Origin of the sequence: Bosea sp. PAMC 26642, from assembly GCF_001562255.1 — a bacterium.
Taxonomy (GTDB): Bacteria; Pseudomonadota; Alphaproteobacteria; order Rhizobiales; family Beijerinckiaceae; genus Allobosea.
This window is the reverse complement of the sequence record NZ_CP014301.1, coordinates 1,692,340-2,141,047: the sequence shown is the minus strand read 5'-3', so window position 1 is coordinate 2,141,047 and position 448,708 is coordinate 1,692,340. Positions and strand designations below refer to the sequence as shown.

The 448,708-nt window shown below is 66.0% G+C and carries 434 protein-coding genes, 7 tRNA genes and 3 pseudogenes (2 of these 444 running past the window's edge); 267 read left to right on the top strand and 177 right to left on the bottom strand.

The annotated features are described in order from the left end of the window. The 3 genes from AXW83_RS10125 to AXW83_RS10115 form a co-directional block, all read left to right on the top strand. Positions 1-104, top strand: partial view of a DUF2065 domain-containing protein gene (locus AXW83_RS10125; RefSeq protein WP_066612911.1) — the 3' portion only. 88 nt of this gene lie to the left of the window's left edge; the window shows 104 of its 192 coding nt (coding positions 89-192); its start codon lies off the left edge, out of view; its stop codon occupies positions 102-104. 207 nt (positions 105-311) lie between these two features. After that, entirely contained in the window at positions 312-1,883 is a 1,572-nt protein-coding gene (locus AXW83_RS10120; protein WP_066612909.1) for a Do family serine endopeptidase, read from the top strand. A gap of 145 nt (positions 1,884-2,028) precedes the next feature. Next, positions 2,029-2,370 carry a DHCW motif cupin fold protein gene (locus AXW83_RS10115; RefSeq protein WP_066612907.1) on the top strand — a complete coding sequence of 114 codons (342 nt, stop codon included), beginning with the start codon at positions 2,029-2,031 and terminating at the stop codon, positions 2,368-2,370. Here AXW83_RS10115 and serB read toward each other — a convergent pair. Then, positions 2,367-3,254, bottom strand: coding sequence for a phosphoserine phosphatase SerB (gene serB / locus AXW83_RS10110; RefSeq protein WP_066612904.1), 888 nt, complete (start codon positions 3,252-3,254; stop codon positions 2,367-2,369). The two genes, AXW83_RS10115 and serB, sit on opposite strands and share 4 nt — an antisense overlap. 18 nt (positions 3,255-3,272) lie before the next feature. Between serB and miaA the strand changes: the two genes are divergently transcribed. The 12 genes from miaA (at position 3,273) to AXW83_RS10055 (ending at position 11,720) form a co-directional block, all read left to right on the top strand. Further along, complete coding sequence (gene miaA / locus AXW83_RS10105; RefSeq protein WP_066612901.1) at positions 3,273-4,193, top strand: tRNA (adenosine(37)-N6)-dimethylallyltransferase MiaA; 921 nt, start codon at positions 3,273-3,275, stop codon at positions 4,191-4,193. Positions 4,194-4,442: 249 nt separating this feature from the next. Beyond that, the gene (locus tag AXW83_RS10100) at positions 4,443-6,206 is read left to right on the top strand and encodes an acetolactate synthase 3 large subunit (protein WP_066612898.1); all 1,764 of its coding nucleotides are present in this window, start codon (positions 4,443-4,445) and stop codon (positions 6,204-6,206) included. An 83-nt stretch (positions 6,207-6,289) separates the two neighbouring features. After that, positions 6,290-6,997 carry an aspartate/glutamate racemase family protein gene (locus AXW83_RS10095; protein WP_066612895.1) on the top strand — a complete coding sequence of 236 codons (708 nt, stop codon included), beginning with the start codon at positions 6,290-6,292 and terminating at the stop codon, positions 6,995-6,997. Further along, the gene (locus AXW83_RS10090; RefSeq protein ID WP_066612892.1) at positions 6,994-7,707 is read left to right on the top strand and encodes a glutathione S-transferase family protein; all 714 of its coding nucleotides are present in this window, start codon (positions 6,994-6,996) and stop codon (positions 7,705-7,707) included. Before AXW83_RS10095 ends, AXW83_RS10090 begins: the two co-directional genes overlap by 4 nt. Further along, the gene (gene ilvN, locus AXW83_RS10085) at positions 7,704-8,243 is read left to right on the top strand and encodes an acetolactate synthase small subunit (protein ID WP_066612890.1); all 540 of its coding nucleotides are present in this window, start codon (positions 7,704-7,706) and stop codon (positions 8,241-8,243) included. The genes AXW83_RS10090 and ilvN overlap by 4 nt, the downstream gene beginning before the upstream one ends. Positions 8,244-8,293: 50 nt before the next feature. Further along, complete coding sequence (locus AXW83_RS10080) at positions 8,294-8,614, top strand: AbrB/MazE/SpoVT family DNA-binding domain-containing protein (protein ID WP_066612888.1); 321 nt, start codon at positions 8,294-8,296, stop codon at positions 8,612-8,614. Beyond that, positions 8,589-8,957, top strand: a complete 369-nt coding sequence (locus AXW83_RS28240; RefSeq protein ID WP_082767053.1) for a type II toxin-antitoxin system PemK/MazF family toxin — start codon at positions 8,589-8,591, stop codon at positions 8,955-8,957. The genes AXW83_RS10080 and AXW83_RS28240 overlap by 26 nt, the downstream gene beginning before the upstream one ends. After that, positions 8,954-9,175, top strand: a complete 222-nt coding sequence (locus tag AXW83_RS10075; protein WP_066612886.1) for a hypothetical protein — start codon at positions 8,954-8,956, stop codon at positions 9,173-9,175. Before AXW83_RS28240 ends, AXW83_RS10075 begins: the two co-directional genes overlap by 4 nt. 136 nt (positions 9,176-9,311) lie before the next feature. Further along, positions 9,312-9,953 (top strand): TetR/AcrR family transcriptional regulator C-terminal domain-containing protein, encoded by a 642-nt coding sequence (locus AXW83_RS10070; RefSeq protein WP_066612883.1) that lies wholly within the window; start codon positions 9,312-9,314, stop codon positions 9,951-9,953. 35 nt (positions 9,954-9,988) lie between these two features. Beyond that, entirely contained in the window at positions 9,989-11,008 is a 1,020-nt protein-coding gene (gene ilvC, locus AXW83_RS10065; RefSeq protein WP_066612879.1) for a ketol-acid reductoisomerase, read from the top strand. Between the two features lie 239 nt (positions 11,009-11,247). After that, entirely contained in the window at positions 11,248-11,445 is a 198-nt protein-coding gene (locus AXW83_RS10060; protein WP_066612876.1) for a hypothetical protein, read from the top strand. Positions 11,446-11,507: 62 nt separating this feature from the next. After that, positions 11,508-11,720, top strand: coding sequence for a hypothetical protein (locus tag AXW83_RS10055; RefSeq protein WP_066612874.1), 213 nt, complete (start codon positions 11,508-11,510; stop codon positions 11,718-11,720). 105 nt (positions 11,721-11,825) lie between these two features. On the opposite strand, the gene AXW83_RS27510 is transcribed toward AXW83_RS10055, so the two are convergent. The 3 genes from AXW83_RS27510 to AXW83_RS10045 form a co-directional block, all read right to left on the bottom strand. Beyond that, positions 11,826-12,017: a ComEA family DNA-binding protein gene (locus AXW83_RS27510; RefSeq protein WP_066612870.1), complete on the bottom strand. Its 192-nt coding sequence runs from the start codon at positions 12,015-12,017 to the stop codon at positions 11,826-11,828. Beyond that, on the bottom strand, positions 12,014-12,172 hold the full coding sequence (locus AXW83_RS27505) for a hypothetical protein (protein WP_168166084.1): 159 nt from the start codon (positions 12,170-12,172) through the stop codon (positions 12,014-12,016). The genes AXW83_RS27510 and AXW83_RS27505 overlap by 4 nt, the downstream gene beginning before the upstream one ends. Positions 12,173-12,308: 136 nt before the next feature. Beyond that, positions 12,309-12,833: a DedA family protein gene (locus tag AXW83_RS10045; RefSeq protein WP_066612868.1), complete on the bottom strand. Its 525-nt coding sequence runs from the start codon at positions 12,831-12,833 to the stop codon at positions 12,309-12,311. Between the two features lie 176 nt (positions 12,834-13,009). Here AXW83_RS10045 and AXW83_RS10040 point away from each other — a divergent pair, with 176 nt between their 5' ends. The 9 genes from AXW83_RS10040 (at position 13,010) to AXW83_RS10000 (ending at position 22,067) form a co-directional block, all read left to right on the top strand. Then, positions 13,010-13,885 (top strand): ABC transporter ATP-binding protein, encoded by an 876-nt coding sequence (locus tag AXW83_RS10040; protein ID WP_066620260.1) that lies wholly within the window; start codon positions 13,010-13,012, stop codon positions 13,883-13,885. Then, positions 13,882-14,673 (top strand): ABC transporter permease, encoded by a 792-nt coding sequence (locus AXW83_RS10035; RefSeq protein WP_066612858.1) that lies wholly within the window; start codon positions 13,882-13,884, stop codon positions 14,671-14,673. The genes AXW83_RS10040 and AXW83_RS10035 overlap by 4 nt, the downstream gene beginning before the upstream one ends. 180 nt (positions 14,674-14,853) lie before the next feature. Continuing rightward, entirely contained in the window at positions 14,854-15,876 is a 1,023-nt protein-coding gene (locus AXW83_RS10030) for an ABC transporter substrate-binding protein (protein ID WP_066620257.1), read from the top strand. An 82-nt stretch (positions 15,877-15,958) separates the two neighbouring features. Beyond that, positions 15,959-16,339: a RidA family protein gene (locus tag AXW83_RS10025; protein ID WP_066612848.1), complete on the top strand. Its 381-nt coding sequence runs from the start codon at positions 15,959-15,961 to the stop codon at positions 16,337-16,339. A 7-nt stretch (positions 16,340-16,346) separates the two neighbouring features. After that, positions 16,347-17,195 carry a pyridoxal kinase PdxY gene (pdxY, locus tag AXW83_RS10020; RefSeq protein WP_066612846.1) on the top strand — a complete coding sequence of 283 codons (849 nt, stop codon included), beginning with the start codon at positions 16,347-16,349 and terminating at the stop codon, positions 17,193-17,195. 5 nt (positions 17,196-17,200) lie between these two features. Beyond that, the gene (locus AXW83_RS10015) at positions 17,201-18,328 is read left to right on the top strand and encodes an endonuclease/exonuclease/phosphatase family protein (RefSeq protein ID WP_066612843.1); all 1,128 of its coding nucleotides are present in this window, start codon (positions 17,201-17,203) and stop codon (positions 18,326-18,328) included. Continuing rightward, positions 18,325-19,227: a PhzF family phenazine biosynthesis protein gene (locus AXW83_RS10010; protein ID WP_066612841.1), complete on the top strand. Its 903-nt coding sequence runs from the start codon at positions 18,325-18,327 to the stop codon at positions 19,225-19,227. Before AXW83_RS10015 ends, AXW83_RS10010 begins: the two co-directional genes overlap by 4 nt. Beyond that, the gene (locus AXW83_RS10005; RefSeq protein ID WP_066612840.1) at positions 19,224-19,946 is read left to right on the top strand and encodes a hypothetical protein; all 723 of its coding nucleotides are present in this window, start codon (positions 19,224-19,226) and stop codon (positions 19,944-19,946) included. Before AXW83_RS10010 ends, AXW83_RS10005 begins: the two co-directional genes overlap by 4 nt. Positions 19,947-19,994: 48 nt before the next feature. Further along, positions 19,995-22,067: a M3 family metallopeptidase gene (locus AXW83_RS10000; RefSeq protein WP_066612837.1), complete on the top strand. Its 2,073-nt coding sequence runs from the start codon at positions 19,995-19,997 to the stop codon at positions 22,065-22,067. Between the two features lie 40 nt (positions 22,068-22,107). On the opposite strand, the gene AXW83_RS09995 is transcribed toward AXW83_RS10000, so the two are convergent. Both AXW83_RS09995 and AXW83_RS09990 read right to left on the bottom strand, forming a co-directional pair. Beyond that, the gene (locus tag AXW83_RS09995) at positions 22,108-22,446 is read right to left on the bottom strand and encodes a hypothetical protein (RefSeq protein WP_066612835.1); all 339 of its coding nucleotides are present in this window, start codon (positions 22,444-22,446) and stop codon (positions 22,108-22,110) included. A gap of 110 nt (positions 22,447-22,556) precedes the next feature. After that, a complete protein-coding gene (locus tag AXW83_RS09990) occupies positions 22,557-23,201 on the bottom strand; it encodes a YoaK family protein (RefSeq protein ID WP_066612833.1) in 645 nt (214 codons plus the stop codon). Positions 23,202-23,541: 340 nt separating this feature from the next. Between AXW83_RS09990 and AXW83_RS09985 the strand changes: the two genes are divergently transcribed. From AXW83_RS09985 to AXW83_RS09975, 3 genes are all read left to right on the top strand, one after another. Then, positions 23,542-25,122: a 2-isopropylmalate synthase gene (locus tag AXW83_RS09985; RefSeq protein ID WP_066620254.1), complete on the top strand. Its 1,581-nt coding sequence runs from the start codon at positions 23,542-23,544 to the stop codon at positions 25,120-25,122. A gap of 163 nt (positions 25,123-25,285) precedes the next feature. Continuing rightward, positions 25,286-25,361 (top strand) — tRNA-Lys (locus AXW83_RS09980). 65 nt (positions 25,362-25,426) lie between these two features. Continuing rightward, positions 25,427-25,684 carry a hypothetical protein gene (locus tag AXW83_RS09975; protein WP_066612831.1) on the top strand — a complete coding sequence of 86 codons (258 nt, stop codon included), beginning with the start codon at positions 25,427-25,429 and terminating at the stop codon, positions 25,682-25,684. A gap of 4 nt (positions 25,685-25,688) precedes the next feature. Here the strand turns inward: AXW83_RS09975 and AXW83_RS09970 are convergent, their stop codons facing one another. Next, positions 25,689-27,077: a M20 family metallopeptidase gene (locus AXW83_RS09970; protein ID WP_066612829.1), complete on the bottom strand. Its 1,389-nt coding sequence runs from the start codon at positions 27,075-27,077 to the stop codon at positions 25,689-25,691. A gap of 168 nt (positions 27,078-27,245) precedes the next feature. Between AXW83_RS09970 and AXW83_RS09965 the strand changes: the two genes are divergently transcribed. Next, entirely contained in the window at positions 27,246-28,649 is a 1,404-nt protein-coding gene (locus AXW83_RS09965; RefSeq protein WP_066612827.1) for an SNF2-related protein, read from the top strand. A 3-nt stretch (positions 28,650-28,652) separates the two neighbouring features. Here the strand turns inward: AXW83_RS09965 and malQ are convergent, their stop codons facing one another. Together malQ and glgB are read right to left on the bottom strand one after the other, a co-directional pair. Then, positions 28,653-30,707, bottom strand: a complete 2,055-nt coding sequence (gene malQ, locus AXW83_RS09960; RefSeq protein ID WP_066612825.1) for a 4-alpha-glucanotransferase — start codon at positions 30,705-30,707, stop codon at positions 28,653-28,655. Positions 30,708-30,833: 126 nt separating this feature from the next. Next, complete coding sequence (gene glgB / locus AXW83_RS09955) at positions 30,834-33,047, bottom strand: 1,4-alpha-glucan branching protein GlgB (protein ID WP_082767051.1); 2,214 nt, start codon at positions 33,045-33,047, stop codon at positions 30,834-30,836. 183 nt (positions 33,048-33,230) lie between these two features. On the opposite strand from glgB, the gene AXW83_RS27500 reads away from it, so the two are divergent. Beyond that, positions 33,231-33,488, top strand: coding sequence for a DUF2934 domain-containing protein (locus AXW83_RS27500; protein ID WP_066612824.1), 258 nt, complete (start codon positions 33,231-33,233; stop codon positions 33,486-33,488). A 30-nt stretch (positions 33,489-33,518) separates the two neighbouring features. Here the strand turns inward: AXW83_RS27500 and glgA are convergent, their stop codons facing one another. After that, positions 33,519-35,051 (bottom strand): glycogen synthase GlgA, encoded by a 1,533-nt coding sequence (gene glgA / locus AXW83_RS09945; RefSeq protein WP_082767049.1) that lies wholly within the window; start codon positions 35,049-35,051, stop codon positions 33,519-33,521. A gap of 226 nt (positions 35,052-35,277) precedes the next feature. On the opposite strand from glgA, the gene glgX (AXW83_RS09940) reads away from it, so the two are divergent. After that, positions 35,278-37,365 (top strand): glycogen debranching protein GlgX, encoded by a 2,088-nt coding sequence (gene glgX, locus AXW83_RS09940; RefSeq protein WP_066612823.1) that lies wholly within the window; start codon positions 35,278-35,280, stop codon positions 37,363-37,365. A gap of 14 nt (positions 37,366-37,379) precedes the next feature. On the opposite strand, the gene glgX (AXW83_RS09935) is transcribed toward glgX (AXW83_RS09940), so the two are convergent. The 3 genes from glgX (AXW83_RS09935) to AXW83_RS09925 all read right to left on the bottom strand — a co-directional run bounded on the left by glgX (AXW83_RS09935) (position 37,380) and on the right by AXW83_RS09925 (position 42,198). After that, entirely contained in the window at positions 37,380-39,320 is a 1,941-nt protein-coding gene (gene glgX / locus AXW83_RS09935) for a glycogen debranching protein GlgX (RefSeq protein WP_066612822.1), read from the bottom strand. A gap of 50 nt (positions 39,321-39,370) precedes the next feature. After that, positions 39,371-41,848, bottom strand: coding sequence for a glycogen/starch/alpha-glucan phosphorylase (locus AXW83_RS09930; RefSeq protein ID WP_066612819.1), 2,478 nt, complete (start codon positions 41,846-41,848; stop codon positions 39,371-39,373). Between the two features lie 170 nt (positions 41,849-42,018). Further along, a complete protein-coding gene (locus tag AXW83_RS09925; RefSeq protein ID WP_066612816.1) occupies positions 42,019-42,198 on the bottom strand; it encodes a hypothetical protein in 180 nt (59 codons plus the stop codon). Between the two features lie 164 nt (positions 42,199-42,362). Here AXW83_RS09925 and AXW83_RS09920 point away from each other — a divergent pair, with 164 nt between their 5' ends. The 4 genes from AXW83_RS09920 to AXW83_RS09905 all read left to right on the top strand — a co-directional run bounded on the left by AXW83_RS09920 (position 42,363) and on the right by AXW83_RS09905 (position 47,244). Then, the gene (locus AXW83_RS09920) at positions 42,363-43,598 is read left to right on the top strand and encodes a putative DNA modification/repair radical SAM protein (protein ID WP_066612814.1); all 1,236 of its coding nucleotides are present in this window, start codon (positions 42,363-42,365) and stop codon (positions 43,596-43,598) included. A gap of 63 nt (positions 43,599-43,661) precedes the next feature. Beyond that, positions 43,662-45,125 carry a UdgX family uracil-DNA binding protein gene (locus tag AXW83_RS09915; protein ID WP_066612812.1) on the top strand — a complete coding sequence of 488 codons (1,464 nt, stop codon included), beginning with the start codon at positions 43,662-43,664 and terminating at the stop codon, positions 45,123-45,125. Positions 45,126-45,396: 271 nt separating this feature from the next. Continuing rightward, positions 45,397-46,326: an IS110 family RNA-guided transposase gene (locus tag AXW83_RS09910; protein WP_066612810.1), complete on the top strand. Its 930-nt coding sequence runs from the start codon at positions 45,397-45,399 to the stop codon at positions 46,324-46,326. A 156-nt stretch (positions 46,327-46,482) separates the two neighbouring features. Then, positions 46,483-47,244 (top strand): SDR family NAD(P)-dependent oxidoreductase, encoded by a 762-nt coding sequence (locus AXW83_RS09905; protein ID WP_066612807.1) that lies wholly within the window; start codon positions 46,483-46,485, stop codon positions 47,242-47,244. Positions 47,245-47,250: 6 nt separating this feature from the next. Here the strand turns inward: AXW83_RS09905 and puuE are convergent, their stop codons facing one another. Beyond that, positions 47,251-48,675 (bottom strand): allantoinase PuuE, encoded by a 1,425-nt coding sequence (gene puuE, locus AXW83_RS09900; RefSeq protein WP_066612806.1) that lies wholly within the window; start codon positions 48,673-48,675, stop codon positions 47,251-47,253. A gap of 5 nt (positions 48,676-48,680) precedes the next feature. After that, positions 48,681-49,031 (bottom strand): hydroxyisourate hydrolase, encoded by a 351-nt coding sequence (gene uraH / locus AXW83_RS09895; protein WP_066612804.1) that lies wholly within the window; start codon positions 49,029-49,031, stop codon positions 48,681-48,683. Between the two features lie 120 nt (positions 49,032-49,151). Here uraH and AXW83_RS09890 point away from each other — a divergent pair, with 120 nt between their 5' ends. Together AXW83_RS09890 and AXW83_RS09885 are read left to right on the top strand one after the other, a co-directional pair. Continuing rightward, the gene (locus AXW83_RS09890; protein WP_066612802.1) at positions 49,152-50,387 is read left to right on the top strand and encodes a urate hydroxylase PuuD; all 1,236 of its coding nucleotides are present in this window, start codon (positions 49,152-49,154) and stop codon (positions 50,385-50,387) included. A gap of 170 nt (positions 50,388-50,557) precedes the next feature. Further along, positions 50,558-53,053, top strand: a complete 2,496-nt coding sequence (locus AXW83_RS09885) for a hypothetical protein (RefSeq protein WP_066612795.1) — start codon at positions 50,558-50,560, stop codon at positions 53,051-53,053. Positions 53,054-53,078: 25 nt separating this feature from the next. On the opposite strand, the gene AXW83_RS09880 is transcribed toward AXW83_RS09885, so the two are convergent. Together AXW83_RS09880 and AXW83_RS09875 are read right to left on the bottom strand one after the other, a co-directional pair. Further along, complete coding sequence (locus AXW83_RS09880) at positions 53,079-54,134, bottom strand: NAD(P)/FAD-dependent oxidoreductase (RefSeq protein WP_066612792.1); 1,056 nt, start codon at positions 54,132-54,134, stop codon at positions 53,079-53,081. Positions 54,135-54,242: 108 nt separating this feature from the next. Then, positions 54,243-54,671: a GlcG/HbpS family heme-binding protein gene (locus tag AXW83_RS09875; RefSeq protein WP_066612789.1), complete on the bottom strand. Its 429-nt coding sequence runs from the start codon at positions 54,669-54,671 to the stop codon at positions 54,243-54,245. Positions 54,672-54,841: 170 nt separating this feature from the next. On the opposite strand from AXW83_RS09875, the gene lysM reads away from it, so the two are divergent. From lysM to AXW83_RS09845, 6 genes are all read left to right on the top strand, one after another. After that, positions 54,842-55,282 carry a peptidoglycan-binding protein LysM gene (gene lysM, locus AXW83_RS09870; RefSeq protein WP_066612775.1) on the top strand — a complete coding sequence of 147 codons (441 nt, stop codon included), beginning with the start codon at positions 54,842-54,844 and terminating at the stop codon, positions 55,280-55,282. A gap of 141 nt (positions 55,283-55,423) precedes the next feature. After that, positions 55,424-55,732, top strand: coding sequence for a rhodanese-like domain-containing protein (locus AXW83_RS09865; protein ID WP_442855231.1), 309 nt, complete (start codon positions 55,424-55,426; stop codon positions 55,730-55,732). A gap of 65 nt (positions 55,733-55,797) precedes the next feature. After that, positions 55,798-56,754, top strand: a complete 957-nt coding sequence (locus tag AXW83_RS09860) for a YiiG family protein (RefSeq protein WP_236841874.1) — start codon at positions 55,798-55,800, stop codon at positions 56,752-56,754. 98 nt (positions 56,755-56,852) lie between these two features. Continuing rightward, the gene (locus tag AXW83_RS09855; RefSeq protein WP_066612772.1) at positions 56,853-59,162 is read left to right on the top strand and encodes a xanthine dehydrogenase family protein molybdopterin-binding subunit; all 2,310 of its coding nucleotides are present in this window, start codon (positions 56,853-56,855) and stop codon (positions 59,160-59,162) included. A gap of 213 nt (positions 59,163-59,375) precedes the next feature. Next, the gene (locus tag AXW83_RS09850) at positions 59,376-59,714 is read left to right on the top strand and encodes a cytochrome c (RefSeq protein WP_168166083.1); all 339 of its coding nucleotides are present in this window, start codon (positions 59,376-59,378) and stop codon (positions 59,712-59,714) included. A 93-nt stretch (positions 59,715-59,807) separates the two neighbouring features. Beyond that, positions 59,808-60,740, top strand: coding sequence for a c-type cytochrome (locus AXW83_RS09845; RefSeq protein ID WP_066612767.1), 933 nt, complete (start codon positions 59,808-59,810; stop codon positions 60,738-60,740). A gap of 16 nt (positions 60,741-60,756) precedes the next feature. Here the strand turns inward: AXW83_RS09845 and AXW83_RS09840 are convergent, their stop codons facing one another. The 3 genes from AXW83_RS09840 to AXW83_RS09830 all read right to left on the bottom strand — a co-directional run bounded on the left by AXW83_RS09840 (position 60,757) and on the right by AXW83_RS09830 (position 63,308). After that, the gene (locus AXW83_RS09840; protein WP_066612764.1) at positions 60,757-61,377 is read right to left on the bottom strand and encodes a helix-turn-helix domain-containing protein; all 621 of its coding nucleotides are present in this window, start codon (positions 61,375-61,377) and stop codon (positions 60,757-60,759) included. A gap of 104 nt (positions 61,378-61,481) precedes the next feature. Then, complete coding sequence (locus tag AXW83_RS09835; protein ID WP_066612755.1) at positions 61,482-62,405, bottom strand: DMT family transporter; 924 nt, start codon at positions 62,403-62,405, stop codon at positions 61,482-61,484. Positions 62,406-62,528: 123 nt separating this feature from the next. After that, entirely contained in the window at positions 62,529-63,308 is a 780-nt protein-coding gene (locus AXW83_RS09830) for an SDR family oxidoreductase (RefSeq protein WP_066612753.1), read from the bottom strand. Between the two features lie 124 nt (positions 63,309-63,432). Between AXW83_RS09830 and AXW83_RS09825 the strand changes: the two genes are divergently transcribed. Together AXW83_RS09825 and AXW83_RS09820 are read left to right on the top strand one after the other, a co-directional pair. Then, positions 63,433-64,263, top strand: a complete 831-nt coding sequence (locus AXW83_RS09825; RefSeq protein WP_082767048.1) for a UDP-2,3-diacylglucosamine diphosphatase — start codon at positions 63,433-63,435, stop codon at positions 64,261-64,263. Beyond that, a complete protein-coding gene (locus AXW83_RS09820; protein ID WP_082767047.1) occupies positions 64,263-65,381 on the top strand; it encodes a glycosyltransferase family 4 protein in 1,119 nt (372 codons plus the stop codon). Before AXW83_RS09825 ends, AXW83_RS09820 begins: the two co-directional genes overlap by 1 nt. On the opposite strand, the gene AXW83_RS09815 is transcribed toward AXW83_RS09820, so the two are convergent. Further along, on the bottom strand, positions 65,320-67,110 hold the full coding sequence (locus tag AXW83_RS09815) for a cation:proton antiporter domain-containing protein (protein WP_066612749.1): 1,791 nt from the start codon (positions 67,108-67,110) through the stop codon (positions 65,320-65,322). The two genes, AXW83_RS09820 and AXW83_RS09815, sit on opposite strands and share 62 nt — an antisense overlap. Before the next feature lie 214 nt (positions 67,111-67,324). Between AXW83_RS09815 and AXW83_RS09810 the strand changes: the two genes are divergently transcribed. From AXW83_RS09810 to AXW83_RS09780, 7 genes are all read left to right on the top strand, one after another. Then, complete coding sequence (locus AXW83_RS09810; protein ID WP_066612748.1) at positions 67,325-68,170, top strand: AAA family ATPase; 846 nt, start codon at positions 67,325-67,327, stop codon at positions 68,168-68,170. A gap of 120 nt (positions 68,171-68,290) precedes the next feature. Continuing rightward, positions 68,291-68,818 (top strand): SixA phosphatase family protein, encoded by a 528-nt coding sequence (locus AXW83_RS09805; RefSeq protein WP_066612743.1) that lies wholly within the window; start codon positions 68,291-68,293, stop codon positions 68,816-68,818. Positions 68,819-68,831: 13 nt separating this feature from the next. Continuing rightward, positions 68,832-70,277 carry a YcjX family GTP-binding protein gene (locus AXW83_RS09800; protein WP_066612741.1) on the top strand — a complete coding sequence of 482 codons (1,446 nt, stop codon included), beginning with the start codon at positions 68,832-68,834 and terminating at the stop codon, positions 70,275-70,277. Positions 70,278-70,293: 16 nt separating this feature from the next. Further along, positions 70,294-71,301: a YcjF family protein gene (locus AXW83_RS09795; protein WP_066612739.1), complete on the top strand. Its 1,008-nt coding sequence runs from the start codon at positions 70,294-70,296 to the stop codon at positions 71,299-71,301. A gap of 180 nt (positions 71,302-71,481) precedes the next feature. Then, positions 71,482-72,900 (top strand): flagellar hook protein FlgE, encoded by a 1,419-nt coding sequence (locus AXW83_RS09790; protein ID WP_066612736.1) that lies wholly within the window; start codon positions 71,482-71,484, stop codon positions 72,898-72,900. 61 nt (positions 72,901-72,961) lie between these two features. Beyond that, the gene (gene flgK, locus AXW83_RS09785) at positions 72,962-74,845 is read left to right on the top strand and encodes a flagellar hook-associated protein FlgK (protein WP_066612734.1); all 1,884 of its coding nucleotides are present in this window, start codon (positions 72,962-72,964) and stop codon (positions 74,843-74,845) included. A gap of 10 nt (positions 74,846-74,855) precedes the next feature. Beyond that, positions 74,856-76,382, top strand: coding sequence for a flagellin (locus AXW83_RS09780; RefSeq protein WP_066612731.1), 1,527 nt, complete (start codon positions 74,856-74,858; stop codon positions 76,380-76,382). 213 nt (positions 76,383-76,595) lie between these two features. Here the strand turns inward: AXW83_RS09780 and flaF are convergent, their stop codons facing one another. From flaF to AXW83_RS09765, 3 genes are read right to left on the bottom strand one after another with little or no spacing between them, the layout of a single operon-like run. Further along, a complete protein-coding gene (gene flaF, locus AXW83_RS09775; RefSeq protein WP_066612729.1) occupies positions 76,596-76,967 on the bottom strand; it encodes a flagellar biosynthesis regulator FlaF in 372 nt (123 codons plus the stop codon). Further along, complete coding sequence (gene flbT / locus AXW83_RS09770; RefSeq protein WP_066612728.1) at positions 76,951-77,343, bottom strand: flagellar biosynthesis repressor FlbT; 393 nt, start codon at positions 77,341-77,343, stop codon at positions 76,951-76,953. Before flbT ends, flaF begins: the two co-directional genes overlap by 17 nt. A 55-nt stretch (positions 77,344-77,398) precedes the next feature. Beyond that, positions 77,399-78,754 carry a flagellin N-terminal helical domain-containing protein gene (locus AXW83_RS09765; RefSeq protein ID WP_066612726.1) on the bottom strand — a complete coding sequence of 452 codons (1,356 nt, stop codon included), beginning with the start codon at positions 78,752-78,754 and terminating at the stop codon, positions 77,399-77,401. Between the two features lie 230 nt (positions 78,755-78,984). Between AXW83_RS09765 and AXW83_RS09760 the strand changes: the two genes are divergently transcribed. Beyond that, on the top strand, positions 78,985-79,173 hold the full coding sequence (locus AXW83_RS09760) for a GIY-YIG nuclease family protein (protein WP_066612724.1): 189 nt from the start codon (positions 78,985-78,987) through the stop codon (positions 79,171-79,173). A 219-nt stretch (positions 79,174-79,392) separates the two neighbouring features. Here AXW83_RS09760 and AXW83_RS09755 read toward each other — a convergent pair whose 3' ends face one another. From AXW83_RS09755 to AXW83_RS09735, 5 genes are all read right to left on the bottom strand, one after another. Then, positions 79,393-80,730: a flagellin N-terminal helical domain-containing protein gene (locus AXW83_RS09755; RefSeq protein ID WP_066612720.1), complete on the bottom strand. Its 1,338-nt coding sequence runs from the start codon at positions 80,728-80,730 to the stop codon at positions 79,393-79,395. A gap of 488 nt (positions 80,731-81,218) precedes the next feature. After that, entirely contained in the window at positions 81,219-81,686 is a 468-nt protein-coding gene (locus tag AXW83_RS09750) for a hypothetical protein (RefSeq protein WP_066612714.1), read from the bottom strand. 204 nt (positions 81,687-81,890) lie between these two features. After that, entirely contained in the window at positions 81,891-82,379 is a 489-nt protein-coding gene (locus AXW83_RS09745; protein ID WP_066612712.1) for a hypothetical protein, read from the bottom strand. Continuing rightward, positions 82,366-82,752 carry a rod-binding protein gene (locus AXW83_RS09740; RefSeq protein ID WP_066612711.1) on the bottom strand — a complete coding sequence of 129 codons (387 nt, stop codon included), beginning with the start codon at positions 82,750-82,752 and terminating at the stop codon, positions 82,366-82,368. The genes AXW83_RS09745 and AXW83_RS09740 overlap by 14 nt, the downstream gene beginning before the upstream one ends. Next, a complete protein-coding gene (locus AXW83_RS09735; RefSeq protein ID WP_082767045.1) occupies positions 82,752-83,885 on the bottom strand; it encodes a flagellar basal body P-ring protein FlgI in 1,134 nt (377 codons plus the stop codon). The genes AXW83_RS09740 and AXW83_RS09735 overlap by 1 nt, the downstream gene beginning before the upstream one ends. 227 nt (positions 83,886-84,112) lie before the next feature. Between AXW83_RS09735 and AXW83_RS09730 the strand changes: the two genes are divergently transcribed. Then, complete coding sequence (locus AXW83_RS09730; protein WP_156639919.1) at positions 84,113-84,520, top strand: flagellar assembly protein FliX; 408 nt, start codon at positions 84,113-84,115, stop codon at positions 84,518-84,520. A gap of 15 nt (positions 84,521-84,535) precedes the next feature. Here the strand turns inward: AXW83_RS09730 and AXW83_RS09725 are convergent, their stop codons facing one another. From AXW83_RS09725 to AXW83_RS09715, 3 genes are all read right to left on the bottom strand, one after another. After that, positions 84,536-85,081 (bottom strand): 2,4'-dihydroxyacetophenone dioxygenase family protein, encoded by a 546-nt coding sequence (locus tag AXW83_RS09725; RefSeq protein WP_066612710.1) that lies wholly within the window; start codon positions 85,079-85,081, stop codon positions 84,536-84,538. Positions 85,082-85,187: 106 nt separating this feature from the next. Further along, a complete protein-coding gene (locus tag AXW83_RS09720) occupies positions 85,188-85,925 on the bottom strand; it encodes an SDR family NAD(P)-dependent oxidoreductase (RefSeq protein ID WP_066612709.1) in 738 nt (245 codons plus the stop codon). Positions 85,926-85,987: 62 nt separating this feature from the next. Beyond that, positions 85,988-86,839 (bottom strand): hypothetical protein, encoded by an 852-nt coding sequence (locus AXW83_RS09715; protein WP_066612707.1) that lies wholly within the window; start codon positions 86,837-86,839, stop codon positions 85,988-85,990. Between the two features lie 216 nt (positions 86,840-87,055). On the opposite strand from AXW83_RS09715, the gene AXW83_RS09710 reads away from it, so the two are divergent. Further along, on the top strand, positions 87,056-88,270 hold the full coding sequence (locus AXW83_RS09710) for an NADP-dependent isocitrate dehydrogenase (RefSeq protein WP_066612705.1): 1,215 nt from the start codon (positions 87,056-87,058) through the stop codon (positions 88,268-88,270). 476 nt (positions 88,271-88,746) lie between these two features. After that, positions 88,747-89,256: a YciE/YciF ferroxidase family protein gene (locus AXW83_RS09705; protein WP_066612703.1), complete on the top strand. Its 510-nt coding sequence runs from the start codon at positions 88,747-88,749 to the stop codon at positions 89,254-89,256. Positions 89,257-89,338: 82 nt separating this feature from the next. Here the strand turns inward: AXW83_RS09705 and AXW83_RS09700 are convergent, their stop codons facing one another. From AXW83_RS09700 to flgB, 10 genes are all read right to left on the bottom strand, one after another. Beyond that, the gene (locus AXW83_RS09700; RefSeq protein WP_066612702.1) at positions 89,339-89,962 is read right to left on the bottom strand and encodes a hypothetical protein; all 624 of its coding nucleotides are present in this window, start codon (positions 89,960-89,962) and stop codon (positions 89,339-89,341) included. A 17-nt stretch (positions 89,963-89,979) separates the two neighbouring features. Next, entirely contained in the window at positions 89,980-92,622 is a 2,643-nt protein-coding gene (gene alaS, locus AXW83_RS09695) for an alanine--tRNA ligase (protein WP_066612700.1), read from the bottom strand. Positions 92,623-92,794: 172 nt separating this feature from the next. Further along, complete coding sequence (recA, locus tag AXW83_RS09690) at positions 92,795-93,880, bottom strand: recombinase RecA (RefSeq protein ID WP_066612697.1); 1,086 nt, start codon at positions 93,878-93,880, stop codon at positions 92,795-92,797. Between the two features lie 354 nt (positions 93,881-94,234). Continuing rightward, complete coding sequence (gene cckA, locus AXW83_RS09685; RefSeq protein ID WP_066612694.1) at positions 94,235-96,739, bottom strand: cell cycle histidine kinase CckA; 2,505 nt, start codon at positions 96,737-96,739, stop codon at positions 94,235-94,237. 73 nt (positions 96,740-96,812) lie between these two features. After that, positions 96,813-97,880 (bottom strand): flagellar biosynthesis protein FlhB, encoded by a 1,068-nt coding sequence (gene flhB, locus AXW83_RS09680; protein ID WP_066612692.1) that lies wholly within the window; start codon positions 97,878-97,880, stop codon positions 96,813-96,815. A gap of 7 nt (positions 97,881-97,887) precedes the next feature. Beyond that, entirely contained in the window at positions 97,888-98,646 is a 759-nt protein-coding gene (fliR, locus tag AXW83_RS09675) for a flagellar biosynthetic protein FliR (protein WP_066620240.1), read from the bottom strand. An 83-nt stretch (positions 98,647-98,729) separates the two neighbouring features. After that, entirely contained in the window at positions 98,730-98,996 is a 267-nt protein-coding gene (fliQ, locus tag AXW83_RS09670; protein ID WP_066612690.1) for a flagellar biosynthesis protein FliQ, read from the bottom strand. 25 nt (positions 98,997-99,021) lie between these two features. Continuing rightward, entirely contained in the window at positions 99,022-99,348 is a 327-nt protein-coding gene (locus tag AXW83_RS09665; protein ID WP_066612689.1) for a flagellar hook-basal body complex protein FliE, read from the bottom strand. A gap of 29 nt (positions 99,349-99,377) precedes the next feature. Further along, on the bottom strand, positions 99,378-99,788 hold the full coding sequence (flgC, locus tag AXW83_RS09660) for a flagellar basal body rod protein FlgC (protein WP_066612687.1): 411 nt from the start codon (positions 99,786-99,788) through the stop codon (positions 99,378-99,380). Positions 99,789-99,815: 27 nt separating this feature from the next. After that, on the bottom strand, positions 99,816-100,223 hold the full coding sequence (gene flgB / locus AXW83_RS09655; protein ID WP_066612685.1) for a flagellar basal body rod protein FlgB: 408 nt from the start codon (positions 100,221-100,223) through the stop codon (positions 99,816-99,818). A 256-nt stretch (positions 100,224-100,479) separates the two neighbouring features. Between flgB and AXW83_RS09650 the strand changes: the two genes are divergently transcribed. Then, positions 100,480-101,796 (top strand): flagellar biosynthetic protein FliO, encoded by a 1,317-nt coding sequence (locus tag AXW83_RS09650; protein WP_168166082.1) that lies wholly within the window; start codon positions 100,480-100,482, stop codon positions 101,794-101,796. Between the two features lie 361 nt (positions 101,797-102,157). Next, the gene (fliP, locus tag AXW83_RS09645; protein WP_236841938.1) at positions 102,158-102,871 is read left to right on the top strand and encodes a flagellar type III secretion system pore protein FliP; all 714 of its coding nucleotides are present in this window, start codon (positions 102,158-102,160) and stop codon (positions 102,869-102,871) included. Between the two features lie 3 nt (positions 102,872-102,874). On the opposite strand, the gene AXW83_RS09640 is transcribed toward fliP, so the two are convergent. The 5 genes from AXW83_RS09640 to fliL form a co-directional block, all read right to left on the bottom strand. After that, a complete protein-coding gene (locus AXW83_RS09640) occupies positions 102,875-106,351 on the bottom strand; it encodes a tetratricopeptide repeat protein (protein WP_156639913.1) in 3,477 nt (1,158 codons plus the stop codon). An 80-nt stretch (positions 106,352-106,431) separates the two neighbouring features. After that, positions 106,432-107,268 (bottom strand): MotE family protein, encoded by an 837-nt coding sequence (locus tag AXW83_RS09635; protein WP_066612674.1) that lies wholly within the window; start codon positions 107,266-107,268, stop codon positions 106,432-106,434. Further along, positions 107,265-107,726: a DUF6468 domain-containing protein gene (locus AXW83_RS09630; RefSeq protein ID WP_066612672.1), complete on the bottom strand. Its 462-nt coding sequence runs from the start codon at positions 107,724-107,726 to the stop codon at positions 107,265-107,267. Before AXW83_RS09630 ends, AXW83_RS09635 begins: the two co-directional genes overlap by 4 nt. Before the next feature lie 19 nt (positions 107,727-107,745). Next, positions 107,746-108,879 carry a flagellar motor switch protein FliM gene (fliM, locus tag AXW83_RS09625; RefSeq protein WP_066612671.1) on the bottom strand — a complete coding sequence of 378 codons (1,134 nt, stop codon included), beginning with the start codon at positions 108,877-108,879 and terminating at the stop codon, positions 107,746-107,748. A 46-nt stretch (positions 108,880-108,925) separates the two neighbouring features. Further along, on the bottom strand, positions 108,926-109,435 hold the full coding sequence (fliL, locus tag AXW83_RS09620; RefSeq protein WP_066620238.1) for a flagellar basal body-associated protein FliL: 510 nt from the start codon (positions 109,433-109,435) through the stop codon (positions 108,926-108,928). Between the two features lie 287 nt (positions 109,436-109,722). On the opposite strand from fliL, the gene flgF reads away from it, so the two are divergent. The 4 genes from flgF to flgH are packed head-to-tail and all read left to right on the top strand — an operon-like array spanning position 109,723 to position 113,139. Next, complete coding sequence (gene flgF, locus AXW83_RS09615) at positions 109,723-110,466, top strand: flagellar basal-body rod protein FlgF (protein WP_066612670.1); 744 nt, start codon at positions 109,723-109,725, stop codon at positions 110,464-110,466. A gap of 20 nt (positions 110,467-110,486) precedes the next feature. Then, positions 110,487-111,278: a flagellar basal-body rod protein FlgG gene (flgG, locus tag AXW83_RS09610; RefSeq protein WP_066612668.1), complete on the top strand. Its 792-nt coding sequence runs from the start codon at positions 110,487-110,489 to the stop codon at positions 111,276-111,278. Between the two features lie 17 nt (positions 111,279-111,295). Continuing rightward, the gene (gene flgA, locus AXW83_RS09605; protein WP_066612666.1) at positions 111,296-112,363 is read left to right on the top strand and encodes a flagellar basal body P-ring formation chaperone FlgA; all 1,068 of its coding nucleotides are present in this window, start codon (positions 111,296-111,298) and stop codon (positions 112,361-112,363) included. 23 nt (positions 112,364-112,386) lie between these two features. Further along, complete coding sequence (gene flgH, locus AXW83_RS09600; RefSeq protein WP_066612664.1) at positions 112,387-113,139, top strand: flagellar basal body L-ring protein FlgH; 753 nt, start codon at positions 112,387-112,389, stop codon at positions 113,137-113,139. A 288-nt stretch (positions 113,140-113,427) separates the two neighbouring features. On the opposite strand, the gene AXW83_RS27020 is transcribed toward flgH, so the two are convergent. Both AXW83_RS27020 and AXW83_RS26490 read right to left on the bottom strand, forming a co-directional pair. Beyond that, positions 113,428-113,685, bottom strand: coding sequence for a hypothetical protein (locus tag AXW83_RS27020; RefSeq protein WP_156639910.1), 258 nt, complete (start codon positions 113,683-113,685; stop codon positions 113,428-113,430). 242 nt (positions 113,686-113,927) lie between these two features. Further along, positions 113,928-114,197 carry a DUF4242 domain-containing protein gene (locus tag AXW83_RS26490; protein WP_082767044.1) on the bottom strand — a complete coding sequence of 90 codons (270 nt, stop codon included), beginning with the start codon at positions 114,195-114,197 and terminating at the stop codon, positions 113,928-113,930. 161 nt (positions 114,198-114,358) lie between these two features. Here AXW83_RS26490 and AXW83_RS09595 point away from each other — a divergent pair, with 161 nt between their 5' ends. Then, positions 114,359-116,086: an AfsR/SARP family transcriptional regulator gene (locus AXW83_RS09595; protein WP_168166081.1), complete on the top strand. Its 1,728-nt coding sequence runs from the start codon at positions 114,359-114,361 to the stop codon at positions 116,084-116,086. A gap of 616 nt (positions 116,087-116,702) precedes the next feature. Here AXW83_RS09595 and dksA read toward each other — a convergent pair. From dksA to AXW83_RS09560, 7 genes are all read right to left on the bottom strand, one after another. Then, a complete protein-coding gene (gene dksA, locus AXW83_RS09590) occupies positions 116,703-117,125 on the bottom strand; it encodes an RNA polymerase-binding protein DksA (protein WP_066612662.1) in 423 nt (140 codons plus the stop codon). Positions 117,126-117,304: 179 nt separating this feature from the next. Then, entirely contained in the window at positions 117,305-118,258 is a 954-nt protein-coding gene (locus AXW83_RS09585; protein WP_236841873.1) for a hypothetical protein, read from the bottom strand. 55 nt (positions 118,259-118,313) lie between these two features. Next, entirely contained in the window at positions 118,314-119,684 is a 1,371-nt protein-coding gene (locus AXW83_RS09580) for an MBOAT family O-acyltransferase (RefSeq protein ID WP_066612659.1), read from the bottom strand. Between the two features lie 190 nt (positions 119,685-119,874). Next, positions 119,875-120,606, bottom strand: coding sequence for an SGNH/GDSL hydrolase family protein (locus AXW83_RS09575; protein ID WP_066612658.1), 732 nt, complete (start codon positions 120,604-120,606; stop codon positions 119,875-119,877). Beyond that, positions 120,603-122,132 (bottom strand): acyl-CoA carboxylase subunit beta, encoded by a 1,530-nt coding sequence (locus tag AXW83_RS09570; RefSeq protein WP_066612657.1) that lies wholly within the window; start codon positions 122,130-122,132, stop codon positions 120,603-120,605. Before AXW83_RS09570 ends, AXW83_RS09575 begins: the two co-directional genes overlap by 4 nt. A gap of 92 nt (positions 122,133-122,224) precedes the next feature. Beyond that, positions 122,225-123,013 (bottom strand): ATP12 family chaperone protein, encoded by a 789-nt coding sequence (locus AXW83_RS09565; RefSeq protein ID WP_066612652.1) that lies wholly within the window; start codon positions 123,011-123,013, stop codon positions 122,225-122,227. A gap of 31 nt (positions 123,014-123,044) precedes the next feature. Further along, a complete protein-coding gene (locus tag AXW83_RS09560; protein ID WP_066612650.1) occupies positions 123,045-124,043 on the bottom strand; it encodes a P1 family peptidase in 999 nt (332 codons plus the stop codon). 194 nt (positions 124,044-124,237) lie between these two features. On the opposite strand from AXW83_RS09560, the gene AXW83_RS09555 reads away from it, so the two are divergent. Beyond that, positions 124,238-124,867, top strand: a complete 630-nt coding sequence (locus AXW83_RS09555) for a Spy/CpxP family protein refolding chaperone (RefSeq protein WP_066612648.1) — start codon at positions 124,238-124,240, stop codon at positions 124,865-124,867. A 69-nt stretch (positions 124,868-124,936) separates the two neighbouring features. Here the strand turns inward: AXW83_RS09555 and AXW83_RS09550 are convergent, their stop codons facing one another. From AXW83_RS09550 to murI, 5 genes are all read right to left on the bottom strand, one after another. Next, a complete protein-coding gene (locus tag AXW83_RS09550) occupies positions 124,937-125,182 on the bottom strand; it encodes a hypothetical protein (RefSeq protein ID WP_066612646.1) in 246 nt (81 codons plus the stop codon). Between the two features lie 437 nt (positions 125,183-125,619). Beyond that, positions 125,620-126,015 (bottom strand): hypothetical protein, encoded by a 396-nt coding sequence (locus AXW83_RS09545; protein WP_066612642.1) that lies wholly within the window; start codon positions 126,013-126,015, stop codon positions 125,620-125,622. Positions 126,016-126,135: 120 nt separating this feature from the next. Next, positions 126,136-126,696, bottom strand: a complete 561-nt coding sequence (locus AXW83_RS27015) for a hypothetical protein (RefSeq protein ID WP_156639906.1) — start codon at positions 126,694-126,696, stop codon at positions 126,136-126,138. 271 nt (positions 126,697-126,967) lie between these two features. Then, positions 126,968-127,585, bottom strand: a complete 618-nt coding sequence (gene rpsD / locus AXW83_RS09540) for a 30S ribosomal protein S4 (protein WP_066612640.1) — start codon at positions 127,583-127,585, stop codon at positions 126,968-126,970. Between the two features lie 373 nt (positions 127,586-127,958). Then, the gene (gene murI / locus AXW83_RS09535) at positions 127,959-128,828 is read right to left on the bottom strand and encodes a glutamate racemase (protein ID WP_066612638.1); all 870 of its coding nucleotides are present in this window, start codon (positions 128,826-128,828) and stop codon (positions 127,959-127,961) included. 141 nt (positions 128,829-128,969) lie between these two features. Here murI and AXW83_RS09530 point away from each other — a divergent pair, with 141 nt between their 5' ends. Continuing rightward, positions 128,970-129,896: a bifunctional helix-turn-helix transcriptional regulator/GNAT family N-acetyltransferase gene (locus tag AXW83_RS09530; protein ID WP_066612637.1), complete on the top strand. Its 927-nt coding sequence runs from the start codon at positions 128,970-128,972 to the stop codon at positions 129,894-129,896. 80 nt (positions 129,897-129,976) lie between these two features. On the opposite strand, the gene AXW83_RS09525 is transcribed toward AXW83_RS09530, so the two are convergent. Both AXW83_RS09525 and AXW83_RS09520 read right to left on the bottom strand, forming a co-directional pair. Beyond that, positions 129,977-130,879 (bottom strand): transposase, encoded by a 903-nt coding sequence (locus tag AXW83_RS09525; RefSeq protein ID WP_168166044.1) that lies wholly within the window; start codon positions 130,877-130,879, stop codon positions 129,977-129,979. Between the two features lie 296 nt (positions 130,880-131,175). After that, positions 131,176-132,474 carry a flavin monoamine oxidase family protein gene (locus AXW83_RS09520; RefSeq protein WP_236841872.1) on the bottom strand — a complete coding sequence of 433 codons (1,299 nt, stop codon included), beginning with the start codon at positions 132,472-132,474 and terminating at the stop codon, positions 131,176-131,178. A 360-nt stretch (positions 132,475-132,834) separates the two neighbouring features. Between AXW83_RS09520 and AXW83_RS09515 the strand changes: the two genes are divergently transcribed. Then, a complete protein-coding gene (locus AXW83_RS09515) occupies positions 132,835-135,120 on the top strand; it encodes a TonB-dependent hemoglobin/transferrin/lactoferrin family receptor (protein ID WP_066612630.1) in 2,286 nt (761 codons plus the stop codon). Positions 135,121-135,191: 71 nt separating this feature from the next. On the opposite strand, the gene AXW83_RS09510 is transcribed toward AXW83_RS09515, so the two are convergent. The 5 genes from AXW83_RS09510 to AXW83_RS09490 form a co-directional block, all read right to left on the bottom strand. Further along, the gene (locus AXW83_RS09510) at positions 135,192-136,220 is read right to left on the bottom strand and encodes an ABC transporter substrate-binding protein (RefSeq protein WP_066612627.1); all 1,029 of its coding nucleotides are present in this window, start codon (positions 136,218-136,220) and stop codon (positions 135,192-135,194) included. Positions 136,221-136,381: 161 nt separating this feature from the next. Further along, positions 136,382-137,188: an RNA methyltransferase gene (locus AXW83_RS09505; RefSeq protein WP_066612626.1), complete on the bottom strand. Its 807-nt coding sequence runs from the start codon at positions 137,186-137,188 to the stop codon at positions 136,382-136,384. Between the two features lie 95 nt (positions 137,189-137,283). Then, a complete protein-coding gene (locus AXW83_RS09500) occupies positions 137,284-139,155 on the bottom strand; it encodes a methyl-accepting chemotaxis protein (RefSeq protein ID WP_066612625.1) in 1,872 nt (623 codons plus the stop codon). 171 nt (positions 139,156-139,326) lie between these two features. Then, positions 139,327-140,475: a dipeptidase gene (locus tag AXW83_RS09495; RefSeq protein ID WP_066612623.1), complete on the bottom strand. Its 1,149-nt coding sequence runs from the start codon at positions 140,473-140,475 to the stop codon at positions 139,327-139,329. Between the two features lie 224 nt (positions 140,476-140,699). Next, positions 140,700-141,947 (bottom strand): NAD(P)/FAD-dependent oxidoreductase, encoded by a 1,248-nt coding sequence (locus AXW83_RS09490; RefSeq protein WP_066620231.1) that lies wholly within the window; start codon positions 141,945-141,947, stop codon positions 140,700-140,702. A gap of 259 nt (positions 141,948-142,206) precedes the next feature. Here AXW83_RS09490 and AXW83_RS09485 point away from each other — a divergent pair, with 259 nt between their 5' ends. From AXW83_RS09485 to AXW83_RS09465, 5 genes are all read left to right on the top strand, one after another. Then, the gene (locus AXW83_RS09485) at positions 142,207-143,175 is read left to right on the top strand and encodes a hypothetical protein (protein WP_156639904.1); all 969 of its coding nucleotides are present in this window, start codon (positions 142,207-142,209) and stop codon (positions 143,173-143,175) included. A 45-nt stretch (positions 143,176-143,220) separates the two neighbouring features. Then, positions 143,221-143,898, top strand: coding sequence for a glutathione S-transferase family protein (locus AXW83_RS09480; RefSeq protein ID WP_236841871.1), 678 nt, complete (start codon positions 143,221-143,223; stop codon positions 143,896-143,898). A gap of 53 nt (positions 143,899-143,951) precedes the next feature. Beyond that, complete coding sequence (gene rpe, locus AXW83_RS09475) at positions 143,952-144,635, top strand: ribulose-phosphate 3-epimerase (protein WP_066612621.1); 684 nt, start codon at positions 143,952-143,954, stop codon at positions 144,633-144,635. A 148-nt stretch (positions 144,636-144,783) separates the two neighbouring features. Then, positions 144,784-146,091, top strand: coding sequence for an adenylosuccinate lyase (gene purB / locus AXW83_RS09470; protein WP_066612620.1), 1,308 nt, complete (start codon positions 144,784-144,786; stop codon positions 146,089-146,091). A gap of 42 nt (positions 146,092-146,133) precedes the next feature. Continuing rightward, positions 146,134-146,688: an RBBP9/YdeN family alpha/beta hydrolase gene (locus tag AXW83_RS09465; protein ID WP_066612618.1), complete on the top strand. Its 555-nt coding sequence runs from the start codon at positions 146,134-146,136 to the stop codon at positions 146,686-146,688. 212 nt (positions 146,689-146,900) lie between these two features. Here AXW83_RS09465 and AXW83_RS09460 read toward each other — a convergent pair whose 3' ends face one another. From AXW83_RS09460 to AXW83_RS09420, 9 genes and pseudogenes are all read right to left on the bottom strand, one after another. Continuing rightward, the gene (locus AXW83_RS09460) at positions 146,901-148,016 is read right to left on the bottom strand and encodes a branched-chain amino acid ABC transporter substrate-binding protein (protein WP_066612617.1); all 1,116 of its coding nucleotides are present in this window, start codon (positions 148,014-148,016) and stop codon (positions 146,901-146,903) included. Positions 148,017-148,155: 139 nt separating this feature from the next. After that, positions 148,156-148,521: a DUF6867 family protein gene (locus AXW83_RS09455; RefSeq protein WP_066612616.1), complete on the bottom strand. Its 366-nt coding sequence runs from the start codon at positions 148,519-148,521 to the stop codon at positions 148,156-148,158. Positions 148,522-148,523: 2 nt separating this feature from the next. Further along, positions 148,524-149,255, bottom strand: a complete 732-nt coding sequence (locus AXW83_RS09450) for an ABC transporter ATP-binding protein (RefSeq protein WP_066612615.1) — start codon at positions 149,253-149,255, stop codon at positions 148,524-148,526. Between the two features lie 26 nt (positions 149,256-149,281). Continuing rightward, a pseudogene (locus AXW83_RS09445) lies at positions 149,282-150,106 on the bottom strand (ABC transporter ATP-binding protein); the annotation flags it as partial. Then, positions 150,106-151,485, bottom strand: a complete 1,380-nt coding sequence (gene livM, locus AXW83_RS09440; protein ID WP_156639902.1) for a high-affinity branched-chain amino acid ABC transporter permease LivM — start codon at positions 151,483-151,485, stop codon at positions 150,106-150,108. The pseudogene AXW83_RS09445 and the gene livM, both read right to left, overlap by 1 nt. A 4-nt stretch (positions 151,486-151,489) precedes the next feature. Further along, entirely contained in the window at positions 151,490-152,407 is a 918-nt protein-coding gene (locus AXW83_RS09435) for a branched-chain amino acid ABC transporter permease (protein WP_066612612.1), read from the bottom strand. Between the two features lie 267 nt (positions 152,408-152,674). After that, positions 152,675-153,685, bottom strand: a complete 1,011-nt coding sequence (locus tag AXW83_RS09430) for a 4-hydroxyproline epimerase (protein WP_066612611.1) — start codon at positions 153,683-153,685, stop codon at positions 152,675-152,677. A gap of 30 nt (positions 153,686-153,715) precedes the next feature. Then, positions 153,716-154,948: an NAD(P)/FAD-dependent oxidoreductase gene (locus AXW83_RS09425; RefSeq protein ID WP_066612610.1), complete on the bottom strand. Its 1,233-nt coding sequence runs from the start codon at positions 154,946-154,948 to the stop codon at positions 153,716-153,718. Further along, positions 154,945-155,271 (bottom strand): cupin domain-containing protein, encoded by a 327-nt coding sequence (locus AXW83_RS09420; protein WP_066620222.1) that lies wholly within the window; start codon positions 155,269-155,271, stop codon positions 154,945-154,947. The genes AXW83_RS09425 and AXW83_RS09420 overlap by 4 nt, the downstream gene beginning before the upstream one ends. 272 nt (positions 155,272-155,543) lie before the next feature. Between AXW83_RS09420 and AXW83_RS09415 the strand changes: the two genes are divergently transcribed. The 3 genes and pseudogenes from AXW83_RS09415 to AXW83_RS09405 all read left to right on the top strand — a co-directional run bounded on the left by AXW83_RS09415 (position 155,544) and on the right by AXW83_RS09405 (position 156,954). Further along, positions 155,544-156,248: a GntR family transcriptional regulator gene (locus AXW83_RS09415; protein WP_082767041.1), complete on the top strand. Its 705-nt coding sequence runs from the start codon at positions 155,544-155,546 to the stop codon at positions 156,246-156,248. A gap of 114 nt (positions 156,249-156,362) precedes the next feature. Next, the gene (locus tag AXW83_RS09410) at positions 156,363-156,575 is read left to right on the top strand and encodes an AbrB/MazE/SpoVT family DNA-binding domain-containing protein (protein WP_066612607.1); all 213 of its coding nucleotides are present in this window, start codon (positions 156,363-156,365) and stop codon (positions 156,573-156,575) included. Next, a pseudogene (locus AXW83_RS09405) lies at positions 156,575-156,954 on the top strand (type II toxin-antitoxin system VapC family toxin). Before AXW83_RS09410 ends, AXW83_RS09405 begins: the two are co-directional and overlap by 1 nt. Positions 156,955-157,004: 50 nt before the next feature. Here the strand turns inward: AXW83_RS09405 and AXW83_RS09400 are convergent. After that, entirely contained in the window at positions 157,005-157,415 is a 411-nt protein-coding gene (locus tag AXW83_RS09400; protein ID WP_066612604.1) for an aconitase X swivel domain-containing protein, read from the bottom strand. Beyond that, positions 157,406-158,662 carry an aconitase X gene (locus AXW83_RS09395; RefSeq protein WP_082767040.1) on the bottom strand — a complete coding sequence of 419 codons (1,257 nt, stop codon included), beginning with the start codon at positions 158,660-158,662 and terminating at the stop codon, positions 157,406-157,408. Before AXW83_RS09395 ends, AXW83_RS09400 begins: the two co-directional genes overlap by 10 nt. A 215-nt stretch (positions 158,663-158,877) precedes the next feature. Between AXW83_RS09395 and AXW83_RS09390 the strand changes: the two genes are divergently transcribed. Beyond that, a complete protein-coding gene (locus tag AXW83_RS09390; protein ID WP_066612602.1) occupies positions 158,878-159,330 on the top strand; it encodes an SRPBCC family protein in 453 nt (150 codons plus the stop codon). Between the two features lie 23 nt (positions 159,331-159,353). Here AXW83_RS09390 and AXW83_RS09385 read toward each other — a convergent pair whose 3' ends face one another. Beyond that, positions 159,354-160,697 carry a methyl-accepting chemotaxis protein gene (locus AXW83_RS09385; RefSeq protein ID WP_168166079.1) on the bottom strand — a complete coding sequence of 448 codons (1,344 nt, stop codon included), beginning with the start codon at positions 160,695-160,697 and terminating at the stop codon, positions 159,354-159,356. A gap of 351 nt (positions 160,698-161,048) precedes the next feature. Here AXW83_RS09385 and AXW83_RS09380 point away from each other — a divergent pair, with 351 nt between their 5' ends. From AXW83_RS09380 to AXW83_RS09365, 4 genes are all read left to right on the top strand, one after another. Next, positions 161,049-161,561 (top strand): (2Fe-2S)-binding protein, encoded by a 513-nt coding sequence (locus AXW83_RS09380; RefSeq protein WP_066612600.1) that lies wholly within the window; start codon positions 161,049-161,051, stop codon positions 161,559-161,561. A 99-nt stretch (positions 161,562-161,660) separates the two neighbouring features. Further along, positions 161,661-164,024, top strand: coding sequence for a xanthine dehydrogenase family protein molybdopterin-binding subunit (locus AXW83_RS09375; protein ID WP_066612598.1), 2,364 nt, complete (start codon positions 161,661-161,663; stop codon positions 164,022-164,024). A 138-nt stretch (positions 164,025-164,162) separates the two neighbouring features. Continuing rightward, entirely contained in the window at positions 164,163-164,966 is an 804-nt protein-coding gene (locus AXW83_RS09370) for an FAD binding domain-containing protein (protein ID WP_066612596.1), read from the top strand. Between the two features lie 114 nt (positions 164,967-165,080). Beyond that, positions 165,081-165,995 (top strand): AAA family ATPase, encoded by a 915-nt coding sequence (locus tag AXW83_RS09365; RefSeq protein WP_066612594.1) that lies wholly within the window; start codon positions 165,081-165,083, stop codon positions 165,993-165,995. 9 nt (positions 165,996-166,004) lie between these two features. Here AXW83_RS09365 and AXW83_RS09360 read toward each other — a convergent pair whose 3' ends face one another. After that, the gene (locus AXW83_RS09360; RefSeq protein ID WP_066612592.1) at positions 166,005-166,214 is read right to left on the bottom strand and encodes an alanine--tRNA ligase; all 210 of its coding nucleotides are present in this window, start codon (positions 166,212-166,214) and stop codon (positions 166,005-166,007) included. Further along, the gene (locus tag AXW83_RS26485; RefSeq protein WP_082767039.1) at positions 166,192-166,482 is read right to left on the bottom strand and encodes a BrnT family toxin; all 291 of its coding nucleotides are present in this window, start codon (positions 166,480-166,482) and stop codon (positions 166,192-166,194) included. Before AXW83_RS26485 ends, AXW83_RS09360 begins: the two co-directional genes overlap by 23 nt. A 71-nt stretch (positions 166,483-166,553) precedes the next feature. On the opposite strand from AXW83_RS26485, the gene AXW83_RS09355 reads away from it, so the two are divergent. The 9 genes from AXW83_RS09355 (at position 166,554) to AXW83_RS09315 (ending at position 174,257) form a co-directional block, all read left to right on the top strand. After that, a complete protein-coding gene (locus AXW83_RS09355) occupies positions 166,554-166,931 on the top strand; it encodes a nuclear transport factor 2 family protein (protein ID WP_082767038.1) in 378 nt (125 codons plus the stop codon). A 223-nt stretch (positions 166,932-167,154) separates the two neighbouring features. After that, positions 167,155-168,357: a vWA domain-containing protein gene (locus tag AXW83_RS09350; protein ID WP_066612590.1), complete on the top strand. Its 1,203-nt coding sequence runs from the start codon at positions 167,155-167,157 to the stop codon at positions 168,355-168,357. A 160-nt stretch (positions 168,358-168,517) separates the two neighbouring features. Next, the gene (locus AXW83_RS09345; protein WP_066612589.1) at positions 168,518-168,841 is read left to right on the top strand and encodes an XdhC family protein; all 324 of its coding nucleotides are present in this window, start codon (positions 168,518-168,520) and stop codon (positions 168,839-168,841) included. Further along, positions 168,841-169,470: a LysE family translocator gene (locus AXW83_RS09340; RefSeq protein ID WP_066612587.1), complete on the top strand. Its 630-nt coding sequence runs from the start codon at positions 168,841-168,843 to the stop codon at positions 169,468-169,470. The genes AXW83_RS09345 and AXW83_RS09340 overlap by 1 nt, the downstream gene beginning before the upstream one ends. Before the next feature lie 4 nt (positions 169,471-169,474). Further along, a complete protein-coding gene (locus AXW83_RS09335) occupies positions 169,475-170,167 on the top strand; it encodes an XdhC family protein (protein ID WP_066612585.1) in 693 nt (230 codons plus the stop codon). 10 nt (positions 170,168-170,177) lie between these two features. Continuing rightward, complete coding sequence (locus AXW83_RS09330) at positions 170,178-171,794, top strand: NTP transferase domain-containing protein (RefSeq protein ID WP_066612583.1); 1,617 nt, start codon at positions 170,178-170,180, stop codon at positions 171,792-171,794. A gap of 180 nt (positions 171,795-171,974) precedes the next feature. Further along, a complete protein-coding gene (locus AXW83_RS09325; RefSeq protein WP_236841870.1) occupies positions 171,975-172,493 on the top strand; it encodes a hypothetical protein in 519 nt (172 codons plus the stop codon). A 36-nt stretch (positions 172,494-172,529) separates the two neighbouring features. Next, entirely contained in the window at positions 172,530-173,162 is a 633-nt protein-coding gene (locus AXW83_RS09320) for a L,D-transpeptidase (RefSeq protein WP_066620215.1), read from the top strand. 135 nt (positions 173,163-173,297) lie between these two features. Next, a complete protein-coding gene (locus AXW83_RS09315; protein ID WP_066620211.1) occupies positions 173,298-174,257 on the top strand; it encodes an amino acid ABC transporter substrate-binding protein in 960 nt (319 codons plus the stop codon). A 168-nt stretch (positions 174,258-174,425) separates the two neighbouring features. Here the strand turns inward: AXW83_RS09315 and bcsS are convergent, their stop codons facing one another. Beyond that, positions 174,426-175,160 carry a cellulose biosynthesis protein BcsS gene (bcsS, locus tag AXW83_RS09310; protein WP_156639900.1) on the bottom strand — a complete coding sequence of 245 codons (735 nt, stop codon included), beginning with the start codon at positions 175,158-175,160 and terminating at the stop codon, positions 174,426-174,428. A 160-nt stretch (positions 175,161-175,320) separates the two neighbouring features. Between bcsS and AXW83_RS09305 the strand changes: the two genes are divergently transcribed. Then, positions 175,321-175,590, top strand: a complete 270-nt coding sequence (locus tag AXW83_RS09305; protein ID WP_066612579.1) for an usg protein — start codon at positions 175,321-175,323, stop codon at positions 175,588-175,590. A 220-nt stretch (positions 175,591-175,810) separates the two neighbouring features. Here AXW83_RS09305 and AXW83_RS09300 read toward each other — a convergent pair whose 3' ends face one another. After that, positions 175,811-176,764, bottom strand: coding sequence for a phosphoribosylaminoimidazolesuccinocarboxamide synthase (locus AXW83_RS09300; protein WP_236841869.1), 954 nt, complete (start codon positions 176,762-176,764; stop codon positions 175,811-175,813). A 214-nt stretch (positions 176,765-176,978) separates the two neighbouring features. Here AXW83_RS09300 and AXW83_RS09295 point away from each other — a divergent pair, with 214 nt between their 5' ends. Next, entirely contained in the window at positions 176,979-177,575 is a 597-nt protein-coding gene (locus AXW83_RS09295; RefSeq protein WP_066612575.1) for an exopolysaccharide biosynthesis protein, read from the top strand. Positions 177,576-177,584: 9 nt separating this feature from the next. Here AXW83_RS09295 and AXW83_RS09290 read toward each other — a convergent pair whose 3' ends face one another. The 7 genes from AXW83_RS09290 to map form a co-directional block, all read right to left on the bottom strand. Continuing rightward, positions 177,585-179,735, bottom strand: a complete 2,151-nt coding sequence (locus AXW83_RS09290) for a putative bifunctional diguanylate cyclase/phosphodiesterase (protein ID WP_168166077.1) — start codon at positions 179,733-179,735, stop codon at positions 177,585-177,587. A gap of 143 nt (positions 179,736-179,878) precedes the next feature. Next, complete coding sequence (locus AXW83_RS09285; RefSeq protein ID WP_066612572.1) at positions 179,879-180,622, bottom strand: proteasome-type protease; 744 nt, start codon at positions 180,620-180,622, stop codon at positions 179,879-179,881. Between the two features lie 37 nt (positions 180,623-180,659). Then, the gene (locus AXW83_RS09280) at positions 180,660-181,487 is read right to left on the bottom strand and encodes a transglutaminase family protein (protein WP_066612570.1); all 828 of its coding nucleotides are present in this window, start codon (positions 181,485-181,487) and stop codon (positions 180,660-180,662) included. An 84-nt stretch (positions 181,488-181,571) separates the two neighbouring features. After that, positions 181,572-182,513, bottom strand: a complete 942-nt coding sequence (locus tag AXW83_RS09275) for an alpha-E domain-containing protein (protein WP_066620201.1) — start codon at positions 182,511-182,513, stop codon at positions 181,572-181,574. Between the two features lie 73 nt (positions 182,514-182,586). Next, positions 182,587-184,002, bottom strand: coding sequence for a circularly permuted type 2 ATP-grasp protein (locus AXW83_RS09270; RefSeq protein ID WP_236841868.1), 1,416 nt, complete (start codon positions 184,000-184,002; stop codon positions 182,587-182,589). A gap of 109 nt (positions 184,003-184,111) precedes the next feature. After that, positions 184,112-184,849, bottom strand: coding sequence for a RadC family protein (radC, locus tag AXW83_RS09265; RefSeq protein ID WP_066612566.1), 738 nt, complete (start codon positions 184,847-184,849; stop codon positions 184,112-184,114). Further along, positions 184,849-185,673 carry a type I methionyl aminopeptidase gene (map, locus tag AXW83_RS09260; protein ID WP_066612564.1) on the bottom strand — a complete coding sequence of 275 codons (825 nt, stop codon included), beginning with the start codon at positions 185,671-185,673 and terminating at the stop codon, positions 184,849-184,851. Before map ends, radC begins: the two co-directional genes overlap by 1 nt. Before the next feature lie 108 nt (positions 185,674-185,781). Between map and AXW83_RS09255 the strand changes: the two genes are divergently transcribed. The 4 genes from AXW83_RS09255 (at position 185,782) to gpt (ending at position 188,688) form a co-directional block, all read left to right on the top strand. Further along, the gene (locus AXW83_RS09255; protein WP_066620198.1) at positions 185,782-186,258 is read left to right on the top strand and encodes a CinA family protein; all 477 of its coding nucleotides are present in this window, start codon (positions 185,782-185,784) and stop codon (positions 186,256-186,258) included. A 66-nt stretch (positions 186,259-186,324) separates the two neighbouring features. Beyond that, on the top strand, positions 186,325-187,179 hold the full coding sequence (locus AXW83_RS09250) for an FkbM family methyltransferase (protein ID WP_066612562.1): 855 nt from the start codon (positions 186,325-186,327) through the stop codon (positions 187,177-187,179). A gap of 93 nt (positions 187,180-187,272) precedes the next feature. Then, positions 187,273-188,061 (top strand): competence/damage-inducible protein A, encoded by a 789-nt coding sequence (locus AXW83_RS09245; protein WP_236841867.1) that lies wholly within the window; start codon positions 187,273-187,275, stop codon positions 188,059-188,061. A 117-nt stretch (positions 188,062-188,178) separates the two neighbouring features. Next, the gene (gene gpt / locus AXW83_RS09240; RefSeq protein ID WP_066620189.1) at positions 188,179-188,688 is read left to right on the top strand and encodes a xanthine phosphoribosyltransferase; all 510 of its coding nucleotides are present in this window, start codon (positions 188,179-188,181) and stop codon (positions 188,686-188,688) included. Positions 188,689-188,694: 6 nt separating this feature from the next. Here the strand turns inward: gpt and AXW83_RS09235 are convergent, their stop codons facing one another. Further along, positions 188,695-189,636 carry a DMT family transporter gene (locus tag AXW83_RS09235; protein ID WP_066612560.1) on the bottom strand — a complete coding sequence of 314 codons (942 nt, stop codon included), beginning with the start codon at positions 189,634-189,636 and terminating at the stop codon, positions 188,695-188,697. A 248-nt stretch (positions 189,637-189,884) separates the two neighbouring features. Between AXW83_RS09235 and AXW83_RS09230 the strand changes: the two genes are divergently transcribed. The 5 genes from AXW83_RS09230 to AXW83_RS09210 all read left to right on the top strand — a co-directional run bounded on the left by AXW83_RS09230 (position 189,885) and on the right by AXW83_RS09210 (position 196,339). Then, positions 189,885-190,589, top strand: a complete 705-nt coding sequence (locus AXW83_RS09230) for a glutathione S-transferase N-terminal domain-containing protein (protein ID WP_066612558.1) — start codon at positions 189,885-189,887, stop codon at positions 190,587-190,589. Positions 190,590-190,869: 280 nt separating this feature from the next. Then, the gene (locus tag AXW83_RS09225; protein ID WP_066612555.1) at positions 190,870-193,695 is read left to right on the top strand and encodes a phosphoenolpyruvate carboxylase; all 2,826 of its coding nucleotides are present in this window, start codon (positions 190,870-190,872) and stop codon (positions 193,693-193,695) included. Between the two features lie 234 nt (positions 193,696-193,929). Beyond that, positions 193,930-195,510: an AMP-binding protein gene (locus AXW83_RS09220; RefSeq protein ID WP_066612553.1), complete on the top strand. Its 1,581-nt coding sequence runs from the start codon at positions 193,930-193,932 to the stop codon at positions 195,508-195,510. 28 nt (positions 195,511-195,538) lie between these two features. Further along, positions 195,539-196,198: a DUF1190 domain-containing protein gene (locus tag AXW83_RS09215; RefSeq protein WP_168166076.1), complete on the top strand. Its 660-nt coding sequence runs from the start codon at positions 195,539-195,541 to the stop codon at positions 196,196-196,198. Between the two features lie 55 nt (positions 196,199-196,253). Continuing rightward, a tRNA-Leu gene (locus AXW83_RS09210) sits at positions 196,254-196,339 on the top strand. 12 nt (positions 196,340-196,351) lie between these two features. Here AXW83_RS09210 and AXW83_RS09205 read toward each other — a convergent pair. Further along, positions 196,352-197,017: a DUF938 domain-containing protein gene (locus AXW83_RS09205; protein WP_066612548.1), complete on the bottom strand. Its 666-nt coding sequence runs from the start codon at positions 197,015-197,017 to the stop codon at positions 196,352-196,354. A gap of 148 nt (positions 197,018-197,165) precedes the next feature. Between AXW83_RS09205 and AXW83_RS09200 the strand changes: the two genes are divergently transcribed. From AXW83_RS09200 to chrA, 3 genes are all read left to right on the top strand, one after another. After that, positions 197,166-198,428, top strand: coding sequence for a hemolysin family protein (locus AXW83_RS09200; protein ID WP_066612546.1), 1,263 nt, complete (start codon positions 197,166-197,168; stop codon positions 198,426-198,428). Positions 198,429-198,559: 131 nt separating this feature from the next. After that, positions 198,560-199,378: a chromate resistance protein ChrB domain-containing protein gene (locus AXW83_RS09195; protein WP_066612544.1), complete on the top strand. Its 819-nt coding sequence runs from the start codon at positions 198,560-198,562 to the stop codon at positions 199,376-199,378. A 10-nt stretch (positions 199,379-199,388) separates the two neighbouring features. After that, positions 199,389-200,783, top strand: coding sequence for a chromate efflux transporter (gene chrA, locus AXW83_RS09190; RefSeq protein ID WP_066612539.1), 1,395 nt, complete (start codon positions 199,389-199,391; stop codon positions 200,781-200,783). Positions 200,784-200,790: 7 nt separating this feature from the next. Here the strand turns inward: chrA and AXW83_RS09185 are convergent, their stop codons facing one another. From AXW83_RS09185 to AXW83_RS09170, 4 genes are all read right to left on the bottom strand, one after another. Further along, positions 200,791-201,108 carry a hypothetical protein gene (locus AXW83_RS09185; protein WP_066612533.1) on the bottom strand — a complete coding sequence of 106 codons (318 nt, stop codon included), beginning with the start codon at positions 201,106-201,108 and terminating at the stop codon, positions 200,791-200,793. An 86-nt stretch (positions 201,109-201,194) separates the two neighbouring features. After that, complete coding sequence (locus tag AXW83_RS09180; RefSeq protein WP_066612529.1) at positions 201,195-202,382, bottom strand: FAD-dependent monooxygenase; 1,188 nt, start codon at positions 202,380-202,382, stop codon at positions 201,195-201,197. 34 nt (positions 202,383-202,416) lie between these two features. After that, positions 202,417-202,668: a zinc-finger domain-containing protein gene (locus AXW83_RS09175; RefSeq protein WP_066612527.1), complete on the bottom strand. Its 252-nt coding sequence runs from the start codon at positions 202,666-202,668 to the stop codon at positions 202,417-202,419. A 72-nt stretch (positions 202,669-202,740) separates the two neighbouring features. Next, the gene (locus AXW83_RS09170) at positions 202,741-203,712 is read right to left on the bottom strand and encodes a heparan-alpha-glucosaminide N-acetyltransferase (protein WP_066612524.1); all 972 of its coding nucleotides are present in this window, start codon (positions 203,710-203,712) and stop codon (positions 202,741-202,743) included. A 93-nt stretch (positions 203,713-203,805) separates the two neighbouring features. Here AXW83_RS09170 and AXW83_RS09165 point away from each other — a divergent pair, with 93 nt between their 5' ends. Both AXW83_RS09165 and cysE read left to right on the top strand, forming a co-directional pair. After that, a complete protein-coding gene (locus AXW83_RS09165; RefSeq protein ID WP_066612522.1) occupies positions 203,806-204,570 on the top strand; it encodes an alpha/beta fold hydrolase in 765 nt (254 codons plus the stop codon). 170 nt (positions 204,571-204,740) lie between these two features. Further along, positions 204,741-205,589, top strand: coding sequence for a serine O-acetyltransferase (gene cysE / locus AXW83_RS09160; RefSeq protein WP_066612519.1), 849 nt, complete (start codon positions 204,741-204,743; stop codon positions 205,587-205,589). On the opposite strand, the gene AXW83_RS09155 is transcribed toward cysE, so the two are convergent. Beyond that, complete coding sequence (locus AXW83_RS09155) at positions 205,580-206,482, bottom strand: LysR family transcriptional regulator (RefSeq protein WP_082767035.1); 903 nt, start codon at positions 206,480-206,482, stop codon at positions 205,580-205,582. The two genes, cysE and AXW83_RS09155, sit on opposite strands and share 10 nt — an antisense overlap. A gap of 122 nt (positions 206,483-206,604) precedes the next feature. On the opposite strand from AXW83_RS09155, the gene glyA reads away from it, so the two are divergent. Further along, the gene (glyA, locus tag AXW83_RS09150; RefSeq protein WP_066612518.1) at positions 206,605-207,927 is read left to right on the top strand and encodes a serine hydroxymethyltransferase; all 1,323 of its coding nucleotides are present in this window, start codon (positions 206,605-206,607) and stop codon (positions 207,925-207,927) included. Between the two features lie 21 nt (positions 207,928-207,948). Here the strand turns inward: glyA and AXW83_RS09145 are convergent, their stop codons facing one another. Beyond that, on the bottom strand, positions 207,949-208,701 hold the full coding sequence (locus AXW83_RS09145; RefSeq protein WP_066612514.1) for a bestrophin-like domain: 753 nt from the start codon (positions 208,699-208,701) through the stop codon (positions 207,949-207,951). Positions 208,702-208,837: 136 nt separating this feature from the next. Further along, positions 208,838-210,196 carry a serine hydrolase domain-containing protein gene (locus AXW83_RS09140; RefSeq protein ID WP_066612512.1) on the bottom strand — a complete coding sequence of 453 codons (1,359 nt, stop codon included), beginning with the start codon at positions 210,194-210,196 and terminating at the stop codon, positions 208,838-208,840. Between the two features lie 235 nt (positions 210,197-210,431). Between AXW83_RS09140 and AXW83_RS09135 the strand changes: the two genes are divergently transcribed. Beyond that, positions 210,432-210,644, top strand: coding sequence for a DUF3126 family protein (locus AXW83_RS09135; RefSeq protein WP_066612510.1), 213 nt, complete (start codon positions 210,432-210,434; stop codon positions 210,642-210,644). A 158-nt stretch (positions 210,645-210,802) separates the two neighbouring features. On the opposite strand, the gene AXW83_RS09130 is transcribed toward AXW83_RS09135, so the two are convergent. Next, complete coding sequence (locus tag AXW83_RS09130; RefSeq protein WP_066612508.1) at positions 210,803-211,513, bottom strand: hypothetical protein; 711 nt, start codon at positions 211,511-211,513, stop codon at positions 210,803-210,805. Between the two features lie 172 nt (positions 211,514-211,685). Here AXW83_RS09130 and AXW83_RS09125 point away from each other — a divergent pair, with 172 nt between their 5' ends. After that, positions 211,686-212,015, top strand: coding sequence for a DUF6949 family protein (locus AXW83_RS09125; RefSeq protein WP_066612506.1), 330 nt, complete (start codon positions 211,686-211,688; stop codon positions 212,013-212,015). A 59-nt stretch (positions 212,016-212,074) separates the two neighbouring features. After that, complete coding sequence (locus AXW83_RS09120) at positions 212,075-212,605, top strand: gamma carbonic anhydrase family protein (protein ID WP_066612504.1); 531 nt, start codon at positions 212,075-212,077, stop codon at positions 212,603-212,605. A 147-nt stretch (positions 212,606-212,752) separates the two neighbouring features. Here AXW83_RS09120 and AXW83_RS09115 read toward each other — a convergent pair whose 3' ends face one another. From AXW83_RS09115 to AXW83_RS09105, 3 genes are all read right to left on the bottom strand, one after another. Continuing rightward, on the bottom strand, positions 212,753-213,382 hold the full coding sequence (locus tag AXW83_RS09115; RefSeq protein WP_066612499.1) for a transglutaminase-like cysteine peptidase: 630 nt from the start codon (positions 213,380-213,382) through the stop codon (positions 212,753-212,755). A gap of 391 nt (positions 213,383-213,773) precedes the next feature. Then, positions 213,774-214,322 carry a PilZ domain-containing protein gene (locus AXW83_RS09110; RefSeq protein WP_442855230.1) on the bottom strand — a complete coding sequence of 183 codons (549 nt, stop codon included), beginning with the start codon at positions 214,320-214,322 and terminating at the stop codon, positions 213,774-213,776. Between the two features lie 125 nt (positions 214,323-214,447). Beyond that, entirely contained in the window at positions 214,448-215,020 is a 573-nt protein-coding gene (locus AXW83_RS09105) for a PAS domain-containing protein (RefSeq protein ID WP_066620187.1), read from the bottom strand. Between the two features lie 313 nt (positions 215,021-215,333). Here AXW83_RS09105 and AXW83_RS09100 point away from each other — a divergent pair, with 313 nt between their 5' ends. Both AXW83_RS09100 and AXW83_RS09095 read left to right on the top strand, forming a co-directional pair. Further along, positions 215,334-216,155: a rhomboid family intramembrane serine protease gene (locus tag AXW83_RS09100; RefSeq protein WP_066612492.1), complete on the top strand. Its 822-nt coding sequence runs from the start codon at positions 215,334-215,336 to the stop codon at positions 216,153-216,155. Positions 216,156-216,331: 176 nt separating this feature from the next. Then, a complete protein-coding gene (locus AXW83_RS09095) occupies positions 216,332-216,763 on the top strand; it encodes a CBS domain-containing protein (RefSeq protein WP_066612491.1) in 432 nt (143 codons plus the stop codon). A gap of 169 nt (positions 216,764-216,932) precedes the next feature. Here the strand turns inward: AXW83_RS09095 and AXW83_RS09090 are convergent, their stop codons facing one another. From AXW83_RS09090 to folE, 3 genes are all read right to left on the bottom strand, one after another. Continuing rightward, positions 216,933-217,910, bottom strand: a complete 978-nt coding sequence (locus AXW83_RS09090; RefSeq protein WP_066612488.1) for a patatin-like phospholipase family protein — start codon at positions 217,908-217,910, stop codon at positions 216,933-216,935. A gap of 208 nt (positions 217,911-218,118) precedes the next feature. Then, complete coding sequence (hisI, locus tag AXW83_RS09085; RefSeq protein ID WP_066612486.1) at positions 218,119-218,523, bottom strand: phosphoribosyl-AMP cyclohydrolase; 405 nt, start codon at positions 218,521-218,523, stop codon at positions 218,119-218,121. A gap of 204 nt (positions 218,524-218,727) precedes the next feature. Next, entirely contained in the window at positions 218,728-219,369 is a 642-nt protein-coding gene (folE, locus tag AXW83_RS09080; protein ID WP_066612484.1) for a GTP cyclohydrolase I FolE, read from the bottom strand. A gap of 187 nt (positions 219,370-219,556) precedes the next feature. On the opposite strand from folE, the gene AXW83_RS09075 reads away from it, so the two are divergent. After that, positions 219,557-220,027 carry an iron-sulfur cluster assembly scaffold protein gene (locus tag AXW83_RS09075; protein WP_066612483.1) on the top strand — a complete coding sequence of 157 codons (471 nt, stop codon included), beginning with the start codon at positions 219,557-219,559 and terminating at the stop codon, positions 220,025-220,027. Positions 220,028-220,048: 21 nt separating this feature from the next. On the opposite strand, the gene AXW83_RS09070 is transcribed toward AXW83_RS09075, so the two are convergent. From AXW83_RS09070 to AXW83_RS09060, 3 genes are all read right to left on the bottom strand, one after another. Further along, a complete protein-coding gene (locus AXW83_RS09070) occupies positions 220,049-220,540 on the bottom strand; it encodes a type II toxin-antitoxin system VapC family toxin (protein WP_066612481.1) in 492 nt (163 codons plus the stop codon). After that, complete coding sequence (locus tag AXW83_RS09065) at positions 220,537-220,836, bottom strand: type II toxin-antitoxin system Phd/YefM family antitoxin (RefSeq protein WP_066612476.1); 300 nt, start codon at positions 220,834-220,836, stop codon at positions 220,537-220,539. Before AXW83_RS09065 ends, AXW83_RS09070 begins: the two co-directional genes overlap by 4 nt. A gap of 108 nt (positions 220,837-220,944) precedes the next feature. After that, positions 220,945-221,694 carry a phosphatase PAP2 family protein gene (locus AXW83_RS09060; RefSeq protein WP_066612475.1) on the bottom strand — a complete coding sequence of 250 codons (750 nt, stop codon included), beginning with the start codon at positions 221,692-221,694 and terminating at the stop codon, positions 220,945-220,947. Between the two features lie 166 nt (positions 221,695-221,860). Here AXW83_RS09060 and yidD point away from each other — a divergent pair, with 166 nt between their 5' ends. From yidD to AXW83_RS09040, 4 genes are all read left to right on the top strand, one after another. Then, the gene (gene yidD / locus AXW83_RS09055) at positions 221,861-222,166 is read left to right on the top strand and encodes a membrane protein insertion efficiency factor YidD (RefSeq protein WP_236841937.1); all 306 of its coding nucleotides are present in this window, start codon (positions 221,861-221,863) and stop codon (positions 222,164-222,166) included. Between the two features lie 50 nt (positions 222,167-222,216). Next, positions 222,217-224,217 carry a threonine--tRNA ligase gene (gene thrS / locus AXW83_RS09050; protein WP_236841866.1) on the top strand — a complete coding sequence of 667 codons (2,001 nt, stop codon included), beginning with the start codon at positions 222,217-222,219 and terminating at the stop codon, positions 224,215-224,217. A gap of 210 nt (positions 224,218-224,427) precedes the next feature. Further along, complete coding sequence (locus tag AXW83_RS09045) at positions 224,428-225,714, top strand: DUF2157 domain-containing protein (protein WP_066612473.1); 1,287 nt, start codon at positions 224,428-224,430, stop codon at positions 225,712-225,714. Beyond that, the gene (locus AXW83_RS09040; protein WP_066612472.1) at positions 225,714-226,334 is read left to right on the top strand and encodes a GDYXXLXY domain-containing protein; all 621 of its coding nucleotides are present in this window, start codon (positions 225,714-225,716) and stop codon (positions 226,332-226,334) included. Before AXW83_RS09045 ends, AXW83_RS09040 begins: the two co-directional genes overlap by 1 nt. Here AXW83_RS09040 and AXW83_RS27495 read toward each other — a convergent pair. Next, positions 226,328-226,513 carry a hypothetical protein gene (locus AXW83_RS27495; protein WP_168166075.1) on the bottom strand — a complete coding sequence of 62 codons (186 nt, stop codon included), beginning with the start codon at positions 226,511-226,513 and terminating at the stop codon, positions 226,328-226,330. The genes AXW83_RS09040 and AXW83_RS27495 overlap by 7 nt on opposite strands. A 39-nt stretch (positions 226,514-226,552) precedes the next feature. Here AXW83_RS27495 and AXW83_RS09035 point away from each other — a divergent pair, with 39 nt between their 5' ends. Further along, positions 226,553-227,758 carry an OpgC family protein gene (locus tag AXW83_RS09035; RefSeq protein WP_236841936.1) on the top strand — a complete coding sequence of 402 codons (1,206 nt, stop codon included), beginning with the start codon at positions 226,553-226,555 and terminating at the stop codon, positions 227,756-227,758. A gap of 53 nt (positions 227,759-227,811) precedes the next feature. Further along, positions 227,812-228,525 (top strand): SGNH/GDSL hydrolase family protein, encoded by a 714-nt coding sequence (locus AXW83_RS09030; protein WP_168166073.1) that lies wholly within the window; start codon positions 227,812-227,814, stop codon positions 228,523-228,525. A 348-nt stretch (positions 228,526-228,873) separates the two neighbouring features. Here the strand turns inward: AXW83_RS09030 and AXW83_RS09025 are convergent, their stop codons facing one another. After that, positions 228,874-229,740 (bottom strand): hypothetical protein, encoded by an 867-nt coding sequence (locus AXW83_RS09025; RefSeq protein WP_066620169.1) that lies wholly within the window; start codon positions 229,738-229,740, stop codon positions 228,874-228,876. A gap of 152 nt (positions 229,741-229,892) precedes the next feature. Here AXW83_RS09025 and AXW83_RS09020 point away from each other — a divergent pair, with 152 nt between their 5' ends. From AXW83_RS09020 to AXW83_RS09010, 3 genes are read left to right on the top strand one after another with little or no spacing between them, the layout of a single operon-like run. After that, on the top strand, positions 229,893-230,462 hold the full coding sequence (locus tag AXW83_RS09020) for a nitroreductase family protein (protein WP_066620167.1): 570 nt from the start codon (positions 229,893-229,895) through the stop codon (positions 230,460-230,462). A 3-nt stretch (positions 230,463-230,465) separates the two neighbouring features. Further along, positions 230,466-231,071 carry a flavin reductase family protein gene (locus AXW83_RS09015; RefSeq protein ID WP_066612466.1) on the top strand — a complete coding sequence of 202 codons (606 nt, stop codon included), beginning with the start codon at positions 230,466-230,468 and terminating at the stop codon, positions 231,069-231,071. Positions 231,072-231,079: 8 nt separating this feature from the next. After that, positions 231,080-231,262, top strand: coding sequence for a hypothetical protein (locus tag AXW83_RS09010; protein WP_066612465.1), 183 nt, complete (start codon positions 231,080-231,082; stop codon positions 231,260-231,262). Here the strand turns inward: AXW83_RS09010 and AXW83_RS09005 are convergent. Genes AXW83_RS09005 through AXW83_RS08995 form a run of 3 tightly spaced genes read right to left on the bottom strand, consistent with a single transcriptional unit; the run spans position 231,249 to position 232,859 of the window. Beyond that, positions 231,249-231,464 carry a heavy-metal-associated domain-containing protein gene (locus tag AXW83_RS09005; RefSeq protein ID WP_156639892.1) on the bottom strand — a complete coding sequence of 72 codons (216 nt, stop codon included), beginning with the start codon at positions 231,462-231,464 and terminating at the stop codon, positions 231,249-231,251. The two genes, AXW83_RS09010 and AXW83_RS09005, sit on opposite strands and share 14 nt — an antisense overlap. Before the next feature lie 19 nt (positions 231,465-231,483). Then, positions 231,484-232,362 (bottom strand): HpcH/HpaI aldolase/citrate lyase family protein, encoded by an 879-nt coding sequence (locus AXW83_RS09000; RefSeq protein ID WP_066620166.1) that lies wholly within the window; start codon positions 232,360-232,362, stop codon positions 231,484-231,486. Then, positions 232,362-232,859, bottom strand: a complete 498-nt coding sequence (locus tag AXW83_RS08995; RefSeq protein WP_066612463.1) for a MaoC family dehydratase — start codon at positions 232,857-232,859, stop codon at positions 232,362-232,364. Before AXW83_RS08995 ends, AXW83_RS09000 begins: the two co-directional genes overlap by 1 nt. 137 nt (positions 232,860-232,996) lie before the next feature. Here AXW83_RS08995 and AXW83_RS08990 point away from each other — a divergent pair, with 137 nt between their 5' ends. The 3 genes from AXW83_RS08990 to AXW83_RS08980 all read left to right on the top strand — a co-directional run bounded on the left by AXW83_RS08990 (position 232,997) and on the right by AXW83_RS08980 (position 236,534). Next, complete coding sequence (locus AXW83_RS08990) at positions 232,997-234,103, top strand: hypothetical protein (RefSeq protein ID WP_066612462.1); 1,107 nt, start codon at positions 232,997-232,999, stop codon at positions 234,101-234,103. Continuing rightward, on the top strand, positions 234,100-235,314 hold the full coding sequence (locus AXW83_RS08985; RefSeq protein WP_066612460.1) for a DUF2336 domain-containing protein: 1,215 nt from the start codon (positions 234,100-234,102) through the stop codon (positions 235,312-235,314). Before AXW83_RS08990 ends, AXW83_RS08985 begins: the two co-directional genes overlap by 4 nt. Before the next feature lie 791 nt (positions 235,315-236,105). Beyond that, entirely contained in the window at positions 236,106-236,534 is a 429-nt protein-coding gene (locus tag AXW83_RS08980) for a hypothetical protein (RefSeq protein ID WP_066612456.1), read from the top strand. Positions 236,535-236,540: 6 nt separating this feature from the next. On the opposite strand, the gene AXW83_RS08975 is transcribed toward AXW83_RS08980, so the two are convergent. The 3 genes from AXW83_RS08975 to AXW83_RS08965 all read right to left on the bottom strand — a co-directional run bounded on the left by AXW83_RS08975 (position 236,541) and on the right by AXW83_RS08965 (position 239,416). After that, a complete protein-coding gene (locus tag AXW83_RS08975; protein WP_066612454.1) occupies positions 236,541-237,314 on the bottom strand; it encodes an NAD kinase in 774 nt (257 codons plus the stop codon). A 553-nt stretch (positions 237,315-237,867) separates the two neighbouring features. Beyond that, a complete protein-coding gene (locus tag AXW83_RS08970) occupies positions 237,868-238,854 on the bottom strand; it encodes an MBL fold metallo-hydrolase (RefSeq protein ID WP_066620163.1) in 987 nt (328 codons plus the stop codon). Positions 238,855-238,993: 139 nt separating this feature from the next. Next, complete coding sequence (locus AXW83_RS08965) at positions 238,994-239,416, bottom strand: hypothetical protein (RefSeq protein WP_156639890.1); 423 nt, start codon at positions 239,414-239,416, stop codon at positions 238,994-238,996. Positions 239,417-239,683: 267 nt separating this feature from the next. On the opposite strand from AXW83_RS08965, the gene AXW83_RS08960 reads away from it, so the two are divergent. Further along, positions 239,684-240,799, top strand: coding sequence for an extracellular catalytic domain type 1 short-chain-length polyhydroxyalkanoate depolymerase (locus AXW83_RS08960; protein ID WP_066612450.1), 1,116 nt, complete (start codon positions 239,684-239,686; stop codon positions 240,797-240,799). 49 nt (positions 240,800-240,848) lie between these two features. Here AXW83_RS08960 and AXW83_RS08955 read toward each other — a convergent pair. Beyond that, positions 240,849-240,923 (bottom strand) — tRNA-Thr (locus AXW83_RS08955). Between the two features lie 132 nt (positions 240,924-241,055). Further along, positions 241,056-242,732 carry an MFS transporter gene (locus AXW83_RS08950; protein ID WP_066612449.1) on the bottom strand — a complete coding sequence of 559 codons (1,677 nt, stop codon included), beginning with the start codon at positions 242,730-242,732 and terminating at the stop codon, positions 241,056-241,058. Between the two features lie 309 nt (positions 242,733-243,041). Here AXW83_RS08950 and AXW83_RS08945 point away from each other — a divergent pair, with 309 nt between their 5' ends. Next, positions 243,042-243,545, top strand: a complete 504-nt coding sequence (locus AXW83_RS08945; protein ID WP_156639888.1) for a hypothetical protein — start codon at positions 243,042-243,044, stop codon at positions 243,543-243,545. A gap of 54 nt (positions 243,546-243,599) precedes the next feature. Here AXW83_RS08945 and rlmB read toward each other — a convergent pair whose 3' ends face one another. After that, the gene (gene rlmB, locus AXW83_RS08940; protein ID WP_066612445.1) at positions 243,600-244,409 is read right to left on the bottom strand and encodes a 23S rRNA (guanosine(2251)-2'-O)-methyltransferase RlmB; all 810 of its coding nucleotides are present in this window, start codon (positions 244,407-244,409) and stop codon (positions 243,600-243,602) included. 64 nt (positions 244,410-244,473) lie between these two features. Then, positions 244,474-245,310 carry an acyltransferase gene (locus tag AXW83_RS08935; protein WP_066612443.1) on the bottom strand — a complete coding sequence of 279 codons (837 nt, stop codon included), beginning with the start codon at positions 245,308-245,310 and terminating at the stop codon, positions 244,474-244,476. Between the two features lie 222 nt (positions 245,311-245,532). Between AXW83_RS08935 and AXW83_RS08930 the strand changes: the two genes are divergently transcribed. Next, positions 245,533-245,617, top strand: a tRNA-Tyr gene (locus AXW83_RS08930). Positions 245,618-245,828: 211 nt separating this feature from the next. Here the strand turns inward: AXW83_RS08930 and AXW83_RS08925 are convergent. The 6 genes from AXW83_RS08925 to AXW83_RS08900 form a co-directional block, all read right to left on the bottom strand. Next, the gene (locus AXW83_RS08925; RefSeq protein WP_066612441.1) at positions 245,829-246,308 is read right to left on the bottom strand and encodes a YHS domain-containing (seleno)protein; all 480 of its coding nucleotides are present in this window, start codon (positions 246,306-246,308) and stop codon (positions 245,829-245,831) included. A gap of 25 nt (positions 246,309-246,333) precedes the next feature. Continuing rightward, positions 246,334-246,819 carry a DUF6789 family protein gene (locus AXW83_RS08920; protein ID WP_066612438.1) on the bottom strand — a complete coding sequence of 162 codons (486 nt, stop codon included), beginning with the start codon at positions 246,817-246,819 and terminating at the stop codon, positions 246,334-246,336. 24 nt (positions 246,820-246,843) lie between these two features. Next, the gene (locus tag AXW83_RS08915) at positions 246,844-248,229 is read right to left on the bottom strand and encodes a tetratricopeptide repeat protein (protein ID WP_066612437.1); all 1,386 of its coding nucleotides are present in this window, start codon (positions 248,227-248,229) and stop codon (positions 246,844-246,846) included. Positions 248,230-248,301: 72 nt separating this feature from the next. Continuing rightward, positions 248,302-249,510, bottom strand: coding sequence for an OpgC family protein (locus tag AXW83_RS08910; RefSeq protein WP_066612436.1), 1,209 nt, complete (start codon positions 249,508-249,510; stop codon positions 248,302-248,304). Continuing rightward, the gene (locus tag AXW83_RS08905) at positions 249,510-251,159 is read right to left on the bottom strand and encodes a thiamine pyrophosphate-binding protein (RefSeq protein WP_066612435.1); all 1,650 of its coding nucleotides are present in this window, start codon (positions 251,157-251,159) and stop codon (positions 249,510-249,512) included. Before AXW83_RS08905 ends, AXW83_RS08910 begins: the two co-directional genes overlap by 1 nt. A 72-nt stretch (positions 251,160-251,231) precedes the next feature. Next, a complete protein-coding gene (locus AXW83_RS08900) occupies positions 251,232-252,089 on the bottom strand; it encodes a CE1 family esterase (protein ID WP_066612434.1) in 858 nt (285 codons plus the stop codon). Between the two features lie 196 nt (positions 252,090-252,285). On the opposite strand from AXW83_RS08900, the gene AXW83_RS08895 reads away from it, so the two are divergent. Together AXW83_RS08895 and AXW83_RS08890 are read left to right on the top strand one after the other, a co-directional pair. Beyond that, on the top strand, positions 252,286-252,861 hold the full coding sequence (locus AXW83_RS08895) for a sigma-70 family RNA polymerase sigma factor (RefSeq protein ID WP_066612433.1): 576 nt from the start codon (positions 252,286-252,288) through the stop codon (positions 252,859-252,861). A gap of 81 nt (positions 252,862-252,942) precedes the next feature. After that, positions 252,943-253,584: an NrsF family protein gene (locus AXW83_RS08890; protein WP_066612431.1), complete on the top strand. Its 642-nt coding sequence runs from the start codon at positions 252,943-252,945 to the stop codon at positions 253,582-253,584. 34 nt (positions 253,585-253,618) lie between these two features. On the opposite strand, the gene AXW83_RS08885 is transcribed toward AXW83_RS08890, so the two are convergent. Continuing rightward, positions 253,619-254,287, bottom strand: coding sequence for a GntR family transcriptional regulator (locus AXW83_RS08885; protein ID WP_066612430.1), 669 nt, complete (start codon positions 254,285-254,287; stop codon positions 253,619-253,621). A gap of 182 nt (positions 254,288-254,469) precedes the next feature. Between AXW83_RS08885 and AXW83_RS08880 the strand changes: the two genes are divergently transcribed. From AXW83_RS08880 to AXW83_RS08860, 5 genes are all read left to right on the top strand, one after another. Next, positions 254,470-255,522, top strand: a complete 1,053-nt coding sequence (locus tag AXW83_RS08880) for an amidohydrolase family protein (protein ID WP_210179657.1) — start codon at positions 254,470-254,472, stop codon at positions 255,520-255,522. Next, positions 255,519-256,457 carry a VOC family protein gene (locus AXW83_RS08875; RefSeq protein ID WP_066612428.1) on the top strand — a complete coding sequence of 313 codons (939 nt, stop codon included), beginning with the start codon at positions 255,519-255,521 and terminating at the stop codon, positions 256,455-256,457. The genes AXW83_RS08880 and AXW83_RS08875 overlap by 4 nt, the downstream gene beginning before the upstream one ends. Continuing rightward, a complete protein-coding gene (locus tag AXW83_RS08870) occupies positions 256,454-258,091 on the top strand; it encodes a bifunctional 3-(3-hydroxy-phenyl)propionate/3-hydroxycinnamic acid hydroxylase (RefSeq protein ID WP_066612426.1) in 1,638 nt (545 codons plus the stop codon). The genes AXW83_RS08875 and AXW83_RS08870 overlap by 4 nt, the downstream gene beginning before the upstream one ends. 13 nt (positions 258,092-258,104) lie before the next feature. Then, positions 258,105-258,953, top strand: a complete 849-nt coding sequence (locus AXW83_RS08865; protein ID WP_066612421.1) for a fumarylacetoacetate hydrolase family protein — start codon at positions 258,105-258,107, stop codon at positions 258,951-258,953. A gap of 107 nt (positions 258,954-259,060) precedes the next feature. Beyond that, positions 259,061-260,038, top strand: coding sequence for a Bug family tripartite tricarboxylate transporter substrate binding protein (locus tag AXW83_RS08860; RefSeq protein ID WP_066612420.1), 978 nt, complete (start codon positions 259,061-259,063; stop codon positions 260,036-260,038). A 147-nt stretch (positions 260,039-260,185) separates the two neighbouring features. On the opposite strand, the gene AXW83_RS08855 is transcribed toward AXW83_RS08860, so the two are convergent. The 12 genes from AXW83_RS08855 to AXW83_RS08800 form a co-directional block, all read right to left on the bottom strand. Continuing rightward, positions 260,186-261,661 carry an alkaline phosphatase family protein gene (locus tag AXW83_RS08855; RefSeq protein WP_066612419.1) on the bottom strand — a complete coding sequence of 492 codons (1,476 nt, stop codon included), beginning with the start codon at positions 261,659-261,661 and terminating at the stop codon, positions 260,186-260,188. Next, complete coding sequence (locus AXW83_RS08850) at positions 261,658-262,581, bottom strand: sugar phosphate isomerase/epimerase family protein (RefSeq protein ID WP_066612418.1); 924 nt, start codon at positions 262,579-262,581, stop codon at positions 261,658-261,660. Before AXW83_RS08850 ends, AXW83_RS08855 begins: the two co-directional genes overlap by 4 nt. Positions 262,582-262,593: 12 nt before the next feature. Next, positions 262,594-263,466, bottom strand: a complete 873-nt coding sequence (locus AXW83_RS08845; RefSeq protein WP_066620158.1) for an ABC transporter permease — start codon at positions 263,464-263,466, stop codon at positions 262,594-262,596. A gap of 174 nt (positions 263,467-263,640) precedes the next feature. Beyond that, complete coding sequence (locus AXW83_RS08840) at positions 263,641-264,576, bottom strand: ABC transporter permease (protein WP_066612416.1); 936 nt, start codon at positions 264,574-264,576, stop codon at positions 263,641-263,643. Further along, on the bottom strand, positions 264,576-265,571 hold the full coding sequence (locus AXW83_RS08835) for an ABC transporter ATP-binding protein (RefSeq protein WP_066612415.1): 996 nt from the start codon (positions 265,569-265,571) through the stop codon (positions 264,576-264,578). Before AXW83_RS08835 ends, AXW83_RS08840 begins: the two co-directional genes overlap by 1 nt. Further along, the gene (locus AXW83_RS08830; protein ID WP_066612414.1) at positions 265,568-266,584 is read right to left on the bottom strand and encodes an ABC transporter ATP-binding protein; all 1,017 of its coding nucleotides are present in this window, start codon (positions 266,582-266,584) and stop codon (positions 265,568-265,570) included. Before AXW83_RS08830 ends, AXW83_RS08835 begins: the two co-directional genes overlap by 4 nt. Next, entirely contained in the window at positions 266,581-268,218 is a 1,638-nt protein-coding gene (locus tag AXW83_RS08825) for an ABC transporter substrate-binding protein (RefSeq protein ID WP_066620151.1), read from the bottom strand. The genes AXW83_RS08830 and AXW83_RS08825 overlap by 4 nt, the downstream gene beginning before the upstream one ends. Before the next feature lie 73 nt (positions 268,219-268,291). Next, positions 268,292-269,929 (bottom strand): ABC transporter substrate-binding protein, encoded by a 1,638-nt coding sequence (locus tag AXW83_RS08820; protein WP_066612411.1) that lies wholly within the window; start codon positions 269,927-269,929, stop codon positions 268,292-268,294. 10 nt (positions 269,930-269,939) lie between these two features. Next, positions 269,940-271,514 carry a phosphoric/sulfuric ester hydrolase PehA gene (gene pehA / locus AXW83_RS08815; protein WP_066612409.1) on the bottom strand — a complete coding sequence of 525 codons (1,575 nt, stop codon included), beginning with the start codon at positions 271,512-271,514 and terminating at the stop codon, positions 269,940-269,942. A 205-nt stretch (positions 271,515-271,719) separates the two neighbouring features. After that, a complete protein-coding gene (locus AXW83_RS08810; protein WP_066612406.1) occupies positions 271,720-272,976 on the bottom strand; it encodes a glucarate dehydratase family protein in 1,257 nt (418 codons plus the stop codon). Positions 272,977-273,042: 66 nt separating this feature from the next. Continuing rightward, the gene (locus tag AXW83_RS08805) at positions 273,043-273,888 is read right to left on the bottom strand and encodes an NAD-dependent epimerase/dehydratase family protein (protein ID WP_066612404.1); all 846 of its coding nucleotides are present in this window, start codon (positions 273,886-273,888) and stop codon (positions 273,043-273,045) included. Positions 273,889-273,942: 54 nt separating this feature from the next. Then, complete coding sequence (locus AXW83_RS08800) at positions 273,943-274,152, bottom strand: hypothetical protein (RefSeq protein ID WP_066612402.1); 210 nt, start codon at positions 274,150-274,152, stop codon at positions 273,943-273,945. A 141-nt stretch (positions 274,153-274,293) separates the two neighbouring features. Between AXW83_RS08800 and AXW83_RS08795 the strand changes: the two genes are divergently transcribed. The 10 genes from AXW83_RS08795 (at position 274,294) to AXW83_RS08750 (ending at position 288,248) form a co-directional block, all read left to right on the top strand. After that, positions 274,294-275,232 (top strand): aldose 1-epimerase, encoded by a 939-nt coding sequence (locus tag AXW83_RS08795; protein ID WP_066612401.1) that lies wholly within the window; start codon positions 274,294-274,296, stop codon positions 275,230-275,232. 109 nt (positions 275,233-275,341) lie between these two features. Beyond that, a complete protein-coding gene (locus AXW83_RS08790; protein WP_066612398.1) occupies positions 275,342-277,297 on the top strand; it encodes an ABC transporter substrate-binding protein in 1,956 nt (651 codons plus the stop codon). Between the two features lie 63 nt (positions 277,298-277,360). Beyond that, positions 277,361-278,347 carry an ABC transporter permease gene (locus tag AXW83_RS08785; protein ID WP_066612395.1) on the top strand — a complete coding sequence of 329 codons (987 nt, stop codon included), beginning with the start codon at positions 277,361-277,363 and terminating at the stop codon, positions 278,345-278,347. Positions 278,348-278,350: 3 nt separating this feature from the next. Next, a complete protein-coding gene (locus AXW83_RS08780) occupies positions 278,351-279,478 on the top strand; it encodes an ABC transporter permease (RefSeq protein ID WP_066612393.1) in 1,128 nt (375 codons plus the stop codon). Continuing rightward, positions 279,475-281,199, top strand: coding sequence for an ABC transporter ATP-binding protein (locus tag AXW83_RS08775; RefSeq protein ID WP_066612391.1), 1,725 nt, complete (start codon positions 279,475-279,477; stop codon positions 281,197-281,199). Before AXW83_RS08780 ends, AXW83_RS08775 begins: the two co-directional genes overlap by 4 nt. Positions 281,200-281,217: 18 nt before the next feature. Continuing rightward, complete coding sequence (locus AXW83_RS08770) at positions 281,218-282,441, top strand: mandelate racemase/muconate lactonizing enzyme family protein (RefSeq protein ID WP_066620149.1); 1,224 nt, start codon at positions 281,218-281,220, stop codon at positions 282,439-282,441. A gap of 4 nt (positions 282,442-282,445) precedes the next feature. After that, entirely contained in the window at positions 282,446-283,648 is a 1,203-nt protein-coding gene (locus tag AXW83_RS08765) for a mandelate racemase/muconate lactonizing enzyme family protein (protein ID WP_066612390.1), read from the top strand. Between the two features lie 85 nt (positions 283,649-283,733). Then, positions 283,734-283,807: transfer RNA gene (locus tag AXW83_RS08760), tRNA-Gly, on the top strand. A gap of 398 nt (positions 283,808-284,205) precedes the next feature. Then, positions 284,206-284,700: a (2Fe-2S)-binding protein gene (locus AXW83_RS08755; RefSeq protein ID WP_066612389.1), complete on the top strand. Its 495-nt coding sequence runs from the start codon at positions 284,206-284,208 to the stop codon at positions 284,698-284,700. Further along, positions 284,697-288,248, top strand: coding sequence for a molybdopterin cofactor-binding domain-containing protein (locus AXW83_RS08750; RefSeq protein ID WP_066612388.1), 3,552 nt, complete (start codon positions 284,697-284,699; stop codon positions 288,246-288,248). Before AXW83_RS08755 ends, AXW83_RS08750 begins: the two co-directional genes overlap by 4 nt. A gap of 45 nt (positions 288,249-288,293) precedes the next feature. On the opposite strand, the gene AXW83_RS08745 is transcribed toward AXW83_RS08750, so the two are convergent. The 4 genes from AXW83_RS08745 to modA all read right to left on the bottom strand — a co-directional run bounded on the left by AXW83_RS08745 (position 288,294) and on the right by modA (position 291,326). Beyond that, positions 288,294-288,668 carry a winged helix-turn-helix domain-containing protein gene (locus AXW83_RS08745; protein ID WP_082767026.1) on the bottom strand — a complete coding sequence of 125 codons (375 nt, stop codon included), beginning with the start codon at positions 288,666-288,668 and terminating at the stop codon, positions 288,294-288,296. A gap of 58 nt (positions 288,669-288,726) precedes the next feature. Further along, positions 288,727-289,815: a molybdenum ABC transporter ATP-binding protein gene (modC, locus tag AXW83_RS08740; protein WP_066612387.1), complete on the bottom strand. Its 1,089-nt coding sequence runs from the start codon at positions 289,813-289,815 to the stop codon at positions 288,727-288,729. Continuing rightward, positions 289,812-290,441, bottom strand: a complete 630-nt coding sequence (gene modB, locus AXW83_RS08735; RefSeq protein ID WP_236841935.1) for a molybdate ABC transporter permease subunit — start codon at positions 290,439-290,441, stop codon at positions 289,812-289,814. The genes modC and modB overlap by 4 nt, the downstream gene beginning before the upstream one ends. Positions 290,442-290,522: 81 nt before the next feature. Beyond that, entirely contained in the window at positions 290,523-291,326 is an 804-nt protein-coding gene (gene modA, locus AXW83_RS08730; protein WP_066612370.1) for a molybdate ABC transporter substrate-binding protein, read from the bottom strand. Positions 291,327-291,574: 248 nt separating this feature from the next. Here modA and pncB point away from each other — a divergent pair, with 248 nt between their 5' ends. After that, a complete protein-coding gene (gene pncB / locus AXW83_RS08725) occupies positions 291,575-292,858 on the top strand; it encodes a nicotinate phosphoribosyltransferase (RefSeq protein ID WP_066612367.1) in 1,284 nt (427 codons plus the stop codon). Between the two features lie 59 nt (positions 292,859-292,917). After that, complete coding sequence (locus AXW83_RS08720) at positions 292,918-293,571, top strand: DUF1444 domain-containing protein (RefSeq protein WP_066612365.1); 654 nt, start codon at positions 292,918-292,920, stop codon at positions 293,569-293,571. Between the two features lie 156 nt (positions 293,572-293,727). Here the strand turns inward: AXW83_RS08720 and AXW83_RS08715 are convergent, their stop codons facing one another. Further along, entirely contained in the window at positions 293,728-293,997 is a 270-nt protein-coding gene (locus tag AXW83_RS08715) for a HigA family addiction module antitoxin (protein ID WP_066612363.1), read from the bottom strand. 462 nt (positions 293,998-294,459) lie between these two features. Here AXW83_RS08715 and tuf (AXW83_RS08710) point away from each other — a divergent pair, with 462 nt between their 5' ends. The 42 genes from tuf (AXW83_RS08710) (at position 294,460) to AXW83_RS08505 (ending at position 332,546) form a co-directional block, all read left to right on the top strand. Beyond that, positions 294,460-295,650, top strand: a complete 1,191-nt coding sequence (gene tuf, locus AXW83_RS08710) for an elongation factor Tu (protein ID WP_066612337.1) — start codon at positions 294,460-294,462, stop codon at positions 295,648-295,650. Between the two features lie 126 nt (positions 295,651-295,776). Continuing rightward, a tRNA-Trp gene (locus AXW83_RS08705) sits at positions 295,777-295,852 on the top strand. 155 nt (positions 295,853-296,007) lie between these two features. Next, on the top strand, positions 296,008-296,772 hold the full coding sequence (locus AXW83_RS08700; RefSeq protein ID WP_066612361.1) for a molybdate ABC transporter substrate-binding protein: 765 nt from the start codon (positions 296,008-296,010) through the stop codon (positions 296,770-296,772). A gap of 187 nt (positions 296,773-296,959) precedes the next feature. Continuing rightward, positions 296,960-297,154: a preprotein translocase subunit SecE gene (gene secE / locus AXW83_RS08695; protein ID WP_066612359.1), complete on the top strand. Its 195-nt coding sequence runs from the start codon at positions 296,960-296,962 to the stop codon at positions 297,152-297,154. A 14-nt stretch (positions 297,155-297,168) separates the two neighbouring features. Next, entirely contained in the window at positions 297,169-297,702 is a 534-nt protein-coding gene (nusG, locus tag AXW83_RS08690) for a transcription termination/antitermination protein NusG (RefSeq protein ID WP_066612357.1), read from the top strand. A gap of 105 nt (positions 297,703-297,807) precedes the next feature. Then, positions 297,808-299,409: a methyl-accepting chemotaxis protein gene (locus tag AXW83_RS08685; RefSeq protein ID WP_066612355.1), complete on the top strand. Its 1,602-nt coding sequence runs from the start codon at positions 297,808-297,810 to the stop codon at positions 299,407-299,409. Continuing rightward, a complete protein-coding gene (locus AXW83_RS08680) occupies positions 299,406-300,026 on the top strand; it encodes a cytochrome b (protein ID WP_066612353.1) in 621 nt (206 codons plus the stop codon). The genes AXW83_RS08685 and AXW83_RS08680 overlap by 4 nt, the downstream gene beginning before the upstream one ends. A gap of 155 nt (positions 300,027-300,181) precedes the next feature. Then, on the top strand, positions 300,182-300,613 hold the full coding sequence (gene rplK / locus AXW83_RS08675) for a 50S ribosomal protein L11 (RefSeq protein ID WP_066612352.1): 432 nt from the start codon (positions 300,182-300,184) through the stop codon (positions 300,611-300,613). Between the two features lie 11 nt (positions 300,614-300,624). Then, a complete protein-coding gene (gene rplA / locus AXW83_RS08670) occupies positions 300,625-301,323 on the top strand; it encodes a 50S ribosomal protein L1 (RefSeq protein WP_066612350.1) in 699 nt (232 codons plus the stop codon). Positions 301,324-301,829: 506 nt separating this feature from the next. Further along, the gene (gene rplJ / locus AXW83_RS08665; protein WP_066612349.1) at positions 301,830-302,345 is read left to right on the top strand and encodes a 50S ribosomal protein L10; all 516 of its coding nucleotides are present in this window, start codon (positions 301,830-301,832) and stop codon (positions 302,343-302,345) included. Positions 302,346-302,401: 56 nt separating this feature from the next. Continuing rightward, positions 302,402-302,776, top strand: coding sequence for a 50S ribosomal protein L7/L12 (rplL, locus tag AXW83_RS08660; protein WP_066612348.1), 375 nt, complete (start codon positions 302,402-302,404; stop codon positions 302,774-302,776). 260 nt (positions 302,777-303,036) lie between these two features. Continuing rightward, complete coding sequence (gene rpoB / locus AXW83_RS08655; RefSeq protein ID WP_066612347.1) at positions 303,037-307,188, top strand: DNA-directed RNA polymerase subunit beta; 4,152 nt, start codon at positions 303,037-303,039, stop codon at positions 307,186-307,188. A 129-nt stretch (positions 307,189-307,317) separates the two neighbouring features. Continuing rightward, positions 307,318-311,526, top strand: a complete 4,209-nt coding sequence (rpoC, locus tag AXW83_RS08650; RefSeq protein WP_066612346.1) for a DNA-directed RNA polymerase subunit beta' — start codon at positions 307,318-307,320, stop codon at positions 311,524-311,526. A gap of 236 nt (positions 311,527-311,762) precedes the next feature. Further along, entirely contained in the window at positions 311,763-313,859 is a 2,097-nt protein-coding gene (locus AXW83_RS08645; protein ID WP_066612345.1) for an FAD-dependent oxidoreductase, read from the top strand. Between the two features lie 84 nt (positions 313,860-313,943). Continuing rightward, a complete protein-coding gene (locus AXW83_RS08640; protein ID WP_156639882.1) occupies positions 313,944-315,971 on the top strand; it encodes an ABC transporter ATP-binding protein in 2,028 nt (675 codons plus the stop codon). A 345-nt stretch (positions 315,972-316,316) separates the two neighbouring features. Beyond that, entirely contained in the window at positions 316,317-316,688 is a 372-nt protein-coding gene (rpsL, locus tag AXW83_RS08635; protein ID WP_038358286.1) for a 30S ribosomal protein S12, read from the top strand. Positions 316,689-316,758: 70 nt separating this feature from the next. Then, a complete protein-coding gene (gene rpsG / locus AXW83_RS08630; protein WP_066612341.1) occupies positions 316,759-317,229 on the top strand; it encodes a 30S ribosomal protein S7 in 471 nt (156 codons plus the stop codon). Between the two features lie 36 nt (positions 317,230-317,265). After that, a complete protein-coding gene (gene fusA / locus AXW83_RS08625; protein ID WP_066612340.1) occupies positions 317,266-319,341 on the top strand; it encodes an elongation factor G in 2,076 nt (691 codons plus the stop codon). 55 nt (positions 319,342-319,396) lie between these two features. Then, complete coding sequence (gene tuf, locus AXW83_RS08620; RefSeq protein ID WP_066612337.1) at positions 319,397-320,587, top strand: elongation factor Tu; 1,191 nt, start codon at positions 319,397-319,399, stop codon at positions 320,585-320,587. A 70-nt stretch (positions 320,588-320,657) separates the two neighbouring features. Continuing rightward, on the top strand, positions 320,658-320,966 hold the full coding sequence (gene rpsJ, locus AXW83_RS08615) for a 30S ribosomal protein S10 (RefSeq protein WP_043237115.1): 309 nt from the start codon (positions 320,658-320,660) through the stop codon (positions 320,964-320,966). A gap of 73 nt (positions 320,967-321,039) precedes the next feature. After that, positions 321,040-321,765 (top strand): 50S ribosomal protein L3, encoded by a 726-nt coding sequence (gene rplC / locus AXW83_RS08610; RefSeq protein ID WP_066612336.1) that lies wholly within the window; start codon positions 321,040-321,042, stop codon positions 321,763-321,765. Then, a complete protein-coding gene (rplD, locus tag AXW83_RS08605) occupies positions 321,765-322,385 on the top strand; it encodes a 50S ribosomal protein L4 (RefSeq protein ID WP_066612335.1) in 621 nt (206 codons plus the stop codon). Before rplC ends, rplD begins: the two co-directional genes overlap by 1 nt. Then, the gene (locus AXW83_RS08600) at positions 322,382-322,693 is read left to right on the top strand and encodes a 50S ribosomal protein L23 (protein WP_066612334.1); all 312 of its coding nucleotides are present in this window, start codon (positions 322,382-322,384) and stop codon (positions 322,691-322,693) included. The genes rplD and AXW83_RS08600 overlap by 4 nt, the downstream gene beginning before the upstream one ends. Before the next feature lie 16 nt (positions 322,694-322,709). Further along, a complete protein-coding gene (rplB, locus tag AXW83_RS08595; RefSeq protein ID WP_066612332.1) occupies positions 322,710-323,552 on the top strand; it encodes a 50S ribosomal protein L2 in 843 nt (280 codons plus the stop codon). A gap of 8 nt (positions 323,553-323,560) precedes the next feature. After that, complete coding sequence (rpsS, locus tag AXW83_RS08590; protein WP_056714527.1) at positions 323,561-323,839, top strand: 30S ribosomal protein S19; 279 nt, start codon at positions 323,561-323,563, stop codon at positions 323,837-323,839. Positions 323,840-323,842: 3 nt separating this feature from the next. Then, the gene (gene rplV, locus AXW83_RS08585; RefSeq protein WP_066612330.1) at positions 323,843-324,226 is read left to right on the top strand and encodes a 50S ribosomal protein L22; all 384 of its coding nucleotides are present in this window, start codon (positions 323,843-323,845) and stop codon (positions 324,224-324,226) included. A 10-nt stretch (positions 324,227-324,236) separates the two neighbouring features. After that, entirely contained in the window at positions 324,237-324,944 is a 708-nt protein-coding gene (gene rpsC, locus AXW83_RS08580) for a 30S ribosomal protein S3 (RefSeq protein ID WP_066612328.1), read from the top strand. 18 nt (positions 324,945-324,962) lie between these two features. Then, a complete protein-coding gene (gene rplP, locus AXW83_RS08575) occupies positions 324,963-325,376 on the top strand; it encodes a 50S ribosomal protein L16 (RefSeq protein WP_066612326.1) in 414 nt (137 codons plus the stop codon). Between the two features lie 11 nt (positions 325,377-325,387). Next, on the top strand, positions 325,388-325,600 hold the full coding sequence (rpmC, locus tag AXW83_RS08570) for a 50S ribosomal protein L29 (RefSeq protein WP_066612324.1): 213 nt from the start codon (positions 325,388-325,390) through the stop codon (positions 325,598-325,600). Positions 325,601-325,611: 11 nt separating this feature from the next. Beyond that, positions 325,612-325,854, top strand: a complete 243-nt coding sequence (gene rpsQ, locus AXW83_RS08565) for a 30S ribosomal protein S17 (protein ID WP_066612320.1) — start codon at positions 325,612-325,614, stop codon at positions 325,852-325,854. A gap of 211 nt (positions 325,855-326,065) precedes the next feature. Beyond that, complete coding sequence (gene rplN, locus AXW83_RS08560) at positions 326,066-326,434, top strand: 50S ribosomal protein L14 (RefSeq protein WP_054144259.1); 369 nt, start codon at positions 326,066-326,068, stop codon at positions 326,432-326,434. After that, positions 326,434-326,751: a 50S ribosomal protein L24 gene (gene rplX, locus AXW83_RS08555; protein WP_054144258.1), complete on the top strand. Its 318-nt coding sequence runs from the start codon at positions 326,434-326,436 to the stop codon at positions 326,749-326,751. The genes rplN and rplX overlap by 1 nt, the downstream gene beginning before the upstream one ends. Further along, complete coding sequence (rplE, locus tag AXW83_RS08550; RefSeq protein ID WP_066612318.1) at positions 326,744-327,313, top strand: 50S ribosomal protein L5; 570 nt, start codon at positions 326,744-326,746, stop codon at positions 327,311-327,313. The genes rplX and rplE overlap by 8 nt, the downstream gene beginning before the upstream one ends. Before the next feature lie 36 nt (positions 327,314-327,349). Further along, the gene (rpsN, locus tag AXW83_RS08545) at positions 327,350-327,655 is read left to right on the top strand and encodes a 30S ribosomal protein S14 (protein ID WP_066612317.1); all 306 of its coding nucleotides are present in this window, start codon (positions 327,350-327,352) and stop codon (positions 327,653-327,655) included. A gap of 13 nt (positions 327,656-327,668) precedes the next feature. Next, positions 327,669-328,064 (top strand): 30S ribosomal protein S8, encoded by a 396-nt coding sequence (rpsH, locus tag AXW83_RS08540; protein WP_082359449.1) that lies wholly within the window; start codon positions 327,669-327,671, stop codon positions 328,062-328,064. A 37-nt stretch (positions 328,065-328,101) separates the two neighbouring features. Further along, the gene (gene rplF, locus AXW83_RS08535) at positions 328,102-328,635 is read left to right on the top strand and encodes a 50S ribosomal protein L6 (protein WP_066612315.1); all 534 of its coding nucleotides are present in this window, start codon (positions 328,102-328,104) and stop codon (positions 328,633-328,635) included. A 5-nt stretch (positions 328,636-328,640) separates the two neighbouring features. After that, positions 328,641-329,006 (top strand): 50S ribosomal protein L18, encoded by a 366-nt coding sequence (gene rplR, locus AXW83_RS08530; protein WP_066612313.1) that lies wholly within the window; start codon positions 328,641-328,643, stop codon positions 329,004-329,006. A gap of 132 nt (positions 329,007-329,138) precedes the next feature. Further along, entirely contained in the window at positions 329,139-329,699 is a 561-nt protein-coding gene (gene rpsE, locus AXW83_RS08525) for a 30S ribosomal protein S5 (protein WP_066612311.1), read from the top strand. 10 nt (positions 329,700-329,709) lie between these two features. After that, positions 329,710-329,904, top strand: coding sequence for a 50S ribosomal protein L30 (gene rpmD / locus AXW83_RS08520; RefSeq protein ID WP_066612308.1), 195 nt, complete (start codon positions 329,710-329,712; stop codon positions 329,902-329,904). Between the two features lie 12 nt (positions 329,905-329,916). After that, the gene (gene rplO, locus AXW83_RS08515; protein WP_066612306.1) at positions 329,917-330,396 is read left to right on the top strand and encodes a 50S ribosomal protein L15; all 480 of its coding nucleotides are present in this window, start codon (positions 329,917-329,919) and stop codon (positions 330,394-330,396) included. 228 nt (positions 330,397-330,624) lie between these two features. After that, positions 330,625-331,962, top strand: a complete 1,338-nt coding sequence (gene secY, locus AXW83_RS08510) for a preprotein translocase subunit SecY (protein ID WP_066612305.1) — start codon at positions 330,625-330,627, stop codon at positions 331,960-331,962. Continuing rightward, positions 331,962-332,546: an adenylate kinase gene (locus AXW83_RS08505; protein ID WP_066612304.1), complete on the top strand. Its 585-nt coding sequence runs from the start codon at positions 331,962-331,964 to the stop codon at positions 332,544-332,546. The genes secY and AXW83_RS08505 overlap by 1 nt, the downstream gene beginning before the upstream one ends. 24 nt (positions 332,547-332,570) lie before the next feature. On the opposite strand, the gene AXW83_RS08500 is transcribed toward AXW83_RS08505, so the two are convergent. Next, positions 332,571-332,972 carry a type II toxin-antitoxin system VapC family toxin gene (locus tag AXW83_RS08500; protein ID WP_066612303.1) on the bottom strand — a complete coding sequence of 134 codons (402 nt, stop codon included), beginning with the start codon at positions 332,970-332,972 and terminating at the stop codon, positions 332,571-332,573. Further along, complete coding sequence (locus tag AXW83_RS27770) at positions 332,969-333,205, bottom strand: antitoxin (RefSeq protein WP_156639880.1); 237 nt, start codon at positions 333,203-333,205, stop codon at positions 332,969-332,971. Before AXW83_RS27770 ends, AXW83_RS08500 begins: the two co-directional genes overlap by 4 nt. 334 nt (positions 333,206-333,539) lie before the next feature. On the opposite strand from AXW83_RS27770, the gene rpsM reads away from it, so the two are divergent. The 6 genes from rpsM to AXW83_RS08470 all read left to right on the top strand — a co-directional run bounded on the left by rpsM (position 333,540) and on the right by AXW83_RS08470 (position 337,804). Next, positions 333,540-333,908: a 30S ribosomal protein S13 gene (rpsM, locus tag AXW83_RS08495; RefSeq protein WP_066612301.1), complete on the top strand. Its 369-nt coding sequence runs from the start codon at positions 333,540-333,542 to the stop codon at positions 333,906-333,908. Between the two features lie 171 nt (positions 333,909-334,079). Next, a complete protein-coding gene (rpsK, locus tag AXW83_RS08490) occupies positions 334,080-334,469 on the top strand; it encodes a 30S ribosomal protein S11 (RefSeq protein WP_054144247.1) in 390 nt (129 codons plus the stop codon). Between the two features lie 88 nt (positions 334,470-334,557). Next, positions 334,558-335,574, top strand: a complete 1,017-nt coding sequence (locus tag AXW83_RS08485; RefSeq protein WP_066612299.1) for a DNA-directed RNA polymerase subunit alpha — start codon at positions 334,558-334,560, stop codon at positions 335,572-335,574. Between the two features lie 111 nt (positions 335,575-335,685). Beyond that, a complete protein-coding gene (gene rplQ / locus AXW83_RS08480; protein WP_066612297.1) occupies positions 335,686-336,105 on the top strand; it encodes a 50S ribosomal protein L17 in 420 nt (139 codons plus the stop codon). 91 nt (positions 336,106-336,196) lie between these two features. Then, a complete protein-coding gene (locus AXW83_RS08475; RefSeq protein ID WP_066612295.1) occupies positions 336,197-336,745 on the top strand; it encodes a sugar O-acetyltransferase in 549 nt (182 codons plus the stop codon). Between the two features lie 84 nt (positions 336,746-336,829). Next, entirely contained in the window at positions 336,830-337,804 is a 975-nt protein-coding gene (locus AXW83_RS08470) for a tripartite tricarboxylate transporter substrate-binding protein (RefSeq protein WP_066612291.1), read from the top strand. Between the two features lie 9 nt (positions 337,805-337,813). Here the strand turns inward: AXW83_RS08470 and AXW83_RS08465 are convergent, their stop codons facing one another. Further along, positions 337,814-338,233: a BLUF domain-containing protein gene (locus tag AXW83_RS08465; protein WP_066612286.1), complete on the bottom strand. Its 420-nt coding sequence runs from the start codon at positions 338,231-338,233 to the stop codon at positions 337,814-337,816. Between the two features lie 160 nt (positions 338,234-338,393). Between AXW83_RS08465 and AXW83_RS08460 the strand changes: the two genes are divergently transcribed. The 6 genes from AXW83_RS08460 to AXW83_RS08435 all read left to right on the top strand — a co-directional run bounded on the left by AXW83_RS08460 (position 338,394) and on the right by AXW83_RS08435 (position 344,734). Next, the gene (locus AXW83_RS08460; RefSeq protein WP_156639877.1) at positions 338,394-339,821 is read left to right on the top strand and encodes a Do family serine endopeptidase; all 1,428 of its coding nucleotides are present in this window, start codon (positions 338,394-338,396) and stop codon (positions 339,819-339,821) included. Positions 339,822-339,975: 154 nt separating this feature from the next. Then, positions 339,976-341,283 carry a replication-associated recombination protein A gene (locus AXW83_RS08455; protein WP_066612285.1) on the top strand — a complete coding sequence of 436 codons (1,308 nt, stop codon included), beginning with the start codon at positions 339,976-339,978 and terminating at the stop codon, positions 341,281-341,283. Between the two features lie 210 nt (positions 341,284-341,493). Then, the gene (gene crcB / locus AXW83_RS08450; RefSeq protein ID WP_066612282.1) at positions 341,494-341,877 is read left to right on the top strand and encodes a fluoride efflux transporter CrcB; all 384 of its coding nucleotides are present in this window, start codon (positions 341,494-341,496) and stop codon (positions 341,875-341,877) included. Then, positions 341,874-343,169, top strand: a complete 1,296-nt coding sequence (locus AXW83_RS08445) for an RluA family pseudouridine synthase (RefSeq protein WP_066612279.1) — start codon at positions 341,874-341,876, stop codon at positions 343,167-343,169. Before crcB ends, AXW83_RS08445 begins: the two co-directional genes overlap by 4 nt. 303 nt (positions 343,170-343,472) lie before the next feature. Continuing rightward, positions 343,473-343,973 carry a hypothetical protein gene (locus AXW83_RS08440; RefSeq protein ID WP_066612277.1) on the top strand — a complete coding sequence of 167 codons (501 nt, stop codon included), beginning with the start codon at positions 343,473-343,475 and terminating at the stop codon, positions 343,971-343,973. Between the two features lie 62 nt (positions 343,974-344,035). After that, on the top strand, positions 344,036-344,734 hold the full coding sequence (locus tag AXW83_RS08435; RefSeq protein WP_066612275.1) for an HAD-IA family hydrolase: 699 nt from the start codon (positions 344,036-344,038) through the stop codon (positions 344,732-344,734). Between the two features lie 225 nt (positions 344,735-344,959). Here AXW83_RS08435 and AXW83_RS08430 read toward each other — a convergent pair whose 3' ends face one another. The 4 genes from AXW83_RS08430 to AXW83_RS08415 all read right to left on the bottom strand — a co-directional run bounded on the left by AXW83_RS08430 (position 344,960) and on the right by AXW83_RS08415 (position 347,950). Further along, on the bottom strand, positions 344,960-345,856 hold the full coding sequence (locus AXW83_RS08430) for a glycoside hydrolase family 25 protein (RefSeq protein WP_236841865.1): 897 nt from the start codon (positions 345,854-345,856) through the stop codon (positions 344,960-344,962). A 95-nt stretch (positions 345,857-345,951) separates the two neighbouring features. Then, positions 345,952-347,358 (bottom strand): magnesium transporter, encoded by a 1,407-nt coding sequence (gene mgtE, locus AXW83_RS08425; protein WP_066612273.1) that lies wholly within the window; start codon positions 347,356-347,358, stop codon positions 345,952-345,954. A gap of 122 nt (positions 347,359-347,480) precedes the next feature. Next, a tRNA-Leu gene (locus AXW83_RS08420) sits at positions 347,481-347,565 on the bottom strand. 115 nt (positions 347,566-347,680) lie between these two features. Beyond that, positions 347,681-347,950, bottom strand: coding sequence for a FliM/FliN family flagellar motor switch protein (locus AXW83_RS08415; protein ID WP_066612271.1), 270 nt, complete (start codon positions 347,948-347,950; stop codon positions 347,681-347,683). A 119-nt stretch (positions 347,951-348,069) separates the two neighbouring features. On the opposite strand from AXW83_RS08415, the gene lipB reads away from it, so the two are divergent. From lipB to AXW83_RS08375, 8 genes are all read left to right on the top strand, one after another. Further along, positions 348,070-348,771: a lipoyl(octanoyl) transferase LipB gene (gene lipB, locus AXW83_RS08410; RefSeq protein WP_066612269.1), complete on the top strand. Its 702-nt coding sequence runs from the start codon at positions 348,070-348,072 to the stop codon at positions 348,769-348,771. A 54-nt stretch (positions 348,772-348,825) separates the two neighbouring features. After that, positions 348,826-350,451 (top strand): carboxyl transferase domain-containing protein, encoded by a 1,626-nt coding sequence (locus AXW83_RS08405; protein ID WP_442855229.1) that lies wholly within the window; start codon positions 348,826-348,828, stop codon positions 350,449-350,451. A gap of 27 nt (positions 350,452-350,478) precedes the next feature. Beyond that, positions 350,479-351,141 (top strand): hypothetical protein, encoded by a 663-nt coding sequence (locus tag AXW83_RS08400; RefSeq protein WP_066612268.1) that lies wholly within the window; start codon positions 350,479-350,481, stop codon positions 351,139-351,141. A 218-nt stretch (positions 351,142-351,359) separates the two neighbouring features. Next, a complete protein-coding gene (locus AXW83_RS08395) occupies positions 351,360-352,121 on the top strand; it encodes an SDR family oxidoreductase (protein ID WP_066612267.1) in 762 nt (253 codons plus the stop codon). Between the two features lie 192 nt (positions 352,122-352,313). After that, the gene (locus AXW83_RS08390) at positions 352,314-352,895 is read left to right on the top strand and encodes a YqaA family protein (protein WP_066612266.1); all 582 of its coding nucleotides are present in this window, start codon (positions 352,314-352,316) and stop codon (positions 352,893-352,895) included. 441 nt (positions 352,896-353,336) lie between these two features. Further along, positions 353,337-355,067: a dihydroxy-acid dehydratase gene (gene ilvD / locus AXW83_RS08385; protein WP_066612265.1), complete on the top strand. Its 1,731-nt coding sequence runs from the start codon at positions 353,337-353,339 to the stop codon at positions 355,065-355,067. Then, a complete protein-coding gene (locus tag AXW83_RS08380) occupies positions 355,054-355,995 on the top strand; it encodes a tetratricopeptide repeat protein (RefSeq protein WP_082767021.1) in 942 nt (313 codons plus the stop codon). The genes ilvD and AXW83_RS08380 overlap by 14 nt, the downstream gene beginning before the upstream one ends. A 64-nt stretch (positions 355,996-356,059) precedes the next feature. After that, positions 356,060-356,428 (top strand): hypothetical protein, encoded by a 369-nt coding sequence (locus AXW83_RS08375; protein WP_066612263.1) that lies wholly within the window; start codon positions 356,060-356,062, stop codon positions 356,426-356,428. A 6-nt stretch (positions 356,429-356,434) separates the two neighbouring features. On the opposite strand, the gene xth is transcribed toward AXW83_RS08375, so the two are convergent. Further along, positions 356,435-357,220, bottom strand: coding sequence for an exodeoxyribonuclease III (xth, locus tag AXW83_RS08370; RefSeq protein WP_066612258.1), 786 nt, complete (start codon positions 357,218-357,220; stop codon positions 356,435-356,437). Positions 357,221-357,366: 146 nt separating this feature from the next. Beyond that, positions 357,367-357,834, bottom strand: coding sequence for a BA14K family protein (locus AXW83_RS08365; protein ID WP_066612255.1), 468 nt, complete (start codon positions 357,832-357,834; stop codon positions 357,367-357,369). 247 nt (positions 357,835-358,081) lie between these two features. Here AXW83_RS08365 and AXW83_RS08360 point away from each other — a divergent pair, with 247 nt between their 5' ends. After that, complete coding sequence (locus tag AXW83_RS08360) at positions 358,082-358,654, top strand: TIGR00645 family protein (RefSeq protein ID WP_066620137.1); 573 nt, start codon at positions 358,082-358,084, stop codon at positions 358,652-358,654. A 175-nt stretch (positions 358,655-358,829) separates the two neighbouring features. On the opposite strand, the gene AXW83_RS08355 is transcribed toward AXW83_RS08360, so the two are convergent. The 3 genes from AXW83_RS08355 to AXW83_RS08345 form a co-directional block, all read right to left on the bottom strand. Next, on the bottom strand, positions 358,830-360,338 hold the full coding sequence (locus AXW83_RS08355) for a helicase HerA domain-containing protein (RefSeq protein WP_066612253.1): 1,509 nt from the start codon (positions 360,336-360,338) through the stop codon (positions 358,830-358,832). Positions 360,339-360,470: 132 nt separating this feature from the next. Continuing rightward, positions 360,471-360,776 (bottom strand): hypothetical protein, encoded by a 306-nt coding sequence (locus AXW83_RS08350; protein WP_066612251.1) that lies wholly within the window; start codon positions 360,774-360,776, stop codon positions 360,471-360,473. 105 nt (positions 360,777-360,881) lie between these two features. Then, positions 360,882-361,850 (bottom strand): Gfo/Idh/MocA family protein, encoded by a 969-nt coding sequence (locus tag AXW83_RS08345; RefSeq protein WP_066612249.1) that lies wholly within the window; start codon positions 361,848-361,850, stop codon positions 360,882-360,884. A gap of 158 nt (positions 361,851-362,008) precedes the next feature. Between AXW83_RS08345 and rsgA the strand changes: the two genes are divergently transcribed. The 14 genes from rsgA (at position 362,009) to AXW83_RS08275 (ending at position 375,306) form a co-directional block, all read left to right on the top strand. Next, positions 362,009-363,028, top strand: a complete 1,020-nt coding sequence (gene rsgA / locus AXW83_RS08340; RefSeq protein ID WP_066612247.1) for a ribosome small subunit-dependent GTPase A — start codon at positions 362,009-362,011, stop codon at positions 363,026-363,028. Positions 363,029-363,250: 222 nt separating this feature from the next. Beyond that, the gene (locus AXW83_RS08335) at positions 363,251-364,165 is read left to right on the top strand and encodes a LysR family transcriptional regulator (RefSeq protein ID WP_066612245.1); all 915 of its coding nucleotides are present in this window, start codon (positions 363,251-363,253) and stop codon (positions 364,163-364,165) included. Between the two features lie 91 nt (positions 364,166-364,256). After that, the gene (locus AXW83_RS08330) at positions 364,257-365,087 is read left to right on the top strand and encodes an NAD(P)-dependent oxidoreductase (protein ID WP_066612243.1); all 831 of its coding nucleotides are present in this window, start codon (positions 364,257-364,259) and stop codon (positions 365,085-365,087) included. Further along, positions 365,087-366,073 (top strand): Bug family tripartite tricarboxylate transporter substrate binding protein, encoded by a 987-nt coding sequence (locus AXW83_RS08325; protein WP_210179656.1) that lies wholly within the window; start codon positions 365,087-365,089, stop codon positions 366,071-366,073. The genes AXW83_RS08330 and AXW83_RS08325 overlap by 1 nt, the downstream gene beginning before the upstream one ends. Positions 366,074-366,077: 4 nt before the next feature. Further along, the gene (locus tag AXW83_RS08320; protein ID WP_066612236.1) at positions 366,078-367,196 is read left to right on the top strand and encodes a 4-oxalomesaconate tautomerase; all 1,119 of its coding nucleotides are present in this window, start codon (positions 366,078-366,080) and stop codon (positions 367,194-367,196) included. A gap of 25 nt (positions 367,197-367,221) precedes the next feature. Continuing rightward, a complete protein-coding gene (locus AXW83_RS08315; protein WP_066612227.1) occupies positions 367,222-367,947 on the top strand; it encodes a PIG-L deacetylase family protein in 726 nt (241 codons plus the stop codon). Then, positions 367,944-368,627 carry a 4-carboxy-4-hydroxy-2-oxoadipate aldolase/oxaloacetate decarboxylase gene (locus AXW83_RS08310; protein ID WP_066612226.1) on the top strand — a complete coding sequence of 228 codons (684 nt, stop codon included), beginning with the start codon at positions 367,944-367,946 and terminating at the stop codon, positions 368,625-368,627. The genes AXW83_RS08315 and AXW83_RS08310 overlap by 4 nt, the downstream gene beginning before the upstream one ends. A gap of 55 nt (positions 368,628-368,682) precedes the next feature. Further along, positions 368,683-369,858 (top strand): ABC transporter substrate-binding protein, encoded by a 1,176-nt coding sequence (locus tag AXW83_RS08305; RefSeq protein ID WP_066620136.1) that lies wholly within the window; start codon positions 368,683-368,685, stop codon positions 369,856-369,858. 31 nt (positions 369,859-369,889) lie between these two features. After that, positions 369,890-370,747 (top strand): branched-chain amino acid ABC transporter permease, encoded by an 858-nt coding sequence (locus tag AXW83_RS08300; protein ID WP_066612225.1) that lies wholly within the window; start codon positions 369,890-369,892, stop codon positions 370,745-370,747. Next, on the top strand, positions 370,744-371,751 hold the full coding sequence (locus tag AXW83_RS08295) for a branched-chain amino acid ABC transporter permease (RefSeq protein WP_066612224.1): 1,008 nt from the start codon (positions 370,744-370,746) through the stop codon (positions 371,749-371,751). Before AXW83_RS08300 ends, AXW83_RS08295 begins: the two co-directional genes overlap by 4 nt. Further along, positions 371,748-372,500, top strand: coding sequence for an ABC transporter ATP-binding protein (locus tag AXW83_RS08290; RefSeq protein WP_066612223.1), 753 nt, complete (start codon positions 371,748-371,750; stop codon positions 372,498-372,500). Before AXW83_RS08295 ends, AXW83_RS08290 begins: the two co-directional genes overlap by 4 nt. A 10-nt stretch (positions 372,501-372,510) precedes the next feature. Beyond that, positions 372,511-373,221, top strand: coding sequence for an ABC transporter ATP-binding protein (locus AXW83_RS08285; protein ID WP_066612221.1), 711 nt, complete (start codon positions 372,511-372,513; stop codon positions 373,219-373,221). 25 nt (positions 373,222-373,246) lie between these two features. Further along, positions 373,247-374,356, top strand: a complete 1,110-nt coding sequence (locus AXW83_RS08280; protein WP_066612219.1) for a 5-methyltetrahydropteroyltriglutamate--homocysteine S-methyltransferase — start codon at positions 373,247-373,249, stop codon at positions 374,354-374,356. Beyond that, positions 374,353-375,306, top strand: a complete 954-nt coding sequence (locus tag AXW83_RS08275; protein WP_066612217.1) for a VOC family protein — start codon at positions 374,353-374,355, stop codon at positions 375,304-375,306. Before AXW83_RS08280 ends, AXW83_RS08275 begins: the two co-directional genes overlap by 4 nt. 147 nt (positions 375,307-375,453) lie before the next feature. On the opposite strand, the gene pcaQ is transcribed toward AXW83_RS08275, so the two are convergent. Next, the gene (pcaQ, locus tag AXW83_RS08270; RefSeq protein WP_066620132.1) at positions 375,454-376,380 is read right to left on the bottom strand and encodes a pca operon transcription factor PcaQ; all 927 of its coding nucleotides are present in this window, start codon (positions 376,378-376,380) and stop codon (positions 375,454-375,456) included. A gap of 105 nt (positions 376,381-376,485) precedes the next feature. On the opposite strand from pcaQ, the gene pcaD reads away from it, so the two are divergent. The 7 genes and pseudogenes from pcaD to AXW83_RS08235 form a co-directional block, all read left to right on the top strand. Continuing rightward, positions 376,486-377,289, top strand: coding sequence for a 3-oxoadipate enol-lactonase (pcaD, locus tag AXW83_RS08265; RefSeq protein ID WP_066612214.1), 804 nt, complete (start codon positions 376,486-376,488; stop codon positions 377,287-377,289). Further along, entirely contained in the window at positions 377,276-377,686 is a 411-nt protein-coding gene (gene pcaC, locus AXW83_RS08260; protein ID WP_066612213.1) for a 4-carboxymuconolactone decarboxylase, read from the top strand. Before pcaD ends, pcaC begins: the two co-directional genes overlap by 14 nt. 191 nt (positions 377,687-377,877) lie before the next feature. Further along, entirely contained in the window at positions 377,878-378,588 is a 711-nt protein-coding gene (locus AXW83_RS08255) for a CoA transferase subunit A (RefSeq protein ID WP_066612212.1), read from the top strand. After that, on the top strand, positions 378,588-379,250 hold the full coding sequence (locus AXW83_RS08250) for a 3-oxoacid CoA-transferase subunit B (protein WP_066612211.1): 663 nt from the start codon (positions 378,588-378,590) through the stop codon (positions 379,248-379,250). The genes AXW83_RS08255 and AXW83_RS08250 overlap by 1 nt, the downstream gene beginning before the upstream one ends. Then, positions 379,247-379,966 carry a protocatechuate 3,4-dioxygenase subunit beta gene (gene pcaH / locus AXW83_RS08245; RefSeq protein WP_066612210.1) on the top strand — a complete coding sequence of 240 codons (720 nt, stop codon included), beginning with the start codon at positions 379,247-379,249 and terminating at the stop codon, positions 379,964-379,966. The genes AXW83_RS08250 and pcaH overlap by 4 nt, the downstream gene beginning before the upstream one ends. Next, positions 379,950-380,651, top strand: coding sequence for a protocatechuate 3,4-dioxygenase subunit alpha (gene pcaG, locus AXW83_RS08240; protein WP_066612208.1), 702 nt, complete (start codon positions 379,950-379,952; stop codon positions 380,649-380,651). The genes pcaH and pcaG overlap by 17 nt, the downstream gene beginning before the upstream one ends. A gap of 38 nt (positions 380,652-380,689) precedes the next feature. Continuing rightward, positions 380,690-381,475: pseudogene (locus AXW83_RS08235) on the top strand (lyase family protein); the annotation flags it as partial. A gap of 353 nt (positions 381,476-381,828) precedes the next feature. Here AXW83_RS08235 and AXW83_RS08230 read toward each other — a convergent pair. Further along, entirely contained in the window at positions 381,829-382,518 is a 690-nt protein-coding gene (locus tag AXW83_RS08230) for a GntR family transcriptional regulator (protein WP_066612204.1), read from the bottom strand. Between the two features lie 220 nt (positions 382,519-382,738). On the opposite strand from AXW83_RS08230, the gene aroQ (AXW83_RS08225) reads away from it, so the two are divergent. After that, positions 382,739-383,182 (top strand): type II 3-dehydroquinate dehydratase, encoded by a 444-nt coding sequence (aroQ, locus tag AXW83_RS08225; protein WP_066620129.1) that lies wholly within the window; start codon positions 382,739-382,741, stop codon positions 383,180-383,182. A 63-nt stretch (positions 383,183-383,245) separates the two neighbouring features. On the opposite strand, the gene AXW83_RS08220 is transcribed toward aroQ (AXW83_RS08225), so the two are convergent. Beyond that, positions 383,246-383,917: a TetR/AcrR family transcriptional regulator gene (locus AXW83_RS08220; protein ID WP_066612202.1), complete on the bottom strand. Its 672-nt coding sequence runs from the start codon at positions 383,915-383,917 to the stop codon at positions 383,246-383,248. Positions 383,918-384,138: 221 nt separating this feature from the next. On the opposite strand from AXW83_RS08220, the gene AXW83_RS08215 reads away from it, so the two are divergent. The 7 genes from AXW83_RS08215 (at position 384,139) to AXW83_RS08185 (ending at position 391,009) form a co-directional block, all read left to right on the top strand. Beyond that, the gene (locus AXW83_RS08215) at positions 384,139-384,807 is read left to right on the top strand and encodes an amino acid ABC transporter permease (RefSeq protein ID WP_066612198.1); all 669 of its coding nucleotides are present in this window, start codon (positions 384,139-384,141) and stop codon (positions 384,805-384,807) included. Between the two features lie 10 nt (positions 384,808-384,817). Beyond that, on the top strand, positions 384,818-385,459 hold the full coding sequence (locus tag AXW83_RS08210) for an amino acid ABC transporter permease (protein WP_066612196.1): 642 nt from the start codon (positions 384,818-384,820) through the stop codon (positions 385,457-385,459). 62 nt (positions 385,460-385,521) lie between these two features. Next, positions 385,522-386,355: a transporter substrate-binding domain-containing protein gene (locus AXW83_RS08205; protein ID WP_066620127.1), complete on the top strand. Its 834-nt coding sequence runs from the start codon at positions 385,522-385,524 to the stop codon at positions 386,353-386,355. 29 nt (positions 386,356-386,384) lie between these two features. Further along, on the top strand, positions 386,385-387,158 hold the full coding sequence (locus AXW83_RS08200; protein ID WP_442855228.1) for an amino acid ABC transporter ATP-binding protein: 774 nt from the start codon (positions 386,385-386,387) through the stop codon (positions 387,156-387,158). Positions 387,159-387,186: 28 nt separating this feature from the next. After that, positions 387,187-388,242 (top strand): Gfo/Idh/MocA family protein, encoded by a 1,056-nt coding sequence (locus tag AXW83_RS08195; protein ID WP_066612191.1) that lies wholly within the window; start codon positions 387,187-387,189, stop codon positions 388,240-388,242. Next, positions 388,239-389,087 (top strand): shikimate dehydrogenase family protein, encoded by an 849-nt coding sequence (locus tag AXW83_RS08190; RefSeq protein ID WP_066612187.1) that lies wholly within the window; start codon positions 388,239-388,241, stop codon positions 389,085-389,087. Before AXW83_RS08195 ends, AXW83_RS08190 begins: the two co-directional genes overlap by 4 nt. Next, positions 389,084-391,009: a bifunctional sugar phosphate isomerase/epimerase/4-hydroxyphenylpyruvate dioxygenase family protein gene (locus AXW83_RS08185; RefSeq protein WP_066612186.1), complete on the top strand. Its 1,926-nt coding sequence runs from the start codon at positions 389,084-389,086 to the stop codon at positions 391,007-391,009. Before AXW83_RS08190 ends, AXW83_RS08185 begins: the two co-directional genes overlap by 4 nt. A 223-nt stretch (positions 391,010-391,232) precedes the next feature. Here the strand turns inward: AXW83_RS08185 and AXW83_RS08180 are convergent, their stop codons facing one another. Continuing rightward, complete coding sequence (locus AXW83_RS08180; protein ID WP_236841864.1) at positions 391,233-391,817, bottom strand: cytochrome b; 585 nt, start codon at positions 391,815-391,817, stop codon at positions 391,233-391,235. Positions 391,818-392,201: 384 nt separating this feature from the next. On the opposite strand from AXW83_RS08180, the gene AXW83_RS08175 reads away from it, so the two are divergent. The 7 genes from AXW83_RS08175 to AXW83_RS08145 are packed head-to-tail and all read left to right on the top strand — an operon-like array spanning position 392,202 to position 398,631. Beyond that, the gene (locus AXW83_RS08175; protein ID WP_236841863.1) at positions 392,202-393,320 is read left to right on the top strand and encodes a glycosyltransferase family 4 protein; all 1,119 of its coding nucleotides are present in this window, start codon (positions 392,202-392,204) and stop codon (positions 393,318-393,320) included. A gap of 26 nt (positions 393,321-393,346) precedes the next feature. Further along, positions 393,347-394,318: a glycosyltransferase family A protein gene (locus AXW83_RS08170; protein WP_066612184.1), complete on the top strand. Its 972-nt coding sequence runs from the start codon at positions 393,347-393,349 to the stop codon at positions 394,316-394,318. Then, positions 394,315-395,370: a glycosyltransferase gene (locus tag AXW83_RS08165; RefSeq protein ID WP_066612182.1), complete on the top strand. Its 1,056-nt coding sequence runs from the start codon at positions 394,315-394,317 to the stop codon at positions 395,368-395,370. The genes AXW83_RS08170 and AXW83_RS08165 overlap by 4 nt, the downstream gene beginning before the upstream one ends. Beyond that, the gene (locus AXW83_RS08160; RefSeq protein WP_236841862.1) at positions 395,357-396,508 is read left to right on the top strand and encodes an acyl-CoA dehydrogenase family protein; all 1,152 of its coding nucleotides are present in this window, start codon (positions 395,357-395,359) and stop codon (positions 396,506-396,508) included. Before AXW83_RS08165 ends, AXW83_RS08160 begins: the two co-directional genes overlap by 14 nt. Further along, positions 396,502-397,215 (top strand): PIG-L deacetylase family protein, encoded by a 714-nt coding sequence (locus tag AXW83_RS08155; RefSeq protein WP_082767019.1) that lies wholly within the window; start codon positions 396,502-396,504, stop codon positions 397,213-397,215. Before AXW83_RS08160 ends, AXW83_RS08155 begins: the two co-directional genes overlap by 7 nt. Positions 397,216-397,240: 25 nt before the next feature. Beyond that, complete coding sequence (locus tag AXW83_RS08150) at positions 397,241-397,789, top strand: class I SAM-dependent DNA methyltransferase (RefSeq protein WP_236841861.1); 549 nt, start codon at positions 397,241-397,243, stop codon at positions 397,787-397,789. Continuing rightward, positions 397,786-398,631: a glycosyltransferase family 2 protein gene (locus AXW83_RS08145; RefSeq protein ID WP_210179654.1), complete on the top strand. Its 846-nt coding sequence runs from the start codon at positions 397,786-397,788 to the stop codon at positions 398,629-398,631. The genes AXW83_RS08150 and AXW83_RS08145 overlap by 4 nt, the downstream gene beginning before the upstream one ends. A 233-nt stretch (positions 398,632-398,864) precedes the next feature. On the opposite strand, the gene AXW83_RS08140 is transcribed toward AXW83_RS08145, so the two are convergent. Beyond that, entirely contained in the window at positions 398,865-402,572 is a 3,708-nt protein-coding gene (locus AXW83_RS08140) for a vitamin B12-dependent ribonucleotide reductase (protein WP_066620117.1), read from the bottom strand. Between the two features lie 725 nt (positions 402,573-403,297). On the opposite strand from AXW83_RS08140, the gene AXW83_RS08135 reads away from it, so the two are divergent. From AXW83_RS08135 to AXW83_RS08120, 4 genes are all read left to right on the top strand, one after another. Continuing rightward, positions 403,298-403,708 (top strand): NADH:ubiquinone oxidoreductase subunit NDUFA12, encoded by a 411-nt coding sequence (locus tag AXW83_RS08135; RefSeq protein ID WP_066620115.1) that lies wholly within the window; start codon positions 403,298-403,300, stop codon positions 403,706-403,708. A gap of 15 nt (positions 403,709-403,723) precedes the next feature. Further along, positions 403,724-404,317, top strand: coding sequence for a chromate transporter (locus AXW83_RS27640; protein WP_236841860.1), 594 nt, complete (start codon positions 403,724-403,726; stop codon positions 404,315-404,317). Further along, on the top strand, positions 404,314-404,844 hold the full coding sequence (locus AXW83_RS27635; protein WP_210179653.1) for a chromate transporter: 531 nt from the start codon (positions 404,314-404,316) through the stop codon (positions 404,842-404,844). The genes AXW83_RS27640 and AXW83_RS27635 overlap by 4 nt, the downstream gene beginning before the upstream one ends. Positions 404,845-404,946: 102 nt before the next feature. Further along, complete coding sequence (locus AXW83_RS08120) at positions 404,947-405,591, top strand: DUF2155 domain-containing protein (protein ID WP_066612177.1); 645 nt, start codon at positions 404,947-404,949, stop codon at positions 405,589-405,591. An 8-nt stretch (positions 405,592-405,599) separates the two neighbouring features. On the opposite strand, the gene aat is transcribed toward AXW83_RS08120, so the two are convergent. The 5 genes from aat to AXW83_RS08095 form a co-directional block, all read right to left on the bottom strand. Beyond that, on the bottom strand, positions 405,600-406,229 hold the full coding sequence (aat, locus tag AXW83_RS08115) for a leucyl/phenylalanyl-tRNA--protein transferase (RefSeq protein ID WP_236841934.1): 630 nt from the start codon (positions 406,227-406,229) through the stop codon (positions 405,600-405,602). Positions 406,230-406,452: 223 nt separating this feature from the next. Beyond that, positions 406,453-407,814 carry an acetyl-CoA carboxylase biotin carboxylase subunit gene (gene accC / locus AXW83_RS08110; RefSeq protein WP_066620104.1) on the bottom strand — a complete coding sequence of 454 codons (1,362 nt, stop codon included), beginning with the start codon at positions 407,812-407,814 and terminating at the stop codon, positions 406,453-406,455. A 29-nt stretch (positions 407,815-407,843) separates the two neighbouring features. Beyond that, positions 407,844-408,302, bottom strand: a complete 459-nt coding sequence (gene accB, locus AXW83_RS08105; RefSeq protein ID WP_066620101.1) for an acetyl-CoA carboxylase biotin carboxyl carrier protein — start codon at positions 408,300-408,302, stop codon at positions 407,844-407,846. A 76-nt stretch (positions 408,303-408,378) separates the two neighbouring features. Continuing rightward, positions 408,379-408,837 carry a type II 3-dehydroquinate dehydratase gene (aroQ, locus tag AXW83_RS08100; protein WP_066612175.1) on the bottom strand — a complete coding sequence of 153 codons (459 nt, stop codon included), beginning with the start codon at positions 408,835-408,837 and terminating at the stop codon, positions 408,379-408,381. 102 nt (positions 408,838-408,939) lie between these two features. Continuing rightward, positions 408,940-409,746: a DsbA family protein gene (locus AXW83_RS08095; protein WP_082767016.1), complete on the bottom strand. Its 807-nt coding sequence runs from the start codon at positions 409,744-409,746 to the stop codon at positions 408,940-408,942. A 137-nt stretch (positions 409,747-409,883) separates the two neighbouring features. Here AXW83_RS08095 and AXW83_RS08090 point away from each other — a divergent pair, with 137 nt between their 5' ends. Together AXW83_RS08090 and AXW83_RS08085 are read left to right on the top strand one after the other, a co-directional pair. Beyond that, positions 409,884-411,068 (top strand): pyridoxal phosphate-dependent aminotransferase, encoded by a 1,185-nt coding sequence (locus AXW83_RS08090; RefSeq protein WP_066612174.1) that lies wholly within the window; start codon positions 409,884-409,886, stop codon positions 411,066-411,068. Between the two features lie 67 nt (positions 411,069-411,135). Further along, a complete protein-coding gene (locus AXW83_RS08085) occupies positions 411,136-413,400 on the top strand; it encodes a mechanosensitive ion channel family protein (RefSeq protein ID WP_082767015.1) in 2,265 nt (754 codons plus the stop codon). Between the two features lie 52 nt (positions 413,401-413,452). Here AXW83_RS08085 and AXW83_RS08080 read toward each other — a convergent pair whose 3' ends face one another. Further along, positions 413,453-413,887 (bottom strand): hypothetical protein, encoded by a 435-nt coding sequence (locus tag AXW83_RS08080; RefSeq protein WP_156639875.1) that lies wholly within the window; start codon positions 413,885-413,887, stop codon positions 413,453-413,455. Between the two features lie 60 nt (positions 413,888-413,947). Next, positions 413,948-416,716: an Rne/Rng family ribonuclease gene (locus AXW83_RS08075; RefSeq protein ID WP_066612170.1), complete on the bottom strand. Its 2,769-nt coding sequence runs from the start codon at positions 416,714-416,716 to the stop codon at positions 413,948-413,950. 607 nt (positions 416,717-417,323) lie between these two features. On the opposite strand from AXW83_RS08075, the gene AXW83_RS08070 reads away from it, so the two are divergent. The 3 genes from AXW83_RS08070 (at position 417,324) to prfB (ending at position 422,583) form a co-directional block, all read left to right on the top strand. Then, positions 417,324-418,628 (top strand): N-acetylmuramoyl-L-alanine amidase, encoded by a 1,305-nt coding sequence (locus AXW83_RS08070; protein ID WP_066612168.1) that lies wholly within the window; start codon positions 417,324-417,326, stop codon positions 418,626-418,628. 134 nt (positions 418,629-418,762) lie between these two features. Then, positions 418,763-421,207: a penicillin-binding protein 1A gene (locus AXW83_RS08065; RefSeq protein ID WP_066612166.1), complete on the top strand. Its 2,445-nt coding sequence runs from the start codon at positions 418,763-418,765 to the stop codon at positions 421,205-421,207. Positions 421,208-421,454: 247 nt separating this feature from the next. Beyond that, positions 421,455-422,583 (top strand): peptide chain release factor 2 gene (prfB, locus tag AXW83_RS08060; protein ID WP_156639873.1). Its coding sequence is split into 2 segments (ribosomal slippage): positions 421,455-421,523 and positions 421,525-422,583, totalling 1,128 coding nucleotides; the frame shifts between segments, so codons are not numbered across the junction. Between the two features lie 170 nt (positions 422,584-422,753). On the opposite strand, the gene AXW83_RS08055 is transcribed toward prfB, so the two are convergent. Together AXW83_RS08055 and AXW83_RS08050 are read right to left on the bottom strand one after the other, a co-directional pair. Further along, a complete protein-coding gene (locus AXW83_RS08055; protein WP_066612163.1) occupies positions 422,754-424,058 on the bottom strand; it encodes a M23 family metallopeptidase in 1,305 nt (434 codons plus the stop codon). 86 nt (positions 424,059-424,144) lie between these two features. Continuing rightward, positions 424,145-424,609, bottom strand: coding sequence for a peroxiredoxin (locus tag AXW83_RS08050; protein ID WP_066620098.1), 465 nt, complete (start codon positions 424,607-424,609; stop codon positions 424,145-424,147). Between the two features lie 308 nt (positions 424,610-424,917). On the opposite strand from AXW83_RS08050, the gene AXW83_RS08045 reads away from it, so the two are divergent. Continuing rightward, a complete protein-coding gene (locus AXW83_RS08045) occupies positions 424,918-428,289 on the top strand; it encodes a hypothetical protein (RefSeq protein WP_156639871.1) in 3,372 nt (1,123 codons plus the stop codon). A gap of 9 nt (positions 428,290-428,298) precedes the next feature. On the opposite strand, the gene tyrS is transcribed toward AXW83_RS08045, so the two are convergent. Further along, positions 428,299-429,543, bottom strand: coding sequence for a tyrosine--tRNA ligase (gene tyrS, locus AXW83_RS08040; RefSeq protein ID WP_066612159.1), 1,245 nt, complete (start codon positions 429,541-429,543; stop codon positions 428,299-428,301). A 50-nt stretch (positions 429,544-429,593) separates the two neighbouring features. Beyond that, complete coding sequence (locus AXW83_RS08035; RefSeq protein WP_066612157.1) at positions 429,594-430,277, bottom strand: alpha/beta hydrolase; 684 nt, start codon at positions 430,275-430,277, stop codon at positions 429,594-429,596. A gap of 306 nt (positions 430,278-430,583) precedes the next feature. On the opposite strand from AXW83_RS08035, the gene AXW83_RS08030 reads away from it, so the two are divergent. The 9 genes from AXW83_RS08030 to AXW83_RS07990 all read left to right on the top strand — a co-directional run bounded on the left by AXW83_RS08030 (position 430,584) and on the right by AXW83_RS07990 (position 440,757). Beyond that, complete coding sequence (locus AXW83_RS08030) at positions 430,584-431,789, top strand: cysteine desulfurase family protein (RefSeq protein WP_066612156.1); 1,206 nt, start codon at positions 430,584-430,586, stop codon at positions 431,787-431,789. Between the two features lie 62 nt (positions 431,790-431,851). Beyond that, positions 431,852-433,324 carry a Fe-S cluster assembly protein SufB gene (gene sufB, locus AXW83_RS08025; protein ID WP_066612154.1) on the top strand — a complete coding sequence of 491 codons (1,473 nt, stop codon included), beginning with the start codon at positions 431,852-431,854 and terminating at the stop codon, positions 433,322-433,324. 456 nt (positions 433,325-433,780) lie between these two features. Then, complete coding sequence (sufC, locus tag AXW83_RS08020; protein ID WP_066612153.1) at positions 433,781-434,533, top strand: Fe-S cluster assembly ATPase SufC; 753 nt, start codon at positions 433,781-433,783, stop codon at positions 434,531-434,533. After that, entirely contained in the window at positions 434,533-435,873 is a 1,341-nt protein-coding gene (locus tag AXW83_RS08015; RefSeq protein ID WP_066612152.1) for a SufB/SufD family protein, read from the top strand. The genes sufC and AXW83_RS08015 overlap by 1 nt, the downstream gene beginning before the upstream one ends. Next, complete coding sequence (locus tag AXW83_RS08010) at positions 435,870-437,108, top strand: cysteine desulfurase (protein ID WP_066612151.1); 1,239 nt, start codon at positions 435,870-435,872, stop codon at positions 437,106-437,108. The genes AXW83_RS08015 and AXW83_RS08010 overlap by 4 nt, the downstream gene beginning before the upstream one ends. A gap of 259 nt (positions 437,109-437,367) precedes the next feature. Next, complete coding sequence (locus AXW83_RS08005; protein ID WP_236841933.1) at positions 437,368-437,706, top strand: SUF system Fe-S cluster assembly protein; 339 nt, start codon at positions 437,368-437,370, stop codon at positions 437,704-437,706. A gap of 38 nt (positions 437,707-437,744) precedes the next feature. Further along, positions 437,745-438,083 carry a hypothetical protein gene (locus AXW83_RS08000; protein WP_066612145.1) on the top strand — a complete coding sequence of 113 codons (339 nt, stop codon included), beginning with the start codon at positions 437,745-437,747 and terminating at the stop codon, positions 438,081-438,083. 11 nt (positions 438,084-438,094) lie between these two features. Further along, positions 438,095-438,742: a cation efflux transmembrane domain-containing protein gene (locus AXW83_RS07995; RefSeq protein WP_066612143.1), complete on the top strand. Its 648-nt coding sequence runs from the start codon at positions 438,095-438,097 to the stop codon at positions 438,740-438,742. 29 nt (positions 438,743-438,771) lie between these two features. After that, on the top strand, positions 438,772-440,757 hold the full coding sequence (locus tag AXW83_RS07990) for an acetyl/propionyl/methylcrotonyl-CoA carboxylase subunit alpha (RefSeq protein ID WP_066612141.1): 1,986 nt from the start codon (positions 438,772-438,774) through the stop codon (positions 440,755-440,757). Between the two features lie 144 nt (positions 440,758-440,901). Here the strand turns inward: AXW83_RS07990 and AXW83_RS07985 are convergent, their stop codons facing one another. Further along, positions 440,902-441,681, bottom strand: coding sequence for an SDR family NAD(P)-dependent oxidoreductase (locus AXW83_RS07985; RefSeq protein WP_066612139.1), 780 nt, complete (start codon positions 441,679-441,681; stop codon positions 440,902-440,904). 134 nt (positions 441,682-441,815) lie between these two features. Between AXW83_RS07985 and AXW83_RS07980 the strand changes: the two genes are divergently transcribed. Then, a complete protein-coding gene (locus tag AXW83_RS07980; protein WP_066612137.1) occupies positions 441,816-442,253 on the top strand; it encodes a DUF1489 family protein in 438 nt (145 codons plus the stop codon). A gap of 155 nt (positions 442,254-442,408) precedes the next feature. Here AXW83_RS07980 and panC read toward each other — a convergent pair whose 3' ends face one another. Next, positions 442,409-443,257 carry a pantoate--beta-alanine ligase gene (gene panC, locus AXW83_RS07975; protein WP_066612135.1) on the bottom strand — a complete coding sequence of 283 codons (849 nt, stop codon included), beginning with the start codon at positions 443,255-443,257 and terminating at the stop codon, positions 442,409-442,411. A 64-nt stretch (positions 443,258-443,321) separates the two neighbouring features. Between panC and AXW83_RS07970 the strand changes: the two genes are divergently transcribed. Both AXW83_RS07970 and AXW83_RS07965 read left to right on the top strand, forming a co-directional pair. Then, a complete protein-coding gene (locus tag AXW83_RS07970) occupies positions 443,322-444,068 on the top strand; it encodes a hypothetical protein (RefSeq protein ID WP_066620096.1) in 747 nt (248 codons plus the stop codon). After that, complete coding sequence (locus tag AXW83_RS07965) at positions 444,065-444,778, top strand: J domain-containing protein (RefSeq protein WP_066612133.1); 714 nt, start codon at positions 444,065-444,067, stop codon at positions 444,776-444,778. The genes AXW83_RS07970 and AXW83_RS07965 overlap by 4 nt, the downstream gene beginning before the upstream one ends. Before the next feature lie 81 nt (positions 444,779-444,859). Here AXW83_RS07965 and AXW83_RS07960 read toward each other — a convergent pair whose 3' ends face one another. Next, positions 444,860-446,554 carry an SPOR domain-containing protein gene (locus AXW83_RS07960; protein ID WP_082767012.1) on the bottom strand — a complete coding sequence of 565 codons (1,695 nt, stop codon included), beginning with the start codon at positions 446,552-446,554 and terminating at the stop codon, positions 444,860-444,862. Between the two features lie 297 nt (positions 446,555-446,851). On the opposite strand from AXW83_RS07960, the gene AXW83_RS07955 reads away from it, so the two are divergent. Together AXW83_RS07955 and AXW83_RS07950 are read left to right on the top strand one after the other, a co-directional pair. Next, a complete protein-coding gene (locus AXW83_RS07955) occupies positions 446,852-447,193 on the top strand; it encodes a phasin family protein (RefSeq protein WP_066612131.1) in 342 nt (113 codons plus the stop codon). A gap of 214 nt (positions 447,194-447,407) precedes the next feature. Continuing rightward, a protein-coding gene (locus AXW83_RS07950; RefSeq protein ID WP_066612128.1) for a UxaA family hydrolase crosses the window boundary here: on the top strand, positions 447,408-448,708 show its 5' portion. It continues 229 nt past the right edge of the window; only the first 1,301 of its 1,530 coding nucleotides appear in the window; the start codon lies at positions 447,408-447,410; its stop codon lies off the right edge, out of view.

Genomic DNA, 448,708 nt, shown 5'->3' with positions numbered 1-448,708 from the left:
TGCGCAGCGCGGCCGAAACGCCGGTCGAGCGGATGCGGCTGATCGGGCTCGGCTCGGCGGTTCTGGGCGTCGTGCTGGTCTGGCTGGCGCGCGGGATCGGCTGAGCGTCCGGTTGCCGCCGCCAAAGCCGGCTGCTGCCGCCGAGCCTTGCAGGTCGCGGGCTCATGCTCTTCACTCGCAAGTTTGGCGTCATACGGCCGAACGGGGCGATGACGCGATCGTGCGTCGCCCTTCCGCCGTATTTTGAGGTTCAATCTAGTTCAGCTCTCTAGCCGCTTCGATCGGCCCCCGAATCTTTCACGAGGACACTGATGGCACTCACATCCATTCCCGCTTCCCGGCCTGTTCGAATCGCGCTGGTGGCCAGCGTGGCCGCCGCGGCACTGGTGATGTCGCCGCTGCTGGCGCCGGCGCAAACAGCCGCCTCGCCTGTTCTCCAGGGCCAGATCTCGCTCGCCGATCTTGCCGAGCGGGTGATGCCGGCGGTGGTCAACATCTCGGCCGTCACGACCAGCGATACGCGGAACCGGACCTTGCCGCAGCTGCCGCAACTCGGCCCCGACACGCCGTTCGGCGATCTGTTCGAGGAGTTCTTCAACCGGCGTGGCCAGGGCCAGCAAGGGCAGCCTGGAGAGCGCCAGCAGGGCGAGCGCCAACCGGGCGAGCGTCAGCAAGGCGAGCGACAGGCGCCGCAGCAGCGCCGCTCGCAATCGGCGGGCTCGGGCTTCGTCATCGACGGCTCCGGCATCGTGGTGACCAACAACCACGTCATCGGCGACGCCAACGAGATCACCGTGATCTTCAACAGCGGCCTGCGGCTCAAGGCCGAGGTGATCGGCAAGGACACCAAAGTGGATCTCGCGGTGCTGCGGGTGAAGCACGACAAGCCGCTGCCGGCGGTGAAGTTCGGCGATTCCGACGCGATGCGGATCGGTGACCCCGTGATGGCGATCGGCAACCCATTCGGCCTGGGTGGCTCGGTTTCGTCGGGCATCGTCTCGGCGCGCAACCGCGACATCCAGCAGGGCCCCTACGACACCTATATCCAGACGGATGCGGCCATCAACAAGGGCAATTCCGGCGGGCCGCTGTTCAATATGAACGGCGAGGTGATCGGCATCAACACGGCGATCCTGTCGCCGACGGGCGGCTCGGTCGGCATCGGCTTCGCGGTGCCGTCGTCGCTCGCTTCCAACATCGTCGAGCAGCTGCGCGAGTTCGGCGAGACCCGCCGCGGCTGGCTCGGCGTCCGCATCCAGAGCGTCGACGACGCCACGGCCGAGGCGCTCGGCCTGGGCACCGCACGCGGCGCGCTCGTCGCGGGCATCGACGAGAAGGGTCCCGGCAAGCCGGCCGGCCTCGAGGTCGGCGACGTCATCGTCAAGTTCGACGGCAAGGAGGTCAAGGATTCGCGCGATCTGCCGCGCATCGTCGCCGCCACCCCGGTCGGCAAGGATGTCGCGATCGCGGTGATGCGCAAGGGCAAGGAAGAGGTCAAGACGGTCAAGCTCGGCCGTCTGGAGGATGGCGAGAAGGTGCAGCCCGCATCGGCGAAGACTTCGGCCGAGCCGGCCAAGCCGGCCGTGACCTCGGCGCTCGGCCTCGAATTCTCGCCGCAGACCGAAGACCTGAAGAAGCGCTATTCGATCAAGGACGGCGCCAAGGGCGTGGTGATCACCAAGGTCGATCCGAACTCCAACGCCGCCGACAAGCGCATTTCGATCGGTGAGCTGATCGTCGAGATCGGGCAGGAGCCGGTGAACTCGCCCGAGGACGTGACCAAGCGCCTGGATGCCCTGAAGAAGGAGGGTAAGAAGTCGGCCCTGCTTCTGGTCGCCAATGCGCAGGGTGAAGTCCGCTTCGTCGCGGTGTCGATGAACTGAGGTTTCAGGCCTCTGCAGCTTCGACGGGCGGCCCTCGCGGCCGCCCGTTTTGTTTTGGCGCCGGCGATGGAATTCATTCCGGTTTTGCATTGGCTTTACGCCCGATGCGATGACAGACCTTCCGTCTGCCTGCGGAGACCGGCCCATGAAGATCAGCGATATTCCCTTCGTTACGACTGACTGGTCGACGATCAGGCCCGAGCGCCATGCCGGCGATGCCGGCGAGGCGACCTGGCGCACGCAGCATTTCGGGCCGGAAGAGAACCGCATCCGGGTCAGGATGGTGGAATACTCGCCCGGCTATGTCGCCGACCACTGGTGCTCGAAAGGGCACATCATCCTGTGTCTCGACGGCGAACTGGAGACGACCCTGGACGACGGGCGCGTGATGCTGCTCAAGGCGGGGATGTCCTATCAGGTCGCCGACGGCGCCGAGGCGCATCGCTCCAGCGCGCCCAAGGGCGCAAAGCTCTTCATCGTCGACTAGGCGCGGACGATCTCATCCCCGCGATAGCCCTGAGCGTAGAGCAGCGCCGTGAGATCGGCATGGTCGAGACGGGCGTCGGCTGCTGCGGCCACTGCCGGCTTGGCCCTGAAGGCGACGCCGAGCCCGGCTTCGCCCAGCATGGCGAGGTCGTTGGCCCCGTCGCCCACGGCCAGCGTCGCGGCGGGTTCGAGGCCGGAGCGTGCGCGCAGCTCCACAAGCGCATCGAGTTTGGCCTGCCTGCCGAGGATCGGTTCGGCGACCTCGCCGGTCAGGATGCCATCCTCAGCCAGAAGCGTATTCGAGCGGTGCTCATCGAAGCCGATGGTGGTCCCGAGTGGACCCGTGAAAACGGTAAAGCCGCCGGAGACAAGCGCCGTGTAGCCGCCATTGGCGCGCATGGTCCGCACCAACTCGCGGCCGCCCGGCGTCAAGGTGATGCGCTGCGCGATGATCTCGGCCACGACCGAAAGCGGAACGCCTTTCAACAAGGCGACGCGCTCGCGCAGAGCCGGCTCGAAGGCGATCTCGCCGCGCATGGCGCGCTCGGTGATCCCTGAGACCTTTTCCTTGAGGCCGACATAGGCGGCGAGTTCGTCGATGCATTCCTGGCCGATCATGGTGGAATCCATGTCGGCGAGGAACAGGGCCTTGCGCCGGGTCGCGGCCGGCTGGACGAGGATGTCGATCGCCGCGCCGTCGAGGGCCGTGCGCAGATCGGCTTCCAGCTTGCGCGCATCCCCGGCTTCCGCGAAGAGGTCGGCGGCGATCTCGCCGTCGAGGTGCTCATGGCGGGTGATGCCGGGCACGGAGGCGGAGAGGCGGCCGAGCAGGGCTTCGCCGATCAAGGCCTGACCGGCAGCGGAAACAAGTGTCGCGACGAGCATGACAAGGAACCGGATAGCGTGACGATCAGGGCGGTGCTCATCGCAGGTCCGACGGCGAGCGGCAAGTCGGCGCTTGCGATGGAGATCGCGCGGCGCAACGGCGGGGTGGTCGTCAATGCGGATTCGATGCAGGTCTATCGCGATCTCCGGACCATCACGGCGCGGCCGAGCCCGGCCGAGGAGGCCTCCGTTCCCCACCGTCTCTACGGCCATGTCGACGGGGCGATCAATTATTCCGCGATGCGCTATGCAGCGGATGTCGTGGACGTTCTGGCGGAGCTTGCGCACGAGGACGTCCTGCCGGTCCTCGTCGGCGGCACGGGGCTTTATTTCAAGGCCTTGACCGACGGCTTCTCGGCGATGCCGCCGGTGCCCGAGGCGGTCAGGGCGGCGTTTCGCGCACGGGTCGAGGAGGTCGACACGGTAGCGCTCCATGCCGAACTCGCCGGTCTCGATCCGGCCATGGCCGAGCGGCTGCGGCCTAGCGACCGGATGCGGATCATGCGGGCGCTGGAGGTCTTTCTGGCGACGGGCCGCTCGCTGGCGAGCTTCCAGGGCGAGCGCGTGCCGGGACCGCTTGCGGGGGCCCAACTGCTGAAGCTGTTCGTGTCGCCGCCGCGCGAGGTCGTCAGGGCACGGATCGATGCGCGCTTCGAGGCGATGATCGCAAGCGGTGCGCTCGACGAGGTTGCGGCGCTGCGGTCGCGCCAGCTCGATCCGCTGCTGCCGGTGATGCGGGCGCATGGCGTGCCGGGCCTCATCGCCCATCTCGACGGAGCGCTGAGCCTCGACGAGGCGATCGCGCGCGGGCAGGCCGATACCCGCGCCTATGCCAAGCGGCAGGTGACATGGTTCCGGCACCAGATGGAGGGCTGGCAGGCGGTCGCCCCCGACGAGGCGCTTGAGGTCGCGCTGGGGGCTCTGGGCATTGCGCGATAGGGCGGTCGGCGGAGTTGCATCTTGACCGGGACCGGCGGCTCGGTTAATTGATGGCACTATTCGCAAAGGTTGGAGCGCGAGATGCGCAAGCTTATTATCGTACGGGTGCGCTGGTAGGGGCCGGTTCTTCACGAACCGAGCGTCCCCGACGCCAGCGCACGTCCAGGCCCCTCAGAGGGCCTTTTTTATTGCCCGCTTTCCGCCAAACCTTCCTACCGCGAAGACCAAGACCAGCCGCAGGAGACCGTTATGAGCGAGATGATGACTGGCGCCGAGATGGTCGTCCGGGCGCTTCAAGACCAGGGTGTCGAGCATCTGTTCGGCTATCCGGGCGGGGCGGTGCTGCCGATCTATGACGCGCTCTTCCAGCAGGACAAGGTCAAGCATGTCCTCGTCCGCCACGAGCAGGGCGCGGTCCATGCCGCAGAAGGCTATGCGCGCTCGTCTTCCGGCAAGGTCGGCTGCGTGCTCGTCACCTCCGGGCCCGGCGCGACCAACGCCGTCACGGGGCTGACCGACGCGCTGCTGGATTCGATCCCGCTCGTCGTCATCACCGGCCAGGTTCCGACGCATCTGATCGGCTCCGACGCATTCCAGGAATGCGACACGGTCGGGATCACCCGCTCCTGCACCAAGCATAATTATCTGGTGAAGAGCATCGCCGACCTGCCGCGCATCCTGCACGAGGCGTTCTACGTCGCCGCCAATGGCCGGCCGGGACCCGTCGTCGTCGACATCCCCAAGGACATCCAGTTTGCGACGGGCTCCTACAGCCGCCCGCGCGACAACCAGCACAAGACTTACCGCCCCACCGTCAAGGGCGACCTGAACAAGATCAAGGCTGCGGTCGAACTGATGGCCAGCGCCAGGAAGCCGGTGTTCTACACCGGCGGAGGCGTGATCAATTCCGGGCCGCACGCCTCGGCGCTGCTGCGCGAACTGGCGCGGCTGACGGGCTTTCCCGTCACCTCGACGCTGATGGGGCTTGGAGCTTTCCCGGCCGCCGACAAGCAATGGCTCGGGATGCTGGGGATGCACGGTACCTATGAGGCGAACCTCGCCATGCATGACTGCGACGTCATGATCAATATCGGCGCGCGCTTCGACGACCGTATCACCGGCCGGCTCGACGGGTTCTCGCCGCATTCGAGGAAGATCCATATCGATATCGACCCGTCCTCGATCAACAAGACGGTCAAGATCGACATCGGCATCATCGGCGACTGCGCCCATGTGCTCGAAGACATGGTCCGGATCTGGCGCGAGACCTCGCCGCAGGTCGACAAGACCGCGCTGACCGCCTGGTGGACGCAGATCGAGGGCTGGCGCGGCCGCAAGAGCCTCGCCTACAAGCAGTCGGGCTCGGTCATCAAGCCGCAATATGCGCTCGAGCGGCTCCATGCGCTGACCAAGGACCGCGACACCTACATCACGACCGAGGTCGGGCAGCATCAGATGTGGGCGGCACAGTATCTTCAGTTCCAGGAGCCGAACCGCTGGATGACCTCGGGCGGGCTGGGCACGATGGGCTACGGCCTGCCGGCCGCGATCGGCGTCCAGATGAAGCACCCCAAGGCGCTCGTCATCGACGTCGCAGGCGAGGCCTCGATCCTGATGAACATGCAGGAGATGTCGACGGCGGTGCAGTACCGCCTGCCGGTCAAGATCTTCATCCTGAACAACGAATATATGGGCATGGTGCGCCAGTGGCAGGAGCTGCTGCATGGCGGGCGCTATTCGGAGAGCTATTCGCAGTCGCTGCCCGATTTCGTAAAGCTCGCCGAGGCCTATGGCGGGCACGGCATCCGCTGCGACGACCCCGCCAAGCTGGACGATGCGATCATGGAGATGATCGATACGCCAAAGCCCGTGATCTTCGACTGTCTCGTCGCCAAGCATGAGAACTGCTTCCCGATGATCCCGTCGGGCAAGGCCCATAACGAGATGATCCTGCCCGATTTCGAGGGCGATACCGGCGAGATCATCGACGCCAAGGGCAAGCAGCTGGTCTGAGCAAAGGCAGTCGGCAGTAGGCAATAGGCAGTCGCATCGGTCCGATTGCCTACTGCCGACTGCCCCAATCATCGGAGCGACACATGACCACAATCGGTCTGATCGGCGGAATGAGTTGGGAGTCGACGGCGGTGTATTACCGCCTGCTCAACGAGGGCGTGCGGGCGCGACGGGGCGGGCTGCATTCGGCCGACTTGCTGCTGCATTCGCTCGATTTTTCGCCGATCGCCGAGATGCAGGCCAAGGGCGATTGGGATGCGGCGGGCATGGTTCTGGCCGAGAGCGCGCAGCGTCTGGAGAGAGCGGGGGCGGGCTGCATCGTGTTGTGTACCAACACCATGCACAAGCTTGCCGACCGGATCACGGCGGCGACGCGGGTGCCGTTCCTGCATCTGGCGGATGTGACGGCGCAGGCGATCCTGCGCAGCGCGTCGCGGCGGCCGCTGCTGCTGGCGACGCGCTTCACCATGGAGCAACGCTTCTATCTCGACCGTCTGGCTGCCTTTGGCGTCGAGGCCATGGTGCCCGGCGAGGCCGAGCGCGCCGAGGTTCACCGCATCATCTATGAGGAATTGTGCCGGGGACGGATCGAGCCGGCTTCAAAGACGCGCTATCTCGCGATCATCGAAGAAGCCGCAGCACAAGGCGCCGACGGCGTCATTCTGGGCTGTACCGAGATCGGGCTTTTGATCTCGCAGGCCGACACGGCGCTGCCGGTCTTCGACACGACCGCGCTGCACGTCGAGGCCGCGCTCGATTTTGCGTCCAATCCGGAGAGTCTGGCAGCATGAAACTCGTCATCGCCAATAGGAACTACTCCTCGTGGTCGCTGCGGCCATGGCTGCTGCTCACGGAGTTCGACATTCCGTTCGAGGAGGTTCTGGTGCCGTTCGGCCCGACCTTCGACGATCCAGACTGGAAGCGGGCGGTATCGGCCTACACACCAGCCGGCAAGGTGCCCGCGCTGATCGATGGTGACATTCAAATCTGGGAGTCGCTTGCCATCATGGAATACGTCGCCGACACGCGCCCCGATCTTGCGATCTGGCCGCGCGATCCTGCGGCGCGGGCCATGGCGCGCTCCGTCGCCAGCGAAATGCACGCAGGCTTTTCGGCCCTGCGCGGCGCCTGCCCGATGAACCTGGCCTGGGTCCATCCGGAGCATGACCGCGGCCCCAAGGTTGCGGCGGATGTCGCCCGGATCGTGACGATCTGGCGGCAAGCGCGCGAGCGCTTCGGCGGCGAGGGGCCGTTCCTGTTCGGGGCCTTCAGTGCCGCGGATGCCATGTTCGCGCCGGTCGTGGCGCGGTTGTCGGGTTATTCGATCCCGCTCGATCCCGTCTGCGCCAGCTACGCCTCTGCGGTATCCAGCACCAAGGGTTATAGTGCCTGGCGCGACGCGGCACTCGCCGAGCCCTGGATCGTCGCCGAAGACGAAGTCGCCGAACCCGTCCTCACCGATTTTCGTCCTCATCTCAGCCGCAGCCGAGTTTCCTCATGAACACCTCGTCGCATTATTCCAATGCCCCGGTCGCCCAGCCCGTCGCGCGCCATACTCTGGCGGTGATCGTCGACAACGAACCCGGCGTGCTCGCCCGGATCGCAGGCCTGTTCTCCGGCCGCGGCTACAATATCGAGAGCCTGACCGTCTCCGAGACCGAGCACGACAAGCACATCTCGCGGATCACGGTGGTGACCTCGGGCACGGCCAATGTCATCGACCAGATCAAGGCCCATCTCGACAGGTTGGTGCCGGTGCACCGCGTCGTCGACCTGACCTTGCAGGGCGAGGCGCTGGAGCGTGAACTGGCTCTGGTCAAGGTCGTCGGCAAGGGAGAGCACCGGGTCGAGGCGATGCGGCTGGCGTCCGCCTTCGGTGCCCGCACGCTCGACGCCTCGCTGACCTCCTTCGTCTTCGAGTTGACCGGCTCGACCGACGAGATCGAGCGCTTCATCAAGCTGATGACGGTGGTCGGACTGACGGAGGTCTCGCGCACCGGCATCGCGGCGATGAGCCGTGGGCCCGAGGCGATGTGATTTGCCGGATATCCGGCGCCCATGTTACGGATATCCGCGAGGAGGCCGGCATGAAGGTCCAGGTCGCGAAATGGGGCAACAGCACTGCGGTGAGGCTGCCGAAGGCGGTGGTGAAGCAGCTTGGCCTCATCAGCGGTACGACGCTCGACGTCAGTGTAGACGGCGAAGAGATCAGGCTTAAGCGCGTCATATCGGGCAAGGTGAGCGATGATCTCCTTCCGACGCCTGAACCGTATCCGGTGACCGCCGAATGGCTTCTGGCCGAGGCTGAAAGGCTTGGCGGACTGGCCAATGCACCCGTAGACGACTGGGATTGGGGTCCCGACAGAGGGTCGGAGATCATCTATGATGACTACAATCCCCGTCGCTGATTGCCGGTCCGGGGATGTTTACTGGATCGATCTCGATCCGGTCATCGGTTCTGAGCAAGGTGGGCGACGTCCTGCTTTGATCATATCGAATGAGACATTGCATGGGATATCGGGGCGGATCCTGGTCTGTCCCATCACTTCGAATCCCGGAAACTGGCCCACTAAAATCGTCATTCCAGCCGGTTCCATTGTTTCCGGAGCGCTGTTGACGGATCAAGTCCGAATGGTGGATCGCGAACGGCTCCGGCGTCGCATCGGGTCTCTCTCCGACGAACTTGTCTCACGCGTCGCACACAGGCTTGCAGCCTATGTGGGAATCCAGGTGGAACCCGTTTCGAAATGACACCGCCAAGCCTGGAACACATCGCCTTCGGGCTCGGCATTGTCGGCTTCGGCTGCTTTGCCTGGCCGATCCTGCAGCGGCTGAACGGCAAGGTGCCGGCCGAGGCGCCGGGCAGCGGCAAAAGCCTGCGCTCGCCGCTGTGGTGGGCCGGCTTCGTCCTGACGATCGCGGCGATCTTCCTGCAGCGGATCGCAAGCCAGCAGGCTGCCGGTCTGTAGCGGCAGGCGCGTCGGCCCGAGGCGTCGCCCGCAAGCAAGCGACTGACTGCATAGCCTGCTTGCGAAGGGATTTATCATGGGCTAAAGAGCCGAACCGTAACGTACGGTACGGCATTTTCTCCAGCTCCAGACGCTCATGACGACGACACCTGACACGGCAGACACGGACGAACCTACGGCTCGCCAGCAGGCCGTGTTCGATGCCGTGCTGTCGCTGATGGTCGAGGGCGACCAGCTCACCATGAACGCAGTGGCGCGGCGTGCGAGCTGCTCCAAGGAAACGCTCTACAAATGGTTCGGCGATCGCGATGGGCTGTTGACCGCAACAGTTCAATGGCAGGCCGCGCGCGTGAGGGCTGGGCGCTACGATGCGCAGACCCTCGACATCGCGACGCTTCGTGACAGTCTCAAAGACTTCGCGGCGAATTGGCTGACGGTAATCTCCAGCCCAACTTCGATCGCGCTCAATCGCCTGGCGATCGGCCATGCGGCCTCGCGCAAGAGCAATCTCGGTAGCATCGTGCTGGCCAATGGGCGGCTTGCCATCGGAGATAGGCTGCGGCCGGTGCTCGAAGCGGGCAGGGAAGCCGGCTTGCTCGCCTTCGACGATTCCGAAACGGCATTCCGCACGTTCTTCGGTCTTGTCGGGCGCGACGTGCAGATCCGGCTTCTGCTGGGTGATGCTCTCAGCGAAACTGACATTGCGCGCGATGCCGCCAGGGCAACCGACCAGTTCCTCGCACTTCACGGGCGGGCCTCAGCCGCACCGAAAGCCTGAAGAAACCAACCACGCTCCAAGGAAGGACCACCATTATGCGCGTCTATTACGATCGTGATGCCGACATCAACCTGATCAAAGGCAAGAAGGTCTGCATCGTCGGCTACGGCTCACAGGGCCATGCCCATGCGCTCAACCTGCGCGATTCCGGTGTCAAGGACATCATCATCGCGCTGAAGGCCGGTTCGGCGACCCGCAAGAAGGCCGAAGAGGCCGGCTTTGCCGTGATGACCCCGACCGAGGCCGCCAAGGTTTCCGACATCATGATGATGCTGACACCCGACGAACTGCAGGGCGACATCTATCGCGACGAACTGCATGGCAACATGAAGGAGGGCGCCGCCCTTCTGTTCGCCCACGGCCTCAACGTGCATTTCAACCTGATCGAGCCGCGCAAGGACCTCGACGTGCTGATGGTCGCCCCGAAAGGCCCCGGCCACACGGTTCGCTCCGAGTATCAGCGCGGCGGCGGCGTGCCGACCCTGATCGCGATCCATCAGGACGCGACCGGCAATGCCCATGACCTCGGTCTCTCGTACGCGTCGGCCAATGGCGGCGGTCGCGCCGGCATCATCGAGACGACCTTCAAGGAAGAGTGCGAGACCGATCTGTTCGGCGAGCAGGTCGTCCTCTGCGGCGGCCTGGTCGAGCTGATCAAGGCCGGCTACGAGACGCTGACCGAGGCCGGCTATGCGCCCGAGATGGCCTATTTCGAGTGCCTGCACGAGGTGAAGCTGATCGTCGACCTGATCTATGAGGGCGGTATCGCCAACATGAACTATTCGATCTCCAACACGGCCGAGTATGGCGAGTACGTGACGGGTCCGCGCATCATCACCGCGGAGACCAAGGCCGAGATGAAGCGCGTGCTGACCGACATCCAGTCGGGCAAGTTCACCCGCGACTGGATGCTGGAGAACAAGGTCAACCAGACCTCGTTCAAGGCGACCCGCGCCCGCTATGCAGCCCACCCGATCGAGGAAGTCGGCGCCAAGCTGCGCGACATGATGCCCTGGATCAAGGCCAAGGCCCTGGTCGACAAGACCAAGAACTGAGCTTCAAATCTTGCGTCGGCGGGACGTGTTCCCATATCGATTCAGGAGCCTGCCAATTTGATTCCGGTTCGGCCGGCAAGATTCTGGTAAGGTTAGGGAATTTTCGAAAAAGCCATCAAGGCGGGCGCAATCGTGCGCCCGCTTTTTTGTTTCGATGCGTTGGGCTGCGGTGTCGGTGGGGGAACACGTGGCCTCGGCGCGCGTTCAATTTGCCAGTTGGACCTCGATGGAGAGATGCCATGGCGCGGCACCAGGATATTGACGACATGTCGGCTCGCGAGCGCCGTTCAGTCGCGGTCCGAAATGAGGCGGAGCATCAAGGCGCGACCGTCGCGCAGCAGGACGACGAGGAGGACTGGCCGTTTCTGACGGCCTTGTTCGCCGGTCTTGCGGTGGCGGTGATCGTGAACACGTTTCTCGGCCTGATGCCGGGTTGAGCAAGCGAAGACGGCAGCGCGAACCCGCGTCGCTGAAGGGTGAAGCAACAGGAGGCGATGCCATGATCGACCAGGAACAGCGTCCTGTGACGCCGGACGGCCGCCCGACGGGAGAGGCCCCAAGCCAAGTCAATCAGGTGGCCGACACCCCGGCGGTCGAAACGCCGGTCGAGGCGCGCGGCGGATTCCTCGGGAAGCCGGTGATGCTGGTTCTCGGCGTCAGCCTCGCGCTTGCCGTACTGGCTGGAATCTTCGTGGGGTACATCCCCGTGTGAACCGAGTTTCCGCTCCAGCAAATGGAGCGTTTCTGCACGATTTCTTTGACGAGCCCGGCATCACGAATGCCGGGCTCTTTTTGTATGTCGCAGGATCCGAGGTGTTCAGAACGTGATCTTGCCCTTGATGTCGGCTTCGACATTCGAGGGCAGGACGCTGCGCTTCACCAGATCGTCGAAATTCTTGAATTTCGCCTTGGCGCGCTCGTCGATGATCTTCTTCGAGCGGGCTTCGCCGATGCCCTTCAGCGTGTCGAGTTCGGCGGCGGTCGCGGTGTTGATGTTGATCTTCTTCACCTGAGCGGGCTGGGCCGTCGCAGGCGGTGCCGGTGTGGCCGGTGCCGCGACAGGGGCGGCCGGGCGCGCGGGCGTCGCGTCGCGGTCTGGGCGAAGCCGTGGCCGGCGGTGAAGGCGAGGGCCGTCAGGGTGAGCAGAAAGCGGGATATCGTCATGGCTTGGATCCCAAGGGTTCGTCCCGGATGATTTTGCGTCTGTCAGCCGCCGGGCCGGTGGTCAGGCCACGCCAGATCGCGCCCGAACGCGTGAACCCGCCCTGAATAATGCGTTCAGCGGAATGCGGGTTTGAACTCAGCGCGCCATGACTTCGGCGAGCCGGCCCGCGCCATAAAGCAGGCCGAAGCCCCAGGCGCTCGATGCGATCCAGTTGGCGAGCTGGAAGGGGATGAAGGGCATCTTCACGATGCCGGCGACGATCGCGATCACGGCCCGTAACGGTCCGAAGAAATGGCCGATCAGGATGCTGGCGACACCCCATTTCTCGAAGAAGGCGTGGCCGCGCTCCAGCAGTTGCGGGTTCTTGTTCAGCGGCCAGTAGTCGCCAACGCGCGGACCCAAAACGAGGCCGACCCAATAGGACAGCCAGAAGCCGCAGCCGGCGCCGGCCGATGCCGCGAAGGCCAGCGGGATCAGATTGAGGCCGGACGCGCCCGCTGCCGCGCCAAAAGCCGTAAAGAAGACCGTCGCAGGTACGAGCCAGGACAGGACCGCGACGCATTCGGCGAAGGCGACCAGAAAGACGATCGGGATCGCCCATTCCTGGTTCGCCCGCATGAACTCGACGAGCCCGTGCATCCAGAGTTCGAGTTGAGCCATGCGGGGATCGGTTCTCTTAGGCGGAAGGCCGGGCTTATCGCCTTGCCGGAAAGCTTATGCAACCGATGGACGGCTTTGCCTTCGTGGCCCGATCGCCTAATCTTTGGCGAAACGACGAAATCAGCGAGCGGCGAGCGCCCCCAAGAGCGCTGCCCGCCGACGAGGAAACGGAATTCATGGCGTTGCAGGTATCCCCGCAGAGCGATGCGGGACAGGGCGGCGCGCCCGTGGCAGCGCCCGCGGTCGCGTTGCGCGGCCTCGACATCACCTTTCATCTGGATGGCGGCGGCCGCTACCAGGCCGTGACCGGGATCGACCTTGCCGTAAATTCGGGCGAGTTCGTCTCCGTGGTCGGGCCGACCGGCTGCGGCAAGTCGACCCTTCTCAATGCGGCGGCGGGCCTGCTGACGCCGTCGGCGGGCACGGTCTGCGTCTTCGGCAAGCCGCTGTCGGGTCTCAACCGCCGCGCCGGCTATCTCTTCCAGGCCGATGCGCTGATGCCGTGGAAGACGGCGCTCGACAACGTCAAGGTCGCGCTGGAGCCGATGGGCGTTTCGGACGCCGACGCCGACAGGCAGGCGCGCGACTGGCTGGCGCGGGTCGGCCTGCGCGCCTTTGTCGACCGCTATCCGCACATGCTCTCGGGCGGCCAGCGCAAGCGTGTGGCGCTGGCGCAGATGCTGATCCGCAACCCCGAGATCTTGCTGATGGACGAGCCTTTTGGGCCGCTCGACGCGCAGACGCGGCAGATCATGGGCAATCTGCTGCTCGACCTCTGGTCGAAGGATCGCAAGGCCCTGATCTTCATCACCCACGATCTGGAAGAGGCGATCGCCCTGTCGGACCGCGTCGTGGTGATGTCGGCGGGGCCGGCGGCGGGCATCGTCGCCGATTACCGGGTCGACCTGCCGCGCCCGCGCGACATCGCCGAGATCCGGCTGGAGAAGGCCTTTCACGAGATCCACCGCGACATCTGGGCCTCGCTCAAAATCGAGGTGCAGAAGGCTTATGCCATGGGCGACGGGCGCGACATGGTGGAGGCGATGCCATGAACCGCCTCAAGCTTCTGGGCCTGCAGGTCATGGTGATGATCGTGTTCCTGCTGATCTGGCATGTGGTGACGGCCTATCCGCTGTTGGGCGAGACCAAGACGATCCAGTTCTTCTTCTCGACGCCGGGAGCAGTCATCGGCCGGACCTGGACGCAGCTGACCGGAGCGGACATCTACTGGCATCTCAGCATCACGCTGACCGAGACGGTGCTCGCCTTCGTCATCGGCTCGCTGGCGGGCATCTTCTTCGGTTTCACCTTCGCCCGGCGCGAGTTGCTGGCGGCGGTGTTCGACCCCTACATCAAGGCCGCGAACGCGTTGCCGCGCGTGGTTCTGGCGCCGATCTTCGCGCTCTGGTTCGGGCTCGGGATCTGGTCGAAGGTGGCGCTGGGCTTCACGCTGGTCTTCTTCATCGTCTTCTTCAACGTCTATCAGGGCGTGCGCGAGGTCTCCCCGACGGTTCTCGCCAATGCGCGGATGCTCGGCATGAACGGACGCCAGCTCTTCCGGCACGTCTACTGGCCGTCGGCCCTGACCTGGATGTTCTCCTCGCTGCATACATCGGTGGGCTTTGCGCTGGTGGGCGCTGTGGTCGGCGAATATCTCGGCTCCTCGGCCGGCCTCGGCTACAAGATCCACGAGGCCGAGAGCGTCTTCGACGTGACCGGGGTGTTCTCCGGCATGGTGATCCTGGCGATCTTCGTGATCGCGATCGACACGGTCGTGACGATGGTGGAGCGGCGCTTGCTGGTGTGGCGGCCGGGACAGAGCTCGACGACGACGGTGTGAGGGGGCTGTCGTCATGCTCGGGCGCAGACCCGAGCATCTTGACCCGGAGATTCTCGGGTCTGCGCTACGCTCCGCCCGAGAATGACGCGGTTCTTGCCCGTCCGCTGTGATCTCGCCTATCTTCAACCTCAATGCGCTCCTCAGAAGCGCAATCCATTCACCGGAGGAACACCCATGACGATCTCTCGCCGCACGGCGCTGGCTGCGCTCGCCCTTTCCACCGCGCTCGGCTTCGGCCATGCCGCACTCGCCCAAAACGCCGAAAAGCCGAAGCTGACGCTCGGCGTCGGCGGCAAGCAGCTTTTGTATTATCTCCCGCTGACGGTCGCCGAGAAGAAGGGCTTCTTCAAGGAGCAGGGTCTCGATGTCGAGATCAACGATTTCGGCGGCGGCGCGAAGTCGCTGCAGGCCCTGATCGGCGGCTCGGTCGATGTCGTGACGGGCGCCTATGAGCACACCATCCGGATGCAGGCCAAGGGCCAGGACGTGCGCGCCGTGGTCGAGCTCGGGCGCTTCCCGGCGATCACCATCGCGGTCCGCAAGGAACTGGCCGACAAGGTCAAGTCGGCGGCCGATTTCAAGGGGCTGAAGATCGGCGTGACCGCTCCGGGGTCCTCGACGGCGCTGACGGCGCAATACGCCATGGTCAAGGCCGGGCTGAAGGCGACGGATGCGCCGATCATCGGCGTCGGTGCGGGCGCGAGCGCGGTCGCCGCGATCAAGCAGGGCCAGGTCGACATCATCTCGCATCTCGATCCGGTCTCGTCGAAACTGGAAGCCGACGGCGATGTCGTGACTCTGATCGACACCCGTACGGAAGCCGGCACGCGGGCGCTGTTTGGCGGCTCGAACCCGGCCGCCGTGCTCTATCTCAAGGGCGAATTTGCCGAGAAGAACCCGGTGACGACCCAAAAGCTGGTCAATGCCTTCGTCAAATCGCTGAAATGGCTGGAGACGGCCAAGCCCGAGGACGTCGCCGATCTCGTGCCGCCGGAGTATCTGCTGGGTGACAAGCCGCTCTATCTGCGCGCCGTGAAGAACTCGCAGGAAAGCTATTCGCGGACCGGCATCTCGCCGCCGGAGGGCCAGCAGAGCGTCTACGAGGCGCTGAAGTTGCTCGATCCGGAGCTGGCGTCATCGAATGTCGACCTGAAGAAGACCTTCATCGATACATTCGCGAAGAAGGCGGCGGCGGGTTCCTGATCGATCCCTTCACCGCTATCGATTGGTCCCGACGGGGCGCCCAGCCTAGGCTGCGGCGCCCTTTCTCATCTGCGAGGCCGCCATGTTCAAAGCCCATAACCCTGCCGCGATGTTTGTGCCCGTCGGTCCCTATTGTCATGGCCTGGAGGTCGTCCAGCCCAAACGGTTTCTCTTCAGCAGCGGCACTATGGGGCTCGACAAGGAGGGCCTAGCGCCGGAGGGCATCGAGGCGCAGCTCGAAATCGCCTGGACCAATCTCAAGGCGATCCTGGCCGACGCCGGCATGGACGTCGGCAATATCGTCAAGGTGACTACGTTCCTTGCCGATCGTTCCATGCGCGGGCCGGCCACTGCCTATCGACAAGCGATGCTCCGCGACCATAAACCTGCCGTGACGACGATGGTTGCCGGGCTCCTGCAGGATGACTGGCTCGTCGAGATCGAAATCGTGGCCGCAGCCTGAGATCAGCATGAACATCCTCTCGATCCAGTCGCATGTCGCCTATGGCCATGTCGGCAATGCCGCCGCCGTCTTTCCGATGCAGCGCCTGGGTGTCGAGGTCTGGCCGATTCATACGGTGCAGTTCTCGAATCATACGGGCTACGGCGCCTGGAAGGGCCGCGTCTTCGATGGCGGCATGATCGACGAGGTGATGGAGGGCATCGCCGAGCGGGGCGTGCTGCCCTCCTGCGACGGCGTACTCTCGGGCTATATGGGGTCGGCCGATATCGGCCACGCCATCCTGTCGGCGGTCGAGCGGGTGCGCGCCGCCAACCCGAAGGCGCTGTTTTGTTGCGACCCGGTGATCGGCGATGTCGGACGCGGGGTGTTCGTGCGGCCGGGAATCCCTGAATTCATGCGCGAGCAGGCGGTGCCGGCCGCCGATATCGTGACGCCCAACCAGTTCGAGCTCGAATTGCTGACCGATATCGAGGTCAGGACGATCGCGGACGCGCATCGCGCGGTGGCGGCGCTGCGCGATGCCGGCCCGAAGGTCGTACTCGTGACCTCGCTGGTCACCGAGGAGACGCCGGCCGACGCGATCGACATGATGGCGGCCGATGCCAGGGGCGCCTACCGGGTTCGCACGCCGAAGCTGGATGTCAGCGTCAACGGGGCGGGCGATGCGATCGCGGCGCTGTTCTTCGTGCATTATCTGCGCGAGAAATCGGCGGCGGCCGCGCTCGCCAAGGCGGCGGCCTCGATCTACGGCCTGCTGAAGCGCACGAAGGAGGCGGGCTCGCGCGAGATCCTGACGGTGGCGGCGCAAGACGAGTTCGTCACGCCTTCGCACCAGTTCCTGCCGGAAGCGCTCTGAGCGCCATGAAGCTGCGCATCGGCACCTTCAACGTCGAGAACCTGCTGACGCGCCACCGTTTTGGACCCGACGGCGGGCGTACCGACACGTCGGCGGCCATGTCGCTGTTCCATTTTCCCCGGCCCGACGAGCGCGACGCGGTCGAACGCTCGCTGGCGGTCGCGCTGGAGGACGACAAGCGCCAGATGACGGCTCTCGCCATGGCCGAGGCCAGGGCCGATCTCTGGATGCTGCAGGAGGTCGATTCGCTGGCCAGCCTGCAGGCGTTCTTCGCCAATTACGTCCACCGCCTCGCCGACCATCGCTACGGGCATTTCTCGCTGATCGACGGCAACGACCGGCGCGATATCGATATCGGCTTCGCGGCAAGGCGCGATCTCGTCGCGCCGGCGGCGGTCACGGTGCGCTCTCACAAGGACGCGACCTTCGCGCAGATGGGCGCGCACGACGCGGATCTGGCGCGGCTCGGCATCGGCCCGCACGACAAGGTCTTTGCGCGCGACTGCCTGATGATCGAGCTCGATTTCGGCGACCGGACGCTGACCCTGTTCGGCTGCCACCTCAAATCGATGAACAATGGCCGCGAGGACGGCCGGCAGGTGACGCTGCCGGTACGTCGCGCCGAGGCACGTGCGGTGAAGCGCATCGTCCAGGACCGGTTCGGCCCGGGCTGGCGCGAGGCGAACTGGATCGTGCTCGGCGATCTCAACGCCTACCGCATCGGAATCGGCCCCCTGGGCGAGACGACCGACGAGGGCGAGAGCGGGATCGAGCCGCTGCTCGACGATTTCGCCGTCGATCCGATGACGCGATTGCCGGCGCATGAGCGCTGGACGCATTTCCGGCGTTTCTGGTCGGAAGAGCGGCAGCAGCTGGTCGAGACGCATATGCCGCTCGACCATATCCTGCTGTCCCCGGCGCTGGCGGCGGCCAATCCCGCCGCCGTGCCGCAGATGATCCGCCGCGGACTGCCCTATCGCGTCCCGCTCGACCCGCAAGCGTCCGATCGTTCTATAGCGACGCTGGCGACCAGCTCCGATCGCTATCCACGGGTGGGCTGGGACCGGCCGAAGGCCTCCGACCACTGTCCGCTGATCATCGATCTCGCGATCCCACAAGGTATCCGACCATGAAACGCCGCTTCGTCACGCTCGACGTCTTCACCGCCAGGGCCAATGCCGGCAATCCGCTGGCCGTGGTGCTCGACTCTGAGGGGCTCGATACGGCGGCCATGCAGACGATCGCACGCGAGTTCAACCTGTCGGAGACCGTCTTCGTCTCAGGCCCGACCGATCCCGCCAACCGCGCGGCGGTGCGGATCTTCACGCCCGGGCGCGAACTGCCTTTTGCCGGCCATCCCACTGTCGGCACGGCGGTTCTGCTGGCGCTGCGCGACACGGCCGAGGGCCGGGTCGTGGAGAAGCTGACGCTCGAGGAGCAGGTCGGCCTCGTATCATGCACCGTGGCGGTGTCGGGCGAGCGCGCCGGTCACGCTAGCTTCGTTCTTCCGAAACTGCCCGAAGAGATTGAGCAGGCGGGGGCCCTGGCGCTGCTGGCGGGAGCGCTCGGGCTCGACAAGCGCGAGATCGGCTTCGACGATCATGAGCCCAGCGTCTTCTCGGCCGGTGTCGGCTTCACCCTGGTGCCGGTCGCGAGCCTCGAAGCCCTGGGCAGCCTGCGGCTCGACACCAGTCTGTGGTCGCAGGTGATGAAGCCCGCCGATCACCCCAATGCCTTCGTCTATTGCCGCCAGACGAGCGAGAGCAGCCATCAGTTTCGCGCCCGCATGTTCGCGCCTGCCATGGGCGTCGCGGAGGACCCGGCTACGGGCTCTGCCGTCGCGGCCTTCGCCGGCGCGATCATGCGCTTCGAGCAGCCCGGCGACGGCGAACACCGCTTCGTCGTCGAACAGGGCTACGAAATGGGCCGCCCTTCGCAGATCACGCTCGATCTGACGGTGGGGCGCGGTGCTCTGCTCTCGGCACGAATCGGCGGGTCGGCGGTGATGATCAGCGAGGGCGTGCTTTTGTGAGCACGCCGATCGAGAACGGGCGCATCATTCCGCTGACGCGCATCGAGGCGCGGGTCGAGCCCTATGACTGGGCCTTCGCGCGCGAGCGGACGGCCGAGATCGACGCGCATTGGGCGCGGATCAGCGCCGCCAAGCCCGCCATGTTCAACGGGCGTGTCATGCTGCAGAACCGCGCCACGATTCGCGACGGCGTGTTCGAGGCCGGCTATTTCGAGGCCGACTATGCCGCCTTCATGACCTGGCGCGATGCCGGCCTGCCGGGGCCGCTGATCCGCAACGGTTTTGCGATGGGAGCGCTGCGCACCATAGAGGGCGCCTTTCTGTGCGGGCGCATGGGACAGCACACCGCCAATGCCGGGAAAGTCTATTTCGCCGCCGGCACGCCCGATCGCGACGATGTCCGCCCCGACGGCACGCTCGACCTCGCCGGCAGCGTCACGCGCGAATTATGGGAAGAGACCGGGTTGAGCCTCGACGAGATCACGGTCGGAGAGGGCTGGGATGCGGTCGTCGCGCCCGGCCGCATCGCCTTCATGCGGCCGGTCCTGCTGCCGCTGCCGGCGGCGGAGGCGCGTGAGATGATCCTGTCGCGGATCGCGCGGATGGAGGAACAGGAGCTCGACGACATCGTCATCCTGCGCAGCGCCGCCGATTGTGATCGCCACGACATGGCCCCCTTCATGAAACCCTATCTGGCGCATATCTTCGCACGCGACTGATCCTGCCGCGCGATACCCTGCTCTCCACCTTTCGAAAGTTGTCCGACGATGACCGCAGCCGATGCCTTGAGCCTGCCCGCCGGGAATCCCTTCGCTGAGGCGTGGCAGACGCCCTTCGGATTGCCGCCCTTCCAGGCGATCAAGCCCGAGCATATCCAGCCCGCCTTCGAGGCCGCGCTGGAGCGGCACAAGCAGGAGATCGCTGCGATCGTGGCCGATCCCGCAGCGCCTGATTTCGCCAACACGATCGAGGCGCTGGAGCGGGCGGGCCGGGCGCTCTCGCGCGTCGGCGGCGTCTTCTACAACCTGGCGGGGGCCGACACGAACGAGGCACTGCAGGCGATCGAGCGGACGCTGTCTCCGGTGACCTCGCGGCACTGGTCGGCGATCATGATGGATGCGGGGCTGTTTGCCCGGGTGGATGCCGTCTTCGCCAAGCGCGAGACGCTTGGCTTCGATGCCGAGCAGGCGCGGCTGCTGGAGCGGACGCATCGCGGCTTCATCCGCTCGGGCGCCCAGCTCGGGCCGGAAGACAAGGCTAGGCTGGCCGCGATCAGTGAACGGCTGGCGGAGCTCGGTACGCAGTTCGGCCAGAACGTGCTCAAGGACGAATCCTCCTACGCGCTGGTGATCGAGGACGAGGCCGGGCTTGCCGGGCTGCCGGCGTTCCTCGTCGCGGCGATGGCGCGCGCCGCCGGCGACCGTGGCCATGAGGGCAAACATGCGGTGACGCTGTCGCGCTCCATCATCGAGCCGTTCCTGACGTTCTCGACGCGTCGCGATCTCCGCGAGGAAGCCTTCGTCGCCTGGACCAAGCGCGGCGAGAATGGCGGGGAGACGGATAATCGCGCCATCGTCGCCGAGATGGTGACGCTGCGCGCCGAGAAGGCGAGGCTGCTCGGCTTTGCGACCTTCGCGCATTTCAAGCTGGACGACTCGATGGCGAAGACGCCGGAGAACGTCCGCGACCTGCTCGAACTGGTCTGGAAGCCGGCCAAGGCCCGTGCTGTCCAGGAGGCAGCGAACCTTGCCGCGCTCGCACAGAGCGAAGGGGAAAACGCCGCGATCCGGCCCTGGGATTGGCGTCACTATGCGGAGAAAGTCCGCCAGCAGACTTTCGCGCTCGATGAGGCGGTGCTGAAGCCCTATCTCCAGCTCGACCGCATCATTACGGCTGCCTTCGATGTGGCAGGCAAGCTGTTTGGCCTCGCCTTCGAGGAAAGGCGCGATCTCGTGGGCTACCACCCGGATGTCCGCATCTGGGAGGTCAAGGAGGCCGCGAGCGGCCGGCATATCGGGCTCTTCCTCGGCGACTATTTCGCCCGCGCCTCGAAGCGCTCGGGCGCCTGGATGAGCGCCTATCGCAGCCAGCGCAATTTCGACGGCGAGGTCCGGCCGATCATCGTCAATGTCTGCAATTTCGCCAAGCCTTCGGAAGGCAAGCCGGCGCTGCTCTCGATCGACGATGCGCGCACGCTGTTCCACGAGTTCGGCCATGCCCTGCACGGGTTGCTCTCGGATGTGCGCTATGGCTCGCTCGCCGGTACGTCGGTGTCGCGCGATTTCGTCGAACTGCCTTCGCAGCTTTACGAGCACTGGTTCCTGACGAAGGAGGTGATGCAGAGCTATTGCCTCCATGCCGAGACAGGCGAGCCGATCCCGGAGGCGCTGATCGAGAAGATCAAGCGGGCGCAGACGTTCAACCAGGGATTCTCGACCGTGGAGTACACCTCCTCGGCACTGGTCGACCTTGCCTTCCATTCCCTTGAGAATCCGGGGGAGATCGATCCGCTGGCCTTCGAGGCGGCGGAATTGGCGCGGCTCGGGATGCCGGCCGAGATCACGATGCGGCACCGTACCCCGCATTTCGCCCATGTCTTCTCGGGCGACGGCTATTCGGCCGGCTATTACAGCTATCTGTGGTCGGAGGTGATGGATGCCGACGCCTTCAACGCCTTCCTGGAGTCAGGCGACATCTTCGCGCCCGAGCTGGCGGCGAAGCTCAAGCGCTACATCTATTCGGCCGGCGACACGCGCGACGCGGCCGAGGCCTATACGCTGTTCCGGGGCCGGCTGCCGACACCGGATGCGCTGCTGGAGAAGCGGGGGCTGGCGGCGTGAGAACCCTTCTCCCCTCGGGGGAGAAGGGAAGGCCCGCCCGTTACCCCGGATAGCCGAACTTTGCCTTCGTCGCCCTGATCTGGCCGATGGCGCCGCCGTCGTTGCCGGCCGCGCAGGTCGAGCGCGCGGTCGCGATCTCGCCGCTGACGCGAGCATGGACGCTCTTGGTGGTGTGGCCGCTGGCGAGGTCGTTGTCCATCACCGCCTGGAAGCGCTCGACCTCGCCGCCGCAGCCGGAACCCGACGGCAGGCGGAAGGTGCTCGGGGTGACGCCTGGCACGGTGTAGTCCTGCGGTGCGGGAGCCGGCGGCGCGACGGAGGCGCTCTGGCAAGCCGACAGGGCGAAAGCGGCGATGATCATGACGAGGGGCGTGCGCATCGCGGGCTCCGGAGGTTTCCTGATCGCGACAATGGCTGATTCCCTGCCGGGATGAAACGCCGCGCCATTTGGGTGATCGCGAGCCGCCGGCCCGGTCGGGTCATGGGCTCTCAGTCGATATGGGCTGGAATGCTCAGCGAGCCGAGGGCCAGCACGGCGCTGACACCGGCCGAAAGCCAAATCGCGAGGCTGCCGACGGCATCATAGGCGACTGCGCCGGCAACCGAACCGAGCGCGAGGCCAAACCAGATCGTGAAGTTCCTGAGCCAGGCCAGTTTCGGGCCGCCGGTCAGCGCGTTGGCAATCTGCTGGCCCATCTTGACGAGCGTGCCGGTCATGTAAGTGACGCCGATCGTGACCTCGCCATTGCGCTGGAAGACCGAATTCGCGGCCGCCATTGCCAGGACCAGCGCCCCGGTGCTGACGGCCAGATTGCCGAGATTGTCGAAGAGGGCGGCGGTGGCCAGGCAGATCGTCACCCAGCCGAGCACGGCGGCGCGGCGCCAGTGGCCGGCGGCCTTGGCGATGAGCGCGCCGATGACGACGCCGACCACGAAGGTGGCGAGCAGACCGCCGGAGATCGCGATCCCCATCAGGTTGCCGCGCGCGATCTCGATGCCGAAGCGCGTCGAATTGCCGGTCATGAACGAGACGAAGAAGCCGCCGAGGCTGATGAAGCCGATCGCGTCGATATAGCCTGCCAGCGCGGACAAGGCCGAGGCTAGACCGATGGTTCTGCGCACATAGACGGTCATCGACGTCTCCAAGGCTCCACCATCGCCTTGCCGCGTCGTGGCCGCCGCTGCAAGAGGCGCCTTGCGCCGGCCCCCCGCAATCAGCTATGCAAGATTCAGTCGAAGAGGAACGCCCGTGGCCAGCTTTGCCACCCATGCCCCGATTGAGAGCCGCGCCAATGCGCGGGCCAACGGCATGCGCGCTTCCTCCGGTCTTGGTCTGCTTCTTCTCCTTAGCCGCCCCTGAGGGCCGGCCGGGCATCTATGCCTGGGCGCTCAGGGGAGTGACGAGAACCGCCTTCAGACAATCCGGCGCCAGCCTCACATCACGGCGCGGCGCGATCTTTCCAGGATGACGACCATGACCGACGCCACCCAGAACGGCTCCAGCACCGACGTATCTCGCAAGGACCGCGTGCTGATCTTCGACACCACCCTGCGCGACGGCGAGCAATCGCCTGGCGCCACCATGACCTTCGAGGAGAAGCTCGAGATCGCCGATTTCCTCGACGCGATGGGCGTCGATATCATCGAAGCCGGTTTCCCGATCGCGTCGGACGGCGATTTCGAGGCGGTCTCGGCGATCGCCGCCCGCGTCAAGCGCGCGACCGTGGCGGGGCTGGCCCGGGCCGGGCAGAAGGACATCGACCGGGCCGGTGAGGCGGTGAAGGGCGCGGTCAAGCCGCGCATCCACACTTTCCTGTCCACCTCGCCGGTGCATATGAAATACAAGCTGCAGAAATCGCCCGAAGAGGTGCTGGAGCTGGTGCGCTCCTCGGTGACGCGGGCGCGCAACTGGGTCGACGACGTCGAGTGGTCGGCCGAGGACGGCACCCGCACCGAAATGGATTTCCTGTGCGCTTGCGTCGAGACCGCGATCAAGGCCGGCGCGACGACGATCAACATCCCCGACACGGTCGGCTACACCACGCCCGACGAGTACCGGGCGCTGTTCCGGACGGTGCGCGAGCGCGTGCCCAATTCCGACAAGGCGATCTTCTCGGTGCACTGCCACAACGATCTCGGCATGGCGGTCGCCAACACCTTGGCCGGTCTGGAGGGCGGGGCGCGCCAGATCGAATGCACCATCAACGGCATCGGCGAGCGCGCCGGCAATGCGGCGCTGGAAGAGATCGTGATGGCGATCCGCACCCGTTCCGACGTGCTGCCATACGAGACCGGGATCGAGGCCGCGATGCTCAACCGCGCCTCGAAGCTGGTCGCGACCGCGACCTCCTTCCCGGTGCAGTACAACAAGGCGATCGTAGGCCGGAACGCCTTCGCGCATGAGAGCGGCATCCATCAGGACGGGATGCTGAAGCACACCCAGACCTACGAGATCATGACGCCGGAATCGGTCGGCGTCTCCAAGACCTCGCTGGTGATGGGCAAGCATTCGGGCCGCGCCGCCTTCCGCTCCAAGCTGAAGGAGATGGGCTACGATCTCGGCGACAACCAGTTGGAAGACGCCTTTACCCGCTTCAAGACGCTGACCGACCGCAAGAAGCACGTCTATGACGAGGATATCGAGGCGCTGGTCGATGAGAACATCGCCTCGGCCCATGATCTGGTGAAGCTGGTCTCGCTGACAGTGATCGCCGGTACGCGGGGCCCTCAGCGGGCGACGCTGAAGCTCGATGTCGAGGGCCGGATCGTGACCGAGGAGGCCGAGGGCAACGGCCCGGTCGATGCGGTGTTCAATGCGATCAAGGCGATCATGCCGCATGAGGCGACACTCGAGCTCTATCAGGTCCATGCCGTGACCGAGGGCACCGACGCGCAGGCCGAGGTCACTGTGCGGCTGTCGCAGGACGGCTCCTCCGTCACCGGCCGCGGCGCCGACCCTGATACGCTGGTCTCCTCGGCCAAGGCGTATCTGGTGGCGCTGAACAAGCTCGTCGCCAAGGGCGGAAGGCTGCATTCCCAGGCGGCCGCGGAATAGGCTGCACGAAATCGACCGTGTCCCAACCTCGGTTCGGGACACGGTCTTTGCCGCACTGCACTTTTATGACGCCCGCAGGGTGGACAGGGCAGGGGGGGTTTGCTACATGGCCGGCCTGCCTGACGCGTCTTCGTCGCGAAAGTGCTTACGCTTCGTGGCGTATGGGTGATTAGCTCAGTTGGTAGAGCAGCTGACTCTTAATCAGCGGGTCGTAGGTTCGAGCCCTACATCACCCACCACGGAATTTCTTCCCGAACATTGGCCGGCGTGATGCGTTTCTTCTTCGCAGAGGAGAGCGCCAATCATGATGTCGAGGCCTGTCAACGAAGCCGCCGATCCGGGCGGAACTCCCGCCATGCCAAGTCCGCCGCCCGAGTTGCCGCCGCTGACGCCCAGCGAGGTGCCGCCGGCGCCACCGGTCGAGGTTCCGCCGGACGCGGAGCCGCAGGGCATCCCCACCGAGCCGCCGCCGGAATTGCCTCCCAACGCACCGCCCGAGGGGCCACCGGCATCGCCGATCGACCTGCCGCCGGGACGCGATCCTCGACAGCCGCAGGAGTAGGCTCTCAGAGCGGGGGCGTATCGCCCTCGCCGATATCCCAGTAGAGCCCCGCCATCAGCGTCAGGCCCTCGCGGGCGATGGCGACCGGCAGATGCTCGTCGGGGGCGTGCTGCGAGCAGCCGGGATAGGAGTGCGGCACCCAGATCGTGCGCAAGCCAAGAAGTTCCGCGAAGATGTCGTTGGGCAGCGAACCGCCGAGATTGGGCAGCAGCGCCGGCTTCTTGTTCGTGCTGCGCGCGATCGAATCGAGCGTGAAGGAGACCCACGGATCTTCCGGATCGAGTCGCGTCGCGCCGAAGCGCTCGGTGCCGGGCATGATGATCTCGACCATCTCGAACCCGTAGCGGTCGAGATGACGGCGCAGCGCGGGCACGACATCGGTCGGATCGATGCCGACGACGAAGCGCAGCGCACAGCGCGCCCAGGCGCTCGGGGGCACGGCGTTGACCGGGGTCTCGGGAACGCCGGACTTCATGGCCAGCACGTCGAACGAACACCAGCCGAAGACCTGTTCGGCCGGCGACAGGCCGGGCTCCCCCCAGTCCGGGTCGATGGTGGGGCCGTCGGGGCCGCCGTCGATGATGCAATCGGCGACCGCCTCGCGCACGGCGCGCGGCAGTTCCGTTGGCACCCATTCGGATATCTTGATCTGCCCCGTCGGTGAGGTGATGCTGGCGATGGCATGGGCGAGCTGGATCGCGGGGTCGGAGAGGATGCCGCCCCAGTTGCCGGAATGATGGCCGCCTTCGCGCGCGACGATCGAAAGGTCGAAGGTGATGACGCCGCGTGCACCGAGGAAGACGGTCGGGCGCTCGGCATTGAGGCGTGGGCCGTCCGAGGCGATCAGCACGTCGGAGCGGAACAGCTCAGCCTGTTCGGCGCAGAGTTCGCGCAGGCCGGGCGAGCCTGATTCCTCGCCCATCTCGATCAGGTATTTGGCGTTGAAGCCGAGCTTTCCACGCGATTCAAGAACCGCGCGCAAGGCGTTGATGTTGATGACGTGCTGGCCCTTGTTGTCGACGACGCCGCGGCCATACCAGCGGTCGCCGCGCTCGGTCAGCGTCCAGGGCGAAAGGCCCTCGCTCCACTGTGCATCGAGGCCGCGGATCACGTCGCCATGGCCATAGCCGAAGATCGTCGGAAGCGATTTATCCTCGATGCGCTGCGCGAAGAGGAACGGGCCCCTGGCGATGGAATGATGCAGGATGCGGCATTCGAAGCCGAGGCTTTCGAACAGGGGCCGCATCTCGGTTTCGAGATATTGCGTGAGGACGGGCGCGCGATCGGGGTTCTGGCTCTCGGTCGGCATGGCGATGAGGCGGGCGAGGTCGCTCTTGAACGCCCCTGAGTCAAAATAGTCTTGCGCATGAGCGATGGCCTGGGCGCGGGTCATGGGTGGTCTCCGTAGGGGGCGGCTGGCGATCCAGCGGAATCGAGCTTGTCGGCGCAGAGTGCCCAAGCCAGGCTTTTCCTGCCATAGCCAAATGCGGATGGCGCACGGCGCCCGGGCGCAGGTCTTCAAGGGGCGATGGTGGCGGAGAGAGACGACGACCAGGCGGGAATGCGCTTCACTCCGCATCCGCACCAGCTTGTCGCCAGCGACGCGATCCTTACCGCGCGGGCCGGCGGCGCGCCGGGCTTCCTGCTGGGCGACCTGACAGGGCTCGGCAAGACGCTCTCGGCCTGGCTCGCGCTCTCGGCGATGCCGGAGGACGAGATTCTGGTGATCTGCCCCAAAGGTGCGATCCCGCAATGGCGGCGGACGATGGCGCTGTCGGGACTCCCGGCCAAGCGCGTGACGCTGATGAATTTCGAGAAGACAAAATCGCTGCTGGCGCCGCCTGCCGACAGCAAGAGGCGCTCGGTGCGAGCCAAGAACAACGAGCTCGCCAAGCATGGCGCGCCCAAGCGAACCTGGCCGCTGGTGGTGATCGACGAGGCGCACCGCATCCGCAATCCGAACTCGCAGCAGGGGCTGGTCTGCCGGCAGATGGCGGCTGCCGCCCAATTCACGATCTATATGAGCGCGACCGCCGGTCAGTCGCCGCACGAACTCTCCTATCTCGGGCCGCTGCTGGCGCGGGCGGCGGGGATGCCGAGCGCCGATCTCGACGGGTTCCGGGTGCTGATGAAGCAGCTCAGGATCGGCCGGGCGAAAGGGCGCTGGAAGAACTGGAGCTGGGAGCCCAACGAGGCCGACCGGGTGCGGATGGCCGGTCTGCTCTATCGCGGCGAGAAGGCAATCGGCCTGCGCCGGCGGCCGGAGGAGATCGCCGGCTGGCCGGAGGTGCAGCGCGAGCTTGCGCCGGTGGCGCTCGATGCCGCGGCGCGCAAGCTCTACGACGCGACCTGGCGGGAGTTCCGGAAGGAGCTGGGGCTAGCCGGCGGTTCGACGCGCAAGCCGCAGAGCTGGGCCGCCGATCTGCGCTTCCGCCAGAAGGCAAGCCTGCTGCGCATCCCCGGCACGGTGGATTTCTGCGACGACCTGCTCGGAAACGACGAGCAGGTCGCGGTCTCGGTCGCGTTTCTGGAAACCAGCGCGATGCTGGCGGAGGCCTTGCGCGGGCGCGGCTGGCGAGTCGGGGAGATCAATGGCGAGCGCTCGGGCGCGGTCAACGAGGAGACGCGGGTCTCCTTCCAGACCGGCGGACTCGATGCGGTGATCTTCACCGTGACGGAATCGATTTCCCTGCATCGCGGCGAGATGCCCGGCGGCGAGCGCGAGCGCTCGCTAGTGATCCACGACATGCGCCATTCGGCGATCCAGCTGCAGCAGATCGAGGGCCGCTGCCATCGCGACGGCCAGCACGCGACGATCTTCTACGCCTATGCGGAAGAGACGGTCGAGGAGATGGTCGCCGCGACCGTGATCGCGCGCATGGCCACCATGGAGGGGCTGGCCGGGGACGATACGCGGATGCTGGAGGCGATCGCCGGCATCGTCGAGGCGCGTGCGGCGGCCTGACGGTCAGCGCGGCGGGCCGAGATGGGCCAGGCGGTGCCGGACCGCATCGTCATCCAGCAAGGCGCCGGCCTCGCCGTCGAGGCGGTGGCGCCAGTTCGGCTTTTCGGTGGTGGTGCCGGGCACATTGGGCTGGGTCTCGATGGCGAGCGCGTCCTCGATCGAGAGCAGTTTCAGCGTGCAGGGGGTCCTGGCGATGTAGCGGATCGCGGCGTCGACCACGGGGGCGGGGTCGGACGGAGCCGGACGCTCGCCCTCGACGAGCCCGGCGTTCTGGAAGGAACCCCAGAGCAGGCCGCGATCCCAGGCGCGGGCGCCTTCGGGGTCGGTGCCATCGTCGCTGGGTTCGAGATCGGCGCCGGCCCACCAGCCGGCGGTCGGGATCAGGTCGTGCGTCGTGGTCAGCGCAGCGGCAGCCGGGTCCCAGTGCTCGGGTGGGATGTAGCCATCGTCCGTCTTTTCAAAGCGCAGCACGCGCAGGCCGGCGACGCCCTGCCCGCGCAGATAGTCGCGAAAACCGTCGGGCAGAGTGCCCAGATCCTCGCCAATGACGATCGCCTTGTGGCGCCAGGATTCAAGCGCGATCAGCCGGAACAGCGTCTCGGACGGGAAGGTGACATAGGCGCCGTCTAGTGCGCTCGCGCCTTCGGGCACGAGCCAGAGCCGACTCATGCCCATGACGTGGTCGATGCGGATGCCGCCGACATAGCGCAGGCTGGCGCGCAGGGTCTCGATGAAGGGCGCGAAGCCCGAAGCCGCGAGGCCGCGCGGGGAGAAGGTGGTCAGGCCCCAGCTCTGGCCCTCGGCGGAGTAGTAGTCGGGTGGTGCGCCGACGCTCAGGCCGCCCAGCACCTCGTGTTGACGGCTCCAGGCATGGCTGCCCGAGCCGTCCATGCCGATGGCGAGGTCGGCGATCAGCCCGACCTTCATGCCGGCCTCGTGGCAGGCACGTTGGGCCTCGCCATAGGAGCGGCCGGTCAGCCATTGCAGGAAGATCTGGTAGGCGACCTCGTCGGCATGTCCGACGGCGAAGGCCGCGACCTCCGGGCTGTCTGGATCGCGGTAGGGCGCCTGCCAGTTGCGCCAGCTCCAGGCGTTCGGATCGTCGCGCAGTTGCGCCGCGTGCAGCGCCTCGAAGACGGCGTGGGCCTTCAGCAGCGGCGAGGCGTCGGCCAGCGCGCGCTCGAACTCGGCATGGGCCGGCTCGGCGGCGGCGGCAGGATCGCGCAACGCGGCGAACAGGCCGCGCAGCAGGGTCTGGCGCAGCGGCGTCGCCGCAAGCCAGTCGACCTGGGGCAGGGCCGAAAGGGCGGCCATCCGCTCGGCCAGACCTGCCTTCGTTATGACGGCCTGCAGCATCGCTTCGGGCAAGGCGGCATTGGGATCGGCGTGGAGCGGGTTGAAGAACAGCCGGGTCGAGGGGGAGTAGGGACTGAAATGGCCGGGCTCGGCGCCATAGAGCGCGTGGACCGGACTGATGGCGAGCGCGTCGGCGCCGCGCGCAGCGGCTTTGCGGCCGAGTTCGGCGACGCCGGCGAAATTGCCGATGCCGCCATCGTCGCGGCTGCGCAGGGAATAGATCTGCGCCGCCAGCCCCCAGCCGGGCGATCCGGCGTTGAGATCGGCGAAGGTGATGCAGCGCCCGGGGGCTGTCGCGACGGTGAAATCGCCATCGGCGGTCCGGACGACGTGGTAACCGGGCTCGTCGAAAGCCGGCAGCGTCAGCGCGCCGTCGTAGCCGTCTGCGGATGTGACGACGCGCTGCGCGCCACTTTCCAGCGTGATCTCGACTCTAGTGCCGCCGGCTGCGCTCATCGGCAGGCTGACCGGCTGGCCGATTCGGGCGGTGGTGAAGCGCGAGGTCGCCGTGGCATTGACGCCGCTTTCCAGCATGGAGAGCGAGTTGCGAAGGGCGGAATCGCCGTCGGCCGGCAGGCCGAGCGCCGCCAGGATCGCGCGCAGGCTGTCGGGGGCGACGTCGCGCACATCCCCGGCCTGGTCGGTCCATTGCGGGGCGATGCCGGCCTTGGCCGCGAGCTGGCGCAGCATTTCGTCGCTCATTCAGGACTCCGCGCGTGGCGTCTGGTGTAGGAAACGGATCGGAACAGGGCCGTCATTCCGGTCGAGCGAGGTCTTTGCTTCGCTGCGACCGAATGACCGCGGATACTGAAAACAGGATGCAAAATCTCAGCCTGACGCAGCATCGTGCTCAAGAATGAGCAGCCCCAGCGGCGGCAGGGTCAGCGACAGGCTCTGTACCTGGCCATGGGCTGCCACGGCGTCGCTATGCCGCTCACCGCCATTGCCAAGGCCGGCGCCGCCGTAGATCCCGGCGTCGCTGTTCAGGCGCTCGCGCCAGAGACCAGGTTTCACCACGCCGATGCGATAATCGTGTCGCGGCACCGGCGTCATGTTGGCGATAACGAGGATGTCGGGCGTGCCATCGCCGCCCGAGCGGCTGAAGGCGAAGACTGCATTTTCGCTGTCGTCGGCGACGATCCAGGCGAAGCCGTCGGGCGTGTGGTCGAGCCGGTGCAGCGCGGGCGTAGCGCGATAGACGGCGTTGAGGTCGCGTACCAGCCTGGACACGCCCTGCCGAAGGTCGTCATAGGGATGCGGCCAGGGGAAGGGGGCATCGACGCTCCATTCGGCCTCGGCGCCGAATTCGCAGCCCATGAAGAGCAGCTTCTTGCCCGGGTGGGCCCACATCATCGCCAGGAAGAGGCGCAGATTGGCAAAGCGCTGCCAGTCGTCGCCCGGCATACGGGAGAGCAGCGAGCCTTTGCCGTGGACGACCTCGTCATGCGAGATCGGCAGCACGAAGTTCTCCGAGAACGCGTAAATCAGGCCGAAGGTGACGTCGTCGCGGTGATATCCGCGATGAATCGGGTCGTGCGTGAAATAGCGCAGGGAGTCGTGCATCCAGCCCATGTTCCATTTGAAATGGAAGCCGAGCCCGCCATGATGGACGGGGCTGGTGACTCCGGGCCAGGCGGTCGATTCCTCCGCGATGGTCACGGCGCCCCGGGTTCGTTCGCCGACCAATGTATTGAGCTCCTGGAAGAAGCTGACGGCCTCGAGGTTCTCGCGGCCGCCATACTGGTTGGGCACCCATTCGCCCGGCTCGCGGCTGTAGTCGCGGTAGAGCATCGAGGCGACGGCATCGACGCGCAGACCGTCGAGATGGAAGGTCTCCAGCCACCACAGCGCCGAGGCGATCAGGAAGCCGCGCACCTCGCGCCGACCGACATTGTAGATCAGCGTGTTCCAGTCGCGGTGGAAGCCCTCGCGCGGATCCTCGTGTTCGTACAGCGCCGTGCCATCGAAGCGCGCCAGCCCATGCTCGTCGGAGGGGAAATGCGCCGGCACCCAGTCGAGGATGACGCCGATGCCCGCTGCGTGGCAGCGGTCGACGAAGCGGGCGAAAGCGTCCGGTTCGCCAAGCCGCGCCGTGGGCGCGAACATGCCGAGCGGCTGATAGCCCCATGAACCGCCGAAGGGATGCTCTGTGATCGGCATCAACTCGATATGGGTGAAGCCCATATGCTGGATGTAGGGGATCAGCCGGTCGGTGGCCTCGTCCCAGGAACCGAGCTGGCCCCATTCCGTGCGCAGCCAGGAGCCGACATGGAGCTCGTAGGTCGACATCGGCTCGGCCATGGGATGGGCACGGCTGCGTTTGTCGAGCCACGCCTCGTCGCTCCAGGTGAATGCCGGCCTGGCCGCGACGATGGAGGCCGTGCGGGGCGGCAGTTCGGTCCGCCGCGCCAGGGGATCTGCCTTGAACGGCAAGCGTTCACCATGGGGCGTGACGATGGCATATTTATAGCTCGCGCCGATCTCGACGCCGGGAATGAAAAGCTCCCAAACACCGGGACCAAGGCGCCTGCGCATCGGATGGCGGCGATTGTCCCAGCCGTTGAAATCGCCGACGACCGAAACGCTGCCGGCATTGGGCGCCCAGACGGCGAAGAGCACGCCGTCGACGTCGCCAAAGCGGCAAGGATTGGCACCAAGCCGCGTCGAGAGATCGAAATGGCGACCTTCGGCGAAGAGATAGATATCTTCATCGGGGAGCAGCAGGCCGAAGCTGTAGGGGTCTGCCGCCTCCATGATGCCACCCGGCCAGGCCACGCGCAGACGATAGGGAATGTCATCGGGCGCATGAGCCTCGAACAGGCCGCCGCCATGGCCGACCATGGCCGTCGTCCGCCGGCTTTCGCCCTCGCCGGTCACGAGTTCGACATAGGCCGAGCCCGGAATGAAAGCGCGCACGATCATCTGCTCGCCGACGGCGTGCCGGCCGAGAACCGCGAAGGGATCGGGATGGCGGCCTTCCTCCAGCAAAGCAAGGTCGTTCGCCGGGAGCGTGGTTGAGCGGAGCGGCAACTGGCGGTTCATCGGGCGGGCGTCCTGTTGGAATTCGACCCTGCCAAAGCGGCGGAATCACTTATGATGCAACGCAGCGAAGCCGACTTGCGTTCCGGCCGCAGGCGCGCGCTTTCACGACAAGGCGGGGCTGGAACCAAGTCCGACCCCTGCGGTTGTCCCACGGGATATTGGTCCGGGAAAGGGAGAAGAGCGATGAGCCGCGAGCAGATCGTGCGTGATACGGCCTATGCGATCTGGGAAGCCGAGGGAAAACCCGAAGGGCGCGACGCCGATCATTGGCGTCAGGCGGAAGCGCGGGTCGCCGGGAGCATCGCGCCTGCCGGCGCCAAGGCCAAGCCTCCTGCAAAGGGCAAATCGACCGAGAAACCAGTCGACGCCGCGCAGGCCAAGCCGCCGGCGAAAATGGCCGCTACCAAAGCCGGGCCGAAGACAAAGAATGGCGGGGCATAGGTTCGCGCGTAACGGGCGACCAGCGCGCGATCAGGCTGCGAGCGCCTTGGCGTAGACCGCGGCATAGCGGTGCGTCGGGCGGCTCCAGTCGAAGCGCTTGGCCATCGCGTGCTCGCGCATCTGCTTGAAGGCCCGCTTGGACTTGTAGGCTGAGAGCGCGCGCGTCACGGCGGAGGTCAGGCCAGCGCCGGTCAGCGACGAGAACAGGAAGCCCGAAAGCCCGTCCTCGATCGTATCGACGAGCCCGCCGGTACGGTAGGCGATCGGCAGGGTGCCGTAACGCTGGGCGTACATCTGGCTCAGCCCGCAAGGCTCGAAGCGCGAGGGCATCAACAGGAAATCGCTGGCGGCGAAGATGCGGCGGGCCTCCTGGTCGTCGAAGCCGATGCGGGCTGCGACCGAGGTGGGATGGCGCCTGGCGAGGCGTTCGATCTCATCCTCTAAGCGCGGCTCGCCGCGTCCGGTGACGACGAGTTGCCCGCCACTGGATACGATGGTCTCCGCGGCCTCGATCGAGAGGTCGATGCCTTTCTGATGTACCAGCCGCGAGATGATCGAGAAGAGCGGGCCGGTCGAGGGCGGCAATTCGAAGCTCTTGCGGATGTCGGCAGCGTTCTGGCGCTTCCATTGACGGATCAGCTGTGGCCCGGATTTTTCGGTCGTGACCGGCGAGGTCCAGCTATCGTCGATGCCGTTGACGATGCCCGTAAGCCGACCCTCGTCCATGCGGGTCTTGAGCAGGCCGTCGAGCCCGCAGCCATGTTCAGGGGTGGTGATCTCGTGAGCATAGGTCTCGCTGACGGTGGTGACGTGCGAGCCGTAGAAGATGCCGGTCTTGAGGAACGAGATCTTGCCGTGGAACTCGGCGCCGTTCATCGAGAAGGCGAGATCGGGAATGCCGAGCGCGCCCATCCTCGCCGGCTGATAGAGGCCTTGATAGGCCATGTTGTGGATCGTCAGGATCGACGGCGTCGTCAGCCCCTTCCAGCGCATATAGCCCGGCGCAAGCGCCGAGGGCCAGTCGTTGACATGGAGGATGTCGGGCTTCCAGTTCGGATCGGCCTCGCCGGCTGCCAGTTCCGCAGCTGCCAGCGACAGCCTTGCGAAGCGGATGTCGTTGTCACCGAAATCGCCGCCTGCGAAGGGGCCGTATGGCGAACCCTCGCGATCGTAAAGTTCGTCGCAGAGCACGACATAGATCGTGAGGCCGTCCGGGGTGGCGAACCTGCCTAGCGACCAGGGCGGCAGGTTGGCCGTGCGCGGCAACTGGCCGACGATATCCATGTTCGGCTTGGCTGCGCGGACCTGGCGGAAGCCCGGGATCAGGACGCGCACGTCACACAGGGCGCGCAATTGCCTGGGCAGGGCCGACGAGACTTCGCCGAGGCCTCCGGCCTTGATGAATTCCCCCATTTCCGAGGTGACGAACAGCAGGCGGGTGGCGGAGGGCAAAGTGGACTGAAGCTCGGGCGGGCCATCCTTGACGGCGGCGGCGTAAATCAAAGCGTGGCCCGAAGTCGCGGAGGCTGTCTCGGAGCCTGCCTGCTTCAGCGCCTTGGCCATGTTCGCAATCCCCGTTTACGCGATACCAGAACAGTGCTGAAAGATTAATGTTCCATGGTGCGATGCAAAATAAATGCCTGAATTCAAACCGTGGTGCCGGAACCGCAGGGTTGCGGGAGGCGTTGCATGGCTTCGCGACGGGCATGGTCGAAAGACGGACGTGCGGGCAAGGCAATGGCGCTTTCCCCAACCCGTCAAACCTAATCCGCATGTGGGGGATCAATCAATGTCGAAAGACACGAACGCTCAGTTTGACGTCCAGGCCGGGCAGGCGAACGAACTGGGAGCGGTCTTCGACGGCGAGGGGACGAATTTCGCCCTGTTCTCCGCGGCGGCCGAACGTGTCGAGCTATGCCTGTTCGACGAGAGTGGACAGACGGAAACCGCGCGCATCACCTTGCCGGAATACACAAACGAGATCTGGCACGGCTATCTGCCGGGTGTGATGCCCGGCCAGCGTTACGGCTATCGCGTTCATGGCCGCTTCGCGCCGGAAGAGGGACATCGCTTCAATCCCAACAAGCTGCTGCTGGATCCCTATGCCAAGGAGTTTTCAGGCGAGATCACCTGGAACGCGGCCCATTACGGCTATGATATCGGGGCCGAGACCGACAAGGATCTGAGCTTCAGCGAACTCGACAGCGCGCCCTTCACGCAAAAATGCGTCGTCTGCGATCTCGCAGCCGATCCGAATGCGCCAGCCAAGCCCGGGATCGCCTGGGACCGGACGATCTTTTACGAGACGCATGTGCGCGGCTTCACCAAGCTGCATCCGGCGGTGCCCGAGGAGATGCGCGGCACCTTCGACGGGCTCGGGGAGAAAGCGATCGTCGATTACATCAAGAGCCTCGGCGTCACCTCGGTCGAATTGCTGCCGGTCCACGCGTTTCTCGACGACCACCATCTCGAGCCCAAGGGCCTGCGCAACTACTGGGGCTACAACACGATCGGCTTCTTCTCGCCGATGCAGCGCTACGAGGGCAGGGCCGGCCTCGCTTCCTTCCGCGACATGGTGCGCAAGTTCCACGATGCCGGGATCGAGGTGATCCTCGACGTGGTCTACAATCATACCGCCGAGGGCAACGAGATGGGGCCGACGCTCTCGTTCAAGGGCATCGACAACTTCTCGTATTATCGCACGATGCCGGACGATCCGCGCTTCTACATCAACGACACCGGGACCGGGAACACGGTCAACACCAGCCATCCACGCGTCCTGCAAATGGTGCTGGATTCGCTGCGCTACTGGACGCAGGTGATGGAGGTCGACGGCTTCCGCTTCGATCTCGGGACGATTTTGGGGCGCGAGCCGCATGGCTTCGACCAGCGCGGCGGCTTCTTCGACGCGATGGGGCAGGATCCGATCCTGGGCAAGGTCAAGCTGATCGGCGAGCCCTGGGATATCGGGCCGGGCGGCTACCAGGTCGGCGGCTTCCCGCCCGGCTGGGCCGAGTGGAACGACAAGTATCGCGACACGACACGGGCCTACTGGAAGAGCGAGGAGGGCATCATCCGCGACCTCGCCGCGCGCATCACCGGCTCGGGCGACGTCTATGACCTGCGCGGGCGCAGGCCGTGGTCCAGCGTCAACTTCATCACCGCCCATGACGGCTTCACGCTGAACGACGTGGTCTCCTACAACGAGAAGCATAACGACGCGAATGGCGAGGACAACAAGGACGGCCACGGCCACAACCTGTCGTTCAATTTCGGCGTCGAGGGACCGACCGACGATGAGGGCATCATCGCCGCGCGCGAGCGCCAGAAGCGCAACCTGCTGGCGACGCTGTTGCTCTCGCACGGCACGCCGATGATCCTGGCGGGCGATGAGCTCGGCCATTCGCAGGACGGCAACAACAACGTCTATGCCCAGGACAACGAACTCGCCTGGATCAAATGGGACAAGCTGACCGATCGTGACAGGGCGCTGACCGGCTTCGTCCAGCGCGTCACGCAGCTCCGGGCCGAGCACGCCATCTTCCGCCGCGCGAGCTTCCGCGACGGCTGCGTGCTGCGCTGGGTCAACCCCGCCGGCGGAGACCAGCAGGAGGAGCATTGGGACGATGACGGCGTTCTCGCGATCGGGCTTTTGATGCACACCCCCGAGGTCGAGCAGGGCGGCGACGAGGCGCTGATCCTGTTCAACGCCTTCGATGGCGAAGTGGTGTTCAAGCTGCCGGCGCGAGTGAAGCAGGGCGCATGGTCGGTCGTGCTCGATACCGAAACCGGGCCGGGCTCGGACGAAGGCCGCAAGGGGCTCAGAGCCGAGAGCGAGCTGACGCTGACGCCGCGGTCGCTGATCGTGCTGATGTAAAGGAGCTCCGGTCGTCAGCGCGTTTCGGCGAAGACAGATACGCTGCGCGCCGGCAAGGTGGCTTCCTGTGCCGCCGCCGAGCCGAACAGGCGATGCCATGCCTTGCCGGGGAGAGCCTCCGGCAAGGCGAAGGCGGACGGCTCGTGCCGGCGGTTGACCGCGATCAAAAGGGTATCGTTCGAGTCCGCCACCAGGAGGCCGAAGGTGTCGAGCTGCTGCCAGTCGCCCTCGCCGACAGGGGCGCTATCTGCCCGCAGCCAGGTCGCGTCGGGGCGCTCGGCGTCGTCGCGCGGCTGACCGGTGAGGAAGGCGTCGCCAGGAATCAGCGGCTGGCTTTTTCGTAGCGCGGCGAGCCTCGCGACAAAGGCTGCCAGGCCTAGATCGGCGCTCTGCCAATCCAGCCAAAACCCTGCATTATCCTGGCAGTAGGCGTTGTTGTTGCCAAATTGAGTCCGGCCGAACTCGTCGCCCGCCTGCAGCATTGGGATGCCGCGCGAGAGGAAGAGCGTCGCCAGCAAGGCACGGATGTCGCGATCGCGCGCGGCCTTTACGCTAGGTTCGTCAGAGGGGCCCTCGACGCCGTTGTTCCAACTGTGGCTGTCGTTGTCGCCGTCGCGATTGCCCTCGCCGTTGGCCTCGTTGTGCTTGCCGGCATAGCTGACGAGATCGGCCAAAGTGAAGCCGTCATGGGCGCTGATGAAGTTGATGCTGGCGCCGGGTCCGCGATGGCGCTCGGCATAGAGATCGGCCGAGCCTGCCAGCCGCGTCGCCAGCGCTCCGGCCGCGCCGCCGTCGCCGCGCCAGAAGCGGCGGACGTCGTCGCGGTAGCGCCCGTTCCATTCGGCGAAGGGGGCGGGGAATTCGCCGAGGCGATAACCGCCTGGCCCGATGTCCCAGGGCTCGGCGATCAGGATCGTCCGCGACAGATCGGGATCCTGCAGGATCGCGGCGAAGAGCGGGGCGTCCTGCGAGAAGCCCGTATCCGAGCGTCCCATCACCGTGCCGAGGTCGAAGCGGAAGCCTGCGACGCCGAGGCTGCGCCAGTGTCGCAGAGCATCCATCGCCATGCGCACGACCGGCGCACGATCGAGCGCCAGCGTGTGGCCGCAGCCGGTGTCGTTGATCAGCTTGCCGGGGTCGTCCGTGGCGTGGCGGTAATAAACCGCGTTGTCGAGCCCGCGCAGGCTGATCGTGGCGCCATGCTCGTCGCTTTCGGCCGTGTGGTTGAGGACGATGTCGAGGATCACGCCGATGCCGGCCTTGCGGTAGGCGGCGCAAAGATCGCGCAGGTCGGCTTCGCCGCCGGGCGCCAGCCGCGGATCGAGCGCGAAGAAGTTCACGGGGTTGTAGCCCCAGGCGTTGCTCAGCCCGAGCGGCGGCAGATGGCGCTCGTCCATCCAGGCCGCCACGGGCATTAACTCGACATGGCTCACGCCGAGCCTGGCCAGATGCTCCAGGATCGCCGGCTGGGTGAGTGCCGCCAGCGTGCCGCGTAGCGGCTCCGGCACGGCTGGGTGGCGCATCGAGAAGGATTTGACCGCAAGCTCGTAGATGAAGAACGGAGTTGTCTCATCGCCCGTTGCAAGCCGGGTCATGGCGTCGCTTACCACGCAGCGCGGCACGAGATCGGCCGTATCGACGCCATGCTGCGCCATGCGCGGATCCCAGCGGAAGGGCCGGTCGATGCAGATCGCATAGGGGTCGATCAGCAGCTTCGTCGCGTCGAAACGGTGGCCGTGCTCGGGTTGCCAGGCGCCGTCGGCACGCAGGGCGTAGCGCAGGCTTGGCCCGGCGCCGGGCAGAAGGCCATGGTGGATATCACCGCTGCGGCAGGGCAGGGACAGGCGGGCAGTTTCGTGCTCGCCAACCTCGTCGAAAAGACAGAGATCGATCCGCGTACCATTGCGCGAGAAGACCGCGAATTCCACGCCCTCCTGCGTGACGGTCGCGCCCATCTTTGGGGGAAGAGCGCAGGCCGCGATCCGCCAGGGCTGTCCCAAGCCTGTCAGCCCTTCGCGGCCGGGCTGGCGGGAACATGCCAGATCCGCTCGGCATATTCGCGGATGGAGCGGTCGGCGCTGAACCAGCCGCAATGAGCGGTGTTGGTGACCGAGGAGCGCCACCATTTGCCCTGATCGGCCCAGAGCGCATCGACCCGGCGCTGGGCCAGGCGATAGCTCTCGAAATCGTTCAGCACCATGAACCAGTCATTGGCGCGCAGGCCGGCGACCAGCCCCTGATAGCGGTCGCGCTCGCCTGGCGAATAGGCGCCGCTGGCGACGGCATCCAGCACGCCTTCGAGATGCGGCGTGGCGCGGATGACATCCTCAGGCGGGCGCGGATTGCGCTTGGCGGCCTCGACCTGCTCGGCCGTCATGCCGAAGATGACGATGTTGTCCTCGCCGACGCGCTCGCCGATCTCGATATTGGCGCCGTCGAGCGTGCCGATGGTGATCGCGCCGTTCAACGCGAACTTCATGTTGCCGGTGCCCGACGCCTCCATGCCGGCGGTCGAGATCTGCTCAGACAGATCGGCGGCCGGGATGATGACCTCGGCGGCGCTGACATTGTAGTTCGGGAGGAACACCACCTTCAGGCGGTCGCGGGTGGTGATGTCGTTGTTCACGACGGTGGCGACGTCGTTGATCAGATTGATGATCGCCTTGGCGGTGCCGTAGTTCGAGGCGGCCTTGCCGGCGAAGATTTTCACGCGCGGCGCCCAGTCGCGATAGGGCTCGGAGCGGATGGCGTCATAGAGCGCGATCGTCTCCAGGATGTTGAGCAACTGGCGCTTGTACTCGTGGATGCGCTTGATCTGGACGTCGAAGAGGGCGTCGGGATCGATCGACACGCCGGTATCCTGCCGGATCAGATGGGCGAGCTTGAGCTTGTTGTCGCGGCGTATCGCTCTCAGGCGTTCATGCAGGCTTGCGTCGCCGGTATGTTTTGCCAGTCGGCTGATCTGGGTGATGTCGTCGCTGACACCGTCGCCGCAGACCTCCCGCAGCAGCTTCGTCAACCCGGGATTGGCGCTGAGAAGCCAGCGCCGGGGCGTGATGCCGTTGGTGACGTTGGTGATGCGGTCGGGGAAGATCGCGTGCAGCGGCGCGAACACCGTCTCCTGCATCAGCCGGGAATGCAGGGCCGAGACACCGTTCACGGTGTGCGAGCCGACGAAGGCGAGATGGGCCATGCGGACGCGCCGGCCATGCTGCTCGTCGATCAGCGAAATGCCGGCGAGGTCGACCTTGCTGCCGCCGGCGGAGCGCCTGACGCCTTCGAGGAAGCGCGCATTGATTCCGAAGATGATTTGCATGTGGCGCGGCAGCAGCCGTTCCATCAGCGCAACCGGCCAGGTTTCCAGCGCCTCCGGCAGCAGGGTGTGGTTGGTGTAGGAGATGGTGCCGTTGGTCAGCGTCCAGGCCTCCTCCCAGGTGAAGCCGCGCTCGTCCATCAGCAGCCGCATCATCTCGGCGACGGCGAGGGCGGGGTGGGTGTCGTTGAGCTGGATCGCGACCTTGTCGGGCAGGTTCTCGAGCGTGCCGAACTGGCGGTAGTGTCGCCGCACCAGATCCTGAAGCGAGGCGGAGGTGAAGAAGAACTCCTGCCGCAGCCGCAGTTCCTGCCCCGTGGGCGTCGAATCGTTGGGGTAGAGCACTTTCGAGATCGCTTCGGCGCGGTTGCGCTCGGCGACGGCGCCGACCAGGTCGCCCTGGTTGAAGGCATCGAGAGAGAGCGGATGCAGGGCGCGAGCGCGCCAGAGCCGCAGCGTCGTGGCATCGCGCCCGCGCCAGCCGACGATCGGGGTGTCGTAGGCGACGGCGAAGACCGTCTCCTGCGGGGTCCAGATCACTTCGCCCGGCTTGTCGGTGCCTGCGACCGCGCCGCCGAAGCCGATCTGGTAGGAGGATTCGCGGCGCTCGAATTCCCAGGGATTGCGGAAGGAGAGCCAGTCTTCGGGGATCTCGACCTGCTTGCCGGCCTCGATGCGCTGCTTGAAAAGGCCGTGGTCGTAGCGGATGCCGTAGCCGAGCGCCGGCACGCCGGTCGAGGCCATCGCCTCCAGATAGCAGGCCGCGAGCCGGCCGAGGCCGCCGTTGCCGAGCGCCGCATCGGGCTCGATCGTCTCGATCGCGGCCAGATCGACGCCGAGTTCGCTCATCGCCTGCGCGACGGGGCCCGTAAGCCCCAGATTGTTCAGCGCGTCCGCGAGCGAGCGGCCGATCAGGAACTCCAGCGACAGATAATAGACCCGCTTGCGGCCGGTCTGGTAGCTTTCGCGGGTCGAGCGCTGCCAGACCTCGATGACGTGGTCGCGGACCGCGAGAATGACGGCCGTCAGCCAGTCATGCGGCTGCGCGACCGACGGGTTCTTGCCGAGCGAGAAGGTCAGTTTCCTGATGATCTCGGCTTTGAGCGTCTCGACCAGATTCTCGGAGACGGTGGCGTCCGCGGCTGGTGTCTTGAAGGCGGTCTCGTTCAAGCGACTGAATCCCGTCAGGTTCGGAAGTGGCGAGTGTCAAGCCAACGTCCGATCCTGTCCAGCCGAAACCGCTGCGCTGCAGCATAAACACGACCTTCAAGGGCCGCCATATGGCTCGATGGTAAAGAGAAAGGCCGGTCGCCGCGCAACCGGCTCTGTCGCGGCTTTTGCTAGTTGGTCTGGGTGCGCGTTTCCTCGCGGGCGCCTAGACCGAGCTGCCTGGCGTTGGAAACCGCCGAATCGGTCATGCCCACAGCGCTCGTCCAGGCACTGCGCGTATAGGCGCCCTGATGAACGACGGCATCGTAGCCGATGGCGATCACCGCAATGATCAAAAGAATCCTGAACATGTGCATCCCTCCCGTGACGAATCTGTTTGGGCAACGCGAGCGACGGAAGGGAGTTCCCGCTCTGGGGCAATCGCGGTAGGCGCGACGAAAGGCCTCGGCGCTGGTTATGGCTCGGCGCGCTGCGGCGTGTCATAAGAACAAATCACGAACGAAAAGGCGACCCGATGTCCCCGCCCACGGTCATGCAGAAGCTGGAAATCCTGAGCGATGCGGCGAAATACGATGCGTCCTGCGCCTCCAGCAACACGACGAAACGGGATTCGCTGGGCTCGAAGGGCATCGGCTCGACCACGGGCTCCGGCATCTGCCATTCCTATGCGCCCGATGGGCGTTGCATCTCGCTGCTCAAGATCCTGCTGACGAATTTCTGCAGCTATGACTGCGTGTTCTGCATCAACCGCTCGTCGAGCAATGTCGCCCGTGCCCGGTTTTCGGTGGAGGAGGTCGTTGATCTCACGCTGAACTTCTACAAGCGGAACTACATCGAGGGACTGTTTTTGTCCTCGGGCATCATCCGCTCGCCGGACTACACAATGGCCGAGATGGTGCGGGTGGCCGAGAGCCTGCGCGTGACCCATGATTTTCGCGGCTACATCCATCTCAAGCTGATCCCGAGCGCGAGTCCCGATCTCGTCGCCCAGGCCGGACTCTTCGCCGATCGCGTCTCGATCAATGTCGAACTGCCGAGCGACATCTCGCTGAAGCGGTTCGCGCCCGAGAAGCAGTCGCGCGACATCCGCTCGGCGATGGGCGGGCTGAAGCTCAGGATCGACGAGAGCAAGGCCGAGCGGGCGAAGTCGCGGCGTGCGCCGGTGTTCTCGCCGGCCGGACAGAGCACGCAGATGATCGTCGGCGCGGACGGGGCGAGCGATGCCTCGATCCTGCAGCGCAGTGCCCAGCTTTACGGCGCCTTCGGCTTGCGGCGGGTATATTATTCGGCGTTCAGTCCGATCCCCGATTCATCGGCGCAACTGCCGCTGGTCGAGCCGCCCTTGATGCGCGAGCACCGGCTCTACCAGGCCGACTGGCTGACGCGCTTCTACGGGTTCGAGGTCGGCGAAATCCTCGATGCCGGCTCGGGAGAGATGCTGGATCTCACGGTCGATCCAAAGTTGGCCTGGGCGCTGCGGCATCGCGACCGCTTTCCTGTCGACGTGAACAAGGCCGACCGGGAGACGCTGCTGAGGGTGCCGGGTCTGGGGACGCGCAGCGTCGGGCGCATCCTCGCGATGCGACGGTTCCGGCGGCTGCGGCTTGAGGATATCGGCCGGCTGGCCCGTTCCCTGACGACCCTGCGCAACTTCATCGTGGCCGAGGGCTGGCGGCCCGGGGCGCTGCTCGACAGCGAGCGGCTGCGTCTGCATCTGGCGCCCCGCCCGCAGCAATTGTCGCTGCTGTGAAACCGCGCGCGGGAGGATAATCATGTCCGAGTCCCCGTTTGCACTTTTCTGGATCACGCGCTGATGTTCGTGGTGCGGCTCGCCCATCCGGCGGATTTCGAGGGCTGGCGGCGCCATGCGCGGGTGCTGGTGCGGCAGCAGATCCTGCCCGGCGACATCGCCTGGCAGGTCGGCGACGGGCTGAGCCTGTTCGACGGCCAGGAGGTCGATCCGGATGCGCCGGTGTCGGGGCTGGAACCCAGGGTCCCGCGCGATTTTCCCGAGCTTGCCGCGCAGGTCGCATGCCATCGCGATCCGGAGCGCTTCGGGCTGATCTACCGGCTGCTGCTGCGGCTGCAGGGTGAGCCGCATCTCCTGAACGTCGCGACCGATATCGACGTGCATCGGGCCGAGGCGATGGCGCGGGCGGTGCGGCGCGACATGCACAAGATGACGGCGTTCGTGCGATTCCGCGAGATCGCCGATGCGGAGGGGCGCGAGGCCTTCGTCGCCTGGTTCGAGCCCGAGCATTTCATCGTCGAGCGGGTCTCGTCCTTCTTCGTGAAGCGCTTTTCGGCGATGCGCTGGTCGATCCTGACGCCGCTGCGTTCGCTGCACTGGGATGGCGAAACCTTGCATCTCACCGCCGGCGCCGCCAAGGCGGACGCGCCGAGCGAGGATGCGATGGAGGCGTATTGGCGGACCTATTACGCCAATATCTTCAATCCGGCCCGGCTCAAGATCAAGGCGATGCAGGCCGAGATGCCGCAGAAATACTGGAAGAACCTGCCCGAGGCCGCGCTGATTTCGCCGCTGATCGCAGGTGCCGGCCGGCGTGCGCAGGAGATGGTCCTGTCTGCGCCGACCTTGCCACCCGAACGGCATCTTCGGCAGTCGCAGCGGCAAGAGGCCGGATCGGTTGCGGCGCCCGAGGCGATCGAGAGCTGGGAGCAGGCGGCCGCTGCCGCTCGCGATTGCCGACGTTGCGGCCTTTGCGAACATGCGACGCAGACCGTCTTCGGCGAGGGTCCGCTCGACGCACCCGTGATGTTCGTCGGCGAGCAGCCCGGCGATCAGGAGGATCTGGCGGGCAAGCCTTTCGTGGGGCCGGCCGGGCAGGTCTTCGACAAGGCTTTGGGCGAGGCGGGGCTGGCGCGGCGGCGCGCCTATGTCACCAATGCCGTGAAGCACTTCAAGTTCGAGCTGCGCGGCAAGCGCCGCATCCACCAGAAGCCCAATGCCGGCGAGATCACGGCCTGCCGGTTCTGGCTTGGGCTGGAGAGGGAGTTCGTCAAGCCGCGTCTCGTCGTGGCGCTGGGGGCGAGCGCGCTGAAGGCGCTTACGGGGCACTCCGGCTCGCTGGCTTCGGTGCGGGAAGGGGATCTCGCGCTCGACGACGGCACGCCGCTGCTGGCGACAGTGCACCCGTCCTATCTGTTGCGCCTGCCCGACGAGGAGGCGAAGATCAGCGAAACGGCCCGCTTCATCGCCGATCTTAGGCGGGTTGGTGTGGTGGTGCCAGAGATGATGGCGCAAAACGCCGCATAACGACGGGACAGGCCTCTATGGCACAAGCGCCGTCATTCCGGGCGTAGCGAAGCTGCGACCCGGAATCCATGCCTGAACCTTTCCGAGATTGGCGTTCCGGCATGGATTCCTTGTGTTTGATCTGTGTCATGATTGGTGCGGGCGGGAAGCCGTTGGATTCCTGGTGGCAAACACCGTGACCCGGCCAGGCTCCCGCCCGCGTTCCAAGACCCATCCTGAACAGTTGACCGAGGCCGCTTGCACCGGACCTCGCAGCACAGGGACAGGCCCCATGACGATACACCCCTGCTTCATCGGATGCGATATCGCCAAACACCATCTCGACCTGTTCGATGAGGCGAGCGGCACAAGTCTTCGTATCGCCAATACGAGCCCGGCCATCGCGGCCTGGCTGTCGGGGCTGGCCGATCCGGCCGGCAGCCTCGTCGCCTTCGAGGCGACTGGGCCCTACGATGCAACCCTGCGCCAGGCGCTGGAGCAGGCCGGCTTGCGTTTCGTGCGCCTCAATCCGGCGCGCGCGCGTGACTTCGCCCGTGCCACGGGGCGCCTGGCCAAGACCGATGCGATCGACGCCCGCATGCTCGCCGCCATGGCCCGCAGCCTCGCGCTGGAACCCGACGCACCTGTCGAGCCCGCTCGCAACGCTTTGGCCCAACTGCACAAACGCCGCGACCAGCTCGTCGCGATCCGTGCCGCCGAGCGCGTCCGTCTCAGCGAGGGACAGGACCAAGGCGGCAGCCTGGCGCGCCATCTTGCCTGGCTCGACGACGAGATCGACACGCTCGAGCGCCTCATCAGCGATGCCTTGTGCGCAAACGAGGCCCTGGCCCGCACACAGGCTCTGTTGCGTTCGGCGCCGGGCGTCGGACACGTCACCGCAACCACCCTGATCGCGCTGATGCCAGAACTCGGACATGTCTCGCCAAAGGCGATAGCAGCCTTGGCGGGGCTGGCCCCCTTCAACAACGACAGCGGCCGCCACCGCGGCAAGCGCAGCATCAGGGGCGGGCGCAGCCGCGTCCGGAGCGCCCTCTACATGGCGGCACTGGCAGCCAAGCGAACCTGCCAGCGCTTCAAGGCCTTCTACGACGCCATCCTCGAACGAAGTGCCGCAGCAAAAGTCGCCCTGATCGCCGTCGCCAGAAAACTCCTCACAATCCTCAACGCCATGATCAAGACAAACACAGCCTTCCAGCCATGATCAGGATGCGCAACGACACAGTTGCCGGGTCTCCGCTTCGCTCCGCCCGGAATGACGGCGCGGTGGTGTGAAAAGATGAGTAAGCCTTTGCGCAGATTGACCGGCGTGGCCTGGGCGTGTCCCCTCTGCTGCTGAAGCGAAGCGGACGGGGCGGCCATGTTCGAGGATCTGAGGGGCAAGCGGGTGCTGGTGACGGGGGCGTCGTCGGGGCTCGGCGCGCATTTCGTCGCGCTGCTGGCAGGGCAGGGCGCGCATGTGGTGGCCACGGCGCGCCGGCTGGAACGGCTTTCGGCACTGGCGGAGGCCTGCGCGGGACTGCCGGGCCGGGTAACGCCGCTCGTGCTGGACGTCGCCTCGGTTGCGGCGATCGAGGCGGGACTCGGCGAGGCCTCAGCCGCAATGGGCGGGCTCGACGTGCTGATCAACAATGCCGGCGTCGCCGAGACGGAGCGCGCGCTCGACCTGAGCGAGGCGCAGTGGGATGCGCAGCTCGACATCAACCTGAAGGGCTGCTTCTTCGCGGCGCAGAGTGCGGCGCGGATCATGAGCAGGCAGCAGAGCGGCGGGTCGATCGTCAACATCGCTTCGATCCTGGGCGAGCGCGTGGCGATTTCGGTCGCACCCTATGCCGCCTCGAAGGCGGCGCTGATCCAGCTCACCAAGGCTCTGGCGCTGGAATGGGCGCGGCACAAGGTGCGGGTGAACGCGCTGGCGCCCGGCTATGTCGTGACCGATATCAACCGAGACTTCTTCGCGACCGAGGTGGGGCAGGCGCTGATCAAGCGGATACCCATGCGCCGGCCGGCGGATCTTGGCGATCTCGACGGTCCGCTGCTGCTGCTGTGCTCGAACGCTTCGCGCTTCATGACCGGGGCGGTGGTGGCCGTCGATGGCGGGCATCTGGTCAGCGGGTTGTAGAACCCGTCAGTTTGAAGGAAGCAACTCCCGCAACCGCAGCAGCGAGATCTTCTCAACCTGCCCCAGCGCGGTTTCGAACTCCTGTTCCGGCGTGCTCTTCAGCCTGGCCTCGAAGGCGGTGACGATGTCGTCCTTGCTCAGGCCCTTTACGGCGATGATGAAGGGGATGCCGAAGCGGGCCTTGTAGGCCTCGTTCAGGGCGGTGAAGCGGACGCGTTCGTCGCCGGTCAGCCGGTCGAGCCCGGCCGAGGCCTGTTCATGGCTCGATTCCGGGGTGAGTTCGCCTGCGGCGGCGAGTTTTCCGGCAAGGTCGGGATGGGCGAGCAGGAGCGCGCGCTGCTGCCCGGGCGATCCTGCCCGCATCGCCTTCGTCATTGCGGCGTAGAGGCTTGTCGCGTCGTCCTGAGCTGCCGTCAGGCCGGCATCGTAGGCGGCCTCTGCCACCCAGGGCGAGTGTTCCCAGATGCGGCCATAGACCTCGACGAAGAGACCCTTGGGCATCGCGGACGGCTTGTAGCCTCCTGCGGGCGGGTGATGCCGGATCCAGTGGCGGGCGATGTCGAGCCGGGTCGCGATCCAGACGCGATCGTGGCCCTGGACATAGTCGAGGAAGCGGGCGAGCGCGGCAGCGCGTCCCGGCCGGCCGACGAGCCGGCAATGCAGGCCGATCGACATCATCTTCGGGGCGGTCTCGCCCTCGGCATAGAGCGTGTCGAAGCTATCCTTGAGATAGGCGAAGAACTGGTCGCCGGCATTGAAACCCTGCGGCGTGGCGAAGCGCATGTCGTTGGCGTCGAGCGTATAGGGCACGCAGAGCTGCGGGCCGTGCGGACCCTCGAGCCAATAGGGCAGGTCGTCGGCATAGCTGTCGGCGGTGTAGAGGAAGCCGCCTTCCGCCATCATCAGCGGGGTGGTGCGTTCCGAACTGCGGCCCTGGTAGAAGCCGAGCGGGCGTTCGCCGGCGAGGTGCGCCTGGATGCGGATCGCCTCGGCGATGTCGGCGCCTTCGCGCTCGGCGGGCACATCGCGATAGTCGATCCATTTCAGGCCATGGGTGGCGATCTCCCAGCCGGCCTCCTGCATCGACCCGACGATCTCGGGATAGCGCTGCAGCGCGCTCGCCACCGCGAAGACGGTGGCCGGAAGGTTCCGCTCCGTGAACATGCGCCACAGCCGCCAGTAGCCGGCGCGCGAGCCGTATTCGTAGATCGACTCCATGTTCATGTGGCGCTGGCCGGGCCAGGGCGCGGCGCCGACGATCTCGGATAGGAACGCCTCCGAGGCTGCGTCGCCATGCAGGACGTTGTTCTCGCCGCCCTCCTCGTAGTTGATCACGAACTGGACCGCGATGCGAGCCTCGCCCGGCCAATGCGGATGGGGGGCATGCCGGCCATAGCCAGCAAGATCGCGCGGATACTCGGTGCCTGTCATGGAATTTAGCTGCCGCGATAGGTGGTGTAGCCAAAGGGCGAGGCGAGAAGCGGCACGTGATAGTGGCGCGCGACGTCTGAAATGCCGAACCGGACCGTGACGCGATCGAGGAAGGCGGGGTCAGGCAGATCGATACCTCGGCTGCGGAAATAGGTGCCGATGGCGAAATCGATCTCGTAGACGCCGGGCCTCGTATCCTCCGCCGTCATCAGCGCGGCGCGTCCATCCTCATTCGTCTGCGTCTCGGCCAGAAGTTCGCGCGTGCCGTCTGGCAGCAGGCGCCGCAGCGAGACGGCGACGCCGGCACCGGGCCGCCCACTATGTGTGTCGAGGATATGGGTCGAAAGTCCTGCCATGTCCGTCCTTCTCTGTCTCCGTGGAACGGCGCTTGCCTGTCCCACGCCGCCAACCGTAATTTGACCGGCGGCGAAGTCCACAGGCACGAGCCGCCTTTCAGCCCCTGACCGGAAACCGAGATGCTCGACGCCTATCTGATGGAATGGGGGAGCCAGCTTTTGCGCTGGCTGCATGTGATCACCGCGATCGCCTGGATCGGCTCGTCCTTCTTCTTCATCCACCTCGATGCTTCGCTACGCGGCGCCGCCGACATCCCGGCCGGAGAGGGCGGGCGCGCCTGGCAGGTCCATGGCGGCGGGTTCTACGAGATGCGGAAATACATGGTCGCGCCGGCCGTGATGCCGGCCGAGCTGACCTGGCACAAATGGCAGGCCTACTGGACCTGGATCTCGGGCTTCTTCCTGCTTGTCTGGGTCTACTATGCGCAGTCGGAGCTCTATCTGATCGACCCGGCGGTGATGCAGCTTTCGCCGCTGGCGGCGGGCGCGATCGGCATTGCGGCGCTGGCGCTGGGCTGGCTGTTCTACGACTGGCTGTGCCGTTCGCCGCTGGGCCGCAACGACGTCGTGCTGGGCCTGCTCGGTTTCTCCTATGTCGTGGCGGCGAGCTGGGCTTTCGCGTCCGTGTTCTCGGGGCGCGGCGCGCTGATCCATACCGGCGCGCTGATGGCGACGATCATGACCGCCAACGTGTTCTTCAACATCATGCCGGGCCAGCGCAAGGTGATCGCCGCACTGACGGCCGGCGAAAAGCCCGATCCGAAATACGGCAAGGCGGCCAAGCAGCGCTCGACGCACAACAACTACATCACCCTGCCGGTGCTGTTCCTGATGTTGTCGAACCACTACCCCGTGACCTATGCCAATTCGGCGGTGATCCCGGCGCTGGTGGCGCTGATCATCGTGGCCGGCGCGCTGATCCGGCACTTCTTCAACGTCCGCCATGCCGACCATGCGAAATCGCCGTGGTGGACCTGGGCTGTCGCGCTCGCAGCGCTGTGGCTCGCCTTCTGGCTCGCCATGGCGTCTTCGCCGGGTAGGCGCGACCGGCTCGGGCTTGCCCCGCTGCCGGAGCGCAAGCCGATGCTGCTGGCCGGGCTGGCGCTGCCGCCGGTCGAGGTCGCCAACATCGTGTCGGGGCGCTGCGCCATGTGCCATGCGCCCGAGCCGAGCTGGCCGGGCCTGCAGATCGCGCCGAAAGGCGTACTGCTGCACGAGCCGGAATTCATCGCGGCGCAGGCACGCGCGATCCGGGTCCAGGCGGTCATGACCCATGCGATGCCGCCCAATAATCTCTCCGGCATCACGCCGGCCGAGCGGCGCGTGCTGGCGGCCTGGTTGTCGAATACCCGCTGAAATCTGCGCGGGCGCCAACCATTCCTTGACCGTCTTCGGCCAGCGCGGCGGTGTCGACGATTTTATTCAGTTTCGGTTCACCTGCCCCCCCGCATGGTCCAGTCACTGACAGGGTGGAGGCTGGTTCCGAATCCGGAGCCGTCCAAGCCTGAGGGGACCGGGGGGTCCGCTTGAACGCGATTCTGAAGAGGGGCGTCAGCTACCGGCTGGCGGCCACGGGATTTGTTTGTGTCTGGGTGATCTTGTGCTGGCCTTGGCTGTCGGGCTCGGTGACGATTCCCTTCGATGCCAAGGCGCATTTCCAGGCGCAGATCCAGTTCCTGGCCCAGGCGCTGCATTCCGGCCAGTCGCCGTTCTGGACCCACAACGTCTTCGGCGGGTCGCCGCAGGTGGCCGACCCGCAATCCCTGATCTTCTCGCCCGCGATCCTGCTCGCGCTCATCTCGCCCTCGCCGAGCTTCCGCATGGTCGACGCCTATGTGCTGGCGCATCTGCTGGCGGGCGGTTTGGCTCTGCTGATGTTCTTCCGCGACCGCAAATGGCATCCGGCAGGCGGGCTGCTGGCGGCGCTGGTCTTCGCCTTCGGCGCGTCGGCGGCCTGGCGGGTGCAGCATGTCGGGCAGATCGCCAGTCTCGCCTTCTTCGCCATCGCCTTCTGGCTGACGGCGCGGATGCTGCAGCGCTCGTCGCTGCTGTCGGGGGCGTTTGCCGGCTTTGCCGCTGCCCTGATGGTGCTGGAGCCGGACCAGGTCGCGCTGCTCGGCGTCTATGTGCTGATCGGAATGGTCGTCGCGCATTGGCTTTCGGGCGGCTGGGCTGATTTTCGGGCAAGCCTGCCGGCGATCTCGGTGGCGAGTGTCACAGGCATCGCTACCATCTTGCTGCCGCTGCTCTGGACCTGGCTCTTCGCCGAGGCGACGACCCGGCCGGAGGTCGATTTCGTCGAGGCAGGCCGCGGCTCGCTGCATCCGGCCTCGTTCTTGACCGCCTTCGTGGCCGACCTCTTCGGCGCGCGCGATCCGGCGGTCGATTTCTGGGGCCCCTACAGCCCCGGCTGGAACGCCAGCGAACTCTTCCTGTCGCAGAATATGGGGCAGGTCTATATCGGCGCGCTGCCGCTGCTGCTGCTGATCGCCCCCGGCCTTTCGCGCGGCTGGCTGCTGGACAAGGCGGTGCTGCCGCTGACCCTGCTCTTCGGGTTCATGGTGCTGTTTGCGCTGGGGCGATACACGCCGGCCTTCCATCTGTTCTATGACTACCTGCCGGGCGTGAAGGCGTTCCGCCGGCCCGCGGACTCGACTTTCCTGATCGGCGCGCTCGGCGCGGTGCTGGCCGGCTATGTGCTGCACCGTATCCTGTCTGAGGAGACGCTGGGCTCGCTCAAACGCGATCTCGCCATCGGTGGCGCGATTGTCGCCGCCGTGATCGTTCTGGCGCTGGTGGTGTCGTCGCAGGAACTGCATCTGCGCGATGCGTGGTGGCCCGCAGCGTCGGCCGTCGCGTGGTTTGCAGCGGCGCTTGCGGTCGTGGCGGCGCTGATGCGCTGGCGGACCGGACTCGGACCGCTTGCCGCAGCCCTGCTCGTCACCGCCGTCGTCGGGGCCGATCTCGGCACCAATAACGGCCCCAATGAATCGACGGCGCTCTCGCCCGAAATCTACGACGTGCTGCGGCCCGAGACGCAAAACGAGACGGTGCGCGTGCTGAAGCGGCTCGTCGCACAGCCGGCCGGGTCGCCGCGTCGCGACCGTGTCGAACTGCTCGGCATGGGCTTCGAATGGCCCAATGCCGGCATGGTGCATGGCTTCGACCATACGCTCGGTTACAACCCGCTGCGGCTGGCCGATTTCTCGGATGCGGTCGGCACCCGGGATTCGATCGCCGGGCCGAGCGAGCGCAAATTCACGCCGCTGTTCCCGTCCTATCGCTGCCGCCTCGCCGATCTGCTCGGACTGCGCTACATCGCGACGCCGGTTCCCATCGAGCAGGTCGACTACAAGCTGCATGTGGGCGATCTCAAGCTCGTCGCCCGCACCAAGGAAGGCTATGTCTACGAGAACCCGCGCGCCCTGCCGCGCGTGCAGTTCGTCGGCGGCTGGCAGCTGGCTGATTTCGACGACATGAAGGCCGGCGGGCGCTGGCCCGAGGCCGATCCGCATCAGGTCGTGCTGCTCGATGCCGAGCCCCCGGAAGCCATCCCCGAGGGGCCAGGCGAGGCGAGGGCCGACATCCAGTTGACACGCTACCAGAACACCGAAGTCGAGATCGACGTTAACGCTGCCCAGGCCGGCTTCGTCGTGCTGAACGACATCTGGCACCCGTGGTGGCGGGCCACGCTCGACGGCGTCGATGTCGAGATCCTGAAGGCCAACGTGCTCTTCCGCGCCGTGCAGGTGCCGGCTGGAACGCACAAGATCCGCTTCAGCTTCCACCCGATCGGCGGCGCGTTCGCCGAACTGCGCGAGCGGGTCAGCCCGCCCGCGCCCGAGGAAGACGACGCACCGCTGCCGGCGAGCGAGGCCCCCCTGGTCGCGTCGGGGACCGACCGCTTCCAGCCGACCCTGTCTCTCCCGTCACGGGCGACTCTGGACACGCTGCGTCTCGGCACCGTGGCGCCGTCGTCGCCGGTCGATCGCCCGCAAGTCTCGTCTTCACAGAGTTATTGAGGGGCCGTCATCGTCGGCCCCGCGATTACGCGACGCCGAGCTTCTTCTGAAGCGAGGACGAGGATGTCGTGTACTGGAAGGTCAGCCGCTTGTCTGGATAGACGTAGCGGTGGACTTTCTGAGCGGCGAGCGCGGCCTCGTGGAATCCCGAGAGGATGAGCTTGAGCTTGCCCGGATAGGTGTTGATGTCGCCGATGGCGAAGATGCCGGGCACGTTGGTCTCGAACTTCTCGGTGTCGGCGGGGATCAGGTTCTCGTTGAGGTTCAGTCCCCAAGCGGCGATCGGGCCGAGCTTCATGGTCAGCCCGAAGAAGGGCAGCATGGTGTTGCAGGCGATCTCGAAGGTCTGGCCCTCGGCGTCGCGACAGATTGCGGCTTCCAGGATCGTACCGTCGCCCTTCAGGCCCGTGACCTGGCCGAGCTTCATATCCATCTGGCCCGAGGCGACCAGCGCGCGCATCTGCTCGACGGAGTGGGGAGCGGCACGGAAATCGTCGCGGCGGTGCATCAGGGTGACGCGGTTGGCGATGGGCTGGAGGTTGAGCGTCCAGTCGAGCGCGGAATCGCCGCCGCCAACGATCAGGATATCGCGGCCGCGGAAGGCCTCCATCTTGCGCACGGCGTAAAAGACGCTGCTGTTCTCGTAGGATTCGATACCGGGGATGGGGGGCTTCTTGGGCAGGAAGGAGCCGCCGCCGGCCGCGACCAGCACGCATTTGGTCTCGAAGACGGTGCCGGCATCGGTGGTGACGCGAAAACGTGGGGCATCGGCGGTACCGGTCGGCTCGAGCGCCTCGATCATCTGGTTGAGGTGGAAGGTCGGGCCGAAGGGCTTGATCTGCTCGATCAGGTTGTCGACCAGGCCCTGGCCGGTGACGATCGGGAATCCAGGGATGTCGTAGATCGGCTTTTCGGGGTAAAGCTCGGCGCATTGGCCGCCGACCTTCGGCAGGATGTCGACGAGATGGGCCCTGATGTCGAGCAGCCCGAGCTCGAACACCGCAAACAGCCCGCACGGACCTGCGCCGACGATCACGACGTCGGTGGTGATGATCTCGCCCTCAGCGGCCTCGGCGCTCATGGCATTTCCTTTGAAACGTTCAAAAATCCGGCAAACCGGACAGGGTCGCGCGTGACATGCGGGCTTGCGCGGCGTCTGGCAAGTGGTTTTGCGAGAGTATCGCCGGGTTCAGGCACCGGTTTCGGGCGTGAGCCCGGCCGCCGCGATGCCGGCGAGGGCGGCGGCCTCGTCATTGTCGGAGGTGTCGCCGGAGATGCCGATGGCACCGAACACTGCGCCGGCGGCATCGCGGATCAGCACGCCGCCGGGGACCGGCACCAGCGAGCCGCCGACGGCATGGGTCGCGGCTTCGATGAAATAGGGCCGCTCGATCGCCATTTTGTGGAGCGCGCGCGAGCCGAGCCCCATCGCCACCGCACCATGGGCCTTGCCATGAGCGATCTCGCCGCGCTTCAGGCTGGTGCCGTCCTGGGCGGCGAAGGCCTTCTGCGCGCCGCGCGCGTCCAGGATGGCGATGGCGAGCGGCTTGAAGCCGGCCATTTCGGCATGGGCGAGGGCGGCCGTCAGGATCGTCTGGGCCTGGACGAGGGTGAGCATCGGGGAAAACTCCAGTTGCGTGCCCGGTGCTTGTGCCAGTCCGCAGCCTCCCGCGAAAGAGGGCGCTTGGCGACGCCGCCCGAGCCGGGATCGTTGCCAATTCGTTAATCCGTCTTGAACTTGTCGCCGTCAGCGGGCTTCATGGCCAACCGACACAAGGAGGACGCAAGATGGGTTTGTTCAGTTTCATCAAGGAAGCGGGCGCCAAGATCTTCGGCGGTTCGGCGAAGGCCGCAACGGCCGACGATCTGCAGAAGGAACTCGCCGGCCACGGGCTGCCGTCGGACGTTTCGATTTCGATCGACGGCGACAAGGTCAAGGTCTCGGGCAAGGCCGTCTCGACGGAGGAGGCCGAGAAGATCATCCTCGCGCTCGGTAACACGGCTGGCGTCGCTGCCGTCGAATCCGATCTCGCCGTGACCAAGGAGGCGGCTGCGGCGGTGTTCTACACGGTGAAGAAGGGCGATACGCTCTGGAAGATCGCCGAAGAGCATTACGGCAAGGGCCAGGGCGCTAAATACACCGAGATCGTCAAGGCCAACACGCCGCCGGTGAAGAATCCCGACCTGATCCTGCCCGGCTGGGTGCTGCGGATTCCGCCGAAGGCCTGAGGCTGTTCGCGCTACTGAATGCATGACGAAAGCAGGCTGCGCCCGCGCGCAGCCTGCTTTCATGCATGGCGCAGTTGGCATTTTCCGCGCTCGCGCTCTATCTGGTGGGGTGCCTGATTGAGCGGGGGAAGCGCCTTGATCGTGAACGACCTCGATATCGATGCCGTCAAGGCAGGACTTGCCGACGATAGCCTGCTGGTCGTCGATGTGCGCGAGCCGTATGAATTCGCGGCCGGCCGTATTCCCGGTTCCGTGTCGCTGCCGCTGTCGCAATTCGACCCCGCCGATCTCCCCGACGTGCCAGGCAAGCGCATCGTCCTGTCCTGCGCAGCCGGCATCCGCTCGCTGCGTGCGCTGGAATTTGCACAGTCTGCAGGCCTGTCCGTCGACAGTCATTATGCCGGGGGCTTCAAGGACTGGGTCATGCAGGGCGGCCCGATCGAGCGCTGACCTTTCGCCGTCTTCCACGGAGTTTCGCGGCAATCGCCGTCAGCCGAGGACCAAAGGAATTCCTGATGTCGATTTTTGCCGTCGTTCGCAGCCTGGCCATGGGTGCCGTCCTCCTAGCTGCCGTGCCGACGGCCGGGTCGGCCCAGGGACCGGCCGCTCCGTCCGCCAGCGCATCGGCTGCAGGCGATGCCGGGTTGCAGGCCGCGATCGCGAAATCCAATGCCTATACGGCGCTGATGAACCGGACATTGCGGGCGATCCAGTCCTGGGAGCGCTATGCCAGCTGGGTGGACATGCAGAAGGGTCCGACCGGTCAGGAGCGATACATCACCTATGGCCTGTACAGCCTCTACGACGTGACAAGCGAAATCAGGCGCGCGGAAGAGGCCACGGGGCAGCCGCCGGAATTGCCGGAAATCGACCGCGCCGTTTCGCGCTACATCAAGGCCTATCAGGAGCTGGCGCCGCTGATCACCCGGGCCGAACGCTATTACGAGCGCAAGGACTATCGCGACGACAACGTGGCCGAGGGCCGCAAGCTGCACGGGCAGCTGGTGCCGGCCGCGAAAATCTTTCTGGACGAGCGGGCGCGGCTCGACGCAGGAATGAGGGTCTACAAGAAGGGGCTCGATCTGCGCGAACTCGCAGTGCTCGAGCAACGGGAGGGCCGTTCGGTGCGCTGGCAGGTCCGCAACATCATGGTCAATGCGCGCGCCGTGATGGACCTGATGCCGAGCGGAGAGAAGCCGATCGTCGATATCGCGGCCTTCGGGGCCGCCGTGAGCGAGTATGCCGGCGCCGTGCGGGAAATGGATCGCTTCAAGGACAGCAATCCCTCGGCGTCGTTGCTTATCGACAGCCAGGCGAGCTCATGGCTCGGCAAGCTGCGTGATTTCCGCGAGAAGCTCGAGAAAACCAAGGGCGATGTGCGGCGCGGCGCCGCCAACGACGCCAACTGGCTCGTGAGCTCCTACAACACCATGGTCTCCCTGTCGGATACCGCGATCCGCGTCGCGCGCTGAGCGAATGCGCCCAGCGCATCCCGCCGCATCACGCGCCGGGGCTGACGCGGCTGCGTTTCTGCGCCAGTCTTTCATTCTACTGATCTGAGGAATCCACCATGCGTCCGATGAAATTTGGATTTGGCCAGCCGGTTCGCCGGGTCGAGGATCATCGGCTGACGACCGGCACCGGCCGCTACACCGACGACACGGCAGTCGAGGGCGCCCTGCATGGCTTCGTCCTGCGCTCGCAATATGCCCATGCGACCTTCACGATCCGCGACAAGGACACCGCCCGCCGAATGAAGGGCGTGAAACTGATCCTGACGGGCGAGGACGTCGCCCATCTCGGCGACATCCCCTGCAAGGGTCTGATCAAGACGATTTCGGGCGAACCGGTGGTGCCGCTGCCGGTTCCGGTGCTGCCGACCGACATCGTGCGGCATGTCGGCGAGGCGGTGGCGTTCATCGTCGCCGAGACGCTGGACCAGGCGCGCGACGCCGCCGAGGCGATCGACATTGCCTGGACGGCGCTGCCGTCGATCACCGGGATCACGGAGGCGCTCGATCCCGCGGCACCGCAGGTCTGGCCCGACCGCCCGGGCAATGTCGCCTTCGAGGCGGAGCAGGGCGACAAAGCCAAGGCCGATGCCGCCTTCGCCAAGGCCGACCGGACCATCTCGATCACCATCGTCAACAACCGCCTCGCCTCCAACTACATGGAGACGCGCGCCTGCATCGCGGAGTTCGACAAGGCCGACAAGCGCTGGACGTTGACGCTCGGCAGCCAGGGCAGCCACGGCACGCGCGACATCCTGGCGAACTCCATCCTCAAGGTCGACCCCAAGCGTATCCGCGTGGTGACGCCCGATGTCGGCGGCGGCTTCGGCACCAAGATCTTCATGTACCGCGAATACCCGCTGACGATGGTCGCGGCCGAGATGCTGAAGCGCCCGGTGCGCTGGGTCGCCGACCGCACGGAGCACTTCCTCGCGGATACGCATGGCCGGGCGAATCTCGCCACGGCGACGATGGCCCTGGACAAGCGTGGCAAGTTCATCGGCCTCAAGGTCGATCTGGCGGCCGAGATGGGCGCCTATCTCTCGCAGTACGGACCTTTCATTCCCTGGGTCGGCACGACGATGACGCCGGGCTGCTACAACATCCCGGCCGTGCATGTGCGCTTCCGGGGCGTCCTTACCAACACCACGCCCGTCGATGCCTATCGCGGCGCGGGTCGTCCAGAGGCGGCCTATCTGATCGAGCGGCTGGTCGACGCGATCGCGATCGAGACCGGCAAGACGCCCGATGCGGTGCGCGCGCTGAACTTCGTCAAGCCGAGCGAGATGCCGCACATCACGCAGACCGGGCCGGTCTATGATTCGGGCGAGTTCGAGGGGCATATGCGCCGCGCGATGGAGGTGGCCGACTGGCAAGGTTTCAAGGCCCGGCTCAAGACCGCCAACAAGGCCGGCAAGATCCGCGGCATCGGCATGGCCTGCTATATCGAGGCCTGCGGCGGCGGCGGACCCGAAAGCTCGACCGTGATCCTCGAAAAGGACGGCATGGTGACCGTGCTGATCGGCACGCAGTCGAACGGGCAAGGCCATGAGACGGCCTATTCGCAGCTGGTCTCGCAGCATCTCGACATCCCGATGGACCGCATCCGCGTCATCCAGGGCGATACCGACAAGGTCGAGACCGGTTCCGGCACCGGCGGCTCGCGCTCGATCCCCGTCGGCGGCGCGGCGCTGAACAAGGCGACCGAGATCCTGTCCGACAATCTCAAGCAACTGGCGTCGGAAAAGCTCGAGGCCGGCGTCGGCGATCTCGAGATCGTCGACGGCGCAGTGCGCGTCGTCGGCACCGACAAGGCGCTCGATCTCGCGGCGATCGCGGCGCTGCCGGGCGCGACATCGGCCATGCTGCGGGTGCATCAGAGCTGGACGCCGCCGGCGGCAACCTTTCCCAACGGCACCCATGTCTGCGAGCTGGAGGTCGATCCCCAAACCGGCGCGACCGAGATCGTCAACTATGTCGTGGTCGATGATTTCGGCGTGACGCTCAATCCGCTGATGCTGATGGGCCAGGTCCATGGCGGCGCGGCGCAGGGTATCGGCCAGGCGCTGATGGAGGAGATCCGTTTCGACGCGGAAGGCCAGATGCTGACCGCGACCTTCATGGACTACGCCCTGCCGCGCGCGATCGACATCCCCAACTTCCATTTCGAGACGCGCAATGTCCGCTGCGTCACCAACGCCATCGGCGTGAAGGGGGCGGGCGAGGCCGGCGCGATCGGGGCTTGTCCCGGCGTGATGAACGCGATGGTCGATGCGCTGAACCGGGCCGCAGGCATCAAGGCGATCGACATGCCGGCGACCCCGATCAAGGTGTTCAATGCGTTGAAGACGGCGGGCTATCCGCTCTGACAGGATCGTGAAGCTGGAAGCATTCGAAACTGCTCGCCACGACGCGAGGGCCCCTGTCAGGGTGGAGTCGCGCGGTTCCGCGCGTCCCTGCCTCGGCGGCTGCGCCGGAACCGTGAGTGGCCTATGCTTCGCCTTGCCTGTGCCGGCCTGTGTCTGATTTTGACCTCTGCCTCAAACGCCCAGAATGATCCGATCGCCGAGCGGAAGGACACGATGCGGGCGATCAGCGCCGCAAGCCGCGACGGGGCGGCGATCGCAAAAGCCGACAAGCCCTTCGATCCGACCGCCGCCCGCGCCGTCTTCGCGACCTATCGCGCATCGAGCCGCAAGCTCGCGACGCTGTTCCCAGAAGGGTCGCAGAGCGGCAACACGCGGGCTGCGGCGGCGATCTGGGCGGACCGGGCCGGTTTCACAGCGGCCATCGCGAAATTCGATGCGGACGCCGCCGCCGGAGATGCGGCCTCGACGACGCTGGCGGGTTTCCGCCAAGCGTTCGAGAAAGCGACGGACAATTGCGCTGCCTGCCATGAGACGTATCGCGTAGCCCGGTAAGGTGCGTCCGGCGGTCGTCCGGCCGCCGGGCTTGCCATCCGGCCAGGGATCTTTATCGCTCTGGACGCATTCACACCGGCAGGGAGGGGCCCGATGCGCCGACTGCTGATCACGCTCGCTATCTTCGCCGCGCTGGGACTTGCCGGCTTCGTCGTGCTGACCGATCCGCGCGTGGTCTCGCCTTCGCCGGAGATCGGCACGCTGCCGGCCCCCGACATCGAGAACGGCAAGCTGCTCTTCGCGGCGGGCGGCTGTTCGTCCTGTCATGCCACCCCGGGCCAGGACGACAGGCTCAGGCTCGGCGGCGGGCTCGAACTCGGCTCGCCCTTCGGCAAGTTCCATGCTCCCAACATCTCACCGCACACCCGCGACGGCATCGGCAACTGGGGCGTGAAGGATTTCGTCGATGCGATGGCGACAGGGACCTCCCCGTCCGGCCAGCATTATTATCCGGCCTTCCCCTATACCTCCTACCGGCTGATGCCGCCCAAGGCGCTGGCCGATCTTTTCGCCTATATCCGAACGCTGGCGCCCCTCGAGGGCAGGGCAAAGGACCACGAACTGCGGTTCCCCTTTAACATCCGCCGCGTCGTCGGCGGCTGGAAGCTGCTGTTCTTCGACGGAGCGTCGTTCAAGCCCGATCCGGGCAAGAGCGAGGAATGGAACCGCGGCGCCTATCTGGTGAACGGCCCGGGCCACTGTGCCGAGTGCCACTCGAACCGCAACGCGCTGGGTGCGATCGTCCAGGCGACGCGCTTCGCCGGCGGGCCCGATCCTGAGGGCAAGGGCTGGGTTCCCAACATCACCCAGGCCGAAAGCGGCTTAAGCAAATGGTCGAAGAGCGAGATTGCCGAACTCCTCAAGACCGGCCTCACGCCTAGCTTCGACAGTGTCGGCGGCACGATGGCCGCCGTGGTGCGCAACATGGCTCAGCTGTCGGATGCCGACCGGCTGGCGATGGCGGAGTATCTGAAGTCGCTGCCGGCGGTGCAGGGGCTGGTAAGGCCGGCGAAGACGGGGAGTTGAGTCCAGCCGCGCAGGGCTACTCCATCACCGCCGCCTTGAGGATGCAGACCATCAGGGCGCTTCCCGGCTGGCTGCCGACGCAGCGGACGACGTGGCGGCGGTCGCAGCGGTAGCGCAGGGTTTCGCCGGCTTTTGCGCGCTGGATGATGTCGCCGACCTCGACCTCGAATTCGCCCGACGTCACAGAGAGCGATTCGATCGAGCCGCGCTGATGCCCTTCGGAGTCGAGTTCGCCGCCGGCTTCCGACTGGACATCGTACCATTGCAGCCATTCGACCGTCTTGATCCAGCCGATGATGGCAAGCCTGAGCTTGCCGTCTTCCGAAACCAGGATCGGCGTGTCGGCCTTGGCCGTCTTGTCGATGAAGGATTCTTCCTCGCCGCTGGAGAGCACGCGCTCGATCGAGATGTCGAGCGCCTGCGACAGGCGCCAGATCGTCGCCAAAGTCGGGTTCGTCTCATTGCGCTCGATCTGGCTGATGATCGACTTGGCGACGCCGGACTGTTCGGCAAGCTCCGAAAGCGAGAGGTTGTAGGCCTTGCGCAGGCGCTGGATCGTCTTGCCGAGCTGGCCCGAAATCACCTGGGCGCCCGATTCGAGTTCCCGGCCTACCCTCTCCCTGGTCTCGATTCCCATGCCGTTCGATCGACCTCATCCGCGTGGATCGTTTGCGGAAGCGAACGATCGTTTGACTTAAAGGACTTTGCCCGTTCCGGGACGATCGGGCAAGCCGGACCCGGTCAGGTCGCGCGCGGCGGTCCGACCTCGCGCTGCTCGCGCTTGAGCAGGCCGAGCTGCTGTTCGCGCAGGATCACGTAAATGCCCGACGCGATGACGATGGTGGCCCCGATCAGTACCGTGCTGACCGGCCAATCGCCGAAGACGAACCAACCGATGGCGATCGCCCAGAGCATGGTCGAGTATTCGAAGGGGGCGATCAGCGAGGCGTCGCCGTAGCGATAGGCCTGCACCAGGAAAATCTGGCCGAGGCCGCCCAAAATGCCGATTGCGACCATCATCAGTGCATCCTGCCAGCCGGGCATGTGCCAGCCGAGCACGATGGTCGACAGGCCCAGCAGGCTCGTCATGATCATGAAATAGAACACGATGGCGCCGGTTTTCTCGGTACGCGTCAGCATCCGCACCTCGATCGAGGCGAATGCGGAGCAGCAGGCGCCGGCAAGGCCGATTGCCGCACCGAAGGCCGGTCCCGGTGCCAGCCCCTGACCGACGCCGCTCATATAAGGCGCCAGCATGATCAGAACGCCGACGAAGCCGATGGTGACCGCGCTCCAGCGATAGATCCGCACGCGCTCCTTCAGGATCACGGCCGCGAGCACCACGACCGCCAGAGGGGCGGCATAACCGATCGCGACCGAATCGGAGAGCGGCAGGAATTGCAGCGAGGTGAAGCCGCAGAACATCCCCGTCGAGCCGATGACGCCGCGCTTGAGATGGCCGCGCAGATTGTCTGTCTTCAGCGCCTGAATCACGGGACCCTGCCATGCGAGCCAGATCAACAGCGGGATCATCGCGAAGAACGAGCGCACGAATACGATCTCACCCGTCGGATAGCGGGCCGAGATCGCTTTCACTCCGGCCGACATCAGCGTGAAGACCAAGGCGGAGACGAGTTTGAGGCTGATGCCGAGAAGGGGAGACAACGGACCGGTGCGGCGGGAGGAGGGACAGGGTCTTCTACAAGACCGCGTCCTTAGACCATGCCGGGCGTGCGACTCAAAGCGTCGAGTCTGCAACCCTGACCGGCGGCGGGCGGGACGGGCAGTTCAGAAGCTGCCCCTGAACACGCCGCCGTCGATCAGGAGGTTCTGTCCCGTGATGTAGCCGGCATGGGCACTGGCGAGGAAGGCGCAGACATTGCCGAACTCCTCCGCCGTGCCGAAGCGGCCGGCCGGGATCTCGGTCTGGCGCGCGGCGGCGAAAGCCTCCGGCGTCACGCCCTTCAGCGCGGCCATCCGGGTCGTCGAACTCTTCAGCCGGTCGGTGTCGAAGGCGCCGGGCAGGACGTTGTTGATGGTGACGTTGGCATGGGCCACCTCCCGCGCGACGCCGGAAAGGAAGGCGGTGAGGCCCGCGCGCGCCGCCGAGGAGACGTCGAGCCCCGTCAGCGGCGTCAGCACGCTGGAAGAGGTGATGTTGACGATCCGGCCGAAGCGTCGCGCGATCATGCCGTCGACGACGCGCTGCACCAGTTCCAGCGGCGTCGCCATGTTCTGCACGACGCCCTCCAGAAGCGCCTCACGGGAGACCTCGCGAAACGGTTTGGGCGGAGGGCCGCCATTGTTGTTGATCAGGATGTCGGGCTCGGGAGCGGCCGCGAGCAGGGCGTCCTGGCCCGCCCTGGTCGAGACATCGGCGACGACGGAAAGGACCGTGGCACCGGTCGTGGCACGAATCTGGCTGGCTGTCGCCTCGAGCGTGGCCGCATCGCGGCCATTGATCACGACAGTGCACCCGGCCTCGGCCAGCGCTTGCGCGCAGCCGCGGCCGAGGCCCTTGCTGGAGGCGCAGATGATGGCCGTACGGCCTGAGATTCCAAGATCCATCAAACTTCTCCGAAAACTGCTCGCCTCGCGGCCGACCGAAGATACGGATTGGTGGTTCCGTCATCAAAGCGCAATGCAAATCAGACACATGCCGCAAGCATCGCAACGGGATGGGCAGGCGGGCATGGGCGACGAAGACGAGGCCAAGCAGGTTCGCAGCATCTTCATCTCCGATCTGCATCTGGGTACGCGCGGCGCCCAGGCAGATCTGGTTCTCGAATTCCTGCGCTCCTACGACGCGCCGCAAATCTATCTCGTCGGCGACATCATCGATGGCTGGCGGCTGAAGAGCGGCTGGTATTTTCCGCAATCGCACAACGACGTCATCCAGAAGCTGCTGCGCAAGGTCCGCAAGGGCTCGAAGCTGATCTACGTCACGGGCAACCACGACGATTTCCTGCGCGACTTCACCGGGCTGCATTTCGGCGGCATCGCGTTGGTCGACGAGATCATCCACGAGACCGCCGACGGCAAGCGCCTGCTCGTCATCCATGGCGACCTGTTCGATCTCGTCGTGCGCAACGCCAAATGGCTCGCGCTGCTGGGCGACTGGGCTTACACGCTGGCGCTTGCCTCCAACACGATCGTCAACAAGGCGCGCCGGCTGGTCAATCTGCCGCATTGGTCGCTCTCGGCCTGGGCCAAGCTCAAGGTCAAGAACGCGGTCAACTATATCGGCGAGTTCGAGAGCTGCCTCGCAGCCGAGGCGCGACGCCACAATGCCGACGGGGTGGTTTGCGGTCATATCCACCATGCCGCCTTCCGCGAGATCGAGGGGCTGACCTACATCAACACCGGCGACTGGGTCGAAAGCTGCACGGCGGTGGTCGAGCATCATGACGGGCGCTTCGAGATGATCCGCTGGCCGCAATACCGGCTGAAGGGCGAGGCGCCGGTGCCGATCGTGGTGCCGACGCGGCCGGAGCCTGTTCCGGCGCTCGCCGAGGCCGTCTGATGCGGGTCCTGATCGCGACCGACGCCTGGCGGCCCCAGATCAACGGGGTCGTGCGGTCGCTGGAGCGAATGGTCGAGGCGGGGCCGCAATTCGGCGTGACGCCGCAGATGCTGACGCCCGAAGGCTTCCGGCAGGTCGGCCTGCCGAGCTATCCCGACATCCGCATCGCGCTTGCGACGCGGCGCGCGGTGGCGCGGCGCATCGCCGATTTCGGGCCCGACCATATCCATATCGCGACCGAAGGCCCGATCGGCTGGCTGACGCGAGCGGTCTGCCTGGCTCAGAAGCGACCCTTCACCACCAGCTACCACACGCGCTTCCCGCAATATGTCGCGGCGCGCTGGCCGATCCCCGAACGCTGGAGCTATCGCTTCCTGAAGCGTTTCCATGGCCCAGCCGCTGCGGTGATGGTCTCGACCGCCACGGTCGAGGACGAGCTGCGCTCGCATGGCTTCGAGAAGATCGTTCGCTGGGGGCGTGGCGTCGATCTCGCACTGTTCCATCCGCGTCCGGCGAGCGTCCTCGATCTGCCGCGACCGATCTTCCTCAGCGTCGGGCGGGTCGCTGTCGAAAAGAACCTCGAGGCCTTCCTGTCGCTCAGGCTGCCGGGCAGCAAGGTCGTGGTCGGCGACGGCCCGGCGCGGGCCGATCTGCAGCGTGCGTTTCCGGATGTGACCTTCCTGGGCACGCGCGAAGGCGAGGATCTGGCGGCGATCTACGCCTCGTCGGACGTGTTCGTCTTTCCGAGCCTGACCGACACCTTCGGGATCGTGCTGCTGGAGGCGGCTGCGAGCGGCCTGCCGGTTGCGGCCTTCCCGGTGCAGGGGCCGAGCGACGTCTTCGCCGGCAGCGGGGCGGCCGTGCTGAATGAGGATCTGCGGGCCGCCGCGCTCTCGGCGCTGCGAATTCCGCGCGAAGCCTGCCAGGCGCTCGCCGCCAGTTACAGCTGGCAACGCAGTGCCGAGCAGTTCTACGGCCATATCCGCCGCGTCGCGCAGCCGGCCGGGCCGTCTCCGCGCAGCGAGCCGGCGCCTGCAGGCGCCACGGCGCAGTGTCTCACAGCCTTCGAGAACGCTCGTCTCGCGGCAGCGACCGGGCCTGAGGGCCTGCCGGCTTGAGCTCCGCGCGGTAGATGTCGCGCCGCTCATGCACCGAGGCGATGACGAGGCCCATCGGCACGCCGAGACCGACGAGGGCCGCTTCCGATAATTGCAGGCTGGCCTCGATCGTCTCGGGCACCGCGTCGTTGACGCCGATCTCGTAGAGATGGCGGGCATGGGCCGCGTCCCGGGCGCGCGCCACGATGACCAGATCGGGCCGAAGCGCGCGGGCGGCGAGCACGGTCTCGTCGACGACGCGTGAATTGTTGATCGAGACGATCAGCGCGGTGGCCTCCTCGAGGCCGCACATGCGCAGGAAATCGGGGCGGGTGGCGTCGCCGAAGAAGGCCGGCCGGCCGGCGCGACGCTGGGCCGCGATCACCGAGGGATCGGAGTCGACCACGATATAGGGCTTGCGGTGTTCCTCCAGCATGGAACTGACCAGCCTGCCGACACGGCCGCAGCCGACGACGATGGCGCGGGCCGAATGGTCGTCCGGCGGCAGGATCTTTGCTTCGTCAGGCAGCGCCGCGGGCACCGTCAGATTGAGCGACCAGGCGCGCGCCAGCTTCGCCAGGAACGGCAGGGCGATCATGGTCAGCGAGACTGAGGCGAGCACGAGGCTGGCAGCGTTCGGCGCGAGCAGTTTTGCCGCGACCGCGCCGCCGATCAGCACGAAGGCGAATTCGCCGCCCGGACCGATCATGATCGCGGTTTCGAGCGATGTCGCCGGCGACAGCCGGAAGCGGCGCGCGAGCGAGAAGACGATCAGCGACTTTGCGGCAAAGAGGCCGATCGCGATGCCCAGAATGATGAAGGGATGTGCTGCCAGTTCGGCCGGGTTCACGCCCATGCCGACCGTCAGGAAGAAGACGCCGATCAGCAGGGACTTGAACGGCTCGATGGTGACCTCGATGGCGCGGCGATACTCCGTCTCGGCCAGCAGTAGGCCGGCGATGAAGGCGCCCAGTCCCATGGACAGGCCGGCGGCGGCCGCGATCAGCCCGGTGCCGAGCGCGATCAGCAGGGTGGCAGCCATGAAGCTCTCGGAGGAATCGGTCGAGGCGACAAGCCGAAACAGCGGCCGCAGCGCCAGACGGCCGATCACCACGATCGCGGCGATGGCGCCGAAGGCCTGGACCAGGGCCTGGGCGAGGCCGGCCAGCAGCGATGCGCCTTCCGCTTGCGCGCTCAGCACGCTGACCAGAAAGAGCAGCGGGATGACCGCGATGTCCTGGCAGAGCAGGATGGCGAAACTGGCGCGGCCGGCCGAGGAGGTCATGCGGCGCTTGGCCGAGAGCAGTTCGACGACCATCGCGGTCGACGACAGCGCCAGGGCGAAGCCGATGATCACCGACGCCGCCGCCGGCTGGCCGAAGGCGAAGGCGAAGGTGCCGATGAACACCGCCGAGAGCACGACCTGCCCCAGCCCGAGCCCGAAGACGAGCCGCCGCATCGTCATCAGGCGCTCGAAGGAGAGCTCGAGCCCAATGACGAAGAGCAGGAAGGCGATGCCGAGTTCGGCAGGGCCGGCCAGCGCCTCCGCGCTGGACACGGTGATCGCGCTCAGGCCGGGGATGGAACCGGCGAGCCGGCCAAGTCCGAAGGGCCCGAGCACGGCGCCGCAGGCCATGAAGGCGACGACCGAATTGACCTTGAAGCGCTTGGCGAAGGGCACGATCACGCCCGCCGTGGCGAGCACGACGATGGCGTCACGATAGGCGGATGGATCGACGGTTCCGGCCAAGGCGAGTCCTGCTTGCGATTCGGGGATGAAAGTCTTGTGAAGCTTGCGGTTTGTACGCTTTCAAAACAATCGTTTGTCGTGTGTTCCCGGCACGAAACATGGCAGGCGGCGCTTGTGCCGCATCATCGCTGCACAGGGCGGGATCGCGGAAATGCGGTTTCCCGATCGCCGGTTCCTGGGCTAGCGTCCGCCCCACCGATCAGAAGGACCGTCCATGCGCTTTGCCGGCACCGAGAACTACGTCGCCACCGAGGATCTGACCGTTGCCGTCAATGCCGCGATCCGGCTGGAGCGTCCGCTGCTGGTCAAGGGCGAGCCCGGCACCGGCAAGACCGTGCTCGCCGAGGAGATTGCCGCTGCCCTGAAGGCGCCGCTGATCACCTGGCACATCAAATCGACCACGAAGGCGCAGCAGGGGCTGTACGAATACGATGCCGTCAGCCGGCTGCGCGACAGCCAGCTCGGCGACAGCAGAGTCTCCGACATCGCCAACTACATCAAGCGTGGCAAGCTCTGGGAGGCCTTCGTCTCGGCCGAGCGGCCGGTGCTGCTGATCGACGAGATCGACAAGGCCGATATCGAGTTCCCCAACGACCTGCTCCTCGAACTCGACCGCATGGAATTCCATGTCTACGAGACCGGTGAGACCGTCCGCGCCGCGCGGCGGCCGGTTATCATCATCACCTCGAACAACGAGAAGGAACTGCCGGACGCCTTCCTGCGCCGCTGTTTCTTCCACTACATCCGCTTCCCCGATGCGGAGACGATGCAGCAGATCGTCGAGGTGCATTTCCCGGGCATCAAGAAGCGGCTGATGGAGGAGGCGCTGAAGCTGTTCTTCGAGGTGCGCGACGTGCCCGGCATCAAGAAGAAGCCCTCGACCTCCGAGCTGCTCGACTGGCTGAAGCTCCTCGTCGCCGACGAGATGACGCCGGAAATGCTACGCGAACGCGACCCGCGCAAGCTGATCCCGCCGCTGCACGGCGCGCTTCTGAAGAACGAGCAGGATGTCAGCCTGTTCGAGAAGCTGGCGTTCATGGTGCGGCGGGAGGGGCGGTAGCTCAGCTCCGGCGCTCTCGCGCCGACCCTGGATTGCTCCGCTGCGCTCGCAATGCCGACAGGGCGACGACTGCGCGCGACGCTCTCGCAAAATCCCGGCGCTATAACTAGGTTCTCCCCCATGCGACGCCTGATGCTCCTGCGCCATGCCAAATCGAACTGGCCGACCGGCATGGCCGACCCAGAGCGCCCGCTCGCGGCGCGGGGGCGTGAGGCTGCTCCCGTGATGGGGCGCTATCTCGCCGAGGAACTGCTGCTGCCCGATCTCGTTCTGGTCTCGCCGGCGCGGCGCACCGCCGAGACCTGGGACCTGGTCGCTCCGATGCTGCCGGAAAAGCCTGCGACCCATGTCGAGCCTCGCATCTACGAGGCCAAGACGGAACGCCTCCTCCATGTCGTGCAGGAGGTCGAGCCGCAGGTGAAGACCCTGCTGATGATTGGCCATAATCCCGGTTTAGAGGAGTTGGCCGCGCTGCTAACCGGCCATGGCGACCGCTATGCCTCGGCGCGGATGAGCCAGAAATATCCGACCTGCGGCCTGGTCGTGCTGGATTTCGCCGTCGAGGACTGGCGCGACGTCGCCGCGCGCGGCGGGCGGCTCGACCGCTTCGTCACGCCGGCATCGCTCGGCGAAGGTCCCGACGAGTGAGCGGCCCCCAGCCTTGAGCCAGAATTCCTATCTCGATGAGGCGCGCAACGCGGCGCTGGCCTTCGGCGACAGCCTGCTCGGGCTGGCGCGGCCGCGCCTGCGGCTCGGCGTCACCGGGCTGTCGCGTTCGGGCAAGACGGTGTTCACCACCGCGCTGATCCAGAACCTGATCGAGGGGGCGCGGCTGCCGGTGTTCAAGGCGGCGTCGCAAGGGCGGATCACGCGGGTGCGGCTGGTGCCGCAACCCGATCCCGAAATCCCGCGCTTTCCCTATGAGGCGCATCGTGCTGCGCTGACGGGTCCCGCGCGGCGCTGGCCGGACTCGACGCGGCGCATCTCCGAACTGCGCATCGAGATCGATTACGAGCGGGCGCAGGGCTGGTTCAAGGGGCCGGCGACGCTGACGCTCGACATCGTCGACTATCCCGGCGAATGGCTGCTCGATCTGGCGCTGATCGGGCAGGACTATACCGCCTGGTCGCGGCAGGCGGTCGGCGATGCGCGAAAGGCCCATCGCAAGGATGCCGCGAGCGCCTGGCTCGCCGATCTCGCCGCGCGCGATCCGGCGGGGGCGCCCGACGAACTCGCGGCCGAGGCCGCCAGCGACCTGTTCAAGGCCTATCTCGCGAAACTGAGGGCCGATCCCGAGGCTGTCGCGGTAACGCCGCCGGGGCGCTTCCTGATGCCGGGCGATCTTGAAGGCTCGCCGGCGCTGACCTTTGCGCCGCTCGATCTCGGGCCGGACCGGGAGCCGGTGCCGGGCACGCTCGCCGGGCTGATGGCGGAGCGCTTCGAGGCCTATAAGCGGCTCGTGGTGACGCCGTTCTTCCGCGATCATTTCGCCCGGCTCGACCGGCAGATCGTGCTGGTCGATGCGCTGGCCGCGCTCGATGCCGGTGCGCCGGCGCTGGCCGATCTCGAGACCGCGCTGGGGCAGGCGCTCGCGGCCTTCCAGATCGGGCGCAATTCCTGGCTGTCGAGCCTGTTTTCGCCGCGCATCGAGCGAGTTCTGTTCGCCGCGACCAAGGCCGACCATCTCCATCACACCAGCCATGACCGGCTGGCGGCGGTGATGTCGCATCTGGTGGCGCGAGCCGCCTCGCGGGCGCAAGGGGCGGGGGCTCGCGTGGAATCGATGGCCTTCGCTGCGGTCAGGGCGACGCGCGAGGTCCGTATGAAGGATGGGCGCGACGATCTGCCGGCGATCGCGGGCGTGCCCGAGGCCGGCGAGGTCGTCGATGGCGAGGTTTTCGATGGCGTGAGCGAGGCCGCGATCTTTCCCGGCGATCTGCCGGAGCGGCCCGAGGCGATCTTCGATCCGGCGAGCCGCTGGCAGGTGCGGGCGCCGCGCTTCCGGCCGCCGCTCGTCCCGACGGACGCCGGGGGGCGGACCCCGCCGCCGCCGCAGATCCGGCTCGACCGCGCGCTCGAATTCCTGATCGGGGATCGGTTAACGTGATGCAGGCAGGTCTCGCATGAGCAAGCCCCCGCGCGCGATCCGGCTCGATCCGACAGCGCCCTCTGCGGAGAGCGACAGACCCTTCACTGGGACAGGCGTCGCGATCGTCGACGAGGTCGAGCCGATCGACCCGGTCGAGCCTGCCGCGGTGCCGGTGGCGCGGCGGCGCTTTTCGTGGGGCGGCCTGTTCGTCGCGGCGCTGTCTGCTCTGCTGGCGCTGTCGGTCGGGGTCTGGGCCGAGCGAACCATCGCCTCGCTGATGAGCCAGAATCCGGCGCTCGGCTATGCGGCGCTCATCTGTGCCGGGATTGCCGCTCTGGCGCTGCTGGTGATGCTGGCGCGGGTGCTGCGCGACATCCTGCGCGAACGCCGCGTCGAGGCGCTGCGCCTGCGGGCTACGGCCGCGCTGGCAGGGGGAAGCCTCGACGAGGCCAGAGCCATCGCCGCCGATCTCGCCGGCCTTTATGCCGGCAGGGCAGAGACCGCCAAGGGCCGGGCTGCCTTGCAGGACGACCTGCCGCAGCTTTTTGCGGCGCGTGACGTGCTCGCCGTCGCCGAGCGCCATCTGCTGGTCTCGCTCGATGCCGCCGCACAGGCGCAGATCGCGCAGGCGGCGCGGCGGGTCTCGCTGTTGACGGCGGTGAGCCCGCGCGCGCTGATCGATGTCGTCTTCGTGCTGATCGCCTGCGCGCGGCTGCTGCGCGCCATCGCCGGAATCTATGCCGGAAGGCCGGGCACGCTCGGCCTGCTTCGGCTCGGGCGCCAAGTGCTCGGCCATCTCGTCGTCACCGGCGGCATGGCGGCGGGGGATGCGGTGATCCAGCAGGTGGTCGGGCAGGGGCTTGCGGCGCGGCTCTCGGCCAAGCTCGGCGAGGGCGTTCTCAACGGGCTGCTGACGGCGCGGATCGGGCTTGCCGCGCTCGCGGTGTGTCGGCCGCTTCCCTTCGTCGAGGCCGACATCCCGTCGCTGTCGGACGTCGCGGGGGACCTCACGTCATGGCGTGGCGCCACCCCGGAGACCTGATCGAAGCCCGGCAGAATCTGCCGGCCGGACCCGGTTCTGCCCGGTCGAAATCGCCGCGAAACGCTTCGCAAACCATCCAAGTCCCTGACAAATATAGGCCGATCGCGTGGCATAGGCCGTGCAAAGCCAGTCTCGATCAATGAGGGCTGCCCGCAGGGCGCCGGTCGAGACGAGGGTGCCATGGGTGTTTTCAGTGCGTTGACGACGGCCGTATCCGGGCTGCAGGCGCAGTCCTATGCGCTGGAGAACATCTCCGGCAACATCGCCAACTCGCGCACGGCGGGCTTCAAGCGGGTCGACACGACCTTCGCCGATCTGGTGCCGGATTCGGCGCTGAACCGGCAGATCTCGGGGTCGGTCGCGGCCTACAGCCAGTCGACGAATTCGATTCAGGGCGATCTCTCGGCGACGCGCATCGACACCAACGTCGCCATCAACGGCGACGGCTTCTTCGTGGTCGACCAGCGCCAGAGCGGAGTCGGCACCAACACGACCTTCGCCAACAGCAATCTCTACACGCGCCGCGGCGATTTCGACTTCGACGCCAACGGCTATCTCGTCAACGGCGCGGGCTATTTCCTGAAGGGGCAGAAGATCGACACCGTGACGGGGCAGGTGATCGGCACCCAGCCCGAGGTGCTGCGGATCACGCAGGAACAGTACCCGGCCAAGGCGACGACATCGATCGAATACCGCGCCAATATTCCATCCACGCCCGCCACCAAACGGGCGACCGACAACCCCACCAACCCGAACGCGCAGTTCCTCTCTGCCGCGAACTACACGTCGTTCGCAGCGCCGAACAACCCGCTCTCCACCACGCAGGGCGGCAACGGCGTCGTGACAGGCGAAGCGCTGCCGACATTCCTGACAGACTCGATTCCGGGCGGTCAGGTGACCGTCTACGACTCGCTCGGCAAGGCCACGAATGTCGAGCTGCGCTGGTCGAAGCTCAATAATGGTGGTGCGGGCCCGCCGGTCACGACGGGCACCTGGAATTTGTTCGTCGGCGTCAACACGAGCGCGACAGGAACGGCGGTCGCCTATCAGAACGTCAATACCGACATCACCTTCGGGACGACTGGCCAACTCGTCGCACCGTCCGGCGGCAACATCACCATCCCTCCGGTCACGATCGGCGGCACGCTGGTCAGCGGCGTCGTGATCAATACCGGTGGCACGGGCCTGACCCAGAACGGCGATATCAGCGGCCTGATCGATGCGCGCAGCATCCGGCAGGACGGCTACACGGCCGGCACGCTCGACCGGGTTTCGGTTTCCGCGGAAGGGCAGGTGATCGGCACGTTCAGCAACGGCCAGGTCAAGGCGCTGGCCCAGATCTCGGTCGCCCGCTTCAACGCAGACAACTCGCTGAAGCGGCTCGATGGCGGCGCCTTCGAGGAGACGATCGAATCGGGACCGCCGATCGTCGGCCTGGGCACCGCAGATCTTATCGGCGGCAATGTCGAGCAGTCCAACACCGACATCGCCGACGAGTTCTCGAAGATGATCGTCACCCAGCAGGCCTATTCGGCCAACACCAAGGTGATCACCACGGCGCAGGAAATGCTGCGCGACGTCTTCAGCATCATCCGCTGACAGGCGTCGGGCGCAGCTCGACGCGGCCCAGGAGGGCCGCGCGTGACGACAGGAGTTGACGATGGGTCTCAGCGCATCCTTGGGTACCGCGATTTCCGGCCTGCACGCGACGCAGGTCGGCATCGGCGTAGTCTCGCAGAACGTCGCGAACGCGGACAAGCCGGGATATATCCGGCGGACGGTCTCGACCTCGGACACGCTGAGCGGCCTCACCGTCAGCACCGGCAACACCAATGTCCAGCGCCTGCTCGACCAGATCGTGCAGCGCCAGCTCTGGCAGGAATCCGCCGGCGCCGCCTATACATCGACACGCGCAGGCGTGTTGTCCAATCTCGACCAACTCTATGGCGCGCCCGGCAGCACCACGGCGCTGGACTCGGTCTACAGCAGCTTCACCAGCTCCCTGCAGGCGCTGCGGAACGACCCGTCCTCCTACACCAACAGGTCTGCCGTCATCGATTCGGCGGCGCTGCTGGCCGGGCGGCTCAACGGCCTCTCGGACGGCGTCCAGGCTCTGCGCACGCAAGCCGAGTCGGGGATCGCCACCGCCGTCACCCAGGTCAACGAGCTGCTCAATTCGCTGACGTCGGTGAATGCCCGCATCGTCGGCAGCCCCAACGACAACGCCACCGCCGACCTCAAGGACCGGCGTGACCAGATCGTCGCGGAGCTCTCGCAATACATCGACATCAAGACGAGCGAGGATGCCCGCGGTTCGCTGACCGTCGTCACCGGCTCGGGCGCGCAGATCTTCGATGGCCGACCCTCGGTCACCTTCAAATTCGACGAGCGTTCTGGCCTGAGTCCGGAATCGCAATGGAACGCCGATCCGGCGCTCAGGGGCGTCGGCACGATCACGGTCACCGACGGCTCCGGCAACACGGTCGACGCCATTGCCAACAACACCTTCCGTTCGGGCGCGATCGCGGCCTATGTCGAACTGCGCGACAAGACGCTGGTCCGGGCGCAGGCGCAACTCGACGAGATTGCGGCGCAGATGTCGAGCGCGCTGTCGGATCGCGAGGTTGCGGGCACCGTCACGACCGCCGCTCCGGCGAGCCAGGCCGCACTGACCTACAATCCCGCCGATCCGAGCACGGTCAATCTGAGCACGCTGGCCCGGGGCAACAGCGTCACCTTCGACTACAAGGCCACGCCCGGCAACACGACGCAGCGCTTCACCTTCGTCAATGTCGCCGGCGGAACCTCGCTGCCGGCTTCCGCCCAGGGCGACGCCAACAATCGGGTCGTCGGGATCGACTTTTCGGCTGCTCCGGCGACCGTTCAGGCCCAGATGCAGGCCGCCGTCGGGGGTAGCTTCACCGTGGCCTATGACGGCACGACCCTGAGCATCGCCGATGACGGGGCGGCCGGCGCCTATGATGTCGTCGGGCTAACGGCCCGGCCGACCGCGACCGGGCTGACCGGGTCGGCGGAACTGCCGTTCTTCGTCGATGGCGGCCGCGGCAATGCGGTCTTCACCGGCTCCTACGAGAACGGCTCGCAGACGACCGGCTATGCCGGCCGCATCGTGGTCGATCCGCGCCTGATCGCGGATCGCTCGAAGCTTGCTGTCTACGATACCGGCGTCCCACAAGGCGATACCACGCGGCCGAACCTGCTGCTCCAGCGGCTTAGCCAGAGCCAGCGCAGCTTCACGCGTTCGGTCGGACTGGATGGCGCCACCGCGAGCACGACCGGCACGGTGTCGAATTTCGTCCAGCGTGTCGTCGCCTCGACGGGGCAGGCGGTCGAGACCGCCAAGCGCCTCGACGAGGGCCAGCAGGTCGCGCTGGCCGCCGTGCAGAGCCGTTTCCAGGACACGTCGCAGGTCAATATCGACCAGGAAATGTCCACATTGATCGAGCTACAGACCGCTTACGCAGCCAACGCCCGCGTCATCTCCACCGTCAAGGAGTTGATGGACGTGCTGCTGAGAGTGTGAGGACGCCATCATGACCATCACCGCCGCGGGAACGGGCGCCTATCGCGCCGCCAAGCCCAACGAGTTCGTCTCGAGCCGCACCAAGCTCGACGATCTGCAGCGCCAGCTCGCCACCAAGAAGAAGAGCGAGACCTATGGCGATCTCGGCATCGAGCGGCGGACCAGCCTCGATCTCAATGCCAAGGTCTCGTCGATCGATGCCTGGTTGTCGGGAATCCAGCTCGCCGATGTCAGCCTGAAGCTCTCGACGAACGCTGTCGAGACCTTCTCGAAGCTGACCAACGAAACCAAGAACGACGTCCGCTCCAACAGCTACGTCGCAAGCGCCAGCGGCCGTTCGGCGCCGCAAATCCTGGCGGAGGAGAAGTTCAAGCAGACGCTCGACCTGCTCGATACCAACGTCAACGGCCGCTACCTGTTCTCCGGCCGCACATCGGATACGGAGCCGACGGCGAGCTATTCCGAGATGATCGACGGCGACGGCGCCGGCCGCGCCGGGCTGAAGCAGCTGATCGCCGAGCGCAAGGCGGCCGATCTCGGCGCCAATGGGCTCGGACGGCTGACAGCCGGCGGCGCGGGCACCACGGCCACGATCGCGGAAGAAGCGGTCGTACATCCCTACGGCTTCAAGCTGACCGGCATCTCGCCGAGCACCGCGACGTTCACCAACGCCCTAGCCGCCGGTCCGCCGGCGAGCCTGTCGATCGATGTCGCGGCCCAGCCCGCGCCCGGCGAGACCCTGACCATCAGCGTCGCACTGCCCGACGGCACGACGGAGAAGATCGAGCTGACGGCGCGTGCCGCGGGCACGCAGGGCGCGGCGAGTTCGACCTTCGAGATCGGCGCCGATGTCAACGCGACGGCCGTCAATCTGCGCGCGACGGTTACGGCGGCCCTGACCAAGGAGGCTAACACCACGCTGTCGGCGGCTTCGACCTCGGTGGCGTCAGGCAACTTTTTCGCCGGCAGCCTGACGAGCCCGCCAGTGCGCGTGCCCGGTCCCGGCTTCGCGACCGCCACGGCCGCGCCGGCTCCCGGTACCACGACCAATACCGTGATCTGGTACCTCGGCGACGATGCAAGCGAAGCGACGAGCCCGGCCCGCGCGACCTCGACCGTCCAGGTCGACAAGGGCCAGACCGTCAAGGTCGGCGCGCGCGCCAACGAGGAGGCCTTCCGCGTCGGGCTCGCGAATTTCGCAGCCCTGGCGGTCGAGACCTTCGACGCCAACGATCCGACCTCGCAGGAGCGCTACAACGCCCTGGCCGAGCGGGTGCGAGAGGGGCTCGGCTTCGGCGGGGCGGTGCAGAAGCCGGCCGAGATCATCACCGAACTGGGGACGGCGCAAAGCTCCATCGCGCAGGCGAAAGAGCGCCATCAGAGCACGAAGAACTATCTGAACACGACACTGGACGGGGTCGAGAACGTCACGACCGAGGAGGTCGCGGTGCAGCTCCTGGCGCTCCAGACGCAGCTACAGGCGAGCTACCAGACGACGGCGAGCCTGTCGCAGCTCTCGCTGACGAATTATCTGTGAGGGCGGATTCTGGGTTCTGAAACAGGTGCTCTGATGCCGAGGCAATCCCGATAGCCACCACACCACGTCATCCCGGACGCAGCGCAGCGAAGATCCGGGATCCATCGTAGAAAACCGACCGTGCCTTATGATGGATCCCGGATCGGCGCCGCTTCGCGGCTTGTCCGGGATGACGTCCCGTTCTGCTGGAGCGGCGAAGGCCGCTCGTCCGCCTCAGCGATTGCGCAGTCCTGCCGCGATCTCGCGGTTGATGCCGATCAGCACGGCGAGGCTCTGTGGCGTCGGGCTCGCGGCGATCTTGAAGGTCTGGTTGAAGATGAAGTTGGCGAGGCTGATGATGTTGGTCTTGATGCCGATGGGCAGCAGATTGTCTTCCGCGACCACGGCGGAGACCAGCAGCGTCCAGAGCTTGCGGTTGTAGCCCAGCGCGTCGTCGAGTTCGCGCTCGCGGGTCGCCCATTCGTCGGCGATCGACTGAAGCCGCGCGGCGGCCTTTATCAGCAGGGAGGCTTCGAGTTCGCGGGGGGAGACGACCGACTGGTTCGTCCTGGCGGCGGAGGCGTACGCGTTATGCCCGTGTTGCATTCTCGATCAATTCCGCTTCGTAAGCGATCAGCTTCTTGGCTGCCTTGAGAGCTTTGTAGAGCTCGCTGCTTAAGATGCGGTTATTGATCTCGTGAATATGCGGCAGAGAGCTCGGCGCCGCGTTGACGAAGTCGCGCACCAGCTGAAAATAGAGCTCGTGCTGGTGCATCGGGTCCTCGGCCAGATACATCAGCTGCAGCGCCAGATAGATCTTCTTGGCCGGGCTGTCGGCTGTGGCGGCCGTGAGGATGTCTTTTTCGCGCAGGATCGGCGCGTCGCCCTCGATGAAGAAGCGCGTGCGCTGCTCGTCGTTGCGGATCACCACCTGGCCGATGATGATGCGTTCCTTGGGCTTGAGTTCGACCTTGAGCGCCATGATGTGCGAGCCTTCTGGCTGGGGGAGGGGTGTTGTCCGGGCGTCTTCGGCGCGATCAGCCGAAGAGCCGCAGCACGCCCTGGTCTGCCTGGTTGGCGAGCGAGAGCGCCGTCTGCGAGAGCTGCTGGCGCGTGTTGAGCGCAAGCAGGCTGGCGCCTTCCTCGTTGGGATCGGCGAGGACGAGGGCGCCGGCGCCGGTGGTCAGCACGTTGGCCAGCTCCTTGGTGAAGTCCTGGCGGGTCTGAGCGACCGAGAGATTGGAGCCCAGCGTCGAGGCGAGCGATTTCAGCGAGGTCATGGAGCCTGTCAAGGCAGCTGTCGCCTTGTCGAGATCGAGGTCGTTCTGGAAGTTGAAGAAGCCGGTCAGCTGCGTGTTGGTGGCCTGGACGATGCCGAGATTGTCCGAGGTCAGGGTCGAGCCCTGGATGTCGAGCTTGGTCTGGTTGGCGCCGGTCTTCTCGTTGAAGATGATCGAGAGGCGGTCGCCGGCCAGCAGGTTGATGCCGTTGAAGCTCGAATCCTTGGCGAGCTTGTCGATCTGATCGCGAATGTCGTTGAACTGCTGGATGAGGTTGGAGCGGACGGCCGAGGTGATGTTCGACGAGGTCAGAGCCGAGGTGGCGGCGGCGCCGTCGTTGGCGAGAAAGCCGAGCGCGGTGTTGTTGTTGGTTCCGACAGCGGCAGCGTCGGTGATTGCACCGGCGCCATCTACGGCGGAGGTGCCGAAGCCGAAGGCAACGGTTTCGGAGCCGGTGCCCTTGACGTTGAGCTGGCCTTTCTCATCGACGAAGGCGGTGGCGATACCCGACTTGTTGATCTCGTTGACGACGTCGCGAACGGTGGCATTGGCGCTGGGGAACGAGGCCGTGTAGGTCGTAGTGCCGGCCGTGATCGAAAGACCGAGGAAGGTCTGCGCTTCGACGATGCCCAAGTCGCCCGAGCTGGAGGCGGTCGCCGCGTTGGCGATGCCGTCGTCGAGCACATCGACGCCGGTCGTATCCCGAATGCGCTTGTCGAGGGCAATGTCCTTCAGGCTCTTGCTGGTCACGGCCGCTTCGGTCGCGGAGGAGAGCGCCGTGCCGGCCTTGGTCGGCCGGTTCTGGGCCGCGTCGGCCTGAGCCTGCTTCACGGTGGACTGGAGCGACTGCACCAGCTTGGTGATGCCGTCGATGCCTTTGGATGCAGCCTGAATGGTCTGGATGCCGTTCGAGATGCCGTCGAGCAGGCCGGTTAGCTGGCTGGAGCGATCGCTCAGCGATTGCGAGGTGAAGAAATTGACCGGGTTGTCGATGGCCGAAGTGACCTTGCGGCCCGTCGCCAGCCTGTTCTGGATGACGCTCTGCTGCGCCGTCGTCTGCTGCAAGGTCAGCAGGTTGTTGCGGACGCCGCTGGAGAGAATTGTGCTGGCCATCTTTGGTCCCCTGAAAGCGCGATTCGCACGCCTGCCCGGTTTGATCTGGACCGATAATCCCTCGTTAAGGATAACAATTGGTTAATGGCGGAGCTCTGTCGGCAGAGCTGGACAGGAGACATTTGTGTGACCTCGCCGGATTCTGCTGGGGAGGACCGTCATTCCGGACAAGCCGCGAAGCGGCGCCGATCCGGAATCCATGCCGGAACGGCCGGTTTCGACGTTCCGGCATGGATTCCGGGTCTGCGCTTCGCTACGGCGTCAATCGCCTCGTCTACGCGGAGGCCCATGAACGGGCCGATGAAGCGATCGACCAGGAGACGCCCATCAAAGGCTGGCGCAGGGCGTGGAAGATCGCGCTTGTCGAGAAAGGCAATCCGGATTGGAACGACCTCTACGGGACTGTCCATCTGGATTGATTCACCCTCAGCCACCACCGTCATCCCGGCCTTGAGCCGGGATCCATGCTGACCCTCTCAAAGTCAGCGTTCCGGCATGGATTCCGGGTCTGCGCTTCGCTTCGCCCGGAATGACGGAAGAGGTTACGAAAGAGAAAGGCGGCGGAGCTTTCGCTCCGCCGCCTTCTTGTCTTCGGCCCATATTCTATGGGCTTGCCCGCTTCTGCGGACGAAGATGGATCAGAACAGACGCAGGACGGCCTGGTCGGACTGCGAGGCCAGGGAGAGGGCCGTCTGCGAGAGCTGCTGACGGGTCTGCAGCGAGAGCAGGGCGGCGGCCTCTTCGTTGGCGTCGGCGTTGACGAGGTTGTCGGCGCCGGTCGTCAGGACGTTGGCCAGATCCTTGGTGAAGTCCTGGCGGGTCTGGGCGACCGCGAGGTTGGCACCGAAGGTCGAGGCGAGCGACTTCAACGAACCGAGCGCGTTGGTCAGCGCACCGGTGGCCTTGTCCAGATCGGTGTCGTTCTGGAAGTTGATCGTACCGGCGACCTGGGCGTTACCGGCCTGAACGAGGCCGATGTTGTCGGAGGTCAGGTTGGTGCCCTGAATCTCCAGCTTGGTCTGGTTCTTGCCGGTCTTCTCGTTAAAGGTGATCGTGGTCTTGTCGCCGCCGAGCAGGTTGACGCCGTTGAAGCCCGAATCCTTGGCCAGCGAGTCGATCTGCGTGCGCAGGTCGTTGTACTGCTGAATGAGGTTGGAGCGGGTGGCGGAGGTGACGCCGGACGAGGCGATACCCGTCGTGGCGTCAGTCGCGGCCAGGCCGAACGCGGTGTTAGACGCACCAGTCGCGGATGTACCGGTCGCAGCGATGGCGGTAGCTCCGACACCGAGGCCGACGCCGAGTGTCTCGGAGCCTGAGCCCTTGACGTTCAGCAGGCCCTTTTCGTCGACGAAGGCCGAAGCGACGCCCGAGCTGTTGATCGCGTTGACGACGTCGCGGACGGTCGTGTTGGCGGTCAAGGCGACGCTGACATTGGTCGTCGAGGTTGCTGCTGCTGGGTTCGTGACGATCTGGATGTTCAGGAAGCCGGTCGCAGTGGTGTCGACGCCGAGGTCACCGGCAGAAGCGGCCGTTGCGGTGGCGACGGTAGTGTCACCGGCGCTGCCGACGCGCTTGTCGAGAGCGATGTCCTTGAGGCTCTTGCTGGTCAGCAGGGCTTCAGCCGAGCTGGCGAGCGTCGTGCCGGTTCCGACGACGGTCGGGCGGTTCTGGGCTGCGTCGGCCTGGGCCTGCTTGATGGTCGACTGCAGCGAACCAACGAGCTTGGTGATGCCGTCGATGCCCTTGGAGGCGGCCTGGATGGTCTGGATGCCGTTCGAGATGCCGTCGAGCAGGCCCTTGAGCTGGTCCGAACGGTTGTTCAGCGACTGAGCGGTGAAGAAGTTGACCGGGTTGTCGACGGCGCTGTTGACCTTCTTGCCCGAGGCAAGACGGCTCTGGACGGCGGCGGCCTGGCTGGTGATGGACTGAAGCGAGGTCAGCGAGTTGCGGACGTTGCTGGAGAGAGAGATAGCCATTGTAAGAATACCCTTCTGGTATGACGCCTTCTGGCGGCACGGCCGTTCTGGCCGTGTCCCGCAGACATTTGGTCGGCAGCTCGTAACAAGGGGTAAATTCGGACGGTCGAATTGCGCCGGATCGGCTCGAACCCGCTGCGTGGTTAATCAAGGCTGAAAGCGGGCGAGCGGGGCGATCGCATTTGGACTCCCGGCCTGTTTCAGAAATCCTGGGCCCGATAAGCGTCCAAAATGATAATGGCACAGGCCGCTATCATTCCCTCCGCGTCATTCCGGGCGCAGCGAAGCGCAGACCCGGAACCCATGCCTGAACCTCTCAAGGCCAGCGTTCCGGCATGGATTCCGGATCGGCGCCGCTTTCGCGGCTTGTCCGGAATGACGGCGCGTTTGCCTGAAAGGGGTCGATGATCCGGGCTGCGCTTGTCCACAAACGAAAACTGCCCGCACGATGGCGGGCAGTCTGGTCCGGCGGCACGTCTGAGAAGGTATCAGGCGGTGCGTTCGACATAGCGCGCCGTCGTATCCTCAGCGGCACGGGCGCGCTCGGCGATCTCGCGTGCGAAGCGCCTGAACTTGAGGGTGGCCTCGTCGGGCACGGTCTCGACGGTCTCGCCGGTTTCGAGGTCGGTCTTCTGGAGAACGATCTCGCGGGTCGCCGGCTCGATCGTCAGCCGGCGCTCGATCGTGTCCTTGACCGCCTGCTGCTGACGCTGGACCTGGATCTGGGCCTGGCGATCCGTTTCGCCGGAGCGGTCCTCGACCTTTGCGTCCTGCGCTTCGCGTGCCGGGCGCTCCTTGATGTCGACGCGGACCGCGTCGCCGGCGCGGGCGGACTGCACGGTCTTCTCGGGGGGGAGCTCGACCTTGACGCCGCCCTGGGTGGCGACGATGTCGGAGCGGGGCGCCAGCGTGATGCCCATGACGGGCGTGACCTTCTGCGCGTTGCCGAAATCCATGGTTTCACTCCTTCTGGAGTCGGGAGCGGCAGCGGGGGCCACTCGACGTCTTGCGGATCGCGGACGGGCTTCTCCCATCCAACTCCAATCACACTGGCAAAAACTCTTGAATCTGACGTAAGGGAATTCAGTCAAAATTTACGTGTGTGGCAGGTCGCGGCCTTATGGGGTGCGAATGCCGGGATTTTCAGCAGGAATCGGGCCTCAGAGGCTGCGCGAAACCACCAGCGGGCCGGCATTGGGGCGGGCGAAGGCGCCGGCGCCGACTGTCGCGGCCGGCCCATATCCGGCCGCGCGCGCGGGGCGGTTTGCCTCTCCGGCGAGATCGCGGATGATCGCCTCGGAGACGGCGCGGGCTGTCGCCAGGACGAGCTGGTTGGTCTCGATCAGGCCCTGGAAAGCGAGATGGGCCGTCTTCAGCCGCTTGACCTGCTCGGGCACGAAGCGCGCCAGCGCCACGGCATTGAGTTTTACCTGCTCGACGCCGCGCATATAGGTGCCGGCGAGTTCGGTCTTGCGGGGTTCGCGCGCCATGGCGTCGGGCAGGCGCCCGGCCCGGACGAGTTCGGTTTCCTCGCCGACGAGGTGGGAGAGGGCACTGAGCGTTTCGAGGACGATCTCGATCAGCGCCTGCGCCTCGAGCGGGCTGGCGATGCGGGGACGCTCGTCGAGGATGCGCCTAGCGACCGACATTCGCGACCCCGGCGGTCTGTGTTGCGGTTTTGGCGGTGGCACCGGTCTGCTCCTGGACGGCAAGCAGGTCGCGCATGATGCTGCTCGACAGGCCTACGCCGCCGGCGCGCTGGATCTGCTTGGCGTATTCCTGGGTCAGCTGCGACTTGTAGACGTCGCCGCCGAGCCCGTTCTCGCCGAGCGGGCCTTCCGAGCCTTCCGGCGCGGCGAACATACGTTCGGTGACCTGTTCGAGGAACATGGTCTCGAAATCGTCGGCCTGCTTCTTCGCCTTGGCCTTGGCGGGGTCGAGCGCATTGGTCAGGCCGCCGAGAAGGCTGCCGGCCGCGTTCAGCGCCAGTTTGGCGGCGGGGAGGGCGAGCGTTACGCTCATTACATCACCTCGATTTCGGCTTGCAGGGCCCCGGCCGTCTTGATGGCCTGGAGGATGGCGATGAGATCGCGCGGGCCGATGCCGAGCGCGTTCAGCCCGTCGACGAGTTCGGCCAGAGTCACGCTCGCATTGACCAGCGCGAGCTTGTTGCCGCCTTCGGTGTCGACCTTGACGGCGGTGCGCGGCGTCACGACGGTCCGGCCGCCGCCCAGTGGGTTGGGCTGGCTGACCTGGGGCAGTTCGCTGATCGTCACGGTCAGGTTGCCCTGCGCCACCGCCACGGTGGAGACGCGGACATCCTTGCCCATGACGATGATGCCGGAGCGCTCGTCGATGACGATGCGCGCGAGCTGGTCGGGCTCGATCTTGAGCTGCTCGATATCGGTCAGCATACGGATCATGTTGCCCTGGAAGCGGGCCGGGATCTGCAGCACGACGGTCGAGGGGTCGGTCGGCTCGGCGGCATCGCCTCCGAGGAAGTCATTGATCGCGGCGGCCATGCGGCGCGCGGTGGTGAGATCGGGGTTGCGCAGCGAGAGCCGCAGCGTCTTGAGCTTGTTCAGCGCGAAGTCGATCTCGCGCTCGACGAGGCCCCCATTGGCGATGCGGCCGACGGTGGGCACGCCGCGGGTGATCTTGCTGGCCTCGCCCTCGGCCGAGAAGCCGGCGATGGCGACCGCGCCCTGCGAGACGGCATAGACCTCGCCATCGGCGCCGAGCAGCGGCGTCGCCAGAAGCGTGCCGCCCTGCAGCGATTTGGCATCGCCCAAAGCCGAGACGGTGACGTCGAGCTTCGTGCCCTGCGTGGCGAAGGGCGGCAGGTTGGCCGTCACCATGACAGCTGCGACATTCGCCGTGCGCATGTTGGCGCCGCGGGTGTTGACGCCGAGCCGCTCCAGCATCGCGGTCAGCGACTGCTTGGTGAAGGGCGCGTTGTTGAGCGTATCGCCGGTGCCGTTGAGGCCGACGACGATGCCGTAGCCGAGGATCTGGTTGCTGCGGACGCCTTCGACGGCCGCAAGGTCCTTGATGCGGGAGAGCGCCTGAGCCGGCCCCGCCGCGATGACGAAGCCGAACCCCAGCAGCAGGGCCAGGGTGGTCGTCAGGCGTTTGAAGGCGGTCGCTCGGAACATAAGGATACCGACTCGTGACAAGGGCAACGCCACACGCCTTGCGATCCGCGTGCCAGATGCGGACAAGTTGAAAAGCCATATTTTTCAGTTGTTTGAGTTTTTGAGTCATGATCACGGTCGGCAGATCGAGCCTGCCGATCCTGCCCGGCCGGCAGTTTCTGCCGGGTGATTTACCGGTTGTTAACCCTGCGGCGCCCTAGTCTGGCGTCAGTATTTTGCGAGGCGCCATGATCCGGATCGACCAGCGCGCACCCGTCACAGGCACCGGCCCGGCCAACCCGGCAAGGCGCAGCGGCGGGGCCGCCTTCACCCTTCCCGGCAAGGACAGCGCGGCTGCCGCGCGCGGGGCGGGCGTCAGCTCGGCCGGGCCGCTCGACACGCTTCTCGCCGTGCAGGCGCATGAAGAGCCGCAGGAGCGCAAGAAGCGCCAGGCGAAGCGCGGCCATGACCTGCTCGACGGGCTCGACCGGCTGAAGGCGGCGCTGCTGTCGGGCCGCGTCCAGATCTCGGAGCTGGAGCGGCTGAAGGACGTGCTGTCGCTCAGGCGCGAAAGCACCGACGATCCCCGTCTCGACGAGGTGCTGGCGCATATCGAACTGCGCGCGGCGGTGGAACTAGCGAAGCTGGGGCGGTAGCGGAGACGTCCTCGCTTATCTGATGAACTGATCGGCGAATTCCGCTCCGAGCCCGTTGCCCGCGTAATGCGCGCGGCATTTGTCGAGCCTTGTAAAGACGTCGTCATAGCCGAGGCATTTGCCGTCCGGATCGACATAGATCATCGCGCCGTTGACCTGGAACATCGTGATCATCTCCTCGACATCGGGATCGACGACCAGGGTGTGGGTTTCTCCCGGTGCCTCGTAGACATAAGAGCCTTGCGTCGCGACCCAGTCATGTTCGAGGTAGCGCCACTTGCCCTTCAGGACATAGCCGTGGACCGGCTGCGGATGGCGGTGGCGCGAGAGCACGCCCGAGCGGCGGACGCGCAGCAGGTTCATCCAGTAGCCACGCGTGACGGACAGGCAGAGCGGGCGGAACCAGACATTGTCATCGACAGGCACCCAGATGCGTTCGTCTTCCGGGATGACGTCGTGAACGATCAGTTCGGGCGGGGAATCCTTCGGCTGCGGATGGCGGTAGGGTGTCCAACGCTCGGCGTCGGAGGCGACGACCGGGATGGGGCTGACCTTGTTCATGGCGTTTCTCCCGCTTTGGTTTTGATCCAAGGTGTTGACGGTCTGATTCCGAAAATCGGGCCAACACCTTGCTTTACCTCGATATTTCGTCGTTCCGCGCCATTCCTCACACCGCCAGATAGCCGCCATCGACGGGCAGGATCGCGCCGGTGACGAAGGCTGCCGCGTCGGAGAGCAGGAAGGCGATCGCGCCGCCGACATCGCCAGGCTGCCCCCAGCGGTTCATCGGGGTGCGCGCCAGGATGGGGGCGGAGCGGGCCGCGTCCTCGACAAGCGGCCTTGTCAGCTCGGTCTCGATCCAGCCGGGCGCAACGGCGTTGACGCGGATGCCGTCCTGCGCCCAGGCGGCGGCGAGCGATTTGGTCAGCTGGCCGATCGCCCCCTTGGAGGCGGCGTAGCCCGGCGCGAAGGCCGAGCCGTGGAAGGTCAGCATCGAGGCGATGTTGACGATCGCGCCGCCGGCCTTGTCCGATGAGATGGCTGCGAGCTTGTCCTTCGCGGCGAGGCACATCCGCATGCTGCCGCTGAGATTGACCTCGATCGTCAGGCGGAAGGCGTCGATCTCGAATTCCTTGCCGTTGCGCTGGATCATGCCGGCGCAATTGACCAGCGCGTCGAGCCGCGGGCAAAGCGCGACGATGGCGGCGACCTGCGCGTCGCTGGTCACGTCGAGCCGGGCGTGGCGGATCGCGGGATGCGGCGGGGCGGCCGCGACCTCCTTGTCGGTCAGGCCGGTGGCGAGGACCTCGTATCCGGCCGAGGCGAGCGCCAGGGCAGCACCGGCGCCGATGCCGCGCGTGCCGCCGGTGACGAGGGCAAATCTGGGGGAGGCGTCTCGTGTCATGGCAGCAGGCTAGAGCGATGCGCCAGGTGAGGGAAGCCGTGCTTTCGGCGGGGCTGCCCGCGTCAGTTGAGGGTGTACTTCACGCGCAGCATTGCGCTGCCGCGGGTCTCGTACTGACTTGCGAAGACCGGCATCTGCCGTGCGAGCCCGAGATCGAAGGATGTGTCGAAGGGGAGTTTTGCAAGGGCGGTGAGGTCGGCCGAGAGCTTGACCTCCGGCACGACGGCGGAATGAGCGCCGTCTCCGGGCGCGAAGACGTAGTTGCCCTGCATGGTCAGTTGCGAGGTCAGCGTGAGATGGGCAAAGACGGGCTGGCGATAGCCGAGCATCAGGCCGGCATTCTGCTCCGGGCGGCTGGCGAGGCCGCTGCCTCCGCCGGTCGCGACGGTCCAGATGAAGCCTGGCTGGTGAGGCGCGACCGGGCGCGCCAGCCGCCAGTCGATGCGCGCATCGGACGAGGCGCCATCCGCCGGCGTCACGAGCCGGGTGGTGACGGCAAACACGTCGTCGGTGCCGAGCTTGACGCCGACTGCGCGCTCGGAGGGGGCGAGTGTGGCCGGGCCCTGGGCGGACAATCCCTTGCGGATGACGCCCAGCGACAGGGGGCGGCTGATATCGGGCGTTCCCGTTCTCGACGCCTGCACGGGCAGCGGCATCCGGAGCGGGGCGAACAGTGCCGCGTCCGCATCCCCTTCCGGGCCGGCCTCGATCAAGGCCGCGAGCTCGTCGGTCGCCATTCCCTGGGACGCGGCCTCGGCCGATTCCAGCGGCGCTGAGGGAAGCGGCCAGAGTGCGCGATAGCCCGCTTCCGTCGAGCCTTCCGCGGAGGCCGCCGAACAGGCGAGGGAGACGGTCAAGCCGATGAAGGCCGGCCGGATGCGCGCCAGGGCGGCGTCTGGAATAAAGCGATCCAAGAGATGTTCCCGATCAAAACCAGAGAGCGCCAGACCCTGAAGGGCGAAGGTGCCGTTTTTGCGGCAGTGCAACACGAGTGGCGCTTGCCGCTGCCTTGCCCAAAAGCCGCGCTTCCCCCGGCGGCCCTAACCCGCTAGGACACGGCCAACCGCCTGCGGCGTGCCTGCCGCAGGCGCGAGCCGTTTCAGTCTGGCCAGCATCAGGGGTCGTTTCACATGAACAAGATTAAGGTCGCCAATCCCGTCGTCGACATGGACGGCGACGAGATGACCCGCATCATCTGGCAGAAGATCAAGGACACGCTGATCTTCCCCTATCTCGACCTTGAACTCGACTATTACGACCTTTCGGTCGAGAATCGCGATGCGACCGACGACCAGATCACGATCGACGCCGCCAACGCCACCAAGAAGCACGGCGTCGCCGTGAAATGCGCGACGATCACGCCCGACGAAGGCCGCGTGAAGGAATTCAACCTCAAGTCGATGTGGAAGTCGCCCAACGGCACGATCCGCAATATCCTCGGCGGCGTGATCTTCCGTGAGCCGATCATCTGCAAGAACGTCCCGCGCCTCGTGCCCGGCTGGACGCAGCCGATCGTGATCGGCCGCCACGCCTATGGCGACCAGTACCGCGCGACCGATTTCAAGTTTCCCGGCAAGGGCACGCTTTCGATCAAGTTCGTCGGCGACGATGGCGCCGTGATCGAGAAGGAGGTGTTCAAGGCTCCCGAGGCCGGCGTCGCCATGGCGATGTACAATCTCGACGACTCGATCCGCGATTTCGCCCGCGCCTCGCTGAATTACGGCCTGATCCGCAAATACCCGGTCTATCTCTCGACCAAGAACACCATCCTCAAGGTCTATGACGGCCGCTTCAAGGACATCTTCGAGGAGATCTACCAGGCCGAGTTTAAGGCCGAATTCGACAAGCTCGGCATCACCTACGAGCACCGCCTGATTGACGACATGGTGGCCTCGGCGATGAAGTGGTCGGGCGGCTATGTCTGGGCTTGCAAGAACTACGATGGCGACGTGCAGTCTGACACCGTGGCGCAGGGCTTCGGCTCGCTCGGTCTGATGACCTCGGTGCTGATGACGCCGGACGGCAAAACCGTCGAGGCCGAAGCCGCTCATGGCACGGTGACCCGCCACTACCGCGAGCACCAGAAGGGCAAGGAGACCTCGACCAATTCGATCGCCTCCATCTTCGCCTGGACGCGCGGCCTGACGCATCGCGCCAAACTCGACGACAATGCCGAACTCGCCAAATTCGCCAAGCTGCTGGAGAAGGTCACGGTCGACACGGTCGAGGCCGGCGACATGACCAAGGACCTGGCCCTGCTCGTCGGCGCCGAACAGAAGTGGCTCTCGACCACGGGCTTCCTCGAGAAGGTCAGCGACAATCTGCGCAAGGCGATGTCCGCCTGAGCGATCCCGGTCTGACAACGATGATGAAGCCCGGCTGTGATGGCCGGGCTTTTTTGATGAGTGTGGGTGAGGTGGTGCGCGGCTTCAGGACTGATCCGAAAAAATTTGATTTCAGGACTTTCTCACATCTTTCACGCCATCGGACTGTCATTCCGGACAAGCCGCTTCAGCGGCGCCGATCCGGAATCCATGCCGGAACGCTGGCCTTGATGTTCAGGAATAGATTCCGGGCCTCCGCTGCGCTGCGCCCGGAATGACGGCCCCTGGACGACCAGGGAAGCCGTTGGAGCACTCGGATCCCAGCGGGACCGACTCTCAGGGCCTACGCATGGCCCGCGGCCTTGGCTGATTACCAGCCAGCCTATGCAAGCGGCATGAATCGGTACTCGGTTTCTGCAAGAAATCTTTGCAAGAACGGAACACGGCAGCCGGTGGCCGGTTGGGGCTCCAAGAGTTCACATTGCTGGAGAAAACCCATGGCAACGACTTCCAAGCCGCTCGACGAGCTGTTTCACGACATGCTCAAGGACGTTTATTATGCCGAAAAGCAGATCCTGAAGGCGCTGCCCAAGATGGCAAAGGCGGCGAAGTCGCCCGAGCTGAAGAAGGCCTTCGAGACGCACAAGACCGAGACCCAGGAACAGGTCGAGCGTCTCAGCCAGGTTTTCGAGCTGATCGGCAAGACGCCGCGTGCCAAGACCTGCGATGCCATCCTCGGCATTCTGAAGGAGGGCGAGGCTGTGATCGAGGATTATGAGGGCAGTCCCGCACTCGATGCCGGCCTCGTCGCCTCGGCGCAGGCGGTCGAGCACTATGAGATGGCTCGCTACGGCACCCTGAAGGCCTGGGCCACCCAGCTCGGCCACAAGGATGCCGTCAAGCTTCTCGACGAGACTTTGGCCGAAGAGACCAAGACCGACAAGATGCTGACGCAACTCGGCGGCCCTGCCAATTCGGCGGCTGTCGCGGTCGCCAAGGCGGCCTGATCGTCGGCCAACGGGAAGGCCCGCCGAGCGGCACTCGGCGGGCTTTTTCGTGCGCTGCGACGCCATCATGTGTCGCCGGATTTTAGTCGACCGTCAGCGTTCGGGTGGCAAGAATACGCCGGCCGCTCAGCGGTGCGTCCATCACATAGCGCAGTTCGTAGGAGCCCGGCTGGTCCGGGGTTTCCAGCGTCGCCTCGACGTTTTCGTGCGGTAGGAAGAACGGGCCCGGCGCGTCCACCGCAGCCCCAGTAGGCACGATGACGATGCGGTCGCGCTCGCCATTGGGGCCGATGCCGCGGACCGGGAAGGTCTGGGAACGGCCGGCTCGGGCGGGCGCCGCCAGCGTCGCGCTCGGCATGGTGGTCTCCAGCGGTTGGCGCAGCAGGATGACAGGCTGGCCATCCCTGTCCACCGTCAGGCGCAGTTCGTAACGGCCGGGCTCCCCGGGCGTCTGGATTGTCGGCACGGTCGAAGCAGGCTCCAGCACCACGATCGCCAGAGCGGCGGGATCGGCCGGACGGGCGATGGCGAGGCGCGCACCGGCCGGGGCCCGGCTGAGGAAGACACTCAGCATCGAGCCGGCCATGGCGCGCTGCGAGGCCGAAATTCCGGGCCCGGACGCGGGGCGGGCAGGGCGCGGCTGCGCGGCGGCCAGCGTCGAGGCCAGCAATCCGAGGCCGATCAGGACGCCGCGTCGCGCGTGCATGAGCCCTCCGTGTCCGGTCACCCCATCGCGGCGGCGACGGCATCGAGGGCGGCCTGCGCCTTGTCGCCGTCGGGGCCGCCGGCCTGGGCCATGTCGCGACGACCGCCGCCGCCCTTGCCGCCGAGCTGCTCGGACGCGGCGCGCACCAGCGAGACCGCGTCAAAACGCTCGGTCATGTCCGGCGTGACGCCGACGACGACTCCCGCCTTGCCGTCTTCCGAAACGCCGACAATCGCAACGACGCCCGAGCCGATGCGGGTCTTGGCCTCGTCGACCAAGCTCTTCAGGTCCTTCATTTCGACCCCGGTAACGGCGCGGGCGAGCAGCTTCACGCCGACGATCTCCTGGATCGGGTCCTCCGCCGCACCGCCACCGCCCATTGCAAGCTTCTTGCGGGCGTCCGACAGCTCGCGCTCGAGCTTGCGGCGCTCCTCGATCAGCGCCGTGAGCCGGTTGCCGGCTTCGGAGGCCGGAACCTTGAGCAGGTTGGCGAGCCCGTCCAGCAGGCGCGACCCGGCATTGAGGCGCAGGCGGGCGCCGTTTCCGGTCATCGCCTCGAGACGACGCACGCCGGCCGCGACCGCGCTTTCACCGAGCACGCTGACGAGGCCGATATCGCCGGTCCGCGTCGCATGGGTGCCGCCGCAGAGCTCGACCGAAAAGGCGCGGCCGGCCGGGTTCGTGCCCATCGCGACGACGCGAACCTCGTCGCCGTATTTTTCGCCGAACAGCGCGCGGGCGCCGGACGCGATGGCCTCGTCGACGCTCAGCAAGCGGGTCGTCACCGGCTCGTTGCGCAGTACGATTGCGTTGGCGATCTCCTCGACCTCGCGCAATTCCTCGTCGGAGATCGGCTTGGGATGCGAGAAGTCGAAGCGCAGGCGATCGGGCGAGACCAGCGAGCCCTTCTGCGCGACATGGTCGCCAAGCACGAGCCGCAGCGCCTCATGCAGCAGATGGGTGGCGGAGTGGTTGGCGCGGATGGCCGTGCGGCGGGCGTGATCGACCAGCAGTTCAACCGGTTGGCCGCGCTTGAGTTCGCCTTCCTTGATGATGACGGCATGGGCGAAGACGTCGCCGAGCTTCTTCTGGACATCGGTCACCTCGACCGTGACGCCGGGTGCCTTGAGCAGGCCGGTATCGCCGATCTGGCCGCCGGATTCGCCGTAGAACGGCGTCTGGTTGACGATGGCGAAGCCGCTCTCGCCCGCCTGCAGGCTCTCGACCTCGGCATTGTCGCGGATCAGGGCGGTGACGACGCCTTCCGCGGTCTCGGTATCGTAGCCGAGGAATTCGGTCGCGCCGACGCGGTCGCGCAGCGGGAACCAGAGCTTTTCGGTCGCCGCCTCGCCCGTGCCGGCCCAGGCGGCGCGCGCCTTGGCCTTCTGCTGTTGCATCGCGGTGTCGAAGCCGTCCGTGTCGACCGAGACGCCGCGCGCGCGCAGCGCATCCTGCGTCAGGTCGAGCGGAAAGCCGTAGGTGTCGTAGAGCGTGAAGGCGACGTCGCCCTTCAGGCTCTGGCCCGAGACCAGATCCTTGGCGGCATCGTCCAGCAGCGACAGGCCGCGCGCCAGCGTGGTGCGGAACCGCGCTTCCTCGAGCTGAAGGGTTTCCGTGATCAGGGCCTCGGCGCGCAGCAGTTCGGGATAGGCCTGACCCATCTCGCGGGTCAGGACGGGGACGAGCCGGTGCAGCAGCGGATCCTTGGCACCGAGCAGCTGCGCATGGCGCATCCCGCGGCGCATGATCCGGCGCAGCACATAGCCGCGGCCCTCGTTGGAGGGCAGCACGCCGTCGGCGATCAGGAAGGCGGAGCAGCGCAGATGGTCGGCGATAACGCGATGGCTTGCCTTCATCGGCCCGTCGGAGGCGACCGAGGTCAGCTCGGCGATGGCGCGGATCAGCGCCGCGAACAGGTCGATCGAATAGTTGTCATGCGTGCCCTGGAGCACGGCGGCGATGCGCTCGAGCCCCATGCCGGTGTCGATCGAGGGGCGCGGCAGATCGGTGCGAACGCCGCCGGCCGCCTCTTCATACTGCATGAAGACGAGATTCCAGATCTCGATGAAGCGGTCGCCATCCTCGTCGGGCGAGCCCGGGGGGCCGCCGGGGATGTGGTCGCCATGGTCGTAGAAAATTTCCGAGCAGGGGCCGCAGGGGCCGGTGTCGCCCATGCGCCAGAAATTGTCCGATGTGGAAATGCGGATGATCTTGTCGTCCGACAGGCCGGCGATCTTCTTCCAGAGCGCGTGCGCCTCGTCGTCCTCGGAATAGACCGTGACGGTGAGCTTGTCCTTGGGCAGGCCGTATTCGCGCGTGACCAGGGTCCAGGCGTGGGTGATCGCCTGCTCCTTGAAATAATCGCCGAAGGAGAAGTTGCCCAGCATCTCGAAGAAGGTGTGGTGGCGGGCGGTGTAGCCGACATTGTCGAGGTCGTTGTGCTTGCCGCCGGCGCGGACGCATTTCTGCGCGGTCGTGGCGCGTGAATAGGGCCGCTTCTCCTGGCCGGTGAAGACGTTCTTGAACTGGACCATGCCCGAATTGGCGAACATCAGGGTCGGATCGTTGCGCGGCACGAGCGGGCTCGACGGCACGATCTCGTGGCCGTTGCTCTTGAAGTAGTCCAGGAAGGTGGACCGGATCTGATTGACGCCGCTCATCGCAGTCTGCGCTCTGGTCTTGGGGTCTGGGGCCGGGAAACCCGGCGGGGAGACCGGTTCTAGTCAGGCGCTCATCGCCTGTCCAGAAAGCTCGACGCAAGGTGTTGGGGTCCAAACGAAAACGGGCGGCGCCAAAGCGCCGCCCGTGATTGTAGCCGAACTCGCGAGCGGCTCAGGCCATGCCTTCGTCGAGATCGTCGTCGGTCGGCGTCGCCTCGTCGAGGATGCGCTCGGCGACGAGACCGGAGTTCTGGCGGATCGTCGCCTCGATCTTGGCGGCCATCTCGGGATTGGCCTTGAGGAAGGCCTTGGCGTTCTCGCGGCCCTGGCCGAGGCGCACGCTGTCGAAGGAGAACCAGGCGCCGGATTTCTCGACCATGCCGGCCTTGACGCCGAGATCGACCAGTTCGCCGACCTTCGAGATGCCCTCGCCGAACATGATGTCGAACTCGACCTGCTTGAAGGGCGGCGCGACCTTGTTCTTGACGACCTTGACGCGGACCTGATTGCCGGTCGCTTCCTCGCGGTCCTTCAGCGTCGAGATGCGGCGGATGTCGAGCCGGACCGAGGCGTAGAACTTCAGCGCGTTGCCGCCGGTGGTGGTCTCCGGCGAGCCGTACATCACGCCGATCTTCATGCGGATCTGGTTGATGAAGATGACCATGCAGTTCGAGCGCGAGATCGAGGCGGTCAGCTTGCGCAGGGCCTGGCTCATCAGGCGGGCCTGGAGGCCGGGCTGGACGTCGCCCATCTCGCCCTCGATTTCCGCACGCGGCGTCAGCGCCGCGACCGAATCGATGACTAGAACGTCGATCGCGCCGGAGCGGACCAGCGTGTCGGTGATCTCCAGCGCCTGCTCGCCGGTGTCGGGCTGCGAAATCAGGAGGTCGTCGAGATTGACGCCGAGCTTGCGGGCATAGACCGGATCGAGCGCGTGCTCGGCATCGACGAAGGCGCAGACGCCGCCCTTCTTCTGAGCCTCGGCGATGGTGTGCAGTGCCAGAGTAGTCTTGCCGGAGGATTCGGGGCCGTAAATCTCGATGACGCGGCCCTTGGGCAGGCCGCCGACGCCGAGCGCGATGTCGAGCCCGAGCGAGCCGGTGGAGATCGTCTCGATCTCGATCGCCTGCTGGTTCTTGCCCAGCCGCATGATCGAGCCCTTGCCGAAGGCGCGCTCGATCTGCGAGAGCGCTGCGTCCAGCGCCTTGGCCTTGTCCATCGAGGAGCCTTCCACGAGCTTGAGGTTAGCCTGATTCACGGTGCGCGCTCCTTATGGCAGGGGCGCGGGGACATCTCAATCCGCGCCGATGGCGAAGATTGATCATGGTTTGTTCTGCGGGACAAGTTCTATTTTCGTTCTCATCAAGCTCCGCAGCTTGTCTGCTGACAGGAGATGTCAGGAGCGGGAAGAGGCATTCTCACATCCATCGTGCCCGGGCTGACCGTTGTTGCTGCTGGGGATGGGGCAGCTGTCGGAGAACGAGAGCGCAAGACGATCGTGGTGGCGGCCGCGGAGTGATCTGCGCGCGTCATGGTCGGGCTCGACCCGACCATCTCCTGCAAGAGATTCTCGGGTCTGCGCTCCGCTCCGCCCGAGAATGACGGCGGCCGTTTACGCCATCGCCGCCTTCACGGTCTCCACCAGCTGCTTCATCGTGAACGGCTTCGGCAGGAACTGGAAATCCTCGCCGTCGGGCAGGTTCTTGCGGAAGGCCTCCTCGGCGTAGCCGGAGACGAAGACGACCTTGGTCGCCGGGTTACGCTGGCGCAGTTCGCCCAGCAGCGTCGGGCCGTCCATCTCGGGCATCACCACGTCGGAGACGACGAGGTCGATCTTGCCATCGGCTTTGATGAAGATGTCGAGCGCCTCGACGCCGGAGGCTGCCTCGTGGACGGTGTAGCCGCGCGAGACCAGCATGCGGGCGTTCAGCGCGCGCACGGCGTCCTCGTCCTCGACCAGCAGGATGACGCCGGCGCCGGTATGGTCGGCGGCGAGCTTCTTTGGGGCTTCCTTGGCGGCCGCCTCGGCGGCGATCTCCTCCTCGCTGGGAATATGGCGCGGAAGGAAGATGCGGAAGGCCGTGCCCCGGCCGACGACCGAGTCGCAGAAGACGAAACCGCCGGTCTGCTTGACGATGCCGTAGACCATGGAGAGGCCTAAGCCGGTGCCCTTGCCGACCTCCTTGGTGGTGAAGAAGGGCTCGAAGATCTTGTCGAGATGCTCCGGCGCGATGCCGGTGCCTGAGTCCTCGACCTCGAGCAGGACATAGTCGTCGGCGGGCAGGGCGGCGTGGCCGAAGCTCGCGCAGTCCTCGGTCGCGACATTGCGGGTGCGCACGGTCAGCTTGCCGCCATCGGGCATGGCGTCGCGGGCGTTGACCGCGAGGTTGACGATGACCTGTTCGAGCTGGCCGAGATCGGCCTTGACCGGCCAGAGGTCGCGGCCCTGGCGCACGTCGAGCGCGACCTTGTCGGCGACGACGCGCTTCAGCATCAGCGAGAGGTCCGACAGCACGTCGCCGAGTTCCAGCACCTGCGGGCGCAAAGTCTGGCGGCGCGAGAAGGCCAGCAACTGCCGCACCAGTGCCGCGGCGCGGTAGGCGTTCTGCTTGATCTGCATGATGTCGGGGAAGGACGGGTCGGTCGGCTTGTGGCTCGCCAGCAGGAACTCCGAGGCGTTGATGATGACCTGCAGCACGTTGTTAAAGTCGTGCGCGATGCCGCCGGCGAGCTGGCCGACAGCCTGCATCTTCTGGGCCTGGTCGATATTATCCTTGAGCTTGCGCTCGGAGGTGGTCTCCAGCGCGTAGACGATGGCACGCTCGCCGTCGCCGTCCTCGGTCGCGGCGACCGGCGAAAGATAGAGCCTGGCGGAGCGGCCTTCCTCGCCCATCAGGGTGACGTCGAGCGGGGCGAGTTCGCCGCCACCCTCGACCGCCTTTGCCAAGGCCCGGTCGAGCTCGCCGCCCGGCATGACGAGGTCCTGGATGGTGGCGGGCTGCCGCGTGCCTTGCGTCAGCCGGGTGAAGGCGGCGTTGGAGCGCAGGATCGCACCCGTGCGATCGACCGTGGCGATCGCCATCGGAGTCGAGTGGAAGAAGCGGGCGAAGCGAACCTCGGCATCGCTGCGACCGTCGGAGCCGGCCTCGCCCGAAGTCCGGTTCAGCACCAGCGTGCGCGAGGGGCCGGCGCGGCCGTCGCTGCCGAAGGCGACCTGATGGTGCAGGCGGACCGGCACGGGGGCGCCGTTGCGGCGCTTCAGATCGACGTCGAGAACCTCGATGCGGACATCGCTCGGCTGGCCATGGATCGCCTGCAGGAGGGCTGCCGCGCTCGGGGTGGCGATGTCGTCGAGATGCAGGCCGCCCGAGCCGAAGCGGGCGAGATCGAAATCGAGCCAGCCCGACAGCGTGGCGTTGAGATAGGAGACCTCGCCATCGGCATCGATCGAGAGGAAGCCGGCGGGCGCGTGGTCGAGATAATCGATCGCGTGCTGCAGTTCCTGGAAGGCGTTCTCCTGGCGCTCGCGCTCGGGCGTCACATCCGTGACGGTCCACAGTGTGGCCGGCTTACCATCCCGGCGCAGCGGCGAGACGCGGACGCGATACCAGCCGACGCCACCGCGCCCGCTCAGACCCGGGTCGAGGCGGATCTCCTCGGCGAGCCGGCGGTTCTCGCGGGCGGCGGTGGCGAGGCGGTAGATCACCTCCGAAACGTCGGCGCTGCCGGTGAAGAGCCGCTCGACCGGGCGGATGTCGGTGGCGCCGCGGGCCCCGGCGAGCGTCAGATAGGCCTCGTTGGCATAGACGATCCGGCTCTCGCCTTCGGTGACGACAACGCCGTCATCGGCGCTGTCGACGATCGTCTTGGTCAGGTCGTTGCGGGCGGCGCGTCCGGAGAACTGAACGAGACCGATCGCGAAGGCGAAGAGACCGAAGACGCCGATGACGGACAGCAAGGCGAGCAGGCCGAGGATCAGCGGCTGCGCCCATTCGTTGGCGAGAAAGCCGAGCGCGATCGCGGCCCCGACCAGCACGCTCGCGACCAGCAGGATGATGCCGATATGGCCCGGCTTGTCAGAGCGGTCGATGGCCGTGGTCGCCGTGGTTCCGCTCATTGCGGTGGGGTCCGTTTCGCTGATGCCGAATCGCCGGGCCCGCCGCCCGCGCGCGCCGCGCCTGTCGCGCGAGTTAGGCGCGCCGGCCCTTCAGGCGCAAGACGTAACCGATGACTTCTGCGACAGCCTGATAGTGTTCGACAGGAATTTCATCGTCGATCTCGACAGTGGCGTAGAGCGCGCGCGCCAAAGGCGGGTTCTCGACGATCGGGACCTCGTGCTCGCCGGCGACCTCGCGGATTTTCAGGGCCACCGCATCGACGCCCTTGGCGAGGCAGAGCGGCGCGGCCATGCCCGCCTCGTAGCGCAGCGCGACCGCGAAGTGGGTCGGGTTGGTAATGATGACTGTCGCTTTGGGGACGGCGGCCATCATGCGCTTGCGGACGCGGCTGGCGCGAATCTGGCGCAGCTTGGCCTTGACCTCGGGATTGCCTTCCGAGTTCTTGTACTCGTCCTTGAGCTCCTGCTTGGTCATCTTCTGGCGCTGATACCAGGAGTAGCGCTGCCAGCCGAAATCGCCGATGGCGATGACCGCGAAGAGGGCAAGCGCGCTCGCCATCAGCTTGATCGTCAGGGCCAGTGTCGCCGGGAGCAGCGCGGTCACGTCCATCTGGGCGAAGGCTTCGAGCCGGTCGTGCTCGTTCCAGAGCGTGATCCAGAGGACGACGCCGACGAGGCCGGTCTTGGCGAGGCCTTTTGCGAAATTGACCCAGGCGTCCTTGCCGAACATCCGCTTGGCGCCGGCCATCGGCGAGATGCGGTCGAATTTCGGCATCATCGGCTCGAAGGTCCAGAGCGGCTTGTGCTGGATCAAAGCGCCGGCCAAAGCCGCGACCAGGATGAAGGCGAAGGGCATTCCCAATGCCGCAAAGCCTGTCATCACGCCCTGCTTCGTGACGTTGAAGAAGGCGGCGCCGTCGGAGGGCACCTGATGAGCGTTCATCAGGAAACTGCGCAACGACAATGCCGCATCGCGCGCCGACCAGCCGGCGGCGACGAGCAAAGCCAGCGTGAAACCGCAGAGCACGAAGAAGGTGCCGATTTCCTGGGATTTGGCGACGTCGCCCTTTTCGATCGCCTGCTCCAGCTTGCGCTGGGTCGGGTCTTCTGTTCTGTCGTCGTTCTCCGGCTGTTCGGACATCGCTGCCTCAGTTGCCCGAGAGTTGGCGCAGGAAATCGCCGAGTTGGTCGATAAAGACGCTCATCATCACGCCGACGACGGCGAGCAGCACGAGCATGCCGCCCAGGATCGAGGCCGGCACGGCTAGGAAGAAGACCTGGAGCTGCGGCATCATCCGCGCCAGCACCCCCAGGCCTAGATTGAACAGCAGGCCGAAGACGATAAAGGGCGCCGCGATCTGGACCGCGAGCGAGAAGCCCTGGGCCGTCGCCTTGACCGCCAGGCCCATGACGTCGTCCATCGCCGGGAAACCTCCGGGCGGCAGCAGGCGGTAGCTTTCATGGATCGCGACGATGGCGACGTGGTGCAGGTCCGAGGTCAGGACCAGCGTGATGCCGAGCATGGTCAGCAGGTTGCCGATCGAGGGGTTCTGCAGACCGCCGGTCGGATCGACCGTCATGGCGAAGCCCAGTCCCATGGTCTGGGCGACGATGGTTCCAGCCGTCTGCAAGGCGGCCATGACGAGCCTGGCGCAGAAGCCGATGATCAGCCCGATCAGGATCTCGCGGATCAGCAGCCCGACGAGCGAGGGTACGTCTGCGGGAACGCTCAGCAGCGGGCGGGCCATCGGCATCAGCATCAGGGCGATGAAGAAGGCGAGCGAGAGCCGGCCGCGCGAGAAGATGAAGCGCTCGCCGATGCCCGGCATCAGCATGACCATGGTGCCGACGCGCGCGAAGACGAGCACGAAGATGGCGCTGATCTCGGGCAGGATCGCAAGCTGCATCGGCCGGTCGGGACTTCCGCGCCAATCATGATGCCGGCCGGGCTGCGCATGGACGAGCATGGCGCGATGCGGCAGCGGCAGGATCATTCGCCCGTGGCGATTCGGACGGCGACCCGCCCCATATAACCCGCCAGCGCGTCGCCCATGAATGGCAGAAACAGCAGCATGGCTGCGAAGACCGCGACGATCTTGGGCACGAAGACCAGTGTCTGCTCCTGGATCTGGGTCAGTGCCTGGACGAGCGAGACGGCGAGGCCGACGGCGAGCGCGACCATCATCAGCGGCCCGCCGGCCTTGAGGAAGACGACGATGCCGTCGCGGGCGACGTCGAGGATGGCTCCGGAGGTCATTGATCAGATCCTGAATCGCGGTCGGTCAGACCGGCATCCGCATGATTTCTTCATAGGCCGCGATGACGCGGTCGCGGACGGCGACCAGCGTTTCGATCGCGGCCTCGCTCTCGGCGACTGCGGTTACCACGTCGACGACGTCGGAACGGCCGGCGGCGACGTTGGCCGTCTGCGTGTCGGCCTTGCGGCCGGTGTCGGCCGTCGCCTCCAGCGCCTTGCCGATCATCGCGCCGAAATCGGGCGTGCCGGCGCCCGTGCCGGTCGCCGCGGCGAGCGGCTTGCGCATCAGGTTGCCCGCGCCCATCCCCTGGATCGAGGCATAGGCGCCGGCGGCGAAGCTGGGTGTGGCCATGGCGTGTCGTCCCGTTCCGAGCCGCGCGATCAGACGCGCAGGATGTCGATGGTGCGCTGGATCATCCGGCGCGTGGAGGAGATCACGTTGAGGTTGGCTTCGTAGCTGCGCTGGGCCTCGCGCATGTCCATCGTCTCGACCAGCGAGTTGACGTTGGGCATCGAGACGTTGCCGGCGGCGTCGGCGGCTGGGTGGCCGGGGTCGTATTTGGAGCGGAAGGCGCTCTGGTCGCGCTGGACGCGGCCGACATCGACGACCTGAGCCTCCAGTTCGCGGTCGAGCTTGCGCTGGAAGGTGGCGACCTTGCGGCGATAGGGCTCGGCGCCGGCCTTGTCGGGCCCCGAATCCGCATTGGCCAGGTTCTCGGCGATGATGCGCATCCGGCCGGACTGGCTGCGCAGGCCCGATGTCGCGACCGCGATGCTCTTGAGCAGATCCATGATCCTCGTCCCTTTTCGCGTGGCGGCTCAGCGGCCCTTGCCGATGGCGATCTTCATCAGGCCGAGACCCTTGCTGTAGAGCGAGGCGGCGAGCTGGAAGTCGCCCTGGTTGCGCGCGACCTTCATCATCTCGTCCTCGAGATTGACGGCGTTGCCGCTCGGCGTGGTCTCGAAGCGCTTCGCCTTGGTGTCGTCGAAGCCGCTGCCGGCCGGGCCCGAACCGCCCATATGGCCGGCTGTCGTCTGGGCCAGCACGACGGCCTGCGGCAAGGCGCGGCCGGCAACCGGCGCCTTCAGATCGACCGGGCGGAAGCCGGGGCTGTCGGCGTTGGCGACGTTCTCGGCCAGTACCTTCTGGCGCGCCTCGTGGAAGTGCATCCGCGCCTTCAGCGCGTTCATCAGGTTGCCGCCGCTGCCCAAGGCATTGTCAGACATGGCTTTCGTCCCGTTTCTGCGACCCTGTCCGCGATCTCCGCTGAAGCTGCGAGGAAGCGGGCGATACGGGTCTACCGGGCAAATATTGCCGGGTGCAGGGTTAACGGACGGTTAAGATCCGAGGGTTTGGAGAAAGCGGTTAACCACATGTTCACCATGTTTCCCGATGATAGCGACGCTATGTTATAGCCGTCGGGTTAGCCTTGAGCGGAAGCATCGCCCGCCAAGGGCTCCGCGTTGCTCCATGAGGCAAACCTTGCAGACATTGTTAGGCTTCGATCTCCCGACCGCGCAGAAGGTGATAATCGCCTCGGTGGTCATCCTGGTGCTTCTCATCCTGCTCGGGCTCTTCGTGCGCCAGATCAAGGGCGGGCGGCTGCGGATGAAGGGGCAGGGCGGCGGGCGCGCGCGCCAACCCCGGCTCGGCGTGGTCGATACGCATGACCTCGACCGCCAGCGCCAGCTCATTCTGATCCGCCGCGACAATGTCGAGCACCTGATCATGATCGGCGGCGCGTCCGATGTGGTCGTCGAAACCAATATCGTGCGCAGCGGCGGCCGGACGAACATGCCGCTGCCGCCGGAGGGCCAGGCTACCGAGCGGCCGATGGCGTTCGATCCCCTGCCGGGTCTCGACATCGCTCGCGGAGAGCCGGTCGATGAACCACGCCGCGCGTCGCCGCCGGCCCCGGTCGCGGTGGCCGAGCCGGAGTTGCCGTTATCTTCGCCGACACCGCCGCCACGTCCGGTCCAGTCCCAGCCCGAGATTACGGTCGCGAGCGTGGCCCCGGCCGTGGCAGTCGCGCTTGGTGCAGCGCAGGCGGCTAGCCAGGCCACGGCGCCCGCCGCCCAGGTCCCGAGCTTCGCCCGCGAGCCTTCGCCAGCGCCGGCCGCCAGCGTCGGCGAACTCGACGACATGACCCGGCAGCTGGAGGAGGCTCTGAAACGCCCGTTCTCGGCCGTCCGCCCGGCGAATGCGCCGGTCGTGCCGCAGGAGATGGTCAAGCCCGCGCCCGTTTCGATGGAGCCCGCCGAGATCGCCGCGCCAATCGCCATGCCGCCGCCGCCCTTGGCGATGGCCAGGCCGATCGCGACCCCCGCCGATGTGGAGGCGGAGCTGGAAATGGCGCTGGGTCTCAAGCCGGAGCGCGTGAGCCCGAGGCCGCCGGCCTTGCCAGAGCCCGTCGTGCCGCCGCAGCCAGTCTTCGTCGCGCCGGAGGTTTCGATGCCGGAACCGGAGCCGGAACCGATTGCGACGGTCGAATCCGAGCCGGAGACACCTGCCGTCGACGAAGAGCCGGAGGCCATCGAGCCCGAGCCGGTCGAGAACGACACGCTGTTCGAGCCGCAGCCGTCACCGATGCAGGAGCCGGACCAGCCTTCGCGGGAGGAGCTGGCCCAGGCGAAATCCGAGGCGCGCGAGCCAGAGGCGGACGCTGACGTCGCCGAACATAAGCCCGACGAACCGGCACCCGAGAAGCCGGAGCCGGCACCGATCGACCCGTTCTCCGTCGATGCGATCGAGGCCGAATTCGCGCGGCTGCTGGGGCGCGAGCCGAAGAGCAGGCCCTGACCGTCCTTTTTTCGGCCGGTCACAACCACACAAGGCGTCATTCCGGACACGTCGCATCGCAGCGCCGATCCGGAATCCATCGTAAGGCACTGTCGGCGCCCTGTGATGGATTCCGGGTCTCCGCTTCGCTGCGCCCGGAATGACGGCATTGTCCGTGACGGGCGGCAGCGAAACCGCCAGCCCGCGTCGATCAACAGGATTGTCGGCGTCCGCGTGCGCCTATTCCAGCGATGCGGTTGCGGAGGGGAGAAGGCCGGCCTTAGCGTGAGCGCGCCCGATCAGGTGAGTCGGGCGGCAATGGCGGCAGCGCGTGATCCTGGCCAATATCGTTGCGAGATGGCGGCAGGGCCGCCGCGCGGTCATCACCGGCCTGGCGATCTCCGTCTTGCTGGCCGATCTTGCCTCCGCGCAGACGCTGTCGCTCGATCTCGGGCAGGGCGGGGGCGTCGCCGAGCGGGCGCTGCAACTCGTCGCGATCATTACGGTTTTGTCGCTGGCGCCGTCGATCCTGATCATGGTGACGTCGTTTACGCGGATCGCGGTGGTGCTGTCGCTGCTGCGCTCGGCGCTGGGCACGCAGACCGCGCCGCCCAATGCCGTGATCGTCGGGCTTGCCCTGTTCCTGACCGGCTTCGTCATGGCGCCGACACTGCGTGAGGCCTATTCGGCGGCGATCGAGCCGCTGGTCGCCGGGCAGATCCAGCCGCAGGAGGCCTATAATCGCGGCGTCGTGCCGTTCAAGACGTTCATGCTGCGCCATGTCCGCGAGAAGGATCTGCAGCTGTTCATGGAGATGTCGCGCGAGCCGGTGCCGGCGACACCGCAGGACGTCCAGATCCAGATTTTGGTGCCTGCCTTCATGATCTCGGAGCTGAGGCGCGCCTTCGAGATCGGCTTCCTGCTGTTCGTGCCGTTCCTGATCATCGACCTCGTCGTCGCCTCGATCCTGATGTCGGTGGGCATGATGATGCTGCCGCCGGTCACGGTGGCGCTGCCGTTCAAGCTGATCTTCTTCGTGCTGGTCGACGGCTGGGGGCTGGTGGCAGGCTCGCTGGTGAAGAGCTACGGGGTCTGAAGATCAGCCGCGCGCTGGAGCAGGCGCCGCTGGAGACGGAGCGGCCGCTCCGGTCTCGCCCTCGGCAGGAGCTGCCGTGCTGCCCGGCCTCGGCCGCTGGCGCACCGTCGTCGCATAGGCCGGATAGCGTTCGCGATAGGCTTTCAGGAAATCCGACAGCGTGTCGGCGCCAGCCGCCGTGCGGGCCATCTCGCGGATGTCGGCGGGTTTGGCCCGGTTGGCGCCGGTGACGAAGGCGAAGGTCCGCGCATCGCTGCTCTCGGCCATCTTGCCGGCGAATTTCGCACGCAATCGGTCGAGCGAAAGGGCTTCGCTGGCCATGACATAGGAGATCGCGGCGCGCATGACGTCGGCGCGTTCACTCTCGGTCAGTGCAGCGGCGCCGCGCCAGCTTTCGCCGAGCATCCGTTCATGGGCCTCGCCCGCCTCGCGCCAGCGGCGGCCGGTCCAGAAGACGTCGGCCCGCAGGCGGTCGACCTCGGTGCCGCGCTCGGCCTCGAGCAGTTCGAGCGCCTGATCGGTCCGCGAGAGGTCCGAGAGGGCCTTCGCTTCGAGCAGGAGGCGGGCGCGGTTCACGTCGCCGGGCAGTTCGACGAGCCTGGTCGAGACGAGCGCGCGCAGGGCCTCGGCCGGCTTGCCGTTCATCAGGGCGATCATCGCCAGCCGTGCGGCGACCGTCGAGCGTGCGGCCCCGCTCAGGCGCCGGTCCATCTGGTAGCGCAGGATTTCGCTTGCCTGGTCGAGCAGGTCGAGCTCGACCAGCCGGTCTGCGAGCAGGCGGGTGATCTCGTCACCACGCCGCCCGACCGGCAGGAATTCCTTGAAGTCGTAGAACAGCGCCAGCGCCTCGACCCGCGGCAATTGCTCGCTGCCGCGACCGCTGAACAGCTCGGCGAAGCGCTGCGCGGTCTCGTCATGCATCCGCCGGGTCAGCGGATTGTCGGGATAGTTCTCGTTGGCGCGCCTTGCGATCGTGAAGGCGTCGCGCCAGCGCTGATTGTCGGCATAAAGACGCGACAGCTCCGACAGCGCCTCGATTTCGAGATCGCCGCCGCGCCAGATGACCGAAACGGTCTCCAGCCGCGCTATCTGCTCCTCCGGCGAAAGGTCCTGGCGCTTCTCGGCTTGTGCCATCCTGACTGCGCGCAGCTGCGCTTCGGCGGCGACGGGCCGGTTCTTCACGTCGAAGAGCGGCTTGTAGCCGTTCATCGCCGCCTCCGGCCGGCCGCTGGCATCGTCGAGCATGGCGCGCAGCAGGGCGAGCTCGTCGGCATCGACGCTGCCGGCAGGCAGTTCGCCCAGCATCTCGATCTGCTTTACCGCGACGGTCATGTCCTGCGTGGCGAGCGCGGCACGCGCCATCGCGACCCGGAAGCGCGACTGGATGTCCCTGGGATAGCGGTCGAGGATCGGCTCGGCCCGGCGGAAGCCGAGCATGGCGGCCGCCGCCCGTCCGAGCCGCTGATCGACCACCGCGCGCCACAAGCCGGTCTCGGGATCGTCCTTGATCGGGGCGGCGTTGAAACCGGCGATCGCTTCCTGGTCGCGGTGCATCCGGGCCGCGATCGCGCCTTTCAGGAACAGGGCCTCGCGATGACCGCGCATGGCCGGGTCCTCGGCCATCAAAACCGCCAGCGGGCCGGCAGCCTCGGGCATCATGCCGTTGGCGGCGTAAAAGCGCGCCAGAGCGAGCCGAGCTTCGGATTTACGGCCGCGCGAGGCGTCGGCGACGTCGCGCAGCAAGGCGCGCGCGCCTTCACGCACCGGCCCCTCGCGCAGTTTTGCCCAGAGATCGACATCGAGAAGCGGCGGGAGCTTCTCGGCCGGCTTGTCGCCGTCTTCCTCGACCTTGGCGACGAGATCGGGCGTCACGGTCAACCCGCCGGAACGCCCGATCAACGCCTGATTGGTGCCGGCCCGAACGACGATGTCGTCGGCGCGCGGGGTGACGGCGAGGCCGTGCGCGGTCTGGATCAGGCCGAACTCGACGAACTGGAACGGCTTCGTCATCGCCCGCGTCGGCCCGAACGCCGTCGCCACCGCCATGGGCAGTCCGCTCGGTCCGGCCTCGAGCCAATGGACGCCGGTCATTCCCGGCAGCGGTACGGCGACGACGGTCTGGCCGCCGTCGTCCATGGTGCGCCTCGGCGCCATCGGCTCGGCGGGCTTGCGCGCCTGTTCGCCCAGCGCCAGCGACCATGTCGGGCCGTCATCGACCAGTTGCACCAGCTGCTGGGTCGCGAGCCGCAGCCTGACCAGCGTGACCTTGGCTTCGCGGGTCACGGTGGCGTGCTCGACGAGTTGCGGCAGCAGGCCCTTGAAGCTGGCCGGATCGATGGTGTCGCGGGTGTCGAAGACAAGGGTTACGAGGCCGGCATCGACGAAGGCCGCGGCGCCTGTCGGTCTCGGAAAGCGGAAATCGAGGCGGCTGCCCTGCGCGCCGGCAACTGCCTGGATCTTCACGGTCTGCGGCGTCGGGTCGATCACCGGCGGCGGTGGGGCTGACGGCGTCGATACGGCCAGGGCGACGATCGGCTTGTCGGCGGACGCCGCCCTCTCGGGGGCGCCGGCCGGCCTCGCCGCTTCCGCGCTCGCGGGCCTGGGGCCTTCGCCAGGCGGGTTCTGGAGGCTGGTGATGGTGACGGCCGCCGGTTTGATGGGACGCAGCAGATCGACGATCAGGCCGTCGTCTTCGCGGAAGCTCCGGACCAGCCAGTCCTTGGGCACGGACAGGGTCAGCTGCGTCGTATCGGCAGTCGTATCCTGCGCGACGAGGCGAACGCCGTCGGGCAGCGACGGGCGGATCGAACCCGTCTCGACCGGAAGCGGCCGGTCGAAGGTCAGCTTGAGGGTGCCGTCGGCCAGCTCGGGCTTAACGGTCGTATCGGCCGGCGTCTGGAAGATCAGGCGCTCCAGCGTCGGCAGTTTGGCCGAACGCAGCGTCAGAGGCGGGAGCGGAGCCTGCGGCCTGCGGTCGGCATCGCGGGCGCGCAGTTCCGCAACGCGGAGCCGCTCGGCGAGCGCAGTGATCACCTCCGGCGGGGGGCCGGGCAGCAGGCCGGTCCAGCTTTCTGGCAGAAGGTCGATGAAGGCCTTGTCGCCGGCTTCGATCAGATTGGCGCGGTAGGGCCGCGACAGGGCGAAGCGCATACCGCGGCCATCGGGATCGACACGGGCGACCGAGATGTAGTCGGGCAGATCGCGGGCGATCTTGCCGACATCGAGCGTGACCGGCGCGCCGAAGGCGACGACCAGGATGCCATTGGAGACGCGGATCCGCATCGGCGTCGCCTCGTCGAAACTCAGCGCGAGACGGCCGAAGCCGGCCGGCATCGTCTCGCCGCGAAGCATGGCGCTTGCCGCCCAGGCGTCGCCGAGCCCGGCGGCGACGCAGAGCGCGGCCATTCCGATACCGACGGCTAGGGAACGCGGGATACGCAAACCGAGACACTCACGCGACGCGACGACGACGGCGAGCACTTACGGTCGCTCCCGCCATGGGTACGCTAGCGGGGCAAGGATAATGCCGGGTTAAGGGTGGTTCGACCGGCGGGGGCGGCTCAACGGCGCGGGGAGGGCGTGATCGCCTGAAGTTCGTTGCCGCCGAGAGGGGCGAGGTCGGCGGCTGCGCGCTCGATGCCGGGACCGCGCGCGGTCGTGGCCAGCGCGACGGTCAGCTTCTCGGCGCGTTCGGGCGACATCGCCGCCAGCACCTCGGACATCTTGCGCGGGTTCATCTGCTGTACGACCGGCACCAGGACATCGAGCCCGAGCCGGTCGAAGACGCGCGCGGCCTCCTTGGGCTTCATCGCTTCATACATGATGACCAGATTCTTGACGGCCTTGGTCTCGTCCTCGTTGCCGCGGGCCTTGGGACCCTCGACCTTCTCCTCCAGCGCTTTCAGGTCGCCGACGCGACCGTCGAGCTTCTTCTCCGCACTGTCGAGCAGGCGTTCGCGCATCTCGAGTTCGCGCATCCTGGCGTCGATCTCGTCGCGCCGCTCGCCGAGGCGTTCGAGCACCGCGCGTTCGCCCGGCGAGACCGGCGCGGCCGTGCCGTTGATGACGCCGGCCTTGTTCAGCGGGTTGGCGGCGCGAGCCGCTTCGGCCTTGGCCTCTGCTTCCCCCTTCTCGTGTTCCTTCTTGGGTTCGGGGGCGGGATTGGATCCCGTGGTCTCCGGATCCATAAAGGTGTCCGGGGCGTGGGCGCGTGCGATGACCTTGGCGAAAGCCCATTTTTCCGGCTGCGGTGCCGGCGCGGCGCGTGCGGCCAGAACAGGGCCGCTGGCAGGAATTCTGCCGGGATAGGGCTCCGACGTCCAGGCGAGCAGCTTCAGCGCCAGGAGGCTCATGGCGCCGAGGATCACAGCCGGGATGAGGCGGGGCCGTTCGATCACGCAGCCTGCTCCTCCAGGCGGCGGGCGGCGCGGGCGCGGATCGCGGCGGCCGACTGCGCGGCGCTGGTCATGCGCGAGATCGGGGTCGGCTCGGTCGAGACCTTGGCGGCTTCCTGCGCCGGCTTCTGCGTCACGAGCGTGGCGGCGCTGACGATCTGGGTGATGCGCTCCATCACGCTCTGGCCGGCCTCGACCTGAGCTGCGAGATCGGCCGCGTAGCGCTCGGCGGTGCGCAGCCGCTCGGCGAGCGTGCGGTCGCAGTCGCCCAGCGTCAGCTTCAGGCCGGCGATGGCGCGTTCGGCGGTGTCGGTGGCGGTGATCAGCGCGCCGATGGTCTGGCGCATCGAGGATTCATCCGATTTCAGCCGCTCGATCCGCTTGGCGAGGATGTAGCAGGTGATGATCGTCGCGACGAGCAGGCTCGCGACCAGGGCATCGGCGATGAGGGTGATGGTCATGCGTCGGCAGCCTTGTGCATCAGGAGGGTAGACCATGGGGCGTGGCGGTATCGAAGACGGCGATGGTGGTCTTGGAGCGGCGCAGCGGGCTGACGACCTGAACGGCGATCTTGTCGTCGACCCGGCCTATCCGGCCTTCGCTGACCATGAAGTCGCCGCAGCGCAGCGAGACGACTGAATCAGGGCGCGAATCGAACATCAGCGTGTCGCCGATCTCGAGCTTCATGACGCGCTTGAGCGGCATCTGGGTCTCGTGCAGCACGCATTTGACCGCGACGTCGGTCTGCCAGACTTCGGTCGCGAGATGGTTCTCCCAGATCGGATCGCGGCCGAGCTTCTCGCCCATGAAGCTTTCGAGCAGCAATTCACGGATCGGCTCGATCGTCGCATAGGGGAGGAGCATGTGCAGCGAGCCGCCGCGCCCCTCCATGTCGAAGCGCAGTTCGACGCGGATGGCGGCATTGGCCGGCCGCGAGATCGAGACGAAGCGCGGATTGGACTCGATTCTGTCGACCGTGAACCTCACCGGCGAGAGCGGATGGAAGGCGGCCTCGGCGTCGCTCAGGATCAGCGCGATGACGCGCTTGAGCATGTTGATCTCGATCGAGGTGAAGGGACGGCCGTCGATGCGCGGCGCGGGCTGGCCGCGCTTGCCGCCGAACATCGTGTCGAGGACCGAATAGATCAGCGACGAGTCGATCGTGATCAGGCCGAAATTGTCCCATTCTTCCGCCTTGAAGACGGAGAGCATCGAGGGCAGCGAGATCGAGTTGATGTAGTCGCCGAAGCGCACCGAGCGGATGCTCTCAAGCGAGACCTCGACATTGTCGGTGAAGAAGTTGCGCAGGCTGGTGGAGAGCAGGCGCACCAGTCGCTCGAAGATGATCTCGAGCATCGGCAGGCGTTCGTAGGAGACCGAGCCTGAATCGACGATCGCCTGGATGCCGTTGCGGGCATCCCTGTCGTCGCCGGCGGAGAAACCGAGCATCGTGTCGATTTCTTCTTGCGACATCAGGCGGTCGGTACCGCCTTCCGGCTCGCCGTCATCCTCCATCGTATCGGGCATGGTCGCCCATTCGGCCGCCATCCCCTCCGGGGTCAGCGGCTCGTCCTTGGGCGCGCCGCCTGCGCGGTTGAGATCGTCATTGCTCATGCGTCTGCCATCGCTTGGGCCGGTCTTTCGCGGCGGGGGAGCCCGCTCACTGGACCAGCAGTTCCTTGAACAGCACGGCGTCGATCTTGGCCGGATAGACCGTGACGTTGACGCGGCGCAGCAGCTCCTCCTTCAGCCGGTACATGCCGGCCGAGCCTTCGAGGTCCGAGGGGCGCAGCTCGCGCATGAAGACCTGGAAGGCGTCCTCGACGCGCGGCAGAAGCGGCTTTATTTCGTCGGAGACTTTCGCGTCGGCGATCTCGAGCACCACCTTGATCTTCATGATCGGTTGGCGGTCCTGCTGGCCGCCCGACGAGATGCCGATCATCATGTCCTTCATCTCGACGAAGGCGACGGGCTTCTTGACGTTCTTGGCCGCCTCGATCGCGGCGAGCTGTTCCGCCGAGGGCTTCTTGAAAAAGAAGAACCAGCCGCCGCCGAGCACCGCGAGCAGGGCGACGCCGCCGCCGATCATGATCAGCTTCTTCTTGCCGCCCTTGGGGGCCTCTTCGCCGCCCTCGGCCTCGTCTTCGCTCTTCTTCGGCTTCTTGGCCATGGTCATCCCGCCTCGGGGGTGCCTTCTGGCAGCGCGCGACCCCGTCCGGGTACCCTGCGCAGTTACGGTTAACGCCTCGTTAAAGGCGGCAGTTCTTGCCGGGTCGTTTCTGCCTGACGACCCGCATCTGCCGGGTGGGCGGCAAGGCTAAAATCCTCCTTTTCATGTATAAAATCAAAGATATAGCAGAGGTTAACTACGATGGCACATGGCTTGCGATTGTTGGTCCGTGATTGCTGCGCTGGGGAGCGTCGAGGCGGTCGCGGGACGAATTCGGGAGATCTGCCGTGGAGAACGCGCTTCTCGTCGGCCTGTCGCGTCAGATGGCTCTGGCGCGCGAGCTTGATGTCATCGCCAACAACGTCGCCAACACCGGCACGAACGGCTTCAAGGCGCGTTCGGCGCGCTTCGAGGAGTTCATCTCGCCGAAGGCGAGCGCCGACAGCTTCCAGCCGCGCGACCGCAAGCTGTCCTACGTCATCGACAAGGGCACGCCGATCGATCTGACGCAGGGTGCGCTGGAGCGCACCGGAAACCCGCTGGACGTGGCGCTGCGCGGCGACAACTATCTCGTGGTGCAGACGCCCAATGGCGAGCGCTACACCCGCGCCGGTTCGCTGGCGGTGAACGCCCAGGGCCAGCTCGTGACGCAGACCGGCATGCCGGTTCTGGGCGAGGGCGGCCCGATCCTGTTCGGCCCCGGCGAGACCGATGCCAAAATCGCTGCGGACGGCTCGGTCTCCAGCGACCAGGGTGTGCGCGGCAAGCTGCGTCAGGTCCGCTTCGACAATCCCAGGGCCCTGGTCAGCGACGGCAACAACCTGTTCTCGTCGCCTAGTGCCGCATTGCCGGCGGGGCCTCTGGCCCGCGTCGAGCCCGGCGCGATCGAGAGCTCCAACGTCAAGGCGGTGATCGAGATGACCCGGCTGATGGAGGTCCAGCGCTCCTATCAGGGCATCGCGAACATGATCTCGAAAGCCGATGAACTGCGCAGCCGGGCGATCACGCGCCTGGCCGACCAACAAGCCTGACCCGGAAAGGAGCCACCACCATGCGCGCTCTGCAGACAGCCGCCACCGGCATGATGGCCCAGGAACTCAACGTCCAGGTCATCTCCAACAATATCGCCAACGTGCGCACCACCGGCTACAAGCGCCAGCGCGCGCATTTCCAGGATCTTCTCTACGAGAACTTCCGCCGCGCCGGCAGCGCGACCTCCGACCAGAATACGCAGGTGCCTGCGGGAACCTTCATCGGCGGCGGCGTCAAGACGGTCTCGACCGGCCGCGTCATGACCCAGGGCAACATCACGCCGACCGAAAAGCAGTACGACGTCGCCATCCGGGGCGAGGGCCTGTTCCGGATCCGGATGCCCGACGGGCGCACCGCCTATTCGCGCGACGGCTCGTTCGATCTCGATTCGCAAGGGCAGCTCGTCACGCGCGACGGCTATCAGGTCGAGCCGGGGATCACGATTCCCAACAACGCGACCGGCGTCAGCATCAATGCGCTGGGCACTGTCGAGGTCACGGTCCCGGGCCAGACCGCGCCACAGCAGCTCGGCCAGATCCAGCTCGCCCGCTTCATCAACAAGGTCGGGCTGGAATCGATCGGCGACAACCTGTTCGTCGAGACGGCCGCCTCCGGCCAGGCGATCGACGGCTTCGGCGGCGGCGAGGGTTTCGGCACGCTGCAGCAGAACTACCTCGAAGAAGGCAACGTCCAGGCCGTCACCGAGCTGACCTCGCTGATCGCGGCGCAGCGCGCCTATGAGATGAACTCCAAGGTCATCACCGCCGCCGACCAGATGATGTCGGCGACGACCCAGATGTTCCGCGGCTGAAGCTGAGGACCAACGCCATGACCCGCGCCTTCACCCGCACGATCGCTCTCGTCCTCGGTGCCGCCACGCTGAGCGGCCCCGTCATGGCCGCCTCGCCACGGCCCGCGCCCGTCGCAACTGCGGCGCTGACGCCCGAGCAGGCGGCGACTGCCGCCGCGCCAGTTCCGCACCGGCTCTATCTGCGCCCGGAGCTGACGCTGCATCGCGATCTCGTCACCTTCGGCGATCTCATCGGCGGCCTGTCGGCGGCGATGGCGGTGACGCCGGCCTTCCGGGCGCCTGCGCTCGGCGAGACTGGAACGATCCAGGTCGCGCGCATCCAGGAGGCGGCCCGCGCCAGCGGCGTCATCGGCGATATCGCCGACCTCGACAGCCAGGGCCATGCCCAGGTCGTGGTGACGCGGGCGGCGCGCAAGATCATGGCCTCCGACATTGAGGCGGCCGTGAAGACCGGGCTGACCGAGCGCTTCGGCGTCGACGGGCGCGCCTTTGCGCTGGCGATCGACGGCGGTGCGCCGGCGATCGCGGTCGAGCCCGACCTAACCGGCGAGATCGCCATCCTCGACCTGACCTATGATGCGCGCACGCGCCGGCTGCAGGCGAGGCTCGCCGTGCCGGGCAGCGCCGCGATGCGGCTGAAGCCTGTGCGGATCGCCGGACAACTCGTCGAGACCGTCGATGTCGTCGTGCCCAGGCGCGCCATCGCGCGCGGCGAGACCCTGACGAAGGCCGATATCGTGATCGAGCGGCGGGCGCGCGACGGGCAGGCGGGCGAGCTCATCGCCGATGCGCGCGGCGCGATCGACAAGGTCGCGCGCCGGGCGCTGATGGCCGGGATGCCGCTGCGCAATGGCGACGTCCAGCGCGAGGAGATCGTCGGCAAGGGCGACATCGTCACCATCGTCTACGAGACGCCCGGCCTGCTGATCAGCATGCGCGGCCGCTCCAGCGAGGCCGGCGCCATGGGCGACGTCGTCTCCGTCTCCAATCCGCAATCCAAGCGCGTGCTGCAGGGCACGGTCAGCGGTCCCGGGCGGGTTTCCGTCCAGGCATCGCCGTCCGGCCGCATCGCCAGCGCTCAGTAATTCTCCAGATCAGGACGCCAGTCATGACCTCCAGAACCCTTCTCAAGCTCTCCGGCGTGCTCGCCGTCACAGTCGCGCTCGGCGCCTGCGGCGCGGCCGACCGTCTCGCCAATGTCGGCGCGCAGCCGGCGCTCTCGCCGATCGAGGATCCGACCGCGAGCAAGGGCTACAAGCCCGTCCAGATGCCGATGCCGGCGATGGAGCACGCCTCCTTCGCGCCCAACTCGCTCTGGCGGACGGGCTCGCGCGCCTTCTTCAAGGACCAGCGCGCCAGGCTCGTCGGCGACCTCGTCACCGTCAAGGTCAAGGTCACCGACCGGGCGCAGCTCGACAACACCACCAAGCGCAGCCGCAAGAGCGGCGAGGACGTGGGCGCAGAGAACTTCCTCGGCTTCGAGAACAAGCTCGACAACGTCCTGCCCAACGGCGCCAAGGCCGGCTCCCTGCTCAAGCTCGATTCAGAGGGGACGCATGAGGGCTCGGGCTCGGTGCGCCGGGCCGAGCAGCTGACGACGAACGTCGCCGCCGTGGTGACGCAGACCCTGCCCAACGGCAATCTCGTGATCGAGGGCAAGCAGGAGATCCGGGTCAATTTCGAGGTGCGCGAGCTGATCGTGGCCGGCGTGATCCGGCCCGAGGACATCGAATCCGACAACACCGTCGATTCGAGCAAGATCGCCCAGGCCCGCATCGCCTATGGCGGCCGCGGCCAGATCACCGACGTCCAGCAGCCACGCTACGGCCAGCAGGTGATGGACATCCTGCTGCCGTTCTGAGGCGACGCAACGGCCCCAGACAGTCTCCGGCTCACCCGGCCGGAGCGGAACGCTCCCCCTGTCTCCGCTCCAGCCGGCCGGCGGTTCTCCCGAGCCGCCACCACCCCGGCCGCCCGCCACGCTCCCCAAGCACACAAGCTGGCGGCCCGAAGCCCCGCGTCCTCCCGACGCGGGGTTTTCGTTTTGAGGCGTGGGGGGAACCGGACATCGAACGGGTATTTCCATTTCGATCTAGAGGATCACCAGGGCTGCGCACGATGCCTAAGCTCACGATCATCGCGGATAGCGTTATGTATTTGAAAGCTCATAGCTGAACAGTTCGGAGCCTGCGTCATTCTCGACTCTTCGCCAATAGCGCTGCGGCGTTTGCATGGTCGGACATCTACCCGCCCGGTTTGGGCGAGATGCGGCGAGGGCACCGGCAACGGCGGCGATGCCGATCTCGCCGAAGCTCAGTACTGGCGTCGCGATGCTGGGGGTTGGCTGGATCAGGCTACGAATTCCCTCAATTCTGGAGAAATCATCGATCCCGTTTGGCGGTAGCATCGGTGCGTTTCTCCATTGTTCTGAGGTCCCGGCTGGTTTGTTGGAGGTTATTCGAAGTATGATCAGTAATTCTGGTCAAATCTGTCGTGCTTTTCTGCATCCAATAATCAACTTCAGCTCGACTGATCTCGATGTCCTTCAGTGCGTGGTCTGGCGACATATGTAGCTTGAGTCCGGCAACGCTTGCCCACCGGTGGCCACGCCCGGCGATCGGAGCCGGGCGTGGCCGAACCTCAACGGTGCTATGCGGTCTGTGGGCCGATAACGGCCGAGACCTCAGTCACCTTGTTGGCTGGAAAGCCGCCTTCTCGGGCATGACGACGGATGACTTCGGCGCTTTGCGCTTCATGCACGCAATAGATTTTATCGCCGGCTACGTAGCTTGTGATCCATTTGTATGGCACGCCGAGGCCGGAAACGACCGCGTTGGACTTTGCAGAAATGTCCTTTAGTTCACTGGCGCTCAGGGTGTTGGCTCCGGGGATTTCCCGTTCAATCAGGTAGGTTGGCACTATCGGTCTCCTTCTGTGTTAGGAGCCGCCACCATCACCGACCAACGTTGTACCGGCTGTTGTAGGCCCGGAAGCGCGACGGATTTTCTGTCACACGCTTCGTCACACGATAGCTTGGGATGATCACGGCAACGACTGCGGCCGCCCGGAAGAGCAAGTTGATGGGACTGAAGATCAAACTTCTTGGAGACCCCCTCATCATTGGTGAAGACGGCCTGAGGCGGATCGTGCGCGGTTACCAATCGTGGGCGCTTCTCGTCCGCGTCATACTGGCTCCGAAGCCGCTAGAGCGGGCTAGCCTGGCAATGGAGTTGTTTCCCGAGACCGTTGATCCTCTTGGCTCACTGCGATGGTGCCTGGCCGCATTGCGAAAAGCCCTCGGCGCTTCGAATTGCCTTGTTGGGGACCCGATCGAAACCAATTTTCCAGCCGACTTCGAGATCGATGTGTTGCAGGTGGATCGAGGCGACTTTCGCGTCGAGGAAGCTGGCCCGCTGCTCGGGGCGATTGAGCCAAGGTGCAGCCCCGAGTTCTCTACTTGGCTTCTTGTGGAGCGTCAGCGTATCGCCGGCCTCATTGAGGCGAGGCTTCGCCAGGATACGATGCGGGCCATCTCCATCGAGGATTTTGACGGAGCCATCCGCCTCGCACAGATGTGCGTCAGAGGCGACCCGTTCGCCGAAAGCGCGCATATCCTCTTGGTAAAAAGCTTGGCACTGGCAGGGCGTTATGACGCCGCTTTGGCACATGTCGAAGCAACGGAAAGTGTATTCCTCACGGAACTTGGTGAGATGCCTTCTCAGGCATTGCGAAGCGCCGCCCGCCGAACAATTTCGTCGGCGCCAGGCGGCATCTCTCCCGAGGCCTTCGTCAACTCCCTGATACAATCGGGCCTCGCGGCACTGTCAGCCGGTGCTGCCGATGCGGGCATCGATTGCCTTCGGCGAGCGGCCAATGATGCCGAGAAGATCAGCGGCAGACACTTACAGGCAAAGGCTATGCTCGAGCTTGGCACAGCGCTTGTTCACTCAGTTAGAGGGTATGACGACGAAGGTGCGATCCTGCTCCGTCAATCCACCGAGCTTGCCCAGCAATCGGGCAGTTCCGCTATCGCCGCGGCTGGCTTTCGTGAGCTTGGCTATGTTGAGGCGTTGGCAGGCCGACGGCCTGCTGCGGCGAGCTACCTTGCAAGCGCAATCGATCTCGTGACGGACGGCGAAAGCCTCGCCGGGATTCATGCGGTGATAGGCTTCAATCTCGTCGATTGGGGGCAGGTCGGAGAGGGCCTGGAGCACTTCGGCGTTTCGTTGGACCACGCGCGCGCGGCCGGCAGTCGCCGCCGGGAAATCTGGTCGCTGGGCCTCGGTGCTCGGGGTTTGCTGGCTGCGGACCGCCTCGATGAAGCCGATACCTGGCTAGAATCCTGTCTGAAGCTGAGCGAAGAGCAGCGCTGGATGGCTTTTCGTCCTTGGCCAGTCGCCCTCTTGAGCGAATCCAAGGTGCGTCAGAAGCACCGTCCGGCCCTGCTTCGAGGTCAACTGGAAGAGGCCTTTGCTATGAGTTGCCAACTCGGCGATCCATGCTGGGAGGCTGCCGTGGCACGGGCCATGGCTCTGACGTATGCTGCAACGGACGAACTCTCGACTGCGATGGATTGGCTGACCGAAGCGCGTCGGCGGTGCATCCGCAACAGCGATGCCTACATGGCTCTTCAAGTCGAGATCCTGGCGAGCCAAGTCGATATTAGTATGCGACAGGGAAATCAGGAACTGTCTGACACCTTTGCCCGGCAATGGGTGTCGCTTGCGGCGCGGACGCATATGAACGCGCATGTCGCGCGCGCCGCTGCATTCATTGGAGGTCACCAACCGGCATCCTTTCGCGCGTGACCATGCCAGGACCTATTACTATGCCCGGCAAAAGCTCGAACATGACGGGGGGTGCGAAAACTTATTCCCGGTACCTGAACGCGCCCTATCCTGCCACCACCTCATCCCCGAGGGGCAGCCATCCGGAGGTGTGCCGTTGGTGGGGGTGGGGGCGGCGCCTGCGGGTGGAGTCACGATCCACACTCGGGAGGCTTCGGGGCACCGCCCTGGGGACACTACGGTCCCTGCGCGAGGAGCTCGCTATAAGGATGACGGGACGACGAACTGCCGGCAAAGGTCGCGACAAGCCTCAGGCGAACTGGCACCCGAGCTTGAAGATCGAACTCCCGAAATCCCGATAAGCGCGGCCCGGAGTCGTCAAATCGCCGATGAGCGGAGCGCCACGGGGCGTGCGGAGGGTGGCTCAATCCCTCCGCGCCGCGACCTGGCTCAATGGTTGCGGAATTCTACCCCGCGCCTCGCGGCGCTCCGCTGGCCCCTCATGATCAGCCGACGCGGAGACGCGGGCGGGGATTTGGTGTGCGTTTTCGAGAAGAAGCGCGGGGGTGCGCCCGCAAAAAGGCCCCGCTCCTTGCGGGGCGGGGCCTTTCGAGATGCCGGGCAGCCTGCGGGAGGCTCAATCGTCGCGAAAGACCCGCTCATTGCGCTCGTGGCGTTCCTGGGCTTCCAGCGAGAGCGTCGCGATCGGGCGGGCTTCGAGGCGCTTGAGCGAGATCGGCTCGCCGGTGTCCTCGCAATAGCCGTAGGTGTTCTCGTCGATGCGGGCGATGGCCGATTCGATCTTGGCGATCAGCTTGCGCTGGCGGTCGCGGGCGCGCAGCTCGATGGCGCGGTCGGTTTCGGAGGAGGCCCTGTCGGCGATGTCGGGGTGGTTCTCGCTTTCGCTCTGCAGGGTGACGAGGGTTTCCTTGGCTTCCTTCAGGATATCGTTCTTCCAGGACATCAGCTTGCCGCGAAAATACTCGCGCTGACGCTCGTTCATGAAGGGCTCGTCGTCGCTGGGTTTGTAGTCCGCGTCGAGGATGATCTGCTTCGACATGGGCGCACTTTCCATTTTAGCCGTCTCGTCGCGCCCACCGACCATGCCGTGGAAGGGGAGCCGATTTGGCGCCCTTATAGCGAGGGAGTTCCGCGGGAACAATCGTGTTGCGCCGCCTCGTCAACCGGTTCCGGCAATGCGTTGTTTCAACGCCGCAAACGCGCTCGCGCCGCCCGCGCTCAGCGAATCCGCGCCAAAGCGGCGGCGATGTCGGCCTCGACCAGCCGGGCGATGGCCTGGCGGTAATGGCTGTGGTCGAAGAAGTTGTCGGGATCGCGCATTTCCGGCCGGTCGATGCGCCAGTCGAGGAGGACCGAACGAGACCGCCGCGCGGCCAGCGCGGCATAGGCATCGCGGCAGGCGGCGTCCGCGCGGCTCGCGTCGCTGCCGGGTATCGGCAGGGCGGTCACGTAGACCGGCGGCCTGACCAGGATCAAGGCGGCCTCGGGCGGTGCCTTGGCCAGGAGCGCTTCGAGACGTTCCGCGGCCGGAAAGCGCCCGGTGGCGTTGGTCATGTCGAGGGCACGCGGGATGCCGAGATCCGCGCGCCTGCCGGGATCGGCGATGTTGCCGTTCGCCAGATAGTTGTCCTCATAGTCCCAATAGCCGTCCGGACGTGCACGCACGGGCCGTTTGCCCGTGATGAAGGTGAAGCGGCGCAGGAACTCCTCGATCACGTCAAAGCGCATCAGCCTGCCGAGATACTCGAGCGTGCCCTCGGCATAGAGCCAATAGGGAAAGGGCAGGGCTGCCGGCAAGGCGGGGTCGGCGTCGCACCAGAAATCGTCGATGCCGATGACGAGTGCCTCCGCCGTCTTCGGATGATGGCGCAGGAACCAGTTCAGCAGAACGAAGGCCTCTCTGGGTCTGCTGCCGGGCGCGATCAGCGAGACGAAGGGGATCGTCGTCGCGTCCTTCAGCCGCTCGGGCGAAATCAGCTGGATGTGCGAATTGCCGAAGATCGCGCCGCGAAAGGCCGGATCGCGGCCGCGGCTGGCGGCGGCGGTGCGCGGGCCCTGCGGCCTTACGCCCTCATTGGCGAAGCGCAGCGGCGTGCGCCCGGTATCGTAGGGATCGAGCAGGAAGGCCAGCGCCAGCGAGGCGCACAGGCAGGTTGCGGCGGTCGCCAGCAACAGGCGGGAGAATCGCGTCCAGCGCCTTGCCGCTCCCGCGTGGCCTGTGTCCGGCTCAGAACTGGAAGTAGATGAACTCATAATTGGCGTCTTCGCCGATCTTGAACAGGATGAGGACGAGCAGCAGCGCCAGCAGCACTGCGAGCCAGCGCGCCGGCGGAAGGCGATGGGCCAGGACCCAGGCGGTCGGGCCGATTGCGGCGACGAGCGCGGCCGGTACCAGAGCCCGCCATTTGAAGCCCGATCCGAACGGGCCGAGGCCGAACAGGGCCTTGTAGATCGCGATGGCGGCATCGATGCTCGTGGCCCGGAACAGCACCCAGCAGAGCGTCACGAACAGGACCGTCAGGAGCCAGCCGAGCCAGGCCGGCATCGGCCAACCCTTTAGCCGCCACAGCACACCGACGGCCAGCCCGAGGCCATGGGCGAGGCCCCAGGCGACGTAGTTCAGGCCCGCGCCGTGCCAGAGCCCGCCGAGACCCATCGTCGCGAGCAGCGCGAGAAGCTGGCGCGGCAGCCCGTGCCGGGAGCCGCCGAGCGGGACATAGAGATAGTCCCTGAGGAAGCGCGACAGCGTCATGTGCCAGCGCCGCCAGAAATCCTGCAGGCTCGCCGCGCGATAGGGTACGTCGAAATTCTGCGGCAGCACGATGCCGAAGAGGAGAGCCAGGCCGAGCGCCATGTCGGTGTAGCCGGAGAAGTCGAAATAGATCTGGAAGGCGAAGGCGAGCGTGCCCTGCCAGGCCTCCGCCATGGTCACGACCTTGCCGGCCGCGGCAGCCGCGAAGACCGGATTGGCGTATTCGGCCAGCGGGTCGCCGAGCAGCACCTTCTTGGCGAGGCCGAAGGTCAGCAGCATCAGGCCGCGCGCGCAGCGCTCGGCGGCGTCCGGTCGCTCATAAGGGCGCTCGTCGAACTGGTGCATGATCTCGCGCCAGCGCACCAGCGGCCCGGCCAGCACCTGCGGGAAGAAGGCGATGTACAAGCCGTAGCGGACCAGATCGTAGCGCGGGGCCAGCCCGCGCCGAAGATCGGTCAGGTACATCACATGGTGGAAGGTGAAGAAGGAGATGCCGAGCGGCAAAGCGAGCTCCAGCTTCGGCGCGGGCAGGCCGAGCGCGCCGCCGAGGCCGGCGAAGAAGTCGAAATACTTGAAGGTCGCCAGCAGGAGCAGGTTCAGAATGATCGCCAGCGTGACCAGCGCGTCCGTCTTCGTCCTGTGAAAGGCCTCGGCGATCAGCCAGTTCAGCCCGATCGAGAGGGCCAGCAGCGGCACGAAACGCCAGTCCCAATAGCCGTAAAACAGCAATGACAGCGCCGCCAGGACGCCGAGCCGCCATTGTGGTGCGAATCGTTCGACGAGCCAGTGCAGTCCGAGCGCCAGCGGAAGGAAGCCGAACAGGAAGGCGAAGGAGTTGAACAGCATCAGGCGGGGGCTTGCGGAGGGATTGCCCTGAGCATCAGGGGATGCATGTCGTCATCGTGAGGTCCAGAGGCTCGATGAGGCTTTACAGAATGTCGTCAGCGGATGCCGTCAACGGCCTGTCGATACAGGAAAAACGGCGGTCGGCAAAATCTGGAAACACAGCCGCTGCCGGGCGCATCCGTGTGGAGGATCAAGGACAGACGGCGTTCGAAACGGCGCCCCGCATCGCGGCGTAGTCCGCAAGATGGACGCCGTCGGCGACCGTGGCGCCCGGCTTTGCGACGACGGGGTCTGTGGCGCTGCGCAGGCCGGCATAGGGGTCGAGAAAGCGGCAGCCGGGCGCGTGGCAGAGTTCCGACAACGAGCGCGAATAGCCGGCCAGCGCCGCACGGTCGAAGGTCGCGATCTCCTCGGCCGCGACCGGCGGGACCGCCAATATGAACAGCCGCTCGGTCACTGGCGACAGCGCGGCGATCAGGGCCTGTGCGTTTGTCCGGAAAGCCTGGACGCTGCGCGGCAGCAGTTTGCGGCGGGCGCTGTTCGTGCCGATGCTGAGGATCCCCATGGCGGCACGGGGTGGTGTGCCGATCTCGCCTAGCAGCGCCAGATAGCCCGCGGCGGAGATGCCGCCGAGGGCGGCGTTGACGGTGCGGCGACCACAAAAAGATGGCGTCTCACCGAGAAAGGTGGCGTGCGAATCACCGAGGAAGACGACGGCGCCCTGCGCGGCGGCGACCTCGGTCTTCAGGGCGGCGATGCGCCCGGGCGCGATCAGATGGCCATAGCGGCCCCTGTCGAGACCATCCAGCATCAGGAACACCGCTCCCGCGCCGGCCATCAGCAGCAGGACGACAGCGGTCGCCAGGCGCGGGCGCACTCTGGCGATGGCGAGAAGCCGGCTCGGCCGGCCGGGTCTGCTCACAGCGGAATGTTGTCGTGCTTGCGCCAGGGCCGTTCGACGTTCTTGGTCCGCAGCATGGCGAGCGCGCGGGCGATGCGTCGGCGGGTCGAATGCGGCATGATGACCTCGTCGATATAGCCGCGCTCGGCCGCTACGAAGGGCGACATGAAGCGGTCCTCGTACTCCTTCGTCTGGCGCGCGATGGTCTCGGCGTCGCCGCCGCGGAAGATGATCTCGACGGCGCCCTTGGCGCCCATCACCGCGATCTGCGCGGTCGGCCAGGCATAGTTGACGTCGGCGCCGATGTGCTTCGACGCCATCACGTCATAGGCGCCGCCGAAGGCTTTTCGCGTGATCACTGTGACCAGCGGCACGGTGCATTCGCTGTAGGCGTAGAGCAGCTTTGCGCCATGCTTGATCAGGCCGCCATATTCCTGCGCCGTGCCGGGCAGGAAGCCCGGCACGTCGACGAGCGAGACGATCGGGATTTCGAAGGCGTCGCAATAGCGCACGAAGCGTGCGGCCTTGCGCGAGGCATCGGAATCGAGCACGCCGGCCAGCACCATCGGCTGGTTGGCAATGAGCCCGACCGTGCGGCCCTCGATGCGGCCGAAGCCGGTGACGATATTGCCGGCATAGGCCTGCTGAATTTCGAAGAAATCGCCTTCGTCGAGGATTTTGAGGATCAGTTCCTTGATGTCGTAGGGCTTGTTGGGGTTGTCGGGGACCAGGGTGTCGAGGCTCATGTCGATCCGGTCCGGTACGTCGAAGCTCGGCCATTCCGGCACGCCGACGGTATTGTTGGCGGGCAGGAAGTCGATCAGGCGGCGAACCTGCAGCAACGCCTCGACATCGTTCTCGAAGGAGCCGTCAGCGACCGAGGATTTGGAGGTATGGACCTTGGCGCCGCCGAGTTCCTCGGAGGTGACGGTCTCGTTGGTGACGGTCTTCACCACCTCGGGGCCGGTGACGAACATGTAGCTCGTGTCGCGGACCATGAAGATGAAGTCGGTCATCGCCGGCGAATAGACGTCGCCGCCGGCGCAGGGGCCCATGATCAAGGAGATCTGCGGGATGACGCCCGAGGCCTGGACATTGCGCTTGAAGACCTCCCCATAGCCGCCGAGCGCCGCAACGCCTTCCTGGATGCGGGCGCCGCCGGCATCGAACAGGCCGACGATGGGCGCGCGCATCTTCAGCGCCATGTCCTGTATCTTGATGATCTTCTGAGCGTGGGTCTCCGACAGCGAGCCGCCGAATACGGTGAAATCCTTGGAGAAGACGAAGACGGTGCGGCCATTGACCGTGCCCCAGCCGGTGACGACGCCGTCGCCGGGAATCTTCTCGCCCTTCTCCATGCCGAAATCGACGCAGCGATGCTGCACGAACATGTCGAACTCCTCGAAAGAGTCGCGGTCGACCAGGAGTTCGATGCGCTCGCGGGCGGTGAGCTTGCCGCGCTTGTGCTGGGCCTCGATGCGTCTTTCGCCGCCGCCCTTGCGCGCGCCTTCGCGACGATCTTCGAGCTGTTCGAGAATGTCTTTCATGGAGCGCGCCCCGGAGCCGACGAAATGCCTTGTGGTATCCGGATTAAGCGGCGGCGCTGTTTGAGTCCATCGGCAAGCAATGGGGCTTTCGGCTAGCCCCGCAGCAACAGCAGCGCGGCCGCGTCGAACTCCGTTCGGCGGATCGCCCGGCGCTCGGCGGCGTCCTCGTCCTGGCCCCAGATCGCGATCTGGTAATCCTCGTCGAGATGGGCTGCGGCCCATATGGCCTCGGCATCGAGGCGGCCGTCTGCCAGTGCCAGCATCAGGATCGTCGAGCCGGTCAGCGTCATGACGTTGTGAGCGCCAGCCAGCGCCAGCGGAGCGGGAATCGCGGCGACGCGACGGGCGACGGCTGAAAGCGTCGTGTCCGGCTGCTGCGCGAACATCACCCCTTGCGTCAGGATGAAGCGGGCGCCGATCAGGTTTTCCGTCTCGCGCAGGATCGGGTTCCAGACCTCGTCCTGGCGCTCGACCAGCGTGTCGGGCTCGGCCGCGCGGTAGCAAAGCGCGTCGCTGCCGGCGTAGCGGACGATCTCGGCACGGACCGCCTCGTGCTGGTCGGCGACGCCATCCAGCGCCGAGTTGACCAGGCGGGTCAACGGCATCCGGGCGGGATCGATCCTGTCGATCTGCGCGTGCCATTCGATGGCGAGCGCCTCGGCGACGGGGCGCGATGTCACGGCCAGCGGATTGCGCGCCGGGGTGCGGGCGGTGCGGCCGTCGAGCGCGACATGGAACAGCCCATCGCGTTCCAGCACGGCGGCGCTTTCGTAGAAGCGCTTCGGCAGGGCGTTGCGCATCGCCTTCTGCGCGGAGGCGACGGGATCGGGCTGGCGCTGGCCGGCGGCGCCGAAGCGGGCGAGGAAATCATCGGTCGACATGGGCGCGCTCTAGCACGGCCAAACGGCGCGGTCAGCCGCCGAACATGTCGCGCCAGGCCGGTTTGGCGCCCGGAAAGGGCAGGGCGGTCGCCGCATGGACGCCCCGGGCGATGGCGCGGGCCAGAACGTCTGCGGCGGTGGCGCAGAGTTCGGTCAGCGCGAAAGCGTCCGAGGGCGCGCCGGCGCGGGCGGTCGCCGCCGCAAACACGACGTCGCCGTCGAGCGGGGCATGGACCGGGCGCAGCGCGCGGGCGAGCCCATCATGGGCGGCGAGCGCCAGCCGCTTGCACTGCGCCTTGGTCAGGGCCGCGTCCGTCGCGATCAAAGCGATCGTGGTGTTGCGGCCCGGCCCGCCCTTGAAGTGCAGTTCGAGGTCTTCGGGTGTGATCGCGGCCGGCCAGCCCAGTCCGCCGAACTCGGCGTCGCGCTCATAAGGCGCGGCCCAGAAATGCGGGCCGTAGCCGATCGTGGCCGAGCCGACCGCGTTGACCGCGACCAGCGCGCCGACGACGTGGCCGGTGGTGGCCTGCGCGCTGGCCGAGCCGAGCCCGCCCTTGCAGGTCTTGGTGGTCGCGCCGTAGCCCGCGCCCGCCGTGCCCAGCGCAAAGTCGGCGGCGGCGCCGGCGGCAGCAAGCCGGCCGAGGCCGCGATAGGGCGTCTCGCCGATGCCGGCGGCCCAGGGCTTCTCGCCGCTATTGGCGAGATCGAACAGGATCGCCTGCGGCACGATGGGCACGCGCAGCGTCCCGACGGGGAAACCCCGCATCTGCGTCGCGAGATGGCTCATGACGCCATCGGCTGCGCTCAGGCCCCAGGCCGAACCGCCCGAGAGGGCAATCGCGTCGATATGCTCGACCGTCATTTCCGGCTCGAGCAAGGCCGTGTCGCGCGTGCCCGGCGCGCCGCCGAGGATGGCGACGGAGGCGATCGTCGGCCGGTCGAACAGGGCGACGGTGACGCCCGTCGCGCCGGCTTCGTCATGGGCCTGCCCGACCAGCACGCCTCTGACATCGGTGATGAGATTGCGCATGGCGCTCTTCGACAGGAGGGCAGTCTGATCGGAACACCGTCTCTCGCGGCGCGTTCCCGTCACATTACGATCTTTTCATGCTCGCGCCATCGCCGGGACACGGCGGCGCCCGCAGTGTCGTCCGATCGCGAACCGGCTTTCAAAGACCCGCTCAGCGACCGACACCTTCGCTTGTTGCCATGGGAGAATTCCGCATGAAACGTTTCGCACTCGTCGCCATGTCCTCGGTCGCGGCGCTTGCCGCGACCTTTGCCGTCGCGCAGCCGCAGCCGATTCCGCCTGCAGGGGGGGACCGCGACGGTCCACGCCATGAGCGCTCCGAGACGCACGACCAGCGCGGCAGCGAATGGCGCGAGCGCCGCGCCGAGCGCATGGAAGCGCGGTTGAACGAGCGCCTCGCCAAGCTACGCACCGACATGAAGCTGAAGCCCGAGCAAATTCCGCTGTTCGAGCGGGTCGAGGCCCTGGTGAGGAAGAACGCCGAAGATCGGCGCACGCGCTGGTCTTCGATGCGCGAGCAGCACGAGACCTTCCGTCATGCCGACATCATGGAGCGGCTCGACATGATGTCGGGCCGTCTGGCCGAGCGCGCGGCGCGCAGCAAGGACCTGGCGGACGCCGTTCGTCCGCTCTGGACCACGCTCAGCGACGAGCAGAAGACGGTGGCGCGCCGCGCGGTGCGCGAGGCGATGTCGGAAGGGCGCGGCCGCATGGAGCGCGGGCATGACCGCGACCGGATGGACGAGCGGCGGGGCGGAGGCGACCGCTACGACGATCGCGGTCCGCGCAGCTGGCGCGAAGAGTTCCGCGACCGCCGCGGCTGATCAGGCGCTGGAATACGGATCGAGGGCGGCTCTCCAGAGCCGCCCTTTTCGTTTGGAGCGTCAGGCTTTTCAGGTGCCGACGGCGTCGGCGACGCATTTCTTGGTGAAGCTGGTCTTGGCGGCGCCAAAGATCTTCTTCTCGGCCGCCTGCTTGTCGCAGGTTGCGCCAGCGTCCTTCTGGCACTTGGTCAGGAAGCTGGTCTTGGCCGCGCCGGCGAGCTTCTTGTCGCCCGCCTGCACGCTGCAGCTCTGGGCCTGGGCGAAGGTCGAGAGGCAGGTCAGGGCCAGGGCCGCTATCAGGGTCTTCGTCATCATCGGTGATTCCCGTGGGTGGGACGACAAGGGTTAGCCTCGCGCGGCGCAAGAGCAAGCGGGATTTCCTCAGGCTCCCGCCATGATTTGGCCGCAGGTGCTAAAGCCTTGCGAAACAAAGCAGAAACGGCCGTTTACCGTGACCCTTTAAGTTCGATTCATCTGTTTCCGTTTACGCTTCGGCAGGGAATGGGAAACGAAAGGATGCGCTATGAGGCAGACATGGTTGGTCTGGGGTATGCGCGGCTTCATCGGCCTCGTCTTCTGCCTGAGCCTGTTTGGACCCTATGGGTTGTCGATCCTGATCGGGTGTCTGGGGCTGGGGTGCTATTTGTTCCGGGATGAGGTTGGGTCGCATTTGTGAGGGGTGGGCGTGTCCCGATCGAACGCCGGTCGCCGACTGCCGGCATCGTGTTGGGATGTGCCCCAATGCGCCTAGGTCAAGGATGCGCATCGCCGAAGGCTTCACGCACGAGCCCAATGAGTGGGTGATCTGCCGTTAGCCACTCAGCGGCGATCTTGCGGACGAACCCCTCATTGTCGGTGGGCCACCCCAGGCTGGCCAGCAGGGCATCGGAGGCACGCAGCAGTGCAGCAAGTGCCTGTTGATCGAATACGTACACAGCGCCGCCATTGATGCAGCATTCGTCGGGACTGAGCGCGAGTACCGAACGGTCGCTGTTTGCGAACTCACGCTCGACAGCGGGAATGGTGAGTCGGAGGATTTTCAGGACGGTAGGCATGGGCAGATAGCCGATGGCCTTGTCGCGCCCGACCTGCGCGAGGCTCTCTAGAATATCGGCCCGCTGCTCTTCAGTCGGTACAAAATACGCCATGACGGCAACATGTTTGCCTGAAACGACTGCCCAAAGCTAGCTTTGGCTAGGACAGTACAAGCCTATGCTTGCAGGCGTTAAAGTCGATTTCTTTAGTACAAGCTATCTGGGAACGAGAGCTTAACGCAGATTGGTTGCGAGCCATCCAGCGGACGCTAGGAATGTGGCAAGTGATAGCCATCCACTAGCATGGGCAGCTCGAAACGTACCGTTGACTCGGCGCCCAAGATTAGTGATCCCATCAGCTAGTTCAGCCTCGACCTTCGCTCGTTCGTCCTTGTCGTTCCCGATAATCCCTAGCATTATCCCTACGTTGTACTTATCTCGCTCGGCCATTATTCGAGCGAGTTCCGCATGTTTTTGAAAATTAAAATATACGAAAAGAGAGCATAGCGCAGCGGATACGAGCCCCACGGCAAAACCTGTAGCTGTTAACCCGAGGATGAGCATCCGCTCATCTTTTGCCAACGTGCTTACGCCCAGAAACGACGAAAGCGCTGGTAGTGAAATAAGGCCGCCTGCGTTCAAAACGTAGAGATTGGTAACGAGCAATTTGGAGTATTCAACTGAGAATTTCTGATATTCGATTGCATATTTTTCCCAAGGCTCCGCCGCCGCGCGGGTTTCGCGAAGATATCGAACCCATTTCTCGAAATGGTCTGCTTGCGTTTCGCCTGCCATTTTTACCTATCCGGATGGGATCAAGTTCACGCCGAGGAGCGTAGGCGGGCTGGAGCGAAGGCTCAACAGCAGGGGCTTGGGAATTCACCCCCATCGCCCGAGGACGAGGCTTGGCTTGAGCACGCCAATGACACGCCAGAGAGCTTTGGAGCGATGGCCTTGATCGAGAGCGTCCGCAAAACCGTGCGGCTAAAAACAAAAGGGGACGGCGATCTCTCGCCATCCCCCGGAATATCTGCGGTAAACGGGTCTTGCGACCCGCCTCGTCCGATCAGCGCGAGTAGAACTCGATGACCAGGTTGGGTTCCATCTGCACCGCATAGGGCACGTCCGTCAGGGTCGGCGTGCGGGTGAAGGTGGCGGTCGACTTGTTGTGGTCGGTGTCGAGATAATCGGGCACGTCGCGCTCGGCGAGCTGGGCCGATTCGATCACGAGAGCGAGCTGGCGCGAGCTCTCCTTGACCGCGATCACGTCGCCCGGCTTGACCTGGTAGGAGGCGATGTTGACGCGCTTGCCGTTAACCGTGACATGGCCGTGGTTGACGAACTGACGGGCTGCGAAGACCGTCGGCACGAACTTGGCGCGGTAGATCACGGCGTCCAGGCGGCGCTCGAGCAGGCCGATCAGGTTCTCGCCCGAATCTCCCTTGAGGCGGATCGCCTCAGCGTAATAGCGGCGGAACTGCTTCTCGGAGATCGAGCCGTAATAGCCCTTCAGCTTCTGCTTGGCGCGCAGCTGCGTGCCGAAGTCGGACGGCTTGCCCTTGCGGCGCTGGCCGTGCTGGCCCGGGCCGTATTCACGACGGTTGACCGGGGATTTCGGGCGGCCCCAGATGTTCTGACCGAGACGACGGTCAATCTTGTACTTCGCCTCATGGCGCTTCGACATATCGCGTGTCCTCTTGAGTTCGCGAATTGAGGACCGCGCCCTCCTGCTCTTCTGCGTTGGGCAGAAGCGACAGATCCGGCTTCCGAAGAAAGCGGATCACGGGTGCGGAAAAAAGCCACGCGGGCCTTTTGGGCCCGCGCGACGCCGGCTTAGAACCATGCGGGGGGAGATTTGTCAAACTTGGCAGGGCACTTCGCGTCGTTGACCTGCGCGGGGAACCCTCTCCCGTAGGGAGAGGGCAGGGTGAGGGGTCGGCCGCTGGATACCGTGGCGGTGACCTCAGCGCAGCCGCCGTCAGGTTGCTGCCTCACTGGTCCAGCGGCCGACACCTCTCCCCCTACCCCTCTCCTTACAGGAGAGGGGTTCCCCGCGCTTAATGCGCTAGTGGGATTGCTTCGATATCCACCCCCGCCAGGCCATATCCAGCCAGCGCGATCCGGAGCGGGCCGGTGAGGCCGGCGCCGCTGGTGAACAGCGCCAGGGATTCCGTCGGGATCGAGGGTATGTCGGGCTGTGCGGGGCCGAGGAGCTGGGTCACCCGCCGTGCGATGGCCGGAGCCGGGTCGATCCAGGCGACCGGCCAGGGCGCGAGCCGTTTCATCCGCTCCAGCAGCAGGGGATAATGCGTGCAGGAGAGGGTGACGACATCGGTGCGGGCGCCGTCGATCTCGACGAAGCAGGGCGCGATCTCGCGCAGGATCGCCTCGTCGTCGACCGGATCACCCTTCAGCGCCGCTTCGGCGAGCGCCGCGAGCCCGGTCGAGCCGACAAGCGTCACCTTGCAGGATGCGGCGTAGGTCTGGATCAGGCCCCGGGTGTAGTCGCGGGCGACCGTGCCCGGCGTCGCCAGCACCGAGATCAGGCCCGAACGAGTCAACGCGGCGGCAGGCTTGATCGCGGGGACGGTGCCGACGAAGGGAATGGCGAAGCGGGCGCGCAATGCCGGCAGGACCAGCGTCGAGGCGGTGTTGCAGGCGATGACGACGAGGTCGGGGCCGCAGCGCGCGATCAGCCGCTCCATCACGGCCATGACGCGGTCGATCAGCCGGGGCTCGTCGAGGCGGCCATAGGGGAAGCCGGCATCGTCGGCGGCGTAGATCATCCGGGCGTCGGGGTGCGCGGCCATCGTCGCGCCCAGCACGGTGAGCCCGCCGAGGCCGGAATCGAAGACAAGGATGGTGGGCTGGCGGCGCGGTATCGCCGCGCTGCGACAGGCCGTTCCGGCCAGAAGATCGACCTGCATGTTCCGAAGTCCGTCGGGAGATGGCGATCAGGATTGCGCCGGGATGGGTTAAGCAAGCGTCACCGACCATGGTGCCTGGGGCCTGCGAAATATAGTTGACTCAGTCCATTATCTGGGTCGATCCTCCGCTTTGGAGGTGCCATGCGGGAATATAACACTCAGGCCGTTGCTGCGATCCGCCGCTTCAACCGCTTCCACACGCGCTGGGTCGGTGCGCTCGGCGGCAGTCTGCACGGCTCCGGCTTTGCGCTGACGGAGGCGCGGGTTCTCTATGAGCTGGCGCAGCGCGACGGCTGGCTTGCCAGCGAGCTGGCGCGCGATCTGGGGCTCGATCCGGCCTATCTCTCGCGCATCCTGAAGCGCTTCGCGACAGCAGGCTGGCTCGCGCGCGAGCGCTCGCGCGAGGATGGCCGGGCGTCGCGGCTGCGGCTGACGCCTTCGGGCATGGCGGCCTTCGCGCCGCTGGACGAGGCGTCGCGGATACAGGCCGCCGGTATCCTGCAGCGGCTGCGCCCGGGCGAGCAGGACCGGCTGGTGGCTGCACTGGACGCGGCTCAGGCCCTGCTTTCCGGGGAGGCGATGAACAGGGCAGTGCCGCTGATCCGCCCGCCCGAACCCGGCGACATCGGCTGGGTGATTTCGGCGCATGGCCGGCTCTACGCGCAGGATTACGGCTGGGATATCTCGTTCGAGGCGCTGGTCGCCGAGATCGCGGCGAAGTTCCTGCGCGAGTTCCGGCCCGAGCGGGAGCGCTGCTTGATCGCGGAGCTGGACGGTTCGCCCGTCGGCTCGGCCTTCGTGGTTCACGAGAGCAAGGAGGTGGCCAAGCTCAGGCTGGTCCTGGTCGAAAAGCGGGCGCAGGGGCTGGGGCTCGGCAAGACGCTGGTGCGCGAGGCGATCGGGTTTGCGCGCAGTGCCGGCTATGCCCGCATGGTGCTCTGGACCAACGACATCCTTCACGCGGCGCGGGCGATCTATGTGGCGGAAGGATTCCGGCTGGTGGCGGAGGAGACGCACCATTCCTTCGGGAAGGAACTCGTGGGGCAGAACTGGGAGCTGGCATTGTGACGCGGCCTGCCGTCCGGCAAGCTCGTCATTCCGGGCGGAGCGAAGCGGAGACCCGGCAACTGTGTCGTTGCGCATCCTGATCATGGCTGGAAGGCTGTGTTTGTCTTGATCATGGCGTTGAGGATTGTGAGGAGTTTTCTGGCGACGGCGATCAGGGCGACTTTTGCTGCGGCACTTCGTTCGAGGATGGCGTCGTAGAAGGCCTTGAAGCGCTGGCAGGTTCGCTTGGCTGCCAGTGCCGCCATGTAGAGGGCGCTCCGGACGCGGCTGCGCCCGCCCCTGATGCTGCGCTTGCCGCGGTGGCGGCCGCTGTCGTTGTTGAAGGGGGCCAGCCCCGCCAAGGCTGCTATCGCCTTTGGCGAGACATGTCCGAGTTCTGGCATCAGCGCGATCAGGGTGGTTGCGGTGACGTGTCCGACGCCCGGCGCCGAGCGCAACAGAGCCTGCGTACGGGCCAGGGCCTCGTTTGCGCACAAGGCATCGCTGATGAGGCGCTCGAGCGTGTCGATCTCGTCGTCGAGCCAGGCGAGATGGCGCGCCAGGCTGCCGCCTTGGTCCTGTCCCTCGCTGAGACGGACGCGCTCGGCGGCACGGATCGCGACGAGCTGGTCGCGGCGTTTGTGCAGTTGGGCCAAAGCGTTGCGAGCGGGCTCGACAGGTGCGTCGGGTTCCAGCGCGAGGCTGCGGGCCATGGCGGCGAGCATGCGGGCGTCGATCGCATCGGTCTTGGCCAGGCGCCCCGTGGCGCGGGCGAAGTCACGCGCGCGCGCCGGATTGAGGCGCACGAAACGCAAGCCGGCCTGTTCCAGCGCACGGCGCAGGGTTGCATCGTAGGGGCCGGTGGCCTCGAAGGCGATGAGGCTACCGGCCGGATCGGCCAGCCCCGACAGCCAGGCCGCGATGGCCGGGCTCGTATTGGCGATACGAAGACTTGTGCCACTCGCCTCATCGAACAGGTCGAGATGGTGTTTGCGATATCGCATCCGATGAAGCAGGGGTGTATGATCATGGGGCCTGTCGCTGTGCTGCGAGGTCCGGTGCAAGCGGCCTCGGTCAACTGTTCAGGATGGGGTCTTGGAACGCGGGCGGGAGCCTGGCCGGGTCACGGTGTTTGCCACCAGGAATCCAACGGCTTCCCGCCCGCACAAATCATGACACAGATCAAACACACAGGAATCCATCGGAGGGCATTGCGGTGTTCGACGATGGATTCCGGATCGGCGCGGCTACGCCGCTTGTCCGGAATGACAGCGCGTTCGAGTGTCGCGTATACGCAGCATCAAGCCTTAAGCCGCGCGACCGCTGCGGCTGCCGCACGGCCTGCCAGCGTCGCGCCGCCGACTGTCATCGCGCCGCCGCCGGCCGTCGCCTCGCCGGCGATGAAGATGCGGCCGCCGATCGGGGCGCTCAGTGCGTCGCGGGCCTTTTCCTGACCGGGCAGGCAGACGGAATAGGAGCCCAGCGCATAGGGGTCGGTCCACCAGGCCGGAAAGGCACAGCCTTTGACAGTCTTGCCGACATCGCCGCCGAGCATTTTCGTCAGCAGTTCCGTGACGTGCGACCGGGCTTCCGCCAGGCCGGCCTTCGACAGTTCGCGGGCGTAGTCGCCGCCGAAATAGCCGATGACGATGTCCTTGTCGTCGGGGAAGAGATCGAAATTCATCAGCTTTTTCGGAGAGCCGGCCTCGAGAAAGCTCATGCCCGGCGCGATGCCGAAGCGGTCGCCCTCGACCCTGAGTGCGATCTTGGTCAGCGCGCCCATGACGAGGCCGTTCAGCGCGTCGCGGGTGGAGGCCGGCAGCTCGGGCATAAAGCGGATGCCGCCGGCCTTGAGCACGCCGACCGGGACGGTGACGATGACGGCATTGGCGCGCAGCGTGCCCGAGCGGCTGGTGATCACGACGCCCGGCCCATCCCAGGCGATGGCACTGACCGGCTCGTTCAGGCGGATGTCGAGACCCTGGCCGTGGCGGGCGACGAGGTTGCCATAGCCGGAGGGGACGACGAGATCGTCGCCCGACCAGAGGCGCTGATAGTCGCGTGCCGAGATGCGGTCCGATTCCTCGCCGATGGAGAGCAGCAGCCCCGAAGAGGCGATCGGCGCGATGTCGGGACTGAGATCGCCGAGCAATGCGGCGACCGACAGGTCGCGCGCCGTGAGATCGGCGGTTCCGAGGCGGTCGTCGATCTGGCCGAAGACGCCGCGTCGTTTCTGCCGGTCCGTCTCGGGCATCGGCCTGCCGTCGGCGAAGACCTGGAAGCCGCCGCCCCGAGTCTCGGTCGGCGTGTCGATGCCGAGATCCTTCGCGATCGACGTCCAGGGATTGTCCTCGGCCCAGTGGATGAACATGGCGCCGGCATCATAGGCGGGGCCGAGCGATGTATCGGTGAAGGCTCGTCCTCCGATACGGCCGCGCGCTTCGAGGACGATCGCCTTGCGGCCGGCGGCGGCGAGCGCATGGGCCGCGGCGATGCCCGCGGCGCCTGCGCCGATGACGACGACATCGATTTCTGCCGCAGCGGCGCTGCGAACGGGCATCGCCAGCGCTGCCGCGATCGCGCCTGTACCTGTCAACATCGTCCGGCGATCGAGCATCTGTAAGGGCGTCCCGAGAGGCGCCTTCATGTTGGGCGCGTCCTCCCGCGTTGCAACAGAAAGGTGGCAGGCAGCAGGCAAGCCGCGATCACGAGATCGGGAGCCCCGTCGCAGAACGCTTCGGTCGGCCGGTTCCTTTCGTTGGAACATGTCGATCAATCGAGCTTCATTAGAATATATCTATTGTTTTGTTCTTGCGCGCCGAACGATTGACAGTCGTCGAGTCGCTCAATATCGAGTGAGAGCCTTATCCGTGAGTATAAGGCCTTGTTTATATTCGTTTTAAACTGATTAGAACGCAGCGGCCCTGGCCGGATGCGCCTAGAAGGATGGGTTACGGCGATGGGGATGCATTCCGGCAGGCTGCGCGAAGGTGTCGCGCTCGGAGCTTTGATGTTGGGGCTTCTGGCTTCGCCGGCCGTCGCCCAGCAGCAGGGCCGGGCCCAACCGGCGCCGGCCGTGAGCGCCGCCGAGAACCCGGTCGTCCTCGACCAGATCACCGTCCAGGGTGAAGCCGAGGCGGGTACTGCGCTCGTGGCGGGGCCGACGACGACGCGCACGACCCGTGCGGAACTCGACCGGCAGCAGGTTCAGAGCCTGTCGGACCTGTCGAACCGGGTCGAGGCCGGCATCACCTTCAACCGCCAGACCAACTCGCTCAACATCCGCGGTCTCGACGGGGCGCGCGTGCTGACCACCATCGACGGCATCCGCCAGCCCTTCCTGGTCGACACGCGCATCAATCGCGGCGCCCAGAACGCCTTCGATTTCGATTCGCTCTCGACGCTGGACCTGCTTCGCGGCGGCAGCGGCGCCAGTACGCTCGGCAACGGGGCGCTCGGCGGCGCGCTCGCGGTGCGCACGCTTGATCCCGAGGACCTGATCCGGAATGGCCGCTCCGTCGGCGCGCTGGCCAAGACCGGCTATGACAGCACCGACCGCGCCTGGTTCGGCAGCGCTGCCACGGCGGCGCGCTTGAACAACACCTATTTCCTGCTGCAGGGCGGGTTTCGCGACGGCCACGAGATCGACAGCAAGGGCACGGTCAAGACCGTCGGCGCGGCCCGCACGGCGCCGAACCCGAACGACTTCAATCAGTACAATGTTCTGGCCAAGGTCTATCACTATGTCGACGAGGTGCATCGCTTCGGCCTGACCGGAGAGCTTTTCAAGCGCGCCGACAGGTTCCAGACACGCTCGAACGCGGTGTCGCTGACCGGCAATTTCCGTCCAGGCGCCTATGAGACAGGCGAGGATATCGAGCGCAACCGGGTGTCGCTGAGCTACGACTACAAGCTGCCAGGGAGCTTCTTCGACGAGGCCCATGCGACCCTCTACTGGCAGCGGCTGAAGCGCAACGACCTTACCAGCGCCTGGCGCTTCACCAGCATCGTCGGTCCCTATGGTCGCGACAACGAGAACGAAGAGAACGCCTATGGCTTCAACGGCCATGTGCTGAAGAGCTTCCAGACCGGCGCGCTCTCGCATCGCGTCATGCTCGGAACCGAACTGCGCACGACGTCGCTCGAACAATACTCGTCGGGTATCGACAACTGCCCGGCTCGCCCCGCTTCGGGACAGTTCACGGCGCCGTTTACGACCTGCAACAACCTGCATAGCAACCAGGCCGACATGCCCAAGATCGACGGCAAGCTCGCCGGCTTCTACCTGCACGACGAGATCGGCCTGCTCGACAATCGCCTGCGGGTCACGCCCGGCCTGCGCTACGACTGGTACGAGGAGAAGCCGCAGGACACGCCGGCCTACAGCAATGGCGGCTCGCGTCCGGTCGGCCTGCCACCATCATCGAGCGATTCCGCCTGGTCGCCGCGCATCCGGCTGGAATACGACGTCTTGAAGAATGCGCCCTGGGTGAAGGACGTCACCGTCTTCGCGCAATGGGCCAAGACCTTCCGCGCCCCGACGGCGAATGAGCTCTACGGCCGCTTCGGCGGGCCTGGCACCTATCTGCGGATCGGCAATCCCGAACTGCGCCCCGAAGTCGGAAACGGCATCGATGTCGGCTTCCGCTTCGGCGACAAGGCCTTCGGCGGTTCGCTGACCTATTTCCACACCAACTACCGCAACTTCATCGAGCAGGTTCAGATCGCTCCTCCGGGCGGGCTCTATCCTCAGAACGGTATCATCGGCTTCCAGAACCTCAACCGGGCGGAAATCCAGGGCATCGAGGCGAATGGGCAATATGCCTTTGCGCCGAACTGGCTGGTGCGCGGGTCGTTCGCCTATACACGCGGCAAGAACAAGGACAACGACACCTATCTGAACTCGATCCCGCCGATGCAGGGCATCGTCGCGGTCGCCTACGGGACGGATGTCTGGGGCGCGGAGGTGTCCGCCAAGATGGCCGCCGCGCGCGACGACGTCGCTGCCACGACCGGAGCGACGCAGGGCTTCAAGGCGCCGGGTTACGCCATCCTCAATGCCTCGGCCTGGTGGCGGCCGATCCCGCAGATCGCGGATCTCGAGGTCCAGGTCGGCGTCTACAACATCTTCGACCGCAAGTATTTCGACGCGGTCAACGTTCCCACCGGTGTGCTGGCGCAGGCCCGCGACTATTACAGCGAGCCCGGCCGGACGGTGAAGGCGACGGTGAAGTACCAGTTCTGACAGGTGGCGTTTCGAGACCCGACCTGTGGGCCGGCCCTTCGGGGCCGGCCTTTTTTATACAGCAGTGCTGTTCAGCGCGTTGCCGCTATCCGCACGCCGCGCTCGTAGAGCGCCTGATCGAACAGGCCGTCGAGTGACGGCGCCTTGGGGAAGTCGCCGAGTTCGACCTGATAGGCGAGAAGCGCTTCGGTCGCCTTGCGGATGCTGGCGGGATCGTCGGTGAATCTCACGGCGGGCGAAGCCAGGGCCCGGGCAATCGTATCCTCGGCGACGAGGCCGCCGCCGAGCGCGGCGAGCACGAGGGGCGCGGCCTTGGCCGGCTCCTTGCGAAGCTGTTGCGTGGCGCGATGGAACAGCCCGACGAAACGCTCGACCAGATCGGGCCGGCTTTTGATGAGGTTTTCCGAGGCCGCGACGACGACGCCCGGAATATCCGGGAACATGTCGGGAGAATTGACGATGCGCTTGATGCGCGGGTCGCGCTCGGAGACGAGGGTGGCCGAGGGCTCGAGCAGCGTGCCGCCGTCGATGGCCCCGGTCAGCATGGCTTGCTGCACCACCTCGATGCCCATGTTGACGATCTCGACATCGGATCGATCGACCTTGCCGATCTTCCAGAGCCAGTGGTGAAGGGCGACCGTCGGTACGCCGCCGGGCGGCAGGGTGCCCAGCTTGGCTGGGCGGCCGGTCGCGGCCTTGAAGGCGGCGAAGGTTTTCGCCGGCTCGTTGCCGTTCCGGGCGAAGGCCTCGGCGAGGGCCGGCCCCGCCACAAAGGCCGTACCGCCGATGGCGGCGGCGGAGACGACCGAGGCGCCGAGCCCGCGGGCCCGAGCGACCGCGACCGGGGCGATCCCGACGACCAGGATATCGATCGTGCCCGAGGCGAAGGCCTGGATGGCATTCGGGCCGGAATCGAATTTGGTGAGCTTCAGGTCAAAGCCGGCGTCCCGCGCCGAGCCGTCGCCCGCCAGCACGAACAGGGCGCTGGCTCCGATCACGGGCACATAGCCGATGCGCAACGTGGCGCTCTGGGCGAACCCGGCGCGTGTCCCGGCTACGGTGCCGGCGGCCAGGGCCAGCAAGATCCTACGGTCGATCATGTCAGGCTCCGCGCAGCCGCGCGACGACAGCCGGCACGGGTCATCAGGTATATGGCATCGGCGTCGTAGAGAATGTTTCCGAATTCACCCTTTGAAAGAGACCGATATTCCACGTCAAACGTGCGCGATTCATGGGGTGCGGGCGAGCGCGGCCGCTCCCGCTATTCCCCGTCCGGCTTTGGCACCCGCAATCGCCTCGGCCCCTCCGTCAGCGACTTGAAGACGCCGCGCAGCGTGCGGGCCTCCTGCTCGGTCATTGCAAGCCGGTGCAGGATGTCGCGCAGATTGGCGGTCATGATCTGCTTCTTGCCCGGGGGGAAGAAGCCGCAGGTGTCGAGTTCGCTTTCGAGATAGTCGAACATGGAGAGGACCGTCGCGCGTGTCGCGGGCGGGGAGTCGTTGTGCTCGCGGAAGGGAGGCTCGCCGCTGGTCGCCTTGAACCATTCGTAGCCGGCGAGCAGAACAGCCTGGGCAAGATTGAGCGAGGCGAAGGCCGGATCGACGGGATAGGTCAGGATCGCATCGGCGAAGCTGATCTCCTCATTGGTCAGGCCTATGCGCTCGCGACCGAACAGGATGCCGACCCGCTCGCCCGCAGCGATGCGTTCCGCGAGCGGCGGCATCGCTTCGGCCGGCGTGACCACGCGCTTCATCTGGCCGCGCTCGCGCGCCGTGGTGGCCAGCACATGGTTGAGATCGGCGATGGCGCTCGCCGCATCGGGATAGAGCCGTGCGTTGTCGAGGATATGAGTCGCCCCAGAGGCCGCCGAGGTCGCGCCCTTCTTCAACCCGCCTCCGGTCGGCCAGCCGTCGCGCGGGGCGACGAGGCGCATCTCCGACAGGCCGAAATTCGCCATGGCCCGGGCGCACATGCCGATGTTCTCGGCCATCTGCGGCTCGACCAGGATGACGACCGGGGCGGGTGCCTCGACGGGCGGGCGGGTGCGGTCTGTGCCGGAACCGGGCATGGAAAGGGCTCGCTCTCGTAAACTGAGAGCGAGCCCTTAACCGATCGACCGGCTTCGGCAAGGGCCGTCGGACGGGCGCCTGCTGAACCTGGCCGTCAGGCGCTGCGCCGCATCGGCTGCATGGCGGCCTCGTAGCGCGGTGTCGGAGCCCTGCCGGCCTGTGCGCCGGTGCGGAAGCTGGCGACCAGTCTGTTGAGCTGCTGGATCTGGTTCATCAGGGAGGTGGCCGAGGCCGCGCTTTCCTCGGCCAGCGCGGCGTTCTGCTGGGTCATCTCGTCCATATGCGCGACGGTCTGGCTCATCTCGTCGATGCCGTTCGCCTGCTCCGTCGAGGCGGCGGAGATGTCGGAGACGGTCGCGGAGACCTTCTTCGACGCCTCGACGATCTGGCCGAGTGCTTCGCCGGCCGAGCGCACCAGCGCCACGCCCTGCTCGACCTCGCGACCCGATTCGCTGATCAGCGCGGTGATGTCCTTGGCCGCGTCGCCGGAGCGCTGGGCCAAGGTGCGGACCTCGCTCGCGACGACCGCGAAGCCCTTGCCGGCGTCACCGGCGCGGGCCGCCTCGACCGCCGCGTTCAGCGCCAGAAGATTGGTCTGGAAGGCGATCTCGTCGATCACCGAGGTGATGTCGGAGATCTTCTTGGAGGCCTGTTCGATTCGCGACATCGCCTCGACGGCGTCGGTGACGATGGCGCCGCCCTTCTGCGCGACGGACATCGCCTCCTGGGCCAGCGCCACGGCCTGCCTCGAGGAGTGCGCCGAAGCCTTGACGGAGGCGGCCAGTTCTTCGGTCGTCGCTGCGGTCTCTTCCAGCGAGGAGGCCTGCTCCTCGGTACGCTTCGACAGATCGTCGGCGCCCATATTGATCTCGCGGGCCGAGTTGCCGACATCGGCCGAGGTGGCCTGGATGGTGGAGACGGTCTCGCTCAGCCGGGTGACGGCCGTGTTGAAGTCGTCACGGAGCTTCTGATAGCCCGCTGCAACCTCGGCATCGATGCGGCAGGTCAGATCGCCGCGCGAAAGCAGATCCAGCCCGCCGGCGAGCAACTCCATGACCTGACGCTGTTCCGCGGCGAGGCGCTCCTGCTCGCGGGCATTGGCGACGCGATCGCGCTCGATCTGCTGGCGCTGCGTTTCCGAGGCGCTGCGGGACTGTTCGCTCTCGGCTTCGAGACGCTGCATCTCCAGCCCGTTTTGTTTGAAGACAAGCACGGTTCTGGCCATGTCGCCGATTTCGTCCTTGCGATCGTCTCCCACAACGGCCGTGTCGAAACTGCCGGCAGCGAGCTTGCCCATGGCGAGCTTGAGGCTGTTCAGCGGGCGGGTGACCGTACGCGACGACATCAGAATGGCACCGACGAGTCCCAGCAGCAGCCCTGCAATGCTGGCGACGAGCGTGGCGGCGATGGTGTGGTTGGTCGTCGTCGTCAATTCCTCGGATTTGGCATCGAGGTCCTTGAGCAGCGCCGCGTTGAAGGCAACGAGCTCGTTGACGAGCCCCCGGAGTTTGCCGTCCAGCGTGCTCATAACCGCCAGCGCCCTGGTGTTCTCATCCTGCTCTCCAAGCTGGATGGCCTGGTCGACGGAGGCCTTTAGGCCGCGCGCCTGCGCGACGAAGGCCTCGAAACGCTGCTTCATCTCCGGGAGGAGCGTGGCCGCCTCGGTGAGGTGAGCGAGGGTATCCTTGTATGATGCCTCGCCTTGCACCTTGGCCTCGGCGACCCCAAGCGAGCCGGCGGGGTAGGCGATGACCTTGTAGGTCTGCGCGATCAAGTCGTTTGCCGTCCGCGAGGCGCGCGCATTGGCCAGGATCGCCTTGGGGCGGGTGTCCAGCATGACGGAGTAGTCGGTATCGACTTGCTTCATCTGCTGGCCCGCATAAAGGCAGGCGCTCAGTCCGATCAGGCCGATCGCTACGACGGCACCGACGAATTTCGTGCCGATCTTCATATTGTTGAGGTTCATTGACGGCCATCGCGAACAGAGGTTTCGATGGCTGCGTACATTAAGGAAATGTGGTTAAGTATCCGTAAAAGAAGCGTTTTTGATCAATAAAACTACGATTCCGTGTCCGCTTTTGAGAATGCCTTCGTGTTCTGGCCATTTGGAGGGCAGGTGTCGGGCCCTGCCGGCATCTCAGGCTTGCCGATCCGCCGCCTGCTCCACCGCCCTCATCACGCGCAGCATGTTGCCGCCGGCGAGCTTCTCGAGGTTTTCTTCCGACCAGCCGCGTCGGATCAGTTCCGCCACCAGCGAGGGGAAGACAGTGGTGTCTTCGAGGCCGTCGGGATTGATCCAGCCGAAGAAATCCGAGCCGATGCCGACATGGTCGTGGCCGATGCGGTCCGCGAGATAGTCGAGGTGGTCGCAATATTGTGCCAGCGTCGCCTTCGGCTTCGGACCCGCCTTGCGCTCGATCTCGGCCTCGGCCTTCTCGTAGTCGAGCCCGTCGGGCGTCTTGCCGTACTGATCCTTGGCAGGCTTGTGCCAGTCGCGCGAGGCCTGGTTGATGAAATCGGGCACGAAGGTCGCCATGACGACGCCCCCATTGCCGGCGACCCGATCGAGCACGTCGTCTGGGACGTTGCGCGGGTGGTCGCAGAGCGAGAACGCGTTGGAATGCGACCAGACGACCGGCGCCGAGGTCACGTCTAGCGTGTCGTGCATCACCTTCGGCGAGACATGGGCGAGGTCAACCACCATGCCGAGCTTGTTCATGCGGCCGATCACCTCCTTGCCGAAGGTGGTGAGACCATTGTGCCTGGGCGCGTCGGTCGCGGAATCGCACCAGTCATGGCTGCCATTGTGGCACAGTGTCATCAGTCGGATGCCGAGATCGTAATAGGCGTCGAGCGCATCGAGTTCGTTGTCGAGGGCCGAGCCGTTCTCGATCGTCATGAAGATCGCGATGCGGCCCTCGGCCTTGGCGGCCTCGACATCGGCGGCCGCAAGGCCGGGCCGGAAGATTTCGGCATGGCGCTTCAGCATGTCGCGCATCAGCGCGATGAGCGAGAGTGCGAAGCCGGCCGGGTGCTTGTGATTGGGCGGGACGTAGGCCGCGAAGAACTGCGCGGCGAGCTTGCCGGCCTGCATGCGCGGAATGTCGGTATCGCCCTCGGCATGGATCTTCGTCAGGTCGTAGGCACCGACATCGCCCTTCGCACTGCGGCTCATCTTGATGACGTAGGGCAGGTCGTTATGGCCGTCGATCAGGGGCGCGCGCTCGAGCAGCGCGAGTGCCGCCGTGTAGGCATTGTCCTGGACGGGTGGCGGGGCGATGGCCATGGGAGAACCTTGCATGCGGAATCAGGAAGCGGTGGACACCGTGGCAGGGCTTGCGGCGGTAGGCGAGGGGGTGTCGCGCAGGGCTGTCATCCCGCACGCGCTGCGGCGCGTAGTGCTGCTGCGCAGATGCGGGATCGTCATCAGGATGAGGTGCTCTTATCGTCACGCGGTCCCGTGTCTGCGCAGCAGCGTTTCACGCTGCGGCGCGCACGGGATGACAGCGCCTACCCGAACCGCGCCGGGGCGAAGGGCGTCGGATCGACGAAGACCTTCTGGCCGGTGACCATCTCGGCGATCATGCGGCCGGTGACGGCCGCCAAGGTCAGGCCGTGATGGGCGTGGCCGAAGGAGAACCAGAGGTTCTTGTGCTTCGGCGCCGGGCCGATGATCGGCATCATGTCGGGCGTGCAGGGGCGGCGGCCGAGCCAGGGCTCAGGGTCGAGCCGCTCGCCAAGCGGGAACAGTGTCTTCGCGATCGGCTCGGCACGGGCTAGCTGAACGGGCGTTTTGGGCGCGTCGCGATCGGCGAATTCGGCGCCGGTGGTCAGGCGGACGCCTTGTGCCATCGGGGCGAGGAAATAGCCGCGCTCGGTGTCGAGCACAGGGTGGTTCAGCACAGCGTTGCCGAGCGGCTTGTAGTGCATGTGGTAGCCGCGCTTGACCGCCAGCGGCAGGCGATAGCCGAGCCTGTCGTTGACCATGTCGGCCCAAGGGCCGAGCGCGACGACAGCATCCTTCGCCGTCGCCTTGGTGCCGTCAGCAAGCGTGACGCTCCAGCCCGAAGGATCCTGCGCCAGCGTGCCGGCATCGCCTAGGGCCAGCCTGCCGCCGAGCTTCTCGAACAGCGCGACATAGGCCTTCGACAGTCCGAGCGGATCGATCACGGTAACCGGATCGGTCCAGTGCAGTCCGCCGATCAAGCTCTGGTCGAGATGGGGCTCCTCGGCGCGCAGCGTCGCCACGTCCAGCACCTGGTAGTTCAGGCCGTAGTCGCGGTTCCAGCGCGCGGCCTCGGCCAGGCGCTCGTCCTGCTGGGCGGCGGTGCGGAAGACCTTCATCCAGCCCTTGCGACGCAGCAGCGCGGTCGCGCCGGCTTCCTCCGCCAATGCGTCGTGCTCCGTGACGCAATGCTCGATCAGCGTGGCGTATTTTTTGGCGATGGCCTCGTGCTGCGAGGCACGCGAATGCAGCCAGTAGGACCACAGGAAGGGTGCGAGCTTGGGGATCGCATTCCAGTGGTAATGCGCGTCGATGGTGTTGTTCATCGCGTAGCGGATCAGCGCGCCGAAATCATGCGGGAAGCCGTAGGGGTAGACTCCCTCGCGCTGGATCAGCCCGGCATTGCCGTAGCTGGTCTCCTCGCCCGGGCCGCGCTTGTCGACGAGCAGGACGGAGCGGCCGGCCTTCTGCAGATGCAGCGCCACGGAAATGCCGACGATGCCCGCGCCGAGAACGATCGTATCCGTCTGCATCATCTGCTCCCGAAGCCCGCCACCTTCACGAAAGTAACCGTTTGGCGCGCGATGTCAGCGCCCCGGCAGGTTTTTGCGAGGTTGCATCACGAGTTTCGCAAGATTTGCGCCATGGCGGACAAACTGCCGGGCGGGGGCGTCGTCGGAGGTGGTTCCCCGCAATTTTCTGCGGCGGCAGGTCGCCCCTGCGTCGATGGTGGATGACGCAAGCGGCCGGATCGGCCACAAGTCGTGGTCCTGCCCGCCGGTTCCGGACGTCATGCTGTCGCCTATCGCCGCCTTTCTCGCCTGGCTAGGGCGCCATGGAACGCAGGGTTTCGCGCTGTCGATCTTTCTGGGGCTGGCGCTGCCGCAGTTCTCGGCGGCCGCGCGTCCCGTGCTGCCGGTCACGATCTTCTGCTTCACCACCATCGTGTTCATGCGGGCCGATATCGGCATCATCGCCGGGCTGCTGCGCCGGCCGGCGCGGCTGATCGCGGCCTGTCTATGGCTCGTGGCGGTGCCGGTGCTGCTGATCGGCGGGGCGTTCCTGCTGCTTGGCCGGGCGGCGATCGATCCCGGCCTGCTGCTGGGGCTGGCCATCATGGCCGCGGCGCCGCCGATCATGTCCTCGCCGGCGGTGGCGATCATCTATGGTTTCGAGCCGTCGCTGATCATCGCCAGCGTCATCCTCACCACCGTCGTCAGCCCGGTCGTCGCGCCGCTCCTGGTCGATCTGCTGGCGGGCGCGGCGATCCCGCTCGATCGCAGTCTGCTGACGTGGCGGCTGCTGCTCTTCGTCGGCGGCGGCATGACCGTTGCCGCCATCCTGCGCATGCTGCTCGGCAAGGCGAAGATCACGGCGATGAAGGCCAATCTCGATGGCTTCGGCGTGCTGATGTATTTCATCTTCGCCATCGCCGCGATGGACGGTGTCACGCGCGCAGCCTTCGAAAACCCGGCACAGGTCGCGCTATTCCTGGCCTGCGCCTTCGGCGTCTCGTTGTTCGGGCTTGCGGCGAGCGCGCTCGTGCTGCGCTTCCTGCCGGCTTCGGAGCGCTTCATGGTGGGCTACGGCTCGGGCCAGCGCAATATGGGGATGATCGTCGCCGCGCTCGGGGCCGGCGTTCCGCCCACGACCTTCCTGTTCTTCGCGCTGGCGCAGTTTCCGATCTATCTGATGCCCTGGCTGCTGCGCGGCGTCGCGGGGCGCATCCGGCGACGCGAACAGCCTCCTGCCGCGCGCTGACGACGCCGTTTGCGAGATGTCTCCCGTCATCTGCGGGAGATTTCCATGATCACGCTCTATTCCGGCCCGCTCAGCCTGTTTGCGCGCAAGGTCGAGATCGCGCTCGCCGAGAAGGGACTCCCATATGAGCGCATCATCGTGCCGTTCAACCAGACGACCGGATACGATCCCAGGCACCCCGAGGTGCTGGCGCTGAATCCGAAGGGGCAGGTACCGGTGCTGACCGATTGCGGGCTCGTACTCTACGATTCGACCGTGATCCTCGAATATCTCGAGGACGCCTATCCGCAGCCGCCGCTCTATCCGCCGACACCGGCCGAGCGTGCGCGCTGCCGACTGGATGAACTCTTTGCCGATGAGATCATGCTGGCGGCGCTGAAGCCGCTGATGCATCGCACGGGACCGCGCGCCGTCGAGGCCGATCGGCGGGCCCAGCAGGACGCCGATGCGCTGATCGCCGAGGATTTGTTGACGCGCCACTATGCGAGACTCGACGAGCGGCTGGGCGGAACCGAGTTCTTCGGCGGGATGCTGTCGGCGGCGGACATCGCCCTGTTCATGAGCGTGTTCTTCGCGCTGCGGCTCGGCGGGCCGACGCTTCGCGATTACGAGCGCCTCGAGGCCTGGTATCGCCGGCTCGCGGTCAGGCCGGCCTTCGCGACGGTTGTCGCCGAGATGGAGGAGGCCGACCGGCGCCTCTCGGTTCCGGTGAAACGTCGCTGAAATCCGGGCGCTTTAGATTGCGGCAGGCGCGCACCAGCGCTAAACCGCCAGGCATGAGCGCGCCCATCCGCATCGCCCCCTCGATCCTCTCGGCCGATTTCTCGAAGCTTGGCGAGGAGGTGCGCGCGATCGACGCGGCCGGGGCCGACTGGATTCATTGCGACGTGATGGACGGGCATTTCGTGCCCAACATCACATTCGGCCCCGACGTGCTGAAGGCGATCCGCCCGCACACGAAGAAGCTCTTCGATGTGCATCTGATGATCGCGCCGGTCGATCCCTACATCGAGGCTTTCGCTAAGGCCGGCGCGGACCTGATCTCCTTCCATGTCGAGGCTGGCTCCCATCCGCACCGGACGCTGCAGGCGATCCGGGCGCAGGGCAAGAAGGCCGGCCTCGTGCTCAATCCCGGTACGCCTGAAGGCATGGTCGAGCCGCTGCTCGACGACCTCGACCTGATCCTGCTGATGACGGTCAATCCCGGTTTTGGCGGGCAGAGCTTCATCGCTTCCGTGGTCGAGAAGATCGCCCGCGTGCGCGCCCTGATCGGCGAGCGGCCGATCGAGCTCGAGATCGATGGCGGCGCGACGACCGAGACCGCGCCTTTGGCGGCGAAGGCCGGGGCGAACGTCTTCGTCGCCGGTTCGGCTGTGTTCAAGGGTGGGCCTTCGGCCTATGCCGGCAATATTTCCGCGATCCGCAAGGCGGCCGAGGCCGCGCGCGGGGACTGGGTTTGAACATTCATTGCGCCGTCATTCCGGGCGCAGCGCAGCGGAGACCCGGAATCCATCGTAGGGCACCGACAGCGCTTTATGATGGATTCCGGATCGGCGCCGCTTCGCGGCTTGTCCGGAATGACGGCGCGCTTTGTGAGACGAGGTTTCGATGATCCCGCGCTATTCCCGCCCCGAGATGGTCGCCATCTGGGAGCCGCAGACGCGGTTCCGGATTTGGTTCGAGATCGAGGCGCACGCCACCGACAAGCTCGCCGAACTCGGCGTGGTACCGAAGGAGGCGGCCGCGACGATCTGGGCGAAGGCGAAGGACGCTGTCTTCGACGTCGCGCGCATCGACGAGATCGAGCGCGTCACCAAGCACGACGTCATCGCCTTCCTGACGCATCTGGCCGAGATCGTCGGCCCCGAGGCGCGCTTCGTGCATCAGGGCATGACCTCGTCGGACATTCTCGACACGACGCTTTCGGTGCAACTCGCGCGCGCGACCGATATTCTGATTGCCGATGTCGATGCGCTGCTGGCGGCGATCAAGCGGCGCGCCTTCGAGCACAAGCTGACGCCGACGATCGGCCGGTCGCACGGCATCCACGCCGAGCCCGTGACCTTTGGGCTCAAGCTGGCGCAGGCCTATGCCGAGTTCGACCGCTGCAAGGCCAGGCTGGTCGCCGCCCGTGCCGAGATCGCGACCTGTGCGATTTCGGGCGCCGTCGGTACCTTTGCCAATATCGATCCGAGCGTGGAGGCCTATGTCGCGGAGAAGATGGGGCTGACGGTCGAGCCGGTCTCGACACAGGTCATCCCGCGCGACCGGCACGCGATGTATTTCGCCACGCTCGGCGTCGTCGCGTCTTCGGTCGAGCGGCTGGCGACCGAAATCCGGCATCTGCAGCGCACCGAGGTCTATGAGGCGGAGGAGTTCTTCTCCGTCGGCCAGAAGGGCTCGTCGGCGATGCCGCACAAGCGCAATCCGGTGCTGACCGAAAACCTGACCGGCCTCGCGCGCCTCGTGCGCGGCATGGTGGTGCCGGCGCTGGAGAACGTCGCGCTCTGGCACGAACGCGATATCTCGCATTCCTCGGTCGAGCGCATGATCGGCCCGGACGCCACGGTGACGCTGGATTTCGCGCTGGCGCGGCTGACCGGCGTCGTCGACAAGCTGCTGATCTATCCGCACAACATGCGCAAGAACCTCGACAAGCTCGGCGGGCTGCACAATTCGCAGCGCGTGCTGCTGGCGCTGACCCAGGCCGGCGCGAGCCGCGAGGAGAGCTACAGCCTCGTACAGCGCAACGCGATGCGGACCTGGGAGCACGGCGAGGATTTTTTGACCAACCTCAAGGCCGACGCCGAGGTGACGGCAAAGCTTTCAGCCGCCGAGCTGGAGGCGATGTTCGACGAGGGCTACCATTTCAAGCATGTCGATACGATTTTCGCGCGGGTGTTCGGGGAGCTTTGAACGCCTCTGGTATCCTGCGGAAGCGGCTTTAACTGAACGGCCATGAAAACCTCCGACACTGACATCCTCATCATCCCCGGCTGGTCCGGGTCCGGGCCTGACCACTGGCAAAGCCGCTGGCTGGCCAGGCTCTCGACGGCGCGGCTGGTCGAGCAGGACGACTGGTTGAAGCCGAGACGGGACGCTTGGGGCGGGCGCATCGTCGAGGCCGTACGGGCGGCGAGCCGGCCGGTCGTGCTCGTCGGACATTCCGCCGGCGTCAGCGCGATCGCACACGCGGCCGAGCATCTGAAGCCCGGCGAGGTCGCCGGCGCCTTTCTGGTGGCGCCTCCTTCGGAGGCGGCCAAGCTCGCGCTGCCCGATATGGCCGCCGATTTCGCCGAGCATCGGCGTCAGCTTCTGCCTTTTCCGGCGACCGTGATCGCAAGCGCGACCGACCCCTATTGCGACCAGGACGAGGCGCGCGCTCTGGCGGCGGCCTGGGGCGCGGATTTCGTCGATGCCGGCGACAGCGGCCATCTCAACAGCGACTCGGGACATGGGCCCTGGCCCGACGGCCTTCTGCAATTCGCGGGCTTTCTCAGACGTTTGGGCTGAGAAGCTGACACGGCCTGTCATTCCGGGGCGCTGCGCAGCAGCGAACCCGGAATCCACGACCGGGGGAGCATTTCCAACAGCATCTGTAAGGTTCACCCGGTCGTGGGTTCCGGGTTCTTCGCTTTGCGAAGCCCCGGAATGACAAAGAAAAACCCGCCCCGGATCGCTCCGGGGCGGGTCTCTTGTTCAGAGGCTTCGATCAGCCGACGAGATCAGTTCTCGATATAGGTGATCTTGCCGTCCGCGCCCTTCTTCCAGGTGTACATGGTGTAGTCGGGGCGGGTGATGTCGCCCTTCTTGTCGAAGGCGATGTCGCCGATGACGGTCTTTACCGCAGCCGCGCCATGCAGGGCGGCGGCGATCTTCTTGGGATCGACCGAGTTCGCGCGCTTGGCGCCTTCGGCCATGATCTGCACGGCTGCGTAGCTGTACAGGGTGTAGGCCTCGGGCTTGAACTTCTTCGCTTCGAACTTCTGGATGATCGAAGCCGCCTCGGGACGCTTCTGCGGGTCCGGCGGGAAGGTCATCAGCGTGCCTTCGACGCCGGGGCCGCCGATCGTGGCGAACTCGTCGGTGGTGATGCCGTCGCCCGAGATCATCACGGTCTTGAGGCCCTGATCGCGCATCTGGCGCACGACCAGACCGCCTTCGGTGTGCAGGCCACCCCAGTAGAGATAGTCGGCGCCGACCGATTTCAGCTTGGAGATGAGCGCCGAGAAGTCCTTCTCGCCGGCGTTGACGCCTTCATAGAGCACGTCCTTAATACCGGCCTTGACCAGACCCTTGCGGGTTTCGTCAGCGAGGCCCTGTCCGTAAGTGGTCTTGTCGTGGACGACGGCGATCTTCTTGTCCTTGAGGTTCTTGGCGATGTAGGCCGCCGCGACCTCGCCCTGCTGGTCGTCGCGACCGCAGGTGCGAAAGACGTTCCAGAGCCCGCGCTCGGTGATCTTCGGGTTGGTGGCCGAAGGCGAGATCATCAGGATGCCGTTTTCGGCATAGACTTCCGACGCCGGCATGGTGACGCCGGAGTTGAAGTGGCCGACCACCAGCTTGACGCCGTCGCCGACGAACTTGTTGGCGACGGAGACGCCCTGCTTGGGATCGGAGACGTCGTCGCCGACCGAGAGAACGAGCTTCTGGCCGAGAATGCCGCCGGCCGCGTTGATGTCCTCGACCGCCTGTTCGGTGCCGTTCTTGAGCTGGGCGCCGAAGGCCGCATTGGGACCCGTGATCGGACCGGCGACGCCGATCTTGATCTGGGCATTGGCCACGCCGGAGAAGGCGAGGACCGCGCCGAGCGCGATACCGCTCAACAGCAGTTTTTTCATCGAGTAAGACTCCCCTGTCTTGTCAATCATGAACGGGCTGGATGGTCCGCCCGTCTCGGCGCGTGTTGCCACCGTGAAACGCAGTCTTGCGCTTTTTCAACGGTCTGTCACGTGTCAAGCTCGTGTGATTTCTGCGTCTTTAGGCCGTTGTGGAGCCGCCTTCGCGCGGCTTCCAGCTGAATGGGCCGGTCCGCTCATAGAGCCAGCGATACTGCGTCGTCATCTGCTTGGCGCGGTTGTAGCGCCAGCCGGCAAAGCCGAAAGCCATCAGGATGATGGTGTCGACGATGTAGTAATGCAGCGTCAGCAGGGTCGCCTCGAACAGGGCGAAATGGATGAAGCGCACGACCAGCCCGAGCACCAGCATGTAGAGCACGATCTGGTAGGTCGGCTTCCAGGTCTTGGCGACGGCGCGGCCCGACATCCAGGCGAGCCAGCCGCCCATCACGACGGTGACGAGCAGGAACAGCCAGATCGTCGGTTCTTCGTAGAGGATGCCCTGCATCGTCAGTGCCTCCCGCCTTCGAGATAGGCCGCCCGGACCTGTGGGTTGGCGAGCAGGTCCTTGCCGGTGCCGCTCATGGTGACGACGCCGTTGACCATGACATAGCCGCGATGAGCGAGTTTCAGGGCATGGAAGGCATTCTGCTCGACCAGGAAGACGGTCAGGCCTTCGGTTTTGTTGAGCTCGCGGATCGCCTCGAAGATCTGCTTGACGATCAGCGGGGCTAGTCCGAGCGAGGGCTCGTCGAGCAGCAGGAGCTTGGGCCGCGCCATCAGGGCGCGTGCAATCGCCACCATCTGCTGCTCGCCGCCCGACAGCGTACCGCCGCGCTGCTGCAGGCGCTCCTTGATGCGGGGAAACAGCACGCAGATCTTTTCGAGGTCCTCGTCGAAATGCTCGAGGCCGCGCACGGCCGCGCCCATCTGCAGGTTCTCGAACACGGTCATGCGCGGGAAGATGCGGCGGCCTTCCGGCGACTGGGCGATGCCCAGGCGCGCGATCTCGTGGCTCGGCATCTTCGTGATGTCGCGGCCCTCATAGGTGATGGTGCCTTCGCGCGCCTGCGGATTGCCGAAGATCGTCATCATCAAGGTGGATTTGCCGGCGCCGTTGGCGCCGATCATGGTGACGATCTCGCCCTGGCGGACGTCGATATCGACGCCCTTCAGCGCGATGATCTTGCCATAGTAGGTCTTGACGCCGCGTACGGCGAGCATCGGGGCGGCTTCAGTCATGCGATGCCGACCTCCGCTTCCACCGCCGCGACCTCTTCGTCGTCGACGCCGAGATAGGCCGCGATCACCTTCGGATCGGCCTGGACTTCAGCCGGCGTGCCGTCGGCGATCTTGGTGCCGTAGTCGAGCACGACGACATGGTCGGAGATTTCCATCACCACCGACATGTCGTGCTCGATCAGCAGCAGCGCCGTACCGATATCCTTGCGGATCGAGAGCAGCAGGTTGTTGAGGTCGAGGCTTTCGCGCGGGTTGAGGCCGGCTGCGGGCTCGTCGAGGCAGAGCAGCTGCGGATCGGTGCACATGGCGCGCGCGATTTCGAGCCGGCGCTGGTCGCCATAGGGCAGATCGGCGGCGGGGTCGTCGGCGCGGTCGATGAGGCCGATCTTCTCGAGCCAGAACGTCGCCTTCTCGATCGCCTCCTTCTCGCGGGCCTTGTAGCCGCCGATGCCGAGGACGCCGAGGAAGGTGTAGCCCGACGCGATCATCAGCGGGTTGTGCTGCGCGACCAGCAGGTTCTCCAGCACGGTCATGCCGCCGAACAGGCGGATGTTCTGGAAGGTGCGGGCGACCTTGGCCTTCCAGGAGATCTGGAAGTCGGGCATCCGCTCCAGCAGGAAGGCCGCGCCTGAATCCTGCGTGAGCGTCATCATGCCTTCGGTCGGCTTGTAAAAGCCGGTGATGCAGTTGAAGACGGTGGTCTTGCCGGCGCCGTTGGGGCCGATCAGGGCGGTGATGTCGCCCTTGCGGGCCTCGAAGGAGAGGTCGTTGACGGCGGTCAGGCCGCCGAAGCGCATCGTCAGATGCTCGACTTGCAGCAAGGGTTTTTGGAGAAGGGCAGGGGTCGCCATCAGCCGTGACCCTCCTGGACCATGTCGGCCGAGATCGTCTTCTTCTCCTTCAGGAAGGCGGTGGGTTCGCGCGTCGAGATCAGGCCGCGCGGCTTCCAGATCATGATCACCACCATGGCCAGCCCGAAGATCAGCATGCGATACTTGGTCGGGTCGAAGTCCTGGCCGAAGATCTGCTTCAGCCAGTCGAGTTCGCGCAGCAGTTCGGTGCCGCCGATCATGGCGATGGCGGCGATGGCGCAGCCCCAGAGCGAGCCCATGCCGCCGAGCACGACGATGGCGAGGATGATCGCCGATTCCATGAAGACGAAGGATTCAGGGCTGATGAAACCCTGCCGCGCCGAGAAGAAGGCGCCGGCGAAGCCGCCGAACATGGCGCCGATCGAGAAGGCGGTCAGTTTCGTGTTCGTGGTGTTGATGCCGAGCGAGCGGCAGGCGATCTCGTCTTCGCGCAAAGCTTCCCAGGCGCGGCCGACGGGGAGGCGGCGCAGCCTCAGCGTCACGAAGGCGGTCAACAGCGCCAGGCACAGGATCAGATAGTAGAGGAAGATCGTGCGATAGAGCGGCGAGAATTCGAGCCCGAAGACGGCGGCGAAGCCCGTATCGCTGGCGTTGAACGGGATGCCGAAGAAGCTCGGGCGCGGAATGCCGGAGATGCCGGCATAGCCGCCGGAGAAATCGACCCAGTTGATCAGGACGAGGCGGATGATCTCGCCGAAGGCGAGCGTGACGATGGCGAGATAGTCGCCGCGCAGGCGCAGCACCGGGAAGCCGAGCAGCATGCCCCAGAAGGCGGCGAGAATGCCCGAGAGCGGCAGCAGAACCCAGAAGGACAGGCCGAAATTCTTCGCCAGCAGCGCGTAGGAATAGGCGCCCACCGCATAGAAGGCGACGTAGCCGAGATCAAGCAGTCCGGCGAGGCCGACCACGATGTTAAGGCCCCAGCCGAGCATGACGTAGATCAGGATCTGGACGCCGAAATTGTCGATCCATTTCAGCGCGCCGCCCCAGCCGGTCAGCGTGATCGCAATAATGGGGAAGGTGACGAGGAAGCCCAGTCCCAAAGCTGAGAAGGTGCGCGAATGGCGCTGCAGCCAGGCGAAGGTGCCATGCGGCAGGAAGCGCACCAGCGACTGCCGCTCGGCCTTGCCCTGGGCGCGCAGGGCCACCAGGAAACGGCCGACGAAGACGATCGCGACCGCCCAGGCGACGGCGTCCCAGCGCTGGTCGAGCACCAGCACGTTGTCCATGTTCTGGCGCGTGCCCCAGGCGATGATCGGGATGCACAGGCCGAAGGTTATCAGCGCCGCGAAAGCCGCTTCCTTGAGCGCGGCCTTCATGTCGCGCTCGCGCGCCGCAGGTGTCGGGATGGCTGTCATCGCGTCAGACCTTCTCGACTTCGGGCCGGCCCAGGATGCCCGAGGGCATGAAGACCAGCACGATCGCCAGGATGCAGAATGCCGCGACATCCTTGTAGTCGATGGTGAAATAAGCCGACCACATCACCTCGATCAGGCCGATCAGGAGGCCGCCGATGACGGCGCCGGGCAGGGAGCCGATGCCGCCGAGTACGGCGGCGGTGAAGGCCTTCACGCCGGGGATGAAGCCGTCATTGAAGCTCACCACGCCGTAGAGGACGAGATACATGACGCCGGCGACGGCGGCGAGCGCCGCGCCCATGACGAAGGTGATCGAGATCGTGCGGTCGACGTCGATGCCGAGCAGAGCCGCCATCTTGCGGTCCTGCTCGCAGGCGCGCTGGGCCCGGCCGAGCGGCGTCTTCTGGACGATGTACCAGAAGGCGGCGAGCAGCACGGCGGTCGTGACGATGATGACGATCTGCTTGTAGGAGATCTGGACAGAATAGGTCGTGCTCTCGATCAGCGTGATCGACTTGTTGAGCATCGGCGCCGTCGATTTGTTGCGCGGGCCCTGCACGACCTGGACGAAGTTCATCAGGAAGATCGACATGCCGATCGCCGAGATCAGCGGGGCGAGGCGGAAGGAGCCGCGCAGTGGCCGGTAGGCGACGCGTTCGATCGCCCAGTTCCACAGCGAGGTGAAGAACATCGCCAGGACGAGGACGACGATCAGCGCCACGACGATCAGCCCCGCACCGAACCAGGAGGCGATCAGCATGAAGAAGATCAGCGCGATGAAGGCCGACAGCATGAAGATGTCGCCATGGGCGAAATTCACCATGCCGATGATGCCGAAAACCATCGTGTAGCCGATGGCGATGAGGCCGTAGATCGACCCCAGGGTCAGCCCGTTGATGAGCTGCTGGAGAAACACTTCCATATCGACGACCGACCCCTCTCGTTCGCTCCCGTTCTTCTCGACGGCATGACGCCGGCGCATGCGGGATGCGATTGCTACGCAGAGCTACCAATGCCTTGCGGGTTCGACAATCGCGCCGGCTTAAATTTCTGTCAAAAGCAATCTGGCGCGCACTGCCGGTTTCTTGTGCACTCTTCTGTGCGGCCAAGAGGCGATTTCGCGCAAGATGATTGCAAGGTGGGCATGCTGGCGGGCGTTCGTGTGAGCGATGAACATGGGTCGAGAGCTTTAGCCCTTGTCCGCCAGCTGGAACCCGTGCGCCAGCGGGTCGCGGTCGTCGATGAAGATGGTGTTGTAGCCGGTCATGCGGGCCCAGCCCTCGATCGAGGGGATGATCGCGTCGTGGGGGCCGACCTTGGCCGTGGCCTCGACGCGCCCCCTGAAGAGCGTGCCGATGATGCTTTCATGGACGAACTCGTCGCCGACCTTGAGTTTCCCCTGGGCCGCCCATTGCGCCATGCGTGAGGAGGTGCCGGTGCCACAGGGCGAGCGATCCAGTGCCTTGTCGCCGTAGAAGACCGCGTTGCGGGCATGGGCGCCGGCGACCGTCGGCGCGCCGGTCCAAAGGATATGACTCAGGCCGTTGATGGCCGGATTCTCCGGATGGACGAACTGGTATTTCGCATTCAGCGCAGCGCGCAGCTTCGGACTCCAGCGCAGCAGATCGGATGGATTCACCTCGGCGATGTCATGGATTGCCTCCTGCGGATCGACGATCGCGTAGAAATTGCCGCCATAGGCGACATCGACGTTGACCTCACCAAGGCCCTCGACATGGGCGGTCAGACCGCTCGCATGGAGGTAGCTCGCGATGTTGGTGATGCGGACGCTGTCGACATAGGGCCCGTTGCGGATATAGGTCGCGGTCACGAGGCCAGCCGGCGTGTCGATCTTCAGAACGCCCTCCTGGCGCGGCGTCACCAGCCCGCGCTCCAGTGCCATCGTGACGGTGCCGATCGTGCCGTGGCCGCACATCGGCAGGCAGCCGGAGGTCTCGATGAAGAGGAAGGCGATGTCGGCGTCATCGCGCGTCGGCGGGTAGAGGATCGCGCCCGACATCATGTCGTGGCCGCGCGGCTCGAACATCAGCCCGGTCCGGATCCAGTCGAAGCGGCTGAGGAAATCCGCCCGCTTCTCGACCATGTCGGCGCCCTTCAGCACCGGGCCACCGCCCGTGACCATGCGCACGGGATTGCCGCAGGTGTGGCCGTCGACGCAGAAGAAGGTGTGAGTTGTCATGGGTTTGGCTCTGTCGGCTGAAAGATCGATTCAGAAGCGGCGTGGGCTGTAATAGCTCATATCGAGCGCCGGCTCGCGGCCGGCGACGAGATCCACGACGAGGCTGGCGGTCGCGGCCGACTGCGTCATCCCGTAATGTCCGTGCCCGAAGGCATAGACGACATTGTGGTTTCGGCTGGCCCGGCCGATGACCGGCAGCGAATCGGGCAGAGACGGACGAAAGCCCATCCAGAGCGTGCCGCTCTCGAAGCGCGGGAGCCCGCCGACCAGCGTCGAGGCCTTGTCGTAGAGCGCCCGCGTGCGGGCATGGTTTGGGGCTGCGTCCAGCCCGCCGAACTCGACCGCGCCGCCGATGCGCAGGCCGCTTTCGAGTGGCGTCATGACGAAGCCGTGGCCTTCGAACCCGATCGGGCGTGAGGTCAGGCCGGTGACGCCCGGAAAACTGACGTTGTAGCCGCGCTCGGTGTCGAGTGGCACGGTATCGCCGAGCGCTGCCGCCAGCGGCCTCGACCAAGCGCCGGCCGCCATCACGACCTTATCCACGACGCGCTGCCAGCCGTCGGGGCCGATCAGGGCAGGGCGCTCGCCGGTCGAGATGTTGGTGACGTCGGCCTTCTCGAACGTCGCGCCACGGGCCACGGCCGCTTCGAACAGAGCCAGCGTCAGCTGCAGGGGGTCGCTGATATGGGCGGTGTCGGGATGGAAGGCCGCGCCCACGAAGCGGTCCTTCAGGGCGGGCTCGAGCCGGCGCAGTTCGGGTGCGTCGATCATCTCGACCCTGATACCGAACTCGGCCTGCCTGCGCGCGATCTTGCCGGCCTCGTCGAAAGCGGCCTTGTCGGTGAAGGCGTAGAGCCCGCCCTTGCGATGGATGTGGTGGTTCAGGCCGGTCAGTTCGGCCCGGGCGAGCCAGGCCGGCAAGGCGCGCTGCTGCAGGGCGGCAAGCCCCCGAATCGAGCGCTCATAAGCGTCGGGCCGCGCCGCCAGCAGAAAGCGGACGAGCCATGGCAGGAGCTTCGGCAGATAGGCTGGGCGGATCGAGAGCGGGCCGAGAGGGTCAAACAGGAATTTAGGCACCTGCCGCAGGTTCTTGGGACTTGCGATCGGCAGGATGTCGGTGTGGGCCATCCATCCGGCATTGCCGCGCGAGGGGCCGAAAGCCGGACCGTGCCGGTCGATGATCAGGACCTTGTGCCCCTCGTCGAGCAGCGCGTGCGCGACGGCGACCCCGACGATGCCTGCGCCGACGATCGCGACCTTCATGGCAGCTGGAGTTCCTGCAATGCCGAGGGCTTCTTGATCTCGATCTCGACGAAGGCAATCGGATGAGGCGAGCCGTTCATGACGTCGTGCTCGATGCCGGCGGGGCGCATATAGGCCTGCCCCTGAGCCAGCGGCACGTCGGTCTCGGTCTTGCCGTCATGGATGCGCAGCGTTCCGGCCATCAGCATCACGACGAAATAGGGCCAGCCATGGCTGTGCCAACCCGTGACGGCGCCAGGCTCGAAATCCCGGCGCGTGATCCGGATGGCGCCGTCGTCCTGCTGGACGGTTGGAAGGGCCGGTATATCGCAGGTGAAGGCCATCGAAACTCCGATCCTGAGCGAGGCCATGCGAGGCGCGACCGCGTCATTGAAACCGATCGCGAGCGACCAGTCTGATCCTCATGGACCTGCCAAACAGCGGCAAGCCCATCCTGGCATGCGGGCCGGATACCGCCGCGTCACGACAAATCCGCCTTGCTTGCCGGGCCGTTTCATCTTCAAAATGAAGGCAATGTCCGGAAACCGATTTGATCAGGTGATATATCAATGATCCTTTGCGCGTCAATCCTGCCCCGGCGGGCGTGTCTTGTTCGATGAGCTTGCAGTTCCTGTCCAACCCACGCTCCGCCGATGACGCGCCTGGAGCATTGCAGTCCGATGTTGGGCTAAGCCTGTCCGAAATCGCCTATCGCCGCCTCGAAGAGGCGATCGTGACGCTGTCGCTAAGGCCGGGCGCCGCTTTGACGGAGGCGCAACTGATCGACCTCGTCGGCGTCGGTCGTACGCCGGTGCGCGAGGCGCTGATCCGGCTGGCCCAGCACGGTCTCGTCGCGATCTTGCCTCGCAAGGGCGTCGTGGTCGCCGACATCAATGCGATCGATATCATGGCGGCGCTCGATGCGCGCGAGGTGCTCGAGCGGCTGATCGCGGCGGATGCGGCCAGACGCGCCAGCCCGCGGGAGCGCATCGCGATCGTCGAAGGGGCACGCGAGATGCGGCTCGCGGCGGAAGCAGGCGACGCGAACGCCTATATGCGGCTCGACAAGGCGTTCGACGCCGCCGTCGCGGCTGCCGCCCGAAGTCCCTATGCGACGCGCGCGGTCGAGCCGTTGCAGGCGCTGATCCGGCGGGCCTGGTACCATTTCGAGCGGCAGGACGATCTCATGCCGGCCGCTGCCCATCATGTCGCCTTCGCCCAGGCGCTGGCGACCGCCGACCCCCCTGCCGCGATGGCAGCCAGCGACGCGCTGATGGCGCATCTGAGGAGCGGCCTGTTGGCGACCCTCGCGCGGGAGTAGGGGCGGGAGCTGGCAGCGATATATCTGCTTGGCCGGTGCCGGGACGTTTGTGGTGCGATCCTGCGATACATGCTAGCGTCTTACGGTTCGTCGATCGATCCGGAGGAAGCAGGGATGAACGCCCGGGCAAGGCTCTCGTCGAAGTTCCAGATCAGCGTTCCCAAATCCGTCAGGATCGCTCAGGCATGGCAGGCTGGACAGGAATTCGTGTTCATTCCCAAGGGCACCGGCGTCCTCGTGATCCCCGCGCCGGAGCTCGACGATCTGCGCGGCGTCGCCCGTGGAGCGCGGGGTAACGGCTATCGTGACCGAAAAGACCGTGTCTGATGCGCGTCGTCGATACGTCGGCGTGGATCGAGTGGCTGATGGACTCGCATACGGGCGCGCAACTCATGCCGTTCTGGCCGGCGCGCGACGAGACGATCGTTCCGACGCTTGTGCAGTTCGAGTTGGCGAAATGGGTGACGCGCGAGATTTCGGAAGACGCAGCCGACCGCCTGATCGCCTATACCCAGACCTGCCGCGTTGTTCCGCTGGATACGGGCATTGCCCTGCTCGCCGCCGACCTGGGCCGGCTTCACAAGCTGGCGACGGCCGACGCGATTATCTATGCGACAGCGTTGGAGCAGGGTGGCGACTGCTGACCTGCGACAGGCATTTCGAAGGCCTGGACCACGTTGTGCTGGTCGCCAAGGACAGTGCCTGACGGGGGTAGCCATGGGCTGCGGACTCCCCCGAGTGCATTCGTCTTCCGGCTCAGACGGTCGTGATCGTGCCAGCCTTCGACAGCAGAAGCCGGTGTCCGGCGAGATTTCCTTGCTCGGACGCCGACACTCGCATGGCCGGCGGCACGGGCCAGCCCATCTCGCGGGCGACGATGAGGCCCAGCAGCAGGATCGCGTCGGGCGCGTCCATCAGGATCGCGGCGGGGGCCTTGCCGGCATGGACGAGTTCGAGCAGCACGGCGGACGCCGAGGAGGAGCCAATGGTGCCCGGCAGCGCCAGCACGGTACCGGCGATGCATTCGCCGCGTTGCGGATGGCGCGCATCGATGATCGTGCCGCTGCGCGGGTCGATGCCGCCCCAGAAGCTGATCGGGGCGGTCAGTGCCAGGCATGGCCCGGAGACGGCCTCGCCGGGGATCAGGATGTCGGCCGTCAGCTCCATGCGCGCGGCTCCCTGACGAGTCGCCCGGCGACGGCGCTCTCGACGCATTCGGCCAGCGAGCCATAGGTCACGGCGTAGCCGGTATTGCCGGGCGCGTAATGCGCGAACTTGCCGGAATTGGTCATCAGCACCGCGCCCTGGATTTCGGGCAGGATCGGGGTGACGACGACGCAGGTGTCGACGACGAAGACGACGCCGGCGCTTTCCAGCTCGGCGCGGCGGCCGTCGGCGAGCGGCCCGACGACGTGGCGGCCGGTGTTGGCGTAGAGCGGCACCGCGAGCCTGCGCCCGGCGAGCCTGTCGCGGACCTCCTCGATCTCGGCAAGCGAGAGATGGGGCGATCCGATCGCGACCGCGTCGATGCGTTGCGTATCGCCCGCGGTCGAGAGACGCGCCAGTGTCGCGTGCACGGCCTCGGGCGTCAGCCTGATGGTTTCCTGGGCGGGTTGGTGTCCGAGCGCCGTGGCGAGATCAGGCGCCTCCGGCGTCACGCCCGCAATGTGGAAGAGGCCGACGCCTCCAGCCGAGGCGGCCGCCGCACCAAGCGCCTTCAGCCGGTCCTCGGTGGTGCAGCCCTGCAGGCCGTCGATCACCGCGACCGCGCTGCCCGCGGTGCGGCCGAGAAAGGTGCCGAGCACGGGATAGAACACGTCCGAGGCGCGCAGGGCGCGCGACAGGCCGCCAACGTCGATCACCAGAGTGGCGAGCCGGTTTTCCGGCCGGTGCAGACCGTAGTCGGGAGCGCAGCCGGCGATGGCGCAGGCGATGTCGAGAAAGTCGCCATAGCGGTTGGTGCGGGCGCCGAGCACCGAATTGCAGAAGACGACCGCGTTGGATTCGCCCCAGGCGACGTCGGTCCCGGCGTCCGGCCGGTGACCGGCCTGATAGGGCGCGCAGGTCCAGCTCGGCTCGCAGCCCATCGCCTCATAGGCTGTCATCATGCGCCGCGCCATCCCGCGCTCATGAGCGGGGAGCCGGATCGCGGCGCAGCCGGCGGGCGAAAGGGAGCCGACGTTCAGCGTCGCGCGCACCGCGACCCTGGCGCCGCCCTCGACCAGTTTTTCGGCGAAAAGCGTGCCGGAATCACCGTGGTAGAGTGCGCCGTCGATATGGGCCGAGGCGACCGGGATCAGCCGGGGCGCACCCATCAGCCTCGCCGAGTCCGCGACGATGCGCATCGCCATGGCGGCGCCGGCGCCCCGGGCGCCACCGGCGATAGCCTGCTCCTCGGGGGTGAGCCGCGTCATGGGGCGAGAATCGCTCGATACCGGGCTTGCGCCGCCTCCCAGTCTCGCATCTCTCGTCGCGGGGCGCGGTTGCAGGCTATCGTCACCGATCATCCCTTGTGCGCATCGCCGCTTTCCGATCATGGGTAGTGGCCGCTCATGCTTGGATAGACCCGAGGCCGGTCTGGCCGCAACATGAGCCGGAGAGCTGCAGATGAGATCGAGGGAGTGACGCCATGGCGATGACGATGAATGGCGAGGTCACCTTGCCGGCCTCCAAGGAGGTGGTCTGGGCCAAGCTAAACGATGCCGAGGTGCTGAAGGCCTGCATTCCCGGTTGCGAACAGCTCAACAAGGACGACGACACGCATTTCTCGGCCGTGGTGAAGATCAAGCTCGGGCCGGTGAAAGCGACGTTCAAGGGCAAGGTCGAACTCGTCGATCTCGATCCGCCCAATGGCTACCGGATCCAGGGCGAGGGCGAGGGCGGAATCGCCGGTTTCGCCAAGGGTGGTGCGAAGGTGGGGCTGACCGAGGTGGACGGCGGACAGACCGTGCTGCGCTACGATGTCGAGGCGCAGGTCGGCGGCAAGCTGATGCAGCTCGGCGCAAGGCTGATCGATTCGGTGTCGAAGAAGCTGGCCGACGAATTTTTCGCCAATTTCGCCAAGGCGGTCAGCGAAGGCTGAGCCGCCGCGAACGAAGCGGGGCCTCAGGATGCGCGGCGAAGCGTCGCCAGCGCCTCGCCGACGGTGGCTTCCGCGGCTCCGACCTGAAGCGCGATGTCGGAGGCGGCAAGGTTGGCGCGCTCCAACGCCTTTGCCGTCGTGACCAGGCTGCCATTGACGGCGTCGGCGCGCGAAATCGCCTCGTCGGAGCTGTCTGCCACGTCCGACGCGTCGCGGGCGATCGTCGCCGTGACCGAACCCTGCTGGAAGACGGCGTCCGAGATCGCCTGCGAATCCAGCCTGATCTCGCCGATCGTCCCGCCGATCGAAGCCGCATGGGCGCTGCAGGCCTGAGCGCTGGCAGCGAGCTCGGCGATCTGGCTGGCGATGTCCTGGGTCGCGCTCGCCGTCTGAGTCGCCAGCGATTTGACCTCGGCCGCCACCACCGCGAACCCGCGACCGGCCTCGCCGGCGCGGGCCGCCTCGATCGTCGCGTTCAGCGCCAGAAGATTGGTCTGCGCGGCAATATCGGCGATCAGGCCGACGACCGTGCCGATGCTCCCGGTGACGTCGCGCAGCCGGGCGATAGCCAGGTTCATCGCCTGCGCATCATCGACTGCACGGTTCGCGATGGCCAGACTCTGATGGGCCCGCTGGCCGATTTCGGCGATGTTGGCCGACATTTGCTCGGTCGCGGCGGCTGTCTGCAGCGCCTTTTCGCGGACGAGCACCGAAGCGCGCGCCACTCCGCCGACCTGTTCCTTGATGAAGGCGGTCGCCTCGGCGGTTTCCGCCGAGGTCGCGACGAACTGTTCGACTGCGCTGCTGATTGTGGCGTCGAGCGTGCCGATCCGTGCCCGCAGGCTCACCGCGGCCTCGTCGAGCGCCGTCTCGCGGCGCCCGGCCTCTTCCGCTGCGATGTCCCGATCGAGGGTGATCGCCGTGTTGATGTCGTAGGTGAGAAGACGTTCGATGATGTAGAGGTCGCGTCTCAGCTGCTTCGGCGACAGGATCGCGGCCTTGCGGCTCCCGAGCAGAATTTCCTTGATCAGGGTCAGGGCGATGGAAACCCGCGGACGCGGGCCGACCTTGGCGCTGCGCTCCAAACGGCACAGGCGGTCGATCGACTCGCTGTAGCGGCTGTCGAAGGCGCCTTCGAAAAGCAGCCTGAAGTGGCTGGCTTCGAGCGGATAGAGCGTGTCGGCCACAGGCTCGACGCTGTCGCGCAATATCGGATGGATCGTGAAGGCTCGCTCGAAATCCTCGGCAATGATCCGATCGATCACCCGATCGACGATCGCGAGATGATATTGCAGCCTTGCGCGCTGCGCATCGCCATAGCCGATCGTGCGCAAGCGGCGTTGGATCTGGTCATCGATCGACAGCACGGCCCAACCCATCATGGCGCCGACGGATCGACCGCGACGCCGGCTCAGCTTGGTTGGACCGCGTTAAGAATGTCCAAAGGGTATCACGGGCGGTTGCGCTGCGCGCGCATGGGCATATGGGCTTGAACGATGCGAGCGCGCAAAAACGCGCGGAAAACGCAATCAAACGCGCTGTTGTCGGAATCCACCGCCGCTTGACCGCACAAAATCGCGGGTCCACATTCCCTTTCGAGCTGTTCCAAGGAAAAGCTGACTCTTTTCGAACCGGTGGTTCGACGAGAGGCTTCAAGCGCAACGGCCGACGCGACGTCTCAAGCCGGGCGCGAGACCCGGGTTAAAGGAGGAATGCCCATGGCCCTAGTTTCCATGACGGTGAACGGCAAAGCCGTCACCGGCACGATCGACCCCCGGACATTGCTGGTTCAATTCCTGCGCGAGAACCTTCGCCTGACGGGAACGCATGTCGGTTGCGACACCAGCCAGTGCGGCGCCTGCGTGGTGCATGTCGACGGCAAGGCGGTGAAGGCCTGCACGATTCTGGCGGTCTCGCTCGAGGGTGCCTCGGTGATGACGATCGAGGGGCTGGCCGTGAACGGCACGCTACACCCGATGCAGGAGGCCTTTCGCGAGCATCACGGCCTGCAATGCGGCTTCTGCACCCCCGGCATGATTATGTCCTCCGTCGATATCGTGAACCGGCGCGGCAGCGTGCTGGACGAAAAGACGATCCGCGAGGACCTCGACGGCAACATCTGCCGCTGCACGGGCTACCACAACATCATCAAGGCCGTCGCCGCCGGAGCCGAGGCGATGGGCGGGCAGGCGATGGACAAGAAGGAACCGCCTCGCCAGGCGGCTGAGTGAAGGGCCTGCGAGTGAGACGCTGCGGCCCGCGCTATCCCGTGCGGGCCTTGTCTTGAGGTCATGACGTGCCCGTCAGAGGCGCGCTGAGGAGGAACCACCATGTCCGCAACCGGAATCGGCGCCTCGGTCCGTCGCAAGGAAGATCATCGCTACATCACCGGGCAGGGCCGCTATACCGACGATATCAACCGGCCCGGCCAGGCTTATGCCTATTTCCTGCGGTCGCCTCATGCTCACGCCACCATCAAGTCGATCGATACGGCGGCTGCCGCAGCCATGCCCGGCGTGCTGGGCATCTTCACCGGCGACGATCTCACGGCCGACAAGGTCGGCGGGCTGATCTGCGGCTGGATGATCCACAACAAGGATGGCTCGCCGATGCGGGCGGGCGCCCATCCGGCGCTGGCGCAAGGCAAGGTGCGCTATGTCGGCGACCATGTCTGCGTGATCGTGGCCGAGACGCTGGCGCAGGCACGTGACGCCTCGGAGGCGATCGTCGTCAATTACGGCGTGCTTCCTGCTGTCGTCGACACCGCCAGTGCGGCGGGCGCCAAGACGGTCGTCCATGCCGAGGCGCCCGACAACACCGTGTTCAACTGGCATCTCGGCAACAAGGACGAGACCGAGAAGGCCTTCGCGGTGGCAAAGCACGTCACGAAGCTCGACATCGTCAACAACCGGCTGGTGCCGAATGCGATGGAGCCGCGCGCGGCCGTCGGCGACTACGACCAGGGCGAGGGGCAGTTCACGCTCTACACCACAAGCCAGAACCCGCATGTCGCGCGCCTCGTGCTCTCGGCCTTCATCGGGATCGCGCCGGAGAACAAGCTGCGCGTGATCGCGCCCGATGTCGGCGGTGGCTTCGGCTCGAAGATTTTCATCTATGCCGAGGAAACGGTCTGCGTCTGGGCGGCCAAAAAAGTCGGCCGGCCGGTGAAGTGGAATGCCGACCGGACCGAGGCCTTCCTCTCCGATGCGCATGGACGGGACCACGTCACCCATGCCGAACTCGCGACCGATGCGGACGGCAAGATCACGGCGCTGCGCGTCAAGACCACGGCCAATCTCGGCGCCTATCTGTCGACCTTCTCTTCGTCGGTGCCGACCTATCTCTACGCGCCGCTGCTCTCGGGCTCCTACGACATTCCGGCGATCTATGCCGAGGTCGACGCGGTCTACACCAACACTGCGCCGGTCGATGCCTATCGCGGCGCGGGACGGCCGGAGGCGACCTTCGTGGTCGAGCGGCTGGTCGAGGTCGCGGCGCGTGAACTCGGCAAAGACCCAGCCAAGTTCCGGATGCAGAACTACATCAGGAAATTCCCGCACCAGACGCCGGTGATCATGATGTACGACGCCGGCAATTACGGCGCTGCGCTGAAGAAGGCGCTGGAGATCATCGACTACAAGGGCATCGGCAAGCGCAAGCGCGACTCCGCCCGCAACGGCAAGCTGCGCGGCATCGGCTTCTCCTCCTATATCGAGGCTTGCGGCATCGCGCCCTCGGCAGCGGTCGGGTCGCTCGGCGCCGGCGTCGGCTTGTGGGAATCGGCGGAGGTGCGCGTCAATCCTGTCGGGACGGTCGAGGTGCTGACCGGCTCGCACAGCCACGGCCAGGGCCATGAGACGACCTTCGCCCAGCTCGTCTCCGACCGGCTCGGCATCCCGATCGACAATGTCTCGATCATCCATGGCGACACCGACAAGGTGCAGATGGGCATGGGCACATACGGCTCGCGCTCGGGCGCCGTCGGTATGTCGGCGATCTTCAAGGCTGTCGACAAGGTCATCGCCAAAGGCAAGAAGGTCGCGGCCTATGTGCTGGAGGCCGACGAGGCCGACATCGATTTCACTGAGGGTCACTTCAGGGTGAAGGGCACCGACAGGACGCTCGATTTCGGGTCGTGTGCGCTTCAGGCCTATGTCGCCCACAAGTTCAACGGGCAGGATCTGGAGCCGGGGCTGAAGGAGGGCGCCTTCTATGACCCGACCAACTTCACCTTCCCGGCCGGCGTCCATATCTGCGAACTCGAGATCGATCCCGAGACCGGCATCACGACAATCGAGCGCTGGGCGGCGGTCGATGATTTCGGCAACGTCATCAACCCGATGATCGTCGAGGGGCAGGTGCATGGCGGCATCGCCCAGGGCGTCGGCCAGGCGCTGCTCGAAGGGGCACGCTATGACGCCGAAGGACAGCTGCTGACGGCGAGCTTCATGGATTACGCCATGCCCCGCGCCGACGATCTTCCGTCCTTTCAGGTGGGCATGACGGTGACGCCATGTCCGTCCAACCCGCTCGGCATCAAGGGCTGCGGCGAGGCGGGCGCGATCGCGTCGCCGCCGGCCGTGATCAACGCCATCACCGACGCGCTCGGCCATGAGGATATCGCCATGCCGGCGACGCCGCAGGCCGTGTGGCGCGCGGCGCAGAAGAGCATCAAGAGAATGGCTGCCGAGTAGTTTCCTCCGTCATCCCGGACAAGCTGCGAAGCAGCGCCGATCTGGGATCCATTCCTGACTCGTTCCGGAATGGATCCCGGCTCTCCGCTTCGCTCCGGCCGGGATGACTCCCGCGTATTTCAGCAAGGGATCAAGCCCATGTACGCCTTCACCTTTCACCGCCCCGCCACGGCCCGGCAGGCCGCAGGTCTCCTTGCCAAGAAGGAGGACGCCAAGCTGCTGGCCGGCGGGCACACGCTTTTGCCGACGATGAAGCAGCGGCTCGCGGCGCCCAGCGCGCTGATCGATCTCGGCGCCTGCGCGGATCTCAAGGGCATCGCCCGCAAGGGCCGCACCATCGTCATCGGCGCGATGGCGACCCATGCCGAGGTCGCTGAATCGACGCTCGTGCAGGAGGCCATTCCGGGCCTGGCCTATCTCGCCTCGCATATCGGCGATCCGCATGTGCGCCATCGCGGCACCATCGGGGGCTCGGTGGCCAACAACGATCCGGCGGCCGATTACCCTGCCGCCTGCCTCGCGCTCGGCGCAACGATCATCACCAACAGGCGCAAGCTCTTCGCCGACGACTTCTTCACCGGTCTCTACGAGACGGCGCTGGACGAAGGCGAGATCATCACCAGGATCGCGTTCCCGCTCGCCTCCAGGGCCGGCTATGCGAAATTTCGGAATCCCGCCTCGCGCTATGCGCTGGTCGGGGTCTTCGTCGCCAAGCGCGGCGCCGATATCCGGGTCGCGGTGACCGGCGCCGGAGCGAGCGGCGTGTTCCGCTGGCCCGAAGGCGAAGCAGCGCTGAGGGTCCGCTTCGCGCCGAAATCGCTCGATGGCGTCAAGGCCTCGGCCCAGAACATCAATGCCGACATGCACGCCGACGCAGAATACCGCGCCCATCTGATCGGCGTGATGGCGAAGCAGGCGGTGGCGCAGGCGGTGGGGCGGTAGGCGCGATCATCTGCGACGTCATGCTCGGGCTTGACCCGAGCATCCGTCCCAAGACTAGCTACGACTCATTCCTATGAGATGCTCGGGTCAAGCCCGAGCATGACGCGAGTTGTCATGCCCTCTGCCGTTCCCGCTTCCATCGACGCCACGCTGGCCCTGCTGCAGTCTCAAGGCTATGTCGCCGACCGCTCGCTTGCGACCGTGCTGTTCCTCGCCTTGCGCATGAAGCGGCCGCTGCTGCTGGAGGGCGAGGCCGGCACTGGCAAGACCGAGATCGCCAAGACGCTTTCGGTGGCGCTCGGGCGCAAGCTGATCCGGCTGCAATGCTATGAGGGGCTCGATCTGGCGTCTGCCGTCTACGAATGGAACTATGCCGGGCAGATGATGGCGATCCGGTTGGCGGAGGCCGGCGGCACAAGTGGTGACCGCGAGCGTTTGGAAAGCGACGTCTTCTCGGAGAGATACCTCGTCAAACGGCCGCTGCTGCAGGCACTGGAGCCGCAGGAGGGCGGGCCGCCCATCCTGCTGATCGACGAACTCGACCGTACGGACGAGGCCTTCGAGGCCTTCCTGCTCGAGGTTCTGGCGGATTCGCAGGTGACGATCCCGGAGCTGGGCACGATAAAGGCGGCCGAGCCCCCGATCGTGATCCTGACCTCGAACCGGACGCGGGAGATCCACGACGCGCTGAAGCGGCGCTGCCTGTATCACTGGGTCGGTTATCCCGATGCGGCACGGGAACTCGCCATCCTGAAGGCGCGCGCGCCGCAGGCGCCGGCCAAACTGGCGAAGCAGGTCGTGGCTTTCGTGCAGGCGATCCGCAAGGAGGAGCTGTTCAAGGCGCCCGGCGTCGCCGAAACGCTCGACTGGGCGAGCGCTTTGGTGGAACTCGACGCAGTCGCCCTCGATCCGGCGCTGGTTTCGGATACGCTGGGCGCGCTGCTGAAATACCAGGACGACATCCAGGCGATGCAGGGCTCGAAGGTGCGCGAGTTGCTGGATCAGGTGAAGGCCGAGGCGGGGCGTTGAGGGATGGCGTTAGCCCGCCTTCCGCGTGCCCTTGCGATCGGGGCCGAGATAGGGATTACGCACGGCGTTGGCCCAAAATTTGTCATCGAGCGGCGGGATGTCGGAGTAGTCGATTTCGCTGTCAGGCCTGTTCTTCAGGGCTTCGATCTCGGCCAGTTGCTCGGGCGTGAGAGCCGGAGGATTGGCGAGGTCGAACTCATATCTGACTATCTTGCTCATAACGTCGCTTCTCCTTCCTGTCGGCCGGGCGGGCTGAAATGATACGCAGGACTTCGATCAAGCAGTCATTTCGGTCGGTATGGACGACGACAAGCAATAGATGCGTGTCGATCATGCCGATCGTGTTCCAACGATGTTCGCCACCTTCCGCCCCGCTATACTCTGTCAACGCAAGCGGGTCCGCGAAAACGCGTGTCGCCGTCTCGAAGCGTATGCCGTGTTTGCGCGCGTTGCTCTCCGCTTTTGCCGGATCCCATTCAAAGCGCACGCGATACAATCCTGCACCACAAGCTTATCATCGATGCCAATCAAGCGCCAAACATCTCGGGAGGCAAGGCCATGAACAACGACATCAAGGCGATCGAGGCGGCGACCTGGACCTATCTCAACGGGCTCTATGAGGGCGATGTCGGCAAGCTCGAACAGGTCTTCCATCCGACGAGCGCGCTGACGAGCGCGCAGGATGATGGCGCGATCAAGATCGTGCCGCGGGCGGAGTGGTTCGAGGCGGTGCGCAACAGGCCTTCGCCCAAGGCCGCCGGTCTGGCGCGGGGCGATCATGTCCTGACGATCGACCTCGTCGGGCCGACGCTGGCGCTGGTGAAGGTGAAATGCCAGATGCCGCCACGCTATTTCACCGATCTGCTGTCCTTCCTGAAGATCGAGAGCAAATGGCAGATCGTCCAGAAGGTGTTCATGACGGAGATGGGGGCTTGAGTTTGCTTGCCCCTTGCGGCGGCGGCGACTCTTCTCCCTCCCCCCGCTTGCGGTGGGCAGGGCCGGGATGGGGGGGAGAGTCGAACGGTTCGGACGTCGAGGCAAGTTCTGCACGCCCCCCCATCCCTAACCCTTCCCTGCTGGAAGTCGGGTTTACCCGACTTCCAGCAATGCCTGCCCATGTCGGGAACACCCGACATGGGGAAGCGGGGGGAAGGGGACATTGACCGGAAAACTCCCCGAGAACGTCGCCTATTTCGCCCGTGCGCTGCGGATCGCCGGGGTTCCCGTCGGCCCCGGCGCCGTGATCGAGGCTGTCGAGGCGCTGGCCGAGGGGGCGTTGGGCGAGCGCGACGATGTCTATTGGGCGCTGCACGCGATCTTCGTGAAGAAGCATGAGGACAGCGTCGTCTACGATCAGGCCTTCCGATTGTTCTGGCGCCGGCGGGCCCTGATCGAGAAGCTGATGGCGCAGATGTCGCCGGTTTCGCCCGGCGCCGACAGCCAGCCGCAGAAGGAGGAGGCCGGCGCGCTACGGGTTGCAGAGGCTTTCGCGCCGCCCAAGCGCGAGGACGACGAGCCACCGACCGAATTGACCGAGTTGTCGGCACGGCTGACACTGTCGGACAAGGAGACGCTGAAGTCGCGTGATTTCGCGCAGATGAGCGCGGCCGAGATCGCCCGGGCCAAGCAGCTCATCGCGGCCCTGCGCCTGCCCGACGACACGGTGCCGACCCGGCGTTTCCAGGCTTCGCATCAGGGCGTGCGGATCGATCCGCGCCGGACCTTTCGGCGCTCGCTGCGGGGCGGCGGCGGCTCGATCGATCTGGCCTTCCGGGAGCGGGCGGAGGTTCATCCACCTGTCGTGGCGCTCGTCGATATCTCCGGTTCGATGGCGGAATATTCGCGCATCTTCCTGCATTTCCTGCACGCGATCACCGAAAAGCGGCGGCGGGTGCATTCCTTTGTGTTCGGGACGCGGCTGACCAATGTCACGCGCTCCCTGCGCTCGCGCGATCCCGACGAGGCGCTGGCGCTGGCGGGCCGTGCCGCGCCCGATTGGGAGGGCGGAACGCGCATCTCGACGGCGCTGCATACGTTCAACCGGATCTGGTCGCGCCGGGTGCTGGCGGGCGGGGCTGTCGTGCTGCTCTTCACCGACGGGCTGGAGCGCCATCTCGACGGCGAGCTCGGTTTCGAGATGGACCGGCTGCATCGCTCGTGCCGGCAACTGGTCTGGCTCAACCCGCTGCTGCGTTTCGGGGCTTTCGAGGCGCGGGCCAGCGGCATCCGGACGATGCTGCCCCATGTCGATTCGTTCCGGCCGATTCATAACCTCGCTGCGATGGCCGATCTCTGCGCGGCGCTTTCGCCCCACGCAGAGCGGCAGAGCGATCCGCGCCAGTGGTTGAAGAAGGCCGGGTGAGGCATGATCTACGACGATGCTCCTCCGTCATTGCGAGCGCAGCGAGGCAATCCAGAGCCGCGTGCTCGACGCCCCCTGGATTGCTTCGTCGCTTCGCTCCTCGCAACGACGGATGGCGGTTCGCCTTCACTGCAGTGACATCACACTTCGAGGTCGCCCCATGATCAGCACGGACACCGACATCCTCGCCACTGCCGAAGCCTGGGCGACGTCCGGGCGCGGCGTCGCGCTTGCCACCGTGATCGAGACCTGGGGCTCGGCGCCGCGGCCGGTCGGCTCGCATCTCGTCATCGACGGGGAGGGGAATTTTCAGGGCTCGGTCTCGGGCGGCTGCGTCGAGGGCGCGGTCGTCGAAGAGGCGTCCGAGGTCATCGCTGATGGCAAGGCGCGCACGCTCGAATTCGGCGTCGCCGATGAGACCGCCTGGAAGGTCGGGCTGTCCTGCGGCGGAAAAATCCGCGTCTATGTCGAGAAGGTGAACTGATGGCCTCCTGGGAAACACTCCTTGCCTTCGCGACGCTGACGTTGCTCGTCGCCTATATTCCGGGGCCGGCGCTGCTCTACACGGCGGCGCAGACGATCGCGCATGGCAGGCGGGCCGGCTTCATGGCGATGCTCGGCATTCATCTGGGCTGCTATGCTCATGTCCTGGCGGCGGCTTTCGGGCTCTCGGTCGTGTTCAAGCATGTGCCGGAACTCTATGTCGCGGTGAAGCTCGCCGGTGCGCTCTATCTGGTTTGGCTCGGCATCGGGATGATCCGCACGAAGCTGTCCGAGACGGACACGCCGGTGACGGCGTCCAAGACGGTAAAGCGTGCGCTGCTCGACAGCTTCATCGTCGAGGTCCTCAACCCCAAAGTCGCGTTGTTCTTCATCGCTCTGCTGCCGCAATTCGTCGATCCGGCAGGCTCTCTTCCGGTCTCGGCACAGTTCCTCATCCTCGGGACGATCGTCAATTTTGCCTTTTCCTCGGCCGACCTCGTCACGGTGCTGGGTGCTTCCGCGATCGTCCAGAGGATGAAGAAGACTAAGACGGGCTTCGCTTTCGGGCGCTGGCTTGGCGGCTCGCTGATGATCGGTCTCGGCGTCAAGCTCGCCACCGAAAAGGGCTGAGGCGATGGACCTCTCCGTCCTGACCGTGTTGAATGCCGAGCGCGCCGCCCGCCGCGCCACCGTGCTCGTCACAGACATTGCGAGCGGTGCACAGCGGCTGGTGAAGGCTGCGGCGATCGCCGCCGACCCGCTGGCGAGCGTACTCGACAAGCAACTGCGCATGGGCAAGAGCGGCATGGTCGAGGCCGATGGTGGTTCGTATTTCCTGACCGTGCAGGCGCCGCATCCACGCATCGTCGTCACCGGGGCGGTGCATATATCGCAGGCGATGGCGCCGATGGCGAAGCTGCTCGACCTCGACATCAGCGTGATCGACCCGCGCACCGCCTTCGCCACGCCGGAGCGCTTTCCCGAGGTGACGCTGCTGGCGGAATGGCCTGACGAGGCGTTGGCGCGGCTGCCGCTCGATGCCTACACAGCCTTCGTGGCGCTGACGCATGACCCCAAGATCGACGATCCCGGACTTGAGGCCGCGCTGCGCTCCGAGTGCTTCTACATCGGTGCGCTTGGCAGCCGGAAGACGCATGGCAAGCGTATCGAGCGATTGACGGCGGCCGGCTTCGATGCCTCGGCGACAGCGCGCATTCATGCGCCGATCGGCCTCGATATTGGCGCCGTCTCGCCGGCCGAGATCGCGCTGGCGATCCTGGGCGAGATCGTGAGTACCTTGCGCGGGCCGCGCCGGAAGCCGCTTTGAGCCCGATTTCATGAAATTCGGACCTGTCGCCATCGCCGACGCCGAAGGCTGTGTCGCCGCCCATAGCGTGCGTGCCGGAGACGTCATCGTCAGGAAGGGCGCGACGCTCGGCGCCGCTGATGTCGTCCGGCTGTCGTCGGCTGGCGTGACCGAACTCGTGGCCGTGCGCTTCGAGCCTGGCGATATCGATGAGAACAGTGCCGCCGCAAGGCTTGCCGCCGCGCTGGCGGGGCCGGGCGTCGTCACCGAGGCCGCATTCACGGGCCGCGTGAATCTGTTTGCGGCGTCCGCCGGTGTGCTGACGATCGATGTCGCCGCGATCGACACGTTCAATCGCATCGACGAGGCGATCACCGCCGCGACCCTGCCGGCGATGAAGGCTGTCGTGGCCGGCGAGATGGTCGGGACGGTCAAGATCATCCCCTATGGTCTGGCCGAAAGCCTTGTCGAGGAGGCGTTGGCTAGTCTTCCGGACGCACAGCCGATCGCAGTCTCGGCCTACCGGCCTGCACGCGTCGGCGTGATCTCGACGCTGCTGCCGGGGCTGAAGCCCTCCGTCGTCGACAAGACGCTGCGGGTCATGGCGGAGCGGCTGGCGCCGGCTGGCGCGACGCTCGCGGGTGATGAGCGCGTGCCGCATGAGGTCGCGCCGCTTACTCGCGCGATCGCGGCGATGGCGACCGGCCCGGCCGAGATCGTCGTCATCTTCGGCGCGTCGGCGATCACGGACCGGCGTGATGTGATTCCGCAGGCGCTGCTGGAGGCTGGCGGGCGGATCGAGCATCTCGGGATGCCGGTCGATCCGGGCAACCTGCTGCTGATCGGAGAGCTTGCCGGCAAGCCGGTGATCGGTGCGCCGGGCTGCGCCCGCTCGCCCAAGGAGAACGGCTTCGACTGGGTGCTGCAACGCTGCCTCGCCGGCATCCCGGTCAGCCGGTCCGATATCCAGGCCATGGGCGTCGGCGGGCTGCTGATGGAGATCGTCTCCCGCCCGCAGCCGCGCGCGCCGGGGCGCAGCGAGCCCGCCCGTGTCGCCGGCATGGTGCTCGCGGCCGGCCGCTCGACCCGGATGGGGCAGGCCAACAAGCTGCTGCAGCCGGTGCGCGGCAAGCCCATGGTGCGCCATGCGGTCGAGGCGCAGATCGCCTCCAGCGCCAGTCCGGTGATCGTGGTGACGGGACACCAGTCCGACGAGGTGGCGGCCGCGCTGGGCGGGCTCGATGTCCGGCTCATCCACAACCCCGATTTCGCGACAGGTCTCGCCAGTTCCGTCAAGGCTGGGTTGCGCGCACTGCCCGAGGACGCGCGGGGCGTCATCGTCTCGCTTGGCGACATGCCGAATGTTACGGCTCAGGTGATCGACCGGCTGGCGCAGGTTTTTGCCGAGCGCACCGAGGCGTTGGCTGTCGTGCCGACGCTGTTCGGCCAGCGCGGCAATCCCGTGCTGCTGTCGCGGGAGCTGTTCGGAGCCGTCGCAAAACTCTCGGGGGATCAGGGTGCCCGGCGGCTGCTCGACGAGGCGGGAGAGGCGGTCGTCGAGGTGGCGCTCGACGATCCCGCGATCGCGCTGGATGTGGATACGCCCGAGGCACTGCAGGCCTTGTCGGAAGTGTCGGCCGGAGTCTGAGGTTCATGGTTCTTGCGAGCAGCGGGGATGACGGTCAGGAGGCGAGCCAATAAGCGGCCAGACGGCGGATCAACCAGGGCGTTTCGCGATTGTCGGGAATTGGGTTTTCCCCCTTTTGAAGCTGCTGGTTCTGATCTAGCATTTCGGAGACGTCGGGACGCGAGGGGGCTACGTATTGCCATGTCAGAACTGACAGTTGTCGGGAAAACCTCCGAGATCGGGCGGTTCTATCGGCAGGCCGGACCAGGCCCGGCTCTGGCTCTGCTAGCCGCGCTGTTCATCAGCGGCTGTGCATCGACGCCGGTGCAGGAGGCATCGATCGTCACGAGCCCTTCCGCGCCGGGTGCCTTCCCGCGCGATCGGCTCGTCGGGAACTGGGGCTCGGCCTCCTTTCACAATGCCAAGGACCGCAAGCGCACCGAAGCCGAGGCGCGGGCTCAGTGCAGCCAGCCCTATGTCATCGCCCGGGGACCGAGCGACGGCGTCATGATGCACGCCGCCGACGACCCGAAAATCTACGAGCTGAAGCTCAAGGGCGGGGCGGGCGGCAAGACCTATCTCGGCTTTGAAGCGCCGGCGGGCGATCCGCAGGATCGCGAAATCCTCTCGGCGAGCGATACGATGCTGGTGATGCGGTTCGTCGATCCCGACGTCCACAAGCGTTACGGCACATTCGTCTATGTCCGCTGCGGTCGCTGAGCGGACACCATGATCGGCTTCGGTTTGGAGTGCATGATGAGACTGAAGACTGGATATCGGGCAGCGCGGCTTGCCTTGCTAGCTGCCATCGGAGTTGCGTCCGTCGCCATCGGGCCGGCGAGCGCTCAAGGCGCCAGGCCTGCACCGCAGGAGACGATGGATATCGGCGACGAGCCGGGTCGCGTCTCGAGCGAGGAGGCGGTCGTCAGCGAAGGCCCATTCGCACGGCAGGTCGTGTTCTTCCGCTCGAACGAGGCGCCGGGCACGCTCGTCATCCACACATCCGAGCGCTTCGTCTACCTCGTTCAGCCCAATAACCGCGCGATGCGCTACGGCATCGGCGTCGGGCGTGAGGGTTTCCAGTGGTCCGGACTGGTCAAGGTCAGCCGCAAGTCGGAATGGCCCGACTGGCGCCCGCCGCCGGAGATGCTGGCGCGCCAGCCCTATCTGCCGCGCTTCATGGCCGGCGGCCCCGGCAATCCGATGGGCGCGAGGGCGATGTATCTCGGTTCCACGGTGTTCCGCATCCACGGCACCAACCAGCCGGAGACGATCGGGGAGGCAATCTCCTCGGGATGCTTCCGCCTCGCCAATGGCGACGTGATCGACCTCTACGACCGCGTGCCGCTGAACACCAAGGTCGTCATCCGCCACGGTGCGACGCTTTAGACCACGCCTCGCTTCATCCAGCCCCAGCGACATCACAGAATCCGGAGCGAGACGAACGTGCGAAACAAGGTCGGAACCCGGTTGAGCCATGCCTTCGTCGGCCTTGCGGCAGCGGCACTATGCGCCTTTGCGCCCATGGCCGCGGCGGGCACGCTGGATACGGTCAAGCAGCGCGGCACCTTGCAATGCGGCGTCAGCGAGGGGCTGTTCGGTTTCTCCGAGAAGGACGCGCAGGGCAAATGGTCGGGCTTCGACGTGGATTTCTGCCGCGCGGTTGCGGGCGCGATCTTCGACGATCCCGCCAAGGTCGCTTTCGTGCCACTGACGGCGAGCGAACGCTTCAACGCCCTGCGCGCCGGGACCGTCGACCTGCTCTCGCGCAATTCGACCTGGACACTGGAGCGCGAGGCGGGCCTGGGCCTCGCCTTCGCCGGCGTGACCTATCATGACGGCCAGGGCTTTCTGGTGATGCGCAGCCTGAACGTGACCTCGGCGCTGGAGCTCAACGAGGCCAAGGTCTGCGTCGAGGCCGGCACGACGACGCAGGCCAATCTCGCCGATTTCTTCCGCGCCAATGCGATGAAATACGAGGAGCGGGCTCATCAGAAGAGTTCGGATGCGCTCGCCGCTTTCCAGGCCGGCGACTGCAACGTCCTGACCCGCGACCAGTCGGCGCTCTATGCCGAGCGACTGAAGCTGAGCAAGCCGGGCGATACGGTCATCCTGCCCGACGTGATTTCGAAGGAGCCGCTCGGGCCGGTGACGCGCGCCGACGATTTTCCTTGGTTCAACATCGTGAAATGGGTGAACTTTGCGCTGGTCAACGGCGAGGAGCTTGGCATCACCTCGAAGAACCTCGCAGATGCCACGGCCTCGACCAAGCCCGACGTCCGCCGCTTCGTCGGAGCGGAGGGCGGGCTCGGCAAGATGCTGGGGCTCGACGACGGCTGGGCGCTGCGGGCGGTGCGCGCATCGGGCAACTATTCCGAGATCTACGAGCGCAATCTCGGCGTGAACTCCCGCCTCGGCATTCCGCGCGGCCTGAACCAGCTCTGGAGCATGGGCGGCGTCCTCTACGCGCCGCCGCTGCGTTGATCGGGACGAGGCCACGCTCCTCGACGTCATTGCGAGGAGCGCAGCGACGAAGCAATCCAGAACCTTGGCGCTTCACGTCCCCCTGGATTGCTTCGCTGCACTCGCAATGACGGTGGATCAGCCTTTATGCTGGTCGACTTGGCATCATGTTTCGCTTCCGCCTGACGGTCAGCGCCGCCAGTGCAGACCAAGCGTTGCATAGGCCTCGGCAGGGCGGTCGCTGGTGTTCTGGACGCCACCCGAGAGCCGCCACGTCAACCCGAGCAGCCGCAGCCCGGTCAGATGCAGGCCGAGGCGAAGCTTGCTGTAGTCGCTTTCTCGGTAAAGCTCGACCTCGGGTCCGACGAAGAGTTCGCGAATCTGCGGCAGGGCCCATCCGGGCGCCAGCCTTGCCCAGAGCCGACCATCGAGCGTCGAGGCATAGGCGCCGGCATGGAGCACGATGTCGGGTGTGGGCCTCGACCAGAGATCGGTTTGAAGTCGCCAGCCCATGCGGGTGCGCGTGGTCATGCTGCAGCCGCAGCCGCTCTGCTCGCTCTCGATGTCGGACCCGCCATATAATGCGACAAAGGTGTCCCTGATCCGCCATTCATAGCCCAGCATCACCTGAGAGCCGGTCTTGTAGGTGACGCCGTGCGGCCGGCTGCGATTGGTCTCTTCCTTCGATAGCCCAGCTGCCAGCAGGGCCCGAAAGCCGCTCTCGTCCAGGCCGCCGCGCAAGGCGCGCTTCACACCCACCGAGGCGAAGGTCTTGGCCGGTCCGGCTTCGAGCGAGCCGAAGAACACGGCCGAGATTGCGGGACGCTCGCCCATCTCGTCTTCGGCAACGGCGCGCGCGGACGGCAAGAGTCCCGCGACAAGCGCGAGACCAAGCGTCACATGGCTCGCGCAACCATACGCCACGCATACTCCCGTCGTTACGCGTGCACTCAGCAAGCGGAGCCGGATGCACGTCCCGATTGCAGCAGGTTGGCAGGAGCCTTGCAAGTCTTTGTTAACCAGTCGGGCGCAGCCTTGGCTGAACCGGCTAAGCTTTCATCGTGTGCAACGAAGGGGAGTGGCGATGGCGTCTGTGGATTTCATCCGGCAATTGAAGGGCTACGGGCTGACGACGGCGACGATCCTGTATCGTCTGCCCGATCATCCAAAACTGCTGCAGACCTATATCTGGCAGCAATATGATCTCGCCCCGCGCTTCCCCGTGCTGCACGATTTCCTGGATTTCTGGAAACGCGAGCTCGAAGGACCGCTGCATTCGGTCACCGTCGCGCATTCACGGCTGATCCGCCCGGCAGAAATCGTCAACGTCAACGGCGTGCTGACGCTGCACTGAGGCCGCGGCAGCGTTTGACGTTCAGTCGTCAGCACCGCTGTCATTCCGGGGCTTCGCGCAGCGAAGAGCCCGGAACCCATAAGCCTTGCCAGTGCCGAACGACGCGATCAGGCGCAATTTCTTCTTTCGATACCACCTGAGTTTATGGGTTCCGGGCTCGCCGCTTTGCGGCGCCCCGGAATGACGGCGGTGGTTCGGCGGCAATTATGCGGCGGGCGCCTCAGCTGAAATAGGGCCTCAGGTTCGTCCTGATGCGGTCGAGGACGGTCGCGCCCGAGAGGTCCGGTGCGAAAGAGCGTCCCGTGATCGTCTCATAGGCCTCGATATAGACCTTCGACGTCTGGTCGACGAGTTCGTCGGGAATGGCCGGGATCGGATCCTTGTAGGGGTCGCAGCGGGCCGCGACCCAGGCGCGGACGAAATCCTTGTCGAGGCTGGCTGGGCGCGTTCCGGCGGCGAAGCTCGCCTCGTAGCCGTCGGCATTCCAGTAGCGGCTGCTGTCGGGCGTATGGATCTCGTCTGCGAGGATGGTCGTGCCGTCCTTGTCTGTGCCGAATTCGTATTTCGTATCGACGAGGATCAGCCCGCGTTCGGCGGCCCGAGCCTGGCCGCGGGCGAAGAGCACCAGGGCATAGCGCGACACCGTCTCCCATTGCTCTTCGCTCAGCAATCCCTGCGACAGGATGGCCTCGCCCGACAGCGGCTCGTCATGGCCGCCGTCGAAGGCCTTGCTGGTCGGGGTGATGATGGCCTGGGGCAGCTTTTCGTTGTCGCGCATGCCGTCGGGCAGCCGCATCCCATACATCTCTCGTTCGCCCTTGCGATACTTCGTCAGGATCGAGGTGCTGGTCGTGCCGGCGAGATATCCCCGGACGACGATTTCGACGGGGAGGATGTCGAGCCTTTTGCCGATCACGACATTGGGATCGGGATAGGCAAGGACGTGGTTCGGGCAGATGTCGGCCGTCTCCTCGAACCAGTAGCGCGCGGTCTGGGTCAGAACCTCGCCCTTGAACGGGATCGCGGTCAGGATCAGGTCGAAGGCGCTCAACCGGTCGGTCGCGATGATGATGCGGCTTCCGTCGGGCAGGTCGTAATTCTCGCGAACCTTGCCGTTGTAGCGGTTCGGCAGTTCGGGAATGAAGGCATCTGACAGAATGCGGGACAGACTCACGGGCTTTCGTCTTTCGCTGGAGCTGCGGCGAAGTCGCTTAAAGTAGCGCGCGGCGGCGAGGTCAAGCCGGATCGGCGGGGCAGGGCGGAAAGCCGTCGGTCGGTGCAGCCGGCGCGCATCGCCAAACGCGGCACAGACCGTCGCCGCTTGCGCTTGTTGCGCGGGCCCCGTGCATGTTACGCCGCTGCTCCCGTTCCGATCCGGCCTTTATCGCTTGTCACCTTCGTTGCGCACGTCTGGACTTTTCGCGGCACTCGCCGCCCTGCCCGGAGAGCGCATCGCCGTGTCGACGATCGTCGCGGCACTGCAGGACAGGACCTACGCACTGCTGGTGGTCCTGCTCGGGCTGCCGAACTGCCTGCCGATGCCGCCGCCGATTCCCCTGGTCTGTGGGCTGGTGCTCGGCTTCGTCGGCGCACAGATGCTGATCGGGCGGGCGCTGCCCTGGCTGCCGCAAAGGCTGCTGAGGCGGACTATCGGCAAACCCGAACTGGCGCGCGCCGTGGGGCGGGCGCTGCCGCCGCTGATCTGGCTGGAGCGGTTCTCGCGGCCACGCCTGACGATGCTCGGCGGCGTCGTCGCAATCCCGATCCTGGGCCTGCTGATCCTGGTCCTCGCGCTCGGCCTCGTCGTTGCGGCACCGTTCATCGGCCAGATCCCGTTGGGCCTCGCCGTCTGCCTTGTCGGACTCGGGCTGGTCGAACGCGACGGCCTGTTCATCCTCGCAGGCGCGGCGATGGGTGCGCTCGGGCTTCTGCTCAGTGCCGGTTTCGCATACGCGATCGTCAGCGGAATCGCCGGCCTGTTCTGACGGCGTCGTTCAGGCGGCGGCAAGGACCGCGGCGAAGGGTGCCTCGAGCGACAGCATCCGGTCGATCTCGTCGGCCGGTACGCCTTTCGAGAAGAGGAAGCCCTGCAGCTCGTGACAGCCGATCGCCTGCAGGAAGCGATGCTGCTCGGCGGTCTCGACGCCTTCGGCGCAGACCCTCAGGCCGAGCGCCCGGCCGAGATGCGCGATCGAGTGGACCAAAATCGCCGATTCGCCCGTCGTCTCCATGTATTCGAGGAAAGACCGGTCGATCTTGATCTTGTCGAAGGCAAACCGGCGCAGATAGATCAGGCTGGAATAACCGGTGCCGAAATCGTCGAGCGCCAGCCCGACACCGTGGGCGCGCAATTCCATCATGGCGTTCTCGGCCGCGTCGGCATCCTCGACGACGACGCCCTCGGTCAGTTCGAGTTCGAGCCGGGTCGGCTCGAACCCGGTCTCCGCGATGATGCGGATGACGCTGGCGACGAAATCCTTGTGGCGGAACTGTATCGGCGAAACGTTGACGGCGAGGCGAATGCCCTCCCAGCGACTGGCCTCGATGCAGGCCTTGCGCAGTACCCACTCGCTCAGCGGCACGATCAGGCCGCGCTCCTCGGCAATGCTGATGAATTCGGCCGGCGGGACCATGCCATGGACGGGGTGCGGCCAGCGCACCAGGGCCTCGACGCCGACGATGGTCGAGCCGTCTATGGAGACCTGCGGCTGATAATGCAGCACGAGCTCGTCATTCGCGATTGCCCGGCGCAGATCCTCCTCGACCATGCGCTTGAGCTGGAGCGCGCGGTTCATGCCCGGCTCGAAGAAGGAATAGCGGTTCCGGCCTTCGTTCTTCGATTGATAGAGCGCGGTGTCTGCGAGGCGGATCAGCGTTTCGCGCCTGGCTCCATCCTGCGGAGCAAGCGCGATGCCGATCGAACAGCCGATGGTCGTCTCGACACCGAAGATGATGAAAGGTCGCGTCAGGCTCTCGAGGATCCGCTCGCCCAGTGCCGTCGCGGCGGCCGGTTCAGCGACGAGAGTCTGGATGATGCCGAACTCGTCCCCGCCCAGCCGGGCGACGGTGTCGCCCAGCCGCATCATATCCGAGAGCCGCTCGGCGACCTGACGGATCAGCTCGTCGCCCGCGGTATGGCCATAGGTGTCGTTGACGGCCTTGAAGCGATCGAGGTCGATCAGGAGGACGGCGAGGCCCGGGCCGCCGCGTGTGATCTGGGCCAGTTCCCGATCGAGCTGCCGGTCGAAGGTGCGCCGGTTGGGTAACAGAGAAAGCTCATCCTGTCCGGCCAGGCGCTGGATCTGGATCTCGCGCAAGGCAACTTCAGTGGCGGCGCCACGCAGGCGGTGGACGACGAAGGCAAAAATGCCGGTGAAGAGCATGGCGACGGCCACCAGCCCCCAGAGGAATTTCTGCAAAAGCGCATCGCCCGGCCGTTCCGGGGTCCAGGTCAGCCAGGTCTCGACGCTGCCGTCGGGCGCCAGCACGTCGCGCCGCGTGAGGGGATCTGCCGGCTTGCTTGCGGTCAGGCGGATATCGGCGACCCGATAGCGCTCGGCGAGGTCCTCAAGCATCGTCGCCGTTATCCGCCGATAGCCGACGACCTTGAGCCCGCCGGCACTCGCGGCGAGGATGGGGGCGGGTGACACGATCAGGTCGGAGACCAGAATGACGATCGATTCGTGAGAATCCCTGACCATCATCGAGAATGTCGAGGGAGACCCTTGCGGCGCTGCTTGGGATCCGCCGGGGAGCCGGCGGGTGAAATGCCGGAGTCCATTATAACCGGTCTGACCGGCTTTGGCTCCGGATTCGACACCGGCGAGGACTAGACCGTGTCCGGTGACGAGATAGGCGCCGTCGAACTCGAGAAAACGGCTGCTCAGTCGCAGGAAGGCGGCTTGCAGTGCGGCAAGCGGCTCGGGGGAAGCCAGCGCGGCCTGCAACTCGCCGGTTGCGGCCAGGCTTTCCAGCCTTAGCCGGCGCAATCTGGTCTGGCTGTCGAAGGCCGCCTCGATCCGCTCGTGCTGGCGAGCCGCTTCGAGACTATTGGCGTCCCTGGTGATCGCCAGAACGACTGCGCTCGCTGCCGCTATGACCAGCACAAATGCGCAGGCCAGCGTCGCCACGGTGCTGCGGAGCATCCGGGCGGAGGACTCCGCATTGGTCGTCTTCGCGCCTGACGGCGGGTGCATCGGCTATCCCGTGGGTATCGGTCCAGCCATCCTTGGCGCGGGTTCGTTGACATCCCGTTTCCACAGCACCGCATTAATCGATGAATTCAACCTCAGGTCGGTCCATAGGGCGGGCGCGGGATAGCGGTATGCGCGGCACGCAGAGCGGCCGACCAGCGCTCTCGCAGGTCGTGGAAATAGGGTTCGCCGGCCTCGATGCGCCGATTCAGCTCCGGCTCGTCGGCGTCCCGACGCATGACCAGGAAGTCGATCGGCAGGCCGACGCCGAGATTGGAGCGCATGGTCGAGTCCATCGAGATCAGGCCGACCTTGAGAGCGTCGTAGAGATGGGTCTTAAAGGTAACGGCGCGGTCGAGGATCGGCTTGCCGTATTTATGCTCGCCGATCTGGAGGAATGGAGCGTCCTGACCGCATTCGATGAAGTTTCCGGCGCCGTAGATCATGAAGAGCCGCATCGGCTGGCCCTTGATCTGACCGCCGAACAGCATCGAGACGTCGAATTTGACCCCGGCCTCGCGCAGGGCCGGACCGTCGGAGTCGCGCACCGAGCGGATCGCGCGTCCGACGAGCTGCGCGGCGCGGAACATCGAGCCGACGCCGACCAAGGTCTCGGTCTCGCCTGTTTCGGCATTGAGAAGGCCCTCGTGCAGAAGGCTGACGACCGACTGGGTCACCGAAAGATTTCCTGCCGTCGACAGAGCGAAGGTCCGCTCTCCCGGCCAGGAAAAGACGTGAAGCTTGCGGAAGGTCGAGACGTCGTCGAGCCCGGCATTGGTGCGGGTGTCGGCGATCATCACAAGCCCGTCCTGCACGAGAATTCCGGCGCAATAGGTCACCTTGCGGTCCTTTATGTGGTCGAGCCTGCGCGGGGCGTCATTGATTGGCCTGCCGGTCGCCGGCCTCGCGCGCGCTGACGCGCACCGAGAGGTTCTCGCCGTTGCCGCCCTTGCGCGCGCCGCGCACGGGCGCCGCATCGGCAAAGTCGAGCCCGGCCGCGATCCGGACATGGGTGTCGATCGGGCAAAGGCCGTTGGCGCAGTCGAAGCCGATCCAGCCGTAATCGTCGAGATAGACCTCCGCCCAGGCATGGGCGCCGTTGGCGATGGGCAACTCGTCCGATTGCGCGACATAGCCCGAGACGTAACGGGCGGGGACGCCGAGCTGGCGGGCGCAGGTCATGAAGACATGGGCCAGATCCTGGGCGATGCCCTCGCGCGCGGCGAAGGCTGCAGCCGCGCCGATGCCGATACGAGGTCCGGCCTCCAGGCAGGTCATCTCTTCGTGCAGTGTGTCCATCAACACATGCATGCGCGCCAGCGGGCTCCCGGCGTCTTTCGTTATGGAGTGGGCGAACTCGCGCAGGGCCTCGTCATGCGTCGTCAGCAGCGTGTCGCGGTGGAACACCTCGGGCGGCACGCGCTCGATACCGCCGCGGACGACGCCGGCGAGGTCCGTGGTCTCGATCAGGCCGCCGACCTCGATCGCCAGGCTGGAGATCGGGCCTTCGGCCGAGAAGGTGTGGACGACATTGCCGTAAGCGTCCTGGCCGGCGCGCAGGCGACCGTCGACCGTCGGTTCGATGCGCCACCCCATGACGTGCTGGCCGTCATGGTCGAGCGGCGTCAGCCGCAGGATCTGCGTGATATGCCGGGCCGGCTCGGCATAGGCATAGTTGATCGAGTGGGAAATCCGGATCCGCATGGCGATCGCAGGCTTGGACTGAGGGCAACGACTTTCGTTTCTCTTAGCCGCCACGACCGGCGGAAGCGAGCCCGCAGCGCACCCTCATTGCAGATATTGCTCGATGATCGTGCCGCCGAGCCGATTGTTCTCGGTGATGAAGTCGGAGATGAACTCGTGCAGGCCGTGCTGGAAGATGTCGTCGATGCGGGTGTTGCTGAGGTTTGCGAGCGTCTTGCGCGCCTGGCGCTGCGAGGGACCCTGCCGTCCATAGGCGTCGCCGAGATAATCGAGATAGCGCGAGATGTTCTCGTAGCAGCTCGCCAGCGAGCGCGGCATACGCCGGTTGAGGATCAGAAGATCGGCGATCAGCAGCGGTTTCACCGCTTCGCGATACACCCAGTGATAAGCCGTCAGCGCCGAAACCTCGCGCAGGACTGTCGTCCACTGGAAGTAGTCGAGCGAGCCGCCGATCTGCTCGTTGGCGGGCAGCAGGACATGGTATTTGACGTCGAGGATGCGGGCCGTGTTGTCGGCACGCTCGACATAGACGCCGAGCCTGGAGAACCAGTAGCCGTCGTCGCGCAGCATGGTCCGGTAGGCCGAGCCGTCGAAAACCAGCGAGACGTTCTTCACCCATTCTAGGAAACGCGCGAACTCCTCGCGGTCCATGCGCTTCTTCTCGAAACGCTGCAGTTCGAGCCAGGCGCCGTTGAGTGCGTCCCACATCTCCGAGGTCAGCGCCGTGCGGACCGAGCGCGCATTGGAGCGGGCGAGGGCCAGGCAATTACGGATCGACGAGGGGTTGTCGGGGTTGAACGTCAGGAAATCGCAGACATTGCGCTCGTTGGCCTCGCCATAGGCCTTGGCGAAGGTGTCCTCGCAGCCGGCGGTCGAGACCGCGCTCTGCCATTCGGTGCCGGCGCCGCCATAGGCATGGGGCAGGTTGGTCAGGCGCGTCGTCGCGTCGAGAATGCGGGCGAGATACTCGGCCCGCTCCACATAGCGGGAGACCCAGTAGAGACAGTCGGCGGTACGCGAAAGCATGGTCAGCTCCGGCCTTATGGCGACGAGGCGGGGTGCGTCGGAGGCAAGATCGGCGTGGGTATCGCGGTCAATGTCATGCATCGAGAACCCATGTATCCTTCGTGCCGCCACCCTGGCTCGAATTGACCACGAGGGAGCCTTCCTTCAGGGCGACGCGGGTCAGGCCGCCGGGTACGCAGGAGATGCCGTTGGCCCCGCTCAGCACGTAGGGCCGCAGATCGACATGGCGCGGGGCCACGCCCGAGGCGACGAAGGTCGGGCAGGTCGAGAGCGCCAGAGTCGGCTGAGCTATGAAGCCCTCGGGGCTCGCCTTGAGCTTCCTGCGGAAGGCCTCGATCTGCGCCTTGTTGGCGTGGGGGCCGACCAGCATTCCGTAGCCGCCCGAGCCGTTGACCTCCTTGACGACCAGCTTTTCGAGGTTGTCGAGCACATAGGCGTTGGCCTCCGGCTCGCGGCAGCGGAAGGTCGGCACGTTCTTCAGGATCGGCTCCTCGCCGGTGAAGAACTTCACGATCTCGGGCATGTAGCTATAGACCGCCTTGTCGTCGGCGACGCCGGTGCCGACTGCGTTGGCCAGCGTGACGTTGCCGGCCTTGTAGGCGCCGATGATGCCCGGCACGCCGAGGATCGAATCGCTGCGGAAGACGAGCGGGTCGATATAGTCGTCGTCGATGCGGCGGTAGATGACGTCGACCCGCTTGGGCCCCTGGGTGGTCCGCATGTAGACCACGTCGTCCTTGACCAGCAGATCGGACCCTTCGACCAGCTCGACGCCGAGCTTGTCGGCCAGAAACGAATGCTCGTAGAAGGCCGAATTGAACTGGCCCGGCGTCAGCAGGCAGATCGAGGGATCGGACGGCGCGCTGCGCGGCGCCACCGAGCGCAGGGTGGCGAGCAGCTGATCGGGATAGTTGTCGACCGGAGCGACGCGATGCGTGGCGAAGAGCTCCGGAAAGAGCCGCAGCATCACCTCGCGGTTCTCCATCATGTAGGAGACGCCCGACGGGGTGCGGGCATTGTCCTCCAGAACGTAGAAGGTGTCGGCGTCGACCCTGACGACGTCGATGCCGGCGATATGGCAATAGATGCCGTGCGGCACCTGGAAATCGACCATCTCGAGCTGATAGCAGGAGTTGCGATAGACCAGATCGGGCGGGATGATGCCGGCCTTGATGCATTCCTTCGGACCGTAGACATCGGCCAGGAACATGTTGAGCGCGGTGACGCGCTGGCGCAGGCCCTTTTCCAGCTTGGTCCATTCGGGCTTGGTCAGCACCCGGGGGATGATGTCGAAAGGGATCAGCCGTTCGGTCGATTCCTCGTCGCCATAGACGGCGAAGGTGATGCCGATGCGCCGGAAGAACAGCTCCGCCTGGCTGCGGCGCAGCGCCAGCGTCTCGGGCGGCGCCTCCTTCAGCCAGCGGTCGAGTTCGGCATAGGCCGGCCTCAGCTCGCTTCCGCTACCCAGCATCTCATCGAACGCGACCATCGCAGGCGTTTTCCCCATTTGGATCAGCCTATTCCTATTCGCGAGCGTTCGGAAAGGGGGCTGTTGCCGCGCCCTTTGGCTGAGGTGCCTCTTTCTTGGGCGGTCGAGCCTAGATCAATCCGAGGCCGCGGAAGCTGGCGTGCCCGTCGCGTCCGACGATAACGTGGTCGTGGATCGCAATGCCCAGGGGCTTCGCGATATCAATGAGTTCGCGGGTCATCCTCACGTCGGCGCCCGATGGTGTCGGATCGCCCGAGGGATGGTTGTGGACCAGAATGACCGCCGAGGCCGAGAGTTCCAGCGCCCGGCGCATCACCTCGCGCGGATAGACCGGCGTGTGGTCGACCGTGCCGGTCTGCTGCACCTCATCGGCGATGACGGCGTTCTTCTTGTCGAGAAAGAGGATGCGGAACTGCTCGCGCTCGGCGAAGGCCATCGCCATGCGGCAATAGTCGAGCACCGCCGACCATGACGACAGCACCGGCCGCTTCGCGATGGCGCCCTTGGCCATGCGCCGCAGCGATGCCTCGACGATCTTGAGATCGAGCGCCACGCCCGGGCCGATGCCCTTGATCTCGGTCAGCCGGGAGATCGGCGCGCCGAGCACCTCGGCGAAGGAGCCGAAGCGCTGGATCAGGTCTTTGGCCAGAGGCTTGACGTCGCGCTGCGGAATCGAACGGAACAGCAGCAGTTCCAGCAGTTCGTAATCGGGCAGGGCATCGCCGCCGGTCTCATGGAAGCGGGCGCGCAGCCGGTCGCGATGGCCGTGATAATGCGGGGCGGGGCTGTCTTCGGCAATGGTTGGAGGCGATCCGACGCCGCCCGCGCGCTTGCCGCCGCCCTGCATCAGCCGGCCGCGAGCGGATTGTCGCGGCCGGCCGGCGAGAGCGTGAAGATCTCGCAGCCGGTATCGGTGACGCCGATCGTGTGCTCGAACTGGGCCGAGAGCGAACGGTCGCGGGTCACGGCCGTCCAGCCGTCGGAGAGCACCTTCACCCCCGCCTTGCCAGCGTTCAGCATCGGTTCGATGGTGAAAAGCATACCCGGCTTCAGCTGCGGGCCTTCGCCGGGGCTGCCATAGTGGAGGATGTTGGGCGCGTCATGGAAGACCTGGCCGAGCCCGTGGCCGCAAAAATCGCGCACCACCGAGCAGCGCTCGGCTTCGGCATAGCGCTGGATCGCAAAGCCGATATCGCCGGTCGTGCCGCCCGGGCGAACCGCCTTGATGCCGCGCAGCAGGCTTTCATAGGTGATCTCGACCAGCCGTTCCGCCTTGCGGGGGATGTCGCCGACGCCATACATCCGGCTCGAATCGCCGTGCCAGCCATCGACGATGAGCGTGTAGTCGATGTTGAGGATGTCGCCTTCGCGCAGCGGCTTGTCGTCGGGAATGCCGTGGCAGACGACATGGTTGATCGAGGTGCAGATCGATTTGGTGTAGCCGCGGTAGAAGAGGGTCGCGGGATAGGCGCCGTTGTCCATGGCGAACTGGAAGGCGAGATCGTCGAGGCGCTGCGTCGTCACGCCGGGCCTGACGTGCTCGCCCAGCATGTCGAGCCCCCGAGCCGTCAACTGGCCGGCCTTGCGCATGGCCGCGAAGGCCTCGGGGCCATGCAGCTTGATGACGGGATCACGCGAGCGCGATCGTCCGAGGGTTTCGTCGAATGTCATGTGTTCAGCCGAATATGATGGCGCCCGCCGTCCTTGCGGTCATATCTATTGGGTTTGGCGGATCGTGCAAGGCGCCAGCCGCAACAGGTGTCGAACGGCGAGGAAGCGATGCAGGGTTTGCTGGAGCTGGCGGGTCAGGTCGGAGAGCGCCTTCGCGCACGCGGCGAGACGGTCGCGGTTGCGGAATCCTCGGCCGGGGGCCTGATCGCGGCGGCGCTGCTGGCCCAGCCGGGCGCTTCGGCTTTCTTCGTCAGCGGTGCGGTCGTCTATACGATGAGCGCGCGCGAGGGGCTGATGGGTATTTCGGTCGAGGACATGGCCGGCATCCGCTCGTCCAGCGAACCCTATGCGCAACTGCTCGCCCGCAGACTGCGCGAGCGCTTCGGCGCGACCTGGGGGCTGGCGGAAACCGGAGCGGCCGGGCCGTCCGGCAACCGTTACGGCGATGCTGCGGGTCATAGCTGCCTGGCGGTGTCGGGGCCGGTCGAGGCAGTCCTGACCATCGAGACGGGTTCCTCCGACCGGGTGGAAAACATGCGTGTCTTCGCCTCTGCTGCCCTGCGGCTTCTGAAGGACAAGCTGTAGGCGAGCCGGCGAGCCGGCTCCGATGGTGCTGGCGTGCGGCCGTTGCGAGGTGTATCACGCGCCCCCATGGCCATCATCGACCAATCGCCCGCCGAAGATCTGCCTTTCGGTGCCTTTGCCCCGCGCCGCGCGCTTGCCCGGCTGATCGGCTGGACGCGCGCCGCGCCCGACAGCTTCCTCGGCCGCAAGGTCGCCTATGCGCTGCGCCGCCTTGGCTTGCGTACGCTCGATGGCGCACCGGTCGACATCGAATCGCTGGGCGCGCGGATGCGGCTCTATCCCGAGGGCAATGTCTGCGAGAAGCGGGTGCTGTTCACGCCGCAATATTTCGATCCGCTGGAGCGCGATCTGCTGGCCGACCGCCTGCGCGAGGGTTTCCGTTTCATCGATATCGGGGCGAATATCGGCGCCTATTCGCTGTTCGTCGCGGCCAAGGCCGGCCCGAGCGCGCGCATCCTCGCCGTCGAACCACAGCCGGAGGTGTTCGCGCGTTTGGCCTTCAACATCGCGCAGAACCCGTTCGGGACGATCAAAGCCATGGCCTGCGCGCTCGCCGACAAGCCGGGCGAGCTGACGCTGTTCCTCGACCCGGCCAATCGCGGCGAATCGAGCGTCCGTATCTTGCGCTCCAGCGCCGGCAGCACGATCCGGGTCAGGGCGACGACCCTGCTCGCGCTGATGGAGAGCGAGGGCTATGACCGTCTCGATGCGATCAAGCTCGATGTCGAGGGGGCGGAGGACCTGATCCTCGAACCTTTCCTGCGCGATGCGCCCGAAAGCCTGTGGCCGGGGTTCATCGTCATCGAGGATTCGCGCGAGCGCTGGCAGATGGATCTCGTGGCCCTGCTGGTTTCCTGCGGCTACAGCCTGATTGCGCAGACGCGCTTGAATCTTGTCTTCGAGCGCAAGCCGGCAGGCTGAGCCGCCTGGAGGCTGGCCCGCACTTGAGCCGGCGCCGGCAACCCCTTAGTTCTACGATCGATATCGGATTCGGCGTGTCGCCAGGATCGCGGGATGCCGCACAAGGGACTGACGGTCATGAGCGAGCGCGAGGCTATTTCCGAGACGACGCTCGTCACCGCTGCCATCCTGGTGATCGGCGACGAGATCCTCTCGGGCCGGACCAAGGACAAGAATATCGGCTACATCGCCGAATACCTGACCAATATCGGCATCGAACTGCGCGAGGTCAGGGTCGTACCGGACCTCACCGACGAAATCGTGGCGGCGCTGAACTCGCTGCGGGGGCGCTATACCTACGTCTTCACCACCGGCGGCATCGGGCCGACCCATGACGACATCACGGCCGATTCGGTTGCGGCCGCCTTCGGCGTGACCATCGACCATGATCCGCGCGCGGTGGCGATGCTGGCCGAACGTTTCCCGCCCGACCAGCTCAACGAGGCTCGGATGCGGATGGCACGGATTCCGGCCGGCGCAGATCTGATCGCCAACTCGGTCTCGAAGGCACCGGGCTTCAACATCGGCAATGTCTATGTGATGGCGGGCGTGCCCTCGATCATGCAGGCGATGCTCGACGTCGTCGCGCCCACGCTGAAGACGGGCGTCAAGGTCTTGTCGGATACCGTGCGCGCCGGGCTGCGGGAGGGCGATATCGGAACCGCGCTCGCCGCCGTCGCCAAGGCCCATCCCGACACCTCCATCGGCTCCTATCCGTTCTGGTCGGAGACGGGCCCGGACACCAATATCGTGGTGCGCTCACGCGATGCCGGGAAGCTCGCAGAGGCGATGGCGGCCGTGAATGACATGATCGTCGCGGAGCGTGCCAAGCTGGCGCTTTAAGACGTCGCTACCCTGCCTGCGCGGAGAGATGGGGACATGATCTCGCCGCATCTTGCGCAGGGGCGCGAGATGCGGTTTGCCGGACGTCCCATCCCTATCGAGCGCAGGACGCCCGCCATGGCCGAACCGACTTCCAGCAAGGCCTTCCCGGTGTCCTGGGATCAGTTCCATCGCGATGCGCGCGCTCTCGCCTGGCGGCTGGCCGAGAAGGGTCCGTTCGAGGCGATCGTCTGCATCACGCGAGGCGGCCTCGTGCCGGCAGCAATCATCTGCCGGGAGCTTGGCTTGAGGCTGATCGAGACGGTCTGCGTCGCGAGCTATCACGACTACAAGAACCAGTCCGAGCTCAAGGTGCTGAAGGACGTCGCGCCTTCGATCAAGGCGATCGGCGACGGCCGGGGCAAGGGCGTGCTCGTCGTCGACGACCTGACCGACACCGGCAAGACCGCCCGCGTCGTGCGCGAGATGCTGCCGAACGCCCATTTCGCGACCGTCTACGCCAAGCCCGCCGGCGTGCCGACGGTGGACACCTTCGTCACCGAGGTCAGCCAGGATACCTGGATCTATTTCCCCTGGGACATGGGGCTGGCTTACGTCGAGCCGATCGCCAAGGACCAAAAGGGCTGAGCGGCTTCAGGCCACGCTCGGCGAGCGCAGTGCGACGGTCATTCCGACGATCACCAGCACCATTCCGGCGATCTCGGCTCCGGATGGATATTCGCCGAGCAGGACTACGCCGGCCAGCGCGGTGATGGCCGGGTTGAGCGGCAGGAACAGGGTCGCGCGCGCCGCGCCTAGCAGGATCACGCTCTGGGTGTAGAGGAACAGGGCGGCGACCCCGACCAGCGCGCCCTGGTAGACCGCTTGCAACGCCACGGCCTGCCAGGCGGCCTCGCCGAGCCTGATCGGCATGGTCAACGCGAAGACGGGCAGCACGGCCAGCGAGAGCAGGCAGGTCACGATGGTGACGTCGATCGCGTTCGCGTCCCAGCGCCGCGCCAGCAGGCCGAAGAGTGACCACAGCAGCGCATTGGTGACGAAGAACAGATCGCCGATCCAGGCGTCGGGATACTCCGGCGCATGGCCCAGCGCCTGCCATGAGAAGGCGCCGATGCCGGCCAGCACCAGCGCCAGCCCGGCCAGCCGCATCGGGCCCGCACGCTCTCCCGTCATCGCGTAGGCGAGAATGGCGGTGAAGACGGGGATGAGGCCGGGCGCGATCGTGGAGGTATGGAGCGCTGGCGCGAAGGCCGAGCCCGCCACCAGCAACAGCCCATAGGGCGCCCCGACCAGCCCTGTCAGGATCAGGGCGCGCGGCCAGCCAAGCCGGCCGACGGGGAAGGGCCGCATCCGGCGCAATGCGATCGGCAGCAACAGCAGCGAGGCGACTGCGAAGCGCAGGATGGTGACGTCGGCCGCCGTCATGCCGTCGGCGACGGATTGGCGCGAGACCACCGACTGGACGCCCCAGATCAGGCTCGTGCCGAGCCCGCAGGCGAGGCCGAGCAGAAGCCGCCGGCGCGCTGCGGCAGCCGCCGATGCATCATCCGCAGCTGGGGAGGGGGCTTGGGTCACGAGGAGCTTTCGGGGCTAACGCCGATGGATCGCGCGGTGCTGCCTCGCTATGGAGGCGGCGGCGGCCGGCCGGCAAGGGGGCGGGCTCCGGGGCAGGGCTTCCCGCCGCGCATGGCAGCAGGCGTCGCGCCATTCGCATGTCGGCGTTTGCAGCGATGCAGCCTTGTACCGTGGTCCGCACGCCATAGCTTGCGGGGCAGTATACCGCCACGCGGCGCACCTTGCGTCTCAGCCATGAGGGCCTGCCTATGACCGATCTCTCCGCTTTTCCGATCACCAGCCGCTTGCCGGCCCAGCATCCGGACCGGATCCAGCTCTATTCGCTGCCGACGCCCAATGGCGTGAAGGTCTCGATCGCGCTGGAGGAACTCGGGTTGCCCTATGAGCCGCATCTGATCGATATCGGCAAGAACGAGACGTGGGGGCCGGAATTCCTGTCGCTCAACCCCAATGGCAAGATCCCCGCGATCATCGATCCCGACGGTCCGGGCGGCAAGCCGTTCGGCCTGTTCGAGTCGGGCGCGATCCTGGTCTATCTCGCCGAGAAGACCGGCAAGCTCCTGCCCAAGGACGCCGCGCAGCGCTACGAGACGATCCAGTGGGTGATGTTCCAGATGGCCGCGGTCGGCCCGATTTTCGGGCAGCTCGGCTTCTTCCACAAATTCGCCGGCAAGGACTATGAGGACAAGCGCCCGCGCGACCGCTACGTCGCCGAGAGCAAGCGTCTGCTCGGCGTGCTGGAGACCAGGCTTGCCGGCCGTGACTGGATCATGGGCGACGAGTACACGATCGCCGACATCTCTCTGCTGGGCTGGGTCCGCAATCTCGTCGGATTCTACGATGCCGGCGGGCTCGTCGATTATGCCAGCCTGAAGAACGTGCCGGCCTGGCTGGAACGCGGCTTGGCGCGGCCGGCGGTGCAGCGGGGATTGGACAGCCCCAAGCGGGTGTAAGGCACGACCTCAGGGGTCGAGCTGTTCCCACAAGAAGCACCTTCGTCATTCCGGGGCGACCCGCAGGGTCGAGCCCGGAATCCATAGACACAGGTCGGGTCGAAGAAAGCGCTCGGCGCTGGCGCTTCGTCCGGTGCACGCAGCGGCTATGGGTTCCGGGCTCTTCGCTTTGCGAAGCCCCGGAATGACGGCGGCGGATCATCGTGACGTTGAACTCTTCGCTGTCTGCTTGACGCAGGTCCGAAACTTGCCTTGCCTCTCTCGCAAGGGAGACAAGGCCATGACCGACGGTTCCAACCACATCATCACACCGGCGGCACTCGCGCAGGAGCTTCTCGGCACCATCGCCCAGGCGCGGATCGATGCGCAGGAAGATCCATTCGGCAGCCCGGTGCTACGGGTGACGCTGTGGCTGACGCGCCGGATGGATCGCGGCGAGCTGACGCTCGATGCCGCACTCGACCTGGTGCGCCATCTCGGCCGGCAGTCACTGCGCGAGCGCGCGGCGCGAACCGCCGACTATGTCGGGCTGACCGAGGATGGCGATGCGGCGCTGGTCGCCGTGGCCGAGCGGCTCGCCGAGGCGTCCGAGCGCGAGGCGTCTCCCTTCGAGCATTTTCGAGCCGTGGTGGCGCGCGCACGCTTTGCAGCCGTCTATACCGCCCATCCGACCTTCGGGATGACCCGTACCCTGGCGCACGCGCTGGCGGGCCTCGCCTCCGGCGACGCGGCCGCGGCTGCGGTGATGGATGAGCCTGACCTGACCTTCCGTCCCGACGGCAAGATCACCTTGCAGGACGAGTTCGAACAGGCCCGCTTTGCCGTGCGCCATGCGCGCGATGCGATCGACCGGCTGAACTCAGCATTGCTTAGCGCGGCGCGGCTGCGCTGGCCCGACCGTTGGCGCGAGCTTGCACCAAAGCCGCTCATCCTCGCGTCCTGGGTCGGCTGCGACACCGACGGGCGCACCGATATCGGGTGGTGGGACACGCTGCGTTATCGGCTCGAATCCAAGCGCGGTCAGTTCGTGCGTATGCTCGAGAAGCTGCCCGAAGTCGCGGCGACGGCCGAGGTGCGGGAGATGGTGGCGGCCGCCATCGCGGCGGTCGAGCGGCAGCTGGCGCTTGCCCCGCCGATCAGTTCGCAGCCGGCGCTGACGGCGCTGCAGGCTTTTGCGCTTTCGCTCGTCGGCGAGCGCGAGGCTGCCTTGCCGGAGGCGTCGAGGCTGCTGGCTGCGCTCGACACGGCGATCGAGGCTGCCGGCAGCGACGAGGCGACCGCGACGGCTTTATGCCTGGCGCGGGCCGGCTGCGTCGCCCATGGCGTCTCGATCGCGCTGCCGCATTTCCGGCTGAACGCCTCGCAGCTTCACAACGCGATGCGCGGCGTCATTCCTCTCGACGAGGAGCCGAGCCAGCCGGCCCAGCGCCGGGCCTTCCTCAGCGCCGCCAATGCGGCTCTGGCCAAGGTCGAGCCGACGCCGGTCGATTTCGGGGCGCTGGCGGCCGAGCGTGCCTCGGCGACGCGGATGATGATGACGATCGCGCAGATCGTGAAGCATATCGACGGCACGCGGCCGGTCCGCTTCCTGATCGCCGAGACCGAGACCGGCTATACGCTGCTCAGCGCGCTCTGGCTGGCGCGGCGCTTCGGTATTGCCGACAAGATCGAGATTTCGCCGCTGTTCGAGACCTCCGACGCGCTGGAGCAGGGGCCGCGCATCATCGACGAAGCGCTGCGCAGCCCGCATTTCCGCGATTATCTCAAGACGCATGGGCGGCTCTGCATCCAGTTCGGCTATTCCGATTCCGGCCGCTATATCGGGCAGATCGCCGCTTCCTTCTGGGTCGAGCGCCTGCGCATCCGCATCGCCGAGTTGCTGACGCGCTACGGGCTGACCGCGATCGAGCTGGTGATCTTCGACACTCATGGCGAATCGGCCGGGCGCGGCGCCCATCCCGGCAGCCTGGAGGACCGGCTCGCCTATCTGGAGCCGGCCTGGCCGCGACAGGCGTTCGCCAAAGCCGGAATCGCCACTGTGCGCGAGACCAGCTTCCAGGGCAGCGACGGCTATCTGCTGTTCGGCACGCCGCAGCTCGCCGCCGCGACGATCGGGCGGATCGCCGAGGCTGTGTTCGACAGTCCCGGTGAGGCGCCGGCCGACCCAATCTACGACGAACCCGACTTCGCCACGGAGTTCTTCCAGACCGTGCGCGAGGAGATGACGACGCTGGTCGACGATCCCGGCTATGCCGCGCTGATCGGCACCTTTGGCCCGTCTTTGCTCGACAAGACCGGGTCGCGCCCGGCCGCGCGCCAGAGCGATGCGGGCGGCCCGACGCGCATCCGCCATCCGCGCGAACTGCGCGCCATCCCCAACAACGCGATCCTGCAGCAGCTCGGCTGGCTCGCCAACAGCGTGCACGGCATCGGCCAGGCAGCGTCGCGCTCTCCGGATCTGTTCAACCAGCTGCGCGAGCGTTCCGAGCGCTTCGAGCGGGCCTACAGGCTGGCCGAGCACGCCATGGCCAACAGCGATCTCGACGTGCTGCGGGCCTATCTCGACACGCTCGACCCCGGCAACTGGTTCGACCGCGCCCGCCGTACGGAGCGCGAGGGCCGTCGCGACGAATTGCTGGCGGTCGCCGAGGCGCTGGCCGGGCTCGAACTCGCGCCCGCGCTCAGGCGGCTGTTCTGGCGGCTGTCCTCCGACTGGCTGAAGCTGAAGGCTGTCGCCGTCGAGACGCCGCAGATGTCGGCGCGACTCGTGGCGCTGCATGCGCTGCGGCTTTCGGTGATGCACCGGATCTGGCTGTCGGCGACGCATATCCCGGACTTCCGCCCCAGTGCCGGGCTGACGCGGGAGGCGCTGATGGAGCGCATCCTGCGGCTCGACATTCCCGGCTCGCTTGCGGCGCTCGCCGAAATCTTCCCGCTCGACCCAGACCCGACGATCGGGCTCGATTTCGGCGAGCCGCCGGGCCCGCGCGAGGGCGGCGCCTATGCGGCGCTGCACCGCGACGTGCTGGCGCCGATGGCGACCTGCTTTGCCTTGCTGCGCGAGATTTCGGGCGCGATCCAGCACGAGATCGGCGCGTTCGGGTAGGATTGGCCACCCTGTTGCCGCCTCTGCGCCGTCATTCCGGACAAGCGGAGAAAGCCGCGGCGATCCGGAATCCATAGTCGTGCACGACAGCGCCTTACGATGGACTCCGGGTCTCCGCTTGCTCCGCCCGGAATGACGCCGTCTGGATGCGGTCGAAGCCCTTTTGATTGCAACGACCGCCAAAGCCCTTAGGTAGGCAGCACAGGAAACCGCCAGCCGGGAGCCGAGCCAAACATGGCCGCCACCGAATCCGAGATGCCGAGCTTCGATGCCGCCGCCGCGCGGATCACGCTGTTTCGCGCGCTGCTGCAGGCGAGTGCCGAACACGGCAAGGCACGCATCGCGCTGGAAGATCCCGAGCGCCAGCCGATCAGCTTCGGCCGCCTCGTGCTCGGCGCGCTGGTGCTCGGGCGCAAGCTCGCCGGAGTGACGCAGGAGCGCGAGCATGTCGGCCTGCTGCTGCCGAATGTGCAGGCGATGGCGGTGACGCTGTTTGGGCTCTCGGCCTTCGGCCGCGTGCCGGCGCTGCTGAACTTCACCGCCGGCGTGAAGAATCTGCGGGCGGCGGCCGAACTCTCGCAGCTGAAGACGATCGTGACCTCGCGGCGCTTCGTCGACCAGGCCAAGCTCGAGGACGAGCTGGAGGCGCTGGGCGAGGGCCGGCGCGTGATCTATCTGGAGGACATCCGCAAGCAGGTCACCAGCCTCGACAAGGCTTTTGGGGCGCTGTCGAGCCTCGCGCCCGGTCTCGCGCTCAGGCGCTACGAAGCCGCCCCCGACGATGCGGCCGTGGTGCTGTTCACCTCCGGAACCGAGGGCAAGCCGAAGGGCGTGGTGCTGTCTCACGCTAATCTGGTCTCCAATGCCGGGCAGATCTTCGCGCTTGCGGCCGGCTTCCTGTCGTCGCGCGACATCGTCATGAACCCGCTGCCGGCCTTCCATTCCTTCGGGCTCACGGCTGCGCTGCTGATGCCGCTGCTGCACGGCATGAAGGTCGTGCTCTATCCGAGCCCGCTGCACTACAAGCAGGTGCCCAAGCTGATCGGCGAGATGGGCTGCACCTTCCTGTTCGCGACCGACACCTTTTTGCAGGGTTACGCGCGCGCTGCAGACCCGGACGACCTGAAGAGCGTGCGCTATGTCGTGGCCGGCGCCGAGCGGGTGAAACCCGAGACGCGGCGGATGTGGGAGCCCTACGGCACGACCATCCTCGAAGGCTATGGCTGCACCGAGTGCTCGCCGGTTCTGGCCTGCAACACGCCGGTGGCGACGCGCGAAGGCAGCGTCGGGCGGCTTCTGCCCGGAATCGAGGCGCGGCTGGAGCCGGTCGAGGGCATCACCGAGGGCGGCAAGCTGTGCGTCCGCGGTCCCAACATCATGGCCGGCTATCTGAGTGCGGACGAACCCGGCAGGCTGCTGCCGCCCGAAGGCGGCTGGCACGACACCGGCGACATCGTCGCGATCGACGACGGCTTCGTCGTGATCAAGGGGCGGGCCAAGCGCTTCGCCAAGCTCGGCGGCGAAATGGTCTCGCTGGCGGCGGTCGAATCGATGATTTCGGGGCTGTGGCCGTCGCAAAACCATGTCGTTGTTGCGTTGCCCGATGCGCGCAAGGGCGAGCAGCTCGTGCTCGTCACCGAAAAGCCCGACGCCGACAAGCGCGCGCTTTTGGACGAGGCTAAGGTCCAGGGCTTTCCGGAGCTGTGGGTGCCGCGCGCCATCCTGGTGACGGGCTCTATTCCCGTGCTCGGCAACGGCAAGATCGATTATGGCGCGACGCGCGAACTGGCCGCCTCGCGCCGCTCGCTGCTGTGACGCCACAATCGTGATTATGGTGCGCCGCATGATCACGCTCTCCGCCTCCTCGCTGATGCTGCTGGCACGTGCTGCCGCGCTCGCGCCGGCCCTGTCCCTCGCGGCGCCGGCGGATCTCGCGGCCCAAGGGGCAGGTGCCGTCTATGAGCGCCGCGACGACTGCATCGCCGGCGGGCTGCTCGGCCCCGAGCAATGCGAGTTCGCCTATCGCAACGCCCGGGCCGAATTCGAGCAGAAGGCGCCGCGCTATGCCTCCCGGACGCTCTGCGAGCGCAGCCACAAGCGCTGCGGCGCGCAGATGGTCTCGACCGGCGGCTGGGAATCCTTCGGGCGGGGCGGCGCGACCTATGTGCCGCGCTTCACCGCGGTTCGCATCACGGGCGAAGGTGCCGCGCGCCGCGCCTGGCCGGTGATCGAGGGTGGCGGACGCGCGGCCTTTGCGGGGCGGCCGGTGACGGAGCTGCAGGACAAGGTCGCAGGCCGGCAGGGCGTCGTCGGCCTCGCCAGTACGCCCGGCGGCGGACGGGGCCACGCATCTCACCAAAGCGCGCCTTACCAGAAGCGCGGCGACCGCGACGACACGGTGCGTGTGCCGATGGAGCAGAAGCGCATCGGCGCCGATGTCGCGCCGGGCCTCTATGTCGATCCCGACGGGGTCGAATGGTACAAGCCGGCGCATCGGCGCTGAGCAGTGCGGGGCGGTCCTTGCGCCCGCGCGCGGGTCCCGCTACCGCTTGCCACAGGCGGACGTGGCGAAACTGGTAGACGCAAGAGACTTAAAATCTCTCGGCCTCTGGCTATGCGGGTTCGATCCCCGCCGTCCGCACCACTTCCGGACGTGTCACCTGTCTTGCCGCTTCCGAAACACTACGCTCAGGTTGTTCGCCGGCATTTCCGTTATCTCCGGCACGCCGAAGCCCGCTTCCGCTGCTGCCCCAGCCACCGCGTCGAGGTCCCGCAGCCCCCAGTCGGGATTGCGGGCCTTCAGGCTTTCGTCGAAGGCGGCGTTGCTTGCTTCCATCTCCTGGCCGGGCCGCCGGAACGGGCCGTAGAGATAAAGCGGTGCGCCGTCCGCCAGCAGGGTGCCGGCGCCGCGCAGCAGGCCCTGCGTCGCCGACCAGGGCGCGATGTGGATCATGTTGATGCAGATCACGGCGTCGGCTGCGGCGAGCGGCCAGATCGCGGTGGTGGCGTCGAGCTGCAGGGGCGAGCGGATGTTGGCCAGTCCGGCATGGGCCGTCCAGGCGGCGATGCTCGCCAGGGCCTCGGGCGAAGGATCGCTCGGCTGGAAGGTCAGCGCCGGCAGCGCTTGCGCCAGATGCACGATGTGTTCGCCCGAGCCGCTCGCGACTTCGAGGACGAGGCCCGTCGCAGGCAGAACGGCGCGCAGGATCGGCAGGATGGCGTCGCGGTTGCGCGTGGCAGCGGGCGCGAACAGGCGGTGGTCTTCGCCCGCGATCGTCTGCGCCGCGCCCGGCTCCCATGGACCTGACGATGTGTCGCTCATCGCGGCTCCGATCCTTGCACATCCGCCGCCGAATTATTCGATTTAAGCCCATCGCCACCCGGCGTCGATGCGCTATAAGGAAAACAGAAGCGGATCGCCATAGAGTGCGGTTTTCGCATGGCGCGGGCTGGTTTTGTTAACCGAGATATTGATCGTCGTGGTTTTGACCGTGATCAACGGTCTGCTTGCCATGTCGGAACTTGCCGTCGTCTCCTCCCGCCCGGCCCGACTCAAGGTTCTTAGCGATCAAGGCAACACGGGTGCCGCGACGGCAATGCGCCTGGCGGAGAATCCCGGCCGCTTTCTGTCCACAGTACAGATCGGCATCACGCTGGTCGGCGTGCTGTCGGGTGCCTTTTCGGGGGCCACTCTCGGCGCGCGGCTGTCGGAATGGCTCGAAACGCAGGGTCTGTCGCCTGCGATGTCCGACGGTTTCGGCGTCGGCCTCGTCGTGGTCGCGATCACCTATCTCTCGCTGATCATCGGCGAACTGGTTCCCAAGCAGATCGCGCTGCGCGATCCCGAGCGGGTCGCGTCTCGCGTCGCGCCGGCCATGCTGCTGATCGCCAAGGTCGGCCTGCCGCTGGTCTTCCTGCTCGATCTCTCGGGCCGTGCCGTGCTCAGCCTTCTCGGCCAAAAGGGCGAGCCGGAGGAGAAGGTCACCGAAGAAGAGGTCCGCACCATCATCGCCGAGGCGGAGACGGCGGGCGTGCTGGAGCGCGACGAGCGCGAGATGATCTCCGGCGTGATGCGGCTTGCCGATCGATCGGCGCGCGCGCTGATGACGCCGCGGCGCGAGGTCGAGGTGATCGACCTCTCCGACAGTGCCGACGAAATCCGGGGCCAGCTGCGGGCGACGCGGCGCTCGCGCCTGCCGGTGCAAGACGGCGAGGCAGATTCGATTATCGGCGTCTGCGTCGTCAAGGACATGATCGACCTGCTCTCGGATGGCGAAACGCATGATCTGCGCGCGCTGGTCGACGAGGCACCGGTCGTGATGGACACGGCCAATGCGCTGCGCATCCTGCGCGATATTCGTGCTTCGAAGGTGCATATGGCGCTGGTCTTCGACGAATACGGCCATTTCGAGGGCATCATCACGCCCGGCGATGTGCTCGAGGCGATCATCGGCGCCTTCCAGGAGGAAGAGGAGAACGAGCCGCCGATCGTGACGCGCGCGGACGGCTCCTGGCTCGTCGCCGGCTGGATGCAGGTCGACGAGTTCTCGCACGAACTCGGCATCCATATTCCGCGCGACGCCGATTTCCAGACGGTGGCGGGCTTCATCCTGGCCGAACTCAACCGCCTGCCCAATGTCGGCGAGTTCTTCGAGAAGGGCCACTGGCGTTTCGAGGTGGTCGATCTCGACGGGCGCCGCATCGACAAGGTGCTGGTCAGCCGGATCGAGTGAGCACGTGCACGGCTCTTGACGCCGCGAGAACGGCCATGATCTAAACATCGCCAAGGGGTTTCACCGCGACGACCCCGTGAGGCTCCGGCCCAAGGTTCGCGTCCATATTCCTCGTTTCAGGATGGACGCCCATGTCTTCCAACATTTCGATCACGGCTGTGCAGTTGTCCCGCCTCGTCGGCCTGCCCGATGCTCCGGCGCTCGTCGATGTCCGCATTCCCGATGATTTCGCCGCCGATCAGCGGCTGCTTCCGGCCTCCGAACAGCGCTCCCACAAGGACGTCGCCGACTGGGCCCGGGTCTATGCCGGGCGGCGCGTGGTCGTGTCGTGCCAGCGGGGCCTGAAGCTCAGCGAAGGCGTCGCCGCCTGGCTGCGACATGAAGGCGTCGAGGCCGAGAACCTGGCCGGCGGCTTCGAGGCCTGGCGCGAGGCGGGCGGACCGCTGGTCCCGGCAGACAAGCTGCCGCCGCGCAACGGCGCCGGTCGCACCGTCTGGGTGACGCGGACGCGGCCGAAGGTCGATCGCATTGCCTGTCCCTGGCTGATCCGGCGCTTCGTCGATCGCGAGGCTGTGTTCCTGTTCGTCTCGCCTGCCGAGGTCGCGGACGTGGCGAGCCGCTTCGGCGCGACGCCGTTCGATATTGACGACGTCTTCTGGAGCCATCGCGGCGAGCGCTGCACCTTCGACGTCATGGTCGAGGAGTTCGGACTGGCGGGGCCGGCGCTCGACCGGCTGGCGCGGATCGTGCGCGCGGCCGATACCGCTGCGCTCGATCTGGCGCCGCAGGCGGCCGGGCTGCTCGCGGCCTCGCTTGGCCTGTCGCGCATGTTCAAGGACGATCTGGCGCAGCTCGACGCCGGTATGCTGCTTTACGACGCGTTCTATCGCTGGTGCCGGGATGCGAGCGAGGAAACGCATAACTGGCCCGCCGCGTCTGTGAAGCTGTGAGGGCGCGGCGATGACGATCACGACGACCGACACCGCCGTCGAGACCCCCCAGGCCATGCCGACGCTGGCGCAGGCTACCCGCGTCTGGGCGAAGATCGGTCTGCTCTCCTTCGGCGGACCGGCAGGCCAGATCGCCCTGATGCACAAGGAGCTGGTCGAGGAGCGGCACTGGATCGGCGAGCAGCGTTTTCTTCATGCGCTGAACTACTGCATGTTGCTGCCCGGTCCTGAGGCGCAGCAGCTCGCCGTCTATATCGGCTGGCTGATGCACCGGACCATCGGTGGCCTGATCGCCGGGCTCCTGTTCATCATCCCCGGCGCGCTCGTCATGCTCGGCCTGAGCACGCTTTACGTGCTGTACCGGCAGGTGCCGCTGGTGGACGGCCTGTTCTTCGGGATCAAGGCGGCGGTGTTTGCGGTCGTCATCGAGGCCGGGTTGAGGATCAGCCGGCGGGCGCTGAAGAACCGGGCGATGGTGCTGCTCGCGATCGCGTCGTTCATCGCGATCTTCCTGTTCAAGGTGCCGTTTCCGCTGATCATTCTCGCGGCGGGGCTGATCGGCTGGTTCGGCCATCGCGTCCGGCCCGAGCTCTTCGGCGGCGCAGCCGGGCACGGCGCGTCGGGACCTGATGTCGTCGGCCTCGTCGACCTGATGTTCGCGCGCGGCGAGCTGGAGCATGTGCGCCCCTCCGCGTCCCGGGCGCTGTGCACGCTCGCGCTGTGGCTGCCGCTCTGGCTCGGGCCGGTCGCGGTTCTCTGGCTGACGACCGGCGGCGGCAGCGTCTGGACCCAGCTTGGAAGCTTCTTCAGCACGATGGCGGTGGTGACCTTCGGAGGTGCCTATGCGGTGCTGGCCTATGTCGCGCAGGCGGCGGTCGAAAACTACCATTGGCTCGTCGCGGGCGAGATGGTCGATGGTCTCGGCCTTGCCGAGACGACGCCCGGTCCGCTGATCCTCGTGCTGCAGTTCGTGGGGTTTCTCGCGGGCTTTCGGGCGCCGGGCGCGCTGCCGCCGCTGCTCGCCGGGACGCTGGGGGCGCTGCTGACGCTGTGGGTGACGTTCGCGCCGTGCTTCCTCTGGATCTTCCTCGGCGGGCCCTATGTCGAAGAACTGCGCGGCAACAAGGCACTGTCGGCCGCGCTGGGCGCGATCACGGCGGCCGTGGTCGGCGTGATCATGAACCTCGCGCTCTGGTTCGGGCTGCATGTGATGTTCCGCGAGGTGCGCAGCACGAGCTTCTTCGGCCTGTCGCCCGACTGGCCGGTGCTGGCCTCGCTCGACTGGCGCGCGGCGCTGCTCTCGGGGGCGGCGATGGTCGCGATGCTGCGGTTCAAGGCCGGGATGATCCCGACCCTGGCAGCCTGCGGCGCGGCCGGGGTTCTGCTGACCCGGCTGCCGGCCTGAACGATCGTCAGGTGCGCGGCTTCTCGCCCGGCTCGATCACGCGGTATTCGACGTCGATCACGTCGACGCGGCCGGGCTGCGACTGAGGTCTGGAAAATGGGTGGGGCTGGCCGAAACCGGCGGCCTTCAGCCTGCTCTTCAGACGCCACATCGCGATCGCTCCGACGACCATGACGACCGGGATCAGGATCAGCGCCAGGCTTGCCGCGAGCAGGAACAGCGTCACGCCGACGACGAGGCTCGCCGCCATGCTGAGCCATGCGGCCCAGCGCGGCATTCCGGCGATGCGGGCGCCGAATTGCGGGTTGATGTTGAGGCGGGCCATGTCGCTTTCATCCTGTGGCAGGACCCTGAAGCTAGGGATCAAATGCGGCGAAGGCGAGATCGGGCAGGGAAGCACGCCAAAGACGCTCAGACTCGCTCCCGCCAGTCGTAGAGCCAGTCATAGCGGCGGCGCATCCCGTCGGGGCCGAGGCGCCTCATGACAAGGTTGCGCGCGAGGTTCCAGGGCGCGCCGAGATGATATGCCCGGCCATTCCCGCGGCTGGTCGCCTGGACGCGGGCGACCCGCTCGGCGCGTGCCTCGGCATAGGCTGCGAAGGCGGCCGGGACGCCAGCGCTGCCATCGCTTTCGAGATGGGCGGCGAGAAGCCGCGCCAGCACCGCCGCATCCTCGATGGCGAGCGCGGCGCCCTGTGCGAGGAAGGGCAGGACGGGATGGGCGGCGTCGCCCAGCAATGCGACCCGGCCCTGCGCCATGGTGGCGGGTGGGCGGTCGAACAGGGACCAGACCTGCCAGCCGGGCGCGGCGGCGGCGAGCCTGCGCAAGGCAGGGGCGGCGCGGGCGATCTCGCGTGCCAGCAGATGCGGCTCGCCGGTGCGCGACCAGCCTTCGCGAGGCTCTCTGGCGGTGCGGACGATGACGAGATTGGTCTCGCGGCCGCCTGCGACGGGGTAGTGGACCGCGTGCCGGCCCGCGCCGAGATGCAGCGTGACCTCGGCATGGCCTGTCAGGGAGCCTTGTGCCGGCACGAGTGTGCGCCAGGCCTCGAAGCCGGTGAAGGCCGGGGGCGCCGCGTCGCCGGTCAGCTCGCGGATGCGCGACCAGAGGCCGTCGGCTCCGACGAGGCCGAGCGCCTGCACGGTTTCCGCCTGTCCCGCCTCGCTGACCAGGGTCGCGGTGATGCCGGTCCTGTCCTGCGCGACCGCCTCGATTCCGCGCCCGACCAGAAGCCGGATATTGGGCAGAGCGCGGGTGGCGTCGAGCAGCAGCTGATGCAGGTCGGTGCGCTTGAGGACGCGAAAGGGCGTCTCGCCCGAGCCCACGCTCATCGGCATCCTGGCCAGCGCCGCATCGCCATGCCAGCGCCGGACGACGAGGCTGTCGACGGTGACGGCAGCGCGCTTCATCATCAGGCCGAGATCGAGCCCGGCGAGCACGCGTCCGGCATTGGGCGATATCTGCAGCCCGGCGCCGGTTTCGCCGAAGCCGGTCCGTTTTTCGGCGACCGTCACCGCGATCCCGAGACGCGCCAGGGCGATGGCCGTGGTCAGGCCGCCGATGCCGGCGCCGGCGATCAAGATATGGGGCGTTGTCACTTGCTTCGACGCGAACGGCCCCGTTCGGGCGCGATCACGCCGCCTTGACGGTTTCGTGGTGGGCGCATTCCGCGGGCAGACAGGCGCCCGCCTTCAGCGACGGGTCGTATTTGAACAGCGTCGAGCAATAGGGGCAGACGATCTCGTGATCGGAGCCCATGTCGAGAAAGACATGCGGATGATCGAAGGGCGGCTTCGCACCGATGCACATGAACTCGTGCGCGCCGACCTGAATCGCGGCGACGCCGGGATCGTTGTGGAAATGCGGAATGCCCGTGTCGGCCATGATGTCGCCCGTTGGATGATCGCTGGCCGCAAACTATCGTGCGGAAGCCCGTCGCGCCAGTGCGAGATTGCCTCAGGGAGTTTTGACGCAGGCTTGTGCGAGGGCGGTTGTGCGGGCGCTTTCCTCAGGTGTCAGGCTGTCGGTCAGCACCTTGCTCCAGATGTTCTCGCGCTTTAGTTCCCCGACCGTGCAGCCGCAGACGCGCTCGCAGGCCTGTGCGCTCAGGGTTCCGGCCGTGCAACTGCGCTGGCAGGACAGCAGGAAAGGCCGTTCCTCAGGCGGGGACACTGTCGTGAATGGCGCTGCCAGCAGGAGCAGGCCGATGAAGACCGGCTGATGGACGAGATAGACGATCAGGCTGTTTCTGCCGCCCCAGACGATGGCTCGGGCCGGCAGCGAACCGGCGCGCCATCGTCCGAGCGCGGACGTGTCGAAATGCGGCAGCAGCATTCGGGCCAGCACCATCCCCGAGAGCACGCAGCCGAACCAGGGAAAAACCGGCACGAAATCGGCGCTGCGCACCGGTAGCTCCGACAGGCCGAGCCAGACCAGCGACGGCTGGTCGAACAGCACATGCTCGGCCAGGGCAGGCAAGGCGAAGGACAAGGCGGCGGCTGCCGCCAGAACCACGGTCGGCAGGACGAGAAAGGGCAGCGCCAGAACGCTGGCCACCGCGACGTGGTGCAGGATGCCGAAGAAGATGAAGCTCTCGGGCATCGCGATTCGCGTGCAGACCGTCACCAGCAGGGCGGCGACCGCGACCATGGCGAGCCGCGTCAGATAGGCGATGCGGTTCAACCCGCTTCGCGTCGCCAGGACGAGGCTGATTCCGACCAGAGTGAGGAACGAACCGGCGATCAGCCTCGCGAACCAGCGCCAGCCCCGTTCGGCCTGGATGTCGGTCTCGATCAGGCCGAAATAGGAAAGATCATAGGCGAAGTGGAAGATGAACATCGCCAGCAGGGCGATGCCGCGAGCGAGATCGACGAGTTCGATCCTGTTCGAGTTGGCGGGAGCATTGGCGGGCGGCGCAGCGAGACTCATGGGCCCTTCATAGGCAAGCCACGCACGCCCCGCTACCCAAAGCCGCCCGGGCATGGCAGGTGAGGTTCTCCGACCCCTGCAAGCGATCCGGTCATGCAAAACTTCTCCTCCGACGGCGTCCGCCTGGCTTTTCTCGACCTTGCGCCGACCGGCGAAGCGAAGGGCCAGACCATCGTCCTGGTGCATGGCTTCGGCTCGAGCCATGCAGTGAACTGGGTCAACACCCAGTGGACGAAAACGCTGACCCATGCCGGTTATCGCGTCGTGATGCTGGACAATCGCGGCCATGGCGAGAGCGAGAAGCTCTACGAGCCCGCCGCCTATTCCTCGCAGATCATGGCCGAGGACGTACGCGCGCTGATGGACCATCTCGACATCGCCCGGGCTACGGTGATGGGCTATTCGATGGGCGCGCGGATCAGCGCGCATCTGGCGCTGGCGCATCCGGAGCGGCTGCGAGCGCTTCTGCTCGGCGGGCTCGGCATCCATCTGGTCGAAGGCGTCGGCCTGCCGCTGGGCATCGCGGATGCGATGGAGGCGCCTTCGCTCGACGACCTGACGGACCCGATGCAGCGGATGTTCCGAGCTTTCGCCGACGCGACGAAAAGCGATCTCAGGGCGCTTGCGGCCTGCATACGCGGCTCGCGCCAGACGCTGAGTGCGGCCGAGGTTGGGCGGATTTCGGTGCCGACCATGGTCAGTGTCGGGACGAAGGACGATGTCGCGGGCTCCGGGCCGGAGCTGGCGGCGCTGATCCCCGGCGCCGAGTCGTTCGACATCGAGGGGCGCGACCACAATCTCGCCGTCGGTGACAAAAGCCACAAGCAGGCGGTTCTGGACTTTCTGGCGCGGCATTGAGCAGCGGCTCGAAAAGCCGAATCGGGCCAGGGCGTTGCGGGTCTGTCTTGCGATCTTGATTCAGGCTGGCCCCGTGCCGATCTCGAAGGCTCGCGCTTTCGCGTTTGGCAGATGCCCTGTCGGGCGTGCTAGAGAAGCGGCCCATGCTGGGGATGCATCGGAGAACGAACATGCCGTCAGGGCGCTCCGTCACGGACATACGCGATCCTTCGACCGGGCTCGACCGGATCGATCCGGTCTGGGCCAGACTCAGGCGCGAGGCCGAGGCCGCCGTCGCCGCCGAGCCTTCGCTCGGCAGCCTGATCATGGCCTGCGTGCTGAACCAGCCCGGCTTCGAGTTTGCGGTTGCGCATCGCGTGGCCGCACGGCTCGGCCATCCGGCCGTCGCCGCGGATCTGATCGAGCAGGCCTTCTCCGAGGCGATCGCCGCCGACCCGGAAATCGGGCAGGGTATGCGTGCCGATGTGCTCGCGGTGCTCGACCGCGACCCCGCCTGCTACCGGGTTCTGGAACCGGTGCTGTTCTTCAAGGGCTTCCATGCCCTGCAGGGGCACCGGCTGACGCATTGGCTGTGGCGGCAGGGGCGGCGGGATTTCGCGCTCTACCTGCAAAGCCGTTCGTCCGAAGTGTTCCAGACCGACATCAATCCCGCCGCGAAGATCGGCAAGGGCATCTTCCTCGACCATGCGACGGGGCTCGTCGTCGGCGAGACGGCGGTGATCGAGGACGACGTCTCGATGCTGCACAGCGTGACGCTCGGAGGCACCGGCAAGCAGGGCGGCGACCGCCATCCGAAGATCCGCAAGGGCGTGCTGATCGGGGCCGGCGCGAAGATTCTGGGCAATATCGAGATCGGCCAATGCGCGCGGGTCGCCGCTGGCTCCGTCGTGCTGGCGGCCGTGCCACGCAACAAGACCGTAGCTGGCGTGCCGGCGAAGGTCGTCGGCGAGGCCGGCTGCGCCGAGCCTTCGCGCTCGATGGACCAGATCCTGGCCGGGGATTGCGGCGGCTACATCTGAGGCGGATGCTGCGCTGCCAACCAGGCGCCGACGGCGGGCTGATGCGGGTGCGTCGCCTCGCTGTGTTGCAGCGACAGGATGACGAGACTGTCGTCCGTCGGCACGTCGAGATCGAACGGCGCCGCAAGCCTGCCGCTCGTCAGCAGCGGTGAGACGAGGCTCATGCGCCCCATGAGCACGCCCGAACCCGACAGGGCCGCGTCCAGCGCCAGGCTGTAGAGCGAGAAGGTCGGCCCGCGCCGGGCGTCGACCGTACCGGGCGCGCCGGCGGCGGCGAGCCATCTGGCCCAGTCGCCGCGCCAGACGGCGTCGTGAAGCAGGATCTCGCGGCTAAGGTCCGCGGGATCGGTCAGGCGTCGCGCGAGCTCGGGCGTGCAGACCGGCTGGATCGAGTCAGGTCCGAGCCTCGTCTGCGCGCGGACGTCGTCCTCCGCCAGGTAGAACAGGCCCAGATCGTGCGGCTCGCGGCGCGGATCGGGCGGTTCTTCCATGGCCGTGACGGAGACCTGCAGATCCGGAAAGGCCCGCTGCAGCGCCGGCAATCGCGGCGAGAGCCAAAGCTGCGCGATGCAGGGCAGGGCTGCGATGGTCAGCGCCCTGCCGGCATGGCCGGCGCGGAGTTCCTGCACGGCCTGGCCGAGCATGTCGAAGCCGCGGCTGAGCCTGGGCAGAGCGGCGCGCGCCGCGTCGGTCAGGACCACGCCCTGCGCCAGCCGCTCGAAGACAGGGAAGCCGAGCCAGGCCTCGAGCTGCCTGATCTGCTGCGTCACCGCGCCGGCGGTGACGCCGAGTTCGTCGGCGGCCCTGACGAAGCTGCCGCAGCGCGCAGCAGCCTCGAAGGCGCGCAGCGCATTGAGCGAAGGCAGGCGCGGGCGTGGCGGCCTGACGGGCAAGCAAACTCTCCTGAAAGGCTGAGATTATCTCAGCCTGCAAGCGACGAATACTCGTTTGCGCCGCGGCTCGCAAATCGCTCATATCGCCGTCATCACGCAGGATCTGCGACGAGGGTTGGATCATGACGGCTTTGGGCAGGCGCGAATGGGTGCCGCAGGCGAGCGAAGACTACATCCTGCGCATCGCCGAACAGATGGCGGGCCAGCCGCTCGATGCGATCGAGGCGCGGATCGCGGCGCTGACGGCGGAGAACCGCCAGATCCACGAGCGCGACTGCATCAATCTCAATCCCGCCACCAATGTCATGAACCCGAAGGCCGAGGCCGTGCTTGCGGCTGGTCTCGGCGCGCGGCCCTCGCTCGGCTATCCCGGCAACAAATACGAGATGGGGCTGGAGGCGATCGAGCAGATCGAGGTCATCGCGGCGGAACTCGCGGCGGAAGTGTTCGGTGCCAAATATGCCGAGATCCGGGTGCCGTCGGGCGCCATCGCCAATCTCTACGCCTTTATGGTCGCGGCCAGGCCCGGCGACTGCATCATCGCGCCGCCGGGCGAGATCGGCGGGCATGTCACGCATCACGGCGCGGGCGCGGCTGGGCTCTACGGCATCGTTACGCATCCCGCGCCGGTCGATCCGGTCAACTACACCGTCGATCTCAAGCGGTTGCGCGAGGATGCGCTGCGGCTGCGGCCGAAACTGATCTCGATCGGCGGCAGCCTCAACCTGTTCGCCCATCCGATCCGCGAAATCCGCACTATTGCCGACGAGATCGGCGCGCTGGTGCTGTTCGATGCGGCGCATATGTCGGGGATGATCGCGGGCCATGCCTGGCAGCAGCCGCTGGAGGAGGGCGCCCATCTGATGACGATGAGCACCTATAAGAGCCTCGGCGGCCCGCCCTCGGGCCTGATCGTCACCAACGACGCAGGCATAGCCGAACGGCTCGACGCGGTCGCCTATCCCGGCCTCACCGCCAATTTCGATGCGGCGAAATCGGCCTCGCTGGCGATCACGCTGCTCGACTGGAAGGAGCATGGCCGCGCCTATGGGCAGATGATGGCGGCGACCGCCACGGCGCTGGGCGAGGCGCTGGTCGAGCGTCAGGTTCCGGTCTTCGCGCGCGACAGGGGCATCACCACCTCTCATCAGTTCGCGATCGAGGCCCATCCCTATGGCGGCGGGCAGGCGGCGGCGAAAAAGCTGCGCGCCGCCAACATCCTAAGCTGCGGCATCGGGCTGCCACTGCCGGCCGTGGCGGGCGACGTCAACGGGCTCAGGCTGGGAACGCCCGAGATCGTGCGCTTCGGCATGACGCCTTCCGACATGCCGGAACTGGCGGGCTATATCGCCGAGGGGCTGAACGGCTCGCGGCCGGCAGAGGCCGTGGCCAAGGATGTGACGGCCTTCCGCGGGCGGTTCAGAGGGCTGCATTACATGCGGTGATGATGTTTTCGGTCGGTGCTCTCAAGGCTGACCGAGGCGCTCGAGAGCCATCCGGAAGGGCCTGTCCGAAACCTGGATGAAGCCGAGATAGGGGTGGTCCATGTCGATGATCAGGACCAGCGCACCGGTGATCGACAGCGCACAGACGAGAAAGACGGCGACGACCGTGGCGTTGCCCGGCGCGAGAAGGCCGAACGATCCGAAAAGCAGTGCCAGCCACAGGATCAGGAAGGCGAGGAAGGCGCCTGGAAAGCCGCCGACCTCGGTTTCCGCGCTCTGCCAGCGCGCCTCCGCCATCTGTCCGGTGAGCTGGAGCGCCCGTGACTGAAGCCAGCGCTGGGCGTCGGTCCTTGGCGTCAGGCCGCGCAGCAGGTCCTGGATCGGCTCGACATCGAGAATTTGGTCCGGCGAGCCCGCGTTGCGGCCATCCTCGCTCCCCCGGTTCAACCGTGTCTCGACGATCCGGCGAAGCGGCGCCCGCGCCTCGCTCGCTTCCGGTCCGTAATGCGCCAGGACACGGTCGAGCAGCAGCACGCGCGCCGCGGCGGCTCGCGTCTCGACCCCGGCTTCGTCGAAGGACCTTTTGGCGGAGGCGATCAGCAGGCCGAGCGCAAGCGCCGACAGCGTTCCGACGACGGCGGTGGCGAGTTTGATCGCGTCCCGGGATTCCGGACTCAAATGGTGGTCCGGCAACCGCGATCGAAGGAACATGCCGGCCAGCGCCGTGCCGAACACGCACAGGAATGCGATGCCGCCGATTGCGAAAGGGCTCATGGCCGATGCCCGTGATTTCGTGCCCCGCAAGGCCGTTTCGTGGATGCGGCCAAAAGGATAGCGTAGCGTCAGGTCGCTTGCCGAGCGGAAATTTACGGTCGAGGTGCCCCGCCTGGCGAAGCGTCGTCGTCGTTCGTCAGTAGCGCGCCGTCATCTCCGACCGCAGGGCCTCTTCCGTCACGAGGTTGGCTCCGCCGAGCCAGACGGACTCGATCGTTCCTCCGGCGCCGCGCGCCAGCCGCGCCGGCTCGCCGGGGCTGCTGAATCCCGATGCCCTGACGATCCGGCCCTGGTCGGGCCCTTCGATCGCGATCTCGCTCGACTCGAAGAACGGGTCGAACTGCGCCGGGTTCGCGATCGTCACCTTGTCGGCGAAGGGGACGAGGTCGTTGGCGCGCCAGATCGTCCACCAGCGGCCGCTCCAGTCACGCGTCGCTGTCGAAGGCGCTCCGTCCTGGGAAAAGCGCTTCAGGATGTGGAGGACGCCGTCGAGCCAGGGATGGGCGAGGCCGTCTATGGCATTTGTCAGGACCGAGACCGTTAGATCCTGCTTCGGCAGGACGGCGGTGCGGGTGAGGAAGCCCTGGAAGCCGCCGGAATGGCCGAACCAGGACCAGTCGCCTTCGCCGCCGGAGATGGTGCCGAGCCCGTAATGGCGGCCGAGCGCGCTGTCCTCGTCGGCCCAGAGGCGGCGGGTCATCTCGCGGCGGCTCAGCGGCGACAGGATGCTGTTCTGAGCCTTCGGCGAGAGCTGCGCAAAAAAACGCGCGGTGTCGGCAGCTGTGGCGACGAAGCCGGCGGCCGAGATCATCGCATCGCAGGGATTGTCGCCGGGGAGGACGACGCGGCGATCGAGCGGTAGCTTCGGGCTGTGGCCGCTGGCCATCGGGCCCGACCAGAGCGTGATGTCGGGCTTCGTCTCGGCGAGACCGACCTTGGCGACGACCTCGTCGGCGATCCAGTCGGCATAGCTCCGCCCCGTCGCCGCCTCGATGACGAGGCCGAGCAGGCCATAGCCGTAGTTGGAATATTTGAAGCGCTGAGAGGCGGGCAGGATCGGGGGCTTCGCCAACTCCGCTACGATCTGCGCCCGGTCCGGATTGGGCCTGCGGTCGATGAAGTATCCGGCGTCCGTGCCGTCGCGGACGAGGCCTGCGCTGTGCGACAGCACCTGCGCGATGGTGACGGCAGCCGCGTCGGGATGCAGACCGGGTACGAAGCTCCCGACCGTATCGTCGAGCCGCAAGGCGCCCGCCTCGACGAGCCGCAGGATGCCGGCGGAGGTGAAGGTCTTCGAATGCGACGCGATGCGGAAGCCGTGGCGCGGCGTCAGCCTCTCGCCCGTCGCGAGGTCGGCGGTGCCGAAGGCGGCCTCCAGCACAATCTCCGGGCCTTCCGCGATCGCGATGGCGCAGCCTGGCTGGTCGTGGTGGCGGCGCTGGAATTCGAGCCAGTCGGAGACATAGGCGAGGGCGGCAGGCAGCCAGGGCGTCATGGGGTCTCCGTCGGGCGCAAGCAGGTGGTCGCACTATCGCATATCGCCGCGACGCCAGCTGTAAAAGCCGTCATTGCGAGCGCAGCGAAGCAATCCAGAGGTCTTGCGCAATCCTCTGGATTGCTTCGCTTCGCTCGCAATGACGAAGCGGCTATCGCCCTGGAGATGAGCCTTCCGGCTTGCCCTCCCGGTCCCGCCATGGCATCCGTCCGGCCAATCTGAAAGGACCGCACCCGTGGACAAGACCGAACTCGCCAAGCTCGAAGGCTATCTGCGCCGCACCTTCGCCAACCATGGCATCAGCGTGCGCGCCCGCATGAAGAAGAACGATTCGGCAGAGGTCTATCTCGCCGACGAGTTCATCGGCATCATCCATGTCGATGACGAGGACGGCGACCGCTCGTTCAATTTCACCATGGCGATCTTGGACGTCGATCTCGAAGACTGAGCCGCAGGCTCGGAAGGCGCTACTCCGGAGGCCGTCTGACCCGGCCTTCTGCGCTTCCGGTGCTCACGGACGAAAAGTCCGCTCCGCTCCGGTTCTCGAAGGCCATGCGAGCCGACTCACCGGAGCGCACCTCCGAGCCCGCTACGACCGGAATGAGCTCAGCGGATCATGCCGTCGACGGTCCGGCGGACGCCGCCCAGCATCAACTCCCAGTCGGCGATGATCGTGCGCGGAAAGCGGATGTTCACGTCGACGCCGCGATGCTTGAAGGTGACGCGGCAGAGTTCGTCCAGTGCCGCCGTGCCGCTATCGAGAGGGCAGCGCGCCGCGAAACCGCGCCCGTCGGGCACCGAGACGTAGAGTTCGTCGCCCTCATAGGGCGAGCCCTTGCGGAAGCCGCGCACGACGAGGCCGCCGGGGTTCGACCAGACGGTCGGGGTCAGAAAGCGGGCATAGACCGAAAGCTGCGTCGCCGGTTCGTTGACCTTGTCGGGCGGGCTGAGCGTGACCAGCAAGGTGTTGCGTGAATGGCCCTGCGCCGGGCCGAAATTCGGCCAGGCCAGTCGCAGCCGCACCATGCCGACCAGCCGGCTGCTGTCGTCCTGCTCCGAGCCGGTGAGGTTGCGCGGAACCATCAGGACCGTGTCGGCGATCCTGGCGGGTTGAACCTGCGTCGCTTCGTCGTCGTCGGGCCGGCTGGCGAAAAGGGCTGCGCCCGTTGCCACCGCGCCGGCGAAGAGGATCGCTGCTGCGGTCTTCAGCAGCGCCGCATCGGCGCGCGGCAAGGGCGGCGGCGGCCGCTTCAGCCGGGTACGGATCATCGTCGCCAGATTGGCGGAATGCTGGGCGTGCGAGAGCGATGCGGTCACGGCCTTGGCCTCGGCTTCTGGACCGCTCCAGTGAAGCAGACGGCCCTTAACGGCTCGTAAACCATGTCGTATCGCGACCGACCCGAGAGGGTTAACCATCGCTAACGAGTTTCCTTCACAATTCGTAAACCATGCGGCAGGGTCGGGAACATTGTCGCCTGGAGTTCGCGTCGTGACGATCGACCCTGCCGCCGCCGAGGCGCTGAAATCGCTGGCGATAGGCTTCGCCTTCGCCGGCCTGCTGGCGAGCACCTTCGAGATGTTCAGCTCGAAGCGGGCCGATTTCCGGCTGCTGCAGGGCGGCGGGCTCGGCGCCGTCGCGAGCGTGCCTGTGGTGGTGTTCAGCGCGCCCTTCCTGATTTTGCGCAACACCGTGCGCGGCCGCCGCATCGAGGGGCGTCCGTTCGTCTTCGTCATGCTGGCGAGCATGATCGCGGGCCTGTGGAGCATGGCGTCGGGCCGGGTCGTGCTCGATCTTTTCCACATGCTCGCCGGCGCTTGACGGGGCGGGCCGCGCGCCTGCAATCCTGACCGCGGCTCCCGCAGAAGGATATTTGCCCCATGCCGCTCTATTCGCTCCAGGGCGTCGCGCCCGAAACCCCGCCCGACGGCGCATGGTGGCTCGCTCCCGACGCCCATCTCATCGGCAAGGTCCGGATCGCCGCTGGCGTCGGGATCTGGTTCGGTGCGGTCTTGCGCGGCGACAACGAATGGATCGAGATCGGCGAACGCAGCAATATCCAGGAGGGCTGCGTGCTGCACACCGATATGGGCCATCCGCTCAGCGTCGGCATCGGTTGCACGATCGGCCATCGCGCGATCCTGCATGGCTGCACGATCGGCGACAACAGCCTCGTCGGCATGGGGGCCACGGTCTTGAATGGTGCGAAGATCGGGCGCAACTGCCTAGTCGGCGCCAATGCGCTCGTCACCGAGGGCAAGGAATTTCCAGATAATTCGCTGATCGTCGGCTCGCCGGCCCGGGCGGTGCGGACGATCGACGACAAGGGCGTTGCCGGGATCGCCGGCAGCGCGCAGGGCTATGTCGACCGCTGGAAACTCTTCGCCGCCGAGATGAAGCGGCTCGACTGATTCATCTGCAAAAAGAAGCGGGCCGGCTTCCCGGGGAGAGAAGCCGGCCCTGTGGCGAACCCGGCCTGGGGACGGGTGGGGTGGGAACGTGACCGAGGATCGCCGTCTCTTGCCGCAGCCCGGCGAGGGCTGCGGGTTGTTCTCGTGTCAGCGCACCGAGGCGACGGTCGATGTCGCCAGGCCGCCGAGCGAGGTCCAGCCGGTGCGTGTCTGCGACTCGCGCTTGACGTAGACGTATCCGGTCTGGTTCCAGGGCAGGATCGCGTTGCGCTTGTTGTCGAGGATGAAGTCGCCGCGATCGGTGCGGACCATCAGCACGGCGTGGCCGGCATTGTCCTCGTCGATCACCACGGTCATCAGCAGGGCGCGCCGCGACACGCCGGCCTCGACCAGACGCTTGCGCTTGAGCAAAGCGAAATCCTCGCAGTCGCCCTTGCCATCCTCGGGCAGATCCCAGCGGTCGACGACGCCCCAGTGATCCTGATCGGTGACGGCTTCGATCTCGCGGTTGATCCTGGTGTTGAGCGCCAGCAGCGTCTTCCAGAGCCTGGGCGTCATCTCGACGCTGTCGGTTTCCTGGGTATCGACGCGGCATTCGCTCGGGCTGCGCTTGCAGTAGTCGCTCCAGGCGTAGGGCGCTCGCGCATCGCCGGATGCCGCGATCGGCAGGCTGGCGACGGGGATGCCCGCCGATTGCTGGGCCTGTGCAGCGGATGCCATGGCGGCCAGTGCCACGGCCAGCAACGGGCCCATGATATTGCGATAGTCGAAAAGCATCTCGTCCCCTTTCCTGTCCCTGGGGGCGACGATGCGAGGCGCGGATGGATTTCACTTGAAACGAATACAAGCAATTTTATGCAATTGCGCGATATCGGCTAGGTCGAGATCTTAGGCTCAACCGCGGGCGAATGCGGTCTTAACAAATGCGTGCTCTGGATTTACGGGTGCTTAACCAAGAGGGGGCAGGTGCCGGCGTCAGCAACGGCGCTCCTCCCCACAGCCCTCATCCTGAGGAGCCGCGGAACGCGGCGTCTCGAAGGATGCTCCAGATGGTTCGGGAGCCTCCTGGAGCATCCTTCGAGACGCGCTCCTGCGGAGCGCTCGTCAGGATGAGGGCTGTTGGGGGCTATCGCGACTTGAGGGCCAAGCGCTCAGCGCCGGCCGGTGCTCAGAGTTCCAGGTTCTCGTCGAGGATGTCGGCCGAGAGCGGGAAGCGGAACTCGGCGGCGAAGCCGCCGTCGAAGCGGCGCACCACCCTGGCCGTCGTCGAGCCGACGCGGACCGGAGTGCCGATCTGGAAGTCGACATCGCTCGAAAAGGCGACGCCCGAGAGCGATATGTCGATCAGGCGCACGACATGTTCGCTGCCGTCGTCCATCGACAGGATTGCGCGGGGATTGCGCGGCACGATACGCTCGTGGCGGCGATCCTCGGGCAGGCCGAGTTCTTCGCGATTGGCGAGCCAGGTCAGCTGGGCGGTGAACTTCTCACGCTTGCGGCTCGTCGCGGTGATGGTCATCGCGAAGCCTTCCATCGTCGTGCGGACGGCGGTGCCCTCGATGCGGCCGAGATGTTCGAGATAGACGATGACGCGGTCGCCCGGCGCGGCTTTGGCCGGGGCGGCGATATGCAGCCCGCCGGGCGAGATGTCGAGCGACTGGCAGGGATATTCCATGCGGTTGGGCAGCATGTAGCGTCCGAGCAGGACGACCTTCATGCGATGATGCCGCCTGCGCTCGACAGGACGAATGGCCGTGGGGGGCGTTTGCAGCGCGCTCAACATGGGATCAGCCTGATTGCAAGCCGATCTTAACCTTGCGCTGGTTAACGCAAGATTAGATTTCAGCTTCTACCGCCCGGCAATACCATGAATTTCGGCGGGGCGGAGCGGGGCACCGGCTGCGGTGCACGGGTCGGGGCCGTAGTAGGCCAGAGCATCCGCAGGGATATCATCCGCATCGAATCGAGCGTGTCGAGCCCGAGCCATTCCGGGGTGATCGCAGGAGAGAGCGCTCCCAGCACGCGGGCATGGGTGCGGCCGCGATAGCGCAGCGGCAGGAGCAGCAGTTCGAGATAGACCGGCGCGCCGTCACGGGTTTCGGCGGAGAGGCCGGCAACGGCGCCGGCGGTCTCGTCCATGACGGTCTGGACGAGGCGGCGCATGTCGCCCTGGGCCTCGACCTCCTGCCACAGCCCGGCGAAGGGCCGGCCGCGCAATTCATGGCCCATCAGGGCGCAAAGACGCGTGCCGGCAAGGCGGAACACCGGTCCGATCTGTTCATTTTCGAGCACGAACGTGTCGGCGAGCGCATGGCGCAAGGCGCCGGGCTCGATCTCGCCGCGTTCGGGCGCCGCGCGCTCGCCGCGCAGCGCGTTCCAGTACTCGTATACCAGACGGGTGCTCGTGTTCTTCATTCCGGCGTCCATGTCTGCCTGCGTTCGCTTTCGGCACGGGAACTGTGCCGCCTTGGCGCATTTCCGTTCGACGGAGAGCGCTTTTCGCCATCCTCGACGGGCCGACGCAGAGAGCATGCCGTCTTGCCACGCGACCTCGGCGGGCGGCACAGGCAGGGTCCAGTTAAGGTTAACGATACCTTACGATTGTGGATAACCGCTTAAAATTTAAGTCAAAATTTCAGGATCGTCGCCAGACGCGCCACGCGTTGCCGGGCGCCCATAGCGGCAGTCCGGCTTGCCTCCGGCTGCGGCTTCGGCAAGGTTGTCGGCCATGTCTGAGAATCCTGCCGATCCCTCCGCGCCATCGGGCCGCGAGCCGATCGTGAACCTTCCCGCCGTCGTCACCTGGCTGATCGCGCTGCTGGCGCTGATCCAGGGAGGCCGTATGCTGTTGTCGGCCTATGACGACTATCTGCTGATGGCCTGGCTGGCCTTCGTTCCGGCGCGCATGAGCCTGTGGCTCGATCCCGAGCGCGCCCAGGAGATGCTGAACGGGCTGGCGCAGTCATTGCCTGTGCAGGATCTCGCCGACCGCCTGCAACTGGTGCGGCTGATGCTGGCCGATAGCGGGCCGCGGCTGTGGACGCTGCTGACCTATGGGCTGCTGCATGGTTCGTGGCTGCATCTGGTCTCCAACGTGGTGTGGCTCGCCGCCTTCGGCAGCCCGGTCGCACGCCGGCTGGGGCCCGCCCGCTTTCTCAACCTGATGGGATTGGCCACGATCGGCGGGGCGCTTCTGCACTGGTGGTCGCGCGATCTCGACGTTCTGCCGCTGGTGGGCGCATCGGCGGCCGTGTCGGGAGCTACGGCTGCCGCGATCCGCTTCGTCTTCGCACCGGGCCTTCGCTTCGGCGAACTCGGCGACGACACCGTGGTCAAGGCGATCCCGGCGGAGCGGCTGGGTCAGCTCTGGCGCAATTCGCGGGCGCTGCTGTTCATCGTGATCTGGTTCGTCACCAACATCCTGTTCGGTGCCGGGCTGGTGCCCATTCTGGGCGAGGAGACCAGCATCGCCTGGGAGGCGCATATCGGCGGCTTCCTCGTCGGGCTGCTGCTGTTCCCGCTCCTCGACAAAGGTGCCGTCCGCCGCTGACGCCACCTGGCCGCGCCGTGAGGGCAAGCCTTGCCTGCGCCACGCTCTTCCCGCACACTCCCGTTCGAGCAGAGGACTCGGCACGGCCTTTCGGGCGATCTCATCCGTTTGTTCCGCGCCGGAGTTCAGCCGAACTTGCGTGCCGGACAACGGCGCCGCCACAGGAGGATGAGGCCATGAATGTCGCGCAGCTTCTCGGAGACAAGGGCCATGAGGTCGTATCGGTGCAGCCGCATCGCACGCTGGGCGAGGTCGTGCGCACCCTAAGCGAGCGGCGTATCGGCGCGGTGGTGGTAACGGGCGCCGACGGCGCTTTGGTCGGCATCCTGTCGGAGCGCGACATCATCCGGGCATTGGGCGAGATGGGCGCCGCAGCGTTGGAAAGCCCGGTCTCGCGCACCATGACGGCCAAGGTGGTGACCTGCCGGGCGCAGACGAGCATCGACGAACTGATGGAAATCATGACCTCGGGCCGGTTCCGCCACGTGCCGGTGGTCGAGGACGGCCGCGTCGCCGGGATCGTCTCGATCGGCGACGTCGTCAAGTATCGCGTCGCCGCGATCGAGGCCGAGAGCCGGGCGATGCGCGATTACATCGCAATGGCCTGAGAGCCGATCCCGAAACGCTACTGCGACGGCCGTCTGACGCGGCATTCTGCGCTTCCGGTGCTCACGGAGAGAAGTCCGCTCCGCTCCGGTTCTCGAAAGCCACGCCAGCCGACTCGTCGCAGCGCGTTTCGAGACCGCCTCTGAACACGGGCATGGCTCCTGGCTTAGCTCAGCCCGTCGCGATCGTGCTTCCGGAAATCGCCGCCTCGATCTCATCGAGCGAGCGCCGCGTCGCATTACGGCCGATCTCCATCGCCTCCTCGGCCCGGTGAAAATCGAACAGACCGATGCGGGCGAGTTTCGGGCCGATCATCACATCAGGCGGGTCGCCGGCGAGCCGCGAGCGCGAAATCCGGTCCTGGGTAATGTTGAAGGCGTCGATCATGACGCCGGCAAGGCCGGGCCTTTCGTTGCCCTGCCGGCCGACGAGGCCGCGGACCCGGCGAGCCGCGCCGGTGATGCCGCCCAGCCAGCGCGATGTCGGGCGCACGTCGAGTTCGGGCACAAGCTCGGGTTCGCGTTCTGCCGGATGGTTCTGGATGATGGTGCCGCGGCCGGCGAGTTCACCATTGAGGTTGACGCAGATGACGACGTCGGCGCCGAGCGCGCGCGCCGCCGTGACCGGGACCGGGTTGACCAGCGCGCCGTCCATCAGCCAGCGCCCGCCGAGCTTGACCGGGTCGAACACGCCCGGCAGCGCATAGGAGGCGCTCAGGGCGTCGACCAGCAGGCCATGGGTCAGCCAGATCTCGTGGCCGGTGCCGAGTTCGGTGGAGATCGCGACGAAACGCTGGTCGAGCGATTCGATCCGGAGATCGGCGAGGTCGCGCTGGAGCAGACGCTTCAGCCGTCCGCCGGCGATCAGTCCGGCGCCGCCGATATGGAAATCCATCAGCCCGACGACGCGGCGCTTGGTCAGCGAGCCGGCGAATTCGGCGAGTTGCGGCAGCTTGCCGGCACAGTAGCAGCCGCCGACCACGGCGCCGATCGAAGTTCCGGCGATGACGTCGGGGGCAAAGCCTGCTTCGAGCAAGACTTCGAGCACGCCGATATGGGCCCAGCCGCGAGCCGCCCCGCCGCCAAGCGCCAGTCCGATCTTGGGCCGGCGATCATGTCGCAACGGCTCCCGGGTGCTCATGTCGTTCATCGAGGCTCCGTCGTTCCGCCGTCAAACCCGCGCCGATCTGGCGCCGCCCCTGCGACGCGGCTGCATCATGAACCGGCCGCGTTGCAGGAGGCTTAAGAGCTCCCGCGAGGCGTCGTCCGTCAGCGGACGCTGCGCGACGGTATTGACGCGCTATCGAAGGCTTTTGACGCAACGATGAAAGCCGCGCGAAAGCATGACCGTTCGGCAATCAGGCAAAGGCAAGCTCCTGCCCGGCCTCGTCGCGCAGCGGCTTGACGCGGTAGAAACAGGAGCGGCGACGGGTGTGGCAGCAGCCGCCATCGCCGGCGACCTTCACCTTGAGCCAGACCGCATCCTGATCGCAATCGACCCGCATCTCGACGATCGTCTGGATCTGCCCAGAGGTCGCGCCCTTGTGCCAGAGTTCGGAGCGCGAACGCGACCAGTACCAGGCCTCGCCGGTCTCGATGCTGCGCTGCAGGCTTTCGGCGTTCATGTGGGCGACCATCAGCACCTCTCCGGTCGCGGCGTCGGTCGCCACGCAGGTGACGAGGCCGGCTGCGTCGAAGCGGGGGGTTAGGACGGTGCCCTCCTCGAGCGCGGTCTTGTCGGGGGCGGTGGGAAAGGGCGCCATGGAGACTCCGGAATGGGATTTCGCTTCGGCAGCCTATAGCGCCTGATCATTTCGATCGGAAACACGTCGTCATCCTGGCCGGAGCGAAGCGGAGTGGCGGGATCCATCGCAGGGCACGGCGATGCTTTACGATGGATCCCGGATCTGCGCGGCTTTCGCCGCTTGTCCGGAATGACGGCGGTGTTTGCATTAGGCCAAACCGCGCTAAAGCCCCGGCGACTTGACCATCGTGAAGAAACGGACCTGTTCGGCCGGGTCGCGAAACAGGCCGGTATATTGCGTGGTCATGGTCGCGGAACCGCTTTTGTGCACGCCGCGCATCGACATGCACATATGCTCCGCCTCGACCAGCACGGCGACACCGCGGGGCTTCAGCACCCTGTCGATGACCTGGGCGATCTGCGCCGTCATCGCCTCCTGGGTCTGCAGGCGGCGGGCATAGACATCGACGATGCGGGCGAGCTTCGACAGGCCGACGACGCCCTTCGACGGATAGTAGCCGATATGGGCCTTGCCGACGAACGGCACCATGTGGTGCTCGCAGTGCGAATAGAAGGGAATGTCGCGGACCAGGACCATGTCCTGATAGCCCTCGACCTCCTCGAAGACGCGGTCGAGAATGTCGTCGGGGTTCTCGTGATAGCCCTTGTAGAATTCCTTGTAGGCCTTCGCGACCCGGCGCGGCGTGTCGGTCAGGCCTTCGCGGGAGGGATCGTCGCCGGCCCAGAGGATGAGCGTGCGCACGGCTTCCTCGGCCTCGGCCTGCGTCGGCTGCTTGATCAGAAACTTGTCTGCAGAGGGGCTGAGCGCCCGCTCGACGGACAAGGACTTAACCACAGGGCTCATGTGGTGCCTCCCGTTACGATGACGTGTCCTACACTGCCGACCTAGTGCCGGACCAGTCCGCTGGGAAGGTGCGACGATGTTCCCGATGCACGCGGCAGCTATGCGCGCACATCTCCCGCCAGCGATCGATCCACCCTATATTGCGTGGACGCGCCGGTCACTCCAGACCCCGGCCCAGGATTCCGCCATGCTGAGCGACGTCTACAACAAGCGCATCCTCGAACTTGCGGCGAATATCCCCCTGCTCGAACGCCTCGACGCGCCCGATGCGACCGCCAAGGCTCATTCGAAACTCTGCGGCTCGACGGTGACAGTCGATGTCAGCATGGAGGGAGACGTCGTGACCGGCTTTGGGCATGATGTGAAGGCCTGCGCGCTCGGACAGGCCTCGTCCTCGATCATGGCGCGCCACGTCATCGGTGCGACGGCCGACGAACTTCGGACCGTCCGTGAGCAGGCGCGCGCCATCCTGAAGGAGAATGCCGAGCCGCCCGAGGGCAAATGGAGCGATCTCGCCGTGCTCGTGCCGGTCCGCGACTACAAGGCCCGCCATGCCTCGACGATGCTGACCTTCGACGCGGTGGTCGATGCGGTCGGGCAGATCGAGCGTAGTAGAGTTGTGGAGCCGTCGCAGGCAGTCTCGTCCGATCGAGCTTGAGGGCACGACTATCAGGGGCCCTCAATCGAGCAACGCCATGGTGTCGGGCCGTGCGACCGGCCGCATCGTTCCAGACCGATCGACATAGCTGTTGTCCCAAGGGTTCAGAACCGGCACGCCTGCTTCGACGAACTCGCTGATGTCCCGGCTGACGACGATCAGGTCGTTTGCCTCGGCACTCGCGGCGATGAGAACATCGGGCTGGGAAAACGTGTGTCCACGCTTTCGGCCGTGCTCGATGAGCCTTCGCCAAAGCACCAGGACATCCTCCGAAACGTCAACGACGCGTCCGCCGAATTGTGGCCTCAACTCTTCATCGAGCCAGCGGAACAGGCCGGCGCATCGCTCTGCGTCGCCAAGCCGCTCAATGCCGTAGCGGATTTCGGCGAAGGTTACCGCGCTGACGTGAAGCACCCGGCCGGGCAACCCGCCGACAAACGTCAGAACGCCGGGATGCGGACGCGGCTTGCGCAGGTCGGACAGGATGTTGGTGTCGAGCAGGAAGCCCTTCACAAGGCGACGTCACGCATGGGGCTGCGTTCGCCGTCTCGTTCGAGATCGATGTCGCCGAGAAAGGGCGCTGCCGCCATGGTGGCGATCAAGCTGGCACCGTCGGGCTCGGGCTGCCGAGCAGGAGGCGAGGCGACCAGCCGTTCGTAATCGCCGACATCCAGCACGATGACGGTGTCGCGACCATGGACCGTCACGCGCTGAGGGCCGGTCTCCAGCGCGCGGCGCATGAGGTCGTCGAACTTCGTCCTGGCATCTGCCAGAGGCCAGCGATCGATCAGGCTTTGATCAGGCTTCATGTGCGGCACGATGACCCGTAACCGGAGGCGTGTTTCCGTCAGTATAGCAGTTCCGGGCCGACTGCGCGATGTCGAGACGCGCGGGTATCTGCCCAGCGCTTCGTTCCGTTATCGCGCGGCCAGCCCAAAAGCCTTCCGCATCTCGGGCCTCGTCTCGTCGAAACGGGAGCGGAAGGCGCGCTCAGTCAGCAGAGCCTTTGCGATGGCGCGGCCGGCCTTGTCGCCTGCCACCAGATCCGAGGGAAAATGGAAGCCGCAGACGAGGCGGCTCTCGTCGTAGTCCTTCACCCGAGCCTCGAATTTCGCGGCGAGTTCGGGCACGGCGTCTGAAAGCAGCGTGGCATAGAGCGCCGCCGTCGCGGCATGGGCCGAGGGGAACGAGGTGCCCTCGGGCCGTCCGCCGGGGCAGGGCTTGATCCTGACCTTGGCCCACATCGAGAAGGGGCGGGTGCGGTTGGTCAGCCGGCGCACGCCGAGCAGGATGATGCTGCTCTCGACCTGCGCCTCGCGGAAGAGCAGGCGCATCTCGCGATGCGTCGCATCGACATAAGCGTGGTCGATGCCGTCGAGGAAGCGCGTCAAGGTCTGGTACTGGTCGGCGATGGCAGCCTTTTCGCGCTCTGGCGTGCGCGTCGAGGACATCTGGAAAACCGTGTCGAACTCGGCCTTGGCTTCGGGCGAGTTCTGCACGGGCGGCAGGCCGATGATGTTGACGATGTCGACCTTGCCGGGCTCCAGCCAGAGCAGATTGGTGCGCTGCTGCGCCACCACCGGAGTCCCGACGAGCAGCGCGCCGGCTATAGACAAACCGGCCGCCATGCGGCGGATGGGGGAAAGGCGCGGAACGCGGAACGGCATGACAAATCCCGAATCGGATGATGAGCGCGATGACATGGCATCGAATCACGCCTTGTCACGTCTTTTTGCTAACGCACCAGGACTTTCCAAAACGCCAACGAGCCTTTCCAGAATACCAAGACGAGCGGCGCATTGGGCGATCCGCGGCTACCAGCTCAGCCTGTCGATGCTGGTCGGCCGGCAGTGCCGACACTGGCCGACATGCTCCTCCTATACCGATGAAGCGATCCAGCGCTTCGGCCTGTGGCGCGGCGGATGGATGGGTTTTGCGCGAATCTGCCGCTGCAATCCGCTCGGCACCAGCGGGATCGATCTGGTCTGCGAAGAATTGCCCGCGCAAGCCGCGTGGTATAGGCCGTGGTCCTATGGCCGCTGGCATGGCGTGAACGCGCCGCCCGATCGGGACAGCCCGGCCTTCGATTCCGACGCGCAACCGGCTGCGGGCGACGGAAGCCGTATCCCGCATCCGTAGCCGGCCTTGTCTTACGGGGTTCGTATCCCCGAGTGAGCAGGATTATGACGATGACGATCTCCCTGACATTTCCCGATGGAGCGCAGCGCGAATTTCCCTCCGGCATCACCGGCAAGGCGATTGCCGGCGGCATTTCCCCATCCCTGCTGAAGCGCACCGTGGCGATGGCCCTCGACGGCGTCGTCGTCGATCTCGGCGACCCGATCGACCGGGATTCGAAGATCGAGTTCCTGACGCGCGACGATCCGCGCTCGCTCGAACTGATCCGGCACGACTGCGCCCATGTTCTCGCGGAGGCGGTGCAGGCGCTCTATCCCGGCACGCAGGTGACGATCGGTCCGGTGATCGAGGGCGGCTTCTTCTACGATTTCGCGCGCAACGAGCCCTTCTCGCCCGACGATTTCGCGCCGATCGAGGCGAAGATGCGCGAGATCATCGCCAAGGATGCCCCCTTCACCAAGGAAGAGTGGAGCCGCGACAAGGCCAAGGAATTCTTCGCCGCCAAGGGCGAGGCCTACAAGGTCGAGCTGGTCGATGCGATTCCCGAAGACCAGACGCTGAAGATGTATGCGCAGGGCGACTGGATCGATTTGTGCCGTGGGCCGCATATGACATCGGTCGGCAAGGTCGGCACCGCCTTCAAGCTGATGAAGGTCGCCGGCGCCTATTGGCGCGGCAACAGCGACAACGCCATGCTGACACGCATCTACGGCACCGCCTTCGCCAAGCAGGAGCAGCTCGACGCGCATCTGACGCAGATCGAGGAGGCCGAGAAGCGCGACCATCGCAAGCTCGGCCGCGAAATGAACCTGTTCCACTTTCAGGAGGAGGGCCCGGGCGTCGTGTTCTGGCACTCCAAGGGCTGGCGGCTGTTCCAGGAGATCCTGACCTATATGCGGCGCCGGCTGGCCGCCGATTACGAGGAGGTCAACGCGCCGCAGATCCTCGACAAGTCGCTCTGGGAGACCTCGGGACACTGGGGCTGGTACCAGGACAACATGTTTGCGGTGAAATCTGCGAGCGCCTTCGAGAATCCCAACGATGCGACGAAAGACCAGAAGGTCTTCGCGCTGAAGCCGATGAACTGCCCCGGGCATGTGCAGATATTCAAGCACGGGCTGAAGAGCTATCGCGATCTGCCGATCCGGCTTGCGGAATTCGGCGCGGTGCACCGCTACGAGCCGTCGGGCGCGCTGCATGGGCTGATGCGGGTGCGCGGCTTCACGCAGGACGATGCGCACATCTTCTGCGCGGAAGAGCATCTCGCGGCCGAGTGCCTGAAGATCAACGAGCTGATCCTGTCGGTCTATGCCGATTTCGGATTCACCGAGGACCTCGTCATCAAGCTCTCGACACGGCCAGACAAGCGCGTCGGCACCGATGCGATGTGGGACCATGCAGAGGACGTGATGAACCGCGTCCTGATCGAGATCGCCACGCAGTCGGGCAACCGGATCAAGACCGAGATCAATCCGGGCGAGGGCGCCTTCTACGGGCCGAAGTTCGAGTATGTCCTGCGCGACGCCATCGGCCGCGACTGGCAATGCGGCACGACGCAGGTCGATTTCAACCTGCCGGAGCGCTTCGGGGCCTTCTATATCGGCTCGGACGGCGAGAAGAAGACGCCGAGCATGGTCCACCGCGCGATCTGCGGCTCGCTGGAGCGCTTCACCGGCATCCTGATCGAGAATTTCGCCGGGCATTTCCCGCTCTGGCTGGCGCCCGAGCAGATTTTGGTCTGCCCGATCACGTCGGAGGCCGATGCCTATGCGGAGCAGGTCACGATCGCCTGCATGAATGCGGGCCTCAGGGCGCGCGCCGATCTTCGCAACGAGAAGATCAGCTACAAGGTCCGCGAGCATTCGCTGGCCAAGGTTCCGGTCATCCTGGCCGTCGGCAAGCGCGAGGCGGAGGAGCGGACCGTCACCGTGCGGCGGCTCGGCAGTCAGGCGCAGACGGTGATGTCGCTCGACGCCATGCTGGAGGCGCTGACCGACGAGGCGATGCCGCCGGATCTGAAGCGGCTGAAGGCGGAGCGGGCGGCGGCGTAGGAAACCCCGCCGTCATTCCGGGGCGGCCCGCAGGGCCGAGCCCGGAACCCATACGCTCAGGTCGGGCGTAGATGAGCGCCAAACGGTTGTGCCTCGACAGGAAAGACCGGTGCGTATGGGTTCGGGGCTCTTCGCTGGCGCGAAGCCCCGGAATGACGGCGTTCCGATCGCTCTCGCCAAGTCCCATTCACTCATGCCAGATTGCCCACAATGCTGACAGGATCCTACCGCAAGCGGCTCGAAGCCGATCTCACCCGCTGGGTCGGGGAGGGGCTCGTCAGTTCCGACAGCGCGGCCGCCATCCGCCGTTCGCTCGGCAAGGGGGGCGGTTTCCGGCTGCCGGCCCTGCTTGGCATGTTCGGCGGCCTGCTGATCGCCTCCAGCGTCGCCGCCTTCGTGGCGGCGAACTGGGAGGAGATGCCGCGGCTGATGAAGCTCGGCATGATCCTGGTCAGCATCATCGTCGCGCTCGCCATCGCCGCGCGGCTGGAGGCGAAAGGCTCCGGGATGGGCTCGGATGCGGCTGCGACCTGCGGCACGCTGATCTTCGCGGCCGGCGTCGCGCTGGTCGGACAGATGTATCATCTGCCGACCGATTGGCCGGGCGGGGCGCTGCTGATCGCGCTGGGAGCCCTGGCGACGGCGATCCTGTTGCGATCGGACGGAGCGCTGATCATCGCCTTCGTGGCACTGACGAGCTGGAGCGTCGGGCGCTGGCTGGAGCAGAAAGGCGCGCCGCATCTGCCTTTCTTCCTGCTGTTCGTCCCCGCCTTCTGGCTGGCGCTCGGCCGGCGCGGCCGCTTCGTCCACCATGTCGCGGTTCTGGCGCTCGCCTGCTGGCTCGGGCTCGTGCCGGGCGACTGGATCAATGGCCGCTTCGACTACGGCATCGTCGCCTATGGCATCGCCGTCTCGGTCGTGTTCGTCGCTATCGGGGCGCTGGCACTGGATCGCGGCTTGCCCGCGCTGCTCACGGCCTTTTTGCCCTGGGGCCTGCTGGGGCTGCTGATCGGGGTCGATATCGAGCTCATCCGCATTCTCGACGACCGCGAGTCGCTGGCCGGGAGCGCGACGCTTGCGACCTATCTCGGCTATGGCTTCGCCGTGCCGGCCGTCGCGGCGGTGGCCGCTCTCGCGCGTGACAGGCGCTTTGCCTGGCCGCTGGCGGCGGCGGCGCTGCTGGCCCTCGTCATTCCCGTGGTGTTCTGGAGCGGCGGCGTGGTGCGGCTACCCGGCAAGGTCGCGGTCGCAAGCCTGATCCTGCTGATCGCGGTCGGGCTCGTAGTGGCAGGCGCTGCCGGCGGCATCAGGCGGCTGACGCTGGCGGGCTCCGGCCTGTTCGGCATCGCCATCCTGATCCTGCTCTGGCAGACGATCGGAACGCTGCTCGATCAATCGCTGTTCTTCCTCGCTGCCGGCGCGGCGCTGCTGGCTCTGGCAAGCGGGGCGCGGCGGCTGGTGGCACGGTTCTCCAGAGCCCCGGCGGAGGCGGCCTGATGCGCGTCCTCTCGCTCGATACCGTGACCCTGCGCTTACCCGTGCTCTGGCGTGCGCTGCTTGCCATGCTCGTTCTGTGCGGCGCCATCGGCGCTCTGGTCGAGAGCCGCGCCAGTATCCTGCGCTCGGGCACCGAGGTCAGGCTGAAGACGGCGCCGATCGACCCGCGCGACCTGTTCAGGGGCGACTATGTCGTCTTGAGCTACGATATCAGCGTGGTCGATGCCGCAGCCTCGGCGAGCGACCGTCCGTTCCAGCGCGGCGAGCCGGTTCATGTCCGCCTCGCCCCCAATGCCGAGGGGTTCGCGCAGGTGGTGGGTGTGTCGCGGGAGCGACCGGCCGCGTCCTCTTCCGAAGTCGTGATGGCGGGCCATGTTCGCGTACCGGGGACCTGTCTGCGCGACAACAGGGACAAGGCCGATTGCACGCGCGGCAGCACCGGTCTTCGCATCGCCTATGGGATCGAGAGTTACTTCGTGCCGGAAGGGACCGGACTCGCGATCGAGATGACGGATCGCAGCCGGATCGAGGTCGTGGCTGCCGTTGCCGCATCCGGCGAGGCCGCCATCAAGCGCCTGCTGATCGACGGCAAGCTGGTCCATGCCGAGCCGCCTTACTGAGCAGAACGCCTTTCCGGCTTGCCCTGGCTCAGCCGCCTCACACGGCGCACGCAGTCGTGATCGGCCGGTGGGCTGACGGCGAAGCCCAATCCGCTATATGAATGCCAGATGAACGGACGCAGCAGCGAGCGTTCATCTGGCATGCCGGCGGCGAGCCCCCGCATCGCCGTCGTGATCAAGGCGCCGTCGTCAAGGAAAGGGAGCTGACCGTGTCGCAGATGTCGTCATTTGCACGCTTCCTTGCTTTCGGCGCCGGACCCGGTGACGGCGGCGCGAACGCCAAGCCTGCGCGCGATGCGCGGATCGACGTTATCCGCGGCCTTGCCCTGCTGGTGATCTTCATCAACCACATGCCGGGCAACGTGCTGGCTCAATGGATGCCGCATAATTTCGGCTTTTCCGACGCCGCCGATGCCTTCGTGCTGCTTGCCGGAATCTCCGCCACGCTCGCCTATGGCACGCTGATCGAGCGACGCGGGTTCAGGCACGGCATTCTGAAGCTCGGCGCAAGGCTGTGGACGCTCTACATCGCCCATATCGCGGTCTTCCTGATCGTCTGCGGCGTCGTCGCGACGGCGGTGACGCAGACGCAGAATCCGCTCTACATCGAGGCGATCAACATCCAGCCCTTCTTCAACGATACCCTATCGGCGCTGGTCGATGCGCTGGCGCTGGTCTACCAGCCCTATTACCTCGATATCCTGCCGCTCTACATCGTGCTGCTGGCCTCGTTCCCGCTGATCTATCTCGGGGCGCGGCTGAGCCCGGCGCTGACGCTTATCGCCTCGATCGCGCTCTGGCAGGGCGCTGTCCATCTCGGCGTGAACCTGCCGAATACGGGCGCGGGCGGGTGGTTCTTCAATCCCTTCGCGTGGCAACTGGTGTTCACGATCGGCGTGCTGATCGGGCGCGCGGGCCAACTCGGGATCGCCGCGCCGCGCCTGCGGCTGGTCGATACCGCTGCAATCGGCTTCCTGCTGTTCTCGCTGATCGTGAAGACCTCGTCGGGAAACCCGTTCGGGATCGCCGCGCTCGACGACTGGATCGATACGATCCAGCTCGGCACCGACAAGACGAACCTCGCCTGGGTGCGGGTGCTGCATGTGCTGGCGCTGGCGTGGCTGGTGATCCGTTTCGTTCCGGCAGGCTCTGCCATCGCCAGGTCGATCGTGGGTCGTCATCTTGCCGTGATCGGCCGCCATTCGCTCGAAGTGTTCTGCGCCGGGGTCGTTTTGTCGATCACGGGGCAGATCGTCCTGGCCGAGACCGGCTTCGCGCTGGGGGTACAGTTGCTCGTTTGCCTAGCTGGCGTTATCATGCTCGCAGGCTTGGGGATTTTCCTGTCGTGGCACCAATCGGTCAGGCATCGCAGCGCGCCTGGAGCGTCGTCCCCAGCGTCCGCTTCAGCTTTGGCGCAGTCCTGATATCGCTGGGTCTGGCGGGTGCGGCCCAGGCTGGGCCGATGACGCTCAATGGCATGACCGATCTACGCTGCCGCTTCGGCGCGCAGCATCAACCCTTCCAGCCGATCCTGCCGGCTGCCAAAAAGGCGCTGCAGGAGACCGGCACGCTGACTGTCGTCGCCCTGGGCTCGTCGACCACGGCCGGTTCCGGCGACGGCACTAATAACAACAGCTACCCTGCGATCCTCGAGTCTGAGCTGAAGCGGCGCCTGCCGGAGACGACGGTCAAGGTCGTCAACAAGGGCATCGGCGGGCAGTCGGCCTATGACATGATGCTGCGCATCGAGGCCGACGTCATCGAGGAAAAGCCCGCGATCGTGATCTGGCAGACCGTGGTCAACGATGCGATCCGCGATGTCGGCGAGGACAAGCTCGCCAAGATCCTGCGCAAGGGCATCAGGAAGGTGCACGACGCCGGCATCGACATGGTGCTGATGGATCTGCAATGGCTGCCGCGCGAAAATCGCTATCCGCGCTATGACGGCTACCGCGCCGTGCTGGGCAAGGTCGCGGATGAACACGGCGTCTCGGTTTTTCCGCGCTACGCGATGATGAAAAACTGGGCCAGATCGAAAGAGTTCACGTCCGAGGAACTCGTCGGCATGGACGGGCTCCACATGGTCGATGCGGCCCATCGCTGCCTGGCGATCCGGATCGCGGACGGGATCGTCAGTACGCTGACCCGCGCCAAGCCGGACCTGGCCGGAAGCGCCAAGCCGACGAACTGAGCGACTGCGCGCCCGGAAAGCCCCTTCGGTGCCCCCTCAGCGCCAACCTTCGCGACGCCTGTGGCGCTCTCCAGAGCCTGACCCGAAATTCAGTGTGTCCTTATATCGTCGACGGCAATACGCTGTCATTCCGGACAAGCCGCTTTAGCGGCGCCGATCCGGAATCCATGCCGGAACGCTGGTCTTGAGAGGGTCAGGCATGGATTCCGGGTCTCCGCTGCGCTGCGCCCGGAATGACAGCCCGTCAATGTCAAACAGGATCCCGTTGAAATTACTCAGCTTATTTCGGGCCGGACTCTAAGGATGAGGGCAGGGGTGCGGCGCTGCTCAGAGTACCCGCGCAGCGTCCTACTTCGCCAGCACCTCTATGTCGCGGTCGAGCCCGGTCTCGACCTTGAAGTCGCGCGAGAAGACCTGGCCTTCCTGCCGGGCGATCATGACGTAGTCGCCCTCGGCCAGGATGACCTGCGGGAAGGCGCCGATCGCTTCGCGGATGACGTCGCCGCCGGGCGTCAGCACGCTGAAGGCGGTGCCGGCGAAGGCCTCGCCGCCGGGCGCGGCGACGAGCTTCAGGGTGACGCGCGCGGCGCGGTGATGCAGCGTCGCGTCGGTGACCTTGCCGGACTCGACCTTGACGTCGGCGCGCTGGATCGCGTTGGAATCGCCATAGGTCGAGACGACATGGTAGACCCCCTCGGGCAGGCGCACGAGTTCGCCGGCCTTGGCGTTGCCGACCACGAGCCGGCCTTCCGAGTTGCCCTGCAGCGGCACGAAGACCGAGAAATTGAGCAGGGACGGGGCGATCGGCATGTCGCCGATCGAACCCGCCAGCGACAACCCTCCGGCGCTGATCGGGATCTGGTCGCGCAGGCCCTGCGGGCCGAGCGTGACGCGCTTGGTGCCGCTGGCGAAGCCGTAGGCGGCGTGCAGCAGATAGGTGCCCGGCTCGAGAAAGAAGACCGGCGTCGCATCGTTCGAGCGCGCGATAATGCGCGGGGGCGAGCCGTCCGCCGTCTCGGACAGGACGCGCCAGACGAGACCGGAGCGGATCGGCTTGCGATCGGCGGAGAATTGGGCTGAGAGCGCCAGCGATGCCGTGCCGACCGCAGGCGTCGTCGCCACCGGGACGCCGGGCGTCTGAGCTGGAGTCTGGGTCTGGGCGCCGACGGGAGCAGCTACCGACAGGGCGAGCGCCGCGATCAGGGTGCCGGTCATGACCGCCCGTGCGAACCGTGCCGATGCGAAATCGTCGAATTGAAACATGCTCACGGCCCTTGGCGCCCCTGCATCGCCGTCTGAGCAGGTTCGCTTGTCCTGATCATGGCGAACCACTAGGTCTGATGCAGCTTCTCGTAACCGGATATCTCATGACCGATACGCTTGCCCTGCTCAAGCTGCGCCGCTCGGTGCCGCCGCAATTCCTGACCGCGCCCGGCCCCGATGCCGGCCAGCTGAACGACCTCCTGACGATCGCCGCGCGCGTTCCCGACCATGGCAAGCTGGCGCCCTGGCGCTTTATCGTGTTCGAGGGCGCAGGCCGCGACAAGGCCGCCGATATCGTTGCCGAAGCCTTTAAGACCAAGAACCCGCAGGCGGATGCAGATAAGGTCGCCTTCGAGCGCAGTCGTCTGATGCAGGCGCCGGTCATCATCGCCGTGGTCTCGACTGCGAAACCGCATGTCAAGATCCCGGAATGGGAGCAGGAACTCTCGGCCGGTGCCGTCTGCATGAACCTGCTGGTGGGTGCGCAGGCGATGGGCTTCGGCGCCTCCTGGCTGACGAACTGGTTTTCGTTCGACCGCGACGTGCTTTCCGCCTTCGGGCTGGCAGAAGGCGAGCGCATGGCCGGCTTCATCCATATCGGCACGCCGACGACCGTTCCCGCCGATCGCGAACGGCCTGTCCTGGCCGATATCGTCAGCCATTTCGGAGCCTGAGCGATGATCTACTCGACGGCTTTGCAGGATCACGGCCTGCCGCACGATCCGTTCAAGGCGATCGTGACGCCGCGCCCCATCGGCTGGATCTCGGCCGTGAATGGCAAGGGCGAGGTCAATCTCTCGCCCTACAGTTTCTTCAACGCGGTCTCGTCGCGGCCGCATATCGTGATGTTCTCCTCGGAGGAGAAGAAGGACGCGATCGCCTTCGTCGAGGAAACCGGCGAGTTCACCTGCTCGCTCGTGACGAAGGCCCTGGCGCAGCAGATGAACATGACCTCGGCGCCGCTGCCGCGGGGCCAGAGCGAGTTCGCCCATGCCGGACTCGCCATGGCGGAGTCGAAATTCGTCAAGCCGCCGCGCGTGGCCGCGAGCCCCGCCGCGCTGGAGTGCAAGCTGCTCTCGGTGCAGCAGCTCAGCGATCTCGACGGCAAGCTGCTGCCGCGCTGGATGGTGCTGGGGCAGGTCGTCGGCATCTATATGGACGACGCCTTCATCAAGGACGGCCGCTTCGACACGGCCGGCGCCAACCCGATCGCGCGCTGCGGCTATGCCGATTATGCCGAGGTCGACAGTCTGTTCTCGATCATCCGTCCGCCCGGGGGCTGAAGCGCGCTGTGCCCCGCCGCGACGAGCCCGACGAGGACTGGAAGACGACAGTCAACCTGCTCGGCATCATCGTCGCGCTGCTGCTGCTGGGGGCAGGGGTCTGGCTGATGTTCGAGCTCGACCGGGCGCGCAAGGCGCAGGACTGCCTGTCCTCGACGATGCGGCACTGCCGGCAGATCAGGGCGCCGTAAGCGGCCCTTTCGCGCGATATTCGCCCATCGTCGCCAGCGCGGCGTTGATCGTGGCGGCATCGAGCGCGACGCCATCTGGCAACGTCAGGCGCGGCGGCTCCAGCGTCACGACGGCGCCGGGTGCGATCGTCTCGACGGCGCGCTGCGCCCGGGAGACGCAGCCGCCGCAATGCATGCCGGACATCTCGAAAACGTGAGTCATCGGAATCACCTGTGCGGAATTATTGAGCCAGCTTGGCAGCGCGGGCCTTCAGGCGCTGCGCCCTGACAAGATGGGGACGATCGAGCATTTCGCCATCCAGCCCGATCACGCCCATACCGGGATTGGCGGCAAAGAGCGCGATGATCGCCTCAGCCTTCGCCAACTCCGCGGGTGCCGGCGCGAAGATCTCGTTGGCGGGCGCGACCTGCGCCGGGTGGATCGCCATCTTGCCGGTAAAGCCGTCGCGCCGCGCCGCGATGCACTCGGCGCGGAAGGCGGCATCGTCGCGGAAATTGGTGAAGACGGTGTCGAGCGCGTCGACCTGCGCGGCGGCGGCGGCAAACAGCGTCAGCGAGCGGGCGAGCCGGTAGGGATCGGCATAGGCGCCGTCGGTCAACCGATTGGTCTCGGCGCCGAGATCGGCGGAGAGGTCCTCGGCGCCCCAGGTCAGGGCTGCGAGCCGGTGCGTCGCGCCGGCATAGCTGCCGAGGCCGAAGATGCCCTTGCCGGTTTCGGTGGCGATCGGGATGATGCGGGTCGTGCCGTCGGGCAGGTCGTTCTCGGCCTCGCGCACCGCGATCTGCGCGGCGAGATGGCCGACATCGACGCCGCCCTCGGATTTCGGCAGCATGATCGCGTCGGGCGCGCCCTGCATCACCGCGTCGAGATCGGCCGGGGTCAGCCCGGTCGAGAGCGCGTTGACGCGCACGATCAGGAGCGGGCGCCGCTCCAGCTTGCGGGTCTCGGCGAGGAAGTCGAGCGTGATCCGCCGCGCCTCCTGCTTGGCGTCGAGCGCGACGGAATCCTCCAGGTCGAGAATCAGCGCGTCGGCGCCGCACTCCAGGCCCTTCTGCTGCTTCCTGGGGCTGTCGCCTGGTACGAACAGGAGCGAGCGCATCAGGCGGTCGCCGTGCCGGCGGGCGTATGCCGGCGCATGAAGGCCTGGCGGCGGCATTGCGCCACCAGCGTGCCGTCCTGCTTGAAGGCCTTGTGCTGGAACTCGACGATGCCGGCATCGGGCCGCGAGCGCGACTCGCGCTTGGCGACGATCTCGGTGGTGCAGTTGATGGTGTCGCCCTCGAAGAGCGGGGCGGGGAAGGTGACGTCGGTCATGCCGAGATTGCCGATGGTCGTGCCGACCGTGGTGTCGTTGACTGAGATCCCGATCATCAGGCCCAGCGTGAACAGCGAGTTCATCAGCGGCTGGCCCCATTCGGTCTCGGTCGCGCAGAAATGTGCATCGATGTGAAGGGGTTGCGGGTTCAGCGTCATGTTGGAGAAGAGCATGTTGTCCATCTGCGTGACGGTGCGTGTCAGGCGGTGCTCGATCACCGTTCCGACCTCGAAATCCTCGAAAAAGATGCCGCCGCGCTTGTGGCGCCTGGTCTCGCTCATCGACGTCTCTCCCATTGTCTCTTGCGCTGCCGGCCAAGGCCGGCATGACCGCGCTTTAACGGTTCGCTTACCATAACCGGGCCAGTCTCCACACTGCGCTTCACGCCAGATGGTGGCGGCTGAGTCCGAGAGTTTCGATGTTCCTGTTCAGCACGCCGCCAACCCGCGAGACTCAAGCTCCAAACCCGATCGTCAGCGCCATTCGCGACGGCGCCGCCAAGACCGGGGCCGGCTTCGACTACCTGCTGAAGACGGCGCAGCGCGAATCGTCGCTGGAGCCGGATGCCAAGGCCAAGACCTCAAGCGCGACCGGGCTGTTCCAGTTCATCGAGCAGACCTGGCTGTCCATGGTCAAGCAGGAAGGACCCAAGCAGGGTTTGGGAAACCTAGCCAACGCGATCAGCGAGACCGGCGACGGCCGTCTGACGGTCTCCGATCCCGCCGCGCGCGAAAAGATTCTGCAGCTTCGCAATGACCCGCAGGTCGCCTCGGTGATGGCGGGCGCGCTGACCCAGAAGAACCGCGACCAGCTCGCCTCGTCGCTGGGACGCCAGCCCCACGCGGGCGAACTCTACATGGCTCATGTCCTGGGCGCACGCGGTGCGTCGGATTTGATCCGCGGCGCCGCCAGCGACCCGACGCGCAGGGCCGCCAAGGATTTCCCCGATGCCGCGGCAGCCAACCGCAACATCTTTTTCGACAAGGCGGGCAAGGCGCGCACGACTCAGGAGGTCTATGGCCTGCTGGCGGCGAGCCACGCCAATACGCAGCTTGCAGCCACCACGGCCGCTGCGAGCGCGGCCGGCGGCGCTCAAACCGGAGGGGCGGCCGGCGACCAGCCCGTGCCGATCGCGGCTGCGCTGGCGCCCGGCCGGGCGCGCGGGCTGATCGGCCTGTTCTCGACGGAAGGCTCGCGCGAGCCGGTGTCGAAGGCCGTCGCCAATCTCTGGACCACACCGCGCAGCGGGGGCACGCGCCTCGCCTCCCTCGACCCCGCCGATCGCTATTTCCCGCGCCAGAGCGCAAACGACGCGACGGCTGCCGCACCTGTCGCGGCCACGGCTTCTCCAACCGCCGCTTCGCCGTCCGCCTCCGCGCCGCGCGCGGTCGCCGCTCCCGCGCCGCCCTCGCGCCCGGTCGAACTGACGCAGCCGAATGCGGCGGTCGCGGCCAAACCGGCCGCAAAGGCCCGTCGTGCGCCGCTCGATCTCTCCTCCTTCATGACGATGCGAGGCCGGACATGATCGTCCGCCGCTTCCTGCTCTGGGCCCGCACCGCCAATGCCGAGGCGCGCGCGCAAGGCGCGCAGGCGCTGGCGGCGGCCTATCTGCGCTCCGGCATGGCCGACGAGGAGCGGCGCGAGGCCGAGACGGCGCTGATCTTCCTCGTCGACGATCCCTCGCCGCTGGTGCGCCGCGCCATCGCCGAGGAGATGGCGGCCGCGCCCCGGGCGCCGCGTACCCTGATCCTCAGCCTGATCGCCGACCAGAGCGATGTCGGCGCGCTTGTGCTGGCGCATTCGCCGCTGTTGAGCGAGGCCGACCTCGTCGATGCTGCGGCCGTCGGCGACGCGCTGGCGCAGCGTGCGATCGCGATGCGGCCCTATCTGCCGCTCGGCGTCGCGGCCGCCCTGACTGAGGTCGGCTGCGAGGAGGCGCTGCTGACGCTCGCCGCCAACCGCACCGCCGAGATTCCCGACTTCTGCTTTGAGCGCATGTTCGAGCGCATGCCCGATTCGGGCACGTTGCGCGAGGCGCTGCTCGCCCGCGCCGACCTGCCGGCGGGGCTGCGCCAGGCGATCGCGGCAAAAATGTCCGAGGCGCTGGCCGATTTCGTCAGCGGCTGCGGCTGGCTCACGCCCGAACGCAGCGCCAGGCTTGCGCGAGAGGCGACGGAGCGTGTGGCGGTCGCACTTGCCGCCGGCGGCGAGGACAGCGATGCACCGGCGATCGTCGAGGTGCTGCGCGCCCATGGCCGCCTGACGCCCAGCCTTATGCTGCGCTCCCTGCTCAGCCGCGAGCCGGCGCTGGCGGAAGCCGCCTTCACCATGCTGTCGGGGCTGCCTGCGACACGGGTCGCGGCGCTGCTGCGCGGCCAACGCGGTGCGGGACTGTCGGCGCTCTATCGCAAGGCCGGATTGCCGGCCGCGCTGCAGCCGGCCTTTACCGCAGCGATCCTGGCGCTGAATGCGCAGGGCTTCGACCAGGGCGGCGGCGGACGCGGCATCGACCGGACGATCCTGGCGCAGGTGATGATCGCCTGCGAGGCGCTGGACGGCCCCGAGGGCGACGCCCTGATGGGCCTGCTCCGGCGCATCGACGCCGAGGCCGCGCGCGAGGAGGCAAGGGCGATGGCCGATTCGCTGGCCGACGACGCGGCGTTCGCCTTTCTCGTCGAGGCCGACCCGTCGCTGCTGGTCGAGCTGGAGGATGGGGATATCAGGCAGGCGGCGTAGGGGTTGCCTGACGGGTCGTTGCGTACTTGCCGATCGTTCCCACAGCCAGACCACCCGCACCGAAAACCCCGTCCGGCCTGAGGCCTCGGGGTTTTCGGGCAGGCGTAATCCCGAAGGGGATGCGCGGGGCCTTGTGGCGTCGCAGCGGGCGGCTGCGTGCCGATGTCGATGTCGATGTCGAAGTGTCGAGGCAGCGCCGTCTGGCGCCACCCGACCCCGCGCGCGGCTGTCTTTCGGTTCCGCTCGTCGCCCATTAAGGTCGGGCATGACCGGGATTGCTGAAGGCCCCGGCGGCGAGCGGCCCCTCCATGGCTGAGACCCGCAACGGCCGAACCCATGAAAACCGCAAACCCCGCCCGGCCGCACGATGCCTCGCGACAGCCCCCTTGGTCGGGCGGAGCGGGGGCAGGATAGGGGTGGGGCGGGGGGGCGGGGATAAAGTTTTGTCGGGAAGCACGGCCGCCTCTTCCCTTGGGGGAGAAGGTGGCGCGCAGCGCCGGATGAGGGGTCGCGCCGAGCTATCATGTTGATACAATGGCGTTATCGGAGAGCGTGGAGCGACCCCTCATCCGTCAGCGCTTCGCGCTGCCACCTTCTCCCGCAGGGGGAGAAGGGAGAGTGCCCTTCGCGGATGGCGCGGGAAGCCCGTTGTTTTGGCTTCATGGCATACCGGAATTCGGCTCGCCGGACTTGGCGCCCGGTTGCGGCTCGGCTGCTACCAAAGTTCGGTTGTCGCCGCATCGCAACGGATTAATGTCGGTGGCGCCGTACGGGCGAGCGAGGACGATGCCATGTCCAACGATGCTTTTGCCGTTGCTGCCATTGTCGCCGTCTTGCTTCCGACTTTGTACTTCCTGATCGCGTCGCCGACCTTCCTTCTCGCGAAGCTCGAAGACCCTGTCGTGACGTGGCTGCTGCGAGGCCTGTTCAGCGTTCACTTTCGACTGATCTGCATCGGTTCGGTCATCGGAATCATAGCTCTCGTGATCGCCGGCCGCCCGATTTTTACGATCGGCCCCATCGGGATTGCGGTTCTGGCAATCGCGATGCGGCGGTGGTTCCTACAGAATATGGATGCCGAACTGGCGGCACGGGACGCCGGAGACGCGTCTGCTGTGCGCCGACTTCGCAAGCTGCATTGGCGCGGCATGGCCTATAACGCGATGCAGTTTGTCGTGATCGTCGCCAGCACTCCGCTGATTTTCGCGACGCCCAGCTAGCTCCCCTCAATACCCGAACTGCTCCCGCAAAATCCGCTCGTCGAGGCTGTGTCCCGGATCGTGCAGCATTACGAGATCCACCGTCCTGTCGATCGCGATCGCCACCGAGACGACGTTTTCGATCTGGGTGTGGTCGGCGACCGCGCTGACCGGGCGCTTTTCTGATTCCAGCACCTCGATCGTGACCTGCGCGTGGTCGGGCAGGAGGGCACCGCGCCAGCGCCTGGGGCGGAAGGCGGAGATCGGGGTCAGGGCCAGCAGCGGAGCGTCGAGCGGCAGGATCGGGCCGTTGGCGGAGAGGTTGTAGGCGGTCGAGCCCGCCGGCGTCGCCAGCAGCACGCCGTCGGCGACGAGTTCGGTCAGCCGGACCTGGCCGTCGACGGAGATGCGCAGCTTGGCGGCCTGGTAGGACCGGCGCAGCAGCGAGACCTCGTTGATTGCTCTCGCATGGACCTCGCGGCCGTCCTTGTCGATCGCACGCATCGAGAGCGGGTGGACGACGGAGCGCTGGGCGGCATCGAGCCGGCGGCTTAAGCCCCGCTCGCGGAACTCGTTCATCAGGAAGCCGACCGAGCCGCGATTCATGCCGTAGATCGGCGTGGCCGTGCCGAGGAAGCGATGCAGCGTCTGCAGCATCAACCCGTCGCCGCCCAGCGCCACGACGACCTCGGCTTTGGCCGGTTCGGCATTGCCGTAGCGTTCGGCGAGCTTCGCCAGCGCGGCCTGTGCCTCGGGCGTCTCGCTGGCGACGAAGGCAATGGCGCGGGAACGCTCGGTCATCACGGGTCCTGAAGGCGGGCGTGCCAGGCAATGGCGGAAGTGCTTAGCACGTCGCAGGTGAAGGCCGCGAGACGGGAGGAGGAAAAACGGGAGCTACGCTTCTTCCACCCCAGAGCCCTCATCCTGAGGAGCGATCCAAAGGATCGCGTCTCGAAGGATGCTTCAGCAGGCGCTGGCCGAGCGAACTGGAGCACCCTGCGAGACGCCTTCGCGTCTCCTCAGAACCCGGCCCGAAATGAACTGAGTGATTTGAACGGCTTCGTGTTTGTCGTCCGAGGGTCGTCATTCCGGGCGCAGCGCAGCGGAGACCCGGAATCCATGCCTGACCGTCTCAAGACCAGAGTTCCGGCAGGGATTCCGGATCGGCGCTGCTAAAGCGGCTTGTCCGGAATGACGGTCCGTTGGCGTGAAACGTCATGCGAAGACACTGAAATCGTTCAATTCATTTTCGGGCCAAGCTCTCAGGACGAGGGCTCGGAAAGCCATGCGGCTGTCGAACGTAAAAGGCCGGGGCGAACCCCGGCCTGCTCGTCTCGTTGGGAACGAGCGACGCTCAGATCGCCGTGCTCCACTGCACCGGCACCATCTCGAAGCCGTTGCCGGATTTGGCGATGTGGCCCGTCGCGGGGAAGGGGGCGTGGTAGAAGGCGACCTGCATCTTGTCGGCCGAGACCATGTCGAGCAGCTTGCGGCGGGTCGCTGCGGCCTGCGGGCCGTCCATGTCGAACACCGCCGACCAGTCTGGATTGCGTACGAACAAAGCCGGGTGGTTGGTGGTGTCGGACATGATCATCATCTTGCCCGAGCCCGAGGCGACCGCGAAGGCGGTGTGGCCCGGCGTATGGCCGGGCGCCGCGACCGTGGTGATGCCCGGCAGAATCTCCTTGCCGGCCTCGAACTGCTTCACGTCCTTGGCGACGGGGCCGAAGACCCGGCGGACGCCGGCGAAGGCGCCCTTCATGGCCTCGGGCGCCGCATTCATCTTGGCGTCGTCCATCCAGAAGGCCCATTCGGCCGCCGGCACCATGACCTCGGCATTCGGGAAGACGGCGGTGCCGTCCTTCAGGCGGAAGCCGTTGATGTGGTCGCCGTGGAAATGGCTGAAGACGACGGTGGAGACGTCCTTGGGATCGAAGCCGGCCGCCTTGAAGTTGCTGATCCAGGCGCCGGAGGTGGGGGCCCCGGAATCACCGTTGCCGGTGTCGATCAGGGTCAGCTTGCCGCCGCTCTGGATCGCGAGCGTGGTGAAGCTGATGTTGAGCGCGTCTGCGGGCAGGAAGGCGTCCGCCATCGCCTTCTTGACATCCGCGAGTTCGGCGTTGCGCACGAAACCTTCGAGCGGCCGCTTGGCAAAGCCGTCATTGATGGCGGTCAGGGTGATGTCGCCGATCTTGTAGCGGTAGAATCCGGGCGCCTGATTCACGGGAGTTCCTTGCGCTTGGGCCGGGCTGATGCCGGCGTTGAGGTCGAAGGCAGTGGCGGCTGCGAGCGCGCCGGCGCCGGCCAGCATGGCGCGGCGCGAAGGTTCAAAACTATGCATCATCATCTCCCCTCGGCCTTGCTCGGCCGTTCGTTGCGCAACGTAGCGGGCCATGCGTGCGCTTCAACCATTCCGGAGTTGCGCAGGGTCACCTTTCCGTGAACGGGTGGGGTGATCCAGATGCCCGGTCTGCATCGCCTCACTTGCGCAGAAGAGCCCGCACGTTCTCGACCGGCTCGCTCCGGGCAAATGCGCGCAGCATTGCCGCGCAGAGCGCCAGCGAGCCCAGCGCGCCATTGCCCGAGCATTCGGCCACAAGCGCCTGGAAGGCGGCGCCGTTGTCGCCGCCGAGCGATTGCAGGCTCCAGCCCCATTCGGGGGCCTTCTGTCTCAGTATGGAGACGGCGACGTCGATATCGGCGCTGACGGTGCCGAGCGCCTTCCAGAGCGCGCCCTGCTGATAGATGCCGCCGGCGGGAGCACGCCGGCTGACGAGATGCGTCGGCTTGCGGCGGACCGTGAAACCGAGCGCCTCGTAGATTTCGGCATCGAGCGTGCGATCGGGCTTGCTCGCCGTTTCACAGCGCTGCGCCAGTTCCAGGAGGTGTTGCGATCGTTCCATGGTCATCTTGAAGGAGAGGTTTCCGGCCTCGTGGCTGTGGGGTCTGAATCAGGCAAGATGCGGGCCGGCCGAGCGGCTGGGCACGCCAAGTGTGGCTTGTGGACGATAATGCCGGACCGCCACAACCTCAAATTTCAGGGTGGAGCGGAGTGCGGACCCTCTTTCGGGTCGAAAAAATCGATTATGCTGCGTTGCAACAAAAGCCATTGTTCGTGGTTGGGGGTGCAGGTCGGCGCCGGTTTGGTCGGCGACCGCAGGGACCCTCGAATGCGCAACATTGCCGATACCATCGCTCGCCTGAATGCCGCCCGCGGCATGGGCCGGGCCTCGACGCAATCCTCCCGCCTCGCCGAGATCACGGATTTCGGCACCAACCCGGGAGCGCTGAGGGCGCATAGCTATGTGCCGGAAGGCTTGCCCCGTAGTGCGCCGCTGGTCGTCGTGCTGCATGGCTGCACCCAGACGGCGGCGGGATACGACCACGGCTCGGGATGGTCGACGCTGGCCGACCAGCGCGGCTTTGCGCTGCTCTATCCGGAGCAGCAGCGGGCGAACAACCCCAACCTCTGTTTCAACTGGTTCGTCCCCGGCGACATCCGCCGCGATGCGGGCGAGGCGCTTTCGATCGCCCAGATGATCGAGACGATGGTCACGACCCATCGCCTCGACGCGCGGCGGGTCTTCGTCACGGGCCTCTCGGCCGGTGGGGCGATGGCGTCGGTAATGCTCGCCACCTACCCGGAAGTCTTCGCCGGCGGGGCGGTCATCGCGGGGCTGCCCTTTGGCTGCGCCGCCTCGGTTCCCGAGGCGCTCGACCGGATGCGCGGCCACGGTCTGCCCCGAGGCGAAGTCCTGCAAAGCGCCTTGAGGGATGCCTCGGACCACGACGGCCCCTGGCCGACGGTCTCCGTTTGGCATGGCACGCGCGATGCCACGGTGTTGCCCGTCAATGCGGATGCGGTCGTCGCGCAATGGCGAGGCGTTCATGGGGTCGGCCCGAAGCCGACGGAGACGGATACGGTCTCCGGTCATGTCCGGCGTGTCTGGCGCGACGCTTCGGGGGCTGCCAAAATCGAGGAATTCCAGGTCGCCGGCATGGGGCACGGTACGCCCTTGCGCGCGGGGGACGGCATCGGTGCGCCCGGAGCCTTCATGCTCGACGCTGGACTGTCATCGACGCGCCATATTGCGGACTTCTGGCAGCTGCCCGAGATTTCCGGTGCGGTGGATCGGGCGCACGAGACGCCAACGCCGAAGATCGTGGCTCCGCGCCCCAATCCGGGCGGCAGGGCTTCCGCGGATGGCCCGCCCGCCAATGCCGTCGCGGCCGGGGTCGGGAAGGTGATCGAAGACGCGCTGCGAGCGGCAGGTCTGATGCGATAGAGCGTCGTTGAAGAGCCGCGACGCTGTCTGCACCGGATCGCGGCGAAGATGGTGCCGGCGGAGAGGATTGAACTCCCGACCTTCGGTTTACAAAACCGCTGCACTACCGCTGTGCTACGCCGGCCCATATCGACGGGTCAGCGGTTACCAGCCCGCAGGGTCGAGAGCAAGTTCGACGATGGCCGGCGACCGGCGCGAGGCAAGAAAAAGGCCCCGCCTGCGAAGGCGGGGCCTGATTTCGTCACATGCGATCAGATCATGTGTTTTCGTAGGTCATGATGTCGCGATCCTTGGTCTCGGGCACGAAGAGCAGTCCGATGACGAATGTCGCGAGCGCGAAGACGATCGGGTACCAGAGGCCGTAGAAGATGTCGCCCGTGCCAGCCACCATCGCGAAGGAGGTTGCCGGCAGGAGTCCGCCGAACCAGCCATTGCCGATGTGATAGGGCAGCGACATGCCGGTGTAGCGGATACGTGTCGGGAAGAGTTCGACGAGTGCCGCCGCGACCGGGCCGTAGACCATCGTGACGTAGATGATCAGCACGGTCAGGATCGCGATGACCGTCAGCGACTGTGCGTTGAAGAGCGCGCCGAAGAAGCCGGTCTTGACGATGCGGGCATCGCCGGGAGCGGGATATCCGGCAGCGACCGCTTCCCTGGCAATCGTCGCGGCGAAGGTTGCGTCGATGGCGACATCCTTGCCGTTGATCGTCACCTTGGCAGGCGTGCCGGCCGGGGCCGGCGTCTGGGTATAGACGATCGCCTGGGTGGCGAGCGCGCGACGGGCGATATCGCAAGGTGCGGTGAAGGTGCGGATGCCGACCGGATCGAAGACCGAGCCGCAAGTGGCGGGATCGGCGACGACCTGGACCTTGACGTTCTCATGCGCTGCGGCAAGGCCCGGATTGGCGGCCTTGGTCAGGGCGCCAAATAGCGGGAAGTAGGTCAGCGCCGCGATCAGGCAGCCGGCGAGGATGATCGGCTTGCGGCCAATCCTGTCCGACAGCGAACCGAAGAAGATGAACCCGCCCGTGCCGACGATGAGCGCCCAGGCGATCAGCACGTTGGCCGAGTAGAGATCGACCTTCAGGATGCTCTGGATGAAGAACAGTGCGTAGAACTGTCCGGTGTACCAGACGACGGCCTGGCCCATGGTCAGGCCGAACAACGCGATCAGGGCGATCCTGGCGTTCTTCCAGGTGCCGAAGGCTTCGGTCAGGGGAGCCTTGGAGCCTGTGCCCTCTTCCTTCATCTTCTTGAAGGCCGGGGATTCCTGCATCTGGAGACGAATCCAGACCGAGATGGCGAGCAGGAAGATCGAGAGCAGGAACGGAATGCGCCAGCCCCAGGCGGCGAAATCGGCCTCGCCCATATTGACGCGGATGACCAGGATGACGATCAGCGAAAGCAGCAGCCCGAGCGTCGCCGTGGTCTGGATCCATGAGGTGTAGAAGCCGCGACGTCCGGGAGGCGCGTGCTCTGCGACATAGACCGCCGCACCGCCATACTCGCCGCCGAGGGCCAGGCCCTGCAACATGCGCAGCGCGATCAGGATAACCGGCGCGATCCAGCCGATGCTGTTGTAGCCGGGCAGCAGGCCGACCAGGAAGGTCGAGGCGCCCATGATCACGATCGTCACGAGGAAGGTGTATTTGCGGCCGATCAGGTCACCCAGGCGCCCGAAGAACAGCGCACCGAAGGGGCGGACGAGGAAGCCGGCGGCGAAGGCGAGCAGCGCAAAGATGGCGCGCGTATTGGGATCGAACGCCGAGAAGAAATGCGCGCCGATCATGACGGCAAGCGAGCCGTAGAGGTAGAAATCGTACCACTCGAACACGGTGCCGAGCGAGGATGCGAGAATGACGCGCTTTTCCTCTTTGGTCATGGGGCGCGGCGCGACTTTCGCCCCCGATACGTTAGCTGCCATGCTCATGGCGTACTCCCCTCGATTGTGCCCGGCAGCCGGATGATCCAGGCTGCCCGTTTGATGTCGGCTCGGTTTCTTTGAGACACGATGCCACGAATCGCCGGGGTGAGACGCGAGCCTCATTGTTCCAGCTTGAGGCAATGCAATGCGCGCGCGAGACTGGCAGCGCAATCAGGCACTTGGTCTTGCACCTTTCGGTTTAAGACGAATGTCGAATGCGGCGCGAGGCATCGACATCGCCGCGCTTGGAATTGCGTTCACCGGGTCTATAGTCGCGTCCGGAGGCCTGACAAGATGCGGGTGGAGGATGCGCCGATGTTGCGCGGCTTGACGATTGTCGCTCTCGGCCTCGCCGGAGCCCTGCTTTTGCCTGCCGAGAGCGAAGCGGCCGGCCGGTCGGGAGTTCCGATGATGGCGGCTGGGCCATCCGCAGGCCCGGTGCTCGCCCGCAGCCATAATACCATGGGCTCCCGTGGCTTCGGCCATCGCGCCGGTCGCGTCGCGCGATTCCATGGGCGCGGCTTCATCGGCGGACCGCTGCTGCCCTTTTCCGACGCGCCGCAGATCGCGATCCTGCGCGAGGCGGAGCCCGAGCCCGAGAAACCGGTCGATCGCAACAGCTTCGCCTATCTGCCGGCGCGAACGGGAATTCCTTACCCGCCGACGCCCGATCCCATCCTGATCCGGCTGGAAGGCCGCCGGGACCGGCCCGTGTCGCGCGTGATCAGGATCGCGGGAGCGGAATCCGGAAAGGGGCCCCGCAGCCGCTTCGCCCATGCCCCGACCGGCGCGCTGTTGCTGACGGTGCCCGGGCGCTGATCAGTTTTCAGCATCGGCTTTTCCGAAAACCGGTTGCCACTTTTCGGGCCGATGCTAGGGCCTGCGGCTTGCTGCATAGAGCGCGATCGCGGTCGCGTTCGAGACGTTGAGGCTGGTGATCGTGCCGGGCACCTCGAGCCGCGCGACCTGGTCGCAGAGATCGCGCGTGCGCTGGCGCAGGCCCTTGCCCTCGGCGCCCATCACCATGACGAGCGGGCGGCGCAGCACGACGTCGTCGAATGCCACCTCGCCGTCCGAATCGAAGCCGATGCGCAGAAAGCCGCGCTTGCCGAGGTCGTCGAGCGCATCGCCGAGATTGCGCACGGCAATCAGAGGCACGTGTTCCAGCGCGCCCGAGGCCGATTTCGCCAGCACGCCGGTCGCCGCCGGCGAATGCCGGATAGTGACGATGACGGCCGACGCTGCAAAGGCAGCCGCCGAGCGCAGGATAGCGCCGACATTGTGGGGATCGGTGATCTGGTCGAGCGCCAGCACGATCGCGTCGTCGGGCAGGCTGTCGAGATCGGGCGAGGGCAGGGGATCGCAGACGAGATAAAGCCCCTGATGCACCGAATCGGGCGTCAACAGCCGGTCGATCTCGGAGGGGCGGACGAGTTCCGCCTCGACAGGGAGATCTCCGACCTCCTCCTGCAGACGCTTCAGTGCGTTCTCGGTGGCGAGCAGCCGGCGGTGCCGGCGCTTCGGGTTGCGCAGCGCCTCGATGACCGGATGAACGCCGTAGAGCACGGCCTCGTCGATGTCGCCTGGCCGATGCGGCGGCGGGCCGTCGCGACGGCTCCAGTCGTTGCGTGGGGGCTTGCCGCCCCGACTGGGACCGCCCGGCCTGCGATGATCGTCGGACATCTCGATTCCATTCCGTGCGGCACTGTTCCCGCTGCCATCGCCTGCCACGGATCGGCGCGCCCGGCTAGCCCGGCGGCGCGAGCCAGGCGTCCAGCTTGTCGCGTTCGACCTTGCGGTTCGCCTCGTCGGGGGCGAGATGGCGCGACCAGGTGACGTTCTCGCGGATGATCCTGGCGGGCATACCTGCCGCGGCGCTGCGCGGGGGGATGTCGCGGCTGGCGACCGAGCGTGTGCCCAGGATCGAACCGGCGCCGATCGTGACCCCCTTCAGCACCGAGGAATTGGCGCCAAGCCAGGCGTGGGGGCCGATAACCACGCTCTTGGGCGGGTTCAGCCAGGCGAGGTCGTCGAGGCCGATGATCGCGTGCTCGTCGGACGCAGCGATCTCGATCTCGTGGGATAGCATGCAATCCTGCCCGAGCGCGATCGCGGTCCGGTCGCCATGCACGGTCAGGATCGCACCGTTCGAAGAGCAGCCATCGGCGAGTAGCACGCCCGACTCGCGGCCCCGGACGACGATGCGCTGGAAGTGGAGCGGCCATGGCGTCGCGCCGATGACGAGCCATTGGCCGTGATGCTCCAGGCGCAGATGTCCCTGCAGAATGCTCGAGGCAAACAGACAGATGGTCTGGTCGTCATGGCCGAAGAGTTCGATCGAGATCTGGTAGCGCTGGCGCTGCTCGGCATCGAGCACGATCCTGCAGGCCTTGCCGGACGACCCTGCGATCGAGATGCCGCGCTCCTGGAGGAGACGCGCAGCCTCTGGCGTCGGCGGCAGATCGACGACCAGGGGCTGCCCCGGCACGCGCACGGCAAAACCGGGCCGGCCCGGATCGAAGCCGCATGACGCGGCGGTAGCAAATGCGCGCGCGAGCGGGCCCTGTGGTTCTGTAACGGTCATGAATGCGCGCGCTGCTCCGCCTCGGCTCCGGCAATCCATCGAACGTCCTGCCGCCGCAATTGGCCGATGTCATGGCGCAGAGTGTTGAACAGGGAGTGTAGACGGCTTGACATCGCCGCCCTGCTGGAGGAAACCGCACCTCGCCCGAAGCCGCCGGCTCAACCGCCGGTTCGGCATCGCGTGAAGAGACCATGTTCCCGACAGGGAAACATCCGGTTTCGTGGGGGAATGTCCCGAGCGGCAAAGGGGGCGGACTGTAAATCCGCTGGCTATGCCTTCGCAGGTTCGAGTCCTGCTTCCCCCACCATTTCCGATCAGAACTGCGAACCACGCCGCGCCACGCGGCATGGCTTCGCGGGTTTCTCCGGACGTTGTCGTTTGGCCGACGACGCGGATCGATCCGGGCTCGACGACGATGGCGTCGATGATCGGGGTGAGCCAGGACTTGAATCAACGAGCTTGATGACTTGGCGAGGGATCGACGTCTGGTTTTGAATCCACGATATCCGCGAAAGACATCACCGATTGTCTTGCAAGGCCAGGCTGGGCCACTTCGCATCGGCTTGGTTGATGTAAACGCTTGTCTTGGCCGACCAGGTCTTTTGCACGGCGCGGTCGTAGTTCAGATAGAGGCGACCATCGACGATGCTCCAGGCCTCGGGGTCGATCTTGACGAGATAGCCGCGCGAAGTGCCATAGGCGCAGAAGCCGCCATAGGCCGGCAGATAGCGTGCGGGATCGGCTTCGAACAGGGCCTTGTGCTCGGCGCTGGCAAAGCGCCAGACGGCGCCGCCATGCCGCACCGAGAATTCCGCCTTGCCGGGACGCGGGCCGCCGTCGCGGAAATAGGCGACCGGGTCGTAGCCGCGGATCGCGACGCCATCGCTTGAGCCCAGCGTATTGACCGGTCGGCCCGCATCGCCCCGGCTGCGGGTTGGCGCCAGCGGCATGACCGCCGCAAGGCCGAGCATTCGCATGACGTCGCGTCTGTCGAGCATGACTTGATCTCCGTTCTAAGATCGCTCAGGCCGCTCGCGCTTCGAGCGCCTCGAAGATATGGGCTGCGAGATAGCCGTAGATCGCATGGCCGACGAGGCTCATGACGGAGAGCCGCGGCACGTCGCTGAGAAGGAAATGCTGGCCGGCCAGCGGCGCGAAGAAGCCGAGCGCGATGAAGTAGGTGATCACCCCCCAGATCCAGCCATCGGTGGGCATGCCGAAGCTCTTCAGCCAGCGGGTCAGGACCCAGTAGCCGAGCGGGTAGAACAGGAAGCCGGTGGTGAAGTGCAGGAGCTTGGCGACGGGCGTCGAGAGCGTCAGGCCGAACTGATGCGCGAAGAGCGACTTGACCAGTTCCGGCGGCTCCAGCGGGTATTCCGCGAACCACGCGGTCGGCACGGCCGAAAATAGCTCCCAGAAGCCGAGGCCGGCGAAGCCGCCCAGCGCGAGGTTGAGAACGGTGCGGGAGGACGGAAGGGCGAAGCTGCGGGTCATGGTCGCTGTGGTCATGATGGTTCCTGCCTGTCTTGAGTTTCAGTGGGCGATGGCGAGAGGGGTGGCCGCGATGGCGAGTGCCGCCGTGCGGCCAGTTGGACGGCTGCGCAGCGAGGCGAGCCTGCGCGCGGCAAAAAGGTTCGAGCCGCCGCGCCGGGCGAGGCGTTCGCTCAGGATGGCGTTGGCCCGGTCGTGGCTGCCGGAGCGTAGCAGGCTCTCGATATAGGCCTGCTCGAACAGGTCGCGCTGCGCATGGCTGCCGCCGATCGCGACGAGCCCGCTGCGGGCGCCGCCGAGCAGCCGCGCCGCCTCCGCGTAATCGCCTTCGTGGAAGGCGATCAGCCCGAAGGCAGCAAGCGCGCCGCTGCGAGCCGCCTCGCGCCGCTCGCCGCTCGGATGGCCATGCCAATCCTCGACGAGGGTGCGGGCGATCGTCTCGGCTCCGTCATGGCGGCCGGCCCCGAGCAGCGAAAGCGCATAATGCAAATCGGCGAAGACGAGGCGACCGTCCTGAACGCGGCCTTCGGCCTTGGCCGCCAGCTCTTCCCAGCGCGTTCCGACATCGACGCCGGCATAGTCGAGCCTTGCCAGCAGCGAGGCGCCGTTGGCGACGTCGCGGTAGTCGTCGGTCTCCTCGCCGCGGATGTCCTCGTCATAGAGGCGCAGCACCTCGGTCGTCTCGCCGCGTTCCAGCCGGAACAGGGCCAAGTGCCAGACGATGTGGAAGCGCAGATTGTTGGCATGGGCCCAGTTGCGGCCATCACCGAGCCACGCGACCCCTTCATCGGGCCGGCCGGTCATCTCCAGGACATGAGCGACGGCGTGGCGGCCCCAGGCATCGCGCGGGCTCAAAGCGACAGCGCGCCGGCCGGCGCGCTCGGCCTCGGCATAGAAGCCCTGTTCCTCGAGCGCGAAGGCGTAGCAGCCATTGACGTAGCCGGTCAGCGGATGGGCCTCGGTAAAGCCCGGCACGACGCGTCGCAGGCTCGTGAGCATTTCGGCCTGGTCGCCGAGCATGAAGCGCAGGCCATGCGAGAGCTTCAGCGCCAGTACGTCGAAGGGATGGGCTTCGAGAATCGCCTCCAGCCGGAGCGCCGCCTGGCGCGGCGCATCGTCGAGCCAGAGCGCCAAGGCCTCGGTCACCATGCTCTCGCGCCTGGTGACCTCGCGGATCGCCTGCGAGGCCCGTGCCCTCGCCAGGCAATCGCGGGCCGCGCCAAGGAGCTCAGGTCGTGCCAGCGAGAGCAGCATCAGGCCTTTGGCAGCATGAGCGAGGCCGAAACCCGGATCCGCTTCCAATGTGCGGGCGAGATGCCCGGGCGTCTCGGCGGCATGAGCCATCAGTGCTTCGAGCGTGTCGTTCCAGGCCAGCAGGGCGGCCTCATTTGCGAGCGAAACCTGGTCGCCGGAGAGATCGTGATACATGGGCTGCTCCATTGCGGCGCCCGTGCTGGAGGCGCTTATGAGGGAGTTCGCAGGCGGCCGTTCAAACGGACATCAACTTGCTTCACGGACCCGTGTTGGCAGAGATCCGGCGACTGGCGAGCCGTCCAAGCGTGGCGACTCGGTTTTCTGCAGGACGATCTCGGGCGCAGGCCCGCTCCAGGGCGCGCGCTTGAACCAGCCGACGACGACGGCGACGCTAAGGATCAGGCCGAATCCAGTAAAGTTGAGCAGTGCGACGATGAGCTCGCTGCGCCCGGTCATGTCGGCCACGGTACCGGCGAGGCGGGCGAGCACGACGCTGGCCAGGAAGGTCGCGAGCGACTGCCGGCCGATCAGGATCAGGAGATGCCCGACCCCGATGTCGAGGCGCTGGCGATATGGCTCGATCAGGCTCAGCACGAGATAGGCCAGTGCCAGGAAATGCAGCACGCGCAGAATATGCAGGTTGCTCTTCTCGGCGCCGGGGATGATCAGGTCGCGCAGAGCCTGGGCTGCCGGCCAATGCGCCAGAATGGCCCAGAAGGAGAGTGGAATAGAGAGGACAATAAATGCGGTGGCCGCCAGCATGAGGTTTCGCTCGCCGAGACGCGGCACCGGCAGCCATTTCATGCCGATGAAGAAGCCGAGGAAGAAGATGAGTTGCCATGCGAAGGGATTGAGGAACCAGCCGGCGCCGTTCCAGGGATTGCCCGGCAAATTGATGTCGCAGATCCAGACCAGCGCGTAGAGCAGCCCGACCATCAGGAATGGCAGCACAGTGTGGACGCGCCTCAAGACCATCGCCAGCGGCACCAGCGCCAGGATGACGAGATACATCGGCAGGATGTCGAGATAATCGGGCTGCCAGGTCAGGGTCACCAGGCCGAACAACGCGCCCTCGGGATCGCTGAGCAGCATCGGGAAGCGGGCGGCGAGCTCAGCAAGGCCGAAAGCACGATCGAACAGGGTCGCGAGCGCGATCAGCGCCAGGACGAGGCCGATCTGCGCCCAATAGACCTGCCAGATCCGGTAGGCGATGCGGGCCGTGCCGAGCAGAAGCCCACGCCGGACGAAGACGCTGCCGAAGGCGAGGGCGCTGGCGATGCCCGAGCAGAACACAAAGAGCTCCGCACCCGAGGAAAAGCCGAAGCGAGCCGGGATGAAGGCGTTCCAGCTGTTCTCCGGCAGATGCGCCACCAGAATGATCAGCATGGTGATGCCGCGGAAGAAGTCGAGCCGCTCGTCGCGCGGACGCTTCGCCTTGTTCGGGGCCTCAGCCATCAGAAGGCTCCCTCATAGTCGCGGGCATCGATGCGGCAGGCGAGCAGCGTGAACCCGTCACGCTGGAAAGCGGCTTGCGCCTCGCGCCTCAGGCCGTCGCGATCGACGATCGCCACGCCATGTCCGCCCATGGCCTGCGCCACCGCGACGAAATCGGTCGCGCCGAAATCGACGCCGGCACGCTTCAGGTCGAGCTGGCGCTGCTTCAGCGCGATCAGGCCCAGGCTCTCGTCGACGAGCAAGGCGATGACGACCGGCAGTTTAAGGTCGCGCAGCGTGGCGAGTTCTCCCAGCACCATTTCAAGACCGGCATCGCCGACGAAGCAGAGTGTCGGCCGGCCTGAGCCGAGCGCCGCACCGGTCGCGAGCGGCAGGGCGCAGCCCATGGTGCAGAGCCCCGTCGATTGCAGCAGGCGGCGCGGTCCGTCGCATTCCCAGATCTGGCTGAGCAGGATTCGATGCGCGCCGGAATCGGCCGTCGCGACGGTGTCTACCGGCGCGACCGAGCGTAGCGTTTCGAACACGGCATGTGGCCCCCAGTCGGAGGGCGCAGCAAAGGCCTGCCGAAAACGGGTGCGGATGGTCCCAGGCTCACCGCCCGGCCAGATGTTGCCAGGCATGCGGGCGTCCGCGAGCAGGGTCAGGATCGCGCCGACATCGCCCTCGAGCCTCAAGGTCGCGCCATGCATGCCATGCGGCATATCTTCGGCAACGATATCGATGACGCGCTTGTCCGCCGGCCAAGGGTTGCGCCAGCCCTGCCGCATCTCGATCGGGTCATAGCCGGACAACACGATCAAGTCGGCCGCGTCGATCAGCGGCTTCACGATGGCGTCGGCTTTTGGTGAGAGACCGACGCCGCCGATGACGCGATGATCCTGCTCAGGCACGAGCCCCTTGGCCTTGTAGGTGGTGAGCAGCGGTGCGCCGGTACACAGCAGGAACCGGTCGAGCGCGGCGGCGCCGCCCTGATTGACGAGGTCCAGCCCGGCAATGACCAGCGGCCTCCTCGCGTTTGCAATCAGCTCGCGAGCCGCGGCGAGATCGGCCGTGATGACGGCCTGTCGTCTTGGTGTGGCGGGCGGCTCACGTCTCTCCGTGCGGGCTTCCGCGACCGAGATCGGCAGGTCGATATGGACCGGCCCGGGCCGGCCTCGCCTGGCGATAGCGATCGCCTTCTCGATGACCAGGTCCTCGGTGCCGGGGGCGGCGCGAAAGCTCGCCTTGACCAGCGGGCGCAACACGGCCTGGTGATCGAAGACCTGATGCGTGAAACTCTCCGCGAGGGCCTGATCGACGCAGCCGGTAATGAAGATCAGCGGCACGCGGTCCTGCTGCGCATTGGCGACGACATTGACCGCATTGGCGACGCCGGGCCCCAATGTCGCGACAAGGACGGGCAGAGCGCCCGTGGCATGCCAGAGGCCTTCGGCCATGAAGCCTGCAGCATTTTCGTGCTTGGCGAGCAGGAAATGGATGCCGGCGCGCTCGAGCGCATCGACGAGCGCCAGGACCTCGCCGCCAGGAATGCCGAAGGCGTGGGTTGCGCCAGCGGCAGCCAGCCGGGCGGCGAGAAGATCGGCGCCGGTAACGCGCTCGGTCGCAGCCGCCTCGTCTATCCGTTCGGCTGAGCTGGTATCACGGCGCATGGCATCTCTCCGGCATTCCGCGGCAGCGGCTCCGCGCGAGAGATCGCACCATCAGGCGCGTCGGTTACACCCTCACGGAAACGTGAGCTTCGCGCCCGTGGTTGCCGGGCGCGCGTCGTCCTTCATGGTCAGTGTCCAGGCGCGCTCGATCCAGGCCGCATCGGCCATGTGTCCACCCGCATGCAGGCAGAGCTCCAGCCTGGCCGGCCCGCCGCAATCCTGCGCAATCCGGCAAGTCAGCGTCTGCGGTGGTCTGGCCCCCTCGACCTCGGCCGCCCATGTCGCCGTGCAGCCGGGCGCCAGTATGGCGAAACTCTTGAACACATCACCCTGCTTGTAGCCGGAGCGTAGCGAGCGACCCGCCAGCGGGACGGTCACGTCGCTCGTGCCGTGGACATGGCTCAGGTTCGGGCGTGGGCCGGCGCAGTCCTGCGGCAGCGGCTCCCAGAAAGCGCCCGCGATCGGCGCGAAACCGGCGAAGCGCGCCGGGATTTGGCACGCAAGATTCCAGACCATCGAGCCGCCTTGCGAAAAACCGCTCGCCATGATGCGGCCGGGATCGACGGGAAAGCGTTTGGAGACATCGTCGAGGACATGGCCGACATAGGCGAACTCGTCGCGGTTGCGTCCGGGCGAACCGGGATAGGACCAGGTCCGACCCATGCCGTCAGGCGCGATCAGGCCGACGCCGAGACGCTGCACCACCGCAACCAGCGCCTCGTCCGCGACGGTCTCCTCGGCCGAACCCTGGTAGCCGTGGAAATACATGATCGCGCCGGTTCGCTGGCCGGCTTTCGGTAGCGGCGGCAGGATGATGCGATAATGCCCACCCTCGACCGGGCAGCCGCGTTCCGCCGGGCAGGCATCGTGCGGCTTCGGCTCCCGTGCCCAGCCGGAGCCGAGCGTCGCGAGCGCGATGGCGACCGTCATCGGCCATCGAGAAGAATGCCGTCTCACCGCCATCTCGAACGATCTCCGGCCGCGGGCGCTCGAACGGCCTCCGCGTTTGCGAGCCTATCGGCAGGGCCGGCAATTCACACTGCCCGGTCGCGGGGTTGTGAGCATCGTATCGGCATGCGACGGAATATGCGGCCTCCGCCGCCTTCCGGGAAAGCGCTCCAAGCCCTTGTCGCTCGCCGAACTCGAAACGCAGTTGCGACCTGTTTTCCTGGCTGCGCTTGGTGGCGATGCCGCGGCCTACCGGCTTTTCCTCGACACGATCAGCGCCCGCCTGCGGGGCTATATTAGGCAGATGCTGGCGCGCGCCGGACGCAGCGAGGCGAGCGAGGCCGAGGATGTGCTGCAGGAGACGCTGCTGGCCCTGCACCTTTCCCGCCACACCTACGATCCGACGAGTCCGGTGACAGCCTGGGCGCATGCGATCGCCCGCTACAAGCTCGTCGATCATCTGCGCCGCAGCGGCCGGCACGCCGGAAACCTGCCCATCGACGACGAGACCCATCAACTTGCGGCGGCGCCTGAAGGCGCGGCCTCCGATGCCAGGCTCGATCTGACGCGAGCGCTGCAAGCCTTGCCGGAGCGCACACGCAGGCTGATCGACCAAGTCAAGATTCAGGGCGGCAGCGTCGCCGAGGCTGCTAACGCGGCTGGCATGACCGAGACGGCCGCCAAAGTCGCGATCCATCGCGGCCTGCAGGCGATGGCCCGATTCCTGTCGAAGCGCGGCACGGGACCGGCATGATTCCATGCGATATGGCAGCCCCGTAACCTTTCGCCGGCTCGACGCGAACTCCCTTCTGAAGCAGAGCGCATCGCCATCGACATGCAAACCGACGACCTGATCTCCGTCATGACCGCGAGCCACCAGCCGGTGGATACCGGCCGGCTGCGCCGCGCGACCTGGCTCGCCGCGCTCATCGCGCTCGCGATGACGATCGGACTCGTCCTGCTGACACTCGGCGCGCGGCCGGATTTGGCCAAGGTCTGGATGACGCGGCCTGTTCTGGCCAAGGCGCTGCTCGGCGCCAGCGTTGCGACGATCGCGCTGGTGCTGTTTCAGAGGAGCCTGCGTCCAGGCTTGAAGGCTGCCAAGTATCTGCCGGTGGTCGTGGTTCCGCTGGTGCTGGCCGTGGGCTGGGCCCTGCTGACCCTGGTACAGGCTCCCAGCGAGCAGTGGAGTACGCTGATCTTCGGCCGCTATTGGCGCGCCTGCCTCGTCGCAGTGCCGCTATACGCACTGCTCCCTCTCGTCGTGCTGTCGTTGCTGGCCCGCCACGGTGCACCCACCGACAGGACCCTCACCGGAGCATGCGCCGGTCTCGCCTCGGCCGGGCTGGCGGCGGTCGCCTACAGCCTGCATTGCCCGGACGACACGGCGCCGTTCCTGGCGACCTGGTACACGCTTGCGATCGCCGTCATCACCAGCCTGGGCGCGCTCGTCCTTCCTCGCTTCTTGCGCTGGTGACCTGCGACGGGCATCCAGGGGCACACTGCTCCTTTCAAAACGCCGGATCTTCGAGGATTACATCCGCGGTTTGTTGATAGTGGCGCTCCAGCAACCCGACGGCGCGATCGACCTCTCGGTCTAGCACCGCCGTCACGATGGCCTGGTGTTCGTCAGCGACCTTGCGGGTCGGGAACGCCCGGCGGATCGAGACGCGCCGGTAGCGATAAAGCTGATCGGCGAGATGCTCGCAAAAGCCGATCAGCGGCGTGGAGCCGCACTGGCCGATCAGCACGCGATGAAATGTCCGGTGCAGCCGCTCCCATTCCGGATTGTCCTCGAACTGGTCGGGATTGAGCGAGCGGGGCGTGCGGCCTAGGCGGTGATGGGCGACGACCAGCGCCTCCTCCCAGGCAGGCGTCGCGGCTTCCATCGACTTGCGCAGGGCCAGTGCCTCGAGCCAGCAGCGCGTCATCGTCAGTTCCTGAAGCTCCGACCGGCTGACGGGGGAGACCAGGAACCCGCGCTGCTCGCGCACCTCCACCAAGCCTTCGGAGGTCAACCGGTTCAGCGCCTCGCGCAGCGGCGTCTGTCCGGCCTGATAGGCCTCCATCAGGAAGCGCATCTGCAGCTTCTGTCCCGGCTTCAGCCGCCCCGAGAGCAGATCCTCCCTGAGTTTGTCGTAGAGATCGAGCGTTCGGGTCGAGGGGGCGGGCTGGGTCATATGGACGGGTTCGGCCTCGGCTGGATCGGACCCCGACGAAGCGCCCAGGATCGCGATCGCGGAAGGTGATCTGTACACGCGCCGGCTCCGGTCAATAATTTATAAATTATGGCTTCACTTTCTCTTATTCTGTAATATAAGGCGAGCAAGTAAAAACGGCAATCGGGGGGATGAGACAGGTGATGGTGTCGGCAGGCGCAGACGGCACGATGGCGGAGCGCTGCAGATGCGGCGTCGACATCCATGCCCATATCGTCCCGGCGACCTTCCCGTCCTATCTCAAGGGGCCGCGCCCCACGGGTTGGCCTTCGACCGAGGCCGCGCAGCCGTGCCATCGGCATGTCGTGATCGACGGGCGCAACTATCGCACGGTCTCCGACCGCTGCTGGGACGTACCAAAGCGCTTGGCCGACATGGGCGACATGGCCCTTTCGCTGCAGGCGATCTCTGCCATGCCCGAGCTGATGTCCTATTGGATGGACGCTGCGCCCGCCGACGAGCTGCTGCGCTACATCAACGACCAGATCGCGGGAATGGTCGCCGACTCCGACGGGCGGCTGGTCGGGCTCGGCGCAGTGCCGCTGCAGGACATGGACCTTGCGCTCGCCGAGTTGCATCGCCTGATGCGCGAGCTCGGTTTCGCCGGCGTACAGGTCGGCAGCAACATCAACGGCAAGCCGATCGGCGCACCGGAGTTCGACGCCTTCTTCGAGGCGGCGGAAGAGCTGGGGGCCGCCGTCTTCGTCCATGCCGTGCGGCCCTGCGGGCAGGATCGGCTGGTCGGCCCGGCCCAACTCCAGCAGGCGCTAGCCTATCCCGGCGATGTCGGGCTCGCCGCCGCCTCCGTCATCTGCTCGAACCTGCTGCTGCGCCGGCCGAGGCTGCGCATCGCGTTCAGCCATGGCGGAGGAACGCTCGGGCTGCTGCTGCCGCGACTGGAGGAAGGCCGCCGGGTTTTCCCCGCGCTGCAGGAGAGCATCGAGACGTCGCCGACCGAGCAAGCACGGCGGCTGTTCTACGACGCGCTCGTCTATGACGAGCCGACGCTGCGGCATCTTACCAACCTGTTCGGCGAGACGCAGATCATGATCGGTACGGACTATCCCTTCAATTTTCACGAGCGGCAGCCGGTCGAGCGCATCGAGGCGGCGTTCCCGGACGAGGCGACGCGGAAACGTCTGCTACGCGACAATGCTGCCGTCTTCCTGGGCCGCGCCGTGGAGCAGGCGTCATGACCCGTTTTCCGGTTTCCGGTCTTCGCAGCGTCGCCATCGCGACGCCCGACCTCGCCTTGTCGGAGCGCTTCTATACGCAGGTCTGGGGGCTTACGGTCGCCGCCAGACAGGGCGATGTCGTCTATCTGCGCGCGACCGGCGCGGATCATCACGTCCTCGCGCTCCATGCCGGCGCCGAACCCGAAATCCTGTCGGTGACTTTCAGGGTCGATGCGTCGGCCGATCTCGCCGCACTCGCCGAGCAGGCGGTCGTCCATGGCGCGATGCTGATGGCGCCGCCCGGCCCGAACCCGGAGCCGGATGGCGGCATCGTCGTCACGATCGCCGAGCCGCAGGGCGGGGTCTATCGCTTCGTTCAGGGGGACCGGACCCATGATGATGCAACCGAAGTTCGCGACCGGCCTTCGCGGCTGGCCCATGTCAACCTCAACAGCATCGATGTCGATGCGCAGGCGGCATTTTATGAGAACGGGCTCGGCTTCACCCTGACCGACCGCTCGAAGCTGATGGCGTTCCTGCGCTGCAACAGCGACCATCATGCCGTGGTGCTTGCGGAGGCCAAGGCGAACGGCCTCAACCACATCGCCTTCCTGTTGCCCGACTGGGAATCGGTGATGCGCGCCTCGGGCCGCCTCGTCGATGCCGGCCATCCGATCGCCTGGGGCGTGGGTCGGCACGGGCCGGGCGACAACGTCTTCTCCTATTTCATCGATCCCGTCGGCTTCGTCATTGAGTTCACCGCCGAGGTGCTGCAGGTCGACGATACCTATCGCGTCCGTGGTCCGGACGAATGGGTCTGGCCGCCGGGCCGAACCGACCATTGGGGCGTCGCGCCGCCGAAAGCAGATCACGTCAAGGCTGCACAGATGGCGATCGTCTACCGCGCGCCGGGCTCAGACAAGGAAGTCCCAGGCAAAAAGGGAGAGCCGAGGTGAACCGGCCAGACGTCGTCGATCCAGACCACTTCCAAGTTGTCGTCGTCGGCTTCGGTCCGAGCGGTGCCGTCGCGGCCAGTCTGCTCGGACATCATGGCATCCGCAGCCTGGCGATCGACAAACAGAGCGCGGTCTACGACAAGCCGCGCGCCATTGCGATCGACCACGAGATCATGCGGCTGCTCGACAATCTCGGCGTCGCCGAAAAGGTGCTGCCGCATGTCGCGCCGTTCCTCGTCTCGGAGCATTTCGGCGCGGAAGGCCAGCTCATCCGGCGCATCGATACGGTGCCGGAACCTTATCCGCTGAGCTATGTCCCGACCATGGTCTTCACCCAGCCGCCGGTCGAGGCGGCGCTGCGGGCGCATGCGCAGGCTTATGACAGCGTCGAGGTCGCGCTGGGCACCGAACTCGTCGATCTCGCACACTCGGACAACGGGGTGACCCTGACATTGCGGGGGGATGGCGGCACCGTGCGGATCGTCACGGCGGACTACGTCATTGGCTGCGACGGCGCCTCGAGCGGCATTCGCGAGCGTCTGGGCATTGCGCTCGCCGATCTCGTCTTCGACGAGCCCTGGCTCGTGGTCGACCTGCTGGTTGACGACACGGCGTTGGGCAAGCTGCCGCAGACGGCGGCGCAATTCTGCGATCCGAGCCGTCCGACCAGCTTCATCATCGGACCTGGCAACCATCGGCGCTGGGAGATCATGCTTCTCGACGGCGAGGACCCGCGCGCCGCACAAACGCCGGAGCGGGTCTGGGAACTGCTCGCGCGCTGGCTGACGCCGGAGGACGGGACGCTCTGGCGTGCGGCCAGCTACCGCTTCCACGCTCTCGTGGCCGAACGCTGGCGCGTGGGGCGCGTCTTCATCGCGGGCGATGCAGCGCATCAGCAGCCGCCCTTCATCGGGCAGGGCATGTGCCAGGGCGTCCGCGACGTCGCCAATCTGGTCTGGAAGCTCGCCCGCGTCCTTGAGGGCAGCTCCGGTGAGGCGCTTCTCGACAGCTATGAGATCGAGCGCAGCCGCCATGTGCGCGAATTGACCGCCCGGATCAAGGCGATCGGGCAGGTGATCTGCGAGCGCGATCCCGTCGCTGCGCGCGAGCGCGACGCCCGCATTCTCGCCGAAGGCGGCGGGCAGCCGCGCACCATCACGCGCCAGGAGATCGTCCCGCCGCTCGCGACCGGCCTGCTGACGGCGCAGGACGATCCGGGCCGGGGCAAGCTGTTTCCGCAGCCCTGGGTGAAGGCGCTGCAAGGGCGCGCCCGCCTCGACGCGGTCGCCGGGGCCGGCCATCGGCTGATCGTCGAGGCAGCGCTGGCGGCACGGCTGTCGCCCGCCATCGTCGCGCGGGCCCATGCGATCGGTCTGCGCCTGATCGTGCTGTCGGGGCCGGGCGGGCGGGCCATATCGGGCGCCGACGCCACGGTCGAGGAACTCGACGGCGTGCTGCGAGCCTGGTTCGAGGGCTGCTCCCGGGCAGCCGCGATCATCCGGCCGGACCACTACGTCTTCGGCACCGCCATCGACGAAACCGACCTGGCCGGGCTGCTCGAGGAGCTCGGGTCCGGTCTTGCCACCTGCCTTCCGGCCGCATCCCGGCCGCAGATCGCTCCAGCCCTTTCCTGAGAGGACCGTTTCAATGCGTTTCGCGACGTTTCACCTGCAGGGCGCTCCGACATGGGGCCTGATCGACGGCGATGAGGCGGTCGATCTCGGTGCCGTCCTCGGCGACCGCTATCCTGATCTCAAGAGCGCCATCGCAGCCGACGCGCTGGCCGAGGCGGCAGGCGTCGCGGCGGGTGCGCCGCGCTATCCGCTCTCGGCCATCGGCTGGCTGCCGGTGCTGCCCAACTCTGACAAGATTCTCTGCGTCGGGCTGAACTACGAGATGCATCGCAAGGAGACGGGCCGCGCCGAGGTCGAGAACCCGACCATCTTCGGCCGCTTCGCGAACTCGCAGATCGCCCATGGCGCCGATCTCGTCCGGCCCCGCGTCTCGCATGAACTCGATTTCGAGGGCGAGCTCGCAATCGTCATCGGAAAGCCCGGCCGCTATATCGCGCGCGCTGACGCCTTCGCCCATGTCGCCGGCTACGCCTGCTACAATGACGGCAGCATCCGCGACTTCCAGCGCCATACGCACCAGTTCACGCCAGGCAAGAACTTTCCCGGCACGGGGGCCTTCGGCCCCTGGATGATGACGCCCGACGAACTTGGCGAACTGGCTGAGCTGCGGCTTCAGACGCGCGTCAACGGTCAGGTCGTGCAGGACGCGACTTTCGCGCAGATGATCTTCGATATCCCGCGCATCGTCGAATACTGCTCCTCCTTCACGCGGCTGGAGCCCGGCGACGTCATCGCCACCGGCACGCCCGGCGGCGTCGGCGCCAAGCGCACGCCCCCGCTGTGGCTGAAGCCCGGCGACGTGGTCGAGGTCGAGATCGACCGGCTGGGCACGCTGCGCAACGGCGTCGTCGACGAAGCCTGAGAGGTCGGCGCTCGCTCTGTCTTCCTTCGTCCATGACGTGGCCTCGAGGCTCACGAAGCACGCATGGACGATTTCCACCCTCAACGAAAACGAGCCCGGAGGAAACGATGTTCAAGCTCCCCTATCTAGCCCTGTCGGCCGTGGTCGCGCTCGTAGCCGCGACGGGCGCGCAAGCGCAGTCCTGGCCGCAGCGCCCGGTCGCACTCGTTGTGCCTCAGGCGGCGGGCAACAGCCCCGACATTCTGGCGCGGGTCATTGCCGACAAGCTCTCGCGCAGCCTCGGTCAGCAGGTCTATGTCGAGAACCGCACGGGCGCGGCCAACATCGTCGGGACGCAGGCCGTGGCCCGCGCGACGCCGGACGGCTACACCTTCCTGTTTGCCACCTCGGCATCGCTTTCGACCAACCCGCATACCTTCAAGAAGCTGCCCTATGATCCGCTGACGGATCTGGCGCCGGTGGCGCTGGCAGCGCGCAGCCACCATGTGCTTCTGGTCAACCCCGAATTGCCGATCAAATCGCTGGCGGATCTCATCGCCCAGGAGAAAGCCAAGCCGGGCGAGATCAGCCTCGCAGTAGACAGCGAGCGCAACATCTCCGGCCTGATCGGTCAGACGATCAACAAGCGCGCCGGCATCAAGATGGTGCTCGTGCCCTATGCGTCGGCTGCGAATTCGATCCAGGACACGATTGCGGGCCGCGTGCAGGCGACGATCCAGTCGGCTTCCGTCGCCGAACCCTTCATCAAAGGCGGCCAGCTTCGCCCCATCGCAGTCGCCGGCACCAAGCGCCTGGCGTCGATCCCCGGCGTGCCGGCAATCGCCGAGACGCTCGCGAGCGCCGATATCGGCGGCTGGTTCATGGTGATGGCGCCGACGGGTACGCCGCCAGACATCATCCAGACCATGAGCCAGAAGATCGCCGAGATCCTACAGCAGCCCGACCTGCGAGAGCGGGCGCCGACGCTGGGTTTCGATGTCGATGTCGGCCCTCTCGCCACACCGACGGGCGCAGCAGGCTTCCTGAAGAAGGAGATCGACACCATGGGAGGGCTGATCAAAGAGTTCGGCATCGAGCCGCAGTGAGGGCTCACACCTCAGACGGTCGGCTACCCAGTCCCTGCCGATAAGCCCTCACGCCTGCTGAGAAACTTTGATAGGCCGGCACGACCGCGATGGCGCTGAACGGCGATGGCCGGTCCGAAGCTCGAGCTATGCCGACGACGGAGAGCTCTAGCTCCGAAAACCATTGGTCAGGATGGGGCTGCCAGCACTCCGGTCCACCCGTTTCAGGCGTTGCTTGAAACTGCGCGATCCCGTCTCCCAGTCGCGCAGCCGATCTTGATCTTCGCTCTTTTGGGCCAGGCTGGCACCGGTCATCGTCGGCGCTGGAGGCAAGCCAAGGAGAGACAGGACCGTCGGCGCGATGTCGACGATGCCGCACGCCCGCTCATCCAGCTCTGGGAGGAACGGCCCTCCTCGGGCCAGCAGCACTGTGTTCAACTCGTGCTTGTTGAGCCCTCCATGCATTCCGCCGCCGACCGGTACATCGCCTTTCGTCATGCTGCCGAGACCCGGATTGCCATAAGGGTCGCTGCTCTCGTCCGAGCGCAGGACATAGACGAGATCGGGCGCGCGAGCGTGATCGAGATCGACCAGCGACAGCGCAAAGCTGCCCGGCACCACGCCCTCGACGTCGTTTCGGCCCGCGGAGAACAGGAGCCCCAGAAAGTCCTGCTCCTGCAACCACTGTGCGATGGCGTCGCGGCGGGCGGGCCCGCCTTCCAGGATGCGGATTTCGCCCATATTGCCGCCGGTCATGGCGAAGTTGGCGCCGGCGAGCGTGCGTTCGGCCGCCCGGCGCCCGGCATGGCCCTGCTCGTTGAGGAGATCGCAGAGCGGCAGCGCCTGGCCCATCGTGATCTGACCATGATCGGAGGCGGCGATCACGGTGTAACGCTCGGCATCGGGCTGCGCGTCGATCCAGTCCAGGATGCGTCCGAAAGCGGCATCGACAGCCTTGAGCACGCTCAGCGTCTCCGGCGAGCCCAGGAAGCGGTAATGGAAGGAGGTGTCGGGTTCGTTGAACCAGATCAGTGCGACCTCAGGCGCCATCTGCGCCAGAACATGCTCGCGGAAGACCTGCTCGGCGTAGGCGATCTCCTCGAAACGCGGCAGGCCGCGCGGCGGCAGCGGCCCGAAGCGGGCCACGACCTCATCGACCGCCTCGGGTGTCTGGGTGTGGTCGCGGCCCAGGATCGAGAAGGTCCAGTGGCCGTTCGCTTTGGCGCGCGGATTGATCAGATAGGCCGAGCCGGCCGAGCCGGTATGCACCACGGCCAGCCGCTTGCCGGCTTTCGCCAGCACGTCGCCAAAGGTCTCGACCTCGACGAGCCGGCCACGGGTCATGTGTTCGGCCAAAGCGACATCGTCGGCCCGGCTCATGTCGAGCACATGCTCGTTCGTGACCTGCGGAAACAGGAAGGCGTTGCCGACGACGCCGTGCACATTCGGCGGCGCGCCGGTCGCGATCGAGGTGGTGGCGACGCGGGTCATCGACGGGAAGACGCTGCGGGCCTCGCGAAACCAGGTCCCTTGACCGGCGAAGCGGTGAAGGTTCGGGGTCAGCTCGGGCGTGACGAAGTCAGGCCGCAATCCGTCGAAGACACAGATGACGACCTTGTCGGCGGTCGGGCTGGGCACCGTCATGCGCTGGCTTTCAAGGCATTGGTGAGCGCGGTCATCGCCAGCTTCTTCGTGGCGGCGACGCAGTCTTCGACCGCGTACCAGTAGCGGGGGCTGAGCTCGATGTTGAAGACGACGCCGTCGGGGAAGGTGCAGGTCTCCATCAGGGCCTGCCAGGGAATCTCGCCCCAACCGACCGGCAGATGCAGATCGCCATGGCCGAAGGCGAGCTTTTCGCTGGGGTTCCAGGTCTCGATCGCGTCGGCGCGGCCGAAGGAATCGTGGATGTGCAGGTGCTTGGAGAACGGTGCGAGCGCCGCGATCTCGGCAAGGTAGTCGCCGCCGAAATAGCCGAGCCGCAGGAAGGAATGGCTGAAATCGAGCGTCGCCCAGAGGTTGGGGTGGTCGATCGCCGAAAGCTCCTGCGCCAGCCGCGACGGCGTCGAGGCGTGCATGTCGCCCCGGTGCCCGCCGAACATCGTCTCGACGCACACCAGCAGGTTCGACGTTTTGGCGACATCGCCGATCCTGGCGAGCCATTCCCGCTGGCGGCCATAGGCGGCCTCGATCACCTCGGCCGGCCTTGTCGGCATGATGCCGGAATGGACGACGTAATGGATCGCGCCGACCTCGGCTGCGATCTCGAGCGAGGCTTTCATCACTTCGAAATGGCGCGGCAGCCGGGCGGGATCGTCGAAGAAGTTGATCGCGAGCGGGCCGTGCACGGTATAGGCCAGCTTCCGCCCGGCGCAGGCCTGCTTGAGCAGAGCGAGATGCCCGCGCTGGATGCGGCCGCCGACGATCAGGTCCATGGCGAAGGTCGGCAGTTCGATGGTCTCGACGCCGAGTGCCTCGACCCTGTCGAGGATCGCGGGCAGATCCGAGAGATCGCTTTTCGGATGGGGGGCGGAGATGCCGTAGCCGCGAACGCCGTTGGAATGCATGAGAGGCTCCTATCAGCGCAGGGTCGGGTCGAGCTTGTCGCGCAGCCAGTCGCCGACGAGGCTGACCGCGAGCGTGGTCAGAACGATGGTGCAGGCCGGCGCCAGCATGATCCAGGGCGCGCGGGTGAGATATTCGCGACCATAGCCGACCATGTTGCCGAGCGAGGTCATCGGCGGCTGCACGCCGAGGCCCAGGAAGGACAGGCCGCTTTCAAGCAGGATGACCTCTGGAAAGGTCAGCGTCATCGAGACGATCAGCGTCGAGGCGATGTTGGGCAGGATGTGGCGCAGATAGACGCGGCCCGGCGTCGCGCCGATCTGGCGGACAGCGCCAGCATAGCCCTGGGCGCCCGCCGAGATCGCCAGCCCCCGCGCGATGCGGGCATAGCGCTCCCAGCCATAGAGGCCCATCAGCCCGATGAAGAGCGGCAGGGCATTGCCGAAGAAGGCCAGCACCGACAGCGCCAGGATCAGAAACGGCATCGCCGCCTGGAAGTCCGCCAGCATCAGCACGAGCTGCTCGACCAGGCCGCGGAAATGCGCGGCGAGGAAGCCCAGAGTCGTACCGAGCACGGCCGAGATGATCGTCGCACCGAACGCCACGAGCAGCGAGATCCGCACCGAGACGATCAGCCGCGACAGCACGTCGCGACCGAGTTCGTCGGTGCCGAGCCAGTGAAGCGGGTGGAAGGGGAGGGCCAGCCGGTTCTTCAGGTCATAGGCGGTGAAACGGTAGGGCGTAATCCAGTCGGCGGCGAGCGCGACGATGATGATGAAGGCGATCCAGATCAGGCCGAACCAGACCAGCAGCGGAATGCTATTTTTGGGCGTGGGGCGGTCGCTGGATGCAGCTGGCAGGCCGACCGATGTGACGATGTCAGCCATGAGAACGCCTGCCGCTGCCGAAATCCAAAAGTGCGGCGTCATCCCGGACAAGCGGCAAAGCCGCGCCGATCCGGGATCCATTCCGGAACATCGCCGGAAAGGTTCCGGAATGGATTCCGGGTCTCCGCTTCGCTGCGCCCGGAATGACGGCTGGGGATGCGAGAAAGAGTGTCATCAATGGGCTCCGGCCTTGGCGCCGCTGCGCAGGCGCGGATCGAGCACGCCATAGAGCAGATCGACGATCAGGTTGGCGCTGACCATGGTCATCGCGACCAGCAGCAGGATGCATTGCACGACGGCAAGGTCGCGATTCGAGACCGCCACGACCAGCAGCCTGCCGACGCCGGGCCAGGAGAACACGCTTTCGACCACGACCGCGCCGGCGATCAGGCTGCCGACCATGAAGCCGACGACCGTCACGGTCGGCACCGCTGCGTTGGGCAGCGCGTGACCGCGCACGACACGGGGCCAGGGCACGCCCTTGGCGCTGGCGGTCCGGATATAGGACTGCCCGAGTACCTCCAGCATGGCGCTGCGGGTGAAGCGCGCCAGCACGGCCGCCCCGCCGATGCCGAGCGTCAGGACGGGAAGGATGGCATGGCGCCAGCTTTCCTGTCCGCCCGAAGGCAGCCAGCCGAGCTGGACCGAGAAGACAAGCACCAGGACGAGCCCAAGCACGAAGCTGGGGACGGTGAAGCCGGCGACGGCGGTGACCATCACGACGCGGTCCATCAGGCTGTCGCGATGGAGCGCGGCGTAGATTCCGGCGGGAATGCCGATGCCGAGCTTGAGCGCCAGCGCCGGCAGCGTCAGTGCGAGCGTCGCAGGGATGCGTTCGAGCACGAGCTGCATCGCCGGGCGCCCGTCGCGCATCGACAGGCCGAGCTCGCCTTGGCCGATCGCCGAGAAATAGCGCAGATATTGCAGCCAGATCGGATCATCGAGACCCCAGGCCTTGCGGAAGGCGGCGATCGCTTCGGGCGGTGCATCGACGCTCATGATGATCAGCGCCGGGTCGCCCGACATCCGCAGCACGATGAAGGCGAAGGTGACGACGAGCGCCACGGTCAGCGCCGCACGGCACAATCTGATGAAGAAGAAGCGCAGCATCAGCTTGCAGCCTTCTGGAAATTGGCCTGGTCATGCGCGACATGACAAGCGGCCAGGCGCCCGTCCGGCAGGGGCAGCAAAGCAGGGCTTTCGACCTTGCAGCGCTCACGGACGGCATGGCAGCGCGGATGGAAGGCGCAGCCCGAGGGGCGCGCCGCCGGGTTGGGCGGGTCGCCCTGCAGCACGATGCGCGGGCGGGCCCGGCGGCCCGGCACGGGCGAGGCCGAGACCAGCGCCTCGGTATAGGGATGCGCCGGACTGGCGAGCAGCAGGTCGGCATCGCCCTCTTCGACGATGCGGCCGAGATACATCACCGCAACCCGATGGCTGACCTGCCGGATCACCTTGAGATCATGGCTGATGAACAACATGCCCAGGCCGAGATCCTGCTGGATATCGACGAGCAGGTTGACCACCTGCGCCTGGATCGAGACGTCGAGCGCCGAGACCGGCTCGTCGCAGACCAGCAGGTCAGGCTTGGTGGCGAGAGCGCGGGCGATTACGGCGCGCTGGCGCTGGCCACCCGACAATTCATGCGGATAGCGCCGGCCCTGATCGGCGCGCAAGCCGACCGACTGGAGCAGAGCGAGCGCCATGTCGTCGCGCTGCTTGGTGTCGCCGATTCCGTGCACGTCATAGGGTTCGCGCACCTGTTCCAGGATAGAGAGACGCCGGTCGAGCGCGCCCAGCGGGTCCTGATAGATCATCTGCATGTGCGCGCGCATCTTTCGCCAGGCAGGCGTGCCGGCGGTCGGAATCGGTGCCCCGTTGAACAGCACATCGCCGTCGTCGGGCGGCTCCAGTCCGAGTGCGAGCCGGCCCGTGGTCGATTTGCCCGAACCGGACTCGCCGACGAGGCCGAGCGTCCTGCCGCGCTCTACCGTCAGCGAGACGCCATCGACGGCACGGACATCGACGGATCGGCCGAACAGGCCTTGTCGCATGGGATAGCGTCGCGCGACGCCGCGCGCCTGCAGCAGAGGAAAGGTGCTCATGCGAAGACCGGCTCCGGCTGACGCTGGGGCTGGCCGAGGGGCGGCGTCATGATGCAGGCGGCACGGCGATCGGGCGCCTTGAGGTCGAGCGGCGGCAGGCGCATGTCGCAGGCATCGATCCGGCGCGGGCAGCGCGGCGCGAAGGAACAGCCGGGCGGCAGGTTCCAGGGTTCGGGGACATTGCCCTCGACCGGCTGGAGCCGGCGGCGCACGCCCTCCAGCGGCGGCAGTGCTGCCAGCAGGCCTTGCGTATAGGGATGCAGCGGCTGCGCGAACAGCGGCTCCGAGGCTGCGGTCTCGATGATGCGCCCGGCATACATCACGCAGACGCGGTCGCAGGTCTCGGAGATGACGCCGAGATCATGGCTGATCAGCACCAGCGCCATATCGGTCTCGCGCCTGATCCTGGTCAGCAGTTCGAGAATCTGTGCCTGGATCGTCGCGTCGAGCGCGGTGGTCGGTTCGTCCGCGATCAGGATGTCGGGCTTGCCGGCGAGCGCCATCGCGATCATCACGCGCTGGTTCTGCCCACCCGACAACTCATGGGGAAAGGCATCGAGCCGGCGGACGGCATCGGGAATGCCGACGAGGTCGAAGAGCCGCTTCGTTTCGGCCCTGATGGCGCTGCCCGAAAGCCCGCCATGCAGCGCCAGCGCCTCGCCGACCTGCTTGCCGAGCTTGACCACCGGGTTCAGCGCGCTGGCCGGATCCTGGAAGATCATAGCGATGCGCCCGCCGCGCACGCTGTCGAGCGTCGCGGGCGTCGCGCCGATCAGTTCACGGCCCTCCAGCGTGACGCTGCCGGTAATTTTCGCCTTTTTTGGCAGCAGGCTCAGCGCGGCAAGCCAGGTCACCGATTTGCCGCAACCGGACTCGCCGACGAGCCCGACAGCCTCGCCGCGGTTCACGGTGAGGTCGATGCCGTGGAGTACCTTGACGCCGTCGAAGGAGACCGCGAGGTCGCGGATTGCGACGAGCGGGCTCGGGCCCGCCTGCTGCGCAAGCGCGCTCATGAGCGAATTCCACCCCAGTTGCTCGCCCGGAAATCCATCACGAAGGACTGCGCCGCTTTCCACTGGATCGCCTTGCGCTTGGCGGTGAAATTCGCGGTCTGGTGCAGCACCGTATAGGCGGGGTCCTCGCGCTCGCAGATCTCCAGTATGCGGCGGAAGGCAGTCCGCCGCTGCGCGGGGTCGGTCGAGGTTTCGAGCACCTCCGACAGCTTGCCCATCTCCTCATTGCGCCATTCGCCGATCTGCCATTGCTGGCCCGTCGGGCCGTGCTGGGCCGTGATCGAGGAGACGGGATCGTTGAAGGAGGCGCTGTTTGACCAGTCGCGCACCGCCCGCGTCGGCCCCTTGGCCAGAACCTGCGGAAAATTCTCCTTGGTCTCGATGGCAACGTTGATGCCGATCTCGCGCCAGCTCTCGACCAGCACCTGCGCGGTCGCGACCTGGCCGGTGTAGTAGTTGTTCAGCAGGCGATAGGGGATCGGGTCACCCTTGTAGCCGGACTGCTTGACCAGTTCGCGGGCGAGCTTCTGGTCATAGGCTGGCACGGCCCAATCGGCGATGAACATGTCGCCGTAGAATTCCCATTGCAGCCCCTTGGGCACGCGCGTGCGTCCGCCCCAGAGCGCGTCGACGATGGTCTGGCGATCGATCGCATGGGTCATCGCCCGCCGAATCAGCGGGTTCTCCAGCTGCGGATGCGTCTTGTCGAAGACGGTCAGGCGGTGATTAGCGATCAGCCCGCCGAGAACCTCATGGCGCGGATCGCGCTCGATCTCGCCGATCTGGTCGGGCGGGATATCGCAGGCAAAGTCGTATTCGCCGGAGCGCAGGCCGTTGATGCGGGAGGACGTCTCGGGCACCTCGACGAAGCGGATGCTCTTGAGGGGAGGGCGACCGCCCCAATAGTCGTCATGGGCGAGCAGGGTCAGCGACTGGTCCGGCTTGAACTCGCCGATCCTGTAGGGCCCGGTGCCGATCGGCTTGCGCGCCCAATCGAGCCAGGAGGCGGCCTCGGAGAAGGCTTTGCGCGAGACGATGATGCCGACATTGCGGGAGATGCGGCCTTCCAGCGTCACATCGGGCGTCTTGTTGACGAAGCGCACGGTGCGCGCATTGACGATCTCGATGCGCTCGAAGGCGGGATATGTCCGCTTCGCGATCGCCACGACTTCCGCCGGCGGCTGCTTGCCCGCGGCCCCGCCCGTGACCGAACCGAAGAGCCCGGCGGAGCCTGCCTGCGCGGCCCCACCCCACATCCGCTCTTCGCCGAAGGAGAAGGCGACGTCCTCGGCCGTCATCGTCTCGCCGTTGTGGAAGCGGACGCCCTCGCGCAGCGTCAATTCGACGGTGCGGTCGTCGATCCGCCGCCAGCCGCTGGCGAGGCCGGGCCTGAGCGAGAGATCGCCGGCCCAATCGGTGTCGATCAGCGTTTCGGCATAGGAATAGAAGGTGCGCGTGCCGACATTGGACTGTTCGCGCAGCGGTTCGAGCGTGTTGGAATTCGCGATCTTCTGCACCGCGATGGTGATCGAGGGACGGTTGTCGGCCTGCCCGATGGCGAAGCGCGGCAGCACCAGCAGACCGGTCGAGCCGGCTGCAAGGCCGAGAGCATGGCGGCGGGTGAAATCGGTCATGGCGACCTCGTCGAAGGGCTCGGAAAAGGAAACGGCGCGACCCATGGGGCCGCGCCGTCGATGAAAGTCGGCCTCAGCTTCGTCCGCCCCAGTTCCCGGCACGGAAGTCCATGGCGAAAGCAGGAGAGGCCTTCCAGGCGAGCGCTTTCGGCTTGGCCGTGAAGGTCGCGTTCTGGTGGAGCACGGTATAGGCGGGGTCCTCGCGCTCGGCGATTTCCAGCATGCGGCGGAAGGCTGCCTTGCGGCGGGCCTGGTCCATCGAGGTTTCCAGCTCGACGGAGAGCATGTTCAGCTCGGCATTGGTCCATTCGCCGACCTGCTGCTGCTGGCCGTTGGGGCCGTGCTGGCTGACGAGCGACGAGACCGGATCGTTGAAGGGTGCCGAGTTCGACCAGTCGCGCACGGCCCGTGTCGGGGTCCGCTCAAGGATCTGCTGCCAGTTCTCCTTGACCTGGATCTCGACGTTGAGGCCGGCCTCTTTCCACATCTCGACCAGGATCTGCGCGGTCGCAGTCTGGTTGGTGTAGTAGTTGTTCAGCAGGCGGTAGGGGATCGGATCGCCCTTGTAGCCCGACTGCCTGACCAGATCCTTGGCGACCTTGAGGTCGAAGGCCGGCACCGACCAGTCGGCGAGAAACATGTCGCCGTAATAGGGCCATTGCAGACCCTTGGGGATCGAGGTCCGGCCGGCCCAGAGCGAGTCGACGATGGCCTGCCGGTCGATCGAATGGGTCATCGCGCGGCGCACCAGCGGATTGACGAGCTGCGGATGGCTCTTGTCGAAGACGGTCAGGCGATGGTTCAGGATCGTGCCGCCCTGGACCTCGAAGGCGGGGTTCTTCTCGATCTGCGCGATCTGGTCCGGCGGGATGTCGCAGGCGAACTGGTATTGTCCCGAGAGAAGGCCGTTGATGCGGGAGGCCGTCTCCGGAACCTCGACGAAGCGCACCGACTTCAGCGGCGGGCGGCCGCCCCAGTATTCGTCATGGGCTTCCAGCAGCAGCGACACGTCGGGACGGTATTCCGCGACGCGGTAGGGGCCGGTGGTGACGGGTTTCGAGGCCCAGTCGCTATAGGTCTTGGCTTCCTCGAAGGCGCGGCGGTTCATGATCTCGCTGCCGAACCGCGAGATGCGCCCTTCCAGCGTGACGTCGGGCGTGCCGTTGACGAAGCGCACGGTGTGCTTGTCGACGACCTCGACGCCGAGCAGGGCGGGCCAGGCGCGGCGTGCCACGGCCGGGACCTCGGCAGGCAGTTCCTTGGAGGCGCGGCCGCCGCCGACGGTGAAGTCGGCTGAGATCGTCTTGCCGGCGCTCGGCTTGGTGTCGCCGAACATGCGCTCCTTGCCGAAGGAGAAAACGACGTCCTCGGCCGTCATCTCGTCGCCGTTGTGGAACTTGACGCCCTGGCGCAGCTTGAGCTCGACGGTTTTGTCGTCGATGCGCTTCCATTCGGTGGCGAGGCCGGGCACGGGCTCGAGATTGCCGGTCCAGTTCTTGCCGATCAGGCCTTCCCAGATCGAGGAGAAGAAGATCCGCTCGCCGACATTGGACTGCTCGCGCAGTACGTCGAGCAGGTTCGTGTTCGAAATCTTCTGGACCGCGACGGTGATCGACGGCCGATTGTCGGCCTGGGCGATCGCAAAGCGGGGCAGGATCAGTGCGGAGCCGCCGAGAGCAAGCGCGCTGCGGCGTGTTATGGAGCGGGTCATGATCGAGGTCCTACTGGTTTGATGGGAGAGGGCCGGTCGAAGGATCGCGCTGCTCGAGCCCACGCGGGCTGGAGCGGAAATGGGTCAGCGTCCGGTCGGCATGGATCAGCCGCCAGGACAGCGCCTTCTGGGCGTAGGTGAGGACGAGAGCCGCATAGGCAGGGTCTTCCGCCAGATTGACGAACTGGTTTGGGTCTTGCGCCAAGTCGAAGAAGAGCGGCGGCAGCGCGGCAAAGTGGACGTATTTGTAGTTCTCGTCCTGCACGACGCAGAGGCTGGACTCGTCCATGCCGAGGCCGAGGACCTTTTCCGGTTCGGAATAGTGCACGTCGCGGAAATCGTATTCGTAGTGCAGTTCGGTGCGCCAGTCGGCCGGGCGGCCCCCTTGCGTGAAGGGCATCACCGAGCGGCCGTCGCAGGCGCGGGGCGCGTCGCCGCCGAGCCAGTCGAGGATCGTCGGCATCACGTCGACGCTCTCGGTGAAGGCCTCCTCGATCGCGCCGCGCCGGCCTTCAGCCCCGCGCGGATCCTTGACGACGAGCGGAATGCGGAAGCTCTCGTCGTGGAAGCCGATCTTGCCGAGCAAATGATGGTCGCCGAGCTGCTCGCCATGGTCGGAGGTGAAAACGACCAGCGTGTCGTCCCACTGCCCGGTCTCGTCGAGATAGGCGAAGACCTGGCCGAGGCAGTCGTCGATCTCGCTGATCAGCCCGCAATAGGTTGCGCGCATCTGGCGGATCTCGGCTTCGTCGAGCGTCGCGCCGGAGCCTTCCGCACCATGGAAAAACGAGCCGCGCTTGATAGCGTCGACATAGTATTTGATCAGCGGGTGCTGGGCGCCCTCGGCTTCGGGCGAGTCGGCACGGATCGGCGCGGGCATGTCGGCGGCCCGGTACATCTCGTGATAGGGCGCCGGTGCGACGAAGGGCGGATGCGGCCGGTAGTAGCCGAGATGGAGGAAGAACGGTTTTCCGTCGCGACCCTTGAGATAGGTCAGCGCCCGCTCGGTAAAAAACGAGGAATCCGACAGCTCTTTGGGAATGCGCGCGGGACGCTCGGTTGCGCCCGGCACCGCGTCTTCGCCTTCGGGAAGCCAGATGTCCTCGCGGTTCTCAGGCAGTTCGAAGCCGTTCTGCGCAACCCAGCCGAAATAGCCGTCCATATTCGGCTCGAAGGCGCCGACGGAGCGAAAACCGTCCATCAGGTCGCCGAGCACGAGGAAGCGCGGGTCCTGTTTGGCCGTCGAGCGCGGGTCCGGCGTCGTCGTGGTGTAGCCGATCAGGGCGGGATCGTAGCCGATCGCGCGCAGCGCCTTGCCGAGATTGAAATGGCGCTGATCGAGCGGCACCGTGTTCTGCACGGCGCGATGGTTCATCAGATACAAGCCCGTCAGCAGGCTTGCGCGGGCCGGGCCGCAGGGTACGCAGGCCGTGACATGGTTGGCGAAGGTGACGCCCTCGGCACAGATCCGGTCGAGGTTGGGCGTCTTCAGAAACGGCGCCTGGCCTTTCGCCCGCAACAGATGCGGCACGAAATCAGCCCGCCATTGATCGACGACGATGAGCAGAACGTTTCGACGCGACATGCGACCTCACTTGGATCGCGTCTGCCTATGAGCTGCGGATGACGCCCCGATGACCGGCAGCGATGGGTCTAAACCTGTGCTCCAAGCGCCGGCCTACGAATGGAGATCGGAGGTTGCGGCCAGTGTCGGTTTTGGCCACGTCCGGAGCAGGCTCGACAGGATGTGCAGGCTCCCAGACAGCTGCGGCACGAAACGCCGACGCCGTTCAGAAGCGCGGGCGCCTGGGGTCGAAATCGGGGCGGTGCTTTCGCATCTCCCCTGCGTCGTCCCGCACGCGGATGCCGCAGTCCAGATATTGCCGGTGGAGCCGCGCGAGGGCGTCGCGATCCAGACTGACGCCGAGCCCGGGACCTGGCGGCGGCGCCACCGAGCCGTTCTCGATCGGCAGTTTGCCGCCCTCGATGACCTCCTCCACCTGCCAGGGGTAGTGCGTGTCGCAGGCATAGGCGAGGTTGGGGATCGCGGCGCCGACATGGGTCATCGCCGCCAGGCTGATGCCGAGATGCGAGTTCGAATGCATGGAAATGCCGAAGCCGAACACGCGCCCGAGATGGGCGAGATGCTGCGTCGCGCGAAGGCCGCCCCAATAGTGATGGTCCGACAGCACGACCTGCACGGCGTTGAGGCGGATCGTCTCCGGAATGTGTCCGAACGCGATCGTGACCATGTTAGTGGCGAGCGGCATCGGCGAAAAGGTCGCGACCTCTCCCATTTCGCTCAGCGTCCGAACCGGATCCTCTAGATATTCCAGCAGACCCTCGAGCTGCGGCATCACCCGGCGCGTCGTCTCCACCGACCAGCCGCCATTGGGGTCGATCCGCAGCGGATGGTCCGGGAAGGCGCGGCGCAGGTGCCGCAACGTCTCGATCTCGAACTCCGGCTCGAAGACACCGGCCTTGAGCTTGATCGAGCCGAAGCCGAACTCGTCGACCATGCGGCGCGCCTGTTCGACCATCTGCTCATGCGACAACGCCTCGCCCCAGTCATCTGCAGGATAGCCGGGGTCGTCCTTGTGCCGGGCAAATTTGTAGAACAGATAGGCGCTGTAGGGGACGCGGTCGCGGACCTTGCCGCCCAGGAGTTCGTAAAGCGGCCGATCGATAATCTGGCCCTGGAGATCGAGGAAGGCGACCTCGAATGCCGCAAGCGCCGAGGCGCGGGCCTTGTCGCCGCCCGGCGGGTAGGTCTGGCCGGGATCGGAATCGTCGCCCACTACAGCGTAGACCACGCGGGCGAGCCCATTCAGATTGAAGGGATCGAGGCCGATGAGCCCGGGCCTCGCCTTTTCCAGATTGGCCAGGGTCTCGAGATCGCCATAGCTCTCGCCGAGCCCGATCCGGCCAGAGGCCGTCTCGACCTCGATGATGCTGCGCAGCGCCCAGGGTTGGTGGACGCCCGCCACATTCAGGAGCGGCGGATCGCGAAAGGCGACGGGGGTGACACGGACAGCGGTGATGCGCATCGAAGGTCTCGCAAGGAGGGCAGGGGCTGTGCTGGAACGTCCGGTATCAGGCCGCGCTCCGGCGCTTCACGCACCCGGGGCGGGAGGCGGAACGGGCGCTCCGGCATATTCGAGGGCACAGAAGCCGCCGCCCTGGAAATAGAGCGCCGCCGGCTCATGAATCAGCCCGGCCTCGCCTGCCATGGCCTCCTCGGTGTAGTTCTCGGCATGATCTTGAGGCCTGTAGCCCAGTCCATAGGCGATAGAATTGTCGTACCAGCTGCCGGCATTGTCCGAGACGCCGTAGACGATGGTGTTGTGGATGTCGGGATGCTCCAGCCCGATCAGACAGAGCTGGGCGAGATCCCGCGCGCTGATCCAGATCTTGAGGATACGGGCATTATAGGGCGTACCGACGGCATTGCCGATCCGCACATGAAGGCTCCTGATCCCGTATTTGTCGGCATAGAGGGCGCCGACTGCTTCCCCCCAGCATTTGCTGAGTCCATAGCGGCTGTCCGGTCGCGGCAAGGCCGAGGCATCGATCCGTTGATGGGTTGGATAGAAGCCGACGGCGTGATTGCTCGAACCGAACACGACACGCCCGACCCCCCCGCGCCGCGCCGCCTCGTAGATGTTCCAGGTGCCGATGACATTGGTCTGCAGAATGGCCTCGAACTCGGCCTCGCGCGGGATGCCCGCCAGGTGGATCACCGCGTCCATGCCCGCCATGGCGCGTTCGACGGCGGCGAGGTCGGTGATGTCAGCCACCACCGCGTCCTCGTTGGCCGCGAGTTCGGCCGGAGCGAGCCTGTCGAGGATACGGACGCGGGCGAAGCGGGAGCCCAGCTCCTGGCGCAGTTTCCGCCCGATATTTCCGGTCCCGCCTGTGATCAGGAGGTTGCGGACAGGGCTCGGCGGTTGCGGTTCCATGCGTCGTCTCCCGGCTTCTGGTCTTGAGAGGTGGTTGCCCGATGACTTCCCGGCTCAGCTTAGTAGCGCTGCGCGGCGATGACGGTCGAGGGCGAAGACGCCCCCCGATGCCGGGGCCTTGGCAATCTGCTGCGGTGCCAGTCCGATCCGGCCGCTCGTGCCGTAAAGCATGTCTTCGTCCGGCCCGCCGAAGGTCAGCCCGGTCGGGCGTGGCTCAGGCAAGGACAGAAGCCGCATGTCGCTCGCCGTGACGGATGCAAGCATCAAAAGACAATCCTCTCCGCCGCGGGCGGCCCGTTACGAGAAAAGCGATGGCGTTCCAAATGGTGCGTTGACGAAGCCAGAGGCAAATCATATGGCTGTCTCTGATATCTGAAATTTCAAGCGTAGCAAGACACGAGTGCGATGATCCTCGAGGACACGTCAGCGCTGATATCGGAACGGGACTCTCCGCAGCCGCTCGGTCTGTCGGCCGGGGCGATGCGGGCATTGGTGCGGCCAGCAGCGGGCGGGCGGGTCGCCGCTTTCTGGCGCGAGGCCGGTGGCCAGCGCGCCGATGTGCTGATGCCGATGGACGATGGCGGTTTCGACCCGCTGTTCTGGCCCAAGGCCGGCACCTATCCGCTCGCTCCCTTTTCAAACCGCATCCGGGCAGGCACCTTCTCCTTCGGCGAGCGCGAGGTCAGGCTGGCGCCGCATCCGGCCTGCAAGCCGCATGCGCTGCATGGCTTCAGCCAGTTGCGGGAATGGCGCGTGACGCAAGCGAGCGCGGAGCACATCGAGATGCGCTATCGGCATGATCCCGCGGAGGCCTCCGATGCCTGGCCGTGGGCGTTCGAGGCGATCCAGAAGATCACGCTCGATCCTGCGGGAATGACCCATGAGATCGGCGTCGAGAGCCACGCGGACGGCGATATGCCGGTGGGTCTTGGTCTCCACCCTTATTTCGCGGTCGCGCATGGGGACACCATCCGCTTCTCCGCGCAGGCCGAATGGGAGCAGGGCGAGGATGGCTGCGCAACCCGGCTGCGCCGCCTGGAGGGCGCCGGGCGCAACCAGGACCGGCTGCATGATGGCGAGCCCATCACGCTCTATTTTGCCGGCTGGGACGGACGCGCCGTGATCACGCGGCAGGATGGCGCGACCATCACGATCGAGGCCGACCAGCCTTTCGATCACCTCGTCGTCCATGTGCCGCCGGGCGGGGCCTATCTCTGTATCGAGCCGGTGAGCCATGTCGCCGACGCCTTCAATCTCGCCTCACGCGGAGCCGATGGCACGGGCATGCGCGTGCTGGCGCCGGGCGCGGCCATTTGGGGACGGATGCGCATCGGGGTAACATGAATCGAACCGCCAGACCGGGGTAGGAACCCGAACTGGTGGCACGCCGAAGCCAAGCTTCGGACAACGACATAAGGCCGAAAATGGCCATGAATTCAACAGGGAGGATACAATGAGGAACTCGAAGAACGGGTCTGGCCTGGTGGATGGCGTTCGCCGCCGCGACGTGCTGAAAGGGCTGGCCGGGGCAGCCACGCTGTCGGCGATCCCGCAGGGCGCGATGGCCCAGGCCGCCAAAGAGGCTCCGGCCTTGGCCAAGATGACGGCGGACGGCAAATTGCCGGCGCTGGCCGAGCGCATCCCGGCCAATCCGATGGTCGTTCCTGTCGAGAAGGTCGGCCGCTATGGTGGCTCGTTGCGGCGCGGCCTGCGCGGCTCGTCGGACCATAACGGCATCCTGCGTCTGGTCGGCAATCAGGGTCTCGTGCGCTGGAACCTCGCCTTCACCGAGGTCTTGCCCAATGTCGCCGACAAATGGGAGGTCAGCGCGGATTCAAGCGAGTTCACCTTCTATCTGCGCAAAGGCATGAAGTGGTCGGACGGCAAGCCCTTTACCGCCGACGACGTCGTCTTCTCGATCGAGGACTGCGCCAAGAACCCGGACCTGTTCAAATCGGCGCCTTCGACGCTGGTCATCAATGGCAAGGCCTGCACGGCCACGAAGATCGACGAGACGACGGTGAAGATCGCCTTCGCCGGCCCCTTCGCGCTGTTCCTCGAGCAGCTTGCAACGCCGCTTGGCCAGTATCCGACGCTCTATGCCAAGCACTACTGCAGCCAGTTCCATCCGAAATACAACACGAGCGTCGCCGACCTCGTGAAGGCGGCGAACCTCTCCGACTGGGCGGCGCTGTTCCGCAACAAATGCGGCGACATCGAAATCCCCGCGCGCTGGGGCAATGTCGACAAGCCGACGCTCGACCCCTGGGTGGTCAAGGAAGCCTATACCGGCGGCACGACCCGCGTGGTGATGGAGCGCAACCCCTATTTCTGGCAGGTCGACACCGCCGGCAACCAGCTGCCCTATATCGACCGGCTGACGTTCAGCATCTCGCAGGATGTCGAATCGCTGATGCTCGATGCGATCTCGGGACGCCTGGATATCCAGGAGCGCCATATCGACACGCTTCAGAACAAGCCGACGCTTTCCCAGAACATGCAGAAGGGCGGCTACCGGCTGATCGAGCTCGTCAACTCCTCGGCGCAGCAGGTTCAGATCTATCTGAACATGACGCACAAGGATCCGAAGATGCGCGAGATGTTCGCCAACAAGGAGTTCCGCAAGGCGCTTTCGCTTGGGCTCGATCGCAAGGAGATCATCGATCTGGTCTATCTCGGCCAGTCGCAGCCCTACCAGACCGGCCCGCGCCCGGGCCATCCCTGGCATAACAAGACGCTGGCCGAGCAGTTCACCGGCTTCGACGCGGCCCAGGCCAATGCGATCCTCGACAAGCTGGGCTACGCCAAGAAGGATTCCGGCGGCATCCGCCTGCGGCCCGACGGCCAGAAGGTCTTCTTCGCCATCGACGTGATCCCGACGCTCTACCCCGACCAGGTCGATGCGCTCGAACTAGTGAAGCGCCACTGGGCCGATATCGGCGTCGACATCAAGGTCAACACGATCGAGCGCGCGCTCTACTACACGCGCGGCGACAGCAACGACCATGACGCCGCCGTCTGGCCGGGGCCGGGTGGGCTCGACCCGATGCTCGACCCGCGCGACTATTTCGCCCACCATCCCCAGGGCTCGCGCTACGCGATTCCTTGGACGCTCTGGTATGTCTCGGGCGGCAAGGACGGTCAGGAGCCGCCCGAAAGCCAGAAGCAGCGCATGAAGCTCTACGATCAGGCCCGCGCCACGGCCGATCTGCAGAAGCGCGGCGAGCTCATGAAGCAGCTCTTCGACCTGACGGCCGAGGCCTTCGAGACGATCGGCCTGTGCCTGGCGGTCAATGCCTTCGGCATCGCCAAGAACAACCTGCAGAACGTGCCGGCGAAATATCCCAATGCCTGGTCCTGGCCCAATCCGGGCCCGGCTCTGCCGCAGCAGTTCTTCTTCACGACGTGATCTGCACGAGCCCGGTCGCGTTCAAGGCGCAGCCGGGCTCTTTCGCATCGAGACAGGCAGTCCATGCTCCTCTTCATCGCCAAGCGCCTCCTCTGGATGGTGCCATCCCTGGTCGTCGTCAGTTTCCTGGCCTTCGTGCTGATCCAATTGCCGCCGGGCGACTACGTCACGAGCTATATCGCCACGCTCGCCGCCTCCAACGAGGTGGTCGACCAGAACACGGCGGCCGATCTCAGGGCCCGCTACGGGCTCGATCAGCCGATGATCGTGCAATACTTCAAATGGATCACCGGCATCGTGCTGCGGGGCGATTTCGGCATCAGCTTCGAGTGGCAGCAGCCGGTCGGAGACCTGATCTGGGAGCGCATGGCGCTGACGCTGGTCCTGACCTTCTCGACGCTGCTCGCAACCTGGGGCATCGCGCTGCCGATCGGCATCTTCTCGGCCGTCAAGAAATACTCGATCGGGGACTACATCGTCACCTTCCTGAGCTTTCTCGGGCTCGCCGTGCCGAGCTTCCTGCTGGCGCTCGTGCTGATGTATGTCGCCGCCGTCGAATACGGGCAGGAGGTCGGCGGACTGTTCTCCGAACAGTATCTCACCGCGCCCTGGAGCATCGCCAAGATGATCGACCTGGCGAAGCATCTCTGGATCCCGGTCATCATCCTGGCCGTCTCCGGCACGGCGAGCCTGATCCGCGTTATGCGCGCCAACATGCTCGACGAACTCCACAAGCCCTATGTCACCACGGCTCGCGCCAAGGGCCTGTCGGAATTTCACCTGCTGCTGAAGTATCCGGTGCGCCTGGCGCTCAATCCGTTCATCTCGACGATCTCCTGGCTGCTGCCGAACCTGGTCTCGGGCTCGATCATCGTCGCCATCGTCCTCAGCCTGCAGACCGCGGGGCCTCTGCTGCTGCAGTCGCTGATGAGCCAGGACATGTATCTCGCCGGGGCTTTCGTGCTGCTGATCTGCACGCTGACGCTCGTCGGCTCGCTGATCAGCGACATCCTGCTCGCCCTCGTCGATCCCCGCATCAGGCTGGAATAGTCAATGACCGACACGGCTCTTGCATCCATCGACACCAAGCGGCTCGCCGTCGCCTCGCAATGGCAACTCGTCTGGTGGGCGTTCAAGCGCCATCGCCTGGCGATGGTGGGCCTGTACATCACGATCTTCCTCTACATCATTGCACTGGTGCCGGGCTTCTTCGCCATCAACGACCCTTCGCAGCAGAATGCGCGGGCGGCGTTCTATCCGCCGCAGCCGATCCATTTCATCGACACTGCCGCCGATGGCAGCTGGGCGATCCGCCCCTACATCCACCCCTACGTCTTCAAGCGCGACCCGCAGACGCTCGCGGCCATCTACAGCGAGGACAAGACCCGCAAGAGCTATGTCCGCTTCTTCGGCGAGGGCTACGAATACAAGCTGCTCGGGCTGTTCAGCACGACGACGCATCTCATCGCCAGCGAGAACAAGACGCAGCCGATCTTCCTGCTGGGGGCCGATCGCCTCGGCCGCTGCGTTTACAGCCGGATCATGCAGGGCGCCCAGATCTCGCTGTCGGTCGGCCTCGTCGGCGTGCTCCTGTCGCTGACCATCGGCGTGCTGCTGGGCGGCATTTCCGGCTATTACGGCGGGCGTATCGATTTCGCCGTGCAGCGCGTCGTCGAGTTCGTGCTGTCGCTGCCGAGCATACCGATCTGGCTCGCATTGTCGGCGGCGCTGCCGCAGGACTGGCCGGCGACGCTGAACTATTTCATGATCACGCTGATCCTGTCGCTCACGGGCTGGGCCCAGCTCGCCCGCGTGGTGCGCGGCCGCTTCCTGAGCCTGCGCACGGAGGAGTTCGTCACGGCTGCCAGGCTCGACGGCGCCTCGGAAGGGCGCGTGATCTTCCGCCACATGCTGCCGAGCTTCGCCAGCCACATCATCGCCTCGGTCTCGCTGGCCATTCCCGCGATGATCCTGGCGGAGACCTCGCTCAGCTTCCTCGGCCTCGGTCTGCAGCCGCCGACCATCTCCTGGGGCGTGCTGCTCCGCGAGGCCCAGAACATTCGCTCGATTGCAACCGCGCCCTGGCTGTTTGCGCCCGGTGTCGCGGTGGTTGTCGCCGTGATCGCCCTCAACTTCCTGGGAGACGGGTTGCGCGACGCCGCGGACCCGTACAACAAATGAATGTCACCGATCTCGCGCCCCGCCTGGAACAGCGCGCCGCGCCGTCCCAACCCATCCTCGAGGTCCGCGACCTCGTCACGCACTTCCCCGTGCGCAACGGCGTGGTCAAGGCCGTCGATGGCGTCTCGTTCACGCTCCATCGCGGCAAGACCCTGTGCATCGTCGGCGAAAGCGGCTCGGGCAAGAGCGTCACCGCGCGCTCGATCCTGCAGATCGTCGATGCGCCTGGCCGCATCGTCTCCGGCTCGATCCTGCTCAACCGGCTCGACGGCTCCTCGGTCGATCTGGCCAAGCTGAACCCGCGCGGCCGCGAGATCCGCAGCGTGCGCGGACGCGAGATCGCGATGATCTTCCAGGAGCCGATGTCGTCACTGTCGCCGGTCCATACGGTCGGCGACCAGATCATGGAGGTGCTGCGGCTGCATCTGAAGATGAGCAAGAAGGACGCCCGGGCGCGCTGCGTCGAGTTGCTCACCCAGGTCGAGATCCCCAAGCCGGACGCCGCGGTCGATCGCTACACCTTCGAGTTCTCCGGCGGGATGCGCCAGCGCGTCATGATCGCCATGTCGCTGGCCTGCAATCCCTCGCTCCTGATCGCCGACGAGCCGACGACCGCGCTCGACGTCACGACGCAGGCCGAGATCCTCGACCTGATCAAGCGGCTGCAGACGCAGCACGGCATGGCTGTGATGTTCATCACCCACGACATGGGCGTGGTGGCCGAGATCGCCGACGAGGTGCTCGTGATGCACTACGGCAAGGTCAAGGAGAGCGGCCCGGTCGATACGATCTTCCATGCGCCTAAGGACGACTATACGCGCATGTTGATCGGCTCCGTGCTGAAGCTGGAGCAGAAGGCGGAGATCCGCCTGCGTCGGCCGCCGATCCCGGAGGATGCGCCGCCCGTCCTGGAGGTGAAGAACCTGCAGATGTATTTCGGCTCCCCCAAGGCGCCGGTGAAGGCCGTGGACGACGTCTCGCTGGTGGTCAGGCCGGGCGAGACGCTCGGCATCGTCGGCGAGTCCGGCTCGGGCAAGACGACGATGGGGCGCTGCCTGCTGCGGGTCTACGAGCCGCAAGGCGGGGCCATAGACTACCGCCGCCCCGATGGCAGTGTCGTCGATCTGCTCAAGGCCGATGCGCAGACGCTGAAGGCCTGCAGGCGCGAGATCCGCATGATCTTCCAGGATCCGGTCGGGTCGCTCAACCCGCGCATGACGGTGGCCCAGATCGTCGGCGAGCCGCTCCTGGTCAACGGCATCGCCAAGGGCAAGGAACTCGACGACCGCGTGGCCGACCTCCTCAGCCAGGTCGGGCTCGAGCCGTCCTGGCGGGAGCGTTATCCGCACGCCTTCTCCGGCGGCCAGCGTCAGCGCATCGGCATCGCGCGGGCGATCTCGCTCAACCCGCGCATCATCGTCGCCGACGAGGCGACCTCGGCGCTGGACGTGTCCGTCCGTTCGCACGTGCTCGACCTGATGATGAACCTGCAGGACAAGCTCGGCCTGTCCTATGTCTTCATCAGCCACGATATCGGCGTCATCCGCTACATGTGCGACAGGGTGGCGGTGATGTATCGCGGCAAGGTGGTTGAGACGGGGTCAGCCGAACAGGTCTGCGATGCGCCGACGCACCCCTACACGCAGGCGCTGCTCTCGGCTATTCCTCGCCCCGATCCGCGGGCCCGCAACATTCATCTCCGGCATCGATATGCCGGCTAATGAATATTGGAGGCCTCGATGAAAATCGTCGACATCCGGACCTTCCTGATGCACGCCGGCGCGCCCAGCCTGAAAAGCTGGGCCTCGGACGGCTCGTTTGGCGCACAGCACTTCTCGAAGAACCTCACGGGCAGCCGCAACTGGCTCTTCGTCAAGATCGTCACCGACGAGGGCATCACGGGTATCGGCGAATGCTCGGGCTGGCCGCGTGTCATCGCAACGGCGATCCAGGACCTGACGCCGCTGCTCGTCGGTGAGAATCCGGCCCATATCGAGCGGCTCTGGCAGAAGATGCAGATCGCGATCATGGGCCACGGCATGACCGGCGTCGTCGGCGCCGGTGCGATGACCGGCATCGACATGGCGCTGTGGGACATCAAGGGCAAGGCGCTGAACACGCCTGTCTGGAACCTGCTCGGCGGCAAGCTGCGCGACAGGATTCGGATCTATGGACACGCCAACACGCCCGAGACGGCGCTGTCGCTGAAGCAGCGCGGCGTCACCGCGATCAAATGCGGCGGCGTCTCCGATCCCGTCAGGAAAGTCGCGGCGCTGCGCGAAGCGGTCGGCGCCGAGATGGACATCGCCATCGACCTGCATGGTCCGCCCTGGCTGACCCCGGCCGACGCGACGCAGCTCTGCCGCGCGCTGGAACCCTACCGGCTGATGTGGGTCGAGGATCCGATCGCGCCCGACAATCTCGACGGTTATGCGCGCATCCGCAACCATTCCTCGGTCACGCTGGCGGCAGGCGAGCGCATGGCGACGATCTTCGGCGAGCGCGACCTGATCGAGCGCGACCTGATCGATGTGGTGCAGCCCGATACCGGGCGCGCCGGCGGCATCACGCAGATGAAGAAGATCGCGGCGATGGCCGAGGCGCATCACATCATGCTGGCGCCGCATTCAGGCTCGCTCGGGCCGGTCGCGGAATACGCTGCCCTGCATCTTCTCGCGAGCTGTCCCAATGGCCTCGTCCTCGAGCGCATCGAGGATGACTGGGAGGGCCGGGCCAAGACGGTCATTCCCCATCCCGTTGCGCGCGACGGCTATATCGAGGTTCCCGACCGTCCGGGGCTTGGCGTCGAGATCGACGAGGATTTCGTTGCGCAATGGCCGAGCGAGATGAACGTCTCGATCCCGGTGACGGAAGGAGCCGGCTCCTACGCCGAGGGCACTTTCCGTGAACATGTCTATGTCCAGACCCGCTGGAAGCGCGGCGCCTATTTTTCGGAGAACTGAGCCCATGAAGATCGAGCGCCTGCGGGCGTACATGACCCGCGACAAGGACCGTCCGCGGCTCGTCATCGCCATCGACACCGATGACGGCCTGACCGGCTGGGGCGAATGCTACAACCACGGCCCCGACAAGGCGCTGCAGCCGCTGCTCGACTATCTCTTCGGCTTCATCAAGGGGCATGACCCGCGCCGGATCGAATATCTGATCCAGTATCTGATGCAGCAGTGCCGCTTTCCGCCGGGCGCGCTGGGCCTGGCGGCGATCTCCGCGATCGACCATTGCCTGTGGGACATCTCGGCCAAGGCGCTCGACGTGCCAGTCTACCAGCTCCTCGGCGGCCATGTCCGCGACCGGGTGCGCGTCTATGCCGGCGTCTACACCGCGCCCGATCCCGCGATCGCACGCGACGAGTTCGATGCGCTCAACGAGGCCTGGGGATTGACGGCCTTCAAGCTCAGTCCCTGGCGCATCGACATGCACGCCCATCGCTGGGGCGAGGTGGTGCGCGCCAGCGCCGAGTATTTCCGCGGTCTGCGTGAGACCGTGCGCGCCGATTACGACATCGCCTTTGACGCCCACGCCAAGATCTTCGAGGTCGGGCAGGCGATCCAGCTTGGCAATGCATTGGCGCCCTACGACCCGCTGTTCTTCGAGGAACCGCTACGGCCCGAGAATTTCGAAGCCTGGGGCGAACTGAAGAGCCGGCTCGACTGCACGCTGGCGACGGGTGAATCACTCTACAGCCGCTACGAGTTCCTGCGCCTGCTGTCCGTCAGGGGCTGCGACATCATCCAGCCCGACATCTGCGTCGTCGGCGGCCTGCTGGAGATGCGCAAGATCGCCGCGATCGCCGAGGCCCATCATGTCACGGTCGCGCCGCACAACCCGATGGGCCCGCTGGCGACCGCCATCAACCTGCATTTCTCGGCAGCGCAGCCCAATTTCCGCATCCTCGAATATCGCCTGCCGCACGGGCCCGGTTACATCTTCGGGGATGGCAGCGGCGACGCCAACACCAAGGCCGACCGCTCGCAAGGCGCCTGGTACGTCAAGGACCCATACCTGCCCAAGGACGGCTATCTCGACTTGCGGCCCGACCGCCCGGGCTGGGGCGTCGAGATGGATATGGAGGTCCTTGGCAAGGAAGATTATGTGCATTGGGAGCGAAAGGTGCCCCGGCGGCCCGACGGCTCCACTGCCTACTGTTAGGTGCGTGTGCGGCTGTGTCCGCGGACGCAATGCGGCTGCGGACGTCTTGACATCGCCCTCGGCATCGTCGATTTCCGTTGGCGATGCGGGTGTAGCTCAATGGTAGAGCAGCAGCCTTCCAAGCTGAATACGAGGGTTCGATTCCCTCCACCCGCTCCAGCTTTCGCCAAGCTCGGCCGCCGCTCCAATCAGGGTGTTGCCTGATCGCCAGTTCGGCGGTCGGGCGCGATGCTTCACCGGATGATTTGTCTGTTCGGAAGCTATGTCGGGACGGCTGGTCCAACGGCCTATGACCGGCGCGGCAACGACAGATGGACCAGGGCGCCTGCGCGACCGTCCGATCCTCAAGATCCCGCTTGCCGAATTTGTACTCTCCGCCATTCGGCCCTGGACGACAACTGCCGCAAGGAGGGCTTGTCAGACACCGGCGGGTCATGCAGCTTGTTTGTATACAAATGAAAGGCGCGCTGTTGCCCTGCAAGCGAGCCGGAAGCCTGGCTGGTGCGGATGGACGCTGGAGTTGTGCATAGGGCGGCTTGCGGCGAGGACGCGCCCGCATGACGACGCCGTCGCCGATCAGGCTGCGCGTCAACGGGGCCGAGCATGTCGTCGAGGCCAGGCGCAGCGTCCCGCTGCTTTATATCCTGCGCAACGATCTGGCCCTGAATGGCCCCAAATATGGCTGCGGGCTTGGGGAGTGCGGCGCCTGCGCTGTCATCGTCGATGGTGTCGCGGCGCGCGCCTGTGTGCTGCCGGCGGGGATCGCGGAGGGCTGCGAGATCGTCACGCTCGAAGGGCTCGGGACGGCGGAAAAGCCGCACCCGGTCCAGCAGGCCTTCATCGCCGAGCAGGGCGCGCAATGCGGCTATTGCCTCAACGGTATGATCATCACGATCAAAGCCCTGCTCGACCGTAATCCCGATCCCGACGAGGCGGAGCTGCGCGAGGAGCTGCGCTATAATCTGTGCCGTTGCGGAACCCATGTCGAGATCATGCGGGCCGCGATGCTGGCGGCCCGTCTGGTTCGCGCGTCGCGGAGTGCGCAGCCGTGAACGGTCTTAAGCCCGGGGCGCTTTCCCGCCGTGAATTGCTAAGACGCAGCGGCGTGCTGGCCGTGGTGGCGCGCAGGCCGGGCACGGCGGACAGCGAGGCGCCCGAGGATGCGTTCGACCTGCATCTCTGCCTGACCGACGACGGCGGAATCTATGCCTTCAACGGCCATGTCGATCTTGGCACCGGCATCCGCACGGCGCTGGCGCAGATCGTCGCCGAGGAGCTCGACGTTCCGGTCGAGGCCGTGACGATGGTGCTGGGCGATACCGACGATGCACCCGATCAGGGACCGACGATCGCCAGCGAGACGATCCAGGTCACCGCCATGCCGTTGCGGATCGCGGCGGCGCAGGCTCGCGCCCATCTGGTGCGGCTGGGAGTGAGCTATCTCTCCGTCGCCGAGGCGGAGCTGACGACTTCGGATGCGATGCTGCGGCCGACCGGTCCGGGTGCGCCTGTGCCCTATGCCGAGCTGCTGCGTAATGTCCGCATTCATCTGCCGCTGGCGGACGAGATCGCGTTCAAGCCCGTCTCCGAGCATCGCGTCATCGGCGTATCGATTCCACGAGTGGACATCCCAACGAAGGCGAGGGGGCAGTTCGTCTACGTTCACGACGTGCGTGTACCGGGCATGCTGCATGGCCGCGTGGTGCGGCCGCCGTATTCGGGCATCGATGGCGGGGAGTTCGTCGGGCGTTGCTTCGAATCCGTAGATGAGGCGTCGGTCGCGCATATCCCGGGGCTTATCGCCGTCGTGGTCGAGGGCGATTTCGTCGGTGTCGTCGCCGCGCGTGAGGAGGATGCGGCCGACGCCGCCGAGAGCCTCAGGGTGTCGTGGAAGCCCTGGGCGGTCGGGGCCAGGCTCGGCGATCTTGAAACGGCGCTACGTGCGCATCCGTCGCAATCGCGCGTCCTCGTCGACGAGGGCGATGTCGATGCGGCGCTGGCGGCGGCGGTGAAGCGGATCGACCGGACCTATGTCTGGCCCTACCAGATGCATGGCTCGATCGGCCCGTCCTGCGCTGTTGCCGACGTGCGCGAAGACGGCATCACGGTCTGGTCGGGGACGCAGAATCCCTATCCGCTGCGCGGCGATCTCGCCCTCCTGACCGGCTTGCCGGAAGAGGCGATCGCGGTCGTGCGGGCCGAGGCTGCCGGCTGCTATGGCCGCAACTGCGCCGACGATGTCAGTGCCGACGCTGTCCTGCTGTCGCGGGCGGTCGGGCGGCCGGTGCGGGTGCAATTGACCCGCGAGCAGGAGCACCTCTGGGAGCCCAAGGGCGCGGGCCAGCTCATCGACGTCTCGGGCGCGCTCGGGCCCGGCGGATCGCTCTCGGCTTATGATTTCCAGACGCGCTATCCCTCCAATGCAGCGCCGACGCTGGCGCTTTTGTTGACGGGCAAGGTCTCGCCCCAGCCTGCGACGCTGCAGATGGGCGACCGGACGGCGCGTCCTCCTTACGACTACGAGAACATCCGCGTCACGGTGCACGATATGGCGCCGATCGTGCGGGCCTCCTGGCTGCGCGGCGTCTCGGCGATGCCCAATGTCTTCGCGCATGAGAGCTTCATCGACGAACTTGCGGAGGAGGCGGGCGAGGATCCGGTGGCGTTCCGGCTGCGCCATCTTACGGATCCGCGCGCGGCGGAGTTGACGAAGGCGACGGCGGAGCGGGCCGGCTGGCAGGAGCGAGTCGGGCCTGCCGTGCAAGACGAGACGGAAATCGTGCGGGGCAGGGGCTTTGCGCAGGCGCGCTACGTCCATGGCAACTGGCCCGGCGTCGGGGCGGCCTGGTCGGCCTGGGTCGCGGAGGTCGCGGTCAACCGCTCGACCGGCGAGGTCAACGTCACCCGCGTCGTCGTCGGCCAGGACACCGGCATGATGATCAATCCGGCCGGGGTGCGCCACCAGATCCACGGCAATGTCGTGCAATCGACCAGCCGGGTGCTGCGCGAGGAGGTCGCGTTCAGCGAGACCACCGCGGTCGCGAGCCGCGAATGGGGCGGCTATCCGATCCTGACCTTCCCCGAACTGCCGGCGATCGACGTCGTGCTGATGGACCGGCAAAGCGAGCCGCCGATGGGGGCGGGCGAGTCGGCCTCCGTGCCCTCGGCAGCGGCGATCGTAAATGCGGTCTATGACGCGACCGGCGTGCGTTTTCGCGAATTGCCGCTGACGCCGGAGAGGGTGCTGGCGGGGCTCGGCAGGCCGTTGCTCGCCAGGCCGCCTGAGCCGACGAAGCCGCCGGGTTGGTTCAAGCGGTTCGGCTGGCTCGGCGGGCTGTTCGCCGGCCTGACGGGCCTTGCGACCGTCGCCTTGCCGATCCGGCCTGCTATCGCGCCGATCCCACGGCCCGACCCGTCGGCCTACTCGCAGGCGACGATCGAGCGCGGGCGCGTGCTGGCGGCGCTGGGCGCTTGCGCGGTCTGCCATACGGCGCCGGGCGGCGCGGCCTATGCCGGCGGGCTGGCGCTGGAGACATCCTTCGGAACGGTGATGGCGACCAACATCACGCCCGATCCGGAGACCGGGATCGGTTCGTGGTCCTACCCGGCCTTCGAGCGGGCGATGCGCGAGGGCGTGCATCGCGACGGGCGCCAGCTCTATCCGGCCTTTCCCTATCCGAGCTTCACCAAGACGAGCGATGCCGATCTGCAGGCGCTCTACGCATTTCTGATGGCGCAGCCGGCGGTTCGGCAGGTCAATCCGGAGACAAAGCTCGCCTTTCCCTTCAACCTTCGGCCGCTGATGGCGGGCTGGAACCTGTTGTTCAACCGGCCCGGCCCTGTCGCGGCGGAGCCGGCCCGGTCGGAGGCGTGGAACCGGGGGCGTTATCTCGTCGACGGGCTCGGCCATTGCGGCGCCTGCCATACGCCGCGGAACGTTCTCGGAGCCGAGCGCAGCGGCGCGGCCTATCTTGCCGGGGGCGTTGCCGAGGGCTGGGACGCACCGGCGCTGACGCGGCTGTCGCAGGCGCCGATCCCGTGGAGCGAGGAGACGCTGTTTGCCTATCTGCGCCACGGCGTCTCGCCGCATCATGGCGCGGCGGCGGGGCCGATGGCGCACGTCGTCAAGGAACTCGGTGCGCTGCCCGACAGCGATATCAGGGCGATGGCGAGCTATCTCGGGAGCGTCAACGATCCGTTGCCGGCCGCTGAGGCTGCGGCGCGGGCAACGCAAATCGAGACGCTGACGGCGTCAGCGGCGCATCCGGCCCAGACGCCGGCGGCCCGGCTCTATGACGGCGCCTGTGCCTCCTGCCACGAGGCGGGGCGCGGCGCGGTGACGCTCGGTGCCGGACCGCCGCTCGGGTTCAACAGCAACCTCCACGCGGACCGGCCCGAGAATTTCCTGCAGGCGGTCATGCACGGCATCGCCGGAGGTGCGCGGCCGGGGCAGAACGCGATGCCACGGTTCCGCGATGTGCTCGACGACCGGCAGATTGCCGAACTCACCCGCTATGCGCGCCAGCGCTTCGCGCCGGGCCGGCCGGAGTGGCGCGACATCGAGGCGGCGGTCGCGAGGGTGCGGGCCGGCGGAGGTTGAAGGGCAGGGGGTCTCCCCGCTTGTTCAATACCGAATTGCTCGATGCTACGCTGGCGGCTTGGCCAGAGCGTCCCGCAGGGCTTCGATATGCAGCGCGGCGGCCTTCATCGCCTTGCTTTCGATGGCGCGATAATGCGCCACGATCTCGCGGCCGAGCGGTGTCAGATGCGCGCCGCCGCCCTTAGCGCCGCCCGGCGCGGCTTCGACGAGGGGCGCGCGGAAGATGCGATTGAGGTCGTCGACCAGCAGCCAGGCGCGGCGATAGGACATCTTCATGGCGCGGCCGGCGCCCGAGATCGAGCCCATCTCCCCGATCGCCTCCAGCAACGCGACCTTGCCCGGACCAAGACGGCCTGCCGGGGGCAGATCGACCCGAAGACTGATCATCGCCGAGGGATTGTGCAGCCGGCGTTCGGGCATGGCGGCATCCTTTGCGTCTCGATGCTTCGCGGGGGCGAGTGGTTTCGCAGGGAAGTGCTCAGGGGGCATCGATCGAGACGCTCTTGATCACGGCATGGACGGTGACACCCTTAGCCAGTCCGAGCGTATCGACGGATTTGGCGGTCAGGCGGGCAAGGAGACTTTCTCCGCCGCAGTCGATCAGCAGCTCCACGGCGCCACCCGGGCGGCGCGCGCCGATCCCGGCGATGGTGCCGGGCAGGATGTTGAGGGCGCTGACCCCAACCGGGGAAGTCAGGCTGATCAGCACGTCGCTGGCGAGGATGCGGACGCGGACGGTCGCGCCGATCGGCATCATGCTGCGCGCCACATGCAGGAGGCCGGCACGTGTCGCCAGCGTGGTCAGGCCGTAGGCTTCGTCATGGCCGGCGACACGGCCCTCGATGATCGAGCCAGCCTCGGCCGCACCCGAAAGACCCGCGACGTCTAGGCGCGACATCACCTCAGCTGTCGGGCCGCAGGCGGTGACACGGCCCTGGTCGACGGTGACCAGCGTCGTCGCCAGCCGCGCCACCTCCGTGACCGAATGCGAGACATAGACGATCGGTACGCCGGTCTCGTCGCGCAGCCGCTCGATATAGGGCAGGATCTCGGCCTTGCGGGCCTCGTCGAGCGAGGCCAGCGGCTCGTCCATCAGCAGCAGGCGCGGATTGGCCAGCAGGGCGCGGCCGATCGCGACGCGCTGCTTCTCGCCGCCCGAAAGCGCGCCGGGCCTGCGTTCCAGCAGATGGGCGATGCCGAGCAGGTCGAGCACGCCCTCGAGGTTGCTGATGGTCCTGGCATCCCGTGGCGAAAACCAGCGTCCGAAAAGAAGATTCCGGCGCACGCTGAGATGCGGAAAGAGCCGCGCTTCCTGGAAAACATAGCCGATGCGGCGCTCATGAACCGGGACGAAGATGCCGGCCTGCGTGTCGACCAGCACCTTCCCGTCGACGACGACGCGCCCCTGCGTCGGCGCGATCAGGCCGCTGACGATATTGACCAGAGACGTCTTGCCTGCGCCCGAGCGGCCGAACAGCGCGGTCAGCCGGCCAGTCGAGGTGAAAGCCGCATCAAGCTCGAACTGGCCAAGGCGGTGCTGAACCGCGATTTCGATGACGGGGCTCATTCGGCGGCGATTCGCCGTGCGACCAGGCGCGCCAGCCATTCGGAGACAAACAGCGCCGTGACCGAGATCGCGATCGAGATCAGTGTCAGCCGCATGGCGCCGGCATCGCCATCGGGAACCTGAGTGAAGGTGTAGATGGCCGAGGGCAGGGTCTGGGTCTCGCCGGGGATGTTGGAGACGAAGGTGATGGTGGCGCCAAACTCGCCCATCGCCTTGGCGAAGCACAGGATCATGCCCACCAGAATGCCCGGCAGGCAGAGCGGCAGCGTGACCACCAGAAACACGTAAGCTGGGTTGGCGCCCAGCGTACCGGCCGCATCCTCGAGCTTGCGGTCGACCGCCTCGATCGAGAGCCGGATCGCGCGCACCATCAGCGGGAAGCCCATCACCGCGCTCGCCAGCACGGCGCCCGTCCAGCGGAAGGAGAGCACGATGCCGAACCAGTCATGGAGGAAGTGTCCGACCGGCCCACGGCGGCCGAACCAGATCAGCAGCAGATAGCCGGTGACAACGGGCGGTAAGATGAGCGGCAGATGGACGACCGCGTCGAGGATCGACTTGCCCCAGAAGCGGCCGCGCGCCAGCAGCCAGGCGACGGCGAGGCCGAAAGGCAGGCTCGCCAACATGGCCGTGGTCGCGACGATCAGGCTCAACCTGACCGCCGTCCATTCCTCGGGAGAGAGCCAGTCGCTCACGTTGCCAAAGATCTAGGAGGCATTCGCAGCCTTGTTGAGCACCGTGAAACCCTGCCTCTCGAAGACGCCCCTGGGACCGGGGCCACGCAGATAGGTCAGGAAGCCAGCCGCGTCGGGATGGGTCGAATCCTTCGTCACGGCGACGGGATAGAGGATCGGCGGATGCGAATCCTCCGGGAAGGTCGCCACGATCTTGACCTTCGGGTCGGCGGCGGCGTCGGTGGTGTAGACGATGCCGAGCGGCGCCTCGCCGCGCGAGACCAGCAGCAAAGCGGCGCGGACATTGTCGGCCTGCGCGACCTTGTCCTTGATCTTGTCCCAGCCGCCGAGCTTCTCCAGCGCCGCCTTGCCGTATTTGCCGGCCGGCACGGAATCGACATTGCCCATGGCGAGACGGCCGTCGCCGAGCGCAGATGTGAGATCGACGCCCGGCGCGAGCGTGACGGCGGCAGCCGAATCCGACGGCGCGATCAGGGCGATGCGGTTCGCCAGCAGCGTGACGCGGGTCTCAGGTCTGATCAGCCCCTTGCCGGCCACGTAGTTCATCCAGTCGAGATCGGCGGAGAGAAAAAGATCGGCCGGCGCACCCTGTTCGAGCTGCCTGGCGAGCACATTGCTGGCCGCATAGGAGATCTTCGGAGCAGGCTTTCCGGTCTCCCTGGCCCAGGCGGCCGCGGTCTCGTCGAGCGCGTTTTTAAGGCTGGCGGCAGCAAAGATCACGAGGTCCCTGGTCTGTGCCCGTGCAGCCCCGATCGCGGGCGCAAGCCCGACCAGAAATGCGGCTGCGAGCCCTATCATCGACCGGCGCTTCACCATCGTCCACGGCTCCCCGGATTTGCTTTCGCTAGATATGACTGAATATAACGCTTGCGTCGATCGGTCGAGCTTTTGTCGAGGCGTCGCCGACCCGGATCGGCGTCGGCTCAGGCTTTCGTTCCGGTCTGACGGGACTCGAGCGCCATGCATGATCGTCGCCGCGCCCTGTTTGCCGGCGACTGTCAAAACCATGCGATCTCGCATAGTCATGTTGCGCCTTTCGCGCCACCGGACCCGATGCCGCCGCCATGACACTCACCGATATCGCGTCGCGGACCTATAATCACGGCTGGCGGCTCGACCCGATCATCCGAAGCCTGCTCGACACGGATTTCTACAAACTGCTGATGCTGCAGATGATCCGGAGCTTTCATCCGGAGGTGCAGGTCACCTTCTCGCTGATCAACCGCTCGAAGCATATCCGGCTCGCCGACCTCGTCGACGAGACCGAATTGCGAGCCCAGCTCGACCATGCCCGCTCGCTGCGCTTCACCAAGAAGGAGCTGATCTGGCTCGCCGGCAACTCGTTCTATGGCAAGACGCAGATGTTCTCGCCGGACTTCATCGCCTGGCTCGCCGATTTCCGCCTGCCCGACTACGATCTGCGCAAGGTCGATGGTCAGTACGAGCTGCATTTCGAGGGGCCATGGACGCATTCGACGATGTGGGAGGTCCCGGCGCTCGCGATCATCAACGAGCTTCGGGCGCGGCGCGTCATGGTCGGCCAGAAGCGTTTCTCGCTCGACGTGCTCTATGCCCGCGCCAAGGCCAAGATGTGGGACAAGGTCGAGCGGCTGCAGAAGCTGCCCAATCTCAGGCTCTCGGATTTCGGCACGCGCCGGCGCCACGGCCATCTCTGGCAACGCTGGTGCGTCGAGGCGCTGAAGGAGGGGCTGGGATCGGCCTTCACCGGATCATCCAACATCCTGCTTGCGATGGATGCCGATCTGGAGGCGATCGGCACCAATGCGCATGAACTGCCGATGGTGCTGGCGGCGCTTGCCGAGAGCGACTACGAGTTGCTGCGCGCGCCCTACCGCGTGCTCGACGAGTGGCGACAGGTCTATGGCGGCAATCTGCTGATCGCCTTGCCCGACGCCTTTGGCACGACGAGCTTCCTGCGGCACGCGCCGGACTGGGTCGCCGACTGGACGGGCTTTCGGCCCGACAGCGCTCCGCCGATCGAGGCCGGCGAGGAGATCATGGCGTGGTGGCGGGCCAAGGGCCGCGATCCCCGCGAGAAGCTGCTGGTTTTCTCGGACGGGCTCGATGTCTCAGCGATCGAGCGCGTCTACCATCATTTCGACGGCAAGGTCCGGATGGCCTTCGGCTGGGGCACGGACCTGACCAACGATCTCGTCGGCTGCTCGCCGGACGGGTCGCGGGCGCTAGACCCGATGTCGCTGGTCTGCAAGGTCTCGAAGGCGAACGGGCGGCCTGCGGTGAAGCTCTCCGACAATCCCGAGAAGGTTTCGGGCGCGGCCGATGTGGTGGCGCGGTATCGGCGGGTGTTCGGAGCCGTGCAGCATTAGCGCGTCGGCGGTTGCGTTGCGCGACGATGCACGTTTAGGATGCATCCGGGGGGTGTGTCGTGCAGCGTCGTCAGTTCATGATGTCGGGCGTTCTGGCGATGGCCGGCGCCTTCCAGACTGGCGCGCTGGCCTTCGAGGCGCCCGATTGCGCGGCATGCGCGCCCAGCGATTCCGCACGGTTCAAACCATCCCTGCTGCTTGCCCTGAAGAACAGATCCTATGTCGCGGAATTTGCCGCAAAAGCACGCGCGCAGGGCAAGCCGGACGCGAAGTTGCTCCACAAGACACTGGTGGCGGACGTTATCGTCGTGCCGGTCGAGGACCGTGCGAGGATCTCGCGTTTCATCGCCGTCGGAGACGGCCGGACATTCGGGATGAGCGACAAGGATGTCTTCGATGCGGCCTTCAAGAACCTGCTGAATCGGGCGACCAGGGTCGCTGTTCATGATCTGGGACCTGTGCGTGCGCTGTCGTTCGAGGCCGACTACAATGCTTCGTTGCTTCTGGTGCGAGACGTCTGGTCTACCGTCCCCGACCTGCCGGCAAACCTCGTCGTCGCGGTGCCGGCGCGCGACATCGTCGCCTTCGGCGACGGCAACGATCCCGATGTCTTGAGGCGGTTGCGCAGCATCGCGACGATGCCGACGGATGGCTTTCCGATCACGAGGCGGCTCCTCAGGCGCATCGACGGGCGCTGGAGCGTGGCGGAATAGGCAAGGCGTTGCTGACGGTTTTCCGCATCAATTCCATATGAGGCGGCGGCTCGCGCTGGGGCTACGCCGCTCTCGGGAGCGAAGCGCCACGGCTGCGGCGCCGATGTTTATGTCGGAAAGTTTCCTCAGGATAATCCAGGCCGTCGTCCGGACCTTCTAGTGTGTTAAGTCCAGCGCGCGGCTGGCAAGGCTCTCATATTGGCGCTGCTTGTCGAGCCAGTAGTCTTCCGAGGTACCCAGCGAGATATCGAGCTGGCGTGACATCGCCGGATCGATCGGTTTCTTGCCGGCTACGATGTCGCAGAGCGCGCGCTGGTCGAATCCCCAGATCATGGCAAATTCAGCGGCCCCGAAGCCCAGAGGCTGTAGCCATTCCTCGCTCAAAATCTTGCCCGGATGCTGCGGACGCAGGCGCCTGTAGTTCATCTCTTCGCTCCCCGATCATGAGAGTGCGGTGCAACGATGAGAAAAGGAAGGCTCAAATGACGTAGAGGCATTTGAATTTCGTCTTGTGTGTTGATAACTGCACATCAGCACGTCGCCGATGTTCATGACGCCAAGCATCGCGCCATCAGGTTTCATTCGTGCCTGTCCATTGCATCAAATTTTAAGCAGTCGGGTCAGACTTGACCCTGCGCTCCCGAACAGTTCGGCAGTGCCGTTGTGTTGCCGTTCCGCAAGGCAGCGCCGACAAAACAGGTCGGGTCCGGTATTGGGCCGGATACATTACGGTGAGGGACGTCCATACACGTAAGCGGTCGGCACCAGCCCGGCCCGATCCCGATCGGTCGGAGATGCGGGAGCAAACCTTGCGTCCCCGCTCAAAACACCCTAATGCGACCGCGCTTTCGGAAGGCCTCGTCGGGCCGTTGTCAGGAAACAGGTGTCATGGCCAAAGAGAAATTCGCGCGCACGAAGCCGCATTGCAACATTGGAACGATTGGTCACGTCGACCATGGCAAGACGTCTTTGACGGCTGCGATCACGAAGGTTCTGGCGGAGTCGGGTGGTGCCACGTTCACGGCGTATGACCAGATCGACAAGGCCCCCGAGGAGAAGGCCCGCGGCATCACGATCTCGACCGCTCACGTCGAGTACGAGACGGTCGCGCGCCATTATGCTCACGTCGACTGCCCCGGTCACGCCGACTATGTGAAGAACATGATCACGGGTGCGGCGCAGATGGACGGCGCGATCCTGGTGGTGTCGGCGGCCGACGGCCCGATGCCGCAGACCCGCGAGCACATCCTGCTGGCGCGCCAGGTCGGCGTGCCCGCGCTGGTGGTGTTCATGAACAAGGTCGATCTCGTCGACGACGCCGAGCTGCTCGAGCTCGTCGAGATGGAGATCCGCGAGCTTCTGTCGAAGTACGACTTCCCCGGCGACGACATCCCGATCACCAAGGGTTCGGCCAAGGTCGCGCTCGACAATGGCGACAAGGTCATCGGCCATGACGCGGTTCTGGCGCTGATGAAGACGGTCGACGAGTACATCCCGCAGCCGGCGCGTCCGCTGGACCTGCCGTTCCTGATGCCGGTCGAGGACGTGTTCTCGATCTCGGGCCGCGGCACGGTGGTGACGGGTCGCGTCGAGCGCGGCATCGTCAAGGTCGGCGAGGAAATCGAGATCGTTGGCCTGAAGGACACGGTCAAGACGACGGTCACCGGCGTCGAGATGTTCCGCAAGCTGCTCGACCAGGGCCAGGCCGGCGACAACATCGGCGCTCTTCTGCGCGGCACCAAGCGCGAGGACGTCGAGCGCGGGCAGATCCTGTGCAAGCCGGGCTCGGTCAAGCCGCACACCAAGTTCAAGGCTGAGGCCTATATCCTGACCAAGGAGGAGGGCGGTCGCCACACGCCGTTCTTCACCAACTACCGCCCGCAGTTCTACTTCCGCACGACGGACGTGACCGGCGTGGTGCATCTGCCCGAGGGCACGGAAATGGTGATGCCGGGCGACAACATCGCCATGGAAGTGCACCTGATCGTGCCGATCGCGATGGAAGAGAAGCTGCGCTTCGCCATCCGCGAAGGCGGACGCACCGTCGGTGCAGGTGTCGTCGCAAGCATCATCGCCTGATTCAAGGATCGGCTGCAAAGCTCTGAAGGGGCGGCGGAAAGCCGCCCCTTTTTATATCTGCGACGACGCTGCTGCCGTTTTCGACTTGAAAAGCCGAGCCCGTTAAGGCAAACCACCGGCGACTACAGGGGTGTAGCTCAGTTGGTAGAGTACCGGTCTCCAAAACCGGTTGTCGTAGGTTCGAGCCCTACCGCCCCTGCCAGTCCCTGCGGATGACCGCAGAACGCGCCACCCTCTCATCCGCCCAACCGGCGTGAGCGCGATTTCAAAACGAAACAGCTATTCGGCTTTTGCGCAGCTGCGCTAAGCTCCGGCCCGAACAGTCCGCCAAGAGGGTGGATCAAGCCGGAGAACGTCATGCGTCCGATCTTTGCCGCCGTCGCGGTCCTTGCCGGCTTCTGGTGCTGCTCCAGCGCGCAGGCCGACGAGATCAGGGTGTTGACGGCGGGTGCCTTCAAGCCAATCATCCTCGCCACCGCAGCCGAATTCGAGAAGCAGAGCGGCCACAAGCTCGTCGTCGACAACGACACGGCCGGTGCATTGCTGCGGCGGATCAGTGAGGGCGAGGCTTTCGATGTCGCGGTCCTGACGCCGGCTGCCGTGAACGACCTCGTCGGCAAGGGGAAGATCGCCGCCCGGACGACCGCCGATCTCGCCCGTACATCCGTGGGCGTTGCGGTCAAGGAGGGCGCCGAGCGTCCCGACATCGCGACGGTGCCCGCGTTCAAGGCCGCGCTGCTGGCCGCGCGCAAGGTGGCCTATATCGACCCGGCTGCAGGAGGCTCCAGCGGCATCTACTTTGCCAAGCTGCTCGAAACGATGGGCATCGCCGACGCGGTCAAGGCCAAGGCGGTTCTGGTGCCCGGCGGTCTCGTGGCCCAGCGTCTCGTTACGGGCGAGGCCGATCTCGCGATACATCAAATCAGCGAGATCCTGGCTGTGAAAGGTGCGATTCTGGTCGGGCCGCTGCCGGCCGAAATCCAGAGCTACACGACCTATACCGGCGGCCTCGCCGCCTCCAGCGCGCAAGCCGAGGCTGCGGGCGCTTTCCTTAGCTTCCTGCGCGGCGACGCTGCCCGGCGCATTCTCGCGGAGAAGGGCATGGAAAGCGCCGCGAACTGACCGGCACCGCCGTCTTCCCCGAGGCGCCGCAAAAGAGGCTTGGCTTAGCCGTCCCGGCCATGTATTACGCTCACCGAAACGGCGCGCGGCTCCCTGAGCCCCGCGCCGCGAATGTTTCAGGACGGCCGATTCGGCGTCGCGGCTTCAGGTTCGCGTCGCGATTTTCGGAACCCGAGGTGACTTACGAATGGCGAATACCAACCCCTTCAGCTTCCTGCAGGCGGTGCGCACCGAAGCGTCCAAGGTGACCTGGCCGTCGCGGCGCGAGACGCTGATCACCACCGGCCTCGTGCTCGCCATGGTCGTGGTTTCGAGCCTGTTCTTCCTCTTTACCGACACCATCATCCGCTGGTCGCTCGGCCTCATCCTCGGCGCCCGCTGAACGGAATCAGACACGTGAACACCCGCTGGTACATCGTCCACGCCTATTCGAACTTCGAGAACAAGGTCGCGCAGTCGATTCGCGACCAGGCGGCGCAGCGCAATCTCGCCGACAAGTTCGACGAGGTGCTGGTCCCGACCGAAAAGGTCGTCGAGGTCCGACGCGGCCGCAAGGTCGATGCCGAGCGCAAGTTCTTTCCCGGCTATGTGCTGGTGAAGTGCGAGATGACCGACGAGGTCTACCATCTGATCAAGAACACGCCGAAGGTCACGGGCTTCCTGGGCGCCGACAAGGCCAAGCCCATGCCGATCCCCGAGACCGAGGCATTGCGGATCAAGGGGCAGGTTGCCGAGGGGATCGAGCGGCCCAAGCCGACGGTCACCTTCGAGATCGGCGAGCAGGTCAAGGTCGCCGACGGTCCGTTCGCCTCGTTCAATGGCGTCGTCGAGGACGTCGATCATGGCCGCGCCCGCCTCAAGGTCGCGGTCTCGATCTTCGGCCGCGCCACGCCGGTCGAGCTCGAATACAGCCAGGTCGAGAAGCTCTGATCCTCGACAGATCGAGCGCCTCACATTCGCGTGGGATGATGGTCCGTTAACCATCTCGAAAGCGGATTGACCGAACGTCCACGCCGATCATCTGGCGTGGACTGAATGTTTCCCAAGAGCTTCAAGGCAACCGTCGATCAGCGGCTCGTGCTCTGGGGATGTCTCCTCGGATTGCTGGCCGTGTTGTTCGCCGCGACCGAGATCATCGGCGCCCGCCGTATCGACGGCTTTTCCAGGCAGATCGCCAGCAACGTCGCCGCGTCGGCCGAGATGGTGCGGACGAACGCGGTTCACCGGCGTCTGAGCGAAAATGCGTTTTTCAGCAGCGATGGCCGCGCCGCGGATCTGCGTGAGCTCCTGTCCGTTACGCAGCGTCTCACCGCTTCGCTCGAAGGCGATGCGCGGGACAAGGCCGTGAGTGCCACCGATGCGCTGCGCGCGCTCTCGCGGGCGGCTGCGGGCGAAGCCGGTTTCCGCGAGGCGCTCGGCCATGCGACGAAGACGCGCGAAGCCTTGCATGAGGCCATCACTGAGAGCCTGTCGAGCCTCAGCGGGCGTCTGGCCTATCATCTCGACAATGCGCGCCAGAATGCGATCCTTTTGGCGGTGCTCGGCCTTTTCATCGTGCTGCTCATCGTCTCCTTTGAATATCGCTGGCTGGTGCGACCGGTCATCGGCATGGCGCGGGTTCTGAGGCCGGGCCAGGAGCGCCAGGACTGGCTGAGCCGGACGGCGCTGCGTCGTGACGAGATCGGCACGCTCGGCCGGGCCCTCCTTGCGCATCTGCGCCAGCAGCGGACGCAGCAGGAGGCGGCGGCGACGCGGCTTTCGACGCTGTCCGAGCAGATCGCGCATCAGGAGCGGATGCAGGCGCAAAGCACTGCCTTCCAGGCCCGCATCGCAAGGATCGCCTCAGTGCTCGAAGAGCATGCAGCCCGCATGTCGAGCGCATCGGGGGAGCTTGCCGGCCTGTCCCAGTTCGTCGATGAGCATGCCGGCGCGGCAGCCCGGTCGACCGGGCGCGCCTCTTCCCATGTCGATGATGTCGCCCGCTCCGTCGCGGAGGTCTCCGTGCTGCTGGCCAACACCGCCGGTGAAGCGCAGACGACGTCGCGCGTGGCCGAGGCCGCGAAAACGCTGGTCGCCGCCGCCGCTGCCGACAGCACCGCCCTGGCGAAAGCGGTGCTGGGCATCGACCAGGTGATGGACATCATCCAGGTCGTGGCCAGCAAGACGAACCTGCTCGCGCTCAATGCCACGATCGAGGCGGCCCATGCCGGCGAGGCCGGTCGTGGCTTCGCGGTGGTGGCAACCGAGGTCAAGCAGCTGGCGAGCCGGACCGCGACGGCGACGGACGAGGTCAGGATCGGACTGGCGGCGGTGCGCTCGGCTGCGGACGGCATGTCGGCCCGGGTCGGGGCGCTGGTCTCTGCCGTCGCCGAGGTCGATCGCGCGGCTGCCGCGATCGCAGGTCTCGCCCGGCGCCAGGAGACAAGTTCGCAGGATATCAGCGTCAGCACGGAAAAGACCGCCGACGATGTGCGCCTCGCCGCGGAGCAGGTGCGGCAGGTCGCGGGCATGGTCGAGAACTGGCGGCGCACCGGCGAGGTCGTGACGCTCGCCTCGGCGGATCTCGACCGCCAGGCGGTCGAACTGCGCGAAGCGGTCGGCGGCTACATCTTCGATACGCAGCAGGCAGTCTCATGACGATGACGGTGGTTCCGGAGCCGCAGATGCCGGCCCGCATGACGGCGGCGTCCACCGTGCCGATGGTGCGCGCCTTCCCACGGGTGTCGGTGGTCCTGCACTGGCTGATCGCCGTGATGGTGCTGGCGATGTTCGCCAGCGGCGTCATGATGAAGCAGATCGGCGAGGGGGCTCTCGCCGATCAACTCTACACCTTCCACAAGACGAGCGGCGCGAGCATCCTCGTGCTGGTGATCGTCAGGCTGATCTACCGTGCCGCGGTGCATCTGGCCGGGCGCTGGAGCCCGGGAGCGGGCAGCCGTGGCGTCCATGCCGTTTTGTATCTGGGGCTGATCCTGGTGCCGCTGCTGGGCTGGGCCGGCATTTCGGACTATGGTGCGAGGGCTGTCTATTTCGGACTGTCGCTGCCGGCGATCTGGCCGGAAGGGGCGGGATATGACTGGTGGCTGTTCAAGAGCCACGCCGTGTTGGCCTTCCTCCTCGTCGCCTGTGTCGCGATCCATATCGGCCTGGCGCTCGGCGACTATATCGAACGCGGCGGCAACCGGGCGAGTTTCCCTGCCGAGCCGCGCGAACCGGACAATAGTGCTTCCCCTGCCGGCCCGGATATGCCATAGCCCCGGCCTCACATGCGTGGGAGGTATGCCGGTTCGCCAACCGGAGCTTCATGCCGCACCACGCTCTGCAACCACCCTGGTCCGGGACACGCAATGTCCGGGCAGGGTCGTCGTCGTTCCGATAGGCATCGGGGCAGGCGACAGGAGCAGCCATCATGGCAAAGAAGATCACGGGCTACGTGAAGCTTCAGGTTCCGGCGGGCGCGGCAAATCCGTCGCCGCCGATCGGTCCGGCGCTGGGTCAGCGCGGCCTCAACATCATGGAATTCTGCAAGGCCTTCAACGCGAAGACTGCGCAGATGGAAAAGGGCATGCCGATCCCGGTGATCATCACCGCGTATCAGGATCGCTCCTTCACCTTCGAGATGAAGCAGCCGCCGGTGTCCTACTGGCTGAAGAAGGCTGCCGGCCTGACCGCGGGTTCCAAGACCCCCGGCCGCGGCGGCAATGTCGGCAAGGTCACCGCCGCCCAGATCAACGAGATCGCCGAGAAGAAGATGGCCGATCTCAACTGCGATTCGGTCGAATCCGCCTCGTCCATGATCAAGGGCTCCGCCCGGTCCATGGGCCTGGAAGTCGTGGGCTGAGGGGAGCAATCATGGCACATATCGGAAAGCGCGTCGTCAAGGGCCGTGACGGCATTGACCGCACCAAGCTCTACCCGCTCAGCGACGCAATCAACTTCGTCAAGGAGCGCGCCACCGCCAAGTTCGACGAGACCGTCGAGGTCTCGATGAATCTCGGCGTCGATCCGCGCCACGCCGACCAGATGGTCCGCGGCGTCTGCAACCTGCCCAACGGCTCGGGCCGAACCCTGCGCGTCGCCGTGTTCGCACGCGGTGCCAAGGCGGAAGAGGCTAAGAAGGCCGGGGCCGACATCGTCGGTGCGGAAGACCTGGTCGAGATCGTCTCCAAGGGCACGATCGAGTTCGATCGCTGCATCGCGACCCCGGACATGATGCCGCTGGTCGGCCGTCTCGGCAAGGTTCTGGGCCCGCGCGGCCTGATGCCGAACCCGAAGGTCGGCACTGTCACCATGGACCTGACCACTGCGGTCGCGGCCTCCAAGGGCGGTTCGGTCGAGTTCCGCGTCGAGAAGGCCGGCATCGTCCATGCCGCCGTCGGCAAGGTCTCGTTCACGGCCGAGAAGCTGGCCGAGAATATCAAGGCGTTCGCCGACTCCGTCGCCAAGGCGAAGCCCGCCGGCGCCAAGGGCACCTATGTCCAGCGCGTCGCGATCTCCTCGACCATGGGCCCGGGCGTCAAGATCGAGCCCAACACGGTGATGGGCGGCTGAGCCATTCAGCGCGGCCGGCCTCATGCCGGCCGCCAGCCACCCTTGATCTCCCGAGATCAAAACACCACTTGGCAGAGGCAGGCTGAAGCGTTAAGACGCAGGCCTGTTTCCATAAGTGATGTGGGCTCCAGCGTGCTTGTCACGAGGGGGTCCGTTTCGCGTTTTTTGGCGGTTCGCCGCCGAAAGATGGGTTTTTCGTGGCATGGTTCGCTTTGTTCCAGGCCAGAATCACCCAGTCCTGTCTGAGACTGCAGGTGCACCGAGGGCTCGCCCGAGGGCATAATTTCGCCAAGAGGCCTGCATAGACGGTGCAAGAGCTCAAGCGGGGTCGCAAGATCCCGAAGACGGTTCGAACCATCTCGCCCGATCGCGGCTTCCAAGCCGGAGAGGGGACAGGGCACTGAGCGTCGCTCCGATGAAGTACCGGTGTCAACCGGGGTTTTGGACGAGCGGCACGTGCAACTGGCGGCAAGCCCTCAAGCCTGCCGCCTACCGGAGAGAGCCCAGTGGATAGAACGGCAAAAACTGATGCCGTCGCGACGCTGAACGGGGTGTTTGCAAACACCTCGGTCGTCGTCGTGGCCCACTATGCGGGTTTGACGGTGGCCCAGTTCCAGAAGCTTCGTCGCGAGATGAAGGCCAATGGCGCCACCGTGAAGGTCGCAAAGAACCGGCTGGCCAAGATCGCTCTTGAAGGCACCGACGTCGCGTCCATCAGCAACCTGCTGACGGGTCCCACCCTGATCGCTTATTCAAACGATCCGGTCGCGGCGCCGAAGGTCGCCACCGCTTTCGCCAAGGAAAACGACAAGCTCGTCATCCTGGGCGGCGCGATGGGCAAGACCGCCCTGAACCCCGAAGGTGTCAAGGCTCTCGCCTCGATGCCCTCGCTCGACGAACTGCGCGCCAAGTTGCTCGGCCTTCTCGTGGCCCCGGCAACCAAGATCGCCCAGCTCTCGACCGCGCCTGCCGCCAAGCTCGCGCGCGTGTTTCAGGCTTATGCCGACAAGGATGCGGCCTGATCCAGGCCAGTTACCCCTGAAAATCGTTCGAACCTCTTACCATATAGGAGCCTAACATGGCTGATCTTGCCAAGCTCGTCGACGAGCTGTCCTCCCTCACGGTCCTCGAGGCCGCCGACCTTGCCAAGCTTCTCGAAGAGAAGTGGGGCGTTTCCGCCGCTGCCGCCGTCGCGGTTGCCGGCCCGGCCGCCGGCCCCGCCGCGGCTGCCGTTGAAGAGCAGACCGAGTTCAACGTCATTCTTGCCGCCATCGGCGACAAGAAGATCGAGGTCATCAAGGAAGTCCGCGCCATCACCGGCCTGGGCCTCAAGGAAGCCAAGGACCTGGTCGAAGCCGCTCCGAAGGCTGTCAAGGAAGGCGTCTCCAAGGACGAGTCCGAGAAGCTCAAGAAGCAGCTCGAGGCCGTTGGCGCCAAGGTCGAGCTCAAGTGAGCAGGGCCGGCATGATGCCGGTCCGAGACTAACACTACAGACAGTCCCGGGGCGCTCGCCGCCTCCGGGGCTGTTGCGTCGTTTCCGCACCAGTGTGCGGGCAGGTTGCAGGGGCCGTCAGCGCAGCTTGGCGTTGCAGGGCTCAGTCCAGATGAAGTCGGCGCGATACGGCGCCGAACGGCTCACCCGGCGGTCCGACCGCCACTCACCTTCGGCGGAGGACCGCCGGGTGAGCCGTCCGAGAGATTGCGAGGAACAACATGGTCAATTCGCTCCAGGGCCGCAGGCGCGTCCGCAAGTTCTTCGGAAAGCTCAAGGAAGTCGCGCAGATGCCGAACCTCATCGAGGTTCAGAAGGCGTCATACGACCAGTTCCTGATGGTCGAGGAGCCCAAGGGCGGCCGCGGCGACGAAGGCCTGCAGTCCGTCTTCCGCTCGGTGTTCCCGATCGGCGATTTCTCGGGCGCCTCGCTGCTCGAATTCGTCAAATACACCTTCGAGCCGCCGAAATACGACGTCGACGAGTGCCGCCAGCGCGGTATGACCTTCTCGGCCCCGCTCAAGGTGACGCTGCGCCTGATCGTGTTCGATATCGATCCCGACACCCAGGCGAAGTCGGTCAAGGACATCAAGGAGCAGGATGTCTACATGGGCGACATGCCGCTCATGACCGACAACGGCACCTTCATCGTCAACGGCACCGAGCGCGTCATCGTCTCGCAGATGCACCGTTCGCCGGGCGTGTTCTTCGACCACGACAAGGGCAAGACCCACTCTTCGGGCAAGCTGCTCTTCGCCGCGCGCATCATCCCCTATCGCGGCTCCTGGCTCGACATCGAGTTCGACGCCAAGGACATCGTCTACGCGCGCATCGACCGGAAGCGTAAGATTCCCGTCACATCGCTGCTGTTTGCGCTCGGCATGGACGGCGAGGAGATCCTCAGCCGCTTCTATGCGCACATCACCTATGTCCGCGACGGCAAGGGCTGGCGCGTTCCCTACGATGCCGAGCGCATGAAGGGCTTCAAGGCGACCGTCGACCTGATCGACGCCGATACCGGCGAGGTCGTGGTCGAGGCCGGCAAGAAGCTCGTTGCCCGCACCGCGCGCCAGCTTGCTGAAAAGGGCCTCAAGTTCCTGCGCGCGACCGACGAGGATCTCGTCGGCCAGTACATCGCCGAGGACATCGTCGACCCCGAGACCGGCGAAGTTCATGCCGAGGCCGGCGAAGAGCTGACAATGGCCGCCGAGGCCAAGACCGGCGACATCAAGGGCAATCTCGTCGATCTGATCGCCAAGGGCTACGACGAGATCACGGTGCTCGACATCGACCACATCACGGTCGGCCCCTATATCCGCAACACGCTTACCGTGGACAAGAACTCGCGCCGGGAAGAGGCGCTGTTCGACATCTATCGCGTGATGCGTCCCGGCGAGCCGCCGACGCTTGAGACTGCCGAGAACATGTTCCAGTCGCTGTTCTTCGACTCGGAGCGCTACGACCTGTCGGCCGTCGGCCGCGTCAAGATGAACATGCGCCTCGACCTCGACGCCGAGGACACCGTCCGGATCCTCCGCAAGGAGGACATCTTCGCGGTCGTCAAGGCGCTGGTCGATCTGCGCGACGGCAAGGGCGAGATCGACGACATCGACCATCTCGGCAACCGCCGCGTGCGTTCGGTCGGCGAGCTGATGGAGAACCAGTATCGCCTGGGCCTCCTGCGCATGGAGCGCGCCATCAAGGAGCGGATGTCCTCGGTCGATATCGACACGGTGATGCCGCAGGACCTCATCAACGCCAAGCCGGCGGCCGCAGCGGTGCGCGAATTCTTCGGCTCGTCGCAGCTGTCGCAGTTCATGGACCAGACGAACCCGCTCTCGGAAGTCACTCACAAGCGTCGTCTTTCGGCGCTTGGACCCGGTGGTCTGACCCGCGAGCGCGCCGGCTTCGAGGTGCGCGACGTGCACCCGACGCATTACGGCCGCATCTGCCCGATCGAGACGCCGGAAGGCCCGAATATCGGACTGATTAACTCGCTCGCCACCTTCGCGCGGGTGAACAAGTACGGCTTCATCGAGAGCCCCTATCGCCGCATCCGCGACGGCAAGCAGACCGACGAGATCATCTATCTCTCGGCGATGGAGGAGGCGAAGTACAACGTCGCCCAGGCCAACGCAGCCGTGGACAAGGAAGGCCGTCTTACCGACGACCTGATCGTCTGCCGTCGCGCCGGTGAGGTGATCGTGACGCCGGTCGACAAGGTCGATTTCCAGGACGTGTCGCCCAAGCAGCTCGTCTCGGTCGCCGCGGCGCTGATCCCGTTCCTCGAGAACGACGACGCCAACCGCGCGCTGATGGGCTCGAACATGCAGCGCCAGGCGGTGCCGCTGGTTCGTGCCGACGCGCCCTTCGTCGGCACCGGCATGGAAGCCGTCGTCGCCCGTGACTCGGGTGCAGCGATCGCCGCGCGCCGCTCCGGCGTGGTCGACCAGGTCGATGCGACGCGTATCGTCATCCGCGCGTCGGACGAGATGGACCCGACCAAGCCCGGCGTCGACATCTACCGTCTGCAGAAGTTCCAGCGCTCGAACCAGTCTACCTGCATCACGCAGCGTCCGCTGGTGCGCGTCGGCGACATCATCAAGAAGGGTGACATCGTCGCGGACGGCCCGTCGACCGAGTTCGGCGAGCTTGCTCTCGGCCGCAACGTGCTCGTCGCGTTCATGCCGTGGAACGGCTACAACTTCGAGGACTCGATCCTGCTCTCGGAGAAGATCGTCTCTGACGACATCTTTACCTCGATCCATATCGAGGAATTCGAGGTCATGGCCCGCGACACCAAGCTCGGGCCGGAGGAAATCACGCGCGATATTCCGAACGTTTCGGAAGAGGCGCTGAAGAACCTCGACGAGGCCGGCATCGTCTATATCGGCGCGGAAGTGGCGGCCGGCGACATTCTCGTCGGCAAGATCACGCCCAAGGGCGAAAGCCCGATGACGCCGGAAGAGAAGCTGCTGCGCGCCATCTTCGGCGAGAAGGCCTCCGACGTCCGCGACACCTCGCTGCGGGTTCCGCCCGGCGTGCAGGGCACGATCGTGGAAGTGCGCGTGTTCAACCGCCATGGCGTCGACAAGGACGAGCGCGCCCAGGCGATCGAACGCGAGGAGATCGAGCGTCTCGCCAAGGACCGCGACGACGAGCAGGCGATCCTGGACCGCAACACCTTCGCGCGTCTCGGCGACATCCTGACCGGCAAGACCGGTCTCGCCGGTCCCAAGGGCTTCAAGAAGGACACGGTCATCACCCGCGAGGGCATGACCGAGTTCCCGCGCTCGCAGTGGTGGCTGTTCGCCACCGGCGACGACGCCCTGATGACCGAAATCGAGGCGATGCGGAAGCAGTACGACGAGTCGAAGAAGCGCCTCGAGCAGCGCTTCCTCGACAAGGTCGAGAAGCTGCAGCGCGGCGACGAGCTGCCTCCGGGCGTGATGAAGATGGTCAAGGTCTTCGTCGCGGTGAAGCGCAAGATCCAGCCGGGCGACAAGATGGCCGGCCGCCACGGCAACAAGGGCGTGGTCTCGCGCATCGTGGCTGCCGAGGACATGCCCTTCCTCGAGGACGGCACCCATGCCGACATCGTGCTCAACCCGCTCGGCGTGCCCTCGCGCATGAATGTCGGCCAGATTCTGGAGACCCATCTCGGATGGGCCGCCGCAGGTCTGGGCAAGCAGATCGGCGCGGCGCTCGACGCTTACAAGAAGTCGAACGACTACAAGGCGCTGCGTGCCTCGTTCGAAGCCGTCTACGAGGACAACGAGATCATCGCCTCGATGGACGAGACCGAGCTCGTCGAGATGGGCCAGAACCTGCGCCGCGGCGTGCCGATGGCGACACCGGTGTTCAACGGCGCCAAGGAGGCCGATATCGAGCGGCTGCTGGAGCAGGCGGGTCTGCACTCGTCGGGTCAGTCGACGCTCTATGACGGCCGCACCGGCGAGCCCTTCGACCGCAAGGTGACGATGGGCTACATCTACATGCTCAAGCTGCACCATCTGGTCGACGACAAGATCCATGCCCGTTCGATCGGCCCGTACTCGCTCGTCACCCAGCAGCCGCTGGGCGGCAAGGCGCAGTTCGGCGGACAGCGCTTCGGCGAGATGGAGGTCTGGGCGCTGGAAGCCTATGGCGCCGCCTACACGCTGCAGGAGATGCTGACGGTGAAGTCGGACGACGTCGCGGGCCGCACCAAGGTCTACGAGTCGATCGTGCGCGGCGAGGACAACTTCGAGGCGGGCATTCCCGAGAGCTTCAACGTGCTCGTCAAGGAAATGCGCTCGCTCGGCCTCAATGTCGAACTGATCAACAACAAGCCCAAGACCGGCGAGTTGCCGCCGGCCGAAGCGGCCGAATAAGGCGCGCAGGCCCGCAGAGGGCAGCGTCGTCACGAGACAGAAAGCCGGCGGCACTCACGCCGCCGGCCGATCGCATGAAGGCCGGGCAGGGCGGTTCAAGAACCCCCACTGGTCGCAGGAGAGCAGGCGATGAAGCAAGAGGTCATGAATCTCTTTGGGCAGCAGCCGGTGCAGCAGGCGTTCGATGCGATCCGCATCTCGATCGCCAGCCCGGAGAAGATCCTGTCCTGGTCATACGGCGAGATCAAGAAGCCGGAGACCATCAACTATCGGACGTTCAAGCCGGAGCGCGACGGCCTGTTCTGCGCCCGCATCTTCGGGCCGATCAAGGACTACGAGTGCCTGTGCGGCAAGTACAAGCGCATGAAGTTCAAGGGCGTCATCTGCGAAAAGTGCGGCGTCGAAGTCACGCTCGCCCGCGTCCGGCGCGAGCGCATGGGCCATATCGAACTCGCCGCGCCTGTCGCCCATATCTGGTTCCTGAAGTCGCTGCCCTCGCGCATCGGCCTCTTGATGGACATGCCGCTCAAGGATCTCGAGCGCATCCTCTATTTCGAGTCGTATGTCGTCATCGAGCCGGGCCTGACGCCCCTCAAGGACCGTCAGATCCTGTCCGAGGAGGAGTATGTCCGCTGCCAGGAAGAGTACGGCGCCGACACCTTCACCGCCATGATCGGCGCGGAAGCCATCCGCGAGATGCTGCGCGCGCTCGACCTCGACCAGATCAACGCCGATCTCAAGCATGAGATCGCGACGACGACGTCGGAGTTGAAGCCCAAGAAGCTGATGAAGCGCCTCAAGATCATCGAGGCCTTCCAGCAGTCGGGCAACAAGCCGGAATGGATGGTCATGACCATCGTCCCGGTGATCCCGCCCGATCTGCGCCCGCTGGTGCCGCTCGATGGCGGCCGCTTCGCGACCTCCGACCTGAACGACCTGTATCGCCGCGTCATCAACCGCAACAACCGCCTGAAGCGGCTGATCGAGCTGCGCGCGCCCGACATCATCATCCGCAACGAAAAGCGGATGTTGCAGGAGTCGGTCGACGCGCTGTTCGACAACGGCCGTCGCGGCCGCGTCATCACGGGTGCCAACAAGCGCCCGCTGAAGTCGCTTGCCGACATGCTGAAGGGCAAGCAGGGCCGCTTCCGCCAGAACCTGCTCGGCAAGCGCGTCGACTATTCCGGCCGTTCGGTCATCGTCGTGGGTCCGGAGCTGAAGCTGCACCAGTGTGGGCTGCCCAAGAAGATGGCGCTTGAGCTGTTCAAGCCGTTCATCTATGCGCGCCTCGACGCCAAGGGCTACTCGACCACGGTCAAGCAGGCCAAGAAGCTGGTCGAGAAGGAGAAGCCGGAGGTTTGGGACATCCTGGACGAGGTCATCCGCGAGCATCCGGTGATGCTGAACCGCGCGCCGACGCTCCACCGCCTGGGCATCCAGGCCTTCGAGCCGACGCTGATCGAGGGCAAGGCGATCCAGCTTCACCCGCTGGTCTGCGCCGCCTTCAACGCCGACTTCGACGGCGACCAGATGGCCGTGCACGTTCCGCTGTCGCTGGAAGCGCAGCTGGAGGCGCGCGTCCTGATGATGTCGACCAACAACATCCTACACCCGGCCAATGGTCTTCCGATCATCGTGCCGTCGCAGGACATCGTTCTGGGCCTGTACTACCTCTCGATCGTCTCCGACGGCGAGCCGGGCCAGGGCAAGATCTTCGGCGACATCGGCGAGCTTGAATATGCGCTGCACGAGAAGGTCGTGACGCTGCATTCCAAGATCAAATACCGCTGGACCGGCGTTGGGGCCGACGGCAAGGACTACACCAAGATCTACGACACCACGCCCGGCCGCGTCATTCTCTCGACGGCACTGCCCAGGCACCCGAACATGACCTTCGACGTCAGCAACCGCCTGATGACGAAGAAGGAAATCTCGGGAATGATCGACGCCGTCTATCGCGGCTGCGGTCAGAAGGAGTCGGTGATCTTCTGCGACCGCATCATGTCGCTGGGCTTCACGCACGCCTTCAAGGCCGGCATCTCGTTCGGCAAGGACGACATGGTGATCCCCGAAAACAAGTGGGAGATCGTCGATACGACGCGCGTTCTCGCCAAGGATTACGAGCAGCAGTACCAGGACGGCCTGATCACCCAGGGCGAGAAGTACAACAAGGTCGTCGACGCCTGGGCAAAGTGCTCCGACAAGCTCGCCCAGGAGATGATGGCGCGCATCTCGACCGTGAAGAAAGACAAGAACGGTCGCGATCTGCCGATCAACTCGATCTACATGATGAGCCATTCGGGTGCGCGCGGTTCGCCAGCCCAGATGAAGCAGCTCGCGGCGATGCGCGGCCTGATGGCCAAGCCCTCGGGCGAGATCATCGAGTCGCCGATCATCTCGAACTTCAAGGAAGGCCTCGACGTTCTCGAGTACTTCAACTCGACCCACGGCGCCCGCAAGGGCCTCGCCGATACCGCGCTGAAGACGGCCAACTCCGGCTATCTGACGCGTCGTCTCGTCGATGTGGCGCAGGATGCGATCATCTCCGAAGTCGATTGCGGCTCGGAGAGCGGCATCAAGATGCGCGCCATCATCGATGCGGGCCAGGTCGTCGCCTCGCTCGGAATCCGCATCCTCGGCCGTTCGGCCGCGGAGGATGTCACCGATATCGACGGCAAGGTCCTGGTGCCGAAGGGCACGATGATCGACGAGGCGCATATCGAGGCGATCAACGCTGCCGGCGTGCAGGAAGTTAAGATCCGTTCGGTGCTGACCTGCGCCACCAAGAACGGCGTCTGCGCGACCTGCTACGGACGCGATCTTGCCCGCGGCACGCCCGTCAACATGGGCGAGGCCGTCGGCGTCATCGCGGCGCAGTCGATCGGCGAGCCGGGTACGCAGCTCACCATGCGCACCTTCCACATCGGCGGCGCTGCCACGATCGCCGACCAGTCCTTCACCGAGTCGAACTTCGAGGGCACGGTCAGGATCCGCAACAGCAACCTCGCCCGCAATTCGGACGGCGACCTCATCGCCATGGCGCGCAACATCGCCGTGGTGATCGTGGGACCGGACGGGGCGGAGCGCGCGGTGCACCGGGTCCAGTTCGGCTCGAAGCTGCGGGTCGACGAGGGCGACAAAGTCAAGCGCGGCCAGCGCCTGATCGAGTGGGATCCCTATTCCCGCCCGATCCTGGCGGAGGTCGACGGCTCCGTCGGCTACGAGGACCTGGTCGACGGCATGTCGATCACCGAGACGACCGACGAGGCGACAGGCATCAACAAGCGCGTCGTCATCGACTGGCGCGGCTCGGCCCGTACGTCGGATCTGCGTCCGGCGCTGACGGTGCATGGACCGGACGGCAAGATCGCCAAGCTCGCCCGTGGCGGCGAAGCGCGGTACATCCTGCCGGTCGAGGGCATCATCTCGATGGAGCCGGGCGCGATGATCAAGGCCGGCGACGTGCTGGCCCGCGTCTCGACCGACTCGGCCAAGACCCGCGACATCACCGGCGGTCTGCCGCGGGTGGCGGAGCTGTTCGAGGCGCGTCGTCCCAAGGATGCGGCGATCATCGCAGAGAAGGCCGGCGTGATCGGCTTCGGCAAGGACTACAAGAACAAGCGCCGCGTTACGCTGACCCCGCATGACGGCTCGGAAGGGCTCGAGTACCTGATCCCCAAGGGCAAGCACATCCATCTCCAGGACGGCGACGTCGTCGAGATGGGCGACTACATCCTCGACGGCAATCCGGCCCCGCACGACATCCTTGCGATCAAGGGCGTCGAGGAGTTGGCGGCTTATCTGGTGAACGAGATCCAGGAGGTCTATCGCCTCCAGGGCGTGGGCATCAACGACAAGCACATCGAGGTCATCGTCCGGCAGATGCTGCAGAAGGTCGAGATCACCGAATCCGGCGATACCGACATCCTGACCGGCGACCAGGTCGACCGCATCGAATTGCGCGAGATCAACCAGAAGATGGCGGAAGAGGGCAAGAAGCCCGCCTCCGGCGTGCCTGTCCTGCTCGGCATCACCAAGGCGAGCCTGCAGACGCGTTCGTTCATCTCGGCGGCGTCGTTCCAGGAGACCACCCGCGTCCTCACCGAGGCGGCGGTCAACGGCAAGTACGATACGCTGGAAGGCCTCAAGGAGAACGTCATCGTCGGCTCGCTCATCCCGGCCGGCACCGGCGCCCAGGTCGCCCGCATCAAGCAGGTGGCGACGCGTCGCGACGATCTCATCGTCGGCCAGAAGGCCGATGCTGCGGCCCGTGCCGCGGCTTCGGCTGCGAAGGCCGCGGCTGCTGCCGTCGCAGCGGCGTTGCCCGCAGCGGAGTGATCGGGACGCGCTTTCTGCGCGTCTCCCAACCCTATCGTCCTGATCAAGGCCGCCTTCGGGCGGCCTTTTTCATGTTGGACCCAATCCGCTGAGGTGCGGCCGACGATATCGCGTCTTCCCCGCTCGTCCAGGACGGTCATACGGAACGACCGTCAATTAAGGCATTTTCGGGTCGCTTTTGGAGCCGGAGTACGTCATCATGCGCCATATCGTAACAGGAACTGGCGTAGTTTTCGATGTTGGAACTAGCGATCGTCGGCGGTGGGCCCGGCGGCTTGATGACTGCGTGGCATATCAAGAAGAAAATCGGCGAAATGTGCCGGGTTACGATTTTCGAGGCGTCAGAGCGGCTTGGCGGAAAGGTCCTGACGCGGAAATTTGACAGTACTCCGGCGATGTACGAGGCGGGTGTCGCTGAAATCTACGGCTATTCGATGCTGGGCCACGACCCCTTGCGCGAACTGGTGCAGGAACTGGGCTTTCAGACCACAGCGATGGATTCCGAAGCGGTCGTGCTGGACGGCGAGGTGGTCTTGGGCGTCGATGGGATGCGGACACGCTATGGCACCGCAACCGCCGATGCGATCGTCGCGTTCCGCAAGACCTGCGCCGACAGCATGTCTCCGGCCGCCTACTATCAGGGAGCGGGCAAGCAGGACAACCGTCACCCCTGGGCCTTCATCAGCGCCGAAGAGGTGCTTGATCGCGAGGTGGCCGACGCGAAGGCGCGCCGTTTCCTGCAAGTCATGGCCCGATCCGACATCGCGTCCGAGGGGCATGTCTCGAATGGCCTCAACGCGCTGAAGAACTATCTGATGGATGTTGACGGCTATATCGAGGTCTATTCGGTCCAGAACGGCAACGAGCAGATCATCGAAGGGCTGAGCGCCGCCATCGATGCCGATATCCAGCTCAACCACAGGGTCCTGAACGTCGGCAAGACGGAAGAGGGGCGCTATCGCCTCGGTATGCTGAACGGCAAGGGTCCGGAGAGCCGAGAGTTCGATCTCGTGGTGATGTGCCTTCCGCACAACTGGCTCGGCACCGTCGCCTGGGACAGCGAAGTCCTGAGGCGCAGCATGTCCCGGCACATCGCCCATTTCGACCGCCCCGCCCATTATCTGCGGGTCGCCGCGCTCTTCGATCGGCCTTTCTGGGAGGGAAAGGTGGAGGGCTCGTGGTTCATGTCCGAGAGCTTCGGAGGCTGCTGCGTCTATATCGAAGGCTCGCGTCACGATGTCGGACGCAATGGCGTCCTGAACTGGCTGATCGCCGGCGTCGATGCGCTGTCCTTTGCCAATCTCAGCGATGACGAACTGATCAGGACGGTTCTGAAATCGGTGCCCGCATCGATCGGAGACCCCCATCCGCATTTCATCGAGGGCAAGGTTCACCGCTGGCTCGCATCGGTGAACGCGATCCCCGGTGGAATGCCGGTTCGCGATGTCCTGACCAACCATCGCCCCGAGCCCAAGGAGCATCCGGGGCTTCTGGTCGTCGGCGACTATCTGTTCGACTCGACCCTGAACGGTCTGCTCGATTCTTCCGATATTGCGACCGATCTCCTCCTGACCGAGTTGATGAAGCGGCGCTACGACACCGGGCTCGCCCGGGCTGCTGCTGCCAACGGCCCAGATCCGGTCGTCGTACCAAAGCCTAGCCCCCGTATCGACCGCAGCTATTTCGACCTCTATCGCGGTGCCGGCCCCTATGCAGAGGTCTGGTCGCGGTTCAGCGACCCCCTCTACATCCGCGACATGATCGAGCTGGTGTGGGAAACGGGGCCGGCATATCGGCTGCTCGTGGCGGGCTCGGCGTCCGGAGAACTCGTCGGAGCGTTGCGCGATCTCGGCATCGACGCCTGGGGAATCGAGAAGAACCGCTACATCCACGCGAAGACGCCGGCGCATCTGCGCAAGTACAACCGCTGCGGCACGGTAGCGGACTTGCCGTTCAAAACGCGCTCCTTCGACGTCGTCTACGAGACCTGCCTCAGCCATCTCAGCCCACGCCGCGTCAAGGCGGCGATCTCCGAACTGCATCGCGTATGCAGGCGAGGAGTCTATTTCGGCTCGGTGACCAGCGATCTCACCTCCCAGGTCTGCGACAGGTACGATCTTCTGCGCGGGGTGAAGAAGCTGGCGACATGGTGGGAGTGGTCGGAGCTTTTCTTCGACGAGGATTTCGATGTGGCGCTTGAGCAGCGCGACCGGCTGGATGCCGCCTGGCAACGCACGCTCGCGGCAGGCAAAGGGCCGGGTCAGTGGTACGAAGATGCGGAAAGCCTGCGCTACTGCTTCTTCGACCGGCTGAAGCCGACCCGCGGCGACTGATGTCCGCCGATCATCATCCAGTCGCCGAACACATCATCTAGATAGAGGGCGGTGGCCGCTTGAATGCGTTCTGCCGAAGATCGCGTGAGTGACGACAAGCAGCCTCCAGCGGCCGACGATGCCAGTGACCCGGGCCGGGCCACCACCTCTGCGGCAGCGATCGATGTCCCGTCCGTCACAGCTGCTGTCCCCGTGGAACGCAAGAGCGTGCTCCCCGTCGCTGCGCCGGCGAAGTCTTCGCAGTCGCGAGTCGAAGTCGACGATGACGACGATGACGACGAGGATGATGAGGAAGACGATATCGATGACGACGAGGACCATGACGGCCCGGTGAACTACTCTGCCGCCGAAGCGGCAGGGGCCTTCAGCAGCGTCTTCGCCTTCACGAGGCCTTATCTATCGGCCCATCGCTCCGGCATCGTACTGGTCGGGCTCGGCCTGCTGGTCGAGATGGCGTTCAACGTCTCGATGCCGCTCGTGCTCAAATACCTGATCGACGAGGTCTTCGAGGAGAAGAACTACTCGCAGCTGCTTCTCGTCCTCGCCGTCCTCGGCGTCGCTGGCCTCGTCACCTCGGTCGTCGCGATCTGGTACGAATGGCAGGATGCGAAAGTGACCTCGGCCATAGCCGCGGACGTTCGCCGGAACCTTTTCGCCCATATCCAGAAACTGCCGGTGAGCTTCTACAACAGGAGCCGCAAGGGCGAGGTTCTGTCGCGTTTCTCTAACGACATGACGACCTATGAGGAAGCCGTCATCAACCTCGCCAATTGGGGCGTGCTGCCGCTTCTGGAACTGATCGCCGGCATCGTCCTGTTGATGGTGCTGAACCCGCAACTCGGCCTGCTGGCGCTTCTGATCTTTCCGCTCGTGCTGATCGTGCCGCGGATCGTGACGCCGCGAGCGGTTCTGGCAAGCTACGAGGTGAAGCGGGCGCAGGCCGGCGAGCTCGGGGTGGTGCAGGAGAATGTCGGCGCCCAGGCGGTCGTCAAGGCATTTGGACTGCAGGGCCTGTCGCTGCGCTGGTTCACCCAGCGCAACCAGATGCTGCGGGCGGCCCAGCAGCGCTCGACCTTCCTCAACACCATCGTCGAACGCTCGATCACGATCGCGGTGCTGTGGCTGCATCTGCTCGTGCTGGCGGTCGGCGCCTATCTGACCTTCAACGACGTGATCACGATCGGCACCTTCGTCGCGTTCGAGAGCGTGTTCTGGGAGATCACCTACAACCTGAACCACCTGACCCAGTACATCCCCGTGGTCATCGACGCCGCGGGAGCCGTCCGGCACATGAACCAGATCCTGGACGAGCCGATCAGGGTCTCCGACAAGCCCGATGCCGTCGAGGCGCCGCGCATCACGACGCAGATCGCCTTCGAGCGGGTCAGCTTTTCCTATGATGGCGTGCGCAGGCAGCTCGACCGGCTCGATCTCGTGATTCCGGCGGGGCGCCGCGTCGCGATCGTGGGGCCGAGCGGGGCGGGCAAGAGCACGCTGCTGAGCCTGCTGCTGCGCTTCTACGATACGAGGCAGGGCAGGGTGACGATCGACGGCGTCGACATCGCCGACGTCACGCGCGATTCCCTGCGGGCGCAGATGGCGATCGTGTTCCAGGAGAACGTGCTGTTCAACACGACGTTTCGCGAGAACATCCGGCTAGGGTCGCTTGATGCGAGCGACGCGCAGGTCGAGGCAGCGGCCAGGCAAGCCGAAATCCATAAATTCATCGCGGCCCAGCCGCAGGGCTATGAGACCATGGTCGGCGAACGCGGCGATACGCTGTCGGGCGGGCAGCGCCAGCGCATCGCGATTGCGCGAGCGTTGGTCCGCGATCCCGCGATCCTGCTGCTCGACGAGGCGACCTCGGCGCTCGACCAGACGACTGAGGCGGCCGTCAACCGCACCTTGAAGAAGATCGGCAAGGGGCGGACCCTGCTGTTCGTGACGCATCGGCTGACATCGGTTATCGACATGGACGAAATCGTCGTTCTCGATGCCGGGCGCCTCGTCCAGCGCGGAACCCATTCCGAACTGCTGAAGAAGCGGGGCGGTCTCTACCGGCGCCTCTGGACCGATCAGATGCGCGAGAGCGCCGAAGAGGACGAGGATTGAGGCGCCGGCCCGGCGGTCCCGCCTTGCGGCACTGCATATTCGGGGTTGACGCGAATCTCCGCCCGAGTCATAAGCGCGCCACTATCGGTGGTTGTCGGACACGTATGTCGCCTTAGCCTTTGTTGCTGGCGAATTTCGCGGCCGAAACTCCACCGGAATTCCAGCGTCGATTGACGACATGGCAAGATGCATGAACGCGGAGCGATCCGTGTTCCTCTGCTGGCGAACGCGCCTGAGGTTTCCCTGCCGGGAGCCGATGGCGCGGCTTCGTTTGTGTCATGGCTTTGGTTGGTCTGGGCAAAGATTTAGCGATTTCCAAACGCTCAGTGGGAGCGAGAGGCCAGAATGCCGACAATCAGCCAGCTCATTCGCAAGCCGCGTTCGCCCGTCAAGGCGCGCAACACCGCTCCGGCGCTCGAGTCCTGCCCGCAGAAGCGCGGCGTCTGCACGCGCGTCTATACGACGACGCCGAAGAAGCCGAACTCCGCTCTGCGTAAGGTCGCCAAGGTGCGCCTGACCAACGGCTTCGAGGTGATCGGATACATTCCCGGTGAAGGCCACAACCTTCAGGAACACTCCGTCGTCATGATCCGCGGCGGCCGCGTCAAGGATTTGCCCGGCGTGCGCTACCACATCCTGCGCGGCGTGCTCGACACCCAGGGCGTCAAGAACCGCAAGCAGCGTCGTTCGAAGTACGGCGCCAAGCGTCCGAAGTGAGTTCTGCCTGATCGGCAGGGCCCGATGCCCCGCCGGTTCGCAGCTTTGAAGATTTTACGGAGACTAGACGATGTCCCGCCGCCATAGTGCTGAAAAGCGCGAAGTTATCCCGGATCCGAAGTTCCACGATATCATCGTGACGAAGTTCATGAATTCGGTGATGTATGAAGGCAAGAAGTCGACCGCCGAGCGGATCGTCTACGGCGCCTTCGACATCATCGAGGGCAAGATGAAGAGCGATCCGCTCGCCGTGTTCAAGAGCGCGCTCGAGAACGTCGCTCCGGCGATCGAGGTCCGTTCGCGTCGCGTCGGCGGCGCCACCTACCAGGTTCCGGTCGAGGTTCGCACCGAGCGCCGTCAGGCGCTGGCGATCCGCTGGCTGATCACGGCCGCTCGCGGCCGCAACGACAAGACGATGGTCGAGCGTCTCTCGTCCGAGCTGATGGACGCCGCCAGCAACCGCGGAAATGCCGTGAAGAAGCGTGAAGACACGCACCGGATGGCGGAAGCCAACCGCGCCTTCTCGCATTATCGCTGGTAACCGTCCGTCGGCTTTAGAGAAAGACAGAGCGCTACCATGGCACGCACTCATCCCATCGACCGATACCGCAATTTCGGCATCATGGCGCATATCGACGCCGGCAAGACCACGACCACCGAGCGCGTGCTGTATTACACCGGCAAGTCGCACAAGATCGGCGAAGTCCATGACGGCGCAGCCACCATGGACTGGATGGAGCAGGAGCAGGAGCGTGGCATCACGATCACCTCGGCTGCGACCACCTGCCTGTGGCGCGAGCATCGCCTGAACATCATCGACACCCCCGGCCACGTCGACTTCACCATCGAAGTCGAGCGTTCGCTGCGTGTGCTCGATGGCGCCGTCTGCGTTCTCGACGGCAACCAGGGCGTCGAGCCCCAGACTGAGACCGTCTGGCGCCAGGCCGACAAATACGACGTGCCGCGCATCGTGTTCGTCAACAAGATGGACAAGATCGGCGCCGATTTCTATCGCTGCGTTCAGGACATCATCGACCGTGTCGCCGGCAAGCCGGTGTGCCTGCAGATCCCGATCGGGTCCGAGTCCGACTTCGTCGGCGTGATCGACTTGATCAAGATGAAGGCGATCGTCTGGAACGGTGAAGCGCTGGGCGCTTCGTTCGAGGAGCAGGACATTCCTGCCAACCTTGCCGACAAGGCCGCCGAATACCGCAGCAAGCTGGTCGAAGCCGCCGTCGACATGGACGACGTGGCGATGGAGGCCTATCTCGAAGGCACCGAGCCCGACGCCGAGACGCTGCGCCGCCTGATCCGCACTGCTGTCCAGCGCCGCGCCTTCCATCCCGTGCTTTGCGGTTCGGCCTTCAAGAACAAGGGCGTGCAGCCGCTTCTTGATGCAGTTGTCGACTTCCTGCCGTCCCCCGTGGATCGCGGCGAGATCAAGGGCATCGACTTCAAGACCGAGGAAGAGACCGTTCGTCATCCGACGGACGAGGATCCCTTCTCCATGCTTGCCTTCAAGATCATGGACGACCCCTTCGTCGGCACGATCACCTTCTGCCGCGTCTATTCTGGCAAGGTCGAGACGGGCGCTGGCGTCATCAACTCGACCCGCGACAAGAAAGAGCGCGTCGGCCGCATGCTGCTGATGCACGCGAACAACCGCGAAGACATCAAGGAGGCTTTCGCCGGCGACATCGTCGCTCTGGCCGGCCTCAAGGATGTCCGCACCGGCGACACGCTGTGCGATCCGATCAAGGCCGTCATCCTGGAGCGGATGGAATTCCCCGAGCCGGTCATCACGATCGCGATCGAGCCGAAGTCCAAGGCCGACCAGGAGAAGCTGGGCCTGGCCCTGGCCAAGCTCGCGAACGAGGATCCGTCGTTCCGCGTTTCGACCGACCAGGAGAGCGGCCAGACCATTCTCAAGGGCATGGGCGAACTTCATCTCGACATCAAGGTCGACATCCTGCGCCGGACCTACAAGGTGGACGCCAATATCGGCGCGCCGCAGGTGGCCTATCGCGAGACCCTGACCAAGAAGGTCGATATCGACTACACCCACAAGAAGCAGACAGGCGGTACGGGCCAGTTCGCCCGCGTCAAGCTGGTGGTCGAGCCCAACGAAGTCGGCAAGGGCTTTCTGTTCGAGTCCAAGGTCGTCGGCGGCACGGTGCCGAAGGAATACATCCCTGGCGTCGAGAAGGGCCTCAACTCGGTCATCGGCTCGGGCGTCATCGCCGGCTTCCCGGTCGTGGACGTCAAGGTGACGTTGGTCGACGGCGCCTTCCACGAGGTTGACTCGTCAGCTCTCGCCTTCGAAATCGCGTCGCGTGCTGCGCTGCGCGAAGGTCTGCAGAAGGGCGGCTCCGTGCTGCTCGAGCCGATCATGAAGGTCGAGGTGGTGACCCCGGAAGACTATACCGGTTCGGTCATCGGCGATCTGAACTCGCGTCGCGGCCAGATCCAGGGCCAGGACATGCGCGGCAACGCGGTCGTCGTGAATGCGATGGTCCCGCTCGCCAACATGTTCGGCTACGTCAACCAGCTGCGCTCGTTCAGCCAGGGACGCGCCAACTACACCATGCAGTTCGACCACTACGAGCAGGTTCCTTCGGCGGTCGCCGCCGAAGTCCAGGCCAAATACGCCTGACCTGCTCGATCTGAACCCTTTTCGACTTAAAACGACCTGACGGACGGAGGCTACGATGGCCAAAGAGAAATTCGCGCGCACGAAGCCGCATTGCAACATTGGAACGATTGGTCACGTCGACCATGGCAAGACGTCTTTGACGGCTGCGATCACGAAGGTTCTGGCGGAGTCGGGTGGTGCCACGTTCACGGCGTATGACCAGATCGACAAGGCTCCCGAGGAGAAGGCCCGCGGCATCACGATCTCGACCGCTCACGTCGAGTACGAGACGGTCGCGCGCCACTACGCCCACGTCGACTGCCCCGGCCACGCCGACTATGTGAAGAACATGATCACGGGTGCGGCGCAGATGGACGGCGCGATCCTGGTGGTGTCGGCGGCCGACGGCCCGATGCCGCAGACCCGCGAGCACATCCTGCTGGCGCGCCAGGTCGGCGTGCCCGCGCTGGTGGTGTTCATGAACAAGGTCGATCTCGTCGACGACGCCGAGCTGCTCGAGCTCGTCGAGATGGAGATCCGCGAGCTTCTGTCGAAGTACGACTTCCCCGGCGACGACATCCCGATCACCAAGGGTTCGGCCAAGGTCGCGCTCGACAATGGCGACAAGGTCATCGGCCATGACGCGGTTCTGGCGCTGATGAAGACGGTCGACGAGTACATCCCGCAGCCGGCGCGTCCGCTGGACCTGCCGTTCCTGATGCCGGTCGAGGACGTGTTCTCGATCTCGGGCCGCGGCACGGTGGTGACGGGTCGCGTCGAGCGCGGCATCGTCAAGGTCGGCGAGGAAATCGAGATCGTTGGCCTGAAGGACACGGTCAAGACGACGGTCACCGGCGTCGAGATGTTCCGCAAGCTGCTCGACCAGGGCCAGGCCGGCGACAACATCGGCGCGCTGCTGCGCGGCACCAAGCGCGAGGACGTCGAGCGCGGGCAGATCCTGTGCAAGCCGGGCTCGGTCAAGCCGCACACCAAGTTCAAGGCCGAGGCCTATATCCTGACCAAGGAGGAGGGCGGCCGCCACACCCCGTTCTTCACCAACTATCGCCCGCAGTTCTACTTCCGCACGACGGACGTGACCGGCGTGGTGCACCTGCCCGAGGGCACGGAAATGGTGATGCCGGGCGACAACATCGCCATGGAAGTGCACCTGATCGTGCCGATCGCGATGGAAGAGAAGCTGCGCTTCGCCATCCGCGAAGGCGGACGCACCGTCGGTGCGGGTGTCGTCGCAAGCATCATCGCGTAACGCGTTTTCGTGAGGGCGATTGGCCCTACCCGGGCTCATCGCCTTCTCACGTCACCAGGAAGATAAGACCATGAACGGTCAGAACATCCGCATCCGCCTCAAGGCGTTCGACCACCGCATTCTCGACGCTTCGACGCGCGAGATCGTGTCGACGGCCAAGAGGACGGGCGCACAGGTCCGCGGACCGATCCCGCTGCCGACGCTCATCGAGAAGTTCACGGTCAACCGCTCGCCGCACATCGACAAGAAGTCGCGCGAGCAGTTCGAGATGCGGACCCACAAGCGCGTGCTCGATATCGTCGACCCGACACCTCAGACGGTCGACGCCCTCATGAAGCTCGATCTCGCCGCCGGCGTCGACGTCGAAATCAAGCTCTGATTTGTTTTAGCCGGGTCCTCTGCCTCCAGCGTTTTGGCTGGATGAGTATGACCCCAAGGGAAGGTATGCACCGATGCGTTCCGGTGTGATTGCACAGAAAGTCGGGATGACCCGCATCTTCACAGATGCTGGCGAACATATCCCGGTCACCGTGCTGAAGCTCGACAACTGCCAGGTCGTCGCGCATCGCACGATCGAGAAGAACGGCTATGTCGCCGTGCAGCTCGGGTCGGGCTTGGCCAAGGTCAAGAACGTCTCGAAGGCTGAGCGCGGCCACTTCGCCGTCGCCAAGGTCGAGCCCAAGCGCAAGATCGTCGAGTTCCGCGTCAGCGACGACGCGTTGATCCCGGTCGGCGCCGAACTGACGGCGGATCATTTCGTCGTCGGCCAGTTCGTCGATGTCAGCGGCACGACGCTCGGCAAGGGCTTTGCCGGCGGCATGAAGCGCTGGAACTTCGGCGGCCTTCGCGCCACCCACGGCGTCTCGGTCTCGCATCGCTCGATCGGTTCGACCGGTGGCCGCCAGGACCCGGGCAAGACCTTCAAGAACAAGAAGATGCCCGGCCATCTCGGCACCGAGCGCGTCACCACGCAGAACCTGCGCGTCGTCCAGACGGATGTCGAGCGCGGCCTGATCCTGGTCGAGGGTGCGGTTCCCGGTCATGCCGGCGGCTGGATCCATGTGCGGGACGCGCTCAAGCGCGCCCTGCCGAAGGATGCGCCGCTGCCGGGCAAGTTCAAGACCGCTGGCGGCGACACGCAGGCTCCCGCGACCGAGACCGTTGAGGAGAACGCGTGATGAAACTCGATATCACCACTCTCGAAGGCGGTTCGGCCGGTTCGGTCGAGCTTTCGGATGCGATCTTCGGCCTCGAGCCGCGCGCCGACATCCTCGCCCGCATGGTGCGCTACCAGCTCGCCAAGCGCCGCGCCGGGACGCATAAGTCCAAGGGCCGGTCGGAAGTCGACCGCACCCGCAAGAAGATCTACAAGCAGAAGGGCACCGGCGGCGCACGCCACGGCGCGGCTTCCGCCCCGCAGTTCCGCGGCGGCGGCAAGGCCTTCGGCCCGGTCGTGCGCGACCATGCCCATGACCTTCCCAAGAAGGTGAGGGCGCTGGCCCTGCGTCACGCTCTCTCGGCCAAGGCCAAGGGTTCGGAGATCATCATCATCGATGATGCCAAGCTCTCGGAGCCCAAGACCAAGCTGCTGCTCGGCCATTTCAGCAAGCTCGACCTGTCGAGCGCACTGGTGATCGGCGGCGCCGAGATCGACGTCAATTTCGGCCTGGCCGCGCGTTCGATCCCGAATGTCGACGTGCTGCCGGTCCAGGGCATCAACGTCTATGACATCCTGCGTCGCACGAAGCTCGTGCTGACCCGCTCGGCTGTCGATGCGCTGGAGGCGCGCTTCAAATGAGCCAGGCCGCGAAGAATACGGATCCCCGGCACTACGATGTCATTCGTAGCCCGGTGATCACCGAGAAGGCGACGATGCTCTCCGAGCACAACAAGGTCGTCTTCCAGGTCGCCAAGACTGCGACGAAGCCGCAGATCAAGGCCGCGATCGAGAAGCTGTTCGACGTCAAGGTGAAGAGCGTCAACACGCTCGTCACCGAAGGGAAGATGAAGGTCTTCCGCGGCCGCCTCGGCCAGCGCTCGGACGTCAAGAAGGCAATCGTGACTCTCGAAGATGGTCATTCCATCGACGTGACCACGGGTCTGTGAAGGGAGGATCTGCATCATGGCTTTGAAGAGTTTCAAGCCGACCACGCCGAGCCTTCGCCAGCTCGTGATCGTCGACCGCAGCGAGCTCTATAAGGGCAAGCCGCTGAAGGTGCTGACCGAAGGCAAGTCGTCTTCGGGCGGCCGCAACAATCTCGGCCGCATCACCGTCCGCTTCCGCGGCGGTGGACACAAGCGGACGCTTCGCCTGATCGACTTCAAGCGTCGCGGCAAGGATGGCATTCCGGCGGTCGTCGAGCGGATCGAGTACGATCCCAACCGCTCGGCCTTCATCGCGCTGATCAAGTACAGCGACGGCGAGCAGGCCTACATCATCGCGCCGCAGCGCCTCGCCGTCGGCGACAGCGTGATCTCGGGACCGTCGGTCGACGTGAAGCCCGGCAATGCGGCCCCGATGGGTTCGCTGCCGATCGGCACGATCGTCCACAATCTCGAGCTGAAGATCGGCAAGGGCGGGCAGCTCGCCCGGTCCGCGGGCAACTACGCCCAGATCGTCGGTCGCGACCAGGGCTATGTCATCGTCCGCCTGAACTCGGGCGAACAGCGCCTGATCAGCGGCCTGTGCTATGCCACCGTGGGCGCGGTTTCCAACCCCGACCACATGAACAGGAACGACGGCAAGGCGGGTCGCTCGCGCTGGCTCGGCCGTCGTCCGCATAACCGCGGCGTCTCGATGAACCCTGTCGATCACCCCCATGGCGGCGGCGAAGGCCGCACCTCGGGCGGTCGTCACCCGGTCACCCCCTGGGGCAAGCCGACCAAGGGTAAGAAGACCCGCTCGAACAAGCGGACCGATACGTTCATCGTGTCGAGCCGTCACGCCCGCAAGAAGAAGAACTGAGGTCCGTCATGGCGCGTTCGCTTTGGAAAGGTCCGTTTGTCGACGGATACCTTCTGAAAAAGGCCGAGGTCGCCCGTTCGGCGAGCCGGTCGGAGGTCATCAAGATCTGGAGCCGCCGCTCCACGATCCTTCCGCAGTTCGTCGGTCTGACGTTCGGCGTCTACAACGGCCACAAGCATGTGCCGGTGTCCGTGTCCGAGGAAATGGTGGGCCACAAGTTCGGCGAGTTCTCGCCGACGCGCACCTTCCACGGCCACGCCGCCGACAAGAAGGCGAAGAGGAAGTAAGCCATGGGAAAAACATCATTCCCCCGTGCGCTGCCTGACAACGAAGCCGTCGCGGTCGCCCGCAACCTTCGCGTCAGCCCGCAGAAGCTGAACCTTCTCGCCCAGCTCATTCGTGGCAAGAAGGTCTCGACGGCGCTCGCCGACCTCGAGTTCTCGCGCAAGCGGATCTCGCTGGACGTGCGCAAGTGCCTGCAGAGCGCCATCGCCAATGCCGAGAACAACCATGATCTCGACGTCGACGATCTCGTCGTGGCGCAGGCCTTCGTCGGCAAGGCGCTGGTCATGAAGCGCTTCCATGCCCGCGCCCGCGGCCGTGGCGCGCGCATCCTGAAGCCGTTCGCGAACATCACGATCATCGTGCGCGAAGTCGCCGCGGCCAAGGCCTGAGGAGAGAACGATGGGTCAGAAAATCAATCCGATCGGTTTCCGCCTCGGCATCAACCGCACCTGGGATTCGCGCTGGTTCGCCCAGAAGGGCGAGTACGGCAAGCTTCTGCATGAGGACATGGCGATCCGCGCCTCCCTCATGAAGATGCTCAAGCAGGCCGCGATCTCGAAGATCATCATCGAGCGCCCGCACAAGAAGTGCCGCGTCACCATTCACTCGGCGCGTCCGGGCGTGGTGATCGGCAAGAAGGGCGCCGACATCGAGAAGCTGCGCAAGTCGGTGATGAAGCTGACCAAGGCCGATGTGACGATCAACATCGTCGAGGTGCGTAAGCCCGAGATCGACGCCACGCTGGTCGCCGATTCGATCGCGCAGCAGCTCGAGCGTCGCGTCGCCTTCCGTCGCGCCATGAAGCGGGCCGTCCAGTCGGCCATGCGTCTGGGCGCCGAGGGCATCCGCATCAACTGCTCGGGCCGTCTCGGCGGCGCCGAAATCGCGCGGCTGGAGTGGTATCGCGAAGGTCGCGTGCCGCTGCACACCCTGCGCGCGGACGTCGATTACGGCGTCGGCACCGCCTTCACCACCTACGGCACGTGCGGGATCAAGGTCTGGATCTTCAAGGGCGAGATCCTCGAGCACGATCCGATGGCCCAGGACAAGCGCATGGCAGACGAAGGCGGCCGCTCCGGCGGTGGCAATCGTCGCGAGCATGCATAAGGCTGATCGAGAAAAGCCATGTTGCAACCAAAGAAGACCAAGTTCCGCAAGCAGTTCAAGGGGCGCATTTCCGGCGTCGCCAAGGGCGGCACGGACCTGAATTTCGGCCAGTTCGGCCTCAAGGCCCAGGAGCCCGAGCGCGTCACCGCCCGGCAGATCGAGGCGGCCCGCCGCGCGATCACCCGTGCCATGAAGCGCGCCGGCCGCGTCTGGATCCGGATCTTCCCGGACGTTCCGGTGTCGAAGAAGCCGACCGAAGTCCGCATGGGCAAGGGCAAGGGCGCGCCTGAATTCTGGGCAGCCAAGGTCAAGCCGGGCCGGATCATGTTCGAGATCGACGGCGTGCCGGAGGATACCGCGCGCGAGGCCATGCGCCTCGGCGCCGCCAAGCTGCCGATCAAGACCCGCTTCATCCAGCGCATCGCCGAGTAAGGGAGGACGACATGAAGACCGCACAACGCCTGTCCGACCTGAAGTCCATGAGCGTGGACCTGCTTCAGGACGAGCTCCTGAAGCTGAAGAAGGAGCAGTTCAACCTGCGATTCCAGCGCGCCACCGGCCAGCTCGAGAACACCTCGCGCGTCACCGAAGTGCGCAAGGACATCGCCCGCATCAAAACGCTGCAGCGGTCGAAGACCGTCGCGGCGAGCGCCTGAGGAGTTAGACCATGCCGAAGCGCGTGCTGCAGGGCGTCGTCGTCAGCGACAAGCAAAACAAAACTGTTGTGGTGAAGGTCGAGCGGCGTTATACGCACCCGCTGCTCAAGAAGACCGTTCGCCGCACCAAGAACTATCACGCCCATGACGAGGCGCAGGTGGTCAAGGTCGGGGACCAGGTCTGGATCGAGGAGTCCAAGCCCATTTCCAAGCTGAAAAGCTGGGTTTTGCTCGACGGCGCTCCCAAGGCGTAAGTCAACGCGGCTTCCTTCCGTCCGAATCATGTCGGGCGGGGAGGGCGCGAATTTAAGAGTCGGGCATGTTCAAGCCGCAAGGGTGAAAGCCACTTTTGCGGTCCATGCTTTGTTTTGAGGCCAGGGGGCGATCGACCCCCGTCAGTCGTAGTCCCGGCAGCGCTCATGCGGCCGGGAAACCGCGCTGATACACACTGGAAGGATCAAGGCCATGATCCAGGTGCAAACGAATCTCGAGGTCGCGGATAATTCCGGCGCCCGTCGCGTGATGTGCATCAAGGTTCTCGGCGGGTCGAAGCGGCGTTATGCCCGCATCGGCGACATCATTGTCGTCTCGATCAAGGAAGCCATTCCCCGCGGCCGCGTGAAGAAGGGCGACGTCATGAAGGCGGTCGTCGTTCGCACCGCCAAGGACGTCAAGCGCGCCGATGGTTCGGTGATCCGGTTCGACCGCAATGCGGCCGTGCTGATCAACAACCAGAAGGAGCCTGTCGGCACCCGCATCTTCGGACCGGTTCCGCGCGAATTGCGTGCCAAGAACCACATGAAGATCATCTCGCTTGCGCCAGAGGTGCTTTGATGGCTGCGAAAATCAAGAAGGGCGACAAGGTCGTCGTGCTGGCCGGCCGTGACAAGGGCAAGGCCGGCGAAGTGCTCCAGGTGATCCCGAAGGACGCCCGCGCCATCGTGCGCGGCGTCATGATGGTCAAGAAGCACACCAAGGCTTCTGCGCAGTCCGAAGGCGGCATCATCTCGAAGGAAGCCACCATCGACCTGTCGAACCTGGCCGTTGCCGATCCGAAGGACGGCAAGCCGACCCGCGTCGGCTTCAAGGTTCTGGACGACGGCCGCAAGGTTCGTTTCGCCAAGCGTTCGGGGGATCTGATCGATGGCTGATAATCAGCAGCAGGCGGCTCTCACGCCGCGCATGAAGACGCATTACGAGGAGGTCGTCCGCCCTGCGATGATCGCCGAGTTCGGCTACAAGAACGCCATGGAAGTGCCGACCATCGAGAAGGTCGTCATCAACATGGGCGTTGGCGAAGCGACCGCCGACCGCAAGAAGGTCGACAACGCTGCCGGCGACCTCGCTTTGATCGCCGGCCAGAGGCCGGTCATCACCAAGTCCCGCCTCGCCATCGCCGGCTTCAAGCTGCGCGAGAACATGGCGGTCGGCTGCAAGGTCACGCTGCGCAAGACCAAGATGTTCGAGTTCGTCGACCGGCTCGTCACCATCGCCTTGCCCCGCGTGCGCGACTTCCGTGGTCTCAATCCGAAGTCGTTCGACGGGCGCGGCAATTTCGCGCTCGGGATCAAGGAGCACATCGTGTTCCCCGAGATCAACTACGACAAGGTCGACGCCGTTTGGGGCATGGACGTGATCGTCTGCACGACTGCGAAGTCGGACGACGAGGCACGCGCCTTGCTCAAGCACTTCAACTTCCCGTTCCGGCAGTGAGCTTGACCGCTCATACGCGGAAACCAGGAGATATCGATGGCTAAGAAAAGCTCCGTCGAGAACAACAACCACCGCAAGGCTCTCGTGAAGAAATTCGCGGGCAAGCGCGCGCGGCTTCTCGCGATCGCCAATGACGACAGCCAGTCCATGGACGAGCGTTTTCTCGCTCGCCTCAAGCTGGCCGAACTGCCGCGCAACTCGGCTCCGACCCGCGTGCGCAACCGCTGCGAAGTCACGGGGCGTCCGCGCGCCGTCTACCGCAAGCTGAAGATGTCGCGCATTGCCTTGCGCGAGCTCGGCAACAAGGGGCTGGTTCCCGGCCTCGTCAAGTCGAGCTGGTGAGGGGGACACGATCGTGATCATTGATCCGCTTGGAGATATGCTGACCCGCATCCGCAATGCGCAGATGCGGCGCAAGTCGCGCGTTTCGACGCCCGGTTCGAAGCTGAGGGCCCGCGTCCTCGACGTGCTTCAGTCCGAGGGCTACATCCGCGGCTACACCCAGACCGAGTTCGGCAATGGCCGGACCGAGTTCGATATCGAGCTTAAGTATCATGAGGGACTGCCGGTCATCCGGTCGATCTCGCGTGTGTCGAAGCCCGGCCGCCGCGTCTATTCTTCGGTGGAGACGATGCCCCGCGTGGCCGACGGCCTTGGCGTGACCATCATCTCTACGCCGAAGGGTGTGATGCCCGATCATCTTGCCCGCGAACAGAACGTGGGCGGCGAAGTGCTCTGCAAGGTCTTCTAAAAGACCTTCCGCGCCGCTCATTTTCAGGAGAAATCCAATGTCTCGTATCGGCAAGAAGCCTGTTCCGGTCCCCGCTGGCGTCACCGCCAACGTCGCCGGGCAGCTCGTCAAGATCAAGGGCTCGAAGGGCGAGCTCTCCTTCAGCGTTCCCGACGACGTCTCGGTGGCGATGGAGAACGGTTCGATCGCGGTTCAGCCGCGCTCGCAGTCGAAGCGTGCCCGCGCGCTCTGGGGCACCTCGCGCGCCCGCATCGCCAACCTCGTGATCGGCACCACCACGGGCTTCGAGAAGAAGCTCGAGATCAACGGCGTCGGCTACAAGGCCGCCGTCAACGGCAAGGTACTTAAGCTGTCGCTCGGCTACAGCCACGACATCGACTACGCGATCCCCGAGGGTGTCGCGATCGTCACGCCGAAGCCGACCGAAATCGTCATCACCGGCATCGACAAGCAGGTGGTCGGACAGACCGCCGCCGAAATCCGCGACTATCGCGGACCCGAGCCCTACAAGGGCAAGGGCGTCAAATACGCCGGCGAGTTCATCTTCCGCAAGGAAGGGAAGAAGAAGTAAGGGCCATGAGCAGCAAGCAGACAGACAACACTGCGCGCCGCAAGGCCCGCGTCCGCCGCGCGATCAAGGCCGTGGCCAATGGCCGCGCCCGCCTTTCGGTGCATCGCACCGGCAAGCAGATCTACGCGCAGATCATCGACGACGTGAAGGGGGTCACGCTGGCCTCCGCCTCGTCGCTGGACAAGGACATCCGCGGCGACATCAAGTCGGGCGCGAATGTCGATGCGGCCTCCGCGATCGGCAAGCTGATCGCCGAGCGTGGCGTCAAGGCCGGCGTCAAGGACGTGGTCTTCGACCGCGGCTCCTACATGTATCACGGCCGCGTCAAGGCGCTGGCCGAGGCCGCCCGCGAGGGCGGGCTGAACTTCTGAGCCTGATTACCAGCGTCGCGCGGGAGCCGGCTTCCGGTCTTCCGTGCGACGCATTCAACGTCGTTCCATCAGGGACGCTCGAGCGAGCGGCGGGGCCTGGCGCCTCGTTCCGCGCAAGTAAGAGGATATGACATGGCGAGAGAGCCTCGTGACCGCGATCGCGAAGAGCGCGATTCGGAATTCGTGGACCGTCTGGTCCACATCAACCGCGTCGCCAAGGTGGTGAAGGGTGGACGTCGCTTCGGCTTCGCCGCTCTCGTCGTCGTCGGCGACCAGAAGGGCCGCGTCGGCTTCGGACATGGCAAGGCGCGTGAAGTGCCGGAAGCCATCCGCAAGGCGACGGAAGCCGCCAAGCGCGGCCTCGTCCGCATTCCGCTGCGCGAAGGCCGCACGCTCCATCACGACGTCCAGGGCCGTCACGGCGCCGGCAAGGTCGTGCTGCGTGCAGCCCCGGCCGGTACCGGCATCATCGCCGGCGGCCCGATGCGCGCCGTCTTCGAGGCGGTCGGGATGCAGGACGTGGTGTCGAAGTCGCTCGGCTCCTCGAACCCCTACAACCTCGTCCGCGCGACATTCGACGCGCTGAAGAACGAGGACAGCCCGCGTGGCGTCGCCGCTCGTCGCAACCTCAAGGTTTCGTCCCTGCAGACGCGTCGCCGCGATGCCGGTACCGACGCCGTGGCAGAAGCGTGAGGGCGGGATCATGGCAAAAGCTGAAACCACCGTCGTCGTCGAGCAGATCGGCAGCCCGATCCGCCGCGAGGCCTCGCAACGCCAGACCCTGATCGGTCTGGGCCTGAACAAGATGCGCAAGCGTTCGACCCTGGTCGATACGCCGTCCGTGCGAGGCATGATCGACAAGGTCAGGCATCTCGTGCGCGTCGTCGACGAGAAGTGAGGGGATCGCTCGATGAAACTCACAGAAATCCGTGACAACGAAGGCGCGCACAAGTCGCGCATCCGCGTCGGCCGGGGCATCGGCTCCGGCAAGGGCAAGACCGGCGGCCGCGGCGTCAAGGGTCAGAAGGCCCGTGCCGGCGTGGCGGTCAAGGGCTTCGAGGGCGGCCAGATGCCGCTCTATCGGCGCCTGCCCAAGCGCGGCTTCCACAATCTGTTCTCCAAGGATCTGAACGAGGTCAATCTCGGCCGGATCCAGCAGGCGGTCGAAGCCGGCAAGCTCGACGCCAAGGGCGTCGTCACCATCGAGGCGCTTGTCGCCGCCGGTGTGATCACGCGTCAGGCGACCGACGGCGTGAAGATCCTGGGCGTCGGCGAACTGAAGGCCAAGCTCGCCTTCGAGGTCGCCGGTGCGTCGAAGTCGGCCGTCGAGGCCATCGAAAAGGCCGGCGGTTCGGTCAAGATCCTGGCTGCTGCCGCTTCACAGGCGTGAGCCGAGCAGGACGCGGAAAAGTGGGAACCGGTTTTCCGCACGAGTCCTGCTCTCAATCTTCGTTGAGAGACGGATTCAGCTTCCAGATAAAATCGCCCTGCGTTTTTATCTGGAACCATCCGGCTGTCGCGCTTACATGACGACTCAGCGAACGGCGGCCGGGCCAGAAGCCCTGGCCGCCGTTCGACTGTCTGACGACCGAATCGACAACACCCAAGGACCGGACGCATGGCATCGGCGGCTGAACAGCTTGCTTCAAACCTGAACTTCGGTGCGTTCGCCAAGGCGGACGAGCTGAAGAAGCGCATCTGGTTCACGCTGGGCGCGCTGATCATCTATCGGCTCGGCACCTATATCCCGCTGCCGGGCATGAACCCCGATGCCGTCGCCGATCTGTTCAAGCAGTCGCAGTCGGGCGTGCTCGGGCTGTTCAACATGTTCTCGGGCGGCGCGGTCGGCCGGCTTGCGATCTTCGCGCTCGCGATCATGCCCTACATCTCGGCCTCGATCATCGTCCAGCTGCTCTCCAGCGTGATCCCGACCTTCGAGGCGCTGAAGAAGGAAGGCGAGCAGGGCCGCAAGATCCTGAACCAGTACACCCGCTACCTGACGCTCGTGCTGGCCGTGTTCCAGGCCTATGGCATCGCGGTCGGCCTGCAGGGGTCCGGCAATCTCGTGCTGGAGCCGGGACCGTTCTTCCTGCTCTCGACCACGATCACGCTCGTCGGCGGCACGATGTTCCTGCTCTGGCTCGGCGAGCAGATCACCAGCCGCGGCATCGGCAACGGCACCTCGATGATCATCTTCGCAGGCATCATCGCGGAATTTCCGTCGCAGCTGGCCCAGACGCTCGAACTCGGCCGTCAGGGCGCGATCTCGACCGGGCTGCTGCTTTTGATCTTGGTGATGGCGATCTGCGTGATCGCGTTCTGCGTGTTCATGGAGCGCGCCCAGCGCCGGCTGTTGATCAACTATCCCAAGCGCCAGGTCGGCAACCGGATGTATGAGGGCCAGACCTCGTTTTTGCCCCTGAAGCTCAACACGGCCGGCGTCATCCCGCCGATCTTCGCCTCCTCGCTGCTGCTGCTGCCGACGACGATCGCGAGCTTCTCGCAGGCTTCTGGCGGCACGGGCTTTCTCTCGACCGTGGCGACCTATCTGGCGCATGGCCGGCCGCTGTTCATGATCCTCTATGCGGCGCTGATCATCTTCTTCTGCTTCTTCTACACCGCGATCGTGTTCAATCCGGTCGAGACGGCCGACAACCTCAAGAAGCATGGCGGGTTCATGCCGGGTATCCGTCCCGGCGAGCGCACCGCCGAGCATATCGACCGGGTGCTGACGCGCATCACGGTGCTCGGAGCCGGCTATTTGACTATCGTCTGCCTTATCCCCGAGTTCATGATCACCTATGCCCAGATACCGATCATCCTTCTGGGCGGAACGTCGCTGCTGATCGTGGTGACGACGACGATGGATACCGTGGCGCAAGTCCATGGACATCTGCTGGCCCATCAGTATGAGGGGTTGGTGAAGAAGGCGAAGCTGCGGGGTTCGAAGCGCTGATGCGATTGATCTTTCTGGGGCCGCCGGGGGCGGGCAAAGGCACTCAGGCGGCGCGCATCGTCGCGAAGCACGGCATTCCGCAACTGTCCACGGGCGACATGCTGCGTGCCGCAGTCGCGGCCGGCACCCCGATCGGCGTGAAGGCGAAGGCGGTCATGGATGCGGGCGATCTCGTCTCCGACGACATCGTCATCGGCATCGTCGCCGACCGGATCGAGGAGCCCGACGCGAAGAAAGGCTTCATCCTCGACGGCTTTCCGCGCACGCTGGCGCAGGCCGAGGCGCTCGACGCGATGCTAGCTTCCAAGGGGCTGAAGCTCGACCGTGTGCTGGAGCTCAAGGTCGACCAGAGCAAGCTGGTCGAGCGCATCGTCAAGCGCGCGGCCGAGGCCAAGGCTGCGGGGCAACCGGTGCGGCGCGACGATGATCCGGAGGTGTTCAAGACCCGGCTCGAAGCCTATAACCGTGATACGGCAGTCGTGGCGCCCTACTACGCCAAGCGCGGCAAGGTCATCGACATCGACGGCATGCAGCCGATCGATGCGGTGACGGCGGCGATCGAGAAGGCGCTGGCGGGAGCGTGAGCATCGCAACTCGCACGTCGTATTTCAGGCCAGCCAGTTTTCCAGCTTAAGGTCGTCGACACGGGCGAACTCGCTCGTGTTGGCGGTGACCAGTGTCGCTTGAAGTGCGAGGGCTTGGGCGGCGATCAGCATGTCGTTGCCGCCGATTGGTTGCCCTCCTACCTCCAGTGACGCGCGCAGGGCGCCGTAAGCAATCGACGCTGGCTCATCGAAGGGGGCAGCTTCGATTTCGCCAAGGATGGCTTCGACTGCGTCACGCAACCGGACCGAACCCTTCTTCTCGACTCCATAACGCAGTTCAGCCGCCACGATGATGCTCGTGAAGACGGCCCGATCGCCGATGTCCGCAATCCGGCGCGCGGCTTTGCCCTGCGGGTTCCTGATAAGGTCCGAGATGATGTTGGTGTCGAGAAGATAGCGCTTCAAAAGACGGACGCCGGAGCCGGAGCAGGGTCGGCGATATCTGGAAACTCTTCGTCGTGAGGCGTCATGGATTCGAGAAGCGCGGAGAGGCCTCTTTTCGGCATGGGCTCGATGATGAGCCGGTTGCCGTCGCGATGCATCCATGCATCCTGACCAGGAAGCTCGAATTCGACGGGAATGCGAACAGCCTGGTTTCGGCCGTTCCGGAATAATTTGACGTGTCTGGCAGGGTTCATCGTGTCCTCGGCATAGGCCCGAGCATAGGCCAGCCGATCGGCCTGTTCAAGGTGCCTGCCGAACTGGCATTGTCAGGATCAGCCATATAGGATGCGAGCATCTCAGCCATGGCACGTTTCTTGATCGTTGCGGGTTGACTCGTTGTCGCCAAACGATTAACGCCTGCCCATCCGGTTTCATGTGAGCGATGCCGACGCCTTCGAAAGAAGGGTTGGCGTCGTATTCTCGCGTGGAGCCTGCTCAACGCTCCGCAAGGGCCGGCCTCCACCGGCGCGGGGTCATTTTCACCGCCGGGCGGCCATCGGGCGCCTCGGCCGACATGGAGAAGAGACTATGGCCCGCATCGCAGGCGTCAATATTCCCACCGGCAAGCGCGTCGTCATCGGCCTGCAGTACATCCACGGCATCGGCGCGTCCAAGGCCCAGGAAATCTGCACCAAGGTCGGCATCGCCGCCGAGCGCCGGGTCAACCAGCTGACCGACGCTGAAGTGCTCCAGATCCGCGAAGCGATCGATCGCGATTATCTCGTCGAGGGCGATTTGCGCCGCGAAGTCTCGATGAACATCAAGCGCCTGATGGATCTCGGCTGCTATCGCGGCCTGCGCCATCGCCGTGGCCTGCCGGTTCGCGGCCAGCGCACGCATACCAATGCGCGCACCCGGAAGGGCAAGCCGAAGGCGATCGCCGGCAAGAAGAAGTGACGATTGCCTGAGGCAATCGTCATCCTCGGGCTTGACCCGAGGATCTAGTGACGAAGGCGCGTTTCGTGCGCCTTCTCCTGCCTGAGATGCTCGGCTCAAGGCCGAGAATGACGGCGGGGACCATCTCCCCAGCGCCTGGAATGACGGGCGCGCTCGAAGGATGAAAGACCTATGGCCAAAGAAGCACAGCGCGTGAAGCGCCGCGAACGCAAGAACATCGTCTCCGGCGTCGCCCATGTGAACGCCTCGTTCAACAACACCATGATCACCATCACCGACGCGCAGGGCAACACGATCTCGTGGTCGTCTGCCGGCACGATGGGCTTCAAGGGCTCGCGCAAGTCGACCCCCTATGCCGCCCAGGTCGCCGCCGAAGACGCCGCACGCAAGGCTGCCGAACACGGCATGCGCACGCTCGAAGTCGAGGTCACCGGCCCGGGTTCGGGACGTGAATCGGCTCTGCGCGCCCTGCAGGCCGCGGGCTTCACCGTGACCTCGATCCGCGACGTGACGCCGATCCCGCATAATGGCTGCCGCCCGCGCAAGCGTCGGCGCGTCTGACACCTGATATTCGAGGTTCCCGCACCGGCGGGAACCTGTCCGGGGCGGCCCGCCGCCGCCATTGCATTGAAGCACCAGGAGTGCGGTCGTGATCAGCAAGAACTGGCAGGATCTGTCAAAGCCCAACAAGCTCGAAATCAAGGTCGGCGACGACCCGAAGCGTCAGGCCACCGTCATCGCGCGTCCGCTCGAGCGCGGCTTCGGCATGACGCTCGGCAACGCGCTGCGCCGCGTGCTGCTGTCCTCGCTCCAGGGCGCGGCCGTCACCGCCGTCCAGATCGACGGCGTGCTGCATGAATTCTCGTCGATCCCCGGCGTCCGCGAGGACGTCACCGACATCGTCCTCAACATCAAGGCCATCGCGGTCAAGATGCAGGGCGAGGGCCCCAAGCGCATGACCCTGCGCAAGACCGGCCCCGGCACCGTCACCGCCGGCGACATCAACACCATCGGCGACGTCTCGATCCTGAACCCCGACCTCGTGCTCTGCACGCTGGACGAGGGCTCCGAGATCCGCATGGAGTTCACCGTCAACACCGGCAAGGGCTACATCCCCTCCGAGCAAAACCGCCCGGAAGATGCGCCGATCGGCCTGATCCCGGTCGATAGCCTGTATTCGCCGGTCAAGAAGGTGTCCTATCGCGTCGAGAATACCCGCGAGGGCCAGAATCTCGACCGCGACATGCTGACCATGCAGATCGAGACAAACGGCTCGGTGACGCCTGAGGACGCGCTGGCGCTCGCCGCCCGCATCCTGCAGGATCAGCTCGCCGTCTTCATCACCTTCGAGGAGCCGCGCAAGGAAGAGGCCGTCTCGACTGCGCCGCAGCTGCCCTTCAACCCGGCGCTGCTCAAGAAGGTCGACGAGCTCGAGCTTTCGGTGCGTTCGGCGAACTGCCTGAAGAACGACAACATCGTCTATATCGGCGACCTGATCCAGAAGTCGGAGGGCGAGATGCTGCGCACCCCGAACTTCGGCCGCAAGTCGCTGAACGAGATCAAGGAAGTGCTCGCCACTATGGGCCTCCATCTCGGCATGGACGTCACCGGCTGGCCGCCGGAGAACATCGAAGAGCTCGCGAAGCGCTTCGAAGAGCATTACTGAGATCACCGGCGGGGGTTCGACCCGTGCCGTTTTCCCGCCCGGTGCATAAGTGCCGGAGCATAAAGGACGGCCGTACCGTGGCACGGCGGCCGTAAATCACAGGAGAGCCAAATGCGTCACGGTTTCCGCGGTCGTCGTTTCAACCGCTCGGTCGAGCATCGCAAGGCGATGTTCGCCAACATGTCCCAGGCCCTGATCAAGCACGAGCAGATCACCACCACGCTGCCCAAGGCCAAGGATCTGCGTCCCGTCGTCGAGAAGCTGATCACGCTCGCCAAGCGCGGCGACCTGCACGCCCGCCGCCAGGCGATCGCGCAGATCAAGGACGTCGTCCTGGTGGCCAAGCTCTTTGCGGTCCTCGGACCGCGTTACAAGGAGCGCAATGGCGGCTATCTGCGCATCATGAAGGCGGGCTTCCGCTTCGGCGACAATGCCCCGCTGGCCGTGATCGAGTTCGTCGATCGCGACGTCGACGCCAAGGGCAAGGATTCCGGCCCGGTTCAGTTCGTGGCGGAAGACGAGGCGGCTTGAGCTTCCTCGGATAGCAAGATTTCAAAGGGCGGCCCTCGGGTCGCCCTTTTTCGTGGCCATGAGCGAACCATGGCTGGCGGGACGGGTGCAGATGGCGCGCAGCGAAAAAGACAAGATGCTGGCCGGCGAACTCTACGACGCTGGCGATCCGGAACTTCAGGCCGATCTTGCCCGAACGCGCGATTGGCTCGTCCGCTACAACGCAGCACTGGCCATGCCGAGCAATGAGCGGCGCGCGCTGCTGACCGAGCGCCTTGGGGCGGTCGGCCATGGCTGCACCATCCGGCCGCCTTTCCATTGCGATTACGGCTTCAACATCAGCCTGGGCAAGGGCGTCTTCCTGAACTTCAACTGCCTGATCCTCGATGTCGTCGCCGTGACAATCGGCGAGCGGACGCAGATCGGCCCCGGCGTGCAGATCCTGACCGCGGACCATCCTCGCGATGCCGCGCAGCGCGAAGCCGGCCTGGAGTTCGGTCGTCCGGTTCGGATCGGCCGGAACGTCTGGATCGGCGGCGGTGCCATCATCCTGCCGGGCGTCACGATCGGCGATGATGCGATTATCGGCGCGGGCAGCGTGGTGACGCGTGACGTTCCCGACGGGGCGACAGCGTTCGGCAATCCCGCGCGTGTCAAATAGGAGGCGCTTGGCGGCTGCCCTTCGGACGGTTAGCTTCGCTGCATCGACATCATCGCGGCACCAGATCGCGAGTGGGAGGATATCATGAGCAAGTTGGCAGTCGGGATCGGATTCTTTGCGGCCGCGGCATTCGTCATCGCGCCTGGCACGACAGCCTCGGCCCAGGACAACTACCCGTCCAAACCTATCACCATGATCGTGCCTTTCGCGGCGGGCGGGTCGTCGGACGTGATCGCGCGGCTGGTCGGCGACGAGATGGGCCGGGTTCTCGGGCAGCGCATCGTCATGGAGAACATGGGCGGGGCAGGGGGAGCGACCGCGCTGACGCGCGCCTCCCGGGCCGATCCCGACGGCTATACGGTCGTGATCGGCAACAGCGGCACCAATGCCGCGTCCTACACGATCTATCCCGACCTGAAATACACCAATGCCGATTTCGCGCCGATCGGGCTCGTGGCCAAGACGTCTCCGATGATCGCGCTCAAGCTCGATTTCCCGGCGAACACCCTGATGGAGTTCGTCGATTACGCGAAGAAGAATCCGGGCAAGGTCAGTCTCGGCCATGCCGGCGTCGGATCGTCGAACTACCTGATCTGCCGCAATTTCGTGAAGGCGGCCGGTGTCGACGTGGCGCTCGTGAGCTATCGCGGGGCGGGGCCGGCGCTGAACGACGCGATGGGCGGGCAGATCGACGGCGTCTGCGATGCGGCGACGTCGCTGTCGGGTGCGGTCGAGGGCAAGAAGGTCAAGGCGCTGGTTGTCGCGACGCCCAACCGGCTGGAGAGCCTGCCCGATGTGCCGACCTCCAAGGAGGCTGGCTTGCCGGCTTTCGAGGCGCAGGGCTGGAACGCGCTTTTCGCTCCCAAAAATACCCCGCAGCCGATCATCGCCAAACTGAATCAGGCTTTGCGGACAGCGCTTTCCAGCCAAAATCTGAAAAATCGATTCAAGGAGCTGTCTTCGGTGACGCCGACCGAGCAGGAGCTGACGCCGGCTTTTGTTGCGAACCTCGTTCCCGGCGAAATCGAACGCTACAGGCTTCTACTGCAGGATAAGTAAGGGATACGATCAGACCTGCCGGCGTGACAATTCGCCGGCGAGGTCGAGCAGAGCATCGACGGGCTGCGTCGGTAGATCGGCGTCGGGCGTGACGCCATAGAGGCCGAAGATGAAGGCCGTCGTTTCGTCGCGCTCGGCGAGCCCCATCGACCAACCTGGAAAGTCGCGTGACGGCACAGATTTCTCGTCGAGCAAATGCAGATTCATGTGGCGCTTGTCGGCCACGATGCGGCCATAGGTTTCGGCCACTTGATGGGGCTCGCCCTCGATCACCTGTGCAAAGGCGCCAGGTGTGACCATCAGGAAGCCTGTTACGCCGTTTGCTAGGTTCTTGCGCTGCGCGCTTGCAATGATCCGGCCGACTTCCTCACTGCGATTAGCCTCGACGAGGCGGCTTTCGCTGACATAAACAAGGCGGATAAGGCTCATCGGGCCGCTCCTTCTCAGTGCGGTTCGGCAAAAATCGCAAAGTCGCCGGGGGATGCATCATGATGAAGGGGAGATCGCCGTAATTTTGGCGCTCTTCCTCGCGTTGTGGAGTCAAACGCCGAAAGTTCGGCTTTGTTTCAGGACAAGAATGATGATGACCATGAGTTCCCCGGCGAACCACGCCAGAACGACTGCGATTGCCGGTTGTGCTCTCCTTCTGTCGGCGCTCTCGACGGCGCCCGCCTGGAGCCAGGCGCGACAGGTTCCGGAGACGCGCCAGCAGATGTCGCTCTCGTTTGCGCCGGTGGTGCGCCAGAGCGCGGGCGCCGTCGTCAACGTTTATGGCGCGCGGGTCGAAAAGGCTCCTCGCAACCCCTTCATGGACGATCCGTTCTTCCGGCGCTTCTTCGGGGATGGCGGCTTCGGCGTACCGCAGGACCGGGTTCAGCGCTCGCTCGGCTCGGGCGTGGTGGTCGATGCCAATGGCCTCGTCGTCACCAACAACCACGTCATCGAGGGCATGAGCGAGGTCAAGGTCGCCTTCGCCGACAAGCGCGAGGTCGAGGCGACGATCCTGCTCCGCGATCCGCGCACCGACCTGGCCGTCCTGAAGCTCAAGGGCGTCAAGGATCTGGCGGTGATCGAGCTGGCCGATTCCGACAAGGTCGAGATCGGCGACATCGTGCTGGCGATCGGCAACCCCTTCGGCGTCGGCCAGACCGTCACCCAGGGCATCGTCTCGGCACTGGCGCGCACGCAGGTCGGCGTCGGCGATGCGCAGTCCTTCATCCAGACCGACGCGTCGATCAACCCGGGCAATTCGGGCGGTGCGCTGGTGGACATGCAAGGCCGCGTCGTCGGCATCAACACCGCGATCTTCTCGCGCTCGGGCGGCAGCGTCGGCATCGGCTTCGCGATTCCCTCGGCGATGGTGCGGGTCGTGCTCGAGAGCGCCAAGGCGGGCGCGACGACCGTGCGCCGGCCGTGGTTCGGCGCCCGCCTTCAGGCGCTGACGGCCGATGTCGCCGACGGGCTGGGGCTCGACCGGCCGGCGGGCTCGGTCGTCGCCAGCCTGGTCGAGAAGGGCCCTGCGGCCGAGGGCGGCCTGCAGCGCTCGGACGTGATCACGGCGGTGGACGGGTTTGCGGTCGATGATCCCGAAGGCTTCGGCTACCGCTTCGCGACGCGCCCGCTCGGCGGCGTCGCCTCGCTCAGCGTCCTGCGCGGCGGGCGCAGGCTGGTCGTGCCGGTCAAGCTGGTTCCCGCACCGGAGCTGCGGCCGCGCGAGCCGGTGACGCTGACAGGCCGCATGCCGCTGACGGGGCTGACGGTGGTGAACCTGTCGCCGGCCGTGGCCGAGGAACTCGCCATCGACGCCGGAACCGAGGGCGTCGTCGTCAGCGAGATCGAGGAAGGCAGCCCTGCCGCCCGCGTCGGCTTCAAGAAGGGCGACATTCTGCAGGCGCTGAACGGCGAGCGGCTGGCGAATTCGCGGGAGGTCGAGACCGCCGTGAAGGAACGCAGGCGCGCCTGGGAGGTGACGATCTCGCGCGGCGGCCAGACCATCACCTCGGTCTTTCCGGGGTGAGCGAACACGCGTTGTCATTCCGGGGCTTCGCGCAGCGAAGAACCCGGAACCCACGACCGGGTGCGAGTTGTCGGCCGGCGTTGTCCCGGTGTCGCCCGCTCGTGGGTTCCGGGTTCGGGCCTTTGGCCCGCCCCGGAATGACAGAAGGATCGTCATGAGCGACCTCTTTTCAGCCTCCGGGCTCGACAAGTCCGGCCCGCGGCCGCTTGCCGACCGCCTGCGTCCGACGACGCTGGCGGAGGTCTCGGGGCAGGAGCACCTGACCGGGCCTGACGGAGCGCTGACGCGGCTCGTCCATTCGGGCTCGATCGGCAGCCTGATCTTCTGGGGGCCGCCCGGCACAGGCAAGACGACCGTGGCGCGGCTGCTGGCGGGGCAGGTTGATCTCGGCTTCGAGCAGATTTCTGCGATCTTCTCGGGCATCGCCGATCTCAAGAAGGTCTTCGAGCAGGCGCGGGGCCACAGGCTCGGCGGCAAGGGCACCTTGCTGTTCGTCGACGAGATCCACCGTTTCAACCGGGCGCAGCTCGACGCCTTCCTGCCGGTGATGGAGGACGGCACGATCACGCTGGTCGGCGCCACGACCGAGAACCCGTCCTTCGCGCTGAACGCAGCGCTGTTGTCGCGGGCGCGCGTCTTGACCTTCAAGGCGCTGGACGAAGGCTCGCTGCTGTTCCTGCTCGGCCGCGCCGAGCTGCTGGAGAACCGGCAATTGCCGGTGACGCCAGAGGCGCGGCTGGCGCTGGCGCGCTTCGCCGATGGCGACGGGCGCGCCGTGCTGACGCTGGCCGAGGAGTTGTGGCGCGCCGCCAAGCCCGACGAGATCTTCGACGAGGCGGGCCTGGCCGAGGTGATCCAGCGCCGAGCCCCGATCTACGACAAGGCGCAGGACGGCCACTACAATCTCATTTCCGCCCTGCACAAGACGATCCGCGGCTCCGACCCCGATGCGGCGCTCTATTATTTCGCCCGGATGCTCGATGCCGGCGAGGATCCGCGCTTTCTGGCGCGGCGGCTGGTGCGGATGGCGATCGAGGATATCGGGCTGGCCGATCCGCAGGCGCTGGTGCATGCGCGCGCAGCGGCGCAGACCTATGAGCAGCTGGGTTCGCCGGAGGGAGAACTCGCGCTCGCCAATACGGTGATCTATCTCGCGACCGCGCCGAAATCGAACGCCGCCTACCTTGCCTACAAGAACGCGGTTCGTGCCGCCAAGCAGGGCGGCTCGCTGATGCCGCCCAAGACGATCCTCAACGCTCCGACGAAGCTGATGAAGGATGAGGGCTACGGCGCCGCCTATGCCTATGACCACGACGCACCCGACGCGTTCTCGGGGCAGAACTACTGGCCCGACGCGCTCGGCCGGCAGGTGTTCTACGACCCGCCGGAGCGCGGCTTCGAGCGCGAGATCAGGAAGCGGCTGGAGTATTGGGCGAAGCTGCGGGAGGAGCGGGGGGAGTAGGCCTTTCCCTTCTCCCCTCGGGGGAGAAGGTGGCCCGGCGCAGCCGGGTCGGATGAGGGAAGGATAGCCCTGATTCGACATGCTTACTTGTGCGCCGGCACTGCCCTCATCCGTCAGCGCTTCGCGCTGCCACCTTCTCCCCCGAGGGGAGAAGGAAGAATCGCCCCGATTTCGTTTGTGCGCCACGCCCCCGCCCGCTATCCCCTTCCCATGATCTCCACGCTTCTCGTCTTTCTCGGCGCCGGCATCGGCGGCGTGCTGCGGCACGGCGTCAATCTCGTCTCGCCCAAATGGTTCGGCTCCGGCTTTCCCATGGGCACGCTGGCGATCAACATCATCGGCTCAGGGTTGATGGGTCTCGTCGCCGGCTGGTTCGCCTTCAAGGCGGGCGATAGCTGGCCGCAGGACCTGCGGCTGTTTCTGACCACCGGAATCCTCGGCGGCTTCACCACCTTCTCGGCCTTTTCGCTCGACGCGATGACGCTCTGGGAGCGGGGCGACGTGTCGCTTGCCGCGATCTATGTCGCGGGCTCGGTCGTGGTTTCGCTCGCTGCGCTCGCTGGCGGGTTGTCGCTGATGCGGAGCCTGCCATGAAGCCCGGCAAGACGCGGGGCGGCGGCGCCAATCGCGGCGGCCGGCCGCCGGCCTCGGGCGCGCCCAAGGGCAAGCGGCCGAGCCGTGATGCGCGCCATCCTTCGCGCGCGCCGGCCAGGCCGCGCGCTGCCGCCGAGGACGAGGTCGTGCGCACTGAGCCGACCCGCAACCCGGCGCCGCATCATCCCGCGCCCCGGCCGGCGGGCCCACGCCAGCCTGCCGCGCGGAAGCCGGCGGCGGTCGCTCCTGTTCCGACCCGCGCCGAGATCAAGGCCGAGACGGCGCAGGTGTTGGCGACCGGCGTGCAGCAGCTCGTGGTGACGCCCGACGAGAACGAGATGCGGATCGACCGCTTTCTCGAAACGCGTTTTCCGCAACTTTCCTTCGGCCACATCCAGCGCATCGTCCGCAAGGGCGAGCTGCGCGTCAACGGCAAGCGGGCCGACAGCAAGGACCGGCTCGAAGAGGGCCAGACGGTGCGGATTCCGCCGCTGCGGCTCGACCCGCAGGAGCAGCGTCCGCGCTCGCTCAAGGCCGATGACGACACGGCGGAATTCCTGCGCTCGATCACGCTCTACGAGGATGACGACGTCATCGTGCTGAACAAGCCGGCCGGCCTGGCCGTGCAGGGCGGCTCGGGCACGACGCGCCATGTCGATCAGATGCTCGATGTCCTGATCGACAAGAGCGGACAGAAGCCGCGCCTCGTCCACCGTCTGGACAAGGACACGGCCGGTTGCCTCGTCATCGCGAAATCGCGCTTTGCCGCCGCGACTTTGGCAAAGACGTTCCGCTCGCGTTCGGCACGCAAGGTCTACTGGGCGCTGGTGGCCGGCGTGCCGCGCGTCCGGCAGGGCCGGATCTCGACCTATCTCGCCCGCGAGGAGGCTTATGACGGCGACCAGCGCATGGCCGTGGCCAAGCATGGCGACGACGGCGCCATGCACGCCGTGACCTATTATGCCGTGGTCGAGACGGCGGCGCAGAAACTTGCCTGGCTGTCGCTGAAGCCGGTAACGGGCCGCACGCACCAACTGCGCGCGCACGCCGCCCATATCGGCCATCCGATCGTCGGCGATCCGAAATACTTCAACATCAAGAACTGGGAGCTGCCCGGCGGCATCCAGAACAAGCTGCACCTGCTGGCGCGCCGCATCGTGCTGCCGCATCCGCGCGGCAAGGGCACGATCGACGTCAGCGCGCCGCTGCCGCCGCATATGCGCCAATCCTGGAACCTGCTCGGCTTCGAGGACGCGCATTACGACCCGATCGTAGACGCGCCCGACGAGTAGCTTTTGACCGGAGCCGCCTGAAGCTCCCCATGCGCCGTCATTCCGGGCGCAGCGAAGCGGAGACCCGGAATCCATCGTCGAAGACCGACGGCGCCTTGTGATGGATTCCGGATCGGCGCCTCTTCGCGGCTTGTCCGGAATGACGATGCTTTTGTCGGATGGTTGGTCGTCGCAACCGCGAGACGAGTTCGACGGCTCGTGAGCACACCCGGGATTTGGCTGACGATGCGTAAAGAGAACAGTTGCGGAACAAATCGAACTATGTTCTAATTTTGTTCCCATCACTCTCACGCAGGTGTTCCGATGATGCGTTTCGCCGTTCTCCTTGTCGGCCTGTCCTCCTTCGCCTGTCTCGGCGCGCCTGCAAGTGCGCAGACACCGGCCTCACAAGCATCCGTTACGACAGCCGCCACGCCCGACGAGCCTGTTCCGCGCGCGGCTCGCGCCAAGGCACGCCAGGAATGCCTCGCCGACAATGTCGCTCTGTCGGGCGACGATCTGCGTCCGGCCATGCGCGACTGCATCCAGTCCAAGTTCCCCGGCGTGCAGCTTTACGCGAGGGACGGGCTGACGCGTGACGGCAAGCCGACGGCGACGACCGCGCGTGCCGCCTGCAAGGAGGACGTGGACGGCCGCAATCTGACGGGCTCGGCCCGAACGGCGGCGCTGGTCGCTTGCTTCAACGCCAAGCGGCCAGACCTCGCGCAGCGGGCCGAATGCCGCAAGGAGGCGCGCGAGAAGGGGCTGGACGGCGCCTTGCTGCGGCAGGCTGTGGATGGCTGCGCCCGCGAAGGCCGATCCTGACGGTCATCGCCCATGAGCGCGGCGCGGTGGCCCACTGCCGCGATCCGCGCTAAACGCCCCGCATGGACCTGATCATCTTCGACCTCGACGGCACCCTGATCGATTCCGAGGCGATCATTCTCGGCGCGCAGTTCGAGACCTTTGCGCAATGCGGGCTCGTGCATCCCGGCCGCGAGGCGGGGCTCGGGATCGTCGGGCTGACGCTCGACATCGCGCTTGCGCGGCTCGCCGGGCTGGACAAGCCCGATGAGCGGCTGACCGAGACCTATCGAGAGGTGTTCGGCGCGATGCGCTTGCGCGCCGAGACCGACCCGTCGCTGGACGAGCCGTTATATCCCGGCGCGGCCGAGATGCTGGTGGCGCTCGCTGCCCGGCCGGGACTGAAGCTCGGCATCGCGACCGGCAAGTCGCGACGCGGCGCGGACTATATCATCGAGCGCCATGGCTGGGACGGGCTGTTTTCGACGATCCAGACTGCCGACGACGCGCCCTCCAAGCCGCATCCCGGCATGATCCTGCGGGCGATGGCCGAGACAAACGCCAGCGCGGAGCGCAGCGCGATGGTCGGGGACAGCTCGTTCGACATCGAGATGGCGCTGGCGGCTGGTGTCACTCCCATCGCGGTGTCATGGGGGTTTCAGCCGGTCGCGAGCCTGATGGCGCTGGGCGCGCGGGAGCGGCTGGATGCGTGGTCGGAGCTGCCGGGTCTGGTCGACCGGCTGTCCGTCGCCGGGGCGGCCTCAGAGCCTGGCCCGAAATGAGCTGAGTGGTTTCAACGGCTCCTGTTTGTCGTCCAGAGGTCGTCATTCCGGGCGCAGCGAAGCGGAGACCCGGAATCTATGCCTGATCCGCTCAAGAGCAGCGTTCCGGCATGGATTCCGGATCGGCGCGGCTGCGCCGCTTGTCCGGAATGACGGTCCCTTGGCGTGAAACGATATGGGAAGGCACTAAATGGTCGAATTCATCGAGCCAGCCACCGAGGTCGGCTATTCCTGAAGCTCCGCTCCGGCTTCGCCGAGCTTGAACGCTGCCGAGACCGGCGGGGCCGCGCCCGGGATCGTCGCCACCAGCGGCGGCTGCTGGCGCTCGGCTGGCGGTTGAGGCGAAGGCTGCCGGCGCTTGTCCCAGCGTCGCGTGCCGATATCGTATTCGCCGTTGAGCCAGCCGACGAACTGGTCGTCGCTGCCGAAAAAGGCGTTTCGGTCGACATCGCCCTTGATGCCGGGGATCCGGCCCGTCGTGGTGAACTGCCAGAAGGCCCAGGGGCGGTTTTCGTAGCGGGTTTCGGGCAAGGCCGCCGTCGAGCGGATCCAGTAGGGATAGTCGTTGAACTGGCCTTCCAGCACGTCCTTGTGGAAGGTGATGTCGGTGTAGATGACCGGCTTCTTGCCGGTGAGCTGTTCGAGCTCGGTCAGCATGAGCTGGATCTTCTCCAGCGCGAGCGAGCGGTCGATCTTGCCGGGGCAGGTCTTGGAATGGCCGTTCCATTCGACGTCGAGCACCGGCGGCAGGGCGTCGGGGTCGTTGGGGATGTGCTGGCGGAACCAGACCGCCTGCTCATGGGCCGGCCTGCACCAGTAGACGAAATGGTAGGCGCCACGCGGGACGCCGGCGCGCCGCGCGTTCTCCCAGTTGCGCAGGAAGGCCGGGTCGATATGGTCGCCGCCCTCGGTTGATTTCATGTAGACGAAGCGGGTGCCGGCGCCCTTGACCGCCGTCCAGTCGATCTCGCCCTGCCAGCGCGAAATATCGATGCCGTGCACGGGGTAGCGGTGTGCGGCAGCCACGCCGGGATGGGGGCGATTGTCGCCTTTGAGCGGGTAGTTGCCCTCCAGCGCGACGCAGCCACCAAGGACCGCGAAAGCGGCGACGGCGAACGACATGGCTGTGATGCGATGGATCATGCGATGGGAGGTCATCTCGCTCAACATTGAGGAGAAAGCTTGACGACCGGTTTACGCAACCGCGGGCCTTCGCCTCAATGCAGGTCCAACAGCGCGGTCGCCGTGCCCAGGAAGGCGAAGAATCCGACGACATCGGTGACGGTGGTCACGAAGGTACCCGACGAGACCGCCGGGTCGATGTTGCAGCGGTCGAGCACGAACGGAATCGCGACGCCGGCAAGCGCGCCGGCGACAAGATTGATCACCATGGCGACGCCGATGACGAGGCCTAGGCCCTGATTGCCGAACCAGAGCGAGGCGACCGCGCCGGTGATCAGCGCGAAGGCCAGGCCGTTGATCAAGGCGACGATCAGTTCGCGGGTGAAGAAGCGCCTGATGTTCCAGGAGCCGAGTTCCTGTGTGGCGAGCGCGCGCACCGCCACCGTCATGGTCTGCGTCGCGGCATTGCCACCCTGGCTCGCCACGATCGGCGCCAGGATCGCCAGCGCGACGAGCTGCGAGAGCTGCGCCTCGAACAGGCTCATCACGGAGGCTGCGAGAAAGGCGGTGACGAGGTTGATGAAGAGCCAGCGGAAGCGACTCTTGGCAATTCGAGGCACCGAATCGGAAAGCTCCTCGTCGGCGTCGACGCCACCGAGCTGCTTGACGTCGTCGTCGGCGGCAGCCTCGATCACATCGACGATGTCGTCGATGGTCAGGACGCCGACGAGCCGGCCGGCATCGTCGATCACCGGGGCGGCGATCAGGTTGTAGCGCTGGAACATGCGCGCCACGTCCTCGATGTCGGCCGTGGCGGCGACGGCGCGGTTGTCCTCTTCGACGAGCTCCGAGATCGCGACCGGGCGCCTAGTACGCAAAAGACGGTCGAGCGGCACCGAGCCGATGAAATGATGCGAGGGATCGGCGACCATGATCTCGAAGAAGCGCTCGGGCAGATCCTCGGTCTGGCGCAGATGGTCGATCGTCTGGCCGACTGTCCAGAACGCCGGCACCGCCAGGATCTCGCTCTGCATGCGCCGGCCGGCGCTGCCCTCGGGATAGTCGAGGCCTTTCTGCAGGACGATGCGCTCGGCCGGGGTCAGCCGGTCGAGCACGTCCTTCTTGTCGGCCTCGTCGAGGTCCTCGAGGATGTAGACGGCGTCGTCGGTATCGAGGTCGCGCACGCCCTCGGCCACCGTTTCCGCCGAGAGTCCCTCGAGAATCTCCTCGCGGACGGCGTCGTCGACCTCGGTCAGCGCGGTGAAGTCGAAATCGGCGCCGAGCAGCGAGATCAGGCGCGGGCGTTCGTCGGGATCGAGCGCTTCGAGCAAGGCGCCGAGATCGGCCTCGTGCATGTCGGCGACGACGCCGCGAAGCGTCGTGAGGTCCGAGAGCAGCAGCGCCTGCGAGACCTGTTCGACCAGATTGGGGTCGATCGCGCCGTCTTCGTCACGGATCTTGCGCGGCTGCGTCTCAGTGGGAGCGTGTTCGGTGTCCGACATCGGTCCGGCTCCACGATTCGGGAAATGGGTGTGCAGCCCTTGTGTCAGCCGCTTCGCTGCAACGCAACGCGAAACGGCGACCCTCGCGGATCGCCGTTTCGTCGAGGCTTTGCGCCTTAATCTGGTGCGGTCAAGAGGACTCGAACCTCCACGGGTCTCCCCGCTACCACCTCAAGGTAGTGCGTCTACCAATTCCGCCATGACCGCAGCGGCTCCGCCGCGCCGCGCATGGCGACGAACTCGGGAGCGGCGCGGGTCTAGCAAATCGAATCCGCCCCCACAAGGGCATTGCGCGAAGAATGCGGCGACAGCCCACAGCGGGTCAGGCCGCTTGCGCCACTTCCTGAAGGGTGTAGACGGTCGGGCGCTTGAGCATCTGGGTGATCTCGACGGATATCCGCGAGCCGGAGACGACGACGTTTCCCTTGGCGAAGGGGTGGTTGTTGGCCAGAATCTCGACTTCGTCGGTCTCGCTGGCGTTGAGCTCGATGATCGCGCCGCGGCCCATGCGCAGAAGCTTGTAGATCGGCATCCGGGTCGAACCCAGCACCACCGTCAACTCGACAGGAACGAGATCGAGATCGGCCTTCACGTCCTGCCTCCAAGCCATTACCTACGCGACCGACACACTTGCCCGCGGGTCTTTGCCGGGCGCAAGGCGCGCTTGCCGCTTCCGGTTAAGCGACGATGACCAAACAGGGTTAAGGCAAGGTGAAGACGCGCCAGGCGCTTTCGGTTTCGTTTGGGCCGCAGCCCGGTTTCGACCCTGTCGAATGGGTCGTGGCCGCGGGGCTGACGGCCTACGACGATGCCGTGGCCGAGATGGAGGCACGCGCTGCCCTGATCGCGGACGGGCTGGCGCGCGAGCGGGTCTGGCTGGTCGAGCACCCGCCGCTCTACACCGCCGGCACCTCCGCTAAGGCGGCCGATTTGGTCGCGCCGGAGCGCTTCCCGGTGCATGCCAGCGGCCGGGGCGGGCAATACACCTATCACGGGCCGGGACAGCGCGTGGCCTATGTCATGCTCGACCTGAAGCGCCGCGACCCGGATCTGCGGCGCTTCGTGGCGGCGCTGGAGGCCTGGCTGATCGGCGCGCTCGACGCGATGAACGTGCGCGGCGAAAGGCGCGAGGACCGCGTCGGCGTCTGGGTGCGGCGGCCGGAGAAGCGGGCAGGGGCGGAGGACAAGATCGCCGCAATCGGCATCCGCGTGCGGCGCTGGGTCTCGTTCCACGGCATCTCGCTCAATGTCGAGCCGGACCTTAAGCATTTCGACGGGATCGTGCCCTGCGGCGTCAGCGACCAGGGCGTGACCTCGCTGGTCGATCTCGGGCTGCCGGTGACGATGCCGGAGGTCGATGGCGTTCTGCGCGGGGAGTTCGAGCGCATCTTCGGGCCGACCGTGTTGGCATGAGCGCCCGTTGGCATGGCCGGTGGAGGCGTCCATAAGGCTCTCCAGAACAAGCCAATGCCGAGGGAGCGCGCAGTGCCGGTCATCGAGAGCAAGGTCGATCTGAATTCGGCCGAGACGCGCGCCAATGCCGATAACTGGACGGCATTGCGCGCCGAACTGCAGGAGCGCCGGGCCACCGTGGCGCTCGGCGGCAACGCCAGATCGCGCGAGCGCCATACGGCACGGGGAAAGCTGCTGCCGCGCGAGCGCGTGCTGCGGCTGCTTGATCCCGGCTCCGCTTTCCTGGAGATCGGGGCACTGGCCGCCTTCGAGATGTACGACAAGGAAATCCACGGCGCCGGCATGATCGCCGGCATCGGCCGCGTCGCCGGGCGCGAATGCATGATCGTGTGCAACGATGCGACGATCAAGGGCGGCACCTATTACCCAATGACGGTGAAGAAGCATCTGCGGGCGCAGGAGATCGCGCGCGAGAACCGGCTGCCCTGCATCTATCTGGTCGATTCGGGTGGGGCCAACCTGCCGCACCAGACCGAGGTGTTTCCCGACCGCGAGCATTTCGGCCGGATCTTCTACAACCAGGCCAACCTCTCGGCAGAGGGGATTCCGCAGATCGCCGTGGTGATGGGCTCCTGCACGGCCGGCGGCGCCTATGTCCCGGCGATGTCCGACGAGACCGTGATCGTCAAGAACCAGGGCACGATCTTCCTCGGCGGCCCGCCTCTGGTGAAGGCCGCGACCGGCGAGGTCGTCACGGCCGAAGACCTCGGCGGCGCCGACGTCCATGCCAGGCTGTCGGGCGTCGCCGATCACTATGCCGGCGACGACACCCATGCGCTGGCGATCGCGCGCCGGATCGCCGCCAATCTCAACAGCGTCAAGCGGCCCGACATCGACATCGCCGAGACCGCCCCGCCGCTCTACCCGGTCGAGGAGCTGGAAGCGGTGGTCCCGACCGACCTGAAGAAGCAATACGATATCCGCGAGGTCATCGCCCGGCTGGTCGACGGCTCCGAGTTCGACGAGTTCAAGAAGCTCTACGGCACGACTTTGATCACCGGCTTTGCCCGCATCCACGGCATGCCCGTCGGCATCATCGCCAATAACGGCATCCTGTTCTCCGAGAGCGCGCTGAAGGGCGCCCATTTCATCGAATTGTGCTGCCAGCGCCGGATTCCGCTGCTGTTCCTGCAAAACATCACCGGCTTCATGGTCGGCCGCGATTTCGAGACGCGCGGCATCGCCAAGGACGGGGCCAAGCTCGTCACGGCGGTCGCCGCGGCTCGGGTGCCGAAGATCACCGTGCTGGTCGGCGGCTCGTTCGGGGCGGGCAATTACGGCATGTGCGGCCGGGCCTATTCGCCACGCTTCCTGTTCACCTGGCCGAACTCCCGCATTTCGGTGATGGGCGGCGAGCAGGCGGCGAGCGTGCTGGCGACCGTGCGCCGCGACAATATCGAGGCCGAGGGCAAGAGCTGGTCTGCCGAGGAGGAGGAGAGCTTCAAGGCGCCGATCCGCTCGAAATACGAGGAGGAGGGCTCTCCCTACCACGCCACGGCGCGGCTCTGGGACGACGGCATCATCCTGCCGAGCGAGACGCGGCGCGTGCTGGCGCTGGCGTTCTCCGCCTGCCTGAACGCGCCCGTGCCGGAAACGAAGTTCGGTGTCTTCCGGATGTAATCCGGCGCCGATAGTCTCGATCGCATCATGACCCCTTTCGGCTATTGCGAGCGCGACAGCACGCTGTTCTGGGCCGAGCCGTTGAATGCGCTGACCAACGGCGCTTTCATCGTCGCGGCCGTGATGGCGCAGCTGCTCTGGCGCCGCGCGGGTGGACGCGACTGGCCCGCCGCGCTGCTGATCGCGCTGGTCTTTTGTATCGGCATCGGCTCCTTCCTGTTCCACACCATGCCGGGACGGGCGACCCTGCTTGCGGACGTGATCCCGATCCAGCTCTTCGCCTTCGGCTATTTCGGGCTGGCGTTGCGGCGCCTGCTGCGTCTCTCGCTGACAGCAAGCCTGATCGGCACCCTGGCCTTTCTCGGCTTCGCGCTGGCGCTCCAGGTCGGCTTGGCACCGCTCTTGCCGCAAGGTGCGCGCGGCTCGGCCGGCTATGGCGCCTTCGTAATCGGGCTTTTCGGCGTGGGTCTCGGCTTGCGCGCCGGTCACCCCGAACAGACCGGCTCGGCCGGCCTGCTGCTGGCCGGCGTCCTGTTTGCGGTGTCGCTGACCCTGCGCTCGCTCGATGCCGGCTGGTGCGCGCAACTGCCGTTCGGGCTGCACTGGGCCTGGCATCTGCTCAATGCCGGCGTGCTTTGTCTCCTGCTGCGCGCCGCGATCGGCAGCCAAAGCCGGCCGGCGCCAGGTTAAGGCCTGCGCTACGCTGCGAGGCGGACCTGGCTGCTGGGGAGCCGCTTGCCGAAATCCGGTGATGCGCCGGCGGCCATGACCGCATGGAGAACCAGCCGAGACTGTTCGATGGCTTGATGGGCTCCCATACCCAAAAAGCCGGTTTCGCGTGCCCGCCGCGCTGCTATGGTCGGGCGCCATCTGAAACGGTTTAGCTCAAGAAACGACGAGGATACGCCATGCCTTTGCACAACAAGGTCGCCATCATCACGGGCGCAGGATCGGGCGTGGGGCGCTCGGTGGCTCTGGCCTTCCTCAAGGACGGCTACCGCACGGTGCTCGCCGGGCGGCGTGCGGACGCGCTGGAGGAGACCATCGCGCTCTCGGGCGCTCCGGCCGGGCAGGCGCTGGCGGTGCCGACCGACGTGACGGACAAGGCCTCGGTCGATGCGCTGTTTGCGAAGACCAAGGAGGCTTTCGGGCGGCTCGACGTGCTGTTCAACAATGCCGGCGTCAATGCGCCTGGCGGCATCCTCCTCGAAGACCTCTCGCTGGAGGATTGGCAGAAGGTCGTCGACACCAACCTGACCGGGCCGTTCCTGTGTACGCAGGGCGCCTTCAGGATGATGAAGGACCAGTCGCCGCGCGGTGGGCGGATCATCAACAACGGCTCGATCTCGGCCCATGCGCCGCGGCCCAATTCCATCGCCTATACCGCGACGAAGCACGCCATCACGGGCCTGACCAAGACCTCCTCACTCGACGGGCGGAAATACGACATCGCTGTGGGGCAGGTCGATATCGGCAACGCGCTGACCGAGATGGCCCGCAGGATGACGACCGGCGTGCCGCAGGCCGACGGCTCGATCAAGGTCGAGGCGGTGATGGAGGTCGATCATGTCGCCACCACCGTGCTGCACATGGCGAGCCTGCCGATCGAGGCGAACGTGCTATTCGTCACGGTGATGGCGACGAGCGCTCCCTTCGTTGGGCGCGGCTAATAGCTTCCGCCGCTGGCCCGGCCGGGGCTGTTGCCTCCGGCCGGTCACCCTCGCGTCTTCAAATTGACCTTGACGCAAGACATCTCTGGCATTCTGAGATGGAGGCGGTTAGATGCGCGCCGGGTGCAGGTCCGCCATGCATCCGGCCGCCGCCTTCGCGTTCATGCCTCAAGAACCGGTTCTTCCAACGCCATGCTGAAGCGAGCCTATGACTGGTTGGTCTCCTACGCGTCCCATCCCGGCGCTCCCTGGCTGCTTTTCGCCCTGACCTTCGTCGAAAGTTCGGTGAGCCCGCTGCCGCCGATCCCGCTGCTGCTGCCGATGTGCATCGCCAGGCCCGACCGCGCCTGGTTCTATGCCGGGATCTGCTCGCTCGGCGCCGTGATGGGCGGCTATCTCGGCTATGCGATCGGGGCGCTGCTCTATGACAGCGTCGGCTCCTGGCTGATCGGGATCTACGGGCTGCAGGAGAAGGCGGCACAACTGATCACCACCTCCCAGGATTTCTGGTTCTGGGTGCTGGTGACCAAGGGTCTGACGCCGATCCCGTTCAAGATCGTCACGATCATGTCGGGCTTCCTGCATTTCGACCTGTGGCAGTTCACTATCGGCATGGTGGTGTCGCGCGTGACCTTCTTCATGATGATCGCGCTGGCGCTGCGCTATTACGGCGACAACATCCGCATCTTCATCGAGAAACACCTGCCGATGACGGCGCTGGCGCTGGTGGTGGTCGTGGTCGGCGGGTTTTTTGTGCTCCCGATGGTGCTCTGAGAGCCACCCCATCGTCATTCCGGACAAGCCGCGTCAGCGGTGCCGATCCGGAAGCCATGCCGGAACGCTGATCCTGCAAAGTTCCGGCATGGATTCCGGGTCTCCGCTTCGCTGCGCCCGGAATGACGGTTGGATGCGCGCTAAACGCCATCCCGCATTTTGTTCCCTATCCTCGCCAATTTGTGACTTCGCCGCAACACCGCTGCGCATTGCGTTCAGGCGGCCCGATGGCGCCCGATTTGCCGCGATCCCGCCACAAAGCGCGCCCAGCAGAGAGGTTCGATAAGTCACTGAGATATAGACGATTTAAATAGTGGATTGCGCGGCTGCGGGAAGGATTTCCTTCATCATGCCGCCGCCGCGACGACGTTGCGCCCGGTTCGGGCTGCGTGGCACATCTGCCACGCGCGAAACGCGCAGGGTGGAACGAGGAAAAAGAAAATGGATGCGCGCGTTTTCGACAAGTCGAGACTGCCCAGCCGGCATGTGAGCGTTGGCCCCGCGCGCGCGCCGCATCGCTCGTATTACTACGCCATGGGCATGACGGCCCGGCAGATCGCGCAACCTTTCGTCGGCGTCGCCTCATGCTGGAACGAGGCCGCGCCCTGCAACATCGCGCTGATGCGACAGGCCCAGGCGGTCAAGAAGGGCGTCGCCTCGGCCAACGGCACGCCGCGCGAATTTTGCACGATCTCGGTGACCGATGGCATCGCCATGGGTCATCAGGGCATGAAGTCGTCGCTCGCCTCGCGCGAATGCATCGCCGATTCGGTCGAGCTGACGATGCGCGGCCATTGCTACGATGCGCTGGTGGGCTTGGCCGGCTGCGACAAGTCGCTGCCTGGCATGATGATGGCGATGGTGCGGCTCAACGTGCCCTCGATCTTCATCTATGGCGGCTCGATCCTGCCCGGCAATTTCAAGGGCAACCCCGTCACCGTGCAGGACGTGTTCGAGGCGGTCGGCAAGCACTCGGTCGGGGCGATGTCGGACGAGGATCTGAAGGAACTGGAGGAGGTGGCCTGTCCATCCTCGGGGTCGTGTGGTGCGCAGTTCACCGCCAATACGATGGCGACGGTCGCCGAGGCGATCGGGCTGGCGCTGCCCTATTCCTGCGGCGCGCCGGCGCCTTACGACATGCGCGACAGCTTCTGCTACACGGCCGGCGAGATGGTGATGGAGCTGATCGCCCGCAACATCCGGCCGCGCGACATCGTCACGCTGAAGGCGCTGGAGAACGCGGCCACCGTGGTCGCGGCCTCGGGCGGTTCGACCAACGGCGCGCTGCACCTGCCGGCGATCGCGCATGAATGCGGTATCGATTTCGATCTCTTCGCCGTCGCCGAGATCTTCAAGAAGACACCCTATATCGCCGATCTGAAGCCGGGCGGGAAATACGTCGCCAAGGACATGTTCGAGGTCGGCGGCATCCCGCTGCTGATGAAAACGCTGCTCGACCATGGCTATCTGCATGGCGACTGCATGACCGTGACCGGCCGGACGATCGCCGAGAATCTCGCTTCGGTGAAGTGGAACGACAGCCAAGACGTGGTGCGCGCCGCCGACAAGCCGCTCTCGCCCAATGGCGGCGTCGTCGGGCTGCAGGGCAATCTCGCGCCGGAGGGCGCAATCGTGAAGATCGCCGGAATGACCACCGAGCAGCTGATCTTTGCCGGCCCGGCGCGCTGCTTCGATTGCGAGGAGGACGCGTTCGCGGCGGTCAGCAACCGTGAGTATCAAGTCGGCGACGTGATCGTGATTCGCTATGAGGGCCCCAAGGGCGGTCCGGGGATGCGCGAAATGCTGTCGACCACGGCCGCGCTCTACGGCCAGGGCATGGGCGACAAGGTCGCTTTGATCACTGACGGCCGTTTTTCGGGCGCGACGCGGGGTTTCTGCGTCGGCCATGTCGGTCCGGAAGCAGCCGTCGGCGGGCCGATCGCGCTGATCCGCGACGGCGACATCATCGAGCTCGACGCGATCACAGGAAAGCTCGCTTGCCGCCTTTCTGATGCCGAACTTGAGTCGCGTCGTCAGGCTTGGACACCCCGCAAGACCGATTACGCATCGGGCGCCTTGTGGAAATACGCGCAGACGGTCGGCTCCGCCAAAGGGGGGGCCGTGACCCACCCCGGAGGGGCCGCCGAGACCCATTGCTATGCGGATATCTGACGCCAGCATCGCAGCTCTGTTCCTGATCCTGGGCGGCCAACAGGCCGCCTGGGCGCAGGATGGTGCGCGCGGCCCGATCCCGCCGCGTCCGATTCCCGGCATCGCCCTGCCCGAGCCCGAGGGCCCGTTCCAGCCCGTGCCGGGAGGACGCGTGATCGCGCCCGCGCCCAACGCGCCAGCCGCTCACACCGCCCTGCCGCTGGCGCCCTTCACCAGCGCGCGCGATGCGCTGAAGGCCTGGATGCGTGATTCGACCGCCGGTGATCAGGCCGGCGCCGTGCGCGCGCTCGAATATGCCGCGTCGCAGGGACACCTGACTGCGCAGTTCAAGCTCGGCCGGATGTATGCCGCAGGCGAGGGCGTTCCGCTCAACGATCTCAAGGCCTTCGAGTATTTCTCCAAGATCGCGGACGAGAATGCCGACGCCATTCCCGGCACGGCGGACGGCCGCCTCGTCGGCAGCGCCTTCGTGGCGCTCGGCAGCTATTTCGCCGACGGCATCAAGGGCAGCTATGTGCAGGCCAATGCCGACCGCGCCTTCGACATGTTCCACTATGCCGCCTCCTATTTCGGCGACCCGGAGGGGCAGTACAATCTCGGCCGGCTCTATATGAGCGGGCAGGGCACGGCGCGCGATCAGCGCCAGGCGGCACGCTGGATGAAGCTTGCGGCCGAAAAGGGCCATGCGCCTGCCCGCGCCGTCTTCGGCGACATGCTGCTGCGCGGCGGTGACGGCGTGCCGCGTTCTCCCGTCATGGGCCTGATGTGGCTCTCGCTCGCCCGCGACGGCGCCGACCCGCAGCGCGACGCCTGGATCATCGAGCGCCACGAGGCAGCCTTCGCAGCCGCCCCGGCCGGCGATCGCAACGCCGCGATGGCGCTGGTCGAGCGCCAGCAGTTTGCGGGGCGGGCTGCGGCTCAGCGCTGACGGTCGGCTGCATCCGGCGCGCCGCGCCCGACGTAATGGCTCCAGACCCATTGGAGCTGCCGCCATGCGCAAGACGACATCCCTCGGCCTCGTTGCCGCGATGCTTTCATGGGGCCTGCTGACTGCAGCGGCCCAGGAGAATTACGAGGCCTGGGCGCCGCTGAAGGACCCGTTCCCGAGCACGGGCGGCGGCGGGATCATGATCCACGATTATGATCCCGTGGTCGCCGACGGCAAATGCACGACGAATTTCCGCGCCATCGAGCCCAACGGCACGGTCTATCGCAATGCCATCGTGTTCGACGCGGTCGAGGCGCAGGGCGGCGTGCTCTGCACCAACGGCAAATGGCGCTCGCTGGAGAATGCCGCGACCGGCACGACCCCGTTTCGCGTCTTCATCAAGGGTGGGATGAAGCGCGGCAGTGCGGATTGAGCGTGGTCAAGCCGCCCGCAACTCCACCATCACGGGAACATGGTCCGACGGCTTCTCCCAGCCGCGGACGTGCTTGACGATCGAGACGTTTGCCAGCCTGTCCGCCGCTTGCGGCGAGAGCAGGAGATGGTCGATGCGGATGCCGTTGTTCCGCTGCCAGGCGCCGGCCTGATAGTCCCAGAAGGTGTAGAGGCCCGGCGCCTCGGTCGTTGCCCGCAGCGCCTCGGTCAGGCCGAGATTGATCAGGCCGCGAAACGCCGTGCGGGTCGGGGGCAGAAAGAGCGCGTCGCCGACCCAGGCTGCGGGCTCGCGGGCGTCGCGGGGTTCTGGGATGACGTTGTAGTCGCCCGCCAGCACCAGCGGCTCCTCCAGCGCCAGCAGGTCGCGGGTATGGTCGGTCAGGCGCTTCATCCAGCCGAGCTTGTAGGGGTATTTCTCGGTGTTGGGCGGATTGCCGTTGGGCAGATAGATCGAAGCGAGCCGGACCACGCCTGAGCCCAGCGGAAGCAGACCTTCGAGATAGCGCGCCTGCTCGTCGGTCTCGTCGCCGGGCAGGCCGCGCCTAACGTCTTCCAGTTTGCTGCGCGACAGGATGGCGACGCCGTTGAAGGTCTTCTGGCCATGGGTCTCGACCTGCCAGCCGGCTGCCTCTATCTCCGCGCGCGGAAAATCGGCATCGACGCATTTGATCTCCTGCAGGCAGAGCGCGTCGGGCTCGGCTTCTTTCAGGAAGTCGAGCAGATGGCCTAGCCGCTGGCGGACGGAGTTGACGTTCCAGGTGGCGATTCGCAAGGCAGGACTCCGGCGGACGACAGGCAGCGGGCAGTGTAGGAGCTTCCGCGCCGCTGTGGAACACGCAGGCTGCGCATCGATCTCGGACACAAAAAAGCTCCCCGCACCGCTGCGGGGAGCCTGTCATCTATCCCAACCGGATCGTGTCAGGGGCAGGCGCGGACGACGCCGCCATTGGCGATGTAGGTGCCGGTCTCGGGGTCGTAGCTGCGGAAGCGGCGCGAGCAGTAGGCGATCGCGTCGGCATCGGGTGAGGCATATACCGGAGCCGGCTCGGCATAGACCGGTCCGCCGTAGACGGGGCTGCCATAGACGGGACCGGGAGCCAGCAGTGCGCCGGCCGCCAGCGCTCCGATGGCACCAGCCGCGATGCCGGCTCCGACGGCTGCGCCGCGTCCACCACGGTAGTAGCCGCCGCGATAGCCGTAGCGTGGCCCGCCGCGATAGCCACCATAGCCGTAGCGGCGGTATTGCACGGTCTCAACGAGGCCCTTGCCGCTCTGGCTCAGCGCTAGCGCAGAACCCGCGGTGGCGTTGATCGGGGCGGCCGATGCCGGGTTGGCGAGCAGGCTCGCCGCACCGAGGGCAGCAGCGATGGTCAGGGTCTTGAACATCGGAAAACTCCTCTTCCTCTCCAAGGCGAGAGGAACGTGAGCCGTTCCTCTTGTTGTAACACAATCTATGCGCTGCCATTGCGGCAGAAAAGACGCGATCGCGAAGGTGGACAAGATTTCATCTTCGGTTCAGGCGTCTCCGGCGATGTCGAACATCGCGCTTGCGCCGGACGCACCGGCGCATCATCTCACGGTCGCAGCGATCTTGCATTGCAGCATGACCTCGAACCCTGTCGGAAACCCATCCATGTCGCATCCTGGCGAAACCCCGCCGCCTTCGATCCCCGTCGCGGTCAAGCTGCTGCCGATGATCATCTTCAGCTCGCGCTGGCTGCAGGTGCCGCTCTATCTCGGGCTGATCGTGGCGCAGTGCGTCTATGTCTTCCTGTTCCTGAAGGAACTCTGGCATCTCGTCAGCCATGCAGGGTCGTTCGGCGAGCAGCAGATCATGCTGGTGGTGCTCGGCCTGATCGACGTGGTGATGATCTCGAACCTGCTGATCATGGTCATCGTCGGCGGCTACGAGACCTTCGTCTCGCGGCTCGGCCTGCAGAACCATCCCGACCAGCCCGAATGGCTCAGCCACGTCAACGCCAGCGTACTCAAGATCAAGCTCGCCATGGCGATCATCGGCATCTCGTCGATCCACCTGCTGCGGACCTTCATCGAGGCCGGCAATATCGGCAGCGCGACGGCGACGAACTATACCGCGACCGGGGTGATCCTGCAGACGGTGATCCACACGGTCTTCATCCTCTCTGCGATCGGCATCGCCTGGGTGGACAGGATGACGGTATCGACCGGCGGCAAGGGGCATTGAGAGTTTCGTCCTGTCGCGACCGTGCGTCCAACACGCGCCGTCATTCCGGGCGCAGCGCAGCGGAGACCCGGAATCCATCGCAAGGCGCTGTCGTGCTCAATGATGGATTCGGATCGGCGCCGCTGACGCGGCTTGTCCGGAATGACGGCGTGTTTCCGAGCGAAACGCTCCGAGGTCAGCCTCTTGCGCCGCGCGGCATTCCCGCCGTGCGCGGCTGGGCGAGGCCCGGTGCCGTTTCCAGTCCGAGCGTCGGCAGGGCGAGCGTGCGCTGCCCGCGGAAATCGACGTGGCAGACGAGCAGGCCGCGCTCCTCGATATAGCCGATCAGGCGGCGGGCCCGGCTGGGGCTATGGCTGCCATAGACGGCGGCGAGTTCGGCGTCGCCGGGTGCCGGGGCACGTTCGATGGCGGCGCGGGCGATGAACAGGAACAGACCCTGCAGATCGTCGGGCAGGGCGAGCGAGGCCGAGACCGCCTCCTGCCAGACCTTCGAGCCGGCAAGTTCGTCGCTGGCGCCGGCCCGGGCCACGACGAGCCGGCGGCGGAACTCTTCGAGGCTCGGATTGGTGCGGCCGAGTCGGCGCATCCGGCAGCGCACTGTGAAGTCCTGATAGAGCACTGCGACCTGGCGCGAGCGCGCCTCGGGATCGGCCATCAGCTCGCGCAGGATCTCGGCCATGATCGCCTCGCGCTCGGCCGGCTCCATCGGGATTTCGGGCTCGGGCTCCGGGGCGGGCGTCGGGCGGTAGGTCTCGATCTGACGCATGACGTCGTTGGCCGGGCGCGGACGCGGGGCCGGGCGGGGCGTGCGCAGCGCCTGGACGGGCTCGTCGGCGCCGGCCGTGAAGATCAGCTTGCCGGCCTCTTCTGGCGCCTGCTCCGGCAGCGGCATCAGGCCGGGCGCGCCGCCGCGATCGACCGAGGTCGCCTTGCCGATGCGCAGCGGCAGCGGGCGCTTCGACAGGGCAGGGCCGAGCGCGACGAACTGGCCGCGTTCGAGATCGCGAAACATCTCGGCCTGCTTCCGGTCCATGCCGAGCAGATCGGCGGCGCGGGCCATGTCGATATCGAGGAAGGTGCGGCCCATCAGGAAGTTCGAGGCCTCGGCCGCAACGTTCTTGGCGAGCTTGGCGAGGCGCTGGGTCGCGATCACGCCGGCCAAGCCCCGCTTGCGGCCGCGGCACATCAGGTTGGTCATGGCCCCGAGCGAGAGCCGACGGGCCTCGTCGGAGGCCTCGCCCGCCATGACAGGCGCAAAAAGCTGGGCTTCGTCGACCACCACCAGCATCGGGAACCAGAGGCTGCGATCGACGTCGAAGAGCCCGCCGAGGAAGGCGGCCGTGGCGCGCAGCTGCTCGTCGGCATCGAGGTTCTCGAGGTTCAGCACGACCGAGACGCGGTGCTGCCGGACCCTGAGCGCGACGCGCTGCAACTCGGCCTCGCCGCACTCCGCATCGACCACGACATGGCCGAACTGGTCGGCCAGCGAGACGAAATCGCCCTCCGGGTCGATCACGGCCTGCTGGACCAGCGGCGCGCTCTGCTCCAGCAGGCGGCGCAGCAGATGTGACTTGCCCGAGCCGGAATTGCCCTGCACGAGCAGGCGCGTCGCCAGCAGCTCGGCGAGGTCGAGCCAGCCCGGCTCGCCCGTCCGGGTGGTGCCCATGTCGATCGCCGTGGTCATGCGGTGGTTGCGTCGTCCTAATCTGGTGCGGTCGGCCGGTGCTTCTAGCACGGCCTGCCGCTGCGCCGGCCGAGCCGCTGCGGACCTTCCACAGCTATCGGCCGGCCCGATCGATCCAGGCGCAGCCGTGCCTCATTTCGGCGCGGCCATCTCCAGGCAGGTCAGAACCTGGACATAGCTCGGCGGGCCGACGAGCCTCGCGCCTTCCACACAGGTGCCTCGGTTCGAGACCGGGAAGGCGGTCCAGTGCTGCTGGAGCGAAACCTGCGCCTGCCGCTCGTCGTCGCGGCAGCTCTGGTTGGGCCGGCCAACGCCGGTTGCCGGCTCGTTGGCCTGCCGGCAGGTCTGCTCGATGTCGAAGCGCGGCGGACCGTCGGCGACGGGCAAAACCATGCCGCTGGACAGGGACGCTGCGATGAGACCGGTGAGGATGATCATGGCGTGACACTCCGTGGACGACGCCCCACTCGCATAACGCGAGGCTCGATTTCGGCGTTCCATGCGTAGGGCGCGGTTCGGATCGGCGCGTCGATCACGCCCGGCTCAGCCCGTCAGGATCGCCTCGACGATCTCCTGCACCGCGAGCGCCGCGGCGAGCGTCGCGAGATGGTGCGGCTCGCCGCGCGCCATCTGGACCACGCCTTCGAGCTGGCGCTTCAGCGAGATCGGGCGGGCCTGTTCGTTGGGGAGCGCGCCCTCCGCCGGCTGCCAGTCGCCGTCCGCCATGCGGCGCTCGGCGATCGACCAGTCGCGCAGCCTGACGGCGCCCTGGTCGCCTTCCAGCATCCAGATGTTGTGGTCGTCCTTCGTCGTCGTACCGACGCCGCCGGTCAGCCCGACCGGGATTTCGCCGGCCCTGAGGCTGGCTTCGATGGCGCGTTCGGAGCGATCCGGATCGGGGAAGGAGGCGCCGGCGGCAAGCCCGTGCAGCGGGCCGACGAGCCTGCGGGTCAGGAAGAGAAAATGCGAGACGACCTCGCGCGTGAAGCCGCCCTGGATCCTGCGGTCGAGCCAGCCTGCCGCGTCGGCCTGCCAGGGGCGCGGCCAGGTGGCGAAGGCGACCTCGATCGTCACGCGCTCGACCTTGCCGACCATGCCCTGCGCGATCCAGTCCTGCAACGTCGCCACCGCAAGCGAGGAGGCGAATGGAAAGTTGACGGCGCCGCGGCCTCCCGCCTCCGCGACGAAGGCGCGGGCGTCGGCGACATCGACCGCCAGCGGTTTTTCGCAGAAGACTGTCTTGCCGGCGGCCAGCGCCGCGCGGGCATGGCCGAGATGCGAGGCGGGCGGCGAGGCGACATAGACGCAGTCGCTGCTGGCGATCAGCGCCGCCGCATCGGTCTGGCGCGGCACGGAAGGTAGCGCGACCGCGATGCGCGCCATGGCCTCGACCGAGGGGTCCCAGATCCCGGCGACGCGCAGCTGGTCCGGCGACTGATCGAGGATCGCGCGCAGCAGCCGCTCGCCCATGATGCCGGCGCCGATGATTCCGATGGAGATAGGGCTTGGCATGGGCGTCAGCTTTCGCGCTTGCGTGGGCAGGGCAGGGTTCCTGTCTGCGGCTGCGCCGCGATCGAGTCCAGTCGTCCGTGCCGGCTGGACTTGCCAGCGTGGCAAAAGCCCGCTCTAGCATCGCGGATGGGACCGAGACTTCAGCGCCGGGCGAGATCGTGAGCGAGAACGAAGCCGCGCCGTCTCTTGCCGCGCCGTCTCTTGCCGCATTGGGCTGGCAGGCTTTCTTCGCCGAGCAGTGCGAGCCCGACGAAGCCGGGCTCGTGCCGGCGCGCGTCGCCACCGTGCATCGCGCCCGGATGACGGCGATCGCGACGACGGGGCCGATCAGGCTGGTGCTGCCCGTCCATGCCCGGACCGGCGATTTCACCGTCGGCGACTGGGTGCTGGTCGAGCCCGGCTCCGACCTGCTGGTCCGCCGGCTGGAGCGCAGGACGGTACTGGCGCGGCGCACCGAGGGCGGCACGTCGCCGCAAGCGGCAGGGGCCAATATCGACACGCTGTTCATTGTCACCTCCTGCAATGCCGATTTCAACGCCGCCCGGCTGGAGCGCTATCTGGCGCTGGTCAATGAGAGCGGCGCCGAGCCGGTGATCCTGCTGACCAAGGCCGATCTCGCCGAGGATGTGGAGGCCTATCGCGAGCAGGCCGCGGCACTGCAGCGGGGGCTTGCCGTGGTGGTGGTGAACCCGCGCGCGGCGGATGCGGCGGTTGCCCTCCAGCCCTGGTGCGGGGAGGGGCGCACCGTGGCCCTGGTCGGCTCGTCTGGCGTCGGCAAATCGACGCTGGTGAATGCGCTGGCGGGCCATGTCGACGGCGAGCCGCAGCAGACCGGCGAGATCCGCGAACACGATGCAAAAGGCCGCCACACCACGACCGCGCGTTCGCTGCACGCCATCGCCGGGGGCGGCTGGGTGATCGATACGCCGGGCATGCGCACGCTCCATGTCAGCGACGCGGCCGGGGGGCTGGAGACGCTGTTCGCCGAAATCACCGAGCTCGCCCCGTCCTGCCGCTTTCGCGACTGCACCCATGAGCACGAGCCCGGCTGCGCCGTGCAGGCGGCAGTGGCGAGCGGCGCGATCGACCCCGAACGGTTGGCACGCTGGCGCAAGCTCGGTGCGGAGAACAAGGCGAAGACGCCGTCGCCGAGCGGGGCGCGGGGGAAGAGAAGATAGGCGATGTGCGGCATCTCCACCCTCTCAGACCCGGCTTCGTGAATGGTATCCATCCGGCAGAGTGGTTCTCGTGCTCTGCAAGTCCTGCCTGTGCATTTTGCGTATCTCATTACCTTGCTTCTGTCGGCGTATCCTCACCTCTGAGATCGGGTAGTCATCGGCACCGATGCTGACCGGCGTCTGGAATCTCGCAATCGGCCACGTAAAACGCTAGCGTGCCTGATGCGCGCGGACGTCCTCGGCTTGCAGGCCTTTATCAGTATCGCGGAGCGCGGCAGTTTTCGCGCTGCAGCGTCGCATCTGAACTTGTCCCAGACAGCGCTCAGCCATCGTGTACGCAAGTTGGAAGAGTCGCTCGGTACGCCGCTCTTACTGCGGACCACTCGCCAGGTTTCGCTGACCGCTGCCGGCACGACGTTGTTGCCGCGTGCACGGCGGATCTTCGAGGATCTCGGATCGGCGATCAACGAGGTCAGGGTCGACGTGCACGCGGCCGACGAGCAGGTTGCGGTCGGGTGCCTGCCGACCGTGGCCGTGCATTGCATGCCGTCAGTGATCGCGGCCTTCGCCAGGCGCCATCCAGGCATCGGCGTCCGGGTCCATGACAATTCGGCCTCTGAGATCGCCGACAAGGTCCAGTCGGGCGAGGCGGAGTTTGGCGTCACCATCGTCGCGGCGAACCGCTGGGATCTCGAACTCAAGCCGATCGTCAAGGAGCCCTTCGTTCTGGTCAGCCATCGCAGCATGCCGCTCGCCGGGGCGACATCGCTGACTTGGGCGCAGCTGCAGGACGAACCATTGGTGCGCATCAGTGCCGAGACCGGCAATCGCATCCTGATAGACGATGCACTGGGTGCCCGGCGCGAGGCATTGACGTGGCGCTACGAGGTTCAGCGCGTCGTGACCGCGGTCAGCCTGGTGCGCTCGGGTATCGGCTATGCGATCGTGCCTCAGCTCGCGCTCGATGTGGTCGATGTCGGCGAACTGGTCGCGATCCCTTTGCGCTCGCCGGCCATTTCACGAACCCTCGGCATCATCACCCGCAAGACCGTGCCGTTGCGCCCGGCGGCGCGCGATCTACTGTCGCTGCTGAGCCAGGCGCTGAAGCGCAGCGTTACGCCGCGGAGAGATGAATGAAAGTAATCAATCGCTGCATTCTTATCATTTGATGAGAGAATGAGCCTGGGCCACCCTTGCTGTGGGAAGAAACGCACAGGGAGGCGCGACGATGGCTGGTCCAGCACCGGCGACGATCGCATTCATCGGGTTCGGTGAAGTCGGGCAGACCTTCGCTCGCGGGCTGCTGGCCAATGGCGCGGCCGGTATCTGCGCTTATGACATGCTGTTCGGCAGCGAAGCGGGTCGACGGCTGGAGGATGCGGCCCGGGCGATCGGCGTCGGTTGCGCCGCGTCGCCGGAAGCACTCGGCCCGGATGCCCGTTTCGTCTTCTCGGCCGTCACGGCCGATCGGGCCGAGGCGGTGGCGATCGAGGCTGCCGCCTGGCTGAGGCCCGGGCAAATCTTCGTCGATGTGAATTCCGCCGCGCCCTCGACCAAGCAGAGAGCGGCCAAAGCGGTCGAGGCCAGCGGCGCGGATTATATCGAGGCGGCGGTGATGGCGCCGGTGATGAAACCCGGCCTCAAGGTCTCGATCCTGGCCGGCGGCCCGAAGGCACAATCGGCCGCCGAGGAGCTCAACGCGCTGGGCATGAATCTGACGCCGGTTTCCGCGGTCGTCGGTCGAGCTTCGGCGATGAAACTCTGCCGCAGCATCGTGATCAAGGGCCTCGAGACGCTGATGGTCGATTGCTCCGCGGCCTGCGAGGCCTGGGACGTCAAGGACCCCGTCTTCGCCAGTCTGCACGCGACGTTCCCCTCGATCGAATTCCACGCGCTCGCCGCCGACATGCGGGAACGCGTCGCGACACATGGCATGCGCCGGGCGGCCGAAATGCGCGAGTCAGCGGAGATGCTGGCGGCGGCCGGAATCGACCCCGGCCTTGCTCACGCGGTTGCCGACGCCCAGCAGCGCGGCGCCCGCAGCAAGGGAGATGCATGATGACTCTCGACCGTCGCTCGCTTCTCACTGGCCTGGGGGTGGCCAGCCTATCCGGTCTTGGCCCCGCACGTGCGCAACCGGCATGGCCCAGCCAGGTCATCCGGATCGTCGTGCCCTTCACGCCGGGCGGCAGTACGGATGTCCTGGCCCGGTTGATCGCCAGCAAACTGGAGCAGGCCATTCCCGGCAAGGGCCTTGTGATCGAAAATCGCCCCGGCGCGGGCGGCATGACCGCCTCGGGACAGGTCGCGAAGGCGGAGCCCGACGGCCACACCCTGATGATGGGCCATATCGGCACGCTCGCCTTCGCGCCCTCGCTTTATGCCCATGTGCCCTATGATCCGGTCAAGGACTTCCAGCCGGTCGCGCTTGTCGCGATGGTGCCCAACATCCTGGCGATAAATCCCAGGCTGCCGGTCAGAAACCTGGCGGAATTCGTCGCCTATGCCAAGGCGAACCCCGGCAAGCTGAACTACAGTTCCGGCGGCCAGGGCAGCGCGGCCCATATCGCGACCGCCTATCTGAACTACCGCGCCGGCATCGAGGCGGTTCATGTGCCTTACCGGGGCACCTCTCCTTCCGTGACCGACCTCGTCGCCGGCAACGTCCAGTTCACGCTGACGGGTGGGCCGGCCGTTCTGCCGCTGGCCGAGGGCGGGCAACTCAGGGTGCTCGGCGTCGCGAGCCGCGAACGGGCCGGATTTGCGCCGGACCTGCCGACGCTGGCCGAGGGCGGCCTAAAGGATTTCGAGGCCGTGCAATGGTATGGGTTCGTGGCGCCGGCGGGGACGCCGGCCCCGATCGTGGAGAGGCTCAACCGCGAGATCAACACCCTGCTGAGCCAGCCGGAATTCGCAGCGGCGCTGGCCCGCGACGGCGCGATCTCCCGCCCGGAAACGCCAGAGGGCTTCGGAAAGCTGATCGGCTCGGAGCTTGCGCTCTGGCGCGACGTGATCACCCGCGCCGGCATCAAGGCGTCGGAGTGAGGCGATGAGCCAGATCGCAGTCCCCTGTATGCTGATCCGGGGCGGCACCTCGAAGGGCGCCTATTTCCTCAGGGACGATCTGCCGGCGGATGTCGCCCTGCGTGATGCCTTTCTGCTGGCAGTGATGGGTTCGCCGGACAAGCGCCAGGTCGACGGGCTCGGTGGCGCCCATCCCCTGACCAGCAAGGTCGCGATCGTCTCAGCATCCAGCGAGCCCGGCTGCGATATCGATTTCCTGTTCGCGCAGGTCGGGGTCGAGACGGCATCCGTCGATACGACGCCAAACTGCGGCAATATTCTTGCCGGGATCGGGCCCTTTGCACTGGCGCGCGGGCTGGTGACTGCGAATGGCGCGCGCACGACGGTCCGGGTTCGCACGGTCAATACTGGCACCGTCGCAGATCTGACGATGGACACGCGCGATGGCGAGGCGAGCGCCGAAGGCCCTGCACGCATCGATGGCGTGCCGGGAACCTCGGCGCCGATCGATATCGGTTTTCTCAATGCGGAGGGTTCGGTCTGCGGGGCCTTGTTGCCAACGGGGCATGTCGTGGACGAGATCGAGGGCGTGCCCTGTACGCTGATCGACAACGGCATGCCGGTCATCGTGATGCGGGCGGCGGATGTCGGGCGGACCGGCTATGAGTCGCGCGATCAACTCGATAGCGACATGGACCTCAAGCAGCGTATCGAGCGCATCCGCCTCGCTGCGGGCCCGCTGATGAATCTCGGTGACGTCTCGAAGAAGGTCGTGCCGAAAATAGCTCTTGTCGCGTCGCCGGTCGCCGGCGGGGCGATCTGCACGCGAAGCTTCATCCCGCATGAATGCCACGCCTCGATTGGCGTCTTTGCCGCGGTGACGGTGGCGACCGCCGCGGCGCTGCCCGGTTCGCCGGCGGCGGCCGTCGCAGTCATGCCGCAAGGGCGGGAGCGCGCGCTGTCGGTGGAGCATCCGACCGGCGAGTTCACCGTGACGCTGACGGTCGGCGGCACGATCGAGCACCCGCTGGTCGAGCGGGCCGGGCTGCTGCGCACCGCGCGCATCCTGATCGAGGGCCGCGCCTTCGTGCCGGTCAGCATCATGGCAGCCCAACCTGGCGCGATCCGTTCCGCCGCCGAATGAGAAGACGAGAGGGAACCCAGCTCCCATGACGAGCCTGCAGAAAACAGGGCTGGTGATCACGGCGCACCCCGGCGATTTCGTCTGGCGCGCCGGTGGCGCCATCGCACTGCATGCGAAGCGCGGCATGCGCGTCAAGATCCTCTGCCTGTCCTATGGCGAGCGCGGCGAGAGCCAGTTCGCCTGGAAGAAGGCGGGCGTGCGCATGGAAGACGTCAAGGCGCAGCGCCGCGACGAAGCCGAGCGGGCGGCGGCCGTGCTGGGCGCCGAGATCGAGTTCATGGATGCGGGCGATTATCCGCTGCGCACGACCGAAGCGATGCTCGACCGGGCGATCGATCTTTTCCACGAGCTCGGCCCCAGCTTCGTCCTGACCCACGCTCTCGAAGACCCCTACAATGTCGACCATCCTGAGGCGGCGCGCCTCGCCCAGGAGGCACGCATCATCGCCCAGGCGGCCGGCCACAAGCCCGATCCGGAGCGGGCCTACGCGGCTCCTCCGGTCTTCCTGTTCGAACCGCACCAGCCCGAGCAGTGCAACTTCAAGCCCAATGTGATCCTCAACATCGACGAGGTCTGGGAGATCAAACGCAAGGCGTTCGAGGTTCTCGCCGCCCAGAAGCATCTCTGGGAATACTATACCCGCGTCGCGCTGAACCGAGGCATGCAGGGCGGCCGCAACTCCGGCAAGGCCATGACCTATGGCGAGGCCTATCAGCGGCTCTTTCCCGAAGCGCTGGAGATACTGGCATGAACCCCGTCGTCATCCGTACCAGCAAGCGCGCAGCATCCGCCGACATCGCGACGCTGGCCGAGGTCGGCGTCTCGACGACGCATGAGGCGATGGGCCGGAGCGGCCTGATGAAGCCCTATATGCGGCCGATCTTTGCGGGGGCCCAGATCGCCGGCAACGCCGTCACGGTCCTCGCCCAACCCGGCGACAACTGGATGATCCATGTCGCGATCGAACAGGTCAAGCCCGGCGACGTGCTCGTCGTCGCCTGCACGACCGACAACACCGACGGCATGTTCGGCGATCTGCTGGCGACGTCGCTCAAGGCGCGCGGCGGCATCGCGCTCGTCATCGATGCCGGGGTGCGCGACGTGCGCATTCTCACCGAAATGGGCTTCCCGGTCTGGTCGCGCGCGATCTCGGCCAAAGGCACGGTCAAGGCGACGCCGGGCTCAGTCAACGTGCCGGTGGTTTGCGCCGGCGCGCTCGTTCATCCCGGCGACGTCATCGTCGCCGATGATGACGGTGTCGTGGTCGTGCCACGGCTCGATGCCGAGGCCGTCGCCGCCGCCGCGATCAAGCGCGAGGCGAACGAGGAGGACAAACGCCGCAGGCTTGCCTTTGGCGAACTCGGGCTGGACATGTACGCTATGCGCGAAGGCCTCGCCAAGGCCGGGCTGATCTATCGCGACGACGAATAAGCAGAGCAAGCCCCGCCAAGGGGATCAAAACAACACGATCGGGAGGAATATGGACATGACGCATCGCAGGACGGTTCTGGGTGGAATTCTCGGCCTCGCTCTGGCGGTCTCGGCTGGAGGCGCGGTACTGGCGCAGGACGCGGTCAAGATCGGCCTGATCTTGCCGATGACCGGCCCCTTCGCTTCGACCGGCCGGCAGATCGACGCGGCGGTGAAGCTGTTCCTCGCAAAGGAAGGCCCGGTCCATGGCGGTCGCAAGCTGGAGGTCATTCTCAAGGACGATGCCGGCAATGCCGACGCCACTCGCCGGTTCGCTCAAGAACTGGTCGTAAACGACAAGGTCGCGGTGCTCGCCGGCTTCGGCCTGACACCGCTCGCCATGGCGACGGCGCCGATCGCGACGCAGGCGAAAGTGCCGCAGGTGGTGATGGCGGCCGCGACCGCGACGATCACCGAGGCCTCGCCCTATATCGTGCGGACGTCCTTCACGCTGCCGCAGGCGTCGGAGCCGATGGCGGACTGGGCGGCTGGCAACAGCATCAAGAAGGTCTTTACGGTCGTGACCGATTACGGGCCGGGGATCGATGCAGAAACCTCCTTTGCCGCCAAGTTCAAGGGAGCGGGCGGCACCGTCGAGAGCGTGCGCGTGCCGCTGCGCAATCCCGATTTCGCACCCTTCCTGCAGCGTGTCTCCGAAGCGAAGCCTGACGCGCTCTTCGTCTTCGTGCCGTCGGGGATCGGCGCGCAGTTCATGAAGCAGTTCGTCGAGCGAGGGCTGGACAAGGCGGGCGTCAAGCTGATCGGACCCGGCGACGTGGTCGATGACGACATCCTCGACGGCATCGGCGACGTCGCGATCGGCGCCATCACGACGCACCATTATTCCGCCCGGCACGACAGCCCGGCGAACAAGGCCTATGTCGAGGCCTTCCAGAAGGCCAATCCCGGCATGCGCCCGAACTTCATGTCGGTCGGCGGCTATGACGGCATGCGGCTGATCACCGAGGCGCTGAAGAAGACCGGCGGCGACACCGAGGGTGACAAGCTGATCGCGGCGATGAAGGGCGCGGCCTGGGAAAGCCCGCGCGGGCCGATCTCGATCGACCCCGATACGCGCGACATCATTCAGAACGTCTATGTCCGCAAGACCGAAAAGGTCGGCTCCGAACTCTACAATGTCGAGTTCGCGACCATCCCGAACGTCAAGGACCCGGTGAAGGCGCGCAAGTGAGGAGCGTGCCGGCCAGCCCGGATCACCGCACATGCTGACCATCCTGTTCGACGGCATCGCCTACGGGATGGTGCTCTTCGTGCTTGGCTGCGGGCTGTCCGTGACGATGGGGTTGATGAATTTCGTCAACCTCGCCCACGGCGCTTTCGCGATGCTCGGCGGTTATGTCGCGGTGGCCGCGATGCAAAGGCTCGGCCTGCCGTTCCTGGCCAGCCTGCCGCTCGCTTTCCTCGTGGCGGCGCTGGTCGGGATCGTGCTGGAGCGGCTGATCTACCGGCCGATGTACGCCAAGAGCCATCTCGACCAGGTGATGTTTTCGATTGGCCTCGTCTTCATGGCGGTGGCAGGCACCGACTGGCTGATGGGTTCCGGCCAGCAGTTCATCCGGTTGCCGGCCTGGCTGCAGGGGCGTTTTGAAATCGCCGGCATCGGCATCGGCCGCTACAGGCTGTTCGTCATCGCAGTATGCGGGCTGCTCGCGGTCTCGCTGCAATGGGGCTTCACGCGCACGCGTTTCGGCAGCCGGCTGCGTGCCTCCGTCGACGACGCCCGCGTGGCGCGCGGGCTCGGCATTCCGGTCACCCGTCTCTTCGCGCTGACCTTCGCACTGGGCTCCGGGCTCGCCGGCCTGGGCGGCGCGCTCGGCATCGAACTGATGGGGCTGGATCCCACATTCCCGCTGAAGTTCATGATCTACTTCCTGATCGTCGTCACGGTCGGCGGAACCTCCAGCATCACCGGCCCATTCTTCGCCGCCATGCTGCTCGGCGTCGCCGACGTCGTCGGCAAGTATCTCGTTCCGCAGGTCGGCGCCTTCATCATCTACGCGCTGATGGTGGTGCTGCTGATCACCCGGCCGCATGGGCTGTTCGCGAGGGCGCGCGCATGACGACGCCCGCTTTCGAGACCCGTGTCCGCCAGGCGCTGTTTGCCTCGCGCCGCTGGCATCCGGCCGAGATCGCCTTCTGGCTGGTCGCCTTCGGGGCGTATCTGGCGTTCCCGCGGCATCTGCTGCTGCTCAACGAGATCGCGATCCTGGCGCTCTTCGCGCTCTCGCTCGACCTGATCCTCGGCTATGCCGGCATCGTCTCGCTCGGCCATGCCGCCTTTCTCGGCATGGGCGCTTATGCGGCCGGGCTCGCGGCAAAATATGTCACCGCCGATCCGCTGGCCGGGCTTGCCGTCGGCATGGGCGCGGCGGGATTGCTCAGCCTCGTCACCAGCCCTCTCGTCTTGCGTGGCACCGACCTGACGCGGCTCATGATCACACTCGGGGTCGCGCTCATCCTCTACGAGCTGGCCAATTCCTTCAGCGCGCTCACCGGTGGCGCAGATGGCTTGCAGGGCATCGTGATGGCGCCGGTCCTGGGCCTTTTCGATTTCGACATCTTCGGCCGCACGGCGTATTTCTATTCGCTCAGCGTTCTGTTTTTGCTGTTCCTGACCGCGCGACGCGTGACGAACTCGCCCTTCGGTCTCGGCCTGCGCGCGATCCGCGACAATCCCCTGCGCGCCTCGGCCTCGGGCGTGCCGAACGGGTGGCGCCTCGCCGCCGCCTACACGCTGGCCGCGGCCTATGCCGGGGCCGCGGGTGCGCTGCTTGCCCAGACCACGCAGTTCGTCTCGCTCGACGTGCTCGATTTCCACCGCTCCGCCGACCTGATGCTCGTGCTGATCATCGGCGGCGCCGGCTATCTCTATGGCGGGCTCATCGGCGCGATCGCCTTCAAGCTGTTGCAGGATGCGATCGCGACCTTCACCCCGCAATACTGGATGTTCTGGATCGGGCTTTTCCTGGTGCTGTTCGTGCTCGGCGGCCGCGAGCTGATCCATGGCGCTGTCAAGGCCACGGCCTCACGCTTTGCGCGCCTCGGCAAGGGGCCCGCGCGATGAATGCGGCGCTCCAGACCTTCGACCTGTGCAAGAGTTTTGGCGGCATCGTCGCGACCGACCATGTCGATTTCACACTGGCGAAGGGCGCACGCCATGCGCTGATCGGGCCCAACGGCGCCGGCAAGACCACTTTCATCAACCAGCTCACCGGTGTCCTGAAACCGAGCTCGGGGCGCATCGAGCTGATGGGCGAGGACATCACGAGGCTGGTGCGCGAGGCGCGGGTCAAGCGCGGGCTGGCGCGCACCTTCCAGATCAACCAGCTCTTCGCGACCATGACGCCGCTCGAAATGATCGCGCTCGTCACCTCCGAGCGGCTCGGCCGCGGTGCCGACCCGTTCCGGGCGCTTGATCGCGACACCGAGCTCGTGACGCAGACGGCCGAGATCCTGTCCCGCTTCAAGCTCGACGACATCATGGACCGGAGCATCTCAACGCTCCCCTATGGCAAGCAGCGCCAGATCGAGATCGCTGCGGCCTTCGCGGCGAAGCCCTCCGTTCTGCTGCTCGACGAGCCGGCTGCCGGCGTCCCGGAGGCCGAACGCCGCGAGTTGATGGAGATGGTCGGCTCGCTGCCGGACGACGTCTCCGTGCTGCTGATCGAGCACGACATGGACCTGGTCTTCCGCTTCGCGACGCGCATCACCGTGCTGGTCAACGGTCGCATCCTGGCGGAGGGGACGCCGGACGACATGGCACGCGATCCAGCCGTCCGGCATGCCTATCTCGGCGAGGGCGCCCATGTCTGAACTTGCACCCATGTCTGAACTGCTTCGGATCGAAAAGCTGAGCGCCGGCTATGGCGAGGCACAGGTGCTGTTCGACATCGACCTGACCCTGGCCGAGGGGCATTCGCTCGCGCTGCTCGGGCGCAACGGTGTCGGCAAGACGACCCTGGTCAACAGCATCATCGGCGTCACGCGCCGCCGGGGCGGGCGTATCATGCTGGCCGGACGTGATCTCACATCCGCTTCGCCGGAGCAGCGCGCCCATGCCGGCATCGGCTGGGCCCCGCAGGAGCGAAATATCTTCAAGTCACTGACCGTGCTGGAGAACTTGACGGCTGTCGCGCGGCCCGGCCCGTGGGATGCCGCCCGCGTCTTTCGCATGTTCCCGCGCCTCGCGGAGCGCAAGGGCAATCTCGGCAACCAGCTCTCCGGTGGCGAACAGCAGATGCTGGCGATCGGTCGCGCCTTGATGCTGAACCCAAGGCTGCTGCTTCTCGACGAGCCGACCGAGGGGCTCGCCCCGATCATCGTCGAGGAACTGCTCAAGGCGCTGAAGATCCTCTTCCGCGAGGAAGGGCTCGCGGCCATCGTCATCGAGCAGCACGCCCGCAAGATCCTCGAACTGACGGACGACGCCATCGTCCTCGAACGCGGTCGCGTGGTGCTGGCTGAGCGCAGTGCTACCCTTCTGCGTGAGCCGGAACGGCTCGAACATCACCTCGGCCTCGCCGCCGCAGCCTGAAAACCAGAAACCAGGAGGAATTCACATGACCTCGAGACAGAAGCCACCCTTCCGCGGCGACATGGTGGGCAGCCTGCTGCGCAGCACACCGGTCAAGGACGCTCGCGCCAAGGCAGCAGCCGGCGAGATCAGCCCGGCCGAACTGACCGCGATCGAGGACGAGGAGATCCGCAAGCTCGTCCGCAAGCAGGAGGACATCGGTCTGCAGGCCGTCACGGACGGCGAGTATCGCCGCGCCTTCTGGCATTTCGACTTCCTTGAAGCCCTGACCGGCGTCACCGGCTACGATTCCGATTCAGGCATCCAGTTCAAGGGCGTCGCAACCAAGGCGCGCGGCATTCGTGTCACCGGCAAGCTCGATTTCCCCGACGACCACCCGCATCTCGCGCATTTCAGGTTCCTCGCCTCGGTCACCAGCCGGGTGCCGAAGATGACGATCCCGAGCCCGTCGATGCTGCATTACCGCGGCGGGCGGAAAGCGATCGACGCCAGCGCCTACTACAGGATGGAGGATTACTACGACGACCTCGGCAAGGCCTACGCCAAGGCGATCAAGGCCTTCTACGACGCCGGCTGCCGCTATCTGCAACTCGACGACACCAGCCTGTCCTATTTCTGCGATCCCGAGCAGCGCAAGATGCTGGCGGAGCGCGGCGACGACCCCGACAAGCTGATCTTCATCTATCGCGACATCCTGAACGCCGCGCTCAAAGCCAAGCCGGCCGACATGGCGATCACCACCCACACCTGCCGCGGCAACTTCAAGTCGACCTTCATCGCTTCGGGCGGCTACGAGCCCGTCGCCGACATGGTCTTCAACCAGATCGATGTCGACGGCTATTTCATGGAGTGGGACGACGACCGCTCCGGCGGCTTCGAGCCGCTTCGCTTCCTGCCGAAGGGCGACAAGCAGGTCGTGCTCGGTCTCGTGACATCCAAATTCGGCACTGTCGAAAGCAAGGACAACCTCAAGCGCCGGATCGAGGAGGCCGCGAAATTCGCTGCCCTCGACCAGCTCTGCCTGTCGCCGCAATGTGGGTTCGCCTCGACCGAGGAAGGCAATGTGCTGGCCGAGGACGAGCAATGGGCCAAGCTCTCGCGCATCCTCGAGGTCGCGAAGGAAGTCTGGGGATGAGCGACGAGCCCTGCTTCGACATCGCCCATCTCGGCCATGTCGAGCTTTTCACCGACAAGCCCGGGGCGAGCCTCGATTTCTTCGTGAACATTTTCGGGCTGACCGAGAGCGGGCGCGAGGGCGATTCGGTCTATCTGCGTGCCTGGGACGATTACGAGTTTCACACACTGAAGCTCACGGCCTCGAACAGGACCGGTGTCGGCCATATCGGATACCGCGCGACCAGCGGGCCTGCGCTGCTGCGGCGTGTCGCGGTGATCGAGGCGATGGGCGCCGGCATGGGCTGGGTCGAGGGCGATCTTGGCCATGGCCGCGCCTATCGCTTCCGCGATCCCGACGACCATGTCTTCGAAATCTATTTCGACACCCGCAAATACGAAGCGCCGGAGAGTGAGCGGCCGGCGCTGAAGAACCAGGCGCAACGCAACCATGGCCGCGGCTGCGCGGTGCGCCGGCTCGACCATCTCAACCTGCTGGCGCAGGACGTCGCCGTGATCCGCGAGTTCATGCCGAAAGCGCTGGGCAGCCGCGTGACCGAGCAGATCGTGCTCGATTCAGGCGAGGTCGGCGGCTGCTGGTTCACCGTCAACAACAAGAGCTACGACATCGCCTATACGCGCGACCATACGAGCGCGCGCGGGCGCTTCCATCACGTTACCTACGCAGTCGATCAGCGCGAACACATCCTGGAAGCTGCCGACCTTTTTCTTGAGCATGGCGTTTTCATCGAGACGGGACCGCACAAGCATGCGGTGCAGCAGACCTTCTTCCTCTATGTCTACGAGCCGGCCGGCAACCGCGTCGAGATCGCCAATGCGGGAGCACGTCTGATCCTCGATCCAGACTGGCAGACCGTGACCTGGACGGAAGCCGAGCGCAAGAAGGGCCAGGCCTGGGGGCTGAAGACGATCGAAAGCTTCCACACCCACGGCACACCGCCGCATCTCTAAGCATGCCTTGCGCTCGGCCACGGCGGAAAGCGGACATTACGCAGGCGATGCTTACGTCACATCGCGGCTACGCGGACCCAGTGACGCCAGAGACGAGTTCCACCTCGCTGCAGCCCGAAACCTCGCGGATATGTCCCAGGCTCCGTTTCAACTTATCGCGCCCAACCGATGCGGAGCGGACGCCGTTCGCAACGCTTGCGCGACGACGGCGAGCGACGGATTGGCCCCGATCTCATCGGCGCGGGTCGTGATTCCGACCGGGCCCTGGGTATCGCGGGTATCGACCCTCAGAAGAGCCAGAAGGCCGAGCGTCAGATCGTCGTCGACGACACCGACCGAGATGATCCAGACGGCGTCCGATATCCGCACATATCGGCGCCCAAACGCCATCGACACTGTCTCGATCTGATCAGAGATCCGGCCGACGCCATTCGCGAACAGAAAGGCATCGACGGTCGGACGGATGACCGAGCGCGGAGGTGGCATGAGGACCGGGAAGTCGCGCAGACGCCGGATGTCGAACGCCGCGTTCAAACCGGGATGATCCGGCCGCACGACGAAGGCGAGCGGCTCGGAGTAGAGCTGTTCGAAGGAAAACCCGGTCATGCGCTCGGGCCCGGCGAAGCGGCCGACGACCAAATCCAGTTCGCCGCTCCGCAATTGGCTGAGCAGAACGTCGTTGTCGCCGGTGACAATGCGCAACGTTGGACGAAACTGCTGCGATTTGAGCAGTTTCATTGCCTCCGGCATGGTGCGCGCGGACGCGGTGGGCAGCACGCCGATCCGCAGCAGGTGCTGGCTCTCGACCGATCGCACACTGTCGATCCCGCGCCGCAGCGCGGAGAGGCTGGCTTCCGCATGGTGCAAAAACACCTCTCCTGCGGCGGACAGGGCAAGGACGCGTCCACTCCGGTCGAACAGGCGCGCGTCCAGAATGTCTTCGAGTTCCCGCAAGGTCTTCGAGATCGCGGGTTGGGTCACGGTCAGCGCATCAGCCGCTGCGGTGACGCTGCCGCGATGGATGACCTCGAGAAATGCTGTGATGTGTCTCAGGCGGACACGGGCATCGATCATCACATAACCCATGCGTTATGAATTACAGCATATTTCTTATTTGGCATAACCTGAAGTCGTGGCTATAGCCAATCTGAATCCAGCAGACACCGGGGCAGTGCGGCCGTGCAGTGCGTTCTCTCGAATGGCATCGTCCATCATTACCGGGACGACGGCGCGCGGGGTGGGGACGCGATCGTCTTCATCAACTCGCTGGGAACCGATCTGCGCGTCTGGGACGCCGTGGCGCCCGCCTATCAAAACAACCACCGCGTCATTCGCTACGACAAGCGCGGGCACGGGCTTTCCGGCCTCGGGCCGGACGAGGCGACGATCGATCAGTTCGCTGGGGATCTCGACGAACTGCTGGGTGAACTCGCGGTCGAGCGCGCGACGATCGTCGGTCTGTCGATCGGCGGGCTGATCGCGCTCGGCCTGTATGCCCGGTCGCCGCAGCGGGTGCGGTCTCTGTTTTTCGCCGACACCGCCCACCGGATCGGTGATGCGAACACCTGGAACAGCCGCATTGCCACAGTGCTCGCCGACGGATTGGATACAATCGCGGATCCCATCCTGGAGCGCTGGTTCACGCCGGGCTTCCGCAAGCGATCGCCCGTCGAACTGGCCGGCTGGCGCAACATGCTCGTGCGAACACCCGCGCGCGGCTACGCCACGGCCTGCGCGGCGATCCGCGACGCGGATTTCACCGAGACCGCCCGGCGCGTCGCAGTTCCCGCGACCTGCGTGGTCGGCGATCAGGATGGATCGACACCGGTCACCTTGGTCGAGGCCTTCGCCGGTCTTGTCCCGCAGGCGCATTTCTCGATCATCGCCGATGCAGGGCATTTGCCAGGGGTGGAGCAGCCCGCCGCCTTCATCGGTGAACTGAACGCACATCTTGCAAGGGAAGCCGCGAATGCCCGATCATAGCGAGCGGTACCAGATTGGCATGGCTACACGGCGGGCGGTGCTCGGCGACGCGCATGTCGATCGTGCCGCCGGTAACATGACGCCCTTCGATACCCCCTTCCAGGAGTTCATTACCGAAGGCGCCTGGGGAACGGTATGGTCGCGGCCAGGGCTGACCAGGCGCGAGCGCTCGATCATCACGATCGCCTTGCTGGCGGCTCTGGGCCACGATGAGGAGGTCGCCATGCATGTCCGCGCTACAGCCAATACCGGCGCGACCCAGGCCGATGTTCAGGAAGCGCTGATGCATGTCGCCGTCTATGCCGGCGTACCGGCGGCAAACCGCGCCTACAAGATCTGCAAGGAGGCCTTCTCGACAATGGTTTCCTCTCCGACCGCTGGCGTCGACCGGACATGAGCGAAGCCTTCATCTGCGGCTATGTCCGTACGCCGATCGGGCGCTTCGGCGGCAGCGTCTCCTCCATCCGGGCGGATGATCTCTGAGCCAAGGGCATCGCCATTGCGCTGGAGCGAGCTTGAATTCAAGAAGGTCCGAAGAGACGAACCGCTCATCGCGGAAAGATCTCGGACATGACAGGGTAGGACATCATGGCTGGCAAGATTTACGACAGTCCGGCGGCGGCCCTCGAAGGGCTTCTCTTCGATGGAATGACGATCATGTCAGGCGGCTTCGGCCTGTCGGGCAATCCCGAGAGCCTGATCCCCGAGATCCGGAAGGCGGGCGTCAAGGAGCTGACGGTGATCTCGAACAATGCCGGGGCCGACGGTTTCGGGCTGTGGATGCTGCTCGAAAGCCGCCAGATCAAAAAGATGATCGCGTCCTATGTCGGTGAGAACAAGCTGTTCGAACAGCAATATCTCGCAGGCGAACTCGAACTGGAGCTCAATCCGCAGGGCACGCTGGCCGAGCGCATCCGCGCGGGCGGCGCCGGCATCCCGGCTTTCTACACCAGGACGGGCGTCGGCACTGTCGTCGCCGAGGGCAAGCCGGTCGAGGAGTTCGAGGGCCAGCTCTATGTCCGTGAGACCTGGCTGCGTGCCGATCTCGCCATCGTCAAGGCCTGGAAGGCCGACACCGCCGGCAATCTCGTCTACCGGCGCACGGCGCGCAACTTCAACCCGAACATGGCGACCGCCGGCAAGGTGACCGTGGTCGAGGTCGAGGAGATCGTGCCCGTCGGCTCGCTCGATCCGGAGGCGATCCACACGCCAGGCATCTATGTCGACCGCATCATCAAGAGCACGATCAACGAGAAGCGCATCGAGAAGCTGACCGAGCGCAAGAGGGAGGCAGCCTGATGGCCTGGACCCGCGAAGAGGTCGCCGCCCGCGCGGCCAGGGAGCTGAAGGACGGCTTCTACGTCAATCTCGGCATCGGCATCCCGACGCTGGTGGCAAACTACATTCCCGACGGCGTCGACGTGACGCTGCAGTCGGAAAACGGCCTGCTCGGGATCGGCCCCTTTCCCTATGAGGGCGAGGCCGATCCCGATCTGATCAATGCCGGCAAGCAGACCATCACGATCCTGCCGAGCTCGAGCTTCTTCTCCTCGGCCGACAGCTTCGCGATGATCCGCGGCGGCCATATCGACCTGACCATCCTCGGCGCCATGGAAGTGGCCGCCAATGGCGACATCGCCAACTGGACCATCCCCGGCAAGATGGTGAAGGGCATGGGGGGCGCCATGGACCTTGTCGCAGGCGTCAAGAAAGTCATCGTCGTGATGGACCACGCCAACAAGGCCGGCGAATCCAAGGTGCTCGAGCGCTGCACCCTGCCGCTGACGGGTGCTGGCGTCGTCGACCTGATCGTGACCGACCTTTGCGTCATGGCTTGCGACAAGGTGAAGGGCGGCCTGACCCTGATCGAAATCGCCCCTGGCGTCGATCTCGCCGAGATCAAGGCGAAAACCGGCGCTGCCTTCGCGGTTTTGCCCTCGCTCCAGGAGCGGGCGGCGTGAGCCTGATCCTGCCTTATTCGCGAGAGGATGCGGGCGCTCCCCCTTCGCTCGTGCCGGACTATCGCTCGACCGTGCCGCGCAGCCCACGGCTGGCGCCGATCGCGGTGCCGCAGACGCTCACCGAGATCACGGGTCCCAGCAACGCCTGGCCGAAGCTGATGGGCGGCGCCATGGCCGACCTGACGACCCAGCACAAGGGCGAGCCGCAAGGCCAGCGCATCGTCGTCACCGGCCGCGTGCTCGACGAGCAAGGCCGGCCGGTGCCCAACACGGTCGTCGAGGTCTGGCAGGCCAATGCGGCTGGCCGCTATATCCATGGCAAGGACGACTGGCCGGCCCCGCTCGACCCGAACTTCACCGGCGCCGGCCGCATCTTCACCGATGCCGAGGGTCGCTATCGCTATGTCACGATCCGCCCCGGCGCCTATCCCTGGGGCAATCACAAGAACGCCTGGCGTCCCGCCCATATCCATCTTTCGCTACTCGGGCCGGCCTTCGCCACGCGGCTGGTCACGCAAATGTACTTTCCCGACGACCCGCTGATCGAGATCGATCCGATCGCGAACGCCGTGCCGATGCCTTATCGCCAGCGCATGATCGCCCGCTTCGACATCGGCACGACGGTGCCGAACTGGGCGCTCGGCTACAATTTCGACATCGTGCTGCGGGGCCGCGACCAGACCCCGTTCGAGGACGACCATGACGACGACCACTGACCTCGAAACACGCAATGCCGCGCCGCGCCAGGACAACCAGGATCCGGCGCTGTTCGGCCAGACGCCGTCGCAGACTGTAGGTCCTTATTTCCACTACGGCCTTCCCTGGAAGGGCGGCGCCGACCTGGTCGGTGTCTCGGAAATGGGCGCGCGGCCCGACCTGATGCCGCCGGAGCATTACCTGCTGGGCGCCTCCGGCGTCACCGGCACGCCTCGAGGCGAGGTCATCACGGTGGCCGGCTGCGTCTATGACGGAGACGGCGCCCCCATCCCCGACGCGATGATCGAGATCTGGCAGGCCAATGCCGCCGGTCGCTATGCCAGCGGAGATGATGACCGCGACGACGTTGCGCTGGACCCGAACTTCGTCGGGTTCGGCCGCGCTTCGACCGACGCCCAGGGCATCTACCGCTTCCGCACCATCCGCCCCGGCCGCGTGCCCGGCCCCGGCAATACGCTACAGGCACCGCATCTCGCCGTTTCGGTCTTCGGACGCGGCCTGATCAAGCGGTTGCCGACACGACTCTACTTCGCCGATGGCGAGGGCAACGACGTTGATCCGATTCTTTCTCTCGTCCCTGTGGACCGGCGCGAGACTCTCATCGCGAAGCGCAAGCCCGACGAGACCTGGTGGCTCGACATCGTCCTTCAGGGCGAGAACGAAACCGTGTTCTTCGATCTGTGAGCCAGCACCTCAGAACCCGTCCGGCCACGACGCCGGCCATGCTCGCGGTCTTCGACGATGCGGCGACGCTGCGCCATGCGCTGGCGTTCGAAGCGGAACTCGCCCGCGCGCAAGCGGCCGAGGGCGTGATCGCGGCAGCCGATGCGCAGGCCATCGCCGCAGCCTGTGCCGGCTTTGCAGTCGATCCGGCTCTGCTCGCCGACGAGGCAGCGCTGGCGGGCACGCTCGCCATTCCCCTGGTCAAGCGCCTGCGCGCGACATTGTCCGGCACCGCAGCAGCCGATCTGCACAAAAGCGCGACCAGCCAGGACGTCGCCGATACGGTCCTGGCCTGCCAGATCAGGCAGGCGCACGCCCTACTGCGCGGTGATCTCGACAGGATTTTTGCGGCCTTGACGAAGCATTCAAGCGGCCATGCCGCCACGCCTGCTGTCGGGCGTACGCTTTTGCAGGATGCCCTGCCGATCGGCTTTGGTCTGCGGATCGCGCAATGGCAGGCGGGTATCGCCGCGGCAGCGCTAAGGCTCGACCACGAGGTCGCTCTATCTGCGCGGGTCCAGCTCGGCGGTGCCGCCGGCACACGCGCCGGGATGGCTGGGAAGGGGGCGCAGATCGCGGAGCGTCTTGCGCTGGCGCTGCACATCGCGGCGGGCGCTCCCTGGCACGCGAACCGGGGCGGCATCGCAGCGATCGCGGCGGCTCTCGCGATCCTGATCGGAGCGCTTGGAAAGATGGCGCGCGATGTCGCGCTGCTGGCACAGAATGCGGTCGGCGAAGCGCGCGAGCCGGCAATTCCAGGGCGTGGCGGATCTTCTGCGATGGCGCATAAGCGCAACCCCACGGGCTGCCAGATCGCGCTATCGGCGGCGTTGCGCGCACCCGGCCTCGTCTCCAGCATCCTGTCGGGCTTGCCTGCCGAGGAGGAACGCGGTCTCGGTGGGTGGCAGGCCGAAGGACCGGCGCTGACCGACCTTTTCCTGCTCGCGGCGGGCAGTGCCGAGGCGATGGCGGGCGTTGCCGAAGGTCTTGAAATCGACGAGGCCGCGATCACCGCCAATCTCGCCGCTGCGGCGATTGGCGACGACATCGGGGAAAGCGTTGCCATCGTCGCTGAACTGGTGGCCCGCGCTTCCCAGACTTGATTAACAGATCCAGGAGCTGCCCAGCGTTCGGGAATTCAGAGCAGCCGGTTCTGAAAGGCGAAGTCGAGACAGCCCTGGATATGGCGGCCCAGAACTTCCTGTGCCCGGTCTGCATCGCGCTTCAACGCGCATTCCAGCAAGACGCGATGCTCGTCGGCCGCCACGGCTCCACGGAAAATCACGAAGACCATCTGATAGCGCAAATAGCGGTCATATATGCCGGAATGGAGGTGGAGCAGGGCCTTCGATCCACATGCCGACACAAGGGCCTGATGGAATTCCCAGTCGTAGCGTTTCCATTGCTGTGTGCGCGAGACGTCGCCGGACAGCAGTCCCGCTTCCAGCCGGGCCAGCTTGTGATGGGCCGACACGACGCGGCCCTCCCATTCCATGTCGCCCGCCAGGAACGACTTCGCCAGAGCGTCCTTCTCGATCAGCAGGCGCAGGGCCGCGATCTCCCGCAGATCCTCGGCCGAGCAGGCTGCGACCTGGAAGCCGCGTTGTCCCTCCGCGGTGACAAGCCCCTCGGGCGTCAGGCGGCTGAAGATCTCGCGCAGCGTGCTGACGCTGACGCCATAAAGCGGCCGCAGCTTTTCGAGCGTCAGGCGCTGCCCGGGCCGCAGCTTGCCGAAGACGATGTCCGAGCGGATCCGCTCATAGGCCTGCTCGCCGGCCGAGGCGAAGGAGCCGTCCGTACCACCGAACTCGATTGCCGCTTCCGCCATCCTGCCAGTCCGTGCCCTGAGCGATTCCATTGCCGACACTACGCGCTTTCCGGGCCGCGAGACAGATCGACGCCGCCGGACATCGTATCAACTAAAGATCATCATATGAAAAATGGAATCTCGGTTGATGCTGATTTCGGCCGATGTTATCCGGATAGGCAAGCTGGGCAACCGGCGCGATCAAATCTCTGCCAAAAGGGCCGCTCCGGGAGAAATGCCAATGACGAACCGCATCTATGTCCTGAACGGGCCCAATCTGAATCTGCTCGGCCAGCGCGAACCTGCCGTCTACGGCAGGACGACGCTGGACGAGATTCGCGAGCGCTGCGCCGCGAAGGCCGCGACACTGGCCTTCGAGATCGAGTTCCGGCAGACCAATTTCGAGGGGACTTTGGTCGAGAGCGTGCATGAGGCGCGCGAAAAGGCGTGCGGAATCATCATCAATCCCGCCGGCTACACCTTCACCTCGATTGCGCTGCTCGACTCTCTAAAGATGTTCGATGGCCCGAAGATCGAGCTGCACATCTCGAACGTCCATGCGCGCGAGAGCATTTATCATAACTCGCTGATCTCCCGAACCGCGACGGGCGTCATCCTCGGCTTCGGCGCGGCCGGCTATGAACTGGCGATCCAGGCGATGGCCGGCCTGGTCAAGCGGGACTGACGGCGCCCGCCCATGCAACGTCCACACTCCAGAGCCGAACCGCCGCCGCTCCGGCTGGCGCCCTTAGCGGCAGAGCATACGCAGCACCGTATCAATCGCGCTCAGGCGGCGGCGGACACGCGCCTCTGGCGCAGCCATGTCGTAGCCGAAAACCTGCCTGATGCTGGCCTGGTTGGAAACGTTGTAGAAGCTGAGCGCGCTGATCGTGAGATGGATGTCGATCGGGTCGAGCCCGTCGCGAAAGACGCCCTCGTCGATACCGCGCACATAGACGCTTCCGATCATCTCGATGGCCGAGAGGTTGAGCTCGGTGATTTTGCGGGACGTCTCCAGGTGCCGCGCATGATGGATGTTTTCCACCATGACGAGCCGGACGAAATCGGGATTATCGGCGTGATAGTCGAACGTAAACCCGGTCAGGGTCGCGATGGCCTCGCAAGGGGGCAGGGCCGCGAGATCGAGACTGCGCTCGAAAGTGCGGATGCGCGCATACGCCTCTTCGAGCACGGCGCGGTAGAGGCCCTCCTTGTCGCCGAAGTAGTAATAGATCATCCGCTTGCTGGTCGACATGCGCGCGGCGATGTCGTCGACCCTGGCGCCGCTCAGCCCGTTTTCCACGAATTCTTCGCGCGCGACATCGAGAATGTCGCGGCGGACCCCGTCGGGATCCTGCGTCCAGCCCGCCGCCTTGCGCGCTCGGGTGGGCCTTCGAACCACTGCGGACAACTCGTTCATTGCGCGTCTTTCGGCAGGGCTGACCCCGATAGGCCGGTACCGGTCGAAATGGACCGTCCGGTTCAATTGTCTTGACGAATTGGACCGTCTGGTACAATTAGCATGTGGTCATCATTTCGCAAGCTTGGCGAGGCGGTGGCGAAGGCGCCCGCTCAGAGGCGCCGGTGCAGATTTCGGGACTTGGATCGACCCGTTAGAAGGTCGACCGCACGGGAAACGCCATGAACTATACGCTCGATTTCACGCCTGTAGTGGATGGGCTGCCGAACCTGCTGGCGGCCTGCCTTGGCACGCTCGTCCTGGCGCTGGGCGGCATGGCACTCGCCATCGTCATCGGCATCGGCGGCGTGATCCTGCGGGACTCGCGCATCAAGCCAGTGCGCTGGCTGGTGATGGCCTTCGTGGAGTTGATCCGCAACACGCCCTTTCTGGTGCAGATCTTCTTCATCTACTTCGCCTTGCCGCTGGCGGGCCTGCGGCTCGATCCCAATCCGACCGCGATCATCGCTTTGGGCATCAATGGCGGCGCCTATGCCATCGAGATCATTCGCGGCGGCGTGCAGTCGATCGGAAAAGGTCAGATCGAGGCCGGTCTCGCGCTCGGCCTGCACAGGAGCCAAGTATTCCGGCTGATCGTGCTGCGGCCGGCCTTGCGCGCGATCTTTCCGTCTCTCACCAGCCAGTTCGTGCTGTTGACCCTGACCACCAGCGTGGCCTCGGCGATCTCGGCCTATGAACTGACCTCCGTGGCACAGCGGATCGAGTCCGACAGTTTCCGCAGCTTCGAAGTCTACGGCACCGTCACGCTGTTCTACCTCGTGATGTCCTGGCTGATGATGCGCTTTTTCGGGGTCATCTCGTCGCGCTATTTCAGCTACCCGGTGAAGTGAGGAGGTCGTCATGGGAAATAACGAATTCCTCTTCCTTCTGGTCGGGCTGAAATGGACCGTCGCCCTGTCGGCCATCGGTTTCGTCGGCGGCGGCGCGTTCGGGCTCGGTGTGGCGCTGGCGCGTTCCTCGGGCATTCCGCTGCTGGAGCGCATCACCTCGGGCTATATCGCCATCTTCCAGGGCACGCCGCTGCTGATGCAGCTCTTCGTGGTGTATTACGGGCTCGCTCTGATCGGCCTGAAGCTCGATGCCTGGGTCGCGGTGTCGATCGGCTTCACGCTCCATGCCAGCGCCTATCTCGGCGAGATCTGGCGCGGTTCGATCGAGGCGGTGCCGAAAGGCCAGGTCGAGGCGGCCAAGGCGTTGAGCCTGAACTACGTCTCACGGATGAAGGATGTGGTCCTCCCCCAGGCGATCCGCATCTCGCTGCCGGCGACGGTGGGCTTTCTGGTCCAGTTGATCAAGGGCACGTCGCTGGCCGCCATCGTCGGCTTCACCGAGCTCTCGCGGGCCGGCAACATCATCTCGAACCAGATTTTCCAGCCGCTTCTCGTCTTCGGAGTCGTGGGCATCCTCTACTTCGTCATGTGTTGGCCGCTCTCGCTCCTGGGCGCACGGCTGGAACAGCAGCTCGCGGTTGCGACCCGCTGATGAAGGAACAAGACTACCAAACAAAAACAACGTTCAACCAAGGGAGAGAAACGATGACCGATATGAAAAAGAGCCTGCCCAACCGCCGGACACTTCTGCTGGGAGGCGCGGTGGCGCTTGGCGCGCCGAGCCTGATCCTCCGGCCTGCCCTGGCGGTGACGCCGGCGGAGATCAAGTCCAAGGGCAAGATCGTGGTCGGGATCCAGGGCGACAATCCGCCCTGGGGCTTCGTCACCAGCGCCGGCAAGCAGGACGGGCTCGACGCCGACATCGCCGCGCTCTTCGGCAAGGAACTCGGCGTGACCGTCGAGTTCGTTCCGCTCGAGGTCAACAACCGCATTCCCGCGCTGACCACGGGCCGCGTCGACGTGCTCTTCGCCACGATGGCGATGCTGCCCGAGCGCGCCAAGGTGGTGCAGTTCTCCAAGCCTTATGTCGCCAACACGATCGTGCTGATCGGCAAGAAGACCGATACGATCAAGACAAACGAGGACATGGGCAAGTTCACCATCGGCGTCGCCAAGGGTGCAGCCCAGGACACGCAGGTAACCAAGAACGCGCCCGCCAGCACGACCATCCGCCGCTATGACGGCGATGCGCCGTCCATCCAGGCGCTGGTCTCGGGCCAGATCCAGGCGCTGGGCGGCAACATCTTCTACATCCAGCGCATCGAGCAGGCCCGTCCCGGCGAATTCGAGAACAAGCTCGAATTCCAGAACCTCTACAACGGCGCCTGCACCCGCCAGGGCGAGAAGGAAATCAACGCCGCGATCAACAGCTTCATCGACAAGATCAAGGCCAATGGCGAGCTCCAGAAGATCTACGACAAGTGGATGAAGGTGCCGGTGCACAAATTCCCCGACACTCTCGAAGGCATCACCTTCGCAGTCAGTTGAGCCGGGCAGGCCTGAATCGGAGCCTCGACATGACAACCCGGTCCTCGGGCGCGCAAGCCCCACACGACGCCATGATCAGCATGGCGCATGTCGAGAAATGGTATGCCGATTTCCAGGCTCTGACCGACATCAACCTGTCGGTTCGCGCAGGCGAGAAAATCGTCCTGTGCGGACCGTCCGGCTCGGGCAAATCGACGCTGATCCGCTGCATCAACCATCTCGAGCCCTATCAGAAGGGCGAGATCCGGGTCGACGGTACCTTGCTGGGCGGGGACGCCAGAACGATCGACGCGGTGAGACGCGAGATCGGCATGGTCTTCCAGCACTTCAACCTGTTCCCGCACATGACGGTACTGGAAAACTGCATGCTTGCGCCGATGCGTTCGCTCGGCGCGAGCAAGACGCAGGCCGAGGCGACTGCAAGACGTCTTCTCGCCCGCGTCAAGATCCTGGAGCAGGCGGAAAAATATCCGGCTCAGCTCTCCGGCGGGCAGCAGCAGCGGGTCGCGATCGCCCGTGCGCTCTGTATGCAGCCCAAGGTCATGCTGTTCGACGAGCCGACCTCTGCGCTTGATCCCGAGATGGTCAAGGAGGTGCTCGATACCATGATCGGCCTGGCCGAGGAGGGCATGACCATGATCTGCGTTACCCATGAGATGGGCTTCGCCCGGCAGGTCGCCGACCGGATCATCTTCATGGCCGGTGGCGCGATCGTCGAGGAGGCGCCTCCGGTCGAGTTCTTCACCAAGCCCCGTCACGAGCGCACCCGCAAATTTCTGGGTGAAATCCTTCACAAGCATTGACGCCTGAACCAAGCGAGCGAAACGCACGATGAAGCCAGCCAGACTCGTGGTGATGGGCGCAGGCCTGATCGGCAGCCGCCATGCCGAGCATGTCGCGGCCGAGCCCTGCGCCGTGCTGTCGGCGATCGTCGATCCCTCGCCGGTCGGACGCGCTCTCGCGGAGCGGCTGGGGACCCGCTGGCATCCGAGCTTTGCCGACGCCCTGGCCGAAGAAAAACCCGATGGCGTCATCGTCGCAACGCCCAACCAGTTGCATGTCGCGCATGGGCTCGACGCGGTAGCGGCCGGCATTCCCGCGTTGATCGAGAAGCCGATCGCCGACGATGTCGCGGCCGCTACCGCGCTGGTCGAGGCGGCGGAGGCGGCGCGCGTGGTGCTGCTCGTCGGCCATCACCGACGCCATAATCCGATGATCGCCAAGGCGAAGGAGATCGTCGAGTCGGGCCGGCTCGGGCAAATGCTCACCATCTCGGGCCAGTTCTGGCTGATGAAGCCCGACGACTATTTCGAGGCCAGCTGGCGGCGCCAGCCCGGCGCCGGGCCGGTCTTCCTCAACCTGATCCACGACATCGACCTGTTTCGCCATCTCTGCGGCGAGGTCGTCGAGGTCCATGCGCTGGACTCGAACGCCGTGCGTGGACACGCGGTGGAGGAGACGGCCGTCATCCTGCTGCGCTTCGAAAGCGGCGTGCTCGCGACCGTCAGCGTCTCGGATTCCGTCGTCGCGCCCTGGAGCTGGGAAATGACGACCGGCGAGAACCCCGCCTATCCGCGCCAGGACCAGTCCTGCTACCAGATCGGCGGCACGCATGGCGCGCTCACCATCCCGCAGCTCGAACTCTGGAGTCATCCCGGCAAGCGCAGTTGGTGGGAGCCGCTCCGGCGCGAGCGCGTAACCTTCGCGCCCGACGATCCCCTCGCCGTGCAGATCCGCCATTTCTGCGACGTCATCCGCACCGGCGCGAGCCCGCTGGTCTCCGGACGCGAAGGGCTGCGCACGCTTCGGGTCGTCGAGGCGGTCAAGCGCTCGGCCCGCGATCATACGGCCGTGATGCTGGGTCCGGAAAAGCGGGTCGCGGCATGATCACCGGCACCACGAAACTCATCGCCCATCTCGGCTATCCCACCGAGAGCTTCAAGGCGCCGATGATCTACAACCCCTATTTCGCACGCGAGGGCATCGATGCGGTCGTCGTGCCGATGGGCTGCAAGCCGCCCGACTATCCGGCCTTCCTGAGGCTGTTCTTCGCGCTGTCCAACGCCCATGGCGCCCTGGTCACCATGCCCCACAAGGTGACGACGCTCGGCCTGGTCGATGAGGTCAGCCCCATTGCCGCCATCGCGGGCGCCTGCAACGCCGTCAAACTCCGGGCTGATGGCGCCCTCGTCGGCGACATGTTCGACGGCGAGGGCTTCGTGCGCGGCGTGTTGCGCAAAGGCCGCGCGGTCGCCGGCGCGCAGGTGCTCGTCGTCGGTTGCGGCGGAGTCGGCGCGGCCATTGCGGCGTCGTTCGCGAAGGCCGGCGTCGCGCGACTGGCGCTGTTCGACGCGACGATCCCCGCGATGGCGGGTCTCGCCGAGCGCCTGCGGCGGCATTACCCGCGACTAGGCGTCGAGACGGGCTCCGCCGACCCGGCCCGATTCGATATCGTCGTCAACGCGACGCCGCTGGGCATGAAAGCGGGCGACCCGCTGCCGATGGATGTCAGCAGGATCACGCCGACAACATTCGTCGGCGAGGTCGTGATGAAGCAGGAAATGACTCCCTTCCTCGCAGCTGTCCGCGCCCGCGGCTGCACATTCCAGATCGGCACGGACATGTTGTTCGAGCAAATCCCGGCCTATCTCGAATTTTTCGGCTTCCCGACGACCACGCCTGACGAACTTCGCGCCGTGGCACAGGTGAGCTATCAGGAGAAGCGGCCATGATCCCATCGATCGCCACGGTCTGCGTCTCGGGAACGCTTCACGAAAAGCTGGAAGCCATCGCCGCCGCAGGTTTCCGCGCGGTCGAGATCTTCGAGAACGACCTCATCGCCTTCCCCGGTTCACCGGCCGATGTCCGCCGCATCTGCGGCGATCTCGGCCTGAGCATCGTCACCTGCCAGCCGTTCCGCGATTTCGAGGGCATGCCGGATTCAAGGCGCGCCCGGACCTTCGACCGGGCCGAACGCAAATTCGACCTGCTTCAGGAACTCGGAACGGACCTGCTCTTCGTCTGCTCGACCGTCTCCCCGGAGGCACTGAGCGGCATCGACCGGCTCGCGGCGGATTTCGCGGAGCTGGGCGAGCGCGCGGCGAAGCGGGGCCTCAGGGTCGGCTATGAGGCGCTGGCATGGGGCAAGCATGTCTACGATTATCGCGATGCCTGGGAAATCGTCCGCCGCGCCAACCATCCACATGTCGGCATCATCCTCGACAGTTTCCACATCATGTCGCGCGGGCTCGACCTCTCGACGATCGGCACGATCCCCAGTGACCGCATCTTCATGGTGCAGTTGGCCGACGCGCCGCTCCTGCAGATGGACCATCTGTCGTGGAGCCGGCACTGGCGCTGCCTGCCCGGCCAGGGCGAGTTCGCGCTGCCCGATTTCATGCAGGCGCTGATCTCGACCGGCTTCGACGGATTCCTCTCGCTCGAGATCTTCAACGACCGCTTTCGAGCAGGCTCCGCGCGCTCTGTCGCGCTCGACGGTCATCGCTCGCTGCTCTGGCTGCTCGACGAGACCGCGCGCCGGATCGGGAAGCCGGTGCGCGGCGCCCCGGCCATGCCGCCGCCGGCCCGCGTCGAGGCGGTCGAATTCATCGAGTTCGCCGTCGTCGAAAGCGAGAGAAGCCAGTTCGAGCGGCTGCTGCGTGCGCTCGGCTTTGTCAGGACCGGAGCCCATCGCTCAAAGGATGTCGATCTCTGGCGACAGGGGGATATCCGCATCATCCTGAACAGCGACGAGGACGGCTTCGCACACAGCTATCAGATCACCCATGGTTCTTCCGTCTGCGCCATCGCGCTGCGCGTGGCCGATGCGCGGGCTGCGACGGAGCGCGCCAAGGCGTTGCTCGACGTGCCACATGCCGGCGCGATCGGTCCGGGCGAACTCGACATCCCCGCCGTACGCGGCGTCGGCGGCAGTCTGGTCTATTTTCTCGATGGTGGCGTGGCGCTTGGGCGCTGGTCCGAGGTCGATTTCGTGTCGACCGGCGAAAGCGGACAGGGCGCCGGGCTTATCGCAGTCGACCACATCTCGCAGACCATGCAGTACGAGGAGATGCTCACCTGGCTGCTGTTCTACACCTCGCTATTGGATGCACGGAAAACTCCGAGCCAGGCAGTGATCGATCCGGGCGGGGTGGTGCAAAGCCAGGTCATCGAAAGCGGCGACGGTGGACAGCCTGACCATCCCCTGCGCCTGGTCCTGAACGGCTCACAAAGCCACCGCACGATGTCGGCGCGCTTCGTCACCGATTTCTTCGGCTCGGGCGTCCAGCACATTGCCCTGGCAACGCATGATATCCGCGCGACGGTAGAGACGCTCATGGCCAACGGAGTCGCGATGCTGCCGATGCCGGAAAACTACTATGAAGACCTCGAAGCGAGGGCCGACTTCGCGCCCGGCCAAATCGATGCGCTGAAGGCACTCAACATCCTCTATGATCAGGACGGACATGGCGCCTTCTGGCAGGCCTATACGGCGACGCTCGATGGCGGCTTCTTCTTCGAGATCGTCCAGCGTGATGGCTATCGCGGGTATGGGGCGGCCAATGCCGGCATTCGCCTGACCGCGCAGGCCCGGCTCGCCCGCCCCATCACGGTTCCAGCCGGACTGAGCCATTCTCACGGAAGGTCGCCATAGCAAGAGCATCATTTCAAGGTGGCGACCGGCTCGTAGGTGCGCGCGCTCTGCATCGTTGCCGAAAGCCACGGGGTCGGGGACGGCGCCTTCGTCGCGACATTGCGCTTGGCGGCGCGGGGCGAGCGCCGGATTTTTCCCGTGGCGCTGCAGGGCAGATGCACATCACGGTCTGACATGTTGCGATAGAACGCGCTTCCCTTCTTTTAAAACGCAGCCACTGATTTCAGGTCATCCGCTTCAACAGGTCGTCCTTCCACATAAGGCGATGGAGAACCGCCATGCCCGCGTGTCCGAGAACGACAACGAGGAGCAGGAAGCCGAGCCAGTAGTGAAGTAGATCGCCCGGCACGATCATCCAGTCGATTTTCTCCGCGCGGGCTGGCAGGACAGGAATGCCGAAGGGAGAGAATGGCTTTCCGGATCCGGATTGCCGCAGCAGAGCGATGCCCGGTACCACGATCATTAGTCCGTAAATCACCATGTGAACGGCGGCCGCCACGCGACCGACGCGGTCGTGATGCGGCGGTCTGCGCTTCCAATTTGCCAGGCCCCAACCTCCACGCAGCAGCACCAGCGCGAAGAGGACGAAGCCGAGTTCGAGATGAGTGCCGCCCACGAACCGCGTGACGGCGGAGTCTCCGACCGTGACGAAGAGTAGGGCGCCTGCGAACTGCCAGGCGAAAAGTGCTGCCATCAGCCAGTGAAAGCCCCGGCTGATAAGCCCATATCGTCGGGGGCTATCAAGCCAAAGGGGCCGAGATACGCCGTCGATCCGCGTTGAACGAACTTTCATAGGAGACAGGGTCAAGGCCGTCCTCGTTCAGGTGAGATCAGCCGCAGCACAGGCAACGCAGACTTAATCAGCATATATATGAACTGGACGTCAATGTGAACGGTGGTCGGGCCGCGTCGGCGAGGTAAATACTCTTTACTGAATTCTTGCGAGGCGCGGTTAATTACTGGCCGAATTCATACTAAAAACCATGATTTTCTTATATAAAAGAAGCTCCGACACAATATTGCGTCTACGACGAACTCGAGATCAGAGGCTGGAACTTATTGATCCTGATACGCGTTCAGGTTCGCGTTCCGCAAAATCATCGGGATGTAATCGTCATCAGTATACGAATTCGATGCTGCCGTGAGGATGAGCTTGCATTGCGGGGAGGCTTCCGCAAGCGGCTTGGCCCGGATGCTCGACCTCGACGGACAGGAGCGGCAGTTGCGTATCGGGATCATTGCTCATCTCAAGCACGCCATTTGCGAGCCGTTTGCCGGCGGTCTCGAAATGCATACCTCCATGTTGCAGGGCGCGCTCCGGCGCCGGGGCCACGACGTCACCGTCTTCGCGTCCTCGCGCTCCGAGCCGGCGGCTTTCGTCGAGGCGATCTGCGACGAGACCTCGCTTCTGGCGATCGGCTGCAACGAAGCGCCCGACAAGGCCTTCTTTCAGGAACACCATGCCTATCTCTCCTTGATGAACGGTCTGCGGCGGCGATCCTTCGACCTGATCCACAACAACTCCCTGCATTACCTGCCCGTCGCCATGGCCGACGCGTTGCCGATGCCGCTGGTCACGACGCTGCATACGCCGCCTTTCGCCTGGCTCGAAAGCGGCGTCCGGCTCTGCCGCGCCCCGCATGCCACCTTCGTCGCGGTGTCGGATTCGATCCGCCGGTCCTGGAGCAAGGTCGCGCCGGTCGACCACGTGATCATGAACGGGATCAACCTCGACCGCTTCGCCTTCCACGCCGCTCCTGCTCCTGAGCCCTATCTGGTCTGGTATGGCCGGATCGTTCCCGAAAAGGGCCTGCATCATGCGATCACGGCCGCTGCCCTGATCGGTGCCAATCTGCTGATCGCCGGCCCGATCTCCGACCAGGATTACTTCGACCGCGAGGTCGGTCCCAGGCTGAACGACCAGATCCGCTATCTCGGCCATCTGCCGCATGTCGAACTGGCCGTGGTGGTCGGCGGCGCCCGCGCCTTCCTGTGCACGCCGTGCTGGGAGGAGCCCTACGGCCTGGTGGTCGCCGAGGCCCTGGCCTGCGGCGTCCCGGTTGCGGCCTTCGCGCGCGGCGCTATTCCAGAACTGCTCGATGCCGGCTGCGGCGTGCTGGCGACGCCGGACGATCCGGCATCGTTGGCCCGGGCCGCGACGGCCGCCCAAGGCCTCGACCGGGGCAGTTGCCGTGCGCGCGCCGAGCAGCGCTGCGACGCCGAGCGGATGATCGACGAATACGAGGCGCTTTACGCCGGCCTGATCGACAGGGCCGCCCGGTCGATGCCCGAGAAACAGTTCGCTGCCTGACCTCAGCAGACAAAGGATCAGACTTCATGGCGCGCGATGGAGCCTACACAGCGGAGCACCGGGCGTCGGCCCGCCGGCCCTTCTGTGTCTGCGTGCCGGCTCGCGACGAGGAGGAGCGCGTGCCGCGCCTTTTCGACGCATTGGCCCGGCAGAGCGTTGAAGGATCGATCCCGGTCGCGATCTGTCTGAACAACTCATCGGACGGTTCGGCTGACGCGGTTTTTACCGCGATGTCTCGATATCGCGATCGCCTGTTGATCGAATGCGACATCCGGGATTTTCCGCCGGACCTCGCCCATGCCGGTTCGGCCAGGGCGGCCGCGATGGCCATGGGCGTGAAACGCCTCGGAGGATCCGGGGGCGTGCTGATCACCACGGATGCGGATGCGCGGCCGCCGGAGGACTGGATCGAGGCCAATCTCGATGCGGTTGCCGCCGGCGCCGATATCGTCGGCGGTCGGCTGGTGCTGGACGAGCACGATTCGATCCCGCCCGCCGTGATCCGGGGTCGTGCGCTGTGGGACCGCTACTGGGCGGCGGTTCGCAGGATCGAGGATGAGCTCGACCCCAGCCCTTGGGATATTCCGCCCCGTCATGGCGACCACACCGGAGGCAGCCTCGCGCTGACCTCGGAAATCTATGCCAAGTCCGGCGGCGTTCCGCTTCTGGCTTCGGGCGAGGATCGCGCCCTTGTCGAAGCCGCCGTGATCGCCGGCGGGCGGCTCGTTCACCCGATGTCGGTTTGGACGCGCGTGTCGGCGCGTTCGCAAGGCCGGGCCAGCGGCGGGATGGCCGAGATGATGAGGCGGATGGCCGATACCGCCGCGCCGGCCCAGGCTTTGATGGCTCCCCGCCTGGAGCATTGGCGCGGCCGGTCGCTCTGGCGGCGCGACATGCGCAGACAGCCCGGCGGAGCGAGCGGTCTTACCACGGCGGAGCGGTCCTTGCCGCCGATGCCGCATGACGCGGACCTGACCTTGATGGACCTGCCGTCTTGACCCGCCCGATCGGCTATTACGTTCACCATCACGGCGACGGCCATCGCCGGCGTGCGCTCTCGATCGCCCGGGCGGCGCCCGGATGCTTCACGCTGATCGGCACGGGGCTCGCAGGGCGGACGGACGGCATCACCTGTCTCGACCTGCCCGACGACAGGCCGGTCGGCAACGCGACCTTCGACGGCGCGGATTGCGCCGGCCGCAGGCCTCACGCTTTGCACTATGCGCCGTTCGATCATGACGGCGTGCGCCAGCGGGTCGCGCTGCTGGCGAGCTGGATCGCACGCACGCGCCCGGCGCTCATGGTGGTCGACGTCTCCGTCGAGATCGCCATGCTGGCTCGGCTGGCCGCGACGCCGACCGTCTATGTCAGGCTCGGCGGCGCGCGCGACGACGCTGCCCATCTCGAAGCCTTTCGCGGCGCGCACGCCATGATGGCGCCGTTCCACCGCGACCTCGACGAGCCCTCGACGGTGGAGTGGGTGCGGACCAGGACGCGCTTCTGCCCGGGGCTGACCATCGCGAAGCCCGCGCCTGCGAAGCTGGAGCCTGACACCGTTCTGGTCGTCTACGGGATGGGTGGCCCAGGTGGCAGTGGAGACGATCTTGCCGAGGCGGCCCGCGCCGTGCCCGCTCTGCAATGGCGCGCCATCGGGCCGGTATCGCAGCCGCGCGAGCAGCCGCGTAATCTTGAACTGCCAGGCTGGATCGAGGATGCCGATGCCGAGATCGCCAAAGCGGGTGTGGTCATCGGCGGGGCCGGGGACGGCCTGGTCAACGCCGTGATCGCGGCGGGGCGGCCGTTTATCTGCCTGCCGCAGTCGCGCCCGTTCGACGAGCAGGGCTCCAAGGCGGGCCGGCTGGAGGCGCTCGGCGCAGCCATCGTCCTGGCGCGATGGCCGCAAGCTACGGCATGGCCCGGGCTGATCGCAGCCGCAGAGGCGCTGCGACCCGAGGCCCTCAGCCGCCTGCACGATCCTGACGGACCGCGCAAGGCGGCGCAGTTCCTGATCGCAACCGCAAAGGGAGGCACGGCCCATGCAAATGACTGAACAGGGCCAGCGCGTCGCCCCGTCGCAACCCGTCGCTCGGCCCCATGATTTCGCTCCTCGGGTCCAGGCCGTGTTCAAGCAGCTGGTCGAATCCGGCGCGCGCTATGACGCGGCCCCGCTCTACCCGCAGGAGAGCGTCGAGACCCTGCGGAAGGCGGGACTGCTCCGTCTCTTCGCCCCGCCGGAAAGCGGCGGCGAGAATTTCCCCGACGCGCGCTCGGAGAATGCGGCGTTGTTCAACGTGCTGCGCATCATCGGGCGGGCGGATCTGAGCCTCGGGCGCATCTTCGAGGGGCATGTCAACGCGCTGAAGCTGTTCGCCTGGTTCGGCTCCGCCGAGGATAAGGCCGGCTTGATGTTGAGCCTGCGCAATGGCGCGATCTACGGCGTCTGGGCGACCGAGCCGCCGCCTGGCGTCGCGCTCAGCCGCGACGGCGACGGATGGCTCCTCTCGGGAGCCAAGGCCTTCGCCACCGGAGCCGGCGGCCTCACTCATGCCGTCGTCACGGCGCGGCGGGAGGACGGCGTGACGCAGCTCGTCGTCGTGCCCGCGAACCTCCCAGGCCGCGCCGACCTCTCGGGGTGGCGGGTGCGCGGGATGCGCGCCACCGTCAGCGGCAGTTACGACCTCACCGGCCTGAAGCCCGACGAGAACCAGCTTCTCGGCGCTCCCGGCGATTACGGCGGCGAGCCGCGCTTTACCGCTGGCGCCTGGCGTTTCCTGGCGGTCCAGCTCGGCGGCGCGGAGGGTCTGGTGGCGGAGACGCGCGAGGCGATGTCGGAGGCGGCTCGCGGCGATCCGCTTCAGCGACTGAAGTTCGGTGAAGCGGTCGCGGCGACCCGCACGGCCTATCTGTGGGTGCGCGAGGCAAGCCAACGCGCGGCCGACGATGCGCCGGATGCACCGAGTTTCGTGCGCATGGCGCGCGGCATCGTCGAACGCGCGGCGCTCGACGTGATGGAGCTCTCGGCCCGGATCGTGGGAACGCGCAGCGCCTTTGACGGCCAACGCATCGACAAGATCACCCGCGACCTGAGCCTGTATCTGCGCCAGGCCGGTCCCGACCACGCCCGCGACCAAGCAGCGATCGCCTGGCTCGACCACGACGCCTGGGGCGAGGACGACCGGCTATGGTGAGCCGGCCGTTCGCCGCTCGTCCGCTCGCGCAAGGCGCGGTCGCAACGGCTCGCTGGCTCGTCCTGGCGCCCCATGCCGATGACGAGACGCTGGGTTGCGGCGCGCTGATTGCCCATGCGGCCTCGCGGAACACCCTGGCCGGGGTCGTGGTCCTGACCGACGGCGTCGGCTCCCACAGCCATGACGGGCAATCGTCCCGGGCCCGCCTCATCGCCGCGAGGCGCTGCGAAGCGGCGCTTGCCGTCAGGCGCCTCGCCGGGCCTTACGCACCGGCGCCGCTGTTCCTCAACTGGCCGGACGCGCAGCCCTTCGCTCCCGGCGCGCCCGGTTTCGAGGCGGCGCGACGGATGTTGGTGTCGCTGTGCCGTCGGCGCGGAGTCGATGGCCTCGCCGTCACCGCGCGCCATGAACCGCATTGCGACCACGAGGCTGCCTACGAGCTGGCGCAGGCTGTAGCGGCGACCGCCATGCGGAAGGTCGCGGTCTTCGAATATGTTGTCTGGGCGGCCGAGCCGCCAGCCGCAGGCTATCGTGCGCTGCGCACGCCGCCGATGCCCCCTGGCCGGCGCAAGCAGGCGCTCGCCGCCCATCGCAGCCAGGTCACGCCGCAATTCGGCGAGGGGTTTCGTCTGCCGGAGGCCAAGAAGCGGATGGCGGCGTTCGACGTGCTCTATGAGAGGATCGGCCGCAATGCGCGCGCCCCGTAGCCTCCCGCCCGCCTATTTCGAGGAGATGTTCGCCAGCGCCGCCGATCCGTGGGGTTTCGAGACGAGCCCCTATGAGCAGGCCAAATACGCCCATACGCTCGCGGTGCTCGGCGGCCGCCATTACCGACAAGGCTTCGAAATCGGCTGCGCCAACGGCGTCCTGACCGAGCGTCTAGCGGCGCATTGCGACACGCTGCTGGCCGTCGACGTCAGCGAGACCGCCTTGGACAGGGCCAGGATTCGGTGTGCGGAGCAAAAAACGATCCGCTTCGCCCGTATGAGCTTTCCTCTCGCCGTGCCCGCGCATCCGGAGGTGTTCGATCTGATCGTCCTGTCGGAAGTCGCCTATTACTGGGACGACGCGGACCTTGTGCTGGCCGCGCAGCGTATCGCCGGTTTTCTCGCCCCCGGCGGGGATCTGATCCTGGTGCACTGGACCGGCGAGACGGATTATCCGCAGAGCGGAGACGACGCCGTCGAGGCGCTGAAAGAGACGCTGTCGATCGATGTCGAGACGCTGCTTGCAGAACGTAAGGCGGAGTATCGCCTGGACCTGTGGCGCCGGACCGCATGATCAGCGTCCTCACCCTCGTCAAGAACCGCGAATCGCATCTTTGCAACCTTATGGAAGGCCTCCGGCGCAGCGTCCCGGCTCCCGCCGAGCTGGTGATCGTCGATATGAGCGATACCCCGATTGCTCGGCCCGAATGCGACTTCCCCGTCAGCGTGCTCCGCCTTGACGTCCCAGGCCTGCCGCTGGCTCGGGCTCGCAATCTGGCGGCGGCCCACGCGCGATCGGATCGCTTCCTGTTCCTTGACGTCGATTGCATTCCGGCGGCGGGACTATGCGGCGCGATGAACTCATCCCTGCTGCAGAACGACGCGCTGATATGTGCGGAAGTTCTGTATCTCGGGGCCGGCGGCGTCGGCGAGAGCTGGACGGAGACCGGGCTGCGCGCCACGGGCATGCGCCATCCTGCGCGGGATTTCCCGGGCGATGGTCTCAGGCGGGAGGCCAATGCCGGCCTGTTCTGGTCGCTCGCCTTCGGTGTCGCGCGCGCCACCTTTCACAGGATAGGCGGGTTCGACGAAAGCTTCACGGGCTATGGCGCGGAGGACACCGATTTCAGCTTTGCCGCGCGCGAGGCCGGGCTCGAACTCCTGTTCCTCGGTGGCCCCGGCGCATTCCACCAGCACCACGGCGTTTCCGATCCGCCGCTCCAGCATTTCAGCGACATCGTGAGGAACGCCGAGATCTTCCACCGCAAATGGGGCGTCTGGCCGATGGAGGGCTGGCTGGCCCGTTTCCGCGACCTTGGCCTAATCGCCTGGACCGAGACCTCGTTTATGGTCCGGAGGCAGCCGACCGAGGAGGAGTGCTTGAATGCCGCCCGAGCGCCTGACGCCAGGTATTGATCTTGTCGCCGCCATCGGCGAGCGGCTGCGGAAATCAGCATGTTTGCACGCTGATCGAAGCAGCCGTTCGCAACGCGCGGATTTCGGCGACGCTTGCGGACCGCTAGGCCGATATGCCTCCTCCAGACGACAACGCCCGGCCTGATGGGCCGGGCGTTGAATCAAGAGTTGCGGAACTTTCCTACAAACGCGGCAACACTATGCCTCGCTTTACAACCGTCAACGATGACGCGTCACGAACACCCCGTCGTGCTGCCACACGTATTGCACTTCAGGCACGTGCCGTTCCGGACCAGCGTGAAATTCCCGCACTCTCCGCAGGAATCACCGACATAGCCCTTCATGATCGCCTCGGCGCGCAATTCCGAGGCTTTTGGCTGGGCTTGGGCGGCGGGTGCCGCAAAGCCGAGCTTTGCCATCTCGGCTTCGCCAAACGCTTCTGGCTCCTGCTTCAGGGCCGTGGCGCCGGCCGTAGCGTAGCCATGGGCGGCGGCGGGCCGCGGGGCGTCGGGGGCGGCACCGCCCGAGACCAGCATCAGCTTGTCGGCGCGCGAGCGGACGAGGCCCTTCGAGACCGAGGTCTGCTGCGGCGCGGCGCTCGCGATGCCCTGTCCGTCGCCGCTGGAGAGACCGATATTGCCGACCTCGCTGGGGTCGATATGGGCCAGTTCGTAACGGCCGAGATAGGAGATCGCCAACTCGCGGAAGACGTAGTCGAGGATCGAGGTCGCGTTCTTGATCGAGTCGTTGCCCTGGACGAAGCCGGCGGGCTCGAAGCGGGTGAAGGTGAAGGCGTCGACATACTCCTCCAGCGGCACGCCATATTGCAGGCCCAGCGACACCGAGATGGCGAAGTTGTTGATCAGCGCGCGCAGCGCCGAGCCTTCCTTGTTCATGTCGAGGAAGATCTCGCCGAGCCGGCCGTCATCATATTCGCCGGTGCGCAGGAACAGCGTGTGGCCGCCGATCTTGGCCTTCTGGGTGTAGCCCTTGCGGCGGGTCGGCAGCTTTTCCTGCTCGCGGTTGCGCTCGACGCGCTCGACGATCCGCTCGACGATCTTTTCGGCGATGTGGCCGGCGCGGGCCGTCATCGGCATCTGGTGCAGCGCCTCGACAGGATCCTCCTCGTCGTCCTCGTCGGCGATCAGGGCCGAGTTCAGCGGCTGGGAGAGTTTCGAGCCGTCGCGATAGAGGGCGTTGGCCTTCAAGGCCAGCTTCCACGAGAGCATGTAGGCGCTCTTGCAGTCCTCAACGGTGGCGTCGTTGGGCATGTTGATGGTCTTGGAGATCGCGCCCGAGATGAAGGGCTGGGCCGCCGCCATCATGCGGATATGGCTCTCGACCGAGAGATAGCGCTTGCCGATGCGCCCGCAGGGGTTGGCGCAATCGAAGACGCTGTAGTGTTCGGTCTTGAGGTGCGGGGCGCCTTCCAGCGTCATGGCGCCGCAGACATGGACGTTGGCGGCCTCGATCTCAGGCCTGGTGAAGCCGAGGAAGGGCAGCAGTTCGAAGGTCGGATCGGCGAGCTTTTCGGCCGGCACCTTCAGCACGTTGACCAGGAAGTCCTCGCCCAACGTCCATTTGTTGAAGACGAACTTGATATCGAAGGCGGCCTTGAGGTCCTTCTCGACGGCGTCGATCTTGTCCTGCGGGAAGCCCCTGGCCTTGAGCGAGCCGTGGTTGATGCCGGGCGACTGGGCCAGCGTGCCGTGGCCGACCGCATAGGCCTCGATCTCGGCGATCTCGCTCTCGCGGTAGCCGAGCGCGCGCAGCGCGTCGGGCACCGCGCCGTTGATGATCTTCCAGTAGCCGCCGCCGGCGAGCTTCTTGAACTTCACCAGCGCGAAATCGGGCTCGATGCCGGTGGTGTCGCAATCCATGACGAGGCCGATCGTGCCGGTGGGCGCGATCACGGTCGACTGGGCGTTGCGGTAGCCATGCGTCTCGCCGAGCGCCAACGCCTCGTCCCAGGCGGCCTTGGCGCGCTGCGACAGGACGGCGCTGGAGCCGCCGAGGCGGGCGAGCGTGCCGTGGTCGAGCGGGACCGGCGTGACTTCCAGCCCCTCATAGCCCGAGGCGAGGCCATGGGCCGCGACGCGATGGTTGCGGATGACCCGCAGCATGTGGGCGGCGTTCTTCTTGTAGCCCGGGAAGGGGCCGAGCTCGCCGGCCATCTCGGCGGAGGTGGCATAGCTGACGCCGGTCATGACGGCGGTCAGGGCGCCGGCCAGCGCGCGGCCCTCGTCTGAATCGTAGCCGAGGCCCATTGTCATCAGCAGGCCGCCGATATTGGCGTAGCCGAGTCCGAGCGTACGGTACTCGTAGGAGAGTTCGGCGATTTCCTTCGAGGGAAACTGCGCCATCGTCACCGAGATTTCGAGCACTACGGTCCAGAGCCGGCAGAGATGCTCGTAGGCCGCGACGTCGAAGGCCTTGGTGTCGCGATCGTAGAACTGCAGCAGGTTGGCCGAGGCCAGATTGCAGGCGGTGTCGTCGAGGAACATGTACTCCGAGCAGGGATTGGACGCGCGAATGCGGCCGGACGCCTTGCAGGTGTGCCAGTCGTTCATGGTGGTGTTGAAGTGCAGGCCGGGATCGGCGCTCGCCCAGGCGGCGTAGCCGATCTTCTCCCAGAGGTCGCGGGCCTTCAGCGTCTTCATCACCTTGCCGGTGGTGCGGCCGGTCAGGTTCCAGTCGCCGTCCGTTTCGACCGCGCGCAGGAAGTCGTCGGTCAGCGAGACGGAGTTGTTCGAATTCTGGCCGGAGACGGTGAGATAGGCCTCGGAATCCCAGTCGGTGTCGTAGGTGTCGAACTTGATCTCGGTGTAGCCCTGCCTGGCGAACTGGATGACCCGCTTGATGTAGTTGTCGGGCACCATCGCCTTGCGGGCGAGCTTCACCTCCCGCTTGAGTGCGGGGTTCTTCTCGACGTCGAAGCAGGAATCGCCTTCGCCCTCGCAGTTGATGCAGGCCTTCATCACGGCCTTCATGTGCTTCTGCACAACCTTGGAACCGGTGACGAGGGCCGCGACCTTCTGCTCCTCGCGAACCTTCCAGTCGATATAGGTCTCGATGTCGGGGTGATCGACGTCGACCACGACCATCTTGGCAGCGCGACGCGTCGTGCCGCCCGACTTGATCGCGCCCGCGGCGCGGTCGCCGATCTTGAGGAAGGACATCAGGCCCGACGAGCGGCCGCCGCCGGCGAGCTTTTCGCCCTCGCCGCGCAGCATCGAGAAGTTCGAGCCGGTGCCCGAGCCGTATTTGAACAGGCGCGCCTCGCGGACCCAGAGGTCCATGATGCCGCCCTCGTTGACGAGGTCGTCCTGCACGCCCTGGATGAAACAGGCATGGGGCTGCGGGTGCTCGTAGCTCGACTTCGACTTGACCAGCTTGCCGGTCTTGAAGTCGACGTAGAAATGGCCCTGGCTCGGGCCGTCGATGCCATAGGCCCAGTGCAGGCCGGTGTTGAACCATTGCGGTGAGTTCGGCGCTACCATCTGGCGGGCGAGCATGAAGCGCAATTCGTCATGGAAGGCCTGCGCGTCGTCCTCGGAGGAGAAATAGCCGCCCTTCCAGCCCCAATAGGTCCAGCAGCCGGCGAGCCGGTCGAAGACCTGCTTGGAGGAGATCTCGGAGCCGTAGCGCTCCTTCTCGGGCAGGGCGGCGAGGGCGGCCTCGTCGGGTACGGCGCGCCAGAGGAAGGAGGGAACGTCGTTCTCCTCGACCTTCTTCAGGCGCGCGGGCACGCCGGCCTTGCGGAAATACTTTTGCGCGAGGACGTCGCTGGCGACCTGCGACCAGGCCTCGGGAACCTCGATGCCCTCCAGCCGGAAGACGATCGAGCCATCAGGGTTGCGGATCTCGCTGACGGCGGAGCGGAACGGAATCGCGGCGTAAGGCGACTGGCCGGCGGTGGTATAGCGGCGCTCGATGCGCATGATCTGTCGTCCCTCAAGATCTGCCGCGGGCGATGATGCCTCGCGCGGCCGGTTGATCACCGGCTCCGGATATCCAAACTCGGTTTGATGCCCCGTGGACGTCTTGGCGTTGTCACCCGCCTCGCTTCGTCCGGTTGCGGCCAGACAGGTCCGCAGACGATCCTTCGCCATTGCCGTTACCGGCATGCCGCAATGACCGCATCGACCCACTGGAAACTCTTTCGCAGGTGTCGATTGGCGCTTTGCGCCGGCCGTCATGCGATCGTCAAAAACTAGTCCCGAACAGGTCGTCCAGTCAAGGATTAGTGCGCCGCAAACCCTGTGGACACGACATCTGGTAGGATGTGTGAGTTATGGGGATAAGTCTCAAGGCCGGCGGCTAAGCCTTGGGAATCGCGGGACGAATCCGAGCGCCGGGCAAGAGTGCCACAGTCGGCCGGCAATGGAAGCGGCGCGATTCAGCTCAAGGATGGTTGACCAAGCGTTAGCGGGCGGTGCCGGGGCGGGCGCATGGAAGCGGAATCTGCACAGGCGCGATCAAGTGCTTGAAGTGGCGGTGCGTTCGCGCGGAGAGGATGCCTTGGCTGCCAATTCGAATCGGGGCCGAATCGTGGCGGGGCGGTTTCCGCGCGTGTCGAGGATGCCGCGGACTGGACAGCGCCGGTCCGCATCTTCATAAGTCGCGGCGACGCATGACGCAGACCGACCGCGACGGGTACGAGCCCATGAAGCCTTTCCTGCTGCAGATCTTCACCTGGTGGAACGGCCAGACCATCGGCACCCGCTTCCACACCTGGCGCTTCGGCGAGCGGGTCGGCGAGGACGAGTCCGGCAATGTCTATTACCGCACCAAGGGTGGGGTGAAGGACAAGGCGCTCGGCATCCAGCGCCGCTGGGTCGTCTATAACGGCGAGGCCGAGGCCTCCAAGATCCCGCCGGGCTGGAACGGCTGGCTGCACCACACCGTCGACGTCGCGCCTTCCGAGGAGCGCTACCAGCCGCGCGAGTGGCAGGAGCCGCACCAGCAGAACTGGACCGGCACGGCCTTGGCCTACCGGCCAAAGGGCTCGACTTTGGCCGAGGGCGAGCGCCCGGCCGCGACCGGCGACTACGAGGCCTGGACGCCGGGGCGCTGAGTCGGCATCCGACAGGTGCCGTCGCAGGATTTCACGACGCCCTCGGCGGCTGATGTCACCGATCCGGGGCCCGAGCAGACCCGGCCGACCACGCCGCAGATCTTCCTCGCCTTCCTCATGCTCGGCCTGACGGGCTTTGGCGGCGTGCTGCCGATGCTGCGAGACATGCTGGTCGAGCGCCGCAGATGGCTGAACCCCGAGGCGTTCACCGAACTGCTCGGCGTCTGCCAGTTCATGCCCGGCGGCAATGCGATCAACATGTCGGTCGCGGTCGGGCTGAAGTTCCGCGGGGTGCCCGGCGCCCTCGCGGGGTTGCTGGGGATTCTCGCTGCGCCGACGGTGATCGTGATCGGACTCGGCGTGGTCTATGCGCGCTATGCCGACGACCCGCATCTGCGCCATTTCTTCGCCGGTCTCGCGGCCGCCGCGGCAGGCCTTCTGATCTCGACCACGATCAAGATCGGGCTGCCGCTGCGCCGCCGGCCGGTCGGGCTCGCGATCGCGGCGCTCGTCGTGCTGGCCGTGGCCGTGCTGAGGCTGCCGCTCGTGCCAACGCTTCTGGTCATGGCGCCGCTCGGCATCCTGGCAAGCTGGAGGTTCGAGCGGTGACCCCGACGCCGCTGACGCTCTTCCTGATCTTCGCGCAGCTTTCGATGCTGGCCTTCGGCGGCGGCAACACCATGCTGCCGGAGTTGCAGCGGCAGGTCGTCGACCTGCATCACTGGATGACGGCGCGGGAGTTCGGGGCGCTGTTTGCGCTGGCGCAGGCTGCTCCGGGTCCCAACATGATGATCGTGCCGCTGGTCGGGTGGCAGCTGGCGGGGCCGCTCGGCCTGCTCGTCGCCTCGGTCGCCAATTTCGGCATCTCGTCGCTGCTGCTCGGCATCGTCATGCATCTGTGGGAGCGGTTCCGGGACAGGCCCTGGCGCCGCATTGTCCAGGCCGGCCTCGTCCCGATCACGGCGGGCCTCGTTGCAGCCAGCGCCGTACTGATCGGGCAGGCGACAACCCATGAATGGGTCCTGTTGGCGATCGCCGCCGCGAGTGCCGCCGTGATGACCCTGACACGCCTGCACCCGCTCGCCGTGCTGGCCCTCGGGGGCCTGATCGGGCTGACGGGCTTTGGCCTTCCGTAAGTGGCGACCGTGCAGGAAGCGCCCTTTTTCCGCTGCCTTTGGCGTGTTACTGCGCGGGCGGCGCGGCATCGGCCGCCCCCTTTTGAGAGATTCGTGCGCAGCATGTCGCTTCTCCGCCGCCCTTCGGCCGTTGCCGGACTGGTTTCGTCCTTTCTGCTCTCGCTCGCGCTGCCGGGACCGGCCCATGCCGACCGCATCCGCAATCCGACCGCCGTCTTCGCCGGGCTCGACAAGATCACCGGGCGGATCATCTCCTTCGAGGTCGCCATCGACGAGACGGTGCAGTTCGGTGCGCTGCAGCTGACGCCGCGCGTCTGCTGGACGCGGCCGCCGACCGAAGCGCCCCAGACCACGACCTTCACCGAGGTCGACGAGGTGACGTTCAACAACGAATACCGGCGCATCTTCACCGGCTGGATGTATGCGGCGAGCCCCGGCCTGCATGGCGTCGAGCACGCGATCTACGATGTCTGGCTGACCGACTGCAAAGGCGGCACCGAGCTGGTGGTCGATCCGAGGGAACCCGAGGCGCCTGTCGCCGAGGAACCGCGCCGGCCGCCGCGGCCTGCGCCGGCGCGCGACGTGCTCCAGCCGCCGGTGTCGCCGCTGCCTGGCCAGCGCATAGACGTATTGCCGCCGCAGGGCGTGCCGGTGGCGCCGCAGCAGGCGCCAAGCCAGCGCTTCTTCCCGACCAATCCGATCCCCAACCGCAATGTTGGGCCGGACCCCTCGCGCGGCGGCAACTGAGGGCTCGCTCAGGCGTCGGCGAGTTCCGCCAGCACGTCCAAGCCGGTCACGACATGGCCAGCCGGCCAGGGCGACCAGTCGCCGGTGCCTGCCACGGCTCGTTCGAGCAGGATACGGTACGCTTCGCGCGGCACTTCGAGCGTGCCGAACTGCGACAGGTGGCTGGTCTGGAACTGGGCGTCGAGCAGGCCGAAGCCGCCGCGCCGCAGCCGAGCGACGAGATGGACCAGCGCGACCTTCGAGGCGTCGGTCTCGCGATGGAACATGCTTTCCCCGAAGAAGGCGCTGCCCAGAGCCAGGCCGTAGAGTCCGCCGACGAGTCGATCGTTGCGCCAGCACTCGACCGTGTGGGCGTGGCCAAGGTGGAACAGATCCGAGAAAATTCCGCGGATGCGATCGTTGATCCAGGTTTCGGGGCGGTCAGGCTTCGATTCGGCGCAGGCGCCGATGACCTGCTCGAAGGTGCTGTCGATCCGAATTTCGAAGCGGTCGGCACGGACGGTGCGGGCAAGTCGCGCCGGCAGATGGAAGCGATCGAGGGGGATGACGCCGCGAATCTCAGGCTCGACCCAGAAGAGGCTCGGATCGTCGGCGCTCTCGGCCATCGGGAAAATGCCGGCGGCATAGGCGCGCAGCATCACCTCGGGCGTGATCACCGGCGAGCGGACGGGCACGGAGCGGGCTTTCATAAGGGCAGGGGAGCGCGGGGGCGGGGTAGAGTCAAACGGCTTGTCATTCGCGCACTGTCATCCCGGACAAGCGGCGGAGCCGCGCCGATCCGGGATCCATCGTAAAGCGCCGCCGTGCCTTACGATGGATCCCGGATCTCCGCTTCGCTGCGTCCGGGATGACGGCGGAGGATCACGCGGTTTCTTCGCCCATGCCGCCTGCGGCCAAAAACTTCTCCAGCCAGTGGATGTTGTAGTCGCCGTTGAGGATGTCGGGGTTGCGCACCAGCGTGCGGAACAAAGGCAGGGTTGTGTCGACGCCGTCGACGACGAATTCGTCGAGCGAGCGGCGCAGGCGCATCAGGCATTCCGCCCGGTTGCGGCCATGGACGATCAGCTTGCCGACCAGCGAATCGTAGTGCGGCGGGATCGTGTAGCCCTGATAGGCGGCCGAATCGACGCGGACGCCGAGGCCGCCGGGCGTATGGAACGAGGCGATCTTGCCGGGCGAGGGCCGGAAAGTCGCGGGATGCTCGGCGTTGACGCGGCATTCGATGGCGTGGCCCTCGATGACGACGTCCTGTTGCCGGATCGAAAGGGGCGCGCCGGCAGCGATGCGGATTTGCTCGTTGACGAGGTCGATGCCGGTGATCATCTCGGTGACCGGGTGCTCGACCTGGATGCGGGTGTTCATCTCGATGAAGTAGAACTCGCCGTCCCCGTAGAGGAATTCGATGGTGCCGGCGCCGAGATAGCCGAGCTTGGCCATGGCTTCGGCGCAGACCGTGCCGATCCTGTCGCGCTCGCCGGCGTTGAGGGCAGGAGAGGGACCTTCCTCCCAGACCTTCTGGTGGCGGCGCTGCAGCGAGCAGTCGCGCTCGCCGAGATGGATGGCGTGGCCTTTGCCGTCGCCGAGCACCTGGATCTCGATATGGCGCGGTTTTTCGAGGTACTTCTCGATATAGACCGCGTCGTCGCCGAAATTGGCCTTGGCTTCGGTGCGCGCGGTGGAGAGTGAGACGGACATCTCCTCCTCGCTGCGCACAACCTTCATGCCCTTGCCGCCGCCACCGGACGCCGCCTTGATAATGACGGGGAAGCCGATCTCGGCGGCGATGCGCAGGGCCTCGTCGTCGTCGGTGACGCCACCTTCGGAGCCCGGAACGCAGGGGATGCCGAGCGCCTTTGCCGTGCGCTTGGCTTCGATCTTGTCGCCCATGCTGCGGATATGCTCGGCCTTGGGGCCGATGAAGGTGATTTTGTGCCGATCGAGGATCTCGGCGAAGCGGGCGTTCTCGGAGAGGAAGCCGTAGCCGGGATGGACCGCGTCGGCGCCGGTGATCTCGCAGGCGGCGATCAGGGCCGGGATGTTGAGATAGCTCTCGCGGGCCGAGGGCGGGCCGATGCAGACGCTCTCGTCGGCGAGACGCACATGCATGGCGTTGGCGTCGGCGGTCGAGTGCACCGCGACGGTGGCGATGCCGAGCTCCTTGGCGGCGCGCAGCACGCGAAGCGCGATCTCTCCCCGGTTGGCGATCAGGATCTTGTCGAACATCTTGAAGCCGTCCGTATCCCGTGCGCCGGTCACTCGATCACCAGGAGCGGCTCGCCGTATTCGACCGGCTGCCCGTCCTCGACCAGAATGGCGACGACCTTGCCGGCACGCGGCGCGACGATGTCGTTGAAGGTCTTCATCGCCTCGACCAGCAACAGCCGGTCGCCTGCCTTAACGACCGAGCCGATCTCGACGAAGGGCTTTGCCTCCGGCGAGGAGCGGCGATAGGCGGTGCCGACCATCGGCGACGCAACGGCGCCGGGATGGGCGGCAGCGGCCTTTCCTTCGGCGGGGGCTGCGGCGGCGGGCGCCGCCAGCGGGGCGGCCTGCGCCATGGGGGCGGGCACCTGCACGGTCGCGGTGATGGTGCGGGCGACGCGGACGCGCAGATCGCCCTTCTCGACCTCGATCTCGGTCAGATCGGTCTCGTTGAGAAGCTGGGCGAGTTCGCGCACCAGTTCGGGGTCGATCGGGCTCTTGGTCGCCATGGCGGTGTCCGTCTTCGTCATGTGTTCATGAGGGGCAGCGGCTGCAGAGAGGAGCCGTCCCAGGGATACGGGTAATTCAGGCGGCCGGTTTCGCAGCGCGCTTTTCGAGAAGAGGCACGATCGCGTCGAAAGCGAGGTCGTAGCTGGCGACACCGAAGCCGCAGATCACGCCGACGCAGACCGGCGCCATGTAGGAATGGTGCCGGAAGTCCTCGCGGGCATGGACATTCGAGACGTGGACCTCGATCGCCAGCGCTTCGGTGCCCTTGATCGCGTCGCGCAGTGCGACCGAAGTGTGGGTGTAGGCGCCGGCATTGATGATGACGCCCGCGCCGGCAAGGCCCGCCTCCTGGATGAAGGTGACGAGCTCGCCCTCGTAGTTGGTCTGGCGGAAGGTCAGCTCGACGCCGGCGGCATCCGCCTTCGCCTTCAGCCGCGCCTCGACGCCGGCCAGCGTGACCGCGCCATAGGTGGCCGGTTCGCGGGTGCCGAGCAGATTGAGATTGGGACCGTTGAGAACGTGGACGGCGACCATGGCGCGCGTTGATTCCAGCGCCGCCCGAAAGCGGCAGACGTCGCTCTCATAAACGCTGCGGGCCGGCAGGGGAAGCCTGATGCCGACCGAAGTCCGACGTGATCAGCCGCTGCAGGTCGCCTTGCCGCATTTGCGGACGGAGTCGATCTTGGCCTTGAGCGCTGCCTGGCCGACCGCGCCGAAGATGACTTCGTCGGCAAGGATGAAGGCTGGCGTGCCGGTCAGGCCGAGCCGGTCGCCCAGCGCCACCGTGTCCTCGATCACGGCTTTGGTCTGCGCGGAGTCCATGTCCTTCTTCAGCCGCTCGACATCGGCCCCGGCCTCCTTGGCGATTTCAAGTGCCTTGACGCCGTTGATCCGGCCCTTGGTCGCCATCAGCCTGTTGTGAAACTCGAAGTATTTCGGGCCCTGAAGCTGGGTCATGGCCGCGACCGCGACGCGGCTGGCCTCGACCGAATCGGGCCCCAAAATCGGGAAGTCCTTGATCACGACCTTGAGCTTGGGGTCGTCCTTGGTGAGCGCACGGACATCCTCCAGCGCCCTTTTGCAGAAGCCGCAATTGTAATCCATGAACTCGACGATGGTGACGTCGCCCTGGGGATTGCCGACGATCGCCGATGTCTTCGGATCGATCAGTCGGGCCATTTCGGCCGTAACGGCACTGCGCTGCGCCTCCGCCTGCGCGACACTGTTGCGGCGTTCGAGCTCGACCATCGCCTCCTGGATGATCTCGGGATTCTGCAGGATCACCTCGCGGACGAGGGCCATCACGGCCTTGCGCTGCTCGGGCGTGAGCGCAGGGGCCTGGGCGGAGGCCAGCGAGCCGGCGAGGCCGAGCGCGCAGAAGGCCAGCAGGACCGGCTTCAGCAGCCGGGCGAGAACCGGGCGGAGCCCAAGGGTCAAAACCATGTCGTCAATCCTTTCGGCTCGCCGGCCGGGTCGCGGAGCATCGGGTTGCCCTGCTTCTGTGACGTTGTCATGCCGGCGTCAAATCACAGCTCTGCCAGCGGTTGCGGGGAAGGGGTTGCTCGGTTACGGCAGCCGGCATGAGCAAGTCAGATTCCGCCTTTGCCCCCATGCTCGCGGCGCGCGCGCAGGCGGTCTCGCCCTTTATCGTCATGGACGTGATGAACCAGGCTGCTGCGATCGAGCGGGCCGGCGGCTCGGTGATACATATGGAGGTCGGCCAGCCCTCGGCGCCGACGCCGGCCTCGATCCGGGCGGCGGCATCACGGGCGCTGGAGCATGGCCGCATCGGATATACTCAGGCGCTCGGCACGGATTCGCTGAGGGAGCGCATCGCGCGACATTACCAGGACGCGTATGGCGTCAGCGTGGCGGCGCAGCGCATCGTGGTGACGACGGGCTCGTCGGGCGGCTTTATCCTGGCGTTCCTGGCCTGTTTCCAGCCGGGCGCGCGCGTCGCCATCACCGCGCCGGGCTATCCGGCCTATCGCAACATCCTGATCGCGCTTGGGCTGGAGCCGGTGGCCATCGAGGTCGGGCCGGAGACGCGCTTCGCGCTGACGCCGGAGTTGATCGCCAAAGCGCATTCTGGGAAGCCCCTGGCGGGCGTGCTGACGATGAGTCCGGCCAACCCGACCGGGGTGGTGATGGCGCCGGACGCGATCGCGGCCGTGGCGGCGGAATGCCGCCGGCTCGGGCTCTGGTACATCTCCGACGAGATCTATCACGGGCTGACCTACGAGGCGCCGGCGACGACGGCGCTGGTGGCCGATCCCGACGCGATCATCGTCAACTCATTTTCGAAGTACTACTGCATGACCGGCTGGCGCGTCGGCTGGCTCGTGGTGCCGGAGCGCATGGTGCGCACGATCGAGCGGCTGCAGCAGAATTTCTCGATCTCGGTGCCCTATCTCAGCCAGGTCGCGGGTGAGGCGGCCTTCGAGGCGACGGCGGAATGCGAGGCGATCAAGGCGGGCTATGCGGAGAACCGCGCCTTCCTGCTGAAGGCGCTGCCGGAGATCGGGCTCGGCGATTTTCGGCCCGTGGACGGCGCGTTCTACATCTATTGCGATATCGGGCGATATTCCAACGATTCCATGCAGTTCTGCCGGGATGTTCTGGAGCAGAGTCACGTCGCGATCACGCCGGGTCTGGATTTCGACGAGGGACGCGGGTCGCGCACGATCCGCCTGTCCTTCGCCGGCTCGCTGGCGGAGTGCGAGGAGGCGGTGTCGCGGCTTGGCGGCTGGCTGCAGCGGCGCTGAAACGCGGCGGTTGCCAAGGGCGAGCGGATACGCATTCTCGCTGCTAGAAGAGGAACGGAGACGAGCGATGGATCGCGCTGGAACTGGCGGGGTCGTGCCGAGACGAGCCCGCATGGGGCTTCTCGCTCTCCTGGCCATCGCAATGGCAAGCATTGCCTTGCCGACGCAGGCCCCGGCTCAATCTCCGGTCATCCTGACCCTGCGGGGCGACGAGACGCCCGAGACCATCCGCAAGATGGTCGATGCGCTGTCGAGCGAGGGCCGGCAGGTCGAGATCCGGATGGGGTCGACGCCCGCTCCCGCGGCCATGCCAGCAAAGGCCAGGCCCGAGGCCGTTCAACCACATGTGGTCGAGGAAGAGACGATCGTCACCCAGATCGACGCATTCCTGGATCATTTCGTCGCCGGCCTCGAATATGGGAGGGCAGCCGTTCCCAGCGTCGCTGCGCTGCCGGGCGATTGGGAGCGGGCCTGGCGCGGCAATCTGAACGGCCTGACCGGGCTTAGCGCCGGGTGGCGGATCGTGTTGATCGCGCTTCTGGCGCTCGCCGTCGCCGCTGCGTTCCGATTGGTGAGCGCGAGATGGTTTGCACACAAGTTGCGGCCCTCGGGGCCAGAGTTCACGCCCCGCCTGATCGCCTCGTCCTGGGGGCTCCTCCAGGATGTGGCCATGATCATCCTCGCGCTGGCGGCGGCGCGCTTCACACGCAATGGCTGGCTGCCGGAGCCCGATCTCGCGCTCGCGACGCTGACGACGGCCGCCAACGGTACGGCGATCGGGGCCATCTATATCGCGGTCGGGCGTTTCCTGCTGGCGCCCGGCGCCCCGGAGCGCCGGATCATGCCGCTGCCGCGCGCGGAGCGCCATTTCAAGATGCTGATCGTCTATGCCGTGGTGACGCCGGTGATCGTCGTCGGACTCCTGCTGGCGAGCCGCGTTTCGTCGGGTCCGCTGCCGGTGGCCGGGCTACTGGCCCTGTCGAGCCTGCTCGGGCTGGTCTTCAAGGTCTGGTGGTTTTACGACATGCGCCGAGATCTCGGTGCGCTCATCCTGAACGGTTCGGCCGAGCCCGGGCCGTGGCGGCGCCTGATCGCACTCATGGCGCCCTGGTTCTACATAGCCTCTGCAGTGGCGCTCTGGGTTGTCGGCAATGCCGCGGCGATGATGGCCAATGGCGGGCGCTGGGCCGAGGCCGCCGCGCTGACCCAGACGGCGATCGTCATCATCCCGATCCTCGCGGTCGGGATCGGCAGCCTGCTCGACTGTCGGGCGGCACGGCTCCAGGTCGGGGCGGACGCGACGCCGCTCTCGCACGCGACCGGCGCGGCGCTTCGCGCAGGCGCGGTCGGCGTCTTGTGGGCAGCGGGTTTCTTCGTCCTGGCGCGGCTCTGGGCCGGTCTGCTGCTGGGCATGAGCACGGGCCAGTTCACCGCCTTCTCGCGCCAGGCCGCCGGGGTCGCGATCTTCGCCTTCGCCGGCTGGGTCGCGCTCGTGTTCCTGCGCGCCTTCTTCGATGCCTACACGCCCAAGCGGACGGCCACCGGCCCGACGGAAGAGGACGACGCGCATGGTGAGAGCGTTCCGACGCGGCTCGCGACCGTGCTGCCGGTGCTGCGCGGCGTGGTGCTCGGCGCGGTCGTCGGCCTGACCATTCTGATCGTGCTGTCGCGGCTGGGGGTCGATATCGGGCCGCTGCTCGCCGGCTTCGGCATTCTCGGTCTCGCCATTTCATTCGGCTCGCAGGCGCTGGTGCGCGACATCGTGTCGGGCGTCTTCTTCATGCTGGAGGACGCCTTCCGCGTTGGCGAATACGTCGATACCGGGCGCCTCAAGGGAACGGTCGAGAAGATCTCGCTGCGCTCGATGCAGATGCGCCATCAGAGCGGGCAGATCCACACCGTGCCCTTCGGGCAGATCCAATCGTTGACCAATGCCAGCCGCGACTGGGCGACGGTGAAGTTCAACGTTCGGCTCGATCATTCGGCCGATATCGAGCAGGCGCGCAAGACCATCAAGAAGACGGGCCTCGCTCTGCTGGAGGACCCCGAATTCGGGCCGCATTTCATCGCGCAGCTCAAGATGCAGGGCGTTGCCGACATCACCGACAGCGCCGTCGTGATCCGGCTGAAATTCACCGGCAAACCCAACCATGCCTCGATGCTGCAGCGCGAGGCGCTGAAGCGGGTCTATCGCGCGCTGAATGAGGCCAAGGTGCCGTTCGCCTCCAACGCCGTGACGGTGCGCGGCGGGGAGGGAGGCGCGGGTGCGAATGCAGCGGCGGCGATCTCGGCCGTGCCGCCGCCGAGCCCGCTGGCGCCCGCGGCGGGGTGAGGGTGGGCGTTGGGCTGTGCCCCACGCGGAGTGCTCCGATGCTGAGCCGTCGCTACCACGGCTTGCCCTTCTGGAAGAGGTTGATGGAAGCATCACCCAGAACCCAGAACAGGGCAGGAAAATTGTGCTGGCCAACACCGGAGAACAACAGGGCGAACCCGGTCGTCGTGAGCACCGCTCCGGCGATTACAAACAGACGCGCCGTCGAAACGAATGAGGCGACTTCGGCTCGGCGACTGGCGCGGGCGGTATGCGGTTGGTCCGCTTCGGTTTGAAAATGCCGAGCGTAGGCCTCCGGCGTCGATTGCGTTCCGACAGGCCGGTCGCCTTCCAGTTCCACCCGGACTGCGACGAACAATACGAGCAGGCCAAGAAGCCCAACGCCGAGGCCGCCAAGCATTTGCCATCCGAGTCCAGCAAGACCGATCAGCAATATTGCGCCAAGCGCAATCAAGATTTGCCTTTCGCGATTGCGGGGCGGTGGCATTGCAAGCACCTCGGGTCCAGAAAAAGGCCGCTGCGGTGTCCCGCAGCGGCCTTTTTCATCTCAGCCTCGTCCGGCCAGCTTGTTCCACCAGCCGCCGCGCTTGGGGCGGTCCGGGTCGGGCTCGGTCAGGACCACTGCCACGGGTTCCTCGACGAGGCGCGGCTTGGGCGCTGGTGTCGGCTCGGGCTCGGGCGCGGGCTCAGCCGCAACGGGCACCTCGACCGGGGCAGGGGCTGCTTCGGCCGCCGGCGCCGGTTCGCCACCTTCGGTAATCGGCACGACCTTCTTTCGAGGAGCCCTGACGCGCTTGGGCTTCTCGGCCGGTCCTGGCGCCTCGGGCTCAGCAGCGACGGCTTCCGTCACCGCCTCCACCGTCTCGGAGACGGCTGCGGCATCGGCGGGAGCCTCGGCGTCGGCCTTGGGCTTGCGCCCACCACGACGGCCACGGCGCGGCTTGGCGTCCTCGGCTTCCGGTTCGGCTGCGACGGGCGCCTCGACCGGCTCGGAGGCGACAACCTCCGCGACGGTTTCGCTCTCGCTCGTCTCGGCGGCGTTCTCGTCGCCGTCCTCGTCGTCGCCTTCGCCGTCCTCGTCACCTTCGGCATCGCTGCCGCCGTCGAGCCGCACGCCATTGGCGTCGCGCTCGCCGCCACGCCGCCGCCGGCGACGACGCCGGCGCTTGCGGCCGCCTTCACCGCGGGCCTCGCCCTCGGCCAGCTCCGGCTTGTTCTCGTTGGCGACCGCATCGACCTCCTGCTCGGCGTCGAGCGCTTCGGCTTCGGCGGCGGCATCGAGCGCCTCGTCATCGTCATCGGCGACAGTCTCGGCCCTGAAGCTTGTCGGGATCACCCGGCCTTCATTGCCGACGAACTCGCCGCGCTCGACCTCGAAATAGCGGGTGCCGAGCAGAGTGGCATCGACTGTGACGCCGATCGAGATGGCGAAGCGGGTTTCGAGGTCGGTCAGGTGGGCGCGCTTCTGGTTGAGTACATAAAGCGCAACATCCGGCCGTGTCCGGACGGTGAGGTTGTGCGAGGCGCTCTTGATCAAGGCCTCTTCCAACGCCCGCAGGATCTGCAACGCGACGGACGGGATCGAGCGCATCATGCCGGCGCCGGCGCAGTGCGGGCAGGGAATGGACGAGCTCTCCAGTACGCCGGTCCGGATGCGCTGGCGCGACATTTCGAGCAGGCCGAAGGCGGATATGCGGCCGATCTGGATGCGGGCGCGATCGTCCTTGAGGCAGTCCTTCAGCTTCTTCTCGACGGCGCGGTTGTTGCGGTTCTCGTCCATGTCGATGAAATCGATCACGATGAGACCGGCGAGATCGCGCAGGCGAAGCTGGCGGGAGATTTCCTCCGCCGCTTCGATATTGGTCTTGAGGGCGGTGTCCTCGATATTGTGCTCGCGGGTCGAGCGCCCGGAGTTGATGTCGATGGCGACCAGCGCCTCGGTCTGGTTGATGACGATGTAGCCGCCCGATTTCAGCGTCACCGTGCTGGAGAACATCGCATCGAGCTGGCTTTCGACGCCGAAGCCCGCGAAGAGCGGCGTCTGCTCGCGATAGGCCTTCACGCTCTTTGCCTGGCTCGGCATGAGCATGCGCATGAATTCCTTGGCCTCGCGATAGGCTTCGTCACCGGCGACGTGGACCTCGTCGATATCCTTGTTGTAGAGGTCGCGGATCGAGCGCTTAACGAGGTTGCCCTCCTCATAGACCAGCGCCGGGGCGACCGAGGCCAGCGTGAGTTCGCGCACGCTCTCCCACATCCGCATCAGATATTCGTAGTCGCGCTTGATCTCGACCTTGGTGCGCGAGGCGCCGGCCGTGCGCAGGATGATGCCCATGCCGTCGGGCACCTCCAGCTCGGAGGCGACTTCCTTGAGGCGCTTGCGATCTTCCGTGTTGGTGATCTTGCGCGAGATGCCGCCGCCCTTGCCGGTGTTGGGCATCAGGACCGAATAACGGCCGGCGAGCGAGAGATAGGTGGTGAGCGCCGCGCCCTTGTTGCCGCGCTCTTCCTTGACGACCTGGACCAGGATGATCTGGCGGCGCTTGATCACCTCCTGGATCTTGTACTGGCGGCGTGACTGGCGCTGCGGACGCTCCTGGATGTCGTCGAGCGCGTCGCCGCCGCCAAGCTGCTCGGGCTCCTCGTGCTCGGCGTCGTCGCCGTGCTCGTCGCCATCCTCGTCCTCTTCGGCGGGCCTGCGGGCCTCTTGCGCCTCAGCGGGAGCCTCGGATTCATCGAGGGCTTCCGTCTCGAAGGTCAGGGGCGCCGCGTTCTCGACGGCGTCCTCGTTGTCCGATTCGGCGACGCTCGGAGCGAAGTCTTCGCCAAAGGCGGGCGCGCCCTCGTTGACCATGGCGGCTTCCTTGCCGTCGGTCTCGACGATCGCGGTCTCGCCATCGACCTCCGCACTGATCGTCTCGTCGTTCGCGGCCTTCTTGGCGCGTCCGTCACGGTCCCCCCTGCGGCCGCGATCGCGGCGGCCGCCGCGCTTCTCGCGCTTTTCCTCGGCGTGCTCGTCCTCGCGGTCGGCGCGGGCCTCCTCGGCGATCAGGGCCTGCCGGTCGGCAACCGGGATCTGGTAATAGTCCGGGTGGATTTCGGAGAAGGCGAGGAAGCCGTGGCGGTTGCCGCCATATTCAACGAAGGCGGCTTGGAGCGAAGGCTCCACGCGCGTCACCTTCGCCAAGTAGATGTTGCCCCGCAGCGGCTTGCGGCTGGCGGATTCGAAGTCAAACTCCTCGACGCGCGATCCGCGGACCACCACGACCCGGGTCTCTTCCGGGTGGGTGGCATCGATAAGCATCTTGTTGGCCATCAGAGGTTTCCATTGGCGCAGCCGTCGTCATGACCCGCCGGGCTGCGGACGGAAATCCGCTGCCGCGGGCAGGGACGCCGCGCTGAGGCCGGCTTTCGCCGGCATGTTGCAGGAGGGAGGCGAGTTTGATCGAGACAGATCTGCGGCTCGGGAAATCCGAACGGGCGCACAGCCCGTCACGGTCCCGCAGGTATGGACGAACCACCGATGCGATATGCGGCGTCGTATGCCCCGACATCTGTCCTGACCTGCGGCGCGCCTGCCGAAAAAGACGAAGCACGCCGCGTTTGCACGCTCGCGAGACTGGCCTTGCGTCGAACTTGCGTACTGACGCCGGCCGTCCGCGGACGATCCGTTACGGTTGACTGAAACCGGAACCCGGACGCCGACGGATCTTGACGATCCGGATGCGCACCATGGGCGGCTTCGCAATGCAACCAACTGCATTACAGACAGGTGACAGCGATTTGCAAGTCGGATCGTGTCGGGCAGGTCACATCGTGTTGTGATCAGGCCATCGCCGGAGTGGGCCGGTTCACGGCTCGACGGCGGCGTGGTAACCGACCGTTAATGGCTCGCGTCGTTATGGTTAAACTTCGGTGACGTTTTGGCCTCGATCACGTTGATAAGGACATTCGCCCTGACATTTCACACCCATTCCCGCGGCGCCGGCTCCGGCTGGTCCTTCTCACAGGCGCTGTCGCGCCTGGTGCTGGGCGCGTGGCTGGTGATGTGCGGCGTGGGCCCTGCCATGGCCAATCCCAAACCCGCCAGCGACTTTCCCGTCGCGACCGACGCCAGGCTCGAGCAGGCCGGCGAGATCGTGCGCCTGACCATGACGCTGTCGCAGCCGGTGGCGGTGGCGACGCTGGTCACGGCCGGGCCCGACCGCGTCATCGTCGATCTGCCCTCGGTGAATTTCCAGGTCCAGCCGGCCGCCGCGCGCAAGAGCGTCGGCTTCGTCGGCGCCTATCGATTCGGGTTGTTCACGGCCGAGCGCTCGCGAATCATCCTGGACCTGACGCAGCCTGCGCTGGTGGCGCGGGCCGAGGTGAAGCCGGTGCGCGGCGGTTTCGGCGAGCTGGTGATCGAACTCAGGCGCACGAGCCGCGCTGAATTTCTAGCCGCCGCAGCCCGCTCCGGCCCCGAGGCGGGGAGTCCGGCGCCGCCGGCCGTCGTGCCGGCAAAGCCGTTAGGGGAAACACGCAAGATCGTCGTGATCGACCCCGGCCATGGCGGCATCGACCCTGGCGCGGTCGTCGCGTCGATCGCCGAGAAATCGGTCGTGCTGGCGTTCGGGGCGCTGCTCAAAGAGCAGCTCGAGGCAGGCGGCCGCTACAAGGTGCTGATGACGCGCGACGACGACCGCTTCGTGGCGCTGGCCGAGCGTGTCCGCATCGCGAGGCAGGCGGGGGCCGATCTCTTCTTGTCGATCCATGCCGATTCGCTGACGCAGGCGCAGGATGTGCGCGGTGCGACGGTCTATACCGGCTCGGAACGCGCCACGGACGCGGAGGCCGCCCGGCTCGCGGCCAAGGAAAACCAGGCCGATGCCGTCGCGGGGCTCGATTCGAGCGAGGACGTCCATGACGTCGCCGGAATCCTGATGGATCTGGCCAAGCGAGAGACCAGAACCTTCTCCTCGGTGTTCGCGCGCAATCTCGTCGACAAGCTTGGCGGCTCGGTGAAGATGCACAAGGTGCCGCTGCGTTCGGCGGGGTTCCGCGTCCTCAGCGCGCCGGACGTCCCGTCCGTGCTGGTCGAGCTGGGCTACATGTCCAGCCCGAAAGATGCCGAACTGCTGAACTCCGCGGCATGGCGGCTGCAGGCGGTGAGCGCGGTGCGCGACGCGATCGAGAGCCACTTCCAGCCCGAGCGCCTCGTCGGCAAGGAGGCTGGAAACCGGCGCTGAGCTTGCGCTTGCGCTGTGGGCGATTGTGGTCGATAGGCCACGGTTCCGCCATTTACGGCATGTTATAGACATGAAATCTGCAAGGCGTCCGATTTGGGCGCGCCGGACGCTAATCACGAGGGCCGGGGCCTGAAATGCGGTTTGTTCTGCGAATCTTCGGATGGTTGTTCGCCGCAGGCGCGATCGTCTTCGTCATCGGCGCCGTCGCGGCCGCCGGGCTCGTCTGGCATTTCTCCAGGGACCTGCCAGATTCGGCGCAGCTGCGGAACTACGAGCCGCCGGTGATGACCCGCGTCCATGCCGGCGACGGCTCGCTGATCGCCGAATTCGCGCGCGAGCGCCGGCTTTATTTGCCGATCCAGGCCGTGCCCAAGCTGATCATCGACGCCTATCTCTCGGCCGAGGACAAGAATTTCTACAAGCATGTCGGCGTCGACCCCGAGGGTCTGGTGCGCGCCGCGATCACCAATTTCCGTAATCGTGCCGCCGGCCGCCGGCCGCAGGGCGCCTCGACGATCACCCAACAGGTCGCCAAGAACTTCCTGGTCGGCTCCGAGCAGAACATCGAGCGCAAGATCCGCGAAGCGCTGGTCGCGCTGCGAATCGAGTCGACCTATTCGAAGGACAAGATTCTCGAGCTCTATCTCAACGAGATCTATCTCGGCGCGCCAGCACCAGGGCAGGGCAGCTACGGCATCGCCGCGGCGGCGCTGAACTATTTCGGCAAGTCCGTGCATGAGCTGAACCTGCAGGAGGCGGCCTATCTCGCCGCCCTGCCGAAGGCGCCGACCGACCTGCATCCGTTCCGCAACCGCGAGCGGGCGATCGAGCGCCGCAACTATGTGATCGACCGCATGGTCGAGAACGGGGTCGTCAAGCGCGAGGCCGGCGACGCGGCCAAGAACCAGCCGCTCGGCGTCAATCCGCGCACGGTCTCGGCCAACAACATAGCGGCGGGCTATTTCGCCGAGGAAATCCGGCGCGAGCTGCAGGACCGCTACGGCGAGAAGAAGCTGCTGGAAGGCGGCCTCTCGGTGCGTTCCACGGTCGATCCGAAGATGCAGCTTTTGGCGCGCAAATCGCTCGTCGATGGGCTGGTGCGCTTCGACGAGGCGCGCGGCTGGCGCGGCGCGATTCAGAAGCTCGAACTCGGCGCGCGCGACTGGGGGTTGGCGATCGGCGAACTGCCCGTGCTCGGCGATGTCGCGCCGTGGCGGCTGGCAGTGGTACTCGAGGTCGCGGGCGACAGCGCCCGGCTTGGCCTGCATCCGCTGCGCGAGAACTCCGGCCAGCTCAAAAGCGACCGCGAGACCGTGACGCTGGCGGGCGAGGGCATCAAATGGACGCGGCGCGCCCGCGTCTCGCAGGCGGTCTCGACCGGCGACGTGGTCTATGTCGAGCCGATCGACGGCCGTGCGGGCCAGGTCCGTCTGCGGCAATTGCCGGAGGTCAACGGCGCCATCACCGTGATGGACCCGTTCTCGGGCCGCGTTCTGGCGATGGTCGGCGGCTTCTCGCATGATCAGTCGGAGTTCAACCGGGCGACGCAGGCGCTGCGCCAGCCGGGTTCGTCCTTCAAGCCCTTCGTCTATGCGACCGCGCTCGACAACGGCTACACGCCGTCGAGCATCGTGCTGGATGCGCCGATCGAGGTCGACCAGGGCGGTGGGCTCGGCATGTGGCGGCCGGAGAACTACGACGGCAAATCGACCGGGCCGCGGACGCTGCGTTACGGCATCCAGTTCTCCAAGAACCTGATGACGGTCAGGCTCGCCAAGGATGTCGGCATGCCGCTGATCGCGGAATATGCCCGCCGCTTCGGCGTCTATGATGACATGCTGCCGGTGCTCTCGATGGCGCTGGGTGCGGGCGAGACCACGGTGATGCGGATGACGGCCGGCTACGCCATGCTCGTCAACGGCGGCAAGCGCATCCGACCGACGCTGATCGACCGCATCCAGGATCGCTGGGGCGGCACGATCTTCCGGCACGACCAGCGTATCTGCGAAGGCTGCAATGCCGAGAAGTGGAACAGCCAGCGCGAGCCGCGCCTCGTCGACAACCGAGACCAGGTGCTCGATCCGCTGACCGCCTACCAGATGGTCTCGATCCTGGAAGGTGTGGTCAACGCGGGCACGGCGACCGTGGTCAAGACCGTCGGAAAGCCGCTTGGCGGCAAGACCGGCACCACGAACGATGCCAAGGACGTCTGGTTCGTCGGCTTTTCGCCGGACCTCGCCGTCGGCGTCTATATGGGCTTCGACAAGCCGAAATCACTCGGCACCTCGGCGACGGCGGGCCAATATGCCGCGCCGATCTTCCGCGACTTCATGATGGCTGCGCTGAAGGACAAGCCGGCCACGCCGTTCCGCGTGCCCGCCGGCATCAAGCTGATCCGCGTCGATCCCAAGACCGGGATGCGCTCGGGCGGCGAGGGGGGCATCCTGGAGGCGTTCAAGCCCGGGACGGCGCCACCCGACAGCTATTCCGTCATCGGCGCGGCGGGCGACGGCTCGGCTCCACTCAATGTTTCGCCCGGCGGGAGGGGCGTCAGTTCGGGGACCGGCGGATTGTATTGAGGGTTTTCGCATATAGCGCGAGGAACCCTCTCCCGGAGGGAGAGGGTAGGTGAGGGGTCGGACGTTTGCCGCGGTAAGCGAGACCTAACCGCCGCTAATCTACCCGTTGCGCTCGACTCATCCAGCGTCCGTCACCTCACCCCTGCCCCTCTCCTTACAGGAGAGGGGTTCCCAGCGCTTCCCGCGCCATTTACTTGCGCCGGCTTCCCCCCTATCCCAGCTTCAGAATCCACGAGGCCTCTCTAACATGCGTCCAGAAATCCAGACCCAGCTCGACAACGCCAAGCAGTCGATCGGACTGCTGAGGAGGCATCTTTGACTGGGATGTCGCACAGCGCCGTCTCGCCGAACTAAACGCCCTCTCGGAGGGACCCGATTTCTGGAACGATGCCGAGAACGCACAGAAGCTGATGCGCGAGCGGACCTCGCTGGAGGACCAGATCGAAGGCATCGGCAAGCTCGAGCGCGATCTCGAAGATGCCCTGACCTTCATCGAACTCGGCGAGATGGAGGGCGATCAGGATTCGATCGCCGAGGGCGAGGCCGGCATCAAGTCGGTCGAGGTCGAGGCGGCACGCCGGCAGGTGGAGACGTTGCTCTCCGGCGAGGCCGACATGCTCGATACCTATCTCGAAATCCATCCCGGCGCGGGCGGTACGGAGAGCCAGGATTGGGCCGAGATGCTCCTGCGCATGTACCGGCGCTGGGGCGAGCGTCGGAAGCTCAAGGTCGAGACGCTGGAATATCAGGACGGCGACACCGCTGGCATCAAGTCGGCGACGCTGCAGTTCAAGGGTCACAATGCCTATGGCTGGCTGAAGACCGAAAGCGGCGTGCACCGGCTGGTGCGCATCTCGCCGTTCGATTCGAATGCGCGGCGGCAGACCTCGTTCGCATCGGTCTGGGTCTATCCGGTCGTCGACGACCGCATCATCATCGACATCAACGAATCGGATTGCCGGATCGACACCTACCGGGCGCAGGGAGCGGGCGGGCAGCACATCAACACGACCGATTCGGCCGTGCGTATCACGCATATCCCGTCAGGGATCGCGGTCTCGTGCCAGCAGGAGCGATCGCAGCACAAGAACAAGGCCAAGGCCTGGGACATGCTGCGCGCCCGGCTCTACGAGGTCGAACTTAAGAAGCGGGAAGACAAGGCGAATGCCGAGCAGGCCTCCAAGACCGATATCGGCTGGGGCCACCAGATCCGCTCCTATGTGCTGCAGCCCTATCAGTTGGTGAAGGATCTGCGCACCGGCGTGAGCTCGACGGCTCCTAGCGAGGTATTGGACGGGGCGCTCGATCCGTTCATGGAGGCGTCTCTCGCTCAACGCGTGTATGGAACGGAAGTCGAGGTCGAAGACATCGACTAGCAAATCTGGTGCTGGACCTTTCGTTCTTCAGTAAAGCGCGCCGTCATCTCGGCCGGAGCGCCGGGATCCATTATAGAGGAGCGACGCTACCCTATGATGGATCCCGGATCTGCGCCGCTTTCGCGGCTTGTCCGGGATGACGCAGTGTTTCTCTGCGGAACAGAAAAGGCTCAGCCCTTTGCGGCAAGCTTCGCGCCGGCTTTCAAGAAGCGGGTCGGGTCGAGCGGTTCGTCGTTGATGCGGGTCTCGTAGTGGAGATGGGGGCCGGTCGAGCGGCCCGTGGAACCGATGCGACCCAGAACCGCGCCGGTCGCGACGGTCTGGCCGACCGCGACCGAGATCGCCGACATATGGGCGTAGCGGGTCGAGACGCCGCCGACATGCTCGATCTCGACCATGTTGCCGTAGCCGCCCGAGTATTCCGCTGTAACGACCTTTCCGGGTGCGGTGGCGCGGATCGGAGAACCGTGCTCGGCCCTGAAATCTACGCCGGTGTGCATGGCTGGGGCGCGCGTGAACGGGTCGACCCGGTAGCCGTAGTTCGAGGTGAAGTCGGCTTCGGCGTCCATCGGGCGACGCAGCGGCAGGCTGTCGACGAGGCCGCGAAGCCGGAAGACCGCGGCAATGCGGGGCTGGATTGCGCTCAGCGTCGCCTCGAAGGGGCCCGCGGAGGGATCGATCCTGAACGGGACGAATGGGCCGCCGACGCCCTTGGGGACATCGTTCGAGGTCATGCGCTCGGTGTCGAGTCCGGTCTCCGAGAGCGCGCCGCGCAGCTTCTTCTGCGTCTCGGCGAGGCTCTGGTCCATCTCGCGCAACGCGTCGAGCTGGGCGCCGCTGGTGTGGGAGATTGCCTGGGCGAGCCGGGCAAGCGTGGTTTCGATGCGTTTGGCGGGCGGCTGTGCCGTCTCGCCGGACTGCCAAGTCTCGTTCTTGCGATCTTCCGCTCCGCGCAGCGCCGGGCTGTCGGGCGCCGGCATCGGCTTCAGGTTCGGCGCGATCGGAGCGAAGCTGGTCACGCCGGAGGCGCGGATCGGCTCCTCGGGCTTGATAAGGCGCGAACGCAGCGGAATTTTCGATGATGGAGCGATGCCGCCGGCCTGCAGTGTGTCCGCGATCGCGGCGACCAGTGACTGCTTGGTTTCGAGATCGGCCTGCCGTGTCGCCAACTCGTCGACCCTGGCCTCGACGCCGTCCTGGTCGAGCAGCGCCCGGCTGGCCAGCCGGTCGATATCGGCGCGCAGCGATGCGATGCGATCCTCATAGGCGTATTGGCGGGTGGTCTCGCGGGCGATCAGCCGCGCCGCCAGATCGTCCTTGCTGAGGATGTACCAGCCGGTGGCGGCGCTCCAGGCCGTGGTCAGGATGAGACATCCCAGCCCGGCCAGGACCGTCATGCGGCTGAGCGTGTAGGTTTTGTGCGAGACGAGGCCCGTGACGGGGAGGGCCGGACCTGTCGAGGCGGAATGGGTCATACGCGATACCGGATGTTACGCTGCCGATGACGCGATCAGACATGATTAAGGTTAATCCTTCGCAAACCGCCGGGACTAGACCGGTGTTACAGCGCCTGTGCTGCCGCCAGCACATCCTCCGCATGGCCGGCAACCTTCACCTTCGGCCAGATCCGGGCGATCCTGCCGTTTACGTCGATCAGGAATGTGGTGCGCTCGACCCCCATATAGGTGCGTCCGTACATGCTCTTCTCGACCCAGATGCAATAGGCGCTAAGAATCGCCTGGGTCTCGTCGGCGGCGAGCGGGAACTCCAGCCCGTGCTTCTTCTTGAACTTGTCATGGCTCTTCACTGGATCGGGCGAAATGCCGAGAATCTCGGTGTTCACCTCGGCGAAGGCCTTTCGCAGTCCGTTGAAAGCGATCGCCTCCTGAGTGCAGCCGGGGGTGTCGTCCTTGGGGTAGGCGTAGAGGACGAGCTTGCGGCCTTTGAAGGCTGAAAGCGACGCTGTGCCGCCCCCGTCGCTGTCGAGGGTGAAGTCCGGGGCATCATCGCCTTCCTTCAAAGTCATGACTGCCTTCCTTTCGTCGCGTTCAGGCTGCATGCAGCGGATGCTGCGGGCCATTCGAGATATGGGGCGCCTTTCGGGGCCAGACCACCTATGGCTGAGAGTTGTCCCGCGGAATTCGCGACGAATCGGATAGGATTGACCGCGGCCTTCGCGACGGCCGTGTTGCAACGGCTTTGTCCGGCTTCCGCGGGATCGATCCGACCTGCCACTGACGAACACGAAGGCTGCAGGTGACAGATAAGTCGTCGGTTTCACAGCAAACGCCGATCGATGCGGCATCCCAGGCGGAGGCCTGTGATACGGCGGCCGTGGCGCGACGCGCAAAGGCCGGGCTGGTGACGATCGTCGTTGCAGTCGGCGTCGCCGCGCTGACACTGGCCGGCGCCGTTGCCACACTGCTGGTGACCGGGATCGTGCCGCTGTCGGGGCTGGAGGGACGGATCTCGACCGCGCTCGCCGAGCGGCTCGGGCCGGACTGGCAGGTCGACGCCGATTCGGCCGAGCTCGGACGGATCGACGGGCGCTCGCAGCTCAGGGTCCGGCAGGTCTCGTTCCGGCATCGCAACGGTACGGCTTTCCGTGCGCCGGAAGCCTTGCTCGGTTACGAACCGATGGCGCTGCTGCGCGGCGAGATAAGGCTGATCTCGGTGGATCTGCGTGGCGTCAATGTCAGGCTCGGCGTCAATCACGACGGTGCGCTGATCGTGAATGCCGATAGCGCCCCACCGGAGACGCCGCAGACGCCCGTGCTGCCCGACGGCGATCACTGGAACGCCTTCACCGCCGTGATGGGGGCGGTGACGACGCTGGCACAGGGCGATGGTCTGCTCGGAGCGCTGGAGACGGCGGGTATGCAGGGCGCGAGGCTGGCGCTGGTCGACCCGGATGGCCGGCAGAAGGCCGGGCTCGAGGATGTCGACATCAGGCTCTCGCGAAGCGGCGAGCGTGTCACCCGCCTGACCATGAGGGGGCGCACCGGAAGCCGCTGGAAGGAGATGGCCGTCGATCTCTCGACCGATCCGGACGGAACCCGGCGGGCCGACATCGACATCATCCGTTTCGAGCCCGCCGAGGTCGTGGCGCTCGCCTTCGGCACGGGGGGCATGTCGATCGATGGGCTGCCGGTGACGGGCAAGGCTTCGCTGCAGCAGAAGCCCAATGGCGATCGCACCATCAAGGCGCGCTTCGACGTGCGTCGCGGCACCATAAGATTTGCCGACGGGCCGATCGAACCGATGACGATCGACGGTGGTCATGTAGAGATCGAGAGTGGTGCCAACCTCAACGATCTGCGGATTCGCAGCGCTCAGATCCAGGCAGGAGCGACCAGGCTTTCTGGTGCGGGAACACTGCAGCAGGATCAGGGTGTCTGGCGCGCCACGATCGAGGCAAGCGGACAGGTCCGTGGTCTCGATTCCGATCCTCCCGTCGCCGTCGACGCGCTCAAAGCCAACCTGTCGGTGGACAACCGTGCGGGCGAGGTGACAATCGAGGCGATGTCGCTGAGCGGGCCGGCCATCCATGCCGACATGAGCGGCTATGTGCAGCAGGTCGGAACCTCCCCCACGCAGCGGCTGTCGATCAGGGCGACCGATTCCGATGCGCGCGCAGTGCTCGCGGTCTGGCCGCGCTGGACCTCGCCGGAGCTGCACATCACGCTGTCGCGCAAGGTCGCTTCGGGCCGTATCGCCAATGTCGAGGTCAAGCTCGACCTGCCGGCCGAGGACCACGCCCGGTTGGTCGGCGGCGCCGGTATGCCCGACGCCGCGCTCGCCGTATCGGTCGATGCGACAAATGTGCGGTTCCTGCCGGATCCCGGACTACCGCCTCTGATCGATGCCCGGATCGTCGGCGGCGCGACGGGGCGGACCGTGAACCTTGCCATTCCGCAGGCGACGGCCGATCTCGGCGGCGATCGCCGCCTGACGCTGAGCGAAGGCACGTTCGTTCTGCCGGAAATCTGGCTGCAGCGCGCACCGTCGCGCACGAGTTTTCGTTCGACGGGGCCGATGGAGGCGCTGGCGGCGCTCTTCGCCTTTCCGGCGCTGAAGGAGTTCTCGCCCGGGCAAATCGACCCCGCAGCTCTTCGCGGCAACAGCGATCTGAAGACAGTCATCTCGCTGCCGATGGCTGATGACCCCAGGCCGGGCGAAGTCGTCGTCCAGAGCAGTGGTGCGCTGACCAATGTGGCCTCGGACACGCTGCTGGGGACCGAGAAGCTCGATGGCGGCACAATGCTGGTCAGTTTCGACCGGGCCGGGCTCGTGATCAAGGGCGAGGCCCGCATCAGCGGGGATCGCAGCCAGATCGAGATCCGACAGAATCCGAAAGGGCAGGGCGAGGCGACGCTCTCTATGACGCTCGACAACGCAGCACGCCAGAAGCGTGGCTTCGGGCCGGAAGCGGGTATTTCGGGACCCGTGCAGGTCAAGGCGGTCAAGCAAGTGGGCAAGAGCGGCGATGGGCCGCCTAGGATCGAGATCGACTTGACCAAGGCCTCGATCGACGGGCTCATTCCCGGGCTGCTCAAGCCGGCCGGCCGCAACGGACGGATCAGCTTCACCTATGTCGCCGACCCAGACGGGCCCGATCTCGAGGATTTCACGCTGGATGCGGCCCCTGCCTTGATCAAGGGCCGGATCGAGCTGACCAAGCAGAATGGCCTCGACGTTGCGAGCCTGTCGCAAGTCAGGCTCTCGCCCGGCGACAATCTCAAGGTCGAGGCCAAGCGCGACGGCAATGTCGTCAAGCTGGTCGTGCGCGGTGCGGTCGCAGATGTCAGGCCGTTCATCCGCGATGCGCAGAATGCGCCGGGTCCGGCACCGCGCAGCGACAAGGCCGCAGCCAAGGGCGGCGACATCGACATCGATCTCGACGTGCCGATCCTGACGGGGTTCAACAACGAGGCGATCAGCAACGCGTCGCTGAAGCTCTCGAAGCGCGGCGGCGACGTGCGATCCGTGGCGTTTCAGGGAAAGATCGGGCGTGCCGACGTCACCGCCAAACAGGGCCAGAACAACGCTCCGCTGACGATCCAGTCCGAGAATGGCGGCGCGCTGCTGCGCTTCATCGATCTGTATCGGCGGGCCTATGGCGGCGATTTCTTCCTGAGCATCGGGCCCGGCGATGTGCGCCAGAGCGGCGAATTGCTGTTCCGCAATTTCGTCGTCCGCGACGAGCCGGCGCTGCGCCGCGTCGTTGGCGACGCCGGCGCGGGCGCGCCGGATCGGACCGGCGGAACGGCGCCGCCGGTCGCCATCGATGCCAGCGAGGTCGCTTTCACCAAGCTCAGGGCCGAGTTCACCCGCTCGGCCAGCCGGCTCGACGTGTCCGACATGGTGATCTGGGGCCAGCAGGTCGGCTTCACCCTGCAGGGCAATGTCGATTATGGGCGCGACCGCGTCGATATCGGCGGCACCTTCGTGCCGGGCTATGCGTTCAACAACGCCTTTGCGCAGGTTCCCGTCGTCGGCGCGCTGCTCGGCGGCGGCAGCCAGTATGGCGGGTTGTTCGCGGTGAATTTCCGAATCTCGGGCGCGGCGAGTGCGCCGACCATGTCGGTCAACCCGCTCTCGGCGCTTGCACCGGGCATCCTGCGCCGATTCGTCGATCCGCTTGGCGGCGCGCCAGAGCAGCGGCCGGTCCAGCCAGGACAGGCGCCGGCTGCGCCGACGCGCTGAAGTTCCGGCTCACTCCGGCCGCAGCAGGACGTGTTTCTTCTTCCCGAAGGAGAGCTTTATCGCGCCCTCCGACGTCAGATCGGCGCTGCCGAGTACGGCACGCTCGTCGGTCACCAGCACATCGTTCACCCGCAGCCCGCCGGCCTTGACCTGCCGGCGCGCCTCGCCGGTGGAGGGGACGAGACCCGCCTTCACGAAAGCCGTCAGAATGCCGAGATTTGAAGCGAACTCGTCGAGCGACATCGAGACGCTCGGCAGATCGGCTGCGAGCGAACCTTCCTCAAATGTCTTGCGCGCCGTCTCGAAGGCAGCCTCCGCCGCGGCACGGCCATGCAGCATCGCCGTGACCTCGGTCGCAAGCACCTTCTTGGCCTCGTTGATCTCGGCCCCCCCGAGCGCCGCCAGCTTCGCGATCTCGGCCATCGGCATCGTGGTGTAGAGCTTCAGGAAGCGCTCGACATCGGCGTCTTCGGTGTTGCGCCAGAACTGCCAGAACTCATAGGCGCTCATCAGATCGGCATTGAGCCAGACTGCACCGGACGCGGTCTTGCCCATCTTGCCGCCCGATGAAGTGGTCAGGAGCGGCGAGGTCAGCGCGTAGAGCTGGACGTTGCTCATCCGGTGGCCGAGATCGATGCCGTTGACGATGTTGCCCCACTGGTCGGAGCCGCCCATCTGCAGGATGCAGCCGGTGCGCTTGTTCAGCTCGACGAAGTCGTAGGCCTGCAGGATCATGTAGTTGAATTCGAGGAAGGAGAGCGACTGTTCGCGCTCGAGCCGGGTTTTGACGCTGTCGAAGGACAGCATCCGGTTGACCGAGAAGTGGCGGCCGACATCGCGCAGGAATTCCAGGTAGTTCAGGCCGAGCAACCAGTCGGCGTTGTTCATCATGGTCGCCGCACCGGCGAAATCGAGGTAGTTGGCGAAGACGCGCTTGATGCCGAAGAGATTGCGCTCGATGTCCTCGACCGTCAGCAGCTTGCGCGATTCCTCCTTGAAGGACGGATCGCCGACCATCGAGGTGCCGCCGCCCATCAGGGCGATCGGCTTGTGCCCGGTCGCCTGCATCCAATGCAGCATCATGATCTGGATCAGCGAGCCGGCATGGAGCGAGGTCGCCGTCGCGTCGAAGCCGATATAGGCGCTGATCGGCCCCTTCAGCGCGGCAGCATCCAGCCCCTCCGGATCGGAAATCTGGTGGACGTAGCCGCGCTCGGAGAGGGTGCGGAGGAGATCGGATTTGAAGGTGGTCATGGGTTCGCTCTAGTCGAAATCTGGCAGTTTCGCCTTGCCGCCGGAGCCTCTCAGGCCTCGTCCTGCTCCGCCTCGCGCTCTTCCTTCGGGATCTCCGGCCCGACCATGCGGTCGAGATAGGCTCCGACCTGCTCCATGAGCTGGTCGACCTTGCCGTCGAAGAAGTGGTTGGCGCCCTCGACCACGGCGTGTTCGATCTGGATGCCCTTCTGGGTCTTCACCTTCTCGATCACGGCCATGACCTCCTTGACCGGCGCGACGCGATCCTCCGAGCCGTGCACGAACAAGCCAGAGGACGGGCAGGGGGCGAGGAAAGAGAAATCGTAGCGGTTGGCCATCGCCGCGATCGACATGAAGCCCTCGATCTCGGGACGGCGCATCAGGAGCTGCATGCCGATCCAGGCGCCGAAGGAGACGCCGGTGATCCAGCAGCTCTTGGCCTCGGGGTTGAGCGCCTGCATCCAGTCGAGCGCGGCGGCCGCGTCCGAAAGCTCGCCCGCGCCATGGTCGAAATGGCCCTGGCTGCGGCCGACGCCGCGGAAGTTGAAGCGCAGCGCCGAGAAGCCACGGTTCACATAGGTGTAGAACAGGTTGTAGACGATCTGGTTGTTCATCGTCCCGCCGAATTGCGGGTGCGGATGCAGGATGATGGCGAGCGGCGCGCCGCGCTTCTTGGCGGGCTGGTAGCGGCCCTCGATCCGGCCGGCCGGCCCGTTGAAAATCACCTCTGGCATCGTTCTTTCGCCTTTTGCTTGGGCAAGGCCATGTGCGAGAGGCCATGCGAGGCCGCTGGCCTTGCGCAAAACACCCGTTCGCCCTTGACGGCCTCGCCGCTCGCGCCCTACATCAGAGCGCTTAGAATGGTTCTAACAGCCGTGAACGATACGGGAACATGCGGATCTGGCGCCGAATGGCGTCGCCGTTGCTCCTGCCTCCGGCTGGCTAGGACGGGCGGCTATAGCACGGTGCGGGGGTGCGATTTCAAGCCTTTCGTGCCGTCGCCGAAGATGCCACCCGACGAAGAGAGAGTCTGACGCAACGTGACCGGGCCATCCCGCGCCTATCTCGACCACAATGCGACCGCGCCGGTGCGTCCGGCCGTCGGCGAGGCGATGGCGCGCGCGATGGCGATGCCGGGCAATCCGTCCTCGGTGCATGGCGAGGGCAGGGCGGCGCGTGGCGCGATCGAGCAGGCTCGGGCGCAGGTCGCAGGCCTCGTTGGGGCGAAGGCTGCGAATGTCGTCTTCACCAGCGGCGGCACCGAGGCGAATGCGACGGTGCTGTCGCCGGGACTGATGGATTGCGGCGGCGGGTCAGCTTGTGTGCGTGTGCCGGCGTCGCTGCTGCTGCATGGCGCGACCGAGCATCCTTGCGTGCGGGACGGGCATCGCTTTGCTTCCGGCGCCGCCGAGGCGATCCCGGTCGATGCCGATGGGCTTGCCGATCTGGACTGGATCGAGGCGCGGCTGCAGCGGCTCGTCGCGGACAATCCCGGCGCCCGGGTGTTAATTTCGTTGCATCTCGCCAATAACGAGACTGGCGTGATCCAGCCGATCGCCGCGGTTTCGGCGCTGGCAAAGCGGTTCGGCGCCTTGGTGCATAGCGATGCGGTGCAGGCTGCCGGCAAGATCGCCATCGACATCGAGGCGCTGGGCGTCGATGTCTTGACGCTGTCTGCCCACAAGCTCGGCGGGCCGAAGGGTGTCGGTGCGATCGTGTTTCGCACCGGTGCGCTGGAACTCAGCGACAAGCTGCTGCGCGGCGGCGGACAGGAGCGCGGTTGGCGAGCCGGTACAGAGAACCTCCCGGGCATCGTCGGCTGCGGCATCGCGGCCGAACTGGCGGGCGTGGCTCTGGCCTCCGAGGCGCTCAGGCTGGCGGGCTTGCGCGACCGGCTGGAGGCCGGGCTACTGGAGCTGGCACCCGACACGGCGATCTTCGGCCGGCGAGCGGCGCGGCTGCCCAATACCAGCGCTTTCGCCACGCCCGGCATCAGGGCCGAGACCGCGCTGATCATGCTCGATCTGGCGGGGGTTGCATTGTCGTCCGGGTCGGCCTGCTCGTCGGGTAAGGTCAAGCGCTCGCATGTGCTGGACGCCATGGGCGTCGACCCTGCCATGAGCGCAGGGGCCTTGCGGGCCAGCCTCGGCTGGACCACTTGCGAGGCTGAGATTTCGCAGTTTCTGGCGGCCTATGCGAAAGCGCTGGTCGCGACCAAGAGCCGGGACGTCCAGGCAGCCGCCTGAGCCCTTTCGGCCATACGAAGACCAAACCGGCGGGCCTTGAACCCGCGACAGGAGAGTGAGTGATGGCAGCGGTCCAGGAGACCATCGATCAGGTCAAGTCGATCGACGTGACCGAATACAAATACGGCTTCGTCACCGAGATCGAGATGGACAAGCCCGCCAAGGGCCTGACCGAGGACACGGTGCGCTATATCTCGGCGCGGAAGAACGAGCCGGCCTGGATGCTGGAATGGCGGCTCGATGCCTTCAAGCGCTGGAAGACCATGACCGAGCCGGCATGGTCGCGGGTGAACTACCCCCCAATCGACTACCAGAACATCTATTATTATGCCGCGCCGAAGTCCGGGGCCTCGCCACAGTCGCTCGACGAGGTCGATCCGGCTATCCTGGAAACCTACAAGAAGCTCGGTATCCCGCTGCGCGAACAGGAGATCCTGGCCGGCGTCGCCCCGGAGAACCGCGTCGCGGTCGATGCCGTGTTCGACTCGGTTTCGGTCGTCACCACCTTCAAGAAGGAGCTGGCGCAGGCCGGCGTGATCTTCTGCTCTATCTCGGATGCCATCCAGGAGCACCCCGAACTGGTGAAGAAGTACCTCGCCACCGTCGTGCCGGTGACCGACAACTATTTCGCGACGCTGAACTGCGCCGTCTTTACCGATGGCTCCTTCGTCTACATCCCCAAGGGCGTGCGCTGCCCGATGGAGCTGTCGACCTACTTTCGCATCAACGAGCAGAATACCGGCCAGTTCGAGCGCACGCTGATCATCGCCGAGGAAGGCTCCTATGTGAGCTATCTCGAAGGCTGCACCGCGCCCAAGCGCGACGAGAACCAGCTTCATGCGGCGGTGGTCGAGCTGATCGCGCTGGATGATGCCGAGATCAAGTACTCGACCGTGCAGAACTGGTATCCGGGCGATTCCGAGGGCAAGGGCGGCATCTACAACTTCGTCACCAAGCGCGGCGACTGCCGCGGCAGGAACTCCAAGATCTCCTGGACGCAGGTCGAGACCGGCTCGGCGATCACCTGGAAATACCCGTCCTGCATCCTGCGCGGCGACGGCTCGCGCGGCGAGTTCTACTCGATCGCGGTGTCGAACGGGGCGCAGCAGGTCGATTCCGGCACCAAGATGATCCATCTCGGCAAGAACACGACCTCAAAAATCATCGCCAAGGGCATCGCAGCCGGGAAATCCGACTCGACCTATCGCGGCATGGTCTCGGCGCATCGCAAGGCGACCGGCGCTCGCAACTTCACCAATTGCGACTCGCTGCTGATCGGCGACCAGTGCGGCGCGCACACCATCCCCTATATCGAGGCCAAGACCGCGTCGGCGATCTTCGAGCATGAGGCGACGACCTCGAAGATCGGCGAGGACCAGTTGTTCTATTGCCAGCAGCGGGGCTTGTCCGAGGAGGAGGCGGTGGCGCTGATCGTCAACGGCTTCGTCAAGGAGGTGCTGCAGCAGCTCCCGATGGAGTTCGCGGTCGAGGCGCAGAAGCTGATTTCGATCTCGCTCGAGGGGAGCGTGGGGTGAAGAGTCCTGCGATCGTGCACCTTTCTGCTGTTATCGCAATCTGGGCGCTGGTCGATGGAGCGGAGAGTTCGGTAGCGGCTCAAACCTCTCTGGCCTGCACGTTCGAAACCGGGATTGGCTTAGATTTTCACTCGGCAAATGCATTGGCAACTGCATCGAAAAGATTGCCAGATTAGCGAAAATTCCAGTTCTCAGGTTTGTCAGGTCGAGAGCTTGGTAACTTTCGAAATGTTGAGAACGGCTTTGAAGGCGACATCTCCGTTTTTCGAGGTCTGTCAAAGATCGACATTATCGAAAGGGCCGATGGTGCAGACAATGGATTCTTTGTGACCATTTTCCTCGAACAAAAGATCAAAGGCAAGCTGGCAGCCGTCTTGTCGCAGCATAGCTTCATCCAAGGAATTGAATTTTATCGTCCTGAACAGCAAATCGGGACGTGTGAGTAAGGGAACTACAATGCTCGAAATTCGCAATCTCGTCGTCAAGATCGCCGACGAGGACAAGCAGATCCTCAATGGGCTGACACTCACCGTCAATGACGGCGAGGTCGCAGCCATCATGGGCCCTAACGGCTCCGGCAAATCGACGCTCTCCTACGTGATCGCCGGCAAGGAGGACTATGAGGTTCTCGACGGCGAGATCCTGCTCAATGGCGAGAACGTGCTGGAGATGGAGGCCGATGCGCGCGCGGCGGCCGGCATCTTCCTCGCCTTCCAGTATCCGTTGGAGATCCCCGGCGTCGCCACCATGACCTTCCTGAAGGCGGCGATGAACGCGCAGCGGCGCGCGCGGGGTGAGGCCGAACTGCTGACGCCCGACTTCATCAGGCAGGTCAACGCTGCGGCCGACAGCTTGAGCATCGACAAGGCGATGCTGCGCCGGCCGCTCAATGTCGGCTTCTCCGGCGGCGAGAAGAAGCGCATGGAGATCCTGCAGATGGCGCTGCTCTCGCCGTCGATGTGCATCCTCGACGAGACCGATTCCGGGCTCGATATCGACGCGCTGCGGATCGTTGCCGACGGCGTCAACCGCCTGCACGCCGCCAATCGCGGCTTCCTCGTCATCACCCATTACCAGCGCCTTCTGGAGCATATCGTGCCCGATACGGTCCACGTCATGTCGAAGGGCAGGATCGTGAAGACAGGCGGCAAGGAACTGGCGCTGGAGCTCGAAAAGAGCGGCTACGCAGCTTACGCGGACGCTGCGTGATGGCCATCGTCACACCCCTGAAGACAGCGGCCGAACAGGTTCTGTCGCAGCAATTCGCCGGCGCCAAGGGCGAGCTTTCGGGCACGTTGCCGGTGCGCAAGCTGCGCGAGGACGCCTTTGCCGGCTTCGAGGCCAAGGGCCTGCCGCATCGCCGGCTCGAATCCTGGCGCTATACCGATCTGCGCGGGCTGCTGCGCGAGGCCAAGCCGCTCGCGTCGGTGGCGACGGTCACGCCAGCCGTCACGGCGAGGCTCGCCGCGCTGCCGCTCGACGGCGTGCGCCTCGTGCTGGTCGACGGCATGTTCGCGCCCGATCTCTCGACGCTGGAAGGCCTGCCCGAGGGCGTGAGCATCAGGCCGCTGACGGATGCGCTGATCTCCGATCGCGGCGACCTGACCCGCGTGCTGGCCGGCCCGAGCATCGCCGACAGCGACACCGGGCTGATGCTGAACACGGCACTGATGCGCGATGGCGTCTTCGTCGAGATCGCGGAGGGGACGGAGCTCGCCCGGCCGATCGCGATCATCTCGCTCGCCTCGGGCGAGGAGGAGCGCGCGATCTTCCACCGCTCCGTCGTGCTGGCGGGCAAGGCCGTGAAGGCGACAATCGTCGAGATCAGCGAAAGCGCCGGCCCCAAGGCCTCCCAGATCAACGGTGCGATCGTGTTCGAGACCGGTGACGAGAGCGATGTCCAGCATCTGCGTCTCGTGACGCGCCATAGCCCTGAGACCGTGCAGGTGCTGAGCCTGCTCGCGACGGTCGGCGCGCAAGCGAAGTTCGAGAGCTTCTCGCTGGTCTGCAAGGCTGCGACGCTGCGGCAGCAGTATTTCGTCAAATATGCCGGCGAACACAGCGAGATCGGCCTGCGCGGCGTCAACCTGCTGAGCGCCGCCGAACATTCCGACGTGACGCTGGTGATGGACCATGCCGTGCCCCACGGCGTCAGCCGCGAGATGTTCAAGAACATCATCGGTGGCGAGGCGACCGGCGTATTCCAGGGCAAGGTCATCGTGCGTCCCCATGCCCAGAAGACCGATGGCGGGATGCGCAGCAACACGCTGCTGCTGAACGACGGCGCGACGATGTTCAACAAGCCGGAGCTTGAAATCTTCGCCGACGACGTGGTCTGCGGGCATGGCGCGACGGTGGCGCAGATGGACGGCGACCAGCTGTTCTATCTGATGGCGCGCGGGCTGCCGCGGACGGAAGCCGAGGCGCTCGTCCTGCAGGCCTTCGCCGGCGAGGCGGTCGCCTTCGTCGTCGACGAGGCCTTGCGCGAGCTGGTGATGAGCGAGATCGAAGCCTGGCTGGCGCAGCGCAAGGTGGAAGCGATCTCATGAACGCGCTGGCCAGACCCTACGACGTCGCGGCGATCCGCAAGGATTTCACGATCCTGTCCCGCGAAGTCTATGGCAAGCCGCTGGTCTATCTCGACAATGCGGCCTCGGCCCAGAAGCCCGAGGCCGTGATCGAGGCGATGACGCGGCTGATGCGCGAGGACTATGCCAACGTCCATCGCGGGCTGCATTATCTCGCCAACGCCTCGACCGAAGCCTATGAGGGCGCCCGCGAAAGCGCCCGGCGCTTTCTCAATGCGGCCCATCTCGACGAGATCGTCTTTACGCGATCCTCGACCGGCTCGCTGAACACCGTCGCCTCTTCGCTCGGGCGCCATCTCCAGTTGGGCGAGGGCGACGAGGTCATTCTTTCGATCCTGGAGCACCACTCCAACATCGTGCCCTGGCACTATTGGCGCGAGCGCAATGGCGCCGTGATCAAATGGGCACCGGTCGACGAGGATGGCAATTTCCTGATCGAGGAGTTCGAGAAGCTGATCACGTCTCGCACGAAAGTGGTGTCACTGACGCATATGTCGAATGCGATCGGGACGATCGTGCCGATCGCCGAGGTCGCCGCGATCTGCAAGGCGCATGGCCTGCCGCTCGTGGTCGACGGCAGCCAGAGCGCGGTGCACCTCCCGGTCGACGTGCAGGCGCTGGGCTGCGACTTCTACTGCTTCACCGGCCACAAGACCTATGGGCCGACGGGCTCGGGCATCCTCTGGGGCAAGCGCGAATGGCTCGCCAAGCTGCCGCCCTATGAAGGCGGCGGCGAGATGATCGTCACCGTGACCGAAGACGATGTGACCTATAACGACCCGCCGCACCGCTTCGAATCCGGCACGCCGGCGATCGTCGAGGCCGTGGGCCTGGGCGCCGCGCTCGATTACATGATGGCGCTGGGCGCCGAGAACATCGCGGCCCACGAAGCCAGGCTCGGCGCTTATGCGATGGAGCGGCTCGGCGAGATGAACTCGATCCGCATCTTCGGCAAGGCCAGGAACAAGGGCGCGATCGTCGCCTTCGAGATGAAGGGCGCCCACGCCCATGACGTCGCGACCGTGATCGACCGGGCGGGCGTCGCGGTTCGGGCCGGCACCCATTGCGCCATGCCGCTGCTCGCACGATATGGCGTGACATCGACCTGCCGTGCTTCGTTCGGCCTCTACAATACGCTGGAAGAAGTCGATAGACTGGTCGAAGCCCTGCGGAAGGCTGAGACGCTGTTCTCCTGAAGTTTTTGACGGAACCACCATGTCATTCCGGACAGGCCGCGCAGCGGCGCCGATCCGGAATCCATGCCTGAGCACAGTGTCGTTGCGTTCCGGCATGGATTCCGGGTCTGCGCTGCGCTCCGCCCGGAATGACGGCGGTGTTTCCTGCAAGGATGACGGCACCGGTGGGATCGCTGTATAACCGCGGCCAAACCAAGTTCGTGAACTGGATGTTGCGATGACCGATACCGTCGAAGACCTGAAGCCGAACGCGCCGACCATGGGCGCCAGTTCCGCCCTGCCGCCGGAGGAGATCGACCGCCTCACCGACGACATCGTCGCCGCGCTGAAGACGGTCTATGATCCCGAAATCCCCTCCGACATCTACGAGCTCGGCCTGATCTACCGCGTCGATATCGGCGACGACCGCATGGTCGCGATCGACATGACGCTGACCGCGCCGGGTTGCCCGGTCGCCGGCGAGATGCCGGGCTGGGTCGAGAATGCCGTCGCCACCGTGCCGGGCGTCTCGGGCGTCCAGGTGACGATGACGTTCGATCCGCCCTGGGACCAGTCGCGCATGTCCGACGAGGCGAGAGTCGCGCTCGATATGTGGTGATGCTGGACGGACGTCCGGTTAATTCGCATGATCGTCGGATGCGCTTCACAAAATGGGACTATGTCGCGTTTCCCGTCCTTGCGGCGATCGCGATCGGCGTCGTTTATGGCGCGTTGCGTCTGGTCGGCTTTTTCGGCCTAGGCATCCTCGGCCTTGTGATCGGGTTCATCGCCGTGCGGATGGATCTGGAGCGTGACGGAGCGAGCCACGATCCCCGGGTTCTGGAGGAGCAGTTCAAGGCGCGCGACCGCATGTCCCGTGCCGAGAGGGCCGAGTTTCAGGCCGGCCAGCTGGCGAGGCTGAAGCCGCTCTTCATCGCGCAAATCGTGGCGGCCGGGCTCGTCATCCTCGGCTTCGGCTTTCATTTTCTGCTGTGACGGGCGAACCCTTGGCTCAAGGCGCCGCCGTCGCGCGCGCCTATACCCTGACGATCTGGGGCATTGCGCTCGGTATTCTCGTCTTCGCATCGGGCGTCGTCGCGGTCGCGCTGTGGCTCGGCAATCCTCAATTGTTCAAGGACGGCGTCGACTGGGTCTACGACGTCGCGCTCTACGGCATCGCGGCGCTGGTCTTCGGCCGGGATGCGCGGGCCGAGAAGGTCGCCGCGCTGGCGATCGGCGTGGTGATGGCGGTGGCCGGGCTGCATACGCTCTATGACCTCTGGGCCAAGATCGCGAACCCGCGCCCGATCGAGATCTGGGCGCTGGGGTTTTCGGCGGCGAGCGCGGTCGTCGTCGCGGTGCTGATCGTGGGCCTGCTCTGGCGCTTCCGGGGCGAGGCGAACCCGGTGATCAAGGCGACCTGGCTGTCCTCGCGCAACGACGTGATCTCGACCACGGGCTTTGCGCTGATGGGGCTGTTCGCGCGGCTGGCGCCGGTGCGCTGGCCGGAATATCTGTTCGACCTGCTGGTGGCGGGGCTGTGCTTCCAGGCAACGTGGGCGATCTGGCGTTCGGTCCGCAAGGCGAAGGACGGGGACGCCGCACAGCCGGATTTGCACAACAAGGCCGCGACAGGGACGGCGGGCCCGCTATAAAGGCGGCTCGGTTCTCAGGACTTGTGCCCATGTCGATCGCCGCCAAACTGCCCTCCATCCTGATCGCCAATCGCGGCGAGATCGCCTGCCGGGTGATCCGCACGGCGAAGCGGCTGGGCTTGCGGACCATCGCGATCCATTCCGATGCCGACACCGATGCGCTGTTCGTGCAGATGGCCGACGAGGCCTGGCATATCGGGCCGTCGCCGGCGCGCGAGAGCTATCTCGACGCCGACAAGATCCTGGCCGTCGCCAAGGAGAGCGGCGCGGCCTGCATCCATCCGGGCTACGGCTTCCTCTCCGAGAACGCCGATTTCGCCGATGCCTGCGCGGCCGCCGGCATCGTCTTCGTCGGGCCGCCGGCCTCGGCGATCCGGGCGATGGGCCTGAAGGACGCCGCCAAGGCGCTGGTCGAGAAGGCCTCCGTGCCGGTGGTGCCGGGCTATCACGGGGCCGAGCAGGGGGGCGATTTCCTCAAGCGGGAGGCCGACCGCATCGGTTATCCCGTGCTGATCAAGGCGGTCGCGGGCGGCGGCGGAAAAGGCATGAAGAAGGTCGACCGGCCGGAAGATTTCGCCGATGCGCTGTCGAGCGCCCAGCGCGAAGGCAAGAACGCCTTCGGCGATGCGCGCGTGCTGGTCGAGAAATACGTGCTGTCGCCGCGCCATGTCGAAATCCAGGTTTTTGGCGACAGCCATGGCAATGTCGTCCATCTCTACGAGCGCGACTGCTCGCTGCAGCGCCGCCACCAGAAGGTGATCGAGGAGGCGCCCGCGCCGGGCATGAGCGACGAGGTCCGCGCCGCCATGGGGAAGGCCGCGACCGAAGCGGCGAAGGCCGTCGGCTATGTCGGCGCCGGCACGGTCGAGTTCATCGCCGACGGGCGCGAGGGGCTGCGCGCCGACCGCTTCTACTTCATGGAGATGAACACGCGGCTGCAGGTCGAGCATCCGGTGACCGAGGCGATCACCGGGCTCGATCTGGTCGAGCTGCAGCTGAAGGTCGCGGCCGGCGAGCCGCTGGGGTTTTCGCAAGGAGACGTGACCGCGAGCGGCCATGCGGTCGAGGCGCGGCTTTATGCCGAGGACCCGGAAAAAGGCTTCCTGCCCTCGACCGGCAAGCTCTGGGCGCTGCAGTTCCCCGCGGGCGAAGGCATCCGCATCGATACCGGCGTCGAGGCCGGCGATACGGTGACGCCGTTTTATGATCCGATGATCGCCAAGGTGATCGCGCATGGCGCGACGCGCAACGAGGCGCTCGACCGGCTGGCGCAGGCTTTGGGCGAGACGGTGGTCGCCGGGCCGCGGACCAATCTCGCCTTCCTCAAGAAACTGGCCGAGTCGCCGGGCTTTCGCGAAGGGCCGTTCGATACCGGCTTCATCGAGCGCAACATCTCCGCGCTCGGGGCCGAGCCGCAGCCTCTGGATGCGGCCGCGGTCGCTGCGGCTGCGCTGCAGCTGGAGGAGGAGCGGCAGTTCGCTGGCCTGACCCAGGCAGCCGAGCGTGCCGATGGCGAGCATCGTTCGCCCTGGCTCGTCGCCGACGGGTTTTCGCTGATGCCGCCGCCGGCGTTGGGGCTCCCGCTGCTGGTCGATGGCGAGCGGGTCGAGGCCCGGATCGAATGGCATGACGAGGGCGCCCGCGTCAGCCTGCCCGGCCATGAGATCGGCGAGGGCGAGCACGAGATCACATTGGCGCAGGGCGAGGGCGGCACCTATCTGGCGCTGCATCGCGGCCGGCAGACGGCCGTGTCGCTGTTCGATCCGTTTAGCGTCGATCTCGACGCGGCGGCAGGCTCGGGCGGCGTCGTCAAGGCACCGATGCACGGCAAGCTGATCGCGCTCTTCGTCACGGCGGGTGAGGCGGTGGTCAAGGGCCAGCGGCTCGCCATCGTCGAGGCCATGAAGATGGAGCATGTGCTGGTCGCCCCGCGCGACGGGACGGTGACGGAGGTCGCGGGCGAGGCCGGCGGGCAGGTGGCCGAGGGGGCGAAGGTGGTGGTGCTGGGGGAGTGAGCCCACGCTTGTCATTCCGGGGCTCGCGTAGCGAGAACCCGGAACCCACGACCGGGTGTGACCTCTACCAACCCGATTCGATCGCGCTCGCCCCGTCGTGGGTTCCGGGTTCTCGGCTGCGCCGCGCCCCGGAATGACAGCCGCTCAATCCGCCGTTCGTCCGCGCCCGATGACCGGAAACTGCTCGACTTCGTAGATCTGGCCCGAGACCGGGGCGCTGTCGTCGGAGAGCCAGAAGGCGGTATGGGCGGCGACCTCCTCGGGCTGCATGATGCGGCCGGTCGGGGCGAATTCGAGCGGGACATGCTTTTCCCAGCCGGGCTTCCTGCCCTCGCGCTGCTGCGTGGCGTCCTCGTTGGCGGTGAAGGTCCAGCCGACATTGAGCTGGTTGGCCCGGATCTTCTCGCGGCCGAGTTGATTGGCGATGTTGCGCGTCATCGTCATCAGCGCGCCCTTCGACATCGAATAGACGGTTAGGTTCGACTGGCCGCACCAGGCGTTGATCGAGCCAACGGTGACGATGGCGCCGCCCGATTTCTGTAGGCGGAAGGCGCGGATCGCGGCCTCGGCGCAGAGCAGCGGCGCGCGGGTGTTGATTGCGAAGACATGGTCGAAGAAGGCGGCCGTGGTTTCGCCGAGCACGCCGCGCGGATAGATGCCGGCATTGTTGACCAGCCCGTCGATGCGGCCGAAGGCAGCGACGGTGGCATCGACCAGGGCCTGGGCCGTGGCGGGATCCGTGAGATCGCCGGTGGTGGGTGCGGTGGATGCACCGAGTGCGGCACAGGCGGCGGCGACCTCCGCTTCGTCGCGGCCATGAACGAGCACCTTCGCTCCCTCGGCGACCAGCCGCTGCGCCATCGCGTAACCGATGCCGGAGGAGGAGCCGGTGACGAGGATGGCCTTGCCTGCAAGTCCGTGCATGGGTTTTCTCCGGTGTGTCGCGTCTGGATTAGGGCTTCGGCGCGGCGTCGTCACCCCCGCTATCCGAGAGGCGGCCTGTGGAGAAGCGCTGCCGGTGCTGGCAGGCTCGCCCGGGCCGCACTAGATTGCCGGCCATGCCGCTTCACATGCTCAAGCTCTGCGTCGGAGCCGAATCGATCGCCGACCTCGAGGAGTGGATCGAGGAGCAGATGCTGATGCGCCGGCGCATGGGCCGGCCCGAGGAGCAGACGCACACCACCCGCATGGTGCCCAAGCGCCTCGACGAGCTGATGGACGAGGGCTCGCTCTACTGGGTGATCAAGGGCCAGGTCTCGGCGCGGCAGAAGCTGACGGCGGTCCGGCCCTTCACCGATGCGGACGGCATCGGCCGCTGCCATCTCGTGCTGGAGCCGGTGGTGGTCCCGGTTGCGCCACGTCCGTGCCGGCCGTTCCAGGGCTGGCGCTATCTGGCCGACGCCGACAAGCCGAAGGATCTGGCCGAGCGCGGCAGCGATCTGGGCGTGATGGCGGAGGCGATGCGGCGGGAGCTGGCGGAGCTGGGGTTGCTGTAGCGGCCTCTCCGCGCCGTCATTCCGGGCGCAGCGAAGCGAAGACCCGGAATCCATGCCCGAGCCTTGAAACCGGGCGTTCCGGCATGGATTCCGGATCGGCGCCGCTATCGCGGCTTGTCCGGAATGACGGCGCCTCTGGAGCGGTCGATGCCCGCTCACACCGCGATATTGTCGATCAGTCGTGTCGCGCCGAGCCTTGCCGCCACCAGCAGCCGGACGGGCCCGTCGCCGAGGCCGGTGACCGGTGCGAGCGTCTGGGTGTGGCGGGCTTCGAGGTAATCGAGTTCGAAGCCGGCCGAAATGATCTCGCCTTGCGCCTCGGCCACGGCCTTGAACAAATCCTCGCCGTTGCGCAGGCGGGCGGCCAGTTCCTGCATGACCTTGTGCAGCAACGGGGCGCGCTCGCGATCCTCCGCCGAGAGGTAGCGGTTGCGCGAGGACATGGCGAGGCCGTCGGGCTCGCGGAAGGTCGGCAACGGGACGATCTCGATGCCGAGGTCGAGATCGGCGGCCATGCGCGTCACCACCTTGAGCTGCTGATAGTCCTTCTCGCCGAAGACGGCATAGTCGGCGCGCGACTGGGTAAAGAGCTTGCAGCAAACCGTGGCGACGCCCTCGAAATGGGTCGGGCGGAACCGGTCGTCGAGGCCGACGGCGGCGGGGCCGAGCAGCAGGATGCGCGTGGCAAAGCCGGCCGGATACATCTCCTCGACGGAGGGGTAGAAGATCGCGTCGGCGTTCGCCTCGGCCAACAGGGCGCGGTCGTTGTCGAAGGTGCGCGGGTATTTCTTGAAGTCCTCGTGCGGGGCGAACTGCGTCGGGTTGACGAAGATCGAGACGATGACGCGGCGGGCATGGCGCTGCGCTTCCGTGACCAGCGCGATGTGGCCCGCGTGCAGCGCGCCCATGGTGGGCACCAATGCGACCTTTTCCCCAGCTGCGTGCCAGCCCGCGACGGCGGCGCGCATGGCGGAAACGGTTTCGAATATTGCGACCTGCGTCATTGCGCGTGCACTCCCATTGCGCGGACGGGTAGCAAATGCCCGGGCAATGGCCAATATCAGATGCATGAACGACAAGACCGACAGGGCCGTCCAGAAGGCGGCTGGGAACGCACCTGCCACTGCAGGCCGTTCCGCCCCCGGCGAGATCGACCGGTTTCTCGGCGCGGCGAAGCAGCTCGCGCCGCTGGCCAGCGGGCAGGCGGGGCGGCTCGTCTTCGCGCTCGACGCGACGATGAGCCGGCAGCCGACCTGGGATCTCGCCTGCTCGCTGCAGGCGCGCATGTTCGAGGTGGCGGCCGCGAGCGGCGGGCTCGCTGTGCAGCTGGTCTATTTCCGCGGATTGATGGAGTGCCGCGCCTCGGGCTGGATCGGCGAACCGCAGCGGTTGAACGGGCTGATGCGCGGCATCGCTTGCGAGGGCGGGCAGACGCAGATCGCGCGCGTGCTCAGGCATGTCCGCGACGAGGCGAAGACGGTGCCGGTGCGCGCCTTCGTCTTCGTCGGCGATGCGATGGAGGAGGATGTCGACCAGCTTGCGGCGCTGGCCGGCGAACTCGGCCTGCGCGGCATCCGCGGGTTCCTGTTCCAGGAGGGGCATGACGCTGCCGCCGGCCAAGCGTTTGCGACGATGGCGCGGCTGACCGGCGGGGCGCATGCGCGATTCGACGCGGCGGCGCCCGACTCGCTCCTGAACCTGCTGCGCGGGGCCGCGGCCTATGCCAGCGGCGGGCGCGAGGCGCTGCTCCGGCTCGCGGGCGGCAGTCCCGTCGCGAAGGGCCTGCTCGCCGCGATGGATGGAGGCCGCCGGTGACGCTGCTCTATGGGATCTGCGTCGCGATCCTGGTCTGGTGGGTTTCGAAGCTGTTTGCGGGCACGAACCCGAAGCTGCTCGCCAAGGTTCTCAAGACCGGCGGCGGCGTGCTGTCGCTGGGTGTCGCGGCGGTTTTGATGCTGCGCGGGCGGCTGGACATGGCGGTGTTCGTGGGCGGTCTCGGCGCCTGGCTGCTGGGCTGGAGCGCCTATGGGCCGGGTGGAATGCGTTTTCCCTGGGGCGGCGGCAAGGTCGAGACGCCCGGCGCCCGCTCGAAGGTGGTCTCGGCGCTGCTGGAGCTGGAACTCGACCATGACAGCGGCGGCATGACCGGCAAGGCCGTCGCCGGCAGCTTTGCGGGGCGCCAACTGGACGCGCTCGACCTGCCGGAGCTCGGCTTGCTGATGCGCGAATGCCTTGCCGGCGACCCGGAGGGCGCGCGGCTGCTAGAGGCTTATCTCGACCGCCGGACGCCCGGCTGGCGTGAACACGCAGACGGTCACGGCGACACGGGGCAGGGACGCGCGCCGGGCACGGGCGCGATGCCGCAGCAGGAGGCCTACGAGATCCTGGGGCTTCAGCCGGGGGCGGGCGAGCAGGCGGTCCGCGAGGCCCATCGGGCCTTGATGAAGCGCATCCATCCGGATGCCGGCGGCACCAGCGGCCTTGCTGCCCGCGTCAACCAGGCCAAGGACGTCCTTTTGAAGTGAGCCCGAGGCTTGCTGAAGTGAGCCGGAGGCTTGGGGAAAGGTGTGCGGCTGGAGTGTCATGGCTGCGATCCTTTCCGTTGGTCAGCTGCGGGTGGCGAAGCAGGCGAAGCCGTCGCGCTTGAGCCTGGCGCAGGCCTTCTCGGCGTCCTTGGGGTCCTCGAAGCCGGCAAAGCGGGCGCGGAACAGGGTGGAGCCGCCCTTCTCGACCTTCTCGGTGAAGCCCGAGGCGTCGGCGAGCGGACCCGAGGCCTTGGCGCGGGCGCGGACCAGAATGTCCTTGGCCTTGGCCTCATCATCGGTGGCACCGAGCTGGATGATCCACCTGCCGGTCGGGACGACTGCTGCGCTGCGGGCGTCGCTGGCCTTTGTATCGGCGGCGGCCTTGGCGAGCGTGGTGATGCCGCTCTCCGGCTTCTTCTCGGCGATGGCGGGGGCCATCTCGGGCTTGCGCAGTTCGATCTTGTGCTCGGGAGCGGGCGCGGCAGTCTTCTCCTCCGGCTCCGCGACTCTGGCGATCGACGAGGTGACGTCGACATTGGCCGGCGGGCGCAGGATCTTGCCGTCGGCGGCAGGCGCGCCGATCGACCAGCGCATGGCCGAGGGCGTCGTCGTCGCGGTGACGGGGCGCACGCCGGAGAGCTGCAACTGCTGCGGGGCAGCGTTCAGCGGACGCGGCGGGGCGATCGGAGTCGTGGTCGGCGCAGCCGGGGCCGCATAGGCGCGGGCGGCGGCGGGAAGCTGAGGTGCCTGCTCGATGCGGGGACGCGGCACCGGCAGCGGAGCGGGCTCGATGGCGGCGACGGCGACCGGCTGCGGGGCCGCCGCGACCGGAGCGGCCTGGCGCGGACGTTCCTCGGGCTCGGGCGCTTCGGCGATCTGGGTGGAGGCGCGGCCGCTGGTGGCGGCGCGGGGCAGGCTGGCGACGACGAGATCGGCCATGATCTTGTCACGCGAGGCGCCGGAGCGGCCGCCGAGCACGACGGAGACGATGTGGCGGCCATCGGCCTTGGCCGAGGTCATCAGGTTGAAGCCCGACAGGTTGGTGTAGCCGGTCTTGATGCCGTCCACGCCCTCGATGCGGCCGAGCAGCTTGTTGTGGTTGCGATAGGCGCCGCCGGCATAGTTGAACACCCGCGTCGAGAACATCGGGTAATAGCGCGGGAAGCGCTCCTGGATGGCGCGGGCGAGAATGGTCAGGTCGTGCGCCGTCGTGATGTTGGGCGGGTTATGCGGCAGGCCATGGGCATTGTAGAAACTGGTGTTGCGCATGCCGAGTGAACGCGCGCGGCTGGTCATCATCCGGGCGAAATCATCCTCGGAGCCGGCGATGTTCTCGCCGATCGCGGTCGCGACATCATTGGCGGATTTGGTCACGATGGCGAGGATTGCGTCGCGTACCTCGATCGTCTCGCCCGGCTTGAAGCCTATCTTGGAGGGGGATTCGCGGGCGGCGTTGGCCGAGACGGTCAACTCCGAGTTCATGTTGAACTTACCGCGCTCGAGCTGCTCGAACAGGAGATAAAGCGTCATCACCTTGGTGATCGAAGCCGGGATGCGCGGCGCATCCTCGTTGACGGCGTGCAAAGTGCGGCCGCTCTTCACGTCCACGACCATCGCGGCATAGGGCGGGGCATAGCCGCCGCCGACATGGCGCCGCTTCTTGCGCGCCGCCTCCGCCGGAGACGCGGCCACGCTGAGCGCGATCGCGACGACACCGATCAGGCCGACAAACGCACGAATCCGCGCGCGCCGGGAACCAACGCAACCAAAAGCCATGCAACCCGCCTCAACTAAAACGCGTGTCCCTGGTCCATCCCGCCTCTCGAAGCGTGGCGTTCAGGACACAGTGAGGGAGGCTAGGGGAATGCAGTTACGGAGCCGTTAAAGATCGCGAAGGTCCACTCCTGAACCTTTTGCGTTGGGTGCATCGCAATGTCGCCTTGACATTTATGTTGCGGTGCACAATATCAAAGCAGTCCCGGTGATGACCTCTTCATCCGACCTTGGGACGAGAAACCTGGGCCCGCATGGGCTCGTCACCAGAGGCGGCATCACGGTGCCGAGGGAAGAAACATGATCCAGCAGTTCGAGACGATCCAGAAGGCCTCCAAAGAGAACGTCGATGCGGCCCTGAAGGCCTTCGGCGTCACCTCCAAGGGCGTGCAGAGCATCGCCGTCGAGGCCACCGATTACGCCAAGAAGTCCTTCGAGGCCGGCACCGCGACCATCGAGAAGCTCGCTGGCGTCAAGACCCTCGACAAGGCGCTCGAGATCCAGACCGACTACGTCAAGACCGCTTTCGAGGGCGCCGTTGCCCAGATGACGAAGATGGGCGAGCTTTACCAGGCCCTGGCCAAGGACGCCTACAAGCCGTTCGAAGGCATCGTCGCCAAGGCCGTTCCGGCCACCAAGTGATCTAGACGGAAGCCCGCGCCGCCCGCCGGCGGCGACAGGCTCCCGATGTTGCGTTGTGTCATACGAGAAGCCCGGCCGTCTGGCCGGGCTTTTTCGTTGCGGATGGTACCCGCAGGGCAGGCTGTCGTTTCAACCGATTGAAAACTGACGCCGGGAGGCGCATTGCTTAGTTAGTTTGCTGCGGCCTCCGCGGTGCTCAAGCCAATGGTTTCCCATGCTCGACAAGATCACGCCGCCACGCACCCTCAGGCTGAACGCGATCGACAATGTCGCCGTCGCGGTCGATCCGATCGACCTCGGCGTCACCGCTGCCGGGGTGACGGCGCTGAAGCGGATTCCGCGTGGACACAAAATGGCGCTCAGCCTGATCGTCAAGGATGAGCCGATCCGCAAGTTCGGCCAGATCATCGGCTTTGCCACCGTCGATATCCTGCCCGGTGAATGGGTGCATGAGCACAATACCGGTTTCCACGCTTTCGAGCGCGATTATGCCTTCTGCGCCGAGGCCAAGCCCGAATTCGTGCTGCCGGTCGAACAGCAGGCGACCTTCGAGGGCTTCCGCCGGGCAAACGGCAAGGCCGGCACGCGCAATTATGTCGGCATCCTGACCTCGGTGAACTGCTCGGCCTCCGCGGCGCGCTTCATGGCCGAGGAGGTCAAGCGTTCCGGGTTGCTCGCCGACTATCCGAACGTGGATGGCGTGATCGCTCTGACCCACGGCACCGGTTGCGGCATCGACTACAACGGCGAGAGCTTCGAGGTGCTGAAGCGCACCACCTGGGGCTATGCCTGCAACCCCAACATGGCGGCCGTCCTCGTCGTCGGGCTCGGCTGCGAGGGTTTCCAGATCAAGCGGATGAAGGAGGCCTATGGCGTCGAGGAGAGCGACGTCTTCCGCACCCTGACGATCCAGGAGACCGGCGGCACCCGCAAGGCGGTCGCGGCCGGTATCGATGCGCTGAAGGTGATGCTGCCGATCGCCAATCGCGCAGTGCGCGAGACGGTGCCGGCCTCGGAGCTGATGCTCGCGCTGCAATGCGGCGGCTCGGACGGCTATTCCGGCATTACCGCCAATCCGGCGCTCGGCAAGGCCGTCGACCTCTTGGTCGAGCATGGCGGGACGGCGATCCTGTCGGAGACGCCGGAGATCTACGGCGCCGAGCATCTGCTGACGCGGCGTGCCGCCACCCGCGAGGTCGGCGAAAAGCTCGTCGGCATCATCAAGTGGTGGGAGGATTATACGGCGCGCGCCCGGATGGACATGAACAACAACCCGTCGCCCGGCAACAAGGCCGGCGGTCTCACGACCATCCTGGAGAAGTCGCTGGGCGCGGCCGCCAAGGGCGGCACCAAGACGCTTGCCGCCGTCTATCACTATGCCGAGCCGGTCCGGTCGAAGGGCTTCGTCTATATGGACACGCCGGGCTACGATCCTGTTTCGGCGACGGGGCAGGTCGCGGGCGGCGCCAATATCCTGGCCTTCACCACCGGCCGCGGCTCGGCCTATGGCTGCAA

What these genes read in the sequence shown, in the direction of transcription:
- AXW83_RS08275 (WP_066612217.1), top strand. Translation starts at nt 374,353, where the DNA reads ATGAGCGACGAGCCCTGCTTCGACATCGCCCATCTCGGCCATGTCGAG.
- AXW83_RS08830 (WP_066612414.1), bottom strand. Translation starts at nt 266,584, where the DNA reads ATGAGCGCGCTTGCGCAGCAGGCGGGCCCGAGCCCGCTCGTCGCAATC.
- AXW83_RS08185 (WP_066612186.1), top strand. Translation starts at nt 389,084, where the DNA reads ATGATCCCATCGATCGCCACGGTCTGCGTCTCGGGAACGCTTCACGAA.
- AXW83_RS08300 (WP_066612225.1), top strand. Translation starts at nt 369,890, where the DNA reads ATGCTGACCATCCTGTTCGACGGCATCGCCTACGGGATGGTGCTCTTC.
- rpmD (WP_066612308.1), top strand. Translation starts at nt 329,710, where the DNA reads ATGGCAAAAGCTGAAACCACCGTCGTCGTCGAGCAGATCGGCAGCCCG.
- rplK (WP_066612352.1), top strand. Translation starts at nt 300,182, where the DNA reads ATGGCAAAGAAGATCACGGGCTACGTGAAGCTTCAGGTTCCGGCGGGC.
- rplD (WP_066612335.1), top strand. Translation starts at nt 321,765, where the DNA reads ATGAAACTCGATATCACCACTCTCGAAGGCGGTTCGGCCGGTTCGGTC.
- AXW83_RS09390 (WP_066612602.1), top strand. Translation starts at nt 158,878, where the DNA reads ATGGCGATGACGATGAATGGCGAGGTCACCTTGCCGGCCTCCAAGGAG.
- AXW83_RS08140 (WP_066620117.1), bottom strand. Translation starts at nt 402,572, where the DNA reads ATGCGCATCGAGCGCCGCTATACCACCGCCGGCCAGTCGCCTTACGCC.
- AXW83_RS09790 (WP_066612736.1), top strand. Translation starts at nt 71,482, where the DNA reads ATGGGTGTTTTCAGTGCGTTGACGACGGCCGTATCCGGGCTGCAGGCG.
- rpsS (WP_056714527.1), top strand. Translation starts at nt 323,561, where the DNA reads ATGGCGCGTTCGCTTTGGAAAGGTCCGTTTGTCGACGGATACCTTCTG.
- tyrS (WP_066612159.1), bottom strand. Translation starts at nt 429,543, where the DNA reads ATGACCACCTTCAAATCCGATCTCCTCCGCACCCTCTCCGAGCGCGGC.
- AXW83_RS09305 (WP_066612579.1), top strand. Translation starts at nt 175,321, where the DNA reads ATGGCGTCTGTGGATTTCATCCGGCAATTGAAGGGCTACGGGCTGACG.
- rpsG (WP_066612341.1), top strand. Translation starts at nt 316,759, where the DNA reads ATGTCCCGCCGCCATAGTGCTGAAAAGCGCGAAGTTATCCCGGATCCG.
- AXW83_RS09745 (WP_066612712.1), bottom strand. Translation starts at nt 82,379, where the DNA reads ATGTCGGTCGCTAGGCGCATCCTCGACGAGCGTCCCCGCATCGCCAGC.
- AXW83_RS09005 (WP_156639892.1), bottom strand. Translation starts at nt 231,464, where the DNA reads ATGACTCACGTTTTCGAGATGTCCGGCATGCATTGCGGCGGCTGCGTC.
- flaF (WP_066612729.1), bottom strand. Translation starts at nt 76,967, where the DNA reads ATGCAACACGGGCATAACGCGTACGCCTCCGCCGCCAGGACGAACCAG.
- AXW83_RS09985 (WP_066620254.1), top strand. Translation starts at nt 23,542, where the DNA reads ATGACCGACGCCACCCAGAACGGCTCCAGCACCGACGTATCTCGCAAG.
- AXW83_RS08215 (WP_066612198.1), top strand. Translation starts at nt 384,139, where the DNA reads ATGAACTATACGCTCGATTTCACGCCTGTAGTGGATGGGCTGCCGAAC.
- AXW83_RS08375 (WP_066612263.1), top strand. Translation starts at nt 356,060, where the DNA reads ATGCGCAAGACGACATCCCTCGGCCTCGTTGCCGCGATGCTTTCATGG.
- AXW83_RS09410 (WP_066612607.1), top strand. Translation starts at nt 156,363, where the DNA reads ATGAACGCCCGGGCAAGGCTCTCGTCGAAGTTCCAGATCAGCGTTCCC.
- AXW83_RS08980 (WP_066612456.1), top strand. Translation starts at nt 236,106, where the DNA reads ATGTCCAACGATGCTTTTGCCGTTGCTGCCATTGTCGCCGTCTTGCTT.
- AXW83_RS09345 (WP_066612589.1), top strand. Translation starts at nt 168,518, where the DNA reads ATGATCAGCACGGACACCGACATCCTCGCCACTGCCGAAGCCTGGGCG.
- AXW83_RS09805 (WP_066612743.1), top strand. Translation starts at nt 68,291, where the DNA reads ATGCGACGCCTGATGCTCCTGCGCCATGCCAAATCGAACTGGCCGACC.
- rpsD (WP_066612640.1), bottom strand. Translation starts at nt 127,585, where the DNA reads ATGTCGAAGCGCCATGAGGCGAAGTACAAGATTGACCGTCGTCTCGGT.
- AXW83_RS09165 (WP_066612522.1), top strand. Translation starts at nt 203,806, where the DNA reads ATGCAAAACTTCTCCTCCGACGGCGTCCGCCTGGCTTTTCTCGACCTT.
- AXW83_RS09270 (WP_236841868.1), bottom strand. Translation starts at nt 184,002, where the DNA reads ATGGTCGCGTTCGATGAGATGCTGGGTAGCGGAAGCGAGCTGAGGCCG.
- AXW83_RS08745 (WP_082767026.1), bottom strand. Translation starts at nt 288,668, where the DNA reads ATGCCCGAACGCCGGCTGCACAATCCCTCGGCGATGATCAGTCTTCGG.
- AXW83_RS08120 (WP_066612177.1), top strand. Translation starts at nt 404,947, where the DNA reads ATGTCGCTTCTCCGCCGCCCTTCGGCCGTTGCCGGACTGGTTTCGTCC.
- AXW83_RS08785 (WP_066612395.1), top strand. Translation starts at nt 277,361, where the DNA reads ATGCTCCTCTTCATCGCCAAGCGCCTCCTCTGGATGGTGCCATCCCTG.
- AXW83_RS09465 (WP_066612618.1), top strand. Translation starts at nt 146,134, where the DNA reads ATGAAAACCTCCGACACTGACATCCTCATCATCCCCGGCTGGTCCGGG.
- AXW83_RS08990 (WP_066612462.1), top strand. Translation starts at nt 232,997, where the DNA reads ATGTTCCTGTTCAGCACGCCGCCAACCCGCGAGACTCAAGCTCCAAAC.
- rplQ (WP_066612297.1), top strand. Translation starts at nt 335,686, where the DNA reads ATGCGTCACGGTTTCCGCGGTCGTCGTTTCAACCGCTCGGTCGAGCAT.
- AXW83_RS09995 (WP_066612835.1), bottom strand. Translation starts at nt 22,446, where the DNA reads ATGCGCACGCCCCTCGTCATGATCATCGCCGCTTTCGCCCTGTCGGCT.
- AXW83_RS09725 (WP_066612710.1), bottom strand. Translation starts at nt 85,081, where the DNA reads ATGAACAAGGTCAGCCCCATCCCGGTCGTCGCCTCCGACGCCGAGCGT.
- AXW83_RS08765 (WP_066612390.1), top strand. Translation starts at nt 282,446, where the DNA reads ATGAAGATCGAGCGCCTGCGGGCGTACATGACCCGCGACAAGGACCGT.
- AXW83_RS08470 (WP_066612291.1), top strand. Translation starts at nt 336,830, where the DNA reads ATGAGCAAGTTGGCAGTCGGGATCGGATTCTTTGCGGCCGCGGCATTC.
- AXW83_RS08435 (WP_066612275.1), top strand. Translation starts at nt 344,036, where the DNA reads ATGGACCTGATCATCTTCGACCTCGACGGCACCCTGATCGATTCCGAG.
- AXW83_RS09315 (WP_066620211.1), top strand. Translation starts at nt 173,298, where the DNA reads ATGGCCGCGGCGGGCACGCTGGATACGGTCAAGCAGCGCGGCACCTTG.
- AXW83_RS08455 (WP_066612285.1), top strand. Translation starts at nt 339,976, where the DNA reads ATGAGCGACCTCTTTTCAGCCTCCGGGCTCGACAAGTCCGGCCCGCGG.
- AXW83_RS10055 (WP_066612874.1), top strand. Translation starts at nt 11,508, where the DNA reads ATGATCGACCAGGAACAGCGTCCTGTGACGCCGGACGGCCGCCCGACG.
- AXW83_RS10095 (WP_066612895.1), top strand. Translation starts at nt 6,290, where the DNA reads ATGACCACAATCGGTCTGATCGGCGGAATGAGTTGGGAGTCGACGGCG.
- accB (WP_066620101.1), bottom strand. Translation starts at nt 408,302, where the DNA reads ATGGCGACCAAGAGCCCGATCGACCCCGAACTGGTGCGCGAACTCGCC.
- AXW83_RS08155 (WP_082767019.1), top strand. Translation starts at nt 396,502, where the DNA reads ATGGTGAGCCGGCCGTTCGCCGCTCGTCCGCTCGCGCAAGGCGCGGTC.
- flhB (WP_066612692.1), bottom strand. Translation starts at nt 97,880, where the DNA reads ATGTCCGAACAGCCGGAGAACGACGACAGAACAGAAGACCCGACCCAG.
- AXW83_RS09380 (WP_066612600.1), top strand. Translation starts at nt 161,049, where the DNA reads ATGGCCCTAGTTTCCATGACGGTGAACGGCAAAGCCGTCACCGGCACG.
- AXW83_RS08400 (WP_066612268.1), top strand. Translation starts at nt 350,479, where the DNA reads ATGACCCCTTTCGGCTATTGCGAGCGCGACAGCACGCTGTTCTGGGCC.
- AXW83_RS08015 (WP_066612152.1), top strand. Translation starts at nt 434,533, where the DNA reads ATGGCCATCGTCACACCCCTGAAGACAGCGGCCGAACAGGTTCTGTCG.
- AXW83_RS07990 (WP_066612141.1), top strand. Translation starts at nt 438,772, where the DNA reads ATGTCGATCGCCGCCAAACTGCCCTCCATCCTGATCGCCAATCGCGGC.
- flgH (WP_066612664.1), top strand. Translation starts at nt 112,387, where the DNA reads ATGACCTCCAGAACCCTTCTCAAGCTCTCCGGCGTGCTCGCCGTCACA.
- AXW83_RS08920 (WP_066612438.1), bottom strand. Translation starts at nt 246,819, where the DNA reads ATGACCACAGCGACCATGACCCGCAGCTTCGCCCTTCCGTCCTCCCGC.
- AXW83_RS08985 (WP_066612460.1), top strand. Translation starts at nt 234,100, where the DNA reads ATGATCGTCCGCCGCTTCCTGCTCTGGGCCCGCACCGCCAATGCCGAG.
- AXW83_RS28240 (WP_082767053.1), top strand. Translation starts at nt 8,589, where the DNA reads ATGATGACTACAATCCCCGTCGCTGATTGCCGGTCCGGGGATGTTTAC.
- rpsQ (WP_066612320.1), top strand. Translation starts at nt 325,612, where the DNA reads ATGCCGAAGCGCGTGCTGCAGGGCGTCGTCGTCAGCGACAAGCAAAAC.
- AXW83_RS09250 (WP_066612562.1), top strand. Translation starts at nt 186,325, where the DNA reads ATGGCCATCATCGACCAATCGCCCGCCGAAGATCTGCCTTTCGGTGCC.
- AXW83_RS07980 (WP_066612137.1), top strand. Translation starts at nt 441,816, where the DNA reads ATGCCGCTTCACATGCTCAAGCTCTGCGTCGGAGCCGAATCGATCGCC.
- AXW83_RS08900 (WP_066612434.1), bottom strand. Translation starts at nt 252,089, where the DNA reads ATGACGGTCGCCATCGCGCTCGCGACGCTCGGCTCCGGCTGGGCACGG.
- thrS (WP_236841866.1), top strand. Translation starts at nt 222,217, where the DNA reads ATGACGATCTCCCTGACATTTCCCGATGGAGCGCAGCGCGAATTTCCC.
- yidD (WP_236841937.1), top strand. Translation starts at nt 221,861, where the DNA reads ATGCTGGTCGGCCGGCAGTGCCGACACTGGCCGACATGCTCCTCCTAT.
- AXW83_RS09740 (WP_066612711.1), bottom strand. Translation starts at nt 82,752, where the DNA reads ATGAGCGTAACGCTCGCCCTCCCCGCCGCCAAACTGGCGCTGAACGCG.
- AXW83_RS09595 (WP_168166081.1), top strand. Translation starts at nt 114,359, where the DNA reads ATGGGACTGAAGATCAAACTTCTTGGAGACCCCCTCATCATTGGTGAA.
- AXW83_RS08035 (WP_066612157.1), bottom strand. Translation starts at nt 430,277, where the DNA reads ATGCCAGAGGTGATTTTCAACGGGCCGGCCGGCCGGATCGAGGGCCGC.
- AXW83_RS09105 (WP_066620187.1), bottom strand. Translation starts at nt 215,020, where the DNA reads ATGAAGAACACGAGCACCCGTCTGGTATACGAGTACTGGAACGCGCTG.
- AXW83_RS08965 (WP_156639890.1), bottom strand. Translation starts at nt 239,416, where the DNA reads ATGGAACGATCGCAACACCTCCTGGAACTGGCGCAGCGCTGTGAAACG.
- flgC (WP_066612687.1), bottom strand. Translation starts at nt 99,788, where the DNA reads ATGGATCTGCTCAAGAGCATCGCGGTCGCGACATCGGGCCTGCGCAGC.
- rpe (WP_066612621.1), top strand. Translation starts at nt 143,952, where the DNA reads ATGAGCGCGCCCATCCGCATCGCCCCCTCGATCCTCTCGGCCGATTTC.
- AXW83_RS09035 (WP_236841936.1), top strand. Translation starts at nt 226,553, where the DNA reads ATGTCGTCATTTGCACGCTTCCTTGCTTTCGGCGCCGGACCCGGTGAC.
- AXW83_RS09415 (WP_082767041.1), top strand. Translation starts at nt 155,544, where the DNA reads ATGAGCTTGCAGTTCCTGTCCAACCCACGCTCCGCCGATGACGCGCCT.
- AXW83_RS08845 (WP_066620158.1), bottom strand. Translation starts at nt 263,466, where the DNA reads ATGGCTGACATCGTCACATCGGTCGGCCTGCCAGCTGCATCCAGCGAC.
- AXW83_RS27500 (WP_066612824.1), top strand. Translation starts at nt 33,231, where the DNA reads ATGAGCCGCGAGCAGATCGTGCGTGATACGGCCTATGCGATCTGGGAA.
- AXW83_RS09120 (WP_066612504.1), top strand. Translation starts at nt 212,075, where the DNA reads ATGCCGCTCTATTCGCTCCAGGGCGTCGCGCCCGAAACCCCGCCCGAC.
- AXW83_RS10025 (WP_066612848.1), top strand. Translation starts at nt 15,959, where the DNA reads ATGTTCAAAGCCCATAACCCTGCCGCGATGTTTGTGCCCGTCGGTCCC.
- AXW83_RS09705 (WP_066612703.1), top strand. Translation starts at nt 88,747, where the DNA reads ATGGCAACGACTTCCAAGCCGCTCGACGAGCTGTTTCACGACATGCTC.
- AXW83_RS09450 (WP_066612615.1), bottom strand. Translation starts at nt 149,255, where the DNA reads ATGACTGAAGCCGCCCCGATGCTCGCCGTACGCGGCGTCAAGACCTAC.
- AXW83_RS09845 (WP_066612767.1), top strand. Translation starts at nt 59,808, where the DNA reads ATGCGCCGACTGCTGATCACGCTCGCTATCTTCGCCGCGCTGGGACTT.
- AXW83_RS09970 (WP_066612829.1), bottom strand. Translation starts at nt 27,077, where the DNA reads ATGACCCGCGCCCAGGCCATCGCTCATGCGCAAGACTATTTTGACTCA.
- AXW83_RS10070 (WP_066612883.1), top strand. Translation starts at nt 9,312, where the DNA reads ATGACGACGACACCTGACACGGCAGACACGGACGAACCTACGGCTCGC.
- rpsN (WP_066612317.1), top strand. Translation starts at nt 327,350, where the DNA reads ATGGCTAAGAAAAGCTCCGTCGAGAACAACAACCACCGCAAGGCTCTC.
- AXW83_RS08360 (WP_066620137.1), top strand. Translation starts at nt 358,082, where the DNA reads ATGTCGCATCCTGGCGAAACCCCGCCGCCTTCGATCCCCGTCGCGGTC.
- AXW83_RS09420 (WP_066620222.1), bottom strand. Translation starts at nt 155,271, where the DNA reads ATGGCCTTCACCTGCGATATACCGGCCCTTCCAACCGTCCAGCAGGAC.
- AXW83_RS09145 (WP_066612514.1), bottom strand. Translation starts at nt 208,701, where the DNA reads ATGAGCCCTTTCGCAATCGGCGGCATCGCATTCCTGTGCGTGTTCGGC.
- AXW83_RS09975 (WP_066612831.1), top strand. Translation starts at nt 25,427, where the DNA reads ATGATGTCGAGGCCTGTCAACGAAGCCGCCGATCCGGGCGGAACTCCC.
- AXW83_RS08380 (WP_082767021.1), top strand. Translation starts at nt 355,054, where the DNA reads ATGCGGATATCTGACGCCAGCATCGCAGCTCTGTTCCTGATCCTGGGC.
- rplX (WP_054144258.1), top strand. Translation starts at nt 326,434, where the DNA reads ATGGCTGCGAAAATCAAGAAGGGCGACAAGGTCGTCGTGCTGGCCGGC.
- AXW83_RS08865 (WP_066612421.1), top strand. Translation starts at nt 258,105, where the DNA reads ATGCGTTTCGCGACGTTTCACCTGCAGGGCGCTCCGACATGGGGCCTG.
- puuE (WP_066612806.1), bottom strand. Translation starts at nt 48,675, where the DNA reads ATGACAGGCACCGAGTATCCGCGCGATCTTGCTGGCTATGGCCGGCAT.
- AXW83_RS09435 (WP_066612612.1), bottom strand. Translation starts at nt 152,407, where the DNA reads ATGGAAGTGTTTCTCCAGCAGCTCATCAACGGGCTGACCCTGGGGTCG.
- AXW83_RS09910 (WP_066612810.1), top strand. Translation starts at nt 45,397, where the DNA reads ATGACGATACACCCCTGCTTCATCGGATGCGATATCGCCAAACACCAT.
- AXW83_RS09355 (WP_082767038.1), top strand. Translation starts at nt 166,554, where the DNA reads ATGAACAACGACATCAAGGCGATCGAGGCGGCGACCTGGACCTATCTC.
- AXW83_RS09530 (WP_066612637.1), top strand. Translation starts at nt 128,970, where the DNA reads ATGCGGGAATATAACACTCAGGCCGTTGCTGCGATCCGCCGCTTCAAC.
- rpsM (WP_066612301.1), top strand. Translation starts at nt 333,540, where the DNA reads ATGGCCCGCATCGCAGGCGTCAATATTCCCACCGGCAAGCGCGTCGTC.
- AXW83_RS08325 (WP_210179656.1), top strand. Translation starts at nt 365,087, where the DNA reads ATGACTCTCGACCGTCGCTCGCTTCTCACTGGCCTGGGGGTGGCCAGC.
- malQ (WP_066612825.1), bottom strand. Translation starts at nt 30,707, where the DNA reads ATGAGCGACGAAATGCTGCGCCAGCTCGCGGCCAAGGCCGGCATCGCC.
- AXW83_RS09840 (WP_066612764.1), bottom strand. Translation starts at nt 61,377, where the DNA reads ATGGGAATCGAGACCAGGGAGAGGGTAGGCCGGGAACTCGAATCGGGC.
- ilvC (WP_066612879.1), top strand. Translation starts at nt 9,989, where the DNA reads ATGCGCGTCTATTACGATCGTGATGCCGACATCAACCTGATCAAAGGC.
- secY (WP_066612305.1), top strand. Translation starts at nt 330,625, where the DNA reads ATGGCATCGGCGGCTGAACAGCTTGCTTCAAACCTGAACTTCGGTGCG.
- AXW83_RS09700 (WP_066612702.1), bottom strand. Translation starts at nt 89,962, where the DNA reads ATGCACGCGCGACGCGGCGTCCTGATCGGCCTCGGATTGCTGGCCTCG.
- AXW83_RS08935 (WP_066612443.1), bottom strand. Translation starts at nt 245,310, where the DNA reads ATGACCGTTACAGAACCACAGGGCCCGCTCGCGCGCGCATTTGCTACC.
- hisI (WP_066612486.1), bottom strand. Translation starts at nt 218,523, where the DNA reads ATGGCGCCCTTTCCCACCGCCCCCGACAAGACCGCGCTCGAGGAGGGC.
- AXW83_RS09030 (WP_168166073.1), top strand. Translation starts at nt 227,812, where the DNA reads ATGACCGATCTACGCTGCCGCTTCGGCGCGCAGCATCAACCCTTCCAG.
- flgK (WP_066612734.1), top strand. Translation starts at nt 72,962, where the DNA reads ATGGGTCTCAGCGCATCCTTGGGTACCGCGATTTCCGGCCTGCACGCG.
- AXW83_RS08280 (WP_066612219.1), top strand. Translation starts at nt 373,247, where the DNA reads ATGACCTCGAGACAGAAGCCACCCTTCCGCGGCGACATGGTGGGCAGC.
- AXW83_RS09580 (WP_066612659.1), bottom strand. Translation starts at nt 119,684, where the DNA reads ATGCTGTTCAACTCCTTCGCCTTCCTGTTCGGCTTCCTTCCGCTGGCG.
- aroQ (WP_066612175.1), bottom strand. Translation starts at nt 408,837, where the DNA reads ATGGTCGCCGTCCACGTTCTCAACGGTCCCAATCTCAATCTGCTCGGC.
- AXW83_RS09855 (WP_066612772.1), top strand. Translation starts at nt 56,853, where the DNA reads ATGCGTCCGATGAAATTTGGATTTGGCCAGCCGGTTCGCCGGGTCGAG.
- glgB (WP_082767051.1), bottom strand. Translation starts at nt 33,047, where the DNA reads ATGAACCGCCAGTTGCCGCTCCGCTCAACCACGCTCCCGGCGAACGAC.
- AXW83_RS09335 (WP_066612585.1), top strand. Translation starts at nt 169,475, where the DNA reads ATGGACCTCTCCGTCCTGACCGTGTTGAATGCCGAGCGCGCCGCCCGC.
- AXW83_RS09255 (WP_066620198.1), top strand. Translation starts at nt 185,782, where the DNA reads ATGCAGGGTTTGCTGGAGCTGGCGGGTCAGGTCGGAGAGCGCCTTCGC.
- cysE (WP_066612519.1), top strand. Translation starts at nt 204,741, where the DNA reads ATGCCGTCAGGGCGCTCCGTCACGGACATACGCGATCCTTCGACCGGG.
- AXW83_RS09400 (WP_066612604.1), bottom strand. Translation starts at nt 157,415, where the DNA reads ATGGAGCTGACGGCCGACATCCTGATCCCCGGCGAGGCCGTCTCCGGG.
- AXW83_RS08310 (WP_066612226.1), top strand. Translation starts at nt 367,944, where the DNA reads ATGAACCCCGTCGTCATCCGTACCAGCAAGCGCGCAGCATCCGCCGAC.
- AXW83_RS08430 (WP_236841865.1), bottom strand. Translation starts at nt 345,856, where the DNA reads ATGTCGTTCGCCGTCGCCGCTTTCGCGGTCCTTGGTGGCTGCGTCGCG.
- AXW83_RS10090 (WP_066612892.1), top strand. Translation starts at nt 6,994, where the DNA reads ATGAAACTCGTCATCGCCAATAGGAACTACTCCTCGTGGTCGCTGCGG.
- AXW83_RS09825 (WP_082767048.1), top strand. Translation starts at nt 63,433, where the DNA reads ATGGGCGACGAAGACGAGGCCAAGCAGGTTCGCAGCATCTTCATCTCC.
- AXW83_RS09485 (WP_156639904.1), top strand. Translation starts at nt 142,207, where the DNA reads ATGCTGTCGCCTATCGCCGCCTTTCTCGCCTGGCTAGGGCGCCATGGA.
- rplC (WP_066612336.1), top strand. Translation starts at nt 321,040, where the DNA reads ATGCGTTCCGGTGTGATTGCACAGAAAGTCGGGATGACCCGCATCTTC.
- AXW83_RS07970 (WP_066620096.1), top strand. Translation starts at nt 443,322, where the DNA reads ATGAACGACAAGACCGACAGGGCCGTCCAGAAGGCGGCTGGGAACGCA.
- AXW83_RS09205 (WP_066612548.1), bottom strand. Translation starts at nt 197,017, where the DNA reads ATGAGCGACACATCGTCAGGTCCATGGGAGCCGGGCGCGGCGCAGACG.
- rplR (WP_066612313.1), top strand. Translation starts at nt 328,641, where the DNA reads ATGAGCAGCAAGCAGACAGACAACACTGCGCGCCGCAAGGCCCGCGTC.
- AXW83_RS08475 (WP_066612295.1), top strand. Translation starts at nt 336,197, where the DNA reads ATGGCGCGCAGCGAAAAAGACAAGATGCTGGCCGGCGAACTCTACGAC.
- AXW83_RS09560 (WP_066612650.1), bottom strand. Translation starts at nt 124,043, where the DNA reads ATGCGCAATCTCATCACCGATGTCAGAGGCGTGCTGGTCGGGCAGGCC.
- AXW83_RS08250 (WP_066612211.1), top strand. Translation starts at nt 378,588, where the DNA reads ATGGCCTGGACCCGCGAAGAGGTCGCCGCCCGCGCGGCCAGGGAGCTG.
- AXW83_RS08795 (WP_066612401.1), top strand. Translation starts at nt 274,294, where the DNA reads ATGATCCTCGAGGACACGTCAGCGCTGATATCGGAACGGGACTCTCCG.
- AXW83_RS09990 (WP_066612833.1), bottom strand. Translation starts at nt 23,201, where the DNA reads ATGACCGTCTATGTGCGCAGAACCATCGGTCTAGCCTCGGCCTTGTCC.
- flgB (WP_066612685.1), bottom strand. Translation starts at nt 100,223, where the DNA reads ATGTCTGACAATGCCTTGGGCAGCGGCGGCAACCTGATGAACGCGCTG.
- AXW83_RS10100 (WP_066612898.1), top strand. Translation starts at nt 4,443, where the DNA reads ATGAGCGAGATGATGACTGGCGCCGAGATGGTCGTCCGGGCGCTTCAA.
- AXW83_RS08680 (WP_066612353.1), top strand. Translation starts at nt 299,406, where the DNA reads ATGACGATGACGGTGGTTCCGGAGCCGCAGATGCCGGCCCGCATGACG.
- AXW83_RS09095 (WP_066612491.1), top strand. Translation starts at nt 216,332, where the DNA reads ATGAATGTCGCGCAGCTTCTCGGAGACAAGGGCCATGAGGTCGTATCG.
- pdxY (WP_066612846.1), top strand. Translation starts at nt 16,347, where the DNA reads ATGAACATCCTCTCGATCCAGTCGCATGTCGCCTATGGCCATGTCGGC.
- AXW83_RS09100 (WP_066612492.1), top strand. Translation starts at nt 215,334, where the DNA reads ATGTCTGAGAATCCTGCCGATCCCTCCGCGCCATCGGGCCGCGAGCCG.
- AXW83_RS08170 (WP_066612184.1), top strand. Translation starts at nt 393,347, where the DNA reads ATGGCGCGCGATGGAGCCTACACAGCGGAGCACCGGGCGTCGGCCCGC.
- AXW83_RS09395 (WP_082767040.1), bottom strand. Translation starts at nt 158,662, where the DNA reads ATGACGCGGCTCACCCCCGAGGAGCAGGCTATCGCCGGTGGCGCCCGG.
- AXW83_RS09020 (WP_066620167.1), top strand. Translation starts at nt 229,893, where the DNA reads ATGACCGATACGCTTGCCCTGCTCAAGCTGCGCCGCTCGGTGCCGCCG.
- uraH (WP_066612804.1), bottom strand. Translation starts at nt 49,031, where the DNA reads ATGGCAGGACTTTCGACCCATATCCTCGACACACATAGTGGGCGGCCC.
- AXW83_RS09965 (WP_066612827.1), top strand. Translation starts at nt 27,246, where the DNA reads ATGCGCTTCACTCCGCATCCGCACCAGCTTGTCGCCAGCGACGCGATC.
- dksA (WP_066612662.1), bottom strand. Translation starts at nt 117,125, where the DNA reads ATGTCGAAGCAGATCATCCTCGACGCGGACTACAAACCCAGCGACGAC.
- AXW83_RS10045 (WP_066612868.1), bottom strand. Translation starts at nt 12,833, where the DNA reads ATGGCTCAACTCGAACTCTGGATGCACGGGCTCGTCGAGTTCATGCGG.
- rpsL (WP_038358286.1), top strand. Translation starts at nt 316,317, where the DNA reads ATGCCGACAATCAGCCAGCTCATTCGCAAGCCGCGTTCGCCCGTCAAG.
- AXW83_RS09755 (WP_066612720.1), bottom strand. Translation starts at nt 80,730, where the DNA reads ATGGCTATCTCTCTCTCCAGCAACGTCCGCAACTCGCTGACCTCGCTT.
- cckA (WP_066612694.1), bottom strand. Translation starts at nt 96,739, where the DNA reads ATGAGCGGAACCACGGCGACCACGGCCATCGACCGCTCTGACAAGCCG.
- AXW83_RS08145 (WP_210179654.1), top strand. Translation starts at nt 397,786, where the DNA reads ATGATCAGCGTCCTCACCCTCGTCAAGAACCGCGAATCGCATCTTTGC.
- AXW83_RS09015 (WP_066612466.1), top strand. Translation starts at nt 230,466, where the DNA reads ATGATCTACTCGACGGCTTTGCAGGATCACGGCCTGCCGCACGATCCG.
- AXW83_RS08915 (WP_066612437.1), bottom strand. Translation starts at nt 248,229, where the DNA reads ATGTATCACGATCTCTCCGGCGACCAGGTTTCGCTCGCAAATGAGGCC.
- flgA (WP_066612666.1), top strand. Translation starts at nt 111,296, where the DNA reads ATGACCCGCGCCTTCACCCGCACGATCGCTCTCGTCCTCGGTGCCGCC.
- AXW83_RS09500 (WP_066612625.1), bottom strand. Translation starts at nt 139,155, where the DNA reads ATGAACCTCAACAATATGAAGATCGGCACGAAATTCGTCGGTGCCGTC.
- AXW83_RS08645 (WP_066612345.1), top strand. Translation starts at nt 311,763, where the DNA reads ATGTTGGAACTAGCGATCGTCGGCGGTGGGCCCGGCGGCTTGATGACT.
- AXW83_RS08775 (WP_066612391.1), top strand. Translation starts at nt 279,475, where the DNA reads ATGAATGTCACCGATCTCGCGCCCCGCCTGGAACAGCGCGCCGCGCCG.
- AXW83_RS09630 (WP_066612672.1), bottom strand. Translation starts at nt 107,726, where the DNA reads ATGACCATCACCCTCATCGCCGATGCCCTGGTCGCGAGCCTGCTCGTC.
- rplL (WP_066612348.1), top strand. Translation starts at nt 302,402, where the DNA reads ATGGCTGATCTTGCCAAGCTCGTCGACGAGCTGTCCTCCCTCACGGTC.
- AXW83_RS08945 (WP_156639888.1), top strand. Translation starts at nt 243,042, where the DNA reads ATGTTGCGCGGCTTGACGATTGTCGCTCTCGGCCTCGCCGGAGCCCTG.
- AXW83_RS27770 (WP_156639880.1), bottom strand. Translation starts at nt 333,205, where the DNA reads ATGAACCCTGCCAGACACGTCAAATTATTCCGGAACGGCCGAAACCAG.
- AXW83_RS09860 (WP_236841874.1), top strand. Translation starts at nt 55,798, where the DNA reads ATGTCGATTTTTGCCGTCGTTCGCAGCCTGGCCATGGGTGCCGTCCTC.
- mgtE (WP_066612273.1), bottom strand. Translation starts at nt 347,358, where the DNA reads ATGTCGGACACCGAACACGCTCCCACTGAGACGCAGCCGCGCAAGATC.
- panC (WP_066612135.1), bottom strand. Translation starts at nt 443,257, where the DNA reads ATGACGCAGGTCGCAATATTCGAAACCGTTTCCGCCATGCGCGCCGCC.
- AXW83_RS08840 (WP_066612416.1), bottom strand. Translation starts at nt 264,576, where the DNA reads ATGCTGCGCTTCTTCTTCATCAGATTGTGCCGTGCGGCGCTGACCGTG.
- modB (WP_236841935.1), bottom strand. Translation starts at nt 290,441, where the DNA reads ATGTTGGCGAGCCTGCCTTTCGGCCTCGCCGTCGCCTGGCTGCTGGCG.
- AXW83_RS08355 (WP_066612253.1), bottom strand. Translation starts at nt 360,338, where the DNA reads ATGACCACGGCGATCGACATGGGCACCACCCGGACGGGCGAGCCGGGC.
- chrA (WP_066612539.1), top strand. Translation starts at nt 199,389, where the DNA reads ATGACGATCACGACGACCGACACCGCCGTCGAGACCCCCCAGGCCATG.
- AXW83_RS08050 (WP_066620098.1), bottom strand. Translation starts at nt 424,609, where the DNA reads ATGACTTTGAAGGAAGGCGATGATGCCCCGGACTTCACCCTCGACAGC.
- pcaQ (WP_066620132.1), bottom strand. Translation starts at nt 376,380, where the DNA reads ATGATCGATGCCCGTGTCCGCCTGAGACACATCACAGCATTTCTCGAG.
- AXW83_RS10035 (WP_066612858.1), top strand. Translation starts at nt 13,882, where the DNA reads ATGAACCGCCTCAAGCTTCTGGGCCTGCAGGTCATGGTGATGATCGTG.
- AXW83_RS08090 (WP_066612174.1), top strand. Translation starts at nt 409,884, where the DNA reads ATGAGCAAGTCAGATTCCGCCTTTGCCCCCATGCTCGCGGCGCGCGCG.
- AXW83_RS09495 (WP_066612623.1), bottom strand. Translation starts at nt 140,475, where the DNA reads ATGGCCATCGCCCCGCCACCCGTCCAGGACAATGCCTACACGGCGGCA.
- rpoC (WP_066612346.1), top strand. Translation starts at nt 307,318, where the DNA reads ATGAAGCAAGAGGTCATGAATCTCTTTGGGCAGCAGCCGGTGCAGCAG.
- AXW83_RS10060 (WP_066612876.1), top strand. Translation starts at nt 11,248, where the DNA reads ATGGCGCGGCACCAGGATATTGACGACATGTCGGCTCGCGAGCGCCGT.
- AXW83_RS09880 (WP_066612792.1), bottom strand. Translation starts at nt 54,134, where the DNA reads ATGAGCGCCGAGGCCGCTGAGGGCGAGATCATCACCACCGACGTCGTG.
- AXW83_RS09430 (WP_066612611.1), bottom strand. Translation starts at nt 153,685, where the DNA reads ATGACAACTCACACCTTCTTCTGCGTCGACGGCCACACCTGCGGCAAT.
- AXW83_RS08190 (WP_066612187.1), top strand. Translation starts at nt 388,239, where the DNA reads ATGATCACCGGCACCACGAAACTCATCGCCCATCTCGGCTATCCCACC.
- AXW83_RS09340 (WP_066612587.1), top strand. Translation starts at nt 168,841, where the DNA reads ATGGCCTCCTGGGAAACACTCCTTGCCTTCGCGACGCTGACGTTGCTC.
- AXW83_RS09060 (WP_066612475.1), bottom strand. Translation starts at nt 221,694, where the DNA reads ATGCCGTTCCGCGTTCCGCGCCTTTCCCCCATCCGCCGCATGGCGGCC.
- aat (WP_236841934.1), bottom strand. Translation starts at nt 406,229, where the DNA reads ATGCTGCGCGCCTATGCCGCCGGCATTTTCCCGATGGCCGAGAGCGCC.
- serB (WP_066612904.1), bottom strand. Translation starts at nt 3,254, where the DNA reads ATGCTCGTCGCGACACTTGTTTCCGCTGCCGGTCAGGCCTTGATCGGC.
- rplA (WP_066612350.1), top strand. Translation starts at nt 300,625, where the DNA reads ATGGCACATATCGGAAAGCGCGTCGTCAAGGGCCGTGACGGCATTGAC.
- AXW83_RS07955 (WP_066612131.1), top strand. Translation starts at nt 446,852, where the DNA reads ATGATCCAGCAGTTCGAGACGATCCAGAAGGCCTCCAAAGAGAACGTC.
- AXW83_RS08345 (WP_066612249.1), bottom strand. Translation starts at nt 361,850, where the DNA reads ATGCCAAGCCCTATCTCCATCGGAATCATCGGCGCCGGCATCATGGGC.
- AXW83_RS09365 (WP_066612594.1), top strand. Translation starts at nt 165,081, where the DNA reads ATGCCCTCTGCCGTTCCCGCTTCCATCGACGCCACGCTGGCCCTGCTG.
- rlmB (WP_066612445.1), bottom strand. Translation starts at nt 244,409, where the DNA reads ATGTCCGACGATCATCGCAGGCCGGGCGGTCCCAGTCGGGGCGGCAAG.
- AXW83_RS09820 (WP_082767047.1), top strand. Translation starts at nt 64,263, where the DNA reads ATGCGGGTCCTGATCGCGACCGACGCCTGGCGGCCCCAGATCAACGGG.
- rplB (WP_066612332.1), top strand. Translation starts at nt 322,710, where the DNA reads ATGGCTTTGAAGAGTTTCAAGCCGACCACGCCGAGCCTTCGCCAGCTC.
- rpsE (WP_066612311.1), top strand. Translation starts at nt 329,139, where the DNA reads ATGGCGAGAGAGCCTCGTGACCGCGATCGCGAAGAGCGCGATTCGGAA.
- AXW83_RS09170 (WP_066612524.1), bottom strand. Translation starts at nt 203,712, where the DNA reads ATGAGTCTCGCTGCGCCGCCCGCCAATGCTCCCGCCAACTCGAACAGG.
- murI (WP_066612638.1), bottom strand. Translation starts at nt 128,828, where the DNA reads ATGCAGGTCGATCTTCTGGCCGGAACGGCCTGTCGCAGCGCGGCGATA.
- AXW83_RS08995 (WP_066612463.1), bottom strand. Translation starts at nt 232,859, where the DNA reads ATGAGCGAGACCAGGCGCCACAAGCGCGGCGGCATCTTTTTCGAGGAT.
- AXW83_RS09360 (WP_066612592.1), bottom strand. Translation starts at nt 166,214, where the DNA reads ATGAGCAAGATAGTCAGATATGAGTTCGACCTCGCCAATCCTCCGGCT.
- folE (WP_066612484.1), bottom strand. Translation starts at nt 219,369, where the DNA reads ATGAGCCCTGTGGTTAAGTCCTTGTCCGTCGAGCGGGCGCTCAGCCCC.
- rpsC (WP_066612328.1), top strand. Translation starts at nt 324,237, where the DNA reads ATGGGTCAGAAAATCAATCCGATCGGTTTCCGCCTCGGCATCAACCGC.
- AXW83_RS08850 (WP_066612418.1), bottom strand. Translation starts at nt 262,581, where the DNA reads ATGCATTCCAACGGCGTTCGCGGCTACGGCATCTCCGCCCCCCATCCG.
- AXW83_RS09215 (WP_168166076.1), top strand. Translation starts at nt 195,539, where the DNA reads ATGATCACGCTCTCCGCCTCCTCGCTGATGCTGCTGGCACGTGCTGCC.
- tuf (WP_066612337.1), top strand. Translation starts at nt 294,460, where the DNA reads ATGGCCAAAGAGAAATTCGCGCGCACGAAGCCGCATTGCAACATTGGA.
- AXW83_RS08210 (WP_066612196.1), top strand. Translation starts at nt 384,818, where the DNA reads ATGGGAAATAACGAATTCCTCTTCCTTCTGGTCGGGCTGAAATGGACC.
- AXW83_RS09320 (WP_066620215.1), top strand. Translation starts at nt 172,530, where the DNA reads ATGAGACTGAAGACTGGATATCGGGCAGCGCGGCTTGCCTTGCTAGCT.
- AXW83_RS09555 (WP_066612648.1), top strand. Translation starts at nt 124,238, where the DNA reads ATGAAACGTTTCGCACTCGTCGCCATGTCCTCGGTCGCGGCGCTTGCC.
- AXW83_RS09795 (WP_066612739.1), top strand. Translation starts at nt 70,294, where the DNA reads ATGAGCAAGCCCCCGCGCGCGATCCGGCTCGATCCGACAGCGCCCTCT.
- rplP (WP_066612326.1), top strand. Translation starts at nt 324,963, where the DNA reads ATGTTGCAACCAAAGAAGACCAAGTTCCGCAAGCAGTTCAAGGGGCGC.
- AXW83_RS09075 (WP_066612483.1), top strand. Translation starts at nt 219,557, where the DNA reads ATGCTGAGCGACGTCTACAACAAGCGCATCCTCGAACTTGCGGCGAAT.
- AXW83_RS09850 (WP_168166083.1), top strand. Translation starts at nt 59,376, where the DNA reads ATGCGGGCGATCAGCGCCGCAAGCCGCGACGGGGCGGCGATCGCAAAA.
- AXW83_RS08700 (WP_066612361.1), top strand. Translation starts at nt 296,008, where the DNA reads ATGCGTCCGATCTTTGCCGCCGTCGCGGTCCTTGCCGGCTTCTGGTGC.
- AXW83_RS09720 (WP_066612709.1), bottom strand. Translation starts at nt 85,925, where the DNA reads ATGACACGAGACGCCTCCCCCAGATTTGCCCTCGTCACCGGCGGCACG.
- AXW83_RS08835 (WP_066612415.1), bottom strand. Translation starts at nt 265,571, where the DNA reads ATGAGCACCTTTCCTCTGCTGCAGGCGCGCGGCGTCGCGCGACGCTAT.
- AXW83_RS09750 (WP_066612714.1), bottom strand. Translation starts at nt 81,686, where the DNA reads ATGGATTTCGGCAACGCGCAGAAGGTCACGCCCGTCATGGGCATCACG.
- sufB (WP_066612154.1), top strand. Translation starts at nt 431,852, where the DNA reads ATGGCAGCGGTCCAGGAGACCATCGATCAGGTCAAGTCGATCGACGTG.
- AXW83_RS08220 (WP_066612202.1), bottom strand. Translation starts at nt 383,917, where the DNA reads ATGAACGAGTTGTCCGCAGTGGTTCGAAGGCCCACCCGAGCGCGCAAG.
- AXW83_RS08195 (WP_066612191.1), top strand. Translation starts at nt 387,187, where the DNA reads ATGAAGCCAGCCAGACTCGTGGTGATGGGCGCAGGCCTGATCGGCAGC.
- AXW83_RS09375 (WP_066612598.1), top strand. Translation starts at nt 161,661, where the DNA reads ATGTCCGCAACCGGAATCGGCGCCTCGGTCCGTCGCAAGGAAGATCAT.
- AXW83_RS08055 (WP_066612163.1), bottom strand. Translation starts at nt 424,058, where the DNA reads ATGACCCATTCCGCCTCGACAGGTCCGGCCCTCCCCGTCACGGGCCTC.
- AXW83_RS09915 (WP_066612812.1), top strand. Translation starts at nt 43,662, where the DNA reads ATGTTCGTGGTGCGGCTCGCCCATCCGGCGGATTTCGAGGGCTGGCGG.
- modC (WP_066612387.1), bottom strand. Translation starts at nt 289,815, where the DNA reads ATGAGCCCCGTCATCGAAATCGCGGTTCAGCACCGCCTTGGCCAGTTC.
- AXW83_RS08095 (WP_082767016.1), bottom strand. Translation starts at nt 409,746, where the DNA reads ATGGTTTTGACCCTTGGGCTCCGCCCGGTTCTCGCCCGGCTGCTGAAG.
- AXW83_RS09760 (WP_066612724.1), top strand. Translation starts at nt 78,985, where the DNA reads ATGGATTCCGGGTCTGCGCTTCGCTACGGCGTCAATCGCCTCGTCTAC.
- pcaG (WP_066612208.1), top strand. Translation starts at nt 379,950, where the DNA reads ATGACGACGACCACTGACCTCGAAACACGCAATGCCGCGCCGCGCCAG.
- AXW83_RS08440 (WP_066612277.1), top strand. Translation starts at nt 343,473, where the DNA reads ATGATGCGTTTCGCCGTTCTCCTTGTCGGCCTGTCCTCCTTCGCCTGT.
- AXW83_RS09515 (WP_066612630.1), top strand. Translation starts at nt 132,835, where the DNA reads ATGGGGATGCATTCCGGCAGGCTGCGCGAAGGTGTCGCGCTCGGAGCT.
- rplN (WP_054144259.1), top strand. Translation starts at nt 326,066, where the DNA reads ATGATCCAGGTGCAAACGAATCTCGAGGTCGCGGATAATTCCGGCGCC.
- AXW83_RS09735 (WP_082767045.1), bottom strand. Translation starts at nt 83,885, where the DNA reads ATGTTCCGAGCGACCGCCTTCAAACGCCTGACGACCACCCTGGCCCTG.
- AXW83_RS08805 (WP_066612404.1), bottom strand. Translation starts at nt 273,888, where the DNA reads ATGGAACCGCAACCGCCGAGCCCTGTCCGCAACCTCCTGATCACAGGC.
- AXW83_RS09220 (WP_066612553.1), top strand. Translation starts at nt 193,930, where the DNA reads ATGGCCGCCACCGAATCCGAGATGCCGAGCTTCGATGCCGCCGCCGCG.
- AXW83_RS09025 (WP_066620169.1), bottom strand. Translation starts at nt 229,740, where the DNA reads ATGACCGGCACCCTGATCGCGGCGCTCGCCCTGTCGGTAGCTGCTCCC.
- AXW83_RS08335 (WP_066612245.1), top strand. Translation starts at nt 363,251, where the DNA reads ATGCGCGCGGACGTCCTCGGCTTGCAGGCCTTTATCAGTATCGCGGAG.
- AXW83_RS09225 (WP_066612555.1), top strand. Translation starts at nt 190,870, where the DNA reads ATGACCGACGGTTCCAACCACATCATCACACCGGCGGCACTCGCGCAG.
- AXW83_RS08010 (WP_066612151.1), top strand. Translation starts at nt 435,870, where the DNA reads ATGAACGCGCTGGCCAGACCCTACGACGTCGCGGCGATCCGCAAGGAT.
- AXW83_RS08290 (WP_066612223.1), top strand. Translation starts at nt 371,748, where the DNA reads ATGAATGCGGCGCTCCAGACCTTCGACCTGTGCAAGAGTTTTGGCGGC.
- AXW83_RS09780 (WP_066612731.1), top strand. Translation starts at nt 74,856, where the DNA reads ATGACCATCACCGCCGCGGGAACGGGCGCCTATCGCGCCGCCAAGCCC.
- glgX (WP_066612823.1), top strand. Translation starts at nt 35,278, where the DNA reads ATGTCGAAAGACACGAACGCTCAGTTTGACGTCCAGGCCGGGCAGGCG.
- AXW83_RS27020 (WP_156639910.1), bottom strand. Translation starts at nt 113,685, where the DNA reads ATGCTACCGCCAAACGGGATCGATGATTTCTCCAGAATTGAGGGAATT.
- rplO (WP_066612306.1), top strand. Translation starts at nt 329,917, where the DNA reads ATGAAACTCACAGAAATCCGTGACAACGAAGGCGCGCACAAGTCGCGC.
- AXW83_RS09520 (WP_236841872.1), bottom strand. Translation starts at nt 132,474, where the DNA reads ATGTTGACAGGTACAGGCGCGATCGCGGCAGCGCTGGCGATGCCCGTT.
- rpsJ (WP_043237115.1), top strand. Translation starts at nt 320,658, where the DNA reads ATGAACGGTCAGAACATCCGCATCCGCCTCAAGGCGTTCGACCACCGC.
- AXW83_RS08395 (WP_066612267.1), top strand. Translation starts at nt 351,360, where the DNA reads ATGCCTTTGCACAACAAGGTCGCCATCATCACGGGCGCAGGATCGGGC.
- tuf (WP_066612337.1), top strand. Translation starts at nt 319,397, where the DNA reads ATGGCCAAAGAGAAATTCGCGCGCACGAAGCCGCATTGCAACATTGGA.
- gpt (WP_066620189.1), top strand. Translation starts at nt 188,179, where the DNA reads ATGGCCGAACCGACTTCCAGCAAGGCCTTCCCGGTGTCCTGGGATCAG.
- AXW83_RS08285 (WP_066612221.1), top strand. Translation starts at nt 372,511, where the DNA reads ATGTCTGAACTGCTTCGGATCGAAAAGCTGAGCGCCGGCTATGGCGAG.
- AXW83_RS08075 (WP_066612170.1), bottom strand. Translation starts at nt 416,716, where the DNA reads ATGGCCAACAAGATGCTTATCGATGCCACCCACCCGGAAGAGACCCGG.
- AXW83_RS09890 (WP_066612802.1), top strand. Translation starts at nt 49,152, where the DNA reads ATGCTCGACGCCTATCTGATGGAATGGGGGAGCCAGCTTTTGCGCTGG.
- AXW83_RS08320 (WP_066612236.1), top strand. Translation starts at nt 366,078, where the DNA reads ATGAGCCAGATCGCAGTCCCCTGTATGCTGATCCGGGGCGGCACCTCG.
- AXW83_RS09040 (WP_066612472.1), top strand. Translation starts at nt 225,714, where the DNA reads ATGCGCGTCCTCTCGCTCGATACCGTGACCCTGCGCTTACCCGTGCTC.
- aroQ (WP_066620129.1), top strand. Translation starts at nt 382,739, where the DNA reads ATGACGAACCGCATCTATGTCCTGAACGGGCCCAATCTGAATCTGCTC.
- AXW83_RS08150 (WP_236841861.1), top strand. Translation starts at nt 397,241, where the DNA reads ATGTTCGCCAGCGCCGCCGATCCGTGGGGTTTCGAGACGAGCCCCTAT.
- AXW83_RS08205 (WP_066620127.1), top strand. Translation starts at nt 385,522, where the DNA reads ATGAAAAAGAGCCTGCCCAACCGCCGGACACTTCTGCTGGGAGGCGCG.
- crcB (WP_066612282.1), top strand. Translation starts at nt 341,494, where the DNA reads ATGATCTCCACGCTTCTCGTCTTTCTCGGCGCCGGCATCGGCGGCGTG.
- AXW83_RS08330 (WP_066612243.1), top strand. Translation starts at nt 364,257, where the DNA reads ATGGCTGGTCCAGCACCGGCGACGATCGCATTCATCGGGTTCGGTGAA.
- AXW83_RS09280 (WP_066612570.1), bottom strand. Translation starts at nt 181,487, where the DNA reads ATGCGGATCCGGATTTCCCACTCGATCAACTATGCCTATGCCGAGCCG.
- flbT (WP_066612728.1), bottom strand. Translation starts at nt 77,343, where the DNA reads ATGGCGCTCAAGGTCGAACTCAAGCCCAAGGAACGCATCATCATCGGC.
- AXW83_RS09230 (WP_066612558.1), top strand. Translation starts at nt 189,885, where the DNA reads ATGACCGATCTCTCCGCTTTTCCGATCACCAGCCGCTTGCCGGCCCAG.
- AXW83_RS08600 (WP_066612334.1), top strand. Translation starts at nt 322,382, where the DNA reads ATGAGCCAGGCCGCGAAGAATACGGATCCCCGGCACTACGATGTCATT.
- fliL (WP_066620238.1), bottom strand. Translation starts at nt 109,435, where the DNA reads ATGGCCAAGAAGCCGAAGAAGAGCGAAGACGAGGCCGAGGGCGGCGAA.
- AXW83_RS08890 (WP_066612431.1), top strand. Translation starts at nt 252,943, where the DNA reads ATGCAAACCGACGACCTGATCTCCGTCATGACCGCGAGCCACCAGCCG.
- AXW83_RS09570 (WP_066612657.1), bottom strand. Translation starts at nt 122,132, where the DNA reads ATGAAAGACATTCTCGAACAGCTCGAAGATCGTCGCGAAGGCGCGCGC.
- secE (WP_066612359.1), top strand. Translation starts at nt 296,960, where the DNA reads ATGGCGAATACCAACCCCTTCAGCTTCCTGCAGGCGGTGCGCACCGAA.
- AXW83_RS09490 (WP_066620231.1), bottom strand. Translation starts at nt 141,947, where the DNA reads ATGCAGACGGATACGATCGTTCTCGGCGCGGGCATCGTCGGCATTTCC.
- pehA (WP_066612409.1), bottom strand. Translation starts at nt 271,514, where the DNA reads ATGTCGCGTCGAAACGTTCTGCTCATCGTCGTCGATCAATGGCGGGCT.
- AXW83_RS09110 (WP_442855230.1), bottom strand. Translation starts at nt 214,322, where the DNA reads ATGAAGGTCGTCCTGCTCGGACGCTACATGCTGCCCAACCGCATGGAA.
- AXW83_RS09565 (WP_066612652.1), bottom strand. Translation starts at nt 123,013, where the DNA reads ATGTCGACCGATGATTTCCTCGCCCGCTTCGGCGCCGCCGGCCAGCGC.
- sufC (WP_066612153.1), top strand. Translation starts at nt 433,781, where the DNA reads ATGCTCGAAATTCGCAATCTCGTCGTCAAGATCGCCGACGAGGACAAG.
- glgX (WP_066612822.1), bottom strand. Translation starts at nt 39,320, where the DNA reads ATGGGCGCGACCGTCACGCAGGAGGGCGTGGAATTCGCGGTCTTCTCG.
- AXW83_RS09370 (WP_066612596.1), top strand. Translation starts at nt 164,163, where the DNA reads ATGTACGCCTTCACCTTTCACCGCCCCGCCACGGCCCGGCAGGCCGCA.
- glgA (WP_082767049.1), bottom strand. Translation starts at nt 35,051, where the DNA reads ATGGCCAAGGCGCTGAAGCAGGCAGGCTCCGAGACAGCCTCCGCGACT.
- AXW83_RS08505 (WP_066612304.1), top strand. Translation starts at nt 331,962, where the DNA reads ATGCGATTGATCTTTCTGGGGCCGCCGGGGGCGGGCAAAGGCACTCAG.
- AXW83_RS08350 (WP_066612251.1), bottom strand. Translation starts at nt 360,776, where the DNA reads ATGATCATCCTCACCGGTCTCATCGCAGCGTCCCTGTCCAGCGGCATG.
- AXW83_RS08970 (WP_066620163.1), bottom strand. Translation starts at nt 238,854, where the DNA reads ATGCATAGTTTTGAACCTTCGCGCCGCGCCATGCTGGCCGGCGCCGGC.
- AXW83_RS08685 (WP_066612355.1), top strand. Translation starts at nt 297,808, where the DNA reads ATGTTTCCCAAGAGCTTCAAGGCAACCGTCGATCAGCGGCTCGTGCTC.
- fliM (WP_066612671.1), bottom strand. Translation starts at nt 108,879, where the DNA reads ATGAGCAATGACGATCTCAACCGCGCAGGCGGCGCGCCCAAGGACGAG.
- AXW83_RS08855 (WP_066612419.1), bottom strand. Translation starts at nt 261,661, where the DNA reads ATGACGGTGCCCAGCCCGACCGCCGACAAGGTCGTCATCTGTGTCTTC.
- AXW83_RS08860 (WP_066612420.1), top strand. Translation starts at nt 259,061, where the DNA reads ATGTTCAAGCTCCCCTATCTAGCCCTGTCGGCCGTGGTCGCGCTCGTA.
- AXW83_RS10000 (WP_066612837.1), top strand. Translation starts at nt 19,995, where the DNA reads ATGACCGCAGCCGATGCCTTGAGCCTGCCCGCCGGGAATCCCTTCGCT.
- AXW83_RS08465 (WP_066612286.1), bottom strand. Translation starts at nt 338,233, where the DNA reads ATGAGCCTTATCCGCCTTGTTTATGTCAGCGAAAGCCGCCTCGTCGAG.
- AXW83_RS09875 (WP_066612789.1), bottom strand. Translation starts at nt 54,671, where the DNA reads ATGCTCACCCTCGTCCAGGCCCAGACGATCCTGACGGCCGCCCTCGCC.
- AXW83_RS09425 (WP_066612610.1), bottom strand. Translation starts at nt 154,948, where the DNA reads ATGAAGGTCGCGATCGTCGGCGCAGGCATCGTCGGGGTCGCCGTCGCG.
- livM (WP_156639902.1), bottom strand. Translation starts at nt 151,485, where the DNA reads ATGACAGCCATCCCGACACCTGCGGCGCGCGAGCGCGACATGAAGGCC.
- AXW83_RS09175 (WP_066612527.1), bottom strand. Translation starts at nt 202,668, where the DNA reads ATGGCCGACACGGGCATTCCGCATTTCCACAACGATCCCGGCGTCGCC.
- AXW83_RS08825 (WP_066620151.1), bottom strand. Translation starts at nt 268,218, where the DNA reads ATGACCGATTTCACCCGCCGCCATGCTCTCGGCCTTGCAGCCGGCTCG.
- pcaC (WP_066612213.1), top strand. Translation starts at nt 377,276, where the DNA reads ATGCCCGATCATAGCGAGCGGTACCAGATTGGCATGGCTACACGGCGG.
- AXW83_RS09330 (WP_066612583.1), top strand. Translation starts at nt 170,178, where the DNA reads ATGAAATTCGGACCTGTCGCCATCGCCGACGCCGAAGGCTGTGTCGCC.
- AXW83_RS09000 (WP_066620166.1), bottom strand. Translation starts at nt 232,362, where the DNA reads ATGCGCTCGCTCCTGTTCGTACCAGGCGACAGCCCCAGGAAGCAGCAG.
- AXW83_RS08975 (WP_066612454.1), bottom strand. Translation starts at nt 237,314, where the DNA reads ATGACCGAGCGTTCCCGCGCCATTGCCTTCGTCGCCAGCGAGACGCCC.
- rpmC (WP_066612324.1), top strand. Translation starts at nt 325,388, where the DNA reads ATGAAGACCGCACAACGCCTGTCCGACCTGAAGTCCATGAGCGTGGAC.
- fliQ (WP_066612690.1), bottom strand. Translation starts at nt 98,996, where the DNA reads ATGACCTCCGGAGCCATCCTCGACGTCGCCCGCGACGGCATCGTCGTC.
- rpsK (WP_054144247.1), top strand. Translation starts at nt 334,080, where the DNA reads ATGGCCAAAGAAGCACAGCGCGTGAAGCGCCGCGAACGCAAGAACATC.
- AXW83_RS08200 (WP_442855228.1), top strand. Translation starts at nt 386,385, where the DNA reads ATGACAACCCGGTCCTCGGGCGCGCAAGCCCCACACGACGCCATGATC.
- AXW83_RS08230 (WP_066612204.1), bottom strand. Translation starts at nt 382,518, where the DNA reads ATGGCGGAAGCGGCAATCGAGTTCGGTGGTACGGACGGCTCCTTCGCC.
- AXW83_RS09045 (WP_066612473.1), top strand. Translation starts at nt 224,428, where the DNA reads ATGCTGACAGGATCCTACCGCAAGCGGCTCGAAGCCGATCTCACCCGC.
- AXW83_RS09245 (WP_236841867.1), top strand. Translation starts at nt 187,273, where the DNA reads ATGCCGCACAAGGGACTGACGGTCATGAGCGAGCGCGAGGCTATTTCC.
- AXW83_RS08295 (WP_066612224.1), top strand. Translation starts at nt 370,744, where the DNA reads ATGACGACGCCCGCTTTCGAGACCCGTGTCCGCCAGGCGCTGTTTGCC.
- accC (WP_066620104.1), bottom strand. Translation starts at nt 407,814, where the DNA reads ATGTTCGACAAGATCCTGATCGCCAACCGGGGAGAGATCGCGCTTCGC.
- AXW83_RS09550 (WP_066612646.1), bottom strand. Translation starts at nt 125,182, where the DNA reads ATGATGACGAAGACCCTGATAGCGGCCCTGGCCCTGACCTGCCTCTCG.
- AXW83_RS08315 (WP_066612227.1), top strand. Translation starts at nt 367,222, where the DNA reads ATGACGAGCCTGCAGAAAACAGGGCTGGTGATCACGGCGCACCCCGGC.
- AXW83_RS07985 (WP_066612139.1), bottom strand. Translation starts at nt 441,681, where the DNA reads ATGCACGGACTTGCAGGCAAGGCCATCCTCGTCACCGGCTCCTCCTCC.
- AXW83_RS09325 (WP_236841870.1), top strand. Translation starts at nt 171,975, where the DNA reads ATGTCAGAACTGACAGTTGTCGGGAAAACCTCCGAGATCGGGCGGTTC.
- glyA (WP_066612518.1), top strand. Translation starts at nt 206,605, where the DNA reads ATGACGGCTTTGGGCAGGCGCGAATGGGTGCCGCAGGCGAGCGAAGAC.
- radC (WP_066612566.1), bottom strand. Translation starts at nt 184,849, where the DNA reads ATGCAGGGCGGCGGCAAGCGCGCGGGCGGCGTCGGATCGCCTCCAACC.
- AXW83_RS08880 (WP_210179657.1), top strand. Translation starts at nt 254,470, where the DNA reads ATGGTGTCGGCAGGCGCAGACGGCACGATGGCGGAGCGCTGCAGATGC.
- map (WP_066612564.1), bottom strand. Translation starts at nt 185,673, where the DNA reads ATGACATTCGACGAAACCCTCGGACGATCGCGCTCGCGTGATCCCGTC.
- AXW83_RS08080 (WP_156639875.1), bottom strand. Translation starts at nt 413,887, where the DNA reads ATGCCACCGCCCCGCAATCGCGAAAGGCAAATCTTGATTGCGCTTGGC.
- AXW83_RS09510 (WP_066612627.1), bottom strand. Translation starts at nt 136,220, where the DNA reads ATGATCGACCGTAGGATCTTGCTGGCCCTGGCCGCCGGCACCGTAGCC.
- AXW83_RS08800 (WP_066612402.1), bottom strand. Translation starts at nt 274,152, where the DNA reads ATGCTTGCATCCGTCACGGCGAGCGACATGCGGCTTCTGTCCTTGCCT.
- AXW83_RS09710 (WP_066612705.1), top strand. Translation starts at nt 87,056, where the DNA reads ATGAACAAGATTAAGGTCGCCAATCCCGTCGTCGACATGGACGGCGAC.
- AXW83_RS08160 (WP_236841862.1), top strand. Translation starts at nt 395,357, where the DNA reads ATGCAAATGACTGAACAGGGCCAGCGCGTCGCCCCGTCGCAACCCGTC.
- AXW83_RS09925 (WP_066612816.1), bottom strand. Translation starts at nt 42,198, where the DNA reads ATGTTCAGGATTCTTTTGATCATTGCGGTGATCGCCATCGGCTACGAT.
- AXW83_RS08790 (WP_066612398.1), top strand. Translation starts at nt 275,342, where the DNA reads ATGAGGAACTCGAAGAACGGGTCTGGCCTGGTGGATGGCGTTCGCCGC.
- AXW83_RS09290 (WP_168166077.1), bottom strand. Translation starts at nt 179,735, where the DNA reads ATGCTCCGCAGCACCGTGGCGACGCTGGCCTGCGCATTTGTGCTGGTC.
- AXW83_RS07960 (WP_082767012.1), bottom strand. Translation starts at nt 446,554, where the DNA reads ATGGCTTTTGGTTGCGTTGGTTCCCGGCGCGCGCGGATTCGTGCGTTT.
- AXW83_RS09090 (WP_066612488.1), bottom strand. Translation starts at nt 217,910, where the DNA reads ATGAACGACATGAGCACCCGGGAGCCGTTGCGACATGATCGCCGGCCC.
- AXW83_RS09065 (WP_066612476.1), bottom strand. Translation starts at nt 220,836, where the DNA reads ATGAAGCCTGATCAAAGCCTGATCGATCGCTGGCCTCTGGCAGATGCC.
- AXW83_RS09140 (WP_066612512.1), bottom strand. Translation starts at nt 210,196, where the DNA reads ATGACGCCCTGGCTGCCTGCCGCCCTCGCCTATGTCTCCGACTGGCTC.
- AXW83_RS09665 (WP_066612689.1), bottom strand. Translation starts at nt 99,348, where the DNA reads ATGGCCACACCCAGCTTCGCCGCCGGCGCCTATGCCTCGATCCAGGGG.
- alaS (WP_066612700.1), bottom strand. Translation starts at nt 92,622, where the DNA reads ATGAGCGGCGTCAATCAGATCCGGTCCACCTTCCTGGACTACTTCAAG.
- AXW83_RS08960 (WP_066612450.1), top strand. Translation starts at nt 239,684, where the DNA reads ATGCGCAACATTGCCGATACCATCGCTCGCCTGAATGCCGCCCGCGGC.
- AXW83_RS08820 (WP_066612411.1), bottom strand. Translation starts at nt 269,929, where the DNA reads ATGACCCGCTCCATAACACGCCGCAGCGCGCTTGCTCTCGGCGGCTCC.
- AXW83_RS10115 (WP_066612907.1), top strand. Translation starts at nt 2,029, where the DNA reads ATGAAGATCAGCGATATTCCCTTCGTTACGACTGACTGGTCGACGATC.
- AXW83_RS09455 (WP_066612616.1), bottom strand. Translation starts at nt 148,521, where the DNA reads ATGCAGGGCATCCTCTACGAAGAACCGACGATCTGGCTGTTCCTGCTC.
- AXW83_RS27505 (WP_168166084.1), bottom strand. Translation starts at nt 12,172, where the DNA reads ATGACGATATCCCGCTTTCTGCTCACCCTGACGGCCCTCGCCTTCACC.
- AXW83_RS08910 (WP_066612436.1), bottom strand. Translation starts at nt 249,510, where the DNA reads ATGGCTGAGGCCCCGAACAAGGCGAAGCGTCCGCGCGACGAGCGGCTC.
- AXW83_RS08135 (WP_066620115.1), top strand. Translation starts at nt 403,298, where the DNA reads ATGAAGCCTTTCCTGCTGCAGATCTTCACCTGGTGGAACGGCCAGACC.
- rplV (WP_066612330.1), top strand. Translation starts at nt 323,843, where the DNA reads ATGGGAAAAACATCATTCCCCCGTGCGCTGCCTGACAACGAAGCCGTC.
- AXW83_RS08445 (WP_066612279.1), top strand. Translation starts at nt 341,874, where the DNA reads ATGAAGCCCGGCAAGACGCGGGGCGGCGGCGCCAATCGCGGCGGCCGG.
- AXW83_RS09525 (WP_168166044.1), bottom strand. Translation starts at nt 130,879, where the DNA reads ATGCGATATCGCAAACACCATCTCGACCTGTTCGATGAGGCGAGTGGC.
- AXW83_RS09920 (WP_066612814.1), top strand. Translation starts at nt 42,363, where the DNA reads ATGTCCCCGCCCACGGTCATGCAGAAGCTGGAAATCCTGAGCGATGCG.
- AXW83_RS08005 (WP_236841933.1), top strand. Translation starts at nt 437,368, where the DNA reads ATGGGCGCCAGTTCCGCCCTGCCGCCGGAGGAGATCGACCGCCTCACC.
- flgG (WP_066612668.1), top strand. Translation starts at nt 110,487, where the DNA reads ATGCGCGCTCTGCAGACAGCCGCCACCGGCATGATGGCCCAGGAACTC.
- ilvN (WP_066612890.1), top strand. Translation starts at nt 7,704, where the DNA reads ATGAACACCTCGTCGCATTATTCCAATGCCCCGGTCGCCCAGCCCGTC.
- AXW83_RS08065 (WP_066612166.1), top strand. Translation starts at nt 418,763, where the DNA reads ATGCGGTTTGTTCTGCGAATCTTCGGATGGTTGTTCGCCGCAGGCGCG.
- AXW83_RS08770 (WP_066620149.1), top strand. Translation starts at nt 281,218, where the DNA reads ATGAAAATCGTCGACATCCGGACCTTCCTGATGCACGCCGGCGCGCCC.
- AXW83_RS08405 (WP_442855229.1), top strand. Translation starts at nt 348,826, where the DNA reads ATGCCGAGGGAGCGCGCAGTGCCGGTCATCGAGAGCAAGGTCGATCTG.
- AXW83_RS08950 (WP_066612449.1), bottom strand. Translation starts at nt 242,732, where the DNA reads ATGAGCATGGCAGCTAACGTATCGGGGGCGAAAGTCGCGCCGCGCCCC.
- AXW83_RS08175 (WP_236841863.1), top strand. Translation starts at nt 392,202, where the DNA reads ATGCTCGACCTCGACGGACAGGAGCGGCAGTTGCGTATCGGGATCATT.
- AXW83_RS27015 (WP_156639906.1), bottom strand. Translation starts at nt 126,696, where the DNA reads ATGGCAGGCGAAACGCAAGCAGACCATTTCGAGAAATGGGTTCGATAT.
- AXW83_RS09810 (WP_066612748.1), top strand. Translation starts at nt 67,325, where the DNA reads ATGCGCTTTGCCGGCACCGAGAACTACGTCGCCACCGAGGATCTGACC.
- fusA (WP_066612340.1), top strand. Translation starts at nt 317,266, where the DNA reads ATGGCACGCACTCATCCCATCGACCGATACCGCAATTTCGGCATCATG.
- purB (WP_066612620.1), top strand. Translation starts at nt 144,784, where the DNA reads ATGATCCCGCGCTATTCCCGCCCCGAGATGGTCGCCATCTGGGAGCCG.
- AXW83_RS08460 (WP_156639877.1), top strand. Translation starts at nt 338,394, where the DNA reads ATGAGTTCCCCGGCGAACCACGCCAGAACGACTGCGATTGCCGGTTGT.
- AXW83_RS08925 (WP_066612441.1), bottom strand. Translation starts at nt 246,308, where the DNA reads ATGCTCGACAGACGCGACGTCATGCGAATGCTCGGCCTTGCGGCGGTC.
- lysM (WP_066612775.1), top strand. Translation starts at nt 54,842, where the DNA reads ATGGGTTTGTTCAGTTTCATCAAGGAAGCGGGCGCCAAGATCTTCGGC.
- AXW83_RS08810 (WP_066612406.1), bottom strand. Translation starts at nt 272,976, where the DNA reads ATGCGCATCACCGCTGTCCGTGTCACCCCCGTCGCCTTTCGCGATCCG.
- AXW83_RS09905 (WP_066612807.1), top strand. Translation starts at nt 46,483, where the DNA reads ATGTTCGAGGATCTGAGGGGCAAGCGGGTGCTGGTGACGGGGGCGTCG.
- AXW83_RS09545 (WP_066612642.1), bottom strand. Translation starts at nt 126,015, where the DNA reads ATGGCGTATTTTGTACCGACTGAAGAGCAGCGGGCCGATATTCTAGAG.
- AXW83_RS10120 (WP_066612909.1), top strand. Translation starts at nt 312, where the DNA reads ATGGCACTCACATCCATTCCCGCTTCCCGGCCTGTTCGAATCGCGCTG.
- AXW83_RS09765 (WP_066612726.1), bottom strand. Translation starts at nt 78,754, where the DNA reads ATGGCCAGCACAATTCTCTCCAGCGGCGTCCGCAACAACCTGCTGACC.
- AXW83_RS10040 (WP_066620260.1), top strand. Translation starts at nt 13,010, where the DNA reads ATGGCGTTGCAGGTATCCCCGCAGAGCGATGCGGGACAGGGCGGCGCG.
- AXW83_RS09480 (WP_236841871.1), top strand. Translation starts at nt 143,221, where the DNA reads ATGATCACGCTCTATTCCGGCCCGCTCAGCCTGTTTGCGCGCAAGGTC.
- AXW83_RS08875 (WP_066612428.1), top strand. Translation starts at nt 255,519, where the DNA reads ATGACCCGTTTTCCGGTTTCCGGTCTTCGCAGCGTCGCCATCGCGACG.
- AXW83_RS09830 (WP_066612753.1), bottom strand. Translation starts at nt 63,308, where the DNA reads ATGGATCTTGGAATCTCAGGCCGTACGGCCATCATCTGCGCCTCCAGC.
- AXW83_RS09730 (WP_156639919.1), top strand. Translation starts at nt 84,113, where the DNA reads ATGATCCGGATCGACCAGCGCGCACCCGTCACAGGCACCGGCCCGGCC.
- AXW83_RS10015 (WP_066612843.1), top strand. Translation starts at nt 17,201, where the DNA reads ATGAAGCTGCGCATCGGCACCTTCAACGTCGAGAACCTGCTGACGCGC.
- ilvD (WP_066612265.1), top strand. Translation starts at nt 353,337, where the DNA reads ATGGATGCGCGCGTTTTCGACAAGTCGAGACTGCCCAGCCGGCATGTG.
- AXW83_RS08305 (WP_066620136.1), top strand. Translation starts at nt 368,683, where the DNA reads ATGACGCATCGCAGGACGGTTCTGGGTGGAATTCTCGGCCTCGCTCTG.
- AXW83_RS08715 (WP_066612363.1), bottom strand. Translation starts at nt 293,997, where the DNA reads ATGAACTACAGGCGCCTGCGTCCGCAGCATCCGGGCAAGATTTTGAGC.
- pncB (WP_066612367.1), top strand. Translation starts at nt 291,575, where the DNA reads ATGACACTCACCGATATCGCGTCGCGGACCTATAATCACGGCTGGCGG.
- AXW83_RS08755 (WP_066612389.1), top strand. Translation starts at nt 284,206, where the DNA reads ATGACGACGCCGTCGCCGATCAGGCTGCGCGTCAACGGGGCCGAGCAT.
- AXW83_RS08390 (WP_066612266.1), top strand. Translation starts at nt 352,314, where the DNA reads ATGCTGAAGCGAGCCTATGACTGGTTGGTCTCCTACGCGTCCCATCCC.
- rpoB (WP_066612347.1), top strand. Translation starts at nt 303,037, where the DNA reads ATGGTCAATTCGCTCCAGGGCCGCAGGCGCGTCCGCAAGTTCTTCGGA.
- rplF (WP_066612315.1), top strand. Translation starts at nt 328,102, where the DNA reads ATGTCTCGTATCGGCAAGAAGCCTGTTCCGGTCCCCGCTGGCGTCACC.
- AXW83_RS08365 (WP_066612255.1), bottom strand. Translation starts at nt 357,834, where the DNA reads ATGTTCAAGACCCTGACCATCGCTGCTGCCCTCGGTGCGGCGAGCCTG.
- AXW83_RS10010 (WP_066612841.1), top strand. Translation starts at nt 18,325, where the DNA reads ATGAAACGCCGCTTCGTCACGCTCGACGTCTTCACCGCCAGGGCCAAT.
- AXW83_RS10075 (WP_066612886.1), top strand. Translation starts at nt 8,954, where the DNA reads ATGACACCGCCAAGCCTGGAACACATCGCCTTCGGGCTCGGCATTGTC.
- AXW83_RS09460 (WP_066612617.1), bottom strand. Translation starts at nt 148,016, where the DNA reads ATGAAAAAACTGCTGTTGAGCGGTATCGCGCTCGGCGCGGTCCTCGCC.
- AXW83_RS09185 (WP_066612533.1), bottom strand. Translation starts at nt 201,108, where the DNA reads ATGGCCCGCCTCAACATCAACCCGCAATTCGGCGCCCGCATCGCCGGA.
- AXW83_RS10080 (WP_066612888.1), top strand. Translation starts at nt 8,294, where the DNA reads ATGAAGGTCCAGGTCGCGAAATGGGGCAACAGCACTGCGGTGAGGCTG.
- rplE (WP_066612318.1), top strand. Translation starts at nt 326,744, where the DNA reads ATGGCTGATAATCAGCAGCAGGCGGCTCTCACGCCGCGCATGAAGACG.
- AXW83_RS09115 (WP_066612499.1), bottom strand. Translation starts at nt 213,382, where the DNA reads ATGCTTTTCGACTATCGCAATATCATGGGCCCGTTGCTGGCCGTGGCA.
- AXW83_RS08780 (WP_066612393.1), top strand. Translation starts at nt 278,351, where the DNA reads ATGACCGACACGGCTCTTGCATCCATCGACACCAAGCGGCTCGCCGTC.
- modA (WP_066612370.1), bottom strand. Translation starts at nt 291,326, where the DNA reads ATGGTGAAGCGCCGGTCGATGATAGGGCTCGCAGCCGCATTTCTGGTC.
- AXW83_RS09505 (WP_066612626.1), bottom strand. Translation starts at nt 137,188, where the DNA reads ATGCCCGGTTCCGGCACAGACCGCACCCGCCCGCCCGTCGAGGCACCC.
- fliR (WP_066620240.1), bottom strand. Translation starts at nt 98,646, where the DNA reads ATGCAGCTTGCGATCCTGCCCGAGATCAGCGCCATCTTCGTGCTCGTC.
- AXW83_RS08000 (WP_066612145.1), top strand. Translation starts at nt 437,745, where the DNA reads ATGCGCTTCACAAAATGGGACTATGTCGCGTTTCCCGTCCTTGCGGCG.
- AXW83_RS08885 (WP_066612430.1), bottom strand. Translation starts at nt 254,287, where the DNA reads ATGACCCAGCCCGCCCCCTCGACCCGAACGCTCGATCTCTACGACAAA.
- AXW83_RS09275 (WP_066620201.1), bottom strand. Translation starts at nt 182,513, where the DNA reads ATGCTTTCGCGTACCGCCGACTGTCTCTACTGGGTCTCCCGCTATGTG.
- AXW83_RS08905 (WP_066612435.1), bottom strand. Translation starts at nt 251,159, where the DNA reads ATGCGCCGTGATACCAGCTCAGCCGAACGGATAGACGAGGCGGCTGCG.
- AXW83_RS09195 (WP_066612544.1), top strand. Translation starts at nt 198,560, where the DNA reads ATGTCTTCCAACATTTCGATCACGGCTGTGCAGTTGTCCCGCCTCGTC.
- AXW83_RS08085 (WP_082767015.1), top strand. Translation starts at nt 411,136, where the DNA reads ATGGATCGCGCTGGAACTGGCGGGGTCGTGCCGAGACGAGCCCGCATG.
- AXW83_RS08255 (WP_066612212.1), top strand. Translation starts at nt 377,878, where the DNA reads ATGGCTGGCAAGATTTACGACAGTCCGGCGGCGGCCCTCGAAGGGCTT.